General features: G+C 69.0%; 435 protein-coding genes, 7 tRNA genes, 2 rRNA genes, 3 pseudogenes and 5 riboswitches (2 of these 452 running past the window's edge). Of the genes and pseudogenes, 211 read left to right on the top strand and 236 right to left on the bottom strand.

The features are described 5' to 3' along the window. The 3 genes from NBE95_RS04675 to NBE95_RS04685 all read left to right on the top strand — a co-directional run. Positions 1-2084: ribosomal RNA gene (locus NBE95_RS04675) — 23S ribosomal RNA — on the top strand; it begins 748 nt to the left of the window's first position. Between the two features lie 88 nt (positions 2085-2172). Beyond that, a 5S ribosomal RNA gene (gene rrf / locus NBE95_RS04680) occupies positions 2173-2287 on the top strand. A 53-nt stretch (positions 2288-2340) separates the two neighbouring features. Beyond that, positions 2341-2417: transfer RNA gene (locus NBE95_RS04685), tRNA-Met, on the top strand. Positions 2418-3049: 632 nt separating this feature from the next. Here the strand turns inward: NBE95_RS04685 and NBE95_RS04690 are convergent. After that, a complete protein-coding gene (locus tag NBE95_RS04690; protein ID WP_289894701.1) occupies positions 3050-3409 on the bottom strand; it encodes a metalloregulator ArsR/SmtB family transcription factor in 360 nt (119 codons plus the stop codon). Positions 3410-3457: 48 nt separating this feature from the next. Between NBE95_RS04690 and NBE95_RS04695 the strand changes: the two genes are divergently transcribed. The 3 genes from NBE95_RS04695 (at position 3458) to NBE95_RS04705 (ending at position 4894) form a co-directional block, all read left to right on the top strand. After that, positions 3458-3904 carry an SRPBCC family protein gene (locus tag NBE95_RS04695; RefSeq protein WP_289894702.1) on the top strand — a complete coding sequence of 149 codons (447 nt, stop codon included), beginning with the start codon at positions 3458-3460 and terminating at the stop codon, positions 3902-3904. Between the two features lie 140 nt (positions 3905-4044). Continuing rightward, the gene (locus tag NBE95_RS04700) at positions 4045-4458 is read left to right on the top strand and encodes a VOC family protein (protein ID WP_289894703.1); all 414 of its coding nucleotides are present in this window, start codon (positions 4045-4047) and stop codon (positions 4456-4458) included. A 184-nt stretch (positions 4459-4642) separates the two neighbouring features. Beyond that, a complete protein-coding gene (locus NBE95_RS04705; protein ID WP_289894704.1) occupies positions 4643-4894 on the top strand; it encodes a hypothetical protein in 252 nt (83 codons plus the stop codon). A gap of 188 nt (positions 4895-5082) precedes the next feature. Here NBE95_RS04705 and NBE95_RS04710 read toward each other — a convergent pair. Together NBE95_RS04710 and NBE95_RS04715 are read right to left on the bottom strand one after the other, a co-directional pair. Next, positions 5083-5187: pseudogene (locus tag NBE95_RS04710) on the bottom strand (IS5/IS1182 family transposase); the annotation flags it as partial. Positions 5188-5289: 102 nt separating this feature from the next. Then, entirely contained in the window at positions 5290-6060 is a 771-nt protein-coding gene (locus tag NBE95_RS04715) for a DeoR/GlpR family DNA-binding transcription regulator (RefSeq protein ID WP_199259922.1), read from the bottom strand. A 183-nt stretch (positions 6061-6243) separates the two neighbouring features. On the opposite strand from NBE95_RS04715, the gene NBE95_RS04720 reads away from it, so the two are divergent. The 4 genes from NBE95_RS04720 (at position 6244) to NBE95_RS04735 (ending at position 12383) form a co-directional block, all read left to right on the top strand. Then, complete coding sequence (locus NBE95_RS04720) at positions 6244-7404, top strand: iron-containing alcohol dehydrogenase (RefSeq protein WP_289894705.1); 1161 nt, start codon at positions 6244-6246, stop codon at positions 7402-7404. Then, positions 7404-9128: a M14 family zinc carboxypeptidase gene (locus NBE95_RS04725; RefSeq protein ID WP_289894706.1), complete on the top strand. Its 1725-nt coding sequence runs from the start codon at positions 7404-7406 to the stop codon at positions 9126-9128. The genes NBE95_RS04720 and NBE95_RS04725 overlap by 1 nt, the downstream gene beginning before the upstream one ends. A gap of 109 nt (positions 9129-9237) precedes the next feature. Beyond that, positions 9238-11595 (top strand): patatin-like protein, encoded by a 2358-nt coding sequence (locus tag NBE95_RS04730; protein WP_289894707.1) that lies wholly within the window; start codon positions 9238-9240, stop codon positions 11593-11595. Then, positions 11592-12383, top strand: a complete 792-nt coding sequence (locus tag NBE95_RS04735; RefSeq protein ID WP_289894708.1) for a phosphoadenosine phosphosulfate reductase family protein — start codon at positions 11592-11594, stop codon at positions 12381-12383. Before NBE95_RS04730 ends, NBE95_RS04735 begins: the two co-directional genes overlap by 4 nt. A gap of 45 nt (positions 12384-12428) precedes the next feature. Here NBE95_RS04735 and NBE95_RS04740 read toward each other — a convergent pair whose 3' ends face one another. The 3 genes from NBE95_RS04740 to NBE95_RS04750 all read right to left on the bottom strand — a co-directional run bounded on the left by NBE95_RS04740 (position 12429) and on the right by NBE95_RS04750 (position 15139). Next, positions 12429-12854, bottom strand: coding sequence for a nuclear transport factor 2 family protein (locus NBE95_RS04740; RefSeq protein ID WP_289893951.1), 426 nt, complete (start codon positions 12852-12854; stop codon positions 12429-12431). 47 nt (positions 12855-12901) lie between these two features. Next, on the bottom strand, positions 12902-13543 hold the full coding sequence (locus NBE95_RS04745; protein ID WP_289893952.1) for a glutathione S-transferase N-terminal domain-containing protein: 642 nt from the start codon (positions 13541-13543) through the stop codon (positions 12902-12904). A gap of 240 nt (positions 13544-13783) precedes the next feature. Next, positions 13784-15139 carry an IS1380-like element ISPme1 family transposase gene (locus NBE95_RS04750; RefSeq protein WP_012112698.1) on the bottom strand — a complete coding sequence of 452 codons (1356 nt, stop codon included), beginning with the start codon at positions 15137-15139 and terminating at the stop codon, positions 13784-13786. Here NBE95_RS04750 and NBE95_RS04755 point away from each other — a divergent pair. From NBE95_RS04755 to purU, 3 genes are all read left to right on the top strand, one after another. Next, positions 15138-15701, top strand: a complete 564-nt coding sequence (locus tag NBE95_RS04755; RefSeq protein WP_289894709.1) for a hypothetical protein — start codon at positions 15138-15140, stop codon at positions 15699-15701. The two genes, NBE95_RS04750 and NBE95_RS04755, sit on opposite strands and share 2 nt — an antisense overlap. A 219-nt stretch (positions 15702-15920) precedes the next feature. Beyond that, positions 15921-16811, top strand: coding sequence for a bifunctional methylenetetrahydrofolate dehydrogenase/methenyltetrahydrofolate cyclohydrolase FolD (gene folD, locus NBE95_RS04760; protein WP_289894710.1), 891 nt, complete (start codon positions 15921-15923; stop codon positions 16809-16811). 89 nt (positions 16812-16900) lie between these two features. After that, entirely contained in the window at positions 16901-17785 is an 885-nt protein-coding gene (purU, locus tag NBE95_RS04765; RefSeq protein WP_289894835.1) for a formyltetrahydrofolate deformylase, read from the top strand. 112 nt (positions 17786-17897) lie between these two features. On the opposite strand, the gene NBE95_RS04770 is transcribed toward purU, so the two are convergent. From NBE95_RS04770 to NBE95_RS04780, 3 genes are all read right to left on the bottom strand, one after another. Continuing rightward, positions 17898-19565 (bottom strand): SulP family inorganic anion transporter, encoded by a 1668-nt coding sequence (locus NBE95_RS04770; RefSeq protein WP_289894711.1) that lies wholly within the window; start codon positions 19563-19565, stop codon positions 17898-17900. Positions 19566-19632: 67 nt separating this feature from the next. Continuing rightward, complete coding sequence (locus tag NBE95_RS04775) at positions 19633-19890, bottom strand: helix-turn-helix transcriptional regulator (protein WP_289894712.1); 258 nt, start codon at positions 19888-19890, stop codon at positions 19633-19635. A gap of 130 nt (positions 19891-20020) precedes the next feature. Further along, entirely contained in the window at positions 20021-22048 is a 2028-nt protein-coding gene (locus NBE95_RS04780) for a TonB-dependent receptor (protein WP_289894713.1), read from the bottom strand. A 242-nt stretch (positions 22049-22290) separates the two neighbouring features. Here NBE95_RS04780 and NBE95_RS04785 point away from each other — a divergent pair, with 242 nt between their 5' ends. The 8 genes from NBE95_RS04785 to NBE95_RS04820 all read left to right on the top strand — a co-directional run bounded on the left by NBE95_RS04785 (position 22291) and on the right by NBE95_RS04820 (position 27276). Beyond that, positions 22291-22905 carry a ribonuclease H-like domain-containing protein gene (locus NBE95_RS04785; protein ID WP_289894714.1) on the top strand — a complete coding sequence of 205 codons (615 nt, stop codon included), beginning with the start codon at positions 22291-22293 and terminating at the stop codon, positions 22903-22905. A gap of 10 nt (positions 22906-22915) precedes the next feature. Beyond that, a complete protein-coding gene (locus NBE95_RS04790) occupies positions 22916-23863 on the top strand; it encodes a KpsF/GutQ family sugar-phosphate isomerase (RefSeq protein ID WP_289894715.1) in 948 nt (315 codons plus the stop codon). Between the two features lie 2 nt (positions 23864-23865). Continuing rightward, positions 23866-24444, top strand: coding sequence for a hypothetical protein (locus NBE95_RS04795; protein WP_289894716.1), 579 nt, complete (start codon positions 23866-23868; stop codon positions 24442-24444). A 58-nt stretch (positions 24445-24502) separates the two neighbouring features. Then, complete coding sequence (gene lptA, locus NBE95_RS04800; RefSeq protein WP_289894717.1) at positions 24503-24988, top strand: lipopolysaccharide transport periplasmic protein LptA; 486 nt, start codon at positions 24503-24505, stop codon at positions 24986-24988. After that, the gene (gene lptB, locus NBE95_RS04805) at positions 24988-25728 is read left to right on the top strand and encodes an LPS export ABC transporter ATP-binding protein (RefSeq protein ID WP_289894718.1); all 741 of its coding nucleotides are present in this window, start codon (positions 24988-24990) and stop codon (positions 25726-25728) included. The genes lptA and lptB overlap by 1 nt, the downstream gene beginning before the upstream one ends. A gap of 160 nt (positions 25729-25888) precedes the next feature. Beyond that, complete coding sequence (gene raiA, locus NBE95_RS04810; RefSeq protein ID WP_019353072.1) at positions 25889-26464, top strand: ribosome-associated translation inhibitor RaiA; 576 nt, start codon at positions 25889-25891, stop codon at positions 26462-26464. Between the two features lie 82 nt (positions 26465-26546). Next, positions 26547-27011 (top strand): PTS sugar transporter subunit IIA, encoded by a 465-nt coding sequence (locus tag NBE95_RS04815; RefSeq protein ID WP_289894719.1) that lies wholly within the window; start codon positions 26547-26549, stop codon positions 27009-27011. A 73-nt stretch (positions 27012-27084) separates the two neighbouring features. Further along, positions 27085-27276 (top strand): hypothetical protein, encoded by a 192-nt coding sequence (locus tag NBE95_RS04820; protein ID WP_289894720.1) that lies wholly within the window; start codon positions 27085-27087, stop codon positions 27274-27276. Positions 27277-27354: 78 nt separating this feature from the next. Here NBE95_RS04820 and NBE95_RS04825 read toward each other — a convergent pair whose 3' ends face one another. Further along, positions 27355-28224 carry a branched-chain amino acid aminotransferase gene (locus NBE95_RS04825; RefSeq protein ID WP_289894721.1) on the bottom strand — a complete coding sequence of 290 codons (870 nt, stop codon included), beginning with the start codon at positions 28222-28224 and terminating at the stop codon, positions 27355-27357. Between the two features lie 151 nt (positions 28225-28375). Here NBE95_RS04825 and NBE95_RS04830 point away from each other — a divergent pair, with 151 nt between their 5' ends. Together NBE95_RS04830 and NBE95_RS04835 are read left to right on the top strand one after the other, a co-directional pair. Further along, on the top strand, positions 28376-28894 hold the full coding sequence (locus NBE95_RS04830; protein WP_289894722.1) for a MarR family transcriptional regulator: 519 nt from the start codon (positions 28376-28378) through the stop codon (positions 28892-28894). Then, entirely contained in the window at positions 28891-29610 is a 720-nt protein-coding gene (locus NBE95_RS04835; RefSeq protein WP_289894723.1) for a response regulator, read from the top strand. Before NBE95_RS04830 ends, NBE95_RS04835 begins: the two co-directional genes overlap by 4 nt. A 151-nt stretch (positions 29611-29761) precedes the next feature. Here the strand turns inward: NBE95_RS04835 and secA are convergent, their stop codons facing one another. Next, positions 29762-32467: a preprotein translocase subunit SecA gene (gene secA / locus NBE95_RS04840; RefSeq protein WP_289894724.1), complete on the bottom strand. Its 2706-nt coding sequence runs from the start codon at positions 32465-32467 to the stop codon at positions 29762-29764. A 209-nt stretch (positions 32468-32676) separates the two neighbouring features. Between secA and NBE95_RS04845 the strand changes: the two genes are divergently transcribed. The 4 genes from NBE95_RS04845 (at position 32677) to NBE95_RS04860 (ending at position 35582) form a co-directional block, all read left to right on the top strand. After that, on the top strand, positions 32677-33516 hold the full coding sequence (locus NBE95_RS04845; RefSeq protein ID WP_289894725.1) for a peptidylprolyl isomerase: 840 nt from the start codon (positions 32677-32679) through the stop codon (positions 33514-33516). A 5-nt stretch (positions 33517-33521) separates the two neighbouring features. Beyond that, the gene (gene argJ, locus NBE95_RS04850) at positions 33522-34931 is read left to right on the top strand and encodes a bifunctional glutamate N-acetyltransferase/amino-acid acetyltransferase ArgJ (RefSeq protein WP_289894726.1); all 1410 of its coding nucleotides are present in this window, start codon (positions 33522-33524) and stop codon (positions 34929-34931) included. After that, positions 34928-35326 (top strand): (deoxy)nucleoside triphosphate pyrophosphohydrolase, encoded by a 399-nt coding sequence (locus NBE95_RS04855; protein WP_289894727.1) that lies wholly within the window; start codon positions 34928-34930, stop codon positions 35324-35326. The genes argJ and NBE95_RS04855 overlap by 4 nt, the downstream gene beginning before the upstream one ends. Before the next feature lie 124 nt (positions 35327-35450). Further along, positions 35451-35582, top strand: a complete 132-nt coding sequence (locus NBE95_RS04860; protein ID WP_019352669.1) for a hypothetical protein — start codon at positions 35451-35453, stop codon at positions 35580-35582. Between the two features lie 130 nt (positions 35583-35712). Here NBE95_RS04860 and infB read toward each other — a convergent pair whose 3' ends face one another. The 6 genes from infB to pip all read right to left on the bottom strand — a co-directional run bounded on the left by infB (position 35713) and on the right by pip (position 42794). Further along, on the bottom strand, positions 35713-38256 hold the full coding sequence (gene infB / locus NBE95_RS04865; protein WP_289894728.1) for a translation initiation factor IF-2: 2544 nt from the start codon (positions 38254-38256) through the stop codon (positions 35713-35715). Between the two features lie 7 nt (positions 38257-38263). Then, positions 38264-38884 carry an RNA-binding protein gene (locus NBE95_RS04870; RefSeq protein ID WP_289894729.1) on the bottom strand — a complete coding sequence of 207 codons (621 nt, stop codon included), beginning with the start codon at positions 38882-38884 and terminating at the stop codon, positions 38264-38266. A gap of 15 nt (positions 38885-38899) precedes the next feature. Beyond that, positions 38900-40585 carry a transcription termination factor NusA gene (nusA, locus tag NBE95_RS04875; RefSeq protein ID WP_289894730.1) on the bottom strand — a complete coding sequence of 562 codons (1686 nt, stop codon included), beginning with the start codon at positions 40583-40585 and terminating at the stop codon, positions 38900-38902. A gap of 3 nt (positions 40586-40588) precedes the next feature. Beyond that, positions 40589-41194, bottom strand: coding sequence for a ribosome maturation factor RimP (gene rimP / locus NBE95_RS04880; RefSeq protein ID WP_289894731.1), 606 nt, complete (start codon positions 41192-41194; stop codon positions 40589-40591). Positions 41195-41333: 139 nt separating this feature from the next. Beyond that, positions 41334-41783, bottom strand: a complete 450-nt coding sequence (locus NBE95_RS04885; protein WP_289894732.1) for a TspO/MBR family protein — start codon at positions 41781-41783, stop codon at positions 41334-41336. A gap of 30 nt (positions 41784-41813) precedes the next feature. Then, on the bottom strand, positions 41814-42794 hold the full coding sequence (gene pip, locus NBE95_RS04890) for a prolyl aminopeptidase (protein ID WP_289894733.1): 981 nt from the start codon (positions 42792-42794) through the stop codon (positions 41814-41816). Between the two features lie 51 nt (positions 42795-42845). Here pip and ubiG point away from each other — a divergent pair, with 51 nt between their 5' ends. Next, on the top strand, positions 42846-43613 hold the full coding sequence (gene ubiG / locus NBE95_RS04895) for a bifunctional 2-polyprenyl-6-hydroxyphenol methylase/3-demethylubiquinol 3-O-methyltransferase UbiG (protein WP_289894734.1): 768 nt from the start codon (positions 42846-42848) through the stop codon (positions 43611-43613). An 81-nt stretch (positions 43614-43694) separates the two neighbouring features. On the opposite strand, the gene NBE95_RS04900 is transcribed toward ubiG, so the two are convergent. From NBE95_RS04900 to NBE95_RS04915, 4 genes are read right to left on the bottom strand one after another with little or no spacing between them, the layout of a single operon-like run. Then, complete coding sequence (locus NBE95_RS04900; protein WP_289894735.1) at positions 43695-44198, bottom strand: helix-turn-helix domain-containing protein; 504 nt, start codon at positions 44196-44198, stop codon at positions 43695-43697. Further along, the gene (locus NBE95_RS04905; protein ID WP_289894736.1) at positions 44195-45046 is read right to left on the bottom strand and encodes a carbon-nitrogen hydrolase family protein; all 852 of its coding nucleotides are present in this window, start codon (positions 45044-45046) and stop codon (positions 44195-44197) included. Before NBE95_RS04905 ends, NBE95_RS04900 begins: the two co-directional genes overlap by 4 nt. Continuing rightward, on the bottom strand, positions 45043-45306 hold the full coding sequence (grxC, locus tag NBE95_RS04910) for a glutaredoxin 3 (protein ID WP_289894737.1): 264 nt from the start codon (positions 45304-45306) through the stop codon (positions 45043-45045). The genes NBE95_RS04905 and grxC overlap by 4 nt, the downstream gene beginning before the upstream one ends. 34 nt (positions 45307-45340) lie before the next feature. Next, positions 45341-46078 carry a double zinc ribbon domain-containing protein gene (locus NBE95_RS04915; protein ID WP_289894738.1) on the bottom strand — a complete coding sequence of 246 codons (738 nt, stop codon included), beginning with the start codon at positions 46076-46078 and terminating at the stop codon, positions 45341-45343. Between the two features lie 31 nt (positions 46079-46109). On the opposite strand from NBE95_RS04915, the gene NBE95_RS04920 reads away from it, so the two are divergent. Further along, positions 46110-46949: a methyltransferase domain-containing protein gene (locus tag NBE95_RS04920; RefSeq protein WP_289894739.1), complete on the top strand. Its 840-nt coding sequence runs from the start codon at positions 46110-46112 to the stop codon at positions 46947-46949. Next, positions 46946-47977, top strand: coding sequence for a ferrochelatase (gene hemH, locus NBE95_RS04925; RefSeq protein WP_289894740.1), 1032 nt, complete (start codon positions 46946-46948; stop codon positions 47975-47977). Before NBE95_RS04920 ends, hemH begins: the two co-directional genes overlap by 4 nt. Positions 47978-48015: 38 nt before the next feature. Here hemH and dhaL read toward each other — a convergent pair whose 3' ends face one another. Genes dhaL through NBE95_RS04950 form a run of 5 tightly spaced genes read right to left on the bottom strand, consistent with a single transcriptional unit; the run spans position 48016 to position 53399 of the window. After that, the gene (gene dhaL, locus NBE95_RS04930; RefSeq protein WP_289894741.1) at positions 48016-49785 is read right to left on the bottom strand and encodes a dihydroxyacetone kinase subunit DhaL; all 1770 of its coding nucleotides are present in this window, start codon (positions 49783-49785) and stop codon (positions 48016-48018) included. 25 nt (positions 49786-49810) lie between these two features. Continuing rightward, positions 49811-50626, bottom strand: coding sequence for a TIM barrel protein (locus NBE95_RS04935; RefSeq protein WP_289894742.1), 816 nt, complete (start codon positions 50624-50626; stop codon positions 49811-49813). A gap of 59 nt (positions 50627-50685) precedes the next feature. Next, positions 50686-51444 carry an SDR family NAD(P)-dependent oxidoreductase gene (locus NBE95_RS04940; protein ID WP_289894743.1) on the bottom strand — a complete coding sequence of 253 codons (759 nt, stop codon included), beginning with the start codon at positions 51442-51444 and terminating at the stop codon, positions 50686-50688. A gap of 37 nt (positions 51445-51481) precedes the next feature. Further along, a complete protein-coding gene (locus tag NBE95_RS04945; RefSeq protein WP_289894744.1) occupies positions 51482-52531 on the bottom strand; it encodes a transketolase family protein in 1050 nt (349 codons plus the stop codon). 13 nt (positions 52532-52544) lie between these two features. Continuing rightward, complete coding sequence (locus NBE95_RS04950) at positions 52545-53399, bottom strand: transketolase (RefSeq protein WP_289894745.1); 855 nt, start codon at positions 53397-53399, stop codon at positions 52545-52547. Between the two features lie 294 nt (positions 53400-53693). Between NBE95_RS04950 and NBE95_RS04955 the strand changes: the two genes are divergently transcribed. From NBE95_RS04955 to NBE95_RS04975, 5 genes are all read left to right on the top strand, one after another. Further along, positions 53694-54671: a TRAP transporter substrate-binding protein gene (locus NBE95_RS04955; RefSeq protein ID WP_289894746.1), complete on the top strand. Its 978-nt coding sequence runs from the start codon at positions 53694-53696 to the stop codon at positions 54669-54671. Beyond that, entirely contained in the window at positions 54668-55234 is a 567-nt protein-coding gene (locus NBE95_RS04960) for a TRAP transporter small permease (RefSeq protein WP_019352749.1), read from the top strand. Before NBE95_RS04955 ends, NBE95_RS04960 begins: the two co-directional genes overlap by 4 nt. After that, positions 55231-56490 carry a TRAP transporter large permease gene (locus NBE95_RS04965; protein WP_289894747.1) on the top strand — a complete coding sequence of 420 codons (1260 nt, stop codon included), beginning with the start codon at positions 55231-55233 and terminating at the stop codon, positions 56488-56490. The genes NBE95_RS04960 and NBE95_RS04965 overlap by 4 nt, the downstream gene beginning before the upstream one ends. 9 nt (positions 56491-56499) lie before the next feature. Next, positions 56500-57387 carry an NAD(P)-dependent oxidoreductase gene (locus tag NBE95_RS04970; RefSeq protein WP_289894748.1) on the top strand — a complete coding sequence of 296 codons (888 nt, stop codon included), beginning with the start codon at positions 56500-56502 and terminating at the stop codon, positions 57385-57387. Positions 57388-57461: 74 nt separating this feature from the next. Further along, a complete protein-coding gene (locus NBE95_RS04975) occupies positions 57462-58436 on the top strand; it encodes a LysR substrate-binding domain-containing protein (protein WP_289894749.1) in 975 nt (324 codons plus the stop codon). A gap of 48 nt (positions 58437-58484) precedes the next feature. Here NBE95_RS04975 and NBE95_RS04980 read toward each other — a convergent pair whose 3' ends face one another. Together NBE95_RS04980 and NBE95_RS04985 are read right to left on the bottom strand one after the other, a co-directional pair. Further along, entirely contained in the window at positions 58485-60551 is a 2067-nt protein-coding gene (locus NBE95_RS04980) for a TRAP transporter permease (protein ID WP_289894750.1), read from the bottom strand. A gap of 82 nt (positions 60552-60633) precedes the next feature. Continuing rightward, positions 60634-61635: a TAXI family TRAP transporter solute-binding subunit gene (locus tag NBE95_RS04985; protein ID WP_289894751.1), complete on the bottom strand. Its 1002-nt coding sequence runs from the start codon at positions 61633-61635 to the stop codon at positions 60634-60636. A gap of 288 nt (positions 61636-61923) precedes the next feature. On the opposite strand from NBE95_RS04985, the gene NBE95_RS04990 reads away from it, so the two are divergent. The 3 genes from NBE95_RS04990 to NBE95_RS05000 all read left to right on the top strand — a co-directional run bounded on the left by NBE95_RS04990 (position 61924) and on the right by NBE95_RS05000 (position 66375). Then, positions 61924-63576 (top strand): BCCT family transporter, encoded by a 1653-nt coding sequence (locus NBE95_RS04990; protein WP_289894752.1) that lies wholly within the window; start codon positions 61924-61926, stop codon positions 63574-63576. 105 nt (positions 63577-63681) lie between these two features. Then, entirely contained in the window at positions 63682-65166 is a 1485-nt protein-coding gene (locus NBE95_RS04995; RefSeq protein ID WP_289894753.1) for an inorganic phosphate transporter, read from the top strand. A gap of 147 nt (positions 65167-65313) precedes the next feature. After that, positions 65314-66375 carry a DNA topoisomerase IB gene (locus tag NBE95_RS05000; RefSeq protein WP_289894754.1) on the top strand — a complete coding sequence of 354 codons (1062 nt, stop codon included), beginning with the start codon at positions 65314-65316 and terminating at the stop codon, positions 66373-66375. A 64-nt stretch (positions 66376-66439) separates the two neighbouring features. Here NBE95_RS05000 and NBE95_RS05005 read toward each other — a convergent pair whose 3' ends face one another. Beyond that, on the bottom strand, positions 66440-67096 hold the full coding sequence (locus tag NBE95_RS05005; RefSeq protein ID WP_289894755.1) for a L,D-transpeptidase: 657 nt from the start codon (positions 67094-67096) through the stop codon (positions 66440-66442). A 229-nt stretch (positions 67097-67325) separates the two neighbouring features. Between NBE95_RS05005 and NBE95_RS05010 the strand changes: the two genes are divergently transcribed. Next, positions 67326-67895 (top strand): CAP domain-containing protein, encoded by a 570-nt coding sequence (locus NBE95_RS05010; protein WP_289894756.1) that lies wholly within the window; start codon positions 67326-67328, stop codon positions 67893-67895. An 89-nt stretch (positions 67896-67984) separates the two neighbouring features. Next, complete coding sequence (locus NBE95_RS05015; RefSeq protein WP_289894757.1) at positions 67985-68770, top strand: inositol monophosphatase family protein; 786 nt, start codon at positions 67985-67987, stop codon at positions 68768-68770. A 143-nt stretch (positions 68771-68913) separates the two neighbouring features. Here NBE95_RS05015 and NBE95_RS05020 read toward each other — a convergent pair whose 3' ends face one another. The 6 genes from NBE95_RS05020 to NBE95_RS05045 form a co-directional block, all read right to left on the bottom strand. Further along, complete coding sequence (locus NBE95_RS05020) at positions 68914-69435, bottom strand: L,D-transpeptidase family protein (RefSeq protein WP_289894758.1); 522 nt, start codon at positions 69433-69435, stop codon at positions 68914-68916. A gap of 65 nt (positions 69436-69500) precedes the next feature. Then, on the bottom strand, positions 69501-70718 hold the full coding sequence (locus NBE95_RS05025; RefSeq protein ID WP_289894759.1) for a class I SAM-dependent RNA methyltransferase: 1218 nt from the start codon (positions 70716-70718) through the stop codon (positions 69501-69503). Further along, on the bottom strand, positions 70715-72586 hold the full coding sequence (locus NBE95_RS05030) for an ABC transporter ATP-binding protein (RefSeq protein WP_289894760.1): 1872 nt from the start codon (positions 72584-72586) through the stop codon (positions 70715-70717). Before NBE95_RS05030 ends, NBE95_RS05025 begins: the two co-directional genes overlap by 4 nt. Continuing rightward, on the bottom strand, positions 72586-73752 hold the full coding sequence (locus NBE95_RS05035) for a CCA tRNA nucleotidyltransferase (protein WP_289894761.1): 1167 nt from the start codon (positions 73750-73752) through the stop codon (positions 72586-72588). The genes NBE95_RS05030 and NBE95_RS05035 overlap by 1 nt, the downstream gene beginning before the upstream one ends. Beyond that, entirely contained in the window at positions 73749-74348 is a 600-nt protein-coding gene (locus NBE95_RS05040) for a CoA pyrophosphatase (RefSeq protein ID WP_289894762.1), read from the bottom strand. The genes NBE95_RS05035 and NBE95_RS05040 overlap by 4 nt, the downstream gene beginning before the upstream one ends. Then, positions 74348-75373, bottom strand: a complete 1026-nt coding sequence (locus NBE95_RS05045) for an Hsp33 family molecular chaperone HslO (protein WP_289894763.1) — start codon at positions 75371-75373, stop codon at positions 74348-74350. The genes NBE95_RS05040 and NBE95_RS05045 overlap by 1 nt, the downstream gene beginning before the upstream one ends. Before the next feature lie 219 nt (positions 75374-75592). Here NBE95_RS05045 and rpe point away from each other — a divergent pair, with 219 nt between their 5' ends. From rpe to NBE95_RS05060, 3 genes are read left to right on the top strand one after another with little or no spacing between them, the layout of a single operon-like run. Beyond that, complete coding sequence (gene rpe / locus NBE95_RS05050; RefSeq protein ID WP_289894764.1) at positions 75593-76285, top strand: ribulose-phosphate 3-epimerase; 693 nt, start codon at positions 75593-75595, stop codon at positions 76283-76285. Continuing rightward, on the top strand, positions 76282-77490 hold the full coding sequence (locus NBE95_RS05055) for a glycosyltransferase N-terminal domain-containing protein (RefSeq protein ID WP_289894765.1): 1209 nt from the start codon (positions 76282-76284) through the stop codon (positions 77488-77490). The genes rpe and NBE95_RS05055 overlap by 4 nt, the downstream gene beginning before the upstream one ends. Positions 77491-77522: 32 nt before the next feature. Continuing rightward, positions 77523-77942, top strand: coding sequence for a DUF1178 family protein (locus NBE95_RS05060; protein ID WP_289894766.1), 420 nt, complete (start codon positions 77523-77525; stop codon positions 77940-77942). Between the two features lie 30 nt (positions 77943-77972). On the opposite strand, the gene NBE95_RS05065 is transcribed toward NBE95_RS05060, so the two are convergent. From NBE95_RS05065 to NBE95_RS05080, 4 genes are all read right to left on the bottom strand, one after another. Continuing rightward, positions 77973-78749 carry an ABC transporter ATP-binding protein gene (locus tag NBE95_RS05065; RefSeq protein ID WP_289894767.1) on the bottom strand — a complete coding sequence of 259 codons (777 nt, stop codon included), beginning with the start codon at positions 78747-78749 and terminating at the stop codon, positions 77973-77975. Continuing rightward, a complete protein-coding gene (locus NBE95_RS05070; protein ID WP_289894768.1) occupies positions 78749-79801 on the bottom strand; it encodes an iron ABC transporter permease in 1053 nt (350 codons plus the stop codon). Before NBE95_RS05070 ends, NBE95_RS05065 begins: the two co-directional genes overlap by 1 nt. Further along, a complete protein-coding gene (locus NBE95_RS05075; RefSeq protein WP_289894769.1) occupies positions 79780-80874 on the bottom strand; it encodes an ABC transporter substrate-binding protein in 1095 nt (364 codons plus the stop codon). Before NBE95_RS05075 ends, NBE95_RS05070 begins: the two co-directional genes overlap by 22 nt. A gap of 67 nt (positions 80875-80941) precedes the next feature. Next, positions 80942-82348 (bottom strand): YncE family protein, encoded by a 1407-nt coding sequence (locus NBE95_RS05080; protein ID WP_289894770.1) that lies wholly within the window; start codon positions 82346-82348, stop codon positions 80942-80944. 143 nt (positions 82349-82491) lie between these two features. On the opposite strand from NBE95_RS05080, the gene NBE95_RS05085 reads away from it, so the two are divergent. Together NBE95_RS05085 and NBE95_RS05090 are read left to right on the top strand one after the other, a co-directional pair. Next, complete coding sequence (locus tag NBE95_RS05085) at positions 82492-83325, top strand: alpha/beta hydrolase-fold protein (protein WP_289894771.1); 834 nt, start codon at positions 82492-82494, stop codon at positions 83323-83325. A 51-nt stretch (positions 83326-83376) separates the two neighbouring features. Then, on the top strand, positions 83377-83634 hold the full coding sequence (locus NBE95_RS05090; RefSeq protein WP_289894772.1) for a hypothetical protein: 258 nt from the start codon (positions 83377-83379) through the stop codon (positions 83632-83634). Here the strand turns inward: NBE95_RS05090 and NBE95_RS05095 are convergent. Beyond that, entirely contained in the window at positions 83603-87508 is a 3906-nt protein-coding gene (locus NBE95_RS05095; RefSeq protein WP_289894773.1) for an amino acid adenylation domain-containing protein, read from the bottom strand. The two genes, NBE95_RS05090 and NBE95_RS05095, sit on opposite strands and share 32 nt — an antisense overlap. Before the next feature lie 162 nt (positions 87509-87670). Between NBE95_RS05095 and NBE95_RS05100 the strand changes: the two genes are divergently transcribed. Further along, positions 87671-88249, top strand: coding sequence for a cytochrome b (locus NBE95_RS05100; RefSeq protein ID WP_289894774.1), 579 nt, complete (start codon positions 87671-87673; stop codon positions 88247-88249). 99 nt (positions 88250-88348) lie between these two features. Next, positions 88349-88681 carry a DUF2794 domain-containing protein gene (locus NBE95_RS05105; RefSeq protein ID WP_289894836.1) on the top strand — a complete coding sequence of 111 codons (333 nt, stop codon included), beginning with the start codon at positions 88349-88351 and terminating at the stop codon, positions 88679-88681. A 12-nt stretch (positions 88682-88693) separates the two neighbouring features. Here the strand turns inward: NBE95_RS05105 and NBE95_RS05110 are convergent, their stop codons facing one another. From NBE95_RS05110 to cobA, 5 genes are all read right to left on the bottom strand, one after another. Then, a complete protein-coding gene (locus NBE95_RS05110; protein WP_289894776.1) occupies positions 88694-89500 on the bottom strand; it encodes a crotonase/enoyl-CoA hydratase family protein in 807 nt (268 codons plus the stop codon). Positions 89501-89503: 3 nt separating this feature from the next. Further along, positions 89504-90433, bottom strand: coding sequence for an AEC family transporter (locus NBE95_RS05115; protein ID WP_289894777.1), 930 nt, complete (start codon positions 90431-90433; stop codon positions 89504-89506). After that, positions 90433-90681 (bottom strand): sulfurtransferase TusA family protein, encoded by a 249-nt coding sequence (locus NBE95_RS05120; protein WP_289894778.1) that lies wholly within the window; start codon positions 90679-90681, stop codon positions 90433-90435. Before NBE95_RS05120 ends, NBE95_RS05115 begins: the two co-directional genes overlap by 1 nt. Beyond that, positions 90678-91193 (bottom strand): DUF2478 domain-containing protein, encoded by a 516-nt coding sequence (locus NBE95_RS05125; protein ID WP_289894779.1) that lies wholly within the window; start codon positions 91191-91193, stop codon positions 90678-90680. The genes NBE95_RS05120 and NBE95_RS05125 overlap by 4 nt, the downstream gene beginning before the upstream one ends. A gap of 85 nt (positions 91194-91278) precedes the next feature. Then, positions 91279-92010: a uroporphyrinogen-III C-methyltransferase gene (cobA, locus tag NBE95_RS05130; RefSeq protein WP_289894780.1), complete on the bottom strand. Its 732-nt coding sequence runs from the start codon at positions 92008-92010 to the stop codon at positions 91279-91281. A gap of 142 nt (positions 92011-92152) precedes the next feature. Here cobA and NBE95_RS05135 point away from each other — a divergent pair, with 142 nt between their 5' ends. From NBE95_RS05135 to plsY, 3 genes are read left to right on the top strand one after another with little or no spacing between them, the layout of a single operon-like run. Continuing rightward, positions 92153-93112, top strand: a complete 960-nt coding sequence (locus tag NBE95_RS05135; protein WP_289894781.1) for an aspartate carbamoyltransferase catalytic subunit — start codon at positions 92153-92155, stop codon at positions 93110-93112. Beyond that, positions 93109-94380: a dihydroorotase gene (gene pyrC, locus NBE95_RS05140; RefSeq protein ID WP_289894782.1), complete on the top strand. Its 1272-nt coding sequence runs from the start codon at positions 93109-93111 to the stop codon at positions 94378-94380. Before NBE95_RS05135 ends, pyrC begins: the two co-directional genes overlap by 4 nt. Then, positions 94377-94961: a glycerol-3-phosphate 1-O-acyltransferase PlsY gene (gene plsY, locus NBE95_RS05145; protein ID WP_289894783.1), complete on the top strand. Its 585-nt coding sequence runs from the start codon at positions 94377-94379 to the stop codon at positions 94959-94961. The genes pyrC and plsY overlap by 4 nt, the downstream gene beginning before the upstream one ends. A gap of 100 nt (positions 94962-95061) precedes the next feature. On the opposite strand, the gene NBE95_RS05150 is transcribed toward plsY, so the two are convergent. The 6 genes from NBE95_RS05150 to NBE95_RS05175 form a co-directional block, all read right to left on the bottom strand. Beyond that, complete coding sequence (locus NBE95_RS05150) at positions 95062-95937, bottom strand: 3-hydroxybutyryl-CoA dehydrogenase (protein ID WP_289894784.1); 876 nt, start codon at positions 95935-95937, stop codon at positions 95062-95064. Positions 95938-96139: 202 nt separating this feature from the next. Next, complete coding sequence (locus tag NBE95_RS05155; RefSeq protein WP_289894785.1) at positions 96140-97066, bottom strand: FAD-binding protein; 927 nt, start codon at positions 97064-97066, stop codon at positions 96140-96142. Continuing rightward, a complete protein-coding gene (locus NBE95_RS05160; RefSeq protein ID WP_289894786.1) occupies positions 97066-97824 on the bottom strand; it encodes an electron transfer flavoprotein subunit beta/FixA family protein in 759 nt (252 codons plus the stop codon). Before NBE95_RS05160 ends, NBE95_RS05155 begins: the two co-directional genes overlap by 1 nt. 120 nt (positions 97825-97944) lie before the next feature. Further along, positions 97945-98517 carry a cob(I)yrinic acid a,c-diamide adenosyltransferase gene (locus NBE95_RS05165; RefSeq protein ID WP_289894787.1) on the bottom strand — a complete coding sequence of 191 codons (573 nt, stop codon included), beginning with the start codon at positions 98515-98517 and terminating at the stop codon, positions 97945-97947. Beyond that, positions 98517-98717, bottom strand: coding sequence for a twin transmembrane helix small protein (locus tag NBE95_RS05170; protein WP_019351547.1), 201 nt, complete (start codon positions 98715-98717; stop codon positions 98517-98519). The genes NBE95_RS05165 and NBE95_RS05170 overlap by 1 nt, the downstream gene beginning before the upstream one ends. Positions 98718-98741: 24 nt before the next feature. Continuing rightward, a complete protein-coding gene (locus NBE95_RS05175; RefSeq protein WP_289894788.1) occupies positions 98742-99560 on the bottom strand; it encodes an SDR family NAD(P)-dependent oxidoreductase in 819 nt (272 codons plus the stop codon). 101 nt (positions 99561-99661) lie between these two features. Here NBE95_RS05175 and parC point away from each other — a divergent pair, with 101 nt between their 5' ends. After that, positions 99662-101890, top strand: coding sequence for a DNA topoisomerase IV subunit A (gene parC, locus NBE95_RS05180; RefSeq protein WP_289894789.1), 2229 nt, complete (start codon positions 99662-99664; stop codon positions 101888-101890). A 30-nt stretch (positions 101891-101920) separates the two neighbouring features. Here the strand turns inward: parC and NBE95_RS05185 are convergent, their stop codons facing one another. The 9 genes from NBE95_RS05185 to cbiE all read right to left on the bottom strand — a co-directional run bounded on the left by NBE95_RS05185 (position 101921) and on the right by cbiE (position 108226). After that, complete coding sequence (locus tag NBE95_RS05185; protein ID WP_289894790.1) at positions 101921-102076, bottom strand: hypothetical protein; 156 nt, start codon at positions 102074-102076, stop codon at positions 101921-101923. Positions 102077-102177: 101 nt separating this feature from the next. Next, positions 102178-102765, bottom strand: a complete 588-nt coding sequence (locus NBE95_RS05190) for a cytochrome b/b6 domain-containing protein (RefSeq protein ID WP_289894791.1) — start codon at positions 102763-102765, stop codon at positions 102178-102180. Then, positions 102765-103220, bottom strand: coding sequence for a cytochrome c (locus NBE95_RS05195; protein ID WP_289894792.1), 456 nt, complete (start codon positions 103218-103220; stop codon positions 102765-102767). Before NBE95_RS05195 ends, NBE95_RS05190 begins: the two co-directional genes overlap by 1 nt. Positions 103221-103605: 385 nt before the next feature. Further along, on the bottom strand, positions 103606-103914 hold the full coding sequence (locus NBE95_RS05200; protein WP_289894793.1) for a hypothetical protein: 309 nt from the start codon (positions 103912-103914) through the stop codon (positions 103606-103608). Next, complete coding sequence (gene cobF, locus NBE95_RS05205; RefSeq protein ID WP_289894794.1) at positions 103899-104651, bottom strand: precorrin-6A synthase (deacetylating); 753 nt, start codon at positions 104649-104651, stop codon at positions 103899-103901. Before cobF ends, NBE95_RS05200 begins: the two co-directional genes overlap by 16 nt. Next, the gene (locus NBE95_RS05210) at positions 104648-105937 is read right to left on the bottom strand and encodes a cobyrinate a,c-diamide synthase (protein WP_289894795.1); all 1290 of its coding nucleotides are present in this window, start codon (positions 105935-105937) and stop codon (positions 104648-104650) included. The genes cobF and NBE95_RS05210 overlap by 4 nt, the downstream gene beginning before the upstream one ends. After that, positions 105934-106707 carry a precorrin-4 C(11)-methyltransferase gene (gene cobM, locus NBE95_RS05215; protein WP_289894796.1) on the bottom strand — a complete coding sequence of 258 codons (774 nt, stop codon included), beginning with the start codon at positions 106705-106707 and terminating at the stop codon, positions 105934-105936. Before cobM ends, NBE95_RS05210 begins: the two co-directional genes overlap by 4 nt. Then, positions 106704-107054 (bottom strand): cobalamin biosynthesis protein, encoded by a 351-nt coding sequence (locus tag NBE95_RS05220; protein ID WP_289894797.1) that lies wholly within the window; start codon positions 107052-107054, stop codon positions 106704-106706. Before NBE95_RS05220 ends, cobM begins: the two co-directional genes overlap by 4 nt. Beyond that, positions 107051-108226 (bottom strand): precorrin-6y C5,15-methyltransferase (decarboxylating) subunit CbiE, encoded by a 1176-nt coding sequence (gene cbiE / locus NBE95_RS05225; RefSeq protein ID WP_289894798.1) that lies wholly within the window; start codon positions 108224-108226, stop codon positions 107051-107053. Before cbiE ends, NBE95_RS05220 begins: the two co-directional genes overlap by 4 nt. Here cbiE and NBE95_RS05230 point away from each other — a divergent pair. Then, the gene (locus NBE95_RS05230; protein WP_289894799.1) at positions 108225-108962 is read left to right on the top strand and encodes a cobalt-precorrin-6A reductase; all 738 of its coding nucleotides are present in this window, start codon (positions 108225-108227) and stop codon (positions 108960-108962) included. The genes cbiE and NBE95_RS05230 overlap by 2 nt on opposite strands. Here NBE95_RS05230 and cobJ read toward each other — a convergent pair. From cobJ to NBE95_RS05265, 7 genes are read right to left on the bottom strand one after another with little or no spacing between them, the layout of a single operon-like run. Then, complete coding sequence (gene cobJ, locus NBE95_RS05235; RefSeq protein ID WP_289894800.1) at positions 108938-109666, bottom strand: precorrin-3B C(17)-methyltransferase; 729 nt, start codon at positions 109664-109666, stop codon at positions 108938-108940. The genes NBE95_RS05230 and cobJ overlap by 25 nt on opposite strands. Next, entirely contained in the window at positions 109663-110424 is a 762-nt protein-coding gene (locus tag NBE95_RS05240) for a precorrin-2 C(20)-methyltransferase (protein ID WP_289894801.1), read from the bottom strand. The genes cobJ and NBE95_RS05240 overlap by 4 nt, the downstream gene beginning before the upstream one ends. A 2-nt stretch (positions 110425-110426) precedes the next feature. After that, on the bottom strand, positions 110427-111056 hold the full coding sequence (locus NBE95_RS05245; RefSeq protein ID WP_289894802.1) for a precorrin-8X methylmutase: 630 nt from the start codon (positions 111054-111056) through the stop codon (positions 110427-110429). An 18-nt stretch (positions 111057-111074) separates the two neighbouring features. Further along, positions 111075-112247, bottom strand: coding sequence for a precorrin-3B synthase (locus NBE95_RS05250; protein ID WP_289894803.1), 1173 nt, complete (start codon positions 112245-112247; stop codon positions 111075-111077). After that, entirely contained in the window at positions 112244-115402 is a 3159-nt protein-coding gene (gene cobN, locus NBE95_RS05255; RefSeq protein ID WP_289894804.1) for a cobaltochelatase subunit CobN, read from the bottom strand. Before cobN ends, NBE95_RS05250 begins: the two co-directional genes overlap by 4 nt. A gap of 2 nt (positions 115403-115404) precedes the next feature. After that, the gene (cobW, locus tag NBE95_RS05260; RefSeq protein WP_289894805.1) at positions 115405-116439 is read right to left on the bottom strand and encodes a cobalamin biosynthesis protein CobW; all 1035 of its coding nucleotides are present in this window, start codon (positions 116437-116439) and stop codon (positions 115405-115407) included. A 3-nt stretch (positions 116440-116442) separates the two neighbouring features. Beyond that, complete coding sequence (locus NBE95_RS05265) at positions 116443-116796, bottom strand: DUF1636 domain-containing protein (RefSeq protein ID WP_289894806.1); 354 nt, start codon at positions 116794-116796, stop codon at positions 116443-116445. Between the two features lie 77 nt (positions 116797-116873). Next, positions 116874-117075: riboswitch (cobalamin riboswitch) on the bottom strand. Positions 117076-117112: 37 nt separating this feature from the next. On the opposite strand from NBE95_RS05265, the gene cobO reads away from it, so the two are divergent. Beyond that, entirely contained in the window at positions 117113-117724 is a 612-nt protein-coding gene (gene cobO / locus NBE95_RS05270; RefSeq protein WP_289894807.1) for a cob(I)yrinic acid a,c-diamide adenosyltransferase, read from the top strand. Between the two features lie 76 nt (positions 117725-117800). Further along, entirely contained in the window at positions 117801-119312 is a 1512-nt protein-coding gene (locus tag NBE95_RS05275; protein ID WP_289894808.1) for a hypothetical protein, read from the top strand. Between the two features lie 48 nt (positions 119313-119360). On the opposite strand, the gene bluB is transcribed toward NBE95_RS05275, so the two are convergent. The 6 genes from bluB to leuD form a co-directional block, all read right to left on the bottom strand. Then, on the bottom strand, positions 119361-119984 hold the full coding sequence (gene bluB / locus NBE95_RS05280; RefSeq protein WP_289894837.1) for a 5,6-dimethylbenzimidazole synthase: 624 nt from the start codon (positions 119982-119984) through the stop codon (positions 119361-119363). Continuing rightward, the gene (locus NBE95_RS05285; protein ID WP_289894809.1) at positions 119984-120526 is read right to left on the bottom strand and encodes a hypothetical protein; all 543 of its coding nucleotides are present in this window, start codon (positions 120524-120526) and stop codon (positions 119984-119986) included. Before NBE95_RS05285 ends, bluB begins: the two co-directional genes overlap by 1 nt. Before the next feature lie 68 nt (positions 120527-120594). Beyond that, a complete protein-coding gene (locus tag NBE95_RS05290; RefSeq protein ID WP_289894810.1) occupies positions 120595-121293 on the bottom strand; it encodes a CbtA family protein in 699 nt (232 codons plus the stop codon). 1 nt (position 121294) lies between these two features. Beyond that, a complete protein-coding gene (locus NBE95_RS05295) occupies positions 121295-121474 on the bottom strand; it encodes a CbtB domain-containing protein (protein ID WP_289894811.1) in 180 nt (59 codons plus the stop codon). Positions 121475-121510: 36 nt separating this feature from the next. Next, a riboswitch (cobalamin riboswitch) is annotated at positions 121511-121714 on the bottom strand. Between the two features lie 116 nt (positions 121715-121830). After that, on the bottom strand, positions 121831-122883 hold the full coding sequence (locus tag NBE95_RS05300) for an endonuclease/exonuclease/phosphatase family protein (protein WP_289894812.1): 1053 nt from the start codon (positions 122881-122883) through the stop codon (positions 121831-121833). After that, on the bottom strand, positions 122874-123479 hold the full coding sequence (leuD, locus tag NBE95_RS05305) for a 3-isopropylmalate dehydratase small subunit (RefSeq protein WP_019351763.1): 606 nt from the start codon (positions 123477-123479) through the stop codon (positions 122874-122876). The genes NBE95_RS05300 and leuD overlap by 10 nt, the downstream gene beginning before the upstream one ends. Positions 123480-123571: 92 nt before the next feature. On the opposite strand from leuD, the gene NBE95_RS05310 reads away from it, so the two are divergent. After that, positions 123572-124153 (top strand): hypothetical protein, encoded by a 582-nt coding sequence (locus NBE95_RS05310; protein WP_289892890.1) that lies wholly within the window; start codon positions 123572-123574, stop codon positions 124151-124153. Positions 124154-124170: 17 nt separating this feature from the next. Here NBE95_RS05310 and leuC read toward each other — a convergent pair whose 3' ends face one another. Beyond that, the gene (gene leuC / locus NBE95_RS05315) at positions 124171-125607 is read right to left on the bottom strand and encodes a 3-isopropylmalate dehydratase large subunit (protein WP_289892891.1); all 1437 of its coding nucleotides are present in this window, start codon (positions 125605-125607) and stop codon (positions 124171-124173) included. A 296-nt stretch (positions 125608-125903) separates the two neighbouring features. On the opposite strand from leuC, the gene NBE95_RS05320 reads away from it, so the two are divergent. The 4 genes from NBE95_RS05320 (at position 125904) to NBE95_RS05335 (ending at position 127775) form a co-directional block, all read left to right on the top strand. Beyond that, positions 125904-126137, top strand: coding sequence for a hypothetical protein (locus NBE95_RS05320; RefSeq protein WP_289892892.1), 234 nt, complete (start codon positions 125904-125906; stop codon positions 126135-126137). A gap of 76 nt (positions 126138-126213) precedes the next feature. Next, entirely contained in the window at positions 126214-126669 is a 456-nt protein-coding gene (gene rsfS / locus NBE95_RS05325; protein ID WP_289894838.1) for a ribosome silencing factor, read from the top strand. A 1-nt stretch (position 126670) separates the two neighbouring features. Then, positions 126671-127138 (top strand): 23S rRNA (pseudouridine(1915)-N(3))-methyltransferase RlmH, encoded by a 468-nt coding sequence (gene rlmH / locus NBE95_RS05330; protein ID WP_289892893.1) that lies wholly within the window; start codon positions 126671-126673, stop codon positions 127136-127138. A 121-nt stretch (positions 127139-127259) separates the two neighbouring features. After that, on the top strand, positions 127260-127775 hold the full coding sequence (locus NBE95_RS05335) for a hypothetical protein (protein WP_289892894.1): 516 nt from the start codon (positions 127260-127262) through the stop codon (positions 127773-127775). A 368-nt stretch (positions 127776-128143) separates the two neighbouring features. Here the strand turns inward: NBE95_RS05335 and NBE95_RS05340 are convergent, their stop codons facing one another. Continuing rightward, positions 128144-128971, bottom strand: a complete 828-nt coding sequence (locus NBE95_RS05340; protein ID WP_289892895.1) for an LOG family protein — start codon at positions 128969-128971, stop codon at positions 128144-128146. Positions 128972-129065: 94 nt separating this feature from the next. Here NBE95_RS05340 and dapD point away from each other — a divergent pair, with 94 nt between their 5' ends. Both dapD and NBE95_RS05350 read left to right on the top strand, forming a co-directional pair. Next, positions 129066-129890: a 2,3,4,5-tetrahydropyridine-2,6-dicarboxylate N-succinyltransferase gene (gene dapD / locus NBE95_RS05345; RefSeq protein ID WP_019352405.1), complete on the top strand. Its 825-nt coding sequence runs from the start codon at positions 129066-129068 to the stop codon at positions 129888-129890. 106 nt (positions 129891-129996) lie between these two features. After that, positions 129997-130248: a GlsB/YeaQ/YmgE family stress response membrane protein gene (locus tag NBE95_RS05350; RefSeq protein ID WP_019352404.1), complete on the top strand. Its 252-nt coding sequence runs from the start codon at positions 129997-129999 to the stop codon at positions 130246-130248. A gap of 35 nt (positions 130249-130283) precedes the next feature. On the opposite strand, the gene NBE95_RS05355 is transcribed toward NBE95_RS05350, so the two are convergent. After that, positions 130284-130754: a YbaK/EbsC family protein gene (locus tag NBE95_RS05355; RefSeq protein ID WP_289892896.1), complete on the bottom strand. Its 471-nt coding sequence runs from the start codon at positions 130752-130754 to the stop codon at positions 130284-130286. Between the two features lie 56 nt (positions 130755-130810). On the opposite strand from NBE95_RS05355, the gene NBE95_RS05360 reads away from it, so the two are divergent. Together NBE95_RS05360 and NBE95_RS05365 are read left to right on the top strand one after the other, a co-directional pair. Further along, positions 130811-131143, top strand: a complete 333-nt coding sequence (locus NBE95_RS05360) for a hypothetical protein (protein WP_289892897.1) — start codon at positions 130811-130813, stop codon at positions 131141-131143. Positions 131144-131232: 89 nt separating this feature from the next. Beyond that, positions 131233-132483 carry a lytic murein transglycosylase gene (locus NBE95_RS05365; RefSeq protein ID WP_289892898.1) on the top strand — a complete coding sequence of 417 codons (1251 nt, stop codon included), beginning with the start codon at positions 131233-131235 and terminating at the stop codon, positions 132481-132483. A gap of 83 nt (positions 132484-132566) precedes the next feature. Here the strand turns inward: NBE95_RS05365 and NBE95_RS05370 are convergent, their stop codons facing one another. Genes NBE95_RS05370 through gpmI form a run of 4 tightly spaced genes read right to left on the bottom strand, consistent with a single transcriptional unit; the run spans position 132567 to position 137231 of the window. Continuing rightward, complete coding sequence (locus NBE95_RS05370; RefSeq protein ID WP_289892899.1) at positions 132567-133055, bottom strand: RNA pyrophosphohydrolase; 489 nt, start codon at positions 133053-133055, stop codon at positions 132567-132569. Beyond that, positions 133052-134470, bottom strand: a complete 1419-nt coding sequence (locus NBE95_RS05375) for a S41 family peptidase (protein ID WP_289892900.1) — start codon at positions 134468-134470, stop codon at positions 133052-133054. The genes NBE95_RS05370 and NBE95_RS05375 overlap by 4 nt, the downstream gene beginning before the upstream one ends. Next, positions 134467-135702: a peptidase M23 gene (locus NBE95_RS05380; RefSeq protein WP_289892901.1), complete on the bottom strand. Its 1236-nt coding sequence runs from the start codon at positions 135700-135702 to the stop codon at positions 134467-134469. Before NBE95_RS05380 ends, NBE95_RS05375 begins: the two co-directional genes overlap by 4 nt. Then, entirely contained in the window at positions 135699-137231 is a 1533-nt protein-coding gene (gpmI, locus tag NBE95_RS05385; protein ID WP_289892902.1) for a 2,3-bisphosphoglycerate-independent phosphoglycerate mutase, read from the bottom strand. The genes NBE95_RS05380 and gpmI overlap by 4 nt, the downstream gene beginning before the upstream one ends. A gap of 174 nt (positions 137232-137405) precedes the next feature. Between gpmI and NBE95_RS05390 the strand changes: the two genes are divergently transcribed. After that, entirely contained in the window at positions 137406-138356 is a 951-nt protein-coding gene (locus tag NBE95_RS05390) for a metallophosphoesterase (RefSeq protein WP_289892903.1), read from the top strand. Positions 138357-138480: 124 nt separating this feature from the next. On the opposite strand, the gene rlmN is transcribed toward NBE95_RS05390, so the two are convergent. Together rlmN and NBE95_RS05400 are read right to left on the bottom strand one after the other, a co-directional pair. Further along, positions 138481-139683 carry a 23S rRNA (adenine(2503)-C(2))-methyltransferase RlmN gene (rlmN, locus tag NBE95_RS05395; protein ID WP_289892904.1) on the bottom strand — a complete coding sequence of 401 codons (1203 nt, stop codon included), beginning with the start codon at positions 139681-139683 and terminating at the stop codon, positions 138481-138483. 110 nt (positions 139684-139793) lie between these two features. Further along, on the bottom strand, positions 139794-140321 hold the full coding sequence (locus NBE95_RS05400) for an invasion associated locus B family protein (RefSeq protein WP_289894839.1): 528 nt from the start codon (positions 140319-140321) through the stop codon (positions 139794-139796). A 151-nt stretch (positions 140322-140472) separates the two neighbouring features. Here NBE95_RS05400 and NBE95_RS05405 point away from each other — a divergent pair, with 151 nt between their 5' ends. Then, entirely contained in the window at positions 140473-141459 is a 987-nt protein-coding gene (locus NBE95_RS05405; protein ID WP_289892905.1) for an asparaginase, read from the top strand. Between the two features lie 22 nt (positions 141460-141481). On the opposite strand, the gene NBE95_RS05410 is transcribed toward NBE95_RS05405, so the two are convergent. The 4 genes from NBE95_RS05410 to fsa form a co-directional block, all read right to left on the bottom strand. Then, complete coding sequence (locus NBE95_RS05410; protein ID WP_289892906.1) at positions 141482-142240, bottom strand: TSUP family transporter; 759 nt, start codon at positions 142238-142240, stop codon at positions 141482-141484. A 160-nt stretch (positions 142241-142400) separates the two neighbouring features. After that, complete coding sequence (locus tag NBE95_RS05415) at positions 142401-143339, bottom strand: tyrosine recombinase XerC (RefSeq protein WP_289892907.1); 939 nt, start codon at positions 143337-143339, stop codon at positions 142401-142403. After that, the gene (locus NBE95_RS05420; RefSeq protein ID WP_289892908.1) at positions 143336-144046 is read right to left on the bottom strand and encodes a DUF484 family protein; all 711 of its coding nucleotides are present in this window, start codon (positions 144044-144046) and stop codon (positions 143336-143338) included. Before NBE95_RS05420 ends, NBE95_RS05415 begins: the two co-directional genes overlap by 4 nt. After that, positions 144046-144699, bottom strand: a complete 654-nt coding sequence (gene fsa / locus NBE95_RS05425) for a fructose-6-phosphate aldolase (protein ID WP_289892909.1) — start codon at positions 144697-144699, stop codon at positions 144046-144048. The genes NBE95_RS05420 and fsa overlap by 1 nt, the downstream gene beginning before the upstream one ends. Positions 144700-144754: 55 nt before the next feature. Here fsa and NBE95_RS05430 point away from each other — a divergent pair, with 55 nt between their 5' ends. Both NBE95_RS05430 and NBE95_RS05435 read left to right on the top strand, forming a co-directional pair. After that, complete coding sequence (locus NBE95_RS05430) at positions 144755-144949, top strand: hypothetical protein (protein WP_019353513.1); 195 nt, start codon at positions 144755-144757, stop codon at positions 144947-144949. Position 144950: 1 nt separating this feature from the next. After that, on the top strand, positions 144951-147152 hold the full coding sequence (locus NBE95_RS05435; RefSeq protein ID WP_289892910.1) for a primosomal protein N': 2202 nt from the start codon (positions 144951-144953) through the stop codon (positions 147150-147152). Here NBE95_RS05435 and NBE95_RS05440 read toward each other — a convergent pair. Together NBE95_RS05440 and NBE95_RS05445 are read right to left on the bottom strand one after the other, a co-directional pair. Next, complete coding sequence (locus NBE95_RS05440) at positions 147149-148186, bottom strand: AbrB family transcriptional regulator (protein WP_289892911.1); 1038 nt, start codon at positions 148184-148186, stop codon at positions 147149-147151. The genes NBE95_RS05435 and NBE95_RS05440 overlap by 4 nt on opposite strands. Positions 148187-148331: 145 nt before the next feature. Further along, positions 148332-149072: an N-formylglutamate amidohydrolase gene (locus NBE95_RS05445; protein WP_289892912.1), complete on the bottom strand. Its 741-nt coding sequence runs from the start codon at positions 149070-149072 to the stop codon at positions 148332-148334. A 122-nt stretch (positions 149073-149194) separates the two neighbouring features. Here NBE95_RS05445 and pyk point away from each other — a divergent pair, with 122 nt between their 5' ends. The 9 genes from pyk to NBE95_RS05490 all read left to right on the top strand — a co-directional run bounded on the left by pyk (position 149195) and on the right by NBE95_RS05490 (position 157185). Continuing rightward, a complete protein-coding gene (pyk, locus tag NBE95_RS05450) occupies positions 149195-150640 on the top strand; it encodes a pyruvate kinase (RefSeq protein WP_289892913.1) in 1446 nt (481 codons plus the stop codon). A 37-nt stretch (positions 150641-150677) separates the two neighbouring features. Next, positions 150678-151241: a hypothetical protein gene (locus NBE95_RS05455; RefSeq protein ID WP_289892914.1), complete on the top strand. Its 564-nt coding sequence runs from the start codon at positions 150678-150680 to the stop codon at positions 151239-151241. Positions 151242-151350: 109 nt separating this feature from the next. Beyond that, positions 151351-151551, top strand: a complete 201-nt coding sequence (gene rpmI / locus NBE95_RS05460; protein WP_017998717.1) for a 50S ribosomal protein L35 — start codon at positions 151351-151353, stop codon at positions 151549-151551. 12 nt (positions 151552-151563) lie between these two features. Then, a complete protein-coding gene (gene rplT / locus NBE95_RS05465; RefSeq protein WP_289892915.1) occupies positions 151564-151923 on the top strand; it encodes a 50S ribosomal protein L20 in 360 nt (119 codons plus the stop codon). A gap of 233 nt (positions 151924-152156) precedes the next feature. Continuing rightward, complete coding sequence (locus tag NBE95_RS05470; protein WP_289892916.1) at positions 152157-153575, top strand: cytochrome P450; 1419 nt, start codon at positions 152157-152159, stop codon at positions 153573-153575. Beyond that, complete coding sequence (locus NBE95_RS05475; protein ID WP_289892917.1) at positions 153572-154981, top strand: sodium:alanine symporter family protein; 1410 nt, start codon at positions 153572-153574, stop codon at positions 154979-154981. Before NBE95_RS05470 ends, NBE95_RS05475 begins: the two co-directional genes overlap by 4 nt. A 3-nt stretch (positions 154982-154984) precedes the next feature. Then, the gene (locus NBE95_RS05480; protein WP_289892918.1) at positions 154985-155329 is read left to right on the top strand and encodes an arsenate reductase family protein; all 345 of its coding nucleotides are present in this window, start codon (positions 154985-154987) and stop codon (positions 155327-155329) included. Positions 155330-155417: 88 nt separating this feature from the next. Next, entirely contained in the window at positions 155418-156491 is a 1074-nt protein-coding gene (pheS, locus tag NBE95_RS05485) for a phenylalanine--tRNA ligase subunit alpha (protein WP_289894840.1), read from the top strand. A gap of 94 nt (positions 156492-156585) precedes the next feature. Next, positions 156586-157185 (top strand): hypothetical protein, encoded by a 600-nt coding sequence (locus NBE95_RS05490; RefSeq protein WP_289892919.1) that lies wholly within the window; start codon positions 156586-156588, stop codon positions 157183-157185. Between the two features lie 314 nt (positions 157186-157499). On the opposite strand, the gene NBE95_RS05495 is transcribed toward NBE95_RS05490, so the two are convergent. Next, positions 157500-157724 (bottom strand): hypothetical protein, encoded by a 225-nt coding sequence (locus tag NBE95_RS05495; protein WP_289892920.1) that lies wholly within the window; start codon positions 157722-157724, stop codon positions 157500-157502. A 166-nt stretch (positions 157725-157890) separates the two neighbouring features. Here NBE95_RS05495 and NBE95_RS05500 point away from each other — a divergent pair, with 166 nt between their 5' ends. Next, positions 157891-158373 carry a hypothetical protein gene (locus NBE95_RS05500; RefSeq protein ID WP_289892921.1) on the top strand — a complete coding sequence of 161 codons (483 nt, stop codon included), beginning with the start codon at positions 157891-157893 and terminating at the stop codon, positions 158371-158373. A gap of 4 nt (positions 158374-158377) precedes the next feature. Here NBE95_RS05500 and NBE95_RS05505 read toward each other — a convergent pair whose 3' ends face one another. Beyond that, positions 158378-158689: a TM2 domain-containing protein gene (locus NBE95_RS05505; RefSeq protein WP_289892922.1), complete on the bottom strand. Its 312-nt coding sequence runs from the start codon at positions 158687-158689 to the stop codon at positions 158378-158380. Between the two features lie 244 nt (positions 158690-158933). Here NBE95_RS05505 and pheT point away from each other — a divergent pair, with 244 nt between their 5' ends. Further along, a complete protein-coding gene (gene pheT / locus NBE95_RS05510) occupies positions 158934-161321 on the top strand; it encodes a phenylalanine--tRNA ligase subunit beta (RefSeq protein ID WP_289892923.1) in 2388 nt (795 codons plus the stop codon). 492 nt (positions 161322-161813) lie between these two features. On the opposite strand, the gene NBE95_RS05515 is transcribed toward pheT, so the two are convergent. Then, positions 161814-162512, bottom strand: coding sequence for a glutathione S-transferase C-terminal domain-containing protein (locus NBE95_RS05515; protein WP_289892924.1), 699 nt, complete (start codon positions 162510-162512; stop codon positions 161814-161816). 91 nt (positions 162513-162603) lie between these two features. Here NBE95_RS05515 and mscL point away from each other — a divergent pair, with 91 nt between their 5' ends. Next, positions 162604-163038, top strand: coding sequence for a large conductance mechanosensitive channel protein MscL (mscL, locus tag NBE95_RS05520; RefSeq protein WP_289892925.1), 435 nt, complete (start codon positions 162604-162606; stop codon positions 163036-163038). A 44-nt stretch (positions 163039-163082) separates the two neighbouring features. Here the strand turns inward: mscL and ald are convergent, their stop codons facing one another. Further along, positions 163083-164201, bottom strand: a complete 1119-nt coding sequence (gene ald / locus NBE95_RS05525; protein WP_289892926.1) for an alanine dehydrogenase — start codon at positions 164199-164201, stop codon at positions 163083-163085. Between the two features lie 135 nt (positions 164202-164336). On the opposite strand from ald, the gene NBE95_RS05530 reads away from it, so the two are divergent. Further along, positions 164337-164795: an Lrp/AsnC family transcriptional regulator gene (locus tag NBE95_RS05530; RefSeq protein WP_289894841.1), complete on the top strand. Its 459-nt coding sequence runs from the start codon at positions 164337-164339 to the stop codon at positions 164793-164795. A gap of 54 nt (positions 164796-164849) precedes the next feature. Here NBE95_RS05530 and rpsU read toward each other — a convergent pair whose 3' ends face one another. Beyond that, a complete protein-coding gene (rpsU, locus tag NBE95_RS05535; RefSeq protein WP_011748553.1) occupies positions 164850-165056 on the bottom strand; it encodes a 30S ribosomal protein S21 in 207 nt (68 codons plus the stop codon). A 122-nt stretch (positions 165057-165178) separates the two neighbouring features. Here rpsU and NBE95_RS05540 point away from each other — a divergent pair, with 122 nt between their 5' ends. Next, a complete protein-coding gene (locus NBE95_RS05540) occupies positions 165179-165877 on the top strand; it encodes a COQ9 family protein (protein WP_289892927.1) in 699 nt (232 codons plus the stop codon). A gap of 11 nt (positions 165878-165888) precedes the next feature. Beyond that, entirely contained in the window at positions 165889-166866 is a 978-nt protein-coding gene (locus NBE95_RS05545; protein ID WP_289894842.1) for an NAD(P)H-quinone oxidoreductase, read from the top strand. Between the two features lie 114 nt (positions 166867-166980). Here NBE95_RS05545 and NBE95_RS05550 read toward each other — a convergent pair. The 4 genes from NBE95_RS05550 to NBE95_RS05565 all read right to left on the bottom strand — a co-directional run bounded on the left by NBE95_RS05550 (position 166981) and on the right by NBE95_RS05565 (position 170220). Continuing rightward, positions 166981-167054 (bottom strand) — tRNA-Cys (locus NBE95_RS05550). A gap of 113 nt (positions 167055-167167) precedes the next feature. Continuing rightward, entirely contained in the window at positions 167168-168568 is a 1401-nt protein-coding gene (gene gndA, locus NBE95_RS05555; protein WP_289892928.1) for an NADP-dependent phosphogluconate dehydrogenase, read from the bottom strand. A 78-nt stretch (positions 168569-168646) separates the two neighbouring features. After that, positions 168647-169876, bottom strand: coding sequence for a class I SAM-dependent methyltransferase (locus NBE95_RS05560; RefSeq protein WP_289892929.1), 1230 nt, complete (start codon positions 169874-169876; stop codon positions 168647-168649). A gap of 269 nt (positions 169877-170145) precedes the next feature. After that, positions 170146-170220: transfer RNA gene (locus NBE95_RS05565), tRNA-Gly, on the bottom strand. A 206-nt stretch (positions 170221-170426) separates the two neighbouring features. Here NBE95_RS05565 and NBE95_RS05570 point away from each other — a divergent pair. Together NBE95_RS05570 and NBE95_RS05575 are read left to right on the top strand one after the other, a co-directional pair. Continuing rightward, positions 170427-171047, top strand: a complete 621-nt coding sequence (locus NBE95_RS05570) for a DUF5671 domain-containing protein (RefSeq protein WP_289892930.1) — start codon at positions 170427-170429, stop codon at positions 171045-171047. Continuing rightward, on the top strand, positions 171040-171468 hold the full coding sequence (locus NBE95_RS05575; protein ID WP_289892931.1) for a hypothetical protein: 429 nt from the start codon (positions 171040-171042) through the stop codon (positions 171466-171468). The genes NBE95_RS05570 and NBE95_RS05575 overlap by 8 nt, the downstream gene beginning before the upstream one ends. Here the strand turns inward: NBE95_RS05575 and NBE95_RS05580 are convergent. Together NBE95_RS05580 and NBE95_RS05585 are read right to left on the bottom strand one after the other, a co-directional pair. Beyond that, a complete protein-coding gene (locus tag NBE95_RS05580) occupies positions 171465-171917 on the bottom strand; it encodes a GNAT family N-acetyltransferase (RefSeq protein ID WP_289892932.1) in 453 nt (150 codons plus the stop codon). The genes NBE95_RS05575 and NBE95_RS05580 overlap by 4 nt on opposite strands. Positions 171918-171977: 60 nt before the next feature. Beyond that, complete coding sequence (locus tag NBE95_RS05585; protein WP_289892933.1) at positions 171978-173324, bottom strand: condensation domain-containing protein; 1347 nt, start codon at positions 173322-173324, stop codon at positions 171978-171980. Between the two features lie 197 nt (positions 173325-173521). On the opposite strand from NBE95_RS05585, the gene NBE95_RS05590 reads away from it, so the two are divergent. Further along, positions 173522-175141, top strand: a complete 1620-nt coding sequence (locus NBE95_RS05590) for a (2,3-dihydroxybenzoyl)adenylate synthase (protein WP_289892934.1) — start codon at positions 173522-173524, stop codon at positions 175139-175141. A gap of 8 nt (positions 175142-175149) precedes the next feature. Continuing rightward, positions 175150-175395 carry a phosphopantetheine-binding protein gene (locus NBE95_RS05595; protein WP_289892935.1) on the top strand — a complete coding sequence of 82 codons (246 nt, stop codon included), beginning with the start codon at positions 175150-175152 and terminating at the stop codon, positions 175393-175395. Here the strand turns inward: NBE95_RS05595 and NBE95_RS05600 are convergent. From NBE95_RS05600 to NBE95_RS05610, 3 genes are read right to left on the bottom strand one after another with little or no spacing between them, the layout of a single operon-like run. After that, on the bottom strand, positions 175392-176162 hold the full coding sequence (locus NBE95_RS05600) for an SDR family oxidoreductase (protein ID WP_289892936.1): 771 nt from the start codon (positions 176160-176162) through the stop codon (positions 175392-175394). The two genes, NBE95_RS05595 and NBE95_RS05600, sit on opposite strands and share 4 nt — an antisense overlap. Further along, positions 176153-176806 carry an isochorismatase family protein gene (locus NBE95_RS05605; protein WP_289892937.1) on the bottom strand — a complete coding sequence of 218 codons (654 nt, stop codon included), beginning with the start codon at positions 176804-176806 and terminating at the stop codon, positions 176153-176155. Before NBE95_RS05605 ends, NBE95_RS05600 begins: the two co-directional genes overlap by 10 nt. Continuing rightward, complete coding sequence (locus tag NBE95_RS05610; protein ID WP_289892938.1) at positions 176806-177975, bottom strand: isochorismate synthase; 1170 nt, start codon at positions 177973-177975, stop codon at positions 176806-176808. Before NBE95_RS05610 ends, NBE95_RS05605 begins: the two co-directional genes overlap by 1 nt. A gap of 421 nt (positions 177976-178396) precedes the next feature. Between NBE95_RS05610 and NBE95_RS05615 the strand changes: the two genes are divergently transcribed. Together NBE95_RS05615 and NBE95_RS05620 are read left to right on the top strand one after the other, a co-directional pair. Then, positions 178397-179359 (top strand): diacylglycerol kinase family protein, encoded by a 963-nt coding sequence (locus NBE95_RS05615; RefSeq protein WP_289892939.1) that lies wholly within the window; start codon positions 178397-178399, stop codon positions 179357-179359. Further along, positions 179356-180144: a metallophosphoesterase gene (locus NBE95_RS05620; protein ID WP_289892940.1), complete on the top strand. Its 789-nt coding sequence runs from the start codon at positions 179356-179358 to the stop codon at positions 180142-180144. The genes NBE95_RS05615 and NBE95_RS05620 overlap by 4 nt, the downstream gene beginning before the upstream one ends. Before the next feature lie 91 nt (positions 180145-180235). Here the strand turns inward: NBE95_RS05620 and NBE95_RS05625 are convergent, their stop codons facing one another. After that, positions 180236-181030, bottom strand: coding sequence for a VOC family protein (locus NBE95_RS05625; RefSeq protein WP_289892941.1), 795 nt, complete (start codon positions 181028-181030; stop codon positions 180236-180238). 165 nt (positions 181031-181195) lie between these two features. On the opposite strand from NBE95_RS05625, the gene NBE95_RS05630 reads away from it, so the two are divergent. Beyond that, complete coding sequence (locus tag NBE95_RS05630) at positions 181196-182398, top strand: class I SAM-dependent RNA methyltransferase (protein WP_289892942.1); 1203 nt, start codon at positions 181196-181198, stop codon at positions 182396-182398. Positions 182399-182498: 100 nt separating this feature from the next. Next, positions 182499-183248 carry an SDR family NAD(P)-dependent oxidoreductase gene (locus NBE95_RS05635; protein WP_289892943.1) on the top strand — a complete coding sequence of 250 codons (750 nt, stop codon included), beginning with the start codon at positions 182499-182501 and terminating at the stop codon, positions 183246-183248. A 3-nt stretch (positions 183249-183251) separates the two neighbouring features. Here the strand turns inward: NBE95_RS05635 and NBE95_RS05640 are convergent, their stop codons facing one another. Further along, positions 183252-183788, bottom strand: coding sequence for a L,D-transpeptidase family protein (locus tag NBE95_RS05640; RefSeq protein ID WP_289892944.1), 537 nt, complete (start codon positions 183786-183788; stop codon positions 183252-183254). Then, entirely contained in the window at positions 183785-184846 is a 1062-nt protein-coding gene (ribA, locus tag NBE95_RS05645) for a GTP cyclohydrolase II (protein WP_289892945.1), read from the bottom strand. Before ribA ends, NBE95_RS05640 begins: the two co-directional genes overlap by 4 nt. 133 nt (positions 184847-184979) lie before the next feature. On the opposite strand from ribA, the gene NBE95_RS05650 reads away from it, so the two are divergent. From NBE95_RS05650 to NBE95_RS05670, 5 genes are all read left to right on the top strand, one after another. Continuing rightward, the gene (locus NBE95_RS05650; protein ID WP_019352522.1) at positions 184980-185666 is read left to right on the top strand and encodes a response regulator transcription factor; all 687 of its coding nucleotides are present in this window, start codon (positions 184980-184982) and stop codon (positions 185664-185666) included. A 249-nt stretch (positions 185667-185915) separates the two neighbouring features. Beyond that, the gene (locus NBE95_RS05655; protein WP_289892946.1) at positions 185916-186701 is read left to right on the top strand and encodes an exodeoxyribonuclease III; all 786 of its coding nucleotides are present in this window, start codon (positions 185916-185918) and stop codon (positions 186699-186701) included. A gap of 108 nt (positions 186702-186809) precedes the next feature. Continuing rightward, entirely contained in the window at positions 186810-187721 is a 912-nt protein-coding gene (gene trxA, locus NBE95_RS05660; RefSeq protein ID WP_289892947.1) for a thioredoxin, read from the top strand. Position 187722: 1 nt separating this feature from the next. After that, positions 187723-188361, top strand: coding sequence for an LON peptidase substrate-binding domain-containing protein (locus NBE95_RS05665; RefSeq protein ID WP_289892948.1), 639 nt, complete (start codon positions 187723-187725; stop codon positions 188359-188361). Next, a complete protein-coding gene (locus tag NBE95_RS05670; protein ID WP_019353171.1) occupies positions 188358-188549 on the top strand; it encodes a Trm112 family protein in 192 nt (63 codons plus the stop codon). Before NBE95_RS05665 ends, NBE95_RS05670 begins: the two co-directional genes overlap by 4 nt. Before the next feature lie 55 nt (positions 188550-188604). Here NBE95_RS05670 and NBE95_RS05675 read toward each other — a convergent pair whose 3' ends face one another. From NBE95_RS05675 to NBE95_RS05695, 5 genes are all read right to left on the bottom strand, one after another. Beyond that, positions 188605-188934: a DUF779 domain-containing protein gene (locus NBE95_RS05675; RefSeq protein ID WP_289892949.1), complete on the bottom strand. Its 330-nt coding sequence runs from the start codon at positions 188932-188934 to the stop codon at positions 188605-188607. 67 nt (positions 188935-189001) lie between these two features. After that, the gene (adh, locus tag NBE95_RS05680; protein WP_289892950.1) at positions 189002-190528 is read right to left on the bottom strand and encodes an aldehyde dehydrogenase; all 1527 of its coding nucleotides are present in this window, start codon (positions 190526-190528) and stop codon (positions 189002-189004) included. A gap of 107 nt (positions 190529-190635) precedes the next feature. Beyond that, positions 190636-191637: a helix-turn-helix domain-containing protein gene (locus NBE95_RS05685; RefSeq protein ID WP_289892951.1), complete on the bottom strand. Its 1002-nt coding sequence runs from the start codon at positions 191635-191637 to the stop codon at positions 190636-190638. A 122-nt stretch (positions 191638-191759) separates the two neighbouring features. Beyond that, positions 191760-197276, bottom strand: a complete 5517-nt coding sequence (locus NBE95_RS05690) for an alpha-2-macroglobulin family protein (protein ID WP_289892952.1) — start codon at positions 197274-197276, stop codon at positions 191760-191762. 60 nt (positions 197277-197336) lie between these two features. Further along, positions 197337-198395, bottom strand: a complete 1059-nt coding sequence (locus NBE95_RS05695) for a quinoprotein relay system zinc metallohydrolase 2 (protein WP_289892953.1) — start codon at positions 198393-198395, stop codon at positions 197337-197339. A 141-nt stretch (positions 198396-198536) separates the two neighbouring features. Between NBE95_RS05695 and pqqA the strand changes: the two genes are divergently transcribed. From pqqA to NBE95_RS05725, 6 genes are all read left to right on the top strand, one after another. Further along, positions 198537-198629, top strand: a complete 93-nt coding sequence (gene pqqA, locus NBE95_RS05700) for a pyrroloquinoline quinone precursor peptide PqqA (protein ID WP_019353469.1) — start codon at positions 198537-198539, stop codon at positions 198627-198629. A 66-nt stretch (positions 198630-198695) separates the two neighbouring features. Beyond that, positions 198696-199586: a pyrroloquinoline quinone biosynthesis protein PqqB gene (gene pqqB / locus NBE95_RS05705; protein ID WP_289892954.1), complete on the top strand. Its 891-nt coding sequence runs from the start codon at positions 198696-198698 to the stop codon at positions 199584-199586. Next, positions 199583-200407, top strand: coding sequence for a pyrroloquinoline-quinone synthase PqqC (pqqC, locus tag NBE95_RS05710; RefSeq protein WP_289892955.1), 825 nt, complete (start codon positions 199583-199585; stop codon positions 200405-200407). The genes pqqB and pqqC overlap by 4 nt, the downstream gene beginning before the upstream one ends. Beyond that, complete coding sequence (gene pqqD, locus NBE95_RS05715; protein ID WP_289892956.1) at positions 200404-200727, top strand: pyrroloquinoline quinone biosynthesis peptide chaperone PqqD; 324 nt, start codon at positions 200404-200406, stop codon at positions 200725-200727. The genes pqqC and pqqD overlap by 4 nt, the downstream gene beginning before the upstream one ends. 86 nt (positions 200728-200813) lie before the next feature. Beyond that, positions 200814-201890 (top strand): pyrroloquinoline quinone biosynthesis protein PqqE, encoded by a 1077-nt coding sequence (pqqE, locus tag NBE95_RS05720; protein ID WP_289894843.1) that lies wholly within the window; start codon positions 200814-200816, stop codon positions 201888-201890. 26 nt (positions 201891-201916) lie between these two features. Further along, on the top strand, positions 201917-202678 hold the full coding sequence (locus tag NBE95_RS05725) for a quinoprotein dehydrogenase-associated SoxYZ-like carrier (protein WP_289892957.1): 762 nt from the start codon (positions 201917-201919) through the stop codon (positions 202676-202678). On the opposite strand, the gene NBE95_RS05730 is transcribed toward NBE95_RS05725, so the two are convergent. The 3 genes from NBE95_RS05730 to NBE95_RS05740 are packed head-to-tail and all read right to left on the bottom strand — an operon-like array spanning position 202666 to position 205025. After that, positions 202666-203268, bottom strand: a complete 603-nt coding sequence (locus NBE95_RS05730) for an ATP-binding cassette domain-containing protein (protein ID WP_289892958.1) — start codon at positions 203266-203268, stop codon at positions 202666-202668. The genes NBE95_RS05725 and NBE95_RS05730 overlap by 13 nt on opposite strands. Continuing rightward, on the bottom strand, positions 203258-204040 hold the full coding sequence (locus NBE95_RS05735) for an ABC transporter permease subunit (protein WP_289892959.1): 783 nt from the start codon (positions 204038-204040) through the stop codon (positions 203258-203260). Before NBE95_RS05735 ends, NBE95_RS05730 begins: the two co-directional genes overlap by 11 nt. Positions 204041-204047: 7 nt before the next feature. Continuing rightward, on the bottom strand, positions 204048-205025 hold the full coding sequence (locus NBE95_RS05740; RefSeq protein WP_289892960.1) for an ABC transporter substrate-binding protein: 978 nt from the start codon (positions 205023-205025) through the stop codon (positions 204048-204050). Positions 205026-205214: 189 nt separating this feature from the next. Between NBE95_RS05740 and NBE95_RS05745 the strand changes: the two genes are divergently transcribed. The 10 genes from NBE95_RS05745 to NBE95_RS05790 all read left to right on the top strand — a co-directional run bounded on the left by NBE95_RS05745 (position 205215) and on the right by NBE95_RS05790 (position 215267). Continuing rightward, positions 205215-205925, top strand: coding sequence for a response regulator transcription factor (locus tag NBE95_RS05745; RefSeq protein WP_289892961.1), 711 nt, complete (start codon positions 205215-205217; stop codon positions 205923-205925). Then, complete coding sequence (locus tag NBE95_RS05750; protein ID WP_289892962.1) at positions 205922-207106, top strand: FIST N-terminal domain-containing protein; 1185 nt, start codon at positions 205922-205924, stop codon at positions 207104-207106. Before NBE95_RS05745 ends, NBE95_RS05750 begins: the two co-directional genes overlap by 4 nt. 3 nt (positions 207107-207109) lie before the next feature. Next, positions 207110-208438 carry a hybrid sensor histidine kinase/response regulator gene (locus tag NBE95_RS05755; protein ID WP_289892963.1) on the top strand — a complete coding sequence of 443 codons (1329 nt, stop codon included), beginning with the start codon at positions 207110-207112 and terminating at the stop codon, positions 208436-208438. A gap of 86 nt (positions 208439-208524) precedes the next feature. After that, entirely contained in the window at positions 208525-209145 is a 621-nt protein-coding gene (locus tag NBE95_RS05760; RefSeq protein ID WP_289892964.1) for a hypothetical protein, read from the top strand. Next, positions 209142-209477: a hypothetical protein gene (locus NBE95_RS05765; RefSeq protein WP_289892965.1), complete on the top strand. Its 336-nt coding sequence runs from the start codon at positions 209142-209144 to the stop codon at positions 209475-209477. The genes NBE95_RS05760 and NBE95_RS05765 overlap by 4 nt, the downstream gene beginning before the upstream one ends. A gap of 58 nt (positions 209478-209535) precedes the next feature. Next, the gene (locus NBE95_RS05770; protein ID WP_289892966.1) at positions 209536-210318 is read left to right on the top strand and encodes an SDR family oxidoreductase; all 783 of its coding nucleotides are present in this window, start codon (positions 209536-209538) and stop codon (positions 210316-210318) included. 66 nt (positions 210319-210384) lie between these two features. Beyond that, positions 210385-210473, top strand: a riboswitch (glycine riboswitch). Positions 210474-210604: 131 nt separating this feature from the next. Next, entirely contained in the window at positions 210605-211717 is a 1113-nt protein-coding gene (gcvT, locus tag NBE95_RS05775; protein WP_289892967.1) for a glycine cleavage system aminomethyltransferase GcvT, read from the top strand. A 10-nt stretch (positions 211718-211727) separates the two neighbouring features. Next, a complete protein-coding gene (gcvH, locus tag NBE95_RS05780; RefSeq protein ID WP_289892968.1) occupies positions 211728-212084 on the top strand; it encodes a glycine cleavage system protein GcvH in 357 nt (118 codons plus the stop codon). Between the two features lie 160 nt (positions 212085-212244). After that, positions 212245-215073: an aminomethyl-transferring glycine dehydrogenase gene (gene gcvP, locus NBE95_RS05785; protein ID WP_289892969.1), complete on the top strand. Its 2829-nt coding sequence runs from the start codon at positions 212245-212247 to the stop codon at positions 215071-215073. A 118-nt stretch (positions 215074-215191) separates the two neighbouring features. After that, positions 215192-215267, top strand: a tRNA-Ala gene (locus NBE95_RS05790). Positions 215268-215658: 391 nt separating this feature from the next. On the opposite strand, the gene NBE95_RS05795 is transcribed toward NBE95_RS05790, so the two are convergent. The 3 genes from NBE95_RS05795 to NBE95_RS05805 all read right to left on the bottom strand — a co-directional run bounded on the left by NBE95_RS05795 (position 215659) and on the right by NBE95_RS05805 (position 220985). After that, positions 215659-218334: a DNA translocase FtsK gene (locus NBE95_RS05795; RefSeq protein WP_289892970.1), complete on the bottom strand. Its 2676-nt coding sequence runs from the start codon at positions 218332-218334 to the stop codon at positions 215659-215661. Positions 218335-218337: 3 nt separating this feature from the next. Beyond that, the gene (locus tag NBE95_RS05800; RefSeq protein WP_289892971.1) at positions 218338-219531 is read right to left on the bottom strand and encodes an aminotransferase class I/II-fold pyridoxal phosphate-dependent enzyme; all 1194 of its coding nucleotides are present in this window, start codon (positions 219529-219531) and stop codon (positions 218338-218340) included. 128 nt (positions 219532-219659) lie between these two features. After that, complete coding sequence (locus tag NBE95_RS05805) at positions 219660-220985, bottom strand: amidase (protein WP_289892972.1); 1326 nt, start codon at positions 220983-220985, stop codon at positions 219660-219662. A gap of 130 nt (positions 220986-221115) precedes the next feature. Between NBE95_RS05805 and NBE95_RS05810 the strand changes: the two genes are divergently transcribed. Both NBE95_RS05810 and NBE95_RS05815 read left to right on the top strand, forming a co-directional pair. Continuing rightward, the gene (locus NBE95_RS05810) at positions 221116-222339 is read left to right on the top strand and encodes a UbiH/UbiF/VisC/COQ6 family ubiquinone biosynthesis hydroxylase (protein WP_289892973.1); all 1224 of its coding nucleotides are present in this window, start codon (positions 221116-221118) and stop codon (positions 222337-222339) included. A 165-nt stretch (positions 222340-222504) separates the two neighbouring features. Next, positions 222505-223101, top strand: a complete 597-nt coding sequence (locus NBE95_RS05815; RefSeq protein ID WP_289892974.1) for an outer membrane lipoprotein carrier protein LolA — start codon at positions 222505-222507, stop codon at positions 223099-223101. A gap of 162 nt (positions 223102-223263) precedes the next feature. On the opposite strand, the gene NBE95_RS05820 is transcribed toward NBE95_RS05815, so the two are convergent. The 5 genes from NBE95_RS05820 to NBE95_RS05840 form a co-directional block, all read right to left on the bottom strand. Further along, positions 223264-223842: a lytic transglycosylase gene (locus NBE95_RS05820; RefSeq protein ID WP_289892975.1), complete on the bottom strand. Its 579-nt coding sequence runs from the start codon at positions 223840-223842 to the stop codon at positions 223264-223266. Between the two features lie 75 nt (positions 223843-223917). Further along, complete coding sequence (modC, locus tag NBE95_RS05825) at positions 223918-224961, bottom strand: molybdenum ABC transporter ATP-binding protein (RefSeq protein WP_289894844.1); 1044 nt, start codon at positions 224959-224961, stop codon at positions 223918-223920. After that, the gene (gene modB, locus NBE95_RS05830; RefSeq protein ID WP_289892976.1) at positions 224961-225653 is read right to left on the bottom strand and encodes a molybdate ABC transporter permease subunit; all 693 of its coding nucleotides are present in this window, start codon (positions 225651-225653) and stop codon (positions 224961-224963) included. The genes modC and modB overlap by 1 nt, the downstream gene beginning before the upstream one ends. Beyond that, the gene (gene modA / locus NBE95_RS05835; protein WP_289892977.1) at positions 225650-226390 is read right to left on the bottom strand and encodes a molybdate ABC transporter substrate-binding protein; all 741 of its coding nucleotides are present in this window, start codon (positions 226388-226390) and stop codon (positions 225650-225652) included. Before modA ends, modB begins: the two co-directional genes overlap by 4 nt. Before the next feature lie 66 nt (positions 226391-226456). Beyond that, positions 226457-226813, bottom strand: a complete 357-nt coding sequence (locus NBE95_RS05840) for a LysR family transcriptional regulator (RefSeq protein ID WP_289892978.1) — start codon at positions 226811-226813, stop codon at positions 226457-226459. Positions 226814-226916: 103 nt separating this feature from the next. Between NBE95_RS05840 and NBE95_RS05845 the strand changes: the two genes are divergently transcribed. After that, complete coding sequence (locus tag NBE95_RS05845; RefSeq protein ID WP_289892979.1) at positions 226917-228098, top strand: acetyl-CoA C-acyltransferase family protein; 1182 nt, start codon at positions 226917-226919, stop codon at positions 228096-228098. 399 nt (positions 228099-228497) lie between these two features. Here the strand turns inward: NBE95_RS05845 and NBE95_RS05850 are convergent, their stop codons facing one another. From NBE95_RS05850 to NBE95_RS05875, 6 genes are all read right to left on the bottom strand, one after another. Then, complete coding sequence (locus tag NBE95_RS05850; protein ID WP_019353354.1) at positions 228498-229112, bottom strand: VUT family protein; 615 nt, start codon at positions 229110-229112, stop codon at positions 228498-228500. 100 nt (positions 229113-229212) lie between these two features. Then, complete coding sequence (locus NBE95_RS05855; protein ID WP_289892980.1) at positions 229213-230346, bottom strand: serine hydrolase domain-containing protein; 1134 nt, start codon at positions 230344-230346, stop codon at positions 229213-229215. Then, the gene (locus NBE95_RS05860) at positions 230343-231311 is read right to left on the bottom strand and encodes an esterase-like activity of phytase family protein (protein WP_289892981.1); all 969 of its coding nucleotides are present in this window, start codon (positions 231309-231311) and stop codon (positions 230343-230345) included. Before NBE95_RS05860 ends, NBE95_RS05855 begins: the two co-directional genes overlap by 4 nt. Next, positions 231284-232156 (bottom strand): penicillin-insensitive murein endopeptidase, encoded by an 873-nt coding sequence (mepA, locus tag NBE95_RS05865; RefSeq protein WP_289892982.1) that lies wholly within the window; start codon positions 232154-232156, stop codon positions 231284-231286. The genes NBE95_RS05860 and mepA overlap by 28 nt, the downstream gene beginning before the upstream one ends. After that, complete coding sequence (locus NBE95_RS05870; protein WP_289892983.1) at positions 232153-233511, bottom strand: MFS transporter; 1359 nt, start codon at positions 233509-233511, stop codon at positions 232153-232155. Before NBE95_RS05870 ends, mepA begins: the two co-directional genes overlap by 4 nt. A 78-nt stretch (positions 233512-233589) precedes the next feature. Next, positions 233590-234162 carry an acyl-CoA thioesterase gene (locus NBE95_RS05875; protein ID WP_289892984.1) on the bottom strand — a complete coding sequence of 191 codons (573 nt, stop codon included), beginning with the start codon at positions 234160-234162 and terminating at the stop codon, positions 233590-233592. Between the two features lie 146 nt (positions 234163-234308). Here NBE95_RS05875 and NBE95_RS05880 point away from each other — a divergent pair, with 146 nt between their 5' ends. Both NBE95_RS05880 and recQ read left to right on the top strand, forming a co-directional pair. Next, complete coding sequence (locus NBE95_RS05880; RefSeq protein ID WP_019353400.1) at positions 234309-234602, top strand: YggT family protein; 294 nt, start codon at positions 234309-234311, stop codon at positions 234600-234602. Beyond that, a complete protein-coding gene (recQ, locus tag NBE95_RS05885) occupies positions 234603-236636 on the top strand; it encodes a DNA helicase RecQ (protein ID WP_289892985.1) in 2034 nt (677 codons plus the stop codon). It begins immediately after the preceding gene. A 121-nt stretch (positions 236637-236757) separates the two neighbouring features. Here recQ and NBE95_RS05890 read toward each other — a convergent pair whose 3' ends face one another. The 7 genes from NBE95_RS05890 to fliF all read right to left on the bottom strand — a co-directional run bounded on the left by NBE95_RS05890 (position 236758) and on the right by fliF (position 245273). Further along, the gene (locus NBE95_RS05890) at positions 236758-239853 is read right to left on the bottom strand and encodes an efflux RND transporter permease subunit (RefSeq protein ID WP_289892986.1); all 3096 of its coding nucleotides are present in this window, start codon (positions 239851-239853) and stop codon (positions 236758-236760) included. Continuing rightward, positions 239850-240947 carry an efflux RND transporter periplasmic adaptor subunit gene (locus NBE95_RS05895; protein ID WP_289892987.1) on the bottom strand — a complete coding sequence of 366 codons (1098 nt, stop codon included), beginning with the start codon at positions 240945-240947 and terminating at the stop codon, positions 239850-239852. Before NBE95_RS05895 ends, NBE95_RS05890 begins: the two co-directional genes overlap by 4 nt. After that, positions 240947-242011, bottom strand: a complete 1065-nt coding sequence (locus NBE95_RS05900; protein ID WP_289892988.1) for an efflux RND transporter periplasmic adaptor subunit — start codon at positions 242009-242011, stop codon at positions 240947-240949. The genes NBE95_RS05895 and NBE95_RS05900 overlap by 1 nt, the downstream gene beginning before the upstream one ends. Before the next feature lie 142 nt (positions 242012-242153). Next, on the bottom strand, positions 242154-242876 hold the full coding sequence (fliP, locus tag NBE95_RS05905) for a flagellar type III secretion system pore protein FliP (RefSeq protein WP_289892989.1): 723 nt from the start codon (positions 242874-242876) through the stop codon (positions 242154-242156). Beyond that, the gene (locus NBE95_RS05910) at positions 242873-243130 is read right to left on the bottom strand and encodes a FliM/FliN family flagellar motor C-terminal domain-containing protein (protein ID WP_289892990.1); all 258 of its coding nucleotides are present in this window, start codon (positions 243128-243130) and stop codon (positions 242873-242875) included. Before NBE95_RS05910 ends, fliP begins: the two co-directional genes overlap by 4 nt. 2 nt (positions 243131-243132) lie before the next feature. Continuing rightward, a complete protein-coding gene (locus NBE95_RS05915; protein ID WP_289892991.1) occupies positions 243133-243693 on the bottom strand; it encodes a hypothetical protein in 561 nt (186 codons plus the stop codon). Continuing rightward, entirely contained in the window at positions 243690-245273 is a 1584-nt protein-coding gene (gene fliF, locus NBE95_RS05920) for a flagellar basal-body MS-ring/collar protein FliF (protein WP_289892992.1), read from the bottom strand. Before fliF ends, NBE95_RS05915 begins: the two co-directional genes overlap by 4 nt. Before the next feature lie 117 nt (positions 245274-245390). Between fliF and NBE95_RS05925 the strand changes: the two genes are divergently transcribed. The 12 genes from NBE95_RS05925 to NBE95_RS05980 all read left to right on the top strand — a co-directional run bounded on the left by NBE95_RS05925 (position 245391) and on the right by NBE95_RS05980 (position 254484). Then, complete coding sequence (locus NBE95_RS05925; RefSeq protein WP_289892993.1) at positions 245391-245876, top strand: flagellar basal body-associated FliL family protein; 486 nt, start codon at positions 245391-245393, stop codon at positions 245874-245876. Continuing rightward, a complete protein-coding gene (locus tag NBE95_RS05930) occupies positions 245873-246220 on the top strand; it encodes a hypothetical protein (RefSeq protein WP_289892994.1) in 348 nt (115 codons plus the stop codon). Before NBE95_RS05925 ends, NBE95_RS05930 begins: the two co-directional genes overlap by 4 nt. Beyond that, entirely contained in the window at positions 246213-246752 is a 540-nt protein-coding gene (locus tag NBE95_RS05935; protein ID WP_289892995.1) for a hypothetical protein, read from the top strand. Before NBE95_RS05930 ends, NBE95_RS05935 begins: the two co-directional genes overlap by 8 nt. Positions 246753-246759: 7 nt before the next feature. Further along, positions 246760-247626 carry a flagellar motor stator protein MotA gene (gene motA, locus NBE95_RS05940; protein WP_289892996.1) on the top strand — a complete coding sequence of 289 codons (867 nt, stop codon included), beginning with the start codon at positions 246760-246762 and terminating at the stop codon, positions 247624-247626. 5 nt (positions 247627-247631) lie between these two features. Beyond that, positions 247632-247889, top strand: a complete 258-nt coding sequence (locus NBE95_RS05945; RefSeq protein ID WP_289894845.1) for a hypothetical protein — start codon at positions 247632-247634, stop codon at positions 247887-247889. Continuing rightward, positions 247886-249976, top strand: coding sequence for a flagellar biosynthesis protein FlhA (locus NBE95_RS05950; protein ID WP_289892997.1), 2091 nt, complete (start codon positions 247886-247888; stop codon positions 249974-249976). The genes NBE95_RS05945 and NBE95_RS05950 overlap by 4 nt, the downstream gene beginning before the upstream one ends. Next, positions 249973-250731 carry a flagellar biosynthetic protein FliR gene (locus NBE95_RS05955; RefSeq protein WP_289892998.1) on the top strand — a complete coding sequence of 253 codons (759 nt, stop codon included), beginning with the start codon at positions 249973-249975 and terminating at the stop codon, positions 250729-250731. The genes NBE95_RS05950 and NBE95_RS05955 overlap by 4 nt, the downstream gene beginning before the upstream one ends. After that, positions 250728-251831, top strand: coding sequence for a flagellar type III secretion system protein FlhB (locus NBE95_RS05960; protein ID WP_289892999.1), 1104 nt, complete (start codon positions 250728-250730; stop codon positions 251829-251831). The genes NBE95_RS05955 and NBE95_RS05960 overlap by 4 nt, the downstream gene beginning before the upstream one ends. Next, complete coding sequence (locus tag NBE95_RS05965) at positions 251828-252217, top strand: hypothetical protein (protein ID WP_289893000.1); 390 nt, start codon at positions 251828-251830, stop codon at positions 252215-252217. Before NBE95_RS05960 ends, NBE95_RS05965 begins: the two co-directional genes overlap by 4 nt. An 876-nt stretch (positions 252218-253093) precedes the next feature. Then, positions 253094-253738 carry a TetR/AcrR family transcriptional regulator gene (locus tag NBE95_RS05970; protein WP_289893001.1) on the top strand — a complete coding sequence of 215 codons (645 nt, stop codon included), beginning with the start codon at positions 253094-253096 and terminating at the stop codon, positions 253736-253738. Positions 253739-253856: 118 nt separating this feature from the next. Then, positions 253857-254195 (top strand): hypothetical protein, encoded by a 339-nt coding sequence (locus NBE95_RS05975; protein WP_289893002.1) that lies wholly within the window; start codon positions 253857-253859, stop codon positions 254193-254195. A gap of 10 nt (positions 254196-254205) precedes the next feature. Further along, positions 254206-254484 (top strand): I78 family peptidase inhibitor, encoded by a 279-nt coding sequence (locus tag NBE95_RS05980; RefSeq protein ID WP_289893003.1) that lies wholly within the window; start codon positions 254206-254208, stop codon positions 254482-254484. A gap of 181 nt (positions 254485-254665) precedes the next feature. On the opposite strand, the gene NBE95_RS05985 is transcribed toward NBE95_RS05980, so the two are convergent. Next, the gene (locus NBE95_RS05985; protein WP_289893004.1) at positions 254666-255295 is read right to left on the bottom strand and encodes a ribonuclease T2; all 630 of its coding nucleotides are present in this window, start codon (positions 255293-255295) and stop codon (positions 254666-254668) included. 160 nt (positions 255296-255455) lie between these two features. On the opposite strand from NBE95_RS05985, the gene NBE95_RS05990 reads away from it, so the two are divergent. Continuing rightward, a complete protein-coding gene (locus NBE95_RS05990; protein ID WP_289893005.1) occupies positions 255456-256211 on the top strand; it encodes a DUF1013 domain-containing protein in 756 nt (251 codons plus the stop codon). Positions 256212-256257: 46 nt separating this feature from the next. Here NBE95_RS05990 and NBE95_RS05995 read toward each other — a convergent pair whose 3' ends face one another. Next, positions 256258-257730: an NAD-dependent succinate-semialdehyde dehydrogenase gene (locus tag NBE95_RS05995; protein ID WP_289893006.1), complete on the bottom strand. Its 1473-nt coding sequence runs from the start codon at positions 257728-257730 to the stop codon at positions 256258-256260. A 217-nt stretch (positions 257731-257947) separates the two neighbouring features. After that, positions 257948-258931 (bottom strand): P1 family peptidase, encoded by a 984-nt coding sequence (locus NBE95_RS06000; RefSeq protein WP_289893007.1) that lies wholly within the window; start codon positions 258929-258931, stop codon positions 257948-257950. Positions 258932-259070: 139 nt separating this feature from the next. On the opposite strand from NBE95_RS06000, the gene msrA reads away from it, so the two are divergent. Next, positions 259071-259655 carry a peptide-methionine (S)-S-oxide reductase MsrA gene (gene msrA, locus NBE95_RS06005; RefSeq protein WP_289893008.1) on the top strand — a complete coding sequence of 195 codons (585 nt, stop codon included), beginning with the start codon at positions 259071-259073 and terminating at the stop codon, positions 259653-259655. Further along, positions 259656-260525 (top strand): 50S ribosomal protein L11 methyltransferase, encoded by an 870-nt coding sequence (locus tag NBE95_RS06010; protein ID WP_289893009.1) that lies wholly within the window; start codon positions 259656-259658, stop codon positions 260523-260525. Positions 260526-260653: 128 nt separating this feature from the next. Here NBE95_RS06010 and NBE95_RS06015 read toward each other — a convergent pair whose 3' ends face one another. Together NBE95_RS06015 and NBE95_RS06020 are read right to left on the bottom strand one after the other, a co-directional pair. After that, entirely contained in the window at positions 260654-260848 is a 195-nt protein-coding gene (locus tag NBE95_RS06015; RefSeq protein ID WP_019352106.1) for a DUF1127 domain-containing protein, read from the bottom strand. Between the two features lie 238 nt (positions 260849-261086). Further along, positions 261087-261806 (bottom strand): 16S rRNA (uracil(1498)-N(3))-methyltransferase, encoded by a 720-nt coding sequence (locus NBE95_RS06020; RefSeq protein WP_289893010.1) that lies wholly within the window; start codon positions 261804-261806, stop codon positions 261087-261089. 16 nt (positions 261807-261822) lie between these two features. On the opposite strand from NBE95_RS06020, the gene ubiA reads away from it, so the two are divergent. The 3 genes from ubiA to NBE95_RS06035 all read left to right on the top strand — a co-directional run bounded on the left by ubiA (position 261823) and on the right by NBE95_RS06035 (position 265500). Next, positions 261823-262794 carry a 4-hydroxybenzoate octaprenyltransferase gene (gene ubiA / locus NBE95_RS06025; RefSeq protein WP_289894846.1) on the top strand — a complete coding sequence of 324 codons (972 nt, stop codon included), beginning with the start codon at positions 261823-261825 and terminating at the stop codon, positions 262792-262794. A gap of 62 nt (positions 262795-262856) precedes the next feature. Beyond that, the gene (locus NBE95_RS06030; protein ID WP_289893011.1) at positions 262857-265136 is read left to right on the top strand and encodes an OmpA family protein; all 2280 of its coding nucleotides are present in this window, start codon (positions 262857-262859) and stop codon (positions 265134-265136) included. Between the two features lie 31 nt (positions 265137-265167). Continuing rightward, the gene (locus NBE95_RS06035; RefSeq protein ID WP_289893012.1) at positions 265168-265500 is read left to right on the top strand and encodes a hypothetical protein; all 333 of its coding nucleotides are present in this window, start codon (positions 265168-265170) and stop codon (positions 265498-265500) included. A gap of 161 nt (positions 265501-265661) precedes the next feature. Here NBE95_RS06035 and NBE95_RS06040 read toward each other — a convergent pair whose 3' ends face one another. The 9 genes from NBE95_RS06040 to NBE95_RS06080 all read right to left on the bottom strand — a co-directional run bounded on the left by NBE95_RS06040 (position 265662) and on the right by NBE95_RS06080 (position 275609). After that, positions 265662-266846, bottom strand: coding sequence for an amino acid aminotransferase (locus tag NBE95_RS06040; RefSeq protein WP_289893013.1), 1185 nt, complete (start codon positions 266844-266846; stop codon positions 265662-265664). Continuing rightward, positions 266846-267706, bottom strand: coding sequence for a 3-mercaptopyruvate sulfurtransferase (gene sseA, locus NBE95_RS06045; protein ID WP_289893014.1), 861 nt, complete (start codon positions 267704-267706; stop codon positions 266846-266848). Before sseA ends, NBE95_RS06040 begins: the two co-directional genes overlap by 1 nt. Before the next feature lie 206 nt (positions 267707-267912). Beyond that, entirely contained in the window at positions 267913-268383 is a 471-nt protein-coding gene (gene smpB, locus NBE95_RS06050; RefSeq protein ID WP_289894847.1) for an SsrA-binding protein SmpB, read from the bottom strand. Between the two features lie 75 nt (positions 268384-268458). Then, on the bottom strand, positions 268459-270258 hold the full coding sequence (gene thiC, locus NBE95_RS06055; protein WP_289893015.1) for a phosphomethylpyrimidine synthase ThiC: 1800 nt from the start codon (positions 270256-270258) through the stop codon (positions 268459-268461). Positions 270259-270340: 82 nt separating this feature from the next. After that, positions 270341-270460: riboswitch (TPP riboswitch) on the bottom strand. Between the two features lie 102 nt (positions 270461-270562). Continuing rightward, positions 270563-271189 carry an ABC-type transport auxiliary lipoprotein family protein gene (locus tag NBE95_RS06060; RefSeq protein ID WP_289893016.1) on the bottom strand — a complete coding sequence of 209 codons (627 nt, stop codon included), beginning with the start codon at positions 271187-271189 and terminating at the stop codon, positions 270563-270565. A gap of 9 nt (positions 271190-271198) precedes the next feature. Continuing rightward, the gene (locus NBE95_RS06065; protein ID WP_289893017.1) at positions 271199-272500 is read right to left on the bottom strand and encodes an MlaD family protein; all 1302 of its coding nucleotides are present in this window, start codon (positions 272498-272500) and stop codon (positions 271199-271201) included. A 3-nt stretch (positions 272501-272503) separates the two neighbouring features. Beyond that, positions 272504-273292, bottom strand: coding sequence for an ABC transporter ATP-binding protein (locus tag NBE95_RS06070; protein WP_289893018.1), 789 nt, complete (start codon positions 273290-273292; stop codon positions 272504-272506). Beyond that, positions 273289-274383, bottom strand: a complete 1095-nt coding sequence (locus tag NBE95_RS06075; protein WP_289893020.1) for an ABC transporter permease — start codon at positions 274381-274383, stop codon at positions 273289-273291. Before NBE95_RS06075 ends, NBE95_RS06070 begins: the two co-directional genes overlap by 4 nt. A 308-nt stretch (positions 274384-274691) precedes the next feature. Beyond that, positions 274692-275609 carry a LysR family transcriptional regulator gene (locus tag NBE95_RS06080; protein ID WP_289893021.1) on the bottom strand — a complete coding sequence of 306 codons (918 nt, stop codon included), beginning with the start codon at positions 275607-275609 and terminating at the stop codon, positions 274692-274694. Positions 275610-275699: 90 nt separating this feature from the next. On the opposite strand from NBE95_RS06080, the gene metF reads away from it, so the two are divergent. Further along, the gene (gene metF / locus NBE95_RS06085) at positions 275700-276563 is read left to right on the top strand and encodes a methylenetetrahydrofolate reductase [NAD(P)H] (RefSeq protein WP_289893022.1); all 864 of its coding nucleotides are present in this window, start codon (positions 275700-275702) and stop codon (positions 276561-276563) included. A gap of 11 nt (positions 276564-276574) precedes the next feature. Here the strand turns inward: metF and NBE95_RS06090 are convergent, their stop codons facing one another. Together NBE95_RS06090 and NBE95_RS06095 are read right to left on the bottom strand one after the other, a co-directional pair. Further along, positions 276575-277660, bottom strand: coding sequence for a DUF2235 domain-containing protein (locus NBE95_RS06090; protein ID WP_289893023.1), 1086 nt, complete (start codon positions 277658-277660; stop codon positions 276575-276577). Positions 277661-277740: 80 nt separating this feature from the next. Continuing rightward, positions 277741-278898 carry a type III PLP-dependent enzyme gene (locus NBE95_RS06095; protein ID WP_289893024.1) on the bottom strand — a complete coding sequence of 386 codons (1158 nt, stop codon included), beginning with the start codon at positions 278896-278898 and terminating at the stop codon, positions 277741-277743. Positions 278899-279036: 138 nt separating this feature from the next. Here NBE95_RS06095 and NBE95_RS06100 point away from each other — a divergent pair, with 138 nt between their 5' ends. Continuing rightward, positions 279037-279468: an Lrp/AsnC family transcriptional regulator gene (locus NBE95_RS06100; RefSeq protein WP_017999354.1), complete on the top strand. Its 432-nt coding sequence runs from the start codon at positions 279037-279039 to the stop codon at positions 279466-279468. Here the strand turns inward: NBE95_RS06100 and rsmD are convergent. Continuing rightward, complete coding sequence (rsmD, locus tag NBE95_RS06105; protein ID WP_289893025.1) at positions 279465-280031, bottom strand: 16S rRNA (guanine(966)-N(2))-methyltransferase RsmD; 567 nt, start codon at positions 280029-280031, stop codon at positions 279465-279467. The two genes, NBE95_RS06100 and rsmD, sit on opposite strands and share 4 nt — an antisense overlap. Further along, on the bottom strand, positions 280028-281239 hold the full coding sequence (locus NBE95_RS06110; RefSeq protein ID WP_289893026.1) for an FAD/NAD(P)-binding oxidoreductase: 1212 nt from the start codon (positions 281237-281239) through the stop codon (positions 280028-280030). The genes rsmD and NBE95_RS06110 overlap by 4 nt, the downstream gene beginning before the upstream one ends. A gap of 79 nt (positions 281240-281318) precedes the next feature. On the opposite strand from NBE95_RS06110, the gene NBE95_RS06115 reads away from it, so the two are divergent. Continuing rightward, on the top strand, positions 281319-281801 hold the full coding sequence (locus NBE95_RS06115) for a peroxiredoxin (protein ID WP_289893027.1): 483 nt from the start codon (positions 281319-281321) through the stop codon (positions 281799-281801). Here NBE95_RS06115 and NBE95_RS06120 read toward each other — a convergent pair. Next, complete coding sequence (locus NBE95_RS06120) at positions 281735-282448, bottom strand: winged helix-turn-helix transcriptional regulator (RefSeq protein WP_289893028.1); 714 nt, start codon at positions 282446-282448, stop codon at positions 281735-281737. The genes NBE95_RS06115 and NBE95_RS06120 overlap by 67 nt on opposite strands. An 89-nt stretch (positions 282449-282537) precedes the next feature. Here NBE95_RS06120 and NBE95_RS06125 point away from each other — a divergent pair, with 89 nt between their 5' ends. Genes NBE95_RS06125 through NBE95_RS06150 form a run of 6 tightly spaced genes read left to right on the top strand, consistent with a single transcriptional unit; the run spans position 282538 to position 288773 of the window. After that, positions 282538-282894 carry a DUF1428 domain-containing protein gene (locus NBE95_RS06125; RefSeq protein ID WP_019353263.1) on the top strand — a complete coding sequence of 119 codons (357 nt, stop codon included), beginning with the start codon at positions 282538-282540 and terminating at the stop codon, positions 282892-282894. Positions 282895-282904: 10 nt separating this feature from the next. Next, complete coding sequence (locus tag NBE95_RS06130; RefSeq protein ID WP_289893029.1) at positions 282905-283693, top strand: VOC family protein; 789 nt, start codon at positions 282905-282907, stop codon at positions 283691-283693. Next, positions 283690-284325, top strand: coding sequence for a YceI family protein (locus tag NBE95_RS06135; protein ID WP_289893030.1), 636 nt, complete (start codon positions 283690-283692; stop codon positions 284323-284325). Before NBE95_RS06130 ends, NBE95_RS06135 begins: the two co-directional genes overlap by 4 nt. Positions 284326-284328: 3 nt before the next feature. Beyond that, complete coding sequence (locus tag NBE95_RS06140; protein ID WP_289893031.1) at positions 284329-284961, top strand: glutathione S-transferase family protein; 633 nt, start codon at positions 284329-284331, stop codon at positions 284959-284961. Further along, a complete protein-coding gene (locus NBE95_RS06145; RefSeq protein WP_289893032.1) occupies positions 284961-285620 on the top strand; it encodes a glutathione S-transferase family protein in 660 nt (219 codons plus the stop codon). Before NBE95_RS06140 ends, NBE95_RS06145 begins: the two co-directional genes overlap by 1 nt. A gap of 60 nt (positions 285621-285680) precedes the next feature. Continuing rightward, the gene (locus tag NBE95_RS06150; RefSeq protein WP_289893033.1) at positions 285681-288773 is read left to right on the top strand and encodes a valine--tRNA ligase; all 3093 of its coding nucleotides are present in this window, start codon (positions 285681-285683) and stop codon (positions 288771-288773) included. Between the two features lie 62 nt (positions 288774-288835). On the opposite strand, the gene NBE95_RS06155 is transcribed toward NBE95_RS06150, so the two are convergent. Beyond that, a complete protein-coding gene (locus NBE95_RS06155) occupies positions 288836-289522 on the bottom strand; it encodes a CbiX/SirB N-terminal domain-containing protein (RefSeq protein WP_289894848.1) in 687 nt (228 codons plus the stop codon). Positions 289523-289526: 4 nt separating this feature from the next. Further along, positions 289527-290090, bottom strand: coding sequence for a DUF4202 domain-containing protein (locus tag NBE95_RS06160; RefSeq protein WP_289893034.1), 564 nt, complete (start codon positions 290088-290090; stop codon positions 289527-289529). Between the two features lie 88 nt (positions 290091-290178). On the opposite strand from NBE95_RS06160, the gene NBE95_RS06165 reads away from it, so the two are divergent. Continuing rightward, positions 290179-290688 carry an NnrU family protein gene (locus NBE95_RS06165; protein ID WP_289893035.1) on the top strand — a complete coding sequence of 170 codons (510 nt, stop codon included), beginning with the start codon at positions 290179-290181 and terminating at the stop codon, positions 290686-290688. On the opposite strand, the gene NBE95_RS06170 is transcribed toward NBE95_RS06165, so the two are convergent. Beyond that, entirely contained in the window at positions 290672-291691 is a 1020-nt protein-coding gene (locus NBE95_RS06170) for an FAD-dependent oxidoreductase (RefSeq protein WP_289893036.1), read from the bottom strand. The genes NBE95_RS06165 and NBE95_RS06170 overlap by 17 nt on opposite strands. A gap of 47 nt (positions 291692-291738) precedes the next feature. On the opposite strand from NBE95_RS06170, the gene mnmD reads away from it, so the two are divergent. Further along, entirely contained in the window at positions 291739-292395 is a 657-nt protein-coding gene (gene mnmD, locus NBE95_RS06175) for a tRNA (5-methylaminomethyl-2-thiouridine)(34)-methyltransferase MnmD (protein ID WP_289893038.1), read from the top strand. Between the two features lie 11 nt (positions 292396-292406). On the opposite strand, the gene NBE95_RS06180 is transcribed toward mnmD, so the two are convergent. Next, a complete protein-coding gene (locus tag NBE95_RS06180; protein ID WP_289893039.1) occupies positions 292407-293126 on the bottom strand; it encodes a rhomboid family intramembrane serine protease in 720 nt (239 codons plus the stop codon). Positions 293127-293227: 101 nt separating this feature from the next. Here NBE95_RS06180 and NBE95_RS06185 point away from each other — a divergent pair, with 101 nt between their 5' ends. Continuing rightward, a complete protein-coding gene (locus NBE95_RS06185; RefSeq protein ID WP_289893040.1) occupies positions 293228-294496 on the top strand; it encodes a 4-aminobutyrate--2-oxoglutarate transaminase in 1269 nt (422 codons plus the stop codon). 268 nt (positions 294497-294764) lie between these two features. On the opposite strand, the gene NBE95_RS06190 is transcribed toward NBE95_RS06185, so the two are convergent. The 4 genes from NBE95_RS06190 to pgsA form a co-directional block, all read right to left on the bottom strand. Continuing rightward, positions 294765-295721 carry an acetyl-CoA carboxylase carboxyltransferase subunit alpha gene (locus NBE95_RS06190; protein ID WP_289893041.1) on the bottom strand — a complete coding sequence of 319 codons (957 nt, stop codon included), beginning with the start codon at positions 295719-295721 and terminating at the stop codon, positions 294765-294767. A 68-nt stretch (positions 295722-295789) separates the two neighbouring features. Next, on the bottom strand, positions 295790-296230 hold the full coding sequence (locus tag NBE95_RS06195) for a molybdenum cofactor biosynthesis protein MoaE (protein ID WP_289893042.1): 441 nt from the start codon (positions 296228-296230) through the stop codon (positions 295790-295792). A gap of 3 nt (positions 296231-296233) precedes the next feature. Beyond that, complete coding sequence (moaD, locus tag NBE95_RS06200) at positions 296234-296485, bottom strand: molybdopterin converting factor subunit 1 (protein WP_289893043.1); 252 nt, start codon at positions 296483-296485, stop codon at positions 296234-296236. Then, a complete protein-coding gene (pgsA, locus tag NBE95_RS06205) occupies positions 296475-297104 on the bottom strand; it encodes a CDP-diacylglycerol--glycerol-3-phosphate 3-phosphatidyltransferase (RefSeq protein WP_019353066.1) in 630 nt (209 codons plus the stop codon). Before pgsA ends, moaD begins: the two co-directional genes overlap by 11 nt. Before the next feature lie 159 nt (positions 297105-297263). Here pgsA and NBE95_RS06210 point away from each other — a divergent pair, with 159 nt between their 5' ends. Continuing rightward, positions 297264-297938: a metal-binding protein ZinT gene (locus NBE95_RS06210; protein WP_289893044.1), complete on the top strand. Its 675-nt coding sequence runs from the start codon at positions 297264-297266 to the stop codon at positions 297936-297938. A 33-nt stretch (positions 297939-297971) separates the two neighbouring features. On the opposite strand, the gene uvrC is transcribed toward NBE95_RS06210, so the two are convergent. The 11 genes and pseudogenes from uvrC to NBE95_RS06265 form a co-directional block, all read right to left on the bottom strand. Then, the gene (gene uvrC, locus NBE95_RS06215) at positions 297972-299843 is read right to left on the bottom strand and encodes an excinuclease ABC subunit UvrC (protein ID WP_289893045.1); all 1872 of its coding nucleotides are present in this window, start codon (positions 299841-299843) and stop codon (positions 297972-297974) included. A gap of 300 nt (positions 299844-300143) precedes the next feature. Then, positions 300144-300914 (bottom strand): SDR family oxidoreductase, encoded by a 771-nt coding sequence (locus tag NBE95_RS06220; RefSeq protein WP_289893046.1) that lies wholly within the window; start codon positions 300912-300914, stop codon positions 300144-300146. 165 nt (positions 300915-301079) lie between these two features. Then, positions 301080-301883, bottom strand: a complete 804-nt coding sequence (locus NBE95_RS06225; RefSeq protein WP_289893047.1) for a S49 family peptidase — start codon at positions 301881-301883, stop codon at positions 301080-301082. Between the two features lie 39 nt (positions 301884-301922). Next, positions 301923-302792 (bottom strand): PfkB family carbohydrate kinase, encoded by an 870-nt coding sequence (locus tag NBE95_RS06230; protein WP_289893048.1) that lies wholly within the window; start codon positions 302790-302792, stop codon positions 301923-301925. 153 nt (positions 302793-302945) lie between these two features. Further along, positions 302946-303659: pseudogene (locus tag NBE95_RS06235) on the bottom strand (cytochrome c1); the annotation flags it as partial. A gap of 639 nt (positions 303660-304298) precedes the next feature. Further along, positions 304299-305621: a cytochrome b gene (gene petB / locus NBE95_RS06240; RefSeq protein ID WP_019352398.1), complete on the bottom strand. Its 1323-nt coding sequence runs from the start codon at positions 305619-305621 to the stop codon at positions 304299-304301. A 10-nt stretch (positions 305622-305631) separates the two neighbouring features. After that, a complete protein-coding gene (petA, locus tag NBE95_RS06245) occupies positions 305632-306201 on the bottom strand; it encodes a ubiquinol-cytochrome c reductase iron-sulfur subunit (RefSeq protein ID WP_289893049.1) in 570 nt (189 codons plus the stop codon). Positions 306202-306398: 197 nt separating this feature from the next. Further along, the gene (gene radC / locus NBE95_RS06250) at positions 306399-307190 is read right to left on the bottom strand and encodes a DNA repair protein RadC (protein ID WP_289893050.1); all 792 of its coding nucleotides are present in this window, start codon (positions 307188-307190) and stop codon (positions 306399-306401) included. A 124-nt stretch (positions 307191-307314) separates the two neighbouring features. Further along, a complete protein-coding gene (gene dnaJ / locus NBE95_RS06255) occupies positions 307315-308469 on the bottom strand; it encodes a molecular chaperone DnaJ (RefSeq protein WP_289893051.1) in 1155 nt (384 codons plus the stop codon). Between the two features lie 81 nt (positions 308470-308550). After that, positions 308551-310467, bottom strand: coding sequence for a molecular chaperone DnaK (gene dnaK / locus NBE95_RS06260; protein WP_289893052.1), 1917 nt, complete (start codon positions 310465-310467; stop codon positions 308551-308553). 233 nt (positions 310468-310700) lie between these two features. Then, on the bottom strand, positions 310701-311522 hold the full coding sequence (locus NBE95_RS06265; protein WP_289893054.1) for an ABC transporter permease: 822 nt from the start codon (positions 311520-311522) through the stop codon (positions 310701-310703). Between the two features lie 130 nt (positions 311523-311652). Between NBE95_RS06265 and cysQ the strand changes: the two genes are divergently transcribed. The 8 genes from cysQ (at position 311653) to NBE95_RS06305 (ending at position 320669) form a co-directional block, all read left to right on the top strand. After that, on the top strand, positions 311653-312450 hold the full coding sequence (gene cysQ, locus NBE95_RS06270; protein WP_289893055.1) for a 3'(2'),5'-bisphosphate nucleotidase CysQ: 798 nt from the start codon (positions 311653-311655) through the stop codon (positions 312448-312450). A gap of 4 nt (positions 312451-312454) precedes the next feature. Next, a complete protein-coding gene (locus NBE95_RS06275; RefSeq protein ID WP_289893056.1) occupies positions 312455-313255 on the top strand; it encodes a manno-octulosonate cytidylyltransferase in 801 nt (266 codons plus the stop codon). A 253-nt stretch (positions 313256-313508) separates the two neighbouring features. Next, on the top strand, positions 313509-314399 hold the full coding sequence (locus tag NBE95_RS06280) for a UTP--glucose-1-phosphate uridylyltransferase (RefSeq protein ID WP_019352815.1): 891 nt from the start codon (positions 313509-313511) through the stop codon (positions 314397-314399). A 3-nt stretch (positions 314400-314402) separates the two neighbouring features. Continuing rightward, the gene (galE, locus tag NBE95_RS06285; protein ID WP_289893057.1) at positions 314403-315401 is read left to right on the top strand and encodes a UDP-glucose 4-epimerase GalE; all 999 of its coding nucleotides are present in this window, start codon (positions 314403-314405) and stop codon (positions 315399-315401) included. Next, complete coding sequence (locus NBE95_RS06290) at positions 315398-316435, top strand: glycosyltransferase family 2 protein (protein ID WP_289893058.1); 1038 nt, start codon at positions 315398-315400, stop codon at positions 316433-316435. The genes galE and NBE95_RS06290 overlap by 4 nt, the downstream gene beginning before the upstream one ends. A 108-nt stretch (positions 316436-316543) precedes the next feature. After that, positions 316544-317572, top strand: coding sequence for a glycosyltransferase family 2 protein (locus tag NBE95_RS06295; RefSeq protein ID WP_289893059.1), 1029 nt, complete (start codon positions 316544-316546; stop codon positions 317570-317572). Continuing rightward, a complete protein-coding gene (locus NBE95_RS06300; RefSeq protein ID WP_289893060.1) occupies positions 317569-319278 on the top strand; it encodes a beta-1,6-N-acetylglucosaminyltransferase in 1710 nt (569 codons plus the stop codon). The genes NBE95_RS06295 and NBE95_RS06300 overlap by 4 nt, the downstream gene beginning before the upstream one ends. Beyond that, entirely contained in the window at positions 319275-320669 is a 1395-nt protein-coding gene (locus tag NBE95_RS06305) for a hypothetical protein (RefSeq protein WP_289893061.1), read from the top strand. Before NBE95_RS06300 ends, NBE95_RS06305 begins: the two co-directional genes overlap by 4 nt. On the opposite strand, the gene NBE95_RS06310 is transcribed toward NBE95_RS06305, so the two are convergent. From NBE95_RS06310 to choX, 8 genes are all read right to left on the bottom strand, one after another. Further along, positions 320670-321602 (bottom strand): DMT family transporter, encoded by a 933-nt coding sequence (locus NBE95_RS06310; RefSeq protein WP_289893062.1) that lies wholly within the window; start codon positions 321600-321602, stop codon positions 320670-320672. Then, complete coding sequence (gene queG, locus NBE95_RS06315; RefSeq protein ID WP_289893063.1) at positions 321599-322651, bottom strand: tRNA epoxyqueuosine(34) reductase QueG; 1053 nt, start codon at positions 322649-322651, stop codon at positions 321599-321601. Before queG ends, NBE95_RS06310 begins: the two co-directional genes overlap by 4 nt. Then, positions 322632-323321, bottom strand: coding sequence for a glutathione S-transferase family protein (locus NBE95_RS06320; RefSeq protein WP_289893064.1), 690 nt, complete (start codon positions 323319-323321; stop codon positions 322632-322634). Before NBE95_RS06320 ends, queG begins: the two co-directional genes overlap by 20 nt. An 83-nt stretch (positions 323322-323404) precedes the next feature. After that, positions 323405-324163, bottom strand: coding sequence for a monofunctional biosynthetic peptidoglycan transglycosylase (gene mtgA, locus NBE95_RS06325; protein ID WP_289893065.1), 759 nt, complete (start codon positions 324161-324163; stop codon positions 323405-323407). A gap of 39 nt (positions 324164-324202) precedes the next feature. Beyond that, positions 324203-324763 carry a DUF1269 domain-containing protein gene (locus tag NBE95_RS06330; RefSeq protein ID WP_289893066.1) on the bottom strand — a complete coding sequence of 187 codons (561 nt, stop codon included), beginning with the start codon at positions 324761-324763 and terminating at the stop codon, positions 324203-324205. A gap of 115 nt (positions 324764-324878) precedes the next feature. Next, positions 324879-325295: a PPC domain-containing DNA-binding protein gene (locus NBE95_RS06335; RefSeq protein ID WP_289893067.1), complete on the bottom strand. Its 417-nt coding sequence runs from the start codon at positions 325293-325295 to the stop codon at positions 324879-324881. Then, positions 325296-326792, bottom strand: coding sequence for a choline-sulfatase (gene betC / locus NBE95_RS06340; protein ID WP_289893068.1), 1497 nt, complete (start codon positions 326790-326792; stop codon positions 325296-325298). Then, entirely contained in the window at positions 326793-327755 is a 963-nt protein-coding gene (gene choX, locus NBE95_RS06345; protein WP_289893069.1) for a choline ABC transporter substrate-binding protein, read from the bottom strand. A gap of 180 nt (positions 327756-327935) precedes the next feature. Here choX and NBE95_RS06350 point away from each other — a divergent pair. Next, positions 327936-328011 (top strand) — tRNA-Ile (locus tag NBE95_RS06350). Between the two features lie 145 nt (positions 328012-328156). Here NBE95_RS06350 and NBE95_RS06355 read toward each other — a convergent pair. After that, complete coding sequence (locus tag NBE95_RS06355; protein ID WP_289893070.1) at positions 328157-328435, bottom strand: hypothetical protein; 279 nt, start codon at positions 328433-328435, stop codon at positions 328157-328159. 447 nt (positions 328436-328882) lie between these two features. Between NBE95_RS06355 and NBE95_RS06360 the strand changes: the two genes are divergently transcribed. From NBE95_RS06360 to NBE95_RS06375, 4 genes are all read left to right on the top strand, one after another. Then, positions 328883-329089, top strand: a complete 207-nt coding sequence (locus NBE95_RS06360; RefSeq protein ID WP_019352186.1) for a cold-shock protein — start codon at positions 328883-328885, stop codon at positions 329087-329089. Positions 329090-329154: 65 nt separating this feature from the next. After that, positions 329155-329361, top strand: coding sequence for a hypothetical protein (locus tag NBE95_RS06365; RefSeq protein WP_289893071.1), 207 nt, complete (start codon positions 329155-329157; stop codon positions 329359-329361). Between the two features lie 122 nt (positions 329362-329483). After that, positions 329484-329618, top strand: coding sequence for a hypothetical protein (locus NBE95_RS06370; protein WP_019353103.1), 135 nt, complete (start codon positions 329484-329486; stop codon positions 329616-329618). Between the two features lie 340 nt (positions 329619-329958). Continuing rightward, a riboswitch (glycine riboswitch) is annotated at positions 329959-330052 on the top strand. Positions 330053-330152: 100 nt separating this feature from the next. Further along, entirely contained in the window at positions 330153-331148 is a 996-nt protein-coding gene (locus NBE95_RS06375; RefSeq protein ID WP_289893072.1) for a type I glyceraldehyde-3-phosphate dehydrogenase, read from the top strand. On the opposite strand, the gene NBE95_RS06380 is transcribed toward NBE95_RS06375, so the two are convergent. After that, positions 331145-332047 (bottom strand): LysR family transcriptional regulator, encoded by a 903-nt coding sequence (locus NBE95_RS06380; protein ID WP_289893073.1) that lies wholly within the window; start codon positions 332045-332047, stop codon positions 331145-331147. The two genes, NBE95_RS06375 and NBE95_RS06380, sit on opposite strands and share 4 nt — an antisense overlap. A gap of 97 nt (positions 332048-332144) precedes the next feature. Here NBE95_RS06380 and NBE95_RS06385 point away from each other — a divergent pair, with 97 nt between their 5' ends. Further along, a complete protein-coding gene (locus NBE95_RS06385; protein WP_289893074.1) occupies positions 332145-333140 on the top strand; it encodes an agmatinase in 996 nt (331 codons plus the stop codon). A gap of 82 nt (positions 333141-333222) precedes the next feature. Here the strand turns inward: NBE95_RS06385 and katG are convergent, their stop codons facing one another. Both katG and NBE95_RS06395 read right to left on the bottom strand, forming a co-directional pair. Further along, the gene (gene katG, locus NBE95_RS06390; protein ID WP_289893075.1) at positions 333223-335400 is read right to left on the bottom strand and encodes a catalase/peroxidase HPI; all 2178 of its coding nucleotides are present in this window, start codon (positions 335398-335400) and stop codon (positions 333223-333225) included. Positions 335401-335571: 171 nt separating this feature from the next. Continuing rightward, the gene (locus NBE95_RS06395) at positions 335572-336585 is read right to left on the bottom strand and encodes a LacI family DNA-binding transcriptional regulator (RefSeq protein WP_289893076.1); all 1014 of its coding nucleotides are present in this window, start codon (positions 336583-336585) and stop codon (positions 335572-335574) included. A gap of 201 nt (positions 336586-336786) precedes the next feature. On the opposite strand from NBE95_RS06395, the gene NBE95_RS06400 reads away from it, so the two are divergent. From NBE95_RS06400 to NBE95_RS06410, 3 genes are read left to right on the top strand one after another with little or no spacing between them, the layout of a single operon-like run. After that, entirely contained in the window at positions 336787-338148 is a 1362-nt protein-coding gene (locus NBE95_RS06400; protein WP_289893077.1) for a uracil-xanthine permease family protein, read from the top strand. Continuing rightward, positions 338145-339560 (top strand): amidohydrolase family protein, encoded by a 1416-nt coding sequence (locus NBE95_RS06405; protein ID WP_289893078.1) that lies wholly within the window; start codon positions 338145-338147, stop codon positions 339558-339560. Before NBE95_RS06400 ends, NBE95_RS06405 begins: the two co-directional genes overlap by 4 nt. Next, positions 339557-340267 (top strand): sulfite exporter TauE/SafE family protein, encoded by a 711-nt coding sequence (locus NBE95_RS06410; protein WP_289893079.1) that lies wholly within the window; start codon positions 339557-339559, stop codon positions 340265-340267. The genes NBE95_RS06405 and NBE95_RS06410 overlap by 4 nt, the downstream gene beginning before the upstream one ends. Here NBE95_RS06410 and nagA read toward each other — a convergent pair. From nagA to NBE95_RS06430, 4 genes are read right to left on the bottom strand one after another with little or no spacing between them, the layout of a single operon-like run. Continuing rightward, the gene (nagA, locus tag NBE95_RS06415) at positions 340264-341382 is read right to left on the bottom strand and encodes an N-acetylglucosamine-6-phosphate deacetylase (protein ID WP_289893080.1); all 1119 of its coding nucleotides are present in this window, start codon (positions 341380-341382) and stop codon (positions 340264-340266) included. The two genes, NBE95_RS06410 and nagA, sit on opposite strands and share 4 nt — an antisense overlap. Next, complete coding sequence (locus NBE95_RS06420; protein ID WP_289893081.1) at positions 341382-342407, bottom strand: SIS domain-containing protein; 1026 nt, start codon at positions 342405-342407, stop codon at positions 341382-341384. Before NBE95_RS06420 ends, nagA begins: the two co-directional genes overlap by 1 nt. Then, positions 342407-343174, bottom strand: coding sequence for a GntR family transcriptional regulator (locus NBE95_RS06425; RefSeq protein ID WP_289893082.1), 768 nt, complete (start codon positions 343172-343174; stop codon positions 342407-342409). Before NBE95_RS06425 ends, NBE95_RS06420 begins: the two co-directional genes overlap by 1 nt. Further along, a complete protein-coding gene (locus NBE95_RS06430) occupies positions 343174-344007 on the bottom strand; it encodes a BadF/BadG/BcrA/BcrD ATPase family protein (protein WP_289893083.1) in 834 nt (277 codons plus the stop codon). Before NBE95_RS06430 ends, NBE95_RS06425 begins: the two co-directional genes overlap by 1 nt. A 154-nt stretch (positions 344008-344161) precedes the next feature. On the opposite strand from NBE95_RS06430, the gene NBE95_RS06435 reads away from it, so the two are divergent. From NBE95_RS06435 to NBE95_RS06465, 7 genes are all read left to right on the top strand, one after another. Continuing rightward, positions 344162-345040 carry an N-acetylmuramic acid 6-phosphate etherase gene (locus tag NBE95_RS06435; RefSeq protein ID WP_289893084.1) on the top strand — a complete coding sequence of 293 codons (879 nt, stop codon included), beginning with the start codon at positions 344162-344164 and terminating at the stop codon, positions 345038-345040. Positions 345041-345089: 49 nt separating this feature from the next. Next, positions 345090-346349: an ABC transporter substrate-binding protein gene (locus NBE95_RS06440; protein ID WP_289893085.1), complete on the top strand. Its 1260-nt coding sequence runs from the start codon at positions 345090-345092 to the stop codon at positions 346347-346349. A gap of 123 nt (positions 346350-346472) precedes the next feature. Then, positions 346473-347390 carry a sugar ABC transporter permease gene (locus tag NBE95_RS06445; RefSeq protein ID WP_289893086.1) on the top strand — a complete coding sequence of 306 codons (918 nt, stop codon included), beginning with the start codon at positions 346473-346475 and terminating at the stop codon, positions 347388-347390. 10 nt (positions 347391-347400) lie between these two features. After that, positions 347401-348240 (top strand): carbohydrate ABC transporter permease, encoded by an 840-nt coding sequence (locus NBE95_RS06450; protein ID WP_289893087.1) that lies wholly within the window; start codon positions 347401-347403, stop codon positions 348238-348240. Between the two features lie 25 nt (positions 348241-348265). Beyond that, positions 348266-349258 (top strand): sn-glycerol-3-phosphate ABC transporter ATP-binding protein UgpC, encoded by a 993-nt coding sequence (gene ugpC / locus NBE95_RS06455; protein WP_289893088.1) that lies wholly within the window; start codon positions 348266-348268, stop codon positions 349256-349258. An 82-nt stretch (positions 349259-349340) separates the two neighbouring features. Beyond that, positions 349341-350078 carry a metallophosphoesterase family protein gene (locus NBE95_RS06460; RefSeq protein WP_289893089.1) on the top strand — a complete coding sequence of 246 codons (738 nt, stop codon included), beginning with the start codon at positions 349341-349343 and terminating at the stop codon, positions 350076-350078. Then, a complete protein-coding gene (locus NBE95_RS06465; protein WP_289893090.1) occupies positions 350078-351478 on the top strand; it encodes a bifunctional serine/threonine-protein kinase/universal stress protein in 1401 nt (466 codons plus the stop codon). The genes NBE95_RS06460 and NBE95_RS06465 overlap by 1 nt, the downstream gene beginning before the upstream one ends. On the opposite strand, the gene NBE95_RS06470 is transcribed toward NBE95_RS06465, so the two are convergent. From NBE95_RS06470 to NBE95_RS06510, 9 genes are all read right to left on the bottom strand, one after another. Next, the gene (locus NBE95_RS06470) at positions 351475-352362 is read right to left on the bottom strand and encodes a cation diffusion facilitator family transporter (RefSeq protein ID WP_289893091.1); all 888 of its coding nucleotides are present in this window, start codon (positions 352360-352362) and stop codon (positions 351475-351477) included. The genes NBE95_RS06465 and NBE95_RS06470 overlap by 4 nt on opposite strands. A 75-nt stretch (positions 352363-352437) precedes the next feature. Further along, positions 352438-352704, bottom strand: coding sequence for a hypothetical protein (locus tag NBE95_RS06475; protein ID WP_289893092.1), 267 nt, complete (start codon positions 352702-352704; stop codon positions 352438-352440). Next, entirely contained in the window at positions 352701-353057 is a 357-nt protein-coding gene (locus tag NBE95_RS06480) for a hypothetical protein (protein ID WP_289893093.1), read from the bottom strand. Before NBE95_RS06480 ends, NBE95_RS06475 begins: the two co-directional genes overlap by 4 nt. A 196-nt stretch (positions 353058-353253) precedes the next feature. Then, positions 353254-357786 carry a glutamate synthase large subunit gene (gltB, locus tag NBE95_RS06485; RefSeq protein ID WP_289894849.1) on the bottom strand — a complete coding sequence of 1511 codons (4533 nt, stop codon included), beginning with the start codon at positions 357784-357786 and terminating at the stop codon, positions 353254-353256. Positions 357787-357800: 14 nt separating this feature from the next. Beyond that, positions 357801-358613: a hypothetical protein gene (locus tag NBE95_RS06490; RefSeq protein ID WP_289893094.1), complete on the bottom strand. Its 813-nt coding sequence runs from the start codon at positions 358611-358613 to the stop codon at positions 357801-357803. Between the two features lie 13 nt (positions 358614-358626). Further along, a complete protein-coding gene (locus NBE95_RS06495) occupies positions 358627-360114 on the bottom strand; it encodes an NAD(P)-dependent oxidoreductase (protein WP_289893095.1) in 1488 nt (495 codons plus the stop codon). Between the two features lie 150 nt (positions 360115-360264). Further along, entirely contained in the window at positions 360265-361071 is an 807-nt protein-coding gene (locus NBE95_RS06500; protein WP_289894850.1) for an undecaprenyl-diphosphate phosphatase, read from the bottom strand. After that, a complete protein-coding gene (locus tag NBE95_RS06505; RefSeq protein ID WP_289893096.1) occupies positions 361068-362060 on the bottom strand; it encodes a complex I NDUFA9 subunit family protein in 993 nt (330 codons plus the stop codon). Before NBE95_RS06505 ends, NBE95_RS06500 begins: the two co-directional genes overlap by 4 nt. Positions 362061-362091: 31 nt before the next feature. After that, positions 362092-363690, bottom strand: a complete 1599-nt coding sequence (locus tag NBE95_RS06510; protein ID WP_289893097.1) for a GMC family oxidoreductase — start codon at positions 363688-363690, stop codon at positions 362092-362094. Positions 363691-363953: 263 nt separating this feature from the next. On the opposite strand from NBE95_RS06510, the gene NBE95_RS06515 reads away from it, so the two are divergent. Both NBE95_RS06515 and NBE95_RS06520 read left to right on the top strand, forming a co-directional pair. Continuing rightward, a tRNA-Leu gene (locus NBE95_RS06515) sits at positions 363954-364038 on the top strand. A gap of 187 nt (positions 364039-364225) precedes the next feature. Continuing rightward, positions 364226-364672, top strand: a complete 447-nt coding sequence (locus tag NBE95_RS06520; RefSeq protein WP_289893098.1) for an NUDIX hydrolase — start codon at positions 364226-364228, stop codon at positions 364670-364672. A 19-nt stretch (positions 364673-364691) separates the two neighbouring features. Here NBE95_RS06520 and NBE95_RS06525 read toward each other — a convergent pair whose 3' ends face one another. Together NBE95_RS06525 and NBE95_RS06530 are read right to left on the bottom strand one after the other, a co-directional pair. Then, on the bottom strand, positions 364692-365963 hold the full coding sequence (locus tag NBE95_RS06525) for a fused response regulator/phosphatase (protein ID WP_289893099.1): 1272 nt from the start codon (positions 365961-365963) through the stop codon (positions 364692-364694). A 340-nt stretch (positions 365964-366303) separates the two neighbouring features. Further along, complete coding sequence (locus NBE95_RS06530; protein WP_078527637.1) at positions 366304-367659, bottom strand: IS1380-like element IS1247 family transposase; 1356 nt, start codon at positions 367657-367659, stop codon at positions 366304-366306. 98 nt (positions 367660-367757) lie between these two features. Here NBE95_RS06530 and NBE95_RS06535 point away from each other — a divergent pair, with 98 nt between their 5' ends. Further along, on the top strand, positions 367758-368108 hold the full coding sequence (locus NBE95_RS06535) for an Hpt domain-containing protein (protein WP_019351957.1): 351 nt from the start codon (positions 367758-367760) through the stop codon (positions 368106-368108). 34 nt (positions 368109-368142) lie between these two features. Here the strand turns inward: NBE95_RS06535 and ilvA are convergent, their stop codons facing one another. Together ilvA and NBE95_RS06545 are read right to left on the bottom strand one after the other, a co-directional pair. Then, complete coding sequence (gene ilvA, locus NBE95_RS06540) at positions 368143-369381, bottom strand: threonine ammonia-lyase IlvA (protein ID WP_289893100.1); 1239 nt, start codon at positions 369379-369381, stop codon at positions 368143-368145. A 49-nt stretch (positions 369382-369430) separates the two neighbouring features. Next, on the bottom strand, positions 369431-370144 hold the full coding sequence (locus tag NBE95_RS06545; RefSeq protein WP_289893101.1) for a hypothetical protein: 714 nt from the start codon (positions 370142-370144) through the stop codon (positions 369431-369433). 156 nt (positions 370145-370300) lie between these two features. On the opposite strand from NBE95_RS06545, the gene NBE95_RS06550 reads away from it, so the two are divergent. The 3 genes from NBE95_RS06550 to mog all read left to right on the top strand — a co-directional run bounded on the left by NBE95_RS06550 (position 370301) and on the right by mog (position 372839). Then, on the top strand, positions 370301-371527 hold the full coding sequence (locus tag NBE95_RS06550) for an argininosuccinate synthase (RefSeq protein WP_019352033.1): 1227 nt from the start codon (positions 370301-370303) through the stop codon (positions 371525-371527). 244 nt (positions 371528-371771) lie between these two features. Then, positions 371772-372251: a VOC family protein gene (locus NBE95_RS06555; protein ID WP_289893102.1), complete on the top strand. Its 480-nt coding sequence runs from the start codon at positions 371772-371774 to the stop codon at positions 372249-372251. Between the two features lie 42 nt (positions 372252-372293). Beyond that, complete coding sequence (gene mog, locus NBE95_RS06560) at positions 372294-372839, top strand: molybdopterin adenylyltransferase (protein WP_289893103.1); 546 nt, start codon at positions 372294-372296, stop codon at positions 372837-372839. Here mog and NBE95_RS06565 read toward each other — a convergent pair. The 4 genes from NBE95_RS06565 to NBE95_RS06580 form a co-directional block, all read right to left on the bottom strand. Then, a complete protein-coding gene (locus NBE95_RS06565) occupies positions 372814-373428 on the bottom strand; it encodes a nucleoside/nucleotide kinase family protein (RefSeq protein WP_289893104.1) in 615 nt (204 codons plus the stop codon). The two genes, mog and NBE95_RS06565, sit on opposite strands and share 26 nt — an antisense overlap. A gap of 44 nt (positions 373429-373472) precedes the next feature. Next, the gene (locus NBE95_RS06570) at positions 373473-374267 is read right to left on the bottom strand and encodes an ATP-binding cassette domain-containing protein (RefSeq protein WP_289893105.1); all 795 of its coding nucleotides are present in this window, start codon (positions 374265-374267) and stop codon (positions 373473-373475) included. Next, positions 374264-375337 (bottom strand): ABC transporter permease, encoded by a 1074-nt coding sequence (locus NBE95_RS06575; protein WP_289893106.1) that lies wholly within the window; start codon positions 375335-375337, stop codon positions 374264-374266. The genes NBE95_RS06570 and NBE95_RS06575 overlap by 4 nt, the downstream gene beginning before the upstream one ends. A 95-nt stretch (positions 375338-375432) precedes the next feature. Then, the gene (locus tag NBE95_RS06580; RefSeq protein WP_289893107.1) at positions 375433-376452 is read right to left on the bottom strand and encodes a sugar ABC transporter substrate-binding protein; all 1020 of its coding nucleotides are present in this window, start codon (positions 376450-376452) and stop codon (positions 375433-375435) included. 118 nt (positions 376453-376570) lie between these two features. Here NBE95_RS06580 and NBE95_RS06585 point away from each other — a divergent pair, with 118 nt between their 5' ends. The 4 genes from NBE95_RS06585 (at position 376571) to NBE95_RS06600 (ending at position 381297) form a co-directional block, all read left to right on the top strand. Continuing rightward, the gene (locus NBE95_RS06585; RefSeq protein ID WP_289893108.1) at positions 376571-377764 is read left to right on the top strand and encodes an ROK family transcriptional regulator; all 1194 of its coding nucleotides are present in this window, start codon (positions 376571-376573) and stop codon (positions 377762-377764) included. An 18-nt stretch (positions 377765-377782) separates the two neighbouring features. Then, entirely contained in the window at positions 377783-378697 is a 915-nt protein-coding gene (locus NBE95_RS06590) for a DnaJ C-terminal domain-containing protein (RefSeq protein ID WP_289893109.1), read from the top strand. Continuing rightward, positions 378694-379044 (top strand): hypothetical protein, encoded by a 351-nt coding sequence (locus NBE95_RS06595; protein WP_289893110.1) that lies wholly within the window; start codon positions 378694-378696, stop codon positions 379042-379044. The genes NBE95_RS06590 and NBE95_RS06595 overlap by 4 nt, the downstream gene beginning before the upstream one ends. An 84-nt stretch (positions 379045-379128) precedes the next feature. After that, positions 379129-381297 (top strand): esterase-like activity of phytase family protein, encoded by a 2169-nt coding sequence (locus NBE95_RS06600; RefSeq protein WP_289893111.1) that lies wholly within the window; start codon positions 379129-379131, stop codon positions 381295-381297. Here the strand turns inward: NBE95_RS06600 and NBE95_RS06605 are convergent. The 3 genes from NBE95_RS06605 to ccmI are packed head-to-tail and all read right to left on the bottom strand — an operon-like array spanning position 381266 to position 383150. Then, positions 381266-381460 carry a DUF1289 domain-containing protein gene (locus tag NBE95_RS06605; RefSeq protein ID WP_289893112.1) on the bottom strand — a complete coding sequence of 65 codons (195 nt, stop codon included), beginning with the start codon at positions 381458-381460 and terminating at the stop codon, positions 381266-381268. The two genes, NBE95_RS06600 and NBE95_RS06605, sit on opposite strands and share 32 nt — an antisense overlap. Further along, on the bottom strand, positions 381457-381927 hold the full coding sequence (gene ruvX / locus NBE95_RS06610) for a Holliday junction resolvase RuvX (RefSeq protein ID WP_289893113.1): 471 nt from the start codon (positions 381925-381927) through the stop codon (positions 381457-381459). The genes NBE95_RS06605 and ruvX overlap by 4 nt, the downstream gene beginning before the upstream one ends. After that, a complete protein-coding gene (gene ccmI, locus NBE95_RS06615; RefSeq protein WP_289893114.1) occupies positions 381924-383150 on the bottom strand; it encodes a c-type cytochrome biogenesis protein CcmI in 1227 nt (408 codons plus the stop codon). Before ccmI ends, ruvX begins: the two co-directional genes overlap by 4 nt. A 204-nt stretch (positions 383151-383354) precedes the next feature. Here ccmI and NBE95_RS06620 point away from each other — a divergent pair, with 204 nt between their 5' ends. From NBE95_RS06620 to der, 12 genes and pseudogenes are all read left to right on the top strand, one after another. Beyond that, a complete protein-coding gene (locus NBE95_RS06620; protein WP_289893115.1) occupies positions 383355-384626 on the top strand; it encodes a sarcosine oxidase subunit beta family protein in 1272 nt (423 codons plus the stop codon). A 157-nt stretch (positions 384627-384783) separates the two neighbouring features. Continuing rightward, the gene (locus NBE95_RS06625) at positions 384784-385053 is read left to right on the top strand and encodes a hypothetical protein (protein ID WP_289893116.1); all 270 of its coding nucleotides are present in this window, start codon (positions 384784-384786) and stop codon (positions 385051-385053) included. A gap of 91 nt (positions 385054-385144) precedes the next feature. Further along, positions 385145-385441 carry a hypothetical protein gene (locus tag NBE95_RS06630; protein ID WP_289893117.1) on the top strand — a complete coding sequence of 99 codons (297 nt, stop codon included), beginning with the start codon at positions 385145-385147 and terminating at the stop codon, positions 385439-385441. Positions 385442-385445: 4 nt separating this feature from the next. After that, positions 385446-385757, top strand: a pseudogene (locus NBE95_RS06635) (sarcosine oxidase subunit delta); the annotation flags it as partial. Positions 385758-385831: 74 nt separating this feature from the next. Then, entirely contained in the window at positions 385832-388762 is a 2931-nt protein-coding gene (locus tag NBE95_RS06640; protein WP_289893119.1) for a sarcosine oxidase subunit alpha family protein, read from the top strand. Further along, the gene (locus NBE95_RS06645; RefSeq protein WP_289893120.1) at positions 388755-389273 is read left to right on the top strand and encodes a sarcosine oxidase subunit gamma family protein; all 519 of its coding nucleotides are present in this window, start codon (positions 388755-388757) and stop codon (positions 389271-389273) included. Before NBE95_RS06640 ends, NBE95_RS06645 begins: the two co-directional genes overlap by 8 nt. 84 nt (positions 389274-389357) lie before the next feature. After that, complete coding sequence (locus tag NBE95_RS06650) at positions 389358-389813, top strand: hypothetical protein (protein ID WP_289893121.1); 456 nt, start codon at positions 389358-389360, stop codon at positions 389811-389813. A 107-nt stretch (positions 389814-389920) separates the two neighbouring features. Further along, positions 389921-390520, top strand: coding sequence for a superoxide dismutase (locus NBE95_RS06655; protein ID WP_289893122.1), 600 nt, complete (start codon positions 389921-389923; stop codon positions 390518-390520). Between the two features lie 139 nt (positions 390521-390659). Continuing rightward, complete coding sequence (rarD, locus tag NBE95_RS06660; protein WP_289893123.1) at positions 390660-391571, top strand: EamA family transporter RarD; 912 nt, start codon at positions 390660-390662, stop codon at positions 391569-391571. Between the two features lie 42 nt (positions 391572-391613). Continuing rightward, the gene (locus NBE95_RS06665; protein WP_289893124.1) at positions 391614-392309 is read left to right on the top strand and encodes a hypothetical protein; all 696 of its coding nucleotides are present in this window, start codon (positions 391614-391616) and stop codon (positions 392307-392309) included. 84 nt (positions 392310-392393) lie between these two features. Next, the gene (locus NBE95_RS06670; RefSeq protein ID WP_289893125.1) at positions 392394-393716 is read left to right on the top strand and encodes a PQQ-binding-like beta-propeller repeat protein; all 1323 of its coding nucleotides are present in this window, start codon (positions 392394-392396) and stop codon (positions 393714-393716) included. Then, on the top strand, positions 393713-395185 hold the full coding sequence (der, locus tag NBE95_RS06675; RefSeq protein WP_289893126.1) for a ribosome biogenesis GTPase Der: 1473 nt from the start codon (positions 393713-393715) through the stop codon (positions 395183-395185). The genes NBE95_RS06670 and der overlap by 4 nt, the downstream gene beginning before the upstream one ends. Here the strand turns inward: der and NBE95_RS06680 are convergent. The 3 genes from NBE95_RS06680 to NBE95_RS06690 all read right to left on the bottom strand — a co-directional run bounded on the left by NBE95_RS06680 (position 395182) and on the right by NBE95_RS06690 (position 397825). Further along, the gene (locus tag NBE95_RS06680) at positions 395182-396036 is read right to left on the bottom strand and encodes a hypothetical protein (protein WP_289893127.1); all 855 of its coding nucleotides are present in this window, start codon (positions 396034-396036) and stop codon (positions 395182-395184) included. The two genes, der and NBE95_RS06680, sit on opposite strands and share 4 nt — an antisense overlap. A gap of 55 nt (positions 396037-396091) precedes the next feature. After that, positions 396092-397384 (bottom strand): serine--tRNA ligase, encoded by a 1293-nt coding sequence (serS, locus tag NBE95_RS06685; RefSeq protein WP_289893128.1) that lies wholly within the window; start codon positions 397382-397384, stop codon positions 396092-396094. Positions 397385-397465: 81 nt separating this feature from the next. Beyond that, on the bottom strand, positions 397466-397825 hold the full coding sequence (locus NBE95_RS06690; RefSeq protein ID WP_289893129.1) for a SoxS protein: 360 nt from the start codon (positions 397823-397825) through the stop codon (positions 397466-397468). Between the two features lie 144 nt (positions 397826-397969). Here NBE95_RS06690 and meaB point away from each other — a divergent pair, with 144 nt between their 5' ends. The 3 genes from meaB to rpmB all read left to right on the top strand — a co-directional run bounded on the left by meaB (position 397970) and on the right by rpmB (position 399980). Beyond that, on the top strand, positions 397970-398983 hold the full coding sequence (gene meaB / locus NBE95_RS06695) for a methylmalonyl Co-A mutase-associated GTPase MeaB (RefSeq protein ID WP_289894851.1): 1014 nt from the start codon (positions 397970-397972) through the stop codon (positions 398981-398983). Next, on the top strand, positions 398967-399590 hold the full coding sequence (locus NBE95_RS06700; RefSeq protein ID WP_289893130.1) for a methylated-DNA--[protein]-cysteine S-methyltransferase: 624 nt from the start codon (positions 398967-398969) through the stop codon (positions 399588-399590). Before meaB ends, NBE95_RS06700 begins: the two co-directional genes overlap by 17 nt. Before the next feature lie 114 nt (positions 399591-399704). Then, complete coding sequence (rpmB, locus tag NBE95_RS06705; RefSeq protein ID WP_011748713.1) at positions 399705-399980, top strand: 50S ribosomal protein L28; 276 nt, start codon at positions 399705-399707, stop codon at positions 399978-399980. A 218-nt stretch (positions 399981-400198) separates the two neighbouring features. Here the strand turns inward: rpmB and NBE95_RS06710 are convergent, their stop codons facing one another. Genes NBE95_RS06710 through NBE95_RS06720 form a run of 3 tightly spaced genes read right to left on the bottom strand, consistent with a single transcriptional unit; the run spans position 400199 to position 403557 of the window. Further along, the gene (locus NBE95_RS06710) at positions 400199-400840 is read right to left on the bottom strand and encodes an arylesterase (RefSeq protein WP_289893131.1); all 642 of its coding nucleotides are present in this window, start codon (positions 400838-400840) and stop codon (positions 400199-400201) included. Then, positions 400837-403260, bottom strand: coding sequence for a heavy metal translocating P-type ATPase (locus tag NBE95_RS06715; RefSeq protein ID WP_289893132.1), 2424 nt, complete (start codon positions 403258-403260; stop codon positions 400837-400839). The genes NBE95_RS06710 and NBE95_RS06715 overlap by 4 nt, the downstream gene beginning before the upstream one ends. Positions 403261-403296: 36 nt before the next feature. After that, on the bottom strand, positions 403297-403557 hold the full coding sequence (locus tag NBE95_RS06720; protein ID WP_289893133.1) for a hypothetical protein: 261 nt from the start codon (positions 403555-403557) through the stop codon (positions 403297-403299). 135 nt (positions 403558-403692) lie between these two features. Between NBE95_RS06720 and NBE95_RS06725 the strand changes: the two genes are divergently transcribed. Further along, a complete protein-coding gene (locus tag NBE95_RS06725) occupies positions 403693-404271 on the top strand; it encodes a L,D-transpeptidase (RefSeq protein WP_289893135.1) in 579 nt (192 codons plus the stop codon). Continuing rightward, complete coding sequence (gene mnmH, locus NBE95_RS06730) at positions 404272-405318, top strand: tRNA 2-selenouridine(34) synthase MnmH (protein WP_289893136.1); 1047 nt, start codon at positions 404272-404274, stop codon at positions 405316-405318. A gap of 60 nt (positions 405319-405378) precedes the next feature. Here the strand turns inward: mnmH and NBE95_RS06735 are convergent, their stop codons facing one another. From NBE95_RS06735 to NBE95_RS06780, 10 genes are all read right to left on the bottom strand, one after another. Continuing rightward, positions 405379-406182, bottom strand: a complete 804-nt coding sequence (locus tag NBE95_RS06735; RefSeq protein WP_289893137.1) for a purine-nucleoside phosphorylase — start codon at positions 406180-406182, stop codon at positions 405379-405381. Then, positions 406166-407131, bottom strand: coding sequence for an ABC transporter permease (locus NBE95_RS06740; RefSeq protein WP_289893138.1), 966 nt, complete (start codon positions 407129-407131; stop codon positions 406166-406168). Before NBE95_RS06740 ends, NBE95_RS06735 begins: the two co-directional genes overlap by 17 nt. Continuing rightward, positions 407131-408225 (bottom strand): ABC transporter permease, encoded by a 1095-nt coding sequence (locus NBE95_RS06745; RefSeq protein WP_289893139.1) that lies wholly within the window; start codon positions 408223-408225, stop codon positions 407131-407133. The genes NBE95_RS06740 and NBE95_RS06745 overlap by 1 nt, the downstream gene beginning before the upstream one ends. A 61-nt stretch (positions 408226-408286) precedes the next feature. Further along, the gene (locus tag NBE95_RS06750; RefSeq protein WP_289893140.1) at positions 408287-409912 is read right to left on the bottom strand and encodes an ABC transporter ATP-binding protein; all 1626 of its coding nucleotides are present in this window, start codon (positions 409910-409912) and stop codon (positions 408287-408289) included. Between the two features lies 1 nt (position 409913). After that, a complete protein-coding gene (locus NBE95_RS06755; protein ID WP_289893141.1) occupies positions 409914-410900 on the bottom strand; it encodes a BMP family ABC transporter substrate-binding protein in 987 nt (328 codons plus the stop codon). Between the two features lie 72 nt (positions 410901-410972). Then, entirely contained in the window at positions 410973-411392 is a 420-nt protein-coding gene (locus tag NBE95_RS06760) for a GNAT family N-acetyltransferase (protein ID WP_289893142.1), read from the bottom strand. A gap of 18 nt (positions 411393-411410) precedes the next feature. Continuing rightward, positions 411411-412010 (bottom strand): tRNA (adenosine(37)-N6)-threonylcarbamoyltransferase complex dimerization subunit type 1 TsaB, encoded by a 600-nt coding sequence (gene tsaB / locus NBE95_RS06765; protein ID WP_289893143.1) that lies wholly within the window; start codon positions 412008-412010, stop codon positions 411411-411413. Next, positions 412003-412560 carry a NifU family protein gene (locus NBE95_RS06770; RefSeq protein ID WP_289893144.1) on the bottom strand — a complete coding sequence of 186 codons (558 nt, stop codon included), beginning with the start codon at positions 412558-412560 and terminating at the stop codon, positions 412003-412005. The genes tsaB and NBE95_RS06770 overlap by 8 nt, the downstream gene beginning before the upstream one ends. 53 nt (positions 412561-412613) lie before the next feature. Beyond that, positions 412614-413216: a CPBP family glutamic-type intramembrane protease gene (locus NBE95_RS06775; protein WP_289893145.1), complete on the bottom strand. Its 603-nt coding sequence runs from the start codon at positions 413214-413216 to the stop codon at positions 412614-412616. Further along, entirely contained in the window at positions 413216-413671 is a 456-nt protein-coding gene (locus NBE95_RS06780; protein ID WP_019352269.1) for a universal stress protein, read from the bottom strand. The genes NBE95_RS06775 and NBE95_RS06780 overlap by 1 nt, the downstream gene beginning before the upstream one ends. A 155-nt stretch (positions 413672-413826) precedes the next feature. Here NBE95_RS06780 and NBE95_RS06785 point away from each other — a divergent pair, with 155 nt between their 5' ends. Continuing rightward, complete coding sequence (locus NBE95_RS06785) at positions 413827-414576, top strand: sugar transferase (protein ID WP_289893146.1); 750 nt, start codon at positions 413827-413829, stop codon at positions 414574-414576. A gap of 100 nt (positions 414577-414676) precedes the next feature. Continuing rightward, complete coding sequence (locus NBE95_RS06790) at positions 414677-415624, top strand: NAD-dependent epimerase/dehydratase family protein (RefSeq protein WP_289893147.1); 948 nt, start codon at positions 414677-414679, stop codon at positions 415622-415624. Here the strand turns inward: NBE95_RS06790 and truA are convergent. The 3 genes from truA to NBE95_RS06805 form a co-directional block, all read right to left on the bottom strand. Further along, on the bottom strand, positions 415597-416376 hold the full coding sequence (gene truA, locus NBE95_RS06795) for a tRNA pseudouridine(38-40) synthase TruA (protein ID WP_289893148.1): 780 nt from the start codon (positions 416374-416376) through the stop codon (positions 415597-415599). The genes NBE95_RS06790 and truA overlap by 28 nt on opposite strands. A 5-nt stretch (positions 416377-416381) precedes the next feature. Then, positions 416382-417368 carry a 5-bromo-4-chloroindolyl phosphate hydrolysis family protein gene (locus NBE95_RS06800; protein ID WP_289893149.1) on the bottom strand — a complete coding sequence of 329 codons (987 nt, stop codon included), beginning with the start codon at positions 417366-417368 and terminating at the stop codon, positions 416382-416384. Positions 417369-417812: 444 nt separating this feature from the next. After that, positions 417813-417886 (bottom strand) — tRNA-Gly (locus tag NBE95_RS06805). An 86-nt stretch (positions 417887-417972) separates the two neighbouring features. Between NBE95_RS06805 and NBE95_RS06810 the strand changes: the two genes are divergently transcribed. Beyond that, the gene (locus NBE95_RS06810) at positions 417973-419421 is read left to right on the top strand and encodes a TrkH family potassium uptake protein (protein WP_289893150.1); all 1449 of its coding nucleotides are present in this window, start codon (positions 417973-417975) and stop codon (positions 419419-419421) included. Positions 419422-419427: 6 nt separating this feature from the next. Here the strand turns inward: NBE95_RS06810 and NBE95_RS06815 are convergent, their stop codons facing one another. Next, complete coding sequence (locus NBE95_RS06815) at positions 419428-420852, bottom strand: peptidoglycan-binding domain-containing protein (RefSeq protein WP_289893151.1); 1425 nt, start codon at positions 420850-420852, stop codon at positions 419428-419430. 88 nt (positions 420853-420940) lie between these two features. Here NBE95_RS06815 and NBE95_RS06820 point away from each other — a divergent pair, with 88 nt between their 5' ends. The 8 genes from NBE95_RS06820 (at position 420941) to glmM (ending at position 431098) form a co-directional block, all read left to right on the top strand. Continuing rightward, on the top strand, positions 420941-421903 hold the full coding sequence (locus NBE95_RS06820; protein ID WP_289893152.1) for a glycine--tRNA ligase subunit alpha: 963 nt from the start codon (positions 420941-420943) through the stop codon (positions 421901-421903). Between the two features lie 4 nt (positions 421904-421907). After that, positions 421908-422369 carry a DUF6446 family protein gene (locus tag NBE95_RS06825; protein ID WP_289893153.1) on the top strand — a complete coding sequence of 154 codons (462 nt, stop codon included), beginning with the start codon at positions 421908-421910 and terminating at the stop codon, positions 422367-422369. Then, positions 422369-424426, top strand: a complete 2058-nt coding sequence (gene glyS, locus NBE95_RS06830) for a glycine--tRNA ligase subunit beta (RefSeq protein WP_289893154.1) — start codon at positions 422369-422371, stop codon at positions 424424-424426. Before NBE95_RS06825 ends, glyS begins: the two co-directional genes overlap by 1 nt. 106 nt (positions 424427-424532) lie before the next feature. Continuing rightward, positions 424533-427094 carry a putative PEP-binding protein gene (locus NBE95_RS06835; protein WP_289893155.1) on the top strand — a complete coding sequence of 854 codons (2562 nt, stop codon included), beginning with the start codon at positions 424533-424535 and terminating at the stop codon, positions 427092-427094. Between the two features lie 218 nt (positions 427095-427312). Beyond that, on the top strand, positions 427313-427861 hold the full coding sequence (locus NBE95_RS06840) for a cell wall hydrolase (RefSeq protein WP_289893156.1): 549 nt from the start codon (positions 427313-427315) through the stop codon (positions 427859-427861). Between the two features lie 83 nt (positions 427862-427944). Continuing rightward, the gene (locus tag NBE95_RS06845) at positions 427945-428727 is read left to right on the top strand and encodes a dihydroneopterin aldolase (protein ID WP_289893157.1); all 783 of its coding nucleotides are present in this window, start codon (positions 427945-427947) and stop codon (positions 428725-428727) included. Between the two features lie 45 nt (positions 428728-428772). Next, entirely contained in the window at positions 428773-429744 is a 972-nt protein-coding gene (gene folP / locus NBE95_RS06850; protein ID WP_289893158.1) for a dihydropteroate synthase, read from the top strand. A gap of 10 nt (positions 429745-429754) precedes the next feature. Beyond that, complete coding sequence (gene glmM / locus NBE95_RS06855) at positions 429755-431098, top strand: phosphoglucosamine mutase (protein WP_289893159.1); 1344 nt, start codon at positions 429755-429757, stop codon at positions 431096-431098. Positions 431099-431266: 168 nt separating this feature from the next. Here the strand turns inward: glmM and NBE95_RS06860 are convergent, their stop codons facing one another. From NBE95_RS06860 to dksA, 3 genes are read right to left on the bottom strand one after another with little or no spacing between them, the layout of a single operon-like run. Beyond that, complete coding sequence (locus NBE95_RS06860) at positions 431267-432358, bottom strand: FAD-dependent monooxygenase (protein ID WP_289894852.1); 1092 nt, start codon at positions 432356-432358, stop codon at positions 431267-431269. A gap of 17 nt (positions 432359-432375) precedes the next feature. Further along, positions 432376-432717, bottom strand: coding sequence for a hypothetical protein (locus tag NBE95_RS06865; protein ID WP_289893160.1), 342 nt, complete (start codon positions 432715-432717; stop codon positions 432376-432378). A gap of 41 nt (positions 432718-432758) precedes the next feature. Beyond that, the gene (dksA, locus tag NBE95_RS06870; RefSeq protein ID WP_024842929.1) at positions 432759-433181 is read right to left on the bottom strand and encodes an RNA polymerase-binding protein DksA; all 423 of its coding nucleotides are present in this window, start codon (positions 433179-433181) and stop codon (positions 432759-432761) included. 160 nt (positions 433182-433341) lie between these two features. On the opposite strand from dksA, the gene NBE95_RS06875 reads away from it, so the two are divergent. Together NBE95_RS06875 and NBE95_RS06880 are read left to right on the top strand one after the other, a co-directional pair. Next, on the top strand, positions 433342-434181 hold the full coding sequence (locus NBE95_RS06875; RefSeq protein WP_289893161.1) for a MoxR family ATPase: 840 nt from the start codon (positions 433342-433344) through the stop codon (positions 434179-434181). Further along, a complete protein-coding gene (locus tag NBE95_RS06880) occupies positions 434178-434618 on the top strand; it encodes a GNAT family N-acetyltransferase (protein ID WP_289893162.1) in 441 nt (146 codons plus the stop codon). The genes NBE95_RS06875 and NBE95_RS06880 overlap by 4 nt, the downstream gene beginning before the upstream one ends. A 51-nt stretch (positions 434619-434669) precedes the next feature. Here NBE95_RS06880 and NBE95_RS06885 read toward each other — a convergent pair whose 3' ends face one another. From NBE95_RS06885 to odhB, 5 genes are all read right to left on the bottom strand, one after another. Then, positions 434670-435164 carry a lytic transglycosylase domain-containing protein gene (locus NBE95_RS06885; RefSeq protein WP_289893163.1) on the bottom strand — a complete coding sequence of 165 codons (495 nt, stop codon included), beginning with the start codon at positions 435162-435164 and terminating at the stop codon, positions 434670-434672. Positions 435165-435319: 155 nt separating this feature from the next. Continuing rightward, positions 435320-436714, bottom strand: a complete 1395-nt coding sequence (lpdA, locus tag NBE95_RS06890) for a dihydrolipoyl dehydrogenase (protein ID WP_289893164.1) — start codon at positions 436712-436714, stop codon at positions 435320-435322. Positions 436715-436758: 44 nt separating this feature from the next. Continuing rightward, positions 436759-437151 (bottom strand): MAPEG family protein, encoded by a 393-nt coding sequence (locus NBE95_RS06895; protein ID WP_289893165.1) that lies wholly within the window; start codon positions 437149-437151, stop codon positions 436759-436761. Then, complete coding sequence (locus NBE95_RS06900; RefSeq protein ID WP_289893166.1) at positions 437151-437408, bottom strand: hypothetical protein; 258 nt, start codon at positions 437406-437408, stop codon at positions 437151-437153. Before NBE95_RS06900 ends, NBE95_RS06895 begins: the two co-directional genes overlap by 1 nt. A gap of 162 nt (positions 437409-437570) precedes the next feature. Then, positions 437571-438124, bottom strand: partial view of a 2-oxoglutarate dehydrogenase complex dihydrolipoyllysine-residue succinyltransferase gene (gene odhB, locus NBE95_RS06905; RefSeq protein WP_289893167.1) — the 3' end only. The gene runs 997 nt beyond the window's last position; the window shows 554 of its 1551 coding nt (coding positions 998-1551); its start codon lies beyond the right edge, outside the window; its stop codon occupies positions 437571-437573.

Genomic DNA, 438124 nt, shown 5'->3' on the forward strand with positions numbered 1-438124 from the left:
AGGGCCGAACCCACACCTGTTGAAAAAGGTCGGGATGACTTGTGCCTAGGGGTGAAAGGCCAATCAAATCTGGAGATAGCTGGTTCTCCGCGAAAGCTATTTAGGTAGCGCGTCAGACGAATTCTCCCGGGGGTAGAGCACTGCATGGATGATGGGGGCCCACAGCCTTACTGAGTCTAAGCAAACTCCGAATACCGGGAAGAACTATCTGGCAGACACACGGCGGGTGCTAACGTCCGTCGTGGAGAGGGAAACAACCCTGACCAACAGCTAAGGCCCCCAATTCGTGGCTAAGTGGGAAAGCATGTGAGACTTCCAAAACAACCAGGAGGTTGGCTTAGAAGCAGCCATCCTTTAAAGATAGCGTAACAGCTCACTGGTCTAATCAAGAGGTCTTGCGGCGAAGATGTAACGGGGCTCAAGCCACGAGCCGAAGCTTTGGGTGTGCATTTATGCACGCGGTAGCGGAGCGTTCTGTGATATAGAACGCTGCCTCTTTTGCTTGTTCGCAAGCAACGGAGGCAATGTTCTGACTGTGAAGCCGGGCTGTAAGGCATCCGGTGGAGTGATCAGAAGCGAGAATGTTGACATGAGTAGCGACAAACAGGGTGAGAGACCCTGTCGCCGAAAGTCCAAGGGTTCCTGCTTAAAGCTAATCTGAGCAGGGTAAGCCGGCCCCTAAGGCGAGGCCGAAAGGCGTAGTCGATGGGAACCAGGTTAATATTCCTGGGCCAGGAGATGGTGACGGATCGCAGAGCTAGTTCTTCCTTATCGGATTGGAAGGGCTGGTGAGCGGTTCCTGGAAATAGCCCTCCACAAGACCGTACCCTAAACCGACACAGGTGGACTGGTAGAGAATACCAAGGCGCTTGAGAGAACCACATTTAAGGAACTCGGCAAAATACCTCCGTAAGTTCGCGAGAAGGAGGCCCCGTTTGTACGCAAGTATGGGCGGGGGGCACAAACCAGGGGGTGGCGACTGTTTACTAAAAACACAGGGCTCTGCGAAGCCGTAAGGCGACGTATAGGGTCTGACGCCTGCCCGGTGCCGGAAGGTTAAAAGGAGAGGTGCAAGCCTTGAATTGAAGCCCCGGTAAACGGCGGCCGTAACTATAACGGTCCTAAGGTAGCGAAATTCCTTGTCGGGTAAGTTCCGACCTGCACGAATGGCGTAACGACTTCCCCGCTGTCTCAAATGTGGACTCAGCGAAATTGAATTGTCTGTGAAGATGCAGACTTCCCGCGGTTAGACGGAAAGACCCCATGCACCTTTACTATAGCTTCGCACTGGCATCAGGATTGTGATGTGCAGGATAGGTGGTAGGCATCGAAGCAGTGACGCCAGTCGCTGTGGAGCCATCCTTGAGATACCACCCTTCGCACTCTTGATGTCTAACCGCGGCCCGTTATCCGGGTCCGGGACCCTGCGTGGTGGGTAGTTTGACTGGGGCGGTCGCCTCCCAAAGAGTAACGGAGGCGCGCGAAGGTTGGCTCAGAGCGGTCGGAAATCGCTCGTTGAGTGCAATGGCAGAAGCCAGCCTGACTGCAAGACTGACAAGTCGAGCAGAGACGAAAGTCGGCCATAGTGATCCGGTGGTCCCGAGTGGAAGGGCCATCGCTCAACGGATAAAAGGTACGCTGGGGATAACAGGCTGATGATGCCCAAGAGTCCATATCGACGGCATCGTTTGGCACCTCGATGTCGGCTCATCTCATCCTGGGGCTGGAGCAGGTCCCAAGGGTACGGCTGTTCGCCGTTTAAAGAGGTACGTGAGCTGGGTTTAGAACGTCGTGAGACAGTTCGGTCCCTATCTGCCGTGGGTGTAGGATACTTGAGAGGAGTTGCCCCTAGTACGAGAGGACCGGGGTGAACGTTCCACTGGTGGACCAGTTGTCGTGCCAACGGCAGTGCTGGGTAGCTATGAACGGACAGGATAAACGCTGAAGGCATCTAAGCGTGAAGCCCCCCTCAAAACAAGGTATCCCTTGAGAGCCGTGGAAGACCACCACGTCGATAGGCCGGAGATGTAAGCGCAGCAATGCGTTCAGTTGACCGGTACTAATGGCTCGATTGGCTTGATTTGATCCGGAAGAAGACAGACCTGTCTCGCTTCCAAAAGCATCCTTGGACAACACTTCCCAAACGGGAAACGCCGATCGCTTCTTTTCCGGTCTGGTGGCCAAAGCACGAGCAAAACACCCGATCCCATCCCGAACTCGGCCGTTAAGTGCCGTCGCGCCAATGGTACTGCGTCAAAAGACGTGGGAGAGTAGGTCACCGCCAGACCTGAAAAGAAGCGATACATCCCTCAAAACGATCAACGACAGAACATGCCCTGCCGCGGGGTAGAGCAGCCCGGTAGCTCGTCAGGCTCATAACCTGAAGGCCGCAGGTTCAAATCCTGCCCCCGCAACCAACCATAATTATTCAATGTTATCAGTATATTGACTTTGTGCATCTCCTTGATGCGCACTGTTTGACACTCCATGCCCCGCTTTCCGCGGGGCTTTTTGCATTTGCTCCGCCGCTTCAACAACCTCATGCACCGGCTGCCCTGGTGCCAGGCGCAACAAGCTGGCCAAGGCGCCGTGAAGATGGATCGCCAGGCCGGGTTTCCGGTCTCGCCTTCCTCTGCCGGGACCGGCACCACTTCCACCTTATCGATCAGCGCGCGCAGCGCCTCCTTGGCCTCTTCTTGTCTCTCGGCATCGGAGGGGCCGCGGATCAGCTGGCCGATCCGGGCGTGATAGGTCCTGGCCATGCCCGGATGGATGCGGATCGGGTCCGAAGCAGGGGAGGCCGAGAGCTGGCGTTCCAACTGCTTCTGACGCGTCTCCAGCTGTTCCATCTTCGCCCTGATGCGCTCGGGCGGCAGGCCGGAGAGCAGTGCGTCCTGTTCCTTGATGACCTTTGCCAACTCCTTTTCCTTGACGGCCCGGTCATCGACATGGCTGGCGGCCAGGCGATTGCGCTCGGCGACGTATTCGGCGCCTGGTGTGCAAGCGGTGCGAGGTCCCCGCATGACAGCCTTGGCCCGACGGGCGGCGCTCACTCCGGCAGGGTTCGGTCATGCTTCAAGCGCTGGCTGTCCTCCGCCGCCTGCTTCAACGCCCCCAGCATGGTTGCCGCATAGGCGGCATAGGGGCCGATCCAGCGTTCGTGCAGCGCGTGGATGGGCAGCGCGTCCAGGTGGTTCCATCTTTCCCGCCCGCGCCGCTCGACCACGACCAGCCCGGCCGCCTCCAGCACCCGCAGATGCTGCATGACCGTGCAGCGGTCCAGTTGCGGCAGCGCCTCGCACAGCGCGCCGGTGGTCTTCGGGCCCTCCTTCAGCAGGTCCAGCAATTGCCGGCGTGCCCGGTGCCCCAGCGCCTTGAACAGCGCGTCGTCCTGATCTTCGATTGACATGTTATAAAAATATAACATAATGGGGTGCAGCACAAGGAGGAATGCAACATGGAACTGAAATTCACCGTCGGCGGCCGAATCGCGAAACCGGTCGAAGAGGTCTTCGAAACCGTCGTGAATCCCGACAGGCTGTCGAAATTCTTCACCACCGGCGGCGCCAGGGGGCGATTGGAGACCGGGGCCGAAGTAACCTGGGATTTCCACGATTTCCCCGGCGCCTTCCCGGTCCTGGTGCAAGAGGTCGTCCCCAACGAGCGCATTACCCTGCAATGGGAAACCGACAGCGAGCCGCGCATCTGGACCACCGTGACCATGACCTTCCAGGCCCTGGAGGACGGGCGGACGCTGGTGCGGATCAGCGAATATGGCTGGCCCGAGACCGAGGCGGGGCTGAAGGGCTGCCTGGCCAATAGCGAGGGCTGGACCGGCATGATCTGCGCCCTGAAGGCATGGCTGGAGCACGGCATCAACCTGCGCGACGGCTTCTATAAATAGCCGCTGCCCGCAGGTATCCGCCCTGTTCCGCCATCGGGGTCAAGCGGTCTGGCGCCAGATCCGCTTGGCCGGCGACACTTTCTTCAAGACGGCGGCCCTGGCAGCATGTCATCCTTGAGCATCATTCAAAGGAGGAACGCATGATGCCTGAGGCTCCGCGCATCTACCCGACCTTCCGCTTTCGCAATGCGGCGGCGATGATCGCATGGCTGGAACGGGCCTTCGGTTTCACCACCCACGCGAAATACATGGATGGCGACAAGGTCGCCCATGCCGAGCTGGCCTTCGGCTCGTCCATGATCATGTGCGGCGACGACAGGGAGGACGCTTACGGCGAATTGGTTGGCAAGCCATCGGCGCAGGGCGGCAGGTCGCTCTATATCGCCGTGGACGATGCCGATGCGATGTTCGCCCGCGCCAAGGCGGCCGGTGCGGTGATCGAGGAAGGGCTGACCGACCGCGACTATGGCAGCCGCGAATTTATCTGCCGCGACCCCGAGGGCAATCTGTGGTGCTTCGGAACCTGGTGGCCGAAGGTGACCGACAAGACCTGAACATCATGGCCCCGCGGATTTCGAACCGGATTGCGTGCTTTGTGGACGCCCTGCCGCTGGCGCCGGGTCATCGGGTGCTGGAAATCGGCTGTGGCCCGGGCGTGGCGGCCCGGGCGGTTTCCGCCGCGTCGGGAACGGCTTCGTCCTGGCCATCGACCGCTCGGCCAAGGCGATCGAAAGCGCGGTGGCCGGATCGAAGGCGGAAATCGCCACCGGTCGCCTGCGATTCATGCAAACGGCGGTCGAGGATTTCGAATTGCCGCCCGATGAGGCGCCCTTCGACATCGCCTTCGCGATGCGTGCCGGGGCATTGGACGGCCGCCACCCGGAGATCGGGCAACGCGCCCTTGACCGGTTGCGGGCCGCATTGCAACCGACGGGTCGCCTGTTCATCGACACGGGGCATCCGCTCAGCGAAGTCAGGCTGCGAGGATGATGCGATATCCGCGCATTGCCTGGGCCGCGGATTGGGCGCTGTTGGACCTGTGCCGAATTAAACGGATGCCATAACAACAGAGGCAACCAGCCCCAGCCTCATGGATTTCGGAGCCAGAATGGACCCGGAGCGGCACGGGCGCCGGACGAGAGGAAGGCGATGGGGGCACCTGTCGTATCTTGAGCAGCTTTCTTGCGGCTTATCCGGCCGGGAACGCACATCTTTATCCCGGTGTCTTTCAACGCATCCCCGAACCCATCAGCGTGATGGCCCCTGTCCGCCGGCATCCAATCGCCTTAGGCATCTGCGCAACAGGGCGGCAGTGCCGCTGCAATCGCCAGCCGGGCCGGCTGGCGGGATCCGCGCTTCGCGGTGAAGGCCGCGGTGATCTGGGCCTAGCCGGCGGGCGGGCAGACCCGCACCTCGGTCCCCCATTCGGCGCAGCGCCGCATCAGATCCTCGGGCAGCGGCCGGTCGATGAAGACCGCGTCCAGTTCGGACAGGCTGCCGATGCGGGCCGGGGCCGGGCGGCCCAGCTTGGAATGGTCGGTGACCAGGAAGGCGCGCCGCGACTGGCGCAGGATCGAGCGGCTGACCCGCACCTCGGCCAGGTCGAAATCCAGCAGGTCGCCGTCATGATCCAGCGCCGAGGTGCCGATCACCGCGTAATCGACCTTGAACTGTTCGAAGAACTGCGTCGTCAGCTCGCCGACCAGCCCGCCGTCCGAGCGCCGCAGCGCGCCGCCGGCCACCATGATCTCGCAGCCCGGATTGGCCAGCAGGATATTGGCCACGTTCATGTTGTTGGTGACCACGGTGATGTTGGAATGATGGATCAGCGCCTGGGCCACCGCCTCGGTGGTGGTGCCCAGGTTCAGGATCAGGCTGCAATTGTCGGGGATTTCCGCCGCGCAGGCCGCGCCGATGGCGGCCTTGGCCTCGGCATTCATGCGCCGCCGCGCCTCGTAGCCCAGGTTCACCGCGCCGGCCCGCGGCACGGCGCCGCCATGGACGCGGTCCAGCAATCCGGCCTCGGCCATCTCGCCCAGGTCGCGGCGGATGGTCTGCAGCGTCACCTCGAAACGCTGGGCGAGGTCGTCGACCAGCACGCGGCCCTCGGCCCGGGCGAGTTCGAGGATTTCGCTCTGGCGGATGCTGAGGGCCAAGGGGCTCTCCATGCTGGAACGGCTTCACTGTAAGCGATCCGCTTCTGCGCGCAAGCGTTCCTTGCGTCGGGCACGGGCGGCGCCGATGTTCGGATCGGACGTGGTCCAGCCCGAAACGAAAGCCGCTTGACCCCCCGTCGGGGCCGGTGCAGCTTGCGGCGCAACGCAGCAAACAGGCCAGCTATGACCGATTCCGCCGCTTTTCCGGGTCTTGCCTCCTTTGCCTTCGCCCTGCCGGGCCGCACCGTCTTTGGCCGTGGCGAGGCGCGGAAGGCCCCTGCGGCGATCCGTGCCCATGGCCCGCGCGGCGTGCTGGTCCATGGCGCCGATCCCGGCCGGGCCGCCTGGCTGGTCGATGCCCTGCGCGCCGAGGGCGCCGAGGTGCTGACCCTCGCCTGCGGGGCCGAGCCGAGCCTGCCGATGCTGGAGGACGCCCTGGCGCGGGCCAGGGATTTCGGCCCGGCCTGGGTTGCGGCACTGGGCGGCGGCGCGGCGCTGGACCTGGGCAAGGCGCTGGCCGGGCTGGTGCCGGCGCCGGGCGGGATCATGGATCATCTCGAGGTGGTCGGGCGCGGCCTGCCGCTGTCGGTTCCGCCCTTGCCCTATATCGCCCTGCCGACCACCGCCGGCACCGGGGCCGAGGCGACGCGGAACGCGGTGATCGGCCTGCCGGACCATGGCCGCAAGGTCTCGATCCGCGACGAACGGATGCTGCCGCGGCTGGCCATCGTCGATCCGGCGCTGACCGACCATTGCCCGCGCGCGGTGACGCTGGCCTCGGGCCTCGACGCGCTGGCGCAGGTGATCGAGCCTTGGGTCTCGTGCAAGGCCACGCCCTTCACCGATGCGCTGGTGCGCCCGGTGATCCGGCCGGGCCTGCAGGCGCTGAAACGGCTGATGCAGGAGGAGGACGCGCCGGCGCGCGACACCATGGCCTGGGTCAGCCTGTGCGGCGGCATTGCGCTGGCCAATGGCGGGCTTGGCGCCGTGCACGGGCTGGCCGGGGTGATCGGCGGCGTGACGACCGCCGCCCATGGTGCGATCTGCGGCGCGCTGCTGGGCCCGGTGCTGGAGATGAACCGCGCCCATACCCGCGATCCCGCCCGCATCCGCGAGGTCTGCGCCGAGGTGGCGGCCGTGCTGGGCTGCGACGCGGCCGAGGCGCCGCAGGCCCTGGCCGCTTGGGCGCGTGACGCCGGCCTGCCGGGGCTGCGGGCGCAGGGCCTCGATCCGGCGCGGCACCAGACGGTGGCCGAGGCGTCGCTGGCCAGTTCCTCGATGAAGGGCAATCCCTTCCCGCCCACGGTCGCGCAGCTGTGCGAGGTTCTGCGCAAGGCGGGCTGATGGACGACACCCGGCTGCTCTTTCAGGCGAGCTATCCCGCCACGCTGGCGCGGCTTGTGCGCGAGCTCACCTGCGCCCGCGCCGAGATCTGGAGCTTCGACGACGCGCCGACCCGCCGCGCGGCCGAGGCGGCGCTGGCGCTGCGCGGGGTGCGGGCGCATTGCCGCTCGGCCTACAAGCCGCTCTTGCACGCCTTCCTGGAAGAGATCGAGACCGCCGGGCTGGCCGAGGCGCGGATCATCTGCCCGCGCCACCCCGAGGCCGCGCCGGGCCGCTTTTTGCTGGAGGCCTATCCGCTGCCGGCGCTGTTCCCGCTGACCGAATTCGACCTGCAGGAAGGGCCGGACAGCGCCGCCATGCCGGTCTATCAGCTGAGCCTCGGCTATGTCTCGGGCATGCGGCGCGAGATGACGGTGCCGGCGCCCAACCGCATGCATCGCGACCACGCCATGCAGCCGGCGCTGTCGCCCTGCGGCTGGCTGGTCCAGGACGGGCAGGGCGAGCCGCTGCTGACCGATTACGAGACGCTGTATCGCGACGCCATGCGCACCGTCGCCGCCGCGCCCTGGCAGAAGGCGCCGTTCTTCCAGGAACTGGAGATCTCGGCCACGCTGCCGGTCCGCGACCGGGCGCTGGGCTGGGGGGACGAGGCGGTGTCGCTGGTCGAGGCGCTGCACGAGGATCTGTATTTCTCGCTGATCGAGCATTTCCGGCACCGCCTCGGCCGGCCCCCCGGCGACCGCGGCCTGCGTCCCGGCCAGATCGTGCCGCGCGTCCGTCAGGGCGACAAGCACGCCCTGCGCATCGAGACCCGACCCTGGCAGCGCAGCGCCGAGGAGGCCGGCTGCCAGCCGCTCGACCAGGCGCGCGAGGCGCTGTCGCCGCAGCAGATCGCCACCGAACTGTCACGTCTGCCGGGCCGGCCCTTCCACGCCCGCTCGGTCGCCGGCCGGATGATCGAGGGCCGTTACCTGCCGGGGCGCGACCGGGCGGTGATGATCTCGGCCGGGCAGCATGCCAACGAGGTCTCGGGCCCGGTGGGCGCGCTGCGCGCCGCGCAGGAGCTTGCCGGGCGCGAAGGCGCGCATTTCGCGCTTTGCCCGCTGGAGAACCCGGACGGCTATGCGCTGCGCCAGCGGCTCGCCCGCGACAATCCGCGCCACATGCTGCATGCCGCGCGCTATACGGCGTTGGGCGACGACCTGGACTATCGCCAGGGTCCGCCCGATGCCGAACGGGCGCTGCGCGACCAGGCCTATTGCCTGTCGGCGGCGCTGCTGCATGTCAGCCTGCACGGCTATCCGGCGCATGAATGGACCCGGCCGCTCAGCGGCTATGTGCCGCGCGGCTTCGAAAGCTGGACCATGCCGCGCGGCTTCTTCCTGATCCTGCGCCATCATCCCGGCTGGGGCGCCGCCGCCGCCCGGCTGGCCGAGGCGGTGATCGCCCGGCTGCGCCAGCTGCCCGGCCTGGCCGAACGCAACGCCGCGCAACTGGCGCTGGCGCGGCGGCATGGCCTGGCGCCGGAGGCGCCGCAGGGCTTCATCCGCATCCTGACCCAGGACATGCGCGCACCCATGCCGCTGGTGCTGGTCACCGAATGCCCGGACCAGACATTGCTGGGCGACGGCTTCATCGCCGCGCATGAGGCGCAGCGCGCCGCCGTCATCGCCGCCTATGACGCTCTGCAAGAGCTGGAGCTTGGCGACCTGCCCGGCGCGTGATGGTTGAAAAACGCCCAAGACAAAACGGTCTTTTGCCCATATCCTGCTGAAACGGAATGGCTTTCGGAACTGCCGGCCGGGGCCTTGCACTGTGGTTCGGGGAAAGATCATGGTCGAACAGGCTACGGGTGAGGTGCGTTTCGCGGTCGTCCTTTATGGCGGCGTCTCGCTGGCGATCTACATGAACGGCATCGCGCAAGAGCTTTTGCGCATGGTGCGCGGCAGTTCCGACCTGCCGGACGAGGAGCTGGCGCCGGGCGAGATGATCTATCGCCGCCTGTCCCGCGAGCTGGCCGGCCCGCGCGGCGGGCGCAAGCGCTTCGTGATCGACATCATCTCGGGCACCTCGGCGGGCGGCATCAACGGCGTGGCGCTGGCCAAGGCGCTGGTGGTGGGCAGCCGCGACATGGCGGTGCTGCGCGACGCCTGGACGGACAAGGCCGATATCGGCCTGCTGCTGAACGACCGCACCGCTCGCGCCGCCCGGCTGCGCCCGACCGAGTCGCTGCTGGACGGCGGCCACATGTATGGCGTGCTGCACGAGACCATCGCCCGCATCAAGGGCGACGGCAAGCCGCTGTCGGAAATGGTGGACCTGTTCGTCACCGCCACCGACCTGCAAGGCGTGCCGGCGCCGATCCACCTGACCGGCGCGCGGCTGGACGAAAAGATCCACAAGACGGTCTTTCATTTCGCCTATGACGGCGGGCGCGAGGGACGCAACGATTTCTCGCCGGAAAACGATGCCATGCTGGCCTTTGCGGCACGCTGCACCTCGTCCTTTCCGGTGGCCTTTCCGCCGATGCGCTTTGCCGACATGCCCGCGGACGCCCGGCGGGCGGATTACGCGCGCTTCTTCCCGCGCGGCTGGCCGCATGAGCAGCGGCTGTTCGCCGATGGCGGCTATCTGGACAACCGGCCCTTCAGCCATGCGATCGACCTGATCCCCTTCCGCCCGACCACCCTGCCGGGCGAGCGCAAGCTCCTGTTCATCGACCCCTTCCCCGAGGAGCGCCGCCCGCCCGATCCGGTGACCGGCGTGGCGCCGCCGCCGCCGCCCGAGCCGGTGGATTTCCTGCAGAACGCCCGGCTGGCCGCCTCGACCCTGCCGCGGACCGAGGTGATCCGCGACGACATCCGCGCCATCACCCGCATGAACGCCCGGCTGGAGCGGCTGGGCACCCTGCAGGCCCGCTGGGCGCGCGACCAACGGCAGGCGGCGATGCGCGGCCAGGCGATGGACGAGCCGACGAAGCCCGAAAACCTGGACCTGCTGGACCTGGCCGATCAGATGGAGCGTGGCTATGGCAGCAGCTATCCGCTCTATCACCACCTGCGGGTCTATGACACCAGCGACAGCCTGACCGGCATCGTCGCCCGCCTGGCCGGCTACGCCCCGGATTCGGACGAGGCGCTGTATCTGCGCCAGATCCTGCGCGCCTGGCGGGACGACCATTTCTCGGCCTATCACCAGCCGGGGCGCGAGACGGAAAGCGCCTTCCTGTCGCGCTATGACATCGGTTTCCGGTTGCGGCGGCTGATCCACCTGCGGGCCGAGATCGACAGGCGGCTGGACCCCGGCCCCGATGCGCCGCTGCCGCCGGATTCGGCGCAGATGTTGCGCGCGGCCCGGCTGCTGGTCGAGAACGAGCTGGCCGCCGTCCGCCGCCTGGCCACTCCGCTGGAAGCCGATGCCGAGACGCTGCTGAACCGCGACGAAATTGCCGGTCTGACCCACGAGATCGGCCGCCATTACGGCGAGGCGATGCAACAGCCGACCCTGCAGAACCGTTACGAGCTGGCACGCCAGGTCTATGAGAAACCGGCGATCCGCCCGCTGGTCGACAGGGCGCTGGCGCAGCTTGGCGTCGATATGCGGCAAGCCTTCGACCAGGGCAGCGCCCGTATCCGCGAAGGGCTGGACCTGCTGCGTCTGCCGGCGCTGCAGCAGGTTTATGACGGCTTCCACTGGCATGACGTGATGACCTATCCCTTCCTCGAGGGGTCCGAGTTGCAGGAGCATTCGCAGGTCGAGGTGTTCCGCATCAGCCCCGCCGACAGCATGCTGAACGGCCGCCCCGCGAAGCTGGCGGGCATCGCCGTCGGCGCCTTCGGCGGCTTCCTCAACCGCGACTGGCGCGAGCATGACATCCTCTGGGGCCGGCTCGACGGCGCCGAGCGCATCATCGCGGCGCTGATGCCGGACCGCAGCCCCGAGGCGCGCAAGACCTGGACCGAGGCGCTGCACAACCAGATCCTGGCCGAGGAATATGGCGACCAGGCCGGCGAGGGCCGGCGGCTGGCGCTGCTCAAGGCCAAGCTGCGCGATTCCGGCATCGACGAGGATGCGTTCGAGGAAACCGCCGCCCGGGCGCTGGGGGTCAAGGACGCCGCCGCGCTGGACCTGGACCGGTTCCGCGCCCATTACAGCGCCTTCAACGCAGATTTCCCAGGCAGCATGTGGTGAATGTCACCGGCATCCGCCGCCAGGAGAGCGCAGCACGAGCGAAGGCCACGATCTATAGTCATGCGAAAACCGGCAACCTGATCGACTGGCGCCCCATCTTGGAATGGACGGAACAGGAAGTTTTTTCGGCAATCAACGCGAGCGGCATGGCCTGTCACCCTGCTTACCGCTGCTTCGGCATGTCCCGCGTGAGCTGCCGCTTCTGCATCATGTCCAGCCTGCCCGACCTTGCAGCGGCCGCGCGCCAGCCGGAGGCCGCGCCGCTCTACCGACGCATGGTCACGCTTGAGGCTGATAGCGGCTTTGCCTTCCAGGGCGGGCGCTGGCTGGGCGACATTGCGCCGGATCTGCTCGATGCCGATCTGCGCGACCGACTGGCGCGCGCAAAGGAGATCGCCGCCATCCGCTCCAGCATCGAGGCGACAATCCCGAAGAACATGCTCTATGTGAAAGGCTGGCCCACCCGTCCGCTGACCGACGAAGAGGCCGTGTTCTTGGCTGGCATCCGACAGAAAATCACCGCTCTAAAGGCCCATGCTCATGATGCGACGCTGCAGAAAGACGGAGCGTTGATGGGTATCGCGGGCGCTCCTGTGCAAGTGCGCAATCCCGACGCCGCTCAGGTGGAAACGGCAAATGGACCGTTCATGACGTCGTCCTTGCCGGTGGCTGGCTTTGCCATAATCGAAGCTGCCGATTTGGCCGAGGCCATAGACATGGTCTCGCGGACCCCCTGCGCTGTCGCACACGGCGTCGTCGAGGTGTGGCCACTGGAGCAACCATCGTAGAACGGCAACAGGTCTCATTGCGCCCCGAGGCGCGAAGCATTTCAGCTATTCTGTATGTGGTGGTGCTTCGATTGCCCAGCTCGGATCGGCGCCAAAGGGGTGGTCCAGGAAGAAGACCCAGGTCCCATCGCTTAGGCGCCGGTGAACTTCCATGCCATGATGATGCACTTTCGTCGGCTTGCCCTCCTTGTCCATGCCCCTGATCAACCACTGCGAGCGTGTCATCGCAAAGTCGCCGGAAACGGTCGTGTGGTGGGTGATCACATCCATATGGGGCTTCAGCCCGATATAGCCGGCCATCGTTTTACGGATAGCCTCGGCGCCGCGCGCGATGCTGGTGCCGCCATGGACCTCGTCGACCTGAACGATCGACGCTTCGGGATGGTACATGGCGGCAGCGGCTTCGACGTCCTGCGCATTGAAGGCGCGCGCAAGCCAAAGATTGCAGAGTTCGGGAGAGGGAGCGCCCATCTTTGTTCTCCTTTTGCGAGTAGCGGCTATGAGACACCCGCGAATTTCTATGGGAGCGTTTCCTGGTCATCGTGAGCCGGAACGCGGAGACCGCGTTGCACAGCCGGCCGCGCCGCGATTTCAGCAAACCAGCGGGCGACATTCGGGTATTGGCCGAGATCGACATCAAGCTTGGATACGGCAGCGTTGATCCATGGCCAGGTCATCACGTCGGCGACACCGAAAAGATCGCCGACAAGATATGGTCTTGGTTCCAATTGGCCATCCAGCACCCGCAGGATGCGGGCTGTCTCCCGTTCGAAACGGGCGATCACCTGCGGGAGCCTTTCGGCGGCAAAGATCTTGTAGTTCCAGAGCTGGCCGAGCGTCGGCCCGACATGCCCCGCCTGAAAGAGCATCCATTGCAGCGTGAGCCCGGCCTCGATGTCGTTCGCCGGCTTCAGCACACCCGAGCGATCAGCAAGGTAGAGCAGGATCGCGCCACTCTCGAACACCGTCCGGCTCCGGTCGGGGTCAACGATCACCGGGATCTTGTTGTTGGGGTTCAGTGCGAGAAATTCTGGCCGGAACTGGTCGCCCTTTTCGATATCCACGACATGGACGACATAAGGGAGCCCTGTTTCCTCGAGCATGATCGAGGCCTTGTGGCCGTTGGGAGTCTGGTAGCTGTAAAGCTGGATGGGGGTCATGATTGTGCCTGCCAATATCCCGACATTCCCCAAGTGGCCTGCCGCTTGACTTCAAGATCGCCTGATTTTGCTCGCTGGGCAAGCGTTTTTCGCCCCGAGCGGTGTCTGTCGTCGCGCAAACGGCCGAAGTCGGGTGGATCAAGCCTCGAACCCGCAGCATTCTGGCCCGGCAGAGCCGCTTTTCCGCGCGGCAGACGGACCTGTCCTGCCGCTTTCGTTCAGCTTGGGCATGGATCGTGGTCATGCGCATGACGGAGGCGTTCGAAGACGGCGGATGGCGGCAAGGACGGCCCGCACCATCGGGCCGGTGACGGCGACCTCGGCCAACTGGAAGGTAATGGCGCGGGCGTGGCGGACGACGCGGGCGCCGATCTTGATCAGCTTGAGTTGCAGGCTGGTCAACGACCAGTCCGCCATGGCCTCGGGCAGTTCGATGCAGCGCAGGAAGGTTGCCAGGTTGTAGGCCAGCGCGTGCAGTTGCAGCCGCACCTCGTTGTGCCGGAACTTCCGGCATGACAGCCGCGTCCAGCGAAAGGCATATTTGCCTTCCTTGATGTGCTGCTCTGCGGTGCCGCGCTGGTTGTAGAACCTCACCACCCAGTCTGGCTCCATCGGCAGGTTGGTGACGATGAAGCCGACTTTGGGGAACAGCTCGCCCGGATGCCATTCGATCTTGGCGATGACGCGGCGCGGCTTGTCCCAGGACGCCGCCTGATACTCGAAGTCCTCGAAGAACCGTTTGACCTTGGTCAGCGAAGGCCGTCCCACGGGCCGTGTCAGCCGATGCGCGATCTTCTCGCGCAAGACGGCGTTGGCGGGCAGACGGATGGCGTAGAAGAACCTGGCTTCTTCCAGCCGCATATAGATCGCGGGGATCGCGTAGGCAGCGTCGGCCCGGAAGAAGCGTCCACCAAGGTCGCGGCCAGCATATCGGGCAATGACGGGATCAAGGACATCCCGCCAGCCATCGGCGCTGTGGACATTGCCGTTACGCAGGGCGCAGCGCTCCAGCATGCCAAACTGGTTGAACAAGAAGATGGGGTGATAGCAGGTGCAGTCGAAATGCCCGTTCCAGGCAGCACCTTCCTGATCGCCGTGGGTGGGGCTGACCGAGCTGTCCATGTCCAGCACGATGTATTTCAACCCGTTGCGGTCATGAAACCGGTCGATCCATTGGCCGTTCAGATCGGCCAGCGCCGCCCGGTTCGCGGCCAGAGCCAGCGTCTCGGTCTCGAACCGTCCCATCTGCGATGCCGAAGCAGCTTGCGCCTCGACGGCCCTGCCGCCAACGACCTGACGCATCACGGGATCGAGGGCCAAGCGGTCGGCATCGTTCACATCCTCGTATCCGGCCAGTCGTCCGAACACCGATTGCCGGAACAATCCGTCAAGCCGATGGAGCGTGTTCTTCCCGGTGCGGCTGTCTCGCAGCGCCTCCGACGCCAGATTGGACAGGCCGAGCACGTCATCAAGCTCGCGCATCACCAGCAGGCCACCGTCTGAACTGATCTGCGCACCACGGAACTCCAGACGCACACGGCGGTCGAAATCAACCCGATCTCCCCGCGCCAAGCCCGCACCCTCCAGGTGATCCATGAAACGCGCCCCTCGCAGCCGTCAACGCCATGATTTATATGCGAAATATCACGATTACGACAGCGAAATCAGCGACTTACTTGGAGAATGTGGGTTCAAGCCGCTGGGTCCGCGCGCGCCGCAGATCGCCGGTTGGAGCAGCCGCAGCATGGCGATCCTGTCGCGGATGATCGACGACCTGCCCGATGACGGCATCCTGCGCATCCTCGGCAGCCGGGCGGCGGCGGCGCTGCGTGCCGGCGGCGGGCTGATCTCGGGCTTCGCGCGCTTTGCCATGCCGGGCAGCTATTGGCGGATGCTGGCCGACAAGATGCTGTATCTGGCCATGCTGGCCGGCCTTGCCATCGGTCTGCTGGGGTTCTGGCTCGGCTCGGGCATCGCCCGGGCCGGCTGGGCGCTGCTGGCTGCCGCGGTGGCGCTGTGGCTGCTGCTCTACCTGTTCGGCCGCTGGCTGCGCGGCCGGGCCAGCCTGTCGCAGGCGCTGCGCTGGCTGCTGGGGCTGGTGGCGCTGGCGCTGATGGGGGTCGGCGCCGGGACTGTCGCAAATTATCTGCTGGGCTGACGCAGCCGCGTCGCAAAAGCGCGGCGCGCTGTCGCAAACCGGCGGGGTTCTTGCGCGGCGCGGTTGGAAAGTTGCGCCAACAGGGATAGAGGCGAAACCGGTACGGACAGGCCCGCCATTTGGTCCGGGTTTGCAGCTGCCGGCGTCTGCGCTATGCGCGAAGGTGGCGGTCGGTTGAAACCGTCCGGACACGGCGCGGATAGCGAAGGAGGTGGGCGCATGAAGGCACAGATCATCGACGGCAAGGGCTTTGCTTCCGGGGTTCGGGCGCGGGTTGCCGAGCATGTGGGGCGGCTGAAGGCGGCGCACGGTGTGGTTCCCGGTCTTGCGGTGGTGCTGGTGGGCGAGGATCCGGCCAGCGAGGTCTATGTCCGCAACAAGGGCATCCAGACCCGCGAGGCCGGCATGGCGAGCTTCGAGCACAAGCTGCCGGCCGAGACCCCGCAAGAGGATCTTCTGGCGCTGATCGGCCGGCTGAACGCCGACCCGGCGGTGCATGGCATCCTGGTGCAGCTGCCGCTGCCCGGGCACATGGATGCCGAGCGGGTGATCAACGCCATCGACCCGGCAAAGGACGTGGACGGGTTCCACATCTCGAATGTCGGGCTGCTGGGGACCGGGCAGAAAAGCATGGTGCCCTGCACGCCCTTGGGCTGCCTGATGCTGTTGCGCGACCGGCTTGGCGATCTTTCCGGGCTGAACGCGGTGGTGGTGGGGCGCTCGAACATCGTCGGCAAGCCGATGGCGCAGCTTTTGCTGGGCGACAGCTGCACGGTGACCATCGCGCATTCGCGGACCAAGGATCTGGCCGGGCTCTGCCGCACCGCCGACATCCTGGTCGCGGCGGTCGGCCGGCCGCGGATGATCCGCGGCGACTGGGTCAAGCCGGGGGCGACGGTGATCGACGTCGGCATCAACCGCATCGAGGAGGACGGCCGCACCCGGCTGGTGGGCGACGTCGATTTCGACAGCGCGGCCCAGGTCGCCGGGGCCATCACCCCGGTGCCGGGCGGGGTCGGGCCGATGACCATCGCCTGCCTGCTGGCCAACACGCTGACCGCCTGCTGCCGGGCCCATGGCTGGCCCGAGCCCGAGGGCCTGACCGCCTGAGACATGCGCAGGGCCGGGTGTCCCCGGATGCCCGCCGATTTGCACAAGAAGGAAAATCGGGCCCCGTGCCCTTTTCAGTGGAGAGCCTGATGAAGAAATACACGCTGACGGTCGCCTGCCCCTCGACCCGCGGCATCGTCGCCACCGTGGCCGGCTTTCTGGCCGAGCATGGCTGCAACATCACCGACAGTTCGCAATTCGACGATACCGAAACCGGCAAGTTCTTCATGCGCGTCAGCTTCGTCTCGGAAGAGGGCGTGGGGCTGGAGGATCTGCGCGAGGGCCTGGCCGAGCCGGCCAAGCCCTTCGCCATGCAATACGCCATCCACGACGAATCCGAGAAGATGAAGGTGGTGATCATGGTCAGCCGCTTCGGGCATTGCCTGAACGACCTTCTGTATCGCTGGCGCATCGGCGCCTTGCCGATCGAGATCGTGGCGGTGATCTCGAACCACATGGACTATCAGAAGGTGGTGGTGAACCACGATCTGCCCTTCCACTGCATCAAGGTCACCAAGGAGAACAAGCCGCAGGCCGAGGCCGAGCAGATGCGCATCGTGCGCGAGACCGAGGCCGAGCTGATCGTGCTGGCGCGCTACATGCAGGTCTTGTCGGACGAGATGTGCAAGGAAATGTCGGGGCGGATCATCAACATCCACCACTCGTTCCTGCCGAGCTTCAAGGGCGCCAACCCCTACAAGCAGGCCTTCGAGCGCGGGGTGAAGCTGATCGGCGCCACCAGCCATTACGTGACCGCCGACCTCGACGAGGGCCCGATCATCGAGCAGGACATCATCCGGGTGACCCATGCGCAATCGCCCGAGGATTATGTCTCGCTGGGCCGCGACGTGGAAAGCCAGGTGCTGGCGCGGGCCATCCACGCCCATATCCACCGCCGGGTGTTCCTGAACGGCAACAAGACCGTCGTCTTCCCGGCATCGCCCGGAAGCTACGCATCCGAGCGCATGGGCTGAGAACCGCGCCGGGCGGCCAGCGGGCCGCCCCGTTCCGCCCCCGCCTTCACCGTTGCAAAAATGCCCCCGCCGGAGGCCGGACGCCGAAGCCGGCGCCGGCCGCGCAGAATCGCTATGACCCGCGACGCCGGCGCAATGCCTCCTCGACCGTCGGCGCGTAACGCGCCAGCGGCCGCCGCAGCCCATGCGTCAGCAGCACCCGGCGCATGTCGCGGCTGGTGCCGGTCAGCCACAGCGCGATGCCGCGGCGTTGCGCCTTGTGCGCCAGCCCCTCGATCATGTTGGCGCCGGTGGAATCCAGGAAGGGCACGGCGCTGAAATCCACCACCAGCACCCGGAACCCGTCCTGGATGCGGTCCAGAACCGAGCCGATCGAGGCCGTGGCGCCGAAGAACAGCGCCCCCGAGATGCGATAGACCACCACGTCGCGCGGCTGCGGCTGGTCCGGGCGCGGCTGGGCGCTGTCGGCCGTGTCGGCGCCGACCAGAGCCTCGACGCCCACGGCCTGGCTCATGCGCTGGATGAACAGCACCGAACCCAGCGCCAGACCCACCACGATGGCCTCGGTCAGGTCGCGGAACACCGTCAGCAGAAAGGTCACCGCCAGCACCGCCGCCTCGCCCCAGCCCGAGCGCAGCAGGATGGCGATGGCGGGTTTCTCGACCATGTTCCAGGCCACCACCGCCAGCACGCCGGCCAGCGCCGCCAGCGGGATATACGACGCCAGCGGCGCCGCGACCAGCATGAAGCCCAGCAGGAACAGCGCATGCAGCATCCCCGCCACCGGCCCATGCGCCCCGGCGCGCACATTGGTCGCGGTCCGCGCGATGGTGCCGGTGACGCAGATGCCGCCGAACAGCGCCGAGCCGATATTCGCCACGCCCTGCGCCACCAGCTCGCAATTCGAGCGGTGGCGGCGGCCGGTCATGCCATCCGCCACCACAGCCGACAGCAGCGATTCGATGGCGCCGAGCAGCGTCAGCGACAGGGCGGCGGGCAAGAGCGTCAGCACCCTGTCCAGCGACAGCTCCGGCAGCGCCGGGGCGGGCAGGGTCGAGGGGATGCCGCCGAAGCGGCTGCCGATGGTCGCGACATCCGCCCCGGTCGCGGCGGTGAAGCCCGCCGCCAGCGCCACGGCGATCAGCATGCCGGGCCAATGCGGCCGGGCGCGTTTCAACCCCAGGATCACCGCGACGGTTCCCAGCGCGATCGCCAGCGCCGCCGGGGTCAGGCTGGCGCGGGCCTGCCAGAGCGCCGGGATCTTCTCGACCAGCGCGCCCGGCTCATGCGTCAGCGCCAGGCCGAAGATCTCCTTCAGCTGGCTGGTGAAGATGATCACGGCGATGCCGGCGGTGAAGCCGACCGTCACCGGAAAGGGAACGAACTTGATGAAGGTGCCCAGCCGCAAAAGCCCGACGGCGACCAGCATCAGCCCCGACAGGAAGGTCGCAAGGATCAGCCCCGACATGCCGTGCTGCGCGACGATGCCGGCGACCAGTACGATGAAGGCCCCCGCCGGCCCGCCGATCTGGAAGCGCGAGCCGCCAAGCGCCGAAACCAGGAAGCCGCCGACGATGGCGGTATAGAGCCCCTGCGCCGGCGAGGCGCCGGAGGCGATGGCGATGGCCATCGACAGGGGCAGCGCCACGATGGCGACGGTCAGCCCGGCCAGGGCATCGGCGCGCAGCTTGGCCGCGCCATAGCCCTCGCGCAGGACGGTGATCAGTTTCGGGGTGAACAGCGGCGCAAATCCGGGCGCCATGCTGGCCTGTTGGTTCATCTGGGGCCGCACCTTCGCGAAGGAGGCGGCGGGATCGTCGGCTGTCTGTCGGCGGTCGCCGTCGCGATTACGTCTGCGGACCGGGTTTCAGCCGCACGCCGCGCCCGCCCGCGCCGCTGACCGCGCCTTCGCCGATCAGCTCGATCCCGGCGGCCTCCAGCGCCTCGACCACCCGGGTCAGGCTTTCGACCACGCCGCGCACATTGCCGTCGCTGGCCTCCATGCGCTGGATGGTCGGGACCGACAGGCCGGAAAGCTCGGCCAGCCGCTTCTGGTCGATGCCAAGCAGGGCACGCGCCGCCCGCATCTGGGCCGAGGTCATCATGCAGTGATTCCCAATCCTTGATGATGGATGTCTAGCATGGCGATAATGATATTTCAAATATCATGATTGCATGGTGACACACAAAAAAGGCCCCCGCGAAAGGGGCCTTTCCCGGCCGGTCGCGGATGGGTCAGAAATCCATCTTCAGGCCCAGCGTCACGGTGCGGCCCGGGGCATAGAGCGGCTTCACCCCGCGCGCATCGTATTGCACATAGCTGGAACGCTCGGAGTAATTCCGGTCGAAGACGTTATCCACGCCCAGGTGCAGCACGACGTTCTGGTAGTTCTGCGGCCGCCATTCGCCGTAAAGGTTCAGCACCGTATAGCTGGGCGCGTCCGAGAAACCGGCCTCGGTCAGGTAATCGCCCGACAGCTTGTCGGCCCATTCCACCGTGGCGCCGACCTTGGCGTTGTATTGCGCGATTTCCTGATCGACATACAGGGTGGCGATCTTGCCGACCGGCACGGCGGTGCCGCCATTGGGCAGCCGGTCCTCGCCGTCCTGGGTCACGTCCGCCTTGGTGAAGCTGCCGCCGACGCGGCCGCTGCCCCAGCTATAGGCGGCTTGCAGGGTGAAGCCCTTGCTGCGGTATTCCTCGACGTTGCCCAGGTAGGGCGCGCTTTCATCCTCGGGGAACACCAGCTCGCCCATGTCCTTCAGCCGGGTGTCGAAGAAGGTCAGGTTGCCGGTCCAGTTGCCCTGGTCGACGTTCAGGCCCAGCTTGACGTTGCGGGCGCTGGAGGTCTCGTAATCCTCGGCGACGTAAAGGTCCGAGCTGCGGGCATGCAGCAATGCGTATTCGCCGAAGGTGTGGCCCAGCCAGGTATGCGAGGCGCCGGCAAAGACCTCGAAGCCCTCGGCAAACTCATAGGACACGGTGCCGTTCACGCTGGCGCCGGTATCCGAATGGCGGCCGCCGTTGAAATCGGTGAAGCGGTGGTGATCCAGCCGCAGGCCGGTGGACAGGTCGATGCCGTTGTCGAATTCGAAACGGCCCTGGACGAAGGCGCCGATCTGCATGGTGTCCATGGTCCAGTAACGCCGGTCGGTGTCGCCGTAATTGTCGACCTCGTAATCGTCATAGGCCCAGTCCACGCCGGCGGTGATCCTGCCCTGACCCAGCGTATAGGTGTTCTGCAGCTTGCCGCCGATGGTCTGGTTTTCCAGGTTCATGTCGCCGTTGAGCGGGCGCGAGCCGGTGGCGTAGTTCGGGCGTTCGTATGTGTTGCGGCTGACAAAGATCATCGCCTCGGGATCCCAGGCGTCGCTGGGCGCGGTCGAGGTGTATTTCAGGGTCAGCGTATCGCGCGAGACCTTCAGCGGATAGACGCCGCGATCCAGCGGCCGTTCCGGGCTGGTCGGATACAGGTCCATGTTCATCTTGATGGTGCGGTCGGCGTCGTCCTCGGTGCGGTCATAGGCCAGCTCGACCCGATGGATGTCGAATTCATAGCCCAACTTCACCAAGGCGCCGCGGGCGGCGGGCTCGGTGCCGTCCATTTCCAGACCGTCGCCCGATTCGTAATTGTCGCCGCTGGTGCCATGGATCATCGCGAACCAGTCGAAGCCCTCATGGACGCCATAGCCGGCCAGCGAGGCCGAGAGGCCGCGGCCATTGCTGCCATAGGACAGGCCGACGCGGCCGCCTTGGTTCTTGCCATCGGTCAGCAGGTCCTTGGCGCCTACGGTCTCATAGCGCACCGCACCGGCGGCGGCGCCGAAACCGGCATCGGCGGCGGCGGCGCCGGCCTCGACCTCGACCGATTTCAGGAAGGCGGGGTCAACCACGTTCGAGCCGGTATGGTGCCAGCTGGTCGGACCCTGCGGCACGCCGTCGACGGTCACGGCCAGGTTCGACTGTTCCATACCGAAGACATGGATGCGCTTCGAGGGGCCCGCGCCGCCCGAGACCGTGATGGCGGAATCACGGGCGAAAAGCTCGGACACGTCGGCGGGCTGCAGCGCCTCGAGATCCTCGGCGGTGACCGAGACGCCGCCGGTGGCCTCGACGTTCTCCTGGCCGTCGGTGACCAGGGTGATCGGGTTCAGCACGAGGGTCTCGTCCGGCGCGGACGGGGCGGATTCCTGGGCGTAGAGGGCCGTCGCCAGGGCAAGCGTGGACACTCCCGCCAGAGGGAGGATTTGGCGCAACTGCATGTCTTTTCCTTGTTTCGTTGAGGAACTGGCGCGCGTTATAGGCTGCCGGCCTCTATACACAAGTAATTTACTCGGAATTCAATGTCGGGAACTGATAAAAACAGTCGGGATTGTTGCCGATCTGCGTCACCCCCGCCGCCGGCCAGGGAAAGGCCGGCCTTTGCCGAGCCCGGACGACGGGGCTGGCGCTGCCGGGGGCAAAGGGGTTACAGACCAGCAAAGCCGCAGCCCGGGACAGCAAGATGAGCATCAATCTCTATCAGAACGATCTGCCGGACGATCTGGACCTTGGCCCGGTGGTGGCCATCGACACCGAGACCATGGGCCTTGACCCGCGCCGCGACCGGCTGTGCCTGGTGCAGATGAGTTCGGGCGACGGCAATGCGCATCTGGTGCAGATCGCCCGCGGCCAGCACCAGGCGCCGAACCTGACCCGGATGCTGACCGATCCCAAGGTGCTGAAGCTGTTCCATTTCGGCCGCTTCGACATCGCGGCGCTGGAAGCCGCCTTCGGCGTGGTGACCAAGCCGGTCTGGTGCACCAAGATCGCCAGCAAGATGGTGCGCACCTTCACCGACCGGCACGGGCTGAAATACCTGCTGAGCGAGCTGGTCGGCGTCGACATCTCCAAGCAGCAGCAGACCAGCGATTGGGGCGCGGCCGAGCTGTCCGACGCGCAACTGGAATATGCCGCCTCGGACGTGCTTTACCTGCACGCGCTCAAGGCCGAGCTGGAAAAGCGGCTGGAGCGCGAGGGGCGGCTGGGCCTGGCGCAGGCCTGTTTCGACTTCCTTCCCGCCCGCGCCCATCTGGACCTGCGCGGCTGGGGGGATGAAAACGACATCTTCCACCATTAGGTAGCGGGCCATGAGCGCATATCTCGACACCGCCCTGCGGGTGATCCGCACCGAGGCCGAGGGGCTGGCCATGCTGGCCGAGGGGCTTGGCGACAGCTTCGACCGCGCCGTCGCGGCGATTCTGGCCGCGAACGGCCGGGTCGTGGTGTCGGGCATGGGCAAGTCCGGCCATGTCGGGCGCAAGATCGCCGCCACCCTGGCCTCGACCGGCACGCCGGCGCAGTTCGTCCACCCGGCCGAGGCCAGCCATGGCGACCTGGGCATGGTCACCCAGGGCGATCTGGCGCTGGTGCTGTCGAATTCGGGCGAGACGCCCGAGCTTGCCGACCTGATCGCGCATACCCGGCGCTTCCAGATCCCGCTGATCGGCGTCGCCAGCCGGCCCGATTCCACCCTGCTGCGTCAGGCCGACGTGGCGCTGGTGCTGCCCGCCGCGCCCGAGGCCTGCGGCACCGGCATCGTGCCCACCACCTCGACCACCATGACCATGGCCCTGGGCGACGCGCTGGCCGTGGCGCTGATGGAGCATCGCAAGTTCACGCCCGAGCATTTCCGCACCTTCCACCCCGGCGGCAAGCTGGGCGCCCGGCTGTCGCGGGTGGCCGACCTGATGCACGAGGACATCCCCCTGGTCGCCGAGACCGCGCCCATGGCCGATGCGCTGCTGACCATCAGCCAGAAAAGTTTCGGCGTGACCGGCGTGACCAATGCCGAGGGCACGCTGACCGGCATCATCACCGACGGCGACCTGCGGCGGCACATGCAGGGCCTTCTGGAGCACACGGCGGCCGAGGTGATGACCCGCAACCCGCGGACCATCGGCCTCGACCAGATGGCCGAGGCGGCGCTGGCCGAGATGCAGTCGCGCCGCATCACCAGCCTGTTCGTGGTCACGCCCGACGGCCGGCCGGCCGGGCTGATCCATATCCATGATTTCCTGCGCACGGGGATGGTCTAGCGGTGCCGACCCGGTCCTGCATCGTCGCCTGGCTGCGCGTGATCCTGCCGCTGGCGGCGCTGGCGCTTTTGTCGGTGCTGTTCCTGCTGGGCCGCAAGCCCGAGCCGGACGCAAACATCCCCTATGCCGACGTGAACCCGCAAGAGCTGGCCGAGCGTCAGGCGGTGACACAGCCGACCTATGCCGGCGTGACCGAAGACGGGGCGCAGATCAGCGTGACCGGCGCCGAGGCGGTGCCCGATGCCGGCGGCGGCGGTGCGGCCAAGGCGGTGCGCATGACCCTGCGCGCCAGGGACGGGCGCGCGGCCGATGTCAGCGCCGGCGCCGCCTCGCTGCAGGGCGACCAGATCCGGTTGGGCGAAGGCGCGCGCATGACCACCGCCGACGGCTGGGTGCTGACCGCACCGGAATTCCTGGCGTCGACCACGGCCGGCACCGTGGTCTCGGAGCAGGAGGTGAACGCCCTTGCCCCTTTCGGCGAATTGACGGCGGGCCGGATGGAGCTGAAACCCTCGGGTGAGGGCAGCGGCGATCATGTTCTTGATTTGAGCGGCGGAGTCCGATTGATATACCGGCCATGACCTTTGCGTCCCCACACGCCGCGCCCGGGGGCATCTCATGCGCCAGAAAGGAAACCCGATGATCCGGTCCGGACCGCTTTTGCCCGTGATCCTGTCGCTTGCCCTGGCGGCTTCGGCCGGCGCGCAGGGCACGGGTTTCGGCAATGCGCAGGACATCAAGCAGCCGGTCGAGGTCACCGCCGACACGCTGTCCGTCGATCAGAAGACCGGCAAGGCCACCTTCTCGGGCAATGTGCTGATCGGGCAGGGGGCGATGCGGCTTTCGGCGGACAGCGTGACCGTGACCTATGCCCAGGGCGACCAGAGCCGGATCAGCGCGCTGCACGCCGCAGGAAACGTCACCCTGGTCAGCGGCGAGGACGCGGCCGAGGCGAAGGCCGCCGATTACGACGTCGAATCGGGCAATGTGGTGCTGACCGGCGATGTGCTGCTGACCCAAGGCGGCAATGTGCTGTCGGGCGACAAGGTCACGGTGAACCTGACGACCGGCACGGCCAATGCCTCGGGCCGGGTGCGCAGCGTCCTGCAGCCGGGGAACCGGTGATGGCGGCCGAGGCGGCACAGGGCCTGCGCGTCAGCGGGCTGCGCAAGTCCTATCGCAACCGGCCGGTGATCCGCGACGTGGCGATGCAGCTGGACCGGGGCGAGGTGGTGGCGCTTCTGGGTCCGAACGGCTCTGGCAAGACCACCTGCTTTTATTGCGTGGCCGGGCTGGTGGCGCCCGATTCGGGGCAGGTGCTGATCGACGGCCAGGACGCGACGCGGCTGCCGATGTATCGCCGCGCGCAGATGGGCATCGGCTATCTGCCGCAGGAAATGTCGATCTTTCGCGGCCTGACGGTCGAGCAGAACATCATGGCCGTGCTGGAACTGGTCGAGCCGCATGTGCATCAGCGCCGCGAGCGGCTCGAGGAGCTGCTGGGCGATTTCTCGATCGGCCATCTGCGCAATGCCTCGGCCATGGCGCTGTCCGGGGGCGAGCGGCGCCGGGTCGAGATCGCCCGCTGCCTGGCGGCCGATCCGGCCTATCTGCTTCTGGATGAACCATTCGCCGGCGTCGATCCGATCGCCGTGGGCGAGATCCGCGGCCTGGTCCACGCCCTGAAAAGCCGCGGCATCGGTGTGCTCATCACCGATCACAACGTCCGCGAGACGCTGGAGATCGTCGACCGCGCCTATATCCTGCATGACGGCCATGTGCTGAAATCCGGCACCACGGCCGAGATCGTCGCCGACGAGCAGGTGCGCCGGGTCTACCTGGGCGAGAGCTTCCGGATGAACTGAGCGCGAGGCCGCGCCGATCCCTGCGCGCGGCCGTTGACACGGGCGCATGGCTGTCACCAAATGAGGTTATGGCGGGGGCAAGGACGCCCCTGTCGGAAAACCTCGGCGGCGCATGGGCTGCTTGCCTGCCGCCGCCGGGCAACCGAAAGGACGGACCACCATGCGCTACCAGATCAGCGGAAAACAGATCGATATCGGCGATGCGCTTTCGACCCATGTGAAGGCCGAGCTGGGTGAGACGATTGACAAGTATTCTCAACGTCCTACGGATGCCACGGTGATCTTTTCCCGCAACGCGCATGAATTCATCTGCGATGCGGTGGTGCATCTCTCGACCGGGTTGAACGTGCAGGCCAAGGGTGCCTCGACCGAGATCTATGCCGCCTTCGAACAGTGCAAGGAACGGATGGACAAGCAGCTGCGTCGCTACAAGCGCCGGCTCAAGGATCACCACAAGGACCGGGTCGAACCGATTGCCTTCGAGCAGGCGGGCATGTATGTGCTGGCCGCCGATGAGGACGAATGGGAATCGCAAGGGGACGGCCTGCAGCCCATGATCATCGCCGAGATGGAAACCCGCGTGCCCACCCTGTCCGTGGGCGAGGCGGTGATGCAGATGGAACTGGCCGGCAGCCCGCTGCTGGTCTTCCGCAACGAGAAACATGGGGGCGTGAACGTCGTTCACCGCCGCGAGGACGGCAACGTGGGCTGGATCGACCCTCGCAATCTGGGCTAGACTGACGCAGAAGGGCAGTCTTGTTGAACCAAACGTCCCGGCCGCGCAGCCCGCGGCCGGGACCTGACAATTTTCGGGCGACATGCAAATCAGCGACATTCTCTCCCCCGCCGCCGTGCGGACGATGAGCCAGACCACCAGCAAGAAGCGGTTGTTCCAGGAAATCGCCGAGCAGGCGCGCACGGTCTATGGCGTGGATGCGCCGCAGACCCTGGATGCGCTGCAGGAACGCGAAAGCCTGGGCCCGACCGGAGTCGGCCATGGCGTGGCGCTGCCGCATGCGCGGCTGCATGGGCTCGACCGCGTGGTCGGCCTGTTCCTGCGGCTGGAAAAGCCGCTGGATTTCGACGCCGTGGATCGCCAGCCGGTGGACCTGATCTTTGCGCTGCTGGCGCCGAAGAATTCCGGCGTCGATCACCTGAAGGCGCTGGCGCTGGTCTCGCGCACGCTGCGCGACCAGGATCTGCGCGCCAAGCTGCGCGCCAATGACGACGCGGTGGCGCTGCATGCCATGCTGGCGGCGGCGCCGGGCATCAAGGCGGCCTGAAGTCGCATCCGGGCGGGCAGGGGGTGAAATGCCCCCGCATCGGCGCTATACTCCCACGCGGGAGGAAGACCGAATGACCAGACATCTAGCAGACCGCAGTCACGAAACCAGCGCGGGCCGCACGCAATACTATACGCGGCAGGAACGCGAATCCGGCACCCATCCGGCCATCGCCGCCCTGCGCATGCGGCCCCGCGCCCGCAGCGAGGCGACGAATCGCCGCGCTGCCGAATTCGCCCGGATCGAGCGCGGCCATCAGGTCTGACCCTTGACCTGCCAATATGAAACCGGCCGGGCGCTGCCGCCCGGCCGGTTTTCCTATTGTCCCCGGGCCCGGCCGCGATCAGGCGCGGACCAGCTTTTCGTAATCCGCGGCGATCTTGCGGGTGGTGTCGCCGACCTGGAAATGCCAGTCGCCGATCTGCCCGACCGGAGTCACCTCGGCGGCCGTGCCGGTCAGGAAGCATTCCTGGAAACTGTCCAGCTCCTCGGGCTTGATGCGGCGTTCGTGCACCGCGGTGCCGTTGTCCTTCAGCATCTGGATGATGGTCTGCCGGGTGATGCCGTTCAGGAAGCGGTCGGCCAGGGGCGTGTGCACCTCGCCATCCTTGACGAAGAAGATATTGGCGCCGGTGGCCTCGGCGACATAGCCTTCCCAGTCCATGAACAGCGCGTCCGAGCAGCCCTTCTCCTCGGCGGCGTGCTTGGACATGGTGCAGATCATGTAAAGCCCGGCGGCCTTGGCGGCGGTGGGGATGGTCTCGGGGCTGGGCCGCTTCCACTTGGCGATGTCGAGCTTGGCGCCCTGCCATTTCGCCTCGCCGTAATAGCTGCCCCATTCCCAGGCGGCGACGGCCATGCGCACCGGGTTGCGGCGGGCGGAAACCCCCATGTCCTCGCCCGAGCCGCGCCACATCACCGCGCGGACATAGGCGTCCTTGAAGCCGTTGGCATTCAGCACCGCCTCCTTGGCGGCGTCGATCTCCTCGGCGGTATAGGGCGATTGCATGTCCAGCAGCCGCGCCGATTCGATCAGCCGCAGCGAATGCTCCTGCCCCTTGAAGATCTTGCCGCTGTAGCAACGCTCGCCCTCGAACACCGAGCTGGCATAGTGCAGCGCATGGGTCAGGATGTGGACATTCGCCTCGCGCCACTCCACCAGCTTGCCATCCATCCAGATCTTGCCGTCACGATCGTCATATGCGCCCGCCATTCTTTCCTCCGGCCGGTTCTGTTTCGGAATGTTGCGCCCTCAGAGCGTGTCTGGCAAAGAAAGTTGCGCAACTTGGGGTCTGGGCTATCCATTCATGGTTGGAAAGTCAATAAGTCTGACATAAATAGGAGCCATGCATTACGGAGAAGCCATGCAGAACAAGGTTGGAATCGCGGCGACGGGCGGCGAAAGCCTGCTGTTTCTTACCGATGACCAGCTGCGGCGCGGGATCGAGGCGATGTTCTTCGCCTATCGCGCCTTCACGGCCGATCCCGACATGATCCTGGCCGAGCTGGACTATGGCCGCGCCCATCACCGGGCGATCCATTTCATCAACCGCGAGCCGGGACTGACAGTGACGGCGCTGCTGGACGTGCTGGGCGTGACCAAGCAATCGCTGAACCGGGTCTTGCGCGCGCTGATCGAGGACGGGCTGGTCGAAAGCCGCATCGGCCGCCGCGACCGGCGCGAACGCCAGCTCTACCTGACCGACAAGGGCGCGATCCTGGAACGCCAGCTGTCCGAGGCGCAGCGCGCCCGGATGCGCGCCGCCTATCGTGCCGCGGGGCCGCAGGCGGTGGCGGGTTTCCGGCAGGTGCTCGAGGCGATGATGGACCGCGACACGCTTCGGCAGTATCGTGCGCTGAAAGATCTGCCCGACCCGTCATGAACAGTCCCGATCCGCAACCCGCGGCCCATATCCTGGTCGTCGACGACGACGAACGCATCCGCAGCCTGCTGCGCCGTTTCCTGATGCGCAATGATTTCCTGGTCACCACGGCGCGCGACGCCGCCCATGCCCGCCGCCTGCTGGAGGGGCTGGATTTCGACCTGATCGTGCTCGACGTGATGATGCCGGGCGAGGACGGCTTCTCGCTGACCCGCGACCTGCGCCAGCGCATGCCGACGCCGATCCTGCTCTTGACCGCCAAGGGCGAGACCGGCGACCGCATCGAGGGGCTGGAAAGCGGCGCCGACGACTATCTGCCGAAACCCTTCGAGCCGCGCGAATTGCTCTTGCGCATCGCCGCCATCCTGCGCCGCATCCCGGTGGCCGAAGCCAGGGGGCCGAAATTCCTGTCGCTGGGCCCGTTGCGCTATGATGCCGACAAGGGCGAGCTGTGGCAGGGCGATGCGCCCTTGCGTCTGACCGGGACCGAGCAGGCGTTGCTGAAGCGCCTGGCCGATACGCCGCGCCAGCCGGTCAGCCGCGGCGCGCTGATCGAGGATCTGGGCCGCAGCCCCGCCGAGGAGCCGGGCGAGAATTCGGAACGCGCCATCGACGTGCAGATCACCCGGCTGCGCCGCAAGATCGAGCCCGACCCGAAGGAGCCGCGCTATCTGCAGACGGTACGCGGGACGGGCTACATGCTGGTGCCCGACTAGGAAGCCGCCGCGCCGCTTTCGCGGCCGCAATGGGTCTTTGGGCAACAGAGAAGACCCGAGCGCGGCGCCCCCTGCTTCTTCGTTGGTCAAAGACCCATGCCGGACCTGCCATCCGCGCGGCGCATGAGAAAGGGGCCCGAAGGCCCCCAATTCATGCCAGCGCGCCGTGGCAGTGCTTGAACTTCTTGCCCGAGCCGCAGGGGCAGGGGTCGTTGCGCGACGGGTTGCCCCAGGTGGTGGGGTCGGTCTCGTCGAAGCCGGCGACGCGGCCCGAAACCTCGCCGCCCTCGGCTTCCTCGTGCTCGGGGTGCATCTGCGCCTCGGTCGCCGCTTGCTGCTGCTGGTATTCGCGCAGCATCTGCTCGCGCTCGGCATCGGTCAGCGGCCGGATGCGGGCCAGTTGCTGGGTCACGTCGACGCGCAGCCCGTCCAGCATGGTCTCGAACAGCTGGAAGCCCTCGGTCTTGTATTCCGACAGCGGGTCGCGTTGCGCATAGCCGCGGAAGCCCACCACCGAGCGCAGGTGTTCCAGGGTCACCAGATGCTCGCGCCACTTGCCGTCGATCTGCTGCAGCAGCACCTGCTTTTCGATCTGGCGCATGTTCTCGGGACCGAACTGTTCGGTCTTCTGCGCCATATAGGCATCGGTGGCCTGCTGGATGCGCTCGCGGATCAGCTCCTGGTCCACGCCGTCCTCGGCCGCCCAGTCGGCGATCGGCAGGTCCATGTTCAGCTTGTCGATCACCGCGTCATGCAGGCCCTGGACATCCCATTGCTCGGCATAGGCGCGGGGCGGCAGGTGCTGGTCGATCAGGTCGTCGATCACCTGCGCGCGCATGTCGGCGGCGATCTCCCCGACCTCCTCGGTATGCATGATCTCCAGCCGCTGGCTGAAGATCGCCTTGCGCTGGTCGTTCATCACGTCGTCGAATTTCAGCAATTGCTTGCGGATGTCGAAGTTGCGCCCCTCGACCTTGGCCTGGGCGCGTTCCAGCGACTTGTTGACCCAAGGGTGAACGATGGCCTCGCCATCCTTCATGCCCAGCGTGGACAGCACCTTGTCCAGGCGTTCCGAGCCGAAGATCCGCATCAGGTCGTCTTCCAGCGACAGGAAGAACAGCGAACGGCCGGGGTCGCCCTGCCGGCCCGAGCGGCCGCGCAGCTGGTTGTCGATGCGCCGGCTTTCGTGGCGCTCGGTCGCCAGAACGAACAACCCGCCCGCGTCCAGCACCGCCTGTTTCTCGGCGGCGTGCTCGGCCTCGATGCGGGTGCGCAGCTCGTCGGGATGCGCCTCGGGATCGGCGGCCAGCGCCTCCATCACCTTCATCTCGACATTGCCGCCCAGCTGGATGTCGGTGCCGCGGCCGGCCATGTTGGTGGCGATGGTCACCGCGCCCAGCTTGCCGGCATCGGCGACGATCTTCGCTTCCTGTTCGTGCTGGCGGGCGTTCAGGACATTGTGCTGGATGCCCTCGCGGGTCAGCATCTGCGACAGCATCTCGGATTTCTCGATGCTGGTGGTGCCGACCAGGATCGGCTGGCCCTTTTCATGGGCTTCCTTGATCGCCTCGATGACGGCGGTGTATTTCTCGGCCGCGGTGCGATAGACGCGGTCATGCTCGTCGATGCGCTGCACCGGGCGGTTGGTCGGCACCTCGACCACGCCGAGCTTGTAGATCTCGGCAAATTCCTCGGCCTCGGTGGCGGCGGTGCCGGTCATGCCCGAGAGCTTGTCGTAAAGGCGGAAATAGTTCTGGAAGGTGACCGAGGCCAGCGTCACGTTCTCGGGCTGGATCGCCACGCCCTCTTTCGCCTCGATGGCCTGGTGAAGGCCGTCCGACAGCCGGCGGCCTTTCATCATCCGGCCGGTGAATTCGTCGATCAGCACGATCTCGTCGTCGCGCACGATGTAGTGCTGGTCGCGCTGGAACAGCTTGTGCGCCCGCATCGCCTGGTTGACGTGGTGGACGATGGTGGTCGATTCGGGATCGTAGAGCGTCTGGCCCTCGGGCAGGATGCCGGCGGCCTGCAGGCGCTTTTCAAGGAACTCGTTGCCTTCCTCGGTGAAGGTGGCGTTGCGGGTCTTCTCGTCCAGCTTGTAATGCTCGGGCGCGAGTTCGGGCATGAAGGCGTCCAGCGTCTTGTAAAGCTCGCTGCGGTCCTGCGACGGCCCCGAGATGATCAGCGGCGTGCGCGCCTCGTCGATCAGGATGCTGTCCACCTCGTCGACGATGGCGAAGAAATGCCCGCGCTGGGTCATCTGCTCGATCGAACCCTTCATGTTGTCGCGCAGGTAGTCGAAGCCCAGCTCGTTGTTGGTGGCATAGGTCACGTCGGCCTGGTAGGCGGCGCGCTTTTCGGCATCGTCCTGGAAGGGATAGACGACGCCGGTGGTCATGCCGAGCTGGGCGAAGACCTTGCCCATCCAATGCGCGTCGCGCTTGGCCAGGTAGTCGTTGACGGTGACGACATGCACGCCCTTGCCGGCCAGCGCGTTCAGATAGGCCGGGAAGGTCGCGACCAGGGTCTTGCCCTCGCCGGTCTTCATTTCGGCGATATTGCCCTGATGCAGGAAGATGCCGCCCATCAGCTGGGTGTCGAAGGCGCGCAGGCCAAGCGCGCGGCGCGCCGCCTCGCGGCAATTGGCGAAGGCCTCGGGCAGGAGCTTGTCCAGATCCTCGCCCGATTGCGCCCGGCCCTGCAATTCGCGGGTCTTGCCGATCAGGTCGGCATCGGACAGGGCGCGGAACTTCTCCTCCTGCGCGTTGATCTGGGCCACCAGCGGGCGGACCGATTTCACCTTGCGGTCGTTGGGCGTGCCAAAGACCAGTTTCGCCAAGTTTCCGATGCCGAGCATGTGAGCCTTCAAAATCGCGTATCTGGGGGTGCGCGGGACGTTCCGCCCACTTGCCGGCACCATTCGCCTTGCCCTATCACTTGGGCCGGAAAAACGGCGACGGGCGCGCATTTTCGGTTGGGCCGGATGTATGCGCCAGCCGCCTGAGTGTCAATGTTTGCGCCTGTTCACCTGCGCGTGGCCGGCGCCGTCCCATGAAAGGGAACCTCATGCTGAAACCGCTCCTCGCCGCGACCGCCCTTGCCTCCGTCACGCTGGGGGCGCTTCCGGCCCTGGCGCAGGACGCCGATACCGTGGTTGCCAAGGTCAATGACGAAACGATCACCCTGGGCCAGATGATCGCCATGCGTCAGGGGCTGGATCCGCAGGCGACGCAGGGACTGCCGGACGCGGCGCTGTGGGATCTGATGCTGGACCAGCTGATCCGCCAGACCGCCGTGGCGCAAGGCGCCCAGCCGCTGAGCAAGCGCGACACCGCCGCGCTGGAGATCGAGAAGCGCGCCTATCTGGCCGGCTCGGTCCTGGAAAAGGTCGCGGGGGCCGAGCCGAGCGAGGCCGAGCTGAAAGCCGCCTATGACCAGGCCTTCGGCGGCCAGACCGAGCCGAAGGTCGAATACAACGCCGCCCATATCCTGGTGAAGACCAAGGAAGAGGCCGAGGCCATCGCCAAACAGATCAAGGACGGCGCCGATTTCGGCAAGCTGGCCGAAGAGAAATCCACCGACAATTCCGGTCCGAACAAGGGCGACCTGGGCTGGTTCCAGCCCGAGCAGATGGTCGCGCCCTTTGCCGAGGCGGTGAAGAAGCTGGACAAGGGCCAGGTCTCGGACCCGGTCGAGACCCAGTTCGGCTGGCATGTCATCAAGCTGGTCGACTCGCGCGAGGTCACGCCGCCCAGCTTCGACGAGGTCAAGGAACAGCTGGCCGTGCAGGTCCGCCGCGACAAGGTGCAGGCCGCCATCGAGAAGCGCGTCGCCGAGTCGAAGGTCGAGAAGACCGAGGGGCTGGCCCCCGACCTGCTGAACAAGACCGAGATCCTGGGAGAGTGACCAAGATGGCCAAGGCCGAAGACAAGAAGTCCGGGCTTTCCGATGCCGACAAGCTGAAATCGCTCAAGAAGAAGCTGAAGAAGCTGAAATCCGCCTTCAAGGAGGCTGCGGTCAGCGTCGAGTCGCGCGTCGAGAAGGGCGCCGAGGCGGCCGCGGCGGCGGTGAGGAAGACCGGAAATCCGGTCTCGCCGCTGGCGCCGGCCGGTTTTCCCGATCTGCCGGTGGTCGCGGGGGCCGAGTTCGCCTCGGGCGCGGCGGGTGTGAAGTACAAGGGCCGCACGGATGTGATGCTGGTGCGGTTGGCGCCGGGCACCGCCATCGCCGGCGCCTTCACCAGGTCGTCGACCCGCGCCGCCAGCGTGCTGGACTGCCAGGCCAAGCTGGCGCTGACGCAGGATACCGCCAAGGGCGCGGCGATCATCGTGAATTCGGGCAATGCCAATGCCTTCACCGGCAAGAACGGGCAAGAGGCGGTGGATGCCGTCACCGGCGGCGTCGCCAAGGCGCTGGGCGTGCCGCGCGAGCGGGTGTTCTCGTCTTCGACCGGGGTGATCGGCGAGCCGCTGCCGGCCGAGCGCATCACCGCCGTGATCGGCGATCTTGCCGCCAACCTGGACACGGCCGGCGCGGCCGGCGCGGCGCGCGCCATCATGACCACCGACACCTTCCCGAAAGGCGCCGCCGCCAGTTTCGAGGCCGAGGGCGGCATCATCAACATCGTCGGCATCGCCAAGGGCTCGGGCATGATCGCGCCCGACATGGCGACCATGCTGGTCTATGTCTTCACCGATGCGCAGATCGCCCCGGCATTGCTGCAGAAGATGCTGTCGGGGCGCATGGACCAGACCTTCAACGCCATCACCGTGGACAGCGACACCTCGACCTCGGACGCGCTGATCCTGGCGGCGACCGGCAAGTCGAAGGCGGCGCCGATCACCGACCTGCGCTCGGCCCCGGCACGGGCCTTCGGCAAGGCGCTGACCCGGGTCATGCTGGATCTGGCGCAGCAGGTGGTCCGGGATGGCGAGGGCGCGACGAAATTCGTCGAGGTGCAGGTGACCGGCGCGACCAGCGACGCCGACGCGCATCGCGTCGCCATGGCCATCGCCAATTCGCCCCTGGTCAAGACCGCCATCGCCGGCGAGGACGCGAACTGGGGCCGTGTGGTCATGGCCGTTGGCAAGTCGGGGGCCGTGGCCGACCGCGACCGGCTGACCATCCGCTTCGGCGACATGGTGCTGGCCGAGAACGGCTGGCGCGCGCCCGGCTATGACGAGGCCGCCGCCAGCGCCTATATGAAGCGCGACCAGTTGGTCATCGGTGTCGATCTGGGGCTGGGCAAGGGCAAGCGCACGGTCTGGACCTGCGACCTGACGCATCGCTACATCGACATCAACGCCGATTACCGCTCATGAAGATCGTGCTTGTCGCGGCCGTGGCGTTGATCGACGCCGATGGCCGCGTGCTTCTGGCACAGCGCCCCGAGGGCAAGTCCCTCGCGGGCCTGTGGGAGTTTCCCGGCGGCAAGGTCGAACCGGGCGAGAGCCCGGAGACGGCGCTGATCCGCGAGCTGCACGAGGAGCTGGGCATCGAGACCTGGCAATCCTGCCTGGCGCCGCTGACCTTCGCCAGCCATGCCTATGACGATTTCCACCTGCTGATGCCGCTGTTTGCCTGCCGGCGCTGGCAGGGGGTGCCGATGCCGCGCGAGGGCCAGAACCTGGCCTGGGCGCGCGGCACGGAACTGTCACATTATCCCATGCCGCCGGCGGATGTGCCGCTGATCCCGATCCTGCGCGACTGGATCTGAGGCTTTGACACCACCCCGCCGGGTTTTTCTCCTCCATTGGCCGCATCTTTGGACAATATTAGTTAACATTTTACATTTTTGTGGCAATTCTGAAACCCTGTAGAGGAGGAGGAGTACTCAGGACATGATTCGCACGATTACGATCGGAAGCTGTATTTCTGTCCAAGGCGTGTTCGAGCGTCAGCAGGCGAACGGGAACATCGTTGTCCGCGTGGGAAGCAAGACCTACGAGGGCAAGCCGGTTCTTCTGACCTGATCGAGATACGGTATGTGCCCAGAATCATGACGGGGCCCTTTCACAAGGGGCCCCGTTTTCATTTTCCGACGCCCCGAACGCGAAAGGGCGGACCCGCAGGCCCGCCCCCTCATGCCGTTCGGATGCGGGATCACAGCTGGCGCTGCACTTCCTCGCGCTCGAAGATCTCGATGACGTCGCCCTTGCGGATGTCGTCGTAGTTCTCGAAGGCCATGCCGCATTCCTGACCGGACTGCACTTCCTTGACCTCGTCCTTGAAGCGCTTCAGCGTCTTCAGCGTGCCCTCGTGGATCACCACGTTGTCGCGCAGCAGGCGCACGCCGGCCGAACGCCGGGCCACGCCCTCGGTCACCAGACAGCCGGCGACATTGCCGACGCCGGTGACGCGGAAGACTTCGCGGATCTCGGCATAGCCGATGAAGTTCTCGCGCACCTCGGCCGACAGCAGCCCCGAGGCCGCCGCCTTGATGTCATCCACCAGGTCGTAGATGATCGAGTAGTAGCGGATCTCGACACCCTTCTGGTTGGCGGCGTTCCGCGCCGGGGCATTGGCCCGGACGTTGAAGCCGATGACCGGGGCGCGGCTGGCTTCGGCCAGTCCGATGTCCGATTCGGTGATCGCGCCGACACCGTAATGCAGCACGCGCACGCGCACCTCGTCGTTGCCGATCTTTTCCAGCGCCTGGACGATCGCCTCGGCCGAGCCTTGCACGTCGGCCTTCACCACCACCGGCAGTTCGGCGACGTTCTCGTCGGCCTTGGCCTTGGCCAGCATCTGGTCCAGCGTGATCGCGGCACCGGCGGCGGCGCGCTTGTCCTTGGCGGCCTGCTCGCGGTAATCCGCGATCTCGCGCGCCTGCGCCTCGGTCGAGACGACGTTCAGCACGTCGCCGGCTTCCGGCGTGCCGTTCAGACCCAGCACCTCGACCGGGACCGAGGGACCGGCCTCGTCGACGCGCTCGCCCTTGTCGTTGATCAGCGCCCGGACCTTGCCCCACTGTTCGCCGACGACGAAGATATCGCCGCGCTTCAGCGTGCCGTTCTGCACCAGCACGGTGGCGACCGGGCCGCGGCCGACATCCAGCTGGGCCTCGATCACCGCGCCCTGTGCCGGGCGGTCGGGATTGGCCTTCAGCTCCAGGATCTCGGCCTGCAGCGCGATGGCTTCCAGCAGCGCGTCCAGGCCCTGGCCGGTCTTGGCCGAGACTTCCACGTCCTGCACCTCGCCGGACATGGCCTCGACGACGACCTCGTGCTGCAGCAGGTCGGTGCGGACCTTCTGCGGATTGGCGGTCGGCTTGTCGATCTTGTTGATCGCCACGATCATCGGCACCTTGGCGGCCTTGGCGTGGTTGATCGCCTCGACCGTCTGCGGCATGACCGCGTCATCCGCCGCCACCACCAGCACGACGATATCCGTCACCTGCGCGCCGCGGGCCCGCATCGAGGTGAACGCGGCGTGGCCGGGGGTGTCGAGGAAGGTCAGCGTGGCGCCGTTCGAGGCCTTCACCTGATAGGCGCCGATATGCTGGGTGATGCCGCCGGCCTCGCCCGAGACCACGTTGGCGTGACGGATCGCATCCAGAAGCGAGGTCTTGCCGTGGTCGACGTGACCCATGATGGTGATGATCGGCGCGCGCGGCTTCAGATCCTCGGGCTTGTCCTCGACCTGGTCGATGACCTGCTCCACATCGGCATCCGAGACGCGCACGGCATTGTGGCCGAACTCGTCGATCACCAGCTCGGCGGTGTCGGCGTCGATGGACTGGTTGGCGGTGACCATCATGCCCATCTTCATCAGCGACTTGATGACATCCGCCACCCGTTCCGCCATGCGGTTCGCCAGTTCCGACACCACGATGGTTTCCGGCAGCTGCACGTCGCGGGCCTGCTTTTCGGCGCGCTGGCTGCCGCCCATGGCTTTCTGCCGGGCCTTTTCCTGCTTGCGCTTCATCGCCGCCAGGCTGCGCTGCCGGCCGCCTTCGCCGTCCAGCGCCTGGCTCAGCGACAGCTTGCCGGTGCGGCGGCTGTCGTCGCGGCCCTTGTTGCGGTTGTCGCGGTCGTCGGCCGGGCCGCGAGTGTCGCGGTCGCGGTCGGTCTTGCGCGGACCGGCGGCGCTGACGCCCTTGGTCTCGGCGCGCACGGCGGCGGCCTCGGCGGCGGCGCGGTCGGCCGGGGTGGCCGGGCGCGCTTCCGTCTTGGGCTTGGCGATCTCGGCCTTCTTCTTCTCGCGCAGCTCGGCTTCGCGGGCGCGGCGCTCGTCCTCCTCGGCCTTCAGCCGCAGGGCTTCCTCGCGCTCGCGCTCCTCGCGCTCCTTGGCTTCCAGCTCAAGGCGGCGGCGTTCGCGTTCTTCCTCGCGGGCCTTCTCCTCGGCAACGCGCTGAGCGGCTTCCTCGACCTCGCGGGCCTTGGCGGCGCGCAGAGCGGCCATGCGCCGCTCCATCTCGGCATCCGAGATGCCGGCGGGACGCTTCGACGGGTCGCCCGACACGGCCGAGGGCGAGCCCGAGCGCCCGCCGCCCGCTGCCGGGCCGGTCTTGCCGGGCACGACCACGCGCTTGCGCTTGGTCTCGACGACCACGTTATGGGTCCGGCCGTGGCTGAAGCTTTGCTTCACATGGCCCGAGCGGCCGCCACCAAGACCCAGGGGTTTCTTTCCGTCAGTATCGCTCATCCGATCTTCATTCCTTCCCGGCGGCCGCATTGCCGCCGTCATGCTCGCGCAGACCCGTCAGTCTGCTCGCGTCCCTGATCAATTTTTCGGTCAGGCCCCCCGGCGCAAGCGCGCTGTGTATGACATGATCGCGCCCAAAGGACAAACCCAATTCTGATGCGGTCATGCAGCCGAACCACCGGCCCCCGGGCGGGGTCCAGAGCTTGCCTTTGCCGCGTTCCGATCCGTCGCTGGCCTGCAACAGCACCTTGGCCTTTCCGGCGGCCAGCCAGTCCTTGACCTTCTCGAAGCCGGCGACCGCCAGCCCGGCCTTGCGCGCCAGCGACAGCGTGTCCGTCACCCGCCGCGACAACCCGGATTCGATCAGCGCCAGCAGCTCGGGCGGGGCGGTCACCCGCGCCTTGGCGCCTCGCGAAAACAAGCCCTTGGCGGCAGCCTTGTCCAGCGCCTGCCGGTCGGCCACCACCCAGAAGCCGCGTCCGGGCAGCTTCTCGGCCAGATCCGGCACCACCTCGCCATCGGGGCCCGCGACAAAACGGATCAGCCCGGCCTTCGGCTGGACCTCGCCCGTGACGATGCAGCGCCGTTCGGGCGTCTCGCGGTCCTTGATACGGCCCCCGCGTGTCATCCGGCTCCCGGGGCGTTACACCCCGGCCTCCTGTTCGTCGCCCGGCTCGGCCGGCTCGGCCTCGTCGGCCGATTCGAGCTCGGTCGGATCGACCCAGCCCAGCATGACCCGGGCGGTCATCACCAGGTTCTGCGCATCTTCCAGCGAGACGTCGAAGGGTTCCAGGATGCCGTCGTCCTTGACGCGCTGGCCGTTCTGCGTGGTCCAGCCGCCGGCCAGCTCCCAGTCGGCGCAGGTGGCGAAATCCTCCAGCGTCTTGACGCCGTCCTTGGCCAGCGCCTCGACCATCTGCGGGGTCAGGCCCTCGAACTCGATCAGGCTGTCCTCGACGCCCAGGGCGCGGGCATTTTCCAGCGCGGCCTTGTTCGCGGCCTCCAGATGTTCGCGGGCCCGGGTCTGCAGCTCCTCGGCGGTGCCTTCGTCCACGCCCTCGATCGACAGCAGCTCGTCAACGTCGACGTAAGCCACTTCTTCCAGGTTGGTGAAGCCCTCGGCCACCAGAAGCTGGGCGAAGAACTCGTCCAGGTCCAGCGTGTCCATGAACAGCTTGGTGCGGGCGTTGAACTCGGCCTGGCGGCGCTTCGATTCTTCCTCTTCGGTGAGGATGTCGATATCGAGCCCGGTCAGCTGGCTCGCCAGCCGCACGTTCTGGCCGCGGCGGCCGATGGCGAGGCTGAGCTGCTCGTCCGGCACCACCACCTCGATGCGGGTCGCGTCCTCGTCGAAGACCACCTTCGCCACCTCGGCCGGCTGCAGCGCGTTCACCAGGAAGGTCGCCTGGTCCTCGGACCACGGGATGATGTCGATCTTTTCGCCCTGCAATTCACCGACGACGGCCTGCACGCGGCTGCCGCGCATACCGACGCAGGCGCCGACCGGGTCGATCGAGTTGTCATAGCTGATCACGGCGATCTTGGCGCGCGACCCCGGATCGCGGGCACAGGCCTTGATCTCGATCACGCCGTCATAGATTTCCGGCACTTCCATCTTGAACAGCTCGGCCATGAACTGCGGATCGGTGCGCGACAGGAAGATCTGCGGGCCGCGCGCCTCGCGGCGCACATCCTTGACATAGGCGCGGATGCGGTCGTTCGGGCGATAGCTCTCGCGGCCGATCTTCTCGTTGCGGCGCAGGATGGCCTCGCCCCGGCCCACATCGACGATGATGTTGCCGTATTCCTCGCGCTTGACGACGCCGTTGATGATGGTGCCGGCGCGGTCCTTGAATTCCTCGTACTGGCGGTCGCGCTCGGCCTCGCGGACGCGCTGCAGGATCACCTGCTTGGCGGATTGCGCGGCGATGCGGCCCAGATCCACTGGCGGCACCTGTTCCTGGAACACGTCGCCCGGCTGCGGCTTGCCCGAGAAATCGGTCAGCCCCTGGCCATCGCGCAGCCAATGCGCGCGGCCGTCCTTCGAGGGTTCGAAATAGGCGCGGGCCTGGTCGGCGGTGAACTCGGCCTGGTAGTTCTCGACTGCGTCATCCTCGACCACGGTGCGGGCGCGGGTGAAAGTGGCGTTGCCGGTCTTGCGGTCGATATGGACGCGGATGTCCATTTCCGAGCCGTAGCGCGACTTCGCGGCGCGGGCCAGGCTGTCCTCCATCGCCTCGATCACCAGATCGGGGTCGATCATCTTCTCGCGCGCGACCGCCTCGGCGGTCTGCAGAAGCTCAAGCTGGTTGGCAGAGGTGATGGCCATTCCTCACTCCTTCGCACCGGCGTTGTCGCCGGATTCCGTTTCGATCTCGTCAAAAGCGGCTTCGTCCAGATTGTCGATCTGCACGCCCGCATCCTTCTTTTGCCGCAGCATCTCGGCGATCAATTCGTCGGTCAGCACCAGCTTCGCATCGGAAAGCCAGTCGAAGTTCAGCCCGATGGTATGGGTCTCGCCGCCCTCGTCGATGTTGAGCAGCACCTCTTCGCCCTCCACCCCGGCCAGCACGCCCTTGAAGCGCTTGCGGCCGTCGATGGGCTGGTTGGTTTCCAGCCGCGCCTCGTAGCCCTCGAAAAGGGCGAAGTCCTTGAGCCGCGTCAGCGGCCGGTCGATGCCGGGGCTGGAGACCTCCAGGTGATAGGCGTCCTCCAGCGGGTCCTCGACATCCAGCACCGCGCTGACGGCGGTGGAAATGTCGGCGCAGTCGTCGACATTGATGCCGCCTTCCGGGCGGTCGGCCATGATCTGCAGCGTGGCGGTCTTGCCGCCCTGCAGGCGGATGCGCACCAGTTCGAAACCCAGATCCTCGATGACCGGGGAAATGATCTCGGCCAGGCGCCGGTCGATGGCGGTCTTGGCGATGAGGTCGGTCATTCGTGATACCCCAAATACAAAAAACGGGCCGAGGCGGCCCGTGCGTCTTACCGGTGGGCAGGGTGTGGACGCCTGCGCCGCTGTTGAGCCGCATATAGGGCGCGGCGCGGGCGATTGCAAGGAAAACCGGCGGGGCCGTTCAACGCGGTGCAGGATTGTCCCGCCAGATGCGGAAATTCAGCGCCCCGGCCAGGGTCAGCCAGGCCAGATAGGGCAGAAGCAAAACCCCGGAAAGCAGCTCCAGCCGGAAGGCCGCGACCACCAGCGCGGCGCTGACCAGCCACAGCACCGCCAGCACCGCCATGGCCGCGCCCGGCCGGCGCGCGCCGAAGAATACCGGCGTCCACAGGGTGTTCAGCGCGATCTGCGCCGACCACAGCGCCAGGGCGGGCCCGGCGCCGGGCAGGCCCGCCAGCCGCGCGCCCACCCAGGCCAGCAGCAGGTAAAGCGTGGTCCAGGCCAGCGGGAACGCCCAGCGTGGCGGGGTGAAATCCGGCTTGCGCAGCCCGTCATACCAGCCGCCGGGCGGAAAGATCAGGCCGGCCGCGGCCGCCGCGCCGCAAGCGATCAGGAAGAACAGGAAAGTCACGTCGCACCCCGCCGGAACAGGCGGCGCGCCCTATCGCGCCGCATCCCGGAAACCGTCCATCACCCGCACCAGTTCCGCGGCGATTCGCGGCTCGCTCAGCGCGTGGCCCGAGGCGGGGACCAGCCGCAGATCGGCCTTGCCCCAGCCCTCGGCCAGTTCCCAGGCGGTCGCGGGCGGGCAGACCATGTCATAGCGGCCCTGCACGATCACGGCCGGGATATGCTCGATGCGGTGGCGGTCGCGCAGCAGCTGGCCCTCGGCCAGGAAGCAGTCATGGGCGAAATAGTGGTTCTCGAGCCGGGCGAAGGTGCGGGCGTAGTCCGGGGGCGCATGGCCCGGCCCGTTGATCTCCAGTCCCGCCAAGGCGTTTTCCCAGACCAGCCAGGGCAGGGCATGGCGGATCTCTTGTCCGCGGTCGCCGCTGAACAGCCGCCGGTGATAGGCGGCGATCATGTCGCCGCGCTCGGCCTCGGGGATCGGGGCCTGGAATTCGGCCCAGCGGTCCGGGAAGAAGCGGGCGACGCCACCGCCATAGAACCAGTCCAGCTCGGCCCGGCGGCCCAGGAACACCCCGCGCAGCACCAGCGCCACCACGGGGTCGGGATGGGCCTGGGCATAGGCCAGCGCCAGCGTCGCGCCCCAGCTGCCGCCGAACAGGATGGCGCGCTCGATGCCCAGTTCGCGGCGGATCGTCTCGATATCGGCGATCAGGTGCCCGGTGGTGTTCGCAGCCACCGTGGCATGGGGCTGCGAGCGGCCGCAGCCGCGCTGGTCGAACAGCACCGCCCGGTAATGCGCCGGATCGAAGAAGCGCCGCATGAAGGGGCTGCACCCGCCTCCGGGCCCGCCATGCAGGACGATCACCGGCACGCCGCCCGGATTGCCGCTCTGCTCGACATGCAACATGTGGCCGTCGCCGACCTCGATCATCCGGCGGTCGAAGGGTTCGACCATCGGATGCAGCCTGCCATGCGACGGTGTGCCGCCGATTTGCCCTGCCAATCTGTCCATGGCACCACTATATAGCGCCTCGTGCGCGCCCGCCACATGAAGGACGGCCAGATGACCGAAAGACCAGCCCCCGCCAGCCCGGCCCCCAGCAGCATCGACCCGGCCGAGGTCGCCAAGTTCCAGGCCATGGCGCGGGAATGGTGGGATCCGAACGGCAAGTTCAAGCCGCTGCACATGCTGAACCCGACGCGGCTGGATTATGTCACGACCCAGATCGCGGCACAGTTCGGCCGCGACCTGACCGCGCCCCGGCCCTTCGACGGGCTGCGGCTGCTCGACATCGGCTGCGGCGGCGGGCTGATGGCCGAGCCGATGGCCCGGCTGGGCGCCGCGGTCACCGGCGCCGACGCGGCCGAGGGCAATATCGCCATCGCCGGCCTGCATGCCGCGGACCAGGGCCTTGCCATCGACTACCGCGCCACCACGGCCGAGGCGCTGGCGGCCGAGGGGCGCCGTTTCGACGTGGTCATGGCGCTGGAGATCGTCGAGCATGTCGCCGACCCGGCGCAGTTCATCGCCACCTGTCGCGACCTGGTGGCGCCGGGCGGCATGCTGATCGCCTCGACGCTGAACCGCACGGCGCGCAGCTTCGCCGCCGCCATCGTCGGCGCGGAATGGGTCATGCGCTGGCTGCCCAAGGGGACGCATGACTGGCGCCGCTTCATCACCCCGGACGAACTGGCGCGGATGAGCGAGGCGGCGGGGCTGCGCGTCGTCGACCGCTGCGGCATGGTCTTCAACCCGCTGGGCTGGAGCTGGTCGCTGTCGCATCGCGACCTGTCGGTCAATTACGCGATGACCGCGCTGCACGACGCCTGAAATTTCCTCGTCCGGCAGAGGCTCGATCGCCGCGCGGCCGGTCTTTCACCGTTTCCCAAATACCCGGACGACCCGGCGCCCTCAGCGTCCGCCGCGCGATTCGTGACGCAACGTCTCTTCCAGCTGCTTGCGCAGCATGCGCAGCACCGGCAGCGCCGCGCGCACCCGATCGGCGCCGACATCGCGCACCACATCGGCGATTCGCGGCATGAAGGCCGCCAGTGCCGCGTCCCGCGCCGCCCGGCCCGCCGGGCTGATCGCCACGAACTTGCGCCGCGCGTCGTCCCAGTCCGGGCGGATATGGATATGCCCGGCCCATTCCAGCCGCGACAGCGTGTTGGTCATCGCGCCGCGGGTGACGTGGAAGGCTTCGGCCAGCTCGGCGGGCGTGCGTTCGACATTCAGATGCGCCAGCAGGTTCAGCACCGAGAAATGCGAGATCTGCATGCCCTTGGGCAGCGCCTTGCCGATCAGGTCGCGCGCCAGCTGGTCGGCGATGAACACCTCGGAAAACAGGCTGGCCGCAAGGGCATCGGCCGAGATGTCGGCATGCCCTGCCGGGCTGTCATGGGTCTTGTCGATCATGGGCCGGTGAAGTCTCGGTCATGCGTAAGCGATGGGATGCGGGACCGTGCCCCAGGGACGGCCCCGGGGTCAAGCGTGACGAAGGTGACGCCGGGCTCGCTGCCGCCATCGGCCAGCACCTCGCCCCAGGGGCCGACCGCCAGGGAATGGCCGTGGCTGCGGCGCACCCGGCGCCCGGCATCGAAATGCGCCGCATGGCTGCCGCATTGCGCCGGGGCCAGCACGAAGCAGCCGGTCTCGATGGCGCGGGCGCGCAGCAGCACCTCCCAATGCGCGGCGCCGGTGGTGTCGTTGAAGGCGGCGGGCACGGTCAGCGCCTTTGCCCCGGCCTTGGCCAGCGCCCGATAGAGCTGTGGAAAGCGCAGGTCGTAGCAGACCGTCATGCCGATGGGCAGCGGCCCCTCGGCCAGCACGGCGCGGCCGCCGGGACGGAAGGCCGCCGATTCGCGATAGGATTCGCTCTCGGACACCGTCACGTCGAACATGTGCAGCTTGTCATAGCGTGCCCGGATCGCGCCGTCGGGGGCGATCAGGAAGCTGCGATTGGCAAAGCGCGTCTCGGCCGGATCGCCGGTTTTCAGCGACAGCGAGCCGATCAGCAGCCAGATCCCCAGCGCGCGCGCATCCTCGCGCAGGGCGGCGAGCGTCGGGTCCTCGGCCTCGACATGCAGGATGCGCTGCTGCAAGTCGCGGCTGCCGCCCAGCAGGTTGGTGGCCTCGGGCGTCAGCACCCAGCCGGCGCCGCCCTGCGCCGCCTCGCGCACCAGCGCCCGCGTGACCGGCAGGTTGCGCGCCGGATCGTCCGAGACGCTGAGCTGCACCAGCGCCGCCGTCAGCGCCTCGCTCATGCCGTCAGGCCCAGCAGCCCGTCCAGCTTGCCCCGATGCTCCAGCGCATGCAGGTCGTCGCTGCCGCCGACATGCTGGCCGTCGATGAAGATCTGCGGCACGGTCCGGCGGCCGCCGGCGCGCTGGGTCATGGCGCCGCGCAGCTGCGGGTCGCGGCTGACATCGGTTTCCTCATAGGCGACGCCCTTCTTGCGCAGCAGCGATTTGGCGGCGGTGCAATAGGGGCAGGTGGGGGTGGTATAGATCTCGACCTTGGCCATAAGCGCGTCCCGGTAGTCATGGTTCGGCCCTTATCTATGCATCCTTGACCGCCCGCGCCAGAACCACCACCGAGATCGGCCCCGTTCCGGCGGCGCGCAACGCCTCGGCCGCTGCCGCCATGGTCGCCCCCGAGGCCATCACGTCATCGACCAGCAGCACCGCGCGGCCCTGCAGGCGCGGCGCCATGCGCGCCGGCACGGCGATGGCATCCGCGACATTGGCGAAACGGTCGCCGACGCTGCCATGGTCCTGCATCGGCGTGTGCCGCAGCCGCCGCAGCCCGCCCGGCAGATGCGCCAGCCCATGCGCGCGCGCGACGCGCCGGGCCAGCATCTCGGCCTGGTTGTATTTCCGCTTCAGCAGCCGGCGCGGATGCACCGGCACCGGCACCACCACCATGTCCGGCCGCAGCAGCGGCAGCGCCGCCCGCGCCACCCAATCGCCCAGGGCGGGCGCCAGGTCCAGCCGGTCGCCGTGTTTCAGCATCAGCGCCAGCTTGCGCCCGGTGCCGCGATAGGCCAGCGCCGCGCGGCCGCGCAGCCAGGGCCGCTGGACGCGCAGGCAGTCGTCGCAGACCAGCAGTCCCGCCGCCTCGTCGGCCTCGTCCCCTGGTCCGCCGCCGGGCAGCGGCACCCCGCAGCGCCCGCAGCAGGTTCCCTGGATGAATTCCGCCTCGCGCCAGCAGGCGGCGCACAGCCCGCCCTCCTCGGCGACCGGCGCGCTGCAGCACAGGCATTGCGGCGGGTAGATCAGCCGCAATGCGCCTTTCATCAGGCCGCGAAGCCCCCTATGTTCTGCCTCCATGATGCCTGACCGTTCCACCCCCGTTCCCAGCCTTACCGACCGCGGTGCGCTCGAGCGGAACCGCCGCCGCGCCCTGCACCTTGGGCCGGTGGATTTCCTGCACCGAATCGTCGCCGACGAGATCGAGGATAGGCTGGCGGAGGTTAACAGGAGGTTTAGCGACATCGCCGTGGTGACGGGTCTGCCGGAGTTCTGGCAAAAGGCCATGCCCGGCGCGAAGATCGTCGCCGACGCGCCCCGGCTGGACCTGCAGCCCGGCGCGCATGACCTGGTGATCCATGCCATGGCGCTGCATTGGGCCGAGGATCCGGTGGGCCAGCTTGCGCAGGCGGCCCGGGCGCTGCGTCCCGACGGGTTGCTGATCGCCGCCTGTCCCGGCGGGCGCAGCCTCTTCGAGCTGCGCGAGGTGCTGACCCGCGCCGAGGCCGAGGTCTCGGGCGGCCTGTCGCCGCGCGTCCTGCCGATGGGCGAGATCCGCGATCTGGGCGGGTTGCTGCCGCGTGTCGGGCTGGCGCTGCCGGTCGCCGACCAGATCACCCAGGTCGCCAGCTATCGCAGCCTGTTCCACCTGGCCCGCGACCTGCGCGCCATGGGCGAGGGCAATGCGCTGGCCGGCCGGCTGCGCCATCCCACGCGGCGCGATGTCCTGATGCGCGCCGCCGCGCTTTATGCCGGGGATCACCCCGATCCGCAGGACGGCACGCGCATCCGGGCCACCTTCGAGCTGGTCTTCCTGACCGGCTGGGCGCCCGATGCCAGCCAGCAGAAACCGCTTCGCCCGGGCTCGGCTAGGATGCCGCTTGCCGAGGCCCTGTCCCGCACGAGAAAGCCCGAATGACCCTTCCCGAGCACGCTCCCGCCAGCCATCCCGCGATGCCCCCTCGCAAGATCGGGGTGCTGATCGCCAATCTGGGCACGCCCGACGCGACCGATTACTGGTCGATGCGGCGCTACCTGTCCGAATTCCTGTCCGACAAGCGGGTGATCGACTATCCGGCCTGGAAATGGCAGCCGCTGCTGCAGACGGTCATCCTGACCAAGCGGCCCTTCACCTCGGGGGCGAATTACAAGACCATCTGGAACAACGAGGCGAACGAAAGCCCGCTGATGACCATCACCAAGGACCAGGTGGCGGCGCTGCGGGACCGGGTGGCGGCGCTGTGGGGCGACCGGGTGATGGTCGATTTCTGCATGCGCTACGGCAATCCCTCGACCCCCGACGTGGTCGCGCGGATGGTCAAGGCGGGTTGCGACCGCATCCTGTTCCTGCCGCTTTATCCGCAATATGCGGGTGCGACGACGGCGACGGCGAACGACCAGTTCTTCCGCGCGCTGATGGCGGAAAAGCGGCAGCCGGCCGCGCGCACCGTGCCGCCCTATTTCGACCGGCCGGACTATATCGCGGCGCTGGCCGGCTCGGTCGAGCGTGCGCTGGGCGGCCGCCAGCCCCGCAAGCTGGTCGCCAGCTATCACGGCATGCCCAGGCGCTATCTGCTGGAGGGCGACCCCTATCATTGCCAGTGCCAGAAGACCTCGCGCCTGCTGCGCGAGCGGCTGGGCTGGCCCGAGGGCGTGATCGACACCACCTTCCAGTCGGTCTTCGGCACCGAGGAATGGCTGCGCCCCTATACGGTCGAGCATGTGGCCGAGCTGGCGAAACAGGGCATCACCGAGATCGCGGTGATCTCGCCCGCCTTCTCGGCCGATTGCATCGAGACGCTGGAGGAGATCCAGGGCGAGATCCGCGAGGCCTTCGTCCATGCCGGCGGCAGGGAATTCACCTATATCCCCTGCCTGAACGCCGAGCCCGCGCATATCGACGTGCTGGCGTCGGTGATCGCCGAGAACCTGGCGGGCTGGGTCTGAGACCCGGCGCGCGGCAGCGAAAGGCGCCCCGCCGGCCGTCAGGGCGCTGCCGGCTCCGCGGCGGCTGTCCGGACCAGGTTGCGGGCCATGGCGCGCAGGCTGACAAAGGCCGATGCGGCGCCCGGGTCGATATGGCCCAGCGACCGGGCGCCCAGCTTGGCCGAGCGGCCGCGGCGGCTTTCGATCCCGGCGGTCCGGCGCATCCCGGCCTCGGCCGCATCCCGCGCCGCCGTCAGCACCCCGATCTCGTCCGCGCCGGCGGCGGCGGCGGCGGTTGCGGCCTCGGCCGCCGGCAGCCAGGCGTCGATCATGGTCTTGTCGCCGGGGCTGGCGCCGCCCCGCGCCAGGATGCCGTCGCTGATGCCGGTGATCCAGGCCGCCAGCGCCGCGCCGTCCAGGTTCAGCCGGTCCTGCACCGCCCGTCCCGCCTGGCGAAACGCCCCGGCATAAAGCGGCCCCGACGAGGCGCCGACCGCCGCAAGGAAGGTCTGGCCGATCCGTTCCGAGATCGCGCCGATCAGGACCTCCGGCTCCAGCCGGTCCAGCTCGGGCAGCACCGCCGACCAGCCGATATCCATGGTCACGCCATGGTCGCCGTCGCCGATCACCCCGTCGAGCTGCGACAGCCAGTCCCGCTCCTGCCGGATCTCGGCGGCCACGGCGCGCATCATCGCGACGAACAGCGCCGGGGTGATCCGGCCGCCGGCCTGCAGGGCCGCAGCATCCGTCGCGGCGGTGTCCTCGCGGCGGATGCTGCGCCGCGCCGTGCGGCGGGCGGTCGGCGGCGGCGCCTCGACGCCCACGGTCAGGGCCGGGCTGCGGCAGGGATGATCCAGCAGCCGCGCCAGCTCGTCATCCAGCCGCAGCAGGGTGATCGAGGCACCGGCCATTTCCAGCGCCGTGGCATATTCCCCGACCCAGCTGGCATGGATGGTCACGCCCAGCCCGTCGAGGATCTGCCGCAGCCGGCGGAACAGCAGAAACAGCTCCAGCTGCGTCGTCGCGCCCAGGCCGTTCACCAGCACCGCCACCCGGTCGCCGGCCGACAGCGACAGCTCTGCTAGGATCTTCTGCATCAGGTCGTCGGTCACCGCGTCGGCCGAAGCCAGCGGGGCGCGATACATGCCCGGCTCGCCATGGATGCCCATGCCGATCTCCATCTCGGTGTCGCCGATCCGGAAATTCGGCGTGCCGGTCTGCGGCAGCGAGCAGGGGCCAAGCGCGACCCCCATCGAGCGGCAGTTGTCATTGGCGCGGCGGGCCAGCGCCTCGACCCGCGGCAGCGGCTCGCCCAGGTCGGCGGCGGCGCCGGCAATCTTGAAGACGAAGAAATCGCCGGCCACGCCGCGCCGCTCGGCCCGCCGCTCGGCGGGGGCCGAGGCGATGTCGTCGGTCACCGCCACCTGCCGGACCGGCGTGCCCTCGGCCCCGAGTTCCTCGGCCGCCATGGTGAAGTTCAGCACGTCGCCGGTGTAATTGCCGTAAAGCAGCAGCACCCCGGCACCGCCATCGGCGGCCCGGCCGGCGTCGAGGATCTGCGCCGGCGAGGGCGAGGCGAAGACATTGCCCACCGCCGCCGCATCCGCAAGGCCGCGGCCCACATAGCCGGCAAAGGCCGGCTCGTGACCCGAGCCGCCGCCGATGACGATGCCGACCTTGCCGTCGCGCGGCCCGTGGCGGGCGACGATGGCGCGGCCGGTCGGTCCCTCGACGGCCAGCAGCGCGGCATGGGCGGCGACATAGCCCTCGATGAATTCGGGGATGATGGCTTCGGGCGCGTTGATCAGCTTCTTGCTGCGTGGGGTCATGGTCCTCTCCTCGCTCTGCGGCGGCTCAGTTCAGCGGCACCAGCCGCTTCGCGGCGGCGACGGTGCGTTCCAGCCAGGCATGTTCCTGCGCGCGCGTGGCCGCCATGTCCTCGGAATGCGGCAGCCAATGTTCCAGGATCACGCTCATCTCCGGCGGGCAATGCGACAGGCAGTCGAGGATCTGCGCCAGTTCGGCCCGCCCTTCGCCCAGCGGCGTGCCGTGGATGCGGAAACCGACGCCATGGGGGTCGGGGGTGATCTGGTAGTCCTTCAGATGCAGGTTGATCGTATAGGGTGCCAGCATCCGCACCGTGGTCATCGGCCATTCTCCGGCGCAGATCGAATTGGCCACGTCCAGGCAGACGCCCAGCGATTCGTCCGCCACCTGGTCCAGAAGTTCGACCATGCGCGGCGAGGGGTAGTTGAAATGGTTTTCGATGGCGAAGCGCAGGCCAGCGCGCTTGCCGTCCGGCAGCAGCTCGCGCAGCTGCGCCGCCAGCTCCGGCACCGGCACCTGCGCGTCCTCGGCATCCAGCGCCACGCGCAGGATGCGGGCGCCGAGGCGGGCGCCGATGGGGATGTAGCGGGCCAGTTCCTCGGCATCGAAGCTTTGCGTGCCCAGTTCCAGCGCCATGCCGTAACGGTCCGCCCGGGCCTTCAGCGCCAGGTGCTCGTCGGCACCCAGCCGGTCGAGCGGCAGGTTGTCGGCATATTGCACCACCGACAGGCCGTGGCGATGCGCGATCTCCAGCAACTCCATCGCCGTCATCGGGCGCGGCGGCTGCCGGTCCCCGATGCCGATCGACCAGCGAAAGGCATAGCTGCCCAGTCCGAGCTTCATCTTTCCCCCCGTTTTCGCGGATCAGGGGCGGCGCCGCGCCGGCGCCGCCAGGCAGGTGATCAGTGGATCAGCGAACCGCCGTTCACGTCCACCTCGGAGCCGGTCACATAGGCCGACAGGTCCGAGGCCAGGAACAGCGCGCAGCCGGCCACGTCCTCGGCGGTGCCGGGGCGGCCCATGGGAATCCCGGCCTTGATGCTGTCCAGCATCTCGGGGGTCAGCAGGCCGCCGGTGATGTCGGTGGCGATGAAGCCGGGGCAGATCGCGTTCACCCGCACATTGTCCGGCGCCAGCTCGCGCGCCATGGCCTTGGTCAGGCCCAGCACGCCGGCCTTGGCGGCCGAGTAATGCGGTCCGCCGAAGATGCCGCCGCCGCGCTGCGCCGAGACCGAGGACAGGTTCACGATCCGGCCCTGCTTGCGGGCGCGCATATGCGGGATCACCGCCTGGCTGCAATACAGCGTGCCGCGCAGGTTGACGTCCAGCACCGCGTCATAATTCTGCGGCGCGATGTCCATGATCTTCAGCGGCTGGGTGATGCCGGCGTTGTTGACCAGGATGTCGATCCGGCCCCATTCCTCGATCAGCCTGTCGATGACCTGCTGCACGCCCTGAAGGTCGGTGACGTTGCAGGCCATGCCAAGATGCTGCGGGCCCAGATCGGCGGCGGCCTGCTTCGCCGCCGCCTCGTCCAGATCCAGGATGGCGACGGTGGCGCCGTGATCGGCGAAAAGCCGGGCGGTGGCCTTGCCGAGGCCGCGTTTCGACGCCGCACCGGTGATGACGGCGAACTGGCCCTGAAGCAGAGCGGTGGTCATGCGATTCTCCCTTGGTTTGCGAAGGTTGCGGCGGGCGTCACAGCCAGCCGCGGATCTGTGCGGCGACGGCCGCGGTCGAGATGCCGTAGCGGTCGTGCAGGGTGGGCAGGGCGCCGGCATCCAGGAACTGGTCCGGCAGGCCGATCATGCGGAAGGTCGGGGCGACGCCATGGGTCAGCAGCGTCGCCGCCACCGCCTCGCCCAGACCGCCGATGCGGGTGTGGTTTTCCGCGGTGACCACCAGCCGGCCGGTTTTGCCGGCCTCGGCCAGGATGGTCTCGGTGTCCAGCGGCTTGATGGTCGGGCAATGCAGCACCGCGACCGAGATGCCGTCGCGCTCCAGCGCGACCGCGGCGTCCAGGGCGCGCATGGTCATGAAGCCCGAGGCGATGACCAAGGCGTCGCTGCCGTCGCGCAGCAGCCGGGCCTTGCCCAGTTCGAACCGGTAATCGGGGCAGTGCCGGCGGATCACCGAAGGCACCTTGCCGCGCAGCAGCCGCATGTAGACCGGGCCGGGATGGGCGGCGATGGCCGGCACCGCCTCGGCCACGTCGATGGCGTCGCAGGGGTCGACGATGGTCAGGTTCGGCAGGCCGCGGAAGATCGCCAGATCCTCGGTCGCCTGGTGGCTGGGGCCATAGCCGGTGGTCAGCCCGGGCAGGGCGCAGACGATCTTGACCGGCAGGTATTCCTCGGCGATGGCCATGGCGATGAAATCATAGGCCCGGCGGCTGGCGAAGACCGCATAGGTGGTGGCGAAGGGAACGAAGCCCTCGCGCGCCATGCCGGCGGCGGCCGAGATCATCACCTGTTCGGCCATGCCCATCTGGTGGAAGCGGTCCGGGAAGGCCTCGGCAAAGACATGCAGGTCGGTGTATTTCGACAGGTCGGCGGTCAGGCCGACGATCCGGTCGTTGCGGCGCGCCTCGGCGACCAGGGCCTGACCGAAGGGCGCGGACACCGTCTCGTAGCCCTCGGCCGCCAGCGAGGCGATCATGGCCGAGGTGCGCGCCGCCTCGCCGGGTTTCGGCGCCGGGCGGGGCTGCCACTTGCGATGCGGGTCGTAGCGATGATGGGCGATGGTCATGTCCTGTCCCTCCTCAATCCGGGCGGCCGGCGTCCAGAACCGCCAGCGCCTGTTGCCATTCGTCGGGCTCGACGCGGACGAAATGCGTGATCTCGCGGCTTTCCAGGAACGGCACGCCCTTGCACATCACCGTGTCGCAGATGATCACCCGCGGCCTGGGCTCGGCCAGCGCGCGCGCGGCGTCGAAGGCGCGGACCAGCGCCGGGATGTCGTTGCCGTCCACCCGCTGGACGTGCCAGCCGAAGGCCGCCCATTTGTCCTGCAGCGGCTCGGCGCACAGCATTTCGGTCGATTTGCCGTCCGCCTGCTGGTCGTTGAAATCGACGATGCAGATCAGGTTTCCCAGCTTGTGATGGGCGGCGGACATCGCTGCCTCCCAGGTCGAGCCCTCGCCCAGCTCGCCATCCGACATCAGGTTGTAGACGAAGGCGGGGTTGCCCTTGGCGCGCAGGCCCAGCGCCATGCCGACGCCGATGCCCAAGCCCTGGCCCAGCGAGCCGCCGGTGATCTCCATCCCCGGCGTATAGGCGGCCATGCCCGACATCGGCAGGCGGGAATCGTCGGTACCATAGGTCTCCAGCTCGGCCTCGGGCAGGATGCCGGCCTCGATCAGCGCGGCGTAAAGCGCGATGGCGTAATGGCCGATGGACAGCAGGAAGCGGTCCCGGCCTTCCCATTCCGGTTCGTGCGGGCGCAGGTGCAGCGCGTGGAAATAGGACACCGCCAGCACATCGGCGATGCCGAGCGCCTGCCCGACATAACCCTGTCCCTGCACCTCGCCCATGCGGATCGCCTTGCGGCGGATCTCCCAGGCGCGGCGGGCGAGGCTGGTGTTCGACAGCAGGGCTGTCGCGCGTTCATCCTGCATGATTCCTCCTCCGGCAGTCGCGGCTGCGGCAATGGCCGCGTCGCTTTTTACTGGCGGCGGATCGGCCGGCAGGCAATTAAGTTTTCCTACCGAGTTGTTAAGAACAGCTTAGATGACCTGCTGCCGGGAATCGGCGAGGGTCTTGCCAGTCGGGCGAGGAGGACGCTCTGCCATATAAGCACCATGCTTGACATGCCGGGGGCGCGGGACGAGCTTCGCCCGCCGCGGTCGCCGGCAGGTCGGGCGGGACGGCCCTCCTGACCGGCCCGAGAGGTTTTTCTAGGGAGGAGTCACATGACAATCCGTCATCTATTCGCCGCCGCCGCGGCGCTTGCGCTTTGCGCGCTGCCGGTCTGGGCCCAGAACTTCCAGCTTTCGCACAATGCGGCGGCCGGAAACCCCAAGGACGTGGCCTCGCTGAAATTCGCCGAGCTGGTCGAGCAGAAATCCGGCGGCCGTCTGCATGTCGATGTGGGTGGCAGCGCGCAATTCGGCGACGATGCCGAGACGATCACCAACATGCGGCTGGGCACCGTCGCCTTCTCCGCCAATTCGCAGGGCACCACCTCGGCCGTGGTCCCCGAGATCGCGCTTCTGGGCCTGCCCTTCCTGTTCCAGGATCTGGCCCAGGCCGAGGCGGTGATGGACGGCCCGGTCGGCGACAAGATCGCCGCCGCCGCCGAACAGCAGGGCCTGGTGGTGCTGGGCTGGTGGAACAACGGCATCCGCGAGGTGTCGAACTCCAAGAAGCCGGTCCAGACCCCCGCCGACCTGGCCGGGATGAAGCTGCGCACGCCGCCCGATCCGATGACCATCGACATCTTCGCCGCGCTCGGCGCCTCGCCGACGCCGATGGCCTTTTCGGAGCTTTACATCGCCCTGCAGCAGGGCGTGGTGGACGGGCAGGAGAACCCGCTGATCAACATCCATTCCTCCAAGCTGCACGAGGTCCAGCCCTATATCTCGCTCACGCATCACAAATACGAGGCGACGCCGTTCCTGGCCTCGAAGATGATCTTCGACACGCTGTCGGCCGAGGATCAGCAGATCGTCCGCGATGCCGCGAAAGAAGCCGGCGCCCTGAACCGCCAGATGGTGCGCGAGCAGACCGAGGCGCTGCAGGCCGAGATGGAAGCCGCCGGCGTCACCTTCAACGAGGTCGACCCCGCGCCCTTCGTCGAGGCGACGCAGCCGGTCTATGACAAGTGGCGCAAAGACTATCCCGAACTGGTGGACGAGATCGTCGCCGCAGCCAAGGCGGCGGGCCAATGATCCAGGCCACCTGTTCGCAGGGCGATGACAGCGCGGCTTCCCCCGCCCTGCGCATCGCCAATGCGGTCGGCGCCGTGCTGGACCGCTGCGCGGTGCTGATCGCCACCGGCTCGGTGGTGGTGATCTTTCTGGCGCTGATGGCCGAGGTGGTGGTGCGCTATCTCACCAGCGCGGGCCTGGGCTGGCCGAACGAGGTGCCGAACCTGCTGTTTCCCTGGCTGGTCATGGGCGGCATCGTCATCGGTGCCAACCGCAACGCCCATATCGCCGCCGAATTCCTGCGCGCCCAACTGGACAAGCGCCAGTTGCGGCTGCTGCTGATGGCGATCCATGTGATGGTCGGAGCGGTGTTCGCCGTGCTGGCCTGGCTGTCGCTGGGGGTGATCGCGATCACCAAGGCGCAGGTCTTTCCGATGACCGGGCTGGGCCAGGCATGGGCCTATAGCTCGATGCTGTTCGGCTTTGGCGGCATCGCGCTCGCCTCGCTGGTCAACCTGGTGCGGGTGGCGTCGAGCGACGATCCCGCGACGCTGAGCCACCCGGACGCGGAGCATATGACATGACCTTCATGATGACCGGGCTTTTCGCCCTGCTGCTGTTTCTTTCCGTGCCGGTCGGCTATGCGCTGATCATGGCTTCGGGCACCGCCATCCTGTGGCAGGGCGGCACGCCGACCGTCCTGGCGGTGGTGAAGTTGTTCCAGCCGACGCAGAGCTTTCCGCTGCTGGCCATTCCCTTCTTCATCCTGTCCGGCTCGCTGATGATGTCGGGCACGCTGGGCCAGAAGCTGGTGCAGTTCGCCGCCGCCATGGTCGGCCGCTTCCACGGCGGCATGGGTCAGGTGACGGTGGTTGGCTCGACCATCTTCGGCGGCGTCTCGGGCTCGGCGGTGGCCGAGGCCTCGGCGCTGGGCTCGATGCTGATCCCCTGGCAGAAACGCGAGGGCTATCCGGCGGGCTTCGCCGCCGCGGTCACGGCCTCCTCCTCGACCATCGCCGGGCTGATCCCGCCCTCGATCCCGCTGATCCTCTATTCGACGGTCTCGAACACCTCGATCGCTTCGCTGTTCTCGGCGGCGATCCTGCCGGGGCTGATGCTGGCCTTCGGCATGATGCTGGTGTGCTATTTCTCGGGGCGGTTGCGCAACTTCCCCCGCCTGTCGAACCGGGCCGAGCTGACCGGCTTCGGCCGCTCGCTGCTGTCGGCCTTGCCGGCGCTGGCCATGCCGTTCTTCATCATCCTGTTGCTGCGCGCCGGCATCGCCACCCCGACCGAGGTCAGCGTCATCGCCGTGTTCTACGCGCTGGTGGTCAGCCTGTTGCTGTATCGCGACCTGACCCTGGCCCGGCTGCAGGAGGCCCTGGTCGGCACCGTCATCACCACCGGCGTGGTGATGCTGGTCATCGCCGCCTCGAGCCTGGTCGGCCATGTGCTCATCACCGAGCGCATCCCCGCCATGGTCGCGCAATGGTCGCAAGAGACGCTGGGCGCGCCGGTCCTGATCATCCTGATGATGAACCTGATCATGCTGGTGGTCGGCATGTTCCTGGACCTGCCGGCGGCGATCCTGCTGCTGGGGCCGACCTTCGTCGCCATCGGCCAGGCCATCGGCATGGACCCGATCCAGCTGGGGGTGATGATCTGCATCAACCTGTCCATCGGCCTGTTCACCCCGCCGATCGGCACGACGCTGTTCATCGGCGCCGCCATCGCCCGGGTGCCGATCGGCGCCGTGGTCAAGGAGCTGTGGCCCTTCTACCTGGTCGCCTTCCTGGTGCTGGTGCTGATCTCCTACATCCCCGCATTCACCATCTACTAAGGAACGGACATGCAGAAGGAACGGAAGATCGCCTTCGTCGGCCTTGGCTCGATGGGCCTGCCGATGGCCGAGAACCTGCTGCGGGCCGGCCACGCGGTCGCGGGGTTCGACACCCGGCCGGCCGCGGTCGAGGCGCTGGCCGGCGCCGGGGGGCAGCGCCCGGCCGATCTGGCCGCCGCCTGCGCGGATGCGGCGCTGCTGGTGCTGATGGTGGTGAATATCGACCAGGCGCGGGCGGTGCTGTTCCAGGCCGGCGGCCTGGCGGCGTTGCCGCCCGCGGCGCGCATCTGTCTGATGGCGACCTGCCCGCCGCAGGACGTCGCCGCCCTGGCGCGCGAGGTGGCGGCGGCCGGGCGCGAGCTGATCGACTGCCCGGTCTCGGGCGGGGTGGTGGGCGCGCGGGCGGGGACGCTGACCATCATGGTCGGCGCGCCCGCCGCCAGCTATCAGGCGGTGGCACCGGTGCTGCGCGCCATGGGCGACAGGCTTTACCATTGCGGACCCGAACCGGGGCAGGGCGCCATGGTCAAGGCGATCAACCAGCTGCTTTGCGGCGTCCATCTGGCCGCCGCCGCCGAGGCGCTGGCCCTGGGCGAAAAGACCGGCATCGACGGCGCCACCCTGCTGGAGATCGTCTCGGGCTCGGCGGCATCAAGCTGGATGCTGAAGGATCGCGGGCCGCGCATGTTGCGCCGGAACCCCGAGGTGACCAGCGCCGTCGACATCTTCGTCAAGGATCTGGGCATCGCCCTGTCGGCGGGCCGGGGCGCGGCCATGGGCCTGCCGCTGACCGCCGCGGCGCATCAGATGTTCCTGGCCGAAAGCGGCGCCGGCCACGGGCTTGCCGATGACAGCCAGGTCATCGCCGCCTATCGGCGGCTGAACGGCATCGGCTGAGCCGTGGCCGGGTTTCGCGGCGCGGCGCCTTGACGGGCGCCGCCTCTGGCTGTCCTCTGGGGGCAAGAGGAACCATGCCGCTCAATCCGAACCTGAACTCGCTTGCCTATTTCGAAGCCGTGGCGCGCACCGGTCGGGTGACGCTGGCCGCCGCCGAACTGGGCGTGTCCACCGCCGCGGTCAGCCAGCAGCTCAAGCAGCTGGAAGAGCAATGGGGCGTGCGGCTGTTTCGCCGCCAGGACCGCCGGCTGACGCTGACCCTGGACGGCGAGATGCTGTTCCAGACCACCACCGCCGCCTTTCGCATGATCCGCGGCGCGCGCTCGGCGGTGCTGCGCCAGCGCGACAGCCGGCAGCTGAACCTGCGCTCCAGCCCCAGCTTCGCGGTGCGCTGGCTGACGCCCCGGCTGAAGCATTTCCTGGAACTGAACCCGGAATGGGGCGTGCGGGTCGATGCCTCGCCCGATTTCTCGGATTTCGAGACCGAGATCATGGACCTGGACCTGCGCTACGGCTCGGGCAACTGGGCCGGGCTGCATGCGGAATGCGTGATCCGCGACTATGTGCTGCCGATGTGCAGCCCGGCCTATCGCGACATGCTGGCCGCGGCAGAGGCCGATCCGGTGCGCCAGCTGGCCCAGGCGCGGCTGATCCATTCGGTCAAGGCGCTGTATCAATGGGATGTCTGGCTGGCGGTCCACGGCATCGAGGCGCCGGACCAGCAGGCGCCGCTGCGCTTCGACCGCTCGTCCATGGCGATCCAGCTGGCGCTGGACGGCATGGGCATCGTGCTGGAATCGGTGACGCTGGCGCTGGACGAACTGCAAAGCGGCGCGCTGGTGCCGCTGTCGACCGATTTCGCCGCGGTGGAGTTTCCGGCCTATTGGGCGGTCTGCCCCGACCGGCACCTCAACCGGCGCATCGTGCGGCTGTTTCTCGACTGGCTGCGCGAGGCGGCGGCCGGCTTCCAGGAGGTGGCGCAGCAGCGGCTGACCGGGCTTGGCTGTCCGATCCGCATCGCCGCCGCGGGCGAGCCCGGCCTGCTTTGAGGACAGGGTGCCGGGCCCCGGCCGTCCGGCCGAGGCCCGCGCCGTCAGTCAGGTGGCCGGCTCGGGCCTTGGCCCCGACCGGCCGGCCAGATACTGCCGCAGCAGCACCAGGCCCAGGATCGCCGCGCCGATCACGGTCGAGACCAGCTCGGGCGCGATCATCATCAGCGCCGCCACCGGCAGCAGCAGCCGCTCGATGGTCAGCAGCGGCCCCAGCAGCCAGTTGGTGATCGCCGCCGACAGCGCCACGATGCCCAGCACCGCGCCGGTAAAGGCCAGCAGGAAGTCGGGCAGGGTGAAGGCCTGCGTCACCAGCAGCAGCGAGGGCGAGAAGACGAAGACGAAGGGCACCATCGCCTTGCCCATCGACAGCCGGAAGGCGGTGTTGCCGGCCTTGAAGCCGTTGGCCCCGGCGATCCCGGCCCCGGCATAGGCGGCCAGCGCCACCGGCGGCGTCACGTCGGCCAGCACGCCGAAATAGAACACGAAGAAATGCGCCACCAGCGGCTCGACATTCATCATGCCCAGCACCGGCGCCGCCACCGCGACCATGATGATGTAGTTTGCCGTCGTCGGCACGCCGCAGCCCATCAGCACGCAGACCACCGCCGTCATCAGCAGGGTGAAAAGCAGCGTCAGGGTCTCGATGCTGAACAGCTCGAAGGGCAGCACGGCCAGCAGCCCGTGCAGCGAGGCGGCCCAGTTTGCCGCCACCGAGGTCACCATGAAGGCGATCTTGAAGCCGACGCCGGTCAGGGTGACAATGCCGATCACCACGCCGACCAGCGCCGCCGCCGCCGTCACCGCCAGGGATTGGCGGGCGCCGGCGACGAAGCCTTCATAGATGCCGGTGGCGGTTTCCCTGATGCCCTCGACGGCGCCCGCCGCCATGACCCGCTGGATCAGATAGACGGCCATGCAGGCGGTGATGGCCCAGAAGGCCGACAGGAAGGGCGTGCGGCCCGACATCAGCATCCAGACCAGCAGCACCAGCGGCAAGACCGACAGCCAGCCCTCGCGCAGGACTTTCCAGGCCTTGGGCAGCTCTTCCTGGCGCAGGCCGCGGATGCCCAGGCGCTTGGCCTCCAGATGCACCTGAACCAGCACGCCGAAGAAATGCATGAAGGCCGGGACCACCGCCGCGATCAGGATGGTGCGCAGCGGGATGCCCAGATATTCGACCATCAGGAAGGCGACCGCGCCCATGACCGGCGGCGTGATCTGCCCGCCGGTCGAGGACGCCGCCTCGACCGCGGCGGCGAAATGGCGCTTGAAGCCGATCTTGATCATCGCCGGGATGGTCAGCGCGCCGGTGGTCACGGTATTGGCGATCGACGAGCCCGAGATCGTGCCCAGCATCGCCGAGGAAATGACCGAGACCTTGGCCGGCCCGCCGGCGAAGCGCCCGGCCAGCGCCGTGGCCAGGTCGATGAACAGCTGGCCCAGGCCGATCTTCTGCGCCATCACCCCGAACAGCACGAAATGAAAGACATAGGTGGCGATGACGCCAAGCGCGGTGCCGTAGATGCCCTGCGAGGTCAGGTAAAGGTGGTTGACGATGGTGGACCAGTCCGCGCCGGGGTGGACCAGGATGCCGGGCATCGACTTGCCGAAATAGGCATAGGCGATGAACAGCCCGGCGATCACCGGCAGCGGCCAGCCCATCGAGCGGCGCACCGCCTCCATCAGCACCAGCAGCAGCACCGTGCCCATGACGATGTCGATGGCCAGCGGGTTGCCGACGCGGAACTGCAACTGGTCATAGATCCAGGGCACGTAGAAGGCGCTGACCGCGCCGCCGATGGCCAGCACCCAGTCCGTCACCGGCACGCCGAGAATGGCGAAGCCGTCGGTCTTGTGGCGGTTGCGCGCCAGGGCCGAGAAGCTCAGGAAGATGATGAACAGCGACACGCCCATGTGCAGCCCGCGATGCGTGGTGGCGCGCGGGATGCCGAAGCCGGCGGTGTAGAAGTGATAGCACGACAGCAGGAACAGGATGATCCCGGACAGGATGGCGATCGGCCGCGTCACGGTGCGGAATCGCGCCTCGGGATCGTATTCTTCCTCCAGGGCGCGAAGCTCATCCTCGGAAAGCGGGCGGGTTGTCTCGGTCATGGGGGGGTCCTGCCGTTCGGTTCAAGGGCAAAGGACGCGGACCGGGGGCCGGCCGCGTCCTTTCGTCAGCCTGCGGCCATGCTCACTCGAGCTTGCCGGCTTCCTTGTAGAAACGCTCGGCGCCCGGATGGAAGGGGATGCCGGCGCCCTGGGTGGCGCTGTCCAGCGTGATCAGCTTGCCCTTGGCATGGCCGGCGGCGAACAGCTTCTGGGTGTTCTCGTTGTAAAGCGCCTTGGTGATGCCATAGATCAGCTCCTCGGGCTGGTCGGCATTGGTCACCAGCTGCGCCCCGACCGAGATCGTGGAGACATCGGCAGCCTGCCCTTCATAGGTGCCGGCCGGAACGGTGTCGGCGGCGAAGAAGGTATAGGTCTCGCGCAGCTTGTCGACCTCGGGGCCGGTGATCGGCACCAGCACCACGTCATGCTGGCTGGCCAGCTCGGCGATGGCGCCGGCCGGATAGCCGCCGACGAAGAAGAAGGCGTCCATGGCGCCATCGCGCATCCGGTCCGCCGCCTGGTCGGGCTTGAGATATTCCGCTGTCACGTCGGCTTCCGACATGCCGAAGGCCTCCAGGATGATCTTGGCATCGACCAGTGTGCCCGAGCCCGGCTCGTCCAGCGACACCCGCTTGCCCTTGAGATCGGCGACCGAGGCGATGCCCGCATCGGCCCGGGCGACCAGATGGATGCTTTCGGGATAGAGATTGGCGATCAGCCGCAGCTTCTCGACCGCCGGCTGGCCTTCCCACAGCCCGGTGCCGGTCTGCGCCCAATAGGCGACGTCGGACTGGCTGAAGCCGGCCTCCATCGCGCCGCCGTTGATGGCGTTCACATTGCCGACCGAGCCGTTCGAGGCCACCGCCGTCGCCACCAGCCCCGGCACCCCGCACGAACCGCCGTCCTCGCAGGCGCGCGAGCCGGGCGGGCTGGAGATGGCGTTGGCGATCAGCCCGCCGATCGGATAATAGGTGCCCGCCGTGCCGCCGGTGCCGATGCGGAAAAACGACATTTCCTGCGCCGCAGCGGCCTGGCCGAAAGAGGCGGCAATGGCAAAAGCCGCAAGCAAAGTCTTGAGTTTCATGTACCTATCCCTGTTTCCCGGATCCTCTGGACAAAGGTTAGCCCAAGCCCGCCGCTGACGACAACCCGGGCAGCGGCGCGCGTGCGGTTGCCGCTACGTCATGCCGCCACACCAGGCCAGACAGCCGGTTCCGCCGCCCGCGTTGCGTTTTTGCGCTTGTTCCGGTAAAAACGCCGGGTTGGTTGCGGCCTTTTTGCAGGTTTTTGTCCTCGGGCCGTCTATTTCCGTTGCGCGCCCAGGGCGTGCTGGACCAGATCGCACAATCAGGGAAAAGACCTTTTGGCAGAAATGACGCAGGTTCCGATCGACCCGATCACCCCCGAAGCAGTTCCGGCGCCCGAGGGCCCGACGCAGATCATCGACACCGCCTACGAGATCGGCCAGGACAACATCAATTATCGCCGACGCTTCGTGTTCGAGCTGGATATCCACAACGTCGTGTTCAGCATCTCGGCGCTCGGGGTCGTCGCCTTCACCCTGCTGACCCTGATGTTCCAGAACACGCTGGACCCGTTCTTTTCCGGGCTGCGCGATTTCCTGACCGCCAATCTCGACTGGTTCTTCCTGATCGTCGGCAATGTCTTCGTGCTGCTGTGCCTGGTGCTGATCGTGCTGCCGCTGGGCCGCATCCGGCTGGGCGGTCCGCAGGCGGTGCCCGATTACAGCTATCTCTCGTGGTTCTCGATGCTGTTTGCCGCCGGCATGGGCATCGGCCTGATGTTCTATGGCGTGTCCGAGCCGCTGGGGAACTACACCGCCGCCTTCGACGGCCCGGCCGTCGGGCCGGACGGCATCCGCACCGACTGGGCGCCGCTGCAAGGCGTGCCGGGCGATGCCGAAGGTGCGCGGCGGCTGGCGATGGCGGCGACGATCTTCCACTGGGCGCTGCATCCCTGGTCGATCTATGCGATCGTGGCGCTGTCGCTGGCGCTTTTCGCCTTCAACAAGGGCCTGCCGCTGACGCTGCGCTCGGTCTTCTATCCGATCTTCGGGGAACGGGTCTGGGGCTGGCCGGGGCATGTGATCGACATTCTGGCGGTCTTTGCGACGATCTTCGGGCTTTCCACCTCGCTGGGCATCGGGGCGCAGCAGGCCAGCGCCGGGCTGAACTTCCTGTTCGGCCTGCCCGCGACCACCGGGGCAATGATCTTCCTGATCATCTTCATCACCGGCATCGCCACCGCATCGGTGGTGGCTGGCATGGACAAGGGTGTGAAGCTGCTGTCCGAGGCGAACATGGCGCTGGCGCTGCTGCTGCTGGTCTTCATCGTGCTGGTCGGCCCCACCACCCAGATCGCCACCGGCTTTTTCAAGAACCTGCTGGCCTATGTGGAATATCTGCCGGCGCTGTCGAACCCGCTGGGGCGCGACGACGACAATTTCCGCCAGGGCTGGACCGCCTTTTACTGGGCCTGGTGGATCAGCTGGTCGCCCTTTGTCGGCATGTTCATCGCCCGTGTCAGCCGCGGCCGCACGGTGCGCGAGTTCCTGATCGCGGTGCTGCTGATCCCGTCGCTGGTCTCGACCATCTGGATGACCGCGCTGGGCGGCACGGCGATCAGCCAGGTCGTGGACCAGAGCCTGCGCTCGGTCCAGGACGCGGCGCTGGAACTGCAACTGTTCGAGATGCTGGCGCATCTGCCGCTGACCGGCATCACCTCGCTGATCGGCATCGTGCTGGTGATCGTGTTCTTCGTCACCTCGTCGGATTCCGGCTCGCTGGTGATCGACACGATCAGCGCCGGCGGCAAGGTGAACGCGCCGGTGCCGCAGCGGGTGTTCTGGGCCACCTTCGAGGGGCTGGTCGCCATCGCGCTGCTGTTGGGCGGCGGGCTTGCGGCGCTGCAGGCCATGGCCGTCTCGACCGGCTTTCCCTTTGCGATCGTGCTGCTGGGGGCCTGCTTCGCGCTGGTCAAGGGCTTGCGGGCAGAGCCGGGCTGACCGGTCCCGCAGGCGGTGCGGGGCGGCGCGGTGCGCCGGGCGTCGGATGCATCTTGATATGCCACCGATTCCCTCCTAGCACCCGCGGGAACAGAAAGGCGGAACATGTCTAACAAGGATCTCGAGCCCCGACATCTCGACACGCTGGACCGCGACCTGGGCCGCTTCGCCAATCTCGAGGCGGCCGCGGTCTATGTCTCGCGGCCCCTGGTGGCGCCGAGCATCGGTTTCGTCTTCATCATCCTGGCCGGGCTTGCCGCGGCGATGCTGCTGGGCCAGCACGGCGAGATGCCGATCGTCGTCGCCGCCGCGGTGTTCGGCGCCTACATGGCGCTGAACATCGGCGCCAACGATGTCGCCAACAATATGGGTCCGGCGGTGGGGGCGAATGCGCTCAGCATGGGCGGCGCCATCATCATCGCGGCGATCTTCGAAAGCGCCGGCGCGCTGATCGCCGGGGCCGACGTGGTCTCGACCGTGGCCAAGGGCATCGTCGCGCCCGAGGCGCTGGACACGCCCGCGATCTTCATCTGGGCGATGATGGCGGCGCTGCTGGCCTCGGCCCTGTGGGTGAACCTGGCGACATGGATCGGGGCGCCGGTCTCGACCACCCATGCCGTGGTCGGCGGGGTGATGGGCGCAGGCATGGCGGGTGCCGGTTTCGGTGCGGTCAGCTGGGACCAGATGTTCGCCATCGCCGCAAGCTGGGTCATCTCGCCGGTGATGGGCGGCGTGGTGGCGGCCGGCTTCCTGTGGTTCATCAAAAGCCGGATCATCTATCGCGACGACAAGATTGCCGCCGCCCGAACCTGGGTGCCGGTGCTGGTCGGGATCATGGCCGGCACCTTTGCCGCCTATCTGGTGATGAAGGGGCTGAAACAGCTGATCGCGGTCTCGATGGGCTCGGCGCTGCTGCTGGGCCTGATGATCGGGCTGGGCTGCTGGCTGGTGATGATCCCGGTCACCCGCCGCCAGTCCAAGGGGCTGGAGAACCGCAACAAGTCGCTGAAGGTGCTGTTCGGGATTCCGCTGGTCGCCTCGGCGGCGCTGCTGAGCTTTGCCCATGGCGCGAATGACGTCGCCAATGCCGTCGGCCCGCTGGCGGCCATCGTGCAGACCGCGCAGACCGGCAATTTCGAGGGGGCCGTGACCATTCCCCTGTGGGTGATGCTGATCGGGGCCTTCGGCATCTCCTTCGGCCTCAGCCTGTTCGGGCCCAAGCTGATCCGCATGGTCGGCAGCGAGATCACCAAGCTGAACCCGATGCGGGCCTATTGCGTGGCCCTGTCGGCGGCGATCACCGTCATCCTGGCCAGCTGGCTGGGGCTGCCGGTCAGCTCGACCCATATCGCGGTGGGCGCGATCTTCGGCGTGGGCTTCTTTCGCGAATGGGACGCCGAGCGGCGGCTGAAACGGGCCCGCATGACGCTGCCGAAGACCGAAGAGATCCCCGCCGACGAGCGCCGCCGCCGCAAGCTGGTGCGCCGGCTGCATGTGCTGACCATCGGCGCCGCCTGGGTGGTCACCGTCCCCGCCGCGGCGCTGCTGTCGGCGATTCTGTTCCTGATCCTGCGGCAGATCCCGGTCTGATCCGGCGCGTCGGGGCGGCCGGCATCCTGGCCGCTTTTCCCCCTCGTCTGCATCGCGATCCGGTTTCCTGACCCGGTTGCCGCCGGGCGCGCAACCGGGCGGATCCGGAACGCGTTGCGCCTTGTTGCCGCGTGCTTTCCGGTCGCCATGCCCGAGGATTCGCCCATCGCCCACGCCCAGGACGCCGCGGAAACCGCGGGGCTGATCCATGCCGGCGACGATGCGCCCGGAATCTCCCGCCGGCGCTGCGGCACCGGGTTTTCCTATCGCGACGCGCGGGGCCGGACGATCCGCGACGCCGCCGTGCGGCGCCGCATCCGGGCGCTGGCGATCCCGCCTGCCTGGTCCGAGGTCTGGATCTGCGCCGATCCGCGCGGCCATGTGCAGGCCACCGGGCGCGATGCGCGCGGCCGCAAGCAATATCTTTATCACCCGCGCTTCCGCGCCTTCCGCGACCGTGCCAAGTTCGATCACCTGCTGGAGTTTGCCGCCTGCCTGCCGAAGATCCGCGCCCGCGTCGATGTCGACATGGCGCGGCCCGGGATGCCGCCCGACAAGGTTCTGGCGACCGTCGTGCATCTGCTTGAAACCACGATGATCCGGGTCGGCAATGCCAGCTACGCGCGCGAGAACCGTTCGCACGGGCTGACCACGCTGCAGAACCGCCATGCCCGGATCGACGGCGGCAAGGTCCGCTTCCGTTTCCGGGGCAAGGGGGGCAAGACCTGGGATCTGGGCATCCGCGACCGCCGCGTCGCCCGCATCGTGCGCAAGATGCAGGATCTGCCGGGCCAGCCGCTGTTCCAGTATCTCGACGAGGCGGGCGAATGCCGCAGGATCACCTCGGGCGAGGTGAACGACTACCTGCGCGGCATCGCCGGGCGCGAGGTGACGGCCAAGGATTTCCGCACCTGGACCGGAACGGTCCTGGCCGCCGAGGCGCTGGCACGCTGCGATCCCTTCGAGAGCGAGGCCGAGGCCAAACGCAACCTGCGCGAGGCCATCGCCAACGTCGCCGCCCGGCTGGGCAACACCCCGGCCATCTGCCGCAGATGCTATGTCCACCCGCAGATCATCGAGGCCTATCTGGCGGGCGGGCTGAAGCTCCGGCTGGGCAAGGACGGCACCGCCCGCGATACCGGGCTCGGCCCCGAGGAGCGTCAGGTCCTGCGCCTGCTGCGCAAGGCCGCCCAGCCGTCCGGGGGCTGAACGGCGCCGGTCCGCGCCGCCATGAAAAAGGGCCCTGCCGGCTCCTTTTCGCGCTGCCTGCGGGTCAGATCAGCAGCACCTGGGTGCCGATCTTGGTCAGGTCGTAAAGCTGCTTGATATGTTCGTTGTAAAGGCCGATGCAGCCGTTCGAGGACTTGCGGCCGATCTTGCGCGTGTCATGCGTGCCGTGGATGCGGTAATACTGCCAGCTCAGCCACAGCGCATGGGTGCCCAGCGGGTTGTCCGGCCCCGGCGGCACGAAATCCGGCCATTCCGGGTTGCGCTTCTTCATCTCGGGGGTGGGCGCCCAGCTCGGACCCTTGACCTTCTTGATGATCTCGGTGCGGCCGGTGCGGGTCAGGTCGGCGCTGACCGGAACCGAGGTCGGGAACAGCTTGTAGACGGTCTGGTCCTCGGACCAGTAATGCAGCGCGCGCGAGGTCAGGTCGACCAGGATGGCGCCATTGGTCAGGGTGCTGAAATAGGGCTGCCAGTCCTGCATGCGGAAGCTGGAGATGTTGCGGCGCGAATCCTGGGCCGCGTCATATTGCACCATGCCCGCGTCCGGGGTGGCGCCGCCGGCCGCGCCCTGCAGCGGCTGGCCGGTATAGGGGTCGATGGCCTGGGCCAGGGCCGGGGCCGCCAGCCCCGCCGCCGCGCCCATCGCCGCCGAGGCGGTCAGAAATTTCCGGCGCGAGACCGGATTTTTCGGCGTGATCATGTGTCGCTCCTGATATGTGGCGGACCGCTCGCGGCGGTCTTCTCTGCCCGAATTTGCGAAGAATGGCGTTACGACATGGATTTACGCCCCGGCCCGGACCCTTGCAATTCAAACAAGCGTCATTGTCGCAACAGAGTCGCAGCCTGTGGCCCTCACGCAATCTTTCGTTTGAAGCGAGGCGCTGCCTTTTGTATGGCTGGCGCAAAATATCCTCTCGGGACAGGACATGATGCTGAAACTCTCTACCCTGGCGCTTGTTTCGGTGCTGGCGCTTGCCGCCTGCCAGCAGCCGCAGCAGACGCAACTCGGCCCCGACGGCCAGCCGCTGCCGGTCGCCTACAAGATCACCCCGCGGGAAGAGGCGCAGATCCCCGGCCGCATCCTGGGCCAGATCAATGCGCTGCGCGCCAATGTCGCCGCCGCCCCCATGGTGCAGAACCCGATGCTGGACGCGGCCGCCAAGGCCCATGCCCGCGACATGGCGGCGCAGAACCGCGCCTGGCATTTCGGCTCGGACGGCTCCTCGCCGCTGGATCGCATCCGCCGCAACGGCTACATGGGCCACCTGATCGGCGAGAACATCTCCGAGACCTACGAGAACGAGATCGCGACGCTGAACGCCTGGATGCAGACCCGCGACACCCGCGACGTGGTCATGGACCCGCGCGCGACCGAGCTGGGCGTCGGCTGGTACCAGGAACCCTCGGGCAAGATCTGGTGGGTGCTGATCACCGGCGGCGCGACCGCCACGCCGACGACCATGGCCGGCGGCTTTGCCGCCCCCGGCGCCGGAATCTGACCGGACGGCGCGGCCGGACCGGGCCGCGCCTTTCCGCCTTTCATCGGCAGGCGGGCCCTCGGCCGGCGGCTGCGTCGCAGGAGGTCGGGATGAGCGAGATCGACCGAATCCTGGCCGCGGCGCTGGTCCTGGCCGCGGCGGCTGCGGACATCTCCGCCCAGGCATGGCGCGGTGCGCTTGCTGTCCGCTACAAGCCAGACGGCACCTCGCTGACCGAGGCCGACCTGGCCATCGAGTCGATGTGGCGCGAGCGCATCCGGCGGCAGTTTCCCTCGCACGGCATCCTGGGCGAGGAATACGGCGCCGATGCCGGCAGCAGCGCCTTTACCTGGGTGCTCGATCCGATCGACGGCACCCGCCAGTTCGCGGCGGGATTGCTGAACTTCGCCTCGCTGATCGGCGTCTGCCGCGACGGAGTGCCGGTTCTGGGTCTTATCGACCTGCCGGCGCCGGGCGCCCGCTATGTGGCGGCCGAGGGGCGCGGCACGCGCTTCGGCAGCCGCCTTGTCCGCAGCAGCGCGCAGCGCGCGCTGGACAGGGCCGTCGTCAGCCTGGCGAATCCCGACAGTTTCACCGCGCCCGGCAGCGCGGCCGGATACCGCCGGTTGCGCTCGGCCGGGCGGGTCAGGGTGTTCGACGGCGGCGCGGCCGCCTATGGCGCGCTGGCCCGCGGGCTGGTGGATCTTTGCCTGAACGGCGACGACCTGGACGCTTACGACATCTGCGCCCTGTGCCCGGTCGTGCAGGAGGCGGGCGGCGTCATTTCCGACTGGCGGGGTCGGCCGCTGACGCTGCGGTCCAGCGGGGCCATCCTGGCCAGCGCCTCGTCCGAACTGCACGCGGCGGCGCTGGACCGGCTGGCCCTGCCGGGCTGATGGCGATTCGGCCCGGGCCGACATGGCAGGGCAGGGCATGACATGGCAGGCGCGACGGGCAGGCGGCCGGCCTGCGCCGTCCCGGCAATCAAAAGCCCCGCGACGATGCGCAGGGCCCTTGTGACAGGCGCTGCCGGCGGCGCCTAGGGATAGAGGAAAATCGGCACGCCCGGGCGCAGCATGGTGAAGATCTCCTCGATCTCCTCGTCGGTGACGGCGATGCAGCCGGCGGTCCAATCGTTGCGCTGCCGGACCAGCTGCCGCCCCTCGGGGCCGAGGCCGTGGATGAAGATGTCGCCGCCCGGCCGCAGCCCCCTGGCCGCCGCCTGGGTCACGTCCTGCGCGGATGGGTAGGAGATGCCGACCGACAGGTGATAGCGGCTGCGCGGGTTGAAACGGTCGATGAAATACATGCCCTCGGGCGTGCGGCCGTCGCCTTCGAATTGTTTGCGGCCGACCGGCTGATTGCCGAGCTTGATCTCATAGCTCTTGATCACTTCCCGGCCGCTGACGAGATACATCTTGCGCTCGCCCTTCTTCACCACGACCTGCGTGATGGGCGGACCCTGATAGGTCTTTCTGGATTGAGTGCTGTCCCCGCCGCCGCAGCTTGCCACAACAGCCACTGCGACAACCGCGAAAAATGCGCGTATTGCCCGAATCATCACTGCCCTCTGTCTGCGCTATGCGCTTGGTTTTCCCAAGAAATAGCACAGAGATTAAAATTTCGCTAGCTTCGGCGAAATTCCGCCACGGTCTCGACATGCGGCGACCAGCGGAACTGGTCGACCACGAAGAGCCGCGCCAGCGCCCATCCGCCCTCGGCGAGAATCCGCGCGTCCCTTGCAAAAGTGACGGGATCGCAGCTGACCCAGGCCAGCCTGTCCGCGGCCGAGCGGGCCAGTTCGCGCGCCTGCGCCTCGGCCCCGGCGCGCGGCGGGTCGATCACGATTGCGTCATAGGCCAGCTCGTCGGGCATGAGCGGCCGGCGGGCAAGGTCGCGAATCTCGGTCGTGATTCGGCGCAGGCCGGGGCTGCGGCGGGCGGCCGCGTCCAGCGCCTGCAGCGGCGCGGCCAGCCCCTCGACGGCATGGACCTCGGCCGTCTCGGCCAGCGGCAGGGTGAAGGTGCCGCAGCCGGCGAACAGGTCCAGCACCCGGCCGGCACCGCGCAGCATGCCGCGCACCGCGGCCAGCAACGCCGCCTCGCCCTCGGCGGTGGCCTGCAGGAAACCGCCCGGCGGCGGCACGACCTGCGCCCGCCCCATGGGCAGCGCCGGCGGGCGGCGGGTGATGCCTTGGCCGTCCCAACTGAGCCGCGCCAGATCGCCCTCGGCCGCCAGCGCCGCCAGGGTTTGGAACAGCGCCGGCTGCATCGGCTTGCCGCCGGTCACCGCCACGTCCAGCCCGGCCGGCGTCTCGGTCACGGTCAGCGACAGCTCGCCCGCGCGCGAGGCGCCGGCGACGACCAGCCGCCGCAGCAGCGGCAACGCCGACTGGATTCCCGGCCGCAGCACATGGCAATCCGCGATATCGACGATCACGTCCGAGGCGCGGGCGTGAAAACCCAGCAGCGCGTCTTTCTTCGTCCGCCGCCCCGACAGCACCGCCCGCCGGCGCGAGCGCGGCGGCGAGACATGCACCCCGGCAATCGGCGCGGAAAGCCCCTGCGCCCGCAACGCCTCGGTCACCACGCCGACCTTCCAGGCCTTCACGAACGCCTCGGAGCCGTGCATCAGCGCGCAACCGCCGCAGGCGCGGTAATGCGGGCAGGGCGGGCGCACCCGCTCGGGCGCGGGGGTCACGATGCGCGGGCTGGCGATGCGGCCGTTCTCGGCCTCGCCCTCGATCACCTCGCCGGGCAGGGTCAGCGCCGCCAGGGCGCGGCCCCCGGTCCCGACCGCCACGCCATCGCCCTTGCGGCCCAGCCGCTCGACGGTCCAGATCACTCGGCGGCCTCGGTGGTTTCCTCGTCCTCGTCGGTGCCCAGGAAGCCGCCGGACTGGCGGTTCCAGTAGCGGGCATAGGTGCCGTCCAGCGCCAGCAGCTCGGCATGGCTGCCCTGCTCGACGATGCGGCCGGATTCCAGCACCACGATGCGGTCCAGCTCGGCGATGGTCGAGAGCCGGTGCGCGATGGCCAGCACGGTCTTGCCCTGCATGGCGCGGTGCAGCGCCTCCTGCACCTGCGCCTCGACCTCGCTGTCCAGCGCCGATGTCGCCTCGTCCAGGACCAGGATCGGCGCGTCCTTCAAGAGCGCGCGGGCCAGCGCGATGCGCTGGCGCTGGCCGCCGGACAGCTTGACGCCGCGCTCGCCCAGATGGGCGTCGTAGCCGGCGCGGCCCATATGGTCGCGCAGGGTCAGGATGAACTCATGCGCCTCGGCCGCGCGGGCCGCCGCCACGATCTCCTCCTCGGTGGCATCCGGGCGGCCGTAAAGGATGTTGTCGCGGGCCGAGCGGTTGAACATCGCGGTTTCCTGCGTGACCATGGCGATGTTGCGGCGCAGGCTTTCCTGGGTCACCGCGCGCACGTCATGGCCGTCCACCCGCACCGCGCCGCGTTCCACGTCGTAAAGCCGCAGCAGCAGCGAGACCATGGTGGACTTGCCGGCGCCCGAGGCCCCGACCACGCCCAGCCTCTCGCCCGGGGCGATATGCAGGTCCAGGTCGCGGATGCCGCCGCCGCCGTCCCGCGCCGTGTCGCGGCCATAGGCGAAATCGACATGGTCGAAGTCGATGCGCCCGGCCACGCGGTCCAGCGCGACCGCATCGGCGGCGTCGGTCAGGGCATGGGGCGGCGACAGGGTCTTCATGCCGTCCTCGACCTCTCCGATCGAACCCCAGACGCCCATCAGCGCCATGCTGACCCAGCCGGTCATCTGCGCCAGCCGCATCGAGATCGCGCCGGCGGCGGCGATGTCGCCGGCCGTCGCCAGCCCCTCGCGCCACAGCATCAGCGTGCCGCCGATCAGCACCACCGGCAGCGCGCCGGCGACGAACATCAGCGAAAAGCGGAACCAGGTGCTGACGCGGCCGAAATCCAGCGCCCGTTCGCGAAACCCGGCCATGGCGCCAAGCGCGGCGCGGTCCTCGTGCTCGGCATGGGCGAAAAGCTTCACGGTCTTGATGTTGGTGATCGTGTCCACCACCTGCCCCGTCACCATGGCCCGCGCCGAGGCGCGGCTGGCCGAGCGGGTGCGGATGCGCGGCAGGAAGAAGCGGATCAGCAGCGCATAGCAGGCAAGCCAGGCCAGCATCGCCACCGCGCCCCAGCCGTCCACCGAGACCAGGAAGGCGGCCGAGCCGATGATCGAGGCCAGCGCGAAGGCCACCACGTTGACGAATTCCGTCGCCACGTCGGTCACCGCCCGGGCGGTCTGGGTCTGCTTCTGCGCGATGCGGCCGGCGAAATCGTTGTCGAAGAAGGTCACCGCATGGCCCATGGTCCAGCGGTGCAGCCGCGACAGCACCAGCGGGAACAGGTTCGGCCCGATGATGACGCTGGAGGAGGCGGTGGACAGGCCGAAGATCGCCGGCCGCACCACCAGGAAGAACAGCACGAAGCCCAGGATCAGCCCGCCCTTGTCGGCGACCAGGGTCGCGGGCGTGCTGGTCACGACGGCATCGATCACCCGGCCCAGCAGCACCGCCGAGACGATATCCGCGATGCCGCTCAGCGCCGAGGCCACGGCCGCGACCGCCAGCCCCGACCATGCCCCCGACAGGCACCAGCGGAAGAAGGCCAGCAGGCTGCGCGGCGGCGGGCCCTCGGCCGGGCGGAAGGCGTCGATCATGCGGGCGAAGACATCATGCATCAGGCCCGGGCCTCCTGTCGCAGCGCGATCCGGCGCAGCACCTCGCGCGGCAGGATGAAATCGCTTTCGATCCATGCCGCCTCGGCGCGTTTCAGGGCCTCGCCCAGGGCCGGGCCGGAAAGCTCGGGCATCAGGTCGCGGGCGGCCAGCGGGAATTTCGCCTCGGCGCCGCGGGCCAGCTCGTGGCACCAGCCAAAGGGCGGCGCCTCGCCGCGGGCGGCGCGGATCAGCACCGATTGCGCGGCGACGGCGCGGCCGTGGCGCCAGGCGGCGACCGGCGGATGCAGCGCCAGCGCCGCGGCGATCTGGTCCTGGCTGCGGGCCTCGTCGCGCGACAGCCGCAGCGCCCCGGCGGCGTTCGGGGCCGCCAGCAGCGCCAGGCGGCGCGGCCAGCAGGGCAGCGCGCCGGTGCCGAATTCGTGCTCGGCCTCGACCAGCTCGGGCAGGTCGCCGGGATCGGCGCCGGGCAGGACCAGCGACAGCACGCCCGCCTCGGCCATCAGCGCCACGGCGCGCGAGGGGTCGGGCGCATCCAAGAGCTTGCGCATCTCGTGGCCGATGCGTTCCCTGGAAATGCCGGCGAGGCCCGCGCGCAGCTCGCGGCAGGCGGCCAGCGCCTGCAGGTCGGCCTCGCGCCCATACCAGGCCAGGAAGCGGAAAAAGCGCAGGATGCGCAGGTAGTCCTCGGCGATGCGGGCGCGCGGGTCGCCGACGAAGCGCAGCCGGCGCGCGGCCAGGTCGGGCAGGCCGCCCACCGGATCCAGCACCTTGCCCGAAGCGGTGGCGTAAAGCGCGTTCATGGTGAAGTCGCGGCGCTGCGCGTCTTCCTCGATCCGGTCGGAATAGGCGACCACGGCGCGGCGGCCGTCTGTTTCCACGTCGCGGCGGAAGCTCGTGACCTCGAAGCCGCGGCCGTCGGCGATCACGGTGACGGTGCCATGGTCGATGCCGGTCGGCACGCTGCGCAGGCCGGCCGCCTCGGCCAGGCGGATGCTGTCCTCGGGCCGGGCCGAGGTCGAGATGTCCACATCCGCCACCGGCTCGCCCAGCAGCGCGTTCCGGACCGCGCCGCCGACGATCAGCGCCTGCGCGCCTTCGGCCGAAAGCGCGGCCAGCACCCGCGCCAGGGCGGGATCGTCAAGGAAGGGCGCGGTCAGGCGGGTCATGCGGAAAGCCTGGCTGAAATCCGGGTGGCGAGCGAATGCAGGACGCGGGCGGTGGCGCCCCAGATATAATAGGGTCCCCAGGGGGCGACATAATAGTCCCGCCGGGCGCCGCGCCAGATCCGGCCCTCGACATGATAGTTCGCCGGATCGGTGACATGGGCGAAGGGGACGGTGAACACCTCCTCGACCTCGCCGGCCTCGGGGACGGGGGTGAAGGGGCCGTGGACCAGCGCCAGCACCGGGGTCATGGCAAAGCCGGTCACGGTGCGATGCGGCGGCATGGTGCCCAGGACCTCGACGCGGGCGGGGTCGAGGCCCACCTCCTCATGCGCCTCGCGCAGGGCGGCGGCGGTCTCGTCGGCATCGCCGGGATCGACCTTGCCACCGGGCAGGGCGATCTGGCCGGGATGGTGGCGCAGGCTGCTGGCCCGCTTGGTCAGCAGCAGCCGCCCGTCCGCGGCGTCGAAGGCGGCAAGCACTCCGGCGGGGCGCAACGCCGCCTCGCCGGGCGCCGGGGCGCCGCCGAAGTCGAAATCGGACGAGGGCCCGGTCGTTCCCGACAGGGCCCGCATCAATGTCTCGCGGACCCCCGTCATCAAAGTGCGGCCCGGCTTTCTTTGGCCCCGGCTTGCGGCAGCAGATTGCCCTCGGCATCCATGGTCGCCTCGAAGCCGAGGCTTTGCGGGTCGAATTCGTAATGCGCGCCGCAGAACTGGCAATCGGCGGTGACGATGCCGTCGCCGTTGGTCATGTGGGCGATGTCCTTGGCCGAATAGATCGACAGCGTGTCGCGCACCCGGTCGGCATTGCAGGAACAGCCGAAGACCAGCGGTTGCACGGCGAAGGCGGTGGGCTCCTCCTCGTGGAACAGCCGGAAGACCAGGTTCGGCAAGGGCAGGGCGGAATCGACCAGCTCCATCGCCTCGACCGTGGCCATCAGCATGGTGGCGCGGTTCCAGTCCTCGGACTGCGCGCCCTGCAGGATGTCGGCGGATTGCAGCGCCTCGCCTTCCGGGGCGGCGTGGCTGGCGGCGGGCAGGGTCTGCAGCATGATGCCGCCGGCACGCCAGTGCTCCTCGGCCTGGCCGGGCATGCGCGAGCGGCCGACCGTCAGCTCGAAGCGGGTGGGAAGCTGCTCGGACTGTTCGAAATAGGCCTGCGCGCAGGCGGCCAGCGAGCCGCCGGCCAGCGGCGTCAGGCCCTGATAGGGCGTCGTGCCCTCGCCCTGGTCGATCAGCACCGCGAAATAGCCCTGACCGAGCTGGTCGAAGCCGGTGACGCCCTCGTGCAGCCGGTCCGGGTCGAAGCTGGCCCAGGCGCGCATCCGGGCGGGGCCGCCCTCGGTCTCGGGGGCGTAATAGTCGGTGGCGATGGTGCGGATGGCGCCGTTGCCGCGCACCTGCAGCGACAGTTTCCAGCGCAGCTTGATGGTCTGGCCGATCAGCGCGGTCAGGGTGGTCAGTTCGGCCACCATGGCGCTGACCGCGACCGGGTAGTCGTGGCGCGACAGGATATGTTCGAGCACCGGGCCCAGGCGCGCGACGCGGCCGCGCATGCCCGAGCGCTCCAGCTGGAAGGGCAGCACGCTGTCGTCCCAGGAAAGATCCTTCGTTTCGGTCATTGCAAGTCCTTCGGAATACGGGTGCGCGGGGCCGGCGACGGCCCGGCGCCTTGGCCCCAATATAGGCCCTGCGGCGGAAAGCCCAAGGGGGAAGCCGGGGGCTTCGCGCCCCCGGACCCCCGCGGGGTATTTGGAAAACGGCGAAATGCAACCTTCATGCCGGTTGACCTCGCGCGGGCGGGGACGGTAACCCGAGCGGGTATGTGCAGGGAGCCAGCCATGACCTTCGATCGCCGCATCAAGATCGCCCCGTCCATCCTGTCGGCGGATTTCGCGAATTTCGGCCAGGAGATCCGCGCCATCGAGGCCGAGGGCGCCGACTGGGTGCATGTCGATGTGATGGACGGGCATTTCGTGCCCAACCTGACCTTCGGCCCGCCGGCGGTGAAGGCGTTCCGGCCGCATGTGACCAGTTTCATGGACGTGCACCTGATGATCGCGCCGGTCGATCCCTATATCGAGGCCTATGCCGAGGCCGGCGCCGACATGATCACCGCGCATGTCGAGGCCGGGCCGCATCCGCATCGCACCCTGCAGGCGATCCGCGCCACCGGCAAGAAGGCCGGGATCTCGCTGAATCCCGGCACGCCGGCCGAGGCGGTGGAATATCTGCTGGACCTTTGCGACATGGTGCTGGTGATGACGGTGAACCCCGGTTTCGGCGGGCAGAAGTTCATTCATTCGCAACTGGACAAGATCGCCCGGCTGCGCGCCATGATCGGCGACCGGCCGGTGCATATCCAGGTCGATGGCGGCGTCGATCCGGGCACCGCGCCGCTGGTCGCCAAGGCGGGGGCCGATGTGCTGGTGGCGGGCTCGGCCGTGTTCCGCGGTGGCTCGGTCGCCGATCCCGGCGTCTATGGCAAGAACATCCGCGCCATCCGCGAGGCTGCCGAGGCCGCGACCCGTTGATCTGGCGCGGCGCCACGGCGCTGGCCGGCGCGGCGCTGGGTCTGGCCGCGCCCCTGGCCGGAAGCGACTGGCGCGAGCGGTTGGCGCTGTCGGGGCCCGAGGTTGCGCCGGGCGGCATCTGGCTGCATGCCGCGAGCGTCGGCGAGCTGACTTCGGCCCGCGTCCTGGCCGAGGCGCTGGCGCCCGGCTTTCCCCTGACCGTGACGACGAACAGCCTGACCGGCCGCGACCTGGCGCGGCGGCTGGGCCATGCCTGCGGCCTGGCGCCTCTGGACGTGCCGCAGGCGGTGGGGCGCTTCCTGGACCGGGTGCGGCCTTCGGTGCTGGTGACGGTCGAGAACGAGCTTTGGCCCAACCGCTCGGCGATGGCGGCGGCGCGGGGCGTGGCCCAGGTGATGGTGGGCGCGCGCATCTCGGCGCGTTCGGCGGCGCGCTGGGGCCGGCTGCCGGGGCTGATCGGGCCGATGCTGGGCCGCATCGACGCGCTGTCGGCGCAGGACGCGGCCAGCGAGGCGCGGCTGCTGGCGCTGGGGCTGCGGCCCGAGGCGCTGACGCCGCGGCTGAACCTGAAGCTGCTCGGTCCGGCGCGGATCGCGCCGGGCGCGGATGCGCCGGACCGTCGGCGCACCGTGCTGGCGGCCTCGACCCATGAGGGCGAGGATGCGGCGATGCTGGACGCCTGGCTGGCCGCGCGGCAGGTCGCGCCGGATCTGCGGCTGATCCTGGCCCCGCGCCATCCCGGGCGCGGCGATGCCGTGGCGGCGCTGATCGCCGCGCGGGGGCTGGATTTCGCCCGGCGCAGCCAGGGCGGCGGGCCGGAGGCGCCGCTGCTGCTGGCCGACACGCTGGGCGAGATGGCGCTGTGGTATCGCGCCGCCGGCATCTGCGTCACCGGCGGCTCCTTTGCCGATCACGGCGGCCATACGCCATGGGAGCCGGCGGCCTGGCGCTGCGCGATCCTGCACGGGCCGCATGTCGCGAACCAGGCCGATGCCTATGCCGATCTGGACGCGGCGGGGGGGGCGCTGGCCTGCGATGCCGCCGGGCTGCCGCGCCTGCTGGCGGAGCTGTTGCGCGATCCGGACCGGCAGCGTCGCATGGGCGAGGCCGCGCGGGCGCTGCTGCTGGCGCGGGCGGGCAATCCTGCCACGCTGATCGCGCGGATCGGGACGCTGGCGCGGGCACGGGCTTGCGGAAGCGGCTGAGCGGCCCGATATTTGCAGGGAAAGGAGCCGACATGATCCGCTATGCCCTGCGCTGTGACCAAGGCCATGAATTCGATGGCTGGTTTCGCAATTCCGAAGGTTTCGAAAGCCTCAGGAAGGCCGGACAGGTGACTTGCGCGCAATGCGGCTCGGTCCATGTCGAGAAGGCGCTGATGGCACCGCGCGTCACCCATGGCGGCGACGATGCCCCGGATCTGCACAGCCCCCGCGACCCGCACGAGGCGGCGCTGGAAAAGCTGCGCCAGCATATCGAGGCGAACTCGGATTACGTCGGCATGTCCTTCGCCGCAGAAGCCCGCGCCATGCATGAAGGGCTGGCGCCCGAGCGCGCGATCCACGGCGAGGCGCGGCTCGAGGATGCCAAGCAGCTGCTCGAGGACGGGATTTCGGTCGCGCCCCTGCCATTCCGGGCCCGGCAGCGGGCGCATTGAGCCCGCTTGCCCGGTCGTGCCGGCCCGGCCCTAGCCCGGGGCGTGTTCGCCGTCGATCAGCACCATGATGCGGCCGCGCGAGCAGCGCTCGACGCGGGCCTCGACGCCGTAGACCTCGGCCAGCAAAGCGGGGGTCAGGATCTCCTCCGGCCGGCCCTCGGCATGGGTATGGCCGCCATGCATCAGCACGATGCGGTCGGCCCATTGCGCCGCCAGCGCCAGGTCGTGCAGCACGGCGACGACGATGCGCCCCTCGGCCGCCAGCCGTCGCAGTTCCGACAAGAGCCGCACCTGCCGCGCCAGATCCAGCGCGCTGGTCGGCTCGTCCAGCAGCAGCAGGCGCGGGTCGCGCACGATGGCCTGCGCCAGGCTGACCATCTGCCGCTGGCCCCCGGACAGCGCCGAAAGCGGCTCCAGCGCCAGCGCGCCGATGCCCAGCTTGTCCAGCACCGCCATGGCGGTTGCATCGGCACCGCGCGCGTCCAGCGTGTCGCCCGCCCGCCGTGCCGCGATCACGCTTTCCAGCGCCACCAGCGACGAGCCGGCCGGCAGGCTTTGCGGCATGAAGCCCACCAGCCGGGCGCGGTCGCGCATCGGCACATGCGCCAGGTCGCGCCCGTCCAGCAGCACCCTGCCGCCATGCGGCTGCAACTGGGCGATGGCGCGCAGCAGCGTCGATTTCCCGGCCGCGTTCGGTCCGGCCAGCACCGTGACCTCGCCCGGGCGCAAAAGCGGCAGGTCCAGCCCTGCGAGCACGCTGCGCGCGCCGTAGCGCACCGAGATGTCCTGCGCCAGCAGCCCCTGCATCAGCGCCGCCTGCCGCGCAGGATCAGCGCGAAGAAGATCGGCAGGCCGATCAGCGAGGTGACCAGCCCCACCGGCAGCAGCACCCCCGGCACCAGCGTCTTGCTGAGCGTCGAGGCCAGCGACATGACCAGCGCCCCGGTCAGCAGGCTGGCGGGCAGAAAGACGCGGTGGTTCTCGCCCACCAGCATCCGGGCGATATGCGGGCCGGCCAGGCCGACGAAGCCGATCACCCCGACCATCGACACGGCGGCGGCCGACAGCAGGCTGACGCGGAACAGCGTCCAGCGCCTGAGCCCGGTCACGTCGACGCCGAAGCTGCGCGCCTGATCCTCGCCCAGCCGCAGCGCCGTCAGCTTCCAGGCGGCGCGGAACGAGAACGGCACCGAGACCGCCAGCACCGCCGCGATCAGCATCACCCCCGGCCATTGCGCCGAGGCGAGGCTGCCCATGGTCCAGAACACCAGTTGCTGCAGCGCATCGGCCGAGGCGACGAACTGCACCAGCGACAAGAGCGCCGCTGCGGTGAAGTTCAGCGCCACGCCGAACAGGATCAGCACCTCGGGCCCGCCGCCGCGGATGCGGCCCAGAAGCTGCAGCAGCGCCAGCGCGCCCAGCGCGAACAGGAAGGCATTGCCGGAAACGCTCCAGACCGCGGGCAGGCCGGGCAGGGTCAGGCCCAGCACGATCGCCACCGCGGCGCCAAGCGCGGCCGAGGACGAGACGCCCAGCGTGAAAGGCTCGGCCAGGGGGTTTTCCAGCACCGTCTGCATCTCGGCCCCGGCCAGCGCCAGCGCCGCGCCGACCAGCAGCGCCATCGCGGCGACCGGCAGGCGCACGTCCCAGACGATGACGTGGGTGCCGCGCGCGACCTCGCCGCCGGCCAGCGCCTGCAGCGTATCCGCCAGCGGCAGCCCGGCCGGGCCGGTCACCAGGTCCAGCAGCAGCGCCGCCAGCGCCGCCAGCGCCAGCACCCCGACCAGGGCCGAGTTGCGCCGGCCCTGCCGGTGATAGCGGCTCAGCGTCGCGTCGCTCATGGTTGCGGGGTCACCCACCAGCTTCCCGGCACGGTGACGGGCGAGAAGCGGGCATTGATCTCGGCCAGGGTGGCGGCGGGATCGACATCCTCGAACAGCGCGGGATGGAAGGTCTTGGCCAGGTATTCGATCAGCGCGATATGGATGGGCGAATCGTTGAACATGTGCCAGACGCCGGCGGCGCGGCCCTGCTCCACCGCCCGCAGCGCCGAGAAGCCGGGCGCCGAGACCAGCGCCTCGAAGCTGGCCTGCGCGGTCGCGGCATCGACCTCCGAGCCCAGCACCAGCCCGCCGCGCGCCGCCATATGCGTGCCGCCGGTGGCGATATAGATGTCGGGATCGGCGCCGATCAGATATTCCAGGCTGACATTGCCGACCGGGGTCTTGACCGTCTCGGCGCCGATGTTTCGTCCGCCAGCGGTGACGATGAAATCGTTGAACACGCCCGAGCCCACGGTCGAGCAGCAGCCGGTGGGCGCGGCATGGACGTGGAAGAACACCCGCGGCCGCTCGGTGACGGCGGCCAGCCGGCCGCGGACCCGGTCGAGCCGGGTTTCGTAAAAGCCGGCGAATTCCTCGGCCCGTTCCTCGGCGCCGGTCAGTTTGCCCAGGATGTGCAGGCTGGGGATCGAGTTTTCCTGCGGATGCGAGAAGAAGTCGACATAGGCGACCGGGATGCCTGCCGCCTCGATCTGCTGGCGCACCAGTTCGGTGCCGGGATCGTTCTGGTCGATCAGCGTCAGCACCACCAGGTCGGGATGCAGGCCGATGATCGCCTCGGCCGACAGGCCGCGCGTGCCGGCGCCGACCGGCTTGATCTGGTCGATATCGGGAAATTTCTGCCGATAGGCGGCCAGGGTCGGCTCGTCCAGCGCCCGCGCCAGCCGCCAGCCGCTGACCAGCGAGACCGGGTCGTCATGGATCAGCCCCAGCACCGACAGATGCCGCGCCTCGGCCAGGACAATATGCTTGGCGGGCTGGGGCAGCGTGACCTCGCGCCCCAGGATGTCGGTCGCGGTGACGTCGGCACGGGCCAGGCCCAGCGAGGCGATCAGCGCGGCGGCGGCAAGCAGGGGACGGGTCAGGATCATGGCGTTTCCAGGGCTGGGGTGCCGGGGCGCAGCGATGCGCGCGCGCCCCGGCCGGTTCGGCTGCTTCTTAGCCTGCGGCGGGCGTGATGCGCCAGATGCGGTCGCCAGCCTCGTCATCCGCGCCCTTGGACTTGTTCACCGCCCAGACATTGCCCTTGCCGTCGGCGCGCAGCTGGTTGGGCAGGCTGCCGGCGTCGATATTCGCTACGATCTCGCCCTCGGGGCTGACCACGGCGATGGTGCCGGCGCCGCGATTGGCGACATAGGCCAGGCGGCTGACCGGCTCGAAGGCGACGTTCAGCGGGCCGGCGCCGACCGCCACGTCATGGATCACCTCGCCGGTCTCGGCCTTGACGATCAGCAGGTTGTCGGTGGCCTGCGAGGCGACGAAGATCAGCCCCTCCTGCGGGTCGTAGGCCACGCCCGAGGCGGCCTTGACGCCGGGCAGCGGGATCACCCGAACCTCGCCCGAGGCCAGGTCGACCACCGCCGCCTCGGGGGTGGACAGGCTGACGGTGACCAGCTTGCCGCCCGCCTCGTCGATATCCAGCGCCATGGTCGAGAATGCCTCGCCGCGGATCTGCGACGTGATGGTGATCGGCTCCAGCGGCTCGAGCGTCCTGGTGTCGAAGACCTTGATCTCGGGCGTGCCGGTGGCGCTGGCATAGGCGCGGCCATTGGCCTCGTCCACCAGCACGTCGCGGGCATGCGGCACGGCGCCCGGCGCGAACTGCTTGACCAGCGACAGGTCGGACTGCTTGTAGACCGCGGCGCTGTCCTGGCGGGTGTTGGTCACCCAGACATGGCCGTTCGCATCGTCCACGTCCACGCCATAGACCGCGAACAGGCCGCCGTCGCTGCCGTCCGCGCGCGCGGGGGCGGCGGCGGGTGTCACCTCGGCGACGATCTTCAGCGTCTGGGGGTCGATCTTGACCAGCTTGGCTTCCTTGACCGGCGGGCGGCCGACGGCGCTGGTGACGAAGACCGCGTCCCCGGCCGCGTTCGCCTTGACCTGATAGAGGCCGCGCACCACCGGCTGGCTGGTGACGGCGAATTTCTCGGCGCCGCTGACCGGAACCTGGGGCGAGACCTTCAGCTCGACCACCTCGGCCGAGGCCGGGTTCTCGGTGATGACGACGATCGGCTGCAGCCCGATCTCGGCCTCGGCGTCGATGTCGAGCGCGAAGCTGAAGGTGCCGTCCTCGGCCACGGCGATCGGCTCGGGGGTCAGCACCTTCGGGCCGCGCATCAGGGTGACGGTCTGGCCGGGGATCATCGCCTCGCCCGCGATCACCGCCTTGCCGCCCTGGTGGACCGGGGCGCGGCCCTCGCCGCCGGCGCTGACATGGCCGGCGAAATCGACCAGCGGCTTGGTGAAGATCGTGTCGGCCAGCACCGGGGCGGAAAGAACCGACAGCGCCAGCGCCGAGACGCCCAGCAGGGACCGAAGGCGATAGCGGGATTGGATGGCCATGGAAAGCTCCTTGAACAGGGGGAACGGACGTGGCTGACCGCTGGGGCTGGCTCGGATCAGGCGGCACCCTATAATCCTGACGGTCCTTGTCAACTAACGCCGGGCGGGGCAGATAGCTTTGTGAACGAAAGGATTGTCGCAAGATGTCGCAGGCTGGACAGGTCGGACCGGATCACGCCAGGAAGCAGGCCGAGCTGCGCATCTTCCAGACCGGCGCGCCGACCCATGCGCTGTCGCAAAGGGTGGCGGCGGTCGGTCCCGGCTACCGGCTGTTCCTGGCCGTGCCCCGGACCCCGGCGCCGGCGCGGGGCTGGCCGGTGCTTTACATGCTGGACGGCAATGCCGCCTTCGACTTCCTGACGCCCGAGCATCTGGCGCTGGCTCCGGGGCTGATGATCGTCGGCGTAGGCTATGACACCGACCGGCAATTCGCGCGCGAGCTGCGGACGCTGGATTTCACCGCGCCGGACGGGCCGGGCGACGGGCTGCGCCCCGACCATGTCCATCCGGGCCGCATGGCCGGCGGCGCGGCGATCTTTCACGACCGCCTGACCGGCCCGCTGCGCGCGGCGGCCGAGGCCGGCCTGCCCGTCGATCCCGTCCGCCGCACGCTCTGGGGCCACAGTTTCGGCGGGCTGTTCGCGCTTTATGCGCTGCTGGCCCGGCCGCAGGGCTTTGCCCGCCATGCCGCGATCAGCCCCTCGATCTGGTGGGACGAGGCGCTGATCCGCCGCGTGGCGCAGGAAGCCGCCCCCGCATCGTTGCCGCTGCTGGTGGCGCTGGGCGACCGCGAGCAGCGTTCGGGCAGCGCCGGCCCGCCCCCCGACGGGCCGGCGCCGGCGACCATGCAGTTCGTCGCCGGTCTGGCCCGGCATCCCGGCCACCGGGCGCAGCTTCATGTCCTGCCCGGCCATGCGCATATCCAGACGCTTGCGGGCTCGTTCCCGCTGGTTCTGCCCTTCGCGGCCGCCGATTAACCGGATCTTTGCGACTCTGCGCTTTTCTTGTCCGGAAACGGAGGGAGTCGCATGGTCCTTGTCAGATACGCTTTCGGAATGCTGGGGATCACGCTTTGCGTGCTGAGCACGACGCGAATGCAGGCGGATTGCCGCGCCGGCTGCGCCGCCTTTGCGGCCGCGCGATGGGATCCGGGCGAGGTTCTGCCGGGCCTTGCCGGGCTGCTGGGCGGGTTTGCCGCCCTGGCCTTCCCGCAGGCCGGCAAGGCGCAGCCGCCGCCCGGCAGCGCGGCCCCGGTCAGACCGGGGCCGCCGCCAGCCGGCGGGTAAGTTCGGGCAGGATCAGCGCCGTGGCCTCGGCCGAGGTCATCTCGGCATGCAGGAAGGGCAGGTCGATGACCTCGAGACCGGCGACATAGGGCGCCCACATCGCCGGGTTCAGGGCGCTGCCCTGGTGGTCGCGGGCGGCGCGGAAATGCGTGACCCGGCCGCCGAAGCGGCGGTGGCGATGGCCGCGGATCAGCCGGTTGGTGGCGGTCACCGTGCGCACCACCCCGTCCAGAACCGGCTCGGGCAGGGCGCCCAGGGCGCTGTCGCCCCGGCGCAGGAAAGCCACCACCGCCTCGCGCGTGTCCAGGTCGCGATGCGCCTCGGGGTCGTAGCCGGCGATGGCCAGCAGGGCGCGCAGCGCGGCGACCGGGTCGGGCTCGGGCTCGTCCCGCCACGCGTCGCAGGGATAGCTGTCCAGCATGGCGACCAACCCGGTCTCGCGCCCGGTCGCGGACAGGATCGCGGCAATTTCCTGCGCCAGGATGCCGCCGACCGACCAGCCGGCCAGATGCACCGGCTGGCCGTCCGGAACCAGCGCCGCGATGCGCTGCGCGTAGTCCCGGGCCAGCGCCGCCAGGCTTTCGGGCATGGCCACCGCCGGGTCGAGGCCGGGATGCTGCAGGCCCCAGACCCGCCGCGCCGGGGCGATGCGCCGCGCCAGCCCGCGATAGCCCCAGGCCAGGCCGCCGGCCGGATGGATCAGGAACAGCGGCGCCGCCTGCGGATCGCCCTCGGCCAGCAGGATCAGCGGGCCAAGCCCGTCGTCGCGGGGCGCCCGCGCGTCCAGCGCGGCGGCCAGCGCGGCCAGCACCGGCTGCTCGAAGATGGTGCCCAGGCCCGGATCCAGGCCGGTCTCGGCCTCCAGCGCCTGCGCCAGCCGCACGGCGGAAAGCGAATCACCGCCCAGGGCGAAGAAATCCGCCTCGGCCGGGGCGGGGGTGTCGAGGTGCAGGATCGCGGCGTAAAGCCGCGCCAGCAGCCGTTCGGTCGGGGTCTTTGCCGCCCGGCCGGCGGCGGCGAATTCCGGCGCCGGCAGCGCCTTGCGGTCCAGCTTGCCGTTCGCGGTCACCGGCAGCGCCGCCAGCGCCACCTCGGCCGCAGGCAGCATATAGGCCGGCAGGCTGGCCGCCAGCCGCTCGGCCAGCAGGCCCGGCCGCCAGTCCGCCGCCGGCACCAGATAGGCCACGAGGCGCTTTTCTCCGGCATGGTCCTCGCGCGCGATCACCACCGCCTCGCGGGCCAGGCCCGAGGCCATGATCGCCGCCTCGATCTCGCCCAGCTCGACGCGCAGGCCGCGGAGCTTCACCTGATGGTCCGAGCGGCCCAGATAGACCACTGCCCCGTCCGGGCGCAGCCGCGCCAGATCGCCGGTGGCGTAAAGTCGCCCTGCCGGCCCCGCGACGAAACGTTCCGCGGTCAGGTCGGGCCGGCCCAGATAGCCGCGCGCCAGCTGCACGCCGCCCAGATACAGATGCCCGGCCAGACCCGGCGGCACCGGGCGCATCCGTTCGTCCAGCACCTGCAGCGCCGTGTTCCAGACCGGCCAGCCGATCGGCACCGGGTTCGCGCGGTCCTCGGGCCCGGCGGGCCAGAAACTGACATCCACCGCCGCCTCGGTCGGGCCGTAAAGATTGTGCAGCTCGGCCGTCATCCGGGCATGGAAGCGGTCGCGCTGGTCCGCCGTCAGCTCCTCGCCCGAGCAGAAGACGCGGGCCATCGCCAGCCCCTGCGAGGCGGGCGAGGCCAGGAAGGCCGACAGCATCGAGGGCACGAAATGGCAGGTGGTGATGCCGCGTTCGCGGATCAGCCCGGCGATGGCGGCGGGGTCGCGATGCGCGCCGGGCGGCGCCATGACCAGCTCGGCCCCGGCGATCATCGGCAGGAAGAACTCCCAGACCGAGACGTCGAAGGTCGCCGGGGTCTTCTGCAGGATGCGGTCCTGGGCATTGATGCCGTATTGCGCCCGCATCCACAGCAGGCGGTTGACGATGGCGCGATGCTCGACGGCGACGCCCTTGGGCTCGCCGGTCGAACCCGAGGTGAAGATCACATAGGCCAGATCGTCCGGCGCCGGCGCGGCCTTGGGGCGGCCCGCGGCGGGCCGGTCGGCCGGCCGGTCGGCGGGCCAGTCGGTGGGCCAGTTGGTGGGCAGCAGCAATTCGGTGCCCGGCGGGAACAGCCCGGCCAGATCGGCCGAGGTCAGCACCGCGACCGGCCGGGCCTGCGCCAGGATGCGGGCGATGCGCTCGGGCGGATGCGCCGGGTCCAGCGGCAGATAGGCCGCGCCGGCGCGCAGGATGGCCAGCAGCGCCACCGGCAGTTCCAGCGCGCGGTCCAGCGCCACCGCGACGATGCGGTCCGGACCGGCGCCGAGCACCTGCAGCCGCGCAGCCAGAGCCGCGCTGCGGCGATCGAGCGCGGCGCAATCCAGGCTGGCCGCGCCGAAGCTGACGGCCGGCGCCTCGGGCGTGGCGGCAAGCTGCGCCTCGATCAGCGCGGTCAAGGTGGTGTCGGGCAGCGGATGCCGGGTCGCCTGGGCCCGCGCTGTGCTTGCCGCGATCTCGGCCGGGCTGGCGGTCGGCACTTCGGCCAGGGTTTCGGCCGCCAGCGCCGCGGCCAGGAAGGCCGCCAGCCGGTCGCCATGGCCGCGCACCTCCTCGGGCGCATAAAGCGCCGGGTTCGCGTCCACCTCGAAGATCATCCCCGCGGCCGGGTCGCCGCGGAAGGTCAGCGTCAGGTCGTCCACCGCCCCGGCGCCCAGGATATGCAGCCGGCAGTCGAGCCCCGGGAATTCCGGCGGCCTGTCAAAGGGCTGCACGTTCACCAGCGGCCCGTAAAGCCGCCGCGTGCCGCCGACCAGCCCCAGTTCGCGCCGCAGAATCTCGCTGCGGTAAAGGCCGCGGCGGCGGGCCTGGGCCATGGCTTTCGACTGCGCGGACAGCCATTCGGGCAGGGGCGCGTCCTCGTCCGGGCGCAGCCGGTGCGGCAGAACGTTCATCGCCATGCAGGGCACCTGCGCGATCCTGCGGCCCATCCGCGCCATGAAGGGCAGGCCGATCACCGCCTCACCGCCGGTCCAGCGCGCCAGATAGGCGCCGCAAAGCGCGTTCAGCACATCCGGCCAGCCCAGCCGGTGTTCGGCGGCATAGGCCGCCAGCCGGTCCAGCAGCGCCTGCGGCAACCGGCGCGAATCGCGCAGGAAGTCATGGCCGCTGACCGCGCGGCCCGGCGCCGGGCCCGCGACCTCGGGCAGGCCGGTAAGCTGGGCGTGCCACCAGTCGCGGTCGGCCGCGCGCCGGGGCGAGGCGCGCCAGGCCGCGTCCTCCTCGGCCGCCAGCGCCAGCGGGCCGAAGGGCTCGGGCTCGGGCGTGCCGGCCACCAGCGCGGCGTAATGCGCGGCGATGCGGTTGGTGACCAGCACCATGCCATAGCCGTCGATGGCCAGGTGGTGGATGCGCTGGTAAAGGAAATGCCGCTCGGGGCCGAGTGCGATCAGGCTCAGCGCCCCGGCCGGCTCGCGCGCCAAATCCAGCGGGCGGCGGCTGTCGGCCTGCATCTGCGCCTGCGCCTGCGCCTCGGCATCGGGCTGGGCGGAAAGGTCGGCGAAGCCCAGGATCGGCGGCAGGCCGACGCTTTGGCGCGGCCCGTCCGGCCCGGCGAAGAAGCGCAGCGCCAGGGCCGGGGTTTCGGCGATGGTGCGGGAGACCGCCCGGGCCAGCGCGTCGCGGTCCAGCGGGCCGGTCAGTTCCAGATATTGCCCGGTGTTCAGGATCGGGTTGTCCGCGTCCAGCGCCTGGACATACCACAGCCCCTCCTGCGCCTCGGTCAGCGGGCAGCCGGTCTCGGTCGGGATGTCGCGATTCTGAGCATTCATCTGGGCCATACCCCGGCAGGCACAAGGGAAACGGAAACGAAACGGATGCTAACGACCATGTTACCCCGCAGAAAGGTTCGCGGGTCTTGCCCGTTTCGGGCCATGGCCATACTGTCGCTAAGAAAATTAGTCAACTTTACCGCTTTTCCGGCCAGAACCAGCATGACCCTGCCCACGCCTTCCCTTCCGCTGCGCGACACCGCTCGGGCCTATGGCCGCATCACCCGGCTGCTGCACTGGAGCATCGCCGCGCTGATGCTGTGGCAGTTCATCGGCATGGGGCTGCGGCTGGCCCTGGGCCGCACGCCGCTGGTGTCCTTTTTCGTCGGTTCGCATCAGCAGGTCGGCACGGTGCTGTTCCTGCTGATCGCGCTGCGGCTGCTCTGGTCGCTGGCGAACCGCCGCAACCGGCCGGGTCATGGCGCCGGCCTGCCGGGGCTGGCGGCGCGGCTGGGGCATGGCGCGCTGTATCTGGTCATGCTGATCGTGCCGGTCGCCGCGCTGCTGCGCGCCTATGGCGGCGAGCGCGGCTTCGCGCCCTTCGGCTTCGAGATCTTCGCGGCGCAGCAACCGCCGATCGGCTGGATGGTCGGCATCGGCGACGCGCTGCATGGCGAGCTGGGCTGGCTGCTGCTGGCGCTGATCGCCGGCCATGTGCTGATGGTCGGCCTGCACGAGGGGATGTGGCGCGACGGCACCCTGGCACGCATGGCCGGCGGCCGGCGCCGGGCCGGCCCCTAGGCGACGGTCCGCCCAGGGCGCGGCGGCAGATGCCGTCGCGGCGCGGCGTCGCCCTTTTTCATTGATTGCGCGCCGGGGCGGTGTCACCATTCCGTCATGATGAATGCGCCCTTCGGTTTCCCGTCCGAGCATGATCGCGTGGCCTTCGACCGGGCCGAACTGGGCGTCATCCTGTCGCTTTACGGCCGCATGGTCGCGGCGGGCGAATGGCGCGACTATGCCATGTCGTTCCTGCGCGACATGGCGGTGTTCTCGGTGTTTCGCCGGGCGGCCGAGCATCCGCTCTATCGCATCGAGAAGCGTCCCAGGCTGCGCCAGGCGCAGGGGCAATACGCGGTGATCGGCCTGGACGGGCGCATCCTCAAGCGCGGGCACGACCTGCCGACGGTGCTGCGGGTGCTGGAGAAGAAGCTGATCCGCCCGGTGGACTGACCCGGGCGGCGCTCAGCCGGCCTCGCCCGGCTTGATCTTCTGCGCCGTGCCTTGCGCGAAACTGTCCAGCCTTCCCTTGGCGGCGTCCTGGGTGTTGACGATGCCGGCGACCATGGCTTCGGCATAGGCGGCGTCCAGCCCCGACATGTTCTGCATGTGCGAGATCGCCGAGCAGGCGGCGAAATTCGACAAGGGCGTGTTCTGCGCCACCCGGCGGGCCAGCTCGTATGCCTTGGCCTCGCTGTCCGCGACCCGGTATTGCGCCAGCCCGACCTGCGTCGCCTCCTCGCCGGAATAAAGCCGGCCGGTCAGCATCATGTCGACCATGCGCGCCTGGCCGATCAGCCGCGGCACGCGGATGGTGGCGCCGCCGCCGGTGAACAAGCCGCGCTGGCCCTCGGGCAGGCCGAAATAGGTGGTCTCGTCCATGACCCGGATATGGACCGAGGAGGCCAGCTCCAGCCCGCCGCCGACCACCGCGCCCTTCAGCGCCGCGATGACCGGCACGCCGCCATATTCGATCTTGTTGAAGGCCTCGTGCCAGCGCAGGCAGATGCGCATGAACTCGGCGGGGCTGCGCTGTTCGCGGCCGTGCTCGACCAGGTCCAGCCCGGCGCAGAAATGCGGCCCTTCGGCGCGCAGCACCACGGCGCGGGCGCCCGAGGCGGGCAGGGCGGAAAAGACCTCGACCAGCTCCTCGATGGTCTCGGCGTTCAGCGCGTTGCGCTTGGCGGCGCGGTTCAGCGTGACGGTGGCGATGCCATCCGCGTCCATCTGAAACAGCAGGTTGTCGAGTGTCAGGGCCGAGATGTCCCGCATGGTCTAGCCTTTCGTGATCCAGTGAATGACGAGGGGAACCGTGGCGATGCTGGCCGCGGTCGAGATCAGGATGGCCGCCGAGACCCGTTGCACGGCGGTGCCGAAATATTGCGCCAGGATATAGACATTGCCCGCCACCGGCAGGCTGGCGGCGGCGATCATCACGCCGGCCGCATAGGGCTCGACCCCGAAGACCGCCAGCGCGGCGATGCCCACCGCCAGCGGATGCAGCACCAGCTTGGCGAAGCCGAGCCAGAGCGCCGGGCCCATGCGCTCGGCCGCGGGGCCGGCGAGGCTGGCGCCGATGGCGAACAGCGCCCCCGGCGTGGCCGAGCCGCCGAGCAGCGCCAGGAACTCGTCCAGCGGCCCGGGCATCGGCAGGTGCAGCCCGGCCCAGGCCAGGCCGGCCAGCATCGAGACGATCATCGGGTTCGAGACGATGCCGCGCAGCAAGGGCACCAGCGTCGAGAGCCGCACCCGGCCCTGCCTTGCCGCGGTGACGATCAGGGTGATTAGGGTCGAGAACACCACCATGTCGATGGTCAGCACCATCAGCACCGGGCCGATGGCGCGTTCGCCCAGCAGCACGACCAGCATCGGCACGCCCAGAAAGCCGGTATTGCCGGTCATCGCGGTATGCGCCTCCATCGCCGCGGTGGCGAGCGGCTGGCGCCGCCAGCGCGCCACGGCGAAGCCCAGCGCCCAAAGCGCGGCCGAGCCCGACAGATAGGCCAGCACGAAGGCCGGGTCGAACAGGCTGGCCACGTCCAGCGTCGCGGCAAAGCGGAACAGCATGGCCGACAGCGCGAAGTAAAAGACGAATTTCGTCAGCCAGCCGGTGGCCTCGGGCGGGAAGAAACGGGTGCGCCCGGCCAGCCAGCCCGTGCCGATGACGAGAAAGAAAGGCAGGGTTTTCAGAAAGATCGCCAGCATCAGTCCGCGTCGATGGCGCAGGCCGGGCCGCGCTCGACGGTGTATTCGGTCTCGCCGGGGGCGATTTCACGCCGGGCGATCAGCCGGTGGCCGGATTCGGCGCAGAAATGCGGCACGTCGATCACCGCGGCGGGATCGGTGGCCAGCAGCGTGACCCGCGTGCCTTTGGGCAGTGCCATCAGCCGCTTGCGCAGCCGCAGCACCGGCAGGGGGCACAGAAGGCCGCGCGCGTCGATTTGCGCGGTCATGCGGCGGAATCCGTCAGGCGTGCGCGGCACCAGTCGTCGATCTGGTCCGGCCGCAATTGTTCGGCCAGGTCGCCGGCGAAGTCGCGGAAGCCCGGCAGCTGTTCGTCGGGGACATGCACCAGCACCGGGATGCCGGCGGCCAGCGCCCGGGCGATGGTGTCGCGGAAGCCGCGGCCGAAACATTCCTGCTTGCCGAATTTGTTGACGATCAGCAATTCGGCGCCCCGGTCCAGAACCGATTCGGTGCGGGCCACGGCCTGGGCCAGCGCGCCGGTATCCAGACGGCAGGCCTGCGAGCCTGCGCCCAGCGACTGGGTGATGCGCACCAAGGGGCCGTCGTCGCCCAGGATGCGCAGGTCCATGTCGCAATCGCAGCCGGGGCGGATTTCGGTATTGATCTGCACCGCGCCGGCCAGCCGCGATCCCGCAGCCGCCAGCCGCTCGGCCGTGGCGGTCAGCAGCCGGTCGCCGGTGCCCGGCGTCTGGTCCTGAATGGTGACGAAACCCAGCATGACGGTCCCTCTTTCGGCGGCCAGCATAGCTTCAGGGCGCGCGGGTGCAATATCGGGTATTCGGGCAACGGAGAAGTGGCCGGACTCAGCTCTCCTCGGCCAGCGGGCCGTAGAGGATCAGTGCCGGATGCGGGCTGGGGCCTTCGCTGTCCAGCAGTTCGGCAAGGGCCGAGACGGTGCTGCGGATCAGGCGCTGGTGCGGGTGGCCCACCGCCTCGGCCAGCAGGGCGGGCGTGTCGGGGGGCAGGCCGTTTTCGACCAGCAGCGCCGCCATGCGCGGGAAGGTGCGCTGGCCCATGAAGACGACGGTGGTGGCGTGCGGATCGGCCAGCGCCGGCCAGTTCTGATCCTGGGGCAAGCCGCCGGTGACATCGGCGCCGGTGACGAATTGCAGCCGGCGCGCGGTCTGGCGCCGGGTCAGCGGCAGGCCGGCGACGGCGGCCGCCGCCATGGCCGAAGGCACGCCCGGCACGATCTCGAACGGGATGGCGTGGCGGCGCAGCGCCGTCAGCTCCTCCTCGAGCCGGCCGAAAAGGCCGGAATCGCCGGATTTCAGCCGCACCACATGCTTGCCGGCCCGGGCATGCTCGACCAGCAGGGCGTTGACGTTCTCCTGCTTGGCCGAGGGGCGGCCGGCGCGCTTGCCGACCGGGATGCGTTCGGCCTGCGGTCCGGCCTGATCCAGCACCGGACCCGAGGCGAGGTCGTCGTAAAGCACCACATCCGCCCGGGCCAGCAGGCGGGCGGCGCGCAGCGTCAGCAGATCCGGGTCCCCCGGTCCTGACGAGACGAAGCTGACATGGCCCTTGCTGTTCATGGTTCCGCGATGCGGCAAAATCCGCGCCGATGCAAGAGGCTGATGGGCGCCGCCAATCGGGACCGATATCGGGACCGCGCCGCTTGCCGGGCCGCGCGGCTTTTGCCATAGAGGACCGACCGCGACCTGGGGGATCCAAGCCATGTTCCGTGCCCGCCATCTTCTGGGGATCGAGCCGCTCGCCCCGCCCGAGATCACCACGCTTCTCGACCTGGCCGAGACCTATGTGGATCTGAACCGCCGCACCGTGAAGCATTCCGATGCGCTGGCGGGCATGACGCAGATCAACATGTTCTTCGAGAACTCGACCCGCACGCAGTCGAGCTTCGAGCTGGCCGGCAAGCGGCTGGGCGCCGATGTGATGAACATGGCGATGCAGACCAGCTCGGTGAAGAAGGGCGAGACGCTGATCGACACCGCCCTGACGCTGAACGCCATGCATCCCGACCTGCTGGTGGTGCGCCATCCGCAGTCGGGCGCCGTGGACCTGCTGGCGCAGAAGGTGAATTGCGCGGTCCTGAACGCCGGCGACGGCCGGCACGAGCATCCGACCCAGGCGCTGCTGGACGCGCTGACCATCCGCCGCGCCAAGGGGCGGTTGCATCGGTTGACCGTGGCGATCTGCGGCGACATCGCGCATAGCCGCGTCGCGCGCTCGAACCTGATCCTGCTCGGCAAGATGGAGAACCGGCTGCGGCTGGTCGGCCCGGCGACGCTGATGCCGCCGGGCGCGCGGGACTGGGGCTGCGAGGTCTACGAGGACATGCGCGAGGGGCTGAAGGGCGCCGATGTGGTGATGATGCTGCGCCTGCAGAAGGAACGCATGGACGGCGGCTTCATCCCCTCCGAGCGGGAATATTACCACCGCTGGGGCCTCGATGCCGAAAAGCTGGCGCTGGCGGCGCCCGATGCCATCGTCATGCATCCCGGGCCGATGAATCGCGGGGTCGAGATCGACGGCACCATCGCTGACGACATCAACCGTTCGGTCATCCAGGACCAGGTGGAAATGGGCGTCGCGGTGCGCATGGCGGCGATGGACCTTCTGGCGCGCAACCTGCGCGCCGAACGCGGCACCAGGGCGGCGGAGATGATGGCATGATCCTGCATTTTCACAACGCCCGCCTGGTCGACCCCGAGGCGCAATCGGTCGAGCAAGCCACGCTGACCATCCGCGACGGCCGGATCGAGGCCATGGGCACTGACGCTCCGCAAGGCGCCGAGCTGATCGACTGCGGCGGCAAATGCCTGGCGCCCGGGCTGATCGACTGGGGCGTCAAGATCGGCGAGCCGGGCGAGCGGCACAAGGAGAGTTTCCGCAGCGCCGGGCTGGCGGCGGCGGCGGGCGGGGTGACCACGCTGGTCGCGCGGCCCGACACCATGCCGCCGATCGACGCGCCGGAATCGCTGGAATTCGCCACCCGCCGCGCGGCCGATGCGCCGGTGAACATCCGCCACATGGCGGCGCTGACCCGCGGCCGTCAGGGGCGCGAGATGGTCGAGATGGGCTTTCTGCAGGATGCCGGCGCCGTGGCCTTCACCGACGGGGTGCGGGTGGTCTCGGACACCCGGCTGCTGTCGCGCTGCATGACCTATGCCCGCGGCCTTGGCGCGCTGATCGTCGGCCACCCGCAGGAGCCGGGCCTGTCGAAGGGCACGGCGGCGACCGGCGGCAAGTTCGCCTCGCTCTACGGGCTGCCTGCGGTTTCGCCCATGGCCGAGGTGATGGGGCTGGACCGCGACCTGGCGCTGGTGGCGATGACCGGTGCCCGCTACCATGCCGACCAGATCACCGTCGCGGCCAGCCTGCCGGCCTTGAAGCGGGCGCGCGAGGCCGGGCTGGACGTGACCGCCGGCATCTCGATCCATCACCTGACGCTCAATGAATATGACGTGGGCGGCTATCGGACCTTCTTCCGCTTCACCCCGCCGCTGCGCTCCGAGGAGGACCGGCTGGCCATGGTCGAGGCGGTGGCCGAGGGGCTGATCGACGTGATCGCCAGCTTCCACACCCCGCAGGACGAGGAATCCAAGCGCCTGCCCTTTGCCGAGGCGGCGCCGGGCGCGGTGGGGCTGCAGACCCTGCTGCCGGCGGCGATGCGGCTTTACCATCAGGGCGGGCTGAGCCTGCCGCAGCTCTGGCGGGCGATGTCGCTCAATCCGGCGCGGCGGCTGGGCCTGCCGGGCGGACGGCTTGCGGCGGGGGCGCCGGCCGATCTGGTGCTGTTCGACCCGGACGCCCCCTTCGTGCTGGACCGTTTCACCCTGCTGTCGAAGTCGAAGAACACGCCCTTCGACGGCGCGCGGATGGAGGGCAGGGTGCTGGGCACCTGGGTCGCCGGCCGCCGGGTCTTCGGAGCGGACGCATGAGCCTGATCCTCTGGGCCGTCATCGGCTACCTGCTGGGCTCGATCCCCTTCGGCATCGTCATCACCCGGGCGCTGGGTCTGGGCGACCTGCGCCGGATCGGCTCGGGCAATATCGGCGCGACCAACGTGCTGCGCACCGGCAACAAGCCGGCGGCGCTGGCGACGCTGCTGCTGGACAGCGGCAAGGGCGCCATCGCCGTGCTGCTGGCGCGCTGGCTTGCCGGGCCGGACGCGGCGCTGGTCGCGGGCGCGGCGGCCTTCCTGGGGCATCTGTTCCCGGTCTGGCTGGGCTTCCGCGGCGGCAAGGGCGTCGCCACCTTCCTGGGCACGCTGCTGGCGCTGGACTGGCGGCTGGGCCTGATTGCCTGCGGCATCTGGCTGCTGACGGCGGCGGCGGGCCGGATCTCCTCGCTCTCGGCGCTGGTGGCGGCGGCGCTGACGCCGTTTCTCGCCCTGTGGCTTGACGGCCCGCGCATGGCGGCGGTAACGGCCTTCATGGCGGTGCTGATCTTCATCCGCCACCACACCAATATCAGCCGCATCCTGGCCGGGACCGAGCCGCGCATCGGCAGGAAATCCTGATCTTCGCCGTTCTGCGGATCTTCCGGGGGTTGTCCGCTGGGCCCGCCATCGGCCCGAGGGCCAATGGACGACGGCAGAGCCCCCGGTCCGGCCGTGCCGTTCAGCGCGTCGGCACCGGCTCCTCGCCCGAGTAATCGTAGAAGCCGCGCCCGGTCTTGCGCCCCAGCCAGCCTGCCTCGACATATTTCACCAGCAGCGGGCAGGGCCGGTATTTCGTGTCCGCCAGCCCCTCGTGCAGCACGTTCATGATCGCCAGGCAGGTGTCGAGGCCGATGAAATCCGCCAGTTCCAGCGGTCCCATCGGATGGTTGGCGCCCAGCTTCATCGACTGGTCGATGGATTTGACCGAGCCCACGCCCTCGTAAAGCGTATAGACCGCCTCGTTGATCATCGGCATCAGGATGCGGTTGACGATGAAGGCCGGGAAATCCTCGGCGCTGGCCGAGGTCTTGCCGATCTTCTCGACCACCTCGACCAGTTGCTTGTAGGTTTCCTCGTTGGTGGCGATGCCGCGGATCAGCTCGACCAGCTGCATCACCGGCACCGGATTCATGAAATGGAAGCCCATGAAGCGCTCGGGGCGGTCGGTGCGGCTGGCAAGGCGGGTGATCGAGATCGAGGAGGTGTTCGAGGTCAGGATGGTTTCCGGCTTCAGATGCGGCAGCAGATCCTCGAAGATCGCCTGCTTGACGGTCTCGCGCTCGGTGGCGGCCTCGATGACCAGGTCGGTCTTGCCCAGATCCGCCAGGGCCATGGTGGTGCTGATGCGTTTCATCGCCGCATCCTTGTCCTCGGCCGAGATCTTGCCGCGGCTGACCTGACGGTCGAGGTTGTGGTCGATCTGCGTCAGCGCCTTGTCCAGCGCCTCGCGCGAGATGTCGGTCATCAGCACGTTATACCCCGCCAGCGCGAAGACATGCGCTATGCCGTTGCCCATCTGCCCGGCGCCGATCACGCCCACCGATTGAATCGCCATGAACCTCATCCTTTTGTCGGTCAGTCGGGACGATAGGCGCAAGCGTCCCGAAGGTTCAATGTAAAAACCGCCCGGCGAGCGGCCGGGCGGTTTTCGGGATATGTTTCGGGCGGTTGGGGGCGCTGCCCCCCGCGTTCCGGTGGCCCCGCGACGGGGCCCCCGGGACGCGCCCCCCGGGGTATTTGGGAAACGGTGAAAGCCCTCAGAGCTTGCCGGTCAGTTCCGGGACGACGGAGAACAGATCGCCGACGAGGCCGTAATCGGCGATCTGGAAGATCGGCGCCTCCTCGTCCTTGTTGATGGCGACGATGACCTTGCTGTCCTTCATCCCGGCCAGGTGCTGGATCGCGCCCGAGATGCCCACCGCGACGTAAAGCTCGGGGGCGACGACCTTGCCGGTCTGGCCGACCTGCCAGTCGTTCGGCGCATAGCCCGAGTCGACCGCAGCGCGCGAGGCGCCCACCGCGGCGCCCAGCTTGTCGGCCAGCTCTTCGATGATCGCGAAGCTCTCCTTCGAGCCGAGGCCGCGGCCGCCCGAGACCACGCGCTTGGCCGAGGTCAGCTCGGGACGGTCGCTCTCGGCCACCTCGTCGCCGACCCAGGCCGACAGGCCGGGATCGGTGGCGGCGGCGGTCTCGGTCACGCTGGCCGAACCGCCCTCGGGGGCGGCGTCGAAGCTGGCGGTGCGGATGGTGAAGACCTTCTTGGCGTCCTTCGACTTCACGGTCTGGATGGCGTTGCCGGCATAGATCGGCCGCTCGAACGTGTCGGCGTCGAGGATGGCCGAGACATCCGACAGCACCATCACGTCGAGAAGCGCCGCGACGCGGGGCATGACGTTCTTGGCATCGGTGGTCGCCGGCGCGGCGATGTGGCTGTAATCGCCGGCCAGGCCGACGATCAGCGCCGCGGTCGGCTCGGCCAGGCGGTGGCCGTAGAGCGGCGCCTCGGCCACCAGCACCTTCGCGACGCCGGCGATCGTCGCGGCCTCCTCGGCGGCGGCCTTGGCCTGCGCGCCGGCGCAGAGCACCGTCACATCGCCCAAGGCCTTGACCGCCTGCACCGCCTTCGCCGTCGCGTCGCGGTTCAGCTCGCCATTCGTGACTTCGCCAAGCAGCAGAACAGCCATCAGATCACCCCCGCTTCTTTCAGCTTGCCCACCAGCTCGTCCACCGAGCCGACCTTGATGCCGGCCTTGCGGCCCTCGGGCTCGCGCACCGAGACCACCTCGAGACGCGGCGCGACGTCGACGCCGTAATCAGCGGCGGTCTTCTCATCGAGCGGCTTCTTCTTGGCCTTCATGATGTTCGGCAGCGAGGCGTAGCGCGGCTCGTTCAGGCGCAGGTCGGCGGTGACCACCGCCGGCAGCGCGACCTCGATGGTCTGCAACCCGCCGTCGACCTCGCGCGTGACCTTGGCCTTGCCGCCGTCGAGTTCCAGCTTCGAGGCGAAGGTGGCCTGCGCCCAGCCCAGGATCGCCGCCAGCATCTGGCCGGTGGCGTTCATGTCGTTGTCGATCGCCTGCTTGCCGGCGATGATCAGCTCGGTGCCCTCGGCTTTCGCCACCGCGGCGAGGATCTTCGCCACCGCCAGCGGCTCGATGTCCTGCTGCACGTCCTCGGCGGCCACCACCAGAATGGCGCGGTCGGCGCCCATCGCCAGCGCGGTGCGCAGCGTCTCGGCCGCTTGCTTCACGCCGATCGAGACCGCGATCACCTCCTCGGCCTTGCCGGCCTCCTTCAGACGGATCGCCTCCTCGACCGCGATCTCGTCGAACGGGTTCATCGACATCTTCACGTTCGCAAGATCAACACCCGTTCCGTCCGCCTTAACGCGCGCCTTCACGTTGTAGTCGATCACGCGCTTCACTGGCACGAGAACCTTCATCGGCCTCTCCCCTTTGGTTGCGTCACCTGTTCGGAGGGTTTGTTAGCGGGCCATCGGCGGCATTGACAGGGAAAAAACGACCGGAACGCGTCGTAACGTTTCCATTCCGCCATGTTGTCGCTAACGGCTGGCTCCTGGCACCCACAGGATGTCCTGCGCGCCGTTTTCATTGGCGACGCGCCCCGCCACGAACAGCCAGTCCGACAGGCGGTTGAGATATTTCACCGCGGCGGGATTCGCATCCTCGGCCGCCGCCAGCGCCACGGCGGCGCGCTCGGCCCGCCGCGCCACGGTGCGCGACAGGTGCAGATGCGCCGACAGCGCCGAGCCACCCGGCAGGATGAAGCTGCGCAGCGCCGAAAGCCCGGCATTCATCGCGTCGATTTCCGATTCCAGCCGCTCGACCTGGGCGTCGATGATGCGCAGCACCGGATAGGGCGCCTCGGCGTCCTCCTCCATGCGCGGGCGCGACAGATCGGCGCCAAGGTCGAACAGGTCGTTCTGGATCACCGCGATGCGCGCCGCGATCTGGTCCGCGGCATGCAGGCGGGCAAGGCCCAGCGTGGCGTTGAGCTCGTCCACCGTGCCGTAAGCCTCGACCCGCAGGGCGTGCTTGGGCACACGCTCGCCATTCGACAGCGCGGTTTCGCCCTTGTCGCCGGTGCGGGTGTAGATCTTGTTCAGAACGACCATCAGTTGCTCCTGACCCAGAGATACAGCAGGAAGACCGCGATGGCGATCGCCTGGGCGATGATGCGCCAGCGCATCATGCGGTTGCCGTGCTTGCGGTTGAATTCGCCGCCGCGCGCGAAGCCGCCGATGCCGGTGGCCAGGATCACCACCACCGCAAGGCAGCAGATCGCGAGCAGGTAGAACAGCGGTTTGTCATGCATGGACGGACCCTTTCGGCGCAGAGCCTAGCTGCGGCGCGCGAACCAGTCCAGAGCGCGCGTGGAAAGAAGCCGCCGCCCGATGCCCGAGACATGGGTCGGCGTGGTGACGTAATAGCGCGGCCGCGGGCGCGGGCTTTCCAGCGCCTGGGCGATGCGGGCGCTGACGGCCGCCGGCGGCAGCTCGAAGCGGTCCTTCTTGGCCGCCGGTTCGTAGAGGCGTCCGAGCAGCGTGCGGCGGTATTGCTCGGCGCGCGGGCTGGCCCGCCAGTCGATCCAGGTCTCGAAATGCGGGATGGAGTTCTGGCGGATCCGGGTGCCGATCGGGCCGGGCTCGATCAGGATGAATTTCACCCCGGTATCGGCCATCTCGACGCGCAGCACGTCGGTCAGCCCCTCCAGCGCGAATTTCGTCGCCACATAGGCGCCGCGCCAGGGGATGCCGATCAGGCCCAGGACCGAGCTGATGTTCACCACCCGCCCGCCATGGGCGCGGAAATGCGGGATCAGCCGGCGGGTCAGATCATGGGTACCGAACAGGTTCGCCTCGAAGATCGCCCGCAATGCGCCGCGCGGCAGATCCTCGGCGGCGCCGGGGATGGCGAAGGCGGCGTTGTTGACCAGCGCGTCGATGCGCCCCAGCGCCAGCGCGGCTTCGGCGCAGCGGGCGACGCTGTCGTCGCAGCCCAGTTCCAGCGGCAGGGTGTCGAAGCCTTCGGCGCGGCGGGCCTCGATATCCTCGGGCTTGCGGCAGGTGGCGATGACGCGCCAGCCGCGCCCGCGCATGTGCCGTGCCGCGTCCAGCCCGATGCCCGAGGAACAGCCGGTGATCAGAACGGTCTTCATGCGCGCCTCCTTGCCGGGCGGTTCTGCGCCATGGCCGGGCCTTGCGCAAGCCGCGCATTTCCGGCTGGACCGGCGCGGCGCGCGGGCCTATTCAATCGGCCATGTCCGACGACCCGAACATTCCCGATCCCCATGCGGATCAGACCAGCTCCGAGCCGCTGTCGCGCGCCATCGGCGAGCGCTACCTGACCTATGCGCTGTCGACGATCATGAACCGGGCGCTGCCGGATGCGCGCGACGGGCTGAAGCCGGTGCATCGCCGCATCCTGTTCGCCATGCGCGAGCTGCGGCTGTCGCCCAGCGGCGCGTTCCGCAAATCGGCGAAGATCAGCGGCGACGTGATGGGCAACTATCACCCGCATGGCGACGCGGCGATCTATTACGCGATGGCGCGGCTGGCGCAGCCCTTCGCCATGCGCTACCCGCTGGTCGACGGGCAGGGCAATTTCGGCAATATCGACGGCGACAACCCCGCCGCCAGCCGCTATACCGAGGCCCGCCTGACCGCCGCCGCCGAGGCGCTGATGGAGGGGCTGGCCGAGGACGCCGTCGATTTCCGCCCGAACTATGACGGCACGCTGGAAGAGCCCATCGTGCTGCCGGCGGCCTTCCCGAACCTTTTGTGCAACGGCGCGAGCGGCATCGCGGTCGGCATGGCGACCAACGTGCCGCCGCACAACCTGCACGAGGTCATCGACGCCTGCCTGCATCTGATCAAGGCGCCGGATGCCCGCGACGACACGCTGGTCAGCATCATGCCGGGGCCGGACTTCCCGACCGGCGGCGTGCTGGTCGAATCGCGCGAGACCATCGCCGAGGCCTACCGGACCGGCCGCGGCAGCCTGCGGCTGCGGGCGCGCTGGTCGGTCGAGGATCTGGGCCGCGGCCAGTGGCAGGTCGTCGTCACCGAGATCCCCTACCAGGTGCAGAAATCCAAACTGATCGAGCGGCTGGCCGAGGTCATCCAATTGAAGAAGGTGCCGATCCTGGCCGATGTGCGCGACGAATCGGCCGAGGACATCCGCATCGTGCTGGAGCCGCGCACCCGCGCCGTCGATGCCGAGCAGTTGATGGCGGCGCTGTTCCGGGTTTCGGATCTGGAGGTGCGATTCGGCCTGAACATGAACGTGCTGATCGACGGCCGCGTGCCCAAGGTCTGCTCTCTGAAAGAGGTGCTGCGCGCCTTTCTCGACCACCGGCGCGAGGTGCTGGTGCGGCGCTCGAACCACCGGCTCGACAAGATCGCGGCGCGGCTCGAGGTGCTGGAAGGCTACATGATCGCCTTCCTGAACCTCGACCGGGTGATCGAGATCATCCGCCACGAGGACGATCCCAAGGCGGTGATGATCGCCGAGTTCGGCCTGACCGAGGTGCAGGTCGAAGCGATCCTGAACATGCGCCTGCGCGCGCTGCGCAAGCTCGAGGAAATCGAACTGCGCGCCGAGCACGAGAAGCTGACCGCCGAGCGCGTCGAGCTGATGGCCATGCTGGCCGACGAGGGCGCGCAATGGGCGAAGATCGCCGATGAGCTGCGCGAGACCCGGGCCCGGTTCGGCAAATCCGCCCCCGGCGGCCTGCGCCGCACCGAGATCGGCGAGGCCGGCGAGGTGGCCGAGATCGACATGGATGCGATGATCGAGCGCGAGCCGATCACGGTGATCCTGTCGAAAATGGGCTGGATCCGCGCCATGAAGGGCCACCAGCCGCTGGATGCCGAGGTCAAGTTCAAGGACGGCGACGGCCCGTTCATGGCCATCCATGCCGAGACCACCGACAAGCTGATGGTCTATGCCGCCAACGGCCGCTTCTATACCCTGCCGGCGAACAACCTGCCCGGCGGCCGCGGCATGGGCGAGCCGTTGCGGCTGATGATCGACCTGCCGAACGATGCCGCGGTGATCGACCTTTTCCCCTGGCGCGAGGGCGAGCGGTATCTGGTCGCCTCGAAGGCCGGGGACGGGTTCATCGTCGCCGGCGCCGACATCCTGGCGCAGACCCGCGCCGGCAAGCAGGTGCTGAACGGCGAGGCGGCGCTGTGCCGCCGCGTGACCGGCGATCATGTCGCCGTGGTCGGGCAGAACCGCAAGCTGCTGGTCTTCCCGTTGTCGGAACTGCCGGAAATGGCGCGCGGCAAGGGCGTGCGGCTGCAGAAATACAAGGATGGCGGGCTGTCGGATGCGATCTGCGTCACCCTGGCCGAGGGGCTGCGCTGGCAGGAATCCGGCGGCCGGACGCGCAGCGAACCCGACCTGACCGAATGGCTGGGCAAGCGGGCAGGGGCGGGCTACATGGCGCCGCGCGGCTTTCCGCGCGACAATCGCTTCAACTGAAAAAGGGCGGGTCGCATCCCGCCCTTTGCGCTAGCTGTTGGTGCTTGGCGGCGTGGCCGGGCGTTCGACCGGCATGGTGGTCGCGGTCTGGTCGTTGGACATCTTCTTGTGGCCGGGGCAGTCCGCAAGCGCGGGGACTGCGGCCATCGAAAGCGCCAGCGCCAGCGCGACGGTCTTGCTGATCATCATCGGCTCCTTCCTGCGGTTCAGGCATGCCGGACAGGCCAGGGTGCAGGCCCGGCATGTCCCAGCCTGACATGCGGGGACGATTCGATCAATTCCGCCGCCTAGTCCTCACGCACCTGTTTGCGGCCGGTGATCATCGGCCGCACCAGATCCTCGCGCTTCCAGAAGCGATAGAACAGGATCACCGCGACATGCAGCAGCGCCAGCACCAGGATCAGCGAGGCGCCCAGTTCGTGCCAGCCCACCGCCCTGGTCCGCGTGGCGCTGCTGACATACGAGGCCAGCGGGCCGACATTGATATAGTCGTCGGGATCCGAGATCAGGCCGCTGCTGACCTGCGCCGCCAGCAGCGCCAGCAGGGCGATGACCGCCAGCGCCCCCAGCGGATTGTGGCCCGGCCAGTAGCTGGGTTCGCGCAGGAACAGGCCGCGCACGTAGCCGGCGACGGCGCCCGGCCCGCGGAGGAAATGCGAGAACCGCGCCGGGGCCGGCCCGACCAGGCCCCAGACCAGCCGGAAGACCAGCAGCCCGGCCACGACATAGCCGCACCAGAAATGCAGGGTCATCTTGGCCGGCCCGAACTGGCCAAGACACCAACCGAGAATCACGAAGAAGGCCAGCAGCCAGTGGAACCCGCGCAGCAGCGGATCCCACAGCCGGACCTCCTGCACCGGGCCGCGCCCGGTCATCAGCTTTTCTCGCGGTAATTGTCATGACAGGCCTTGCAGGCCCCACCCAGCTTCTGGACCACCGGCGCGACATTCTCGGCCCCGCCCTTGACCGCATCGGCGGCACCGGTCGCGGCCTCCTGCAACCCGGCGAACTTGGCGCGGAACGCTTCGAGATCGGTCCAGATGGCGGGCTTGGCGGCGCTGTCCTTGGCATCGGCCGAGCTGCTGCCCTCGATGAACAGGCTGGACAGGTCGTAATGGGTCAGCGCCTCGATATTGGCGGCGGCGCGACTGGCCGCAGCCTCGTCATAGGCGATTTCGCCCTTGGCCATGCCGGAAAGCGTGCCCATGTTGATCGCCAGCATCTGGTAGAAGCCATGGCGGGCCTCGATGGCCTGATGGATCGGATCTTCCTGTGCAAGCGAAGCCAGCGGGACCGTGGCAAGGGCGGCGGCGGCAAGAATCAAGCGCATGTCGTCATTCCTTTGATGTGGCATGGAGCTGCAATCGGGATTCGCGCCCGCACAGAGTTGCACAGCCCGCCCAATCTGCCAACGCACCGGCCGATGCCGTTTTCGTGAAACCCCCGTGTTGGCGGGATTTTTCCGGCCAGCTCGACCGTTTCCCGGCTTGCGCTTTTTGGCGCCGACGCCGGGCCGGTCTGGCCAGGATTTGGGCAGAATCCCCCCGGGGCCGTCCGATGGGCACGCGGCTCTTGCGCCCTGCCGGGCAGCGGGCGCAAGCTGAAGCCGACGGGGCCGCATCCCCCGTCAGCCCCGCGCCGCACGGGGCCTGCAAGGCAGTGACCGCCGTTCATGCCGCGTCTCCTCCCTCCACGCGGCATGGACGGCGGCTTTTTCAGCCCGCCGGGATGCGCAGCTTCAGGCAGAAGCGCAGCCGGCCGCAGGGCCGGGCATCGCCGATCCAGCCGTTCGGCGCCGCCAGATAGGCGCGGATCGTCGCCGCGATGTCCGAGACATCCTCGGGGCGCAGGCCGTGGAACAGATAGGCGCCGCGCCCCGGCGCCTGCAGCGCCATCAGCAGCGGCCGCGCGTCCCGCGCCCGCAGGGCGGCGCGGCGCAGGGCGATGTGCGGGCCAAGCGCGCGCAACGCCTCGGCCAGCGCATCGGCCGCCCGGCCCGGCGGCAGGGTCAGCGTGACCGGCATCGGTCCAGCAGATAGATGTCCATGATCCAGCCATGCTCGGCGCGGGCGCGGGCGCGGGTGTCCAGGATGCGGCCGGCGACCGCGGGCAGCGGGCCCCGGATCAGGATCTGCTGCGGCATGCCCAGGAATGCGCCCCACCAGATATGCAGTCCCTCCTGCGCATCGAGGTTCTGGAACGAGCATTCCCCGTCCAGCATGACCACCAGCCGGTCCACGGCCTCGGGCCAGCCATGGTCGCGGATCTGGCGGCCGGTGGTGATCAGCACCGGCGCCGCCACCGCGTTCAGCGGCATGGCATGGGCGGCGCAAAGCGCCTGGATCGCGGTGATGCCGGGGATCACCCGCAGGCTCAGCGGCAGGCGGCGTGCCACCCGTTCCGCGATGCGCAGCGTGCTGTCGTAAAGCGATGGATCGCCCCAGACCAGCAGCGCCGGGCGGATGGCGCCATGGGCGCGGATCACCTGTTCCCATCTTGCGGCGATGGCGTCGTGCCAGGCCTCGACCCCGTGGCGATAGCCGTCCGAGACGTCGCGCGCCGGCATGTCGAAGACCGCCAGCGGCGGCGGGCTGGCCAGCACCTGCTGACAAAGCGCCCGGCGCAGATCGGCCAGGTCGGCCTTGTCCTCGCCCTTCGAGGGGATCAGGATCAGGTCGGCATCCGCCATGGCGGCGACGGCCTCGCGCGTCAGGTGGCCGGGACTGCCGGTGCCGATGCCGATCAGCGCAAGCGCGATCATGGCGCGGCTCCGATCAGGTGGAAGAAGCTGCCGGTGGCCGGACCGCGGCGCGAGCCGGTTTCGGGCACCGCATCGCCATTGGCGTCGGCGACGCGGGCCAGCGGCTCGTCGGGCTGGGCCAGGATGGTGGCGTAATGGAACTCGTGCCCGGCCAGCGGCTGGCGATAAAGCCCGGCCAGCGGTTCGGCGCGGCGATAGCCCAGATGCATCCGCCGCTGGGCGTAGCTGGTCTCCAGCCCCAGAAGCCCGGCCATTTCGTGGCGGGTGCCCCGGGCATCGACCAGCCCGGCGCCCATCGCCATGTAGCCGCCGCATTCGCCATGCACCGGCCGGGTTTCGGCAAAGCGCCGCAGCCCGTCGCGGAAGCGGTCGGCCGCGGCCAGCCGGCCTGCGTGCAGTTCGGGATAGCCGCCGGGCAGCCAGCAGGCCCCGGCGCTGTCGTCCGGCGCCTGATCGGCCAGCGGCGAGAAGGGCAGGATCGTTGCCCCCGCCGCCCGCCAGCCGGCAAGCAGATGCGGATAGACGAAGGAAAAGGCGTCGTCCTGCGCCAGCGCGATGCGGTCCGCCGGCGGCGGCAGCGGGCGGAAGGGTTCCGCCGCGATCCCCCCCGCCGCCGCGGCGACGATGGCATCCAAGTCCAGATGCCGCGCCGCCGTCGCGCCCGCCGCCGTCAGCAGCGCCCCAAGCGCGGCATGTTCCTGCGCCTGCACCAGGCCCAGATGCCGCTCGGGCAACTCGATCCCGGCCTCGCGCGGCAGCACGCCCAGCACCGGGATGGCAAGCTGGTCGAAAGCCTGCCGCATCAGCGCCTCGTGTCGGGCCGAGGCGACGCGGTTCAGCACCACGCCGGCCAGAGGCACGTCGCGCCGCATCTCGCGGAAGCCCAGTGCCACGGCGGCGGCGGATTGCGCCTGCCCCTTGCAATCCATGACCAGCAGCACCGGCCAGCCGGTCAGCGCGGCGATGTCGGCGCTGGCGCCGTTGCCGCAGCCGCCCGCCCGCGCCACGCCGTCGAAAAGCCCCATCGAGCCCTCGGCCAGCGCGATATCCGCGCCGCCCGCCGCGCCGATCAGATGCGCGATCTGCGCCCGGCCCATGGCCCAGCTGTCAAGGTTGAACGATTCGCGCCCGGCCGCGGCGCGGTGAAAGGCGGGGTCGATATAGTCCGGCCCGCTCTTGAACGGCTGCACCACCAGCCCGCGCGCCCGCAGGGCCGCGATCAGCCCCAGCGTGACCGTGGTCTTGCCGGACCCCGAGGCCGGGGCGCTGACGATCAGCCCCTTCATTCCGGGAACCGGGGCTCGGTGCCGACCGGGCGGAAGCGGCGGTCGTAATCGCCGGCATAGAGGCGGCTTTCCTCGAAGCCTTGGGCCGCCAGCGCCCGGCCGACCAGGATCAGCGCCGTGCGCTCGCCTTCGCCGATGCCGGGGTCCAGCCCGCCCAGCGTGGCGCGGATGATGCGCTGGTCGGGCCAGCTGGCCCGGAACACCACCGCGACCGGGCAATCGGCGCCGTAATGCGGGATCAGTTCCGCCTGCACCCGGTCCAACACATGCACCGACAGGTGGATGGCCAGCGTGGCGCCGGTGGCGGCGAAATTCGCCAGGGTTTCGCCCTCGGGCATCGCGGAGGCGCGGCCCGAGGTGCGGGTCAGCACCACCGATTGCGCGACGCCCGGCAGGGTCAGTTCCGCCCCCAGCGCCGCCGCCGCCGCCGCAAAGGACGGCACGCCCGGCGTCACGTCATAGGGGATGCCGAGCTCGCGCAGCCGCCGCAATTGCTCGGCCATGGCCGACCAGACCGACAGGTCGCCCGAATGCAGCCGCGCCACGTCCTGGCCCGCCCGATGCGCGGCGGCGATCTCGGCGATGATCTGGTCGAGATCCAGGGGCGCGGTGTTCACGATCCGCGCGCCGGGCGGGCAATGCGACAGCAGCGCCTGAGGCACCAGCGAGCCGGCATAGAGGCAGACCGGCGAGGCGGCGATCAGGTCGCGGCCGCGCAGGGTGATCAGGTCGGCCGCGCCGGGGCCGGCGCCGATGAAATGGACGGTCATGCGGGGTCTCCTTCTGCGATGGCGGCGGTGGCCATGCCGTCTTGCGAGATGACGCGCGGCGCGACGATGCGCGCCCCGGGGCCAAGCGCCGCCAGGGCGGCGGCCTCGGCCAGCGAGCCGGTGCCGTGGCGCGTCAGGATGCGCGGCGATCGGGTGGGGGTGGCGATGCCGGCGATCTCGACGGCCAGCAGCGGCAGGCCGGTCCGCGCCGCCAGCGCCCGGATCACCGGCGCCTGCGCCTTGGCCGGGCTGGTCGCCAGCGCTTCGGCCGCCCCGGCGCGGGCCAGCGCGTCGGCCAGCGAGGCAAGGCTTGCCGCCCGGCGAAAGCCGATGCCCGCCACCCTCATGGCCAGCTCCATTGCGTGACGCTGCGCGCCGGGGTCCAGCCGCGCATCCGGCCAAGCGGCGCGGCCTCTTCCAGCGCGATGCGGGTCAGGCTGCCGCCGCGCGCGGCGTGAAGGGCGACCAGCAGCGCCTCGGTCTCCAGCGTCACCGCGTTGGCCACCAGCCGGGCCGGGGGCAGGGCGTCGATCACGGCGGCGCTTGCGCCGCCGCCGATGAAGATGGCGTCGGGGGGTGGCAGATCGGCCAGCGCCCCGGGGGCAGCGCCGTGAACGGCGCGCATCCAACCCGCCAGCCCGAAAGCGTCGATATTGGCGGCGATATTGGCGATGCGGTCGGCGCGGGGCTCCAGCGTCACCGCCCGGCCGCCGTTCAGGCACCATTCGACGCCGACCGAACCCGAGCCGCCGCCGATGTCCCAAAGCATCTCGCCCGCGCGCGGCCCCAGCGCCGCCAGCGTCATCGCCCGGACGGCGCGGCGGGTGATCTGGCCGTCATGGGCGAAGCTGTCGTCGGGCAGGCCGAAGCCGCGCGGCAGGCCGGCGCCCGGCGGCAGCTTCGCCCCGTCCAGCGCCACCGCGACCGGGGCCGCGCAGTCCAGCGCGAAGTCGTCGTCCGCCCGCGTCTCGCGGATGCGTTCGCGCGGGCCGCCAAGCGCCTCGAGCACCACCATGCGCGTCGCGCCCAGCCCCTGCGCTGCCAGCCATTGCGCCAGGGCGGCCGGGGCGGCGCCGTCGCGCAGCAGGCAGATTGCCCGCGCGCCCCGCGCCATCACCGGGCGCAGCCGGGCGAAGGGCGCGGCGTGCAGGCCGAGGCAGGCCACCTCCTCCAGCCGCCAGCCCAGCCTTGCGGCGGCCAGCGAAAACGTGCCGGGCGCCGGAAAGGCCCGCCATTCGCCGGGGGCAAGCCGCGCGGCGATGCTGCCGCCGGCGCCGTGCCAGAACGGATCGCCCGAGACCAGCGCCGCGACGTGCTGCCCGCGCAGGGCCGGCAGCGGGTCCAGGCTGAAGGGCACCGGCCATTCCCGGCCCCGCGGCCCCGCGATGCCGGCCAGCGCCAGATGCCGCGGCGCGCCGAAGACGATTTCCGCCCGATCCAGCGCATCGCGGCTTGCAGGCGGCAGGCCGGCGAGGCCATCTTCGCCCAGACCGATGATGGAAAGCCAGGGATCAGGCATGACGCGCATCCTTCTGCTGGGCGGCACCACCGAGGCGGGGGCCATGGCCCGCGCGCTGGCCGAGGCCGGGCTGGACGCGGTCTATTCCTATGCCGGCCGCACCGCCAACCCGCTGGCGCAGCCGCTGCCCACCCGCATCGGCGGCTTCGGCGGGCCCGAAGGGCTGGCCGATTACCTGCGGGCCAAGCGCATCAGCCATGTCGTCGATGCCACCCACCCCTTTGCCGGGGGCATGAGCCGCAACGCCATCGCCGCCTGCGCCGGCACCGGCACGCCGCTGATCGCGCTGGAGCGGCCGCCATGGATCGCGCGGCCCGGCGACCGCTGGGTGCATGTCGCCGATTACGAGGCTGCCGCCCGCTCGTTGCCCGGCGACGGCTCGGCGGTGTTTCTGGCCATCGGGCGGCAGAACCTGCAGCCCTTCACCGGGCTGAACCACGTCTGGATGCTGCGTTTTGCCGAGGTGGCGGCGCATCCGCTGCGCGACGCGACGCTGATCGTCTCGCGCGGGCCGTTCACCGTCGCGGGCGACATGGCGCTGATGCGCCGCCACGCCATCGCCCATGTCGTGGCCAAGAATGCCGGCGGCCATGCCGCCGAGGCCAAGCTGGCCGCGGCGCGCGAACTGGCCCTGCCGGTGGTGATGATCGACCGGCCGGTGCTGCCGCTGCGCCGCGTCGTCGCCACGCCGGCCGAGGTGATGGCCTGGCTTCATGGCGCGGATCGCGGCGTATAGACCCAGGGCCCGACCCGGCGGGTGGCGCTGTTGCCCAGGATGACGACGCTGCGCATATCGGCCATCTCGGGCCGGGCTTCGGCCAGGGTGACGGTGCGGATCGCCTCGTCGGGGGTCGAGACGGCGCGGGCGAAACAGATCGGCCGCTCCGGCCCACAGCATTCGCGCAGGATCTGCAGCGCGCGGGCGAAACCCTCGGGCCGGGATTTCGAGCGCGGGTTGTAGAAGGCCATGGCGAAATCCGCCTCGGCCGCCAGGCGCAGGCGCTTTTCGATCAGCGCCCAGGGCTTCAGGTTGTCCGACAGGTTGATGGCGCAGAAGTCGTGGCCCAGCGGCGCGCCGATCCGGGCGGCGGCGGCCAGCATGGCGGTGATGCCGGGCAGGATGCGGATCTCGGGCGTCTCGCCGCGCCCCTCCAGCGCCTCGAACAGCGCCGAGGCCATGGCGAAGACCCCCGGATCGCCCGAGGAGACCACCACCACCCGCCGCCCCCGCGCCGCCAGATCCAGCGCGAGGCGGGCGCGCTCCAGCTCGACCCGGTTGTCCGATGGGTGCAGCACCAGCCCCGCGCGCGGGGCGACGCGGGCGACATAGGGGATGTAGCCCACCACGTCGGTCGCCTCGGCCAGCGCCGCCTGCACCTCGGGGGTGACCAGCGCCTCCGCGCCCGGGCCAAGGCCCGCCACCGCGACCCAGCCCGTCATTCGGCGGCATCCGCGGCAGCATCGGACCGCGGCCGGCGGCCGTTGCCATGCACCAGCACGGTGGCGAAATAGGGGCAGGCCGCCAGATCGGCCTGCGCCAAGGGGGTCACGCGCTGGTTGGGCATGGTGCCGCGCTCGACCAGCCAAGCGTCGGCCATGCGCCCGGCCGAGGCCAGCGCGCGGGCGATCTTCGGCAGGTTGCGGCCGGTCTTCATCACCACCACCGCATCGGCGGTGCGCATGTGGCGGGCCAGCTCGGCCTCGGGCAGGGTGCCCATCAGCACCGTCATGGCGTCGTCGCCCCAGGTCATCGGCTGGCCGATGGCGTTCCAGCAGCCGGTCATGCCGGGAATGCCGGGGATGATCTCGACCGGGACGATGCCTTGCAGCCGGGCGTGCAGATGCATGAACGAGCCGTAGAACAGCGGGTCGCCCTCGCACAGCACCACCACGTTGCTGTCGGTGGCCAGCCGCGCCAGCCGCGCGGTCCAATCGTCGTAGAAGGCCGAGAGCAGCCGGTTGTATTCCGGGCTGTCGAAGGGGATCTCGGTGGTGACCGGATATTCCATCGCGTGTTCGACCGCGTCCGGGGCCAGCAGATCGGCGACGATGCGGCGGGCCTGGCCGGCGCGGCCCTTCTTGCGGAAATAGGCGATCTGCCGCGCATTGCGGATGGCGCGTTCGGCGCGGACCGAGATCAGGTCGGGATCGCCGGGACCAAGGCCGGCGCAGATGATCTTTCCGGTTTGGGGGCCCATGGTCATTCCTTCCGGCTGGCCAGCGCGTTGACGGCGGCGACGGTGATGGCCGAGCCGCCCAGCCGGCCGCGCACCACCAGCGCCGGGACGGGCGGGGCGTCGATCAGCGCCGCCTTGGATTCCGCCGCGCCGACGAAGCCCACCGGACAGCCGATGATCGCGGCGGGGCGCGGACAGGCGGGATCCTGCAGCATGTTCAGCAGGTGGAACAGCGCTGTCGGCGCATTGCCGATGGCGACCACGCTGCCGGCGAGGTCGTCGCGCCACAGCTCCAGCGCCGCGGCGCTGCGGGTGTTGCCCATCTGCGCCGCCAGATCCGGCACGCGCGGGTCGTTCAGCGTGCAGATGACCCGGTTCGCGGCGGGCAGGCGGGAGCGGGTGATGCCCTCGCTGACCATGCGCGCATCGCAGAGGATCGGCGCGCCGTCTTCCAGCGCCTGACGCGCCGCGATGGCCATGCCGGCCGAGAAGATCACGTCGCGTTCCAGCCCCACCAGCCCGGCGGCGTGGATCATGCGCACCACCACCGGCTCTTCCTGGGCGGTGAAGCGGGCCAGGTCGGCCTCGGCGCGGATGGTGGCGAAGGACTGCGCGTAGATCCGGGCGCCGTCGGTTTCGTATCGGTGCAGCATCGGGGTTTCCTGGGGCGGCTATCGGAGAAGGGGTGGGATGCGGTCCGGCGCGAGCCCGGCCAGCCCGACGGAATCGCCGGGCCGGCCGTCCCGGATCAGGTCGAAGCGGTCGGGGCCGGTCGCGACCAGCGTCGCCGAGGCCGCGCCCTGATGCGCGCAGCCCTTGGCGCAGCCGCTGACATGCAGGCTTCGGCCGGGGGCGAGGTGCGGCGCCAGCCGGCGTGCCAGCGCCCGGACATCGGCCAAAGCCTGCGGGCAGCCGGGGGCGCCGGTGCAGGCATGGACGCGCAGGAGCGGGTCGCTGGGGTCGAGGATGGCGCCGCCGATCTGCGGGCGGCTGGCGCTTTCGATCAGCAGCGCCCGCCACGGGGTGAGGCGCAGGGGGCCAAGGGCGGCGGCCTCGGTCAGTTGCCGGGCGGTGATCTGGCCGAAGGCGAAGCCCAGCAGCCAGCCGTTCGGCGCCGGGCCGGGTCCGGCCGGATCGGCGCTGGCGGGCCCGGCGGCGCGGTCGCATGGGTATTTGGACAACAGAGAAGGCGGGAGCGGAATCGCGCCGGGGGGCGCGGCGGGGCTGCGGCGCAGGTGGTCGCGCATCCGGCCGCGGCCGTCCCGGACGCCGCCCTGCGTGAACCAGCGCGCCAGTTCCACGGCGCGGCCGGCGGCCTGGGCGGCGTCCCGGGCCGTCAGCGCCCAGTCGCCGCCATCGGGCAGGATCAGCCAGCCCTCGGCCTGGGGGCGCAGGCGGATGTCCGCGGGCGTCCCGGCCAGCACCGGCGGGTCGGCATCGACGGCGAAGCCGAACTTGCCGGGCACCTGCGGCGCGTCGGGCGCGGTCATCGCCCGGGCGATGGCCTCGGCCGCTTGCCAGGCCGTGCCGTCCTGGGGCGCGAAGGGTGACAGGATCACGTTGCGCCGCGCCTCGGCCTCGGGGCTGTCGTCGAGCAGGCCGAGGCGGGCGAGCGCGGCGGTCGCCTTGCCATGTCCCCGGGCGTCGAGGCCGCGCAATTGCAGGTTGGCGCGGCTGGTCAGGTCCATCATGCCGTTGCCCAGGCTCCAGGACAGGTCGGCGATGGCCTGCGCCTGCCCGGGCTCCAGCCGGCCGTTGCGGGTGCGGATGCGCAGGACCAGCCCGTCGCCGGACGCCATCGGCCGCAATGCGCCGGGGCACCAGCCCCTGATCTCGAAGGTCATCGCGATGTCTCCGCCAGCACCGAATTGCGCCGCGTGGTCCAGAGGCCCGAGGCGAGCAGCTGCGCGAAGAGCGCGCGCATGGCGGCCAGCGCGGCGGGGTTTTCGCGCTGCAGAAAGGCCACGACCTCGGGCCGGCCCAGCGTCGCGTCGTGATAGAGGTCGAAGAGGTGCCCGGGCACCACCCCGGCCAGATTGGCGAAGGCGGCCATGTGGTCGAGCGTCGCCGCGATCTCGGCCGCGCCGCGGAAGCCGTGCCGCATCATGCCGTCGGCCCACGCCGGGTTGGCGGCGCGGGCGCGGATGACGCGGGCGATCTCCTCGGCCAGGCTGCGGGCGCGGGGCTGGCCGGGGCGGGTGGCGTCGAGGTGGTAGAGCGCGGGGGCGGGGGCGCCGATGCGGGCCATGGCGGCGGCGAAGCCCGCTTCATGCGCGGCATAGTCGCCGGCCAGCAGCAGATCGGATTCCGGCAGGTCCTGGGCGTGGACGAAGGCATCGGCCCGCGCCAGCCGGTCGCGGATCGCCTGCGGCTGATGGGTGATCCGGCCGTCGGCGGCGATGGCATGGGAGGAGGCGGCGAGCCAGGCTTCACCCGCCGCCTGCCGGGCCTGATCGGTGAAGGTTTCGGCCAGGTCGGCCAGGCCGAGGCCGTAGAGCCCCGGTTTCGGGCCGAAGACGCGGGGGGCGCGGCTGCGGTAGGGATTGTCCCCCGGGGTTTCGTCGCGGGCTGAGAGCGCCTCGGCCCCGGTCTCGAAGAGCTGCGCAAGGCCGGGGAAGATGTCGCGGAACAGGCCCGAGACCCGCAGCGTCACGTCGATGCGCGGCCGGCCAAGCTCGGCCAGCGGCAGGATCTCGATGCCCGCGACTCGGCCCGAGGCGCCGTCCCAGCGTGGGGCAAGGCCGGCCAGATGCAGGGCCATGGCGAATTCCTCGCCGGCCGTGCGCATGGTGGCGCTGCCCCACAGGTCCACGACCAGGCCTTTCGGCCAGTCGCCATGGTCCTGCAGGTGGCGGCGCAGCAGCTCCTCGGCCAGCTTCACCCCCTGCGCATGGGCGTTGCGCGAGGGCACGGCGCGCGGATCGACGGCAAACAGGTTGCGACCGGTCGGCAGCACGTCCTGCCGCCCCCGCGCCGGCGAACCGGAGGGGCCGGGCGCCACCCGACGGCCGGCCAGCGCGCGGGCCAGCCCTGCGGTTTCGCCGGCGGCGGTGCCATAGACATGCAGCCCGTCGCCGAAGCGGCTGTCCTTCAAGTCGCAGAGGAAGCGGTCGATCAGCGGGATCGCCTCGGAGGCCGCGGCGCCCGGAGGCAGGCCCAGGTCGGCCTCGACCCCGGCGGCGCGGGCCTCGTCGCGGATGGCGCCGATCAGCCGGTCGCGGCGGCGCGGGTCGAGCCCGTCGGCGGTGGAATATTCGTCGAGCAGCCGTTCCAGATGCGCCAGATTCCCGGGGATGGCGGAATCGACCAGCGGCGGCGGCAGGTGGCCCAGCGTCACGGCGGAGAGGCGGCGCTTGGCCTGCGCGGCCTCGCCCGGGTCGTTGACGATGAAGGGGTAGATCACCGGCAGGTCGGCCAGCAGCGCCTCGGGCCAGCAGGTCTCCGACAGCGCCACGGATTTGCCGGGCAGCCATTCCAGCGTGCCATGCGCGCCCATGTGGATCAGGGCATCCGCTTGCGTCCGCAGCCAGAGGTAGAAGGCGACATAGTCGTGGCGCGGCGTGCGGGTCAGGTCGTGGTAATCGTCGGCGCGGGTCTTCACCTCGCCGCGTTCGGGCTGCAGGGCGATCAGGTCGGCGCCGTGGCGGATGGCGGCGAAACCGAAGCCTTCGGCCGGCGGCTCGCCCCATGCCGCCTGCAGGTCGTCCTGCAGGCTTTGGGGCAGGCGGGCCAGCGCCTTGCGATAGGCCGCGAGCGGCCAGTGGATGCGCTCGGCCATGAGCCGGTGGCCGAGGTCGTCATGCGCAAGCCCGAGGATCGCGCCGCAGGATGCCAGCGCGTCCAGCCCCACCGCATGGGCCAGTTGATGCGTCTTGCCGGGATAGGTCGACAGCACCACCGCGCGGCGCGGTGCCGGCAGGCCGAGCCATGCCTTGATCCGTGCCACCGCCGCCGCGATGCGGCCCATGTCGGGGGCGTGGATCGCACGGGCGAATTGCAGCGCCGGGTCGCGCTGTTGCGGTTCCTTGAAGCTGATCGCGCCCAGGAAGATGCGGCCATCCACCTCGGGCAGCACGACATGCATGGCCAGGTCGGCGGCGGAAAGGCCGCGCTCCTCGGCCGCCCAAAGGGCGCGCGGCGCGGTGGACAGCGCCACCTGGAACACCGGGCAATCGGCGCCGTCGAAGGGCGTCGCGCCGGCATCATCGCGGGCGGAAAAGGCGGTCATGTTCAGAATGGCCGCCATGCCCGGCAGATGCGGGGCAAGCCAGTCCGCAAAGCCCGCAACCTTGAGCGAGGGAGCGAAAACCCCGGTCGCGTCAAAGCCCGCATCCCGCAGCGCCCGGATCGTCGCATCCACCGGGCCCAGATCGGCCGAGGTCAGATAGCTGCGGTAAAAGCTGACCAGAACCGGGCTCGCGCCGGCCGCCGGTTTTGTGATCACACCGGCATCGGGGGCATAGAACCCCCATTGCGGGATCGCAGGCTGGCCGGTGACCGGTGCTGCTGCAAGCCCGGCCGCGCCCGCCAGTTCCGCCAGCGCCATCTGCGCCGCGACCGCGCCGCCCTGGTCGCACAGCGCCGCCAGCCGGTGCAGCAGTGGCGCCGGCAGCGTGGAAAAGCGGTCCAGTGTGGCGTCCGGCCGGCCATCGGCAGGCAGAAAGGCCAGCGCGATGCCATGCCTGCGGGCATGGTCCTGAAGGCTGGCGACGCCATAGGGCCAATAGGGTTCGCCGCCGATCAGACGCACCAGCACCGCCTTGGCGCCCGAAAGCGTCGCCTCGCAATACTGATCGACCGAGACCGGATGCCGCAGCGCCGAGAGATTGCAGAGCCGCAGAGACGGCAGGCCGCCGGCAGCCCGGTGCCAGCCCGCCGCGAAAGCGCCGAGGTCGCTGTCGGAATAGGACAGCACGACCATATCGGCGGGGCTTTGGCCGGGGTCGGTCGGGACCTCGGTTTCCTCAAGCCCACGGCTTTCGCGAAAGACGACGTGCATCGTCAGGCCGCCAGAACCGCCCGGATCGCGGCCTCGTCGATGTCGTCATGCTCGGCGATCACCACAAGGCGCGAGGCGCGGGGCGATGCGCCCCAGGGCCGGTCGTATTGGTGGCGCACGCGTTCGCCCACCGCCTGCACCAATAGGCGCATGGGCTTGCCGGCGACGGCGACATGGCCCTTGACCCGCAGGATGTTCTGTTCGCGGGCCAGCCGCTCGATGCGGGCGGCAAGGTCAGCGGGGTCGGCGATTTCGGCCAGCTCGATCACCACGGAATCGAAATCGTCATGTTCGTGATCGTCCGCGCCGTCGTGATGGCTGGGTCGGGCGGCCAGATCGTCCTCGGCTGCGGCACCCAGCCCAAGGATCACGCGCGGGTCGATCACGCCATCGGTCAAGGGCAGGATCGGCAGCTTGCGCGGGGCCTCGGCCTCGATGACCGCGCGGGCGGCGGCAAGGCCCGCATCGCCGGCCAGATCGGCCTTGGAAAGCAGCACGATATCGGCACAGGCGATCTGATCCTCGAATACCTCGGACAGGGGCGTTTCGTGGTCGAGGCTGTCGTCGGCCTCGCGCTGGGCCTGAACGGCGGCCTCGTCGGGGGCAAAGCGGCCGGCGGCCACCGCCTCGGCATCGGCCAGCGCGATCACGCCGTCCACGGTGATCCGCGAGCGGATCGCCGGCCAGTCGAAGGCTTTCAACAGCGGTTTCGGCAGCGCCAGGCCCGAGGTCTCGATCAGGATATGGTCGGGTTTCACCGGCATCGCCATCAGCCGTTCCAGCGTCGGGATGAAATCGTCGGCGACGGTGCAGCAGATGCAGCCGTTCGACAGTTCCATGATGTTCTCGGCCGGGCAGTTCGCGTCGGCGCAGGATTTCAGGATCTCGCCATCGACGCCCATGGTGCCGAATTCATTGACCAGCACCGCCAGCCGCTTGCCTTGCGGGTTCAGCATCAGGTGGCGGATCAGCGTGGTCTTGCCGGCGCCGAGAAAGCCGGTGATGACGGTCACGGGGGTCTTGGTCAGGTCGCTCATCTGTTATCCGATCGGGGGAATGCGCGCGAGGCTGCGCTTGCGGAAAATGGTGACGCGCTCGCGCCAGGGCACGATGCCGTCCGGGGCGTCGGCATAGGCGGCGGCGCCGGCCAGGATCTCGGACGCGTCCTCGGCCGACATGCGGCCATAGACATAGGTCCAGCGGCCCGGCGCCGAGAGCGCGATGGCCGCGCCGCTGGCGCAGGCCGAAAGGCATTCGACCGGGACGATGCGCACGCCGTCGGGCGCGCTTTCGGCGGTCAGCGCGTCATGTAGCCGCGCGCCGGGCACCGGCTCGCCCTCGGGCACCGGCTGGCCGGCGCGGCAGGTGACGCAAACATGCAACGTGACGGTCATGCACCCTTCATCCGTTGTGGCGGCAGGGCGCAGGGGCACGGAATGCCCCAAGCCCCAGCGGGAACACCCCGTCCGCCGGTCGATCCTTCTGCGCTGGCAGGTCTCCCGGCTTGCGGATTCGGGCCTTGGCCCACGGCCGCCCCGCCTTCCCGGCTTTCGCCAGTGGCCTCGGGGCGACCTCTCCGGTCACGGTCGCGGGGGCGGCTGCTTTCAGGCGGTTGCCTGTCGCATTCCCTCTTCGCCTGTCATAGGACAGGAACCAGCGCCCCCTGTCTGTGCGCGCCCGGTCCCGACTTGTCAAGCGAAGGAGTGCCCGATGCAGACCGACGACAATGCCCGCCATGCCGAGAAGATGGCGAAGATCAAGGCCGCCCGCGACCGGATGATGCAGGACAAGCAGGGCGAGAAGGGGCTGGTCATCGTCCATACCGGCAAGGGCAAGGGCAAGTCCTCCTCGGGCTTCGGGATGATCCTGCGCTGCATCGCCCATGGCATGCCCTGCGCGGTGGTGCAGTTCATCAAGGGCGGCTGGGACACCGGCGAGCGGCGGCTGCTGACCGGGCATTTCGCCGATCTGTGCCAGTTCCACGCCATGGGCGAGGGCTTCACCTGGGAGACGCAGGACAAGGCGCGCGACATCGCCGCCGCCCGCGCCGGCTGGGACAAGGCCAAGGCGCTGATCCGCGATCCGTCCATCCGCATGGTCTTGCTGGACGAGATCAACATCGCGCTGCGCTATGACTACCTTGACCTCGAGGAGGTGCTGGTCTTCCTGCGCGACGAAAAGCCGCCGCTGACGCATGTGGTGCTGACCGGCCGCAATGCGAAACCGGACCTGATCGCGGCGGCCGATCTGGTGACCGAGATGGAGCAGGTCAAGCACCCGTTCCGCGACGGCATCAAGGCGCAGCCGGGGGTGGAATTCTAGACCCGCCTGCTGTCATCTGTGCGTCGCGGAGTTTTCTGCAAGAAGATCACGAGTGAGTGCGAAGGAATATTCAGACATGTTTTTGAGACAAGGCTTTGTTGCGCTGCTGGCCATCTGCCCGGTCTCGGCGGCCTGGGCGGTGCCCGCCACCGAGGAAGGGGCGGCACGGCTGCGCGGCGTTTTCCAGACCTATTTCGGCGGCACCGCGGGGGTGGTCAGCGTCACCCCGCAGGGGGAAAGCTATGAGCTGAAGATCGACCCGGCGCCGCTTCTGGCGCAGGTTCCCGCCGAGCAGGCGCAGATCAGCATCTCGGCCCTGACCTACCGGCTGACCGACAATGGCGACGGCAGCTGGGGCGTCAGCGAGGACCAGGTGCTGAGCTGGTCGGTGGTGGTGCCGAAGACCTTCGAGCAGAAGGGCTCGACCAGGATCGAATCGACCGGCATCTGGGATGAATCGCTGATGAGCTTCCGCGAGCAGCAGGCGGTGATGACGGATTATGTCATCGATTCGGTGCAATATGCGCCGCCGCTGCCGCCGCCCGCGCCCGAGGCTGGCGCCGCGCCCGAACCGATGCCCGAGGAGCCGCAGGTCGTGTCGCGCGATCACCAGCGCACCGCGCGGATGGAGATGTCCCTGAGCGGCGCGGCGGGCAAGGCCGGCGGCGTCGATCAGGCCATGCGCTTCACCGCCGAAGGGCTGGAGCAGACGCAGGACTTCGTGATGATTCCGGGCGGTGAGCCGGTGCAGATCCGGGTCACCGCCCCGGGCTATGACGGCAGCGGCCAGATCACCGGCGCCCGCACCGAGGGCGAGCTGTCCCTGCTGGCCTGGTTCGTCGCCCATCCCTCGGAAGAGCTGATCAAGGGCTCGCAGGAGGCGCTGCGCGACCGGGTCAGCGCGGCCATGCCGCTGTGGGACGAGCTGTCGATGGATGCGGCGCTGCGCGATCTCAGGGTCGGCACGCCGCTGGGCGAGTTCGGACTGGCCTCGGCCAGGCTGATGGTCGGCATGTCCGGGGTCACCGCCGACGGCCGCTTGCAGGAGCAGGTGGCGCTGGCGGGCCTCAGCGTGCCCGAGGGCGTGCTGCCCTCCTGGGTGGCGCCGATCCTGCCGCAAGAGGTGACGCTGGACTTCACCGCCTCGGAATTCGACCTGGCGGCGCCGGCGAAGATGCTGATCGAGGCGGTCGACCTGGCGGCCGAGGATCCCTTTGCCAAGCTGGATCCCAAGCAGGTGCAGGCGGCGCTGCTGCCGCAGGGCAAGGCGGCGCTGACACTCGCGCCCTCGCAGATCAAGGGCGATGGCTATCGGATCGACTATCGCGCCGATGTCGCGGCCGGTCCGGGTGCGGTGCCCTCCGGCTCGGCGCTGATCTCGGCGACCGGGCTCGACAAGGTCGAGGCGGCGCTGGCCGCCGCCCCGCCGGACGAGGCCGGCCAGCCGCTGATGATGCTGCGCATGGCCCGCGCCATGGCCAAGCCCGGCGCCAGCGGCGAGAATGTCTGGGACATCCAGATGCCCGAGGGCGGCGGCCCCGTCACCGTCAACGGCCAGCCCATGGGTCCGGCCACCTCGCAGCCCTGAACCGAGGGCAGCCCTGAACCGGGGGCAGCCCCGCCCGATGCGGCGGGGCTAGCGGCGTTGCCAGTCCGCCGCGGTGTTTTCCTGCCAGCCCGAGCGGTGCAGCAGCGGGGTGTCGTCGGTGAAATCCGGCCAGCCCAGACAGAGCAGCGCGCTGAACTCCCAGCTTTCCGGCACCTGCAGCAAGGCGGTGATCCGCGCCGGATCGAGGATCGAGACCATGCCGAGGCCGAGGTTGCGCGCCCGCGCCGCCAGCCACAGCGTATGGATCGCCATGGCGGTGGATTGCTGCAGCGTCCGGGCCATGGTGGCGCGGCCCAGATGGTGGCCTTCGGCCGGGTCGATCTCGGTCAGGACCGCCAGCCAGACCGGGGCGCGGTCCAGCCCCGCCAGCTTCAGCGCGTCATATTCCTGCCGCTGCGGGCCCTGGTAGCGGGTGGCGGCCTCGGCATTGCAGCGCAGGAAATCGGCGCGGATCGCGGCGCGCAGGCCGGGGCTTTCGACCCGGATCACCCGCCATGGCCGGGAATTGCCGACCGAGGGCGCCAGTTCCATCGCCGCGCGCAGCGCGTCCAGCAGCGGCTCGGGAATCGGATCCTTGCGGAAATGCCGCACGTCGCGGCGCCAGCGCAGGATGCGGTCCAGGGCGGCACGGTCCTCGGCGCCGAACTCCATCACGGTACCGCGCAGATGGCGCTGTCGGGCAGGCCCTCGGCCCCGGCGCGGATGGCGACCGGGCGGTCGGGCACGGTCAGCTCGACGGCGAGCGGCCGGCCAGAGACGGTCAGCGGCCGGTGGTTGTTGGCGTTCAACTCGACCCGCAGCCGGTCGCCGGGCTCCAGCGCGTCGAGATGCCGGGCCGGGCCGTAGAGCCGGGCGATCTTGGTGCCGTTCAGGTAAAGATGCGCGTGCCCCTCGCCCGTCCGGTGGGTCAGGCCGGCATGGTCGGGGGCGAAGCAGAAGCCCTGCAGCTGCAGGAACAGGTTCCAGCCCGAGACGCTGTCGGGTTCCAGCCGGGCCGAGGCGGTGGCGCTGCCGGCGGGCAGGTCGATCGGGGCGCCGTGGTCATGCGTCTTGGCCCCGGCGGCCGCCGCGCCATGGCCGCTTGCGCCATGGTCGTGGCCGTCCAGGGTAATGCCGTTGGCCGCGGCGACGACGAAACCCAGCCCGCCGCCGAAGATCAGGCCGATCAGCAGCATCGGGATCGAACGATCCATGTCTGGCCCCCGGTTCATGGAAGGGCCGGGCACGGTCTGTGCCCGGCCGGAGGAATTTTCCGACCGGATCAGGCGGGCTGCGGAACAGCCGCCCGCTGACCCTCGCGCTGCCAGAACCAGCCGGCCAGCAGGCCGAGCAGCGCCCAGGCCATGGCCCCGGCCCCCAGCGCCCGGCCGGCGAACTCGGCCGAAAGCTCGGGCGGGACCGGGCCGGCATAGCTGCCGGGCTGCGGCGCGCCGATCAGATGCGGGGCCAGGATCAGCACCACGGCGACAGCCCAGGCTGCCCAGCCCTTGCCAAAGGCGACCAGCCACAGCGCCAGCCCGGTGGCGATGGCGGTGCCCAGCCACCAGATGGCGCGAAGCTGCACCTCGGCGGCGGCGACGCCCGGCACCTCGGGCGCAAGGCCGAAGGCGGGGGCGAGCTGCATGGTCAGGTAGCCGGCAAGGCCCCAGAGCAGGCCCTGCCGCGCGGTGACCGCATTGCCCTGCGATTCGGAAACCGCCATCAGCGCCACCAGCATCAGCCCGTAACCGGCATAGACCAGCATGGTGAACAGCACCGAGAGCCCGTTGCGGGTCCATTCGAAGGCGCCGAGATCCTGGTGCGCGCTGACGGGTTCGGCGCCGAAATGCGCCAGCTGCCCGGATTCGTAAAGCTCGGCATGCAGCAGCACCGGCTGCACGAACCAAAGCTGCAACAGGGCGGCAATCAGCCCCGTTGCAGCGCCAGCGATCAATCCGCTGGTCAGGATGCGCGAGAACATGTCAGTGGCAGGGGAAGCCGGTGGCGTGACGCACGTCATGGGCGGCGTCATGCAGGGTCTCGGCCTGCACCAGCCCGGCCATGAAGATCAGCCCGAAGCCGATGGCGAAGGTGGCGATGGCGGGAAACAGCACCGAGGCGCGGCTGGCGCCGGCGGCGGCGGTTGCGGATCTTGCGGTCATCCTTGACCCTTTCCTTTGGTCGTCCAACCCGACGACGTTGCGGTTCCATGCATCGGCAGGTCTCCTGGCTTGCGGGTCAAGGCCGACGCCCGCCTTCCCGGCCGGATGGCCAGTGGCATGATGGACGTCCGCTCTCCGCTCACAGTCGCGGGGGCGGCTGCGGATTTGGCCCCGGATGTCCAGGACCGCACCGCATTCCCTTTTGGCCCCCGAAGGGGCACCGATACGGCCATATGCTAGCCGCGATGCGGCATGTCCGGCAAGCGGAATCGCGGCGCGGCGCTATCGCATGGGTATTTGGCCAACGCAGAAGATGCCGGGGGCAGGGGAGGGGGCGTCCCGGTCGCGGCCCGTGATCACGGGCCCGGCGGCCAGTCCAGGTCGACCCAGACCAGCCGGTGCGCGGATGCCGTCAGCGCGGCTTGGGCCAGCGGACCCTCGGCGGGCCAGACCACGCCCGCGCCCAGCAGCTTCAGGCCCCGGGAGGGCAGGACGTAATCGACGCGCAGATTGCCCGGCGGCCTGTCGTCCGGCCAGTCGCCACTATCCAGCCCCGGATCGCCCTTGTGGCCGTCATTCACCCCGCCCTTCGCCGCCGCGCCGCCGGGGCTGCGGGGCAGGGGGTCGGCGACCTGCGCCATGAGCCGGGCCAGCGCCTGCGGTCGCCCCTCGCTGTCCTCGGGGTCGAGGTTCAGGTTCCCGGCCAGCACGAAGGGCGCTTCGGGCAGGTGGTGCAGCCAGAAGGCCAGCTCGTCATGGTTGCGGCGGCCGTTCAGATCCTCGGGCCCGTCGAAGACCGGCGGCGTCGCGGACATGGCAAGCAGGTGCAGCGGCCGGTCCGCCACCGTGATCACCGCGTCCCAATGCGCGGTCGAGGACAGGCGGCGGATCGCCGCCACCGCCTCGGGCAGCGGCGGCATCAGATTGCCGGGCAGGTCGCGCCACAGAAATTCCGTGTAATCGGTCACCGGCCCGATGGGATGGCGCGACAGGATCGCCATGCCGCCCTGTCCGGTGAACGCACCGAAACCCTGCGCATCGTCGGCCGTGCCCAGCCGACCGTCGGCGTTCAGGTCCAGCCCGGTCGCCATGCCGGAATTCGGCCGCGCCGCGAAACGGTGCGGATAGTCCAGCCCCGCCTGCGCCAGCAGCGCGGCAAAGGCGTCCAGCGCCTCGCCGTCGAAATCCCAGTCGAAATCCGTCAGCAGCAGGATGTCGGGCCGGGTCTCGGCGATGACCCGGGTCACCGCCGCGACCTGCGCATCCCGGCGGCCGAGGTCGCGCAACAGAAGCCCCGGCCCGTCGCGCGACAGGTCGGGGCTGTAGGTGGCGATCCGCAAGGGGTCCGCCTGTGCGTGAACGCCAAGGGCGGCGATCAGCGCCGCCCCGGCCAGCGCCCTTATACCCAAGGGCGGCTCTGGGCCATCTGGGTCTCGAACGTGTCGATGGCGCCGGCCTTCTCCATGGTCAGGCCGATATCGTCCAGCCCGTTCAGCAGGCAGTGGCGGCGGAACGGGTCCAGCTCGAAGGGGAAGCTCTGCCCGTCCGAGGTGGTCACGGTCAGGTTTTCCAGGTCCACGGTCATGCGGGCATTGGCGCCCTTCTTCGCATCCTCCATCAGCACCTGCACCACCTCGGCCGGCATGACGATGGGCAGGATGCCGTTCTTGAAGCAGTTGTTGTAGAAGATGTCGGCGAAGCTGGTCGAGATCACGCAGCGGATGCCGAAGTCCAGAAGCGCCCAGGGCGCGTGTTCGCGCGACGAACCGCAGCCGAAATTGTCGCCGGCGACGATGATCTGCGCGTCGCGCCAGGCCGGCTGGTTCAGCACGAAATCCGGATTCTCGTTGCCTTCGGCGTCAAAGCGCATCTCGTCGAACAGGTTCTTGCCCAGACCCGAGCGGTGGATCGTCTTCAGGAACTGTTTCGGGATGATCATGTCGGTGTCGATATTGACCAGCGGCATGGGTGCCGCGATGCCGGTCAGGGTGGTGAACTTGTCCATGTCTTGATCCTCGCAGAATTGACTTGGGGCGCGTGCGCCCGTTAACCGAGACCCGAGCGGCGCCTGGCGCCATGGCTATGCAGGTCTTGTAGATGTATTTCGGGTTTTCGAGTTTCGCCGCCCTGCGCGCCTGTATCGCGCGCGACTGGACGCCGCAGATGGGCGATCCCGAGATCACCGGCTGGCTGACGGTGCTCTCGTATCTTCTGTGCCTGTTCCTGGCGGTGAAGGTGCTGCGCCGCCGGCCGGCCGGCGCGGCGCGCGGGCTGTGGCTGGCGATCGCCGCGCTGATGGCGTTCCTGGCGCTGAACAAGCAGCTTGACCTGCAGACGGCGCTGACCGCCACCGGGCGCTGCATGGCCCGGGCGCAGGGCTGGTACGACAACCGCTGGCTGGTGCAGCTGGCCTTCATCGCCGGGCTGGTGCTGGGCGTGGTGATCGCGCTGCTTTGGGCGACGAAGGCCCTGCGCGGGCACATGCGCCGCAACGGCCTGGCCCTGCTGGGGCTGGCCGTGCTCTGCGGCTTCGTGCTGGTGCGCGCGGTGGGCTTTCATCATGTCGACAGGCTCCTCAGCCTGGATTTCGCGAACCTGGCCTTCAACTTCTGGTTCGAGAATGCCGGGCTGTTTCTGATCGCGGTCAACGCCTTGCTGCTTTTGCGGCGGGGCCGCTAGGGGCCCCGCCCGAAGCATCAGACGGTCTCCGGCAGCAGTTCGCGCACATCGGTCAGGTGGCCCTTGATGCCCGCCGCCGCCGCCATCACCGGCGACATCAGATGCGTGCGGCCGCCGCGGCCCATGCGCCCCTCGAAATTGCGGTTCGAGGTCGCGGCGCAGCGCTCGCCCGGCGCCAGCTGGTCGGGGTTCATGCCCAGGCACATCGAGCAGCCGGCCAGCCGCCATTCGAAGCCGGCATCGATGAAGATCTTGTCCAGACCCTCCTCCTCGGCCTGCATCCGCACCAGACCCGAGCCGGGCACCACCATGCCGCGCACCCCCGGCGCCAGCTTGTGGCCCTTGAGGACGCCGGCGGCGGCGCGCAGATCCTCGATCCGGCCGTTGGTGCAGGAGCCGATGAAGACCGCGTCGATCTTGACCTCGTTCAGCGGCGTGCCGGGCTTCAGGCCCATGTAGTCGAGGCTGCGGCGCGCTGCCTCGACCTTGCCGCCCTCGAAATCCTCGGGGGCGGGGACGCGGTCGGTGATCGCCGCCACGTCCTCGGGCGAGGTGCCCCAGGTCACCACCGGGGCGATGTCCTCGCCGCGGATGGTGACGACCTTGTCCCAATGCGCGCCCTCGTCGGAAAACAGCGTCTTCCACCAGTTGACCGCGGCTTCCCATGCGGCGCCCTTCGGGGCGTGCGGGCGGCCCATGCAATAGGCAAAGGTCTTTTCGTCCGGCGCGATCAGGCCGGCGCGGGCGCCGCCTTCGATCGCCATGTTGCAGACGGTCATGCGGCCCTCCATCGACAGGTCGCGGATCGCCTCGCCGCAATATTCGATGACATAGCCGGTGCCGCCGGCGGTGCCGGTCTTGCCGATCACCGCCAGCGTGATGTCCTTGGCGGTGACGCCCGGCCGCAGCTTGCCGGTGATTTCCACCTTCATGTTCTTGGATTTCTTCTGGATCAGCGTCTGGGTGGCCAGGACGTGCTCGACCTCCGACGTGCCGATGCCATGCGCCAGCGCGCCGAATGCGCCATGGGTCGCGGTGTGGCTGTCGCCGCAGACCACGGTCATGCCGGGCAGGGTCCAGCCCTGTTCCGGGCCGACGATATGCACGATGCCCTGGCGGATGTCGTTCATCGGGTAATAGTTCAGCCCGAATTCGCGGGCGTTCTTGTCCAGCTCGGCAACCTGGATGCGGCCCTCGGGGTTCTCGATGCCGTTCACGCGGTCGGCGGTGGTGGGCACGTTGTGGTCCGGCACGGCGATGGTGCGCTCGGGCGAGTGGACCTTGCGGCCGGCCATGCGCAGGCCCTCGAAGGCCTGCGGGCTGGTCACTTCATGGACCAGATGCCGGTCGATATAGAGGATGCAGGTGCCGTCGTCGGAACGCTCGACCACATGGGCGTCGAAGATCTTGTCGTAGAGGGTGCGGGGCGTGCCCGCATTGGTGTTGCCGGTCATGGCTGTCTCTTTTCTGGAAGACTAGCTGGGAAAGGGCGGAGGAGGGTGCCGCAGCCTGCGGCGGGGCGCGCGCAAGCGCCCGCTCCCGTCAAAGTCGGGCGGTGACGGACAGGCTTTCGCCGTAGAACCGGCCCGGCAGGCGGGCGCGGTCGTGAATGTCGAAATAGACGAATCCTCGCATGTGGGCAGTATTACGCCGATTTCGGCCCGCGTTCAATATCGCCACACGGGGCTGTTAATTCCATCTTGAAGAACGCCGCCTATCTTTCCGCCCAGGGATACGGAAAGGACCGACCATGCTGATTCGCTTCATCCTGCGGGCGCTGCCGCTGTTCGGCGTGGCTGCCTTCACCCTGGCGGTCTATCTGGCGCATACGCCGGCCGAGCGGGCGCGGGAACTGGCGCAACTGGAAAGCCGGCACCTGGTCTGGCCCGTCGGGCTGGCCCAATGCCCGGATCACGCGGAAAATCTGCCGCTTGCGGCCTGCCTGCCCCGGGATGCGCCCAGAAATCCGCTGCCGCCGCATTGAGCGGGCGCGATTCCGTGCTACATTATAAAGGCCCCTGCGCCGGGGGAGATCGGCGCGATGACCGGAGGATGAACCCCTGTCCAATTCCGTCTCGCCGGCCCCTGCGCCGGCTGCGACCACCGCGGAGCCCGGGCTGACGAGCGATCAGCTACTGGACCGCATTCTAGCCTCTCTCGACGACGACAAGGCCGAGGAAGTCGTGACCATCGACTTGCGCGGCCGTTCGGCCATGGCCGATCACATGGTGATCGCCTCGGGCCGCAACGCGCGCCAGGTGGCCTCGATCGCCGAGAAGCTGGTCGAACGCCTGAAGCAGCAAACCGGCCGCACCGCCCGGATCGAGGGCAAGGAGACCGGCGATTGGGTGCTGATCGACACCGACGACGTGATCGTCCATGTCTTCCGCCCCGAAGTGCGCGAGTTCTACCAGCTCGAGAAGATGTGGATGCCCGCCGACGCGCTGCGCTCGGCGACGCTGGACCGGATGCGTGCCGATCACGCGGCCGAAGAGAGCCGCGGCACCCGGAAATAGGATGCGCATGGTCATTGCCGCGGTCGGGCGGCTGCGGCAGGGCCCCGAGGCGAAGCTGATCGCCGATTACCTCGACCGCCATGCCAAGGCGGGCCGCAGCCTGGGCCTGCCCCCCGTCACCCTGGCCGAGGTCGAGGACAAGCGCGGCGGCGGCATGGCCGCCGAGGCGCCGCTGCTCTTGAAAGCCATTCCTGAAGGCGCCGCCACGGTCGTGCTGGACGAGCGCGGGCAGATGCTGTCCTCGCCCGAACTGGCCGCACGGATCGCCGGCTGGCGCGACCAGGCCCGCGACGTGGCCTTCGTCATCGGCGGCGCGGACGGCATCGACCCGACCCTGCGCGACCGCGCCGAGCTGGCCATCAGCTTCGGCCGCATGGTCTGGCCGCACATGCTGGTCCGGGTCATGCTGGCCGAGCAGATCTACCGCGCCACCACCATTCTGGCCGGCAGCCCGTATCATCGGGAATGATTTTCCGGATCAAGATGCTGGAATACCTAAGATTTTAGGCATTATACCGGCGTCGGGCCGGTGAAGATCCGGCTTTCCCGGCTATGATGGAACCATTCCATAACCAGTCCCCGGGTGCAGCATGATTCCCGTCGCCAACCAGATCCAAAGCCGGGCCGGCGCCGTCGCGGCCCCTGCCGCCAGAACCGCCGAGGCCCCGCTTGCCGCGCAGGCGCCGCCCCGGCTGCCGCCGGTCGAGGAGATCGCCCCGGCCAGCAAGGATGTGCAACTGGGCCGCGACGGCGTCGGCCGGACCCGGCGGGCCGAGGCCCGCGATCGCCCACCGCAGAGGTCGGCCCGACCGGCCCCGGACGATGCCGACGGGCCGCAGGACCGCGCCGTGTTCCGCGCCCGGGTGATCACGTTCCTGACCGCCATCTATGGCGATGACGAGGCGTTCCTGCGCGCGCTCAGGCGCGGCACCATCATGGTGCGCGCCGTCGCGGACCAGCCCGAGCCCGAGATGTGCCCCGAACTGACCTATGCGATCTATCGCGAGGGCGCGGCCCAGGCGCAGCCATCCGCAGGCGACCCGGCGGCGCGGCGCGGCGCCAACGGACCGCCGGTCAGCGTCGGCCTGCATGATTTCATCGCCTGATGGCCGAAATGACGGGTGGCTTGGCCGCCTTGCCGGCGATGGCGCTTCTTCAGGGTGGCAGCAGAGGCAAGAGGGGGCCGGCCGATGTTCTCGCCCGCCTCGTCCGTGGTCTGCGGCGCGCTCATCACCCCCAGGTCTTCGGGCTGATCTTGCCGCATCCGCCGGCGCCGTGCTGAAAGGCGCTGCCCAAGACACGTCCCTCGGCGCGACAGAGGGGCCGGCATCGGCCGATGCTCTCGGCCGCCGTGTCCGTGGCCGGCGACGCAGCGCATCCGTGCCAGAGGCCCGGGCCTTTCATGGTGCCGCTTGGCCAAGCCGCCGCCGATGCGCCTCGCGACAAGGTGCAGGGCCGCAGCCCGGCGCGTCCGTCAGGGGCAGGGGGTCACCCATCTGTCGATGATCTCGACCGCCTCGTCCGCGGTCTCGACGAAGCTCATCAGCTCTAGATCTTCGGGGCTGATGGTGCCGGCATCGGCCAGGGCCTGCCAGTTGATGACCTGGTGCCAGAATTCCGGGCCGAACAGGATGAAGGGCACCCGCTTCATGCGGCCGGTCTGGATCAGCGTCAGCGCCTCGAAGGTCTCGTCCAGCGTGCCGAAGCCGCCGGGGAACACCGTCACCGCGCGGGCGCGCATCAGGAAATGCATCTTCCTGATGGCGAAATAGTGGAAGTTGAAGCACAGGTCCGGCGTCACATAGGCGTTCGGCGCCTGTTCATGCGGCAGGACGATGGACAGGCCGATCGAGATGCCGCCGGCTTCATGCGCGCCCAGGTTGCCGGCCTCCATCACGCCGGGACCGCCGCCGGTGCAGATGACGTTTTCGACGCCATAGCTTTCCAGGCTGCGCTCGGTCATCAGCCGGGCGAAGCGCCGGGCTTCCTCGTAGTAATGCGACAGCGCGGCCAGGGTCGGGGTGCGCGCCGTCTCGCGTTGCTCGGGCGCCGGGATGCGCGAGCCGCCGAACATGACGATGGTCGAGCGGATGCCGCGGGCATCCATGATCATCTCGGGCTTGAGCAGTTCCAGCTGCAGCCGGACCGGGCGCAATTCCTCGCGCAGCAGGAATTCGTTGTCGGTGAAGGCCAGCCGATAGGCCGGGGCCCGGGTCTGGGGCGTGTCGGGCAGGGTGCGGGCGGCCGCCACGTCCTGCTGGCTGTCGCGAAACGGATGGTGGCGGTCGTCTTCTTCTCTCATCCAAACCTCTGGCACGAACTGCCGCACATTGCGCGGCCGCAGCCCCCGGCTTATAGCCCTTGGGCAACAGTTTCCACCCGAGAGAGGCCAGACCATGTCGAATGACGCCCTTGAAGCCGCCATCGAATCCGCCTGGGAGATCCGCGACCAGATCACGCCCGCCACCAAGGGCGAGACGCGCGACGCCGTCGAGACGACGCTGGAGGCGCTGGACAAGGGCGAGCTGCGCGTGGCCGAAAAGCGCGGCCAGGACTGGCATGTCAACCAATGGGCGAAAAAGGCCGTGCTGCTGGGCTTCCGCCTGAAGGACATGGAAGTGCATATGGGCGGCCCGCAGGGCGGCACCTGGTGGGACAAGGTGGACAGCAAGTTCGCGCATTGGGGCCAGGCGCAATGGCAGGCCGCCGGCTTCCGCGCCGTACCGAACTGCGTCGTGCGCCGCTCGGCCTATATCGCCAAGGGCGTGGTGCTGATGCCCAGCTTCGTGAATCTGGGCGCCTATGTCGACGAGGGCACCATGGTGGACACCTGGGCCACCGTCGGTTCCTGCGCGCAGATCGGCAAGAACGTCCACCTGTCGGGCGGCGTCGGCATCGGCGGCGTGCTGGAGCCGATGCAGGCCGGCCCGACCATCATCGAGGACAATTGCTTCATCGGCGCCCGGTCCGAGGTGGTCGAGGGCTGCATCGTGCGCGAGGGCTCGGTCCTGGGCATGGGCGTGTTCATCGGCAAGTCCACCAAGATCGTCGACCGCGAGACCGGCGAGGTCATGTATGGCGAGGTTCCGGCCGGTTCGGTGGTGGTCGCCGGCTCGCTGCCGTCGAAGAATGGCGTGAACCTTTACTGCGCGGTGATCGTCAAGCGCGTCGATGCGCAGACCCGCTCCAAGACCTCGATCAACGAGCTGCTGCGCGACTGACCTGTTGCAGCCCTGCACCGGACTCACCCTTGCGTGAGTCCGGCGTGAAACCCAAGCGCCGCCACTGCGTTCATCCCGCACAGGGATCCTGAAAGCGGAGTTTCACATGCAGGGTTTGGGTTGGCTGGCCGCGATCATCGTCGGCGGTCTTGCGGGCTGGGTCGCCAGCAGCATCATGAAGGCGGATACGGGGCTCATCCTCAACGTCATCCTGGGCATCGTCGGCGCCATCGTCGGCAATGCGCTTCTGGGTCTGGTCGGGCTGAACGCCCAGGCCGGCAGCTGGCTTGCACAGGGCGTTGCCGGGCTGATCGGCGCGGTGGTGCTGATCTGGCTTTACCGGGCAGTGGCCGGATAGCGGAAACGGGGCGGGCCTTCCCGCCCCTTTTCAGGTCAGGCGGTGAAATCCGCCTGCGTTGCCCCGGTGATGCGGGCCAGTTCCCCCGGCGCGATGGCGAAGACGTGGCGCGGCGTCCCGGCCGCCGCCCAGACCGTCTCGAATTCCAGCAGGCGCGGATCCAGCCAGGCCTGGACCTGCCGCAGGTGCCCGACCGGCGCGACGCCGCCGATGGCGAAGCCGGTCTCGGCCCGGATCAGGTCCGCATCGGCCTTGCCCAGGCTTTGCCTGGCCACCGCGGTCGCCTTGGCCGGATCGACGCGATTGCCGCCGGCGGTCAGGAACAGCACGACATGGCCGGTCGTCTCGCCGCGAAAGATGATCGACTTGGCGATCTGGTCGACGGCGCAGCCGACCGCCGCCGCCGCGCCCTCGGCGGTACGGGCGCTGTCGTCGGTCTCGCGGATCTCGACGGCCAGGCCGGCCGCCTGCAGTGCCGATTGCACCCGTTTCAAGCTCTTGCTCATTGTCTCTCCCTCCGGTTTCGGGCGATATGACGCGAAAATGCAGCAAAGGAAAAGCCATGGCCCAGCAGGTCTATACGCTTCTGGTCGAGGTCGGCCGCGCCGCGGATGACGGCCTGCCCGAAGGCGCCAGCGGCGCGGCGCTGGTTTGCTATGCCTCGGGCGTGACCGAGGAGGAGGCGGTGCGAGAGACCGTCGCCATCCTGAAGCAGGCCGGGCTGGCGCCGATCGAGGTCACCGGCCACGGCAGCATCGACGAGCGGTTGGCCGAGGGCCACGAGATCCCCCAGGAGGAGCGCGCCCTGATGGACCGCGCGCTTAACGAGAACGCGGTGATCGTCGCCCAGATGGAGCCGCTTTACGGCGACGGGGATGAGGAAGGCGACGACTGATCGGCCCCTATCCAGCCGCGCCGGGCTGGGCTAGACTGGCTGCAACCAGAAAAAAAGCCCATGAACGAGCAACGGAACGGACAGGCAGAATGACCAGACGCATTTCCCGCATCGCGACCTCGGCCGTGCTGACCCTTGCCCTGGCGGGCTGCGGCGTGTCGCTGAACCAGGGTCCGGGCGGCATCGGCGGCAATTTCGGCGGGCTGCCCACGGCCGGCGGGCAGGGCTCCGAGGCCGGCTTCCAGAACTGGGTGCAAAGCTTCCGGCCGCGCGCGCTGGCCGCCGGCATTTCGGCCGGCACCTTCGACAGCGCCATGGCCGGCGCGCATTACCAGCCCAGCATCGTCGCGCTCGACCGCAAGCAGAGCGAATTCACCAAGCCCATCTGGGATTATCTCGACGGCGCCATCGGCACGCGCGTCGCGACCGGCCGGTCCAAGGCGGCGCAATATGCCGGCACGCTGTCCGCCATCGAGTCGCGCTACGGCGTCCCGCGCGAGGTGGTGCTGGCGGTCTGGGGCATGGAATCGAATTTCGGCGCCGGCCGCGGCAGCACCCCGATCGTGCCGGCCTTGGCGACGCTGGCCTATGACGGCAGGCGCGGCGCGTTCTTCGCCGGCGAGCTGGTCTCGGCGCTGCGCATCATCCAGTCGGGCGACGTGGACAACGCCCATATGGTCGGCAGCTGGGCCGGCGCCATGGGTCACACGCAGTTCATGCCCTCGTCCTTCCTCTCCCACGCCGTCGATTTCAACGGCGACGGCCGCCGCGACATCTGGTCGGACGACCCGACCGACGCGCTGGCCTCGACCGCCAGCTATCTGCGCCAGAACGGCTGGCGCCCCGGCCAGAGCTGGGGCACCGAGGTCGTCCTGCCGCAGGGCTTCGACTTCAACCAGGCCGGCAAGTCGGTGCAGCATTCCGGCAGCCAATGGGCGGCGATGGGCGTGCGCACGCTCAGCGGCGCGCCGGTGCCCTCGGGCTCGATCCTCGCCCCGGCGGGGTCGCGCGGTCCGGCTTTCCTGATCACGGAAAACTTCCGCGCCATCCTGAAATACAACGCCTCGGACAGCTACGCGCTGGCCGTCGCCTATCTGGGCGACGCCATCGCCGGCCGGGCCGGCATCCAGGGCAGTTGGCCGCGCGGCGACCGCACGCTGTCGAACAGCGAAAAGGCGGAAATCCAGCGCCTGCTGATGGCCAAGGGCTTCGACACCGGCGGCGTGGACGGCAAGCTCGGCAGCCGGTCGAGCGAGGCGATCAAGGCCTTCCAGCGCGCGCGCGGCGTGACGCCCGACGGCTATGCCGACACCCGGCTGCTGGCCATGCTGCGCAGCTGAACGACACAGGGGGCGGTCCAAAGCCGCCCCCTCTTGCCTTCTCTGTTGCATAAATACCCAAACCGGCCGCGCAACAGGCGCGGTCAGGCCAGGATCTTACGGAACTCGCCCAAGACCCGGGCGTAGACGTCGCGCTTGAAGGGCACGATCGATTCAACCACATCCGCCGCCCGCATCCATTGCCAGCGGTCGAACTCGGGGTGTTCGGTGGCGATCCGCACCGCCTCGTCCGGGCCCAGGAAGCGCATGGCGAACCATTTCTGCTTCTGGCCGCCGTATCGGCCCTTCCAGACCTTGCCCAGCAACTCGGGCGGCAGGTCATAGGTCACCCAATCCGGGGTTTCCGCCACCACATCGACCAACTCGGTGGTGACGCCGGTTTCCTCGACCAGCTCGCGCAGCGCCGCGTCGCGCGGGGTCTCGCCCGGGTCGATGCCGCCTTGCGGCATCTGCCAGGCCGGGCCGGGATTGTCGATGCGCCGCCCGGCAAAGACCAGCCCGGCCGGGTTGATCAGCACCACGCCGGCGCAAAGCCGATAGGGCAGGCCCGAAGGCCCCAGCAGCTCGGTCATTGCGTCTGCGCGCCCTGGGCCGCGTCCTCGCCGGTATTGGCGGGCTTGGCCGTCTCGGGCACGGTCTTGGCGTTGTAATCCATCGCCGACAGGCCCTTGAGGATGTCCACCGCATAGGCGAGCTGGTAGTCCTCCTCGCGCAGCTTGGCGGTGGCCTCGACCTCCTTGGCCTCCTCCTCGATCTGCTTGCGCTCCTCGTCGCTGATGGAATCGTTGTTCAGCGCCCCGCGCAGATCGGCTTCCGAGCTGAGGAATTTCGACTCGGTCCGCGGCTTGCCGCCGTTCTCGGCCTCGTCCTCGGGCTTGGGCGTCGGCTGCTCGACGATGATGTCGGGCTGGATGCCCAGCGACTGGATCGAGCGGCCCGAGGGCGTGTAATAACGCGCCGTGGTCAGCCGGATGGCGCTTTCCGCGGTCACCGGCATCACCGTCTGCACCGAGCCCTTGCCGAAGCTCTTGGTGCCGACGACGATGGCGCGGCGGTGGTCCTGCAGCGCGCCGGTGACGATTTCCGAGGCCGAGGCGGAACCGCCGTTGATCAGTGCCACCATCGGCTTGCCTTCGGCCAGATCGCCCGGCTTGGCGTTCCAGCGCTCGCTCTCCTCGGGCTTGCGGCCGCGGGTCGAGACGATCTCGCCCTTGTCGAGAAAGGCGTCCGAGACCTCGATGGCCTGGTTCAGCAGACCGCCCGGGTTGTTCCTCAGGTCCAGCACGAAGCCGTTCACCTTGTCGATGCCACCGGCATCCTTGATGGCCTTGGCCATCTCGGTCCGCAGGGTCTCCATGGTCTCGTCGTTGAAGGTGGTGACGCGCAGCACCACGGCATGGCCCTCGATCCGGGTCTTGACCACCGTCAGCTTGATGACGTCGCGGGTGATGGTCAGGTCGAAGGGTTCCTTCTCGCCCTCGCGCAGGATGGTGATCTTGATCTCCGATCCGACCGGGCCGCGCATCTTCTCGACCGCCTCGTCGAGGTTCAGCCCCATCAGCGATTCGCCGTTCACATGGGTGATGAAGTCGCCGGCCTTCACGCCGGCCTCGGCGGCGGGGGTGTCGTCGATGGGCGAGATGACCTTGACCAGCCCGTCCTCCTGCCCGACCTCGATGCCGAGGCCGCCGAAGCTGCCGCGGGTCTGGGTCTGCATGTCCTCGTAATCCTTGGCCGACAGGAACGAGCTGTGCGGGTCGAGCGAGGTCAGCATGCCGTTGATCGCCGCCTCGATCAGCTTCTTGTCGTCCACCTGTTCGACATAGTCGGCGCGCACCCGCTCGAAGACATTGCCGAACAGGTCGAGCTGTTCATAGACCGAGGCGTTCTTGCCCGTTTCCTGTGCGACCAGGGGGCCGGCGAATTGCGTGGCGACGACCGCGCCCGCAAGCGTGCCGATCGCCCCTGCCAGAAGATAGTGTTTCATTCCGTTCCGTCCTGCCCGGTTGCGTTGCGGCCTGTTTCGTCTGCGGCCTCGCCGACAATGGGATTCATCACGAACCACTCTGCCGGGTCCAGTGTTTCCTTGCCTCTGCGAAGTTCAACATACAGTGTCTCGGTCTGTCCAGCACTGCCTCCCATGGCTGCGCTGGCGACGAATTCGGCCCCGAACTCCTGCGCGGGCGGTTCCTGCCCGCCCATCAGGCCCACCGGCTCGCCTGCCGCCAGCACGTCGCCCGTCTCGCCGAAGACCTGCGCCAGACCGGCAAATATCATCAGATAGCCGCGCGCGGGCTCAACGATCATCACATTGCCGTAATCGAGCAGCGGCCCGCGATAGCGGATCGTCGCCGGCCATGGCGTCGTGACCAGCGCCGCCGGCGCGGTGGCGATGACCAGCCCCGGCCGCTCGACGCCCGCGGCGTCCGGTTCGTTGTAGCGGCGCAGCACCTTGCCCAGGGCCGGCAGGGCCAGGCTGCCCTGCGCACCCTCGAAATCGGCCATGGGCGCGCCGATGTCCTGCTCCATGCCGTCGATGCCGGCGGCGAAGGCGTCCAGCGTGTCGGCCGATTGCACCAACGCCGTCAGTTCCTTGGGATCCTCGCCGAAGCGCACCGGCAGGCTGGAGCGGTCGGTGACGGCCGAGGCCAGCAGCCGCCGGGCTTCCTGCACCTGGCCAAGCCCCTGGGCCAGGGTGTTGGCGGCGTTCAGCTGGATGGTGCGGACCTGGCGGATCTCCTCGAGCTGCTGCTGCATCTCGCGCGCCTCGGCCTCCAGCCCCGGCGCCACCGAGGCCAGGACCATGCCGGCCCGGGCCGAGGATTCGGGCCCCGCGGGATGCAGCAGCAGCATGGTCTCGGGCGATTTCTGCATCGAGGTCATCACCCCCAGCACCCGGCCCAGCCGCTCGCGCCGGGCGTCGAATTCGGCGCGGATCTCCTGCTCGCGCACGCCGGCGCGGCGCAGCCCGTCGCGCAGCGCCGACAGGCCCTGCTCATAGGCGCGGATCATCCGGGTCAGCGAGGCGACCTGGTCGTCCTCGGTCAGCGCCTCGTCCAGCTGGCCCAGGGCGGTGCGCAGCATGTCGGCGGCCTCGGCGGCCTCCTCGGCCGCTTGGTTCAGCTGCGAATCGCCCTGCGCGGGCGTCGCTGGCTGGGCCGGGGCCATGGAGCCGAGGCCGAAGGCCACGATCACCGGCAGAAGCAGCTTCGGTCTCATGCGCGCTCGATCAGCGAATGCCCGGTCATCTCGGGCGGCAGGGGCAGGCCCATCAGGTCCAGCACCGTCGGCGCCACATCGGCCAGCCGGCCGTTGCGCAGCGTCGCGCCCCTGGGCCCGCCGAAGACGATCACCGGCACCGGGTTGGTGGTATGGGCGGTATGCGGGCCGCCGGTCTCGGGGTCGATGCTGGTCTCGCAATTGCCGTGATCGGCGATGATCACCGCGGCGCCGCCGGATTGTTCCAGCGCTTCCAGCATCATGCCCAGGCCCTTGTCCACCGCCTCGCAGGCGCGGATCGCGGCGGGCAGGCTGCCGGTATGGCCGACCATGTCCGGGTTGGCGTAATTCACCACGATCAGGTCGTAACCGGCCCCGATCGCCTGGACCAGCTTGGCGCTAACCTCGGGCGCGGCCATCTCGGGCGCCAGGTCGTAGGTCGCGACCTTGGGGCTTTGCGGCATGAAGCGGTCCTCGCCCGGTTCGGGGGTTTCCTTGCCGCCGTTCAGGAAGAAGGTGACATGCGGGTATTTCTCGGTCTCGGCCAGGCGGAACTGGCGCAGGCCCTTGGCGGCGACCCAGGCGCCCAGCGTGTTCACCACCTGCCGCTTGGGATAGGCCGCATCCATGTATTCGTCATGGCTGGCCGAATAGTCCACCATGCCCAGCAACGCCGCCCATTGCGGCCGCCGGCCGGTCTCGAAGGCGGAAAAGTCCGGCTGGCCGATGGCGGCGAGGATTTCGCGCGCCCGGTCGGCGCGGAAGTTCAGGCAGAAGAAGCCGTCGCCGTCCCTGGCGCCCTGATAGCCGTCGATCGCCGTGGGCTGGATGAACTCGTCGGTTTCGTCGCGGGCATAGGCCGCCGCCACCGCTTCGATGGCGTCCGGCGCGGCCAGCCCCTCGCCGCGCACCATGGCGGCATAGGCGCGCTCCACCCGCTGCCAGCGGTTGTCGCGGTCCATGGCGTAATAGCGGCCGATCACCGTGCCGATCCGCACCGAGGGCGGCAGCGCGCCGCGCAGCTCGGTCACGAAGCCGGGGGCGGATTTCGGCGGCACGTCGCGGCCGTCGGTGATGGCATGGACCACCACCGGCACGCCCTTGTCGGCGATGGCGCGGGCAGCGGCGATCACATGCTGGATATGGCCGTGCACGCCGCCATCCGAGACCACGCCCATCAGATGCGCGGTGCCGCGGCTGGCCTTCAGCTTGCGGATGAACTCGGCCAGAGCGGGGTTTTCATAGAAGCTGCCATCCTCGATGGCCAGGTCGATCTGGCCCAGGTCCATGGCCACCACGCGGCCGGCGCCGATATTGGTATGGCCGACCTCGGAATTGCCCATCTGGCCCTTGGGCAGGCCGACATCCGGTCCGAAGGTCACCAGCGTCCCGTGCGGGCAGTCGCGCATCAGCCGGTCGAAATTCGGCGTGCTGGCCTGGTCGGGGGCGCTCTGCTCGGGGCGGTCCGAAATGCCCCAGCCGTCCAGGATGCACAGGACGACGGGTTTCGGATGTGTCGGCTGGGTCATGCGGCACCTCTCACGCGGATCGGGACGCTTCTACGACCGCAGGCCGCAAGGGGCAAGTTCACCGGCGATTGTGCCGGAATCGTGAAGCCGGGCGGCGGGCAATGGTGTCACCCTGCCGTCAAGGAAGCCCGCTAAGCGGGGCGCATTCCATCACTTCTTTCTGGAGAACCGACCATGTTCACCCGTCGCGATCTGCTGGCAGCGGCCCCGGCCGCCGCCGCCCTCGTCTCGACCGCCGCCGCCGGCACGGCCGCCCTGGCGCAGGACGGCGCCACCGCCCCGGCCGGCTTCACCCCCTTCCGCTTCGGGGTGATCAGCGACCCGCAATTCGCGCCGGTCGTCCCCAATGCCACCGCCACCCGCTTCTATGGCAATTCGCTGTGGAAGCTGGACGCGGCCATCGCCGAGCTGAACCAGCATGACGACCTGGAATTCGTGGTGACGCTGGGCGACATCATCGACCGGCATTGGGAAAGCTACGGTCATATCCTGCCGGTCTATGACCGGCTGAAGCACCGCAAGCATTTCCTGCTGGGCAATCACGATTACGACTACCCGGCGGAATGGATCCCCTCGGTGATCCGCACCGTCGGGATGCCGGCGCCGTATTACGATTTCGCGGTCAAGGGCATCCGGTTCATCGTGGTGGACGGCAACGACGTCTCGACCTTCGCGCCGCCCAAGGACGATCCGCGCCGCGCCCTGGCCGAGGAGCGGCTGGCGAAGCTGAAGGAAACCGGCGCCGAGAACGCGCAAAGCTGGAACGGCTCGCTGTCGGATCAGCAATTCGCCTGGCTGGACGAGCGGCTGAAGGCGGCGCAGGCGGCCGGGGAGCGTGCCATCCTGCTGTGCCACTACCCGGTCTATCCGGCGAACGAGCACAACCTCTGGGACAGCGAGCGCATCGTCGAGCTGGTCAAGGCCCATCCGCATTGCCTGGCCTGGTTCAACGGCCACAACCATGCCGGCAATTACGGCGCCATCGGCAAGCAGCATTTCGTGAATTTCCGCGGCATGGTGGACACGTCGGACACGTCCTGCTTCGCCATCGTCTCGATCCAGCAGGACCGGATCGAGATCCAGGGCTTCGGCCGCGAGGAAAGCCGGGTGCTGGACCTGGCCTGAGGCCGCTTCAGGCCGCTTCGCGTTGCCGAAAGGCCCCGCAGGGAAAGTCCGCCGCGCCTGCGGCGGACCGGGAGGGGGGAGGGGGCGCAGCCCCGCCCGCTGCAGGGGTCAGGATGGCGCGCGGTCAGGCAGCGCCGCTTGCCTCGGCCGCGATCTCGGCCCGCGACTTGCGGCCGCGCTCGGTCGCGGATTTCAGCTGGCCGCAGGCGGCCATGATGTCCTCGCCCCGCGGCGTGCGGATCGGCGAGGCATAGCCGGCCTTGTGGACGATATCGGCAAAGGCCTCGATCCGCTCCCAACTGGAGCGCTTGTAGGCCACGCCCGGCCATTCGTTGAACGGGATCAGGTTGATCTTGGCCGGGATGCCGCGGATCAGCCTCACCAGCCGGCGGGCGTCCTCGTCGCTGTCGTTCACGCCGTCCAGCATGACATATTCGAAGGTGATGCGTTCGCTGTTCGACAGGCGCGGATAGTCGCGCAGCGCGTTCAGCAGCGTCTCGATGTTCCACTTCTTGTTCACCGGCACCAGCTTGTCGCGCACCGCGTCGGTGGTGGCGTGGAAGCTGACCGCCAGCAGGCAGCCGATCTCCTCGGCGGTCTTGGCGATCTCGGGGACGATGCCGCTGGTCGAGAGCGTGATCCGGCGCCGCGACAGGCTGATGCCCTCGCCATCCATCACCACCTTCATGGCGTCGCGGACATTGTCGAAGTTATAGAGCGGCTCGCCCATGCCCATCAGCACCACGTTGCTGACCAGCCGGGTCTCGTCCTTGGGGGCACCCGGCTTCGGCCATTCGCCCAGGTCGTCGCGGGCGACCATGACCTGGCCGACGATCTCGCCGGCCGTCAGGTTGCGCACCAGCTTCTGCGTGCCGGTATGGCAGAAGGAACAGGTCAGCGTGCAGCCGACCTGGGAGGAGATGCAGAGCGTGCCGCGGTTCTCCTCGGGGATATAGACCGTCTCGACCTCATGTCCGCCGGCGATGCGCAGCAGGTATTTGCGGGTGCCGTCGGCGCTGATCTGGCGGGTGACGATCTCGGGCAGCGCGATCTCGAACTTCTCGGCCAGCAGGGCGCGATAGTCCTTGGCCAGGTTGGTCATCTGCGCGAAATCGCGCACCCCCCAGTGATAGAGCCATTGCCAGACCTGGCCGACGCGCATCTTCGCCTGCCGTTCCGGGGTGCCGGCCTCGACCAGCGCCTCGTGCAGCTGCTCGCGCGTCAGGCCGACCAGGTTGCGGCGCGCCGCTTCGGGCAGCTTGCGCGGGATGGTCAGCAGGTCCTGGGTGATCGGGGCGGCGGGCGTGACGGGCGACGGGGCGTTCATGGCTGGCTGGTCCGGGCGGCAAGGGGGGCAATGGGCCTATATAGGGCAAAGCGGCCCAAAAGAAAACAGGGGCCGAAGCCCCTGCCTTTGCCGAAACCGCCGGATGCGGCTTATTTGCAGGCCGACTGCGCCTTGTTGGTCGCGGCGGTGATGCCGGACAGGCTGAACGTATCCTTGGTCACGGTGCCGCGGGCCGAGCGGCCGGTGATCACCGCCGACGAGCCGCCGCGCAGCGCCGAGACCAGCTTGCTGTCGTCCGACGGAGAGCCGGTCCAGGCGCTTTCGCCTTCGGTGAACAGCTTGAAGACATTGCCGCCGATATTCACCTCGACCGCCGAATCCGGGGCGAAGGGATAGCCGCCCGAGAACGAGACCTCGCCGCCCTGGCCGGGGCGATAGGCCACGTAAAGCCGGATGTCGCCGCGCGTCACTTCCTTGGGATTGCCGCTGGAATCCAGGTTCTGGGTGGATTTCGGGGCCGAGACGGCCCAGCATTCCTTGGGGCTGTTCGCCGAGAAGACGGTCCAGTCGCCCTCGGTCCCGATGACATTCGTCGAGTCCTGGGCCAGGACCGGCGAAGACGCGGCGATCGCGATTGCAGCGGCTGCTGCTGCGGCGCGCGGCGCGGATTTCAACATGCTCTGGTCTCCTGCCATGGTCCGGTTCGTTCCGGTTTGTTGCCGATGACGGTGGTGTTTTCAACCATCTGGCTGCAAGATAATGCGAAATTGAAGGGTTGAAAAACCCCCGTTTGTGGAAAATCGCGCGATTGTCAGAGGAAAACGACCCATGACTGCGGCTAGACTCATCGAATTGTGGCGCGGCGGCCTGCACGAGAGCACGCATCTGGGTCATGTGGTGATCTGCGACACCGAGGGCGTGGTCGAGGCCTGGGGCAATCCCGGCACGGTGATCTTCCCGCGTTCGTCGTGCAAGATGATCCAGGCGCTGCCGCTGATCGAAAGCGGCGCGGCCGATGCGGCGGGGCTGGGCGACGAACAGCTGGCCCTGGCCTGCGCCAGCCATAACGGCGGGCGCATCCATACCGGCCGGGTCGAACGCTGGCTTGCCGAGCTGGGCCTCGAGGAGGAGGACCTGCGCTGCGGCGCCCATATGCCGCGCGATCCCGAGGAGCACCGGCGGCTGCTCTGCTCGGACAGCCGGCCCTGCCAGATCCACAACAATTGCTCGGGCAAGCATGCCGGTTTCCTGACGCTGAAACGGCACATGAAGGCCGGACCGGAATATGTCGAGATCGACCACCCGGTGCAGCGCGCCGTGCGCCGCGCCTTCGAGGAGGTGACGGGCGAGACCGCCGCCGGCTGGGGCATCGACGGCTGCTCGGCCCCGAATTTCGCCTGCACGGTCGAGGGGCTGGCCCGGGCCATGGCCTCGTTCGCGCAGCCGGGGCTGGGCCGGCGCGGCGCGGCGCAGCGCCGGCTGGTCGAGGCGATGATCGCCCATCCCGAGCTGGTCGCCGGCGAGGGCCGGGCCTGCACCGAGCTGATGCGGGCCATGAAGGGCCGCGCCGCCGTCAAGACCGGGGCCGAGGCGGTCTTCGTCGGCATCGTCCCCGGCCGGGGCCTGGGCATCGCGCTGAAGATCGCCGATGGCGGCACCCGCGGCGCCGAGGCGGCGATCGCGGCGCTGATGGTGCATCTGGGGCTGCTGGAGGACAGCGACCCGGTGGTGCAGAAATACCTGACCGGGCCGATCCGCAACTGGCGCGGCTTCGAGACCGGCGAGATGCGCCGCGCCCGCGGCTTTCCCGGCTGACCGGAGGCCGGTCCGGCCGGGATCAGAGCAGCTGCCAGATCAGCCGCAGCGCCAGGGCGGTCGAGGTGACGACCAGCAGCGGCTTGATCACCCTGGCGCCGATCCGCATCGCCAGCCGCGCGCCCAGCATGGCGCCGGCGATCTGCGCCACCGCCATGGCGGCGCCGAGCAGCCAGAGCGGCTTGCCCACTGCGGCGAAGGCGACCAGCCCGCCCAGGTTCGAGGCAAAGTTCAGCAGCTTGGTATGCGCGGTGGCCTTGAGGATGCCGTAGCCCGCCAGCATGACGAAGCCCAGCATGAAGAACGAGCCGGTGCCGGGTCCGACCAGCCCGTCATAGAAGGCGAGGACGGGCACCACGCTGGCGGTGAAGGCCAGGGGGGTGATGCGGCGCATGCGGTCGGTATCGTCCAGCCCCGGCTTCAGCGCGAAGAACACCGCGATGCCGATCAGCACCAGCGGCAGCCCGTAGCGCAGCGCCTGTGTCGGGATCCAGCTGACCAGCGCCGCGCCGCAAAGCCCGGCGACGAAGGCCACCGCCGCCTCGGGCAGTTGCAGGCGCGGATCGACCAGCCCGCGGCGGGCATAGGAGATCGCCGCCGTCGCCGCGCCGAAGACGCCCTGCACCTTGTTGGTGGCCAGGGCCTGCGCCGGCGGCAGCCCGGCCAGCAGCAGCGCCGGCACGGTGATGAGCCCGCCGCCGCCGGCGATGGCATCGACGAATCCGGCCGCGAAGGCGGCGCCCACCAGCATCAGCTCGAGATCGAGGGAGAGATCGAACATGGGCTCTCCTTTGCGGCGGCGCGGCGGGATTGTAAAGCCGCCCCCGGCGGGCCGGCCGCGGGGGTGCTGGTCGGGCGGATGCGGTCGCGGGCGCGCCTGCGGGGCGGCGTCGGTGCCGGCGGCGCGGTTGCGGAGGGTATTTGGGAAACGGTGAAACCGTTCAGGCGCGGGGATGGGCGGCGCGATAGGTTTCCAGCAACCGGGCGTCGTCCACCCCGGTATAGACCTGGGTCGTGGACAGGCTCGCATGGCCCAGCAGTTCCTGGATGGTGCGCAGGTCTCCGCCCGCCGCCAGCAGATGCGTGGCGAAGGAATGGCGCAGCGCATGCGGCGTGGCGGTCGGCGGCAGGCCCATGACCTGCCGAAGCTGGCGCATGGCGGCCGAGATCAGCGCCGGGTTCAGCCGGCCGCCACGCGCGCCGCGAAACAGCGCCGCCGCCGGTTCCAGCGGATAGGGGCAGAGGCGCAGGTATTCGGCGATCGCCTGGCGCGCCACGGGCAGCACCGGCACCTGGCGTTCCTTGCCGCCCTTGCCGCGGATGGTCAGAGCCTCGCGGAAGGGCCAGTCGGCGCCGTCGAGCCCCAGCGCCTCGGAGATGCGCAGCCCGCAGCCATAGAGCAGCGTCAGCACCGCCGTGTCGCGGGCGGCGATCCAGGCCTCGGGATGGGCGGCGCCGGCGATCTCCAGCAGCGCCTCGGCCTGGTCCGGGGCCAGCGGCCGTGGCAGCGAGCGGGTGAATTTCGGGCTGCGCGAGGCCAGCGCCCTGGAGGCGTCGAAGCCGTGCCGGTCCGACATCCAGCGGATGAAGCTGCGCGTCGCCGACAGCCTGCGCGCCAGCGAGCGGGCCGAAAGCCCGCGCCCGCGTTCGGCGGCGGCAAAGGCGCGCATGTCGGATTGCGTCAGCTGGCCCAGCGTCGCCGGCAGGGCGGGTGTGCCGTGATAGCCGCCGAGGAAGGCCAGGAAGGCCAGCAGGTCGGCCTGATAGGCGCGGATGGTATGGTCGGAACGGTCGCGGGTCGCGCGCTCGCTGTCGAGCCAGCGCGCGAGATTGTCGGCCATGGCCGGGGCCAGCGCCAAAGGCTCGGCCCCGCCGGTCATTTCCTGAGCCAGGAGATCAGCACCAGCCGGAAGGCCTGGCCGAAGAAGCGCAGAAGATCGGTGCCCTGCGCCGGGTTGAAGCGCCCGAGATCGGCCGAGCCCATCAGCAGCAGCGCCGGCAAGCGGCCGGGGCCGAGGTCGATGGGCAGCAGCACTTCGGAGCGGATCGGGGCGCGGGCCTCGCCATGGACGGGCAGGGTCTCGCGCGCCACGCGGCGCAGCACGATGTCGTCGCCGCGCGGCATCCGCCGCCCGCCCGAGATCAGCCGTGCCACCGTGCCGGCGGGGGCGATCACCAGCGGGCCGCTGGCCTCGGGCGCCGGGATCTCGCCGCCCGATTCCATCACCAGCCGCAGGGTCTCCACCCGCAGGATCGGCGCCACGGCGATATCGAGGTTTTCCAGGAATTCCTCGAAATCGGTCGGCTCCAGCAGCGACAGCACGGCGCGGTGGATGGTGTTCATCCCCGACTGGTTGTCATAGGCGGCCGAGATCACCGATTCATGCGCCGCCTCGAGCCGGTCGAGCCGCGATTCCAGCGCCTGCATGGCGCGGCCGCGGATGTCGATGACGTTCTCGCCCACCTCGGCCTCGCGCGCGCCGATCAGCGCGCGCATCAGGTCGCGGTCGGAGAGGATCAGCTCGGGCTGCGCCAGCAGCCGGGCGCGCAGATCCTCGGTCAGTTCGGCCGCGGTCTGCTCGGTCATCAGACGATCTTCTGTCCGGTCTTGGCCCAGTCGGCGTTGAACTGTTCCAGGCCCTTGTCGGTCAGCACGTGATTCGCCATCGCCTTGATGACGGCGGGCGGGGCGGTGATGACGTCGGCGCCGATGCGGGCGGCGTCGGTGATGTGGTTCACCGAGCGGATCGAGGCCGCGAGGATTTCGGTCTGGAAGTCGTAATTGTCGTAGATCTCGCGGATCTGGGCGATCAGCTCCATGCCGTCGAAATTGATGTCGTCGAGCCGGCCGATGAAGGGGCTGATGAAGCTGGCGCCGGCCTTGGCGGCCAGGATCGCCTGCGCGGCGCTGAAGCACAGCGTCACGTTGACCTTGTGGCCTTGCGACGACAGCGCCTTGCAGGCTTTCAGCCCGTCCCAGGTCAGCGGCACCTTGACGGTGATGTTCGGGGCGATCTTCACCAGGTGCTCGCCCTCGCGGATCATGTCCTCGGCCTTGGCGGCCACGACCTCGGCGCTGACCGGACCTTCGACGATGTCGCAGATCTCCTTGGTGACCTCCAGGATGTCGCGGCCCGATTTCAGGATCAGCGACGGGTTGGTGGTGACGCCGTCCACCATGCCAAGGTCGTTCAGCTCGCGGATGGCGGCGACGTCGGCGGTATCGACAAAGAATTTCATCGGAGGAAGCCCTTCTTGCGGTTTTGCCGTGGGTTTAGCGCATAACAGCCGGCGCGTGAAGTCCGGGCTGCGCGGCTTGCGGGGCGTGGCGCCGCCATGCCACTATCCCGACCGCATGCAAACGGAGAACGTTTTGGAAGCCTTGCAGCCCGATCTCGTCGCCCTGTTGCCGGCCCTGGCCGCCGGCCCGTTCCTGATCGGCAACTGGCCGCTGTTCCTGCTGATCGGCCTGGCCGCGATGCCGGCCTGAGATGGTCCCGCCGCTGTTCTATCCCCATGGCGCGCGCATCGCGGTGCTGACGCAGGAGGTGGTCGGCGTGCTCGACTATCTTGCGCCCGAGGGCGGCGTGCGGCTGGGCCAGCTGGTCGTGGTGCCGCTGGGCCCGCGCCGGGTGATGGGCGCGGTCTGGGGGCCGGGGGTCGGCGATTTCGACGCGGCGAAGCTGCGGCCGGTGGCGCGGCTGATCGACGCGCCGCCGCTGGCGCCGGGGATGATCGAATTCCTGATGCGCATGGGCGAATACACCCTGACGCCGCTGCCCTCGCTGCTGCGCATGGCGACGCGGGCGCCGGACCTGGACCAGCCGCCCTCGGCCCGGCGCATCATGCATCGCGCCGGGCCGGAGCCGGCGCGCATGACCGATGCCCGCGCCGCCGTCTTGCGGGTGATCGAGGATCACGGCGGCGCCGGCTTCGCGCCGGCGGAGCTGGCGCAGCTGGCCGGGGTCAGCCCGGGCGTGGTGCAGGGGCTGGTCAAGGCCGGCACGCTGGCCGAGGTGCTGGCGCCGCGCGATCTGCCCTATCCGCGCCTCGATCCGAATCTGCCCGGCAAGCCGCTGGCCGAGGATCAGGCCGAGGCCGCGGAAAGCCTGCGCGATGCGCTGAAGCGCCGCGGCTATGGCACCACGCTGCTGCGCGGCGTCACCGGCTCGGGCAAGACCGAGGTCTATCTGGAAGCCGTCGCCGAATGCCTGCGGCAGGGCCGGCAGGCGCTGGTGCTGTTGCCCGAGATCGCGCTATCGGCCGAATTCCTCGACCGGGTCGAGGCGCGCTTCGGCGCCCGGCCCGGCGAATGGCATTCGGGCATCACCCGCAGCGAAAGGCGGCGGCTCTGGACCATGGCGGCGACGCATAGCGTCGGCATGGTGGTCGGCGCCCGCTCGGCCTTGTTCCTGCCCTTTGCCGATCTGGGCCTGATCGTCGTCGATGAGGAGCACGATTCCAGCTACAAGCAGGAGGATGCGGTCTATTACAGCGCCCGCGACATGGCGGTGCTGCGCGCCAGCGTCGAAGCCGCGCAGGTGGTGCTGGCCTCGGCCACGCCCTCGGTCGAAAGTTGGGTGAATGCGGCGTCGGGGAAATACCGCCGCCTCGACCTGCGCGCCCGCTATGGCACGGCGGACCTGCCCGAGATGGGCACCATCGACCTGCGCCGGCAGGAGATGGAGAAGGGCCGCTGGATCAGCCCGCGCCTTGCCGCCGAAATCGCGCTGCGCAAGGAGCGCGGCGAGCAGTCGCTGCTGTTTTTGAACCGGCGCGGCTATGCGCCGATCACCGCCTGCCGCGCCTGCGGCCAGCAGATCGGCTGCGACCAGTGCGACGCCCGCATGGTCGAGCATCGCTTCCAGAACCGCCTGGTCTGCCACCAATGCGGCGCGACCAGGCCGATCCCGACCGCCTGCCCGTCCTGCGGCGTCGAGGGCAAGATGACCGCCATCGGCCCCGGCGTCGAGCGGCTGGCCGAGGAGGTGGCCGAGCGTTTCCCCGAGGCGAAGGCGACGGTGCTGTCCTCGGACCTGTTCCATTCCGCCCGGGCGCTGAAGGAGGCGATCGCCGAGATCGGCGCCGGCGCAACCGACATCATCATCGGCACGCAGATCGTCGCCAAGGGCCACAACTTCCCGCGCCTGACGCTGGTGGGGGTGATCGACGCCGACCTGGGTTTGCAGGGCGCCGACCTGCGCGCGGCCGAGCGCAGCTTCCAGTTGATGCGGCAGGTCGCCGGCCGGGCCGGGCGCGAAGGCGGCGATGCGCGCGGGCTGGCGCTTCTGCAGACCTATCAGCCCGAGCATCCGGTGATCCGCGCCATCCTCTCGGGCGAGGACGAGGCGTTCTGGGATGCCGAAGCGGCGGCGCGGCAGGCGGCGGGGATGCCGCCCTTTGGCCGGCTGGCGGGGATCATCCTGTCGCATCCCGACCAGCCGGTGGTCGAGGATTACGCCCGCGAGCTGGCCCGCCGGGCCGAGCCGCTGCGCAGCATCGGCGCCGAGCTGTTCGGCCCGGCCCCGGCGCCCATCGCCCGCATCCGCGCCCGTTTCCGGGTGCGGATGCTGGTCCGCGCGCCGCGCCAGGCGCCGGTGCAGGGCGCCATCGCGCAATGGCTGGCGGCCGCGCCGAAAGCCCCCGCCAACCTGCGGCTGGCGGTGGACATCGACCCGCAAAGTTTCCTCTAGCGCCGGCGCTCGACCAGTTTCGAGACCAGCGGCGACAGGGTGATGACGATGATCATGCGCAGCAGATGGTGGCTGACCACATAGGCCAGATCCGCCCCGGCGATGATGGCGATCACCACCATCTCGGCCTGCCCGCCCGGCAGATAGGCCAGGAAGGCATCCAGCGTCGGCGCCAGCCCCAGATGGGTGATCAGTTCGATGAAGGCCAGGCTGATCAGGGCCAGGAACATCGCATAGACCAGCCCCGCGGTCACGTCGATGCGCAGCTCGCGGCCGGTGATGCCGACATATTTCACCCCGACCGCGACGCCGATGAAGAATTGCGCGGCCTGGATGATCTCGGCCGGCGGGCGGTGCTGGATCAGTCCCGACAGCGACAGTCCCGCCGCCAGCACCATCGGCCCCAGGATCGAGGCGCCGAACAGGCCCAGCCGCTCGGCCAGCTTCCAGCCGACAAGCCCGGCGGCGACCATCAGCCCGATCTCGATGGGGTCGGTGCCGCGGATCGGCGCGCCCGGCGGCTGCGACAGGTCCACGCCCCAGAAGCTCTGCATGATCAGCGGCGCCACGGTGACGATGACCAGCACGCGGGTGGCATGGATCAGCGACAGGGCGCGCACGTCGCCGCCCGCCTCCTCGCCGAAGACCAGCATGTCCTGCAGGCCGCCCGGCATGGCCGCATACCAGGCGGTCGGGTGGTCGAAGCCGAAGACCCGCCGGAACAGCGGATAGCCGACCAGGGCGATGGCGCCGATGAAGACCGGCACCAGCACCAGCGAGGCGGCGATCTCGGGCAGTTCGCCCAGCACCTGTGGGGTGATCGAGGCGCCGACGGCCACGCCCAGGAAGGTGCGCATGAAGATGCCGAAGCCGCCCGCCCCGGCCAGCGGCGCCCCGGCCAGCGCCGCGATCAGGCAGGCCAGCATCGGGCCCAGCAGCAGGGGCAGCGGCAGGCGCAGTGCCAGGAACAGGGCCCCGCCGACGGCGGCCAGCGCAAAGGTCAGGATGCGTCTTCTGGTCAGGGTCAGGGTCATGGTCGTGTCCAACGCGCCGGTCCGGTCGCGGCGATGCCGCCGCCCAAGGCCGGCTTTTGGGCCGCGCGATAGGCCAGCCGCGCCGGAAGGTCCAGCCCGGCGCCGTGCGCGGGACCACGGCGCGGCCGGCAGGCGGGCAGGGCGGTCACAGCCCGCAGCGGTCCAGGAACCCCTCCAGCAGGCCGGCAAGGCGGGTCGCCCACAATTCCTGCCCGGCGGCGTCGGCGATCAGGTCGTTCCTGACCTCGATCAGCACGTTCGGCCGGCCCTGCGCCAGCGCATGGCGGTCGATGGAATCGCCGTCCAGATGCCCGGAATAGGGTTCGTTGTCGCCGGTGATCCAGCCTAGGTCGCGGCATTCGCGCACCAGCGCCTTGCCCAGCCGCTCGTCGCGATGCGAATAAAGCACCCCCACCGCCCAGGGCCGCCGCGGCCGGCCGCGCAGCTGCCGGGTGAAGCTGTGGATGGCGCAGATCGCCCGGTCCGGCCGCGCCGAGGCCAGCGCCTCATAGGCGGCGTGATAGGGATGATAAAGCCGGTCGAGCCGCCTTTGCCGCTCGGCCGGGCCGGCATGGCGATTCGCCGGAATGACGGTGCCGTCATAGATCCGCATCAGCAGCGTCGGGTCGTCCTCGCCCCGGTTCGGGTCGATCACCAGACGCGAGAAATCCGACAGGATCGCCGGCGCGCCCAGCCGCTCGGCCAGCCGCCGCGCCAGCCCGGCGGCGCCGACGTCATAGGCGATGTGCCGCGCCATGTCCGCGGGCGCGATGCCCAGATCGCCGCCGTTGATCCAGTCCGGCACCCGGTTGCTGGCATGGTCGCAGGTGATCAGCCAGCGCGAGGGGCGGTCCGCCCCGATGGTCCTGAAAGCCTCTGCCGTCATGGTTCTTTCGCCTCGCATGGGGCAATCTTTAGTGCAAGCCATGCACAAGGCGCCAGTTGCCGCGTGCCGGCGAATGGGGCTATAGAACAGCCGGTAGCGCAAACAACAGGCGGGAGAACGGGATGAGACGGCATCGCAAGGTCAAGATCGTGGCAACGCTCGGGCCGGCATCCAGCGATTTCGCCACCATCCGCGCGCTTTTCGAGGCCGGCGCGGACGTGTTCCGCCTGAACATGAGCCATGGCACGCACGAGGAACAGCGCGCCCGCTACGACATCATCCGCAAGGTCGAGGCCGAATCGGGCCGGCCCATCGCCGTGCTGGCCGACCTGCAGGGCCCGAAGCTGCGCGTCGGCGCCTTCGCCGAGGGGCCGCATGACCTGCGGGACGGGCAGGCCTTCCGCTTCGACCTCGATCCGACGCCCGGCACCGCCAGCCGCGTGCAGCTGCCGCATCCCGAGATCTTCGCGGCGCTGGAACCCGGCGCCGAGCTGCTGGTCAACGACGGCAAGATCCGCCTGCGGGTCGAGGCCTGCGGCCCCGATTTCGCCGATTGCACGGTGACGGCGGGCGGGCCGATCTCGAACCGCAAGGGCGTGAACGTGCCCGACGTGGTGCTGCCGCTGGCGGCGCTGTCGGACAAGGACCGCGACGACCTGGAATTCGCCTGCGGGCTGGGGGTGGACTGGCTGGCCCTGTCCTTCGTCCAGCGCCCCGAGGACGTGATCGAGGCGCGCGAGCTGGCCAAGGGCCGCGCCGCCATCCTGTCCAAGATCGAGAAACCCGCCGCCGTGCGGGCCTTTCCCGAGATCCTCAAGGTCTCGGACGGGATCATGGTGGCGCGCGGCGACCTGGGGGTCGAGCTGCCGGTGCATTCGGTGCCGCCGATCCAGAAGCGGCTGGTGCGCGCCTGCCGCGCGGCGGCCAAGCCGGTGATCGTCGCCACCCAGATGCTGGAATCGATGATCGAAAGCCCGATGCCGACCCGGGCCGAGGTCTCGGACGTGGCGACCGCGATCTACGAGGGCACCGACGCCATCATGCTTTCGGCCGAAAGCGCCGCCGGCGCCTATCCGGTCGAGGCGGTGGCGACCATGGACAACGTGGCGCGTTCCGTCGAAAGCGACCCGACCTATCGCGAGATCATCGAAAGCTCGCGCCAGGCCAAGCGCCAGACCGTGGCCGACGGCATCGTCGCCGCGGCGCGCGAGATTGCCGAGACCACCGACATCTCCGCCATCTGCGCCTTCACCCAGTCCGGCACCACCGCCAGCCTGGTGGCGCGCGAGCGGCCGCGGGTGCCGATCGTCGCCATGTCCTCGGAACAGGGCACGCTGCGCCGGCTGTGCCTGACCTGGGGGACGCATTGCGTGAAGACCCCGTCGCTGGAACGCTTCAAGCAGGCGGTGGTGAACGCGGCCAAGGCGGCGCGGGATTTCGGCTTCGCCGACGAATCGAACCAGATTGTGGTCATGGCCGGCGTGCCCTTCAACGTGCCGGGCACCACCAACATCCTGCGCATCGCCCCCTGCGACGAGCGCTTGATCTATCGCACCGATCCGGAATAAGCCCGCGGCGACAGATCCGTAACGGAAAGGTGATCCGATGATCGACATCCTGCTGCTGGCCGGCGTGGCGCTTTGCGCGCTTTCGGTGCTGACGGCCATCGTCTCGGTGGTCCGCACCCGGGCACCGCGCGGCGCGGCCATCCTGCTGGTGCTGGGCCTGGTGCTGGCCTTTGCCGGTTCCTGGCTGGATCAGCGTCCCTTCGGCGTCGCGGCGCTGAAGGAAAGCTGGCAGCGCCTGCTGCGCGGCGAGGTCTCGCTGGGCAGCGACCCGGTGACCGCCCCGGCCCCGACCCCGACCCCGACCCCCGAGCCGACGCCGGCCGCCGCGACGCCCGAAGCCCCGGCGACCCCGGCGACCGAGGCGCCGGGCGCCGAGCCGCCGGACCCGGCGGATGCCATCCCCTCCGAGGCGACCGGGACCGATGCCGCCGGGACCGAAGCCGGGACCGAAGCCGGTACCGCGCCCGTCGAAACCGAAGCCGGCACCGAAGCCCCCGGCCCCGAGGCCGAGAAGCCGATCCAGGGCAATGCCGACGGCGCCTCTGCCGAGCCCGCGGCCCCGGTGGCCGAGAACCCGACCGGCGCGCAGCCCAGCCAATAGGACTTGCCAAGCCCCGCGTGCCCGCCTATAGGGCACGCTTCCACCCGCGCGGCCGGCCGACATGGCATTGCCGAGTCGCGCGTTCACTCTGACCGCAAGGAGAGTAAAAATGCCGAAGATGAAGACAAAAGCGGCCGCCAAGAAGCGGTTCTCGATGACGGCTTCGGGCAAGGTCAAGGCCGGCCCGGCCGGCAAGCGCCACGGCATGATCAAGCGCTCGACGAAATTCATCCGCGACGTGACCGGGACCATGATCCTGTCCGACGCGGACGCGAAGATCGTCAAGAAATACATGCCCTACAACCGCTAAGTAGAACCGGACATGGCACGAGTCAAATCGGGTAAGATCACCCACGCCCGCCACAAGAAGGTTCTTGACGCGGCGAAAGGCTATTACGGCAACCGTTCGCGCAACTTCCGCACCGCGACCCAGGCCGTCGACAAGGCCAACCAATACGCCACCCGCGACCGCAAGACGCGCAAGCGCAACTTCCGCGCGCTGTGGATCCAGCGCATCAACGCCGCCGTGCGCGCCGTCGATGCCGAGATGACCTATTCGCGCTTCATCGCCGCGCTGGCGAAAGCCGGGATCGAGGTGGACCGCAAGGTCCTGGCCGACCTGGCCGTGCACGAGCACGAGGCCTTTGCCGCCGTGGTCGCGCAGGCGAAAGCCGCCGCCTGATTTCCGGGCAAAGGCTGAAACGGACCAGACCCGCGTCGCGAGGCGCGGGTTTTTTCGTGGCCGGCCCCTCGGGCAACGGGTTTGCCCGGCGGCGCTGCCCGGGGGCTCCGCCCCGGTCGTCGCTGAAAAAGGTCCGCCGAACCTTTTTCGCTCCTCGCCCCCCCGGGGTATTTGGGAAACGGTGAACAGGGCCGGGCGGGAACCGCGGCCGCGGCTTGCGGGTTCTGCCGCCGATGACCCTGGACCCGCCGCCCGACCGTTATCCCGCCCGCGTGCCCCTGCATCGCCAGCCGATGGGGGTGATCGCCAGCGCCATGACCGCGCGGCGCAACGTGCTGGAGCTGATCCCCGAGATCGCCATCCGCCAGCCCATGGTCTCGGGCAAGACCGGCAAGCGCTGGCACATGGTCCTGGACCCCGAGGCGCTGCGCCGGGTGCTCAAGGACCGGGTCGAGGACTATCCGAAATCGCTGGTCACCCGGCTGATCCTGCAGCCCGCCATCGGCAATTCCATGTTCGTGGCCGAGGGCGCGCATTGGCGCTGGCAGCGCCTGGCCGCCGCGCCGGCCTTCGCCCAGCGCCATGTCGAGGCGCTGGCCCCGGTGATGACCGCCGCCGCCGAGGCCAGCGCCCGGCGCCTGGCGGCGGCGCAGGGCCCGGTCGATGTCTTTGCCGAGACCGTGGCCGCGACCTTCGAGGTGATCTCGGACGTGACCTTTTCCGGCGACGAGGGTTTCGACCGCGACGCGGTGCATCAGGCCATCGACGCCTATATCGCCGGCGCCGCCCGCATCTCGGTCCTGGACATCCTGGGCCTGCCGGGCTGGATACCGCGGCCGGGGCGGCTGGTTTCCGGCGGCGACCTGCGGCGGATGAAGCGCGTCGCCGACGCGGCGATCCGCGCCCGGGCGCGCTCGGGCCCGCGCTCGGTTCCGGATCTTCTGGACCTGCTGCGCGCCGGCGAGGACCTCGAGACGCATCGCCGCATGTCCCCGGCCGAGCTGCGCGACAACCTGCTGACCTTCATCGTCGCCGGGCACGAGACCACGGCGCTGACGCTGGCCTGGGCGCTTTACCTGCTGGCCTTCGACCCCCAGGTGCAGGACCGCGCCGCGACCGAGGCCAGGTCCGCGCTGGCCGGCCGCGCCGCCACCGCCGCCGACCTGCCGCGCCTGGCCTATATCCGCCAGGTGGTCGAGGAGGCGCTGCGGCTTTATCCGCCCGCCGCCTTCCTGTCGCGCACCGCCCGCATCCACGACAGCCTGGGCGGGCGCGAGGTGCGGCCGGGCGACACCATCATGCTGCCGATCTATGCGCTGCACCGCCACCGGCTGCTCTGGGACGATCCCGACCGCTTCGACCCCGGGCGTTTCGCCGCCGGCGTGACCCGCGACCGCTTCGCCTTCCTGCCCTTCGGGGCCGGGCCGCGGATCTGCATCGGCGCCAGTTTCGCGATGCAAGAGGCGGTGATCATCCTTGCCACGCTGGTCGCGCGCTTCCGCTTTGCCCTGACCGCGCGCCAGCCGCAGCCGCGCATGATCCTGACCCTGCGCCCGCATGGCGGGGTCTGGCTGCAGGTCGCGCCGCGGCAGGCGGGTTGCGATGCTCACGCATCCGTTACACAATCCCCCGGCGAACGGGGGACACCATGACCGGCATCATCGACTTCCTGAACACGATCTTCTGGGGCTATGTCCTGATCTATGGCCTGCTGGCGGTGGGGATCTTCTTCACCATCCGGCTGGGCTTCCTCCAGATCCGGCATTTCGGCGAGATGTTCCGCTGCGTGCTGGGGTCGGGTGCGACCGACAAGGACGGCATCTCGCCCTTCCAGGCGCTGACCGTCAGCCTGGCCAGCCGGGTCGGCACCGGCAATATCGCCGGGGTGGCGGTGGCGATCACGCTGGGCGGGCCGGGCGCGGTGTTCTGGATGTGGATGGTGGCGCTGGTCGGCATGGCCACCGCCTATGCTGAATCGACCCTGGCCCAGCTTTACAAGGAGCACGGGCCGAACGGCATGTATCGCGGCGGCCCGGCCTTCTATATCAAGAAGGCGCTGGGGCAGGGCTGGCTGGCGGTGATCTTCGCCGTGGCGCTGATCATCGCCTTCGGGCTGATCTTCAACGCCGTGCAGGCCAATTCCATCGCCGAGGCGGTCCAGGGCGCCTTCGGCATCGACAAATCCGTGGTCGGCATCGCCGTCGCGGCGCTGACCGGGATCATCATCTTCGGCGGCATCCCGCAGATCGCCCGGGTGGCGGAATATGTCGTGCCCTTCATGGCCGGCGCCTATCTGCTGGCGGCGGCCTGGGTGCTGGTCGCCAATGTCGCCCTGGTGCCGGGGGTGATCGGCCAGATCATCGGCTCGGCCTTCGGCCTGCAGGAGGCGGCGGGCGGCGCCGCCGGCGGCATCGCCGCCGCCATGCTGAACGGCGTCAAGCGCGGGCTGTTCTCGAACGAGGCCGGCATGGGCTCGGCCCCGAACATCGCCGCCGTCGCCGTGCCCGAGCCGCATCACCCCTCCAGCCAGGGCTTCGTGCAGGCGCTGGGGGTGTTCATCGACACCATCCTGGTCTGCACCGCCACCGCGATCATGATCCTGCTGTCGGGCGCCCTGCCTTCGGCCGAGCTGACCGGCGTCGCCCTGACCCAGGCGGCGCTGGGCGAGCATTTCGGCAGCTTCGGGCATTATTTCGTCGCCGTCGCCATCTTCTTCTTCGCCTTCACCTCGATCATCGGCAATTATGCCTATGCCGAGAACGCCATCGTCTTCCTGGGCCATGGCAGCCCGGTGCCGGTGCTGGCGCTGCGCGTCGCGGTCATGGCCATGGTGATCTGGGGGGCGATCCAGACCGTGCAGACGGTCTTCGACTTTGCCGATGCCTCGATGGGGCTGATGGCGACGATCAACCTGATCGCCATCGTGGCGCTTTCCGGCACCATCGCCTATGTGACGCGGGACTATCTGCGCCAGCGCGCCGAGGGGCTGACCCCGACCTTCCGCCTGGCCGACCATCCCGCGGTGGCGCCCGGCGCCAGCGCCTCGATCTGGAAATAGGACATGATCACCATCTATCACAAGCCGACCTGCTCAACCTCGCGCAATGTGCTGCAGATGATCCGCGATGCCGGGCACGAGCCCGAGATCGTCGATTACGCCCGCGACGGCTGGACCCGCGGCCAGCTTCTGGGCCTGTTCGCCGCCGCCGACGTGACCCCGCGCCAGGCCCTGCGCGTCAAGGGCACCGATGCCGAGGCGCGCGGCCTGCCGGATGCCAGCGACGAGGACATTCTGGCCGCCATGGTCGAAAACCCGCTGCTGGTCGAGCGGCCCTTCGTCTGCGGCCCCGGCGGCGTGCGCCTGTGCCGCCCGGCCGAGCGGGTGGCCGAGACCTTCGCCCGCTAAGCCCTCCCCCGGGCTTTTCCCTGCGGCCTGCGCGTGCTAATCGGCCCGCGAACCGCAAGGAAACCTGCCCATGTCCGACCAGTCCGACCTGACCGCCCTTCGCCAGTCCTATCTCGACCGCATCGCGACCGCCGCCGACGGCGAGGCGCTGGAACAGGTGCGGCTTGCCGCCCTGGGCAAGAAGGGCGAGATCAGCGGCATGATGAAGGAACTGGGCCGGATGACGCCCGAGCAGCGCCAGACCACCGGCGCGGCGCTCAACCGCCTCAAGGACGAGATCGACGCCGCCCTGCGCGCCCGCAAGCAGGGGCTCGAGGACGCGGCGCTGGACGCGCGGCTGAAGCAGGAATGGCTGGACGTGACCCTGCCCGGCCGGGCGCGGCCGCAGGGCAGCATCCACCCGATCAGCCAGGTGACCGAGGAAGTCACCGCCATCTTCGCCGATATGGGCTTCCGCGTCGCCGAGGGGCCGCAGATCGAAAGCGACTGGTTCAATTTCGACGCGCTGAACATCCCGCCCGAGCATCCCGCCCGGCAGGAGCACGACACCTTCTTCATGGCCCGCGCGGCGGACGACCCGCGCCCGCCGCATGTGCTGCGCACCCATACCTCGCCGGTGCAGATCCGCGCCATGCAGGCGACGGGCGCACCGATCCGGGTGATCTGCCCGGGCCGGGTCTATCGCATGGACATGGACCAGACCCATACGCCGATGTTCCACCAGGTCGAGGGGCTGGCGCTGGGCAAGGGCATCTCGATGGCGAACCTGAAATGGACGCTCGAGGAGTTCTGCCGCGCCTTCTTCGAGGTGGACGAGGTCGAGCTGCGCTTCCGCGCCAGCCATTTCCCCTTCACCGAGCCCTCGGCCGAGGTCGATATCCGCTGCTCGTGGGAGGGCGGCAAGCTGACCATCGGCCAGGGCGAAAGCTGGCTCGAGATCCTCGGCTCGGGCATGGTGCATCCCAAGGTGCTGGCGGCGGGCGGCATCGACCCGGAGCAGTGGCAGGGCTTCGCCTTCGGCATGGGCATCGACCGCATCGCCATGCTGAAATACGGCATCCCCGATCTGCGGGCGTTCTTCGAAAGCGACCTGCGCTGGCTGCGGCATTACGGCTTCGCGGCAGGGGATGTGCCCAGCGTGGCGGGCGGGCTGTCGCGATAGGCTGCGGAGAATTCTTCAAGTTTGAGGCGTTAACTTGAACGGTTGGCGCCTCCGTGCTGCGATCAGCGAACCTTGACTGGTTCGCAGGTGCATCATGAAACGGCGCGGCAGCATCATCCCCGCCCTGGCAGTTTTCTCGCTGCTCTCAGCTTCGCAGGCCCTTGCCTGGCAATTCGAGAATATCACCGGGTCCGGTGCCGGTACGATCAAGGCTTGCGCCGCGACCCATGAATTCCGCAATGCCTGGATCACCTTGCGGGTCTATGGTGACGAGCTGGACATCGTTTATCATCATGAGGACTTCGCCTTTCCCTGGGGCCAGTTGCTGGGTCCGGTCCTGATCAATGTCGATGGCGTTGCGTTTCTCGGTGTGGCGGGGTCGAACAGCCGGCGGGCCGACGATCTCCTTCCCACCGCATCGACCATGATGATCTCGCCCAAGCCCGAGGAATATGGCGCCTTGTTCAGCAGCATGAAAAACGGCCGCGAAATGCGCGTCATCTTTCCCAACGGCGATGTTTATCCGGTGCCGTTGCAAGGAAGCGCCAAGGCGCTGGAGATGGTTTCCGAATGCTGGCGCATCAAGGAGACGGGTCCGAACGGCCGCAACCCTTTCGCAACGCCGGCGCCGAGCAATCCTTTCGAACGACCGGCCGAGCAGCCCGCCAGCAATCCGTTCGAGCAGCCCGCCTGACAGCGCGTCCCAACCCGCTCGGCCGTCGGCACGACGGACTTTCCCGCCCGCCCACCAGGCGGGGCTTTGCCCCGTCTCGGGCGGGCGCTGCCCTTGATCCGGCAGCGGCACGGTCGCGCCGGGCGGCATCGCAGCCGGCACCATCGCCCGACGCAACGCCGGCCCTGCGTCCCGAAAAGCCCGGTCGTTGTCCCGGTCCGGGCGGGTCACATGCCGGGCATGTCGCGCCGCATCCGGTCCATGCGCGACAGGGAAGCCTTCCGGCGGCGATGCGCCCGCCGATCCGCGGCAGCGGCAGGCCATTGCCGTGCCGGTCACCACCACCGCCACGCCGCATAAACCCACAGCCCCATCATCACCGTGGCGCCGCCCATCACCAGCACCCAGGGCTCGCCCGCGATCAGGCTCATCGCCAGCAGCACGCCCCACAGCGCCACGATCATCAGCCGCCCCTGCGGCGATTCGCGCGCCAGGTGCCACAGCCACTGCGCCGTCCCGCAGATCGCCGCCACGCCCAGCACAACCAGAACCGTCTTCACTGCGCCCTCCGTTCCCGCCTTGCCTGCAACCTGCGCCGGCCGGCCCCCGGCCGCAAGCCGCCGCCCGCGCCGCCGCCCACGTCCCTGTCAGATGACAGCCCCGCCGCGCGCCGCTATCTTGCGCCCGACCGCGAGTCTTCCGTCACGCCAGCAACAAAGGGCCAGCATGTCGAACCCCACCACGCTCACCGCCTATGCCACGGCCTTCATGGCCTCGATCAGCCTGTTCGGCCTCGTCGATGCCGGGCGGGTGACCGAAGGGGCGCCCGTCGCCTCGGCCATCACCCAGGCCTATCTGCTGCCGGTGCTGGGCATCGCCGCGGCGACCTTCCTGGCGGTGACGGTGATGACGCTTTCGCGCGGCTACCTGACCCGCCCGCATCGCTGGAACGACGAACGGACCGAGCGCGCCGTGCTCGAGGTCGGGCTGGCCGCCGCCTGCTATTTCGGGGTGCTGGCGCTGCTCGGCTATGTCCTGGCGCTGATGGCGCCGGGCTGGATCAGCGGCGCCGCGCCGGGGCTGGCGCGGCACTGGCCCTGGTTCCTTGCCGCGCCCTGCCTGGGCTTCGGCATCCTCGGCCACCGGCACAAGCCGGCCTGGCTGGCGGCGGCGGCGGTGTTCGTCACCCTGGGCCTGTTCACCGGCTGACGGCTCAGCGCAGGCCCGAACCCAGCCGCCGGCGCATCTCGTCCTTGTCGTCCTGGATCATGCCGGGGATCAGGAACAGGTCGACCAGCGCCCACAGGCAGACCAGCCCGACCAGCGGCCAGCCGATCAGGATCGGCGCCGTCAGCCAGCCCAGGCCCCACAGCGCCAGCATGACAAGGCCGCTGGCCCAGCGGCCCAGATACATGCGATGCGCGCCGAAGCCCCAAAGCAGGATCGCCAGCAGATAGGCGACCAGCGGCGATTTCGCGTCATTCGCGACCCTCTGTTCGATCAGCAGTTCCCGTTGCGTGTCCATTGGCTCCCATGCCCATGTTAATCTCATTCACATATAGGGCGGCGCCCGGCCCCGACAAGGTCCGCTGTCCGGCCGCCGGTGCATGGCCGGTGCATGGCCGGTGTACGCGCGGTGTACGCCGGTCACGCGCCAATCCCCGGCAAATGCTGGAAAACCGGCGACTGGCGGGCAGGGGCGGTGCACGACCCTACCAATCCGCTGCGCCATGCGCTAAGGGACGCCCAAACCGACGGAGCCCTCGCCCATGAAATTCACCCTCTCCTGGCTCAAGGAGCATCTCGACACGACTGCCAGCCTCGACGAGATCACCGAGGCGCTGACCGATCTCGGCCTCGAGGTCGAGGGCGTGACCGACCCGGCAGCGAAGCTGAAAAAATTCACGCTTGCCAAGGTGTTGGAAGCCGTCCAGCATCCCGACGCCGACCGCCTGCGGGTCTGCCGGGTGCTGACGGACGAGGGCGAGAAGCAGATCGTCTGCGGCGCCCCCAATGCCCGCGCCGGCATCACCGTGGTGTTGGCCAAGCCCGGCGATTACGTGCCCGGCATCGACGTGACCCTGGGCGTCGGCAAGATCCGCGGCGTCGAGAGCCACGGCATGATGGCCTCGGAACGCGAGCTGGAGCTTTCCGACGAACACAATGGAATCATTGAGCTTTCCTCGGGAGAGGTGGGCGAGAAATTCGTGGACTGGCTGGCCGCGCACCGCCCCGAGGCGGTCGATCCGGTCATCGAGATCAAGATCACCCCGAACCGCCCCGACGCGCTGGGCGTGCATGGCGTCGCCCGCGACCTGGCGGCGCGCGGGCTGGGTCGGCTGAAGCCGGTCGCGGACGTGACCGTGCCCGGCAGCTTCGTCTCGCCGATCAAGGTGGTGATCGCGCCGGAAATGGCTGAAAAGGCGCCGTTCTTCAGCGGCCGGATGATCCGCGGCGTCAGGAACGGCCCCTCGCCGGACTGGCTGCAGAAGCGGCTGACCGCCATCGGGCTGCGGCCGATCAACACGCTGGTCGACATTACCAACCTGTTCACCTTCGACCTGAACCGGCCGCTGCATGTCTTCGATGCCGGCAAGGTCAAGGGCGACCTGGTGGTACGCGCCTCGGCCGAGGGCGAGGCGCTGCTGGCGCTGGACGGCAAGACCTATGCCTTCGCCCCCGGCACCATGATCATCGCCGACGAGACCGGCCCGGAAAGCATCGCCGGCATCATGGGCGGCGAGCATAGCGGCTGCGACGACGCCACCACCGATGTTTTCCTGGAAAGCGCCTATTGGGATCCGATCGCCATCGCCGCGGCAGGCCGGGCGCTGAAGATCAATTCGGATGCCCGCTATCGTTTCGAGCGCGGCGCCGACCCGGCCTTCACCCTGCCGGGGCTGGAACTGGCGACGCGGATGATCCTGGAACTGTGCGGCGGCGAGGCCTCCGAGGTGGTGACGGCGGGCGCGGCGCCGGATACGACCAGAAGCTACCGGCTTGAACCGGCGCGGATTTCCAGCCTGGTCGGCATGGATATCCCCGAGGCCGAGCAGCGTGCCACCCTGGCGGCGCTGGGCTTCCGGCTGGAGGGCGATCAGGCTTTCGTGCCTCCGTGGCGCCCCGACGTGCAGGGCAGCGCCGATCTGGTCGAGGAGGTGGCGCGCATCGCTTCGCTGACCAGATTGCAGGGCCAGCCGCTGCCGCGGCCGCAGGCGGGCGTGCCGCAGCCGGTGCTGACGCCCTTGCAGCGCCGCGAGCAGGCGGCGCGGCGCATGGCGGCGAGCCTTGGCTATAACGAATGCGTCACCTACAGCTTCATCGACGTGCAGGCGGCGGCGCTGTTCGGCGGCGGTTCGGATGCCGTCCGCATCGAGAATCCGATCAGCAGCGAGATGACGCATATGCGCCCCGACCTGCTGCCCGGCCTGCTGGCGGCGGCGGCGCGCAACCAGGCGCGCGGCTTCATGGATCTGGCGCTGTTCGAATGCGGCCCGGTCTTCCATGGCGGCGAGCCGGGCGAGCAGGACCTGCATCTGTCCGGCATCCTGGTCGGCGCCACCGCGCCGCGCGATCCCTATGGTTCGCGGCGCAAGGTGGATATCTATGACGCCAAGGCCGATGCCGAGGCGGTGCTGGCCATCATCGGCGCATCGGCCAAGGCGCAGATCAACCGCAAGCTGGACGGCTGGTGGCATCCGGGCCGGGCGGGCAATATCGCGCTGGGGCCCAATGCCTTGGCAACCTTTGGAGAAATCCATCCGCGCGTGCTGCGGCATTTCGGCATCAAGGGCGCGGCGGTCGGCTTTACCCTCCGCCTCGCGGCGGTGCCGCTGCCCAAGGCGAAAACGCCGTCGCGGCCGGCGCTGCTGCTGTCGGACCTGCAGGCGGTCGAGCGCGATTTCGCCTTCGTCGTGGACGCGCAGGTCGAGGCCCTGACGCTGGTGAATGCGGCGGCGGGCGCCGACAAGGCGCTGATCGAGCGGGTGACGGTCTTCGACCAGTTCACCGGGCTGGAGGGCGGCAAGAAGTCCATCGCCATCACCGCCCGCCTGCAACCCAAGGACAAGACCCTGACCGATGCCGAGATCGAGGCGGTCGGCGCCAAGATCGTCGAGAAGGTGAGCAAGGCCACCGGCGGCGTGCTGCGGAGCTGAGGGCGCCGCGTGCCGGTGTCGCAACGCTTCCATGGTCCCCCGCGCAACGGCAGCGCGCGTTGCGGCGGGGTCGGGCATGGGCGGATGCAAAGAAAAGCCCAGCAAATGCTGGGCTTTTTGCTGTGACAGCCGTGCAGCGCGCGTACACCGGGCGTACACCATGCGTGCACGGGGCCGCCGCCGAGCGGCCGGGCCGGGCCGGCTTGCGTCCGTTCCGAGCCGGACCGACGGGTGAAGCCTTCACCGATGTGCTGCCTGTGAGCGGCGGACGGTTGCGCCGACGCCCGCGCCGGTCCGGGTCGCGCCGGCGCAACGTCTTGCCGGGGCCCGCCGCTCGTCCCTGTCGGCGCCGCCGACGGGCGCAAGGCGGCGCAAGGGCCGCGACCGCAGCCCGGCCGGGCGGCGGCGTCATGGCGCCGGCGTGGTTGTGGCGGCGGCGCTGGTGATGCGGGTCCGGGGCGCGCTGCCGCGGGGGCGGCAGCGCGGGGAGGGTCAGGTGCCGATCTCGATGCCGCGCTGCACCGCCGGGCGGGCCAGGAAACGGTCGAGATAGGCCTGCACATTGGCGAAGCCGTCCATGCCGGTTTCCGCCTCGGCCTCGTAATTCACCCGCACGGTGCGCAGCCAGGGACCGACCGCCATGTCGGCGATGGAATAGTCGCCGGTGATCCAGTCCCGCCCCTGAAGCTGCTGGTCGAGCACGCCCAGAAGCCGCCGCGCCTCGGTGTAATAGCGGGTGCGGGGGCGGGGATCCTCGATCTCGCGGCCCTTGTAGCGGTGGAAGAAACCGACCTGGCCGAACATCGGTCCGACGCCGCCCATCTGCCACATTAGCCATTGCAGGGTGTGGTAGCGCGCCGCGCCCGAGGCGGGCAGGAACTTGCCGGTCTTGTCGGCCAGATAGATCAGCATGGCGCCGGTCTCGAACAGGCCGATGGCTGTGCCGTCGGGGCCGTCCGGGTCGATCATCGCCGGGATCTTGTTGTTGGGGTTCAGCGACAGGAATTCCGGGGTGAACTGGTCCTCGGGGTCGGAGATGCTGATGCGGTGGGCGTCGTAGGCGAGCCCGCATTCCTCCAGCATGACCGAGGTCTTGATGCCGTTCGGCGTGTTCAGCGTGTAGAGCTGGATCACGTCGGGGCGCCGGGGCGGCCAGCGGCGGGTGATCGGGAAATCGGGAAGTGCCGTCATGTCGTTTCCTGTGCTGACTATGTTGCAAGGGACAATCGTGATATGGCAGCCTGTGCCGGAACACGCGCAACAGGCTGGAAAAGGTAAGCCCATGTTCAAGGAATTCAAGGAATTCATCGCCCGCGGCAATGTCATTGACCTGGCCGTCGGCATCATCATCGGCGCGGCCTTCACGGCCATCGTCAACTCTCTGGTGACCGATCTCATCAACCCGATCATCGGCCTGCTTGGCGGCACCGATTTCAGCGGCTGGTATTTCGTGCTGAGCGGCAACGTGCCCGAGGGCGCCAGCCTGCAGGCGGCGCGCGATTCCGGCGCCGCGGTCTTTGCCTATGGCGCCTTCCTGTCGGCGGTGATCAATTTCCTGATTATCGCCTGGGTGATCTTCCTGCTGGTCAAGGCGGTGAACCGCGTGCAAAGCGCCGCCATCCGCAAGAAGGAGGCGGAGGCGCCCGCCGCCGCCGGCCCGACGCAGGAAGACCTGCTGATGCAGATCCGCGACGAGCTGCGCGCGCAGCGCGCCTGATTGCGCTGGCCGGCGCGGCGGTTTGCGCGCCGGCCCCTGGCCTGTCAGTCCGCGACCATGCGGGCGGCGGCGGTCCAGCCCCGCCCCTGCGCCTCGGCCACCGGGGCCGAGGCCAGAACGCCCTCGTGCACCGCCAGCCCGGCCAGCAGGTTCGGGTCGTCGCGCAGCGCCTGCCGCCAGCCCTTGTCCGCCAGCGCCAGCACGAAGGGCAGGGTGGCGTTCCCCAGCGCCCGGGTCGAGGTGCGGGCCACCGCGCCGGGCATGTTCGCCACGCAGTAATGCATGATGCCGTCCACCTCGTAGACCGGGTTCTGATGCGTGGTCGGGCGCGAGGTCTCGAAGCAGCCGCCCTGGTCGATGGCCACGTCCACCAGCACCGAGCCGGGCTTCATCAGCGCAAGCTGCGCCCGCGTCACCAGCTTGGGCGCCGCGGCGCCCGGCACCAGCACCGCGCCGATCACCATGTCGACATCGGGCAGCAGCTCGGCGATGGCGCCCTGGGTGGCGTATTGCGTGGTCAGCCGGCCCATGAACACGTCGTCGAGATAGCTGAGCCGCGGCACCGAACGGTCCAGCACGGTGACATTCGCGCCCATGCCCACCGCCACCCGCGCCGCCGCCGTGCCGACGACGCCGCCGCCGATCACCATGACATTGGCCGGCCGCACCCCGGGCACGCCACCCAAAAGCACGCCCGAGCCGCCATTGGCCTTTTGCAGCGTCCAGGCGCCGACCTGCGGGGCAAGCCGGCCCGCCACCTCGGACATCGGCGCCAAGAGCGGCAGGCCGCCGCGCGCATCGGTCACCGTCTCATAGGCGATGGCGGTGGCGCCGCTGGCCAGCAGCCCGTGGGTCTGGTCCGGGTCCGGCGCCAGGTGCAGATAGGTGAACAGCACCTGGCCGCGGCGCAGCATCGCGCGCTCGGCCGCCTGGGGTTCCTTGACCTTCACGATCATCCCGGCCTCGGCGAAGACGGCGGCGGCATCGGGCAGGATGCGGGCGCCGGCAGCGGCGTAATCCTGATCCGGAAAGCCGGAGCCGGTGCCCGCGCCGGCCTGCACCAGCACCTCGTGGCCGCGGGCCGTGGCCTCGCGCACCGCCTCGGGGGTCAGGCCGACGCGGTATTCCTGTGGCTTGATTTCGGTCGGGCATCCGATCTTCATGGGGGTCCTCCTCTCCTGTGGCGGCATGGTGGCATGGGCGGGATCAGAATTCCTGCTTAAACTGCGCCGGAAAACCGGCTAGTTTCGAAGAATTCGCCCGTCTTGGCGCCTGATGCGCGGGGATATTCAGCAATGATCGAGCTTGACGCAACGGACCGCCGCATTTTGACCGTGCTGCAGCGCGACGGCCGCCGGACCAATGCCGATCTGGCGGCCGAGGTCGGCCTGTCGCCCAGCGCCTGCCACCGCCGGGTGCAGCGGCTGGAGGAGGCGGGGGTGATCCGCGGCTATGTCGCGCTTCTGGATGCCCGCAAGCTGGAGCGGCCGACCACGGTTTTCGTCGAGATCACGCTGTCGGGCCAGGCCGACGAGCTGCTGGAAGCCTTCGAGCGCGCGGTGCGCAAGATCCCCGACGTGCTGGAATGCCACCTGATGGCCGGCTCGGCCGATTACCTGCTGAAGGTGGTGGCGCAGGATACCGACGATTTCGCCCGCATCCACCGCCAGTCGCTGGCCAAGCTGCCGGGGGTGCAGCAGATGCATTCCTCGTTCTCGCTGCGCACGGTGGCGCAGACCACGGCGCTGCCGGTCTGAATGAAAAACCCCCGCGAAAGCGGGGGTTTTCCTGAAACGAACGTGTCGCTCGTCTTACAGCGCGCCTTCGCGTTGCGCTTTCTTGCGCGCCAGCTTGCGGGCGCGGCGGACGGCCTCGGCCTTTTCACGGGCCTTCTTGACCGAGGGCTTCTCGAAATGCTGCTTGAGCTTCATTTCCCGAAACACCCCTTCGCGCTGAAGTTTCTTCTTCAGAGCACGAAGCGCCTGTTCGACGTTGTTGTCGCGAACACTTACCTGCATGTGGTTGTCACCACCTTCCTAGGTTAGAGTTGAGCAGATTTGCAGGACGCGGCCTTCTAGCAGGGCGAATCGGCTTTGTCCAGATTTTCCGGGCCCGTGCATGCAGCAAGGAGGAATGAGCCATGACGGATGCCATGAAGGACGAGCGCGAGCGGCTGGTCGAGGCCGCCCTGTCGCATGTCGTCTTCGAGGGCATGGGCGACAATGCCATCGCCGCCGGCGCCCGCGACATCGGCATGGACCCGGCCCTGGCCCGGGTCTGGCTGCCGCGCGGCGGCGCCGACCTGGCCGCGGCCTATCACCGCCGGGGCGATGCGGCGCTTGGCGCCCGGCTTGCCGCCCACCCGCCGCAGGGCCGCTTTCGCGACCGCGTCGCCGCGGCGGTGATGCAGCGCCTGGCGCTGAGCGACCGGGAGCTGGCGCGGGCCGGGGCCGCGATTCTGGCCCTGCCGCAGAACGCCACCCTGGGCGCCCGGCTGGTCTGGGAAACCGCCGATGCCATCTGGGACGCGCTTGGCGACCGGTCCGAGGACGTGAACTGGTATTCCAAGCGCGCCACGCTGTCGGCGGTCTATGGCGCGACGGTGCTTTACTGGCTGGGCGACGATTCGCCCGAACACGAGGCGACGCGCGACTTCCTGGACCGCCGCATCGACGGGGTGATGCGCTTCGAGACCTTCAAGGGCCGGGTCGGGGCGCTGCCCGGCGTTTCCATGCTGGCCGGCCTTGCAACGGGCTGGATCAGGCGGCCGGAAAATCACAAGCTGCCCGGAAGGTTGCGCCCCGATGCGCGCCACGGCAGCAAAGGAGGCGATGGGTGATTCCGGATGTAATGCAGGCGGTCGAGATCTCCTCTCCCGGCGGTCCCGAAGTATTGGCGCCCGTCACCCGGCCGGTGCCGGCGGCCGGGCATGGCCAGATCCTGATCCGAATCGCCTGGGCGGGGGTGAACCGGCCGGATGCGCTGCAGCGCGCCGGTTCCTATGCGCCGCCGCCGGGGGCATCGGACCTGCCGGGGCTGGAATGCGCCGGCACCGTGGCGGCGGTGGGGCGGGGGGTGACGCGCTGGAAGCCGGGCGACCGGGTCTGCGCGCTGCTGCCGGGCGGCGGCTATGCCGAATATGCCACCTGCCCGGCCGAGCATGCGCTGCCGGTCCCCGCCGGCCTGACCCTGCGCGACGCCGCGGCGCTGCCCGAGACCGCCTACACCGTCTGGTCCAACGTGGTGATGCGCGGCGGGCTGCAGGCGGGCGAGCGGTTCCTGGTGCATGGCGGCTCGTCCGGGATCGGCACCATGGCGATCCAGGTGGCGAAGGCGCTGGGCGCCAGGGTCTGGGCGACAGCCGGTTCGGAGGAGAAATGCGCCGCCTGCGCCGGGCTGGGCGCCACCGCGGTGAACTACCGCGAGGAGGATTTCGTCGGGCTGCTGCGCAAGGCGGGCGGCGCGAACCTGATCCTCGACATGGTGGGCGGCGATTACATCGCCCGCAACATCAAGTGCCTGGCAGAGGAGGGGCGGCTGGTGATGATCGCCTTCCTTGCCGGCCCCAAGGCCGAGATCAACTTCGCCCAGATCATGACCCGGCGGCTGACGGTGACCGGCTCGACCTTGCGGCCGCAATCGGACCGCGCCAAGGCCGGCATTGCCCGGCAGCTTTGCGATACGCTGTGGCCGCTGGTCGAGGCCGGCGCGGTCCGGCCGGTGATCGACAGCAGCTTCCCGCTGCGCCAGGCCGCCGATGCGCATCGCCGCATGGAGGCCGGCGCGCATATCGGCAAGATCCTGCTGCAGGTCGCGGCGGAGGACTGATAGCGGCTCCGGGCCGGGGCGCGTCGGGGCGCGTCGCGGTCGGGGCACGCTTCGGACAGGCGGTCAGCGCGGGGCGCGCGGCTTGCCCGTCCGACGATCTGCCATTGAAGGATCTGGAGGCGGGTACCGGAATCGAACCGGTCTTCACGGATTTGCAATCCGCTGCGTAACCTCTCCGCCAACCCGCCGGAGCCTCGGGTTTGCTAGGGTTTTCAGGGCGCGGGGTCAAGGGGGTATCGCGCCGGCGCCGTGTTTCGTCTTCGCCACCGCCTGGCGCGGGCGGCGGCGGCGCGTCCTTCGTTCAGGCCTTGGCGCCCCAGGGCCCGTGATGGCTGTCCCGGCCGTCCAGCCGGTCGAAGCCATGCGCGCCGAAGAAATCGCGCTGCGCCTGGATCATGTTCGCCGTGCCGCGGCCGGTGCGCATCATGTCGAACCAGCCCAGCCCCGAGGCCAGCGCCGGCAAGGCATGGCCGGCCGTGATCCCCCGCGCCACCACCGCGCGCAGCGCCGGCATCGCGATCTCGAGCTTCTCGGCGAAGAACGGCGCCAGCACCAGGTTGCGCGACGGATCCTCGGCCAGCGCCGTGGCCATGTCGTTCAGCATCGCCGAGCGGATGATGCAGCCCGCCCGCCAGACCCGCGCGATCCCCGGCAGATCCAGTTGCCAGCCGAAGGCGCGGCCCGCCGCCTCGATCATCGCGAAACCCTGCGCATAGCACAGGATCTTGCCGGCGATCAGCGCCTGCTCCAACTGGTCGGGCGTCAGGTCCAGCGGCTGCGGGGCGGCGCCGAAGCGCGCCTCGCCCGCCTGGCGCTCGGCGATGCGGGCCGAGACGTTGCGCGCCATCACCGCCGCCTCGATCACCGGGATCGGCGCGGCGAGGTGCTGCGCCTCGATCGCGGTCCAGCGGCCGGTGCCCTTCTGCCCGGCGGCATCCAGGATCACGTCCAGCATCGGCGCCCCGGTCAGCGGATCGGCGGCCGCGGCGACGGCGGCCGAGATCTCGACCAGATAGGATTTCAGCACGCCCCGGTTCCAGCCGGCGAAGGTCTCGCCGATGGCGGCGGCGGGCAGGCCCAGCCCGTCGCGCATCAGCCCGTAGACCTCGGCGATCATCTGCATGTCGGCATATTCGATGCCGTTATGCACGGTCTTGACGAAATGCCCGGCGCCGGCCTCGCCCATCCAGGTGGCGCAGGGCGTGCCGTCCTCGGCCCGGGCGGCAATGGCCTGCATGACCGGGGCGACGCGGTCCCAGTCGGCGCGGGCGCCGCCGCCCATGATGGCGGGGCCGTGGCGCGCCCCCTCTTCGCCGCCCGAGACGCCCATGCCCAGGAAGCGCATCGGCAGGCCGGCGCTCGCGCGGCGGTCGGTGTCGTGGAAATTGGCGTTGCCGGCGTCGATCACCAGATCCTCCGGGCCGAGCAGCGGCGCCAGCGCCGCGATCTGGTCGTCGACGGCCGGACCGGCGGGGACCATCAGGATGATGGCGCGCGGCGGGGCGATGGCGGCGACCAGATCGGCCAGGCTTTCGGTCGGGATCACGCGATCGGCCAGCGCGCCGGCCTCGGCCTGGAAGCGGCGGGTGACTGCGGTGGTGCGGTTCCAGACCGCGACGGGAAAGCCCTTCTCGGCGATGTTCAGCGCCAGGGCCGCGCCCATGGTGCCAAGACCGATCAACCCGATTGTCGCCTGCGTCATCGCCCCTCGTCTCCGTTCTTTATCCAGGGAGCGGATGTTACCGTTAACGGCGGCGGGGCACAATCGTGCCCCGGCCGTTCAGCGATAGATATAGTCGCGCCGGAACGGATAGCCGGAATGCGCCCCGGGCATGTCTTCCGAGCCGCGCGCCGGGTCGGGATTGATCAGCAGGATCTGATGCAGCGCCACCCAGCCCCGCTCGAAGGCCATCGCACAGCCGGCCAGGTAAAGCCGATAGGCGCGCAGCACCTCGGCCGCCCGGCTGGGGGGCATGGAACGGGCCAGCGTCTGTTCGGCCTGCGGCAGCTGCGATTCCAGCGCATCGGACCAGCACCACAGCGTCCTGGCGTAATGCGGGCGCAGATTCTCGGTATCGACCATCTCCAGCCCGGCCTGCGACAGGGTGCGGATGGCGTGGCTGACATGGATCAGCTCGCCGCCGGGGAAGATGTGCTTCTCGATGAAATCGCCCAGCCCGCCGCCGACCATGGCGTCGTCCAGCCCGGCGGCGGTGATGCCGTGATTCAGCGCCATGCCGCCGGGTTTCAGCAGCCGGCGCAGCGTTTCGCAATAGGTCAGCATGTTGGCGCGGCCGACATGCTCGAACATGCCGACCGAGGCGAGCTTGTCGAAGGGCTGCTCGGGCCGCAGGTCGCGATAGTCGCACAGCCGGATGCGCACCCGTTCGCCCAGGCCCTCGGCCTCGATCAGGCGGCTGACATGTTCGAACTGGTTGCGCGACAGGGTGATGCCGGTCGCATCCACGCCGTAATGGCGGGCGGCATGCATCAGCAGCCCGCCCCAGCCGGCGCCGATATCGACGAACCGCTCGCCCGGGCGCAGGTCGAGCTTGCGGCAGATCAGGTCCAGCTTCGCCTCTTGCGCCTGGGCCAGCGACATCTGCGGGTCGCGGAAATAGGCGCAGGAATAGACCCGCAGCGGGTCGAGCCACAGCGCATAGAACTCGTTCGAGACATCGTAATGCGAGCGGATCTGTTCGGCGTCGCGTGCGCGGCTGTGATGCAGGGCGGAATGGACGCGGCTCTTCAGCCGCTGCCACAGCGAGGGGCGCAGGGCCTGGCCCTCGGCCGGGGCCAGCGCCGCGACCACCTGCATCAGGTCGCGCATCGAACCCTCGACCCGGGTGCGGCCGGTGACGATCTCGTCCCCCAGCCGGCCCAGCCGGCCGGCGGCGAGCTGCGCCAGCGCCGACATATGGTCGAAGGCCAGGGTGACGGGCACCCCCGGCGGGCCCAGCCGCTTGCCCGAGGGCAGGCGCACCCCCAGCGGCACGGAGAGTTGCTGCAACTTGGTTTCGATCAGAGCTTCCAGAGCCGGCATGAGCACCTCACGCTAGGGCTGGCCGCGAATCGGGTGGTGATGTCGTTGCGAAGCGCGGCAGCTTGTTCCTGACGGATGTCCCGGATGACAGGCGGGGCAACATGGCTGCGATACTAGACCCGATTCGCGGAAAATGACCAGAGGGGGCAGCGCGATGGCGCGAATCGGCGAATCGCCGCGCAAAAAGCCGAAAGCGGCCCGAAGGCCGCTTTTCGCTGATTCCCGAAGGAAGATTTTGGAGCGGGCGATGAGATTCGAACTCACGACCCTAACCTTGGCAAGGTTATGCTCTACCCCTGAGCTACGCCCGCGCTCCGTATCCGATGGCGCTTGGCCTTCGGTGAGGCGTCATTTATGGGAGCGCGCCGGGGCGTGCAAGGGGAAAATCGTGCCGCCGGGAAAATTTTCGCGGCGGTCGCGGCCGGCCGCTTGCCGCGCGCGAAACCGGCCGCCGGGCGGGTGGCCGGGCTTGACCGCCGGGCCGCCATGCCGAAACCTGCCGGCGAAGGGGACACCGATGAAACCAGCCGACCAGCTATCCGAATTCGTCCGCCACGCCATGGCCCAGGGCGGCAACCGGGACCAGATCGCGCGGGCGCTGACCCATGCCGGCTGGTCCGAGCCCGAGATCGACGAGGCGATCCACGGCTGGGAGGTGTCGCCCGGCCTGCCGCCGGTGCCGCGGCCGCGGCCCTATGCCTCGGCGCAGGAGGCGCTGCTTTACGGCTTGCTGTTCCTGTCGCTGGGCATGATCGGCTGGCATGTCTGCGACCTGGGCATGGCGCTGATCGACCGGCTGATTCCCGACCCGGCCGAGGGCTATTCCTATCGCTCCGGCAGTTCGGCGCGCTGGTCCATCGCCTCGCTGATCGCCTTTGCGCCGGTGTTCCTGCTGCTCAACCGCAAGGTCGCGGGCATGAGCCGGGGCGATGCCGGGCGCCGGCGGTCGCTGGTGCGCAAGTGGTTCGCCTCGCTGACGCTGCTGGTCGCCTCGCTGGTGTTTCTGGGCGACGGGATCTACGTCATCTATGCGCTGCTGAACGGCGAACTGACGGCGCGGTTCGCCGCCAAGGCCGCGCTGGTGGCCGGAGTGGCCGGGCTGGTCTTCGCCTATTACCGGGGAGAGCTGAATGACTAGGCGCTGGCCGACCATCGCCATCGGCCTGCTGGCCGCCATCGCCATCGTGCTGGGGCTGGCGCTGACCGGAGGCCCCGGCCAGGCCCGCAAGGAACGCCGCGACCGCCAGCGCGAGGGCGATCTTTCGGCGCTGGCCACGCTGGTGCGCTGCCTGGCCGACAACAACGGCCGGCGGCTGCCGGCGCGGCTGGAGACCACGCCGCAATGCGACTGGCAGGCGCGGCTGGCCGATCCCTTCACCGGCGCGCCCTATCGCTACGAGGTGACCGGGCCGCGCAGCTATCGCCTCTGCGCCGGGTTCGAGCTGCCCGAGGACCGGCCGCCCGGCCTGCGCGACCGCGATGCGGAGGGTTGCGTTCGCCGCGACTATCTTCCCAGCGCTTCGGCAGCCCCCGCGGCGCCCATTCCCGGGCGCGACTAGGGCAGCGGCTTTTCCATATAGACCCGGTCAAGCCCCGCCTCGCGGACGCGATGCGTCTCGGCATAGCCGAGCCGGGCATAGAGGGCCCGGTTCTCGACCATGGCGACATGGGTGTAGAGCCGCAGCCGGGGCAGGCCCAGGGCGCCGGCGCGGTTTTCGGCGAACCCCATCAGCCGTCGGCCAAGGCCCCGGCCCTGCGCGCCCGGCGCCACGGCGATATTCTCGACCAGCAGCGCGTCGGCCTGCGCGACCAGCACGATCAGCCCCAGCACCGCGCCGCCGCCGTCCAGCAGATATGTCTCGCCGGTGGCGATGCGCGCGGCGTGGTCGGCCAGCATCGGGCCGGGCTTGCGGCCGATGCGCGCGACGTAATGGCCATAGGCGTCCTCGACCAGCGCCGCGACCGTGGAAAGATCGTCTGCGCCGGCCGGCCGGATGTCGCTGTCCATATCCCTTCCTTATCCCCGGTCCGCGCAGGATGGGCGCGGGCCGGGGACAAAGGCAAGCCGTCAGGCCAGGGCCGACAGCGGCCGCGACAGGTTTTCCGGCGCCAGCGCCGCGGCCAGAAAGCGGGGCAACGCCCCGGCCAATCGGGCGAAATCCCCGGGCGGGGTCAGGGTCGGATCGGCCTCGACCAGCAGTTCCAGGCCGCGGGCCCCGCTATCGCTGCGGATGGTGATGTTGAAGCCGTCGCCCGGCCCGTTCGACAGCACATGCCGCGTGGTGTCGCAGCCGGCGAAGCGCGCCTCGTCAAAGGGCAGCACGTTGATCAGCGGCGAGAAGAAGAAGCGGCTGCGCGGCTCCATGCCGTAATCCTCGGCGATCTGTTCGATGCGATAGCGGCCGTGCCGGCGCAGCTTGTGCAGCCGCGTGCCCAGCCGGGCCAGCGCCTCGGCCAGCGGCTCGGATTCGTCCAGCGTCACGTCCAGCGGCAGGATGTTCACCACCAGCGCCGGGACCGAGACCGCGACGCTGCCCATGCGGCTCATGTAGGGCAGCCAGACCGGCATCGAGACGCGGTCCTGCGCGTCGCGCAGGCGCTCGGCCGAGCCGTCCGGCAGATGCAGCGCCGCCCAGGCCGAGCAGAGCACCGTCAGCAGGTCCGGCCAGCCCATGCCGACCGCCTGCGCCTGGCGCAGCAGCGCGTCGCGCAGGCCGGACAGGTCGTGTGCCGCCGCCAGCGCCTCGGCCGGGTAGTTCTCGGAGCCCTTGCGCAGCACCTTGGGGGGCGGCTCGGCGGCCAGGACCCCGGCCCAGTGCCGGCCGTCGGCGGCATGGCGCGGGCTGGCGCGATAGTCGAGTTCCTCGTTCAGATAGGCGGCGAAGGGGCGCAGCGCCGGGCCGGGATCCTTGCCGTCCAGCGCGGCGGCGTAAAGCCGGGCGCAGCGCTGCTCGATCAGCGTCATGGCATAGCCGTCCAGCGCGATGTGATGGCCGCGGTTGAACCAGAGGTAATGCCCCTCGGCCAGCCGGATCAGCCATTGCGCCGCGATGGGCTGCTCCAGCAGGTCCAGCGCCGCATCGACATCGGCCTGCATCAGCGCGAAGGCATGGTCGCGGGCATCGGGGCGCTGCGACAGGTCGATCTGGCGCAGCATCGGCCGGCGCTGGGGCTCGATGCGCTGGGCCGGCTGGCCGTCGGCGCCCAGGCCGAAGCGCAGCGCCATGATGTCGGTTTCGGCGATGGTGCCTTCGATGGCCCGGGCCAGCGCCGGGGGATCGGCGACGCCGCGCAATTCCACGGCATGGGCGACGGTCGAGACGGCCTCGCCGGGATGGAAACGGAATTCTTCCCAGAAATCCAGTTGCGCCAGGGTCAAGGGCATCCAGAGCCCCTCGGCGTGGTGATGCGTCATGAAATCCCCTCTCCCCCAAGGGAGTTTGGCGTCGGACCGAGAGAGTGCTGGCTTGATTGCGACCCGGAAGCCGCGGCTGGCTTGCTTCGAGAGAGAAAGCTGGATAAAAATACTCAACTATTAACACCCGTCAAGGTGCCGCAGGCGCCGTGTGCGGGTTGTTGCGACGGAATTGCCGACCCAAAGCAGGTGCCCCCATGATCGAATTCAGTCCCTGGCCCCAGGATCTCGCGCAACGCTATCGAGAGGCCGGCTACTGGATCGACCAGCCGCTGACCCATATCCTTGATGCCCAGCTTGCCGCCAATCCCCGAGCCGAGGCGCTGGTCTGCGGCGACCGGCGCTTCAGCTATGCCGAGCTGGACCGGCTGTCGCGCAACCTGGCCGCGCGGCTGGCAGGGCAGGGGCTGGGCCATGGCGACACGGCGGTGGTGCAGCTGCCCAATGTGGCCGAGTTCTATATCGTCTTCTTTGCGCTGCTGCGCATCGGTGTGGCGCCGGTCAACGCGCTGTTCAGCCATCGCCGGCTGGAGCTTTCGGAATATGTCCGCCAGATCGCGCCGCGCGTGGTCATCGCCTCGCGCCAGCACGAGCTGTTCCGCGACGACGCCTTCGCGGACGCGTTGCGCGCCGGCAGGGTGGGCCATGTGCTGCTGCTGGGCGAGGACGCGCCCGAACGCAGCCTGACCCATTGGCTGGCCGATGGCGCCGATCTGCCGGCGGGGGCCGGGCCGACGCCGGCGGATCAGGTCGCCTTCTTCCAGCTGTCGGGCGGCAGCACCGGCACGCCGAAGCTGATTCCGCGCACCCATAACGATTACGACTACAGCATCCGCGCCAGCGTCGAGATCTGCGGCGTCACCTCGGCCACGCGGTTCCTTTGCGCGCTGCCGGCGGGGCACAACTTCCCGATGAGCTCGCCCGGCGTGCTGGGGGTGTTCCATGCCGGCGGAACGGTGGTCATGGCCCCCAGCCCCGAACCGCTGACCTGTTTCGGCATCATCGAACGCGAACGCGTCACCATGGTGCCGCTGGTCCCGCCCGCCGTGGCGCTGTGGCTGCGTGCGGTCGAGGGCGAGCCGGCCTGCCGGGCGCAGATCGACAGTCTCGAGCTGATGCTGGTCGGCGGCGCCAGCTTTGCCGAGGCGACGGCGCGGCGGGTGCCGGACCTGCTGGGCTGCCGGTTGCAGCAGGTCTTCGGCATGGCCGAGGGGTTGGTGAACTACACCCGCCTGACCGACCCGGATGAGGTGGTCTTCACCACCCAGGGCCGGCCGATCAGCCCGGCTGACGAGGTCCGCATCCTGGACGAGGACGGCAACCCGGTGCCCGACGGCACGCCCGGCGCGCTGGCGACGCGCGGCCCCTATACCTTCCGGGGCTATTACCGCAGCCCCGAGCACAATGCGAAGGCCTTCGACGCCGAAGGCTTCTATCACTCGGGCGACGTGGTGCTGCGGCAGGGCGGCAATCTGCGTGTCGTCGGCCGCATCAAGGACCAGATCAACCGCGGCGGCGAGAAGATCGCCGCCGAGGAGATCGAGAACCTGCTGGTGCGCCATCCCGACATCACCCATGCCGCGCTGGTCGCGGCCCCCGATGCGCATCTGGGCGAGAAAAGCTGCGCCTTCCTGGTGCTGCGCGACGGGGCGGGCAAGCATTCGCCGCCGGCGCTGCGCCGGCACCTGCTGGATCTGGGCGTGGCCGAATACAAGCTGCCCGACCGGTTCCGCTTCCTGCCCGAACTGCCGCTGACCGCGGTGGGCAAGATCGACAAGCGCCGCCTGCGCGACAGCCTCGTGGCCGAAACCGCCTGAAAGGACGAATGATGGATAGTGCCGAAAAGACCGATCTCAGCCCCGAATGGCTGGCCGCGCGGGTCCAGACGATGATCGAGGACGAATGCGAGATCGAACCGGCCGAGAACCTGGTCCTGTACGGGCTCGATTCGATCGCGGTGATGACCTTTTCATCCGAGCTGAAGCAAATGGGCGTCGAGGCCAGTTTCGAGGAACTGGCGCGCGAGCCGACGCTGGACAACTGGTGGGCGCTGATCGCGTCCCGGATCTAGGCGCGCAGCGTCGCGCCGCCATCGACATACAGGTCGGCCATGGTGACATGGCCCGCCTGCTCGGACAGCATGAACATCACCGCGCCGGCGATGTCCTCGGGCGTCGCCAGCTTCTTCAGCGGGATGCCGGTGCGATAGGCCTCCAGGCTGCCCTCGATCACCGCGCGCTCGCCGGCGCCGCCGTCCTCGGTCCACATGCCGGTTTGCATCGGCGTCAGGGTCGAGCCCGGCGCGACGATGTTGCAGCGCACGCCCTGCGCCGCCAGTTCCAGCCCCAGGCAGCGGATCAGCATGGTCGCCGCCGCCTTCGAGGCGGCATAGGCCCCCATGTTCAGGCGCGGAATCCCCGCCGCGTTCGAGCTGACCGCGACGATCGAGCCGCCGCCGTTGCGCACCATGGCGCGGCCGAAGGCGCGGGTGACGTTGAAGCTGCCCGTGGCATTGACGCCGATCACCCGCTCCCATTCCTCGGGCGCCAGGTCCAGCAGCGGCCCGACGGCCAGCACCCCGGCCGCATGGACGCCCAGCCCCAGCGGACCATGCGCGGCCTCGACCTCGGCCACCAGCGCCTCGGTGGCGGCGCCGTCGCGCACGTCCAGCGCCCGGTTCTCGGCGCCCGCGACCGGGTTCGCGGCCAGCGCGGTCTCGGTATCGGTGGCGACGACCTTCGCCCCCGCCTCCAGCAGCGCGGCAACCACGGCCCGGCCGATGCCGCCGGCCGCGCCGGTGACGATGGCGGTCTTGCCCTGAAATCCGGTCAGGCGCATGACTTCACCTCTGCTTGCAGCGCGGTCAGTGCCTGCCGGGTGGACAGGGCCACGCCGCAGGTGGCGGCGATCCAGGCCATGGCCATGTCCTGCTTCTCGCGCGAGAAATCGGCTTGCGCATCGGCCACGGCAAAGGCCTCGATGTCGCGCTGGAACGCCTCGACGGCGGTGGCGAGGCAGCCGATATGGGCATAGACGCCGCAGATCATCAGCTGGTCGCGGCCACGCGCCCGCATCAGATGGTCCAGGTTCGAGCGCTGGAAGGCGCTGTAGCGATGCTTGACCAGCACGATGTCGCCCGCGGCCGGGGCCAGCGCCGGCAGGATCTCCTCGTGCTCGGGGACGGCGCTCATGCCCGGCCCCCACAGGTCGGCCTGCAGGCCGCGATCCGGGCGGAACTGGTCGCCCCGCTGCGCGGTGTAGAACACCGGCACGCCCGCCGCCCGCGCCGCCTGGATCAGCCGCGCGATATTGTCGACCACCGGCGCCAGCGGCGCGCCCTCGGGATAGGGGCGGCAGAAATAGCGCTGCATGTCATGGATCAGCAGCGCCAGCCGGTCGCGGTCGGGCTGCCAGGGACCGCGCGCCTTGGGCAGCTCGGCCTCGGTCGGGGGGGCATAGGGGGCGATGCCGGGCAGGGCCATCAGTTCTCTCCGTCCTTGCGCGCCACCCCGGCCAGGCCCGCATCCTGCGGCAGGCCCAGTGCGGCCAGGAAAGCGCCGAATTTCGCGCCGGTCTCGGCGGCCTCGGCCATCGGGTCCGAGCCGGGAACGATCCCCGCCCCGGCATAAAGCCGCGCCTGCCGGCCGCTGATCTCGGCGCAGCGGATGGCGACATACCAGGCGCCGTCGCCCCGGGCGTCGCACCAGCCGACCGCCCCGGCATAGAAGTCCCGGGCCACGGGTTCAAGCTCGCCGATCAGCCGCGCCGCGCGCGCCATCGGCACGCCGCAGACCGCCGGCGTCGGATGCAGCGCCGAGGCCAGCACGACCGAGGGCGTGTCCGCGTCGCGCAGCCGCCCCTCGATGCGGGTGCCCAGGTGCCACATGCTGCGGGTCGAGGCGATGCAGGTGCCCTCGGGGCAGCTCAGCGCGCGGCACCAGGGCGCCAGCGTGTCAAGGATGGATTCCACCACCAGCGCATGTTCGCGGTGGTCCTTGCCGGAATTGGACAGCGCCTCGGCCGCGGCGCGGTCGGCCACCGGATCGGCCAGCCGCCGCGCCGAACCCGCCAGCGGATGCGAGACGATGCGCTTGCCGGTCTTTTCCACCAGCAGCTCCGGCGTGGCCCCGCACAGCATCCGGCCCTGCGGATGCGCCGGACCCGAGGGCAGGGCGACGCGAAAGGCGGTGACGGTGCGGTCGGCATGCAGCCGCGACATCAGCGCCTCGACCGGGATGGGCGCGGTCGATTCGACCAGCAGGCTGCGGGCCAGCACGATCTTTTCCAGCGCGTCCTGCCGGCCGGATTCCTCATACATGACCGCCAGCGCCCGGGCCACGGCGCGGGCATAGTCGCCGGCCTGCGGTTCGGGCGTCAGCCGCCAGTCCTGCAGGGGCAGGCCCGCGGGGGCGATGCCGTTCGGGGCCGGGGCCGGGGCCGGCTGGCCGTCGCATTGCCACAGGCAGTCCTCAGCCGCCCGGTCGAAGGGCAGGGCGCCGCCGATCACCCCCTCTGCCGGGATCGAGGCCAAGGCCCCGGTCACCCGTGCGTCCAGCGTCGCGGCATTGCCCGGCGGCAGGCGCCGGGCGGCGCCGCGGCCAAGCACGCGCCCCGACGGACCTTCGAAACCGAACAGGACTGGATCAGGCACAAGCGACGCCGTCTTCTTGGGCGCGTCGGACAGGCGGATGTTCATCATGCATCTCGTTTCAAAGGATTTCGTCCCCAATCAGGGCGGGGGCGCGCGGCCGGATGGGCGCGGGCGACGCAGTCATGGCCCATGCTGCGGTCGGGTCTTCGGGGCAGAATTTCTCCCGCTTTGGGTTCAGGCAGTGGCCGTTTCGGGTGGCGAGCCGCCGCTGGCCCGGAACGGCGCGGCTGGCCGGGACCGGATGACCAGCACCCCGCCCCTCGGCTTCCCGCGCGCAATCTGGCAAAGCCGCCGGCCAAAGGCAAGTAAAAAGATCAGGATTATCCGGCAGGGGCGAAAAGCCGCAACCGCCCGTCAAGACCGTCGGGAACCGGCCGCCCCCGCGCCGTGTTCCGGCAGGCAACCGCGATGAGGCCAGAATATGACAGAACAGCGCGATCCGCCCGCCGGGGCGGCGTTTTCCCTTGCCACGGCGCGGGTCTGCACGATCGTCAACATGGGCTCGGGCCGCAAGCAGGGCCGCGACATCGCCGGCGAACTGCGCAAGGCGCTGCAGGGGCGGGTGGCCGCGCTGGAGATCCGCGGCACCGAGGCGGGCTCGGACCTGCCCGCCATGGCCCGACAGGCGGTCGCGCAGGGCTTCGACCTGATCGTCGCGGCCGGCGGCGACGGCACCCAGGCGGCGGTGGCCAGCGCCGTGGCCGGCACGGACAGCGCCATGGCGGTGATCCCCGGCGGCACCTTCAACTATTTCGCCCGCGATCTCGGCTCGGGCGAGACGGTCGAGGAGGCGCTGAAGGTCTTCGAGTCCCCCCGGATCCGCGCCGTCGACATCGGCGAGATGAACGGCACGATCTTTCTCAACAATGTCAGCTTCGGCGCCTATCCGGAAATCCTGAAACGGCGCGAGAATATCTACCGGCGCTGGGGCCGGTCGCGGGTGGCGGCCTATTGGTCGGCGCTGGTGGCGCTCTGGACGCTGCGCCGGCCGCTGCGGCTGACGGTGCGCGCCAGGGGGCGGGAACAGCGCTTCACCACCGCGCTCGCCTTTGTGGCGAAAAGCGCCTACCAGCTCGACATGTTCGGGCTCGAGGGCGCCGATTGCGTGCGCCAGGGCCAGTTGGCGCTGCTGGTGGCGCGGGCCCGACGCCCGACGCCGCTGGTGCGCTCGGCGCTGCGGCTGGCCATGGGCAAGACGGCGCGCTATGCCGATTTCGACCTGATCTGCGCCGAATCCTTCGAGATCGAGACCGTGCCGCGCCATGAATATGTCGCCCATGACGGCGAAAAGACCTGGATGGATTCGCCCTTTGCCATCCGGGTGCGCAAGGGGGCGCTGAAGGTGCTCGTGCCGGCCGGCAGCGGCGGGCGGGACGCGGCATGACGCGCATCCTGCATCTCTCGGACCTGCATTTCGGCTATGAGCGCGCTTCGCTGATCGAACCGCTGCTGGACCTGGTGAATGCCGCCCGCGCCGATCTGGTCGTGGTGACGGGCGACCTGACCCATCGCGGCCGCTCGGCGCAATTCGCCCGGGCGGCGGCCTTCCTGCGCCGGATCGAGGCGCCGCTGATCGCGGTGCCGGGCAATCACGACATCCCGCTCTACAAGCTCTCGGACCGCATGATGCAGCCCTATGTCCGCTGGCGCCGCGCCATCGCCGAAACGCTCGAGCCGGTCGGCCATGTCGGCGCGGTGCGGGTGCAGGGGCTGAACAGCGTCGATCCCATGGCTTGGCAGCGCGGCATCATCACCCCGGCGCAGGTGGCGCGAGTGATCGCCGGGCTGGACCCGTCCTGCACCAACATCGTCGCCCTGCACCACCCGCTGCAGCAACGCCCGCAGGTGGACAAGGCGCTGATGAAGGGCGCCGCATCGGCCCTGACGCGCTTCGAGACCGACGGCGTGCAGCTGGTGCTGAGCGGCCACCTGCACCTGTGGTCGATCGGCGCCTTTCTGGGCGAAACCGGCCGCCCGGTCCTGCAGGTGCAGGCGGGCACCGCGCTTTGCGCTCGGCCGGACGACCGGCAGAACGAATTCGCGGTGCTGGATTTCCGCGGCCCGGACCTGATCGTCGAACGCCATGTCGCGCCGATGGACGAGCCCGGCTTCCGCCCGCGGCAAGAGCTGCGCTTCGCCCGGCGGCACGGCCTTTGGCGCCCGGCCTGATTTCACCGTTTCCAAATACCCCGGGGGAACGCCTTTCCGGCCCCGTCGCGGGGCCGGAAAGGCGTGGGGGCAGAGCCCCCCGGCCCCCGGCTCAACCCTTCGGTTCGACGCGCAGCTTCGTGCCCCAGGGATCGCTGAACTCCACCGCCCCCAGCGCCGCCAGCGCATCGGCATCGGCCACCAGAACCACCTCGGCCAGCCCGGCCGCATCGGCGCTGCGCGGCCCCGCGCCGCGGCTGTTCCAGATGTTTCCCGCCAGGTGATGGTGATAGCCGCCGGTGGCGAAGAAGCTGGCGCCGAACATATGGGCGCTGCGATCCATGCCAAGCCGGTTCATGTAGAATGCCTCGGCCTCGGCGACATTGCCGACCTGCAGGTGGACATGGCCGACCACGCTGCCCGCGGGTGCGCCGGCCCAGGGCGCATCCGCCGCATCCAGCAGGCCCTGCAGGTTCAGCGCGATGCTGTCCATCCGCACCGCGCGGCCATCGGTCTGCCAGGCCGAGCGGGGCCGGTCGGCATAGATCTCGATGCCGTTGCCCTCGGGGTCGCGCAGATAAAGCGCCTCGCTGACCAGGTGGTCCGAGGCGCCGTCCAGGCCGATCTGCCGGTCGGCGGCATGGCGCAGCCAGCGCCCCAGCGCCGCGCGGTCGGGCAGCAGGAAGGCGGTGTGGAACAACCCGGCCTCGCGCGGGCGATGGCGGGCGGCGCGGTCGCGGCGCAGCGCCAGCAGCGGCAGGTCGCCGGCGCCCAGCACCAGCTCCTCGCCGCCACCCGCAAGCCGTTCGAGGCCGATGGCGGAACGATAGAAATCCCCCACCTTGTCCAGGTCGTTGACGATCAGCGCAACCCGGCCGATCTGGATGGGGGCATCGCTGCTGGCCATGATGGTCTCCTTGTTCCCGAAGGACTCTCCGTTGCCGCCAAGATAGGCGCGGCCGGCATGGCTGGAAATGGCGCCAGTCGGGGAACACTGTCGCCGGAAAGGGGATGATTGCCTTCGCCTGCGCCACGGCGCATGATGCGGGACCCTTTCGCCTGCCGGAACCCGATGAAACCCCGCACCGCCCAGACCCCGCCCAGCAAGACCCCGCCCAGCAGAACCCCGCCCCGGCCGCAGCCCGAGGCCGCGCCGCTGGCCGCCGATCCGGGGCGGATGGAGATCTTCCTGGTCGCCACCCCGGGCCTCGAGCAGCCGCTGGCCGAGGAGGCGCGCGCGCTTGGCTACGACGCGCAGCCGCAGCCCGGCGGTGTCAGCTTCACCGGCGGCTGGCCCGATGTCTGGCGGGCCAATCTGGACATCCGCGGCGCGACCCGGGTGCTGGCCCGCATCGGCGCCTTTCGCGCCATGCACCCGGCGCAGCTCGACAAGCGGGCGCGCCGCTTTCCCTGGGCGGACTGGCTGCGCCCGGACGTGCCGATCCGCATCGAGGCCAGCAGCCGCAAGTCGCGCATCTATCACGCCGGCGCCATCACCCAGCGCATCGAGGCCGCGATCCGCGACAGCATCGGCGCCCCGGTCGCCGAGGACGCGCCGGTCACGCTGAAGATCCGCCTGGAAGACGACCTTTGCACCATCAGCCTGGACACATCCGGCGAGTCGCTGCACCGGCGCGGCCACAAGCAGGCGGTCGGCAAGGCGCCGATGCGCGAGACCATGGCGGCGATGTTCCTGCGCCAATGCGGCTTCGACGGGCGCGAGCCGGTGCTGGACCCGATGTGCGGCTCGGGCACCTTCGTCATCGAGGCGGCCGAGATCGCGGCGGGCCTGCGTCCCGGCCGGATGCGGCATTTCGCCTTCGAGCAGCTTCCGGGCTTCGACGCGCCGGCATGGGAGACGATGCGCGCCGCCCCCGCCATCCCGCCGGCACCGGCCGCGATCCGCTATCACGGCAGCGACCGCGACCCCGGCGCCATCCGCATGAGCCGCGAGAATGCCGAGCGCGCCGGGTTGGAAAGCTGGACCCGCTTCGAGAACCGCCCGATCGGCGAGCTGGAACGGCCCGAGGGACCGCCGGGCCTTGTCATCGTCAACCCGCCCTATGGCGCGCGCATCGGCAACAAGGGGCCGCTGTTCGGTTTGCATGCGGCGCTGGGCGAGGCGCTGCGCGAGCGTTTCCGCGGCTGGCGCGTCGGGCTGGTGACCAGCGAGGCGCCGCTGGCCCGCGCCACCGGCCTGCCGTTTCGCGAACCGGGCCCCTATGTCGCGCATGGCGGGCTGAAGATCCGGCTGTGGCAGACCGGGCCGCTGTGACCGGGGCATCCCGGCCGGCGGCGCGGCATTGATACGATCGGCCGCAGGGACGTGATCCCCGCAGGTGCTATGATGCCCCGGAACCGCGCAGGAGGGTCGCATGGACATTCGTTTCGACAACAGGATCGCGCTGGTGACCGGCGCCGGCTCGGGGCTGGGCGAGGCGATCGCGCTGGAGCTTGCCGCTTCGGGCGCCACGGTGGTGGCCGCCGACCTGCATGAGGAAACCGCCCGCGCCACCGCCGCCCGGATCGTCGCGGCCGGCGGCCGGGCCGAGGCGGTGGCGGGCGACGTCTCGGACCCCGAGCAGGTGCAGAAGGCGGTCGAGGTCGCCAAGCGGTTGGGCGGGTTGCATCTGCTGGTGAACAATGCCGGCATCGGCGGCCCCAGCGCGCCGGTCGGGGACTATCCGCTGGACGGCTGGCGAAGGGTCATCGACGTGAACCTGAACGCGGTCTTCTACGGCATGCGCTACGGCATCCCGGCCATGCTGGACGCCGGCGGCGGGGCGATCGTGAACATGGCCTCGATCCTCGGCTCGGTCGGCTTCGACGGGGCGGCGGCCTATGTCTCGGCCAAGCATGCGGTGGTGGGCATGACCAGGAACGCGGCGCTGGAATATGCGCAGAAGGGCATCCGGGTGAACTCGGTCGGCCCGGCCTTCATCGACACGCCTTTGCTCGACCAGCTGGACAGCGACACCAAGAAGGCGCTGGTCGGCCGGCACCCCATCGGCCGGCTGGGCCGGGCGGATGAGGTGGCGGGGCTGGTCGTCTTCCTGCTGTCGGACCGCGCCAGCTTCATCACCGGCAGCTATCACCTGGTGGACGGCGGCTATACGGCGCTGTGACGCTCAGTCCTTGCCGTGCCGGCTGGCGGGCCTGCGCGCCGGCCAGCGCGGCAGGGCGGGAATCTCCAGCACATCGCCCGGCGCGATGGCGGAAGCCAGGCGGATCAGGTCGCGCCGCGCCATGGCGATGCAGCCGGCGGTCGGAAAACCGGGCCGGCGCCATTGGTGCAGGAAGATGGCGGACCCCGCGCCGGGCCGGGCCTGCGGCCAGTTCCAGTCCGTCACCAGCACGATGTCGTAAAGCGGATCGGCCCGCCGCATCGCCTCGTGGCTGGGGCCGAAGGGCGCGCGCACCGGCTGGTTATAGGCCGGATGGCCCGAGGCGTCGCACCACAGGTCGCCCGGCAGGATCGGCCGCGCCCAGCCGCTGGGCCGCGCCAGCCGATCCGGACGATAGAGCAACCCGACGATGCGGTGCCGGCCGACCGGGGTCGCGCCGTCGCCTTCGGCCTTGTCGGCCCGGATGCCGCCGCGCCCGACCGCGCAGGGGATAAGCCGCGACCCCGCCCGCAGCCCCATCGGGGTCAAGAGCAGCCTCACAGCAGATGGCCCGATTTCGCGGCCTTCACGTCCAGATAGCCGGTATTGTGGCGGTTGCGCGGGGTGATCAGCGGCACGCGTTCGGCCACGCGGATGCCGTGGCCCTCCAGCATCGCCACTTTCTTGGGATTGTTGGTCATCAGCCGCACCGCGTCGAAGCCCATCTTCTTCAGGATGCCGGCGCCGATGCGGAAATCGCGCTCGTCATCCTCGAAGCCCAGCCGGTGATTGGCCTCGACCGTGTCGAAGCCCTGGTTCTGCAGCGCATAGGCGCGCATCTTGTTGGCCAGGCCGATGCCGCGCCCCTCCTGGTTCAGATACAGCAGCACGCCTTCTCCCGCCTGGCCCATGGCGGCCAGCGCGGCATGCAGCTGCGGGCCGCAATCGCATTTCAGGCTGCCCAGCACGTCGCCGGTGAAGCAGGCCGAATGCAGCCGCGCCAGCACCGGCGCCGCGCGCGAGGGGGCGCCGATCTCGACCGCGTAATGCTCGGCCTCGCCGGTATCGGGGCGGAAGATGTGCAGCTTGGCATTCTCGGCCGCCAGCAGCGGCAGGCGCGCGGCGGCGACCGGGGCCATCGCGGCTTCGGCCGCCATCTGCGCCAAGGCTGGGCCGGGCGAAAGCCGCGTCAGCCCCTCGGGCGGCGCGGCCACGGGCACCACCAGCACCGCAGGCAGCAGCTGCGCCGATTTCGCCAGGGCGATGCCGGCGCGATGCGCGTCCACATCGCCGCCGCGCGGGCTGCGGAACGGCCCCTTCATCGGCGTCATCAGGTCGCCGGCCGGATCGGCCACGGCGCGCAGCCAGGCCAGATCGGCATCGCCCGGCACCGCGACGCGCGCCAGGTCGCGGTCATAGACCCGGACCTTCAGCGTCTCGGCCCGCGGCTCGGTGATCGCCAGCACGGCGGGGCCGAGGGCGCGCATGGCGTCCAGCCTGTCGGCGCGCAGCGTCTCGACCGCCGCGACCAGCTGGCCGCCGATGACCACGGGCAAGCCCATGCGCAGGTCGGCGCGGGCGCGCGACAGGGTCTCGGTCAGGGTGGGGATCAGGGTCATCGGGCCAGTGCGGTTGAAACAATCTGAAACATAGGGCGGATTTCCGACAACTCCATGTGAGAATTGCTGCAAACCGCTGGACGCCTGCCGCGCCGCGCCACAGTTTTCCGCCATATCGCCAAAGGAGGCAAGAATGGCCGGACTGAAAAAGATCCTGCTCGTCGACGACGAGGAAGACCTGCGCGAGGCGTTGGCCGAGCAATTGGTGGCCACCGAGGATTTCGAGGTGTTCGAGGCCGGCTCGGGCCACGAGGCGGTCGAGAAGAGCAAGGGCGCCATCTTCGATCTGGTGGTGCTGGATGTGGGCCTGCCCGACACCGACGGGCGCGAGCTGTGCAAGCGGCTGCGCAAGCAGGGCGTCAAATGCCCCATCGTCATGCTGACCGGGCACGATACCGATGCCGATACCATCCTGGGCCTGGATTCGGGCGCGAACGACTACATCACCAAGCCGTTCAAGTTCCCGGTGCTGCTGGCGCGGCTGCGCGCCCAGCTGCGCACGCACGAGCAGTCCGAGGACGCGATCTTCCAGCTTGGCCCCTATACGTTCAAGCCGGCGATGAAGATGCTGATCGACGCCAAGGAGCGCAAGATCCGGCTGACGGAAAAGGAAACCAATATCCTGAAATTCCTGTATCGCGCCCAGGACGGGGTGGTGCCGCGCGACGTGCTGCTGCACGAGGTCTGGGGCTACAATGCCGGCGTGACCACGCATACGCTGGAAACGCATATCTACCGCCTGCGCCAGAAGATCGAGCCCGATCCCTCGAACGCGCGGCTGCTGGTGACGGAATCCGGCGGCTATCGTCTCGTGGCCTGATCGATGTTCACCGGCGGAACCGGCGCCCGACTTGCGGGTTCTGCCTGCGAAGCCCGGTGGTCGGAGGATGCGGCCACATGATGACCCGGCCCCGGCCTGCCCGGCGGCCGGGTTTTCTTTCGGCGCGGTCCCGCGGGGGCGCTTCGCCCCCCGCACCCCCAGAGGGTATTTGCGAAACGGTGAGGCGGGGTCCGGCGGTGGACAAGGCCGCTTCGCGCCCCTAGGGTCCGTCCCCGAAAGGAAGCTGCCATGTTCACCATCGCCACCTGGAACATCAACTCGGTCCGCCTGCGCGAGGCGCTGGTCGCCCGCTTCCTGACCGAGGAGGCGCCGGACATCCTGTGCCTGCAGGAGACCAAGAGCCCGGTCGAGAAGATCCCGCTGGAGGCGTTCCGGGCGCTGGGCTACCGGCATTTCGTGGCGCGCGGGCAAAAGGGCTACAACGGCGTCGCCATCCTGTCGAAGCTGCCGATCGAGGATGCGGGCGACCGCGATTATGCCGGGCTTGGTCATGCCCGCCATGTCGCCGCCCGGCTGGAGAACGGCGTCACCATCCACAACTTCTACGTGCCGGCGGGCGGCGACATTCCCGACCGCGAGCAAAACCTGAAATTCGGCCAGAAACTGGATTTCCTGACCGAGATGCGCGACGCCTTCCACGCCGACAAGCCCGCGCGCTCGATCATGGTGGGCGATCTGAACATCGCCCCGCGCGAGGACGATGTCTGGTCGCACAAGCAATTGCTGAAGATCGTCAGCCACACGCCGATCGAGATCGAGCATCTGGGGGCGGCACAGGATGCCGGCAGCTGGGTGGACATCACCCGCAAGGACATTCCCCAGGGCCTGCTTTACAGCTGGTGGAGCTATCGGGCGCGCGACTGGGACGCCGCCGACAAGGGCCGGCGGCTGGATCACATCTGGGCCACGCCCGACATCGCCAATGCCGGGCATGGCAGCCGCATCCTGCGGCCGCTGCGCGGCTGGCAGCAGCCCAGCGACCATGTGCCGGTGCTGGCCAGCTTTGATCTCTGATCCTGCGCTGCGGCGCTTTGCCGCAGTGCCCCGCACGGCCGGCCCAATCTTGCATCGCGCCGGTCGCTGCGCCATCTAGGGGGCAACCCTGTCGCATGAGGATACCCGATGCTCGAGCTTGGCTCCGCCCCCAAAGATGCCGCCCCCGCCGATATCATCAAGGACGTGACCGAGGCGACCTTCATGGCCGATGTGGTCGATGCCTCGATGACGGTGCCGGTCATTGTCGATTTCTGGGCGCCCTGGTGCGGCCCCTGCAAGACGCTTGGCCCGCAGCTCGAGGCCGAGGTCGCCCGCCACAAGGGCCGTGTCCGCATGGCCAAGGTCAATGTGGACGAGAACCAGATGATCGCCGCGCAATTGCGCGTGCAGTCGATCCCGACGGTCTATGCCTTCTTCCAGGGTCAGCCGGTCGACGCCTTCCAGGGCGCGATCCCGCAAAGCCAGATCAAGCAGTTCGTCGAGAAGCTGGCGGCGATGGGCGGCGATGACGGCGGCCTGGCCGAGGCGCTGGACGCGGCCGAGGCGATGATCGCCGAGGGTGCGCCCGAGGATGCGGCCGAGACCTTTGCCGCGATCCTCGAGGAAGAACCCGAGAACGCCGCCGCCTGGGGCGGGCTGGTCCGGGCCCATCTGGCCGCCGGCCATGCCGACCGCGCCGAGGAGGCCCTGGCGCAGGTGCCCGCCGCCATCGCCAATGCCGCGCCCATCGAGGCTGCCCGCGCCCAGCTGCAGCTGGCGCGGCAGGCCGCCGAGGCCGGGCCGCTGGACGAGCTGCGCCAGAAGGTCGAGGCCGACCCGGCCGACCAGCAGGCGCGCTTCGACTATGCCACGGCGCTGCATGCCGCCGGTCAGGTCGAGGAGGCGATCGACCAGCTTCTGGAATCCTTCCGCCGCGACCGCGACTGGAACGACGGCGCCGCCAAGGCGCAGCTGCTGACCATCTTCGACGCCCTGAAGCCCACCGATCCGCTGGCGCAGAAGGGCCGGCGCCGGCTGTCCTCGCTGATCTTCGCCTGATATGGCCCGCGGCATCGACCTGCCCGAGACCGTCCCGCTGTTCCCGCTGCCGGGCGCGGTGCTGATGCCGCGCACCCGCCTGCCGCTGCAGATCTTCGAGCCGCGCTACCTGCAGATGGTCGAGGACGTGCTGAAGACCCCCTCGCGGCTGATCGGCATGATCCAGCCGGCCGAAGGTGGGCTGGACGCGCTGGCCCAGGTCGGCTGTGCCGGACGCATCGTGGCTTTTTCCGAACTGGACGACGGTCGGCTGATGATCTCGTTGAAGGCGCGCTCGCGCTTCCGGCTGAACGAGGTGCAGCCCGGCTTCACCCCCTATCTGCGCGGCCAGGTGGACTGGCGCGGCTACGAACCGGACCTGGCCGTCCAGCCCGAGGAGGATCCGCGCTTCGACCGCCCCGGTTTCATGGCGCGGCTTGGCCGCTACATGGAGCAGCGCGGCCTGTCGACCGACTGGGACGCCGCCGAGGCGTCCGAGGAGGAGACGCTGATCAATTCGCTGTCCATGCTGCTGCCCTTCGCGCCCGAGGAAAAGCAGGCGCTGCTGGAGGCGCGGACCCTGTCCGAACGCCGCGTCCTGCTGGACGGGCTGCTGGAATACGCCCTGCATGGCGGCGACAACGAGGAGACGATCCAGTGACCGACACGACCGAACGCGGCTATGACCGCCACATGCTCGAGGCGCTGGTCTGTCCGGTGACCCATGCCACCCTGCGCTATGACGCCCAGGCGCAGGAACTGATCTCGGACGCCGCGGGGCTGGCCTTTCCGATCCGCGACGGCATCCCGATCATGCTGCTGGACGAGGCGCGCCAGATCCGCGCCTGAGGAAAAAAGCGCGGGCGCGCGGGTGCCTTGGGGGAGGACGCGCGCCCGCCGGCGGTCAGATCCGGCAGATATCCGACCGAACCAGGAACCGTTTCTCGCGGCCATTGTCGAGGCTGAACATGCCGCCCCGTCCCGGCACCACGTCGATGGTCAGCCGCGTGTGCTTCCAGGTGTCATACTGGCTGGCCGAGATATAGAACGGCATGCCGCCGATCTCGCCCAGCTTCACGTCGCGCTCGCCGACGCGGAAATCGCCCTGCGGGTAGCACATGGGCGAGGAGCCGTCGCAGCAGCCGCCGGACTGGTGGAACAGCACCGGCCCGTGATCGGCGACGATTTCGGCCAGAAACTCCAGCGCGGCGGGGGTGGCGGTGACCCGGTCCATGATGCCCTTCCCTTTGCCAAATACCCGCGCCGAAGGCAGCGGCCCCGCGGGGGGGCCGCCGCCCCTGTCAGAAGAAGCCCAGCTTCTTCGGCGAATAGCTGACCAGCATGTTCTTGGTTTGCTGATAGTGGTCCAGCATCATCTTGTGATTCTCGCGGCCGACGCCCGACTGCTTGTAGCCGCCGAAGGCCGCATGGGCCGGATAGGCGTGATAGCAGTTGGTCCAGACCCGCCCGGCCTTGATGCCGCGGCCCATCTGGTAGCAGATGTTGGCGTCGCGCGACCACACCCCGGCGCCCAGGCCGTAAAGCGTGTCATTGGCGATTTCCAGCGCCTCGGCCTGGTCCTTGAAGGTGGTGACCGAGACCACCGGGCCGAAGATCTCTTCCTGGAAGATCCGCATCTTGTTGTGACCGCGGAAGATCGTCGGCTCGATGTAGAAGCCGCCCGACAGCTCGCCGCCCAGATCGGCCGCCTTGCCGCCGGTCAGCACCTCGGCGCCTTCCTTGCGGCCGATGTCGAGATAGCTCAGGATCTTCTCTTTCTGCTCGCTCGAGGCCTGGGCGCCGATCATGGTGGCGGCGTCGCGCGGGTCGCCCTGGGTGATCGCCTGCACGCGCTTGACCGCGCGTTCCATGAAGCGATCGTAGATCGATTCCTGGATCAGCACGCGCGACGGGCAGGTGCAGACCTCGCCCTGGTTCAGCGCGAACATCGCGAAGCCTTCCAGTGCCTTGTCGAAGAAGTCGTCGTCTTCGCGCGCCACGTCGGCGAAGAAGACGTTCGGGGACTTGCCGCCCAGTTCCAGCGTCACCGGGATCAGGTTCTCGGCGGCATATTGCATGATCAGCCGGCCGGTGGTGGTCTCGCCGGTGAAGGCGATCTTGGCGATGCGCGGGTTCGAGGCCAGCGGCTTGCCGGCTTCCAGACCGAAGCCGTTGACGACGTTCAGCACGCCCGGCGGCAGCAGGTCGCCGATCAGGCTGATCCAGACCATGATGCTGGCCGGGGTCTGCTCGGCCGGCTTGAGCACCACGCAGTTGCCGGCGGCCAGTGCCGGGGCAAGCTTCCAGCAGGCCATCAGCAGCGGGAAGTTCCAGGGGATGATCTGGCCCACCACGCCCAGCGGCTCGTGGAAGTGATAGGCGATGGTGGTCGAGTCGATTTCCGAGATCGAGCCTTCCTGCGCCCGCAGCACGCCGGCGAAATAGCGGAAATGGTCGATGGCCAGCGGCACATCCGCGGCCATGGTCTCGCGGATCGGCTTGCCGTTGTCCCAGGTCTCGGCGGTGGCGAGCAGCTCCAGGTTCTGCTCCATGCGGTCGGCGATGCGCAGCAGGATGTTGCTGCGTTCGGTCGGGGCGGTATGGGCCCACTTGTCCTTGGCGGCATGGGCGGCGTCCAGCGCCAATTCGATGTCGTCGGCGTTCGAGCGGGCGATCTCGCCGATCTCGGCGCCGGTGATCGGGGTGGTGTTCGTGAAATACTTGCCGGATTTCGGCGCGACCCACTCGCCGCCGATATAGTTGTCGTAGCGCTTGGCGAAAGGCATCACGTTGACGCCCTTGAAGTCATGCGTCTGGTCGTTCGGCATGGTTTCCTCCTGTCCTGACCGGCTCCTCCTGCCGGTTCATCCAGAAGGTTGGGACGGGCGCGGCCGCAAATCAACGCGCCCCCCCATGCCGCAGCGCGGAATGTGTTTCAGCCCCGAGACAGTCTGCCCGGATTTTCCGAAATCCCCAGCCGCTGCATGCGGCGATAGAGCGTGGCGCGCCCGACACCCAGCGCCCGGGCGGCGGCCGAGACATTGCCCTCGGCCCGCGCCAGGGCGCGAATCACCGCGGCGCGCTCGGCCTTCTCGAAGCCGGTGGTGTCGTCGTCGCGGCCCAGCAGGTCCGAGGCGGGCCGGGGCCGCAGCTGGCCCTCCTTCTCCAGCCCGAAGGCGCGGCGGGCGGCGCGGTTGGCGCCGATGGCCAGGTCGTCCTTGTCCACCGCGATCAGCAGTCCCGCCTCGTCCGAGCCGGGCGCCTGGGCGGTGATGATGCGCGCGCCGGGGAAGGAAACCCGGAAGAATGCCGCCTCGATGGCCCGGGCGCTGTGCGCGACCTGCGCCGCGATCAGCGCGTTCAGCCGCTCGGTATGGTCGGCGCGGGCGGAACTGACGTCCAGCGCCGCGATCAGCCGGCCGTCCGGGCCCCAGATCGGCGCGTCCATGCAGGACAGCCCGGTATTGCTGGCATAGAAATGCTCGTCGCGATGGATGGTGACCTGCCGCCCCTCGGCCAGGCAGGTGCCGATGCCGTTGGTGCCCTGCACCTCCTCGGACCAGTCCATGCCGCGCCACAGCCCCCAGTCGCGGAAGGTGGCGGCGTCGCCCTCGCTGACCCGGTGTTCCAGCACGATGCCCTCGGGATCGGTCAGCAGCAGGTTGCAGCCGGTCGGGCAAACCAGCTGGAACAGCTGGTCGAGCTGCGGCCGGGCGACGGCGATGAAGCGGTCCATGCGCTCGATGCGCAGGGCCAGTTCGCGTTCGGTCAGCCGGTGCTGCACGGGCGGGCGCGCGGGGTCCAGCCCGTGCTTGACCATCGAGCGGCGCCAGCTTGCGGCAAGCCGGGTGACGGCGCCGGGCGATTGCGAAGCCTGGGCCACGCGATCCTCGTGACGCGTCGCGGGCGGCGTCGTCGTCGGGCGGGTCTCGGGCAAGGCGTCCTCCCCTTCCTTACGCGATGGCGAGGATTATTGCCCGGCAAGGCCGATGGGGCAAGCAATGCTTTCGTCAGGGCGCCGCGGCGGCTTCCCGGCCCATGCGGGCCGGCGGCTCTTGGTCAGGGCGCGACGGTCACGGTGCCGCCATCCGACCAGGCGCGGAACTCGGGGCGATACATGTCCTCGACGCTGGCGGCCGGGTGGCGGAACTGGCCCGGCGTCACGGCGCGGACGATATAGACCAGTCGGAACCTTTCGGCCGAGGTACAGGTCAGCGCCGCCGCGAAACGGTCGGCGCGGAACTCGGTCATCTCGGCCGAGGTCTCGCCCTCCAGCCAGTCCAGCGCCGAGACGTCGCCGGCGCGCAGCAGGTTCGGGTTGTCGATCTCCCATCCCGCCGGCAGCGGGTCGGCGATGACCAGCCGGCCGCCGCCCTCGGCTTGCGGCGAGATCTCCAGTTCGACCACCATGCGCGTGCCTTGCGGCAGGTTCTCGGGGTCCAGCGCCTCGCCCTCGATGCTGTAATAGCGCCGGGCGATGCCATAGCCCTTGCCGCCCGCCGCGACCTGCCCGGCGGGCTTGCCGGTCGCGGTCAGCGTCACCTCCAGCGCGCGGTCGCCGGTATTGGCAAGGCTGGCCCCGGCGTCGGGCAGGCTGGCGATCGGCTGGGTCAGCGCCACGCCGTTCAGCGTCGCCGGCGGGGTCGAGCGCGACAGCGACTGCGCCGCCATCACCGTCCAGACCGATTCCTGGGTGGACAGGCTGCGGCCGTCCTGCTCGGCCCGCGCGATGCGTTCGGCGATCTGGCTGGTCAGGTCGGTCTCGTCCACGGCCTGGGTCTTTGCCTCGGCCGCCAGCGCCAGCAGCGCGGTGGCGTCGCGCAGCCTGGTGCCGTAATCGGCGCGGAAGGCGTGGGGTTCGGGCGCGCCGAGGTTCAGCAGGTTGCGTCCTTGGGTGAACATGCGGTCCGCGCGGCCCTGGTCGCCATAGGAGGCCAGCGCCGCCCCCAGGTTGGCCGCCGCCATCGGCGTCGAGAACGACCCGGCGGCGGTATCGGCGTAATAGCGCAGGTCGCCCACGGTGGCGGCGCGTTCACGGGCCAGAACCGCCAGCGCATAGGCCAGCGCCGCGTTTTCCTCGGCCGAGGCGGCGCCGGGTTCGGTGGCGTAATTGGCGCGGTTCCTCAGGTTGTCGATGGCCAGCCGGAAGCCGGTATCGGGCACCTGATAGCCCGCCGCCCGGGCCCGCGACAGGAAGTCGGTGACATAGGCCTCCAGCCACAGGTCGCCCGAATCGGCAGACCACAGGCCGAAGCCGCCATTGCTGCCCTGCCGGGTCAGGATCTGGGTGATCGCCTTCCGCACCTGCTCGGCCGTGTCGCCGCCCTCGCCGCCCTCGACTCCTTCCAGCGCCGCAAGGCTGGGCAGGTAAAGCAGCGGCATGGCCCCCGAGGTCAGTTGCTCGGTGCAGCCATAGGGATAGCGCGAGAGCCGGGCCAGCGCCCCCGCCACGTCCAGCCGCGCATAGGGCCCGACCGCCGCGGTCAGCAGCGCGCCGGGCAACATGCCTTCGGTCAGGCTCGGCGGCACAGAGATGCTCTGCCCCCGCTCGACCACGATGCGGTCCTGGCGCTGGATGTCGGCCTCGTTCAGCGCCACCGGGATGGCGATGTCCTTGGTCAGCGCCTCGCCGCCCGGCGTGGTCAGGGTCAGGCGCAGGTTCGCCAGCCCCTCGGCATCGCCGGCCGTCACCGGCATCTGCACCTGCGCCTCGGCCTTCTCGGCCAGGGTCACGCTGTCCGTGGGCAGGCTGGTGGTCAGCGGCGCGTCGCCGCCGACCTGCTGGACGGCCAGCCGCATCTCGCCTGCCGGACCCGAGGCATGGGTCAGCCGCAGCCCGACCTGCGCCCGGTCCCCGGGTGCCAGGAAGGCGGGGGCGGTCACGGTCATCACCACCGGGTCGCGCACCAGGACCGAGGCATCGGCCTGGCCCACGCCCCTGGCCGACCAGACCACGGCCATCACCCGCACCTCGCCGTTGAAATCGTCCACCGGCACCTCGATGGTGGCGGTGCCGTCCGCGCCGACGGTCAGCGGACCGGAAAACCAGCTCATCAGCTTTTCGGTCGGCGGCGGCGCCTCGGCATTGCCGGCAAGGCTGGCGTCGCCGCCCTCGCGCAGCGCGCCGTCGGGGGCGCCGGTGGGCAGGATCAGCCGGCCGTAAAGGTCGCGCAGCGCCACGCCCAGCCGGCGCTGACCGAAATAATGCTGCGACGGGTTCGGCGGCTGGAAGCGGGTCAGGTTCAGGATGCCCTGATCGACGGCGGCGACGGTGGCCTGCACCGTCTCGCCGGCCGCGGCGCCCTCGACCTTCAGCGTCACCGGAATCATGCCGCGCGGGCGGGTCTCGGCCGGAGCCTCGATGCTGGCGGCAAGCCTGCGGTCGCCGGGATCGACGGCGGCATGGGCCAGACCCAGCGCCCGGACCGGCTGGCGGTCGCCGGGCCGCGCCTCGGCCAGCGGGCGGATGGCGCTGACGGTGACATAGACGCCGGCGCCCCAATCGTCGGTCACCGGCAGGTCCAGGCTGTTCTCGCCCGCCTTCAGCGCCACGGTCTGCATCGAGACCAGCCGGTTCGACAGCACCGAGACCAGGCCCAGCCCCTCGCTGGCCGCCTCGACCCGGACGCGGGCGACGTCACCGCTGCGATAGGCGGGCTTGTCCAGCACCACCTGCAGCCGGTCGGGCGTCTCGGTGCCCGCATTCGCCACCGCGCCCCAGCCGGCATAGAACTGCGTCGAGCTTTGCCCGCCCTGGCCGGATGCCGGCTCGGCCACCAGCTCATACTGGCCCCATTCGACCGGGGCGGCGATCTCGGCCGGGGCCTCGCCCGGCTCGGCCACGCCCTCGGTGATGCGGGTGCGGCTGGTGATCACCTCCCAGTTCCATTGACCGCCCAGCGAATACCATTGGTAATCGGTGTCGATGCGGTTCAGCACCCAGCGCACGGGCTCCGAGGCCGGCTTCAGGTCCGGGCCGACCGCGACCAGCGCGAAACGCGCCTCGGCGTTTTCGGACACGGTGTCGCCCTCGAACAGCGGGCGGATGCCGACGACCGGCGCCTCGGGCATGACCACGCGCGATTCGCTGCGCTCGACCGGCCGGCCGGCGCCTTCGCGGATGTCCAGCACCACCTCGGCCGCGACCGGGCGGGGGCCGAGCTGGCCGGCCGGCGGCAGTTCGATCTGCGTCTGGTAATGGCCCTGCGCATCGGTGGTGCCCGGCGGCAGGCTGTCGGTCACCGGCGAGCTGTCGTCATCCTCGCGCCCGAAGACATAGCCGTCGAAGCCTTTCAGGCTGCGGGTGGGGGACAGGCGCAGCTGCCCCTCGACCGGCAGGTTGGCGGCCGGGGCGCCGAACAGCCAATGCGCGGCAAGCGAAAGCTCCAGCGTGCCGCCGGCGCGGGCCGGGCCTTCGGGCAGACGCGGGGTAAAGTCTATGCGCTCGGGCAGGAAATCCTCGACCAGCATCCGCGCCGTGGCCAGCGCCGGGCCGTCCGCCTCGGTGCGCAGTTCCATCCGCCAGGTGCCGCGCGGGGCGTTGCCGGGGATCGGCCAGGCCACCGTGGCGCCGCCGGCGCCGGCATCCCGCGCCGGCAGGCGCGTCGCCTCGACCCCGTCGGGACGCAGGATCACCGCGGTCAGCGGCAGGGTCTCCAACGCCCGGGCCTCGGCATTGCGGGCCAGCACGGTGGCGTTCACCGTCTCGCCGACGCGATAGGCGCCGCGGTCGGTGGTCAGGAACAGGTCGATGGGCGGGGCAGGGGGCTGGCCCTCGACCCCGCGGTCGGAAAGGTCGAATTCCGGGTCCGACAGCGACAGGAAGGCCATGTCGCGGGGCGCGCGCTCGGCGCCCTCGCCCTGCCAGTCGGTCACCGTGACCAGCGCCGGCGCGGCGCCATCCTTGCCCATGGACAGGCCCGGCGCGAAATGCGCCACTCCCTCTGCGTCGGTCCGGGCCTTGGCCAGCACCTCGTTCGAGCGGCTGACCAGCGCCACCTCGGCCCCGGCCTTGGCCGAGGTGTCGGCCAGGCTGCGCACCGCCACGGTCAGCCCGTCGGCGCCCGAGAAGGTGGAGATCCCGAAATCCGAGAGCACGAACCATTGCGTGGCCAGCCCGGTGTCCTGGACGTTCTCGTTCTCGATCCCGGCCTCGACGATATAGATGCCGGGTTCCAGCGGGCCGGCTTCGGCGGGGATGGCAAGGCTGGTGGTCAGCTCCTGGTTCAGGCTCTCCTGTCCCATGGGCTTGGCGACCTGCGCCGTGCCCTTCCAGACCTCGCGCGCCATGCGGTCGCTGAAGTAATCCGCCTGCCAACTGTCCAGCGGCGTCGCGAACATGTCCTCGGCCATGGCGCGGATCAGGTTGCGGTCGGAAATCCGCAAGAGCCGCAGGCTGATGGTGTCGGCATTGACCGTGACCATCGACAGCCGCTGGTCGCCCGAGGCGGGCAGCACATAGGCGCGGCCGGGAAAGCGGACCGAGGGCGCGCGGTCGCGGACATAGCCCTTGACCGTCACGTCGCGGGCCAGCACCTCGCCATCGGCGGCGGGCAGGCCGGCGCGCAGGGTCAGCTCGACCTCTTGCCCATGCGTCAGGCCGGCGACGCAAAGCCGTTCGCCATCCGCCTCGACCGTCAGGTCGCGGCCGGGCAGGCGCAGGAATGGCGCGTAATCGGTGCCCGAGGACAGTTCGCGCGACAGGATGGCGCAGAAGCGCGGCGTCTTGCCCTCGGCTTCGACCTGGGTGTCGGTGACGCGCAGCCCGTTGCGGGCCTGCGATTCCGTCAGCGCCGAGGCGATCTCGGGATCGGCGGGCGACAGCCTCGCCGCCAGCCGCAGCGCCGCCAGCGCGTCGTGGCCGCGGTCCAGCCGCTCCCATGCCATGGCGAGCCAGGACAGCGCCCGGGCGGCCACCGCATCCTCGGCGCCGCGCAGATAGCCGTTGATCGCCATCGAGGCGATGGCCGCCGAGGCCTCGCGGTCGCCCTGGTCGCTGGTGTAGAGCGTCAGCCGCGCCAAGTTGGTCCAGTCGGCCGCGCGGTCGTAGCGCGCCGCCTCGGCGGCGGTGATGCGCGCCGCCAGCGCCAGGTCGCCGCCCCGTTCGGCCTGCTGGGCGCTGCCCTGGGCATATTCGGCCAGCGGCGGGTGCAGCGCCGGAAAGCTGCGGGCCAGGGATCGCGCGGCGCCCAGATCCTGCGCGCCGATGACGGGCGCGGCGCCGGCGCGGGATTCGGCGCGCAGCCGCTCCTCGGCCGTGGCGGCGACGACATGGCCCGACAGCGCACCGGCAAAGCCGGCCGCGGCGCCGGTGCCCTCGCCCTTGGGGAAGCAGGCGCGGGCGCGTTCGTTATAGGTCAGCGCCGTGCAGGCATCGTTGCCCAGGCAGGCCTGCACGCAGGCTTGCAGCGTGGTGTCGAAGATCGGACCCAGATCGCCGCCCGGCAGGTCGGTATCGGCCTGCAGGGACAGCCGCCGCTCGGGCAGGGGGGCATCATCCTGCGCATGGGCCGTGCCCGCCAGCAGCAGCCCGCCAAGGACCGCCGCGATGAAACCGTGCCGGGCAAGACGTGCCATGACCATCCCCATTCCTTTGCGCTCGGCATAGTTGTGGCACCGGGGCGCGGGCGAGGCAATCTATTCCCATTCCAGTTCGGCAAAGGCCGTGGCGGCATTCCGGGCGGTGACGGCCTGGAAATCCGCCCATCCCTCCGAGACCGGCTTCATCGCCAGGCTGATCGCCGGAATGGCCCGCGACAGCGCCAGGCCGTGGCGCAACGCCTCGCGCGTGGCGTCGCGCAAGGCGGTCAGATAGTGGCGCTCGGGCGTCACCGCCGCGTCCCAGCCTTCCACCGCCGGGCCATGGCCCGGCACGATCAGCGTCGGCGGCGGATCGGGGGGCCGGCCGATCCAGTCGAGCCAGCCGGCCAGCGAGCCGTCCAGCGACGGCGTCAGCCCCTGGAAGACCAGATCGCCGGTGAACAGCGTGCCGGTTTCCTCGTCCAGGACCGTCATGTCGTTGTCGGTATGGGCCGGCGGCACCGGCGTCAGCCGCAGGCTGCGGTCGCCCAGCGAGATGGTCTCGGGCGCGGTGACCTTGTGGTCCACGGCGGCGATGCGGGTGCCGGCGAAATTCGCCGCCCCGATCTGGCGCGGGACCGAGATCATCCAGCTTTCCGCCCGCCGCGCCACCGCTTCGGGCAGGCGGGCATCGGCGACGATGGTGGCGCCGGCCTCGGAGAAGACCTCGGCGCCCAGGATGTGGTCGGGATGCATGTGGGTCAGGATGACGTGGCTGACCGGCCTGTCGGTCAGCTGCCGGATGGCGGCGTAAAGCGCCTCGCCCTCGGCCCGGCTGCCGCCGGCGTCGATCACCGCCACCGTCTCGCCGATGACGAAGGACAGGTTGGCGATGCGGCCGCGGTTCTGCGGCGACAGCGCCGCCATGGCGCCCTGGTGGAGGTGGATGCCCTCGGCCACCTCCTGCATGGTCAGGGCGGGCAGTTCCGCGGTCTCGACGCAGCGGGTGCCGCCGCCATCGGCCAGGTCGGGATGCCGGGCCAGCCAGTCGCGGGCGATGGGCTCGGCGCGCAACTGGCAATCCTCGCGCGTCGCCGCCTCGCCGGCCGGCAGCAGCCGCGATTCGCAGCTGCCCGGCTGGGCGGCAAGGCAGGCGGCCAGGACCAGATGGAACATCCGTTTTCCTTTCGGGATCCAAGGTTAGCACAGCCCCCGTCGGCTGGCCATCTACGACCTTTGGCGTGTTGACTGGCGACCGCGGTGGCCTAGCATCGACTTGTCCGCACCCGAAGCGGCAACCTGGAGGAGGAGAACCATATGGCCTGGACAAAACCCGCGCTGAAGGAAATCGCCTGCGGCATGGAAATCAACATGTATGCCCCGGCCGAGGACGAGCCGGTCCTGTTCTAAACCGTTCTGGCGATGTCCGGGCCCGGTCCCTGCTTGCCGGGGGCCGGGCCTGCCGGACCCCTGACCATGCGTATCGTGATTCTCGGCAGCGGCGCAGGCGGTGGTGTGCCGCAGTGGAACTGCGGTTGCCGCAACTGCGATGCCGCGCGCAATGGGCGCATTCCCGCGATGAGCCAAAGCGGGATCGCCATATCCGCCAATGGCCGGGACTGGGCGCTGATCAATGCCTCGCCCGACCTGCGCCAGCAGCTGGCCGCGACGCCGGCGCTGCGGCCCGAGGGGCTGCGCGGCTCTCCGATCCGGTCGGTGCTGGTGACGAATGGCGACATCGACCATGTCGCCGGCCTGCTGACCCTGCGCGAAGGGCAGGGTTTCGACCTGTTCGCGACCCCGGCCATTCATGCCGTGCTGGCCGGCAATCCGATGCTGTCGGCGCTGGCCCCCGGCCTGGTGCCGCGGCGCGAGGTGACGCTGGACCGCGCTTTCGCCCTGGCGCCGGGCCTGACCGCCACGCTGTTCGCGGTGCCCGGCAAGGTGCCGCTGTATCTGGAGGGCGAGCGGGTCGAGACCGGGCTGATGGGCGAGCAGACCGTCGGTGTCGAACTGGCCGCCAATGGCCGGCGGGCGTTCTACATCCCCGGCTGCGCCTCGGTTCCGGACTGGCTTTGCGACCGCATCGCAGGCGCGGATGCGCTGCTGTTCGACGGCACGCTTTGGACCGATGACGAGATGGTCCGCGCCGGGCTGGGCGCCAAGACCGGGCGGCGCATGGGCCATGTGCCGGTATCGGGTCCGGGCGGCAGCCTGGACGGGCTGCGCCAGGTGGCCTTGGGCGCCCGCATCTATGTGCATCTGAACAATTCGAACCCGCTGGTCGATCCCGCCAGCCCCGAGCGCGCGCAGGCGCAGGCGGCTGGCTGGCAGATCGGCCATGACGGTATGGAGATCGCGCCATGAAACTTGCCGACCACCGCGCCCAGACCCGCGCCGAGTTCCACGAGCGCCTGAAGCGCATCGGCGCCGAGCGCTATCACGACCGTCACCCGTTCCACAAACGCCTGCATGGCGGGCAGTGCACGCCGGACGAGGTGCGGGCCTGGGTCATCAACCGCTGGCATTACCAGTCGCGCATCCCGATGAAGGACGCGGCCTTCCTGTCGCGGCTGGACGACCCGCAGCTGCGCCGCATCTGGCGCCACCGGATCGAGGATCACGACGGCGGCGTCGATCAGGGCGGCGGCATCCGGCGCTGGCTGGCACTGGCCCGCGCCGTGGGCCTCGATCCCGATTACGTCGCCGGCGGCGCGGGGGTGATGCCGGCGACGCGCTTCGCCGTCGATGCCTATGTCCGCTTCGTGCGCGACATGCCCTTGCTGGATGCCGTGGCCGCCAGCCTGACCGAGATGTTCGCGCCCAAGATCCATGCCGAGCGCATCGAGGGGCTGCTGAAGCATTACGATTTCGCCGACGAGACCAGCCTGGCCTATTTCCGCAACCGGCTGACCGAGGCGCCGAAGGATGTCGAGTTCGGCCTGACCTATGTGCTGGACCATGCCGACACGCTGGAAAAGCAGGACGCGGCGGCGGCGGCGCTGATCTTCAAGACCGATGTGCTTTGGGCGCAGCTCGACGCGCTGTGGCACGGCTATGTCGAGGGGCGGCTTCCCCCCGGCGCCTGGCGGTCGGGCGAAGGGCTGCTGGACTCGGCCATTCCCGAGCCGGCGCCCGATGCCGCTTCCGCTTCCGGCCCGGCCCCCAATGCGGCTGCGGTCCCATGACCGGGGGGCGCATCAGCGGCGCCTGCGTGCCCTATCTGCCGCGCGGCGTGCGGCTGCATGACGACCGCGTGCGCGGCATCCGCGTGCTTCTGGCGCCGGAACGGGCCATGCAGCTGGACGCGGTCGGCGATGCGATCCTGTCCGAGCTGGACGGGGAACGCAGCCTGGCCGAGGTCATCCTGAACCTGTGCGGGCGCTATGCCACCCCCGCCGAGCAGATCGAGGGCGACGTGCACGATTTCATCCGCGGCCTGGTGGACCGGCGCATGGTCTTCCTGGCCTGCGCCGAGGGCAGCGACGAGCGGGAGGACGCGGCATGATGGATGCGCCAGCCCCCCGCGAACCCGCCCCCGGCGAACCCGTCCCCCGCGACATCGACGGCAATCCGGTCCGGCCCGGCCTGCCGATGGCGATGCTGGCCGAGCTGACGCATCGCTGCCCGCTGGCCTGTCCCTATTGCTCGAATCCCGTCGAACTGACCCGGGCCCAGGCCGAGCTGACGGCGGCGGAATGGGCGGATGTCTTCCGCCAGGCCGCCGATCTGGGGGTGCTGCAGGTGCATCTGTCCGGCGGCGAGCCGGCCTCGCGCCGCGACCTGACCGAGATCGCGGTCTCGGCCCGCGACGCCGGGCTTTACGTCAACCTGATCACTTCGGGCATCGGCCTGACCGAGGCGCGGCTGCGCGAGCTGGACGGGATCGTCGATCACATCCAGCTGTCGCTGCAGGGCATCGACGCCGCCATGGCCGATTGGATCAGCGGCTATGGCGGCAGCTTTTCCCGCAAGATGCAGGTGGCGGACTGGGTGCGCGCCATCGGCTTTCCGCTGACCCTGAACGCGGTGGTGCATCGCCAGAACCTGGACCGCCTGCCCGAGATGATCGACCTGGCCGAGCGGCTGGGCTGTCGCCGGATCGAGGTGGCGACGGTGCAATTCCACGGCTGGGCCGAACTGAACCGCCGGCCCTTGATGCCGACCATGGCCCAGGCCGCCCGGGCGCGCGAGGTGGTGAATGCGGCGCGCGAGCGGCTGCGCGGCCGCATGGTCATCGACTATGTCCCGGCCGACCATCACGCCGCCTATCCGAAAAGCTGCATGGGCGGCTGGGGCTCGACCGGCCTCAACATCGCGCCAGACGGCACGGTGCTGCCCTGTCATGCCGCCCAGACCATCAAGGAACTGCATTTCGACAACATCCGCGAGGTGCGGCTTGCGCGCATCTGGCATCACGGCGACGCCTTCAACGCCTTTCGCGGCACCGCCTGGATGCCCGAGCCTTGCCAGTCCTGCGAGCGGCGCGACCTGGATTTCGGCGGCTGCCGCTGCCAAGCCATGGTCATGGCGGGGACGGCGCGGGCCACCGATCCGGTCTGCTCGCGCTCGCCCTTCAACGCCCGGCTGCGGGCCGAGGCCGAGGCGGATGCCGCCAGCGACGATACCGCGCTGGTCTATCGCCGCATGGCGAAGGAGAAACGGATATGAGACATTCGTTGATTGTGGCCCTTGTGATGGCCCTGCTGGCCGCGCCGGCCCTGGTCCAGAAAGCGGGGGCGACCGAGGTGGCGAACCCGATGCAGCCCTCGGCCCTGTGGGACGACATGCGGCTGGCGGTGATCGGCACCGAGGCCGAGCCGCCGGTCGATCCGGCGGTCTTCGATCTGGATGCCCCGCCGCGCGCCGACAATCCGGCGCTGGTGCCGGTGCATATCACCCAGCCGCCCGGCGCGCCGGCGATCACCGCGCTGACCCTGGTGGTGGACGGCAATCCGGCGCCGGTCGCGGCCGAGTTCACCTTTGGCGAGGCGCTGATGCCGCTGGATTTCGAGGTGCGGGTGCGCGTGGACAGCTATTCCGACCTGCGCGCCATCGCCACGCTGGCCGACGGGCGCAAGGTCATGGCCGGGCGCTTCGTCAAGGCTTCGGGCGGCTGCGCGGCGCCGGCCGGAAAAAGCATGGACGAGGTGCGCGCCGCCATGGGCCAGATGAAGTTCCGGCAGGCCGAGGAGGCCGGGCGGCAGGTCGGCACGCTGATGATCCGGCACCCGAATTTCTCGGGCCTGCAGCGCGACCAGGTGACGCTGCTGACCATCCCGGCCGAGTTCATCCAGGTGCTGGAGGTCAAGCAGGGCGAGACGCCGCTGTTCACCATGGAGGCCGGGATCTCGATCTCGGAAGACCCGGTGTTCCGCTTTGCCCATGCGCCGGGCGAGGGGCCGGTGACGGTCCATGCCCAGGACACCGACGGCCGGGTCTGGGATCAGTCGTTCTGAGGCCGGGTCTGAAGTTGCGCCGGCTGGCCGGTCAGCAGCAGTGGCCGGGCATGCAGCGCCTCGGCCTCGCGCGGGTCATGGGTGACCAGCACCAGCCCGGCGCCGCTGCGGGTCAGCAGCGCATCGGTCAGTGCCAGCATCCGCGCCGCCGTATCGGCATCCAGCGAGGCGAAGGGCTCGTCCATCAGCAGGATGTCGGGGCCGGCGGCAAAGGCGCGGGCCAGCGCCAGCCGCCGCTGCTGGCCCAGCGAAAGCTGGCGCGGAAATTTCGCCTCGTGTCCGGCCAGCCCGACCTGCGCCAGCCAGTCCCGCGCCGTGGCCGCATCGCAGCCGGTCGGGATGGCGATGTTCGCCACCGCGTCGCGCCAGGGCAGCAGCACCGGCTCCTGGAACACCACGGCCAGGCGGTCGGCGCCGTCCAGCCGGCCGCAATAGTTCCGGTCCAGCCCGGCGAGGATGCGCAGCAGCGTGGATTTCCCGATGCCCGAGGGGCCCAGGATCGCCAGCCGCTCGCCCCGCGCGACCGCCAGCGACAAGCCCCCCAGCACCGGCCGCGGGCCGAAGGTCTTGGCTTCCAGCTCAAGCCGCATCCTGCCTCCAGCGGTTGGCGCGGGCCTCCCATGGCCGCAGCAGGAACAGGTCGATGGCCAGCATGACGGCGACGAAGGCCAGCGCCCAGGCCAGCACCCCGGTCACGTCGAAGCTGGAAAACAGCAGGTGGATCTTGAAGCCGACGCCGTTCGAGCGGCCCAGGAACTCGACCACCAGCACGATCTTCCAGATCAGCGAGATGCCGGCCCGCGCCGCGGCGGCGATATGCGGCGCCAGTTGCGGCAGCACGACATGGCGCAGCCGCGCCAGCGGCGCCATGCGAAAGGCGCGGGCCATGTCATCGAGGTCGGGGCGCAGCGCGCGGGTGCCTTCGCGGATCATCACCGTGACCACCGGGATCTTGTTCAGCGCCACGGCGAGGATGGCGGCGGTCTCGTTGAGGCCGATCCAGATGTAGCACAGCACGATCACCACCAGCGCCGGCACGTTCAGCAGGATGATGACGCCGGGATTGAGCCACTGGTCCGCCCCGCGCCAGCGGCCCATCCACAACCCCAGCGCCATGCCGGCCGCCATGGCCAGCGCGAAGCTGGCGGCGACGCGGAACAGCGTCATGCCGGCGTTGAACCACAGCTCGCCGGTCGCCGCCAGCCGGCCGATGCGGGCCGCGACATCCCAGGGCGCCGGCAGGGTCTGCGGCCGGTCGGTCAGCTGCGAGGCCAGCGTCCACAGCAGCAGCATGGCCAGGATCGACAGCATCCCCGGCACCAGGCCGGGGCGGGGCGACAGGGGCTTCGGCGTTCCGGTCAAGTCGGGGCTACTCCGGCCACCAGAACAGGCCCTCGGGCAGGGCGGTGACGCCGCCGGTCAGTTCCTCGCCGCCCAGTTCGGCCATGGTGGCGAGCATCTTCTGGGCGTTCTCGGCGTTCACCGGGCCGGGGGCGGGGATGCCGGCGCGCCAGCCGGCCTTCAGCGCCTGGAACTCGGCATCGTCGGCCGTTTCCATCAGCGGGCGCAGCTCGTCCCAGGCGGCGTCGTCCCGGGCCAGCAGCTCCTTGGCGGCGCGAGAGGCGCGGGCCAGGCCGGCGGCAAGCTGCGGGTTGGCCGCGATCCAGTCGTCGCGCAGCACATAGCCCAGCAGCGGGGTCGAGGGATCGAGGCCCAGATCGGCCGCCGCCGTGCCGACCGACATGATCTCGCGCATGCCGCGCGCCTTCATCTTGGCCTGGAAATGCCAGAAGTTGATCGCGGCATCGACCTCGCCGGTCTCGGCGGCGTTCAGGATCATCGGCGGCGCGCCGAAGACCTGCTGCGTCACCTCGGCCAGATCCTCGCCCAGCTTCTCGCGCGACCAGGCGCGCAGGATCAGCCAGCTTTTGTCCACCGGCCCGCCGGCGATGCCGATCTTCTTGCCCTTCAGGTCGGCAAGCGATCGCGCCGGGCTGTCGCCGCGCACCATCACCCCACCGACGGCGGTGGAATAGGGCAAGAAGCGGAAGCCGGTGCCGCGCGCCCGCTGCTGCGCCACCCACAGCCAGTCCGAGACGATGGTGTCGACCTCGGCCCCCTGCATGGCGACCTGGGTGGCGGGGTTGCCGGCCAGGATCATCGGCTGCAGCGTGAAGCCGTTCGCGGCGTCGAGGCCGCGCTTGCGGATCGTCTCGATCTCCCAGTTGACGGTGCCGTTCTCCAGCGTGCCGATGCGGATCACCGGGGTTTGCGCGCGGGCGGGCAGCGCCAGCCCGGCCAGGGCGGCCGCCCCGGCCATCAGGGTGATTCTCCGGCTGAGTCGCATGCTGATTTTCCCCTTGGACGGGTTGAAAGTGACACGGGCCCGAATCCAGGCCAATACATCGGAAGTCGTAACCCGAAACCGGGTTCGTGGTCCAACAGGCTTGCGCCGGCGGGCGGTGGTCTTAAGATGGAGCAACAGGCCGGTGTGCGCCACAGCCCCGGTCCCTATCGTTTCTTTGGGAGGAGAACGATGGCCTCAGCCGAAATGCAGTCGCAAGACCGCGCCGCATCGCCAAGGCTCTCCGCTGATCGGGTCCGCGAGATCCTGATCGTGGACGACCATCCGCTGATGTGCGACGCGCTCGCCCTGACGCTGAAGATCAGCTTCGGGCTGAAGAACGTCCGCACCGCCCGCAGCCTGGCGGCCGCGCAGGAGCAGATTCGCGCCCAAGGGGCGCCGGACGCGGTGATCCTGGACCTGAACCTGCCCGATGCCCGCGGGGCCGAGGGGCTGGTCACGCTGCGCCGGCAGATCCCGGACGTGCCGATCACCATGATCTCGGCCGATCTGGAGAACGCCATGATCTCGGCGGCGATGGCGGCGGGGGCGCAGGGCTATATCAGCAAGTCCCTGGGCCGCGAGGCGCTGGTCGACAGCCTGCGCCGCATGTGGGAGGGCGAGCGGGTGACCCCCGACAGCTACCAGCCCGACAGCATCGGCGAGGAGGACGCCGCCCGCGCCGAGCTGGCCCGCCGCTTCGCCAGCCTGACGCCGCAGCAGATGAAGATCCTGCGGCTGATCTGCCAGGGCAAGGCCAACAAGGAGATCAGCTACGAGCTGTCCATCGCCGAGGCCACGGTCAAGACCCACATCACCGCGATCATGTCCAAGATCAACGCCCGCCGTCGCACCCAGGCGGTGCTGCTGGCCAATAGCGTCAGGCTGTTCGAACCGGCATGAGCACCGCCTCGCCCGAGCCCTGGCCGGGCCCGCGCCGGCGGGCCAGGGCGCGGCCGGTCCTGGCGCCGGCGCCCGTCGCCATCTCGGTCCCGGCCGCCGGCGCCGATGCCGCCGCCTGCATCGCCCAGGCGATGGCGCCGCAGGAACCGGCGCTGGTCCTGCTGTTCGGCATGCCGGCCGAGGGCCTGCCCGCGCTGGGTGCCGAGCTGCGCCGGCGGCTTGGCCCGGATTGCCGGGTGGTCGGCTGTTCCTCGGCCGGCGAGATCGGGCCGCAGGGCTATTGCGCGGCCACGGTGACGGCCGTGGGTTTCCCCGCCACCAGCTTTCGCGTCGGCGTCTGCGTGCTGCGCGACCAGGCGCTGGTGCCGGTCTCGGAATGGATGGCGACGCTGCGCCGCTTCCATGTCGATTTCCGGCCGGACCTGCGCCGGTCCAGCTTCGGGGTGCTGCTGCCCGACGCGCTGGCCCGGCAGGAGGACGTGCTGACCGCGACGCTGGACGCGGCGATCCCCGGCCTGCCGGTGGTCGGCGGCTCCAGCGCCGAGGGGATGCTGTTCGCGCCGACCTGCCAGATGGTCGACGGCGCGGTGCACGAGGGCGCGGCGCTGTTCGTGCTGATCGAGACCGACCTGGCGATTTCCGAGGTGCTGTTCTCGCATTTCAGCCCCACCGACAAGCGCGCCGTGGTCACCGCCGCCGACACCCATAACCGCATCATCCTGGAGCTGAACGCCGAGCCGGCGGCGCAGGAATATGCCCGGCTGGCCGGCGTGCCGCTGCATGCGCTGACCCAGACGGAATTCGCCCGCCATCCGCTGCTGCTGCGCACCGGCAAGCGCCACCATGTCCGGGCCATCCGCGCCATCACCCGCGAGGGCGGGCTGGAGCTGCTTTCGGGCACCGAGCCCGGCCACATCCTGACGCTGGGCCGGGCCATGGACATGACCCGCGGCTTTGCCGAGGTGATGGACGCGCTGCCGCGCCCGCCGCTGATGGTGCTGGGCTTCGACTGCATCCTGCGGCGCCTGGCGCTGGAACGCGCCGGCATGACCGGGCAGATGTCCGAGCTGCTGGCCCGCTACCGCGTCGTCGGCTTCAACACCTATGGCGAGCAGCACAGCGGCATGCATGTGAACCAGACCTTCGTCGGCATGGCGCTGATGCCCCCCGAGGCGGGATGAGCCATGTTCCTGCGTGACGACGATCCCCCCGGCCGGCGGGTCGAGAAGCTGACGCGCATCGCCGATGTGCTGGTCGAACGCATCGACCGGCTGGAGGAAAGCCGCGGCTCGGCCTGGTCGATGTTCCAGGCCGCCGTGGCGCTGGAGCAGGAGGTGCAGGTCCGCACCCGCGAGCTGGAACAGGCGCTGGCCGACCTGTCCGAACGCAACCGCGAGCTGGCCGTGGCCCGCGCCTCGGCCGAGGAGGCGAACCGCTCGAAGACCCGCTTCCTGCGTGCCGCCAGCCACGACCTGCTGCAGCCGCTGTCGGCGGCCAAGCTGTTCCTGTCGGCGCTGAAGGACACCACGCTGGACCCCTTGCAGCGCGAGCTGACCGACCGGCTGTCGGGCGCCTTCGAATCGGTCGAGGAGCTGATGCATGCGGTGCTGGACATCTCGCGGCTGGACAGCCAGCGCATCGAGTTCCAGCGCAAGCCCGTGGATCTGGGCGACATGTTCCGCCGCCTGGCGGTGGAATACGCGCCGATGGCCGAGGCTAAGGGCCTGCGGCTGAGCTTCGCGCCGACCATGGCTGTGGTGGAAAGCGACCCGACCTTCCTGCGGCGCATCGCGCAGAACCTGATCTCGAACGCGATCAAGTATACCGACCGCGGCGGCGTGCTGGTGGGCGTCAGGAAGCGCGGCGAGCGCGCCTGGCTGGAGATCTACGACACCGGAATCGGCATCGCCGCCCCCGACCGCGCCCGCATCTTCGACGAGTTCCAGCGCATCGGCCGCGAGGGCGGTGGCGTGCCGGGCATGGGGCTGGGCCTGTCGATCGTGCGCCGCGCCTGCGCCAAGCTGGGCCATCCCATCGCCATGGACAGCGAGCCGGGGCGCGGCACCGTGTTCCGCGTCAGCCTGCCGCTGGTGGCGCCGGGGGTCGAGCCGGCCCGGGCCGAGGGCGCCGGCGGCGGCCCGTCGCTGCGCGGCCGGGTGGCGCTGGTGGTCGAGAATGACGACGCCATGCGCCGGGCGCTGGAGCTGCTGCTGAAGGACCGGCTGGGCATGGTGCCGCGCGTCTCGGGCGGTATCGCCGAGGCGCTGGCGCAGATGGGGGACGAGCCGCCGGACGTGGTGATCGCCGATTACAACCTGGACAACGGCGATACCGGCCTGCAGGCCATCGCGGCGCTGCGCCAGGCGGCGGGCCAGGCGGTGCCGGCGATCCTGGTCACCGCCCAGCGGGCGCCCGAGCTGGCGCGCGCCAGCCAGTCCGTCGATGTGCCGCTGCTGGAAAAGCCGATCCGGCCCGAGGATCTGCAGGCCATGCTGCAAGCCATGCTGGCCTAAGACCAAAGCACGAGACTGCCGGTCGCGGGCTTTCGCGGCCGGCCGGCCGGGGGCAGGCTCGGCAACAGGGAAGGGAAGAAACCGCCATGAGAGTTTTGCGCATGCTGGCCCTGGTCGGGATTGTCGCCGCCGTCTCGCCGCTGCAGGCGGACGAGGCGGGCGACCTGGTCTTTGCCGATCGCGGGCCCTGGAACCTGGCGCAGGGGCCGCTGGTCTGGCAGATCAGCCAGACCGGGCCGGTGGCCGAAGGCTTCACGCCGCTGGGCAAGGGCACGATCACCCTGCGCGCCGCCAAAGACCCCTCGGACGGCAAGCCGGTGCTGGAACTGGCCGAGGAAACGGCGCGCATCAAGCGCCGGATCGGGCCGTTCCCGGTTTCGGGCGGCGATCCGGTGCTGACCTTCTTTCTGGAAACCACCGCGCGGGACATGGCGGCGCTGACCGGCGGCAGCCCGTTCTATATCCGCAACCGCCTCAAGGATGCGCTGTTCCGCGGCGGCGAACTGCGGCACGAGGGCGACGTCACCATCGCCAGCTTCGCGCCGTTCCGCGACGACAAGAACCGCGAGCGCATGGCCGGCTTCGATACGCTGGAGCTGCGCTTCACCCTGGGCGATCCCAAGCAGCCGATCCGCAGCATGGTGGCGCGGACCGGATCCCTGGCGGGCGGGCGGCCCGCCTATGACAGCGAAATGGTGTTGAAATGATCCGGGCGACCCTGACGGCCGCGCTTGCGATCTGGGCCGGCACGGCCGGGGCGCAGGCGGTCAACGACTATCCGACCAATGCGCGGGCCGATTACGTCTTCGTCTGCATGGCGACGAACGGCCAGACCCGCGACGTGCTGGACAAATGCAGCTGCGCCATCGACCAGATCGCCGAGATCCTGCCCTATGACGCCTATGTCAAGGCCGAGACGGTGATGGCCATGCGGCAGATGGGCGGCGAACGCTCGGCCGCGTTCCGCAACATGGGCACCAACGACATGGTCGCGAATTTCCACCGCGCCGAGGCCGAGGCCGAGATCCTCTGCTTCTGAACTGGACAATCCGGCCGCCCCGCGCTTCCTTGTCGGCAAGCTGAACAGGAGGGAAGCCATGGATCTGGGGATCAGGGGCAGGAAGGGCCTTGTCTGCGCCGCGTCAAAGGGCCTGGGCCGGGGCTGCGCCGAGGCGCTGGCCGAGGCCGGGGTCGATCTGGTCATCAACGCCCGCGGCGCCGAGGCGCTGACGGCCACGGCCGAGGAGATCGCGGCGAAGCACGGCGTTTCGGTCACGCCGGTCGCCGCCGACATCACCACCGAGGCAGGCCGCGCCGCGGTGCTCGACGCTCTGGGCGGGCAGGCCGACATCCTGGTCAACAATGCCGGCGGCCCGCCGCCCGGCAGCTGGACCGACTGGTCGCGCGAGGATTTCATCAAGGCCATCGACGCCAATATGCTGACCGCCATCGCGCTGATGCAGGCGCTGGTGCCGGGCATGATGGAACGCGGCTGGGGCAGGGTGGTCAACATCACCTCGCAATCGGTGCGCACGCCCATCGCCATCCTGGGCCTGTCGAACACCGCCCGCGCCGGGCTGACCGGCTTTGTCGCCGGCATGTCGCGGCAGGTGGCGCCGCATGGCGTGGTGGTGAACAACCTGCTGCCCGGCATCCATGCCACCGACCGCGCCGACAGCCTGGATTCCGGCGTCGCCAGGGCCGAGGGCATCAGCGTCGACGCGGCCCGCCAACGCCGCGAGGCGACCATCCCGACCCGCAGCTATGGTCTGCCCGAGGATTTCGGCGCCACCTGCGCCTTCCTGTGCAGCCAGCATGCCCGGTTCGTCGTCGGGCAGAACATCCTGCTGGACGGCGGCGCCGCGAATATCTCGATCTGAGGGCGCGGGTGGCCGGGCGGGCGCAGGAAGGCTCTTGCCAGAACCCCGCCGCCCGGCTACGACGAAAGTAGGAAATCGGGAGACATTGGCGCAAGCCAGGGCCGAAGGAGCAACCGCCCCGGGAATCTCTCAGGCAAAGGGACCGTTTTCCAATGTACGCTCTGGAGAGAGGCGGCCGCCGCCGCCCGCCGAAGGGATAACGATCTCAGGCGCCCCCATTTGGGGTAGGGACAGAGGGGGCATCTAACCGGGCGGGATCGGTCCGTCCGCAAGACAGGGGATGCCCATGGCCGAGCTTCGGCGCACGATGCTATACGACCTGCACCTTTCGCGCGGCGCGAAGATGGTGCCCTTTGCCGGCTGGGACATGCCGGTGCAATATCCGATGGGCGTGCTGAACGAGCATCTGCATACCCGCAGCCATGCCGGCCTGTTCGATGTCAGCCACATGGGTCAGGTGATCCTGCGCGGCCCCGGCGTGGCCGAGGCGCTGGAGACGCTGGTGCCCGCAGATGTGGTCGGGCTGGCCGAGGGCCGGCAGCGTTACGGCCTGTTCACCAACGACGCGGGCGGCATCCTCGACGACCTGATGATCGCCAACAAGGGCGACCACCTGTTTCTGGTGGTGAATGCCGCCTGCGCCGAGCAGGACATCGCCCATCTGCGCCGGCTGGAGGCCGCGGGCATCTTGGTCCAGCCGGTGACGGATCGCGGCCTGCTGGCCCTGCAGGGCCCCGAGGCCGCGCAGGTGCTGGCCCGGCTGGTTCCCGGCGCGCAGGCGATGAAGTTCATGGACGTGGCCGAGTTCGACTGGCAGGGCGCGACGCTCTGGGTCAGCCGCTCGGGCTATACCGGCGAGGACGGGTTCGAGATTTCCGTGCCCGGCGACCGCACGGTCGCGCTGGCCGAGGCGCTGCTGGCCGAGCCCGAGGTGGCGCCGATCGGGCTGGGCGCCCGCGACAGCCTGCGGCTGGAGGCGGGGATGCCGCTTTACGGCCATGACATGGACGCCTCGACCCTGCCGGGCGCGGCCGGGCTGGGCTGGTCGATTCCCAAGGTCCGCCGCGCGGGCGGCGCGCGGGCGGGCGGTTTCCCGGGCGCCGGGCCGATCCTGCAGGAACTGGCCGAAGGCGCGGCGCGCAGCCGCATGGGCCTGCGCCCCGAGGGCCGCGCGCCCATCCGCGAGGGGGTCGAGATCTTCGACGCGGCCGAGGGCGGCGCAGCGATCGGCACGGTCTGTTCGGGCGGCTTCGGCCCCTCGGTCGGCGGGCCGGTCGCCATGGCGATCCTGCCCGCCGGGCTTGCCGCCGGCACGTCCTTGTGGGCCGAGCTGCGCGGCAAGCGGCTGCCCGTGACCGTCACCCCGCTTCCCTTCCACAAACCGAGCTACAAGCGCTGAGAGGCCAGGCATGCTGAAATACACCGAAGACCACGAATGGTTGAAACAGGACGGCGACGAGATCACCGTCGGCATCACCGCCCATGCCAGCGAGCAGCTGGGCGATGTCGTCTTCGTCGAGCTGCCCGAGGTCGGGCGCGAGGTCGAGGCGGGCGAGGAGATCGTGGTGATCGAATCGGTCAAGGCCGCCTCGGATATCGTGGCGCCGGTCGCCGGCGTGATCACCGCCGTCAACGAGGCGCTGCCCGACGCGCCCGGTGCGGTGAACGAGGACCCGTTGGCGGCCTGGTTCTTCCGCATCAAGCCGGTCTCGGTCGACCTGTCCGGTTTCATGGACGAGGCGGCTTATCAGGCGCTGATCGGCTGAGATGGCCGGGCCCCGCGGCCCGGCGGAAGCCGGGGGCGCTTCGCCCCCCGGACCCCCCGAGGGTATTTGGAAAACGGTGAAAGGCGGGGCGGGCGTTGCCGGTTCCTCTGCGCTTTTTCCAAGGCAATGTTGAGACCATACCGATGCATCGAGGCCAGTGATGGGTAAATGGACCCCGACCGACTATAATCCCGACGATTTCGCCAATCGCCGTCACATCGGGCCTTCACCGGCCGAGATGGCGGCGATGCTGAAGGTCGTGGGCACCGAGACGCTGGAGGAGCTGATCGGCCAGACCGTGCCGGCGAGCATCCGGCAATCCGAACCGCTGGACTGGCCGGCGCTGTCCGAGGCGGCGCTGCTGCAGCGCATGCGCGAGGTGGCGGCGAAGAACCAGGTCATGACCAGCCTGATCGGGCAGGGCTATTACGGCACCGTCACGCCGCCGGCGATCCAGCGCAACATCCTGGAGAACCCGGCCTGGTATACCGCCTACACCCCCTATCAGCCCGAGATCGCTCAGGGCCGGCTGGAGGCGTTGCTGAATTATCAGACCATGGTCGCCGATCTGACCGGGCTGCCGGTGGCCAATGCTTCGCTGCTGGACGAGGCGACCGCCGCCGCCGAGGCCATGGCCATGGCGCAGCGCGCGGCGAAGTCCAAGGCCCGAGCCTTTTTCGTCAGCGAAAACCTGCATCCGCAGACCGTCGCCGTGATCGAGACCCGCGCCGCGCCCTTGGGCATCGAGATCGTCCGCGGCCGGCAATGCGACCCTTCGCAGGTCTTCGGCGCCATCTTCCAGTATCCCGGCACCTTCGGCGAGATCCGGGACTACTCCGCCGAGATCGCGGCGCTGCATGCGGCGGGCGCGGTGGCGATCATGGCCACCGACCTGCTGGCGCTTTGCGTGCTGAAGGAGCCGGGCGCCATGGGGGCCGATATCGCCATCGGCTCGGCGCAGCGCTTCGGCGTGCCCATGGGCTATGGCGGTCCGCATGCCGGTTTCATGGCCTGCCGCGACGAGCTGAAGCGCGCGATGCCGGGGCGGATCGTCGGCGTGTCCATCGACGCCAAGGGCAACCAGGCCTATCGCCTGTCGCTGCAGACCCGCGAGCAGCATATTCGCCGCGAAAAGGCGACCTCGAACGTCTGCACCGCCCAGGCGCTGCTGGCGGTGATGGCGAGCTTCTATGCGGTGTTCCACGGGCCGGTGGGCCTGCGCGCCATCGCCCAGCGGGTGCATCTGAACGCGGTCACCCTGGCCGAGGCGCTGCGCGCCGCCGGGGCCGAGGTCCAACCCGAGGCGTTTTTCGACACCGTCACCGTGCGGGTGGGCGTGGGGCAGGCGGGGATCCTGGCCGCCGCCCGGCATCGCGGCATCAACCTGCGCAAGGTCGGGCGCGATCGGGTCGGCATCTCGGTCGACGAGACCACGGATGCGGGCGTGATCGCCCGGGTGCTGGACGCTTTCGGCATCACCGATCCGGCCGCGCCGGCCGAGGCGCCGGCGATCCCCGAGCCGCTGATCCGCGAAAGCGACTACCTGACCCATCCGGTCTTCCACATGAACCGGGCGGAATCCGAGATGATGCGCTATATGCGCCGGCTGTCGGACCGCGACCTGGCGCTGGACCGGGCGATGATCCCGCTGGGCAGCTGCACGATGAAGCTGAACGCGGCCGCCGAGATGATGCCGATCACCTGGCCGGAATTCGGCGCGCTGCATCCCTTTGCGCCCGAGGACCAGGCCGCCGGCTATCACGAGGTCTTTGCCGACCTGACCGAGAAGCTCTGCGCGATCACCGGCTATGACGCGTTCTCGCTGCAGCCGAACAGCGGCGCGCAGGGCGAATATGCCGGCCTGCTGACCATCGCCGCCTATCACAAGGCGCGCGGCGAAACGCGCGACATCTGCCTGATTCCCGTCAGCGCCCATGGCACCAACCCGGCCAGCGCGCAGATGGCGGGGATGCGGGTCGTGGTGGTGAAATCGGCGCCGAACGGCGATATCGACCTGGAGGATTTCGCCGCACATGCGGCGAAGGCCGGGGACAGGCTGGCGGCGGTGATGATCACCTATCCCTCGACCCACGGTGTCTTCGAGGACACGGTGCGCGAGGTCTGCCGCATCACCCACGAGCACGGCGGCCAGGTCTATATCGACGGCGCCAACATGAATGCGCTGGTCGGTCTGGTGAAGCCGGGCGAGATCGGCGGCGATGTCAGCCACCTGAACCTGCACAAGACCTTCGCCATCCCGCATGGCGGCGGCGGTCCGGGCATGGGGCCGATCGGGGTCAAGGCGCATCTGGCGCCCTTCCTGCCCGCCGATCCGCGGACCGGCTCGGGGGCGGTCTCGGCGGCGCCCTGGGGCTCGGCCTCGATCCTGCTGATCTCCTGGGCGTATATCCTGATGATGGGCGGCGAGGGGCTGACCCAGGCGACGCGTGTGGCGATCCTGAACGCGAACTATGTCGCCAGCCGGCTGGCCGGGGCCTATCCGGTGCTGTTCATGGGCAATCGCGGCCGGGTGGCGCATGAATGCATCCTGGACACGCGGCCGTTCCAGGACCATGGCGTGACCGTGGACGACATCGCCAAGCGGTTGATCGACAACGGTTTCCACGCGCCTACGATGAGCTGGCCGGTCGCCGGCACGCTGATGGTCGAGCCGACGGAATCGGAAACCAAGGCCGAGATCGACCGGCTGATCACCGCCTTCCTGGCGATCCGCGACGAGATCACCGAGATCGCCGAGGGCCGGATCAGCGCCGAGGCCAGCCCGCTGCGCCACGCCCCGCATACGGTCGAGGATCTGGTCGCCGACTGGGACCGCGCCTATTCGCGCGAGCAGGGTTGCTTCCCGCCGGGCGCTTTCAGGGTGGACAAATACTGGCCTCCGGTCGGGCGGGTGGACAATGCCTATGGCGATCGCAACCTGATTTGCACCTGCCCGCCGCTTGAGGCCTATGCCGAGGCGGCAGAGTGACCGCATGCCCCCGCCGGCCACCGGCGGGGGCAGCCGGCGACCGGCGCCGAAAAAGCGATGCGGGCCGGTCGCGCGGCTCTTGACAAGGCGCGGCGGCTGGGCGAGATAGCACGCCGATGGGGCCGTAGCTCAGTTGGTAGAGCGCATCGTTCGCAATGATGAGGTCAGGGGTTCGATTCCCCTCGGCTCCACCAGGAAATCCACATAGCATAATGTTTTTGCAGGAACTTCTGCAGGCAGCCTTACCCTGTCCCATCATCAGGGCAAAGCTGGGCATGTTTCTGGCCTTGGCGGGGGCGAGATGGCTTTCCGGATCGGGCGATGCCTTCACAGAATCGCGCAAGGCGAAAAGCCGGGACTGCGCGTGACGGGACCGGGCCTTGGCCGCCGCGTCAGAGAGCGGGCGGCGGGCTGAACCATCCCGCGCTCGACGCCGCCACGCGCACGGGAGGCCGGTCCGGCGCCCGTGACCGCTGATCGGCCATATCGGCCAAATTGACCCTGCCCGGCCCTCCATGCGCCCTCGCCACAATGAAAAGGCCGGGCGCCATGGCCCGGCCCTGCTTTCATCCCGAAGCGCGTCGCTTACACCTCCGGCACCAGCACCTCGCGCTTGCCGACATGGTTCGCGGGGGTGACGACGCCCTGTTCTTCCATCTGCTCGACCAGACGCGCGGCCTTGTTGTAGCCGATGGCGAGCTTGCGCTGGATATACGAGGTCGAGCATTTGCGGTCCTTGGCCACGATGGCGACGGCCATGTCGTAAAGCTCGGCATCGCCGCCCTCGCCGGTGCTGAGCCCCAGCACCTGGTCGATGCTGTCGGCGCGCTCCTCGTCCGGGCCTTCGACCACGCCGGACATGTAGCTGGGCGGGCCGAAGCTTTTCAGGTGGTTCACCACCTCCTCGACTTCCTCGTCGGAAACGAAGGGCCCGTGGACGCGGGTGATGCGCGAACCGCCGGCCATGTAGAGCATGTCGCCCTGACCCAGCAGTTGCTCGGCACCCTGTTCGCCAAGGATGGTGCGGCTGTCGATCTTCGAGGTGACCTGGAAGCTGATCCGGGTCGGGAAGTTCGCCTTGATCGTGCCGGTGATCACATCGACCGAGGGCCGCTGCGTCGCCATGATCAGGTGGATGCCCGAGGCGCGCGCCATCTGCGCAAGGCGCTGGATGCAGGCCTCGATCTCCTTGCCGGCGACCATCATCAGGTCGGCCATCTCGTCGACGATGACGACGATATAGGGGAAGGTCTCGGGCTGGAATTCCTCGGTCTCGAAGACCGGCTCGCCGGTATCCTCGTCGAAGCCGGTCTGCACGGTGCGCTTGAACAGCTCGCCCTTGGCCAGCGCCTCGCTCACGCGGCCGTTATAGCCCTCGATGTTGCGCACGCCCATCTTGGACATCTTGCGATAGCGTTCCTCCATCTCGCCCACCACCCATTTCAGGGCGACGACCGCCTTCTTGGGATCGGTGACGACCGGGGACAGCAGATGCGGGATGCCGTCATAGACCGACAGTTCCAGCATCTTGGGGTCGATCATGATCAGCCGGCATTCCTCGGGCGTCAGCTTGTAGAGCAGCGACAGGATCATGGTGTTGATCGCCACCGACTTGCCCGAGCCGGTGGTCCCCGCGATCAGCAAATGCGGCATCTTGGCCAGATTCGCCACCACCGGCCCGCCGCCGATATCCTTGCCAAGCGCCAGCGGCAGCGGCTGGGTGCCGTCGCCATAGGCCTTGGAGGCCAGGATCTCGCGCAGCACCACCTTCTCCCGCCGGGCATTGGGCAGCTCGATGCCGATCACGCTGCGCCCCGGCACGGTCGAGACCCGCGCCGACAGCGCCGACATGCTGCGTGCGATGTCGTCGGCCAGGCCGATCACCCGGCTGGCCTTCAGCCCCGGCGCCGGCTCCAGCTCGTAAAGCGTGACCACCGGGCCGGGCCGGACCTCGGTGATCTGGCCCTTGACGCCGTAATCGTCCAGCACCGCTTCCAGCATCCGGGCGTTTTCGGTCAGTGCCTCTTGCGAGAGCTGGTGGCGCTCGACGGTGGTCGGCGCGGTCAAGAGCGACAGCGGCGGATGCTCGTAATGGCCGGCCGCCTCGTCGAAACGCAGCGCCGGCTGCGCCTCGGATTGCGCCTGCCGCGAGGGCGCGGGCTTCTTCGGCGGCACCACCACGCGCGGCGTCTCGGCGCCGAAGGGCGCGGCGCTGACGGGGTTGGCGAAATCCTCGCCCTCGTCCTCGTCCTCATCGGCGCTCAGCGGCGGTTCGGCGCGCGCCGGCGCGGCGCGGGCGCCGGCCAGCCGCGCGGTCACTGCCGAAAGCAGGCTGTTGCCGTCCGAGCGGGTGCGGATGGCATCGGTGATGCGGGCGCTGATGGCGGCGTTCGAGGGCGGCTCGTCATCCTCGGCATAATGGGTGTCGGGGTCGATCAGCTCGGGCTCGGGCGCGAAATCGCGGTCTGCGGCCAGCGGCGCCGGGGCAGGGCGCAGGCCCGGCAGGCCGCTGCGCGGCGCCTGCGGCAGGGCGGCCGCCCCGGCCCGGCCGACGCGATCGCGCCGGGCCTCGGCGCGGGTCTTGAGCCCGCGCGCCGCGCCCGAGGACAGCCGCGCGCCGCGATCCACCGCATGAAGCGCCAGAATGCGGGCGGTGGCCAGCCCCTCGGCCAGGAAACCGCGGATCGCCGTCAGCTCCTTGCGGTCGAAGCCCAGCACGAAGGCCAGGAAGGCCAGGGCGCCCGCGGCAGTCAGCAGCGCCAGAACCTTGATGGCGATCGAGGCCTTCATCGGCATGGCCGACAGCATGCCGCCCATCAGCATGTCGCCCAGATGGCCGCCCAGGCCGAAACTTTGCGTCCAGCCCGGGGGCGGGGCCATCGAGGTGGCATAGATCGACACCAGCACCATGGCGATGGGCAGGAAGATGCCGCGCATCAGCCGCTCCTCGCCCCGGTGCAGCATCAGCCGCAGGCCCCAGACGACGGCGCCGACCACCAGAACCCAGGTGCCATAGCCGGTGATCATGAACAGCGCCGAGGCGACATAGGCCCCGAAACGACCCAGATAGTTCTGCGCCGGCTGGTCGGTCGCCGACATGAAGCTGGGATCGTCGGGGGAATAGCTGACCAGCATCATCGCGATCAGCACGCCCAGGATCACCAGGCCCGCGCCCAGCAGTTCCTTGCCGCGCCGTTCCAGCGCCGCCTGCGTGCTCTGGTCGAACAGCGGATCGCGGTGTTTCGCCTGCCAACTCGCCATGCGTCAACCCCCTTGATACAAACAGTTTTTCAGGCGGTTCAGCGCCGCCTCGGTCTGCTCCGCCGGGGCGACCAGCGCCACGCGGATGAAATTCCGGCCCGGATTGCCGGCCTGGCCGTCGCGGGCCAGATAGGCGCCGGGCAGCACCTGGATGCCGGCTTCGGCCCAAAGCTTTCTGGCCGCCGCCTCGCCGTCACCGACGCTGTCCGGCACCGGCAGCCACAGGAAGAAGCCGCCCTGCACCGGCTGATAGCCCGGCACATTGCCCAGCACCCGGTCGGCGATGGCGTATTTCTGCTGATAAAGCGCGCGGCTGGCCTCGACATGGCCCTCGTCGCCCCAGGCCATGGCGCTGACCCGCTGCACCGGCAGCGGCAGCGGCGCGCCGGCATAGCTGCGCAACCGCCGCATCTGGGCGATCTGTTCCACGCCGCCCGCCGCGAAGCCCGAGCGCAGCCCCGGCAGGTTCGAGCGTTTCGACAGCGAGTTGAACATCACCACCCGATCGGGCAGCCCCATGCGCGTCGCCACCGCCAGCGCGCCGGGCGGCGGCGCGTCGCGCCAGATCTCGGAATAGCATTCGTCCGCAAAGACCAGGAAATCGTGCCGCTCGGCCAGCGCGATCAGTTCTTCGAGATAATCCTCGGAGGCGATGCTGCCCTGCGGATTGGCGGGCGAACACAGATAGGCCACCGTGGCGCGCTCCAGCACCGCCGCCGGCAGGTCGGCAAAGCGCGGCAGGTGCCCGGTCTCGGGCGCGGCGGGCACGAAGACGGGCTCGGCGCCGACGGCGGCGGCGGCCACGGCATAGACCTGATAGAACGGGTTCGGCACCAGGATCGCCGGGCGCTGGCCGTTCTTGCGTTCGGGCGCCAGCGCCAGGGCGGCGTTGAACAGCCCCTCGCGCGTGCCGTTCAGCGCCATGATCCGCTCGGGCACCACATCCAGCCCGTGGCGGCGCTGGAGCCAACCCGAGATCGCCGCCAGCAACTCGGCCGTGCCCTCGTTCGCGGGGTATTTGCCGAAATCGGCGATGCTCTCGGCCATGACCGGACCGACGAAATCCGGCAGCGCGTGGCGCGGCTCGCCAATGGTCAGGATCAGGGGATCGCCCCCGGGTTCGATACCCGCGAGCAGTTTCCGCAGGCGCGGAAACGCGTAATCCGGCAGGTTCGAGAACCGCTCGGGAATTGCCATGGCTGCCTCTCATTCGGGGTCGTTGCGCCCCGTTCGCGGCCAAGATTACCGGCAATCCCCCCATGCGTCCAGAGTTTCGCGGGCGACGGACCCGGGTTTTCCGGGGGTTTCCCCAAGAAATCCGGGGGTCAGCGCAAGGCGGCCTCGGCCGCGGCGGCGGCGGCCAGCAGGGCGCGGTCATGGCCAGAGCGGCCCATCAGCATGATCCCGCAGGCCGGATGGCCGGTGGGCAGGCTGATCGCGGGCAGGTTCAGCAGGTTGCCGATCCGGGTGTTGCGCAGGGTCAGCAGGTTCTCGCGCGCGAAGAAATCCGGCTCGGTCAACAGCCGGTTCACCGGCGGCGGCAGGATCGGCGCGGTCGGCAGGATCACCGCGTCGAAGCCGGCGACCAGCTGGTCCCAGTTGGCGCGCAGCCGGGCCAGTTCCTCCCAGCCGTCGACATAGGTGGCGGCCAGAACCTCCTTGCCGCCGCGGAACCGGTCGAGGATCGGCGGATACATCAGCTCGGGCGCGTCTTCGATCTGGTCGCGCCAGATGCCATAGGCCTCGGGGGCGAACAGGATCGCGGCCAGCGCCATGGCCTCGGCCACGCAGGGCGGCGCGGCATGGGTGATGCGGGCGCCGGCCTTGGCGAGCCGGTCTGCCGCATCGTGGAAAGCCGCGACCGGGGCCTCGCGCGCCTCGTCGAAGGGCACGCCGTCCAGCACCATCAGCCGCAACCCGGCCGGGCTGGCATCGGAAAGATCCGGCGCATTCTCGCCGCGCAGCACCGCGAACAGCTCGGCGCAATCCTCGACCGTGCGGGCGATGGGGCCGGCCACGTCGAAGCGCCGGCACAGCGGCACGATGCCCTTGCCGTGCACCGCGCCGGTGGTGGGTTTGAAGCCGACGAGCCCATTCCATGCCGCCGGCACCCGGATCGAGCCGCCGGTGTCGCTGCCGATGGCCGCCGCGGCCAGTCCCAGCGCCACCGACACCGCCGCGCCAGAGCTTGAGCCGCCCGGCGCCAGGGCCGGGTCGATGCTGTTCGGCGGCGTCGCCGTCATCGGGTTCACGCCCAGGCCGGAAAAGGCCAGTTCGGTCATGTGGGTCTTGCCCAGGCAGACCAGCCCGTCCAGCGTGGCGCCGGCCAGGATGGCGGCGTCGCATTCCGGCACCCGCCCGGCCAGCAGGCGCGAGCCGGCCTCGGTCGCGATGCCGGCGCTGTCGATATTGTCCTTCCAGCTGATCGCCACCCCGTCCAGCAATCCGCGCCGCAGCCCGGCGCGGGCGCGGTCATGGGCGGCGACGGCTTCGGCGCGGGCGCGTTCCGGGGTCAGCCGGGCATAGATGCGCTTGCCATAGGGATGGCGCGCCGCGGCCTCGAGATAGGCTTCGGCCTGCCCGACCGGGCTGATCAACCCGGCGAGGATCGCCCGCCCCTGTTCCGCCGCCGATGCCCTGAGCCAATCCATCCGCTTCCCCGACATTCCTGCCCTGCCAATCCTGGCTCAGGCTAGCCCGGCGCGGGGGCGCCCGCAATGGCGCATGGCGCGCGGCTTTGTTACATGGACATTGTTCGGGCGACAGGCATAGTGCGGGGCCATGATGACGGATTTCGATGTGGTGATCGCCGGCGGCGGGCTGAACGGCCCGGCCCTGGCGCTGGCGCTGGCGGATGCCGGCCTGACCGTGGCGGTGGTGGACGCGCGTCCCGCCGATGCCCGCGCCGGCGATGCCTTCGACGGCCGCGCCTATGCGCTGGCCCTGGCCTCGCAGCGGCTGCTGGCGGCGCTGGGGCTGTGGCGCGATCTGGCGGACAAGGCGCAGGAGATCCGCAGGGTCGAGGCCACGCAAGGCGCCCCCGGCGACGGGCCCGGCCCCTTCGGCCTGCATTTCGACGGCGCCGAGATCGAAGAGGGCCGGCTGGGCTACATGCTTGAAGACAGGTTCCTTTATCGCGCGCTGCTGGCCGCGATGCGCGACCGGGTCACGCATCTGCCGGGGGTTTCGGTCACCGCGCAGCAGGTCGAGGGCGCGACCATCAGGGTCGCGCTGTCGGATGGCCGCGATTTGCGGGCCCGGCTGCTGGTCGGCGCCGACGGCCGGCAATCGGGTGTGGCCGAACGCGCCGGCATCCGGCGCACCGGTCGCGACTACGGCCAGATCGCGCTGGTGGCGGCGGTCGATCACGCGTTGCCGCATCACGGCACCGCGCATCAGTATTTCATGCCCACCGGCCCGCTGGCCATCCTGCCGCTGCCGGGCAATCGCAGCTCGATCGTCTGGTCCGAGGCCGCGGCCCAGGCCCGCGCCATCATCGCCCTGCCGGATGCGGAATTCCTGGCGGCGCTGCGCCCGCGCTTCGGCGATTTCCTGGGCGAGATCCGGCTGGCCGGTCCCCGATTCTCCTATCCGCTGAACCTGACCCTGGCGGAACGCTATGTCGATGCGCGCCTGGCGCTGGTCGGCGATGCGGCGCATGGCGTGCATCCGGTGGCGGGGCAGGGGCTGAACCTGGGCTTGCGCGACGTGGCGGCGCTGGCCGAGGTTCTGGTCGCCGCTCGCCGCCGCGGCGAGGATATCGGCGCCGAGCTGGTCCTGGCGCGCTATCAGGACTGGCGTCGCCCGGACGCGACGGCGCTGGCGCTGGGCATGGACGGGGTGAACACGCTGTTCTCCAACGCCAATCCGCTGCTGCGCGCCGCGCGCGAGATCGGCATGGGCCTGGTCGATGCCCTCCCGCCGCTGCGGCGCGGCTTCATGCGGCAGGCGGCGGGGCTGAGCCTGCACCCGATGCCGCGGCTGCTGACCGGGCGGCGGCTCTAGGCCGCGTCCCGCAAAATTCCCCGCAAAATTCGGCGCCGGCTTCGCGCCCGGACAGGCCCGACGCAAATGCCTTGAAGGAACGCTCACACCGCTGTCAGCGTTGAGAGGCCGCGCATCCAGTGAACGTGATGTGCAAGACATCGAAGGATCGGTATCATCCAGCCCATGAAACTGAAAACGCTCGCCCTTGCGCCCGTCCTGTGCCTTGCCATGGCCTTCCCCGCCCTGGCCGAGAAGATCCCGCTGAACGAGATCTCGCGCTATCTCAACGGCCTGAAGACCGCCACGGCGGATTTCACCCAGGTGAATGCCGATGGGTCGATCTCGACCGGGGTGCTTTATATCCACCGCCCGAACCGGGTGCGGTTCGAATACAAGGGGGATCGCACCCTGGTGCTGGCCTCGGCCGGGCAGGTGGCGGTGTTCGACGGCAAGACCCGCAGCGCGCCGCAGCAATATCCGCTGTCCAAGACGCCGCTGTCGCTGATCCTGGCGCCGAACATCAACCTGGGCCAGGCCCGGATGGTGACCGGCTATGCCGAGAAGAAGAACACCACCGTCGTCACCGCCCAGGATCCGCAGCATCCGGAATACGGCAATATCCAGATGGTCTTTACCGCCAACCCGACGCAGTTGCGGCAATGGGTGGTGACCGATGATGCCGGAAAGCGCACCACGGTCATCCTGGGCGACATGAAGACCGGCGTGTCCTTCAAACCCTCGACCTTCGCCATCGAGAACGAGATCGCCCGCCGCCGATAGGGCCGCGGGCGGGTTGCGGACCCCGTGCCCAAGGCGCCGCGCCGGCAGGGCGGCCGGCATGGGTATTAGGACAACAGAGAAGCGCGCGCGCCGCGCCTCCGTCTTTCATCGTTTCATAAATACCCATGGGCGGCCGCGCCGCTGCGGGCGGCCGCCGGCAGGTCAGCGGCAGGAGGCGAGCTGCATCCGGTAAAGCTCGGCCCGGGTCTGGACCTTGCCGGCCACGTTCATCAGCCAGGGCTTGGAATTGTGCGAGCCGCGGGTGAAGCCGTTGCGGCCTTCGTGATAGGCCAGGTATTGCGCGCCGGCATCCCATTTCGAGATGCCCAGCATCCGCGCCGAGTCGTTCATGTACCAGCCCATGAAATCGGTGGCGTCGCGGATGTCGTCGCGCCGGGCGCGGCGGTTGCCGGTCTGCTTGCGGTAATCGTCCCAGGTGTCGTCCAGCGCCTGGCTGTAGCCATAGGCCGAGCTTTGCCGGCCCATCGGGATGATTCCCAGCGCATAGCGATGCGGCGTCCGCGCATCGCCGATGAATTTCGATTCCTGGTGGATCGTCGCCATCTGCACATGCACCGGGACACCCCAGCGCCGCTCGGTCGCCTTCATCGCCCGCATATAGGCGGGACGTTCCGCCGCCAGGGCGCAGGCGTTTTCCAGATTGCGCGGTGCCTTGTAGTTCCCGCCCCCTCCGCAAGAGGCCACCAGCCCGACAATGGCGAGCTTGAGAAACCTGTTCATACTGCCCTCATGTTTTTTGCGGGCAGCATAAGCGTAACTCCGGGCGCTGCGCAAATGACAAAGCCTCGACCGGGCCTAGCTGGGCAGGACCGAGACCGATTTCACGATGGCATGGCAGGCGATGCCCGGCTGCAATTCCAGTGCCTTGACCGAGCGCGGCGTGACTTGCGCAAGCATCCGCTCATCGCCCAGGGCCAGCTGCACCAGCCCGCCCTCGACCCGCGTCACCGTGACCGGCAGCACGTTCAGCGCCGACAGGCCTTGCGGCGCCGCGCGTGCCAGCATCACCTCATGCGCCAGGATCCGCAGCCGCAGCACCCGGCCGGGGGGCAGGTCCAGTTCCGGCAGCAGCATCGGCCCGCCGGCGGTGGCGACGCGGGTCATGCCGTCGGGCTCGCGGCCCTCGACCGTGGCGCGGATCAGTGCCCCCGCCTCGCGCGCGCCCAGTTGCGGGGCCAGCGCCGGGTCGGCCAGGATCTCGGCCAGCGGGCCGGAATGGCTGACACGGCCCTGCCGCATCAGCACAACCGTGGTCGCCAGCCGCAGCACCTCGGGCACCGAATGGCTGACATAGAGGATCGGCAGCCGGATCTGGTCCCGCAGGCGTTCCAGCCAGGGCATGATCTCGGCCTTGCGGCCCTCGTCCAGCGCCGCCAGCGGCTCGTCCATCACCAGCAATGCCGGGTCCGACAGCAGCGCCCGGCCGATGGCGACGCGCTGGCGCTCGCCCCCCGACAGTGTGCCGGGGCGGCGTTTCAGCAGCGGTTCCAGCGCCAGCATCCCGACGATGCGGTCGAAGTCGCGGGCCGCGCCGGGCCGCCAGCGCGAGGGATAGCGCAGGTTCGCCGCCACCGTCATATGCGGGAACAGCCGCGCATCCTGGAACACGCAGCCGATGCGCCGGGCTTGCGGCGAAAGGTTGGTGGCGCCGTCGAGGAGCAGGCGCCCGTCAAGCGCGATCCGGCCCTGGTCGGGGCGCAACAGCCCGGCGATGGCGTTGATCGCCGTGCTTTTCCCGCAGCCCGAGGGGCCGAACAGCGCCGTCACCCCGCCCGGCGCCCGGAAGGCCACATCCAGCGAAAGTCCGGGGAAGCGGTGGCGAAACGCGACTTCCAGCATCAGCGCCGTCCCGACATGCGCCATGCCAGCCATTCCGAGACCAGCACCGCCGCCATGGCGATCACCACCGAGACCAGCACCAGCCGCAGCGCCGCGGCATCGCCCGAGGGCACCTGCAGCAGCGCATAGATGGCCGAGGGCAGGGTCTGGGTCTGGCCCGGAATGTTCGAGACGAAGGTGATGGTGGCGCCGAACTCGCCCATCGCCTTGGCAAAGCCCAGGGTGGCGCCGGCCAGGATCGCCGGGACGATCAGCGGCAGGGTCACGGTCAGGAAGATCCAGGCCCGCGGCGCGCCCAGGGTGGCGGCGGCCTGCTCCAGCCGGGGGTCCACCGCCTCGAAGCCCAGCCTGATGGCGCGCACCATCAGCGGGAAGGCCATGATGCCGCAGGCCAGGGCCGCGCCGGTCCAGCGAAAGGCGAAGACGATGCCCAGCGGCTTCAGCAGGCTGCCCACCGGCCCCTGCGTGCCGAAGGTCACCAGCAGCAGATAGCCGGTGACGACCGGCGGCAGGATCAGCGGCAGGTGGACAAGGCCGCTCAGCAGCCCGTGCCCGGGAAACCGCCGCCGCGCCAGAAGCCAGGCGATGGCGACGGCAAAGGGCAGGCTGGCAAGCGTGGCGACGCCGGCCACCCGCAGGGACAGGCGCACGGCCTGCCATTCCTGAGGGCCAAGCCAGTCGGTCGGGATCATTGCGTGACGGTGAAGCCTTGCGATTCAAAGATCGACTTTGCCGGCTCCTGCGACAGGCTGTCAAGGAAGGCGGCGGCCTGCGGCGTATCGGCGGCCTTGGTCACCGCCCCCGGATAGGTGATGTCTTCATGGCTGTCGGCCGGGAAGGCGGCGACCACGCCCACGCCTTTCTCGGCCACGGCATCGCTGCCATAGACGATGCCCAGCGGCGCCTCTCCGGTCGCGACCAGCTTCAGCGCGGCGCGGACGTTGTCGGCCTGCGCGACCTGGCCCTCGACCTTGTCCCAAAGGCCCAGCGAGGTCAGCGCCGCCTTGCCATATTGCCCGGCCGGCACGGAATCGACCAGCGCCATGGCCAGCTTGCCGTCGCCCAGCAGGGCCGGCAGTTCGGTCACGGCTGCCTCGGCCGGCTTGCCGGTGCCGACCAGCACCAGCGTGTTGCCCAGCAGATCCTTGCGCGTGGCGGGGTCGATATCGCCCGATTCCTGCACCGCGTCCATCCAGTCCGTCGAGGCCGAGATGAACAGGTCGGCCGGCGCACCCTCCTGGATCTGCTTGGCAAGCTGCGAACTGCCGGCATAGGAGATCACCACCGTATCGTCATGGTGCTTCTGCCAATCGACGGCGATCTCGTCCAGCGCGTCCTTCAGGCTGGCGGCGGCAAAGATGGTGATCTCGTCGGCCTGCGCGGCGGGTGCAAATGCGATCAGGGCGGCGGCAAGGAAAGATAGACGCATCGGGCTGGTCCATTCGTTATGGTTCGATGGACATAACCAAGCGGCGGCATGGCTGGCAACCGTTATTTACTCTGGAACAGATCGCTGCCCGGTGCAAAGCCGCGTCAGTTGCCCCGCGCCCTGGTCGCGCAGCAGCGCCTCCAGCGCCCGGTAATCGGTCAGCACTTGCCGGCCCCGTTCGGTCAACTGGGCCCCGCCGCCCTTGGCGCCGCCGCGGCTGCTGTCGACAAGGGGGGCGTCGAAATGCGCATTCATCTCCTCGACCAGGGACCAAGCGCGGCGATAGCTCATCTTCATGCGCCGCCCGGCGGCCGAGATCGAGCCTTCCTCGTCGATGCCTTGCAGCAGATCGGCCTTGCCGCGCCCGAAGGTCAGGCCGGAATCGAAATGCAGACGGAGGCTGAGCCGGGGATCGTTCGTCATGGCCGCATTTTGCCCGGTTTCCGCAACGTTGCAAGAGGCGGGGCTTTTCCGTTCGCCACGCCGCCGCTACGAGTAATAAAATTCCAGCATGACCGGAGGCATCATGTCCGAGAACGAAATCGTCATTCTGTCCGGGGCGCGCACGGCCATCGGCACCTTCGGCGGCAGCCTGGCGGGCGTGCCGCCGATCCAGCTGGCCGCCACCGTGACCCGCGCCGCGATCGAGCGTGCCGGCATCGGCGCCGATCGCATCGGCACCGTGGTCTTCGGCCATGTGCTGAACACCGAGCCGCGCGACATGTACCTGTCGCGGGTGGCGATGCTGGAAGCCGGGGTACCGGACACCACCCCGGCGATGAACGTGAACCGGCTCTGCGGCTCGGGGGCGCAGGCCATCGTCTCGGCCGCACAGGCGCTGATGCTGGGCGATGCCGATTTCGCCGTGGCGGGCGGCGCGGAATCGATGAGCCGCGCCCCCTATGCCGTGCCGGCGGCGCGCTTCGGCGCCAAGATGGGCGACGTGCAGATGCTCGACATGATGGTCGGCGCGCTGACCTGCCCGATGGGCACCGGCCATATGGGGGTGACGGCGGAAAACGTCGCCCGCGAGCACGACATCTCGCGCCGGGCGCAGGACGAATTCGCGCTGGAAAGCCAGAAGCGCGCCGCCGCCGCCATCGCCGAAGGCCGCTTCAAGGAGCAGATCGTCCCGGTCGAGATCAAGACCCGCAAGGGCATGGTGGCCTTCGACACCGACGAGCACCCGAAATCGACGGATCTGGAGAAGCTGGCCGGGCTTAAGGCGGTGTTCCAAAAGGACGGCACGGTCACCGCCGGCAATGCCTCGGGCATCAACGACGGCGCGGCGGCGCTGGTGCTGGCCCGGGCCGAGGCGGCGCGGGCGGCCGGCGCCCGGCCGCTGTTCCGCGTGCTCGGCTATGCCGTGGCCGGGGTGCGTCCCGAAGTCATGGGCATCGGCCCGGTGCCGGCGGTCGAGGCGCTGCTGCGGCGCACCGGCCTGAAGGCGGGCGATTTCGACGTGATCGAATCGAACGAGGCCTTTGCCGCCCAGGCGCTGGCGGTGAACAAGGGGCTCGGCCTCGATCCCGCCCGGGTGAACCCGAACGGCGGCGCCATCGCGCTGGGCCATCCGGTCGGCGCGACCGGCGCCATCGTCACCATCAAGACCATGTATGAGCTGATGCGGACCGGCGGCAGCAAGGGCTTGATCACCATGTGCATCGGTGGCGGTCAGGGCATCGCGCTGGCCATCGAGCGTATCTGAGCCTGGCTCGACCCGGTCCCTGCCTCGGGGCCGGGTTTTCTGCGGCACTGCCGTATGGGTATTTGGGAAACGGTGAATGACACGCTCGCTTTCACCGTTTCCCAAATACCCCCGGGAACCTTCGCGTTCCGGCGACCGCGCCCGATCTGCACCGGCGGATGCAACAGCCGAAAATGGAACGAGCCGCCCTTTGCAGAACGGCTCGCGAGATCCACGGAGATGGTCCGGTTAGGGTTGGTGCCCACCGTCCCAGCCAGGGTTTACGACCCTTGGGGCTGCCCTCAGGCCACGGCCCCCCTGACTGTCCCGACACCTCTCTCCAATATCACTCTCGACACTGGACCACCTCCTTTCAATAAGTTGCCGTATGGGTTCAGCCTGCCACAGAACCATTAACAGTCAATGAATTTGCGCGCGGCGCCGGATCAAATTTCCGACGGCGATGCGGAACGGCACGAGCGCCAGCACGGCCTGCGCCAGCTTCACCGAACAGTCGGCGACGGCCAGCGACACCCACAGCGGCTGCGCCGGGCCATGGCCCAGCAGCGGAACCAGTTCATTTGCCCAGGAAACATCGTCCGCCGGAAAGAGCGGCGTCAGTTGCGTGGCAAAGGCGATGCTGAAGAAGACAGCCGTATCGAAGATCGACCCGGCGACGCTGGCCGCCAGGGGTGGTAGCCACCAGTTGTATTTTCGCAACTGGTTGAAGACGGCAATGTCCATCAGCTGCGCCGAAAGGAACGCGGCGCCCGAGGCGACGGCGATGCGCAGCGTGGTCTTGTCCATGCCGGCGGCGACCAGCGAACACAGCACGCCGGTCACGAAGCCGGCATAGACCACCTTGCGCGCGGCGGTCGGGCCATAGACCCGGTTCATGATGTCGGTCACCAGGAAGGCGACCGGATAGGTCAGCGCCCCCCAGGTCAGCCAGGCGCCCAGCAGGTGCTGGACCAGGATGTTCGAGGCCACCACGACGATGGCCATGGCGATGACGCCGGGAAGGATACGGGGCATGTTTGGTTTTCCGTTTTGGCAAGGTCGCGGAGACTCGGCCCCGTGCGGGGCAAGGCCGCATAAGGCCGTCCGGGGATTCTGTCAACGATCTTGCGCGGGCTTATAGCGCGAGCGCGGCGGCGATTTCCACCGCGAAGGCGCCGTTCATGCCTTCGAGCGCCGTATTGGTCAGCGCCACCAGGCTGCGGCGCCGGGCGGGATCGACGATCCAGCTGTGGCCGTAGATGCCGCCCCAGCCCAGGCTGCCCTGCGGCAGGCCGATGCCGGCCGCCTCGGCCTCGGTGATCACCGCGCCCGCCCAGGCGTGGCCCCAGCCGGGACCGCGCAGCGGGTGGCGCTGGCGGATGCGGTTGCGCCGCGCCTCGGCGCGCAGGTTCCCGGCCAGGAAACTGCCCTCGCGCAGGGTTTCCAGCAGCGCCAGCGCCGCCTCGGCCGTGCCGGCCATGCCGCCGCCGCCGGACGGATAGGCGGAAGGGTCGCGGATGCGCTCGGGCAGATAGGCATAGCCTTGTTCGGGCTGCAGCGGGTTCCGGACCCGGGTCGGGCCGCGCATCCGCCGCGGCTCGGGGCGGGCATCGGCGTAATTCGCGGCCAGATCGACGGAATCCGGGGCGTGGAAGCCGGCTTCGACGCCCAGCGGGTCGGTGACCAGCCGGGCCATGGCCTCGGGCAGCGGCATGTCGGCGGCGGCCTCGATCACCGCACCCAGCACGTCGGTCGCCACCGAATAGCGCCAGCGCGTCCCGGGCAGCCGGTCCAGCGGCACCGAGGCGATGCGGCGCAGGTTTTCGGCCAGCGAGAGGCCGCTGTCGCCGATCCCGTCCGAGACCTGGGCGCGGGCATAGGGCCCGTCCGGCGGCTGGTTGAAACCGTAATCCAGCCCGGCCAGATGCGCCATCAGCTGATCGACGGTGATCACGGGGCGGCTGCCGTCGGGCAGGGCGGGGGTGAAATCCGGCAGCCAGCGCGTCACCGGATCCTCGGGCGTCAGCCGGCCCGTCTGCATCAGCCGCAATGCCGCGACCGTGGTGAAGGGTTTCGAGACCGAGGCGTAGCGCAGCCAGGTCGCCCGCCGCATCGGCCGGCCGGATTCGCGGTCGGCGAAGCCTGCGGCACGGGCATGGACCAGCCGACCGGCTTCGGCCAGCAGGACCACGCAGCCGACGATCCGCCGCTCGGCCAGCGCGCGGTCGACGGCGCGGTCCAGGGCGGCGACGCTGGCGGAAAGGCTCATTCCGCCACCCGGTATTCCACCAGTTCGGTGCGTTGCAACCAGCCGAAATTGTCATCCGAGATCAAGGTCATGCGAATACCCCGCCCGTCATGCCAGACCGAGATCCCCTCAAGATTGTCATATTGCAGCGGCCGGGATTCCAGCAGCACCCGCTCGTTCGAGACGCCGGTTTCCGACAGGTCGAAGCGGCGAACGCGGGAGCGGAAGCCCAGCAGGCCCTTGAAGTCGCGTTCCAGCAGGTAGAAGCGCCCGTCCGGGCCGATATCGGCGCCGACCGCCAGCCAGTCGCCCGAGCGCGGGATCGAGAAGGGCTGATCCCATCTGCCGTCCCGCCAGCGCCAGACCGGAAATGGCCGGGTCAGCGCGCCGGACCGCTCGGGCAGGGTCAAGAGCGTGCCGTCGGGCAGGATCGCCAGCGCCTCCAGCGAGGAATTGCGCTGCATGGTCTTGAACTCCGGCGGCCGGGGCAGGGGCTTGGCGGGGCTGTCGGCCGTGTCGTGGCGGGCGATGCGGGTCAGCCCCTCGAAGCTGATCCAGAGCGTGCCGTCGGGCGCGATGGCGAGCCCCTCGCTGTCGCCCTGCCAGCCGGGTTTCAGCGGTTTGCCGGTGCTGTCGCGCAGCCGGGCGCGGCCGGCCAGCTCCAGCCCGCGAATCCGGCCCTGGGCGTCGCGCTCGACGCTGCCCCAGCGGATGGTGGCGCGGTCCGAAAGCGCGGTGAAGCGGCTGCCGTCGGCGCTGATCTCGATGCCCGAGAAGCCGCCGAAACTCTCGTCCTCCAGCTGCCAGACATAGGTGGCGACGTAATCGACACGCGGCGCCGCCGAGGGCGCCGGATCGGCCGCGCAGGCCGAGGAGGCGGAGAGCAGCAGCAGCGACAGCGCCAGACCCGGCAGGCGGCGGGACCGCGCTGCCGCGCCGCCGGCCGGGCCGCCGCGCCTTAGCGGGCGGTGGCGACGACCTGGCATTGACGGGGCATCTCGCTCAGCCGGAAGCTGCGGGGGTGGCGATAGTTCGGGTCGGGCGGCACCGGCTTGACCCGGCTGGGATCGATGCGGTTCTTGATCCATTCCGCCGCCTCGGCGCAACCGTCGCCGGGCGGCGGCGCGTCCTGCTGCTGGCAGACCGAGCCCGCCGGGCAGGCCATCCGGACATGGAAGTGATAGTCATGCCCGCCCAGCGGCCGGATCTTGCGCAGATAGCGGCGGTCGCCGGTTTCGGTCTGGCACATCGCCAGCTTGGCCACCGGATCGACGAAGATGCGTTCGACCCGCGGATCGCGGGCGGCGGCGCGCATGATCGCCATGTGACTGCCGCTCCACAGGCCCGAGGGCGCGGTGCCGGCCCGATTCACCACCGATTGCGACGAGATCCGCTCGCGCTGCGCCGCGGTCAGGCGCAGGCTTTGCGGCGGCAGCATCCAGACATCGGCATCAAGGCCGGACTGGTGGCTGGCATGGCCCGAGGTCATCGGGCCGCCGCGCGGCTGGCCCATGTCGCCGATGTAAAGCCCCTGCCAGCCGGCCTGGCGCGCGGCCTGCGACAGGCCGATCAGGAAGCCGACCAGTTCGGGATGGCCCCAATTGCGGTTCCTCGACAGGCGCATCGCCTGCCAGGTCGGGCCGGATTCCGGCAGCTGCACGGCCCCCGAGACGCAGCCCTTGGAGTAGAACCCGATCGAGACGGGGGCGCCGCCGGTCGGGCCGGGAACCGCGCCGAAGACGCTGCGGGCCAGCGGGTCGGCCCCGGCGGGTTGCACGAGGCCAAGCCCGGTCAATGCCAGCACGGCGGCGGTCAGGAATTTGCGGATCACTGCTCGGCCTCTCCTTTTGCTTTGACCCAAACTAGCAGAATCAGCGCCAGAAGGAACATCCCGATAAGCGGAGAGATGCCGAGCCGTTGGCTTCCGGTCACATCCGTCACCGCGGCGATCAGCAGCGGCGCCAGGAACGCCGTCGCCTTGCCCGACAGCGCGTAGAGGCCGAAGGCCTCGGTGGCGCGCTCGGGCGTGGTGTGGCGCACCATCATCGTGCGGCTGGCCGATTGCAGCGCCCCCCCCGCGCCGCCGATCAGCGCACCGCAGAGGAAGAACAGCGCGTCGGGCAGGCGCGAGCCCTCGGCCAGCGGCAGGCCCAGCACCTGCTCGCGGCTCATGCCGGTCAGCAGCACGCAGACCCCGGCCAGCACCAGCGTGCAGGCGACGATCACCGGCTTCGGCCCCCAGCGCCGGTCGGCGCGGCCGCCGATCCAGCTGATGACGGCGGCCGAGACGGCGCTGACCACGCCGAAGACCCCGGCCAGGAACACCGGCCAGCCCAGCACCGTGCCGGCATAGACGCCGCCAAAGGCGTAAAGCGCGTTCAGCGCATCGCGCGAGAACATCGACGAGACCAGCCAGGCCGCCAGCGAATGCCGCCAGCGCAGGCTGGCCAGCAATTGCGCCAGCGCCCGCATCGCCGCACCCGGCCGCACCGGCCGGCGCGGTCCCGGCGTCTCGGGCACCCAGAGCGCGAAGGGGATCATGAAGACCAGATACCACAGCGCGGTGAACGGCCCCGCCGCCCGCGTGCCCTCGCGCAGGCCCGGATCAAGGCCCAGCACCGGGGGGATCCCCAGCATGGTGCGGCCGGTCTGCGGGTTCTCGGCCAGGCACAGCAGCACCACCGCCAGAGCGATCACCCCGCCGAGATAGCCGAAGGCGAAGCCCGAGCCCGAGACGCGGCCGATCTCGTCATGCGGTGCCAGCCCCGGCAGCAGGGCATTGGTGAAGATGGTGGCGAATTCCATGCCGATCAGCCCGATGCCGAAGCTGATGATTGCCAGATGCAGGTTCGGTTGGTCCGGCATCAGCAGCCACAGCCCCCAGGCGCCGGCCATGTAGAAGGCGGAAAAGATCCAGACCCAGACCAGCCGCCGCCCGCTATTGTCGGCGATGGCGCCCAGCACCGGGGCGAGGACGGCGATGATGACGCCGCAGATGCCCAGCCCGTAGCCCCAGAGCGACTGCGCCGCCGCCCCCGCCGCCTCGGGCGTCATGCCCTGCGCGATATAGTGCTGGCGGGCGACCTCGGCGTAATAGACCGGGAAGATGAAGGTCATCAGCAGCGTCGCGAAGGGCTGGCTGGCCCAGTCGAAGAACCACCAGCCCCAGATCCGCCTGCGTTCCATGATGGTTCCCCGCCCTTGGAGGTGCGCCGAAGCGCGCCCTGTGTCCCGCCGTTCGGGGCGCATAAGGCCCCAGCGCGGTCAGGCTGGCAAGTCGGCATTCCGGTCGGCTGGGGTAGTCGGCGGCAGCACCGGCGGCCAGGGCCGCTCGGCATCCGCGGCGATCCAGGCCTGGACCCAGCCCGGCAGCGCGGGGCTTTCCGGGTCGCGCCCGGCCGCCTGCATCAGCCGCGCCGGCGCGACGATGCCCTGGGCCGAGGTGATGGCGCCGCGCAGCAGCATGTGGTTGCAGCACTCGCCCGCCCGCCACATGCTCTGTTCCATGTAAAGGAAGCGCGCGTCCCAGCCCAGCGTGCGCGAGACCATGGTGAAGCGCTGGAATCCCTTGATCCGCCGCCGGTAGCGCACGGTGTTCCCGGCCACGGTGATGCCCCAGCCGTTTTCGCGCATCGTGCCGATGATGCCGGTGCGGACCGCCATCGGCAGCCGGCCCAGGTCGTAAAGCGTCAGGGTGCGGCCGTTGTTCAGCTCGATCCACGGGTCCAGATCCCAGGGCCAGCAGCGATGGGTCGAGACATGCGCGTCCAGCACCCCGATCCGGGGGCTGCGGCGGAACTTCAGCATCTCCTTGGCAAAGCGGAGCATGGGATACATGGGCGGCTTCCTTCTGCCTTGGACAACGCGGCGGGGGCTAGCGGCGGCCTGCCGGGGCGTCAATCGGAACGCTGCGGCCATGCTTGCAGCTTGCGCAACGCGGATGCCTGCCTTACCTGTCCGGGGAACAGCCGGAAGGGAATGGAATGGGCACGCTCTACGAAGCCTTGATGCTGATACTCGACGTGGTCTGGTTCGTGATGATCGCCCATATCATCATGTCCTGGCTGATCAACTTCCAGGTGCTGAACCTGCGCCAGCCGCTGATCTGGCAGATCTGGAACGGGCTCAATCGCCTGCTGGAGCCGATCTACGCGCCGGTGCGCAGGATCCTGCCCAATACCGGCGGGCTGGATCTGGCGCCGCTGGTGGTGTTCATCGCCATCATCATCCTGCAGCGCGCGCTCGCCAACAACGCCGGCTGGTTCTACGGCTTCTAGATGTCGGCCGCCCCCCTTCTGCGGCAGATCTTCGGCTTCGACGCCTTCCGTCCGGGGCAGGAGGAGATCGTCGATGCCGTCGCCTCGGGGCGCGACGTGCTGGCGATCATGCCGACCGGCGGCGGCAAGTCGCTGTGCTACCAGCTGCCGGCGCTGATGCGCGACGGGCTGACGGTGGTGATCTCGCCGCTGATCGCCCTGATGCGCGACCAGGTGCGGGCGCTGACCGAGGCGGGCGTGGCGGCCGCCGCCCTGACCAGCGGCAATTCCGACGAGGAGAACAGCGAAGTCCTGCGGGCCATGGCCGCGCGCGAGCTGCGGCTTCTGTACATGGCGCCCGAGCGGCTGGCCTCGGGCGCGACCATCCCGATGCTGCGCCGCGCCGGCGTGCAGGCGATTGCCGTGGACGAGGCGCATTGCGTCAGCCAATGGGGCCATGATTTCCGCCCCGACTATCTGCGCGTGGGCGAATTGCGCCGGGCGCTGTCGGTGCCGCTGGCCGCCTTCACCGCCACCGCGGATGCGGAAACGCGCGAGGAAATCGTCAAGCGCCTGTTCGACGGCGCGCAGCCGCAATCCTTCCTGCGCGGCTTCGACCGGCCGAACATCCACCTGGCCTTTCAGCCCAAGGACGGGCCGCGCCGGCAGATCCTCGACTTCGCCGCCGCGCGTCGGGGCCAGTCCGGCATCGTCTATTGCGGCACCCGCGCCAAGACCGAGACGCTGGCCGGGGCCCTGAACGACGCGGGCCTTGCCGCGGTCGCCTATCACGGCGGCATGGAGGCCGAGGCCCGGCGCGAGGTCGAGGCGCGGTTCCAGCGCGAGGACGGGCTGATCGTGGTCGCGACCGTGGCCTTCGGCATGGGGATCGACAAGCCCGACATCCGCTGGGTCGCCCATGCCGACCTGCCGAAATCCATCGAGGCCTATTACCAGGAGATCGGCCGAGGCGGCCGCGACGGCGCCCCGGCCGAGACCCTGACGCTTTACGGCCCCGACGACATCCGCCTGCGCCGCGGCCAGATCGACGAGGGGCTGGCCCCGGCCGAGCGCAAGGCCGCCGACCATGCCCGGCTGAACGCGCTGCTGGGCCTGGCCGAGGCCACCGCCTGCCGCCGCGTCGCCCTGCTGGGCTATTTCGGCGAGGCCGCCGCCCCCTGCGGCAATTGCGACATCTGCGACAACCCGCCGGAATGTTTCGACGCCACCGAGGCGGCGCAGAAGGTGCTGTCGGCGGTGCTGCGCACCGGCCAGACCTATGGCGCCGGTCATGTCATCGACGTGCTGACGGGCACCATGACCGAACGTATCGGCCAGCGCGGTCATGACCGGCTGCCGACCTTCGGCGTCGGCCGCGACCTGTCCAAGGCGCAATGGCAGGCGGTGATCCGGCAGATGCTGGGCCGCGACCTGATCCGCCCCGACCCGGAACGCCACGGCGGCCTTGCCATCACCGCCGCCGCCCATCCGGTGCTGCGCGGCGAGGAGCGGATCACCCTGCGCCGCGACGCCATGACCCGCGCCCGTCCCGCCGTGGTCGTCCGTACCCAGGTCGATGACGAGGACGCGCCGCTGCTTTCCGCGCTGAAGGCCAAGCGCCGCGCGCTGGCCGAGGCGGCGCGTGTGCCGGCCTATGTCATCTTCCCCGACCGCACCCTGATCGAGATGGTCCAGACCCGCCCCAAGACGCTGGACGAGATGGCGCGGGTGAACGGTGTCGGCGCCAAGAAGCTGGAAAGCTATGGCGAGGATTTCCTGCGCGTCATCGCCGGCGAGGTGGCGCCGATGCATCCGGCGCGCCGGGCGCTGGCCGGGCGCGATGCGGGTGCGCTGTTCGACCGGCTGGCCGAGGCACAGGCCCGGCTGGCGCGCGGCGAGGACGGCACGGAAAAGCCGCTTTCGGTCAGCAACTCGATCCTGCGCCGCATCGCCGAGGACCGGCCGCGCGACCTGTCGCGCTATCTGGACGCGGCGCGGCTGGACCGTTTCGGCGCTAGCTTCGCCGTCGAGATCGCCGCCGATCCCGGGGCCTGAGCCCGGCTAGAGGCTGATGCACAGCTTGCAGGTGCGGCAGGTGCAGATCGAGTCGCAGCCCGCCAGCGGCAAAAGCAGCAGCAGGGCCAGCAGCAGGTTTCGGATCATCGGCCTTTTCCCCTTATTGATGCGCCGCGGCGCGGGCGCGGTCCTCGGCGCCGGGCATGGGATCGCCCTCGGGCGGTCGCACGCCGAACACCGCGCAGTAAAGCGCCGGAACGAAGATCAGCGTGACCAGCGTGCCGGCGATGATGCCGCCCATCATCGCGAAGGCCATCGGTCCCCAGAACACCTGCCGCGAGATCGGGATCAGCGCCAGACTGGCCGCCGCCGCCGTCAGCAGGATCGGCCGGGCGCGGCTGTCCGAGGCCTCGAACACGGCGTTCCAGCGGGAATGGCCCTGGGCGATCAGCACCTGGATCTCGTGCACCAGGATCACCGAGTTGCGGATCAGGATGCCGATCAGCGCCAGGATGCCCAGGATGGCGACGAAGCCCATCGGCACCCCGAAAGGCAAAAGCGCCGCGACCACGCCGATCAGCCCCAGCGGCGCCGCGGCAAAGACGATGAAGGACAGCCGGAAGCCCTGCATCTGCACCATGACCAGCAATGCCATGACCAGCAGCATGACCGGGACCACCGCCGCGATCGGCTCCTGGCTTTCGGCCGAGGTCTCGACCGTGCCGCCGACCGCCAGCCTGACGCCGGCGGGCAGGGTGCTTTGGAACGCAGCCACCCGGTCGGCCAGGGCCGCGACCAGCGTGGCGGGCTGGTCCTTGCTGGCGATGTCGGCCTTGACCGTTACCGTCGGCAAGCCGTCGCGCTGCATGATCAGCGGCTGCTCGGTACCGTATTCCAGCTTGGCCAGCGAGGCGAGCGGGATCGGCGTGCCGGTCGGTGTCGCCAGTTGCAGGTTCTGGATCGATTCCACCGACTCGCGATCCGCCTGCGCGCCCCGCGCGGTGACGTTGATCAGGAAGATCCCGTCGCGAAGCTGGGTGATGGTCCGGCCGGTGAAGGTGCCCGAAAGCGCGCCCGAGATATCCTCGTTCGTCAGCCCCAGCCGCCGGGCCTGGTCCTGGTTGACCTGCAGCCGCACCACGCGGGCGGGCTCGCTCCAGTCCAGCGCGATGTCGCGCAGCCGCGGCTCGGTCGCCAGAACCGCCGCCAGGTCGCGCGCCGCGTCCCGGGCCTGGTCGGGATCCGCGGCCGAGACCCGGTATTGCACCGGCTTGCCGACCGGCGGCCCGATCTCGAGATTCTTCACGTAAAGATCGGTGCCGACCAGCTGGTTGCGGCCGAACTCCACCAGCCTGGCCTTGAGCCGGTCGCGCGCCGCAAGGTCGGGGGTCTGGATCACGATCTGGCCCATATAGGGGCCCGGCGTCGGCACATCCATCGACAACACGAAGCGCGGTGCGCCGCGGCCGACATAGGTGGTCCAGAACAGCGCGTCCTGTTCGCCGGCCAGCATCGTCTCGATCCGGGCCATGTCGGCGTCGGTCTTAGCGATCGAGGCATTGGCGCGTTCGGTCACGTCCACGATGATTTCGGTCCGGTCCGAGGTCGGGAAGAACTGCTGCTCGACGAAGCGCATGCCGAAGACCGAGGCACCGAAGACCGCCAGGGTGATGGCGATGGTCGGCCACTTGTGCTGCATGCCCCAGAGCAGCAGCCCGTGGAAACGCCGCCGCAGCCAGCCCGGACCCTCGGCCGCGTGCTTCATGCGGGCGGGCAGCAGCGTCACGCCCAGCAGCGGCGCGAACAGCACCGCCACGATCCAGCTGACGATCAGCGAGACGGCGATGACCACGAACAGCGAAAAGGTGAACTCGCCCGCCGCCGAATTGTTCAGTCCGATGGGGATGAAGCCCGCCACCGTGACCAGCGTGCCGGTCAGCATCGGGAAGGCGATGGAGCTCCAGGCGTAGCTGGCGGCGCGCTCGAGGCTGTCGCCGACCTCGAGGCGCGAGATCATCGTCTCGATGGCGATCATCGCGTCGTCGACCAGAAGCCCCAGCGCGATGATCAGCGCCCCCAGCGAGATGCGCTGCAGGGTGATGCCGTAGAGGTCCAGGATCACGAAGGTGATCGCCAGCACCAGCGGGATGGTCAGCGTCACCACCAGCCCGGCGCGCAGGCCCAGGCTGACGAAGCTGACCAGCAGCACGATGGCGACCGCCTCGGCCAGGGCCTGCACGAAATGGCCGACGGCCTCGTCCACCACATGCGGCTGGTCGGCGAACTTGGCCATCTCGATGCCGATAGGCAGGCTGCGCGCCACCCCGGCCATCAGCGCGTCGACCTGCTTGCCGAATTCCAGGATGTTGCCGCCGTCGCGCATGCCGATCTGCAAGCCGATGGCCTCGCGGCCGTTATAGCGGAACAGCGCGCTGGGCGGATCCTCGTAGCCGCGCCGGACGGTCGCCACGTCGCCGATGTTGAAGAAACGGTCGCCCACCCGCAGGTTCACCGCCGCGATCGAGGCCGCGTCGTCGAACTGCCCGCCGACGCGCACCAGCACCTGCTCCGGCCCCGCCTGCACGATGCCCGAGGGGGTGATGGCGTTCTGCACCGCCAGCGTCTGCACCACCTGGTTGTGGTTCAGTCCCAGCGCCGCCAGCCGGGCCGAGGAGAATTCCAGGTAGATCTGTTCCTTGCGCACGCCCAGCAACGAGGTCTTGCCGGCCATCGGCAGGGCCTGGACCTGCTTGCGGATATCCTCGACCCTGTCGCGCAGCTCGCGCTGGGTGAAGCCGTCCGAGGTGAAGGCGAAGATGTTGCCGAACACGTCCCCGAAATCGTCGTTGAACTGGAAGCCTTGGAATTCATGGGGAAATTCTGGGCGGATGTCCGACATCATGCTGCGGACCCGTTTCCACACTTCCGGCACCTGGGGGCCGCGGATCGTCGGGTCCAGTTCCAGATAGACGATGGACTGGCCGGGCATGGTGACCGAGCGGGTGAATTTCAGCTCGTCCAGCTCCTCGAGTTTGGTCTCGATCCGGGTGGTGACCTGATCCAGCGTGTCCTCGATGGTGGCGCCGGGCAGCGAGGCGCTGATCACCATGATCTTGATGGTGAAGTTCGGGTCCTCCTCGCGGCCCAGACGCAGATAGCCGAGCGTGCCCGCCACCATCGAGACGATCAGCAGGAACCACACCAGAGAACGGTGGTGCAGCGCCCAGTCGGAAAGGTTGAAGCCGCGTCCCGTCATGGTGTCACGCTTTGTCCCACGGATTGGCCCTCGGTCAGCGAATGGATGCCGCGGATCACCACCTCCTCGCCTGGTGACAGGCCGGATTCGACGGTGACGCGGCCATTGAGCGCCGGTCCCGGGACGGCGATCCGGCGCAGCGCCACCCTGGCGTCTTCGCCGGTGCGGGTCACGACCCAGACATGCGGGGCGCCGTCGCGTTCCAGGACGGCTGCCTCGGGCAATGCCAGGCGGGTGGCGGCCTTGCTGCTGGGCCGGGCGCGGACCAGGGCGCCCAGGCGAAGATCGGCATCGTCCTGAAGCGCCAGGTGAATCCGCCGGGTTCGGGTGACGGCATCGGCCACCGGCTCGATCAACGAGACGGTGGCGGGCAGCAGGCGGTCGGGATCGCTCTCGGACCAGACCTCGTAGGGATCGCCGTGCCTTATCCGCGACAGCGCGATGTCGGGCAGGTCGATCACCGCCTCGATGCCCTTCTGGGTGGAAAGCTGGACCACGGGTTCGCCCGCGCTCACCACCGCGCCGGCATTCGCGAAGACGGCGCTGATCACCCCGTTGAAAGGCGCCCGCATCTCGGCGAAACCCTCGGCGTCGCGGGCGCGGATCAGCTCGGATTCGGCCTGCTGTTCGGCGGCTCGGGCGGCGATCAGCGCGCGCTCGACCTGTTCCAGCTGCGCGGCCGAGGCGACATTGCGCTGCGCCAGCGCCCGGGTTCGGTCGGCGCTGGCCTGGGCGGTGCGCAGCTCGACCGTCGCGGCATCGACCGCGGCCTGGGCGGCGCGAACGTCGCCCCGCAGATCCTCGGGGTTGAGCGTGGCCAGCACCTGGCCCTTGCGGACGGCATCGCCGATATCGACATTGCGCGCCGTCACCCGGCCCAGGGTCTGAAAACCCAGCGCCACCTCGATGCGGGCCGCGATCACGCCCGGCATCGAAGGACCGGCGGTCATGTCGTCGCTGACGACGGTGCTGACCACCGGGCGCGGCGCCGGCTCGGGCGCGGGCGGGGGCTTGCGCCAGGGCAGATCGAAGGCCGGCGCGCCCTGGGCGAGCACCAGCGACAGCAGCAGGGCAAGGGCTACCGGCTTGCGCATCATTCCTCCTCCGCCGCGGTGCCGGCATCGGTGACCTCGCGGCCCGGATAAAGCCGCTGCGCGCCGGCGCCGACGACGATCTGCCCCGGCTTGACGCCGTCCTTGAGAATCACCGTGCCGTTGGTGAACCGCTCGATCTGCACCGGCGCCAGCGAGACGCGGTTTGCGTCGCCCACCAGCCAGACCGCCGGCTTGCCTTGGGCCGCGGTCAGTGCCGTCCAGGGCACGGCGATGCCGCTGCCGGCCGGATAATGCACCGCGCCCCGGACCGCCGCCCCCAGCAGGCTGACGGTGGTGGGGGCATCCTCGATCTCGGCGCGGACCGTGACCGAGCCGGTGGAGGGATCGACCAGCGGCGCGATCTCGGTGACATGAGCGGTCATGCGCAATTCGGGAAAGTCGATGCCGGAAAGCGAGACCGGTGCGCCGATCGCATCGCGCAAAAGCGGCGTGTCGGCCGTCTGGAACACCGCCTCGCGCCCGGTGGCCGAGGCAAGCGAGAGCACCGCCTGGGCCGCGCCGACGATCTGCCCCGGTTCGGCCTTGCGCGAGATCACGATCGCATCGGTGGGGGCGCGGATAATGGTATCTTCCAGCGCGCGCTGCGCCTGACCCAGGGCGGAACGCGCTTGCGTCAGCCCGCCGGTCGCTGCTGAAAGCCCCTGGCTTGCCGCGTCCAGGGCGGCGCGGGTGCCCACGCCGCGCTTCAGCATGGCATCGGCGCGTTCCAGTGCCTGCCGCGCCTGGGCCTCGGTCGCCTCGGCCGAGGCGACGGCGGCTTCGGCCACGCGCAGCGCCTGCTCCTGCTGCAGCGGATCGGTGCGGGCCAGCGCCTGGCCTTTGCTGACGCGGCCGCCCTCGTGGACCAGAACCTCGGTGATGCGGCCGCCCTGGCGGAAGCCCATGTCGACGCTGTCCTGGGCGGCGATGGTCCCGGTCAGGGCAGCGTCGAAGATCAGTTCGGTGCGCTCGACGGCGACGAATTCCACCGGCAGCGGCGCTTCGGCCCGGGCAGAGGAGGCGAATGGCAGGAGGGCCAGGATCAGGATGGTCAGGCGCGGCATGTCAGCCCCGTCTCATGGGTTTGCAAGTCTGATGCCCAAAATCCGGGCTTGAGGAAAGCCCCCGGGCAGGTTGACCTTACGGTCGCAGCATGGTTCCCGCCAGAGCTCCCGTGATCTTGGCGGGCCGCATGACCGCTTCGGGTCACTGATAGCTGCGCACCAGCGCTGCCGCGACCATGCCCCAGCCATCGACCACCAGGAAGAAAGCCAGCTTGAAGGGCAGGGCGACGACCGCCGGCGGCACCATCATCATCCCCATCGACATCAGCACCGCCGAGACCACCAGATCGATGATTAGGAAGGGCAGTGCCACCAGGAAGCCGATCTCGAAGGCGCGCTGGATCTCGCTGAGCATGAAGGCGGGCACCAGCACCGACAGCCGGTCGGGCGGTGCCTGCGGGTCGGGCGAGATCTCGGCCAGCGTGACCAGCATCTCGGGGTCGGTGCGCTGCTCCATGAAGCCGCGAAAGGGCACGATGCCGCGCTCGAAGGCCTGTTCGACGCCGATGCGGCCGTCGCGCAGGGGGGCGCCGGCGACCGTCCAGGCCTCGGTCAGCACCGGGCTCATCACGAACCAGGTCAGGAACATGGCCAGGCTGACGATCAGCATGTTCGGAGGGGATTGCTGCAGCCCGATCGACTGGCGCAGGATCGACAGCACCGTCACGATGAAGGGAAAGCAGGTCACCATGATCGCGATGCCCGGCGCCAGGGACAGCGCGGTCATGACCGCAAGCAGGGTGATGGAATGTCGGCCGATACCGCTTGCCACCGCCTCCAGCCCGGCGCCGTCCAGGGTCAGGTCCTGCGCCACCGCGACATGCGGCAGCAGCAACCCGACGATGATGAGGACGAGGCGGATCACGATACGCCTGCCGGGCCGAGGATGCGGACGCAAAGCCGATTGTCCGCTTCGTCGCCCGAAACCAGCTCGCCCCGGGCGATGACCTTGTCGCCGACGCAGATGTCCACGCCGTCCGACATGTCGTGGTCCAGGGTCAGGACGTCATCCGGGCGCAGGCGCGAGAGTTCGGCGACGGAAAGCTGCGTGCCACCCAGCCGGATGGTGATTTCCACCTGGATCTGGTCGGTTGCAATCAGGCTGGCGAGATCGTCCATGATCACTCCTCGGTCATGATGTCGTCGATGATGGATGTCAGGTCGGCCGCAACCCGGGCGGGATCGAAGACGATCCGGCCCTGGCCGCAAAGAAGCTCGACCACGCGCGCCCCGGCCGAAAGATTCTCGACCTGCGCCTCGGCAAGCCCGGCGCGGTCCAGGCATTCCGCAAGGTCCGGTTGCAGATCGGCAGGGCAGCGAAGGACAAGCCGGCAGTCCGGCGCATGCTCGACCAGCCGGGCGATTTCCCCGGCCAAGGCATCCCGCAACCGCTCGCGCTCGGAGCGCGGGGCAAGGAGCGCGACGATGGCCTGCAGGACCGGCGCCAGGCCGGCATTGATTTCCCGGCGCAGCGCCGCCTCGGCCTGGCAGGCGACGAGCATGTCCTGCCGGATCTCCGCCAGGGCCTGGGTCAGGGCGTCGAGGCTGCGCTCTCGCCCCTCGGCCAGGCCCTGTTCATGGCCGCGGTGAAAGGCCTCCTCGACCTCGGCGGCGGTTCTCGGCCGCGCCGGCCGGGCCTGGCCGGCGGCGAAGGAATCAAGGCGCAATGCAGCGGGTCTCACAGCGCATCCTCACGCTTCTCGATCCAGCCGGAGAGGATCTGCAGGCTTTCGTCCTTGCGCGATTTCATCAACTCCTTGAGCCGGCCGACCGGGTCGCCGCTGCCGGCCGAGACCGGCGTGAAGTCGATTTCGGGGACGATTTCGGCGACTGCCATGACCGGGCCCGCGGTCTCGGCCACGGGTTTTCCGGCCTCGATGGCCTTGACCCCGGTCGCACCCGACTGGTCCAGCGCCGCCAGGGCGGGATGGCCGGCCGGCCGGCCCCGAAGCAGCGGCCGCAGCAGGAACGCCGCCAGCGCCAGGGCGAAGAAGCCGACCAGCAGGATGCGGATGAAGCCGTTCAGGTCCAGTTTCGACAGCAACCCGCCCTGGCTGGCCAGCGTGCCGGCCTCGGACAGCGAGGCAAAGGGCAGGGACTTCACGGTGATCGCATCGCCGCGGCTCTCGTCGAAACCCACCGCCGAGGCTACGAGTTCGCGAAGCGCCTGCAGCTCGGCCTCCTCGCGCGGGACCAGCGTGGTCTCGCCAGTCGCCTCGGTCCGGGGGACGCCGTTCACCAGGACCGCGACCGTCAAGCGGCGGGTGGTGCCGGGCTGGCGCGTGACCTCGCGCGTGACCTTGCTGACCTCGAAATTCGAACGCTGGCGGGTCTCGGAGCGCGAGGACTTGCTTTGGTCCCCGCCGCTGTCCTGTCCCTCCGGCAGGTTCGAGGCGGCCGTCACCGCGCCCTGCTGCGCATTCGTGCTTTGATCCGCGGTTTCCTCGCTTTCCTGCGAGATCAGCGCCCGTTGCTGCGGGTCGTAGCGCTGTTCGGTCAGCAGCTCGGATTCGTTCACCACGTCCAGGTGCAACTCGACGATGGCATTGCCATTGCCGACATGCGCGGCCAGGATGCGCTCGACATTGTGCTTCATGTCGGCCTCGCGATCCTCGCCGGCGAATTCCTCGCCCGAGGACACTACGCCGCGTTCGCTGTCGATCACCGCCACCCGATCCGCCGACATGCCCGGAACGCCAGAGGAAACCAGGAACTTCAAAGCCTTGGCCTGCGAGCGGGTGATCGGCGTGCCGTCGGTGGTCAGCGTGACCGAGGCCGTTGCCTCGGCCTCGCGCCGATAGCCTCGGCCGTTGGGAACGGCCAGGTGGACCCGGGCCGAGCGGACATTGGGCAAGGCCAGGATGGTGCGGGCCAGTTCACCCTCTTTGGCGCGCCAATAGGCGGCGTCGAACATCTGCGAGGTGGTGCCGAAGCCCGACATGCCGTCGAGAATCTCGTAGCCGGTGCCGCCGGCCGAGGGCAGCCCCTCGCCGGCCAGCGCCATGCGCAATGCGTCGCGCTGGCCTTCCTCGACCCAGATCGTGTCGCCGCGGATCTCGTAGGGCACGCCGGATTTCTCGACCGCCGCCATCACCGCGCCGGATTGCTGCGGGTCCAGCCCGGAATAGAGCAGCGCCATCCCCGGCCGGCTGGCCATCCAGGACAGGCCGGCAATCGCCGCGAATGTGAACAGGAAGGCCGCGGCCAGGATGGCCTTCTGCTTTGCGCTTCTCTCGCGCCAGTAGTCCTGCAGCTTCAGCAAAACCGCCCCCTTCTCGAATCGGCGTGATCTTCGTCGGAGACCTTCTTGGCACGGGGGCGATTAAGAATTGGTTAGCCCGCGGGTGCTATCCAGATCGCAGACGGATGGAGAATCACCATGAGCGATGTCGCCGACATCAACACGGAACAGAAATCCGGCAGAGGGCTTGGCCGCATCCTTCTGCCGCTGGGCCTGGCGCTGGTGCTGGGCGGGGCGGGGTTCGCCTCGACCTGGCTGGGCTTCTGGTCGCCGATGTCGCTGCTGGCCCCGCACGCGGACAAGCCGGCCGCCCAGGAAGCCCTGCCGGCGGTGGTCTTCGTCGACATTCCCCAGATCGTGCTGACGCTGGCCGGACCGCGGGCGCAGACCTTGGTGATGACGGTCAAGATCGAAACCGACCAGGCGCACCAGGCCGCGGTCGACTATCTCACCCCGCGACTGCTGGATGCCTTCAACAGCTTCCTCGCCGATGTCGATGCCTCGGCCTTCGAGAAGCGCGGGATATTGGACATCGTCCGGGACGAATTGGCGACCCGCGCCGTCTTCGTCCTGGGCAAGGAGGCCTTCACCGACCTCCTCATCACGGAGTTCAGGATCCAATGACGATTGCCCAGCTTTTGCAGGTCGTTCTGATCACCTTCACCGTCGGACTGTCGGCCTTCTGCTTTGCGCTGTCGCGGCGGTTGCGCAAGCTCAACGATCTCGAGACCGGGCTGGGCGGCGCCATCGCCGTCATGACCAGCGAGATCGGCCGGCTCGAGAAATCCATCCTGCTGGCCAAGGCAGAGGCGACGGCGGCCACCCGCGCCCTGGCTGACGAGATCGAGCGCGCCAAGGAGGAGCGGGCCTTCTGGACGCTGCAGCAGAAATTCGCCGAGGCCAGCCCGGCCCGGCATGTCCGGCTGCAACGCCGCCGCCGGCGCGAGGAGGCGGATCTCGATGCGTAAGCCGATCCTTTCCTTCCTGGGCGGCGTCCTGGTGCTGGCCGCCGCCGCGCAGGCGGTCATGCTGATGGACGGCGCCTCGCGCCTGAGGGCCAATGCCGAACCGGCCGAACTGATGGCCGGCTGCAGCGATGTCCCCGAGGCGGTGGCCCTGGCCGATACGCTGCGCGAGCGCGCGCTGCGCATCGACCGCTACATGCAGGAGATCGAGCGCCGCAAGGCCGAGATCGCCTTCGCCGAAAAGCAGCTGACCGGGAAGCTGGTCGAACTGCGCAAGCTGAAGCAGCAGATCGACCGCAACGACCGGGGCCAAGCCCAGGCCCAGACCGAGGACATCGCCCAACTGATCGCCGTCTACGATCAGATGAAGCCCGAGCAGGCGGCGATGGTGTTGTCGAACCTGCCGCCCGATTTCGCCGCCCAGATCCTCGCCCGTGTCCAGCCCGAGACCGGCGCGCGCATCATGGCCTCGGTCGAGCCGGGCCAGGCCGCGGTGCTGACCTCGTATATGGGCGCAATCAGAGCCAGAAAGTAGGTAGGCCATGATCGGCATGATCGGCATCGTCGTGACCTTCGCCATGGTCTTCGGCGGATACATTATGGCGGGCGGCAAGCTGGGGGTGATCCTGCACTCGCTGCCCTTCGAACTGATGATGATCGGCGGCGCGGCCATCGGCTCGTTCCTGCTGTCGAACGAGACGGCGGTGATCAAGCAGGCCCTTGCCGGCATGGGCCGGTCGCTGAAGGGGCCGCGCTGGCACGAATCCGACTTGCAGGACGTGCTGTGCCTGCTGTTCCAGCTGTTGCGGATCGCCCGTTCCAGCCCCGTCGAGCTCGAGGAGCACATCGAGAACCCCGAGGCCTCGGCGATCTTCCAGACCTATCCGCGCATCCTGGCCGATGAGAACGCGGTCACGCTGATTACCGACACGCTGCGGTCGGCCAGCCTGAACTACGACGACCCCTACCAGGTCGAGGAAATGCTGTCCCAGCGCATCGGTCTGATGAACGAGGAGGCGATGCACGCGCCGCATGCGCTGCAGAACATGGCCGATGCGCTGCCGGCGCTGGGCATCGTCGCGGCCGTGCTGGGCGTGATCAAGACCATGAGCTCCATCGACCAGCCGCCCGAGGTGCTGGGCAAGATGATCGGCGGCGCGCTGGTCGGCACCTTTCTGGGGGTGTTCTTGGCCTACGCGCTGGTGGCACCCTTCGCGCAACGGCTGTCGGCGGTGATGAAGCAGGACCAGGCCTTCTATGACGTGATCAAGTCCGTGCTGGTCGCAGGGCTGCACCAGCATGCCACCAACCTTTGCGTCGAGGTCGGACGCCAGGCCGCGCCCGACCATGTCCGCCCCTCCTTCGGCGAGCTTGAGACCGCATTGCGCGAACTGAAGAGGGCATCGTGATCGCCATGCTTGTCCTGTCCACCGCGCTTGCGGCCGCTTCCGTCGACGGGACATGGACCCGCGACGCCATGATCCGCGACGCCAAGGAGAGGCTGCTGAACGGCGAGACCCTGCCGCCGGATCTCGACGAGAGGCTGATGCGTCTGCCGCCCGCCGATCGCATCGAGGTGCTGATCTTCCTGCGCCGCTCGGGGATGATGAACGGGCCGGGATGGACCTCCGAGCGCCTGCTGGCGCCGGCCAGAACCGGGGAAAGCCGATGAGCATTGCCGAAACCGGCCAGGGCGCGGCGCTGGCCACGCGGCCGCTGATCATCACCGGCGTGCTGGTGCTGATCGTGCTGTCCATGGTCATCCCCATGCCGGCGACGCTGCTGGACATGGGAATCGCCCTTTCCATCGCCACCGCGACGCTGATCCTGGTCATGGCCTCGCTGGTCGAGAAACCCACGGATTTCCAGGCCTTTCCGGTCCTGCTGCTGGTCTCGCTGCTGATCCGGCTGTCGCTGAACATTTCCTCGACGCGGCTGATCCTGACGCATGGGCAGAACGGCCCGTCCGCCGCCGGCCATGTCATCGAGGGCTTTGCCGAATTCGTCGCCGGAGGCTCGCTTCTGGTCGGGCTGACGGTTTTCGCGGTGATCTCGGTGGTGAACTTCATGGTGATCACCAAGGGCTCCGGGCGCATGGCCGAGGTCTCAGCCCGGTTCGCGCTGGATTCGCTGCCCGGCAAGCAGCTCGCCATCGACGGCGACCTCAATTCCGGTGCCATCGACCACGAGGAAGCCAAGCGCCGCCGCATCCGCGAACAGCGCGAGATCAGTTTCTTCGGATCGCTCGACGGTGCCTCGAAATTCGTCAAGGGCGATGCCATCGCCGGTCTGGTCATCACCATGATTAACCTGTTCGTCGGCCTGGCGGCAGGGGTGCTGGTACACGGCATGCCGGTGGGCGAGGCGATGACCACCTATTCCAAGCTGACCATCGGCGACGGGCTGGTCAGCCAGATCCCGGCGCTGATCACCTCGATGGCGGCGGCGCTGCTGCTGTCGCGCGGCGGCGCCACCGAGACCATGGCGGACCTGCTGTCCCAGCAGCTGCTGAGCAACTGGCAGGTGCCCTTCGTCTGCGCCGGCGGCATGGTCCTGATCGGCCTGGTGCCGGGCATGCCGATGCCGATCTTCTTCGGCCTGGCGGCGCTGCTGGGCGGTGCGGCCTGGTTCGTCCGCTCTGGAAAGCTGCCGGTCCCGGCCGGCGAAGTGCCGGCGGCCGAGCCGGCGGTGGCCTCGGGCATGGCGCAGCCCCGCATCGGCGATGTGCTGGATACCGACGAGATCTGCGTCGAGATCGGTGCCGGGCTCATTCTTGCCGCGCTTGATCCGGCGCGCGGCCTGGGTCAGCGCATCACCAATCTGCGGCTGCATATCGCCCGCAGCTACGGGCTGATCCTGCCCGACGTGCGGATCACCGACGGCATCGGCTTCAACGAGGGGGATTATGTAATCCGGCTGCAGGGCGTGGTGCGGGGCAAGGGCACGCTGCGGCCGCTGGGCATCCTGGCCCTGGGGTCCGAGGACACGCTGGAGGGCCTGGCCGGGGAACGTGTGCGCGAACCGGTCTATGGCAGCGCCGCGTGCTGGATCCCGCCGGATTGGCAGGACGAGGCCGCCATTGCCGGCGCCACGGTGGTCACGCCGATGGAGGTGCTGTCCACGCATCTGATGGAGGTGGTCAAGACCAACCTGCCGGCGCTGCTGACCATGTCCTCGATGCAGCGCATGATTCGCGAGCTGTGCAGCGTCTCGGACGAGCATCGCGCCCAACTGAACCAGCGCTTCTTCGACGGCATGGTGCCGGACAAGGTATCGCCCGAGATGCTGCTGGCGGTGCTGCGCGGCATGCTCGAGGAGCGGATCTCGATCCGCAACTTGGTGCTGATCACCGATGCGGTCCACGAGGCGCGCAATGCCCCCAACCCCGAGGCGGTCTATGAACAGGTCCGCAGGCGGCTGCGCGGCAAGATCACCGAGCAGTTCCTGGACGATGGCGGAACCCTCAACATCCTGCAGCTGCACCCGCAATGGGAGGCCGACATCACCCGCGCCGAGGCCGAGGCCGCGCGCAGCGGCGCCAGCATCGTGCCGCAGATCCAGAAGCGCCTGGCCGAGGCGGTGCAGGCCGCTCTGCGCGGCCTGGCCCCCGGCGTCGAGGCGGTGCTGGCGGTGCCCGATCACCGTCGCCGCCTGATTCGCATGATGCTGGCCTCGGCCGGGGTCGCGACGCCGGTGCTGGGCCTGGACGAGATCGACCCGGCGGCCCAGGTCCAGCTGCGCGGCACGGTCGCGGCATGAGCCAGATCCTCGGCGATCCGCGCCTGGCCGCCAGCCTGACGGCGCTTCTGCTGGTCTATTGCCGGGTGCAGGCCTGTTTCCTGATGCTGCCGGTGTTTTCCGAACGCGGGCTGCCGGTGCGGGTCCGCGCCGCCCTGGCGATGGCGGTGACGCCGCTGCTGGCCGAACATGCCCAGCCGATCGCGGCCGCCGACACGCTGCTGCGACTGGCCGCGCTGGCCGGGGCCGAGATCCTGTCCGGGCTGGCGCTGGGCGGGCTGGTGCGGCTCTTCGCTTCGGCGCTCGACGTGGCGGCAGCGGCGATTGCCGCCACCGCCTCGCTGTCGCAGCTGGTCGGGGTGGCCAATGAATACTCGCCGCACCCGATCGGCAACCTGATGCATCTGGCCGGACTTGCCGCGGTGATGGCCTTGGGGTTCCCGGTGCTGGCTTGCGATCTCTTGCGGGAGAGCCTCAGCCTGCGGCCCCTGGGCGACTGGCCGCAGATCGCCGACATCCTGCCGCATGCGGTGGCGCTGGTCCGGCAAAGTTTCGTGCTGGCGATACTGCTGGCCTCGCCCTTCATCCTGGGCGGATTCCTGTTCCAGATCCTGTCGGGCATGATCAGCAAGGTGATGCCCAACCTGCCCGTCGTGTTCATCGCCGCCCCCGGGGCGATCCTGATGGCGTTGCTGGCGCTGGCGGTGCTGACACCCTCGATCCTGTCGGTCTGGGCCGAGGCGGTTCTCGACGTCATGCCGGACCTGCCCCGATGAGCGAGGATGACGACGACAAGCAATACGACGCCTCGGAAAGCAAGCTGCGCAAGGCCCGCGAGGAAGGCGACGTGCCCCGCTCGGCCGAGCTGCAATCGGCGCTGATGTATCTGGGCCTCTGGTTCGCGGTGATCTTTGCCGCGGCCTGGGCGGTGCCGGCCTGGGTCAGAATGGCCGCCAGGGCCCTGGGCAGCGAGCCCTGGCCGGACGCCGCGGGCCGTTCGGTCATGGATCTGGCGCGGGCCCTGGCCTTGCAGGCAGCCGGGGCCACGCTGGCGGCGGTGACGATCATGGCCCTGCCGATCCTGCTGGGGATCGTGGCGCAGCGCTCGCTGGTGCTGACGCCCAAGAAGCTGCTGCCCGACCCCAAGCGGATCAACCCGTTCCGGAATGCCGGCCAGAAATTCGGCAAGAGCGGCCTGGTCTCCTTTGCCATCTCGCTGGGCAAGGCGCTGCTGGTCGGCGCCGGCGGCTGGTTTCTTTACCGCGCGCTGCTGTTCTGGCTGATGCGGTCGGAAAGCATGGCGGATCTGCAATGGATCGAAGCGCTGGGGCTGATCCTGCGCCGCGCCATCTGGCTGGCGCTGGGCATCGGCATCGCCTTCGCCGGCATTGACCTGCTGTGGAAGCGTCTGGAATACCTGAAGCGCCACCGCATGACCCGCCGCGAGATGCAGGACGAACACAAGGAAAGCGAGGGCGATCCGCATCTCAAGGCCGCGCGCCGCCAGAAGGGCGTGGACATCGTGCTGAGCTCGATGCTGGCGGATGTGGAAAAGGCCGATGTGATCATCGTCAACCCGACGCATTACGCCGTGGCGCTGGAATGGAAGCGCGGCAGCGGCCGGGCGCCGGTTTGCCTGGCGAAAGGGGTGGACGAGGTCGCCCGGCGCATCCGCGAGCGGGCGAACGAACATCGGGTGCCGATCTGGTCGGATCCGCCCTGCGCCCGGGCGCTGCATGCCACGGTCGAGATCGGCGCCGAGATCCGGGCCGAGCATTTCGCCCCGGTGGCCGCGGCGATCCGTTTCGCCGAGGCGATGCGGAAAAAGGCGCGCGACGGCTGGGGGGCGCCGCCACGGCGCAAGGAGGGCGGATGAGCCGCGAAAAACAGGCATTGGCCGGGCTGGAGCGCATCGCCCGCCTGAAGGCCGATCTGGAGCTGCGGCGCTTCGCGGCCTTCCGGGCGCATGTCGATGCGGCGCGGCAGCGGATCGACCAGCTTGGTCGCGAACTGCAGACGCTTTACGGTGCCGAAACCGGCTTCTCGATTGCCGAGGCCCGGCTGGCCAACCTGTTGGCCGGCGAGCGAAGCCGGGCTCTGCTGAGCGCCGAGCGCGATCTGGAGCGGATGCTGCCCGGCTATGAGGCCGCGCGCCAGACCGCAGCCCGGAAATTCGGCCGCGCCGAGGCCGTCCATGCGCTGCGCGAGACCCTGGCCGCAGAGGTCCGGCAGGACCGGATGCGGCGCAGCGGCGCGCCGTGAGGAGGGCGTGGTTCGTCCATGGAGGCCCGGCCATTTGGCCGATGCTTCGGCCTGCTGCGGATTACCGTTCCCGCGATGACGCGCGCCCGCGACCGGGAGGTTTGACGGACGAACCATCCGTCCGAAAACCTGCGGTCGTCCCTGCCAAGGCCGGCGGCGTCGGATCGGCGCGGGCCCGATGTCGCTGGCAGCCCGCCGCAACCGGACCTTGGGCAGGCCGGATTGTTGCAACGCACAGCCGGGTCGTGCCGGGCCTATGCCGGACGGGACCGCGCCGATCCGATGCAGACCGGGCCTTCGTCATCCGGCCGCGCGCCGCGCCGCGCCGGTCAGCCCGGACCCTGCCAGCGGGGCTGACCGTGCCGGGCCGAGGCGATCGGCGCGCGCCATGCGCCCGCTTCGCCGCAACCTGGAAGCCCGGCGGCCCGAATCATTCCGGCTGGTTCGGCGGAGCAAACGATACGCTCCGGTGGGTTCGGCGCTGTCCATCCGGCCCGGCATTGCCCCGGGCGGCTTCCGCCAATATCGGGATTATGCGCAATTGCGGAAAACTCGCCTTCCGGATGAGTGGCAAATCCGGGGCGGCGGCCGTCTCCGTCCCGAGTTCTGGGCGGAAAAATGCCTATTTTTCTTCTATTTCGGCGCAATCCGGTCGGGTTCACGGACCAGCGGCGGATTGTCTATTGATCCGCCGCAGCGCTTGGGTCATCCATTGCAGACGATTTGTACATAATCGCGCCGCGGCGCAGAGGCTTTGCAAGAATCCGGCTTCTCCCTTATGAAGGAAGGGTCCGGCCTGGGTTGCGTTTGCGGTGTCTGAGTGGGTGTTCCGCCGGGTTTGCGGGGCAGGGTTAAGGAGTAGAAGGGTTGTCCAGGATGCCTAGGGCGCTTCCCGTGGCGCGCGGCCGCAAGTTCATGCAGGTGCTGGAAGGCGCCCAGAGGGTGTTTCTCCGCGACGGTTTCGAGGGGGCGAGCGTCGACGAGATCGCCCGCGAGGCTGGCGTTTCCAAGGCGACGCTCTACAGCTATTTCCCCGACAAGCGCATCATGTTCATGGAGGTCTTCCGCAACGAGCTGGCGCGCGAGGCTGCCGATGCCAGCGCCCTGATCGAGGTCGATCTGCCGGTCGAACAGGTGCTGCCCTTCATCGTGCAGATCATCTCGGCCCACATGGTTTCGGAATTCGGGCTGCGCATCTACCGCGTCAGCGTGGCCGAGGCGGAGCGCTTCCCCTCGCTGGCCCAGGAATATTACGACGCCGGCCCGACGCTGCTGCGCCAGCAGTTGGTGCGCTATTTCGACCGCTGCATCCAGCGCGGCGAGCTGCGCATTCCCGACCTTGAACTGGCGGCCGACCAGCTGATCGAACTGGCCAGCGTCCGCATCCATGACCGCGCCCTGCTGCTGGGACCGCAATCCGTGGACAAGGAACAGATGCGCATGGTCAGCCGCAGTGCCGTGGCGATGTTCCTGGCCTGCTATGGCAGCACCAGCAACGCGCTGGTCGAAGCGGCGGAGTAGCGGCGGGGCGCGGTCGCCATGCAACGCCCGGCGGCTGCCATGTGGCGGCCTGCTTCTCATTTCGCCGCGCGACGCTTATGATGCGGCGACAGAAATTCTCGCATTGGATGACTGCCTGATGACCCGAGCCCTGATTGTCCTTCTTGCCCTTGCCCCGCTGGCGGCCTGCGCGCCGGCCTATGAACCCGCACCCGAGCCGCTGCCGGCCGTCGCGCCGCTGCCGCCCACGCCCGTCGCCGGAATGAGCGGCCTGGAATCGCGCGAGCCCGATGCCTGCCACGCCAAGAGCTATGTTTCGGCTCTGGGCCAGCCCGGCACCATCATCCCGTCGTTGGGGGTGACGCGCGACTATCGCGTGGTCGAATACCGCGGCATCGAGCCGCAGGAATACGATCCGCTGCGCATCGTCTTCCGCCTGGACGCGGCGGGCAACATCTACAACATCGACTGCGGCTGACGGCGGCGGGATGAGGAGGCTTTTCCTGCTTGCGCCGCTTTGCGCGCTGACCGCCTGCGTTCCGGCCGACCCCCCCGCAACGGCGCCGCAGCCCGCGCCCGACGGTTGCAAGGCGGCGCAGTTCCGCGGGCTGATCGGCCAGCCGCGGGGCGTGCTCGAGGCGATGACGTTGCCGCAGGGCAGCCGCATCATCGGCCCCCGCGATCCGGTGACGGCGGATTTCCGCGCCGAGCGGATCAATTTCGAGATCGGCAAGGATGGCCGGATCGCCAAGATCGGCTGCTATTGAGACCGGAAGGGCGCCGCTGCGGCGCCCTTCCGGCATTGTCAGGCCGAATCGGCGTCGCTGCACCCAATGCCTTCGCCATCGGCCGGCGCCGGCCGCCGCGGGCAAGCCCGGTTCGCCGATTGGGACCGCCGGTCCCGGGCGCGACCCTTGCGGCGCCAAAGCCTGCTCGCCGATCCCTCGATCAGCGCGGCGCGGGCGTCAGGAACCGGCCCGGGCAATCGCGCCGCGCATCCGCCCCGCAGGCGCGGGGTTCCAGGTCGCGGGTCAGGCAGATGCGGACCTCCTGCAGGGCGCGGTCGCGGCAGGTCACGGTGATGCCGTCGCGGGTCAGCGCCGGGTTGGCCTCGATGAAGGCCTCCTCGACCACCTGCGCGGGCAGGGTCACGTCGCGGTCGAGCCGGTGCAGCGGCCCGGGAACCGTGATCGCCTTTGCGGCCTTGCGGGTTAGTGCGAAATAGTCCCGCGCCGTCAGGCCCGAGCAGCGGCCGTGCTTCTTCCACTGATACCAGGCCAGCCCGCCCGAACCCATGACATCCGCCATGGCCCGGCTCTCGCGCCGCGAGGGGTCGCGGGCATCGGTCCGGCAATCCTCGGGCCAGCCGCGTTCGTATTGCGGCCAGAGGCCGTGGACGACGAAGCCGATGCGGCGGCCGGCATCGCATTGCGCGGCGTCCTCGGCCCCGCCCTCGGCCCGGCACCAGCTGGGCGACCAGCTGAGCGATAGGACGTAATAGTCGAAACGCCCGGCGATGTCCTGGGCCAGGGCGGCGGGCGCAAGCAGCAGGGCGGCGGTCGCGGCAAGGGCTTTCATGGCGCCGAACCTAGCGCCGGGCGCGGCGCCGCGCCACGAAATTCAGGCTTTATTTTGACCGTTTCTGGCCCTATATAGCGCGTCAATCCCCTGAAAATGGAATGGCAGCCGCCGAAAGCCGTTTTCCCCGGCCGGAAGAGATATTGTTAAGGAGAAGGTCATGAACAAGCCGCTGATGGCCAAGGCCACCGCCGTCTGGCTGGTCGACAACACGACGCTGAGCTTCAAGCAGATCGCCGATTTCTGCGGCATGCATGAACTCGAGGTGCAGGGCATCGCCGATGGCGACGTGGCCGCCGGCGTCAAGGGTTTCGACCCGGTCGCCTCGAACCAGCTCGACACCGCCGAAATCGAGAAGGGCCAGAAGAACCCGCTCTACAAGCTGAAGCTCAAGCACAACCCCGCCGCCGAGGGCGAGGAGAAGCGCCGCGGCCCGCGCTACACCCCGCTTTCCAAGCGCCAGGACCGGCCCGCGGCGATCCTGTGGCTGGTCAAGTTCCACCCCGAACTGGCCGATGCGCAGATCGCCAAGCTGGTCGGCACCACCAAGCCGACCATCGCCTCGATCCGCGACCGGACGCATTGGAACATCCAGAACATCCAGCCCATCGACCCGGTGGCGCTGGGGCTGTGCCGGCAGTCCGAACTGGATGCCGCCGTGCAGAAGGCCGCCAAGCGCAAGGCCGCCGAGGGCGGCGCGATGACCGACGACGAACGCCGCAAGCTGCTCTCGACCGAGACCTCGCTGGCCATGTCGGACGAGCCGCGCCTGCCCAGCTCGATCGCCGGGCTGGAGAATTTCAGCCTCAGCAAGAACGACGACAAGCCCGACCAGGATGACGACCTGGATGCGGACAGCTTCTTCAACCTGCCCGACGCCGATGAGGACGACGAGGACGAGGACGACAAGCGCTGATCGCGAAAACCCCGGAGCCTGGCTCCGGGGTTTCTGCTTTGACCGGTCAGATCGACAGGCAGATGTATTTCATCTCCAGATAGTCCTCGATGCCGTGGCGCGAGCCCTCGCGGCCCAGCCCCGACTGCTTGACGCCGCCGAAGGGCGCCACCTCGGTCGAGATGATGCCGGTGTTCACGCCGACGATGCCGTATTCCAGCGCCTCCTGCACGCGGGTGATGCGGCCGATGTCGCGGGCGTAGAAATAGGATGCGAGGCCGAAGATCGTGGCATTGGCGCGTTCCACGGCCTCCTCTTCGGTCTCGAACCTGAACAGCGGCGCCAGCGGACCGAAGGTCTCCTCGGTCGCCACCTTCATCTTGTCGGTGATGCCGGTGACCACGGTCGGGTCGAAGAACAGCCCGTCGCGCGGCTTGCCGCCGGTGACCACGGTGGCGCCGCCCGCGACGGCGTCCTGGATGTGTTCCCGGACCTTCTCGACCGCGTCCTGGTTGATCAGCGGGCCGGTGGTCACGCCTTCGTCGAGCCCATCGCCGACGCGCAGCTTGTCCACCGCCGCCGCCAGCCGCTTCGCGAATTCGTCATAGACGCCGGACTGGACATAGATGCGGTTGGCGCAGACGCAGGTCTGGCCGTTGTTGCGGAATTTCGAGGCCATGGCGCCCTCGACCGCCGCATCCAGATCGGCATCGTCGAAGACGATGAACGGCGCGTTGCCGCCCAGCTCCATCGAGCATTTCAGCACCTGGTCGGCGGCCTGGCGCAACAGGATGCGCCCGACCTCGGTCGAGCCGGTGAAGGTCAGCTTGCGGATCAGCGGATTCTCGCAGAACTCCTTGCCGATGTCCGAGGATCGTGACGAGGTCACGATGCTGAACAGCCCCTTGGGCACGCCCGCGCGCTCGGCCAGCACCGCCAGCGCCAGGGCCGAAAGCGGCGTTTCGGCGGCGGGTCGGCCGACGAAGCCGCAGCCCGCTGCCAGCGCCGGGCCGCATTTGCGGGTAATCATGGCGTTCGGGAAGTTCCAGGGCGTGATCGAGCCGACCACGCCGATCGGCTGGCGGATCACCGTCAGGCGCTTGTCGGGCTGGTGGCCGGGGATGGTCTCGCCATAGATGCGCTTGGCTTCCTCGCCGAACCATTCGATGAAGCTGGCGCCATAGGCGATCTCGCCCTTGGCCTCGGGCAGCGGCTTGCCCTGTTCGGCGGTCAGGATGCGGCCCAGGTCGTCCTGGTTCTCCATCATCAGGTCGAACCATTTGCGCAGGATCTGGGCGCGTTCCTTGGCGGTGCGGGCGGCCCAATGCTTCATCGCTTGGGCCGCGGCGGCGATGGCGCGGGCGACCTCGCTGCGCGACAGGTCCGCCACGTCGGCGATCACGTCGCCGCGGGCCGGGTTCACCACCGCAAAGGTCTTGCCGTCGTCGGCATTCACCCATTCGCCGGCGACATAGGCGCGGGTCTCCAGCAGCGAGGGGTCTTTCAGCAGCGTCTTCAGGTCGGTTGCAGGCTTGTTCATGGCGGGGCTCCTTCCGATCGGTCGCGTGCAGGCTTGCGCTTTTGCCGGGGCAACGCAAGCCGCAGCTTCCGCGCCCGCCGGTCGAGAAATCGTGATGAACCCGCGCGGGTTTTCCGGCGTTGCGCCTTATCGTCAGGTTTTCCCTCTTGGCGTGTGTGACTGGGACGGCGCCTCTCTCTCGCGCCGTCCCTTTTTCGGTCCTGTCCCGACAATCCCCTCAGCCCGCGCCCCAGCAGGGCTGCAGATCGCCCGGCCGCGGGCTGGCCGCATGGACGCCGCGCGCGATGGCGCGGGCCAGCGTGCAGGCGGCGGCATGGCCCAGCTGGAAGGGCGTCAGCGCCGGATCGGGCAGGGGCTTGGCGCCGGTCGAGACGGCAAAGACCAGATCGCCGTCGAAAGGCGTATGGCTGGGCACGATGGCGCGGGCCATGCCGTCCTGCGCCGCGGTGGCCAGCCGCGTCAGCCCGGCCTTGTCCAGGGCCGCGTCGGTGGCGACGATGGCGATGGTCGTCGCCTCGCCCAGCCGTTTCGTCGGGACCGGCTCATGCGCGGCGGGGTAGGGGCCGGAAAGGCCCAGCCCGCCGAATTCGCCGCCAAGCTCCCAGGGCGCGGCCCAGAATTGCCGGGACTCGCCCGCCGTCACCGATCCCAGCGCGTTCACCACCACCAGCGCCCCCAGGGTGATGCCGCTGTCGAGCAGCGTCGAGGCCGAACCCAGCCCGCCCTTCCAGCGCTGCGTCATCGCGCCGGTGCCGGCCCCCTCGCTGCCAAGCGCGAACTCCGCCGCTGCGGCTTCCAGCGCCGCGCGGCCAAGCGCCGGATAAGGATTGGCGGCCCAATCCTTGTCGCCGCCGTTCAGCAGGTCGAAGACGATGGCGCCGGGCACGATGGGCACGCGCACCGGGCCGACCTGAAAGCCCCGGGCCATCGCGCGCAACCCGTCCGCGACGCCGTCGCAGGCGGCAAGCCCGAAGGCCGAGCCGCCCGACAGCACCAGCGTGTCCACGCCCTGCACCAGCTTGTCGGGGGCCAGCAATTCGGTCTCGCGCGTGCCGGGCGCGCCGCCCATGACATTGAAGCCGCAGGCGAAGGGTGCCCCGGCCAGCAGCACCGTCGTGCCCGAGCGCAGCGCGTCGTCGCGGGCATTGCCGACCCGCAGGCCCGAAACATCGGTGATCAGGTTTCGCGGTCCGGGACGCATCGGGGCCTCATGCAAGCGGGGTCGGTCCGCAGTCTGCACGACGCGCCCCGCCCGCCGCAACCCGCGCCGGCACTCCGACGTTGCAGGACAGGGCCGCCGCGCCTACCTAAGGCGGCAGGACATGCGAAAGGACGCAACCATGAATGCCCCCATCCACAGGATCTTCGGCCGCCCGCTGGATGCCGAAATACCGAAAGGCTACGATCAGGCGATCTTCGGCATGGGCTGTTACTGGGGCGTCGAGCGGCTGTTCTGGCAACAGGAGGGCGTCTGGCTGACCGAGGTCGGCTTTGCCGGCGGCACCGCCGAGAATCCCAGCTACAAGCAGGTCTGCGCCGGCGGCACCGGCCATGCCGAGGTGGTGCGCGTGGTCTATGACAGCTCGCGCGTCAGCTATGAACGGCTGCTGCAGATCTTCTGGGAAAACCACGACCCGACCCAGGGCAACCGCCAGGGCAACGATGTCGGTTCGCAATACCGCTCGCTGATCATGGTGTTCAACGACAGCCAGAAGGCAGCGGCAGAGCTCTCCAAGGCCGATTACGGCAACCGGCTGGCGGTGCAGGGCTATTCCGACATCACCACGCAGATCCTTCCCGCCGGGCCGTTCTGGCGGGCCGAGGATGATCACCAGCAATATCTCGACCGATATCCCGATGGCTATTGCGGCTTGCGCGGCACGGGTGTCAAAGCACCCCTGACCGACATAGCCGAGGGATACTGAATGCCGACCTGGACCGCGCTGACCCACACCACCGGCCGCGAGGCGGCCGAGGCGCTTGCCGAGGCGGGCGAGGATCTGACCCCCGAGCCCGTCGGCACCGGCGTCTTCGAGATCGAGGACGGCTCGAACCGCTGGGAGGTGGGGCTTTACTTCACCGAGGCCCCCGACGATCTGGGGCTGACGCTGCTGGCCGCCGCCTGGGGCGCCGAACCCTTCGCGGTGTCGGAACTGCCCGAGGTGGATTGGGTGGCCCATGTCCGGCGCGAGCTCTCGCCGGTCGAGGCCGGGCGCTTCTTCGTCCATGGCGGCCATGACGCCGACAAAGTGCCCGCAGGGGCCGAGGCGCTGCTGATCGAAGCGGCCATGGCCTTCGGAACCGGCCATCACGCCACGACCAAGGGCTGCCTGCTGGCGCTGGACCGGATGATCGCCGAGGGCGCCGGGCCGCAGCGCATCGTCGATATCGGCTGCGGCACCGCGGTCCTGGCCATGGCGGCGGCGCGGTCCTTCCCGGTGATCGTGCTGGCCGGCGACATCGACCCGCAGGCGGTGGACGTGGCGCGCGCCAATGTCATCGCCAACGGGCTGGATGGCCGCGTCGAATGCGTCGAGGCGGTGGGCTTCGACCACCCGCTGATCGAGAACGCGGCGCCCTTCGACCTGGTCTTCGCCAATATCCTGAAGCAGCCGCTGATCGACCTGGTGCCGGACATGGCGCGCTATGTCGCGCCGGGCGGCAGGGCGATCCTGTCGGGCATCCTGGTCACCCAGGCGGATGAGGTGATCGCGGCCTATGCGGCGGGCGGGCTGGCGCTGGAACGGCGCGACGATTTCGGCGAATGGTCCACCCTGGTCGTCAGGCGCGGCTGATCGCCGAAGGCACCCGTGGAAAATACTGAAGGCGGCCTTGCGGGCCGCCTGGTCGTCTTGCCCATCCGGGCCGGGAAAAGGTCTGCCGCGAGGTTCCGCGCAGCCGTTTTCGCGTCTTCAACCGCTGCTTAGCGGGCGCGCGCAATCCGTTCGATATCGCCGCGGCACAGACCGATATCGTCCAGCTCGCGATCCGAAAGACGGCTCAGCGCGTTCTTCGTCACCCGCGCATCGTTCCAGGCCGACAGCGTCGCCCAGATTTTCGAGCCAATACCGAAAGAGCCCGCCCCGCCATGGATGCGGTTCGTGTCAATCGCCGACATAGTTTTTCACCTTGAGATCATTGCCCGCTCATCGGGCGCTTCGTTGATGCACAGCATATAGGCCGGGCAGTTTGCGAAAACCACGGACAAACCGGCATCTCTGCCATGCAGCACACGCATAAGGCGCCGAAATTCTTAACTTTTTGCGAAACGGGGCCTTAACCGATGCTGCACCGCAAAATTCTCCCGCCTCTGGCCGGTTTTGTGCGGAAAGATTGCGCGATTCAGCCCTGATCGTTCAGCGCCAATCGCCCAGGGCCGCCTGCCACAGGGCCAGTGACGCCACGGCAGCCGTGTCGGCGCGCAGGATTCGCGGCCCCAGCCCGATGCGGGTGACGCAATCCATGGCCGAAAGCCGCTTGCGTTCCGATTCGGACCAGCCGCCCTCGGGGCCGATCAGAATCGCCCAGCGGCCGCGCGGCAGGCCGGACAGCACCTGCGCCGGCCCGGCCAGCGCCTCGTCCGCCCAGAGGATGCGCCGCCCGGCATCCCAGCCATCCAGCAGCCGGGCCAGCGGCACCAGCCCGCCGACCTCGGGGACGAAGGTGCCGCCGCATTGCTCGGCCGCCTCGACGGCATGGGCCTGCAGGCGGTCCTGGCGGATGCGTTCGGAATTGGTGTGGTCGGTCTGCACCGGCAGGATGCGGGCGGCGCCCATCTCGGCAGCCTTTTCCACGATGAAATCGGTGCGCGCCTTCTTAATCGGCGCGAAGACCAGCCACAGGTCCGGCGGGTCCAACTGCGGCGCCGTCTGCCGCAGCGCCGCCAGCGCGCCGCCCCGCTTGGCGATGCGTTCGATCCGCGCCAGCCACTCGCCGTCGCGGCCGTTGAAGACCAGGATCTCGTCCCCAGGACCCTGCCGCATGACCGAGGTCAGGTAATGCGCCTGGTCGGGATTCAGCTCGACGCCTTGTCCCTCGGCCAGCGGGTGATCTATGAACAGTCTGATTTTCGCCATGATGGGGCGCAGCCTAATGCAGACCGACCGTCAGACGCCAGAGGGGCCGACGCCAGAGGGCCAAAGCACCGTCGCCGATGCGCCGCCCGACAACTGGGTGGACCGCCACGCGCCGCCGGACTGGCGGCCGTGGCTGCGTCTGTCCCGCGCCGACCGGCCGATCGGCACCTGGCTTTTGCTGCTGCCCTGCTGGTGGGGCATCGGGCTGGCGATGATCGCCGACCGGCCGGAATGGCGTGACCTGTGGATCGCGGTGGCCTGCGGCGTGGGCGCGATGCTGATGCGCGGCGCCGGCTGCACCTGGAACGACATCACCGACCGCGACATCGACGACAAGGTGGCGCGCACCCGCTCGCGCCCCATCCCCTCGGGGCAGGTGACGGTCCGGGGCGCGCTGGTCTGGCTGGCGGCGCAGGCGCTGGCCGGTTTCGCCATCCTGCTGACGCTGGGCGGCGCGGCCATCGCGCTGGGCGTGGCCTCGCTGGCGCTGGTGGCGATCTATCCCTTCGCCAAGCGTTTCACCTGGTGGCCGCAGGTCTTCCTGGGGCTGGCCTTCAACTGGGGCGTGTTGCTGGCCTGGGCGGCGCATACCGGCAATCTGGCGCCGGCGCCGGTGCTGGCCTATCTGTCGGGCATCGCCTGGACGGTCTTCTACGACACCATCTATGCCCATCAGGATGCCGAGGACGACGCGCTGATCGGCGTCAAGTCGACCGCCCGGCTGTTCGGCCGCGACACCCCGCGCTGGCTGGCGGGCTTCGGCACCGCCTCGGTGCTGCTGCTGGGCCTGGCGGTGATGGCGGCGGCGCCCGAGGGGCTGGGGCTGACGCTGGGCCTGCTGGGCGTCGTCGGGTTTGCCGCGCATCTGGCCTGGCAGCTCCGGCGCTTTGACATGACCGACGGCATCGGCTGTCTGCGGCTGTTTCGCAGCAACCGCGACGCCGGGCTGGTGGTTGCGCTGTTTCTTGCCTTGGCCGGTCTGGTCTGATTGCGAAAATCCGCCGCAGGCATTACATGCGGCGGGTCGGAAACAGCCCGAAGGGCCCCCTGATGGCCAATCCCCAGCGATCCGCACGGCGTCCCGCGCGTCGGGTTTCCCTTGTTGCAGCCAGCCTGATCGCCCTTGTCGTGGCCGGCGGCCTGTCCCTGTGGGGCGCCACCGCCGCCGCCGATTTCGTCGAGAGCCGGGCCGACCGGGACGTCTCGGCGGCGCTGGCCGATTACGACTGGGTGACGGTGCGGACGGACGGGCTGCAGGTGCAGCTGGGCGGCATCGCCCCGGACGAGGTGCAGCGCTTCCGCGCCCGTGCCCGGGCCGAATCGGTGGTCGGCGCCGGCCGGGTCGTGGACGAGATGCAGGTGGCGGCGGCGGCCGCGCTCGCCACCCCGGCCTTCGAGGTCGAATTGCTGCGCAACGACCAGGGGATCTCGATCATCGGCCTGGTCCCGACAAGCCTGGACCGGACAGCGCTGGTCGAGAGGCTGAAGCGCCAGACCGGCGTGGCCCAGGTCTCGGACCTGATGGAGACCGCCGATTACCCCGTGCCCGAGGGTTGGGAGGATGCCTTCGCCTTCGGTCTCAGGGCCGCGCAACTGGCCGAGCGGGCCAAGGTTTCGGTCGCGGAGGGCGAGGTCTCGGTCCGGGCCGTCACCGACAATCCGCGCGAGAAGCTGGCGCTGGAGGCGGCGCTGAAACGCGCCAAGCCGGCGGGCGTGACGTTGAAGACCGACATCACCGCACCGCGGCCGGTGATCGCGCCCTTTACCCTGCGCTTCGTCAAGGATGCGACCGGCACGCGCTTCGACGCCTGCGCCGCCGATACCGACAGCGCCCGTGACCGCATCCTTGCCGCCGGGCGCGAGGCCGGCGTGCCGGGCGAGCCGCAATGCACGCTGGGGCTTGGCGCGCCCTCGCCGCGCTGGGCGGATGCCGCCGTGCCCGCGATCCGCGCCGTCGAGGCGCTGGGGGCGGGTTCGGTCACCATCTCGGACACGGACGTGGCGCTGTTCGCGCCGGCCGATGTCGCGGCCGCGCGCTTCGACGAGGCGGCGGGCCGGCTGGAATCGGCATTGCCGCCGGCCTTCAGCCTGACGGCGCAGCATGAAAAGGCCGACGACGCGGCCAAGGGTCCGGCCGAGTTCACCGCCGTCGTCGATCCGGGCGGCGTGTCGCTGCGCGGCCGGATCACCGACGACCGGATGCGCGAGGCGGTGGAAAGCCTGGCCCGCGCGCGGTTCGGCCAGGTGGACAGCGCGCTGCGCAGCGACGATTCGGTCCCCGAGGGCTGGACGCTGCGCGCCATCGCCGCCATCGAGGCGGTCAGCGGGCTTGAACGCGGCACGGCGACCGTGACGCCCGACCTGGTGCGGATCAGCGGCGTCTCGGGCAGTCAGACCGCCTCGGACACGGTGGCGGCGCGGCTTGCGCAGCGGCTGGGGGCCGGCGCGCGCTACGAGCTGGCGATCCGCTACGACCGGCGCATGGACCCGCTGCTGGGCCTGCCTTCGGGCATCGAATGCGTGGACAGGCTGAATGCGGCGATGCAGGAATCCGAGATCGGTTTCGAGCCGAACAAGTCGGTCATCGCCGGCGATCCCGGCCCGACGCTGGCACGGCTGGCCGAAACCATGCAGCAATGTACGGATTTCCGCATCGAGATCGGCGGCCATACCGATTCGCAGGGCTCGGAAGGCTTCAACGCGGAACTCTCGCGCTCGCGGGCGCAGGCGGTGCTGACGGCCATGGCCGAAGCGGGCATCGTCACCGGGAACCTGACCGCCAAGGGCTATGGCGAAAGCCAGCCCATCGCCGAGAACGACACCGATGCCGGGCGCGAGGCCAACCGGCGGATCGAATTCACCCTGTTGGCCGACGAGCCGGTGGTGACCGAGGCGCCGGCCCCGGCCGCGCTGGTCAAGGGCGTGACCGACAGCCCCGAGGCGGTGGCGGCACGGGTGCAGGAGACGGCGCTGGTGGCGGCGACGGCCGCCATCGGGCCGGCGCTCGGCGTGCCGACCGATCCGCGGCTGGCGCTGAAGGCCGCCACCGAACCCGCGGCGCTGGCCATCGCCCCGGTCGAACCCAAGCAGGCCGGCACGCTGCCGCTCGAGGCGGCGGCGCTGCCCGACATGCTGGCGCGCGAGGCCGCCACGCGCCCGGCGGCGGGCCTGCTGCCGCAGACCGCACCGGTGGATCCCGCGCTTGCGGCCACCCTGCCGGCGGCGGCGATGCTGGTCGAGGCCGCGACCGAAACCGCCACCTTGCCCGCCCGGGGCGCGGTGCAGCCGAACCGCCCGCTGCCGCGTCCCGAGACCGGCGCGGCGCCGTGATCCGCAACCCCTTGCCCGTGAAGCCGCCCGCATGAACCGCACCGAATTCATCCTCGCCACTGCGATCATCCTGTTCGCCGCCTTTCTGCTGGGCTGGTTCGCAAGCTGGCTGATCCACCGCCTGTCCCGCGTCACCCGCGCCGAGATGGGCGAACTGGAGAACATGGCCCAGCAGCTGCACGAGGCCGAGGAAGCCCGCGACCGCGCCATCGCCGAGCTGGAGGAGCGCGAGGCCGATCTGACCGCGCGCCTGGGCACCGCCGAGGCCGAGCTGCGGGCGGTGCAGGGCGAGCTGGGCGAGAGCCGGACCGAGATCGAGGAATTGCGCGCCTATATCGACCGCAAGCTGGGCCGGAAAGGCTGAGGGCGCCCGGCGGCGCTGCCGGGCCGGGGCTTCGCCCCGGACCCCAGGGTATTTGGAAAACGGAGAAAGCCGGGGTTTTCGGCGCGTGGCGCTGCAATGGCGAACCGCCGGGCAGGGCCGGCGGTCGCGGGTTCAGCGGTTCGGGTCGTCCGGCGAGGGGGTCAGACCCCGGCCTCGATGATGGCGCGGGCCAGGATCGGGATGGTGTCCTGATTCAGCCCGGCGATGTTGATGCGCGAATCGCCCACCATGTAGATGCCGAACTCCTCCTTGACGCGCCTGACCTGTTCGGGCGTGGCGCCGAGGCGCGAGAACATGCCGCGATGCTGGGCCACGAAGCCGAAGCGGTCCGAGCCGGAAAGGTCGCGGAGTTCTGCCGCCAGTTGCTCGCGCAGCTTGAGCATGCCGGCGCGCACCGCTTCCAGCTCGGCCATCCAGTCGGCGCGGAGGTCCGGTGTGGTTAGCACGGTCGAGACGATCTTCGCGCCGTGGAAGGGCGGGAAGGAATAGGTCTGGCGGTTCAGGAAGGCCATGGCGCCCTGTGCAAGGTCGCGGGTCGCGGCATCGGCGCAAAGCGCCAGCAGGCAGCCGGTGCGTTCGCGGTAGATGCCGAAGTTCTTGCTGCACGAGGCGGCGATCAGCACCTCGGGGATGCGCGCGGCGATCAGCCGGGTGCCGGCCGCGTCCTCCTCCAGCCCGTCGCCGAAGCCCTGATAGGCCAGGTCGATCAGTGGCAGCGCGCCGGTCTGTTCCAGGATCGCGGCGACCTCGGCCCATTGTTCCAGCGTCAGGTTGGCGCCGGTCGGGTTGTGGCAGCAGCCGTGCAGCAGCACCACGTCGCCCTTTTTCGCCTGGGCGATGTCGGCCTTCATGCCCTCGAAATCGACGCCGCGGGTCTCGGCGTCGAAATAGCGGTAGGTCTGCACCGGCAGGCCCATGAAATTCATGATCGAGACATGGTTGGGCCAGGTCGGATCGCTGACGAAGACCCGCAGCGCCGGATTCGCCATGCGCGCCAGTTCCAGCGCCTGCCGGATGGCGCCGGTGCCGCCGACCGTGGCCAGCGCCGCGGTGGTTTCGGGCTTGCAGATGTCGCCCAGGATCAGTTCGGCCATGGCCTTCTGGAATTCGGGCTCGCCGGACAGGCCGGCATAGGTCTTGGTGGTCTCGGTCTCCAGCATCCGCTGTTCGGCGGCGCGGACGGCGCGCATGATCGGGGTGTGGCCGCTGGCATCCTTGTAGACCCCGACGCCCAGGTCGATCTTGCCCTGGCGGGGATCGGCCTTGAATTCGCCCATCAGGGCCAGGATCTTGTCGGGGGCCTGCGGTTTCAGATTGCCCAGCATCACGCGTCTCCGGTTGCGATTTTAAGGTCGGGGAAGCTGCCCCATTCGGCCCAGCTTCCGTCATAAAGCGAATGGTCCCGGTGCCCGATCCGTTCGAGCGCCAGGAACAGCGAGGCGGCCGTCACCCCCGAACCGCAGGTGGCGATCACCGGTTTCGACAGGTCGATGCCGGCAGCCTCGAACTCGGCGCGCAGCGCGGCGGGGGATTTCAGCGTGCCGTCCTGGTCGTAGAGCTTGCCGAAGGGCAGGCTTTTCGAGCCGGGGATATGGCCCGAGCGCAGGCCGGGGCGCGGCTCGGCCGCCTCGCCGCGGAAGCGTTCGGCGCTGCGGGCGTCGACGATCTCGTGATCGGCAAGCTTGCTGGCCGCGGCGACCTGGGTCACATCGCGCACCAGCGCGGCCTGGCGCTGCACGGTGATGTGGCGGTCGCGCAGCATCGGCGGCATGTCCTCGGTCTCGCGGCCCTCGGCCAGCCATTTGCCGAACCCGCCGTCCAGCACCGCCACGTCCTGCTTGCCCATCAGCTTGAAGGTCCACCAGACCCGCGCCGCCGAACGCAGCGGCGAATTGTCATAGATCACCACCTGGTGACCGTCGCCGATGCCCATGGCGCGCATGCGGCTGATGAACATCTCGGGTTGCGGCGCCATGTGGGGCAACTCGCTGCGCTTGTCGGCGATCTCGTCGATGTCGAAGAAGCGGGCGCCGGGAATATGCGCGGCCGCGTATTCGGCCCGCGCCTCGCGGCCCGGTTCCAGGAACCAGCTGGCGTCGATGATGCGCAGGTCGGGATCGTTCAGATGGGCCGCGAGCCAGCCGGTCGAGACCAGCACTTTCGGATCGTCGGAATCGGTGGACATCGGCCTTCCCCCCCGCGGCGCAGAAACGACACCGATGTAACCGCAGGCGCGCGGGGCTGCAATGCTTAACGGCCGCTGCGGGATCTCCGGCCGACCGCCGGCTTCTTCGTTTCCCGAAAACGCATGCGACCGGGCCCGCCCGCCCGCGGCCCCGCCCGTCTTTCACCGTTTTCCAAATACCCGAATCCGGCCCGGGCCGCGCCGTGTCAGCCCTGCTTCAGCAGGCGCTGTTTCTGGCGGTTCCAGTCGCGCTTGGCGGCGGTTTCGCGCTTGTCGGCGACCTTCTTGCCCTTGGCGACGCCGATCTTCAGCTTCACCATGCCGCGGTCGTTGAAATACATCACCAGCGGCACCAGCGTCATGCCCTCGCGCCCCACCGCCTGCCAGAGCCGGGCCAGTTCCTTGCGCGAGACCAGCAGCTTGCGGTGCCGGCGTTCCTCGTGACCGAAGACGCCGGCCTGCTTGTAGGCGGCGATGTAGGAATTGATCAGCCACAATTCGCCATTCTCGACCGAGGCATAGCTTTCGGCGATGTTCGACTGGCCGGTGCGCAGGCTTTTCACCTCGGAGCCGGTCAGCACGATGCCGACCTCGAGATCGCTTTCGATGAAGTAATCGAAGCGCGCCCGGCGGTTCTCGGCGATGATCTTGTAGTTCGGGTCGGATTTCGTGGCCATGATCGGGCAGAGATAGGGCGGGGCGCCGCGCCTGTAAAGGCTCGGCATCGCCCCGCCCTCTGGGGGCCGCGCCCGTTACGCCTCCTGCGGGGCGGGGATGTAGAGATCGCCGCCCTCGCGGTATTTGCGCGCCATGGCGGCCATGCCCTCTTTCTGCGCCTCGGCGCGGATGTCGTGGGAAATCCGCATCGAGCAGAATTTCGGCCCGCACATCGAACAGAAATGCGCCAGCTTGTGCGCCTCCTTCGGCAGGGTCTGGTCGTGGAAGGCGCGCGCGGTATCGGGGTCCAAAGACAGGTTGAACTGGTCCTCCCAGCGGAACTCGAAGCGGGCCCGCGACAGGGCGTCGTCCCGGGTTCTGGCCGCCGGATGGCCCTTGGCCAGATCGGCGGCATGGGCGGCGATCTTGTAGGTGATGACGCCGGTCTTGACGTCGTCGCGATCCGGCAGGCCCAGATGCTCCTTGGGGGTGACGTAGCACAGCATCGCCGTGCCGAACCAGCCGATCATCGCCGCGCCGATGCCGCTGGTGATATGGTCATAGCCCGGCGCGATGTCGGTGGTCAGCGGCCCGAGCGTGTAGAAGGGCGCCTCGCCGCAGATGGCCAGCTGCTTGTCCATGTTCTCCTTGATCTTGTGCATGGGCACATGGCCGGGCCCCTCGATCATCACCTGGCAATCGCGGGCCCAGGCGATGCGCGTCAGTTCGCCCAGCGTCTCCAGTTCGGCGAATTGCGCGGCGTCGTTGGCATCGGCGATCGAGCCCGGCCGCAGCCCGTCGCCCAGGCTGAAGGACACGTCATAGGCGCGGCAGATGTCGCAGATCTCCTCGAAATGCTCATAGAGGAAACTTTCGCGGTGATGGTGCAGGCACCATTTCGCCATGATCGAGCCGCCGCGCGAGACGATGCCGGTGACCCGGTCCACGGTCAGCGGGATATGGGGCAGCCGCAGCCCGGCATGGATGGTGAAATAATCCACGCCCTGTTCGGCCTGTTCGATCAGCGTGTCGCGGAAGACTTCCCAACTCAGCTCCTCGGCCACGCCGCCGACCTTCTCCAGCGCCTGATAGAGCGGCACCGTGCCGATGGGCACCGGGCTGTTGCGGATGATCCATTCGCGGATGTTGTGGATGTTGCGCCCGGTCGACAGATCCATCACCGTGTCGGCGCCCCAGCGGATCGCCCAGACCATCTTTTCCACCTCCTCGGCCATCGAGGAGGTGACGGCGGAATTGCCGATATTGGCGTTGATCTTGACCAGGAAGTTGCGGCCGATCGCCATCGGCTCCAGTTCGGGGTGGTTGATGTTGGCCGGGATGATCGCCCGGCCGCACGCCACCTCGTCGCGGACGAATTCGGGGGTCACGAAATCCGGCACGGCGGCGCCGAAGCTCTCGCCGTCGCGCGCCAGCTTCTCACGGATCGCCTTGCGGCCCAGATTCTCGCGGATCGCCACGAATTCCATCTCGGGGGTGACGATGCCGGCGCGGGCATAGGCAAGCTGGGTGACGGCCCGGTCGCCCTGCGCCCGCAGCGGGCGGTGGCGGATGGGAAATTCAGGCGTCAGCCGGTCGCCGGAAACGAAGCCGTTATCCTCGGGTTTCACATGCCGCCCGTCATAGGATTCCACGTCGCCGCGCGCCATGATCCAGCTGTCGCGCGGGCGCGGCAGACCGCGCTCGATGGCGATCTCGGCGCCGGGATCGGTATAGGGCCCCGAGGAATCATAGACCGTCACCGGCGGCTCGCCGGCGCTGGGATGCAGCGCGATCTGGCGCATCGGCACGCGGATGTCGGAATGGATCTCGCCCGGTCGGAAGACCTTGGTCGAGGCGGGCAGCGGTCCGGTGGTCACGGTCGGGGTAGTGGTCATGTCAGGCTCCTCGCTTTCGCTAGCATGGAGACCCAGCACGGACTGGAAGGGGGAAGAATACCCGCCGGACCGATAGCCGGCCGCAAGGGCATCCGCACCATCCCTACGCCAGTATGAACTGGATCAGGTTCGACGGGTCCCTGCGCTGCCTTGCGGCCCAGCAGTATCTCAGCCCCTTGTCGGGGCCCCCCAGGTGAGAGCCGGAGAATGCCCACTTGTCGCCCGGCTTGTCAATCGCCGGTGAAGGGGCGGCCGGGCTTCGGCTGCCGAAACCGCGCCGGCGCGGCCGGGCCGGCGGAAAACCTCAGCGGCAGCGGGCGGGATTGACGCCCACCGCGCGCAGGCCCCAGTCGGTCATCTGCGCCACCAGCTGCTGGCCCGCCGCGTCGAAGGCCGGGATCAGGTCGTCGGTTTTCGTGCTCGGCGCGTCGGCCGTGGCCGCGAAATGGCCGCGCGCGACCACGCTGGCATCCATCTCGCGCACCATCTGCGCGTCCACGGTCAGCCTGATCACCGCACCCTTGCCCGAAACCTCGGCGTTGAAATCCTGCACCTCGGAGATCAGCGCGTAATCCCCCGCCGTGCCCAGCGGCGCGCGGCCGACATGGGTGAAGGCGTCATAGCTGCCGAAGGCGCGCACCAGCAGGGTCTGCAGGGCCACCGGCACCGTGTCGCCCCAGCGCGCATCGGGCAGGTATTGCGTCTGCAACTGGTTCGGGCGGATCATGATGCGGTCGGTGTCCAACGTGCCGCGCGCCTTGGGGGGCTCGATCACCAGTTCGGCCAGCCGGCCGCGGCCGCAGCTTCGCGGCGCCTCGGAAGGCGGGCGCAGCTCGAACACGTCGCGGTCGGGCTCGCCCTCCAGCGCCTTCAGCGCGGCGCAGCCCGGCAGGGTCAGGGTCAGGACGAGAAGGGCGGCGGTCAGACGCATGGCGGCTCCTTAACGGCGGAACTCGGGAACCCGCGGCCCCGAGAAGACTTGCGACGGGTTGCGCCTCAGCGCCGAGACCAGCTCGTTCACGTTGCCCACCAGCCCGCGCAGATCGCTGGCCATGCGGGTGAATTGCGGCAGTCCCTCGCGGGTGAAAGCCTGCACCGGGCCGCGGGTGCTGTCCAGCATCCCGCGCAGGCTGGCGAAGGCGGCCTCGGCGCTGCCGGCGGCATCGCGCAGCCGCTCGGTGATCTCGGGCAGGTCGGCGACCACGCGGTCGATGGCCTCGTTCGCCTTGGCCAGGGTGGCGCGCAGGTCGGCCACCACCGGCTCGACATTGCTGTTCATCACCCGGTCGGCGCTGTCGAAGGCGCGCTCGGCCGAGGCGAGCGTGCGGTTCCCCACCTCCAGCGCCGCGTCGAGGCTGTCGAGGCTTTTGTCCGCGCGCGCGCTCAGCCGCGCCAGGTCGGTCTGCAGCGTGGTGGCGGTCTGGTCCAGGCGCTGCGTCAGGCTGCGCAGGTCGCCCGAGACATAGGCGCGCACCTCGTCCAGCGTCGCGGTGCCGGAATCCAGCGCCCGGTCGGCCTTGCCGGCGGTCTCGTCAAACTTGGCCAGCGCGCTGTCGGCATTGCCCAGCGTCGTCTCGGCCGCCGCGGAAAGCCCGTCCAGTCGCTCGCCGAAGGCCGAGATGTCCGCCGCCGCCGAGGCGATGGAATCGGTGGCCGCGGTCACGTCGGCCAGGGCCTTGTCCAGGTTGGCGCTGGAGCGTTCCACATTGTCCAGGATGTTGCGCACCCGGCTCTGGTTGTCGTCGCCCAGAAGCTGGGTCATCTGCTCGGCCACGGTGTTCAGCCGCGAGATCATCTCGGGCCCCTGGTCCGACAGGGTCTGCAGGGCCGAGCGGTTGGCCGGGATCACCGGGATGCCGTCCGGTTGCGCCTCGCGCAGCAGCGGCGCGTCGGGGCTGCCGGCGGTGATCGCGACATTCGAGACGCCGGTGACGCCCTGGATCTCGATCGAGGCGCGGGAATTGGTATGCACCGGCGTATCCTCGGCCAGCTCGACGCGCACCCGCACGGCGCCGTTCTCATCCCCGGCCAGCTGCATGTCCACCACCTTGCCCACCGAAAGCCCGGCGAAGGTCACCTCGGAGGAGACGGTCAGGCCCGAGACTTCCTTGAAATAGATGTCGTAATAGGCGAATTGCCGGTTGATCTGCAGCTTGGCGAACCACATCAGGAACAGCAGCACCCCCAGGAAACCGGCGATGGTGAAGGCCCCGATCAGGACATAATTGGCCTTGGTTTCCATTGGCTACTCCTTGCTCCGGCCGGTGGCGATGGCGGCACGGGCGCGCGGTCCGTGGAAATATTCATGCACCCAAGGATGATCCACCTTCAGCATCTCGGCCATGGTGCCGCTGACCAGCACCCGCTTTTCGGCGAGCACCGCGACGCGGTCGCAACAGGCGTGCAGCGTGTCGAGGTCATGCGTGACCAGGAAAACCGACAGGTTCAGCGCGTCGCGCAGTTCGACGATCAGCCGGTCAAAGGCGTCGGCGCCGATCGGGTCCAGCCCCGCCGTCGGCTCGTCCAGGAACACGATCTCGGGGTCCAGCGCCAGGGCCCGCGCCAACCCCGCGCGCTTCTTCATGCCGCCCGACAGATCCGAGGGGTATTTTTCGTTCGCGCCCCAGGGCAGTCCGGCCATCGAGACCTTGAGTTCCGCCAGCCCCGCCCGTGTCCCGGGCGAAAGCCCCGGCACGGCGCGCAGCGGCACCTCGACATTCTCGCGCACGGTCAGCGACGAAAACAGCGCCCCGGCCTGGAACATCACCCCCCAGCGCCGCTCCAGCGCCTCGCGCGCGGCGCCATGCAGCCGGCCCACATCCTGGCCGAAGACCCGCACTGTGCCGGCGGCGGGCCGGTTCAGCCCGACAATGGTGCGCAAAAGCACCGATTTCCCGGTGCCGGACCCCCCGACCACGCCCAGGATCTCGCCCCGCTTCACGTCCAGATCCAGCCCGTCATGCACGACATGGCGGCCGAACTGGGTGCGCAGCCCCCGGACCTCGATGACGTTCTCGGCCGCGTTCTCGGTCACAGCCCGACCTCCGAGAAGAAGATCGAGAACAGCGCATCGGCGACGATGACCGCGAAGATGGCGTTGACCACGGCGGTCGAGGTCTGGGCGCCCAGCGATTCCGCGTCCTTGCCGACCTTCATCCCGGCATGGCAGCCGACGATGCCGATGATGACGGCAAAGACCGGCGCCTTGGACAGGCCGACGATGACATGGTCCACGCTGGTTTCTGCGATCAGCCGATAGCGGAACATCGACGGCGAAATGCCCAGCTCGATCCAGGACATCAGCGCGCCGCCGACCAGGCCGGCGACATTGGCGATCAGCCCCAGGATCGGCAGGGTGATGATCAGCGCCAGCACGCGCGGCAGAAGCAGCACCATGTCGGGATCGAGGCCCAGCGTGCGCATGGCGTCGATCTCCTCGTTCATCTTCATTGAGCCGATCGAGGCGGTCAGCGCCGAGGCGGTGCGGCCGGCGACGATGATCGCGGTCAGCAGGATACCCAGCTCGCGCAGGATCGAGATGGCGATCAGGTCGATGACAAAGACCTCGGCCCCGAACTGGCGCAGTTGCGCCGCGCCCTGGAAGGCCAGCACCACGCCGATCAGAAAGGACATCAGGGCGACGATCGGCACGGCGCGCAGCCCGGTTTCCTGGCAGTGCCAGACCAGCGAGGTCAGGCGGAAATCGCCGGGATGGCGGATGCCGCGCGCCAGGGCCGCCAGGAAGCGGCCCAGATATTCGGCCAGCTCGCGCAGGAAGGTCAGCGCCGTCACCACCCAGCGCCCGGTCGCCTCCAGCATCTGCCGCCAGCCGGCGGGCGGCGGACTGTCCGCGTCCGGCTGCGGCCGGGCCTTGGCGACCGCCTCCAGCAACCGCCCCTGCGGCCCGCTCAGCCCCTCCAGCGCCGCGCCCGCCTGCGCGCGCTGGTCGAGATACCAGGCGCCGGCGGTGTCCAGCCGGGTGACGCCCGCTAGATCGAGCCGCGCCGCGCTCTCGGCTTCGGCCGGCAACCGGCCCAGCGTCCAGACGCTCAGCTCGCCCTCCAGCCGCAGGACGCCGTCCGAGACGGTGGCGCGAAGCGTGGGATCGTCGGGAAGGCTGGCCATGGCGGTCCTGAACGGGAATTGATACGGATTTCATCCGGCTATTGCCGGGATTTGTCAAATCGGGCCGCCTGGTTCGCCGGTCGCCGCCCGGGGGTCGCGGCCCGGAAGCCCTGGGAAAACCCTGGGACGAGGCGGATCGACCCCGGTCGCCTGCCCGTCCGGGGCAGAAATTTACGTTTTATTTTCAGGTTGTTCTCGTTGACCAAGATTCACGCTATGGTTTAGTAAAGCCTGCACGACCAGAGCAGGAAATCCTCGGGACCAGGCGTAAAGAGTTCCCCGTAAGTGGTGGTCCCGAGGAGAACCGTTCACCCCTGCGCCAGGGCGCGCATCATCCGCACCGGCTCGGTCCGGGCCAGGCGCAGGACATGGGCGATGAAGGGCTGCTGCATGTCCTCGCTGCGGATCGCCGCGTAAAGCCGGCGCAGCATGCCCTGCGGGCCCAGCGGCAGCAGCGCCAGTTCCGGATTGCCGGCCTGGGCGCGCAGCACCCAGTCGGGCATCACCGCCACCCCGCGCCCCGAGGCGATCAGCATCAGCGCGATGGCGGTCTGTTCGACCTGCCGGACATGGGCCGGCTCGACCCCGGCCGGATCGAGGAATTGCGAGAATACGTCCAGCCGCGCCCGGTCCATCGGATAGGTGATCAGCGTCTCGCCCGCCAGGTCCGCGGGTTCGGCATAGCCCTTGGCGACCAGCGGATGGCTGGCCGCGACCACCATGGTCGGGGCGTAGTCGAATAGCGGCTGGAAGGTGACGCCGGCGATCTCCTCGGGATCCGAGGAGATCACCATGTCCACCTGCCCCCGCTCCAGCGCCGGCAGCGCCTTGAGCGCCAGGCTGGAGCGGATGTCCAGGTCCACCTCGGGCCAGGCGCGGCGGAACTGGTCCAGCACCGGCAGCAGCCAGTCGAAGCAATGATGGCATTCCATCGCCACATGCAGCCGGCCGGCGCGGCCCAGTTCGACGGCGCGGAACTCGGCCTCGGCGGATTCGATCAGCGGCAGCACCTGTTCGGCCGTGCGCAAAAGCCGCATCCCGGCGGCCGACAGCCGCAAGGGCTTGGTCTTGCGCAGGAAAAGCTCGACCCCTGCCTGCTCTTCCAGCGCCTTGATCTGATGCGACAGCGCCGATTGCGTCAGGTTCAGCACCTCGGCCGCGCGGGCCAGGCCGCCTTGTTCATGGATGGCGCGCAGGCTGCGCAGGTGACGAAGTTCCAGGTGCATCTTGAGCCAATCTCATCACGATCTTGAAGATTATGAATTTGTCTCACGTCGGGCTGCATGTCACAAGACCTGCGACAAAAGGATGGCACCATGACCACACCCGCGATCAGCTTCGAATTCTTCCCGCCGCGGAACCTGGACCAGTCGTTCCGGCTGTGGGAGACGGCGCGGGCGCTGGCGCCGCTGGGGCCGGATTTCGTCTCGGTCACCTATGGCGCCGGCGGCACCACCCGGCAGCTGACGCATGAGGCGGTGACGGCGCTGGCCAGCCATTACGGGCTGAACGTCGCCGCGCACCTGACCTGCGTGGACGCGACGCGCGACGAGACCATGCAGATCGTCGCCGATTACGCCGCCGCCGGCGTGCACGAGATCGTGGCGCTGCGCGGTGACGCGCCGCAGGGGCAGGACCGCTTCACCCCGCATGCCGACGGTTTCGCCGATTCGGTGGCGCTGATCGAGGCCATCGCGGCGCGCGGCGACATGACCATCCGCTGCGGCGCCTATCCCGAGCCGCATCCGGAAAGCCCCGACACCGCCGCCGACGTGGCCTGGCTCAAGCGCAAGGTCGATGCCGGCGCCAGCTCGGCGATGACGCAGTTCTTCTTCGACGCCGAGACCTATTTCCGCTTCCGCGATGCCTGCGCCGCGGCGGGCATCGACGCGCCGATCATCCCCGGCATCCTGCCGATCCAGAGCTGGGCCGGGGCCCGCCGCTTTGCCGAACGCTGCGGCACCTCGGTCCCGCAATGGGCCGAGGACGCCTTCGCCGCTGCCGGCAAGGAGGGCGAGGCCCGGCTGGCGCTGGATGTTTGCGTCAGGCTGTGCGAGCGGCTGGTCGAAGGCGGCGTGGACAGGCTGCATTTCTACACGCTGAACAAGCCCGACCTGGTGCTGAAGGTCTGCGCCGGCCTGGGCATCGAGCCCAAAAGCCCGTTTTCGCAGGTCGCCTGACCGGAGGCGCATCAGCCATCCCCCGGCGGGGTGCCGGGCGTCACCGCTGCGGTCTGCGGCTGGGGCTGCGGCTCTGGTTCGGGCGGTGGTGGGGCCGGGCGGATGAAGGACAGCCGCCGATGCGGCCGCGGCGGCGCGGCATCGGCCAGCGGCCCGGCCAGAAGCGCCGGGCCGGGATAGGGACGCGGCACCGAGCGGTGCAGCGCCTCGGACGGATCGGTGCCGGCAAGGCGGGGCGCGCGGGCCAGGAAGGCCTTGCCCCAGCTGCGCCACGAGCCGACCGAGGGCGCGCTGGGATCGCGGGGGAAATGCGCCTGCCAGCCGCGGGGCAGGGGCAGGCCGTAGGTCTCGGCCCGCGACATCATCCAGACCAGCGGGATATTCGCCAGCGGACGGGCATATTCCAGCCCCGAAAGCTGCCCGCCGATATCGGGATGGCAGCCGCGGAACCACATCTGTTCGATGCGGCCGGGGGCCGATTCGCTGTCCCAGAGCAGCGGCTGGAAGGCGGCGCGGGTTTCGTCCAGCGCCAGGGCCTGCGCGCCATGCTCGACATCGGTGCCCAATTGCTCGTCATGGAAGCGGAATCGCGGCTCGGTCAGCATCCACAGCAGCGGCAGGCGGATCCCCAGCGCCATCACCGTGTCGAAGACCCCGATCATGCGGATCGGCACGAAGGGGTGGCACAGCTCCGGCTCCAGCCGCTCGACCCCCAGATCCTCGCCATTGCGATAATAGTCCCAGGCGCGCTGGACATTCCTGGCCGTGGCATGGGCATGGGTCAGCAGCCCCACCCGGCCGATCATCCCGGCCAGAGAGCGCACGGCGAAGGCGCCGCGCGAATAGCCGAAGAAGAACAGGGGGTTGCCCGGCCGCCATTCGCGGGAAAGCCAGGCATAGGCGTCGCAGATATGCCGCTCCAGCGTGGCGCCCATGGTCAGTTCGGGCAGCGTGCGCCAAGCCTGCCATTGCTGGCCCGGCGCGTAATGCAGCCGTACCGGCGCCGGCAGGCGGCCCAGTTCGCCCGACAGCATCGCGTGAATTCGGGCGATGGAGGACCTGCGCCCCTGCGTCAGCGAGGCGAAGGTGCCATCCATCAGAACGACCTGGCATATCGGCGGACGAGGTGATTCCATGCGGCGACGCTAGCACGGAAACGCCAAGGGTCGATTAATGCCTATTCAAGCGCGTTCACGGTCAGGTGTGCCATCAGCCCGAAGCCGTTGAACCGGGTGTTGGTGACCGTGGAATAGGCGCCGGCGCCGTGGAAGATGACGAAATCGCCCTCTTGGATGTCGCCGGGCAGGGCCAGTTCGCCGGGCAGGCGGTCCACGGAATCGCAGGTCGGGCCGAAGATGACGCGGGGCAGGGGCTCGCCCTGGCGCGCCGTGCCCTCGGGCGTCAGCACCTGCAGCCGGTCCAGGTTGCCGACGATGGGCAGCTCGAACAGCCCGCCATAGACGCCGTCGTTCAGGAACACGTTCTGACCGTCGCGCACCGCCTTGACGCGGGTGATCAGCGAAAAGGCGTCGGCGCACAGCCCGCGGCCGGGCTCGCAGACCAGCGCCGGGGCCTGGCCGTCGAAAGCCTCGTCGGCGACGCGGCGGATCAGCGCGAAGATCGCGGCCAGATCGGGCTCGACCCCGGTCACGCGATGCGAGGGGAAGCCGCCGCCGACGTTCAGCCGCCGCGCCCTGACGCCGGCGGTGCGGCAGATCTCGGCGGCGGTGGTGATGTAGCTTTCCCAGGCATGCGGATCGACGCATTGCGTGCCGGGATGGAAGGTCAGCGAGGGGATATAGCCGCGATCCGCCGCTGCGCGCAGCAGCTCGGCCGCCAGTTCCGGCGAGGCGCCGAATTTCGAGCCGAAATCATAGGCCGCACCCAGGACCGGCAGCTTGAAGCGGGGCGAGATCTCGCAATTCTCGGCCGGCACCCGGGCGAAGAGCTTGTCCAGTTCCGAGCGGCTGTCCACCGACCAGGCCTTGATGCCCGCCTCGACCGCATGGGCGATCTCGGCCTGCGAGCGCACGGGGTTGTGGTAATGCCGCGCCGCGTCCGGCGCCAGCCGGCCGATCAGGTCGATCTCATAGGGCGAGGCCACGTCGAAACCCTTGACCCCGGCCGCCGACAGGGTGCGGATCACCGCCTCGTCCGGGTTCGACTTGACGGCATAGGTGACCAGGCCGGGAAAGCCGCGCAGGAAACGCAGCGCATTCTCGCGCAGCACCGACGGGGCAAAGACCATCACCGGATTCTCCGGCGCCAGCTTGCGGATGATCTCGGAGGGATTGTCCCAGACGGTCTTGGGCCCGCGGCCCTCGGTCAGTCCCATCGGCATGTCCTTCCTGTGCGCGTTTGGGGTGGAAACAAGTCTGCGCCCTATGGGTTCCGATTGAAGCAATGAAAAGGGTGGAAATGGTCTGAACTATGGGTAATCTGCCGAAAGTGTCGTCATTATGACAGGTGGACGGTGGACGAGCTCGATCGGGGAATTTTGACCCATCTCGCGCAGGATGCGCGCATGTCCGTCGCGGTGCTGGCGCGGCGGCTGAAGGTGGCGCGCTCGACCGTGCAGGCGCGGCTGGAACGGCTGGAAACCTCGGGCGCCATTGCCGGCTATACGCTGCGGCTGGGCGATTCCGCGCGCGAGCATCGTATCCGCGCCACCTGCCTGCTGACCATCGAGCCGCGCTCGCAGGCCGCGATCCTGGGCCGGCTGCGCAGCCTGCCCGAGGTCGAGCGCATCCACACCACCAGCGGTCGGGTCGATCTTTTGCTGCAACTGGCCGCCATATCGACCAGCCAGCTCGACGATGTGCTGGATCAGATCGGCGGTCTGACCGGCGTGAAGTCCAGCGAGAGCCTGATTCACCTGTCCACCAAGCTGGACCGCGCCACCTAGCCGTGCCCGGCGCGCAACAAGGTGACGGTGGTGTCGCCATATTTGCGCTGGTCGATCTGGGCGAGCCCGGCGACCGGGGCGGGCGGCGCCGATTCTTCCCAGACCACCATGCCGCCGGGGGCGATCCAGCCGCCGGCCAGCGCCGATTCCAGCGCCCGCTCGCCCAGGCCCTGGCCATAGGGCGGATCAAGGAAGACCAGCCCGTAAGGCGCGCCGCGATTCTCGCCCAGCCGGGTCGCGTCGCGCCGCCAGACATCGGTCACGCCCATGGCGCGGGCCTTTTCGATATTGGTGCGCAGCAGGCCGCGCGCCGCGACGCCGTCATCGACGAAGGCCACCCGCGCCGCGCCGCGCGACAGCGCCTCGAGCCCCAGCGCGCCGGTGCCGGCGAACAGGTCCAGCACCCGGGCGCCGGGGATCGGATTGCCATGCGTGCCGTTGATGAGCAGGTTGAAGATCGACTCGCGGACCCGGTCGGTGGTCGGGCGCAGATGCGCCGCCGGATCGCCGGCGCCGAGCTCGGCCAGTTTCAGCCCGCGCAGGCTGCCGCCGACGATTCTCATGCCATCAGCGCCTTCAGTTCGGCCGCCGCGATTACGGCCTCGGGCGCGGGTGAGCGGCCGGCCTCGATCAGCCGCTTGCCGACCATATAGGCGCGGGCGTCGTTCAGCGCATCCACCGCGATCAGCCGGCCGGCGCGGTAATACCAGACCGAGCCGCCATGGTCCGCTGGCCGCGTCACCACCCGGTCGTAACCGAGGTTCAGACCGGCGATCTGCAGCTTGGCGTCGAACTGGTCCGACCAGAACCACGGTTTCGGCACATAGGCGGTATCGGCGCCCAGCATGTTCGCCGCCACCGCCTCGGCCATGTCGATGGCATTGCCGACGCTTTCCAGCCGCAGCCGTCCACCGGCTGCGCAAAGATCGGGCGCCGGAAAGCTGGCGCAATCCCCGGCCGCCCAGATCGCCGGGTCCGAGGTCCGCCCGAACGCATCGGTGGCGATGCCGTTGTCGACGACCAGCCCCGCCGCTGCGGCCAGCGCGGTCTCGGGCGCGATGCCGATGCCGCAGATCACCAGGTCGGCCGGCAGGCGGCGGCCGTCGGTCAGTTCGACCCCGTCGGCGGCCGTGCTGCCGGTGATGCGGGCGATGCCGGTGCCCTCGACGATCTCGACGCCATGGGCGCGGTGCAGGGTGCGGATCATCTCGGCCGTCTCAGGAGCCGCCACCCGGCCGAGGATGCGCGGCGCCGCCTCGACCAGCGTCACCTCCAGCCCCAGCTTGCGGGCCACCGCCGCGGCCTCCAGCCCGATATAGCCGCCGCCGATCACCACCAGCCGCCGCCCGGCGACCAGCGCCGGTTGCACCCCCGCGATGTCGGCCAGATTGCGCACCACATGCACGCCCGGCAGGTCGCCGCCCATCGCGGCTGGCAGCCGGCGTGGCGCGGCGCCCAGCGTCAGGGCAAGCTGGTCATAGGCATGTTCGCCGCGCTCCGTGATGACCACGCGGCGGTCGCGGTCGATGCGGGTGGCGCGCTCGCCCAGGTGCAGGGCGATGCGCTGCTCGTCCCACCAGTCCGGGGCGCGCAGCGTCAGCCGGTCCAGCCCCATCTGGCCCAGCAGATAGGCTTTGGACAGCGGCGGGCGCTGATAGGGCGGCGCGGGCTCGTCGCCGATGACCGCGATGCCGCCTTCATGTCCCAGCGCGCGCAGTTTCGCCGCCAGAGAGGCCGCCGCCTGTCCCGCGCCAAGGATCACGATGTTCATTCTTCGCCCTCGCTGGTTTGCCTGCGGCGCAGAGCCTATAGTCGCCCCCGGAACGATGCAATTGACGGAGGAACCGCGCATGTCCATCTCGAAAGGCGACAAGCTGCCCGAAGGCAAGCTGCTGAAACCGGGCGCCAACGGCCCCGAGGAAGTGGCCGCCGCCGATCTGGCCAGGGGCCGCGTGGCGATCTTTGCCGTGCCGGGCGCCTATACGCCGACCTGCACCAATGCGCATATGCCCAGCTTCGTGAAGAATGCCGACAAGTTCCGCGCCAAGGGCGTGTCGCGGGTGATCTGCATCACGGTGAACGACCCCTTCGTCGCCGGGAAATGGGCCGCGGATACCGGCGCGACCGATGCCGGGATCGAGGTGCTGGCCGATGGCGATGGCAGCTTCACCAAGTCGCTGGGCATGAACATCGAAGGCGCGGGCTGGGTCAACGGCCGCTCGAAACGCTATGCCATGCTGGTCAATGACGGCACGGTGGAAGAGCTTCAGATCGAGGAATCGCCCGGCGCGTGCTCGGTCACTTCGGGCGATTCGCTGCTGGACCTGGTCTGAGGCGTCAGGCGGAACAGCGCCGTGAACTGCTGCGCGGCGCTGCGGTCGCCGCGCAGCGCGATCAGCCCGGCCGAGGCCAGCGCCACCGGCCCCGGCCCATAGATCGCCGCCGCCAGCGCATTGCCCGAGCCTTCCAGCACGAAATCCGCCTGTGGCGCCCGGGCCGCCCGGACCTGCGGCATCCCGTCGGCGGAAAGCGCGACCTCGAACCCCTCCTTGCCCGAGACGAAGCCGGCGCGCAGCGGTAATCCGGCGGCGCCCGCGCGGTCCGCCGTCGCCGAGAGCGAGATCATCAGCGCGGAAATGCTGATGAACCTGCTCGGATCATGGCCCGGTATCGCCAGCGCCCAGCGGCACAGCTCGCGCAGCACCGGATGCAGCGCCCGCCCGGCATCGGTCAGCGCGTAAAGCCCCAGCACATCGTCATGCGCCACCACCCCCGCCTGCGCCAACTGGGTCAGGCGCTGGGTCAGCACGCTGGCCGTGACCCCCGGCAGCCCGGCGCGGATCATCTGGAACCGCTTGGGCGCGAACATCAGTTCGCGCACCACAAGCAGCGCCCAGCGGTCGCCGATGAAATTCAGCGCATGGGCGCCAAGGCAGCCTTCTTCATAGCGCAGTCGCGAGATCTTGCCGTTGCTTGTCATGTTTTGATATTATCAGTTGCTTTTTAATACTTCAACTGCCAACCTGCGACTCATTGGCGCATGACCGCGCCCGACGAGGAGGACGAGAGATGACCTACTACTCTGGTTTCCTGCTGCCGGTTCCGACGGCGAACAGGCAGAAATACATCGACATGGCCCAAGCGGCCTGGTCCATGTTCAAGCGCTATGGCGCACTGCGCATGGTCGAGGCCTGGGGTGTGGACGTGCCCCGCGGCAAGGTGAACGACTTCTACATGTCCACCCAGGCCAAGGATGACGAGACCGTGGTGTTCTCGTGGATCGAATGGCCGGACAAGGCGACCGCGGATGCGGGCTATGAAAAGATGATGTCCGACCCCGAGATGCAGGCGCCGCCGGAAATGCCTTTCGACGGCATGCGGATGATGTGGGGCGGCTTCGAACCCATCGTGGACGAGAAAGCCTGAGGGGGCCTCCATGTATCACGGCAAACCCTGCTGGTTCGAGCTTTCCACCGCCAGGGGCGGGCTCGACGCGGCCGAGGGCTTCTATGGCAAGCTGCTCGGCTGGACGATTGCCGATTCCGGGATGGAGGGCTTTACCTATCATCTGGCCAGCCACGGCGGCGACATGGTCGCCGGGCTGATGGAAATGCCCGGGGACTGCGCCGACGTGCCGCCGTTCTGGATGATCTATTTCGACGTGGACGATGCCGACGCCACGGCGGCCAAGATCAAGACGCTGGGCGGCTCGGTGTTCCGCGAGCCGGCCGACATTCCCGGCACCGGCCGTTTCGCCGTGGTCGCCGATCCGCAGGGCGCCAGCTTCGGCATCCTGCAACCTGCGCCGATGGATCCGCAGCCTCCGGTCGAATCCGGGGCCTGGAACCAAAGCAAGGAAAGCCACGGCAACTGGACCGAGCTGATGTCCACTGACCCCGCAGCGGGCTTCGACTTCTATGCCGAGCTGTTCGGCTGGACGAAATCCACCGCCATGGACATGGGCGAGATGGGCACCTACCAGCTGTTCTCCTGGCAGGGCACCGATATCGGCGGCATGATGGGCTTAGGCGGTGCGCCGGTGTCTTGCTGGCTGCCCTATTTCGGCGTGAACGGTGTCGATGCCGCCATCGCCCGCATCCGCGACGGCGGCGGTGAGGTTCTGCACGGGCCGATGGAGGTGCCGGGGCCGGCCTTCATCGCGGTGGTGCGCGACCCGCAAGGCGCGCATTTCGCCATCGTCGGGCCCAAGGCGGAAACGCCATGATCCGCGTATCCCTGATCGCGCTCGCCCTCTGGGCCGCACCCGCTGCGGCCCAGGAGGTGACGCCGGAGAGCATCCCGCGCGGCCAGCAGGACTATCACGCCGCCGCCGCCGGCCGCTATCGTCTGGACCCGGCGCATTCGGCGGTGCAGGCCCGCGTGCCGCATATGGGCTTTTCGGTCAGCCTGTTCCGCTTCGGCGCCGTTTCGGGCCAGCTCGACTGGAACCCGGACGACCCGGCGCAAAGCCGGCTGGCGGCCGAGGTGCAGATCGCCTCGATCATGACCCCGGTCGAGGGCTTTGCCGAGATCCTGACCGGCCCGGATTACCTGGACAGCGCGGCGAACCCGACCGCGCGCTTCACCGCCGACGGCTTCGCGGCGGAAAGCCCGACCAAGGGCACGGTTTCGGGCCAGTTGACGCTGCTGGGCAAGACCCGGCCCGCGACGTTCGACGTGACGCTGATCGGCGCGGGCAAGGGCTATACCGGCGACGAAGCCGGCAATCCCATCATCCGCGACCTGATCGGCATCCATGCCCGGACCGACATCGACCCGCAGGCCTATGGCATGAACGAGTTCTTCACCGATCCGATCACCATCGAAATCGACGCCGAGTTCGCCCGGCAGGAGTAAGCCATGACATTCGTGATCACGACCTATGACTGGGTGCCGCCCTTTGCCGTGGGCTATGTCCGCGACCTGCGCATCCGCTGGGCCTGCGAGGAAGCCGGCCTGCCCTATGAGATCGAGACCACCAGCGTGCGCGACAAGACCCCGCAGCATTTCGCCCGCCAGCCTTTCGGCCAGGTGCCGATCCTGCGCGACGGCCAACTGACGCTGTTCGAAAGCGGCGCGATCCTGCTCTATCTCGGCGAACGTTCCGAGGCGCTGATGCCGCGCGAGGCCGCCGCGCGGGCCGAGACCCAGCAATGGCTGGTCGCCGCGCTCAACAGCCTCGAGCCGGTGGTGATGGCCATGGCGCTGGCGCGGATCTTCGACCAGGACGCAAGGGCCGAGGAACTGGCCCTGCCGCGCCTGCAGGAACGCCTGGCGCAACTGGTCCCGGTGCTGAAGGGGCGGGACTTCATCGCCGCCGGCCGCTTCACCATCGCCGACATCCTGCTGGCCGATGTGCTGCGCATCGTGGACAGCATGGGCGAGCTGGTGGCCCATCCGGTGCTGGCGGATTATATGAACCGCATCACCGCGCGCCCGGCCTTCCGGCGCGCCCATGCGGCGCAGGTGGCGCATTTCGCGCAGGCGGCGTGATGCTGACGCTCTATGGCCACCCGTTGTCCTCCTATACGCAAAAGGTGCTGATCGCGCTTTACGAACTGGGGACGGATTTCGAGTTTCGCCATATCGACCTGGGCAACGGGGGTGACCGGGCGCTGATGCGCTCGGTCGAACCCATGGGCCGGATGCCGGCGCTGCGCGAGGGCGATCTGGTGCTGTCGCAAAGCTCGCTGATGATCGAATGGCTGGACCGGCACCATCCCGGGCCGTTGCGCCTGCTGGACCCGGACCCCGACGCCTCGCTGCCGGCGCGGCAATGGGATCGCTTCCTGGATTTCCAGGTCATGCAGATGATGCAGCAGATCGTCGATGCCCGCATCTTCATGGCCGAGGGGGCCGAGGAACGGGTCGCCCCCTTCGCCCGCGACAAGCTGGACCTGGCCTATGCGGCGCTCGACCGCCAGCTTGACGGCCGGGACTGGATCGCGGGCGGCTTCGGCCTGGCCGATTGCGCCGCCATGCCGGCGCTGTTCTATGCCGGCGCCGTCCATCCCTTTGCGGATCATCCGCACTTGGCCGGGTATTTCGAGCGGCTGGTGGCGCGGCCCTCGGTCCTGCGGGTGATCGCGGGCGCGCGGCCCTTCTATGGCTGGTTCCCGTTCAAGGACGGGTTCGCGGCGCGGTTTCTCTAGCGCCTCTTGGCCTTTCGCCGTGGTTTCGCTATCCCCTTTTCGATTCGAGGGGTAAGCGACATGGCCATGGACAAGAATTTCGACGCCGGGACCGCCGAGGCGCGGATCGCGCGGGAATGGGCGGCAAGCAATGCCTTCGCCGCGGGCGCCAATGCGAAACCGGGGGCGGAAAGCTTCTCGGTGGTGATCCCGCCCCCGAACGTGACCGGCAGCCTGCATATCGGCCACGCGCTGAACAACACGCTGCAGGACATCCTGGTGCGCTGGCACCGGATGCGCGGCTTCGACACGCTGTGGCAGCCCGGCCAGGACCATGCCGGCATCGCCACCCAGATGGTCGTGGAACGGCGCATGGCCGAACGGCAGGAACCGAACCGCCGCGAGATCGGCCGCGAGGCCTTCCTGCAGAAGGTCTGGGCCTGGAAGCAGGAATCCGGCCATACCATCATCGAGCAGTTGAAGCGCCTGGGCGCGTCCTGCGACTGGTCGCGCAATGCCTTCACCATGTCCGGCGCCCCCGGCGCCCCCGCGGGCGAAGAGGGCAATTTCCACGATGCCGTCATCAGGGTCTTCGTGGACATGTATGACAAGGGCCTGATCTATCGCGGCAAGCGGCTGGTGAACTGGGACCCGCATTTCGAGACCGCGATCAGCGACCTGGAGGTCGAGAACCGCGAGGTTCCCGGCCATATGTGGCATTTCAAATATCCGCTGGCCGGCGGCGCGACCTATGAATACGTGGAACGCGACGCGGACGGCAACGTCACCCTGCGCGAGACCCGCGACTATATCAGCATCGCCACCACCCGCCCCGAGACCATGCTGGGCGACGGCGCCGTGGCCGTGCATCCGGACGACGCGCGCTATGCCCCGATCGTCGGCAAGCTTTGCGAGATCCCGGTCGGACCCAAGGAGCACCGCCGCCTGATCCCGATCATCACCGACGACTATCCCGACCCGGATTTCGGCTCGGGCGCGGTCAAGATCACCGGCGCGCATGACTTCAACGACTATGCCGTCGCCATGCGCAATGGCATCCCGCTTTACGCGCTGATGGACGGCAAGGGCCAGATGCGCGCCGATGGCCTCGGCTATGAGGACAGCGCCGAGATCGCCACCCGCGCCGCCAAGGGCGAGGATGTGGGCGACGTCTCGAACGTGAACCTGGTCCCCGAGGAGCTGCGCGGCCTCGACCGTTACGAGGCGCGGGCGCGGGTGGTCGAGGCGATCACCGAGGAAGGGCTGGCCGTCACCTATCTGCACAAGTCCCTCGACAAGGAAACCGGCGCCGAGCATCTGGAGCGCCGCCCGCTGGTCGATGCCAAGCCGATCATGCAGCCCTTCGGCGACCGCTCGGGCGTGGTGATCGAGCCGATGCTGACCGATCAGTGGTTCGTGGACACCGCCAAGATCGTCGGCCCGGCGCTGGAAGCGGTGCGCAGCGGCGCGACGAAGATCCTGCCCGAGCAGCATGAAAAGGTCTATTTCCACTGGCTTGAGAACATCGAGCCCTGGACCATCAGCCGCCAGCTCTGGTGGGGCCACCAGATCCCGGTCTGGTACGGGCTCGACCTGCGGCTGGAGGGCCAGGTCGAGGACGACCATGACGGCGTGCTGGACGAGGTCGAGATCTTCGCCCTGTTGGAAGAGGGGCTGGTGCATCGCGACGAGATCCACCACGCCGCCTCGGGCTTTGCCGAGGTGGCCGAAAAGTTCCGCGATTCCATCGCCGAACTGCCGGTGCCGCTGGAGATGGCCCGCGTGGTCGAGGTCGCAGACCGCGAGGCCGCTATCGACGCCTTTGCCCAGGGGCTGGCCGATTACAACCTGACGCAGGATCTGACGAAGCTGGTCTATCCGGTCTGGCGCGACCCGGACGTGCTGGACACCTGGTTTTCGTCGGGCCTCTGGCCGATCGGCACGCTGGGCTGGCCCGAGGATACCGCCGAGCTGCGCAAGTATTTCCCGACCGACGTGCTGGTGACCGGTTTCGACATCATCTTCTTCTGGGTGGCCCGGATGATGATGATGCAGCTGGCCGTGGTCGGGCAGGTGCCGTTCCGCACCGTCTATGTGCACGGGCTGGTGCGCGACGAAAAGGGCGCCAAGATGTCGAAGTCGAAAGGCAACGTCATCGACCCGCTGACCCTGATCGACGAATACGGCGCCGACGCGCTGCGCTTCACCCTGACCAGCATGGCCGCCATGGGCCGCGACCCCAAGCTGGGCCCGAAACATGTCGAGGCGAACCGCAATTTCGTCACCAAGATCTGGAACGCCACCCGCTTCGCCGAGATGAACGGCGTCCGCGGCGGCGGTGCGCGGCCCGAGCCGCGCCATGTCGTCAACCGCTGGATCATCGGCGAGCTGGCCCGCATCCGCCAGGCCACCGACGAGGCGCTGGAGAGCTTCCGCTTCAACGACGCCGCGGCCGGGCTTTACGGCTTCGTCTGGGGCAAGGTCTGCGACTGGTATGTCGAGTTCTCCAAGCCGCTGTTCGACGGCGAATATCGCGAGGAAACCCAGGCCACCATGGGCTGGGTGCTGGACCAGTGCTACACCCTGCTGCACCCGATCATGCCCTTCGTGACCGAGGAGCTTTGGGCGCTGACCGGGGAGCGCCGGCGGATGCTGGTGCATGGCGACTGGCCCGCCTATGGCGACGAGCTGATCGACGCCGAGGCCGACCGGCAGATGAACTGGGTGATCCAGCTCATCGAAAACATCCGCTCGGCCCGCGCCCAGATCGGCGTGCCGGCCGGCGCCCGTCCCGACCTGATCGTGACCGAGGCCGACGAGGCGGCGCGGGCGGCGCTGGCCGCCAATGCGCCGCTGATCGAGCGGTTGGCGCGGGTGAACCCCCCGCAGGACGGCGCTATGGGACCGGGGATGATCTCGGTCGCGGCGCTGGGGGCGAGCTTCGCCCTGCCGGTCGGCGAGATGATCGACGTCAAGGCCGAGACGGCGCGGCTGGAAAAGGCGGCCGCCAAGGCCGAGAAGGACGCCTCGGGCCTGCGCGGCCGGTTGGCGAATCCGAAATTCGTCGAGAACGCCGAGCCCGAGGTGATCGAGGAGACCCGCGAGAAGCTTGCCGCGCTGGAGGACGACCTGCTGCGCATCCGGGCGGCCCTGGCGCAGCTGGCGGCGATGTGACCCCAGGCCTTGGCGCCCCGGCCGGTGGCGCGGTCGCATGGGTATTTGGAAAACGGTGAAGATCAGGGCCGCTCGGACAGGGCGGCCCTGATGCTTTCGGCGATCATCGCCGGAACCTCCGGGGCAAGGCCGAGCGGGGGCAGCACCAGACCGCGGAAGCCGGCCTCGGCCAGGGCCGCGGGCAGGTCGTCGGTGACATGCTCGGCCCGGGTGGCGAAAAGCGGCAGGCAGATCGTCTGCGCCGGCAGGTCGCGGGCGGCGTCGGCAAGGAAGGGCGTTTCCTCGATGAAGCCGCAGCTGGCGGCGGCGACATGGGGGGCGAGGCTGGCCGCCATCCGCCGTGCCGCTTCGGCGGGCGCGCGCGAGCGGCCGGAGCCATGGGCGGCGAGCAGAAGATGGGTTTGCGCGGGCGGCCAGCCCTGCGCCTCGGCGGCCTTGGCGATCAGCCCGAGGCAGAGCGCCGGCAGGCGCGGGTCGCTGCCGAAGGGCGGCAGGATGCGGGCATTCGGCGCGCCGGCCAGCCGCAGGCGGCGGGGCAGTTCGCTGCGGGTGAACCAGCCCGCCGCCATGAACAGCGGATAGATCAGCGTCTCGTTCTCGGCCAGGTCCAGCGCGCCGGGCATGGCCAGCGTCGCGCCCCGGACCTGCGCATCGGCGACATGGATGCGGGCGGCCAGCGCCTCGATGGCCTGCTGCTGCGGGGCCGGGTCGCCGGGCTGGCCATGGGCGACGATCAGGACCTGGGGCAGCGCCCTATGCACGGAAGGCGGCGGCGAAGGGTTCGGGGATGGCGAATTCCTGCAGCGCCCGGGTGCGGGCCATGGCAGACATCTTGCGTGCGGTCTTTTCCACGATGCGCTGCAATTCGTCCGGGTCGCGGCCTTCGGCGAAGGGGCCCATATACCAGCGGATGAAGGTGAAGCAGGCGACGTCCTCCAGTGCCTGCACCTCGTCGTCGCGCTTGATGCCCTGCTTGGTCAGCATTTTCCCGGCATGGACGACGTCCGCTTCGGCATAGCCGGCCTCGCGCATGATGCCGTCGATGCGGGCGGCGTGGCGGCGGCCCTGTTCGGTGCGCCAGGCCAGGTAGCCGGCGCGGTCCATCGGATAGGCGTCGCGGGGCAGTTGCCAGCGTTCCACATGCTGGCCCCGGCAGGCGATGCGCAGGGCATCCGAGGCATCGGGATAGAGTGCCTGCTGCTCGGCCGTCATGCGCTGGCCGTAGAGCAGCGCCTCGGGCCGGCCCTCGGGGTCCAGGTGCGGGTCGGCGGCATTGGCCTTGTCGATGGCGTCGAAAGCGGTCTGAAGGCGGGTCATGATATCCTCTCTTTGCGCCATCATGCCGCAGCGGCGCGTCGCGTCAACGCGGATTGCCGCGGCCTGGGAAGGCGACTAGGCTGCCGACATGGCATGGGGCGAATTCATCCTGGCGCTGGCGGTCTTCCTGGGCTCGCATGTGATTCCGGCGCGGTTCCGCGGGCCGCTGGTCGCGGCGCTGGGGCGGCGGGGCTATGTCATCGGCTACAGCCTGCTGTCGCTGGCGCTGCTTTATTGGCTGATCCTGGCGTCCGGGCGGGCGCCCTATGTCGAGTTATGGCCGCAATGGCCTTGGATGCGCTGGCTGGTGAATATCGCCATGCCCGTCGCGGTGCTGGTGGCGGCGGTCGGCGGCATGGCGGGGCTGATGGCGGGCTTTGCCCTGTGGGGCGCGGCGCATCTGGTCGCGAACGGAGACCTGGCGCATGTCATCCTGTTCGGTCTGTTGCTGGCCTATGCGCTGTTCGGACTGGCGCTCGGCCTGCGCCGCGGCGCGGCGATGCATCCGACCTGGCCGCGGCTGGCCTTGGCGGTGCTGGTCTGGCTGGCGCTGTATCTTCTGCATCCGCTGGTGATCGGGGTCAGCCCCCAGCCCTAGGATCGGGCGGTCTGAAGCCCTCGGGGATGCGGTCGCGACCGTCCAGGATCAGGTCGGCCAGCATCACCGCGCAGGCCGGCGCCATGGCAAGGCCGATCTTGAAGCCACCATTGGCGACGTAATGGTCCGGCCGTCCGGGCCAGGCGCCGACCAGCGGCGCACGGGATCTGGCGCGCGGCCGGATGCCGGCCCAGCGGTCCACCACCGGCGCATCGCCAAGTGCCGGGCAAAGCGCGCGCGCCTTGTCGATCAGCGCCTCGAGCTGCGCGTCGGTGGCCGTGTCCATGACGTCGCGTTCCGAGGTCGAGCCGATGGCCACCGTGCCGTCGGCATGGGGCACGATATGGACCCCGTCGGCAAAGACCTGCGGTGCGTCGGCGGCGGAAAACGCCAGCAGCGCCGACTGCCCCTTGACGCCGCTGCCGCCAAAGGGCGCCAGTCCCGCGACGCCGGTGGCCCAGATCGCCGGGGCGTCCGGGGCGGGCTGCCCCTCGACGATCTCGCCGCCCCGGGCGCGGATGGCGGCGGCCAGCGCGGCGCCGGCCCGGCGCGGGCTGATCCGCGCCGTCAGCCGGTCCACCAGCCACAGGCCCGAGGGCGAGGCCGGCACCAGCAGCCCCTGCGGCGCATCGGTGAGTTCCATCCCCGCCCAGCCCGGCCAATGCGCGCCGGCGGCCGCGATGCGCTCGGCCATGCGCGGCGCGGCGCCTTCGGGCACCGGCTGGATGCGGCCGCTGCGGGCATAGCCGGGATCCACGCCGCCCGCCGCCGCCACTTCGGCCCACCAGTCCGCTGCCGCGACCAGGGCATCGAGTTGCACCTGTTTCTTAGCGTTCCAGTTTTCCGGCGCATGCGGCGCCAGTGCGCCGACATGCCCGCCCGAGGCGCCGGCGCCGATCCGCGCCGTTTCGAACACCCGCACGCGGGCGCCCCGCCGCACCAGTTCCCATGCGCAGGCGAGGCCGAAGACACCCGCGCCCGCCACCGTGATTCCGCTTGCCATTCCGCCGCCCCTTGCCGCATTTGCCTGCAAAAGAGGAGTTAGCGCGGATGAATGAGCGCGACCAGAGCAGCGCCGACCTGGACTGGCGCGAGGGGGCGATCCCGGTCTCGCGTCGTTTCGACGACCCCTATTTCAGCCTCAGCGGCGGGCTGGAGGAGACGCGGCATGTCTTTCTGGCCGGCAACGACCTGCCGGCGCGGCTGCGGCCCGGCTTCCATGTCGCCGAACTGGGCTTCGGCACCGGGCTGAACCTGCTGGCGCTGGCGCAGGTCGTCACGGTGCCGGTCCGCTTCACCAGCTTCGAGGCCTTCCCGATGAGCCTGGACGAACTGGCCCGCGCCCATGCCGCCTTCCCGGAACTGGCGCCGCTGGCGGATCAGTTGCGCGCCGGCTGGCCGCAACGCCGCCTGTCCGTGGGCCTGGTCGAGGCCGAGATCATCGAGGCCGATGCCCGCCAGGCGCTGCCCGGCTGGGACGGCCGCGCTGATGCCTGGTTCCTGGACGGGTTTTCCCCTGCCAAGAACCCGGAGCTTTGGGGCGAGGCGCTGATGGCCGAGGTGGCCCGTCACACCGCACCGGGCGGCACATTCGCCACCTATACGGCGGCCGGCCATGTGCGCCGGGCGCTGGCGGCGGCAGGGTTCGCGGTGACGCGCGCGCCCGGCTTCGCGGGCAAGCGCCACATGAGCTGTGGCCGGCTCTAGCGCCGGCCGTTCTAGCGTCGGACCGGCGGGATGCGGCTTGGCGGATAGTCGATCGGCGCATGGGGCGGCCGGCCCTGGGTGCGGCGCCAGAAGGCCGGGCCGCCGCGGCGCAGGAACAGCGGCACGGCCAGCACGATGCCGGCGACGAAGCCCGCCGCATGGGCGATATAGGCCACGCCGTCATCGGCCATGCTGGCGGTCGAGAGCAACTGCAACCCGAACCAGGCCAAGAGCAGCACCCAGGCGGGAATGGTGAAGCGGCGGATGATGACGATGATGATGGCGATCACGTCGACGCGGGCGCGCGGGAACATCAGCAGGTAGCCGCCCATCACCCCGGCGATGGCGCCCGAGGCGCCGACCATGGGAATGCCGCTCATCGGCTCGGCGGCGATCTGCCCTGCCGCCGCCGCCAGTCCGCAGGCGAGATAGAAGACCAGGAAGCCGGCATGGCCCATCTGGTCCTCGAGATTGTCGCCGAAGACCCACAGGAACAGCATGTTGCCGGCGATATGCATGATCCCGGCATGCAGGAACATGTGCGTGACCAGACCCCAGAGCCATTCGCCATGCATGATCGCGACCGGATACAGCGCCAGCCGGTCCCAGAGCCCGACCTGGCCGCCGGCCCAGGGCATGGTGACCAGGAACAGGACCAGGTTCAGGAAGATCAGCCCGGTGGTGACATAGGGCGTGCGTTCGGATGGGTTGTGATCGCGGATCGGGAACATGGGCTCAGCCTGAAGCATCGCATGGGCGCGCGCAAGCGGCCCTGTTCGGATCGCCGGACCGCGTATAGCATCGACCCCGAATCGTATCCGAGGAGGGGCCGATGACCAGCCTGACCGACCGCAAGAACGCCGCCATCTCGCGCGGCGTGGGGATGACGACCCAGATCTATGCCGAGCGCGCCGAGAATGCCGAGATCTGGGACAAGGACGGCAACCGCTATATCGACTTCGCCGCCGGCATCGCCGTGGTCAATACCGGCCATCGCCATCCGCGGGTGATCGCGGCGGTCAAGGAACAGCTCGACCGCTTCACCCATACCTGCCACCAGGTCGTGCCCTATGAAAACTATGTCGCGCTGGCCGAGCGGCTGAATGCGCTGGTCCCCGGCAAGGGTCCGAAGAAGACCGCCTTCTACACCACCGGCGCCGAGGCGGTGGAGAACGCGGTCAAGATCGCCCGCCACCATACCGGCCGCGCCGGGGTGGTGGCCTTTGCCGGCGGCTTCCACGGCCGCACCTTCATGGGCATGTCCCTGACCGGCAAGGTCCAGCCCTACAAGGCCGGGTTCGGGCCGATGATGAACGACATCTGGCACCTGCCGTTCCCGACCGCGCTGCACGGCGTCACGGCCGAGGACGCGCTGGCGGCGCTGGACCGGCTGTTCAAGGCCGATATCGACCCCTCGCGCGTCGCCGCGATCATCATCGAGCCGGTGCAGGGCGAAGGCGGCTTCTACGAGGCGCCCGCCGGCTTCATCCAGCGGCTGCGGCAGATCTGCGACCAGTATTCGATCCTTTTGATCGCCGACGAGGTGCAGACCGGCTTCGCCCGCACCGGCAAGCTGTTCGCGATGGAGCATCACGGCGTGGCGGCCGACCTGACCGCCATGGCCAAGGGGCTGGGCGGCGGGCTGCCGATCAGCGCCGTCACCGGCCGGGCCGAGGTGATGGACAGTCCGGCGCCGGGCGGCCTTGGCGGCACCTATGCCGGCAATCCGCTGGCCGTCGCCGCCGCCCATGCCGTGCTGGACGTGATCGAGGAGGAAGGGCTTTGCGACCGCGCCACCCGTCTTGGCCAGCGGCTGAAGCAGCGCCTGGCCGGCATCGCGGACGGGGTGCCCGAGATCGCCGACATCCGCGGCCCGGGTTTCATGAACGCGGTCGAGTTCAACATCGCCGGCAGCGACAAGCCCAATCCCGATTTCGCCAACCGCCTCCGCGAGGAGGCCTTGAAGCGCAAGCTGATCCTGCTGACCTGCGGTGTTTACGGCAACGTGATCCGCTTCCTGGCGCCGCTGACCATCCCGGATGCGGTCTTCGACGAGGCGCTGGACATTCTCGAGGAATCGATTGGGGCCGCACGCGGCTGAACCCGCGCTTCACCGTTTCCCAAATACCCGTTCGACCGCGCCGGCGGGAAGCCTTGGCCGGGTATATGGAAACGGAAAGAGCCGCCGCGCCAATCGCGGCCCGCCCGGCGCGTCTTCCTTGCCCCCAATTCTCATGCGGCGGCGCAGGCCAGCACCGTCGCATGGGTATTTGGGAAACGGTGAAGACGCGAAGGTCCGGCCCCGGAGGGGCGGTGTCGTGCGCTTTTCTTGTCGATCGAATGCCCGGGGCAAGGGCGCGCCGGACGCTCTAGCCCAGGGCCTTGGAGCCCATGTGCAGGAATTTCTGCCGGCGATCCTTGATCAGCTCGGCCGGTTTCTTGCCCTCGAGCTCGCCCAGCATGGCCGAGATCACCTCGCCCACGGCGGCGATGGCCTCGGCCGGGGCGCGCTGGGCGCCGCCCAGCGGTTCGGCGATGATGCGGTCGATCACCTCGAGCTTCTTCAGATCCTGCGCCGTCAGCTTCAGCGCATGGGCGGCCTCGCGCATCTTCTCGGCATCCTTCCACAGGATCGAGGCGCAGCCCTCGGGCGAGATCACCGAATAGATCGAATGTTCCAGCATGGCGATGCGGTTGGCGGTGGCGAAGGCCACGGCACCGCCCGAGCCGCCCTCGCCGATGATGACCGAGACCAGCGGCACGCCGATCTGCAGGCATTTCTCGGTCGAGCGGGCGATGGCCTCGGACTGGCCGCGTTCCTCGGCGCCCTTGCCGGGATAGGCGCCGGGCGTGTCGACCAGGGTGATCACCGGCAGGCGGAAGCGGTCGGCGATGTCCATCAGCCGGATCGCCTTGCGATAGCCCTCGGGACGGGCCATGCCGAAATTGTGGCTGATGCGCGACTTGGTGTCGTTGCCCTTTTCATGGCCGATGACCACGCAGGGCTTGTCGTGGAAGCGGGCGAGTCCGCCCATGACCGCGTGATCCTCGCCGAAGGCGCGGTCGCCGGCCAGCGGCGTGTATTCGGTAAAGAGCTGGCCGATGTAATCCCTGCAATGCGGCCGTTCGGGATGGCGGGCCACCTGTGTCTTGCGCCAGGGATCGAGCTGCTTGTAGAGGTCGCGCAGCATGTCCTCGGCCTTCTTGTCGAGGGCGGCGGCCTCTTTTTCCAGATCGACGCCCTCGCCCTTGCTTGCCAGGACGCGCAGTTCCTCGGCCTTGCCTTCAAGATCGGCAAGGGGTTTCTCGAACTCCAGGTAAGTCATGCAGGGCTCCGCGCTGTCATCCGGTCGGGTTGCGGTCTATATGCTTGCCCGGGGTCCGGATTGCAATGTCAGCCTTGCCACCGGGCCAGCGACTTCTCGTCCTCGTCCCGGGCCTCGACCCAGGCGCCGGCGCCATCGGGGCCGATCTCGCGCTTCCAGAACGGCGCGCGGGATTTCAGCCAGTCCATCAGGTATTCCGCCGCCGCGAAGGCGGCGCCACGATGCCGGGCGGCGGTCGCGACCATCATGATCGGCTCGCCCACCGCCAGCCGGCCATGGCGATGCAGGATGCGCCAGTCGCCGAGATCGAAGCGGCGCGCGGCTTCCTCGCCATAGGCCTGCAGGGCCTTTTCGGTCATGCCGGGATAGTGTTCGATCTCCAGCGCCACCAGCCGGCCGCCTTCGTCGCGCACCAGGCCCGAGAAGGTGACGATCGCCCCGGCGCCGGCGCCGAAGCCGGCCAGCTCGGCGGCAAGGTCGAAAGGTTCGGTCTGGACGCGGGCGGACATGGATCAGCCCCCGGTCATCGGCGGGAAGAAGGCGACCTCGCGCGCGCCGGCCAGCGGCGCGTCCAGGTCGGCCAGTTCCTGATCCACGGCGACGCGCACCGCGGCGAGGTCGGCCAGTGCCGCCGCGTGCCACTGGTCCATGCCGGCCAGTTCGGCGACCAGCTCGCGCACGGTCGCGGCCTCGGTCTCGATGCTTTCGCGGGGCTGGCCGACGCGCTCGCGCAGCCAGGCGAACCAGAGCACGTCAAGCGGCATGGTCGTCCCTCAGATAGGGCCGGGCCTTGGCGAAATAGTCCCAGCCGGTGATGGCGGTCAGCACCGCGGCAAGCCAGATCAGCAGCAGCCCGAACTGTGTCGCCAGGTCCGACCAGCTGTCGGACCAGGGCAGGCTGGTCTCGCCCACCAGCGGCGGGTGGCCGGTCTCGTAATAGTTCAGCCCGGTGCCGAGGAACAGCACGGCGATGGCGACCATCTGCGCGGTGGTCTTCCACTTGGCCAGCTTCGTGACCTTCAGGAGCCGCGACTGGTCGCCCAGGAACTCCCGCAGGCCCGAGACGAAGACCTCGCGGAACAGGATCACCGTCGAGGGCAGGATCAGCCAGGGGTTCATGCCGGAATAGCCGGTGATGACCACGACGGCGATGATCACCATGGCCTTGTCGGCGATCGGGTCCATGGCGGCGCCGAATCGGCTTTCCTGCCCCCAGGCGCGGGCGAGGTAACCGTCGAACCAATCCGTGATGGCGGCGACCAGAAACAGCGCCAGCGCCGCGAAATCGGCAAAGGGCCGGGTGAGGAAGAAGAACATCAGCGGCACCAGCGGCGCGGCCGCAAGTCGCAGAACGGTCAGGATATTGGGCAAGGTCCAGCGCATGGGGGCAATCTAGGCGCTTGTGCGCGCCGGGGGAAGGGGGCGCGGCGCCAAGACGGACCGCCGGCCGGAAAGGCGCTTGCCATGGCGCCGGCGGTCGGATAGGGAATTTATGAAATGTAATAACATTACCAATTGGCAAACTGGAAAGGTGCAGGACACATGCCAGGAAAGACGATCAGACATATCGGCGCGCTGCTGGCGGCGGCGCTGCTGCTTACCGCCGGGCAAGCGGCGGCGCAGGGGAATGCGGGCGGCGATCACGCGCATGACCATGGCCACGACCATGCCCACGCGCATGACGATGCGATCGACAAGGGCCATTTCGAGGATGCCCAGATCCGCGCCCGCGCGCTGTCCGACTGGGAGGGCGACTGGCAGTCGGTCTATCCGCTGCTGACGGACGGCACGCTGGGTCCGGTGATGGCCCACAAGGCCGAGCATGGCGGGAAAAGCGCCGAAGACTATCGCGCCTATTACGAGACCGGCTACAAGACCGACGTGGACCGCATCACCATCAAGGGTGACAGCGTGACCTTCCACCGCGGCGGCGAGGCGGTTCGGGGGCGCTATGCCGGCGACGGGCACGAGATCCTGACCTATAAGGCCGGCAATCGCGGCGTGCGCTACGTCTTCAGCAAGGTCGGGGGCGAGGAGGCGGCGCCGCGGTTCATCCAGTTCAGCGATCACGCCATCGCGCCGGTCAAGGCCGGGCATTATCACCTCTACTGGGGGGACGACCGCGTGGCCCTGTTGAAAGAGGTCAGCAATTGGCCGACCTATTATCCTTCGGCGCTGAGCAAGCAGCAGATCGTCGCGGAGATGCTGGCGCATTGACATCGGGACGCAAGGGCGGTCCCGGCGCCGCCCCTATCCCTTGTGGAAATGGTCCAGGATCTTCTGCGCCATGGATTCGCTGATGCCCTCGACCGCGACCAGATCGGCAAGCCCGGCGCGGCTGACCGCCTTGGCGCTGCCGAAATGCTGGAGCAGCGCCCGCTTGCGGGCCGCACCGATGCCCGCGATCTCGTCCAGCGGATTCGCCATCGTGGCCTTGGCCCGCTTGGCGCGGTGGGTGCCGATGGCCCAGCGATGCGCCTCGTCGCGCAGGCGCTGGACGAAATACAGCACCGGGTCGTTCATGCGCAGCGCGAAGGGCCGCTGGCCGTGGCGGTGGAATTCTTCCTTGCCGTGGTCGCGGTCCTCGCCCTTGGCGACGCCGATCATCGGGATGTCCTCGACCCCCATGTCCGCCATGATCTGATGCACCGCCGAAACCTGCCCGGCGCCGCCGTCGATCAGCAAAAGGTCGGGCCAGATGTCGGTCTGGCGGTCTGGATCCTCTTTCAGCAGGCGCGAGAAGCGGCGGGTCAGCACCTCTTTCATCATGCCGAAATCGTCGCCGGGGGTGATCTCGGTGCCCTTGATGTTGAACTTGCGATACTGGCTCTTGATCCAGCCCTCCGGGCCGGCGACGACCATGCCGCCCACGGCATTGGTGCCCTGGATGTGGCTGTTGTCATAGATCTCGATGCGCTGCGGCACGGCGGGCAGGTCGAAGGCCTCGGTCAGCCCCTCCAGCAGCCGCTGCTGCGCGGCGCTTTCCGACATGCGGCGGGCCAGGCTCTCGCGGGCGTTGCGCAGGGCGTTTTCCACCAACTCGGCCTTTTCGCCGCGCTGCGGGACACCAAGCGCGACCTTGCGCCCGGCCTTTTCCGACAGCGCCTCGGTCATCAGGTCGGGATCCTCGATGCCATGCGACAGCAGGATCAGCCGCGGCGGCACCTTGCCGTCGTAGAACTGCGCCAGGAAGGCCTGCATCACCTCGTCGGCCGATTCCACGCCGTTCAGCCGGGGATAGAAGTCGCGGTTGCCCCAGCTTTGATTGCCGCGGATGAAGAAGACCTGCACGCAGGCCTGCCCGCCCTCCATGTGCAGCGCGATCACGTCGGCTTCGGGCACACCGCGCGGGTTGATGGCCTGCACCGCTTGCACGGCGGTCAGCGCCTTGATGCGGTCGCGCAAGGCGGCGGCGCGTTCGTACTCCATCGCCTCGGCAGCCTCGGCCATCTCGCGCGCCAGGTCGGCCTGGATGCGGGTGGTCTTGCCCTGCAGGAACAGTTCGGCATCGGCGACCAGGCCGTTATATTCCTCCAGCCCGATGCGGCCGACGCAGGGCGCGCTGCAGCGCTTGATCTGGTAAAGCAGGCAGGGCCGGGTGCGGCTGGAGAAGGTGGCATCGGTGCAGCTGCGCAGCAGGAACACCCGCTGCAGCTGGTTCAGCGTCCGGTTCACCGCCCCGGCGCTGGCGAAGGGGCCGTAATAGTCGCCCTTTTCCGCCTTGGCGCCGCGATGCTTCTTGATCTGCGCGAAGGGATGCGACTTGGCGACCAGAATATTCGGGAAGGACTTGTCGTCGCGCAACAGCACGTTGTAGCGCGGCTTCAACTGCTTGATCAGGTTCTGTTCCAGCAGCAGCGCCTCGGTCTCGGTGCGCGTGGTTAGGAACATCATCGAGCAGGTCTCGCGGATCATCCGGGCGATGCGCGCCGAATGCCCGCTGCCGCGCGCATAGTTCGAGACCCTGGCCCGGAGGTTCCGCGCCTTGCCGACGTAAAGCACCGCCCCCTGCGCATCCAGCATCCGATAGACCCCCGGCGAGCCGTCGAGCGTCCGCAGATAATCCTGGATCAGCGTCTGGCCGGTCTTTTCCGGCCGCTTTTCTGGGGTGGAATCGGTCATGCTGTTAACGAAATGATTCTCGGCCTCGGCTGCAAGTTCCAGTGACGAAGATCAAGCTGAATCCTGTCCACGGAATCTGTGGATAACTCTGTGAATCAGCTTGGGAGCAACACGCGTTCAATAAGCGTTTCTTGGGGTTTCGTCGATCTGATTAAAATTCAGGCAATTCTGCAGGGCGCTGATTTGGAAGGATATTTTTTCTCTGCCATACAATCCACTGAATTTCTTGCCAGAATCGTGAAGGAAGGGTGAAGGCTATCCAAAAGGTGGACAACTTGCCGCGGCGGCAGCCCTTGGCGCCTATTCCACCCCCAGCACGTCGGGCGTGCGCCAGGCCAGATGCTGGCCGCCATCGACGCAGATCAGCTGGCCGGTGACCGAGGGCGCGTCCAGCAGATAGCCCAGGGCGGCGCAGACATCCTCGGGGCCGGCGCCGCGCTGCAGGATGGTGGCGGCGCGCTGGTTGGCGAAATGGCTGTCGGACTGGCGCAGCCCCTGCACGGTCGGGCCGGGGCCGATGGCATTGACGCGGATATCCGGCGCCAGGGCCTGGGCCGTGGTCCGGGTCAGCCACCACAGCCCGGCCTTGGCCACGGAATAGGTCATGAATTCCGGGGTCGGCTTCAGCACCCGTTGGTCGATCATGTTGACGATCAACCCCTGCGCCAGCGGCTCGGCGCTGCTGTGATCGGCCTTGGGGGCCTGGGCGGCGAAGCCTTGGGTCAGGATGAAGGGCGCCTGCAGGTTCGAGCCGATATGCCGGCCCCAGCTTTGCCGGCTGGCGGTGCGGATATTGTCGTATTCGAAGATCGAGGCGTTGTTCACCAGCACCGTCAGCGGTCCCAGCGCGGCCTGGGCGCGCGGCACCAGCGTTTCGGTCTGGTCGGGGTCCAGCAGGTCGGCATGCAGGATCTCGACCCCGACGCCAAGCGCGCGGATCTCGGCGGCGGTGGCCCGGGCCTCCTCGGCCGAGGCGTGGTAATGCAGGGCGATGTCGTGGCCGCGCCGGGCCAGGTAAAGCGCCATGGCCTTGCCCAGCCGGCGGGCGCCGCCGGTGATCAGCGCGGTCACGGCCTTGCGCTCCGGTCCAGGTCCGCGGGCCAGGCGGGAAGCGGGGCGAGATCCTTGGTCATTTATGCGGCAATCCCAGGATGCGGGCGATGATCCGGCGCACGCCCGGCCCGGCGGCCAGCGCCAGCGCCACGATGATGAGCAGGCAGAGAAGCACGGTCTTGATCATCCGCGGCCCGCCCCGAAGCGCGAGAACGCCGCGCGCTCTTCGACCGAGCCCAGCAGCTCATCCGCCGAAAGACCGAAGCGCCGCAGCAGCGGCACGCGCTGGCCATAAGTCAGGAAGCGGATCTTCTCGCCGTAAAGCTCGCGCATCTTCGGCACCAGATGGGCGATGCCGTCGGCCAGCCCCAGTTCGACCGCCTCGCGGCCGGTCCAGATCTCGCCGGTGAACAGGTCGCGATCCTCGGCCAGGCGGTTGCCGCGGCGGGCGCGCACCTGCTCCTTGAAAGCCTCGTGGATCGGACCCAGCAGCCGGTTCAGCCGCTCCACATCCTCGGGCGTCTGGGGGCGGAACGGGTCCAGCATCGACTTCGAGCGGCCGGCGGTATGCACGCGCCGCTCGATGCCGTGGCGCTGGATCAGCTCGACGAAGCCGAAGCCCGAGGAGATCACCCCGATCGAGCCCAGGACCGAGCTGGCATCGGCCCAGATGTGATCGGCGCTGCAGGCCAGCCAGTAGCCGCCCGAGGCCGCCACATCCTCGACGAAGGCGTGAACGGGCACGTCATGCTCCTCGGACAGGCGGCGCAGGCGGGCGCCGATCAGGCTGGACTGCACCGGAGAGCCGCCGGGAGAGTTCAGCGCCAGCGCGACCGCCAGCGGCTTGCGGCGCTTGAAGGCGCGTTCCAGCAGCGGTGCCAGCGCGGCATCGGACAGGCCGGGCCCGCCGCGGCCGGCGACCCCGATGGCGCCTTGCAGGCGCAGGACGGCGACAGTGGCCGGGCGGTTCAGGAAAGGAATTCTCATGGACACCAGATAAGGTTGTGGCGGCGCGGCGGCAAGCGCTCAGCCCCGCGCTTTCAGGAAGTCCAGCACTTCGGCGCGGCCGGGCATGGCGTCGCCGGCGCCGCGGCGGGTCACCTGCAGCGCGGCGGCGGCAGCGGCATGGCGCAGGGCGGTCGGCGGATCCTCGCCGCGCGACAGGCCGGCGGCGAACCAGCCGGCGAAACAGTCGCCGGCGCCGGTGGTGTCCACCGCCTGCACGGCGAAGGCCGGCTGGTGCCAGACCTGGCCGCTGCGCAGATCGCGGAATTCGGCGCCCTCGGCGCCGCGGGTGATCAGCAGCGCCTCGACCGGCAGATCCTCGCCGAAGGCGGCAAAGGTGTCGCGGGCCTCGATCGCGTTCACCGCCAGGATCGAAACATGCGGCAGCACGGCGCGCAGCGCCGCGATCTCGAAGGGCGCGGCGGAATAGATCACCTGCGCCCCGGCCCGGCGGGCCAGCGCCGCGGCCTCGGCCTGCAGGTTGGTTTCGTTCTGTATCAGCAGGATGTCGCCGGGGCCCAGACCGGCGCGGCCCGGCAGGTCGGCGGGCAGGGCAAGATTCGCGCCGCCATGCAGGATGATGGAATTCTCGCCTCCGGCCTCGACCAGGATGATGGCATGGCCGGTGGCAATGTCCGCGAGCCGGAGGATGGCCGAGGTCTCGACCCCCGCGGCGGCGAGGCGGTCGAGCACCCAGCCGTCGCCGGCGCCCGTGGCACCCAGATGCACGACCCTGGCCCCGGCCCGCGCCGCTGCAACGGACTGGTTCGCGCCCTTGCCGCCCAGGCCCTGGGTATAGGAGCGGGCGTGCAGCGTTTCGCCGGCGCGCGGCAGGGCCTGCAGACGATAGACATGATCAATGTTGATCGAGCCGAGATTGTAGATCGTCATCTGCCCTCCGACTCCGCCTTTTCACCGTTTTCCAAATACCCATGCGACGCTGGCGGTGCGTCGCGCCATTTTCAGCCTTGGCGCGGCAGCTTGTCCATCCCGGAAAAGAAAAACGCGCCCCGGGGGGCGCGTCTTCGGTTCAGAAAGCGGCGATCACTCCGGCTTGCGCGGATGCTTGATCGGCCACCAGAGCCTCTTGTTGGTCAGATACAGCAGCGCCGCCAGAACGATCAGGAACAGCACCGAGACGAAACCGATCTGCTTGCGGTCCATCATCTTCGGCTCGGCCGTCCACATCAGGAAGGCGGCCACGTCGCGCGACATCTGGTCGACGGTGGCTTCGGTGCCGTCCTCATAGGTGACCTGGCCATCGCTCAACGGCGGCGGCATCTTGATCCAGTTCCCGGGGAAGGCGGCGTTGTGATAGAAGGTGCTGCCCGCCTCCTCCTTGTCCTCGCCGTTATAGCCGGCCAGAACGGCATGGATGTATTCCGGGCCGCCGATGCCGTTGAACAGCTGCGAGATGCCGGTGCCATAGGGTCCGTGGAAGCCGGCGCGCGCCTTGGCCATCAGCGACAGGTCCGGTCCCATGCCCTCGCCCGAGACGGTCGGGAAATGGTCGGTCGGCTCGCGCGGGCGATCCTCGCCGGTTTCCTCGTCGGTGACGTCGAAATTCGCGGCATAGGCGCGGACCTGATCCTCGGGCAGGCCGGGGCCGCCCTCGTCGCCCAGGGTGCGCAGCGGCACATAGCGCAGACCGTGGCAAGCCGAGCAGACCTCGGTATAGACCTGCAGGCCGCGCTGCAGCTGGAACTGGTCGAACTTGCCGAACGGTCCCTCGAAGCTGAACGAGATGTCCTCGATATGCGCGGCGGCATGGCCTTCGGCCGCGGCGGGTGCCTCGGCCGGGGTGGCCTCGGCAGCCGGCGCTTCAGCGGCAGGGGCTTCGGCGGCGGGTTCTTCCGCGGCAGACGCCTCGGTCGCCTCGGCGGCCGGCGCTTCGGCGGCTTCCTCGGCCGCGGCTTCCGGCTCGGCCGCAGTTTCCGGTTCGGAGACCGGCTCGGCGGCTGCGGGCTGGGCCTCGGTTTCCGCCGCCGGTTCTTCGGCCGCAGGCTGCTCGGGCGCGGCGGTTTCCTCGGCGGGGGCGGCTTCCGCAGCGGTGTCCTCGGCCGGTTGCGCCTCATCGGCCGCCGGCTGTTCCGCCGCCGGTTCTTCGGTCGCGGTTTCCGGGGCTGCCGCGGCGGCAGGCTTTTCAGCCTCGGGTGCCGCTTCCGCTGCGGCTTCCGGCGCTGCCGTGGCGGTCGGCTGAGCCGAGGTTTCCGCCGCAGCTTCGGGTGCCGCGGCCGCCGGGGCGGCCGGCGTGCCGGTCTGGTAGCTCGAGCCCGCGGGAGCGGTGGTGCCGGGCGCCGTGCTGGCGTCCTGTGCCACCGCGCCGCCTGCCAAGGCAACCGTCAGGGCCGCAACGGCCGTGAGCGATGCGTTTCTCAGGGTCATTGATGCCTCTCCTTACTCGGCAGGATGGGTTGCGGGCCCGTAATGGGCGTTGAAGTCTTCCTCGATGGTCTGCGGCATGGGCAGCGGCTTCTCGATGATGCCGAGCAGCGGCAGGATCACCAGGAAATAGCCGAACCAATAGGCCGCGCCGAACAGCGCGATATAGGGGTAGATGCCCTCGGCCGGCATGGCGCCAACCCACATCAGGACCACGAAATCCACGGCCAGCAGCCAGAACCACCACTTGAACAGCGGCCGGTACTGCCCCGAGCGCACGCGCGAGGTGTCAAGCCACGGCACCAGCGCCATGACCAGGATGGCGCCGAACATGGCGATCACGCCGAAGAACTTGGCGTCGATGATGCGGAAGGACAGCCAGTTCACCAGCTGCACCAGCCAGACATCGGCGGTGAAGGCGCGCAGGATGGCGTAGAAGGGCAGGAAATACCATTCCGGCACGATATGGGCCGGCGTCGCCAGCGGGTTCGCCTCGATATAGTTGTCGGGATGGCCGAGATAGTTCGGCATGAATCCCACGACGGCGAAGAACACCACCAGCACCACGGCCAGCGCGAACAGGTCCTTGATCACGAAATAGGGCCAGAAGGGCAGGGTGTCCTTCTGCGCCTCTTCCTTCGAGGCGCGGCGCACCTCGATGCCGGTCGGGTTGTTGTTGCCGCTGGTGTGGAAGGCCCAGATATGGACGATCACCAGCGCGGCGATGACGAAGGGCAGCAGATAGTGCAGCGAGAAGAAGCGGTTCAGCGTGGCATTGTCCACCGCCGGGCCGCCCAGCAGCCAGGTCTGGATCGACTCGCCGATGCCGGGAATGGCGCCGAACAGGCCGGTGATCACCGTGGCGCCCCAGAAGGACATCTGGCCCCAGGGCAGCACGTAGCCCATGAAGGCAGTGCCCATCATCGCCAGGTAGATCAGCATGCCGACGATCCAGGTCACCTCGCGCGGGGCCTTGTAGGAGCCGTAATAGAGGCCGCGGAAGATGTGGATATAGACGGCAAAAAAGAACAGCGAGGCGCCGTTGGCATGCAGGTAGCGCAGCATGTAGCCGCCGTTCACGTCGCGCATGATGTGCTCGACCGAGGCGAAGGCCAGGTCGACATGCGGCGTGTAATGCATGACCAGCACCACGCCGGTCGCGATCTGCAGCACCAGACAGAATGCCAGCACGATGCCCCAGATCCACCACCAGTTCAGGTTCTTGGGGGTGGGGATCATGATGGTGTCGTAGATCAGGCCGACGACGGGGAGGCGGCGATGCAGCCAGCGCTCGAAACCCGTCTTGGGCTCGTAATGGTCGTGGGGAATACCGGCCATGTGCGCCTCCTCAGCCCAGCTTGATGGTGGTTTCGTTGACGAATTCGGCAACGGGGATGTGCAGGTTCTGCGGTGCCGGGCCTTTGCGGATGCGGCCGGCCGTATCGTAGTGCGAACCGTGGCAGGGGCAGAACCAGCCGCCGAAATCGCCGGCGCCGTCGCCGATCGGAACGCAGCCCAGATGGGTGCAGACGCCGATCATCACCAGCCATTCGCCGGCCTCGTCGAGCGCGCGGTTCTGGTCGGTGGCGGGCTCGCCGGGCTTGTTGGCATTCTCGGCATTCTGGTCGATCAGGTCGCCCAGTTGCACCTCGCGGCCCTTCTGGATCTCTTCCTCGGTGCGGCGGCGGATGAACACGGGCTTGCCGAGCCATTTCACCGTCAGCTGGGTGCCGGTCTCGACGCCGCTGACATCGACCTGGATCGAGGCAAGCGCCTGGACATCGGCCGAGGGGTTCATCTGGTTGACAAGGGTCCAGGTCGCGGCTCCGGCCGCAACGGCGCCGGCACCGGCGGTCGCGAAGTAGAGGAAGTCCCTCCGGGTGCCGTGGTCACCTGCGTGTTCGTCTGCGTGGGACACGGGTTTTGATCTCCATTTATGCCCCGAAACCGGGGCGATACGACGGAACGGGCCGTGCATCGCACAGCCCTCGCATGGGCGGTTCTAGCGATCAAATTCCTGTCAGTCCAGCCGGGCCGGCGGGGGCTCGGGCCGCAAAACGCCGCGAGTGTGGGATTTTAGCTGCGCGCTGCCGGAGCGCTCTGCGGCTGTTTGCGCTAAAGCAGCCCCTCGCTGCGGAAGCTCAGTTCGCGGGCCTTGCCGATGATCAGATGGTCGTGAACGGCGATTCCCATCACCTCGGCCGCGGCGGCGATGCGGCCGGTCATGGCGATGTCGGCCTGCGAGGGCGTCGGATCGCCCGAGGGATGGTTGTGAACCAGAATCAGCGCGCTGGCATTCAGCTCCAGCGCCCGGCGCATGATCTCGCGCGGATAGACCGGGACATGGTCGACGGTGCCGCGCGCCTGTTCCTCGTCCGCGATCAGCACGTTCTTGCGGTCCAGGTACAGGACGCGGAACTGCTCGATCTCGCGATGCGCCATGGCGGTGTGACAATAGTCCAGCAGCGCGTCCCAGCTGGTCAGCACCGGGCGGTGCATGACGCGCGAGCGCGCCAGGCGCTGCGCTGCCGCCTCGACGATCTTCAGCTCCTGCATCACCGCCTGGCCGACGCCCGAGACCTCGGCCAGCCGCGCGGGTGGGGCCGAGAGCACCCGGTTGAAATCGCCGAACCGGTCGAGCAGCCGCCGCGCCAGCGGCTTCACGTCCTGGCGGGGTATGGCGCGGAACAGCACCAATTCCAGCAATTCGTAATCCGGCATCGCCCCGGCCCCGCCCTGCATGAAGCGGTCGCGCAGCCGGGCGCGGTGATCGGCGATATAGCTGGGCGGGCGGCTGCCGGGTGCCAGGGCGGTGCCTCCGGCAAGCGGCGTCTCGTCCCCCGCAGCGCTCGGGGCGGCGGAGAACAGCGGCAGCGGTGCTTCGTGAAAGGCGCGATTCGGGTCCATGACCGGCAGCCTGCCACGGCAAGGGTAAAGGCCGGGTTAACGCGCGCGATCCCGGCTCCCAGGTCCTTCTCTGTTTTCCAAATACCCGAATCCCGGCGGCGCCAGACGCGCCGGCCTGGCCGGTTCAGCCCTTCATCTCGTCCCAGAAGCCCTTGATCTTCTGGAAGAACCCCTGGGTCTGCGGGTTGTTGTCGGCCTTGATCGCCTCGAATTCGCGCAGCAGATCCCTTTGCCGCGCGGTCAGGTTCACCGGCGTTTCGACCACCAGCTCGATCAGCATGTCGCCCGATTCGCCGTTCAGCCCCGGGCCGTGGCGCAGCGGCGGCATGCCCTTGCCGCGCAGGCGCAATTGCTTGCCGCTCTGCGTGCCGGCCGGCACCTTGACGCGCGAGCGGCCGCCGTCGATGTTCGGCACCTCGATCTCGCCGCCCAGGGCGGCGGTGGCCATGCTGACCGGCACCTGGCAGGCCAGCATCCGGCCGTCGCGGATGAAGATCGGGTGTTCCTTGACCTCGATGAAGATATAGAGATCGCCCGCCGGGCCGCCGCGCATCCCGGCCTCGCCCTCGCCGGCCAGGCGGATGCGGGTGCCGGTCTCGACGCCTGCGGGGATGTTCACCGACAGGGTGCGTTCCTTCTGGACGCGGCCGGCGCCGCGGCATTCCTGACTGGGATTCTTGACGATCTGGCCCTGGCCGTTGCAGGTCGGGCAGGTGCGCTCGACGGTGAAGAAGCCCTGGGTGGCCCGGACCTTGCCCATGCCCGAGCAGGTGGGGCAGGTGGCGGGCTCGACCGCGCCCTCGGCGCCGGTGCCGCTGCAGGCCTCGCAGGCGACCGAGCCGGGCACGTTGATGGTCTTCTGCACGCCGTTATAGGCTTCTTCCAGCGAGACGCGCAGGTTGTAGCGCAAGTCCTGGCCGCGGCTGGAGCGCGCGCGCCCGCCGGCGCCGGGCCGGCGTCCCATCATGTCGCCGAACAGATCCTCGAACACATCGGCGAAGGCCGAGCCGAAATCGCCATGGCCGTTGCCCCGGTGGAAGCCGCCGCCGCCATTCTCGAAGGCGGCATGGCCGAACCGGTCATAAGCGGCCTTCTTCTGGTCGTCCTTCAGGCAGTCATAGGCTTCGTTCACTTCCTTGAACGCCGCCTCCGAGACCTTGCAATCCTTGTTGCGGTCGGGGTGCAACTGCTTTGCCTTGGTGCGGTAGGCCTTCTTGATCTCGTCGGCCGAGGCGCCCCGCTGAACGCCCAGCACCTCGTAGTAATCACGTTTCGCCATGTCGATCGCGTCCGGGGTCTTTCAAGACAGGACCGGCCCGTGCGGGTCTGCAGCGGGCCGGCCGGTTGGGTCACATCGCGCTTACTTGCGCTTGCCTTCGCCGAGATCCTCGAAATCGGCATCGACGATCTCGTCATCCACGTCGCGCGGGCCGGGCTCGCCATCGGCATCGCCCGCGCCGGCCTCGGCCTGGCTGGCCTTGTAGATGGCCTCGCCCAGTTTCATCGAGGCGTCCATCAGGTTCTGGATGCCACCCTTGATCTTGCCGGCATCCTCGGACTTGACGGCCTCTTCCAGCGCGCCGATCGCCAGTTCGATCGCCTCGACGGTCGAACCGTCCACCTTGTCGCCATGTTCTTCCAGCGACTTCTTGGTGGTGTGGATCAGGCTTTCGGCCTGGTTCTTGGCCTCGACCAGCTCCTTGCGCTTCTTGTCGGCCTCGGCATTGGCCTCGGCGTCCTTGACCATCTGGTTGATCTCGTCATCCGACAGCCCGCCCGAGGCCTGGATGGTGATCTTCTGCTCCTTGCCGGTGCCCTTGTCCTTGGCGGAAACCGACACGATGCCGTTGGCGTCGATGTCGAAGGTCACCTCGATCTGCGGCATGCCGCGCGGTGCCGGCGGGATGTTTTCCAGGTTGAACTGGCCCAGCAGCTTGTTGTCGGCGGCCATCTCGCGCTCGCCCTGGAACACGCGGATCGTCACCGCGTTCTGATTGTCCTCGGCGGTCGAGAAGATCTGCGATTTCTTGGTCGGGATGGTGGTGTTGCGGTCGATCAGACGAGTGAAAACGCCGCCCAGGGTCTCGATGCCCAGGGACAGCGGCGTCACGTCGAGCAGGACCACGTCCTTGACGTCGCCTTGCAGCACGCCGGCCTGGATGGCGGCGCCAAGCGCCACGACCTCGTCCGGGTTCACGCCCTTGTGCGGTTCCTTGCCGAAGAAGCTGGTCACTTCCTCGACCACCTTCGGCATCCGGGTCATGCCGCCGACCAGAACGATCTCGTCGATGTCGCCCTTGGACATGCCGGCATCCTTCAGCGCGTCCTGGACCGGCTTCATGGTGCGCTTGATCAGGTCGCCGACCAGGCTTTCCAGCTTGGCGCGGGTCAGCTTCATGACCATGTGCAGCGGCGTGCCCGAGTCCTTGTCCATCGAGATGAACGGCTGGTTGATCTCGGTCTGGCTGGAGCTGGACAGCTCGATCTTGGCCTTCTCGGCGGCTTCCTTGAGCCGCTGCAGCGCCATCTTGTCCTTGGTCAGGTCGACGCCATGCTCTTTCTTGAACTCGTCGGCCAGGTAGTTGACGATGCGCATGTCGAAATCTTCACCGCCCAGGAACGTATCCCCGTTGGTGGATTTCACCTCGAACAGGCCGTCGTCGATTTCCAGGATGGTGATGTCGAAGGTGCCGCCGCCGAGGTCATAGACCGCGATGGTCTTGCTGTCCTTCTTGTCGAGGCCATAGGCCAGCGCGGCCGCGGTCGGCTCGTTGATGATGCGCAGCACTTCCAGGCCCGCGATCTTGCCGGCGTCCTTGGTGGCCTGACGCTGGGCGTCGTTGAAATAGGCGGGCACCGTGATCACGGCCTGCGTCACCGGCTCGCCCAGATAGGATTCGGCGGTTTCCTTCATCTTCTGCAGGATGAAGGCGGAAATCTGGCTGGGGGAGTATTTCTCGCCCCGCACCTCGACCCAGGCGTCGCCATTGCCGCCGTCGACGATGGTATAGGGGACCAGCTTCTTGTCCTTCTCCACCTCGGCATCGGTGGTGCGGCGGCCGATCAGGCGCTTGACGGCGAAGACGGTGTTCGAGGGGTTGGTCACCGCCTGGCGCTTGGCGGGCTGGCCCACCAGCCGCTCGCTGTCGGTGAAGCCGACGATCGAAGGCGTGGTGCGGGCGCCTTCCGAGTTCTCGATGACCTTGGGCTGGCTGCCGTCCATGATGGCGACGCAGCTGTTGGTGGTTCCGAGGTCGATGCCGATGACTTTGGACATGCAATAACCTTTCTTGCGGCGATATTCTGGGCCTTGGGTCCTCAAGCGGCCCCCGAAAACCCGATCCCTGGATTGACCGAAGGGAACCGTGTCCGGGGCCCTCCGAGCTTCATGGGCCTATATAGGAAGGGGTCTGGCGGGCTGCAAGCTGAGCCGAGGGCAGAAAACATGCCCTTGTCGCAGGCGGAAGGGCCGGCGCTTTTGCGGCGGCGGCGGTCGGGCGGAAACCGGCCTCATCGTCCGGCCGACCAGCTGATCGACACCGCCTTGCGGGTGACGAATTCCGCCATCAACCCGATCATCAGCAGCGCCAGCGTGGCATAGACCGGGTATTCCAGCGACGAGTTGCGCGGCGAGTAGTTGATGAAGGCGAAGCCGCGGGTCTGGTCGATGATATGGAACAGCGGGTTCCAGGCGAACAGGTGCAGCATGAAGGAAGGCATGGTGTTGGCGACGAACATCTTGCCCGAGAACACCATGTTGATGCGCTGGTAGAACTGCGTCAGCACCGTCGCCCCCTGCGGCCACCAGGGCCGCAGCGACAGGAAGATCAGCCCGATGCAGCAGCCCGAGAACCACGCCATCAGCAGCATGGCGTAGCAGGCCAGCGGCTTGTCGATATGCACCGGCTCGACCAGGTAGTTATAGGCCGTCAGCACCACCAGCGCCGAGAAGGTTTGCTTGTAGAGCGAGGCCAGCGCCGCGGCCGAGATCAGCACCGCCGTGTTCATCGGCCCGTGCTTCATCATCTGGTTGCTGGGACTGCCGGCATTCGACACCGCGCCGATGGCCTGGGAATGGGCCATGAACATGAAGATGCCGGTCATGATATAGACGATGAAATCGCCGCGGATCGGCGATTTGCGCACCCCGATGATGGTGAACATCAGCCAGAAGCCGGCGATCATCGCCATGGACTGCGCCACGGTCATCACCAGCCCGACCACGGCATTGCGCTGGCCCTTGCGCAGGTTGTTGACCGTGACGTGGTAGATCAGCGACAGCGTGGTGAACGCGGCCTCGACCATGTTGCGGTTGCGGCGCTGGGTGAACATGCTCGGCGGGGTCTTTCCGTTGCGACATGCGGGGCGCTTGCCCTGCGCGGTTCCCGGCATCATAAGGAACGGAACCGCCGGGTTCAATCGGCGCCGCAATCCCGTGGGTTCGGGATGGAAAGGAAAAACCATGCAATTCGATCAATTGATCGCCGAGATGCGTCGCCTGGCCCTGCAGGCCGGGGACGAGATCATGAAGATCTATGGTGCCGAGGATTTCGAGGTGCGGGCGAAATCCGACGCCTCGCCGGTGACCGAGGCCGATGAGGCCGCCGATGCGCTGATCTCGGCCGGGCTGCGCGCCGCCTTCCCCGAGATCCCGCTGGTGACCGAGGAGCAGGCCGCCACCCATGGCCAGAGCCTCTCTACCTTCCTGATCGTCGATCCGCTGGACGGCACCAAGGAATTCGTGCAGCGCCGCGGCGATTTCACCGTCAACATCGCCTATGTCCAGGACGGCGTGCCGCGCCTTGGCGTGGTCTATGCCCCGGCCAAGGGCCGGCTGTTCTATACCAATGCCGAGGGCGGCTCGGTCGAGGAGAAGGGCCCCTTCGGCGAAAAGCCGGGCGAGGTCACGCCCATCGGCGTCAATTCCATGCCCGACAACCGGGCGCTGATGGTCGTCGCCTCGAAATCGCATCGCGATGCGGCGACCGATGACTATATCGCCCGCTACGGGGTGCGCGACATGACCTCGGCCGGCAGCTCGCTGAAGTTCTGCCTGGTGGCGACGGGCGAGGCCGATCTTTACCCGCGCCTCGGCCGCACCATGGAATGGGACACCGCCGCCGGCGATGCCGTGCTGCGCGGCGCGGGTGGCGAGGTGGTGCGCTTCGATGACCACACGGCGCTGAAATACGGCAAGCCCGGTTTCGAGAACCCGTTCTTCATCGCCTTCGCCCCCGGCGTGCTGCTGGTCAAGGACTGATCCCATGTCGGTCGTCATCGTCATTCCCGCCCGCCACGCCTCGACGCGCTATCCCGGCAAGCCGCTGGTCGAGCTGCGCGGCGCCACCGGCGAGGGGCTGAGCCTGATCCGCCGCAGCTGGGCGGCGGCGCGCGCCGTCCAGGGCATCGACCGGGTGATCGTCGCCACCGATGACGAGCGCATCCGCGCCCATGCCGAGGGTTTCGGGGCCGAGGTCGCCATGACCTCGACCGCGGCCCGCAACGGCACCGAACGCTGCGCCGAGGCGGTGGCGAAGCTGGGCCTGACGCATGAGATCGTGGTGAACCTGCAGGGCGACGCGCCGCTGACGCCCGCCTGGTTCGTCGAGGAGCTGGTCGCCGGTCTGCGCGCCGATCCGGGCGCCGATGTGGCGACGCCGGTGCTGCGTTGCTCGGGCGCCATGCGCTCGGACCTGATCGCCGACCGGGTGGCGGGCAGGGTCGGCGGCACCACCGCGGTCTTCGGCCATGATCGGCGGGCGCTGTATTTCTCCAAGGAAGTGATCCCCTATGCCGGCGCGGATTTCGCGCCGAACCAGCCGACGCCGGTGTTTCACCATGTCGGCGTCTATGCCTATCGCCCCGAGGCGCTGGCCGAGTATCCCGGCTGGGACGAGGGACGGCTGGAGGCGCTGGAAGGTCTGGAACAGCTCCGCTTCCTTGAACGCGGCCGCCGCATCCTCTGCGTCGAGGTCGAGGCGCGGGGCCGCGAGTTCTGGGAGCTGAACAACCCCTCGGACGTGCCCAAGCTGGAAGCGATGATGAGCCGGATGGGCCTTGCCTGAGGCGCGGCGGCGGAGTTTTTCCGGCAGCGCGCGGCTGTCACATTTCCGCGCAGAGGGCGTCCTATTCTGGGCGCGGGAAGAAAATTGCCTAGACCTGAAAGGGGAATAAGCAGAAAATCGCTGCAAACCGCCAAAAACTGAATCGCTTTAGTAATTTATGGAACGGCCGCGCCTGCTATGCGCTTGTTGCGGAAGCGTCGACAAAGAGGGATAAGCACCCTGCAGGAGGCGCAGAAATCAGGAGACATGATTCATGAATCGCAAAGTCACCAAGGCCATCTTCCCCGTAGCTGGCCTCGGCACCCGCTTTCTTCCCGCCACGAAAAGTATTCCCAAGGAAATCATGACCTTGGTGGATCGGCCGCTGATCCAATACGCCATCGACGAGGCGCGTGCGGCGGGTATCGAGGAATTCATCTTCGTCACTTCGCGCGGCAAGGGGGCGCTCGAGGATTATTTCGACCATGCCCACGAGCTCGAATCGAGCCTGAAGAAATCCGGCAAGAACGAGCTTCTGGACGTGCTGCGCGGCACCAACATGGATTCGGGCGCCATCGCCTATGTGCGTCAGCACAAGGCCCTGGGGCTTGGCCACGCGGTCTGGTGCGCCCGCCGGCTGCTGGGCAACGAGCCCGTCGCGGTGATCCTGACCGACGACGTGATCATGGGCGAGCCGCCCTGCCTGCAACAGATGGTCGAGGCCTACAAGGAAACCGGCGGCACCATGGTCGCGACCATGGAAGTGCCGACCGAGAAGACCAAGGCTTACGGCGTGCTCGACGTGGCCGAGGACATGGGCGCCATCGTCCGCGCCAAGGGCATGGTCGAGAAACCCAAGGAAAACCCGCCCTCGAACCTTGCCGTGATCGGCCGCTATATCCTGGCGCCGACCGTCATGGACAACCTCAACAAGCTCAAGCAGGGCGCCGGCGGCGAGATCCAGCTGACCGACGCCATCGCCGACGAGATCGAGGAAGGCCGCGACGTCTATGGCCTGCGCTTCCGCGGCCAGCGTTTCGACTGCGGCTCCAAGGCCGGTTTCCTGCAGGCGACCGTGGCCTTCGGCCTGGCGCGCGACGATCTCAAGGACGAGTTCGCGGATTACCTCTCCGACGTCATGGCGATGCGGAAGGCTGCGGAATAAGGCATGGGCGACACGGTTCTGGTCACCGGCGGCGCGGGCTATATCGGCTCGCACGCCTGCAAGGCCTTGCGCGACGCGGGTTTCGTCCCCGTCACCTACGACAACCTCTGCACCGGCTGGCAGGAAGCGGTGAAGTTCGGCCCCTTCGAGCAGGGCGATCTGATGGATCGCGCCCGGCTGGATCAGGTCCTTGCCGCCCACAAGCCCGTCGCCGTGATGCATTTCGCGGCGCTGAGCCAGGTCGGCGAGGCCATGCGCGAGCCCGGGAAGTACTGGCGCGGCAATGTCGGCGCCTCGCTCAACCTGATCGAGGCGACGCTGGCGGCGGGGGTGCGCAACTTCGTCTTCAGCTCGACCTGCGCCACCTATGGCGACCATGACGGCGTGGTGCTGGACGAGGGTACCGCCCAGACGCCGCTGAACGCCTATGGCGCCAGCAAGCGCGCGATCGAGGACATGCTGAAGGATTTCGGCGCCTCGGACGGGTTGCGTTCGGTGATCTTCCGCTATTTCAACGTGGCCGGCGCCGACCCCGAGGCCGAGGTGGGCGAGTTCCACCAGCCCGAGACGCATCTGATCCCGCTGATCTTGGATGCCATCGACGGCAAGCGCGCGGCGTTGACCATTCACGGCACCGATTACCCGACGCCGGACGGCACCTGCATCCGCGACTATGTGCATGTGATGGACCTGGTGGACGCGCATGTGCTGGGGCTGAAATACCTGCTGGACGGCAAGGTGGCGACGGGCGGGCAGGAGGTGTTCTGCCTGGGCACCGGCAACGGCTTCTCGGTGCGTGAGGTGATCGACCATTCCCGGCATGTCACCAACCGCCCGGTGCCGCTGACCGAGGGGCCGCGCCGCGGCGGCGATGCGGTCAAGCTGGTCTCGGGCAGCGAAAAGGCGGTCTCGGTGCTGGGCTGGGATCCGGCGCGCTCGACCCTGCCGCAGATGATCGGCGACGCCTGGCGCTGGCACCAGAACGGCGGTTACGCCCGGTGAACCGCCCCGGCCGGCCCGTTCTGCTGCGGCGGGCGTGGTCGGCCGGGCGGCTGCGCTGGAAACGCCGCAAGCTGATCTGGCGTGCGATCCGGGCGGGGCGCGTGCTGACCCCCGTGGCGGACCGGACCGCGGCGATCCGGCCGGGCGACATCCTGCTGTTCACCACGCTGCGCAACGAGATGCAGCGCCTGCCCGAATTTCTTGCGCATTACCGGCAACTGGGCGTGCGGCACGTCTTGGCGGTGGACAATGCCAGCACCGATGGCAGCGCCGAGTTCCTGCGCGCCCAGCCCGACGTCTCGCTGTGGAGCACCCCCGCCAGCTATCGCGAGGCGCGCTTCGGCCTGGACTGGATGGGGATGCTGCTGCTGCGCCACGGCCATGGCCATTGGTGCGTCTGCGCCGATGCCGACGAGCTGCTGGTCTATCCGCATTGCGACAGCCACGACCTGCGGGCCCTGACCGCGCATCTGGACGCGCGGGGCATTCCCGGCATGGGGGCGCTGATGCTGGACCTGTATCCGCGAGGGCCGCTCGACCAACCTTCGGGCGGGGGCAGCGTCACCGAGGAGCTGCCCTTCTTTGATGCCGGCCCCTATCCCTGCCAGGTGATGCAGCCGCGCCGCAACCGCTGGGTGCAGGGCGGCGTGCGCCAGCGGGTGTTCTTCGCCGATCGGCCGCAGCGGGCGCCGACGCTGAACAAGCTGCCGCTGATCCGCTGGCACTGGCGCTATGCCTATGTGAACTCGACCCATTCCATGCTGCCGCCGCGCCTGAACGACCTTTACGACGGGCCGGGCGATCCGCGGCTGTCGGGGGTGCTGCTGCACAGCAAGTTCCTGCCCGGCATCGTCGAGCGCTCGCGCGAGGAACTGGGCCGCCGGCAGCATTTCGCCGATCCGGACGCCTATGCCGGCTATCACCGGGCGCTGACCGAGGCGCCGGTGCTGTGGCATCCCGGCTCGTTGCGCTATCGCGATTGGCGGCAATTGGCCGAACTGGGGCTGATGGGCGGGACCGGCTGGACCGATTGACCGCCCGCGCCCGGTACGAGGATGAAACCGCTTGCGAAAAACCGCGCCACGAAGCATGTCCCCTAGCATGAGCCGAGACGGTCACATTCAACCCAAGGATGGCATGCGGTGCCCAGGCTGACGCGCTGGCCGATCTGGAAGCGCCTGCGTCGGCGGACCCGGCGGCAATGGCTGATCGGGCGGGCCCTGAACCGCGCCCGCGCCCTGCGGCCGGTGCAGAACCGCACCGATGCCATCCGGCCCGGCGACATCCTGGTCTTTGTCACCCTGCGCAACGAGCTGATCCGGCTGCCCTGGTTCTTCGACCATTACCGCAAGCTGGGGGTGCAGCATTTCCTGGTGGTGGACAATGCCAGCGCCGACGGCAGCGCGGAATGGCTGGCCGGCCAGCTCGACGTCTCGTTGTGGCGGACCGAGGCGAGCTACAAGGAATCGCGTTTCGGCATGGACTGGCTGAACGCGCTGTTGCGGCGCTATGGCAGCGGGCATTGGTGCCTGACCGTCGATCCCGACGAGTTCCTGATCTATCCGCATCACGACACCCGGCCCCTGCAGGCGCTGACCGATTGGCTGGACGCGGGCGGGATCCGGTCCTTTTCGGCCATGCTGCTGGACATGTATCCCAAGGGCTCGCTGGTCTCGCAGCCTTATCGCGCCGGGCAGGATCCGTTCGAGATCGCGCGCTGGTTCGATCCGGCGAATTACACGATCCGCAAGAACTGGGAATATGGCAACCTGTGGATCCAGGGCGGGCCGCGCGGCCGGGCCTTCTTTGCCGACGATCCCGGCAATGGTCCGGCGCTGAACAAGATCCCGCTGGTGCGGTGGGAGCGGTCCTATGCCTATGTCAGCTCGACCCACATGCTGCTGCCGCGTTCGCTGAACATCGTCTATGACGAGCATGGCGGCGAAAAGGCCTCGGGCTGCCTGCTGCATGCCAAGTTCCTGTCCACGTTCGTCGAGAAATCCGCCGAGGAGCTGACCCGGCGGCAGCATTACGCCGACAGCCAGGAATACATGGCCTATCATTCGGGCCTGCAGGACGATCCGGACTTCTGGTGCGAGCAGTCCTGCGAGCTGCAGGACTGGCGCCAGCTCGAGGATCTGGGCCTGATCTCCAAGGGGCACTGGGCATGAGCGGCGGGGGCGAGATCCGGCTGGGCGTGATCATGCTCTGTCACGACGAATTGCCGACCGCCGCCCGCATGGCGCGGGTCTGGGCCGAGGGCGGCGCCTCGGTGGCGGTGCATGTCGATGCCAAGGCGCCGGCCGCCGGGATGGCGGCGATGCGCGGCGCTCTGGCGGATCTGCCGCAGGTGCTGTTCAGCCCCCGGCATTCCTGCGAATGGGGCATGTTCAGCCTGGTGCAGGCCACTCAGGATGCGGCGGCGCTGCTGCTTGACCGCTTCGAGGACCTGACGCATGTGATGGTGGTCTCGGGCTCCTGCCTGCCCTTGCGGCCGGTGCAGGATCTGCGCGCCTTCCTGGCCCTGCATCCCCGGCGCGACTTCATCGAAAGCGTGACCGCGGCGGATGTCGGCTGGACCGTGGGCGGGCTGAACGAGGAACGCTTCACCCTGCACTTTCCCTTCTCGTGGCGGCGCCGGCGCAAGCTGTTCGACCGCTATGTCGCGTTGCAGCGCCGGCTGCGCTACAAGCGCCGCATCCCGCAGGGCCTGGTGCCGCATCTGGGCTCGCAATGGTGGTGCCTGACGCGGCCGACCCTGCGCGCCATCCTGGCCGATCCGCGCCGGGCCGAGTTCGACCGCTATTTCCGCCGGGTCTGGATCCCCGACGAGAGCTATTTCCAGAGCCTGGCCCGCCGGCATTCGCGCAATATCGAAAGCCGTTCGCTGACGCTGGCCAAGTTCGACGGGCAGGGCAAGCCCTATATCTTCTACGACGACCATCTGGGGATGCTGGAACAATCGCGCTGCTTCGTGGCGCGCAAGATCTGGCGCCGCGCCCATCGGCTTTACGCGCATTTCCCGCATGGCGATACGGCCCGTCCCTCGGCCGACGAGCCGCGGCCCGAACGGCTGGACCGGATGATCAGCCAGGCCGTGGCGCGGTGCAGCCTGGGCCGGCCGGGGCTTTACATGCAGAGCCGCTTTCCGCTGAAGGACCGCGAGAACGGCAAGACCTCGGCGGCCTATGGCGTATTGCAGGGCTTCAGCGACCTGTTCCCCGATTTCGAGCCCTGGCTCTCCAGCCGCGTCGATGCCGATGTGCATGGCCACCTGTTCGCGGTCCACGGCGCCGAATTCGCCGGCCGCTCGCCGATCGGGCCGGGGGGGCTGTCGGACAGCGCCGCGCTGCGCGACCTGGACCAGCGCGGTTTCGTCGCCAATCTGATCCGCGTCACCCAGCGGATGCAGGTCTGGCAATTCAGTCCGCGCGACGGGCAAGAGATGAACTGGTTCACCGCCACCGACCCCAATGCGCGGATCTTCGTCATCACCGGCGCCTGGGCGGTGCCGCTGCTGCATTCCGATATGCCCTTCGACGATATCCGCCGCGTCGCCGCCATCCTGCAGCGCACCGAGCTGGCGCAGATGGAGGTGCTGAACTCGGTCTGGCTCAAGGCGCAGACGCAGGTCTGGACCCTGGGCGACTTCTGCGCCCGGCCCGCCGACGCCCTGCGCGGCGTGCTGCGCCAGCTGGGCGGCGATCCCGAAGCGGCGACCAACCTGCCGCCCATGCGCGACGTCGCCGGCATGGGCCGCTTTCTGCAAAGGCTGCGCAATGCCGGCTTGCGGCCGCAGCTGATGGGGGAATTCCCCGCCACCGACATTTCGCCCGCGCCTTCCACACCCGTCCCTGAAGAAAGTTCCGCGCCATGACCCAGCCCTTTCGCAGCTTCGTCATCTTCGCCGAGATGCGCACCGGCTCGAACCTGCTCGAGGCGACGCTGAACGGGGTCAAGCGCGTCACCTGCTTCGGCGAGGCCTTCAACCCCTACATGATGGGTTGGCCCGACAAGGACGCGCTCAAGGGCATCACCATGGCCGAGCGCGACGCCGATCCGCACCGGCTGCTGGCGGCGATCTTCGACAAGCCGAACCACCTGCCGGGATTCCGCTATTTCCACGACCACGACCCGCGGGTCTTCGACGCCATCATGGAGGATCGGGCCTGCGCCAAGATCATCCTGACCCGCAACCCGGTGGACAGCTATGTCTCGACCGCGCTGGCGCGGGCCACCAACCAGTGGAAGCTGAACGAGACCGAGACCCCGATCCCCGCCGCCGCCCGCTTCGACGCCGAGGAATTCCGCCAGGTGGTGGGCGAGATCGAGGCGTTCCAGCTGAAGGTGCTGCACCGCCTGCAGGTCACCGGTCAGGCCGGCTTCTGGCTGGGCTACGAGGATCTGCGCGACGCCGAGGTGATGACCGGGCTGCTGCATTGGCTCGGCCGCACCGACCTCGAGCGGGTCGAGCCGGCCAACGACCAGGTGCCGCAGAACCCGCGCGAGCTTGCCGAGAAGGTCGAGAATTTCGACGAGATGCAGGCGGAGCTGGCACGCCTCGATCCGTTCATGCTGCGCCGCATCCCGAATTTCGAGCCGCGCAAGGGTCCGGCCGTGCCCTCGTTCCTGGGGGCCGAGGCGGGCAAGGGGCTGATCTTCATGCCGATCAAGGGCGGGCCGACCGGCCCGGTCGGGGGTTGGCTGCGGCGGATGGGCGATGTCGCGGGCGATTTCAACCAGAACAGCCTGCGGCAATGGAAGCGCCAGCATGTCGGCCACCGCAGCTTCACCGTGCTGCGCCACCCGCTGCTGCGCGCCTGGGCGGCCTTCGACAGCCTGCTGCGCGGCAAGAATGCCGAGCTGCGCCAGTTGATGCGGCAGATCCATCGCGTCGCCCTGCCGCCGGATCAGGAACTGGCCGGGCTGGACCAGGGCCGCAAGGCCGAACTGTTCGCGGCCTTCCTCGACTTCCTGCGCCGCAACCTGAACGGCCAGACCACGCTGCCGGCCTATCCCGGCTGGGCCAGCCAGTCCGAGGTGCTGGCCGGTTTCGCCCGCTTCGGCGCCCCCGACATGCTGCTGCGCGAATCGGACCTGCCGCGCGACCTGTCCTGGCTTGCCGCCAGCGCCGGCATCCGGGCGCCGGCGGATTTCCCCGATCCCGATCCCTTTCCCGCCTTCCTGAACGAACAGGAACTGCGCGGCGCGGCGAAAAAAGCCTATCTGCGCGATTACGTCGCCTTCGGCTTCGGCGGCCAGCCCTGATCAACCCTGCGGGGTCATGGCCTTGCGCTGGCGGTTGCGTTCAAGACCCAGCCGCCGCTCGCGCCAGATGATCAGGATGCCGGCCAGGATCACCAGCGCGGCGCCGGCCAGCATGGTCAGCGTCGGCGCCTCGCCGAAGACGTACCAGCCGATGGCCAGCGCCAGCAGCATCGAGCAATATTCGAAGGGCGCGATCAGCGAGGCATCGGCAAAGCGATAGGCCAAGGTCAGCAGGATCTGCGCGAGCCCGCCCAGCAGGCCGATGGCGATCAGCGTCAGCGTGGTTTGCAGATCCGTCGCCACCCAGCCGAAGGGCAGGGTCAGCAGTCCCAGCACCGTCGAGGTCAGCGAGAACCAGAACACGATGGCCGAGGTCTGCTCCTCCTGCGCGAGCTTGCGCACGAAGATCATCGCCAGCGCTGTGCAGGCCGCCGCCGACAGCGCCACCATGGCGCCCAGGCTGTGCTGCAGGCCGCCGGTGCCCTGGCCCAGCCGGGGCGACAGCACGATCACCACCCCGACCAGCCCCAGCAGCACCATGCCCAGGCGAAAGGCCCGCACCTCTTCGCCCAGGAACATCGCGGCAAAGATCACCGTCATCAGCGGCGCGGCATAGCCCAGTGTGGTGGCCTCGGGGAAGGGCAGCAGCGCCAGCCCCCAGAAGCTCAGCACCATGGCGCAGGTGCCGATGATGCCGCGATAGAAATGCCCGATCGGGCGAAAGGTGCGCAGCCCGGTGCGCAGGTCGCCCCGCCAGGCCAGCCAGCCCAGGATCACCGGAATGGCGAAGAACGAGCGAAAGAACACCTGCTGGCCCGGCGGCACGCCCAGGCCGTCCTCGGAGGTGGCCTTGACCAGTGTGCCCATCAGCGTGAACACCACGACGCTGAGGCATTTCAGGATGACGCCGCGCAGCGGGCTGTGAGGGATCATGGCAGGCGCTCGCAGGTCCAGCGTGCCGCATCGGCGACGGCGGGGTCGGGGTCGTTCAGCAAGCCATCGGCCACGGGGCGCAGATGCGCAAGCCCCGAATTGCCGATGGCGTAAAGCACGTTCCTGACCATGCGATCGCGGCCGATGCGCTTGATCGGGCTACCCGAGAAGCGTTCGCGGAAGCCCGCGTCGTCGAGCTGCGCCAGCTCGGCCAGCGCCGGGCCGCCATGCGGGCCGTGATAACGCAGCTCGGTCGCGGCTTGCGCGAACTTGTTCCAGGGACAGGCGGCCAGGCAGTCGTCGCAGCCATAGATGCGGTTCCCGAGCATCGGCCGCAGTTCGGGGTCGACCGGCCCCTTGTGCTCGATGGTCAGGTAGGAGATGCAGCGCCGCGCATCCAGCTGATAGGGCGCCGGAAAGGCCCCGGTCGGGCAGGCGTCGAGGCAGGCCCGGCAGGAGCCGCAATGGCTGCGCTCGGCCGCGTCCCGGGGCAGGTCCAGCGTGGTGAAGATCGCGCCCAGGAAGAACCAGCTGCCCAGATCGCGCGACAGCAGGTTGGTGTGCTTGCCCTGCCAGCCCAGCCCCGCCGCCTGCGCCAGCGGCTTTTCCATCACCGGGGCGGTGTCGACGAAAACCTTGATCTCGCAGCCGGTCAGCCCGACCAGCCAGCCGCCCAGCCGTTTCAGCCGCTTCTTGACCAGGTCGTGATAGTCCTTGCCCTGGGCATAGACGCTGACCGCGCCGCGGTCCTTGTAATGGATGACCTCCATCGGGTCATGCTCGGGGGTGTAAAGCTCGGCCAGCATGACGACCGACCGCGCCTCGGGCCAGAGGCCGGCGGGCGAGGCGCGCCAATGCGTCCGTTCGGCCATCCAGCCCATCTGGCCGTGGCGGCCCTGCTCTAGAAAGGCCGCCAGCCGTCCGGGCAAGCCGGGCACCGCATCGGGGGCGCAAATGCCGAGGGCCGAGAAACCCTCGGCCCGCGCCTGACCCTCGAGCCGGGAACGGATCTCGGCCGGGTCGGTCGGCCTAGAAGTCGAGCAGGGCATAATGCGGCGCCGGGTGCACCCCAGGCAGGTGGTCGGCCAGCAGGCTGCGGAAGGCGGGCCGCGACTTGATCTTGGCATACCATTCCTGCACCTCGGCCGAATGGGTCCAGTCCACGTCCGAGATGTAGTCGAGGCAGGACAGATGCGCCGCGGCGGCGAAATCGGCCAGCGTCATCACGTCGCCCGCCAGCCAGCGGCGATGTTCCAGCAGGCTTTTCATGTAGTCGAGATGATAACGGATCGCCGACAGCCCGGCCTTGACGGTGCGCGAATCCGGGTAGCCCAGCCGCATCACCTTCTTCCAGACCCGTTCGGTCATCACCGGCCGGGTCACCTCGGCGTTGAACTTGTCGTCGAACCAGGCGCAGAGCCGGCGGACCTCGTAGCGCTCGATGGCGGCATGGGGCATCAGCGCCGGCTGCGGCTGCACCTCGTCCAGGTATTCGCAGATCGCCTGGCTTTCCGCCAGCAGCCGCCCGTCCATGCGCAGCACCGGCAGCTTGCCCGCCGGGTTGCGGCGCAGGATCTCGGACCCCGGCTCCCAGAAGCGGTCCTCGACCAGCTCGACCTCGATCCGCTTTTCGGCCAGCACCAGCCGGACCTTGCGGCAGAACGGCGACAGGGCGACGTGGTAAAGGCGGATGGTGGAACTGGGCGAGGAAGTATTCATGAGGGGAAACCGTTCGTTCGCGGGCTTCCGGTTGATACGCCCGGGCGCGCGCGGATTCAACCGTCCTGGCGCTGCGGGGCAGATCAGCGCTCAAGCACCAGGCAGGAATCGCGGCCATCCGCCCGGATCGTCTGCGCGCCGCTGACGATCGCGCGGGTGCGGGCCGAGCCGGTCTGCGGGTTGCGCGTGCGCGGCGCCGGCAGGATCGAAGCCAGCGCCGCCGCCTGCCGCAGGCTCAGCTTGTCGGGCGTGGTCTGATAGTAATATTCCGCCGCAGCCTTGATCCCGAAGACGCCGCGGCCGAATTCGGCGATGTTCAGATAGACCTCGACGATGCGGCGCTTGGACCACAGCGCCTCGATCATCGGGGTATAGGCGGTTTCCATCACCTTGCGCGGCCAGCTGCGCCCCTGCCACAGGAACACGTTCTTGGCGGTCTGCTGGCTGATGGTCGAGGCGCCGCGCGACGAGCCCGAGGCGATGACCCGGCGGATCTCGACCATGTCGAAACCCCAGTGGTTGCAGAAATTGGCATCCTCGGCCGCGACCACGGCGCGGACCATGTGCGGCGAGATCGCGTCCAGGCCGACCCATGCGCGCTCGGCCCGACCGGGAAATTCGCGCTGGCCCTGGATGATGGTCCAGGTGGTCGGCGGGTTGATGAAGGAAAACAGGAAGACCAGCACGAACATCAGCGCCAGCAGCCGGGCGCCGATCCAGGAAAACCAGCCCCAGAACCACAGCGCCATGCGCCTGAACGGCCGCCAGCGCCGGCGGGCGCGGGGCGTCGGCGGCTCGGTCAGCGCCTCGGGGTCTTCCAGGGTGTCCATGCGGCGGGGCATGGCCGCGTCCTGTCACGGCCATGCCCCTTGCGTCAAGCGTCAGGCTGGGGTCGGCGGAACCGAGGCGGCCGGCTGGTCCGCCTGAGGCACGCCAAGCGCCGTGCCCAGCTTGCCGCCGGCAAAGGCCTCGCGCAGGCGGTCTTCCTCGGCATCGGGCAGCGAGGTCTGCAGCACCCGGCCGCGCAGGTGGAAGCCTTCCAGCCGCGCCAGAACCTTGTCGGCGGTCATTTTGCGCACCAGGATGAAGACGGCCGAGCCGCCGGGCGGGATGGACTGGCCAAGCCCGCGCATGAAATCGTCATTGATGCCGATATCCGAGAGCTTGCCGGCAATGGCGCCGGCGCCGGCGCCCACCGCGGCGCCGATCAGCGGGTTCAGGAAGATCAGCCCGACCAGCGTGCCCCAGAAGCCGCCGCCAAGCGCGCCGGCCGCGGTCAGGTTCACGGCCTGGTGCAACTGGATGTCTTCGGCCGTGGGGCGGGTGACGACCACCGCGTCCTCAAGCTCGATCAGGTATTCCTTCTGCATCTTGACCAGTTCGGTGCGCAGCTCGAAGCCGGTCGCCTCGTCGTCGAAGGCGATGACAAGCAGGTCGGACATGGCGGGATCCTCTTGACTGATGACGGCGGGGCAACGCCCCGGCGGCGGAGCGGGTTCCCCGCCGTGACGCCGGGTCGCAGGGGGCGGAGCGGCCCCGGACCGGCGGGCCGCGTTCCTATGGCGCGGGCCGCACGATCAGTTCGTCATGGCCGGAAAGCGGGCAGGGTGCGCGGGCGAAGCCCAGATCGTCCAGGATCAGCACCACGATCTCGGCCGTGGTGTAGATTTCGCAGCCCGGCAGCAGGTGGCCGCCGAAGGCCCGGCCCTCGGCATCGGCGATGGTCAGATGCAGGTGCTGGCCGGCGGGGTCGATGGTGCCGGTCAGCGCCGTGATCTCGAAATGGCCGCGATATTCGCTGGCCTCGTCCCGGTTCGCGTGCCGGATCACCGCGCGGGTCAGGCTGCCCACGTAGGTGACCAGCGCCATGGCCGCCGCCCCCGTCCGGCGCTGCAGGGCGCGCAGCGCCGCCAGCGGATCCTCGCCCGGCTGCAGGCGGATCGCCGCGAAGCGGCCGGAGGACAGCGGCACCATTCACTCGCCCCGCGGGAAGCGCTTGGATTCCTCCAGCACGTTCAGGTCCATGTGGTTGCGCATGTAGCGTTCCGAGGCCTGCATCAGCGGCTGGTGGTCCCAGGGGAAATAGGCGCCGTTGCGCAGCGCCTCGTAGACCACCCAGCGCCGGGCCTGGCTTTCGCGCACCTCGGCGTCATAGGCGGCCAGATCCCAGCGTTCGGCCGCCATGGCGCGCATCCGCGCCAGCACCTCGGCCGCGGCCGGGTCGGTGGCGCGGTTCTGCCGTTCGTCCGGGTCATCGGCCAGGTTGAACAGCATGTCCGGGTCGGCGGCGCAGGCGACATATTTCCAATCGCCGTCGCGCAGGCAGACCAGCGGCGCGATGCTGCCCTCGGCCGCGTATTCCATCGCCACCGGCCCGCGCCCCCCGGCGCCTTGCGCCAGCGAGCGGCCGTCGGTCCAGGGCGCCACCTCGGACATCGAGATGCCCGCGAGGTCGCAGATCGTCGGCAGCACGTCGATGGTCGAGACCGGCTGGTCCACCCGTCCCGGCGCCATCCCCGGCGCCGCGATCATCAGGGGCACGCGGGCCGAGCCTTCGAAGAAGTTCATCTTGAACCACATGCCGCGGCTGCCCAGCATCTCGCCATGGTCGGACAGGAAGACCACGATCGCCTCCTGCCGCGTGCGCTCCAGCACGTCCATGATCTCGCCCAGCTTGTCGTCGACATAGGAGATGTTGGCGAAATAGCCTTGGCGGGCGCGGCGGACATGCTCGGGCGTGACCTCGAGCCCGCGCCAGTCGCTGGCATCCATCAGCCGCTGCGAATGCGGGTCCATCCGCGCGTAGGGAATCGCCTCGGGCGGTTCGAGTTCCGGGATGCCCTCGTAGAGATCCCAATACTTGCGCCGGGCGACGAAGGGGTCGTGCGGATGGGTGAAGCTGACGGTCAGACACCAGGGCCGGTCGTCGGCACCGCGCGCCAGGTCGTAGAGCTTGCGGGTGGCGTGATAGGCGACCTCGTCGTCATATTCGTACTGGTTGGTGATCTCGGCCACGCCGGCGCCGGTGACCGAGCCCAGGTTGTGATACCACCAGTCGATGCGCTCGCCCGGCTTGCGATAATCCGGGGTCCAGCCGAAATCGGCCGGGTAGATGTCGGTGGTCAGCCGTTCCTCGAAACCGTGCAGCTGGTCGGGGCCGACGAAATGCATCTTGCCAGACAGGCAGGTGTGATAGCCCGCCCGGCGCAGGTGATGGGCATAGGTCGGGATGTCCGAGCAGAACTCGGCGGCATTGTCATAGACCCGGGTGCGGCGCGGCAATTGCCCCGACATGAAGCTGGCCCGCCCCGGCGCGCAAAGCGGGCTGCCGGTATAGGCGTTGGCGTAACGGGTCGAGCGTTCCGCCAGCTTGCGCAGATGCGGCACATGCAGGAACTCGGCCGGGCCGTCGGGGAACAGCACCCCCGACAGCTGGTCGGCCATCACGATCAGGATATTGGGATATTTCAATTACTTCACCGATGCCATGACTGCTTCAGCGCCGGGTTTTCCATCCAGGGTGGTCACGCCGTCAAGCCATTTCGCCACCGCATCGGGGTTCTGGGCGATCCAGCCCCGCGCCGCTTCGACCGCATCGACGCCGTCGTCGAGGATCTTGCCCATCAGCACGTTTTCCTGATCCACGGTGAAGGTCATCTGCCTGAACAGCTTGGCGACATTGGGGCAGGCGGCCACCCATTCCTTGCGGGCGACGGTATGGACCGTGGCGCCGCCGAAATCCGGGCCGAACTCCGCGTCCCCGCCAGCCAGATAGGTGATCTTCAGCGTCACGTTCATCGGATGCGGTGCCCAGGCCAGAAAGACCGAGGGCGTTCCGGCGGCGTCGTTGCGCTGCACCTGCGCCAGCATGCCCTGTTCGCTCGATTCGACCAGCTCCCAGTCGCCGAGGCCGAACTTGTCCGCCTCGATCATCTTCTGGATGATCTGGTTTGCCGGCGCCCCGGGCTCGATGCCGTAGATCTTGCCCTGGAAGGCGTCCCGATGCGCGTCGAGGCCGGCGAAATCCGCGACGGCCAGACCGGCGGCGGCATCGGTCACCGCCAGCGTGAACTTGGCGCCTTCCAGATTCTGCACCAGTTCCTCGACCTTGCCCGAGGCGTCGAGATCGTCGCGGAACTTCTGCTGCGCCGGCATCCAGTTGCCCAGGAAGACATCGGTATCGGCGTTCTTCAGCGCCTCGTAGCCGACCGGCACCGACAGCGTGCTGATCTGCGGCGTGTAGCCCAGGCCCTGCAGCACCGCCGTGGCGACGCCGTTAGTGGCGGTGATGTCGGTCCAGCCGGGGTCCGAGAAGCGGACCGCGCCGCAGCTGGCCGGATCCTGCGCCAGCGCGGGCGAGGCGGCAACGGCGGCGGCGAGGGCGGCGACAGCGGCGGCGGGGGCAAGCGGGGAAAGCAGTGCGGATCTGGGCATGGTCTGATCTCCGGTTTGGGGCCGCGACCGGCAACGGGCGGCTTCGCCCGCCATCAGCCCACAGAGGGCCTGCGGGATCAAGTCTGCGATGCCGCCGGACTGCGGGCGCGGCGATTGGGGGAAAGCGGCGATCTGATCCTTGACGAATGCCTTGGGCTTGATCAAAGGTGGCGGCGTTCGGGGCCTGTAGCTCAATGGTCAGAGCAGGGCGCTCATAACGCCTTGGTTGGGGGTTCGAGTCCCTCCGGGCCTACCACCCCTTCCCCTACCTGCCGGAAATTCTTGCCGCGAGGCGGCCTTGGCCGCGATGGTCAGATGGCCAAGCATGGCACGGCCGGGGGTTCGGCCCGGCGGGGCCGGAAAGTATGGCAGGGCGCCCTTGCCGGCGCCCCGTCCCTAGGTCAGGCGACCTCGGCAGAAGAATTGCCGACCGTCTCCTTGATGGCCGACAGCGCCGCCTCTTCGGTCCAGGCGCGGCCGCCCGCATCGCCGCGATCCAGCATCATCCAGGTCCAGGCGCCGACGCCCGGCCCCTGCGAATCATGCGAGATGCGGCCGACGGGCCGATCGTTGAGGGTTATCGTCCAGTCCCCAGAAATGGCCTTTCCATCGACAGTCGTCGGAACGCGAGTCCACATACGAGGTCCTTTCTTCAGTTTTCGTTGATCATCCAGCGCCACGACCCGCTGCGCGGGCGGTAGCCAATGCGGACGAATTGGGTGGCGCCGGTTGCATCCGCCGGCGCGGTTCGGTTCCAGCTTACGCCGGATATCCTCACAGTTTTGTAACCGCTGCTTTCGGATCACGCAATATTACCGCTGCGTTGCAGCGCGTGACAAGCAGGCGTTTGCCGGCATTTTTCCCTGTCCGGCAGCGGGCTCGGCGTGACCCCGAAAGTCCGAAATAAGGAATTTATGAGGTTTATTCAGTTACTTGCCTGTAGGATGGGCCTGCCGAAGCCACCCCGGCGGCCCGAGCCTCTTGATTTATGATGGCCGTGGGCCCATTTTGGCCCGGCAACGTTATTTCTCTCTGCACCTGTCTCCTTTCGGCTTCAGTCTGCGTTTCGAACTGACTGAGCCGGGTCGCCGCATGTCGCGGGCGACAGACATGAAGGAGATATCACGATGGCCAATGGCACCGTGAAATGGTTCAACGCCACCAAAGGCTTCGGCTTCATCGCCCCGGAAGATGGCGGCAAGGACGTGTTCGTGCACATCAGCGCGCTTGAGCGCGCCGGCATCCATCATCTGAACGACGGCCAGGCCGTGACGTTCGAGATCGAATCGGGTCGCGACGGCCGCCAGTCGGCGCGCAACCTCGTGCTCGCCTGAGCCCTTGCGCTGAACGGCACCCGGTCCGGCCGATCATGGCCGGACCACACCCTCTGGAGGCCCGCATGGCACCCAAGGACAAAGCCAAAGGCCTGTTTCGCGATCCCGCGCCGATGACCGCGATGGACCGGACCACTTCCGAAGCACGGCTGATCATCGAAGAACAGAAGCAACGGCGCGCCGAGTTGACTGCCAGCCTTCGGGCGCAGCGCCTGGCCCGCGACGCGGCCGGGCCGACCGAAGCCCCCGCCAAGCGCAAGCCCACGAAATAACCGCGTTCGCAGGCCGGTCACGGCAGGCAGGCGAGCGTGCTGCGGCGACAACCGCGCCCGGGTCTTCCGCAAGGGGGACGCGAGGGGCGCATGGCCGCCGCTCAACAGGAACGACGAAAAACATGGCAAGAAAAACGATCCGCAGGAAAACTGTCCAGAAACAGCAGAACAAGCGCCGCCTGGCGATCATGTACATGGTCAAGCAGGCGGAAATCAGCACGCCCGAACGGGGCGGCATCCCGATGTCGCGGCATTGACGGCTTGAGGCCCGCGCGCCCCCGACGGCGCGCGCGGAACAGGCCGCGCCGGGGCTTTCCCGGCGCTTCGACCATCCCGACCAACGGCGTCCCAGCATGGCAGGGGCGCCGTTTTCCGTTTCAGTCCGGGGTGCCTGGCCGGCCTGCGTCGACCGCATCGCCATTTGTCGCCGCGGCGGCTGGGCTGGTCGGGCCGGACGGCGGCGGAGCATGGCGGATTCGGGGCCTTTCCAAACCGGCGGGACTGTGCCAGCCTCCGCCCCGGTTCGGACAGGAGAGTCGGGTTCAGTCCCGCGCCGACGGAGCAACGCCCCGGATCTCTCAGGCAAGCAGACTGCCGGACCGACACTCTGGAGAGAGATGCCCCGCGCATCCGCCGAAGGAAGAAGCCGCCATGCGGTGACGCTCTCAGGCAAAAGGACAGAGGGGGACGCGCCGCAAGCCGGCGGGTTCGCAACTTTGGACCGAGACGGGTGAGGCCGACCCCTTGCGGGGCAGCCGGCCCGCCCGGCTTGCGCCGAGGAGGAGGAGCGCGTGGCGGAAAGAAGGATCAGGCTGGCGTTGAACGGCTTCGGGCGCATCGGCCGCTCGATCCTGCGCATCTGGGCGCAGGGCGGTTACGAGGATCTGGACCTCGTGCTGATCAACGATATCGAGCCGCTCGCGAATTGTGCCTATCTGTTCGAATATGACAGCGTCTTCGGCCCCTGGCGCGGGCAGGTCGCGGTGGCCGATGGCGCGCTGGTCGTCGATGGCCGGGCGATCCCCTTCCATTCCGCGCCGGACCTGCGCCGGCTGGACCTGTCGGGCGTCGATGTCGTGCTGGAATGCACCGGCATGACCGGCTCGCGCGCGGTGGTCGAGCGCGGGATCGAGGCCGGGGCGGGCGCGGTGCTGATCTCGGGCCCCTCGGACCAGGCCGACGTGACCGTGGTGATCGGTGCCAACGAGGACCAGCTGGACGGCCAGCGCATCGTCTCGAACGCCTCTTGCACGACCAATGCGCTGGCGCCCTTGCTGCGGGTGCTGGACGAGGCTTTCGGCGTGGTCTCGGGGCAGATGACCACGGTGCATTGCTATACCGGCAGCCAGCCCACGGTGGACAAGCCGCGCGGCGATCCGGCGCGGTCGCGGGCGGCGGCGCTGTCCATGGTGCCGACCACGACCAGCGCCGGGCGGCTGATCGGCACGGTGCTGCCGCATCTGGCCGGGCGGGTGGCGGCGCGGGCGATCCGGGTGCCGACGGCCAGCGTCTCTTGCATCGACCTGACCTTCGCCAGCGCCCGCCCGACCGATGCGGCCGGGGTGAACGCGGTGCTGCAGGCGGCGGCCCAGGGCTCTCCGGTCTTCGGCTGGACGGAAAAACCGCTGGTCTCCAGCGACCTGCGGGCGCGGCCGGAATCCATCGTTCTCGCGGGGCCCGAGACCTCGGTGGCGGGCGGGCTGACCCGGGTCTTCGGCTGGTATGACAACGAATGGGGCTTTTCCAACCGGATGCTGGACATGGCCCGGCTGATGGGCCGGCGCTAGACCGCCGGGGCCGGCGCCAGTTCCCGTGCCAGGTCGGCGGCGAAGATGCGGGCGATCTCGGGCGGTTCGGGCTGGATGCGCAGGGCGACGTAGAACTGCGACAACCATTCCAGCCCCAGCCCACCGATGCGCCGCATCTCGCCGCGCCGCACCCAGGTTTCGGCGAAATGCAGCGGCAGGAAGCCCAGGAAGCAGCCGCTGCGGATCAGCACCGCCTGCGCCTCCATGTTCGAGACCGAGGCCCGCACCCTGGGCTCGCGCAGCGTCGCCAGCTCGGCGCGTTGCAGATAGGGGCGGGCGGTGACGGCATGGGGCGACAGATCCTCGATGCCCACCTGTTCCTGCGCAAACAGCGGGTGGCTGCGGCCGCAATAAAGCGCGTGCTCCTCGGCCCAGACCGGGCGGTAATCCACATTCGGCTGGCGGCTGGGAAAGGGGCCGATGGCGACATGGATGTCGCCGGTCTGCAGCCCCTTGCTCAGCGCCTCGGTGGTGCCGATCTCCAGGCTCAGCCGCACCTCCTGTTCGCGCCGGAAGAAGCGGCGGATGGCGCGATGCACCGGCAGGTCGGGATTGTCGGCCTCGCTGTCCACCAGCCCGACGCGCAGATGGCCGGCCAGCACCCGGCGCAGCGCGCCCAGATTGGCCTCGGCCAGTTCGACCGAACCGAGCATGCGCTTGGCCTCGCGATAGACCTCGGCGCCCTTGTCGGTCAGCGCGAAGCCGCCGCGCCCGCGCTGGCAAAGCCTGAAGCCCAGCGACAGTTCCAGATCCTTCAGATGCGTCGAGATCACCGACAGGCTGGCGCCCAGCACCGCCTGCGCGCCGCTGGGGCCGCCATGCTCGACCACGGCGCAGAAGCTGCGCAGGTTGCGCAGGGTATAGTCGCTGATCCGCATTGCTTCAAAAACGCCAAAGTAAGGATCGGTGACTTCCTGTTTATCGCAAATACCGGCGCGGCATAGTCCCGGCATGATCCATGCAGGGGGAAAGCCCATGACCGAGACCCGTCCCGCCTATGAAACCGGCCGCCTGAACCTGCCCTTCGTGGGCATTTCGACCTTCGGCAAGCGGCCCTATGTCCAGGACTGGTCGCGCATCGACGCCGATGTGGCAGTGCTGGGCGCGCCCTTCGACTTCGGCACGCAGTTCCGCGCCGGCGCCCGCTTCGGGCCGCGCGCGGTGCGCGAGGCCTCGACGCTGTTCAGCTTCGGCCATGCCGGCGCCTACGATCACGAGGACGACTGCACCTATCTGGGCCCCGAGGTGCGCATCGTCGATCTGGGCGATGCCGATATCGTCCATACCGACACGGTGAAAAGCCACGCCAATATCCGCGCCGGGGTCGAGGCGGCCCTGGCGGCCGGCGCCCTGCCGGTGGTGATCGGCGGCGACCATTCGGTCAACATCCCCTGCATCGACGCCTTCGAGGGGCAGGGGCCGATCCACATCCTGCAGATCGACGCGCATCTGGATTTCGTGGACGAGCGGCACGGCGTCCGCAACGGCCATGGCAACCCGATGCGCCGCGCCGCCGAGAAGCCCTGGGTCAGCGGGTTGACGCAGGTCGGCATCCGCAACGTCTCGTCGACGGCGCGCGACGGCTACCAGGCGGCGCGCGCCATGGGTTCGGACATCCTGTCGGTGCGGCAGGCCCGGGTGCTGGGGCCGCAGGGGGTGATCGACCGCATCCCGCCGGGCGCCCGGGTCTATGTGACGCTGGACATCGACGGCTTCTGCCCCTCGATCGCGCCGGGGACGGGCACGCCCAGCCATGGCGGCTTCCTGTATTACGAGGTGCTGGAGATGCTGCAGGCGCTGGCGCGGCGGCATGAGGTGGTGGGCATCGACCTGGTCGAGGTGGCGCCGGATTACGATCCGACCGGCGGCACGGCGATCCTGGCGGCGCAGGTGCTGCTGAACCTCCTGGGCTTCGTCTTTCACGAGCGGGCGCTGCGCGGGCAGGGCGGTGCGGCGCCGGCCCGGAAATGAATCAGGGGCCGGAATCCGGCCCCTTTAACTCGTTAACCCACCTTACCGCCGCGCCGGGGCGCGGCGGAAGCGTCGGAAGGGATCAGGCCGCCAGGTCGAAGCGGTCGGCATTCATCACCTTGGTCCAGGCCGCCACGAAATCGCGCACGAATTTTCCGGCATTGTCGTCCTGGGCATAGACCTCGGCATAGGCGCGCAGGATCGAGTTCGAGCCGAAGACCAGGTCCACGCGGGTCGCGGTGTAGCGGCTCGCGCCGGTCTTGCGGTCGCGGATCTCGTAGTGATCCTTGCCGGCCGGCACCCAGGTATTGCCCATGTCGGTCAGGGTGACGAAGAAGTCGTTGGTCAGCGCGCCGATCCGGTCGGTGAAGACGCCATGCTTGCTGCCGCCATGGTTGGCGCCGATGACGCGCATCCCGCCGACCAGCGCCGTCATCTCGGGCGCGGTCAGACCCAGAAGCTGGGCGCGGTCCAGCAGCATTTCCTCGGGCGAGACGACGTAATCCTGCTTCTGCCAGTTGCGGAAACCGTCGGCCAGCGGTTCCAGCACATCGAAGGATTCGGCATCGGTCTGTTCGGCCGTCGCGTCGCCGCGACCCGGGGCGAAGGGCACGCTGACGTCATGACCGGCGGCCCGCGCCGCCTGCTCGACGCCCAGATTGCCGCCCAGCACGATCACGTCCGCAAGGCTCGCCCCGGTCTCGGCGGCGATGGGCGCCAACACCGCCAGAACCCGTGCCAGGCGCTCGGGCTCGTTGCCCTGCCAGTCTTTTTGCGGCGCCAGGCGGATGCGTGCGCCATTGGCGCCGCCGCGATGGTCCGAGCCGCGATAGGTCCGGGCGCTGTCCCAGGCGGTGGCGACCAGGTCCTGCACGGTCAGCCCCGAGGCGGCGATGCGGGCCTTGACCGCCGCCACGTCGTAATCGCTGCGGCCGGCGGGAACCGGGTCCTGCCAGATCAGGTCCTCGGCCGGGACGTCGGGCCCGAGATAGCGCGATTTCGGCCCCATGTCGCGATGGGTCAGCTTGAACCAGCCGCGGGCGAAGGCGTCGCTGAAGGCCTCGAAATCGTTCATGAAGCGCAGCGAGATCTCGCGATAGATCGGGTCGACCTTCAGCGCCATGTCGGCATCGGTCATCATCGGCATGCGGCGGATCGAGGGATCCTCGACATCGACCGGCATGTCCTCTTCGGCGATGCTGATCGGCTGCCATTGCGAGGCGCCGGCCGGGCTGTGGGTCAGCGTCCATTCATGCTTGAACAGCATCTGGAAGAAGCCGTTGTCCCATTGCGTCGGGTTGGTGGTCCAGGCGCCTTCCAGGCCGGAAACCATGGTGTTGCGGCCGATGCCGCGGCCCTTGGTGTTCAGCCAGCCCAGGCCCTGGAATTCGGGACCGGCGGTTTCCGGGTCCGGGCTCAGGTCGGCGGCGCTGCCATTGCCGTGGCATTTGCCGACGGTATGGCCGCCGGCGGTCAGCGCCACGGTTTCCTCGTCGTTCATGCCCATGCGCGCGAAGGTCTCGCGCATCATGTTGGCGGTGGCCTGCGGGTCGGACTTGCCGTTCACCCCCTCGGGGTTCACGTAGATCAGACCCATCTGCACCGCGGCCAGCGGGTTCACCAGGCTTTTCGCGTCGCCCAGGTCGCCATAGCGGCTGTCGCTGGGCGCGAGCCATTCCTTTTCCTCGCCCCAATAGGTGTCCTTTTCGGGCGCCCAGATGTCCTTGCGGCCGAAGGCGAAGCCGAAGGTCCTGAGGCCGGCGGCCTCATAGGCCACGGTGCCGGCCAGCACGATCAGGTCCGCCCAGGAGATCTTGTTGCCGTATTTCTTCTTGATCGGCCACAGCAGGCGGCGGCCCTTGTCGGTGTTGACGTTGTCGGGCCAGCTGTTCAGCGGCGCGAAGCGCTGGTTGCCGGTATTGGCGCCGCCGCGGCCGTCCGAGGTGCGATAGGATCCCGCGGCGTGCCAGGCGGTGCGGACGAACATGCCGACATAGCTGCCGTAATCGGCCGGCCACCAGTCCTGGCTGTCGGTCATCAGCGCGCGCAGGTCGGCTTTCAGCGCCCCGACATCCAGCTTGTTCAGCTCGTCGCGATAGTTGAAGTCCTGGCCCAGCGGGTTGGTCTTGCGGTCATGCTGGTGCAGGATATCGAGATTCAGCGCATTCGGCCACCACGAGGTGACCGAGCTGCCCATGGCGGTGTTCCCACCATGCATGACCGGGCATTTCCCGGCCGTCTTGATGTCATTTCCGTCCATGCTGGCTCTCCTTTGCTGGGCCGCGCCGCTGCTGCGGCGCCGGTTGACCGAGTGCGGATTGCGGCGCCTTGCCGGGCCGCAACCGATGGCTCTCCCGATAGAATCGGCACGCCTTGCCAGACGGTTTTAGCAACTCTGGGGATTATTAGAATTTATATTTATCAATCGCACTCATAACTTGCGGTTATCTTCGGCGGCCGAGGAGCGGCGCACCACCAGTTCGGGCCGGGGCGCCTGCATCTGCCGCGGCTTGCCGTCGATGCGGTCCAGCAGCAATTCGACCGCCATGCCGGCGATCTGCGCCAGATGCAGATCCACGGCGGTCAGCGGCGGCTCGGCCAGCTTGGCGCGCAGGCCGTCATAGCGGGTGACCATGCGCAGGTCGCCCGGCACGGCGCGACCCAGCTCATGCGCGGCGGCCAGCGCGCCGCTGGCGAAGGCATCGACCGGCACCATCAGCCCGTCGAGCTCTGGCCGGGTCCGCAGCAGGTCCCCCACCTTGGCCCGCGCCAGGTCCTCACCGCCGGTCTCGTCCAGTTCCAGCACCTCGGGCGGCATGGCCTGCGCGGCGGCGAAGTCGCGATAGGCGGCGCGGGTCTCGATCTGGCTGGCGCGCGGGCTGGTTCCCGTCACCAGCGCGATGCGGCGGCAGCCCTGCTTGTGCAGGTGGTCCAGCAGCAGCCGGGCGGTATCGTGGGATTGCAGGTCGATGGCCGGGATGTCCCCGCGCCCCGGCACCTTGCCGATCGAGACCACCGGCGTGCGCCGGCTTTCGAAATGCTCGACCAGCGCGTCGTCGCGGGCCGGCTCGACCAGGATCACCCCGTCGAAGCCCAGCATGTCCAGGTTCTTTTCCGGCGGCTGCGGCGGGATCAGGCACAGCGCGATGTCGCGGGTCAGCGCCGAGATGGCGGCCGAGGCCGCGATCTCCATCAGAAAGCCCAGCCGCGACGGCCCGGCCGCGATGGCGAAGGGCATCGAGGAGGCCAGCGCGATGATCCCGGTGCGGCCGCTGCGCAGGCGCTGCGCGGCGCTGTTCGGATGATAGCCCATCTCGCGCGCCAGCGCGTGGATGCGCTCGCGCGTCTCGGGATCCACATGGCGGCGACCGCTGAAGGCATGCGAGACCGTGGTGGGCGAGACGCCCGCCGCGCGGGCCAGATCGGAAATGGTCGGTTTGCCCAATGCGCTCTCGCTGGGGCAGAATGCCCCCGTTGCAGGGAAGCACAGCCGTCCCGGCCGGGCAAGCTGATACAAAACGATTTGCAAGAATCGCCGATCATGCTATGCCTTGAGATAGCAAACCGATTTGCATGACGGCTGGATCGGATCTGGAGGCCAGTCGCCCGCCATGCGCCGGTTGCTTCACATAGGGGAGGAGATGACATGATATCTGGGGAGAACCCGGCCTGCGGAGCCAGCCCGCCCAAGGCGGAGCCCGCCGACGAGAAGCTGCCGCTGAAAAACCTGGTGCTGTTCGGGCTGCAGCATGTGCTGGTGATGGCGGCCTCGCCGATCACGGCGGTGTTCCTGGTCGCGCAGACGCTAGGCTTCGACACGGCGCTGACCGTCTCGATCATCAGCGCGACCTTTCTGATCTGCGGGCTCGGCTCGATCCTGCAAAGTTTCGGGCCGGGCGGATTCGGCGCCCGGCTGCCCTTCATCATGGTGCCCGGCGGCGCACCCATCGCCATCTTCCTGGCCATCGCCGTGCAGACCAACATCCAGACCGCCGTGGGCGCGGTGCTGATGACCTCGGTCTTCTATTTCCTGGCACTGCCGGTGTTTCGCCGGCTGCTGCGCTTCTTCCCGCCCATCGTGGTCGGCACCATGCTGCTGCTGGTGGCGGTGAACCTGGTCAAGATCTATGGCGGCACCATCACCGGACGCTCGGGCGAGGCGAATTTCGCCGACCCGGTCAATGTCGGGCTGGCGCTGGCGACCATCGGTCTGACGGTGCTGTTCTCGCGCATCTTCACCGGCACGCTGCAGCGCATCTCGGTCATGCTGGGGCTGATCGCCGGCACGCTGCTGGCCGCCGCGCTGGGCCGGATCGAACTTGCCGGGGTGATGCAGGGGCCGCTGGTGGCGGTGCCGCAGCCGTTTCCTTTCGGCATGCCGAAATTCGACCTGATCGCCTCGCTGCCGCTGATCGTCTTCTCGGTGATCTCGATGGCCGAGGCGACCGGCCAGACCATCGCCACCGCCGAGATCGCCGGCCGCAAGGGCGACGCCCATGCCATCGTGCCGCGCACCATTCGCGGCGATGCCCTGGCCTCGCTGGCCGGCGGGCTGTTCGGCACCTCGCTGATCATCACCTCGGGCGAGAATGTCGGCATCGTCCGGGCGACCGGGGTGAAGTCGCGTTATGTCACCGCCATGGCCGGGGTGATCCTGGTGGTGATCGCGCTGATCGCGCCGGTCTCGCGGCTGGCCAGCGCCCTGCCGGGGCCGGTGGTCGGCGGCACCGCCGTCATCGTCTTCTCGATCATCGGCGTGATCGGCATCGACCTGCTGGGCCGCGTCGACCTGCGCGGGCATGGCGCGATGTTCACACTGGCCTCGGGGCTGGCGATGGGGCTGATGCCGATCCTGGTGCCCGGCCTCTACAGCCAGTTCCCGCAATGGTCGCAGATGGTCCTGGGCAACGGCCTTGCCATGGGCACGATCACCGCCGCCGTCGTCAACGCCCTGTTCCAGCTCAACGCCCCGCGCGGCGCCCCCGAACCCGTCAAGGAGAACGCATGATGCAGGACCTTCGCCCGTCCTTCGACCTCAAGGCTTTTGCACAGGCCGGCGAGGTGATCGTGAAACCCGGCCGCCTGCTGCTGCAGACCGGCCCGCGCGAAGGCATGGCGGTGCTGCTGCGCCACGGGCGCTTTGCCGAGATCGACGAGGCCGGGGCGCTATGCGCCCGGCATCCCGGCCTGGCGGTCGCCGACCTGCCCCGGCACCTGCTGATGCCGGGCTTCATCGACAGCCATACGCATCTGACCCAATCGCTGGGCAAGTCGCTGGTCTTCGGCGAGCCCTCCGAGATCTTCCGCCGCATCTGGGTGCCGCTCGAGGGCAGCCTGGACGAGCATATGGTGCATCTGTCGTCGCGGCTGGCGGCGCTGGAATGCCTGCGCGGCGGCTTCACCACCGCCGTCGATGCCGGCACCCGCTCGGCCGGGCATATCGGCCGGCTGACCGAGGCCGCGCATGAAACCGGGCTGCGGCTGGTCGTCGGCCAGATCTGCAACGACCTGGGCGGCGCCGCGCAGGTCCCCGAGCCCGAGCAGATCATCCGCACCGCCGAGGCGCATCTGGCGCGCTGGCAGGGCGACGCGCTGGTGCATCCGTCGCTGGCCATCTCGATCCCCGAGGCGGCCAGCGACGCCATGCTGCGCCGCATCTCGGCCATGGCGGCCGCGGCGGGGGCGATCTTCCAGACCCATGTGAACGAGCATCTGGTCGCGGTCGAACGCTCGCTGGTCGCGCATGGTCGCCGGCCGCTGGAGCATCTGGCGCATCTGGGCGCGCTGGGGCCGCAGGTACTGATCGCGCATTCGACGCTGGTCACCCCGCAAGAGCTGAACATCCTGCGCGACACCGGCACCGCCGTCGCCTACAATCCCGTGGCCTCGGTCTGGAAGGGCAATGCCATCGCGCCGGCGCTGCAGATGGCGGCGCTGGGGGTGCGCTTCGGGCTGGGCACCGACGGCACCCGCGCCGACGGCTTCCGGCTGATGGACGCGGCCGAGGCGCTGCAGCGCGCCGGCTACGGCCTCGCCTCGGGCGACAGTTCCTGCGGCGCGGGCTGGCTTTGGCTGCAGGCCGCGACCGCGATGGCGGCGGATGCGGCGGGGCTGGGCGCCGTCACCGGCCGCATCGCCGAGGGGCTGGCCGCCGATTTCCTGCTGGTCGATCTGGACCGGCCGGAATTCACCCCGTCGCATGATCTCAGCTGGGAGCTGGTGCGCTACGGCAATCGCGACCAGATCGACGCGGTCTTCACCAATGGCCGGCTGCGGCTGCTGCAGGGCTGGCCGGTCGACTGGGACGCCCGCGCGCTGCTGGAGGAGGTTCGCGCCCTTGCCGTCCCCGCCATCGCCGGGGCGCCGATCCAGCGCATCCATCCGACCGCCGACAGCCAGCTTGCGGCGAGGGCGTCGTGACTCTGGCGACCTTTCTGCTGCTGTCGGGCGTCACCCTGGCCGCGGCCTTCGTGCAGGGCGCGGTGGGCATCGGCTTCGCGCTGATCATCGCCCCGGTCTTCGGTCTGGTCGATGCCAGCTACCTGCCGGTCACGCTGCTGCTGCTGATGCTGCCGCTGAACTTCCACGTCGCCTGGCGCGAGCGCGCCTCGATCGACCGGCGCGGCGCCAGCTGGATCACGCTGGGCCGGTTCTTCGGCACCTTCCTGGGCATGTGGGTGCTGATCGCGCTGTCGGTGCGGCAGCTCGAGCTGGCGGTGGGGCTGTTCACCATCCTGGCGGCGGTGATCGCGCTGGTCGCGCGCCCCTTTGCGCCGCGCCCCGGCCCGGCGCTGGGGGTGGGCCTGTTCACCGGCGTCACCGAGACCGCGACCGGCATCGGCGGCCCGCCGCTGGCACTGCTCTACCAGCACAGTTCGGGGCCGGTGTTGCGCTCGACCGTCGCCACCTGCTTCCTGGTCGGAGAGCTGATCTCGCTGGTGATGCTGGCCGTGGCCGGGCGGCTGCACCTGGACCAGGTGCTGGCTGCGCTGTGGCTGACCCCGGCGGTGCTGCTGGGCAGCGCCCTGTCGCGCGTGGTGCATTCCCGCATCAACGGCCCGTCGCTGCGGCTGGCGGTGCTGGTCTTTGCCATCGTCAGCGGGCTGGTGCTGATGCTGCGCGGCTAGAGCCAATGCTCGCGCAGGCCGAAATCCTCGGCCAGCAGCACCAGATCGGCCGCGCGTCCGGGGGCCAGGGCGCCGTAACGGTCCTGCAGGCCCAGCAGCGCCGCCGGGATGGCCGAGGCCATGCGCAGCGCCCGTTCCGGCGCGGTGCCGACCTGCCGGACCAGCATGCCGATGGCCTGCGGCAGCGTCAGGTCGGCCCCGGCCAGCGTGCCGTCCGCCAGCGTCAGCCGCCCGTCACGGCGCAGCACCCTGCGGCCGCCCAGCTCCATCTCGGTCAGGTCGGTGCCGGCAAAGGCCATGCAATCGGTGACCAGGAAGATGCCCTCGGGCCGCGCCGCCAGCGCCAGCCGCATCACCGCCGGATGCACATGGATGCCGTCGGCGATCAGCCCGGCGCCGGCATCGCCGGCCAGCACCGTTCCGGCCAGCCCCGGCGCGCGGTTGCCGATCTGGCTCATGGCGTTGAACAGATGCGTGGCGCAACGGGCGCCGGCGGCAAAGGCGGCCCGGGCCGCGTCATGGCTGCAATCGCTGTGGCCCAGGCTGACCACCACCCCGGCCCCGGCCAGTGCCGCGATCTGCTGCGGGCTCGCCGCCTCGGGCGCCAGCGTCACCATCAGCGCCGGCAGCCGGCGCGCGGCCTCGCAGATCCGGGCCAGATCCTCGTCGCCCATCGGCCGGATCAGCGCCGGGTCATGCGCGCCCTTGCGGCGCGGATCCAGATGCGGCCCCTCCAGATGCAGGCCCAGAAAGCCCGGCACCCCGGCCTCGGCGGCGGCGATCCCCAGCGCGATGACATGGGCGGTGGCCTCGGGCGTGTCGGTGATCAGCGTCGGCAGCACCCCCGCCGTGCCAAGCGCGCGATGCGCGGCGCAGATGCGGCGCAAGCCGTCCAGATCGGTTGCGCCGTCCAGCATCACCCCGCCGCCGCCATTCACCTGCAGGTCGAGAAAGGCGGGGGCCAGGATGCCCGTGACCGCCCGCCGCCCCTCGGCCGGGGCTTCGGGCTCGGGCAGGATGGCGGCGATCTTGCCCGCCTCGATCACCAGCGCATGGCCGTCGAGGAAACGCGCGCCGTCGAAGATCCGCGCGCCGGCCAGAACCTCGCGCGCCATCACACCGTCTCCGTCACCTTGCGCAGATGCGGCGGGGTGTCGGGATCGAAGCCGCGCCGCCGCGCCAGCGCCTCGATAAAGGCGTAGAAGCCGGCGATGGTCACCAGCGGCGCCACCAGCGGATGCAGTCCGGGGACCGAGGGCAGGGTGACGGCGCCGCCGACCTCGGTGCCGGTCACGAACACATCCGCGCCCTGCGCCACCAGCCGCTCGGCCGTGGCCTTGAGCTGCGGCAGGGCGGCGTCCTCGATCCCCAGCGCCAGCACCGGGAAGCCGGCCTGCACGATGGCGGCCGGGCCGTGCAGCACCTCGGCGGCCGAATAGGCCTCGGCATGGATGCCCGAGGTCTCCTTGAACTTCAGCGCCGATTCGCAGGCGATGGCGAAGCTGGGGCCGCGGCCCAGCACGAAGGCCGAACTGGCCCGCGCCAGCCGCGCCGACAAGGGCGACCAGTCCAGTTCCACGGCCTGGCCGAACGCCTCGGGCAGGGCGGCGACGGCATCGCGCAGGGCGTGATCCTCGCGCCATTCCGCCAAAAGCGACAGGCCGGCCAGCACCGAGCAGACGAAGGTCTTGGTGGCGGCGACGCTTTTCTCCTCGCCCGCCTGCAGGGGCAGGCAATGGGCCGAGACCTGCGCCATCGGGCTGTCCTCGACATTGGTGATGGCGATGGACAGCGCCCCCCCTTGCCCCGAGGCGCGCATCATCTCGACCCCGTCCGGGCTGCGGCCGGATTGCGAGATGCCGATGCAGGCCGCCTTGCCCAGCCGCAGGGGCCGGCGATAGATCGAGGCGATGGACGGCCCGACCGAGGCGACCGGCACCCCGGCCTCCAGCTCGATGGCGTATTTCAGATAGGTCGCGGCATGGTCCGAAGACCCGCGCGCCACCGTCACCACCAGGTCGGGATCCTTGCGGCGCAGGGCGCTGGCGGCGTCCGCAACCGCATCGCGCGAGCGTTCGAGGAATCGGGCTGCGGCTTCGGGGATCTCGGCCACTTCGCGCGCCATATGCGTCTGGCTCATCACGGGTTCCTTTCGCCTTCCGGGGCAAGTTTCAGTTCCACGGCGAAGTCATAGGCATCGCCGCGATAGAGCGAGCGGGTGAACTCGACCACCTTGCCCGAGGGCAGGTAGGAGATGCGTTCGATCCGCAGCCCGGCCACGCCGGGACTGACGCCCAGCAGATCGGCGTCCTTGGCGTTCAGGTTCGCGGCCGAGATGCGCTGCACCGCCCGCACCGGCCGCATGCCGCGCGCTTCCAGCACCGCGTAAAGCGAGGCATCGACGCCTTCGGGATCGGGAAGGATCGCCTGCGACAGCGAGGCGCGCTCGATGGCCAACGGCACCCCGTCCGAGCTGCGCACCCGTTCCAGCCGCGCCACCTTCTCGCCGACGCCGAGGCCGAGCGCCATCACCTCCTCGGGCGCCGGGGCGTGCAGGCCGCGTGCGATCCAGCGGCTTTCGACGCTGCGGCCGCGCCGGGCCATGTCCTCGGTGAACGAGGTCAGCAGCGACAGCGCCTGCTCCAGCTTCTCGACGCGCGGCGCGACGAAGGTGCCCGAGCCGCGCTTCTGCACCAGCTGCCCCGAGGCGACCAGTTCCGCCACCCCCTTGCGCACCGTGACCCGCGACAGGCCGGTCATCGCTGCCAGCTCGCGTTCCGAGGGCAGGCTGTCGCCCGGTTGCAGCCGGCCCGAGGCGATGGCCTCGGCAATCAGCCGGTGCAATTGCAGGTAAAGCGGCCCGCCGCCGGTTTCCCCGAAGGCTGCGGGGGTGAACAGCTCGCCCATCACGCCTCCTGCCGGGCCAGGTGCAGCGCCCCGTCCACGCCCGAGCCCATGGGCGGCTGGACCCGCCACAATCCCTGCAACCGGGCGGCGTAATGGGTGCCCAGCCCACCCAGGAACACCACCGGCAGGTCGCGGCCGGCCTGCAGGGTGTCGATCATGGCGCGGATCTCGGCCACGGCGGCGGCGAAGATGCGCTCGCCCACCGGGTCGGTGCCGGCGGTGATGCGCGGCGCGAATTGCGCGAACTCGGCCGGCCGGGCGCGGAAGCCGAAAGAGATCACCCCCTCGATCCCGCCCAGCTCGTCCAGAACGGCCTGCAGCAACGGGCTCATCGGCGCGAAACCGTCCTCGGCGCGCAGGGCTTCGGCCAGAAGCGCCCGGCCCAGCACCGCGCCGCTGCCCTCGTCGCCCAAGACGAAGCCGCGCCCGCCATATTGCCGCATCTCGCCGCCGATCTGGACCGCGAAGACCGAGCCGGTGCCCATGGCCGCGACGATGCCGTCCCCGCCTCCCAGCGCGCCGGTGGCGGCGGTCTCCGCGTCGGTGACGATGCGCGTGCGGCGAAAGGGCAGCATGGCCCGAAGGCTGCGGGCGGCGGCGGTGACATTGGCGCCGGCCAGGCCCAGCACTGCGCTCAGTTCGTCCAGATGGCCCTGTCCGGCTTCCTGAAGCGCGGCGCGGGTGGCGGCAAGAATATTGGCGCAGGCCCCCTCGGTCTCGACCGAGATATTGGCCGGTCCGGCCGCGCCCCGGCCGATGATCCGGCCCGAGCCGTCCGCGACGGCGGCGCGGCAGCCGGTGCCTCCTCCGTCTATGCCCAGGAAATATGACATGGCGACTCCCTTTGGATTGCACGATACCAAAACAATACCAAAAGGGAAGGGCTATTTTCGGAATCGCCATGAAACGCCGATTTTGATCGAATATGAAGAAGGGTCTTTACAAGTGGTATTGTTTTGGCATTATCAACGGAACAGGGGGAATCACATGACCGCATCCGGCACCGAGGCAAGGCATCCGGCATCCGCAGGGCTTCACGCCCGTCCGGGGGGCGAGGTGCTGCGCGTGCTGCTTGATGCGCAGGTCGCGGCGCTGGGCGCGTTGCAGCCCGCCTTGCCGGCGCTGGAACGCGCGGCCGGGGCTGCGGCAGAGGCGCTGCGCCGGGGCGGCAAGCTCGGCTATGCCGGGGCCGGTTCCTCGGGGCTGATGGCGCTGGCCGATTGCCTGGAGCTGGCCGGCACCTTCGGCATCGCGCCCGAGCGCACGCCGATGATGTTCGCCGGCGGCGCCGAGGCGCTTCTGCATCTGCAAGGCAGCGTCGAGGACGACCCGGCGCTTGCCCTGGCCGATCTGGACCGCGCCGGGCTGACGGCGGGGGACGTGCTCTTGTGCCTCTCGGCCTCGGGGCGGACGCCCTATGCGCTGGCGATCTGCGCGGCGGCGCAGGGGCGGGGGGTGACCGTGGTCGGGCTTGCCAATGTCGCGGGCTCGGCCCTGCTGGAACGCGCCGACATCCCGGTGCTGATCGAGACCGGGGCCGAGGTGGTTTCGGGTTCGACCCGCATGGGGGCGGCCACGGCGCAGAAGGTGGCGCTGAACATGCTGTCGGTGCTGGTGGCGATCCGGCTGGGCCATGTCCATGACGGCTATATGGTCAACCTGGTGGCCGACAACATCAAGCTGGTGGACCGCGCCGCCCGCATCGTCGCCGCCGTGGCCGGGGTCGGGCGCGACGCGGCCGAGGCGGCGCTGTCGCGTACCGGCGGCGCGGTGAAGCCCGCCATCCTGGTCGCGCGCGGCATGGCCCCCGACGCGGCCCGGGTGCGGCTGGCCGAAACCGGGGGCCTGCTGGCCCCGCTGATCTGATTGCAACCAGAGGGTCCGCGAGAGACCCGATGCCGAAGGGAGAAAGACCATGACCAAAACCATCCGCCTGGCGCTGCTGGCCAGCACCTTGCTGGGCAGCGCCGCCTGGGCCCAGGACGTCACGCTGACCATCGAAAGCTGGCGCAACGACGACCTTGCCATCTGGCAGGAAAAGATCATCCCGGCCTTCGAGGCGGCCAATCCCGGCATCAAGATCAATTTCGCGCCCTCGGCGCCGCCGGAATACAACGCGGTGCTGAATTCCAAGCTGGATGCCGGCTCGGCCGGCGACCTGATCACCTGCCGGCCCTTCGACGCCTCGCTGGAGCTGTTCAAGAAGGGCAAGCTGGCCGATCTGAGCGACCTGGCGGCGATGGCGAATTTCTCGGACGTGGCGAAATCGGCCTGGCAGACCGATGACGGCAAGCAGACCTTCTGCGTGCCGATGGCCTCGGTGATCCACGGCTTCATCTACAACAAGACCGCCTTCGAGGAACTGGGCCTGACCCCGCCGAAGACCGAGGCCGAGTTCTTCGCCCTGCTCGACAAGATCAAGCAGGACGGCACCTATATCCCGATGGCCATGGGCACCGCCGACCAGTGGGAAGCCGCGACCATGGGCTACCAGAACATCGGCCCGAACTACTGGCAGGGCGAGGCGGGCCGCAAGGCGCTGATGGAGGGCACGCAGAAGCTGACGGATGAGCCCTGGGTCGCGCCCTTCCGCCAGCTGGCGAAATGGAAGGATTACCTGGGCGACGGGTTCGAGGCCCAGACCTATCCCGACAGCCAGAACCTGTTCACGCTGGGCCGCGCCGCGATCTACCCGGCCGGATCCTGGGAGATCGGCGTGTTCGGGCCGCAGATCGGCGGCGCCTTCGAGATGGGCGCCTTCCCGCCGCCGGTCCCGGCCGAGGGCGACAAATGCTATATCAGCGACCATACCGACATCGCGCTGGGCATGAACGCCGCGACCAAGCATCCCGAGGAGACGCGGAAATTCCTGGAATGGGTGGGCTCGTCGGAATTCGCCGCGCTCTACGCCAATGCGCTGCCGGGCTTCTTCTCGCTGAACGCGGCCCCGGTCGAGATGGAGGACCCGCTGGCGAAGGAATTCGTGTCCTGGCGCCAGACCTGCGAGCCGACCATCCGCTCGACCTATCAGATCCTGTCGCGCGGCACGCCGAACCTGGAGAACGAGACCTGGACCGCCTCGGCCAATGTCATCACCGGCGCCGAGACGCCCGAGGCCGCGGCCGAGCGGCTGCAGCAGGGCCTGGCGAGCTGGTACGCGCCGCAGCAGAAGTGACGGCTTGCCGGGCCTGACGGCCCGAGGCGAAATCTGGGCCGGGCCTGATGGCCCGGCGGCGGCGGGGGGCTTTCCGCCCCCCGCACCCCCCGAGGGTATTTTTCAACAGAGAAGGAGGGCGTCATGGCGCAGCGGAAAGCGTTTCGCTGGCATATCGCGGTGTTTCTTGCGCCCGCGGTGCTGGTCTATACCGCCATCATGATCGTGCCGCTGTTCGGGACGCTGAACCTGTCGCTGTTCAACACCGGCGAGGAGGGACGGGTCTTCGTCGGGCTGCGGAACTTCGCCACGCTGTTCGGCGATCCGCGCTGGTCGGCGAGCTTCTGGAACGCGCTGGGCAACAACGCCTGGTTCTTCCTGGTGCACATGCTGGTGCAGAACCCGGTCGGCGTGGCGCTGGCGGCGCTGCTGTCCTCGCCGCGGCTGCGCGGCGCGGCCTTCTATCGCACCGCGATCTTCATCCCGACCATCCTGAGCTTCGTCATCGTCGGCTTCGTCTGGAAGCTGATCCTGTCGCCGATCTGGGGCATCGCGCCCGGCATGCTGGACGCCGTCGGGCTGAAATCGCTGTTCGCGCCCTGGCTGGGCCGCGAGGGCACGGCGCTGACCACGCTGGCGCTGATCTCGGTCTGGCAATTCGTCGGCATCCCGATGATGCTGATCTATGCCGCGCTGCTGTCGATCCCCGACGAGGTGATCGAGGCGGCCGAGATCGACGGCGTCACCGGCTGGTCGCAGTTCTGGAAGATCAAGCTGCCCTTGATCCTGCCCTCGATCGGCATCATCTCGATCCTGACCTTCGTCGGCAATTTCAACGCTTTCGACCTGATCTACGTGACGCAGGGCGCCTTGGCCGGGCCGAATTTCTCGACCGACATCCTGGGGACGTTCCTGTACCGCACCTTCTTCGGCTTCCAGCTGCAGATCGGCGATCCGCATATGGGCGCGACCATCGCCACCGCCATGTTCGGCATCATCCTGCTGGGCGTCGGCTTCTACCTGTTCGCCATCCAGCGCCGGCTGCGCCGCTATCAGTTCTGAGGGGAAAGCCATGAGCCAAGCCCGCCATTCCACCGCCCGCAGCCTGGCCGCCCATGCCGTGCTGATCCTCTATACGGTGATCGCGCTGTTCCCGGTCTTCGTCGTGGTCGTGAACAGCTTCAAGAACCGCCGGGCGATCTTTGCCGATCCGCTCTCGGTGCCGGGGCCGGAGAGCTTCGACCTGATCGGCTATCGCACGGTGCTGGCGCAGGGGGATTTCGTCCTGTATTTCCAGAACTCGCTGATCGTGACCGTGGCGAGCCTGTTCTTCGTCCTGCTGTTCGGCGCCATGGCGGCCTTCGCGCTGTCGGAATACCGCTTTCGCGGCAACATGCTGATGGGGCTTTACCTGGCCTTGGGGATCATGATCCCGATCCGGCTGGGCACCGTCGCCATCCTGCAGATGATGGTGGCGTCGGGGCTGGTCAACACGCTGACGGCGCTGGTGCTGGTCTATACCGCGCAAGGCTTGCCGCTGGCGGTGTTCATCCTGTCCGAATTCATGCGCGGCGTCTCGGACGACCTGAAGAACGCCGGCCGCATCGACGGGCTGTCGGAATACACCATCTTCTTCCGGCTGGTGCTGCCCCTGGTGCGGCCGGCCATGGCCACCGTCGCCGTCTTCACCATGATCCCGATCTGGAACGACCTGTGGTTCCCGCTGATCCTGGCGCCCAGCGAGGCGACCAAGACCATCACCCTGGGCAGCCAGGTGTTCATCGGCCAGTTCGTCACCAACTGGAACGCGGTGCTGGCGGCGCTGAGCCTCGCCATCCTGCCGGTGCTGGTGCTCTACCTGGTGTTCTCGCGCCAGTTGATCCGCGGCATCACCGCCGGCGCCGTCAAATGATCCGTCCCGCAGCAAGGAGACCCCGATGGGAGCCCTGACCCTTACCCAAGTCACCAAGTCCTTCGGCGCCACCCAGGTCATCAAGGGCGTGGACCTGGCGGTCGAGGATGGCGAGTTCTGCGTCTTCGTCGGCCCCTCGGGTTGCGGCAAGTCCACGCTCTTGCGCATGATCGCCGGGCTGGAGGACGTGACCTCGGGCGACGTGGCCATCGACGGCGGGCGCGTGAACGACCTGGCCCCGGCCCGGCGCGAGATCGCCATGGTGTTCCAGAGCTATGCGCTTTACCCGCATCTGACCGTGCGCGACAATATGGGGCTGGCGCTGAAACAGGCCGGAACGCCCCGCGCGCAGATCGAGGCGGCGACCGGGAAGGCGGCCGAGATGCTGGCGCTGGCGCATCTGCTGGATCGGCGCCCGGCCGAACTGTCGGGCGGCCAGCGCCAGCGCGTCGCCATCGGCCGCGCCATCGTGCGGCGCCCGAAGCTGTTCCTGTTCGACGAGCCGCTGTCGAACCTCGATGCCGCGCTGCGCGTGCAGACCCGGATCGAGATCGCCCGGCTGCATCGCGAGCTGGGCGCGACGATGATCTATGTCACCCATGACCAGGTCGAGGCGATGACGCTGGCCGACAAGATCGTCGTGCTGCGCGGCGGCGTGGTCGAGCAGGTCGGCCGGCCGATGGACCTGTACAACGACCCCGACAACACCTTCGTCGCCGGCTTCATCGGCAGCCCGCAGATGAATTTCCTGGATGCCGGCAAGCTGGGCCTGCGCTCGGCCAGTCTGGGCATCCGTCCCGAGCATCTGACGCCCGGCGGCGGGCAGATCAGCGGCCGCGTCAGCCATGTCGAGAAGCTGGGCGGCGAGACGCTGGTCTATCTGTCCTCACAGGACCACGGCCTGTTGACCGTGCGGCTGTTCGGCGAACAGGATTATGCCGTGGACGAGGTGATGGGGCTGGGTTTCGAGCCGAACCGCGCCTTCCATTTCGACGCCCAGGGCAGGCGGCTGCGCTGACGCCTTTTGTCGCAGCGCGCTTGCGCGCCGGCCGGGCCGCTCCTACTGTTTTTTCCAGGCAGGCAAGGGGAGGGGGCGGCCGGTGCGGCTTGCTGTGCTCAGCGACATCCATGCCAATCGCGAGGCCTTCGCCGCCGTGCTCGAGGATGCGCGGGCCCGCGGCGCGACCGGCTTCGCCATCCTGGGCGATATCGTCGGCTATGGGCCGGACCCGGAATGGTGCGTGGACCGCGCCATGCGGCTGGTGGCCGAGGGCGCGCTTTGCCTGCGGGGCAATCACGACAGCGCCATCGACGCGGCCGAAAGCCTGAACGCGCAGGCCCGCGCGGTGATCGACTGGACGCGGCCGCGGCTGTCGGACGCGCAGCGCGGCTTCCTGGCCGCCCTGCCGCTGACCGAGCGGCGGGGCGAGGTGCTGCTGGTCCATGCCGGGGCGCAGGCGCCGCGGGACTGGGTCTATGTCACCGGCCCCGGCTCGGCCGCGCCCAGCTTTCGCGCCTGCGACGCCCGGCTGATCCTGTGCGGCCATGTGCATGTGCCGCAGCTTTACAGCTGCGACCTGCGCGGCACGGTGCGCGACCATCCGCCCCGCATCGGCGAGGGTTTTCCGCTGCTCGGCTCGCGGCGCTGGCTGGCGGTGCTGGGCGCGGTCGGCCAGCCGCGCGACGGCGTGCCGCAGGCCGGCTATGCGCTGCTGGATACCGACCGCAACGAGCTGACCCTGCGCCGGGTGGCCTATGACGCGGCGGCGGTGGCCGCGCGGCTGCGCGCCGAGGGCCTGCCCGAGGCGCTGGCGCAGCGCCTGCTGGAGGGACGCTGATGCGGCCGGCCGAGGGGATGCGGATCGACGGCTTCACCCTGGGCCCGCGCCTGCACAAGGGCGGTTTCGCCACCATCTGGCCGGTCACGCATCCCGACCACGCCCTGCCGATGGTGATGAAGGTGCCGACCATCCTGGACGGGTTCGACGGCCCGACCATCGTCGGCTTCGAGGTCGAGCAGATGATCCTGCCGCGGCTCTCGGGCCCGCATGTGCCGCGGGTGATCGCCAGCGGCGGCTTCGACCCGATGCCCTATCTGGTGACCGAGGCCATTCCCGGCACCAGCCTGCAGCCGCTGTTCAACACCGCGCCGCTGGCCCTGGACCGGGCGCTGGACCTGGCGCGGCGCATGGCGGCGGCGGTGCACGACCTGCACCGCCAGCAGGTGATCCACCTGGACCTGAAGCCCGGCAACATGATGACCCGGCCGGACGGCACCATCGTCTGCATCGATTTCGGCCTGGCGCATAGCGACCTGCTGCCCGACCTGCTGGCCGAGGAATTCGCCAGCCCGATGGGCAGCTTCCCCTATATCGCGCCCGAGCAGATCCTCGGCCGGCGCGACGACCTGCGCAGCGATGTCTTCGCGCTGGGGGCGATGCTCTACCAGCTCGTCACCGGGCGGCTGCCCTTCGGCGACCCGCCGGGGCTGCGCGGCGCCCGCCGGCGGCTGTGGCGCGACCCCTTGCCGCCGCGCGCCATCGACCCGACCATCCCGCCCTGGCTGCAAGAGGTGATCCTGCGCGCCCTGGCCGTCGACCCGGCCGAGCGCACCGCCTCGGCCGCGCAGCTGCTGTTCGATCTGGAACAGCCCGAGAAGGTGGCGCTGACCGCCCGCGCCACCCGCATGACCCGCGACGGCTTCTGGGCGGTCTGGCGCCGGCGGCGCCGGATGGGCCGGCTGCGCAGCTTCGCCCGCCCGCCCGGCGGCACCGCGGCGCAGATCATGGAATCGCCGGTGCTGATCGCCGCCGTGGACCTGGCCCCGGACATGGAGCGGCTGTCCGAGCGCATCCTGAACGGCATGCGCGACCTGCTGTCGGTGCGGCCGCAGGCGCGGGTGGCCTGCGTCAACGTCATCCGCACCCATCGCATCGGCATCGACACCGGCACCGATGACGAGGGGCGGCACCTGCATGTCAGCCGGCTGGTGGCGCTGCAGGCCTGGGGCCAACGCCTGGGCCTGCCCGAGGACCGCGTAACCTTCACCGTGCTCGAGGGCACCGACCCGGCCGGCGAGATCCTGGACCATGCCCGGCGCATCATGGCCGACCATATCATGATGGGGGCGCGGGCCAGTTCCTCGACCCGGCGCTATCTCGGCTCGGTCTCGTCGCGGGTGGTGGCCGAGGCGCCCTGCGACGTGACCGTGCTGCGCCTGCCGCAGCCCGGCGGCTAGATCACCAGCACCCCGGAATGCTTGGCCTTGTGCTCGGGCTCGACATGGATGGTGATCAGCGCCCCGGGCAGCTTCTGCTTCAGCGCCCGCTCGACGCGGTCGCAGATGTCATGCGCGGCATCGACCGTGGTCTGGCCGTCCACCACCAGATGGAAGTCGATGAAGGTGCGCGGCCCGGCATGGCGGGTGCGCAGGTCATGCGCCTCGATGGCGCCGGTGGCGGCGTCCGAGATGGTGGCGCGGATATCCTCCAGCGTCTCCTCGGCCACCGCCTCGTCCATCAGCCCGGAAAGCGAGCTGGTCATGACCTTCCAGCCCGACCACAGGATGTTCAGCGCCACCAGCGCCGCCAGCGCCGGGTCGAGCACCGCCCAGCCGGTCAGCACCGCCAGCGCCACGCCCGCCGCCACCCCGGCCGAGGAGATCACGTCCGACAGCAGGTGATGCCCGTCCGCGACCAGCGCCGGCGAGCGCAGCCGGCGGCCGCGGCCGATCAGCACCCAGCACCACAGCCCGTTCAGCACGCTGGCCAGGCCGTTCACCAACAGCCCCTGCCAAGGCGCATCCAGCATGCGCGGGTTCTGGAAGCCGTGCCAGGCCTCGCGCAGGATCAGCAGCGCGGCGACGATGATCATCACCCCCTCCAGCACGGCGCTGAAGAACTCGGCCTTGTGGTGGCCATAGGGATGGTCCTTGTCGGCGGGCTTGGCGGCAACGCGGATGGCGATCAGCGCCGCCACCGCCGTCGCCACGTTCACCGTGCTTTCCAGCGCGTCCGAAAGCAGCGCGACCGAGCCGGTCAGCCACCAGGCCAGCGCCTTCAGCGCCAGCACCACCAGGCCGACGACGATGCTGCCAAAGGCGATCTTCTCGGTGGCGGACATGCCGATTCCCCTTCTGGTCCCGCGCCGGGGGTTCTCTAACGCCCCATGCCGGTCCCGCCAACCGCCTTTCCGGCCTCAGACGCCCAGCCGCGCCAGCCCCGCCAGCACCGCCGCCGTCACGGTCCCGAAGATCAGCGAGGCCAGCAGCCAGTTCTGCCAGAACGGCCGGTGCGGGCCGATCGGGTCGGTCTGCGGATCCTTCTTCAGCCGGCCCTCGGCAAAGCGCGCGCGGCGCTTCTCGAAGGTGGTCCGCGCCATCCGGGTCTTGAACATCAGCGCGAAGGCCGGCCCGGCGAACAGCGTCACCAGCAGCACGAAAACCGCGGCCATGCCGCCGGTCATTGCGCCAGCGCCTTGAATTCCAGCGTGACGCCATTCGCCGTCAGCAAGAAGCCGCCGTCGTCGCCCAGCGGCTTTTCCTCGGCGCAGAGCGGCTCTGCGGCATCGGTCGGCTGCACGCATAGCTTGCCGTCCTTGCGCCACCATTTGCCCTCGGCGACCGGCTTGGGGTTGTTGTCCTCCATGTCGACGAAGGTGCCGTCCTCCTTGAAGATCGTGCGGTTCTGGCTGCCGTCGACGGTCACCACCGAATAGATGCCGGGCGTCATCGGGCCTTCGCCCCGTTCGTCGCGGCAACCGGCCAGCCCGGCCAGGGCCAGCAGCGGGGCAAAGATCAGCAAGGATTTTCTGGTCATGAAACGCGTCCTGAAAGCAGCAAGGAACGTGTCCTGTGGTCCCATGCGGAAACCTTCGGCGCAAGCCCCGCGCCCGTCATCCGGCAAGCCCCGGCCTGCCAGCCCGCGGCCATCCGGCGCAAGGGCAGGGCCGCGGCCGGGCCCGGCCGCAGCCGCGCCCGACAGGCAAAGGGCCCCCGCGGGGGCCCTTTTCGGATCACTGGGCGGGGATCGCCGCCAGATCCTCGACATCCGCGATGGGATGCTTCAGATGCGGCAGCATCTCCTTGGGGCAGACCTGCAGGAAGTTCAGCTTTTCCTCCTCCCAGTTCTGCAGCATCTCCTCGGCCCGGCGCGAGCGGGTCTCGCGCGCGTGGCGTTCGACCAGCCCTTTCAGCTGCTCCTCCCAATGCGGCTGCGTGACCGGGCACAGCACCAGCGTCTCGGCATTGATATAGTCGCGCGCCAGCCCCTCGGGGTCGTAAAGATAGGCCATGCCCCCGGTCATGCCGGCGCCGAAATTCGCGCCGATGCGGCCCAGGATCACCGCGACGCCGCCGGTCATGTATTCGCAGCCGTTGCTGCCGCAGCCCTCGATCACCACCTTGGCGCCCGAGTTCCGGACCGCGAAGCGCTCGCCCGCCCGGCCGGCCGCGAACAGGTGGCCGTCGGTCGCGCCATACAGCACGGTGTTGCCGATGATGGTGTTGTCGGCCGCGACCAGCGGGCTGGCCATCGGCGGCCGCACCACGATGGTGCCGCCCGAGAGCCCCTTGCCGACATAGTCGTTGGCATCGCCCGAGACCTCGATCTTCAGCCCCGGCGCGGCAAAGGCGCCCAGCGACTGCCCGGCGCTGCCGGTCAGCCGCACCGTCAGGTGGTCGGGCTGCAGGCTGTTGCGCATCCCGAAGGTCTGCACGATCATCGAGCTGGTCCGGGTGCCGACCGTGCGCTGGGTGTTCCGCACCGCATAGCTCAGCTGCATCTTCTCGCCGTCCGAGAAGAAGCGGCTGGCGTCGCGGATGATCTCGGCATCCAGCGTGTCCGGCACCGCGTTGCGCGGCTTGCTGCGGTCGTAGACGATCTTCTCGCTGCCATCGACGGTGATCAGCAGCGGGTTCAGGTCCAGATCGTCCAGCGACTTGTCGCCCCGGCTGACCTGGGTCAGCAGGTCGGCGCGGCCGATGATCTCGTCCAGCGAGCGCGCGCCGATGCTGGCCAGGATCTCCCGCACTTCGGTGGCGTAGAAGGTGATCAGGTTCACCACCTTGTCGGCCGAGCCGGTGAACATCGCCCGCAGTTTCTCATCCTGGGTGCAGACGCCCACCGGGCAGGTGTTCGACTGGCATTGCCGCACCATGATGCAGCCCATGGCGATCAGCGCCGCGGTGCCGATGCCGTATTCCTCGGCCCCCATCATCGCCGCCATGACCACGTCGCGCCCGGTGCGCAGGCCGCCGTCGGTGCGCAGCGTCACCCGGTCGCGCAGCCGGTTCATCGCCAGCACCTGATGCGCCTCGGTCAGCCCCATCTCCCAGGGCAGGCCGGCGAACTTGATCGAGGTCGCCGGGCTCGCCCCGGTGCCGCCATTGTGCCCCGAGATCAGGATCACGTCGGCCTTGGCCTTGGCCACGCCCGCGGCGATGGTGCCGACGCCGCTGGACGCCACCAGCTTCACGGTGATCTTGGCGCGCGGGTTGATCTGCTTCAGGTCATAGATCAGCTGCGCCAGATCCTCGATCGAATAGATGTCGTGGTGCGGCGGCGGCGAAATCAGCGTCACGCCCTTGGTCGAATGCCGCAGCCGCGCGATCAGGTCGGTGACCTTCATGCCCGGAAGCTGGCCGCCCTCGCCGGGTTTCGCACCCTGCGCGACCTTGATCTCCAGCTCCTCGCAGGCGTTCAGGTATTCCGCGGTGACGCCGAACCGGCCCGAGGCGACCTGCTTGATCTTGGCGCAGGGGTTGTCGCCGTTCGGCAGCGGGTGGCTGTGCGCCGGATCCTCGCCGCCCTCGCCGCTGTCGGATTTCGCGCCGATGCGGTTCATGGCGATGTTCAGCGTCATATGCGCCTCGGGCGACAGCGCCCCCAGCGACATGCCCGGCGTCACGAAGCGCTTGCGGATCGAGGTGATCGATTCCACCTCCTCCAGCGGCACCGGCTTGCCCAGCGGCTTGATGTCCAGAAGGTCGCGCAGGTGGATCGGCGGATTGGCCCGCATGGTGGTGGTGAACTGTTTCCAGACGTCATAGCTGGCCTTGTCGCAAGCCACCTGCAACAGCTTCATGGTGTTGGCTTCCCAGGCGTGTTTCTCGCCCGAGCGGCGCGCCTTGTAGAAGCCGCCCACCGGCAGCAGGTCGGTCACCGGGCTGTGGAAGCCCTTGGCGTGGATATCCTCCAGCTTGGCCTGCAAGCCGTGCAGACCGATGCCGGAAATCCGCGACTGCATGCCGGGGAAATATTCCGCCACCATGGCGCGCGACAGCCCCACCGCCTCGAAGTTCAGCCCGCCGCGATAGGAGCTGAGCACCGAGATCCCCATCTTGGCCATGATCTTCAGCAGCCCGGCGTCGATGGCGTCGCGATAGTTGCGCATGTTCTCGATCAGCGAGCCCGAGAGCAGCCCGCGCTCGATCCGCTCGGCGATGGTGTCCTGCGCCAGATAGGGGTTCACCGTGGTCGCGCCGCAGCCGATCAGCACCGCGAAATAATGCGGGTCGATGCATTCCGCCGAACGCACGTTGAGCGAGCAGAAGGTGCGCAGCCCCTTGCGCGTCAGCCCGGAATGGATGGCGCTGGTCGCCAGGATCATCGGCAGGCCGATGCGGTCGGGGCCGATCTTCTCGTCGGTCAGCACCAGATGGCCGGCGCCGGAACGCACGGCATCCTCGGCCTCGGCGCGGATGCGGGCCAGCGCCTCGGCCATGGCCTCGGGGCCGGCGCCATCGTCGAAGGTGCAGTCGATCTGCGTCACCGCCTCGCCGAACATCTTCATCATCTCGGCGAATTCGCCATTGGCGACGAAAGGGCTTTCCAGCAGCAGGATCTCGGTCTGCGCGCTGGATTCGTCCAGCACGTTCTTGAGGTTGCCGAAACGGGTCTTCAGGCTCATCACCCGCGTCTCGCGCAGGCTGTCGATGGGCGGGTTGGTCACCTGGCTGAAGTTCTGCCGGAAGAAATGCGACAGCGGCCGATATTGCCCCGACAGCACGGCCGGCGGGGTGTCGTCGCCCATCGAGGCCAGGGCCTCCTTGCCGTCCTCGGCCATCGGCGCCAGCATGGTCTCGATTTCCTCGACCGTGTAGCCGGCGGCGATCTGGCGGCGGCGCAGGGCCTCGCCGGTAAAGACCAGCTCCTCGGGCAGGTCGCGCATCACTTCCGAAAGCTGCACCACCTTCTCGATCCACTCGCCGAAGGGCTGGGCCGAGGCCAGATGGTCCTTGATCTCGCGGTCGTGGTAGAGCTTGCCCTCGGCCATGTCGACGGCGATCATCTGGCCCGGACCCAGCGCGCCCTTTTCGCGCACCGTGGTCTCGTTCACCGGCACCATGCCGGCTTCCGAGCCGGCGATCAGCAGGTTGTCGCCGGTCACCACAAAGCGCAGCGGCCGCAGCCCGTTGCGGTCCAGGCCGCCGCAGACCCAGCGGCCGTCGGTCATCGCCAGCGCCGCCGGCCCGTCCCAGGGCTCCATCACCGCGTTGCAATAGGCATACATGTCGGCCCAGGCCTGCGGCATGTCGGTGGTGGCCTTGGACCAGGCTTCCGGCACCAGCATGGTCTTGGTCATCGGCGCCGAGCGGCCGGAACGCACCATGACCTCGAACACCGCGTCCAGCGCCGCCGAATCGGACGAGCCGCCGGGGATGATCGGCTTGATGTCCTCGGCCATCTCGCCGAAGGCGCGGCTGGCCATGCGGATCTCGTGGCTGCGCATCCAGTTGGTGTTGCCCTTCAGCGTGTTGATCTCGCCGTTATGGGCCAGCATGCGGAAGGGCTGCGCCAGCCACCATTGCGGGAAGGTGTTGGTGGAATAGCGCTGGTGATAGATGGCGAAGGCCGATTCAAACCGCTCGTCTTTCAGGTCGGGATAGAACTCGGCCACCTGCTCGGCCAGCATCATGCCCTTGTAGATGATCGACCGGCAGGACAGCGTGCACAGGTAAAGGCTGCTGATCTGCGCCGCCAGCGCCGCCTTCTCGATGCGGCGGCGGATGATGTAAAGCTCGCGCTCGAACTGCTCCTGGTCGATGTCCTTTTCGCAGCGGATCAGGATCTGCTCGATCTCGGGGCGGGTGGCATTGGCCTTCTCGCCCAGCACGCTGGTGTTCACCGGCACATGCCGCCAGCCATAGATGTAATGGCCCATGCGCAGCACTTCGGACTCGACGATGGTCCGGCAGGCCTCCTGCTGGGCGAAATTGGTGCGCGGCAGGAAGCACTGGCCGACGGCGATCAGCTTCTTCTGGTCCGGCTCGTGCCCGGTGCGGCGCACCTGGTCGTAGAAGAAGGGCACCGGGATCTGCACATGGATGCCGGCGCCGTCGCCGGTCTTGCCGTCCGCATCCACCGCGCCGCGATGCCAGATCGCCTTCAGGGCGTTGATGCCGGCCTCGACCACCTTGCGGCTGGCCTTGCCGTCCAGGTTCACCACCAGGCCGACGCCGCAGGACGAATGCTCGTCCTCGGCACGGTAGAGCGAATGTTCCGCCATCCAGTCGCGGCGGGCCTGCTCCTGCTGTTCCCAGCTCATCCGTTCGCAGTCCTTCACGTCCGTGCCTCCTTCATAAGCTGCCCAAGGATGCCGGCGCCCTGGCCGCGCACCATCTGCAGGTCGCAATCATATTCCGGCGTGGTCGAGCCGAAGCCGGGCTGTCCCGGGAACGAAAAGCTCACCGGGCTGTCGTTGGTTTCTTGCCGCGCGCCGGTCCAGTCCTCCGAGGTCTCGACCCCGCCATAGAACCGGCCCTGGGCGCGGCTGATGAATTGCTGGCCCTTGCGGGTGATCAGCACCTCGCCCGATTCGCTATAGGTGGTCAGATCGAAGCGCGTGACCTCCAGCGTCACGCCGTCGATCTGCACCGTCTCGCCGGTCAGCGCGTCATGGCCGACATGGCGCAGCCGCTCGCCGCTGTTCGAGCGGGTCCAGAAATCGAAATCGTCCCGCCCGGTCCGGGTCAGCGTGCTGAACGAGGCATGGTCGGCCGCCTGCTCCTCCAGCACGTCGACCAGGCCGCTGCGCAGGTCGGTGCTTTCCATCCAGCGCGTCTCGCGGTCGATGCGCGACTGGTAGGTGGCGCCCTCGCGGGTGAAATAGGTCACCCATTGGTCGCCGGGCGCGTCGCCCGAACAGCGGTAATGCTGCGCGACGGTGCAGCCGCGATTCTGCACCGTGATCTCCAGCCGGCAGCCCTCGGGCGGGGTGAAATTCGCCGCCATGGCCGGAAGCGCGAAAGGCGGCAGCGCCGAAAGGGTCAGTATGGCTGCCGCACCTGCCGCCAGCGTTGCGCGGCACCGGGCCGGCAACGCGCGCAGCCGGTGTACGCCCGGTGTACGCCCTGTGCCTGTGTTGTGCATCATGGTCCCACCCCCCTTATTCGGCGGCGACGCGGGCGCTGTCGGCTAGGAAGCCGGCAATGCTGTCGGCGGCCTCGCGGCCGTCGCGGATCGCCCAGACCACCAGGCTGGCGCCGCGCACGATGTCGCCCACGGCGAAGACGCCGGGCAGGCTGGTCTGATGCGTCTGGTAATCGGCCTTGATCGTGCCCCAGCGCGTCACCTCCAGCCCCGCGACGCCCCAAAGCCGCGGCAGCTCCTCGGGTTCGAAGCCCAGGGCCTTGATCACCAGGTCGGCCGGCTCGTCGTAATCGGCGCCCTCGATCAGCTCGGGCGACTGCCGGCCGCTGACATCGGGCGCGCCCAGCCGCATCTTCTGCACCCGCACGGCGCTGATCGCGACCGGCTCGCCGTCCACATCGACCTCTTGCGCCAGCCGCGCCTCGCCGGGGACATGGCCGACAAAGGCGCCGGGGGCGGAAAGCCACACGAATTCGACGCCCTCCTCCTCGGCATTCTGCACCTCGCGCTGGCTGCCCGGCATGTTGGCCCGGTCGCGGCGATACAGGCATTTCACCGATTGCGCGCCCTGGCGGATGGCGGTGCGCACGCAGTCCATGGCGGTGTCGCCGCCGCCGACGACCACGACGCGCTTGCCGCGGGCGTTCAGCTCGCCATCCTCGTAATCCGGGATCTCGTCGCCCAGATCGACCCGGTTCGAGGCGGTCAGATAATCCAGCGCCCGCGCCACGCCCTTGGCCTCGGCATTGTCCACGTCCAGGTCGCGGGTCTTGTAGACGCCGGTCGCGATCAGCACCGCGTCATGCTTGCCGCGGATGGCGTCGAAGCTGATATCCTCGCCGACATTGGCGTTCAGCACGAACTCGACGCCCCCGTCGCGCAAAAGCTGGCTGCGGCGTTCGACCACGGATTTTTCCAGCTTGAAGCCGGGAATGCCATAGATCAGCAGCCCGCCGGCGCGGTCGTGGCGGTCATAGACCGTGACCTGGAAGCCCATGCGGCGCAGCCGGTCGGCGGCGGCGAGGCCCCCCGGCCCGGCGCCGATGATGCCGATGGATTCCGGGCGTTCCTGGGCGGGGGCGGCGGGCTTGACCCAGCCTTCCTCCCAGGCGGTGTCGGTGATGTATTTCTCGATGGCGCCGATGGTGACGGTGCCGTGGCCGGATTGCTCGATGACGCAATTGCCCTCGCACAGCCGGTCCTGGGGGCAGATGCGGCCGCAGATCTCGGGGAAGGTGTTGGTTTCCTGGCTGCGAAAATAGGCTTCCTGCGTGCGGCCCTCGGCGGTCAGGCGCAACCAGTCGGGAATGTTGTTATGCAGCGGGCAATGGCTCTGGCAATAGGGCACGCCGCATTGGCTGCAGCGGCTGGCCTGTTCCTTGGCCTTGGCGTCGGCATACTCGCGATAGATCTCGTGGAAATCTTCCGAGCGCGATGCCGCGTCGCGTTTCTCGGGCATCTCGCGCCCGATGGTGACGAATTTGAGCATCTTCTGCGTGGCCATGGCTGCGCGTCCTTCGATGAGGAGTGTCTTCACAGCCTGATAAGTCAGGCCGCAGCCAAATAAAAGTCAACTAAGCTGACCTATTTACCGTTTTTCTGCGCGCGCCCTCGATTTTCTGCATGCGCAGCATGGGAAATAGGTCAGCATGTGTTACCAACTTGCCTGCAAAGCCAGCAAAACCACGGCGCCGACCACGATTCGCCACCAGGCGAACAGCGCATAGCCATGCACCGAGACGTAATTGAGCAGCCAGCGCACGACGACGACCGCCGCGACGAAGGCGCAGACGAAGCCGACAAGGATGTTCCCGGCCGCCGCCGCATCCAGGATGTCGCGGTTCTTGTAGAGGTCATAGACGAAAGCGCCCAGCATCGTGGGCATGGACAGGAAAAAGCTGAATTCTGCGGCAGAACGCTTGTCGGCGCCCAGAAGCAGCGCACCGACGATGGTCGCCCCCGAGCGCGAGACGCCCGGAATCATCGCCAGGCACTGGATGAAGCCGATGGCGATGGCGGTGCCGATCGGGATGTCCTCGGCGGCGTGATAGCGCGGATGCTTGACCATCCGGTCCACGAACAGCAGCACGATGCCGCCCAGGATCAGCATCACGGCGATCAGCGCCGGGGTCTCGAACAGGATTTCCTTGATGATCCGGTGCGCCAGCACGCCGATCACCACCGCGGGCAGAAAGGCCAGGGCCACGGCGGCGATGAAGCGCCGCGCGCGCGGGTCATGCGGCGCGCTGGAAAAGATCCGCCACAGCTTGCCGGAATAGACCCCCAGGATGGCGAGGATGGCGCCGAACTGGATCAATACCTCGAAGACGCGGCCGGGCGAATCGAAGCCCAGGAAATGCCCCGCCAGCAGCACATGGCCGGTCGAGGATACGGGAATGAACTCGGTCAGCCCTTCCAGCAGACCGAGCGCGGCAGCCACGATGGTGTTGTGATCCATCAGTTGTTGCGCAGGTTCTTCGCCGAGGCGGTGATCGCCTCATATTGCCCCGAGGGCCGGAAGCGCCACAGGTATTCCGCGATGACGGCGGGGGCGGCGGTCGGCTCGATGCCCAGATCGGCAAAGGTTTTCGCACCTTCGCCCACCTTGTTCGGCAACCGCAGCGTGCGGGCCTGGTCGCGGGTCAGGATGCGGTTGGTCAGCAGCCCGCCGACCACCACCTGGCCGGCATCCAGAACCGAGCCCATCACCCCGGCCAGCCAGTGCGGCAGGCCGATGATGGCGCGCCGGCGGTCGGTCGCGACCAGCACCTGCCGCGCCACATCGCGCATGGTCAGCACGTCCGGGCCGCCCAGTTCATAGATGCCCGGCTCGGCCTTGCCGGCGGCGGCCATGGCGGCGGCATGGGCCACGTCCTCGACATAGACCGGCTGCACCGGACAGTTCGCGCCCGGCACCAGCAGGATCGGCCCCAGCCGCGTCATCGCCGCGATGCGGTTGTAGAAGCGGTCGTCCGAGCCGAAGATGATCGAGGGCCGCAGGATCACCGCATCGGGGCGATGCGTCAGCACCGCGGCCTCGCCCCGGCCCTTCGAGGCGGCGTAGCGGCTGGGCGAGGCCGGGTCGGCCCCCAGCGCCGAAACATGCACGACATGCGCCACGCCGCGTTCGGCGGCGATGCGGGCGACACGGCCGGCGGCTTCCTCATGCACGGCGTCGAAGGTGTTCTTGCCCTCGTGCACCAGGATGCCGACGCAGTTGATCACCGCATCCGCATCGGCCATGCAGGCGGTCACGGACAGGTCGTCGCGGACGTTGCAGGGCACCGGCTCGACCTGGCCCGGCGCGCCATAGGTGCGCACGACGCCGGCCTGGTTCGGGCGGCGGACGGCGACGCGCACGCGCCAGCCCTCGGCCGCCATGATCCGGGCGATCTGCCGGCCCAGGAATCCAGACCCGCCATATATGGTGACAAGCTTGGCTGCGGACATGCGGCGCTCCCTTCGTGGCTTGCTTGTCTGCTCAATAGCCAAGGCTTCCGCCAGCGGCAAGCCGTGGCCGCAAGCCTGCGACGATCGCGTCCGCCACCCGCAGCGCATTGGCGGCGATGGTCAGGCTGGGATTGACCCCGTTCGAGGTCGGCATGAACGAGGAATCCGCCACATAGAGATTGTCCAGCCCGTGCATCCGGCAATCGCGGTCCAAGACGCTGTCGGCCGGGTCGTCGCCAAAGCGCAGCGTGCCGCAGGGATGGGCGAAGTTCAGCTGCGGCGCCGCGCCCATGAACATGGCGCGATGCGGCCGGAAGGCCTGGCGCATCGCCTTGCGGAAGGCGGCGCGGCGGCTGCGCAGTTCGTCCGAGATGTCGTAATGGAAGCGCAGCCGGTCCGGGTCGGTCGGGTCGGACAGCACGCGGTTGTCGGCATAGGGCAGATCCTCGAGCACGCCCACGAACAGCTTGGCATTGCCGAGCAGCCGCGCCGCGACCATGGCCGGGATGCGCAATCCGTGCCGCAGCGGCCGCAGCCGGCGCAGCGGCGAGCGCTCGAACCGGCCGTTCAGCGCGTGCAGGATCTCGCCGAATCCGGCGGAAAGGCCCATGGATTGCACGGTGCCGAAGCGCTGCCCGTCCATGAAATACAGATCGCGCATGCTGATCGAGCGCGAGGCGCCGGTCTCGCCCCGGCTCCGGCCGGCCCAGATCGCGATGATCTCGCTCAGGTGGAACATCAGGTTGCGGCCGACCAGGTCGTTGCCGTTGCCCAGCCCGTCGGGCCAGGTCTCGCTGCGCGACTGCAGCAGCAGCGAAGGCGAGGCCAGCCCGCCCGCCGCCAGCACGTAACGCTTGGCGCGCAGGGTGAATTCCTGCCCGTCGCGGCGGCAGGTCACGCCGGTGACGCGGGCGCCGTCGGCCTCGATCCGCGTCACCGGGCAGCGGTCGATCAGGGCCGCGCGGCCGGTCTCCAGTGCCGGCAGCACCCCGGCCGAGCGGCCGTCCATCTTGCAGCGCCGCGGGCAGCGCCGCCCGAAGCAGCTTTCGCAACCCGGCAGGAAGCGCGCCGCGATATGCGTGCGATAGGGGTGCATTCCGGTGCGCTGCAGCGCGGATATCAACGCCGCATCCGAGGCGGGCAGCGGCAGGACCGGCGGCAACAGCTGCGCGCCGTTCGGGGCCAGCGGATCGACCTCGCCGTTGATGTGGAAATAATTCTCGGCCAGCTGGAACCAGGGCCGCATCCCGTCATAGGAGATTGGCCAGCCGCCGGTCGGATGCGGATGCCCCTCGACCGATTCCAGATCGTGGCGCTCGGGCCGTTCCAGCGTGGCGGCATAGAAGGCCGAGGTTCCGCCGACCCCGGCGCCGATCATGCCGTCGAGTTCGCACCAGGCGCCGTCGAGCTGTGCCTCCAGCAGCCGCGGCCAGGCGCCATTGGCAAGCCGGGTCTCGGGGTCGCGGCTGTCCAGGCCCAGCGCGGGCAGGTCCGCGTCGCCCAGATCCCGGCCCTTCTCCAGGTAGAGGACCGAAAGGCCCGCTTCGGCCAGACGCCGCCCTGCGGTGCCCCCGCCGATACCCGTTCCGATCACGATGGCATCCCATTCGCGGGTTCTGAGGTCATCCATGGAGGATCCGTCTGGTTTTGAACTGATGACAAAGACACTGGTCGACGAAATGTTCTAGTCCCGCGCGGCTTCGCACGGCAAGCTGAATCAAAGGACAAGGCAATTCCGGGCGCGGCGGCGCAGGGCGATTTCCGGCCGCCGGCGTGCCGGCGCGGGGCGGTTCTCAGGACGCCGGGAAAAGTTTTGCGGCCTGTGAAGGTTTTTTGCAGATCCCCCGTTGACACCCCCCGCGACTGGCCTTAATCACCCGGCTCACGCGACCTGCCCAGGTGGCGGAATTGGTAGACGCGCACGGTTCAGGTCCGTGTGCCGCAAGGCGTGGAGGTTCGAGTCCTCTCCTGGGCACCATAAGACAAAAGCCGCGCAAGCCTTTGGGTTTGCGCGGCTTTTGCATTCTCGGCCGGACGGGCCGCCGGTGGCGCGGCCGTCTGGATATTGGCGGAACCACGAAATCGCCGGCCTTGATGCCGGGGCAGCGGCAGGACGCCTGCGCCGCGGCGTCGGCGGCATGGGGCAAGGAAGGGAAGGGGGCTGGATGATACCGCGTTTCGGACCGCCGCCGGGGCGGCGGGCCTATCGCCTGCGCCCGGGCGCCTATGCGCTACTGATCCGCGACGGATCGGCGCTGCTGACCTTCCAACAGGCCCCCGAACCCGAGTTCCAGTTGCCGGGCGGCGGCATCGATCCCGGCGAATCGGCCCTGGCCGCCCTGCATCGCGAGGTGCGCGAGGAAACCGGCTGGACCATCGGCTCGGCGCGACGGCTCGGGGCCTATCGGCGGTTCTGCTATATGCCGGACTATGAATTCTGGGCCGAGAAACTGTGTTCGGTCTGGATAGCCCGGCCGATCGCCCGGCTGGGGCTGCCCGGCGAGCCGGGGCACGAGGCGCATTGGCTGCCGTTGCCGCGGGTCGAGGCGCTGCTGCCCGACCCCGGCTCGCGCGCCTTCGTCCGCGCCGCGCTGCGCCGGCTGGCGGAATAGGACGGTCGTCGCGGCCAGGCTAGTCCCAGGGCGGATCGGCCTCCTTTCTGCGCTCGATCAGTACGGCCGAGATGTCGTCGTTGCGCTGTCCGCCGGCATAATGCGCCGCCGACCAGCAGATCGATTCCAGCAGCGCGTCGCCGCGCAGCAGGGCATTGGTGCGCAGGATGGCCTGCAGCCCCTCCTCGCCCAGAGGCTCGCCGCGGGCATTCTCGCTTTCCGTCAGGCCGTCCGAGGTGATGAACAGCCGGTCGCCCGGCCTCAGAACAAGCTGCACTTCCTCGTAATCGGCGCGCGGAAACACCCCGACCGGCAGGCCGCCACGTCCGATCCGCTCGATCCGGCCATCGGCGCGCTGCAGAACCGGGTGGGGATGGCCCGCCTGCACCAGTCGCAGCCGGCCGCTGAGAAAATCCAGGTCGGCATAGACCATGGTGAAATAGGAATCGGTCCGCAATTCCTCGAGCATCAGGATGTTGAGGTGGCGCAGCACCTCGGCCGGCGGGCGGGAATCGTAAAGGCCCAGCTCGGTGATGCGCAGCGCGATATTGTGGTCGGCGGCACTGGACAGCAGCGCCGCCAGCCGGGCGCTGAGCAGCGCCGCCGCCACGCCATGGCCGGCCACGTCCAGCGCGAAAAGCCCGATCCGTCGGCCGTTGATCGGGAAGAAGCCCACCAGGTCGCCGCCGATATGGCCTGCCGGCCGCATCAGCAGCGACAGGTCGAAATCGCCGAATCGCCCGTGACGCTCGCGCACCAGCCCCTGCTGCAGGCGTTGCGCCTCGCGCAGGTCGCGGTCGATCGCGGCCTGGGTTTCGCGCAGCCGGGCCAGGGTGGTGCTGAGTTGCGCATTGGCGCTGCGCAGGTTCTCCTCCATCCGCAGGATGCGCTCGCTGGCGGACAGCCGCGCCAGCAGTTCCGCCCCCGAGACCGGCTTGGTCATGAATTCGTCGGCGCCGGCCCGCAGCCCTTCGGCGATGTCCTTCTTGTCGTTGCGGGTGGTCAGCAGGATGAAATAGCCGTAGCGGTCCGACTGCATGTCGCGGAACCGCCGGCAGAATTCCAGCCCGCTCTGGCCCGGCATCATCCAGTCCGAGATCACGATGTCCGGCCGGCGCTCCAGGCAGATGCGCATCGCCTCCTCGCCGCCCGAGGCTTCGACCACGTGATAGCCGGCGCGGATCAGCTGCACGGCAAGCGTGCGCCGCTGCGCCCGGCTGTCGTCGACAAGCAGCACCAGCCGCGAACTGTGCGGGATCGAACTCACGGCCTGGCTGTCGAGGATCATCATGCCGAGCATCTAAACCGTCGGGTCTGAAAACTCCGTTAATCATGACAATTTTCGCGATTAACACGCGGTAGATGAATTTCCTGCTATCGTCAGGGCGTGATTCTCCCAAGGGTTGTCCACCTGCATTCCCCAAGTGGCGTGTCGTTTGAGGTGAAGATCGCCTGTATCCGAGCGCTAGACAAGGATTTTCTGCCGCAAGCGGCACCTGCGGTCGCGCAGACTGCTGGATCTGGACGGATCAGACCGCGAAGCCGCTGTTTCCTTGCCCAGGGGCGGCGTTTTTCAGCGCAGCGGACAGATCTGTCCAGCCGCTTTCGTTCAGTTTGAGCGTGGATCGCGATCATGCGCATAGCGGTGGCGCTCGCAATCGGCGGATAGCGGCGAGGATGGCGCGTACCATCGTGCCGGTGACAGCGACCTCGGCCAGCTGGAAGGTGATGGTGCGGGCGTGACGGACCACACGTGCCCCGATCTTGATCAGCTTCAGTTGCAGGCTGGTCAACGACCAGTCGGCCATGGCCTCGGGCAGCTCGATGCAGTGCAAGAAGGTGGCCAGGTTGTACGCCAGGGCGTGCAGTTGCAGCCGCACCTCATTGTCGCGGAACTTCCGGCACGACAGCCGCGTCCAGCGAAAGGCGTATTTGCCCTCTTTGATGTGCTGCTCGGCGGTGCCGCGCTGGTTGTAGAACCGCACCACCCAGTCCGGCTCCATCGGCAGGTTGGTGACGATGAAGCCGACACGCGGGAACAGTTCGCCCGGATGCCATTCGATCTTGGCGATCACCCGGCGTTCCTTGTCCCAGGACGCCGCCTGATACTCGAATTCCTCGAAGAACCGCTTGACCTTGGTCAGTGACGGCCGCCCGACAGGGCGCGTTAGCCGATGCGCGATCTTGTCCTTGAGGACCGCGTTTGCGGGCAGCCGGATGGCGTAGAAGAACCGCGCTTCTTCCAATCGCTCATAGATCGCCGGGATCGCGTAGGCAGCATCGGCCCGGAAGAACCTGCCACCAAGGTCGCGCTCCGCGTAGCGCGCAATGACGGGGTCGAGAACATCACGCCAGCCATCGGCGCTGTGGACGTTGCCATGGCGCAGGGCGCAGCGTTCCAGCATCCCGAACTGGTTGAACAGAAAGTTGGGGTGATAGCAGCTACAGTCGAAATGGCCATTCCAGGCGGACCCTTCCTGGTCGCCATGGGTCGGGCTGACCGAGCTGTCCATGTCCAGAACGATGTACTTCAGCCCGTTACGGTCATGGAACCGGTCGATCCATTGCCCGTTCAGGTCGGCCAGCGCGGCACGGTTCCCGGCCAGAGCCAGCGTCTCGGTCTCGAACCGTCCCATCTGCGATGCCGAGGCCGCTTGTGCATCGACCGCTCTGCCGCCGACAACTTGGCGCATGACCGGATCGCAGGCGAGACGGTTGGCGTCGTTGACATCCTCGTATCCGGCCAGCCGCCCAAAGACTGATTGCCGGAACAGGCCGTCGAGCCGATGGACCGTGTTCTTGCCAGAGCGAGTATCGCGCAGCGCCGCTGACGCCAAATCGGACAACCCGAGCGCGTCATCAAGCTCGCGCATCACCAGAAGGCCGCCGTCGGAACTGAGCTGCGTGCCGCGAAATTCCAGCCGCACGCGAGGGTCGAAATCCACCCGATCTGCCCGTTGCAAGCCCGCACCCTCTGGGTGATCCATGAAACGCGCCCCTCGCAGCCTTCAACACCATGTTTTATATAGGAAATATAATGGTCAGGACAGCGAAATCAGCGCCTTACTTGGGAAATGTGGGGTCCATGCTGGATTGGAACCGGATCAACGAACTGCGCGGCGAAGTCGGCGACGACGAGTTCCAGACCATTCTGGAACTGTTCCTGGACGAGGTCGAAGGGGTGATGATGCGCCTGTCGCGCCAGGATGCGCTGCGGCTGGAAACCGACCTGCATTTCCTCAAGGGCTGTGCCTGGAACCTGGGTTTTGCGGATTTCGGCCATCTCTGCGACGAGGGAGAGCGGCATGCCTCGGCCGGCAAGCCGCGCGATGTCTGCGTCGAGCGGTTGCTGCGGGCCTATTCCGAATCGAAACAGGCATTGATGCACCGCCTGGAAGCAGAGCTGCATCCGCCCCGGTCCGCGCGCCGTGCCTGAGCCGGATCGCCCTTGGCCGACGGATCATGGGCCGTCAGATCAGGAACTCGGCCAGAACCGGGTCGCGGGTGATGTCGCGATAGCCCATCCCCGCCGCTTCCAGCCTTTCGCAGATCCGTTCCAGGTTGCCGGGGGTGGTGGTCTCGATGCCGATCCGGACCGAACCGAAATTGCGCGCCGATTTCTTCAGGTATTCGAAGCGGGCGATATCGTCTTCGGGGCCGAGAAGTTGCAGGAAATCGCGCAGGGCGCCGGGCCGTTGCGGAAGGCGCAGGATGAAATAGCGCTTGAGGCCCGAGAAACGCTGGGCGCGCTCCTTGACCTCGGGCAGGCGCTCGAAGTCGAAATTGCCGCCCGAACAGATGCAGACCACGCGTTTGCCGGCCAGGTCGGTCATGTCGCGCAGCACGTCCACCGCCAGCGCCCCGGCGGGTTCCAGCACGATGCCCTCGATGTTCAGCATCTCCAGCATGGTGGCGCAGATGCGGTCCTCGGGCGCGGTATGGACCCGGTCGGCGCCGAAGCCGGCCAGCGCGCGAAACGGCAGGTCGCCGATCCGCGCCACCGCGGCGCCATCGACGAAATTGTCCACCGCCGGCAGCGTCACCGGCGCGCCCGCCAGCAGCGCCTCGCGCAGGCTGGCGCCGCCCTCGGGCTCGGCGAATTCGGCGCGTGTGCCGGGGGCCAGTTCGGAAAGCAGCCGGGTGACGCCGGCGGCCAGACCGCCGCCGCCGACCGGCAGCACCACCACGTCCGGCGCCCCGCCCAGCTGGTCGAGCAGTTCCAGCCCGACCGTGGCCTGGCCCTCGATGATGTCCGGGTCGTCGAAGGGCGACAGGAAGGTCGCGCCCTGCGCCTTGGCGAATTCCTGCGCCGCCGCCAGGGTCTGGTCGAAATAGTCGCCGGTCAGCACGATCTCGATGGCGCCATTGCCGAAGATGCGGGTCTTGTCGATCTTCTGCCGCGGCGTGGTGACCGGCATGAAGATCGTGCCCTTGGTGCCGAAATGCCGGCAGGCAAAGGCCATGCCCTGGGCATGGTTGCCGGCGCTGGCGCAGACGAAATGTCCCAGCGAGCCGGCGCCGATCTTGCGCATGGCATTGAAGGCGCCGCGCAGCTTGTAGCTGCGCACCGGCGTCAGGTCTTCGCGTTTCAGCCAGATCTCGGCGCCGTATTTCGCCGAGAGGTGGTCGTTCTTCTGCAGGGGCGTCGGCTCGAAGAGGTCGCGCAGCGCGATCTCTGCCTGGCGGACAGAGGCGGCAAAGTTTTCCATGCCCCGGCCATGGCGCGAAACGGGCGGATTCGCAAGGGTTTTCACGCTCTCAGCGCAGGGGACGGCCTTCGATGTAATGGCCGTAAAGGGTCGTGATGATCGACAGGTTGAACAGCGCCAGCATCAGATTGGCCAGGACCAGGGCGGCCGGCACGGCATATTGCAGCACGCCCTCGGCCCGCAAGCCGCCCGCCGCGGCGGCGAGCCCGCCCAGGATGACGAAAAGCCCGCCGATCATTGCGGTCACCACCTCGACGACGCCTTTCTCTTGTCCCGTCGCGCGCCAGGCCGCGCGCAGGTCAAGCTGCCGGCCAAGCGCCGCGGCGACCAGCTTGGGCGACAGGCGCAAGCCGACCCAAAGGGCAAGGATGCCGGCCAGAAGCCCGATCCAGCCTTCATGCGCCGCAGGCAAACCCAGCATCAGTTGCAGGGGAAGGGCCGCCAGCCCTCCCAGGAAGGAGATCGCCACCCACCAGCCGAAATAGGCGGCGACCCGGTCCCATCGCCGCTCCGGCCCGGTCTCGTTCAGCAGCACGTAGCGATGCCAGCTGACAGCGACCGAGAGGAGCAGGGCGATGGCCAGAACCATGCCCAGGAAACCCAGCGGAAAGGCGTCCGGCCGGGCAACCATGGCGATGGCCGAGCACAGGATCACCAGCGCCGACACCAGCAGGCGCGGCAGGGCGATCTGCGCGCTTGCGGCCAGATTGCCGGTGACCTGGCGCCAGGAATGGCGAAGGATAGCGGTGGCCTTGGCGAACACGGTGCCTCTCTTGCTGCGATTGCGGCGATATGCGGGGTTTTGCCAGCCCCGCGGGGCATTGGCCAGCCCGGGCCGCTGGGCGATGATGGACCAGCCCCTTGTGACGCCCGGCGAATGCGCCTATTCCCTGCCGAAATTTCACTGGGGGTCATCCGCATGTCCGACGCGCCGAAGAAAGTCGTCCTTGCCTATTCGGGCGGGCTCGACACCTCGATCATCCTGAAATGGCTGCAGACCGAATACGGCTGCGAGGTCATCACCTTCACCGCCGACCTCGGCCAGGGTGAGGAGCTGGAGCCGGCGCGCCAGAAGGCCGAGCTGCTCGGCATCACGCCGGAAAACATCCATATCGTCGATGTGCGCGAGGAATTCGTGCGCGATTTCGTGTTTCCGATGTTCCGCGCCAACGCGCTCTACGAGGGGCTCTATCTGCTCGGCACCTCGATCGCCCGGCCGCTGATCTCCAAGCACCTGGTCGAGATCGCGCATCAGCACGGCGCCGATGCCGTGGCCCATGGCGCGACCGGCAAGGGCAACGACCAGGTCCGCTTCGAGCTGTCGGCCTATGCGCTCGATCCGTCGATCAGGGTGATCGCGCCCTGGCGGGAATGGGATCTGACCTCGCGTACCCGGCTGATCGAATTCGCCGAACAGAACCAGATCCCGATCGCCAAGGACAAGCGCGGCGAGGCGCCGTTCTCGGTCGATGCCAACCTGCTGCACACCAGCAGCGAGGGCAAGGCGCTGGAAAACCCGGCCGAGGAAGCGCCCGACTACGTCTATCAGCGCACCGTCAGCCCCGAAGAGGCGCCCGACCAGCCCGAATATCTCGAGATCGGCTTCGAGCGCGGCGATGCGGTGTCGATCAACGGCGAGGCGCTGTCGCCCGCCACCATCCTGACCCGGCTGAACGAATACGGCCGCAAGCACGGCATCGGCCGGCTGGACTTCGTGGAAAACCGCTTCGTCGGCATGAAGTCGCGCGGCATCTACGAGACCCCCGGCGGCACCATCCTGCTGGAGGCGCATCGCGGCATCGAGCAGATCACGCTCGACAGCGGCGCCGGCCATCTCAAGGATTCGATCATGCCGCGCTATGCCGAGCTGATCTATAACGGCTTCTGGTATTCGCCCGAGCGCGAGATGTTGCAGGCCCTGATCGACAAGAGCCAGGAGCATGTGACCGGCACCGTGCGGCTGAAGCTCTACAAGGGCAGCGCCCATACGGTCGGCCGCTGGTCGGACCATTCGCTCTACAGCGAAAAGCACGTCACCTTCGAGGACGATGCCGGCGCCTATGACCAGAAGGACGCGGCGGGCTTCATCCGCCTGAACGCGCTGCGGCTGAAGCTGGTGGCGAACCGCAACGCCCGGTTCAAGTAACCGCACCGGCAGCGCAGGCCAAAGGCCGCGGACAGGTTCCGCGGCCTTTTTTCTGGCCGCGCCGGCTCGCGCGCGCAATCGACGCGCCGGCCCGGCTTCCTTCGTTTCCGCAAATGCTCTCGCCGGAGGCGGCCCGGCGCCTCTCATTCACCGTTTTCCAAATACCCGCCGTTCGGCGGAACCGGGGAACCGTGGCCGCCATGGCGCGTTCGCCCGCAGGCAACGGCCCAGGGAGGAACCGGAAATGACCATGGCCAAGAACACCATCTGCCTCTGGTACGACAAGGATGCCGAGGCGGCCGCCCGTTTCTATGCCGAGACCTTTCCCGACAGCGCGGTCACCGCGGTGCGCCACGCGCCCAGCGACTTTCCCTCGGGCAAGGCGGGCGATGTGCTGCTGGTCGAATTCACCGTCGCGGGCATTCCCTGCGTCGGCCTGAACGGCGGCCCGACCTTTCGGCACAACGAGGCCTTCTCGTTCCAGATCGCCACCGACGACCAGAAGGAAACCGACCGCTACTGGGATGCGATCATCGGCAATGGCGGCCAGGAAAGCGCCTGCGGCTGGTGCAAGGACAGGTGGGGGATTTCCTGGCAGATCACGCCGCGCGTGCTGACCGATGCGCTGGCCGCCGGCGGCGACGAGGCGAAGCGCGCTTTCGAGGCGATGATGCAGATGACCCGGATCGACGTTGCGGCCATCGAGGCGGCGCGGCGCGGCTGAGCCGCGCTTCCCTTCCCACGCCGCCTGCGGCAGGATGCGGGCATGACCCAGAACCCCGACCGCCCCGCCCATATCGCCATCGTCACCGTCTCGGACCGCGCCGCCCGCGGCGAATATCAGGACAAGGGCGGGCCGGGGGCCGAGGACTGGCTGCGCGCCACCATCACCTCGCCCATGGACATCACCCGCCGCATCATCCCGGACGGGCGCGAGATGGTCGCGGATTGTCTGCGCGACCTGGCCGACGACCAGGGCGCCGACCTGATCCTGATCACCGGCGGCACCGGGCCGGCGCCGCGCGACCAGACGCCCGAGGCCATGGCGGATGTGATCGAAAAGGAACTGCCGGGTTTTGGCGAGGAAATGCGCCGCGCCAGCCTGCGCGAGGTGCCGACCGCCATCCTGTCGCGGCAAAGCGCGGGCATCCGCGGCGCCACGCTGATGATCACCATCCCCGGCAAGCCCTCGGCCATCGCCACCTGCCTCGATGCGGTCTTTGCGGCGGTGCCCTATTGCCTCGACCTGATCGGCGCGGCCTATGTGGAAACCGACCCCGCCCGCATCAAGGCGTTCCGGCCGAAGCCGTAGGCGCGGGCCGAACCAGAAGATCGGCCGGCAGCGATTCGCGCAGCACCAGTTCGGCATTGCCGAGATCGTTCTCCAGATGCGCCATCACCTCGGCCGGCGAGCGGCCGAGGCCCTGCCAGCGCGCGGTCAGGCGGCGGTGCAGCTCCTCCATCGGCACATCCAGCATGATCGACAAGTCCCAGAGTCCGGCCAGTTTGCGCCAGGGCGTCCGATCCAGCAGCAGGTAATTGCCCTCGACCACCACCAGCCGGTGGCCGGCCTCGACCCGGCCGGCGCCGGCGACAGAGAGGTCCAGCGCGCGGTCGAAGATCGGATAGACCAACTCGCCGCCGGCCTTCAGCCGCTGCATCAGCGCCACGAAACCGGCGGCGTCGAAGGTCTGCGGCGCGCCCTTGCAGCCGCGCAGCCCGTCCGCCTCCAGCAGCCGGTTGTCCAGGTGGAACCCGTCCATCGGCACCAGAACCGCATCCTCCAGCCCGGCCACCAGCCGTGCGGCCAGGGTGGATTTTCCCGATCCCGGCGCCCCGACGATGGCGACGATCCGCCGTCCGGGCCCCAGCCGCGCAATCCGGTCCAGTATCTCATCCATGCAGACCATCCCGAGGGAAGAATAGCGGCGGCGGGGGCTGCGGTTCAAGCCGCCGTCGCCGCCTCGTCCGGCAGCTTGGCCCCGGTCATGAAGGCCACCGCGTCCGACATGGAATAGTCCTGCGGCCGGATCACGCAAAGCCGCCGGCCCAGCCGATGGATATGGATGCGGTCCGCCACCTCGAAGACATGCGGCATATTGTGGGAAATCAGGATGATCGGGATGCCGCGCGAGCGCACGTCGCGGATCAGCTCCAGCACCCGGCGGCTTTCCTTGACGCCAAGCGCCGCCGTCGGCTCGTCCAGGATCACCACCTTCGAGCCGAAGGCGGCGGCGCGCGCCACGGCCACGCCCTGGCGCTGGCCGCCCGACAGCGTCTCGACCGCCTGATTGATGTTCTGGATCGTCATCAGCCCCAGCTCGGTCAGCTTCTCGCGGGCGAATTTCTCCATCGCCGGGCGGTCGAGCTGGCGGAACAGGCTGCCCATGATGCCGGGCTTGCGCAGCTCGCGGCCCATGAACATGTTATCGGCGATCGACAGCGCCGGCGACATGGCCAGCGTCTGATAGACGCATTCGATGCCACAGCCGCGCGCATCCAGCGGGCTGGCGAAGTTCACCGGCTTGCCCTCCAGCGTGATCTCGCCCTCGTCGGGCTGGACCGCGCCGGACAGCGCCTTGATCAGCGAGGACTTGCCCGCGCCGTTGTCGCCGATGACCGCCAGGATCTCGCCCGGCATCAGCTCGAAGTCGCAATGGTCCAGCGCCGTGACCTTGCCATAGCGCTTGACCAGACCGCGCGCCTTCAGAAGCGGTTCTGCGGAAATGTTGGCGTTCATGCCGATGCCTTTCTGATCCATTGGTCCACCGCCACGGCGAGGATGATGAGCAGGCCGATGAGGAAGAAGGTCCATTGCGGATCGGTGCCGACCATTTTCAGCCCCATTTCGAACACGCCGACGATCAGCGCCCCGAAGAACATGCCGACGATCGAGCCGCGGCCGCCGAACAGGCTGATCCCGCCGATCACCACCGCCGTGATGGACTGGATATTGCCCAGTTGCCCGGTCGAGGCCGAGGGCGAGACCGAGCCGAAGCGGCCGATCATCACCCAGCCGGCCACGGCGCAGAACAGGCCCGCCAGGGCATAGACCTGGATCAGCACCCGCCTGGTGCGCACGCCGGCCAGTTCCGCCGCCTCCGGGTCGTCGCCCACGGCATAGACATGCCGGCCCCAGGCGGTATGGCGCAGCACATAGGCCAGAAGCGCGACCAGCGCGATCAGCAGGAACACCGCGTAAAGCACCTTGACCCCGCCGGGCTGGATGGAATTGCCCCAGAACTGCAGCGCGGGGGCGCTTTCCCCGATGGCCGAGGAACGGATGGTCTCATTCGCGGAATAGATGTAGTTCGCGGCCAGGATGATCTGCCAGGTGCCCAGCGTCACGATGAAAGGCGGCAGCCTGATGCGCGCGACCAGCCAGCCATTGGCAAAGCCCATGGCCGTGCCCGCCGCCAGCCCCAGCGCGATGGAAAGCGGCGCCGGGATGCCATAGCGGAAGGTGAACTGCCCCATCAGCACCGAGGAGAACACCGCGATGGCTCCGACCGACAGGTCGATCCCCGCGGTCAGCACCACCAGCGACTGCGCGCAGCCCAGGATGCCGACGATGGCGATCTGCTGCAGGATGGTGGACAGCGTCACCGCCTTGAAGAAGTTCGGCGATAGCAGGCCGAAGACGATGATCGCCGCGACCAGCACGATCATCGGCACCGCCGAGGGCGTCATGTGCAGCCAGTGCTGCAGGCGCTTCAGGGCGGTTTTCTGTTCCTGGAACTCGGCCACCTTGTCCGAGGCGCCCTGCAGGCCCTCCTCGTAGCCGGCGGCCGTCTTGGTGTCGGATGACATGGACGGTCTCCCCCCTTTTGCACGACGCCGCTTCCGGGCGTCGCTGCCTGTGGCCAGGGCGAGGCCGCAGCCCCGCCCCGCGGTTCAGTCGCGGCTCAGCCCCAGCAAAGCTCGGCGCCCTTGGCGCTGTCGATGGATTCGACGCCCTCGACCGGCTTGTCGGTGACCAGTTGCACGCCGGTATCGGTAAAGTCCTTGCCCTCGGTCGCGGCGGGCTTGGTGCCGTCCTTGGCGAAGGCGGCGATGGCCTCGATGCCTTTCGACGCCATGTCCAGCGGATATTGCTGCGAGGTGGCGCCGATCACGCCGTCCTTGACGTTCTGCACGCCCGGGCAGCCGCCATCGACCGAGACGATCAGCACGTCCTTTTCGCGTCCGACGGCCTTCAGCGCCTCATAGGCGCCGGCGGCGGCGGGCTCGTTGATCGTGTAGACCAGGTTGATGTCGGGATCCTGGGCCAGCAGCGTCTCCATGGCTTTCAGCCCGCCTTCCTCGTTGCCCGAGGTGACTTCGTGGCCGACGATGCGCGGGTCGGTCTCGTCGCCCCATTTCTGCGGATCGCCCAGCTCGACGCCGAAACCCTGCAGGAAGCCCTGGTCGCGCAGCACGTCCACCGAAGGCTGCGAGATCGCCAGGTCCAGCAGCGCGATCTTGGCCTCGGCCGCCTTGTCGCCCATGGTGGCCTTGGCCCATTGGCCGATCAGCTCGCCGGCCTTGAAATTGTCGGTGGCGAAGGTCGCGTCCGCCGCGTCGATCGGGTCCAGCGGCGTGTCCAGCGCGATGACCAGCAGCCCGGCGTCCCGCGCCGCCTGGACGGAATCGACGATGGCCTTGGTGTCCGAGGCGGTGATCAGGATGCCCTTGGCGCCGTCGGCGATGCAGGCCTCGATGGCCGAGACCTGGCTTTCGTGGTCGCCGTCGATGCGGCCGGCATAGGATTTCAGCTCCAGCCCCAGCTCGGCGGCCTTGACCTCGGCGCCTTCCTTCATCTTCACGAAGAAGGGGTTGGTGTCGGTCTTGGTGATCAGACAGGCGCTGTCGGCCTGCGCCATGCCGGCGATCAGGGTCAGGGCCGTGCCCGCCAGCGCTGCGCGCAGCAGTGTCGTCTTGGTCATGATGTCCTTCCTCCTCTGGGCGGGTCTGACCGCCGCCTCCGCCAAAAGGCTGCCGAAGAAATGGGGGCTTGTCAATAAATCAATTTCGTTGATTTATAGGAGGAGGGAGGACGCAGCCATGCCGAACACCATGCCGGCGGCGGTGACGCCGCAGGGGGTCCGCAGCCAGAACGAGCGCCTGATCCTGTGGCTGATTCGCCGCAACGGGCCGATGCCGCGCGCCGCGCTGGCGCAGGCCACCGGCCTGTCGGCGCAGGCCGTGACCAACATCACCCGCGAGCTGATCGTCGCCGGCCTGCTGGATGCCGGGGGCGAGCGGCGGCGCGGCAAGGTCGGCCAGCCGCTGCTGCCGCTGGCGCTGGCGCCGGACGGGGCGCTGTTCCTGGGCCTCAAGGTCGGGCGGCGGGTGGCCGAACTGGTGCTGGTCGATTTCGCCGGCCGGACCCGGCAGATCCGGGTGCTGCCCCATGCCTATCCGCATCCCGACGCGATCCGGGATTTCGCCGTCGCCGGCACCGCCGCGATCCTGGCCGAGCTGACCGAGACGCAGCGGGCGCGGCTGTCGGGCATGGGCATCGCCAGCCCCTTCTACCTGTGGGACTGGGCCGAGGAGATGGCGCCCTGGCGCGGCCGCGACCTGCGCGCCGAACTGGCGCAGGCGCTGGACCTGCCGGTCTGGCTGGAAAACGACGGCTCCTGCGCCTGCGGGGCCGAGATGATGTTCGGCACCGACGAATTGCCCGAGGATTTCCTGTATTTCTACCTGGCGCATTTCGCCGGCGGCGGCGTGGTGCTGGACGGCAGGCTGCGGCTGGGGCCGTCGCGCAACGCCGGGGCGATGGGCTCATATCCGGTGCCGGGCGGCCGGCAGGTGCTGGACCTGGCCTCGGTCTCGGTGCTGGAGGCAGCGCTGGGATGCGACCTGCCGCTGGACGATGCCGACTGGCGGCTGCCGCCGGCCATCGCCCGGCAATGGCTGGACGAATCGGCGCGGGTGCTGTCCCATGCGGCGCTGGGGGCGGTCGCGGTGCTGGACCTGCCGCTGGTGGTGATCGACGGCGCCATGCCGGCGGCGCTGCGCGAGGCGCTGGTGCAGGCGACGGCCGCCGGGCTGGCGGCGATGCGCCATCACGGCGTCACCTTGCCCGAGGTGCGCGCCGGAACCCTGGGCCGCCGGGCCCGCACGCTGGGGGCGGCGGCGCTGCCGCTCAGCGCCGGTTTCATGCCGGGCGGCAGTTTCACCGCCCCGCGACCGGGACGGAACGGGCAGGAAACCCCGGACGCGTCCGCGCGTTTCCGGGACGACAGGTGAAGAAAGGAAGCCGCGGCCATGGCCGACGATCCATACAAGGCGCTGGGGCTGAACAGGAATGCCAGCCAGGACGAGATCAAGAAGGCCTATCGCCGGATCGCCAAGACCGACCACCCGGACCTGAACCCCGACCCGGCGGCGCATGAGCGCTTCAAGGCGGCGTCCTCGGCCTATGACCTGCTCAAGGAGCCCGAGCAGCGCGCCCGTTTCGACCGGGGCGAGATCGACGCCTCGGGGCAGGAGCGGCCGCAGCGGCATTACTACCGCGAATATGCCGAGCAGGGCGACAATCCCTATCGCCAGAGCCACGGGTTCGAGGATTTCTCGGACGTGTTCTCGGACCTGTTCGGCCAGCGCGCGCAGGCCCGGCGCGGCGGTGGCGGCGGGGCGAGGAGTTTCGACATGCGCGGCCCCGACCAGCGCTTCACGCTGGAGATCGACTTCATGACCGCCGCCCGCGGCGGCTCGACCCGGATCACCATGCCCGACGGCAGCGTGCTGGAGGTCAGGATCCCCGAGGGCGCGCATGACGGCCAGGTCATCCGCCTGCGCGGCAAGGGCGGCCCCGGCATGGGCGAGGGCGAGCCGGGCGATGCGCTGCTGACCCTGATCGTCGCCGAGGACCCCGACTGGAAGCGCGACGGCGACGATGTCGAAACCACGCTGCCGATCACCATCGACCAGGCGGTTCTGGGCGGCAAGGTCGAGGCGCAGACCATCGACGGTCCGGTCATGCTGACCGTTCCGCGTGGCGCCAGTTCCGGCCAGAAGCTGCGGCTGAAGGGGCGCGGCATCAAGGGCGCCGACGGCCGGCGCGGCGATCAGCATGTCGCGCTGAAGATCGTCATGCCGTCCAAGGTCGATGACGAGCTGGCGCATTTCATGGAGCAATGGCGCCAGAGCCACGCCTATGATCCGAGGAGGGGCAAATGACCCAGCGCCATTACACCCTGGCCGAGGCGCTGCAGGCGGTCGGCGAGCTGAGCGCCGAACAGCTCGACCGCTACATCCGCGCCGGCGTGGTGATCCCGGTGCAGTCCGAGCACGGGCCGCTGTTTCGCGAACTGGACCTGGCGCGGCTGAACCTGGTGGTGGACCTGGCCGAGGGCTATCACCTGGACGAGGAAGCGTTGGCCATGGTGCTGTCGCTGGTCGACCAGCTGCACGGGCTGCGTGGCGACATGCGGGCGATGCTGGACGCCGTGGCGCGCGAGCCGGTCGAGACGCGGGTGCGGCTCAAGGCCGCGATCCGCGAGGTGCGGGTGGTGACGCGGGATTGATCGTCACCAAATCGTCACCGGCCTGACAAGGCCCTGTCACGCAAGGCCGCCAAATCCCCGGGGGAGCCAACCCCCGAGGGAACCATGACATTCCGCCTGACCTTCTGTTCGTTGATCGCGCTGGCCGCGGCCTCGCCCGCCCTGGCCGAGCCGGTCTTCAACCGTATCGCCAGCTTCGCCACCCTGGACAACATGGCCGGGGACGAGGACCGGACGCGCGCCACCTCGGCCGAGATCATGACCGCGACGCCCGATGGCAAGCGGCTGATCTATTCCGACAGCCCGCTGGGCGCGATCGGCCTGATCGACATTGCCGACCCGCGCGCGCCGAAGCCGCTGGGCAACATCGCCATGGACGGCGAGCCGACGACCACGGTGGTGCTGGGTGACACCGCCTTTGTGGGCGTGAACACCTCGGAAAGCTATGCCAAGCCCTCGGGCGTGCTGCGCTCGGTCGATCTGGCCGGCGGGCAGGTGGTGGCGAATTGCGACCTGGGCGGCCAGCCCGATTCGGTCGCGCTGTCGCCGAAGGGGGACATGATCGCCGTCGCCATCGAGAACGAGCGCGACGAGGAGGTGAATGACGGCGCCATCCCGCAGCTGCCCGCCGGCTTCGTGCTGCGCCTGCCGGTCAAGGACGGCCAGGTCGATTGCGCCGGAAAGCAGGTCATCGAACTGACCGGCCTGGCCGGCATCGCGCCCGAAGACCCCGAGCCGGAATATGTCGATTTCAACGCCCAGGGCGACCTGGTCGTCACCATGCAGGAAAACAACCACATCGTGGTGATCGGCGCCGATGGCGCCGTTGCGTCGCATTTCAGCGCCGGCAGCGTCGACCTGGACGGCATCGACACCGACAAGGACGGCAAGCTGGACTTTACCGGCAGCCTGAAGGCGGTCCCGCGCGAGCCGGACACCGTCGCCTGGCTGGACAATGACCATTTCGCCACCGCGAACGAGGGCGACTGGCAGGGCGGCTCGCGCGGCTTCACCATCTGGAACCGCGACGGCTCGGTGGTTCACGAATCCGGCCCGGCCTTCGAACATGCGCTGGTCCGCATCGGCCATTATCCCGAGGGGCGTTCCGGCAAGAAGGGCGCCGAACCCGAGGCGGTGAAATATGCCGAATTCGACGGCGCGCGGCTGCTGTTCGTCGGTTCCGAGCGCGGCAGCGCCATCGGCGTCTATGACGTGGCCGACCCGTCCGCGCCGGTGCTGCGGCAGATCCTGCCCTCGGGCATCGGTCCCGAGGGGCTGGTGGCGATCCCCGGCCGCAACCTGTTCGCCAGCGCCAACGAGACCGACCTGGGCGAGGATGGCGGCGCCCGCGCCCATGTGATGATCTATGAGCGGGCCGAGGGCACCCCGGCCTATCCGACCATCGCGTCGCAGGATCTGCTGGGCTGGGGCGCGCTGTCGGGTCTGACGCTCGATCCGGCCGATTCCTCGGTGCTGTTCGCGGTCAGCGACAGCGCCTACAAGAATCAGCCGGCGATCTATCGCATCCAGGCCGGCAGCCCGGCGACGATCACCGACAAGATCGTGATCAGCAAGGACGGAAAACCGGCCGAGACAATCGACCTGGAAGGCATTGCCGCGGACGGCAAGGGCGGGTTCTGGCTGGCCTCGGAAGGCAATCCCGAGAAAGAGATCCCGCACCAGATCCTGCATGTCGACGGCAAGGGTGCCGTGCAGCAACAGGTGGCGCTGCCCGAGGATCTGACCGCCGGCTCGACCCGGTTCGGGCTGGAAGGCATCGCCATGGCCGGCGATGGCACGCTGTGGATGGCGGTGCAGCGCGAATGGAAGGACGATCCCAAGGGCCAGACCAAGCTGCTGTCTTTCGACCCCGCCACCGGCGAGTGGTCCGGCGTCCGCTATCCGCTGGAATCGGGCGAGGGCTGGGTCGGCTTGTCGGAACTGGCGATCCATGACGACCGCCTCTACCTGATCGAGCGCGACAACCTGATCGGCCCGGCGGCGAAGCTGAAGCAGGTGACTTCGGTGGCGCTGCAGGGCCTGAAGCCCGCGCCGCTTGGCGGTGCTCTGCCGCTGGTCGAGAAGCGGGTCGAGCGCGACCTGATCCCCGACCTGCAGCAGTGGAACGGCTATGTGCAGGACAAGGTCGAGGGCATGGCGATCGCGCCGGACGGCACGGTCTGGACCGTGACCGACAATGATGGCGTGGACGATGCCTCGGGCGAGACCTTCCTGTGGTCCTTCACGCTGGGGACGCAGACGGCGGCGAAGTGAAGCGCGCCTTGCGCTCGGGCAGGCTGGCCATGACGGCCAGCCTTTCCGCCTCCGTCATCCCGCCCCAGGCCGCGATCTCGTCCAGAAAGCGCCAGCAGCCGGTGCAGAGCCGGCTTTCCGCGTCGATGCGGCAGATCTTGATGCAGGGGGTCGAGACGGTCATGACCCCAGATGCCGCAGCCGGTCCAGCGCGCCCTGCAGGATATAGCCGGCCGCCACCTGGTCGATGACCTCGGCCCGGCGCTTGCGCGAGGTGTCGCCTTCCAGCAGCGCCCGTTCGGCGGCGACCGTGGACAGCCGCTCGTCCCAGAAGGCGATGGGCAGCGGCGTCAGCCGTTCCAGGTTGCGGGCGAAGGCGCGGGTGGATTGCGCCCGCGGCCCCTCGCTGCCGTCCATGTTGCGCGGCAGGCCCAGAACCAGCCCGACCAGCGCCCGGTCGGTGGCGATCTTCAGCAGCGCCTGCGCGTCCAGGGTGAACTTCTCGCGCCGGATCACCGTCAGGGGCGAGGCGACGCCGCGCAGCCCGTCGCTGACCGCGACGCCGATGGTCTTGGTGCCCAGATCCAGCCCGGCCAGGGCGCCGGTGCGGGGCAGGGCGGCGGCGAAGGTCTCGATGTCGTTGCAGATCATTCCAGCCCCGCCTTTTGCGCCGCCGCCTCGATCGCCGCACGGGCGGTCGGGTCGGCCGAGAAACGCTGCCGCGCCTCGTCCAGGATGTCGGCAGCATGGTCTTTCTGTCCGATCACCACCAGCGAGGAAATCAGCCGCGCCCATTCCTCGGGCGTGCCGCCCTGGGCGGCCAGCCGGGTTTCCAGCCCTTTCACCATGCCCTCGATCATCTGCTGGCGCTGCTCGGGCGTCATGTCCCCGGCTGCGGCCATGGCGTCGGCATCGGGTCCGGGCAACGCCGGCGCGGCGCTTGCCGGTTCGGGCGGGGTATAGTCCGGCCGGCCGGCGAACCAGGCCAGATCGGGGATGGCGGCGCGGATCGGCGCGATCCAGGGCGCGCTTTCCGGCCCCTCGGCCAGCAGCCCGGCCCAGATCGGGAAGGCCCGGTCGGGCCGGCCGTTCTGCAGGTGCAGCAGCCCGGCCATGAACCGCGCCTGCGGATTGTGCGGGTCGCGCTGCAGCGCGCCGGCCACCGCCTGCTCGGCCTCGCTGGTGATGAGGCCGCCGGCGGCTTCGATGGTCAGGCCGGCCAGCCGAGCCAGGTCTTCGGCGCCGGCCGTGTCGCCCTTCAGCGCCACCAGACGGCGCTGCGCCTCCTTGGCGGCGACGACATTGCCCAGCTTTTCCTCGTGCTCGGCCAGCAGCTCCAGGCCGCGCGGATCGTCGGGGTTCTTGGCCACCGCCTCGCGCAGCCGCTCGATCAGCGCGACATAGTCGGCGTCCGGCGCGGGGCGTTGCGGCTTCGGCGCCTTGGCCTCGGCCTCGGCCTGGCTGGGGCGGTCCTCGTAAAGCGCCTGGGACTCGGCGATACGCCGGGCGATGGGCGCGTCCGGGCGTTCGGGCTGGCCGACGCGCTGATAAAGCAGGAAGGCCCCGGCCAGCAGCAGCGCCAGCACCACCAGCGCCGCCCACCCGCCCGGCGCCCGGCGGGCGCCGCCGGCGCGCTCCAGAGCCCGGTCGGCGGCCAGAACCTTGCGGCCGATCTCGATCCGCAACCGCTCGGCATCGGCCTGGTCGATCACGCCGCGTTCCAGATCGCGCCCGACCTCGCGCAGTTGGTCGCGATAGACCCGCAGGTCATAGGCGGCGGCGGGCTCGGCCCCCGCGCCCTGCCGGCGCAGAAGCGGCGCGGCGATGGCGATGGCCACCACCCCCGCCAGTGCGGCGCAGATCATCCAGAACATCGGCTTCCCCTTTTGGCTGCCGTCGGTGATAGCCGGTTTCGGCGCGGTGAAAAAGTCAAAGCCATGCGACAAATGCGCGGCCGGAGGTTCGGGACATCTGCGCCCGCCTCTGACGCAATTCGACGATCACGCCGTCGCAAGCAGGCTTGCTCGAAAACCGCCCCGGCTTCACTCTGCACGGGTCGAGTCGCAAGAGGTTCCGCCATGCCCGCATCTGCAAGTTCCAGCACCGGCCGCTATTCGGTCTTTGCCATCGCCCGAGAGGCGATGCGGCTGCATACCGGCTGGAAACGCGCCTGGACCAGCCCCGCGCCGAAGAAGAAATACCAGGTGGTCATCGTCGGGGCCGGCGGCCACGGCCTTGCCACCGCCTATTACCTGGGCAAGAATTTCGGCATCACCGATGTCGCCATCATCGAGAAGGGCTGGCTGGGCGGCGGCAATACCGGCCGCAACACCACCATCATCCGCAGCAACTATTTGCAGGATCCTTCGGCGGCGATCTATGACAAGGCGCTGAAACTTTACGAGAATCTGTCGCAGGATCTGAATTACAACATCATGTTCAGCCCGCGCGGCCTGCTGATGCTGGCCCAGACCGAGCATGAGGTGCGCGGCTACAAGCGCACCGTCTATGCCAACCAGCTGCAGGGCGTGGCGACCGAATGGGTTAGCCCCAAGCGCATCAAGGACATGCTGCCGATCATCAATATCGACGGGCCGCGTTATCCGGTCCTGGGCGGGCTTTACCAGGAGCGCGGCGGCACCGCCCGCCACGACGCCGTGGCCTGGGGCTATGCCCGCGCCTGCTCGGCCATGGGCATGCACATCATCCAGAACTGCGAGGTCACCGGCATCGAGACCGCCAATGGCCAGGTCAGGGCGGTGAACACCGGCAAGGGCCGGATCGAATGCGACAAGCTGGCGCTGATCGCCGCCGGCCACAGCTCGGTCCTGGCCGAGATGGCCGGTTTCCGCCTGCCCATCGAATCGCTGGCGCTGCAGGCGCTGGTTTCCGAGCCGATCAAGCCGTGCTGCGACATCGTCATCATGGCCAACACCGTGCATGGCTATCTGTCGCAATCCGACAAGGGCGAGATGGTGATCGGCGGCGGCACCGACGGGTTCAACAACTATACCCAGCGCGGCTCGTGGCAGCATGTCGAGGAGACCGTGCGGGCGCTGATCGAGACCTTCCCGATGCTGTCGCGGCTGAAGATGCTGCGGCAATGGGGCGGCATCGTCGACATGACCGGCGACCGCTCGCCGATCCTGTCGACCACGCCGGTCGGCAACATCTTCGTCAATTGCGGCTGGGGCACCGGGGGGTTCAAGGCCATCCCCGGCTCGGGCTGGGCGATGGCGGAACTGCTGGCCAGGGGCCAGCCGGGGGCGCTGGCCAAGGACTTCGGCCTGAACCGGTTCATCGAGGGCCGCTTCATCGACGAGAGCGTCGCCGCGGGGGTGGCGCACTGATGGCGAAAGCGCGCGGGATCCTGCCTGCGCCCGGCCGCCATTGGCCGGTTTCCGCCCATCCTGCGCTGGCGGCGGAAAATTTCGCGCAACCCATGGGAAACTCTTGCTGCACTTGCGAATTTAGGTTGCACGTCACCATGACCAAGGAGTTTTCTTCATGGCCGAACAGAACAAGAGCAACCTCTGGCTCATCGCCGGCGTCATCGTCGTCGTGCTGGTGGTCATTTACTGGTTCATGTCATCGGGCACCGAGCCCGCAGCGACGACCGAACCGACCGACGCACCGGCCGCGGCAACCGAGCCGGCGCCTGTCGATGACGGGGCCGTCTCTGTCGAACCCACTGCTCCCGCCGAGCCCGCAACCCCGGCTCCGGCCGAGCCTGCGACTCCGGCTCCGGCCGAACCCGCGGCGCCTTCCACCAACTAAGGCGACCGCCCAGGCGCCGCAAGGCGCCTTCCCTGCCAAGGACCGGGGGGCCTTCCGCCCCTCGGTTCCCGGTCATGTCCGGCCTGCGACGATGATGCGCCGCGCCGGTCTGTCCGGCGTCCGGCCCGGCCTTGCCGCAGCCAGCCTCGGCAGCCTGCTTTCCTTTTCCGTCCGCAGCCTCCACACCGGCCAACCGTGCCGTGCCATGGATCCTGCCGCCGGCATCCGCCCGATCCCCGCGCCCAAGGCGCCTGCCTTGCCCGTGTCTCATGACCGGGCGCGCGTGTCGGGCCATGCCGACCGATCCCCGTTTCCCGATCTCGCCACGCGCGCCCGGCCGACCGTCCGGGCCAAGGACCGCGTGCGCCATTTGCCGCCGAAGGAGTGACCCGATGCTGATCCTGACCTGTCCCTATTGCGGCGTCGCGGCCGAGGAAACCGAGCTGCAGCCGGGTGGCGAAGCCCATCTGAAGCGCTTCGGCCCCGGTTCGACGGACGAGGAATTCGAGACCTATCTGTTCGCCCGCAAGAACCCCAAGGGCGTGCATTTCGAACGCTGGCGCCATGCCTATGGCTGCGGCAAGTGGTTCCTGGCGGCGCGCGACACCGCCACGCTGCAGGTCTTCGGCACCTATAGCGCCCAGACCCCGCATCCGACGCCCGGGATCGTCGCCGCGATCCGGGCGGCACGCCCCGACTGGCAGCCCGACTGGACCGAGACCGCCGCCGCAAACCCCGGCGAAACGCCCGCTGACACCACCGCCGAAAGCCTGAACGCATGACCGAGACCGGACCCTTCCGCCTGCCGCGCGGCGGCCGCCTGATCGACCGCGCCTATCAACTGCCCTTCCGCTTCGACGGCCGCCAGATGCGCGGCCTGGTGGGCGATACCCTGGCCTCGGCCCTGCTGGCGAACGGCCAGCTGATGATGGGCCGCAGCTTCAAGTATCACCGGCCGCGCGGCCCCATCGCCTCGGGGGCCGAGGAACCGAACGCGCTGCTGGGCCTGGGCCAGGGCGGCCGGTTCGAGCCGAACCAGCGCGCCACCACCACGCCGCTGGTCGGCGGCATGGTCACCACGGCGCAGAACTGCTGGCCCAGCCTGAACGCCGATATCGGCGCGATCAACAACTGGATGTATCGCTTTTTTCCGGCGGGCTTCTATTACAAGACCTTCATGCATCCGCGCCCGTTCTGGAAGCATGTGTTCGAGCCGATCATCCGCCGCTCGGCCGGTCTGGGCAAGGCCCCGACCGAGGCCGATCCGGACAAGTACGAACAGGCCTATGCGCATGTGGATGTGGTCGTGGTCGGCGGCGGCATCGCCGGCCTGACCGCCGCCCGTGACGCGGCCCGCGACGGCAAGTCGGTCTGGCTGGTCGAGCAGACGCCGCATTTCGGCGGCCGCACCCCCACCGACCATGCCGAGGGCCAGGCCCGTCTTGATGCGCTGCTGGCCGAACTGCGCGGCATGGCCAACGTCACCCTGCGCCGCTCGACCCAGGCGACCGGGCTATACGACCACGGCTATCTGCTGGCCCGGGAATCGCTGGCCGATCACGACCCGAACGCCGGCATTCCGCGCCAGCGCCTGTGGCGCATCCGCGCCGGCCATGTCATCGTCGCCACGGGCGCGCTGGAGCGGCCGCTGAGCTTTGCCGGCAACGACGTGCCGGGCGTGATCCTGGCCTCGGCCGTGCGCGATTATATCGACAATTACGGCGTGGCGCCCGGCCGCCGCATCGTCATCGTCACCAATAACGACGACGCCTATCGCACCGCGCTGGCGGCGCTGGATGTGGGGCTGGAGGTGCCGGTGGTGATCGACGCCCGCAGCTCGGCCGGCGGCGCGCTGCCCGCGGCGGTTCGCGCCCGTGGCGTGCGCATCCTGACCGGCAGCGCCATCGCCGGCATCAAGGGCGGCCAGGGCGTCGAAGCGGTCAAGATCTGCGCCCATTCCGGCTCGGGCGAGGTGACCGAGACGGTGGCTGCCGATTGCGTCGCCATGTCCGGCGGCTGGTCGCCGGTCGTGCATCTGTGGAGCCATTGCGGCGGCAAGCTGAATTGGTCGGATGCGCAGTCGATGTTCGCCCCCGACCCGAACCGGCCGCCGACCGGCGCCGACGGCAAGGCGATGGCCAGCTGCGTCGGTGCGGCGGCGGGCGATCTGCTGGTCCCCGAACTGACCGGCGCGGCGGCGGAAGCCGCGACCATGCCGGTCTGGGTCATGCCGGCCCACGCCACCCGCAAGATGAAGTTCAAGATGTGGCTCGACTTCCAGAACGACGTGAAGGTCTCGGATGTCGAACTGGCCGCGCAGGAAGGCTATCACAGCGTCGAGCATACCAAGCGCTATACCACCCTTGGCATGGCGACCGACCAGGGCAAGGTCAGCAACATCAACGGCCTTGCGGTGCTGTCCAATGCGCTGAACCAGCCGATCCCGGCCACCGGCACCACGACCTTCCGCCCGCCCTATACGCCGCTGACGCTGGGCGCCATCGCCGGCGAGGCGCGGGGCGAGGTGTTCCAGCCGCTGCGCAAGACCCCGATGCATGGCTGGCACGAAAGCCGCGGTGCCTTTTTCGAGCCGGTCGGCCATTGGCGCCGCCCCTATTGCTATCCGAAATCCGGCGAAAGCCATGGCGACGCGGTGGCGCGCGAGATCCGCGCGGTGCGGGCCAGCGTCGGCACGCTCGACGCCTCGACGCTGGGCAAGATCATCGTCAAGGGCCCGGATGCGGGCAGGTTCCTCGATATGATGTATACCGGCATGATGTCGACGCTGCCGGTCGGCAAGTGCCGCTATGGCCTGATCTGCAACGAGAACGGCTTCCTGGTGGACGACGGCGTCGCCGCGCGCCTGTCCGAGGACACCTGGCTGGTGCACACCACCACCGGCGGCGCCGACCGCATGCACGGCCATATGGAAGACTGGCTGCAATGCGAATGGTGGGACTGGAAGGTTTATACCGCCAACGTCACCGAGCAATGGGCGCAGGTCGCCGTGGTCGGCCCCAAAGCCCGCGTGCTGCTGGAACGGCTGGGCGGCATGGACCTGTCGGCCGAGGCGCTGCCCTTCATGGGCTGGGCCGAGGGCGAGATCGCCGGCATCCCCGCCCGGGTCTATCGCATCAGCTTCTCGGGCGAGCTGTCCTTCGAGGTGGCGGTGCCCGCGAACCGGGGGCTGGAGCTTTGGGAAAAGCTGCATGAGGCCGGCCGCGACCTGGATGTCACCCCCTACGGCACCGAGGCCATGCACGTCATGCGCGCCGAAAAAGGGTTCATCATGATCGGCGACGAATCCGACGGCACGGTGATCCCGCAGGATCTGGGCCTGACCTGGGCGATCAGCAAGAAGAAGGCCGACTATATCGGCAAGCGGGCCCAGGAACGCAGCCACATGACCGATCCCCGGCGCTGGAAGCTGGTGGGACTGGAAAGCGTCGACGGCCGGGTGCTGCCCGATGGCGTCTATGCGGTGGCCGATGGCGTCAACCCGAACGGCCAGCGCAACACCCAGGGCCGCGTGACCTCGACCTATATGTCGCCGACGCTGTCGAAGCCCATCGCCATGGGCCTGGTGCAGAACGGCCCCGAGCGCATGGGCGAGGTGCTGGAATTCCCGGTCGCGGGTCAGGAAAGCTACAAGGCGCGGATCTGCGATCCGGTCTTCTACGACAAGGAAGGGAGCCGGGCGAATGGCTGAGGCACTGGCAAAGATCTCTCAGGTGCAGGACTGGGGCATGATCCAGATCCGCGCCGACCTGGCGCGCGCGGGCGAGGCCATCGCCGCGGCCGCCGGGGTGGCGCTGCCCGAACGGGGCCGCATCACCACCGATGGCCGCCGGTCGCTGGGCTGGATGTCGCCGGACGAGCTGCTGCTGGTGCTGCCGCGGGCCGAGACGGCCGAGGCGCTGGCGGCGCTGCAGGACGCGCTGTCCACCGAACACGCGCTGGTGCTGGACGTCAGCGACATGCGCGCCGCGTTCCGCATCCAGGGCGCCAGGGCGCTGGACGTGCTGGCGAAGCTTTGCCCGACCGACCTGGCGGCCATGCCCGAGGACGGGCTGCGCCGCACCCGCGCCGCCCAGGTCGCCTGCGGCATCTGGCGCGAGCCGGGCGGCTATGTGCTGATCGGCTTCCGTTCGGTGGCCGACTACCTGCGCGGCATCCTGACCGGCGCCGCGGCGCCGGGCACGCAGCTCGACCCGCGCTAGTTCCGCGCCGCGGGTCCGGACGGGGGCTTGTGGCGGCGGCAGGGCGGCGTATGGATGGGAGGCAAAAGCCATCCGGTTGATTCCATGCGTCCCGCCCTGATCCTGCCCGCCCTTTTTCTTGCCGGCCTGCTGCTGCCGGCCCCGGCCCTGCGGGCGCAGGATCTCGCGCAGGAACCGCCGGTGGTGATGATGTGCCAGATCCTTGACGAAAGCGGCACCGGCTGGGTGCCGGAATTCATCATGCTGACCCGCCAGACCTCCGGCCCGCGCCAAGGCCGGATCGAGGTCTTCGACCCGATCCTGCAGAACCTGCTTGGCCACCCGATCGAGGCAAGGATCACCGCCGACGACCGCCGCAGCCGCAGCTATGGCTGGGCGCTGGCCGGGGTGCGCAACGCCTCGGGCCAGCGGACCGAGCGGCTGGACTACCGGCTGACGGTGCGCAAATCCGACGGCACGGCCTCGGTCACCGCCGTCGCGCAGGGCTATGACAACGTCATGACCGGCAGCGGCGTCTGCGGCTCGCCCGGCGACGGCTAGGGCCGGAACCCGCGCCGCGTTGAAGGCGTTTAGCGGCCGACAGGGCTTTTCCCCGACTGGCTCCTGTGCCAGAACACAATCCGAAACCGTTGGAAAGGAAATCGAAAATGGCCTTCACGCTTCCCGATCTTCCCTATGCTCACGACGCGCTGGCCGCTGGCGGCATGTCCAAGGAGACGCTGGAATACCACCACGACAAGCACCACAAAGCCTATGTCGACAAGCTGAACGAGCTGGTGGCCGGCACCGAGTGGGAAGGCAAGAGCCTCGAGGACATCGTCAAGGGCACCTACCAGTCGGGCGCGGTGGCGCAGAACGGTATCTTCAACAATGCCAGCCAGCACTGGAACCACGCGCAGTTCTGGGAAATGATGGGCCCGAATCCGGGCGCCATCCCGGGTGCGCTGGAAAAGGCCCTGACCGAAGCCTTCGGTTCGGTGGACGAGTTCAAGAAGAAATTCGCCGAGGCCGGCGCCGGGCAGTTCGGCTCGGGCTGGGCCTGGCTGGTCAAGGACAAGGACGGCAGCCTGAAGGTCACCAAGACCGAGAACGGCGTGAACCCGCTTTGCTTCGGCCAGACCGCGCTTCTGGGCTGCGACGTGTGGGAGCACAGCTATTACATCGACTTCCGCAACGCCCGGCCGAAATATCTGGAGAACTTCCTGAGCAATCTGGTGAACTGGGAAAACGTGGCCTCGCGCCTCTGATCCCCGTCGGGACACCGCATCAAGGCCCGCCCGCCCGGCGGGCCTTTTTCGTTGCTTGAGCCCCATCACCGCCGGAAGCGGCCCCCTTGCCCCGGCCGCGAATCGGCCGCATGGCTGGGCGGATGGAAAGGGGCTGCGCATGAGCGAATGGAGCAAGGGTTTCTGGGCGATGATCGGGGTCTGCGTGACCTGGGGCCTGTCGCCGATCTTCTACCGCGCCTTGTCCGAGGTGCCGGTGGTCGAGGTGCTGGCGCATCGGACCCTGTGGTCGCTGCTGCTGTTCCTGGCGGTGCTGGCCGTGCAGGGCCGGCTGCGCGAGCTGCGCGGGGCGCTGACCGGCCCGCATGTCGGGCGCATCGTGCTGGCGGCGCTGACCGTGTCGCTGAACTGGGGGCTGTTCATCTGGGCGGTGCAGGCCGGCCATGTCGTGCAAAGCTCGCTGGGCTATTACATCTTTCCGCTGATGGCTGTGGTCGCCGGCGTGCTGATGTTCGGCGAGGCGCTGAGCCGGGCGCAGGCCATGGCCGTGCTGCTGGCGGGCTTCGCCGTGGCGCTGCTGACCTGGGGCCTGGGCGTGGCGCCCTGGATCAGCCTGGGACTCGCCGTCACCTTCGTGCTTTACGGCGCGATCAAGAAATCGCTGCCATTGGGCCCGGTGCTGTCGGTGGCGGCCGAAGTGGCGCTGCTGACGCCGCTGGCCGCGGGCTGGCTGGTCCTGCAGGCGTTGGGGCTGCTGCCGGCCGGGGTGGCCGAACCGATGCGGTTCGGCGCCGATCTGTCCGTCTCGCTGCTGCTGGCCGCCTCGGGGGTGATCACGGCGGTGCCGCTGATCCTGTTCAGCTATGCCGCGCGCCGGGTCGGCATGGCGACGCTGGGGCTGATGTTCTACCTGAACCCGACGCTGCAGTTCCTTTGCGCGGTGCTGCTGTTCGGCGAGGCGTTCACCCGCTGGCACATGATCGCCTTCGCGATGATCTGGGCGGCGCTGGCGATCTACAGCGCCTCGGCCTTCCGGCAGGCCCGGCGCGTCCCGCCATTGGCAAACGGGTGAAACCGCGTATAGAACAGCGCCAAAGAACTTCCCGGGGGCGACATGGCCAATCAGAACGACAGCTTCATCGACGAGGTCACCGAGGATCTGCGCCGCGACCGGCTGTTCGGATTGTTCCGCCGCTATGGCTGGATCGCCATCCTGGTGATCCTGGGCATCGTCGGCGGCGCCGCCTGGCGCGAATATGCGCGCAACCAGGACGAGGCGAAGGCCCAGAGCTGGGGCGACGCCATCCTGACCGCGCGCGAGGCCGAGGACCGGGTGGCGGCGCTGTCCGCCGTCGATCCGCAGGGCTCTGCCAGCCGCAAGCTGCTGTCCGAGATGCTGGCCGCCGGGGCCGAGGCCGAGGCCGGGCTGACCCAGCAGGCGGCCGAGCGGCTCAAGGCCGCGGCCAAGGGCGTCGAGGGGGATGCGGTGCTGCATGACCTGGCCATGCTCAAGGCGGTGATGGCCGCCGGCCCGGCGATGGACGCGGCCGAGCGCGACCGCGTCCTGGCCGAGCTGTCCAAGCCCGGCGCGCCCTTCGAGCTGCTGGCACTGGAACAGAAGGCCGTGGCGCTGATCGGCGCCGGCCGCAAGGAGGACGCGGTGATGCTGATCGGCCAGATCCAGCAAAAGGACGGGCTGTCCGAACCCTTGCGCCGCCGTCTTTCCGAGATGATGATCACCCTGGGCGCCGAGCCCGACCGCGCCGAGGGCCCCGGCCCGCAGACCATGCCGGCCCCCGGCGCCAACTGAAGCCCGGCACCGCCGGCAAGACAAGAAACTGCGCCCGCGGCCGGGTTTCCGACCTCACGCCCGGCCCGGATAGAGGAGAGAGCGATGACGAGGCTGCCCCTGATCGCCGCTTTGGCCGGGCTGACCGCCCTTTCGGCCTGCCAGCAACGCGAAACCGTCCTGTCGGGCGAACGGCTGGACCCGCGCGCGGTGCTGTCGCCCGACGGCCCCGTGGTCGAGGGCACCGCCGCGCCCACCACCACCGCCCTGTCGCTGCCGGCGGTGCGCGGCAACAGCGACTGGCCGCAGCGCGCCGGCAACGCGGCCCATGTCTCGGGCAACATGGCGATCGGCGCCGGCACCAGCCGCATCTGGGCGACGAGCATCGGCCAGCCTTCGGATCGCCGCCACCGCGTCGCCGCCGCCCCGATCGTCGCGGCGGGCCTGGTCTTTGCCTTGGACAGCCAGTCCACGGTGACCGCCACCAGCACCGGCGGCGGCCGGGTCTGGAGCCGCGACCTGCGGCCCGGCGGCGAATCCGACCGCAGCGTCTCGGGCGGCGGCCTGGCCTTCGAGGGCAACCGCGTCTTTGCCACCACCGGCTATGGCGAGCTGGTGGCGCTGGACGCCCGCACCGGCGGCGTGGTCTGGCGGCAAAAGGTCGATGCGCCGATCAGCGGCGCGCCCACGGTGCAGGACGGTGTCGTCTATGTGCTGGGCCGCGACGCCACCGGCTGGGCGGTGCGCGCCAATGACGGCAAGGTGCTGTGGCGGGCCTTCGGCAATGACGGCATGGCCGGGGTGATGGGCGTCGCGGCGCCGGCCGTCTCGGGCTCGACCGTCGTCTTCCCCTTCGCGACGGGCGAGCTGATGGGCGTGGACGGCGCCAGCGGCAGCCAGATCTGGACCGCCAATGTCGCCGGCCAGCGCCTGGGCCGTGCGGTGGGCTATTTCCGCGACGTGACCGGCGATCCGGTGATCGCGGGCGGCACGGTCTATGCCGGCACCAGCTCGGGCCGGGTCGCCGCCTTCGACCTGGCCACCGGCGCGATGAAATGGGAGGCGCGCGAGGGCGCATCGAGCCCGGTGGTGCCGGCCGGGAACTCGGTCTTCCTGGTGAACGACCAGGCGCAGCTGTTGCGGCTCGACGCCGCCAACGGCGCACGGGTCTGGGCGCAGAAGCTGCCCTATTTCACCAAGCAGATCATCCGCAAGCAGGACAAGGTCTGGAACCATTACGGCCCGGTGCTGGCGGGATCGAAGCTTTACCTCGCCTCGTCGGACGGCTATCTGCGCGTCTTCGATCCCGCCTCGGGCGCGCTGATCGGCACCGCCGAGATCCCGGGCGGCGCCGCCGCGGCGCCGGCCGTCGCGGGCCAGACCCTTTACGTCGTCACCCATGACGGCCAGTTGATCGCATACAGATGAGCTTCACCCTCGCCATTGTCGGGCGTCCCAATGTCGGCAAGTCCACGCTGTTCAACCGTCTTGTCGGCAAGCGCCTGGCCCTGGTCGACGACCAGCCCGGCGTGACCCGCGACCTGCGCGAGGGGGCGGGGCGGCTGGGCGACCTGCGCTTCATCGTCGTCGATTCGGCCGGGCTCGAGATTGCCGAGGACGACAGCCTGCAAGGCCGGATGCGCCGCCTGACCGAGCGCGCGGTCGATGAGGCCGATGTCTGCCTGTTCGTGATCGACGCCCGGGTGGGCGTGACGGCGGCCGACGAATATTTCGCCGATATCCTGCGCAAGCGAGCCAAGCACGTCATCCTGGCCGCCAACAAGGCCGAGGGCCGGGCGGGCGAGGCGGGGGCGATGGAAGCCTATGCGCTTGGCCTGGGCGAGCCCCTGCGCATCTCGGCCGAGCATGGCGAGGGGATGGACGATCTTTATCGCGCCTTGCAGCCGCTGGCCGAAGCCTTCGAGGCGCAGAACGTCCAGCAGGCGCCCGAGACCGACGTTGCCGTCGAGGATGGCGACGAGGAGATCGAGGATTGGCGTCCCTCGGCCGCGAAGCCCCTGCAGATTGCGGTGATCGGCCGGCCGAATGCCGGGAAATCGACGCTGATCAACAAGATCCTGGGCGAGGACCGCCTGCTGACCGGCCCCGAGGCCGGCATCACCCGCGATTCGATCAGCGTCAGCGCCGATTTCATGGGCACGCCGGTCCGCATCTTCGACACCGCCGGGATGCGCAAGAAGGCGCGCGTCACCGACAAGGTGGAAAAACTTTCCGTCGCTGACGGCCTGCGCGCCGTGCGCTTCGCCGAGGTGGTGGTGGTGCTTCTGGACGTGGGTATCCCCTTCGAGCAGCAGGACCTGCGCATCGCCGATTTCGCCGAAACCGAGGGCCGCGCCGTCGTCGTGGCCGCGAACAAATGGGACCTGGAAGAGGACAAGCCCGAGAAGCTCAAGGAACTGCGCGAGGCTTTCGAGCGGCTGTTGCCGCAGCTAAAGGGCGCGCCCTTGGTCACGGTCTCGGCCCGCACCGGCAAGGGGCTGGACCGGCTGCACAACGCCATCCTGAAGGCGCATGAAGTCTGGAACCGCCGCGTCCCCACCGCGCGGCTGAACCAGTGGCTGGGCGCGATGACCGAGGCGCATCCGCCACCCGCGCCGGGCGGCCGCCGCATCCGGCTGCGCTATATCACCCAGGTCAAGACCCGGCCGCCGGCCTTCGTGGTCATGGCGACCCATACCGACAAGCTGCCCGACAGCTATCAGCGCTATCTGGTGAACGGGCTGCGGGCCGATTTCGACATGCCCGGCACGCCGATCCGGCTGACCTTCCGCGATCAGGGCAGCAAGAACCCTTACAAGGACAAGGCCAGCAAGATCAGCCAGTCCGGCGCGCTGTCCAAGCACAAGCACCGGCAGAAGCCGAAGGGCAGCGCCTAGGTCGTCACCCGCACCAGCGCCACGGCGATGATGGCGATGGCGATCACCGTCACCGTGGCGATGGCGGCATCGGTGGTGACGGTGTTGGCGGCAATGCCGATCAGCCCCCAGATCAGCGCCACGCTGAAGCCGATCCGCTTCGGCATCCGCAACTGCACGCTGACCGCCGCGACCGAGCCGATCAGCATGGCGATCACCGCCGCCACCTCTTGCGGGGCGCCCAGCCGGTCGCGCAGCAGCGAGGTGAAGGCGGCGAAGCAGACCAGCAGCCCCCAGCCCGCCACGAAACCCAGCGCGGAACTGCGATGCACCAGCAGCCCCTCGCGCACGCCGCGCAGGGCTGCGGCCAGGAAACAGGCCAGCATCAATGCCGAAAACAGAAAGGCGGTCAGCGGATAGGCCCCCAGCAGCCAGGGCCAGAGCGCGCCGGCCAGCAGGCCCAGGATCAGCGGCCCATGCTCTTGCAGGGTGTCATCGCGGCCGTGCAGTTGCAGCATGTCGCGCGGTAGCGGCGGGCCGACCTCCGGCGGCGCCTCGCTGGCTTCGTCAAGGGGCGACAGCCGGGCCTGCCGCATCCGCTCCGCCTTGGCCAGGCGCCGGGCCGCGTGAAAGCCGAGCGCCGCCCAGGTCAAGCCCAGCAGCGCCATCATCCCGGGATTCTTGGGCTGCAGGAACAGGCCGGGCAGGTCCACCGCCTGACGGCCAGAGGGAAGCCCGTGCAGCAGCGCGGCGGCATCGCCGCCGCCCGGGACGGCCGGGGCAGGGGGCGACGGTGCCAGCGCATAGGCCAGCGAACTGGCCAAGAAGACCAGCACCGCCAGCAGCAGAAGGATCGGGCCCGCGCGAGACATGGTTGGAAACGCCGCCCGCTCGCAGCGGGTTTCGCGCGATTTATCTTTTGTTAAGTCACGCCAGCGTGCCGTCGGCGCCCAGCCGGGTCTTGCCGCGCAGATAGGGGTGCAGCGCCTCGGGCAGCAGGACCGAGCCGTCGGCCTGCTGGCCGTTTTCCAGCACCGCGATCAGCGTGCGCCCCACCGCCAGGCCCGAGCCGTTCAGCGTATGCACGAATTCCGGCTTGCCGCCGCCCTCGGGGCGATAGCGGGCATTCATGCGCCGGGCCTGGAAATCGCCGCAATAGCTGACGCTGGAAATCTCGCGATAACGGTCCTGCCCGGGCAGCCAGACTTCCAGGTCATGGGTGATGCGGGCGCCGAAGCCCATGTCGCCGCCGCACAGCACGATGGTGCGATAGGGCAGGCCCAGCCGCTCCAGCACCGTCTCGGCGCAGCGGGTCATGCGGGCATGTTCCGCGACCCCCGATTCCGCATCGGTGATCGAGACCATCTCGACCTTCTCGAACTGGTGCTGGCGCAGCATTCCGGAAGTGTCGCGGCCGGCGCTGCCGGCTTCCGAACGGAAGCACTGGCTATGCGCCACCATGCGCCGCGGCAGGCTGGCATGATCGACCAGATCGCCGTTCACGGTATTGGTCAGCGTCACCTCGGCGGTCGGGATCAGCCACCAGCCCTCGCGGGTCTGATAGCTGTCCTCGCCGAATTTCGGCAGCTGGCCGGTGCCCTCCATCATCTCCGAAAGCACCAGCACCGGGGTCCAGGTCTCGGCCAGCCCGTGTTCCTCGCTGTGCAGGTCCAGCATGAACTGCGCCAGCGCCCGGTGGATGCGGGCGACGCCGCCCGAAAGCAGCACGAAACGAGCGCCCGACAGCTTCGCCGCGGTTTCGAAATCCATGCCGGGCCTGACGCCCTCGATCTCGAAATGCTCGCGCGGGGCGAAGTCGAATTGGCGCGGCTCGCCCCAGCGGCGGATCTCGACATTGTCGTTCTCGTCCGCGCCCGGCGGCACGCTGTCCAGCGGCAGGTTCGGAATGGTCAGCAGCAGCTCGCGCAGCTTGGCGTCAAGCGCGCCGGCCTCGGCTTGCAGGCGGGCGGTCTCGTCCTTCTTGGCGGTGACCAGGGCGCGCAGGCGCTGGAACTCGGCCTCGTCGCCGCGGCCCTTGGCGGCACCGGCCTCCTTGCTGGCGCGGTTCTGCTCGGCCTGCGCGGTTTCTGCCGCACTGATGCGGGAGCGGCGGTCGGCATCCAGCGACAGGATCTCGGGCGAAACCGGGGCCATGTTGCGCATTGCAAGCGCGGTGTCGAATGCGGCGGGGTTTTCGCGGATGGCGCGGATGTCGTGCATGGCTGACCCGTGTATAGGAAGTCCTTACTGTAAGCCCGGATAACCCAAAGCGGCGCAAGGCGAAAGCCTTGGCCGGCCATCTTAAGCCGCCGCCTGGGCCAGCATGTCGCGCAACACGTCGAAGAACCGCTCGCGCCCCGGATAGCCCTCGAATCGCGCCCGTTCGACCCCGCCCTGCAGCAGGATGAAGGTGGGCGTCAGCCAGGGCCGCCGCGCCAGCGCCAGGCCGTCGGGATAGGGGCCGTCCAGGTCCACCGTCAGCAGCGGTGCGGCGCGGCCTTCGGGGTGGCGGGCATAGACCGGGGCGATCTCGCGGTCCCATTGCGCACAATAGACGCAGCCCTTGCGCCGGACCATCAGCAATTGCAGCGCCGGGGCCGCCATGCCGGGCGCCGCCGCCATCGCCGCCATCCCGGCCAGAATCGCCCGCCGTGTCAGCATCGTCCCGCTCCGTTTCCGGGGCCAGACTTACCGCCCGCGCCGATCCGCCACAACCGTCGGCGTTTACATGACGGGCCTGTACCCATATCCACGGGGATGCGGGGCAGTCGGCGCCCGCGTCGCAAGGATGCTGCCGGGATGGCCATGGACGAACTGACCGAACCCCTGATGCAGGGCAATCGCCGCGCGCTGTCCCGCGCGATCACGCTGATCGAAAGCACCCGCCCCGACCACCGCGCCCGCGCCGTGGCGCTGCTTGCCGAACTGCCCGAGCGGCAGGCGCTGCGCATCGGTCTGTCGGGCACGCCGGGGGTCGGAAAGTCCACCTTCATCGAGGCCTTCGGCAAGCTGCTGACCGGGCAGGGCCTCAAGGTCGCGGTGCTGGCCGTCGATCCCAGCTCGGCGCGGTCGGGCGGCTCGATCCTGGGCGACAAGACCCGGATGGAGACGCTGTCGCGCGATCCCAACGCCTTCATCCGCCCCTCGCCCTCGCGCGCCGAACTGGGCGGCGTCGCGCGCCGCACCCGCGAAACCGTGCGGCTTTGCGAGGCGGCGGGCTTCGACGTGGTGCTGATCGAGACCGTGGGCGTCGGGCAATCCGAGACGCTGGTGGCCGAGATGTCCGACCTGTTCATCCTGCTGCTCGCCCCGGCGGGCGGCGACGAGCTGCAGGGCGTCAAGCGCGGCATCATGGAGATCGCCGATATCGTCCTGGTCAACAAGGCCGATGGCGAGCTGCGCGAGACCGCCATGCGCACCGTCGCCGATTATGCCGGGGCGTTGCGATTGCTGCGCAAGCGCCCCTACGACCCCGAGGGCTTCCCCAAGGCGCTGCCGGTCTCGGCCTATACTGGCGACGGGCTGGACAAGGCCTGGGCCAGCATGACCTGGCTTGCCGACTGGCGGCGCGAGCACGGGCATTTCGCCAGCCGCCGGGCCGAGCAGGCGCGGCACTGGTTCCTGTCGGAACTGCGCGCCGGGCTGCTGGCGCGGCTCGACCGGCCCGAGGTGCGCGCCCGCCTGCGCGAGCTGGGCGATGCCGTGGCGCGGGGCGAGAGCGATCCCGATTCGACGGCGGCGCGGATGCTCGACTGGCTGGGCGCCGCCGAATGCGATTCGCCGATCGCCGGGCGACAGGCGCATGAGCGCCGGGCCTGACCCGCAGGCGGATGCTGGCGCGATGCTGGCTGCGCTGCTGGGGCCGCCGCGCGGGGTGGCCGAGCTTGCGGCCGCTTGGATCGACACGCCGCTGGGCGGCATGATCGCGGTCGCCGACCGGGAGCGGCTGCACCTGCTGGAATTCCAGGAACGCGAGGCGCTTCCGGCCGAGCTGCGCCGCCTTGCCGCCAAAGGCGGCATCGCTTCCGGCCGCACCGCCGTCACCGACCGGACCGAGGCGCAGGTCGCCGGCTATTTTGCCGGCGAACGGTCGGCTTTCGATCTGCCGCTGGCCCTGCATGGTACGGATTTCCAGCGGCAGGTCTGGCAGGAATTGCAGCGCATTCCGCCCGGCACCACCATCCGCTATGCCGAACTGGCGCGACGCATCGGCCGGCCCTCGGCGATCCGTGCCGTGGCGCGGGCCAATGGCGCGAACCAGATCGCGGTGGTGATTCCCTGCCATCGGGTGATCGGCGCGGATGGCGGGCTGACCGGCTATGGCGGCGGGCTGTGGCGCAAGCAGGCGCTGATCCGCCACGAGGCGGTGCGCGTCGCCGCCGTGGACTGCGGCGGCAGGGCGGAAAACCGGGGCAAAAAGGCTTGACGCGCCGCCCGTCTGGCTTTATCCCCCGCAAACGGATTTCCGGGCGCTGCCACGCGGCGCCCTTTCATATTGCGGGCCCACGCCCGTGCAGGATCGAATCGAAGGAACAAGATCATGTCGCGCGTTTGCGAACTGACCGGCAAGGGCCCGATGAGCGGCAACAACGTCTCCCACGCCAACAACAAGACTCGTCGTCGGTTTCTGCCGAACCTGAACGAAGTCTCGCTGCTGTCGGAAAAGCTGGGCCGCAGCTACCAGCTGCGCATCTCGGCCGCGGCGCTGCGCTCGGTCGACCACCGCGGCGGCCTCGACGCCTTCCTGGCGAAAGCCAAGGATGCCGAGCTGTCGGACCGCGCCCTGAAGATCAAGCGCGAGCTGGCGAAAGCCTGATCCGCCGGTTCCGGGAAGGGGCCAGTCGATTCGAGGCCCCCTCTTGAGACCTCGTCGCGGAGGCGATGCGCCCTGCCTTCACCGGCGGGGCTTTTGCATATCCGGACCTGATCCGTCCCAGACCGGCTTGCGGGTGGGGGCGGGACCAGCGCCTGCGTCGGTCTGGCCCGCAATCGGAACGGAGCCGCCCTGTGGCTGGCGGCCGGCCCCAAGGGGTATCAACGCCGGGCTTCGGTCTCGGCGATCAGTTCCTCGACCTTCGGCCCCAGCGTCTCGACGATCAGCCTGACCCCTTGGGCCGAGGCATGCAGCCCATCGCTTTGCAGCAAGGACATATAGGCCTCGCCCGGACCGTCGTAGAGCGGCTGGTACAGGTTATCCAGCACCAGCGCCCCGTGCCGGGTGCCGAGGCGCGGCCAGATCCCGGCCCATTCCTCGCGCTGCGGGGCGTCCGCGTCGGGCAGGGCGATGCCGACCAGCAGCAGCGGCCTGCCGCCCTTGCCCGCCTGTTCGAGGATCGAATCGAGATTGTCCTCGGCCATGTCCGGGGTGAAGCCCAGCAGCAGGTCGTTGCCGCCCAGCTCGACGATCACCGCGTCGGGCTTGTGGCGGACCAGCGAATAGCCGATCCGCACCCGCCCGCCGGCGGTGGTGTCGCCGGACAGCCCGCCGTTCAGCACCACCGCGTCATGCCCCCGCGCCTTCAGCCAGGCCTGCAGTTGCGGCACCAGCCCGTCGCGGGCGGGCAGGCCGTAGCCCTCGGTCAGGCTGTCGCCGAAGGCGAGGATGCGCAACGGCGCGGCCGCGACGACCGGGGCGACGGCCAGCGCCAGGAACAGGACAAGGGCTCTCAGGATCATCCGGCACGCCTCAATCGCAACGCGTTACTGACCACGAAGACCGAGGAGAGTGCCATCGCCCCGGCCCCCAGCATGGGTGACAATTGCGGCCCGCCGAAGGGTACCAGCCCCCCCATGGCCACGGGAATCAGGGCGGCATTGTAGCCGAAGGCCCAGAACAGATTCTGCCGGATATTGCGCATGACGCTGCGTGACAAGCGGATCGCCCGCGCCACGCCCGCCGGATCGCCGCCGACCAGCACCACCTCGGCCGATTCGATGGCGACATCGGTGCCGGTGCCGATGGCGATGCCGGTCTCGGCCGCGGCCAGCGCCGGGGCGTCGTTGATGCCGTCGCCGACGAAGACCGTGCCCGGTCCCATCTCGCGGATGGCCTGCAGCTTGCCTTCCGGCAGGACGCCGGCGGTCACCCGGTCGATGCCCAGCTTGCGGCCCACCGCCTCGGCCGTGGCCTGCACGTCGCCCGAGATCATCGCGGTCTGCAGGCCCAGCCCGTGCAGCTCGGCGATGGCCTCGGCCGCCTCGGGGCGGATCGGGTCGGCCAGCGCCATGGCGGCGGCGTGGCGGCCGTCCACCGCCAGATGCACCGGCGTCGCACCTTGCGCGGCCCAGTCCTCGGCCGCGGCGATCAGGGCGGGCGAGGCACTGACGCCGGCCTCGGCCAGCGCGGCGGCATTGCCGATCAGCAGCGCGCGCCCCTCGACCCGGGCGGAAAGCCCGCGTCCGGCGGTGGCCGCGACCGCCTCGGCCGCCGGCAGGTCCAGCCCCTTGTCGCGCGCGGCGGCCAGGATGGCGGCGGCCAGCGGATGCTCGGAGCGCGCCTCGGCCGCGGCGGCAAGGCGCAATGCCTCGAGCGGCGCGATGTCCTCGGTTTCCAGCGCGGTCAGGGCGGGCGCGCCTTGCGTCAGGGTGCCGGTCTTGTCGAAGCCGACGACGCGGGCATCGGCCAGCCTTTGTAGCGCGTCGCCGCGCCGGAACAGCACCCCCAGCTCGGCGCCGCGTCCGGTGCCGACCATGATCGAGACCGGCACCGCCAGTCCCATGGCGCAGGGGCAGGCGATGATCAGCACCGAGATTGCCGCGACCAGCGCCTGGCCCAGCGAGCCGGTCAGGATCATCCACAGCGCAAAGCTCAGCAGCGCCAGTCCGATCACCACCGGCACGAAGACCGCGGTGATGCGGTCCACCAGCGCCTGCACCGGCAATTTGGCGGCCTGCGCGTCCTCGACCATGCGGATGATGCGGGCCAGAACCGTGTCGCCGCCGGTCGCGGTGACGCGATAGGCCAGCGCGGCATTGCCGTTCACCGTGCCGCCCGTCACCGGATCGCCGGGGTTCTTGGTGACCGGCACCGGTTCGCCCGTCAGCATGGATTCGTCGATGGCGCCGCTGCCCTCGGTCAGCACGCCGTCCACCGCCACCCGCTCGCCCGGTTTCAGGTGCACGATGTCGCCGGAGCGCAGTTCGGCCACCGGGATCTCGACGATGCGGCCGTCGCGCTCGACATGGGCGCTGTCGGGCGCCAGTTCGATCAGCCGGCGGATGGCGTCGCCGGCCCGGCCCTTGGCGCGCGCCTCGAGCCAGCGACCCAGCAGGATCAGCGTCACGATGACGGCGGCGGCCTCGAAATAGACATGCACCGAATCCGCCGGCAAGAGGCCCGGCGCGAAGGTCGCCACCGTCGAATAGAGCCAAGCCGCCGAGGCCCCCAGCGCGACGAGGCTGTTCATCTCGGGGGCGCGGCGCAGAAGCGCGGGGATGCCGATGCGGAAGAACATCCGGCCCGGCCCGGCCAGAACCGCACTGGTCAGCAGAAATTCCAGCACCCAGAGCGTGCGCTGGCCGATCGCCATATGCAGCCAGTTATGGAAGGCCGGGAAGGCATGGCCGCCCATCTCGGCGATGAAGACCGGCAGGGTCAGCGCCAGCGCGATCAGGAAGTTGCGCTTCAGCGTCGCCGCGTCGCCGCCATGGTCGTGCATGTGATGGCCGGCCTCGGCCTGCACCTGCGCGGGATAACCCTTGGCGCTTACGGTATCGGCCAGCGCCTGCGGCGCGACGGCGGGCGAATGGTGGATGGTGGCGGTGCCGGTGGCCAGATTCACCTGCGCCGCACTCACGCCCGGCATGGCGGCCAGGGCCTTTTCGACCCGGCCCACGCAAGAGGCGCAGCTCATGCCCTCGACGGCCAGCCGGGTCTGCCGGGACTCGGCCGGGTAGCCGGCTTTGGCCAGCGCCTCGACCGCGCGGGGCAGGGCCTCGGGGGTGTCGATGTGGAAATGCGCCCGGCCGGTAGCCAGGTTGACCTGCGGGTTCTGGATGCCCGGCACGGCGGCCAGGGCCTTTTCGACGCGCCCTACGCAAGAGGCGCAGCTCATGCCGGTGACGGTCAGCTCGGCGTCGTTCGTGTGAGGTTTCATGGTTTTGTCCTGTCAGAATGGCGGAAAAGACGCGATTCAGACAGGATGGGGCGGGGCCTGCGGATGCTGGGGCAGATGGTGCAGAACCTGGTGCCGCGGCGGCGTTTCCGCCGCGTCGGGGCACCAGCGCAGGGCATGGCCGTTCCCGGCCAGAACCGGCCGGGACAGCCGCAGGCGGGCCGCGACATGACAGCGGCAGCCGCGCCCGCCCCGGCCCCGGCACAGATGCGGGACGCGGGTCGCCGCCCGGCGGGGCCGGGGGGTGGGGCAGCAGGCTGTGGCGGTCGCGCTGGTCATGGCGGGCGATCCTTTCCCGATGCAAGCTAGGCACGCTGGCGGCGCGTTTCAACCGCGTCACGGCGCTTTGAGTTGATCCCGCGCGCCCGAGCGGTTAGGCGGAGACCAAGGATTCCAAGGATTCAGGACGTAAACATGAACCGCAGACAGATGCTGTTGGCTACGCTGCCGCTGGTCGCCGCGCCGACGCTGCTTCTTGCGCAGGGCAAGGCGATGCCGGCCGCGCCCAAGGCCGAACCCCGGCGCGACCCCTATGCCCCGACCGAGGTTTCGATCCGCAACGATTTCGAGGTCGGCAGCATCGTCGTCGTCTCGAAGGATTTCTTCCTTTACCATGTCGTCGCGCCGGGCCGGGCGGTCCGCTACGGCGTCGCCGTCGGCAAGGCCGAGCTGGTCTGGAAGGGCCGCGCCACCGTCGGCCGCAAGACCGAATGGCCGAGCTGGAGGCCGACCCCGGCGATGATCAAGCGCAAGCCCGAGCAATACGGCAAATGGGCGGACGGCATGCCGGGCGGCCCGACCAACCCGCTGGGCGCGCGCGCGCTATATCTTTACGACGCGCGGGGCAACGATACCTCGATCCGCATCCATGGCACGACCGAGCCGGGCTCGATCGGCCGCGCCGTCTCGAATGGTTGCATCCGCATGCGCAACGAGGCGGTGATGGCGCTGTACGAGCAGATCCCGGTCGGCACGCCGGTCTATGTCTATTAAGTGGACATCCGCCTGACATCGCTGTCGGATCCGGCGCTGTCCGGGTTCGACACCCTGATCGACACGCGCTCGCCCCTCGAATTCGCCGAGGATCACCTGCCGGGCGCCATCAACCTGCCGGTGCTTTCGGACGAGGAACGCGCCCAGGTCGGCACCATCTACAAGCAGGTCTCGCCCTTCGACGCCCGCAAGCTGGGCGGCGCCACGGTCGCCGCCAATGCCGCGCGCCACATCGCCGGGCCGCTTGCGGGGTTCGGCGGCGGCTGGCGGCCGCTGGTCTATTGCTGGCGCGGCGGCCAGCGTTCGGGCGCTTTCGCCACCATCCTGCAGCAGATCGGCTGGCGCGTCGGCCGCATCGAGGGCGGCTACAAGGCCTGGCGGGCGCTGGTGGTGGCGCGGGTCACGGCACCCGTGACGGCGCCGGTCGTGGTGCTGGATGGCAATACCGGCAGCGCCAAGACCGAGATCCTGGCGCGGCTTGCGGCGCGCGGCTATCAGGTCATCGACCTGGAAGGGCTGGCGAACCATCGCGGCAGCCTGTTCGGCGCCATGCCCGGCGGCCAGCCCGGCCAGAAACTGTTCGAGAGCCGGCTGGCCATGGCGCTGGAGGCGCTGGACCCCGCCCGGCTGCTGCTGGTCGAGGCGGAAAGCTCGCGCATCGGCGATCTGAACCTGCCGCGCGGCATCTGGCAGGCGATCGTCGCCGCGCCGCGCATCCGTCTGGCCGTTCCGGTCGAGGCCCGCGCCGCCTATACGGCGCAAAGCTATGCCGAGGCCTGTGCCGATCCGGAAACGCTGGCGCGGATCGTCAACGGCCTGCGCCCGCTGCACCCGGCCGAACGGATCGAGGACTGGCTGCGCATGATCGACGCCGCCGACTGGCGCGGCTTGGCGGCGGGGCTGATGCGCGACCATTACGACCCGCGCTATGAGAAACACCGCGCCCGCCATGACGACGGGCGGGGACCGGTGGTGGCGCTGGAGAGCCTCGACGATCTGGACGGCGCCGCGGTCCGGGTCGAGGCGGTGTTGGCGGGGCTGGCCTAGCGCCGGTGGCGCGGTCCTTTGCCTCCGGCGGGGGTATTTGGCAACGGTGAATGGGGGGCGTCAGGCGCCCTGGCCAAGAAAGCGGCGCAGGATGCGTTCCAGCTTGGCCGCGCCCAGGGGTGCCATGGCCTTGGTGTGGTCGTGGCTGATCGCTTCGTCCGAGAGACCCGCGCCCATGTTGGTGATGACCGAGACGGCGGCGCAGTGCAGGCCCAGGAAACGCGCCAGGATCACCTCGGGCACGGTGGACATGCCGACGGCGTCGGCGCCCAGGATGCGGGCGGCGCGGATTTCGGCCGCGGTCTCGAAGGAAGGCCCCGAGAACCAGCAATAGACCCCCTCGGGCAGCGGGATGTGCTCGGCCGCGGCGGCGGCCTGCAGCGCGGCGCGGATTTCGGGATCATGCGCATCGGTCATCGGCACGAAGCGCGCCTCGGACGGTTCGCCGATCAGCGGGTTGGTGCCGGCGAAGGCGATGTGATCCGAAAGCAGCATCAGCGCCCCGGGCGGCATGTCGGCGCGCAGGCTGCCGGCCGCATTGGTCAGGATCAGCCGCTTGCATCCCAGCGCCTGCAACACCTCCAGCGGCAGGCGCATGACATCGGCGCGGCCGGATTCGTAGTAATGCGCCCGCCCGCCCAGGACCGCGACCCGGCGTCCCTGCAGCCGTCCGACGACCAGTTGCGGCACATGGCCCGACACCCCGGCATGCGGAAAGCCCGGCAGGTCGGAATAGGGGATCGCCACGCCCTCGACCGCCGCCGCCAGATGCCCGAGGCCCGAGCCGAGGATCAGCCCGTATTCCGGCGGCGCGTCCCCGGCGCGGTCGCGGATCAGGCGGGCAAGCTCAGCGCTCCTTGACATAAGGCTCTCCTCCGGCGCGGGGCGGGATGGCGCGGCCGACGAAGCCGGCCAGGATGATGACGGTCAGGATATAGGGCAGGGCGTTCATGAACATCGAGGGCACGGTGATGATCCCCAGGTCGAGATCGGGGAAGCGGTTCGCTACCGCCTCCATCAGCCCGAACAGGAAAGTGGCGAACAGCGCGCTCCACGGCCGCCACTTGGCGAAGATCAGCGCCGCCAGCGCGATGAAGCCGCGCCCGGCGGTCATCTCCTTGACGAAGCCGGCCGAGATGCCGGTGGCGAGATAGGCCCCGGCGATGCCGCACAGCACCCCGCAGATCATCACCGCGCCATAGCGCAGCCGGGTGACCGAGACGCCGGCGGTATCGACCGAGGCCGGGTTCTCGCCCACCGCGCGCAGCCTGAGGCCGAAGCGGGTGCGATAAAGCACCCACCAGGTCAGCGGCACCATGGCGAAGGCGACATAGACCAGCAGCGTGTGGCCCGAGACCAGTTCGGCATAGACCGGGCCGATCACCGGCACCGGGCGCAGGCTGTCGGCGAAGGGCAGGGTGATCTCGCCGAAGCGCGCCGCGCCGGAAAGCGAGGGCGTGCGGCCGCCCAGCCCGAAGATCTTCTGCCCCAGAAGCACCGTCAGCCCCGAGGCGAGGAAGTTGATCGCCACGCCCGAGATCAGCTGGTTGCCGCGAAAGCTGATCGAGGCGAGGCCATGCAGCCCGGCCATGGCCGCGGCGCCGGCGATCCCGGCCAGCAGGCCCAGCCAGGCGCTGCCGGTGGCATAGGCGACCGAGGCCGAGGTGAAGGCCGCCATCAGCATCTTGCCTTCCAGTCCGATGTCGAAGACCCCGGCGCGTTCGGAATACAGCCCGGCCAGGCAGGCCAGCAGCAGGGGCGTCATCAGCCGCACCGCCGAATCGAGGATCTGCAGGACCGTCGCGAAATCCATCACGCCCCCTTCCGGCGCAACGCCATGAACAGCCGTTCCAGCGGCATGCGCACCATGTTGTCCAGCGCCCCGGTGAACAGGATCACCAGCGCCTGGATGACCACGATCAGCTCGCGCGGGATGGTGGTCCACAGCGCCAGCTCGCCGCCGCCCTGGTAGAGGAAGCCGAACAGCAGCGCCGCCAGCAACACGCCGAACGGATGGTTGCGGCCCATCAGCGCCACGGCGATGCCGATGAAGCCGGCGCCCTCGACGGCGTTCAGCACCAGCCGCTCGGCCTCGCCCATGACGTTGTTCACCGCCATCAGCCCGGCCAGCCCGCCCGAGACCAGCATTGCCACCACGGTGATCCGCAGGGCCGAGATGCCGGCGTAAAGCGCGGCGGGTTCGGACTTGCCGAAGGCGCGGATCTCATAGCCCAGCCGGGTGCGCCAGATCAGCAGCCAGACCAGCAGACAGGCGGCCAGGGCGATGAAGAAGGCGATGTTCACCGGCGTGTTCTCGCCCCAGTTCAGCCCCAGCGCCTTGGCCATGCCCGACAGCTTCGGCAGATGCGTCGCCGGCGCGAAGTTGGCCGAGGCCGGGTCCATGCTGCCCACCGGGCGCAGCAGGTTGACCAGAACGTAGTTCAGCAGCGCCGCGGCGATGAAGTTGAACATGATGGTGGTGATGACGACATGGCTGCCGCGCCGGGCCTGCAGCCAGGCCGGGATCAGTGCCCAGGCCGCCCCGAACAGCGCCGCCCCCAGCATCGCCGCCGGCAGCGCGAGGGCCCAATGCGGCCAGGGCAGGGCCAGCAGCACCAGCGCCACGCCCAGGCCGCCCACCGCCGCCTGCCCTTCGCCGCCGATGTTGAACAGGCCGGCATGATAGGCGACCATCACCGCCAGCCCGGTGAAGATGAAATTCGTGGTATAGTACAAGGTGAAGCCCCAGCCATAGCTGGACCCCAGCGCCCCCTCGACCATGACCTTCAGCGCCTCGGCCGGGCTTTCCCCGATCGCCAGGATCACCAGCGCCGAGAGAACGAAGGCCAGCGCCAGCGAGATCAGCGGCGTCAGGATCACATCCGCCCATTTCGGCATTCGCTCCATCAGCCCGCCTCCCCCGGCTTTCTCTGTTTTCCAAATACCCCCGCCGGAGGCGAGCGGCCGATCATCCCGCGCCCCCGCCGGCATCGGAGCCCGGCGCCGCAGCCGGCGGAATCGCCGCCCCGGGCGGGGTGACGGCGGGGTCGACCCCGGCCATCAGGCAGCCCAGCTCGCCGGTCGTCGCCTCGCCGGGCAGCCGCTCGCCCATAATGCGGCCGTCGAACATCACCGCGATGCGGTCCGACAGCGCCGTGATCTCGTCCAGCTCGACCGAGACCAGCAGCACCGCCTTGCCGGCATCGCGCAGCGCCAGGATGCGCTTGTGGATGAACTCGATGGCGCCGATATCCACGCCGCGCGTCGGCTGGCCGATCAGCAGCAGGTCGGGATTGCGCTCGATCTCGCGCGCCACCACGATCTTCTGCTGGTTGCCACCCGAAAAGCTCTTGGCCGCCAGGTCGGGATCGGGCGGGCGCACGTCGAAACGCTCGATCTTGCCCATGGCGTCGGCGCGGATCGCGGCATTGTCCATCAACCAGCCCCGGTTGAACTCGGGCGCGTCGTGATAGCCGAAGGCCGCGTTCTCCCAGGCGGTGAAATCCATGATCAGCCCCTCGGCCTGCCGGTCTTCGGGAACATGGCCGATGCCGGCCTGCCTGCGCGAACGCCCGTCGGCGCCCTTGCCGCTCAGCGGCAGCGGCTTGCCGTTCAGCCGGATCTCGCCCGAGATGTGGCTGCCTGCTTCCGGAAAGCCGCCCAGGATCTCCAGCAGCTGGGTCTGGCCGTTGCCGGCCACGCCGGCGATGCCCAGGATCTCGCCGGCGCGGATCTCCAGGTCGATGCCGCGCAGCCGCTCGACCTTGTCGTGATCGACCATGCGCAGGCCGCGGATCTGCAGCACCGGGGCGCCGGGGATGGCGGGCGGCTTCTCCACCCGCAGCAGCACCTTGCGCCCGACCATCAGCTCGGCCAGTTGCGTCGGGCTGGTCTCGGCGGTGCGGACCGAGGCCACCATCTCGCCGCGCCGCATGACCGAGACATTGTCGGTGATCTCCATGATCTCGCGCAGCTTGTGGGTGATCAGGATGATGGTCTTGCCCTCGTCCTTCAGGCCGCGCAGGATGCGGAACAGGTGGTCGGCCTCGGCCGGGGTCAGGACGCCGGTCGGCTCGTCCAGGATCAGGATGTCGGCCTGGCGATACAGCGCCTTGAGGATCTCGACCCGCTGCTGGTGGCCGACCGACAGCTCCTCGACCAGGGCGTCGGGATCGACCTGCAATTCGTATTCCGCCGCCAGCCGCTTCAGCTCGCCGCGCGCCCGCGCCAGCGAGGGGCGCAGCAGCCGGCCGTCCTCGACCCCCAGGATGACGTTTTCCAGCACGGTGAAGTTCTGCACCAGCTTGAAATGCTGGAACACCATGCCGATGCCGGCACGGATGGCGGCCTGGCTGTCGGTGATGGCGATGGGCTGGCCGCCGACCAGGATCTCGCCGGCATCGGGCCGGTAGAAGCCGTAGAGGATCGACATCAGCGTCGACTTGCCGGCGCCGTTCTCGCCGATGATGCCGTGGATGGTGCCGCGCGGCACGCTCAGGTCGATGTTCCTGTTGGCCTGCACCGGCCCGAAGGCCTTGCAGATCCCCCGCAATTCGATTGCGGGGGCCGTGTCCGTCGCGCCAGCAAGCGCCATGTTACTCGACCGGGCAGGTATTGTCGGTCATGTAGTCATGCACCTTGATCTCGCCCCCGACGATGGCCTTGGTGGCGGCCTCGACGGCGGCGGTCATCTCATCGCTGATCAGCGGCTTGTTGTTCTCGTCCATGGCGACCGAGACCCCGCCCGAGGCCAGGTCCATCACCTTCACGCCGGGCTGGATCTCGGCCCCGGCCTTGAAGGCTTCATAGACGGAATTGTCCACGCCCTTGACCATCGAGGTCAGCACCTTGCCCGGGTGCAGGTGGTTCTGGTTGCTGTCGACGCCGATCGACAGGATGCCCGCATCGGCCGCCGCCTGCAGCACGCCGATGCCGGTGCCGCCGGCCGCCGCATAGATCACGTCGGCGCCCTGCGAGATCTGCGCCCTGACCAGCTCGCCGCCCTTGACCGGGTCGTTCCAGGCCGCGGGGGTGGTGCCGGTATAGTTGATGATGAGCTTGCCGTCCGGTTTCGCGGCCTTGAAGCCTTGGGCATAGCCGCATTCGAACTTGTGGATCAGCGGGATGTCCATGCCGCCGATGAAACCCACGGTGCCGGATTTCGACGCCTGCGCCGCCAGCACCCCGGCCAGATACGAACCCTGTTCCTCGGTGAAGACGATGGATTGCACGTTCGGCTGTTCGACCACCATGTCGATGATGACGAATTTCGTGTCCGGATAGTCGGGGGCGACCTTGTTCAGCACCTCGCCGAAGGCGAAGCCGGTCATGACGATGGGATTGGCCCCCGATTGCGCCAGCCGGCGCAGCGCCTGCTCGCGCATCGCCTCGGACTGCATCTCCAGTTCCTTGTAGCTGCCCCCGGTCTCGGCCTTCCAGCGCTCGGCGCCGTTATAGGCGGCCTCGTTGAAGGATTTGTCGAATTTCCCGCCCAGGTCGAAGATCAGCGCCGGATCCGCCAGCGCCGCCAGCGGCAGTAGGGTCAGGCAGGCGCCGGCCAGCAGGGATTTCATCAGGGACATGTCAGAACCTCAACCTGTTGCGGGCGATTCAGCCCGGGAATAGCCGGATTAGGGCGCAAGGGCCGGATTCCGTCAACCGTTTGTCTTGGCTGGCAGGGCGCAGCGCATCAGGATCGCGTCGAGGCCGGGGGCGTAGTAATTCCGCCGCCGGCCGGCCACTTCCCAACCCTGCCCGGCATAAAGCGCGATGGCGCCCGCATTGTCGGCCGCGACCTCCAGAAAGGCCTGCTCGGCGCCGCGTGCCCGTGACGCTGCGGCGAAATCCCCAAGCAGGCGCGAGGCGAGACCCTGCCGCCGCGCCTCGGGGGCGACGGCCAGGGTCAGCAGCTCGGCTTCGTCGGCGACGGCGCGGCCCAACAGGAAGCCCTGCGGCCGCGCCAGCAGGAAGTTCAGCGGGCTTTGCAGCAGATCCTCGAACTCGGCCGCCGACCAGGGTCGGGGATGCGCCCCGAAACAGCGCAGGTGCAGGGTGGCAAGCTGGTCGGGATTCATCTGGGGGTCATCGGGCCGTCAGGGCAGCATGACCGGGCCGCGGTCGCGGGCCGGCGCGGCATCGGCGGGACGCAGGTAGATCGGCGCCGGGCGCGGCAGGTCGGGCTGTGCCCGCCGGGCCATGGCGATGCGGGCGATGGCCTCGGCCAGCGGCATGGCCGGGGGCAGGGCGGGCGGGCCGGGCGGCAGGTCCTGCGCCGGCGCTTGGCGCGGCGCGGTTTCGGGGCCGTCGCCGGGGCCGAAATCCTGCCAGATGACCTCGCCCGAACGCGCGGGCAGCGCGACGCGGCAGGGGCGGGGCAGGCCGAAGGCCGCAGCTTCGGTCACGCCGACGCCGATGGCGGGGATGTCCAGAGACAGCGCCAGCCCGCGCGCCGCCGCCACCGCGATGCGGATGCCGGTGAAATTGCCCGGCCCGATGCCGCAGCCGATCACGTCGAGGTCGCGCCAGCCCAGGCCCGCCTGCGCCAGCACCTCGGCCAGCAGCGGCATCAGCCGCTCGGCCTGGCCGCGGGCCATGTCCTCGTGGCGCTGGGCCAGCACCCGGTCGCCTTGCAGCAAAGCGGCCGCGCAATGCGCGGCCGATGTGTCGAAGCCCAGCGAGAGCGCCTCAGCCAACGGGGCGGACCTCGGTCACTTCCGGGATGTAATGGCGCAGCAGGTTCTCGATGCCCATCTTCAGCGTCAGCGTGGAGGAGGGGCAGCCGGCGCAGGCGCCCTGCATGTGCAGGTAGACCACGCCGCGGTCGAAACCGTGGAAGGTGATGTCGCCGCCGTCCTGCGCCACGGCCGGACGGACGCGGGTGTCCAGCAGTTCCTTGATCTGGTTCACGATCTCGGCGTCGGGGCCGGCCTGATCGTTATGGCCGCTGGTGCTGGCCGGGCCCTCGATCGCCGGGGCGCCGGACTGGTAATGCTCCATGATCGCGCCTAGGACCGAGGGCTTCAGATGGTCCCAGACCGCGTCCTCGGCCTTGGTCACGGTGACGAAATCCGAGCCGAGGAACACGCCGGTCACGCCCGGCACCGCGAAGATGCGGCGGGCAAGCGGGCTGGTGGCGGCGGCATCGGCCTGCGGGAAATCCGCGGTGCCATTGCCCAGCACGGTTTCGCCCGGCAGGAACTTCAGCGTCGCGGGGTTCGGGGTGGTCTCGGTCTGGATGAACATGCGCGGGACTCCTTTGTGCCCGGATATGGGGATCGAAGGGGGGGCAAGTCAAGCTAGAGGGTGACGCCTTTGCCGGCGGCAAGCCCGGCGAAGATGAAGAAATTCACCAGCGCATGCGCCAGGGCGCCCGCGCCCGCCGTGCCCGAGGACAGCCGCGCCGCCATCATGAAGGGCGCGATCAGCGCCGCGCCGGCGATCATCGTCGCGGCACCCTGCCCGGAAAGCCGGGCGGCGCCCATTGCCGGCGCCAGGTGCCACAGCACGAACAGGGCCGCCGCCAGAACCTGCGCGGCTGGGCCCGGCCGCGGGATCAGGGCGCCGCGCCAGAACCCTTCCTCGAGCGTGCCGTTCAGCAGCGCCGCCAGCGCCACCGCCGCCAGCACATGCGGCGAAAGCCGGCCCGGCGCATCGCCCGACCACAGCGCGGCGGCCGCGACCAGAGCGGCCAGGGCCAGCACCGCCGGGGCCGAGGGACGGCGCAGGCGCAGCGACCATTCGCCGCAGCGGCGCAGCGCCAGGGCCAGCAGCGCCCAATAGACGGCCAGCCCGGCCAGATAGCCGTCGAGCGGCCGCAACCCGCTTTGCCCCAGCAGGTGGAACAGCCCCGCCAGCGCCGGAAACGCCAAAAGCGTCGCCGCCGCCAGCCGGCGGTTCATCAGGTGACCTGTTCCAGCCGCTCGCGCGAGATGTCGCCCGGCACGATGGTGATCGGGCAGGGCAGGCTAGCCATTTCGCGCAAAAGCCGGGTGACCAGCGGCCCCGGCCCGGCGCTTTCGGTCGAGGCGGCCAGCACCACCACGCCGATTTCGGGATCCTCGTGGATCTGCGCCAGCAGTTCGGTGCCCGGCTCGCCCTCGCGCACCACCAGCTCCGGTTCGATGCCGGGGCGGTCGCGCATCCATTTGGCAAAGACCTCGTAATGCGCCTCGATCCGCTCATAGGCTTCGGCGCGCATCACCTCGGCCACGCCCATGCCGTGCTGGATGGCATTGGCCGGAATCACCGCCAGCACCTGAACGCCGCCGCCGGTCTTGGCGGCACGCAGGGCGGCATAGCGGATGGCGTTCAGACATTCGCGCGAATCGTCCAGAACCACCAGAAATTTCCGCATCGTCCCCTACCGGCAGCCCCGATTTGAGCAAAGACTGGCCGAAAGGACACTGTTGCGCAAGTCTTGTGCTGTTTCCCTCTTGCGTCGGTTCCTAATTCACAGACCCTGTGTTACGCGAGATATGTTAGCCAAATCGCCGAACACGGGACGGAATCGTGACGATCCATCAAGACTGGGAAAAGACCGACATCGCGCGGCTTGCCACATTGCCCCAGCCCGAGATGTCGTGGTTCAAGGGCGAGGCGCATGGACGCGACGTGGCGGCCATGCCGGTCTCGAAACGGCTTTTCGACATCGCGCTGGCGCTGATCCTGCTGGTGCCGCTGTCAGTCGTCATGGCGGCCTTCGCGCTGCTGCTGGTGGTGGTGCAGGGGCGGCCGATCTTCTACACCGCGCCGCGGATGATCGCGCCGGGCCGGTCCTTCACCCATCTGAAGTTCCGCACCATGCTGCGCCAGGACGGCGATTTCGGCGTCACCGGCGCGCACAAGGCCTGGCGCATCACGCCGCTGGGCCATTTCATGCGCCGCACCCGCATCGACGAATTGCCGCAGCTTTTCAACATCCTGCGTGGCGACATGAGCTTCGTCGGCCCGCGTCCGACCATCCGCGAATACGTGGACCGCTACCCGGTCGTCTATGGCCAGGTGCTGAAAAGCCGCCCCGGCGTCACCGGTCTGGCGACGCTGATCTATCACCGGCACGAGGACAAGATCCTGCGTCGCTGCGACAGCGCCGAGGCGACCGAGGCCGCCTATGCGCAGCGCTGCCTGCCGACCAAGCTGAAGATCGACCTGATCTACCAGCGCAACCGCACCATCTGGCTGGATCTGTGGATCCTGTGGCGCACGGTGCTGATCGTCGTCTACAAGGACGAGCGCCCGCGCCGCCGCGGCCGCGACTGATCCCGCCTCCTGCCGCCTTTTCGCGATCGGCGCCCTTACCCATCTGGTCCAAGCCCGCATTGCAGCGTAAGAGCTGACCTGAAAGCGTAAGGGGAAGATCTTGCATCGAAAGATCCTGGTAACGGGCGGGGCAGGGTTCATCGGCAGCCATCTGGTCGAACGGCTTCTGGCCGCCGGCGACGAGGTGATCGTGCTCGACGACCTGTCGAGCGGCCGGCGCTGCAATCTGCCCGCCGGCCTGCGGCTGGTTCCGGGCGACGTGCTGGACGCAGAGCTGCTGGGATCGCTGCTCGTCGGCGTGGATTGCGTCATACACCTGGCGGCGCGGGTCTCGGTGCAGCTTTGCATCACCGACTGGATGGCGGCGCACCGGGTCAATCTGGGCGGCACCATCGCTGTCCTGCAAGCCGCGCAGCGGGCGGGCAATGTGCCCGTGGTCTATGCCTCGACGGCGGCCGTCTACGGCAACCGTTCGGGCACCGATTGCCGCGAAACCGACCTGCCGCTGCCGATCTCGCCTTATGCCGCGGACAAGCTCGCCTGCGAGCATCAGGCCCGGGCCATGGCCGAGGTGCATGGCCTTGCCTCGGTGGGGCTGCGGTTCTTCAACGTCTATGGTCCGCGCCAGGATGCGGCCTCGCCCTATGCCGGGGTGATCTCGAAATTCTGCGCCAACCGGCTGGCGGACCGCCCGCACCTGATCTTTGGCGACGGGCTGCAAAGCCGTGACTTCATCTATGTCGCCGATGTGGTCGACGGGCTGCTGCGCGCCGCGGATCATGTCGCGGGTCAGGGCGGCGCCGAGGTCTTCAACCTGTGCACCGGCACCGAGACGACGCTGCTGGAGCTTGCGGCGCAGATCGACCGGGTGGCGGGGCGCGGGACAAGCGCGATCGACCATGCCCCGGCGCGCGGCGGCGACATCCGCGCCTCGCGCGGCAATCCCGAGGCGGCGCGGGCCCGGCTGGGTTTCACCGCGCGCATCCAGGTTGCCGAAGGGCTGCTGCAGTTCTGGGCGGCTCAGGCGCCGAAGGGCCCCGGCGCGTAGCCCACGCCCGTCAGATACAGCCCCTGCGGCGGGCAGACCGGGCCGCAGGCGGCGCGGTCGCGCGCCTGCAGCGCCTCGGCCACGCGCGCGGGCGGCCATGCCCCGGCACCGACCCGTTCCAGCGTGCCGACGATCGAGCGGACCTGGTTGTGCAGGAAGGATCGCGCCCGCAGGTGAAAGCGGTATTCGCGGCCCTGCGGCACGGCCAGTTCCTCGATGCGGATCTCGTCCAGGGTCTTTACCGGGCTTTTCGACTGGCACATGGTCGAGCGGAAGCTGGTGAAGTCGTGCAGCCCGATCAGATGGGCGGCGCCGGCCCGCATCGCCCCGGCATCCAGCGGCTGCGACACCTGCCAGACCCGGCCGCGGTCATGGGTGGCGGGCGCGCGCCGCGCCAGCAGGCGGAAGGTATAGCGCCGCTCATGCGCCGAGAAGCGGGCGTGGAAATCCTCGGCCACCCGCGTCGCGGCAAGGATGGCGACCGGGGCAGGCTTCAGGTGCCAGTTCAGCGCCTCGGACAGCCGGAACGGATCCCAGTCGCGGACCAGGTCGGCATGGGCGACCTGGCCGGTGGCATGGACGCCGGCATCGGTGCGCCCCGCCGCGGCGATCCGGCTGCCTGCGGCGAAACCGGGATCGAGCCGGGCCAGCGCCGCCTCGACGGCGCCCTGCACGCTGGGCCGGTCGGCCTGGGCCTGCCAGCCGGCGAAGGGGCCGCCGTCATATTCGATCAGCAAGGCAAAACGGGGCATGTCTCTCAGCGGCGCTGCTTGTCCGCGTCGCGCGGGATCAGCAGGTCGTCCATGGTCATCGGTCGCTGCAACTCGGCAGGGTCCGATGCGGGGTCGGGCAGGGTGGCGGCGGGGCGCAGCCCCTCGCGCGCCAGGCGGTCGCGCAGCACGCTGATCTCGATGTCGAGGTCGGTGCGCCCGCCCTCGAGCAGCCTGGCGCTGCGGGCGGCAAATTCGGTTTCCAGGTCGTCGAGCAGGGTTTCGTAATCCTGCCGCGCCCGCGGGTCGCGGGACTGGGCGTAGAGATCGGCGAATTTCACCGTCGCGTCGCGGGCGCCCTGCAGATAGACGCCCAGATAGCGGCGCAGGGCGCCGATATTGTCGGGATTGTCCTCGACATGGCCGAAAAGCTCGCGCGCGGTGGCGGCGAACAGGCCGACCCGGGCCTCGAGCCGGCGGTCGCCGGTGCGCAGGATGGCGTCCTGCATGGCCTTGAGATGCGCCTCGCCCTCGGTGACGATGCGCTGGGCGCGGTCCTGCTGCACGCCGTCGATGCCTTCCATGCCCTTGTCGCGCAGGGGATCGGTGCCGAAGGCCAGCCAGTGCAGCACCGCGCCGGCGACGCCGATCACCCCGGCGCCGGCCTCGGCCCCCGGCACATAGGCGCCGACGGCAAGGCCGAGCCCGGTCAGGATGCCGCCGAACAGCTTGCGCGGGATCGCCGGACGGCGGGCGACGCGGCGGGCGTCATAGGCGGCCTCGGCCTGCAGCCCCTCGCGGGTCATCCACATGCCCGAGGCGAGGCTGCCGAAGCCGATGAGCTGCAGCGCGAGGCCGGTCGGATCCTGCCAGAAGGCGCTGATCAGCAGCGGCGTCGCCATGATCGTGACCCAGCGGGTGCGCGATTCCAGCGGGTGCCGGACCTCGCCCGGCGCCGGGCGCGCGGGCGGGCGCGGGTCGGTTCCGTCCAGCCGGGGCTGCGGCGAGAAGCGGCCGCCGAAACGCCTTGCCATCGCTGCCCCCTTTCAGCCCGCGCCCACGAAGGAGGCGTAGAGCGTCAGGCCCATCAGCAGGAAGAAGGACAGGCGCTGCATGGCTTTCTGGGACATGGGCTTCCTTTCGGTGCGTCGGGCTTTGGGTTCGGCGGAGGATCCGCAGGGGATTTGCCCGCAGGATATAGGGCTTGCCGGCCGCGAACGGAAGGGCGGGGGCGCGAGGGCTCTGCCCCCCGGCCTGATGCGCCCCGAGGCGGGACGCATCAGGCGCTCCCCCCGGGGTATTTGGGAAACGGCGAAAGCCGGTTCCGGGCCGGAGCGGATGCAAGCGGGGCAGGCCGGAGCGGGTGATGCGACGCGCCCTGGTTTCGACCACCGCAAACGAAGGGCGCAGAAAACCGCGGAGGCGTTCCCCGACCGCTTGCCCGGCGCCCCGAATTTCTTGCGATTTGCCTGGAATCATGGAGCGGGTGATGGGAATCGAACCCACGTATTCAGCTTGGAAGGCTGCTGCTCTACCATTGAGCTACACCCGCGTCGCGCCCTTCTATAGGGGCTGGCGGGGCGTCGCGCAAGCGTCGCGCGCTTGACGCCTGCGGGGCGGCGGGGCAAGCAGGGCGGCATGATCGATATCCGTCCCGTGGCCAATATCGTCGGCAAGGTCGTCGTCACGCTGGGGGCGGCGATGGCGCTGCCGATGCTGGTCGACTGGTGGCATGGCGACCCGCACTGGCTGATCTTCCTGGAATGCGGCATCCTGACCATGCTGGGCGGCGGGCTGGTGGCGCTGTCGACGCGGCAGGCCGACAAGTCGCTGACCATCCAGCAGGTGTTCCTGCTGACCGCGATGCTGTGGCTGGTGGTGCCGGTGGCGGGCGCGCTGCCCTTCATCCTGGGGGCGCCGCAGGTCGGCTTCACCGACGCCTATTTCGAGGCCATGTCGGGCCTGACCACCACCGGCACCACGGCCTTTCCCGATCTGGACGGGCTGCCCAAGGGCACCAACCTGTGGCGCGCCTTCCTGAACTGGTCCGGGGGGCTGGGGATCATCGTGGTCGCCATGATCTTCCTGCCGGTGATGAAGGTCGGCGGCATGCAGTTCTTCCGCTCGGAGGGCTTCGACACGCTGGGCAAGATCCTGCCCCGCGCCTTCGACATCGCCCGCGAGATGACCGGCGTCTACATCGCCATGACCGGGCTGTGCATGGTGGTCTACATCCTGCTGGGCATGAAGGGCTTCGACGCGCTGGTGCTGGCCCTGTCCACCTGCTCGACCGGCGGGTTTTCCAATTACGACGCCAGCTTCGCGCCCTTCATCGGGCCGGCGGAATATGCGGCGTCCTTCTTCATGATCCTGGCCTCGATTCCCTTCATCCGCATGGTGCAGCTGATCCGTGGCTCGGCCGAGCCGATCTGGAACGACACCCAGATCCGGGCCTATCTGCGCTGGACCTTCTATGCCATCGCGGTGATCGTGCTTTATCGGCTGTTGTGGCTCGAGACGCAGAATCCGTTCGACGTGATCCGCGAGACCGTCTTCAACGTGATCTCGACCTTTTCCGGCACCGGCTTCGCCTCGACCGACATGACGCAATGGGGGCATTTCCCGCTGGTCATCCTGATCATCGTCGGGCTGATCGGCGGCTGCACCGGCTCGACCTCGTGCTCGGTCAAGGTGTTCCGCTATCTGGTGCTGTTCCAGGCGGTCAAGGCGCAGCTGCGGCGGATGCAGTCGCCGCACCGGGTCTTCCCGCTGCTTTACGGCGGCCGACCGCTGGAGGAGGACGTGGTCGATTCGGTCATGGCCTTCTTCACCCTGTTCATCCTGTCCTTCGGCCTGCTGATCGTCGGGCTGGCGCTGACCGGGCTGCATTCGCGCACGGCGCTGACCGCGGCCTGGACCGCCATCGCCAATGTCGGCGTGGTCTGGGGGCCGGAGCTGACGCCCAGCGGTGCGGTGACGGATTTCCCCACCGCCGCGAAATGGCTGATGACCTTCGGCATGTATCTGGGCCGGCTCGAGCTGATCTCGGTGCTGGTGCTGTTCCTGCCGCGGTTCTGGCGCGCCTAGTTCCGGCTAGTCCTGCGCCACGGCCGGGGCGATGGCCGGGGTCTCGGGCCGGGTCTCGCCGGCGCCGGGGGCGAAGCGGCTCAGATTGTCCGAGATCTCGGCCGCCAGCCGGTGCTGGTCCTCGGGGTCCGAGATCGGCCAGATCAGCACGAAGCCCTGCACGCGGCCGTCCACCACCCGGCCCTCGGCATGGCCGATATGGGTCTGGTTGCGCCCGTCCAGCGTGACGCTGCCGCGTTCCACCCTGCGCTCGGGCGCCGGCACCCAGCCAAGCGCGGTGACCAGGCCGGCAAGGTCCAGCATCTCTTGCCGGCCGCCGGGCTGGCTGAACAGGATCAGCGCCGCGCCCGAGCCTTCCTTCGGCCCATAGATCGACAGCGCCCGCTCGGCGCGGTCGAATTGCAGCTTGTCCATCGGCGCCGGCAGCGCCAGCCCGGTATGGCTGTCCCGAAGCGCGGTCAGGCCCATCTCGGCGCGCCAGGCCTCGCGCCGCCGGATCAGCTCGGCCATGGCGGTGGCGGTGTCGGGCGAGGCGCGCAGGCGCACGATCTCCTCGGCGATGGCGGCGCGGGTCTTGGGGCCGTCCTTGCCGTCGATGCCGCCGTCGTAATGGCCCGCCCAACGCAGGGCGCGCTGAATGTCCTCGAGCGGCGGCATGGCCGCCGGGGTGGCGTCCGGGGCAGGGGGGGCGCCCAGCTCCGGCACCTTGCCGATGATCGCGATCTCGCCCATGTCCTCGGCGGCCGATAGGAATGCGTCCCTGGGCACGGCGCCGGCGGCCTTGAACGCCTTCAACCAGGCGGTGCCGGTCGCCTCGTCCAGCGGGCCGAAGGCGATGGCCGAACGGCCGTTGGGCAGGGTCCAGAGCCCGGCTTCGGGCAGGGTCTCGCGCCATTTCGCCAGCAGCTCCTCGGCACGGGCCCGGTCGGTGCTGGATTCGAGGCGCAGGAAGAATTGCGCCGGCGCGGGTTCGGCGGCGGGGGCCGGCTCGGCTGCCGCGGTTTCGGGTTCGGCCGCAGCCGCATCCGCAGTCGCCGGCTGACCCGCGCCCTGCGGGAAGGTCGAGGCATTGCCGGTCGCCGTCTCGGGCGCTGCCGGCGCGGCAGGCGCCGCCGCGGCCGCCGGGGTCAGATCGCGGCCCGCCGCGGCGGCCAGGAAGCTGTCGCCCGGCACCTTGCGTTCCTGTTTCAGTTGCTCCAGCCGCGCCGCCGCCTCGTCGCGCGGCATCGGACCAAGCGCGATGCCGACCCAGCCATCGGCCAGCGGGAAGGTCACGACATCGGAGAATTGCGCCCCCCAGCCTTCGGCACTGGCGCGAGCGGCTTCGGCGCCGCGCTTGGCCTCGATGCGGATCACCACATCCTCGGCCTGCGCCGCCGGGGCAAGAGCCAGCGGCAGAGCCGCGCCGATGACGAATGCAAAGCGCCGCATGGGCATGTCCCTCTTACATTGACCCTGCGCCGCCCTCTGCCTAGAAGGCGGCAGACATTTCCTGCCAGTTATGCCGAAGGAAGCCCCGATGACCAGCCCAAAGGACAATCAGACGGCGAAACCCGTCTGCTTCCAGGACGTGATCCTGCGCCTGCAATCCTATTGGGCGGCCCAGGGCTGCGCGGTGCTGCAACCCTATGACATGGAGGTCGGCGCCGGCACCTTCCACCCGGCGACCACGCTGCGCAGCCTGGGCGCCCGGTCCTGGGCCGCGGCCTATGTCCAACCCTCGCGCCGGCCGACCGACGGCCGCTATGGCGAGAACCCGAACCGGCTGCAGCACTACTATCAGTATCAGGTCATCATCAAACCCTCGCCGGCGAATCTGCAAGACCTGTATCTGGGCAGTCTCAAGGCCATCGGCCTCGACCCGATGATCCACGACGTGCGCTTCGTCGAGGACGACTGGGAAAGCCCGACGCTCGGCGCCTGGGGCCTGGGCTGGGAGGTCTGGTGCGACGGCATGGAGGTCAGCCAGTTCACCTATTTCCAGCAGGTCGGCGGCCATGACTGCAAGCCGGTCTCGGGCGAGCTGACCTATGGGCTTGAACGGCTGGCGATGTATGTGCTGGGGGTCGAGCATGTCATGGACATGCCCTTCAACCACCCCGACAGCCCGATCCCGCTGACCTATGGCGATGTCTTCCGCCAGGCCGAGCGCGAATATTCCCGCTGGAACTTCGAGCAAGCCGACACCGAGACGCTGCTGCAGCACTTCAAGGACGCCGAGGCGGAATGCGAGCGCATCCTGTCGGCCCCGGAAACCGACAGCGCCGGACGCCGGATCCCGATGGCGCATCCGGCCTATGACCAGGCGATCAAGGCCAGCCATCTGTTCAACCTGCTGGACGCGCGCGGCGTGATCTCGGTCACCGAGCGGCAGGCCTATATCGGCCGGGTCCGGGCGCTGGCCAAGCGCTGCGCCGACCTGTTCGTCACCACCTCGGCCGCCACCGGCGAACCCTTGCCCGCCTTCCCGGTCGGAGCCTGACACGGTGAGCGGCAAGGTCATCGCCATCTTCTTCGCGGTGCTGGCGCTGGTCGCCGGCATCGGCATGTATTACCTGCAGGTCTATCACTATTATCGCGAGGTCGAGGAGCCGCCGCGCAGCATCGCCCTGGCCGGCGGGCCGGTGCTGCCGGTTTCGGACTATCGCGGCATCTATTCGGTCAGCTCGCCGCTGGCCGACCGCGCCTGCTTCACCACCGACCCGGCGGCGGCGACTGGCGCGCAGGTCTATGCCACGCCGACGCCGCTGATCCCGCCGCGCTGGTTTCGCTGCTTCGACCCTGCCGCGCTGACCGAAGACCTGGCTGCCGGCCGGGCCACCGCCTATCTGGCGCAGCACGACGTGGCGCCCAAGATCGACAATGTCATCGCCGTCTATCCCGACGGGCGTGCCTATGAATGGCATCAACTGAACGAAGAAGCCGAAGAGAAAAGGACCATCGACTGATGCCCGATTTGCTGATCGAACTCTTTTCGGAAGAAATCCCGGCCCGGATGCAGGCCCGCGCCCGCGAGGACCTGAAGAAACTGGTCACCGACGGGCTGGTCGAGGCCGGCCTGACCTATCAATCCGCCGGTGCCTTTTCGACCCCCCGCCGCCTGGCGCTGGCCGTCGAGGGCCTGACCGCCCATAGCCCCACCACGCGCGAGGAGCGCAAGGGCCCGCGCACCGATGCGCCCGCGGCGGCGCTCGAAGGCTTCCTGCGCTCGACCGGACTGACGCGCGAGCAGCTGGAAGCGCGCGACGACAAGAAGGGCCAGGTCTGGTTCGCCAGCATCACCAAGCCCGGGCGCCCCGCCGCCGAGATCGTGGCCGAGGTGCTGGAAACCGCCATCCGCACCTTCCCCTGGCCCAAGTCGATGCGCTGGGGCGCGGGCAGCCTGCGCTGGGTGCGGCCGCTGCACTCGATCCTCTGCCTGCTCTCGGACGAAACCGGCGCCAATGCCGTGCCGCTGGAAATCGAGGGCATTCGCGCCGGCGCCACCACCCGCGGCCACCGCTTCATGGCCCCCGACGCCTTCACCGTCTCGGGTTTCGAGGATTACGCCGCGAAACTGCGCCGCGCCCGCGTCATGCTGGACCCTGCCGAGCGCGAGGCGGCGATCCGGCAGGAAGCCGCCAACCTCGCCTTCGCCCGCGGCTGGGAGATCGTGCCGGACGAAGGGCTGCTCTCCGAGGTCGCCGGTCTGGTCGAATGGCCGGTGGCCCTGATGGGCGCCATCGAGGACCGTTTCCTGACGCTGCCGCCCGAGGTGCTGCAAACCTCGATGAAAGAGCACCAGAAATTCTTCTCGGCCCGCAACCCCAAGACCGGCCGCATCGAGGGCTTCGTGACGGTCGCGAATATCGAGACCCCGGACCATGGCGAGACGATCCTGAAGGGCAACCAGCGCGTGCTGGCCGCCCGCCTGTCCGACGCCGCCTTCTTCTGGGAAAACGACCTGCGCGAGGCGCGCGCCGGCATGGCCGACTGGGCCGAGGGGCTGGCCCACGTCACCTTCCAGAGCAAACTCGGCTCGCAAGCCGACCGCATCGCCCGCATCGCGGCCTTGGCGCGCGAGATCGCGCCGCTGGTCGGCGCCGATGCCGGCCGGGCCGAGGAAGCCGCCCGGATCGCCAAGCTCGACCTGCGCTCGGCCATGGTCGGCGAGTTCCCCGAGCTGCAAGGCACTATGGGTCGCTATTACGCGCTCGAGGCGGGCAAGGACGCGGCGGTGGCCGACGCCGCCCGCGACCATTACTCGCCGCTGGGGCCATCCGATGCCGTGCCCACGGCGCCGGTTTCGGTGGCGGTGGCGCTGGCCGACAAGCTCGACACGCTGACCGGCTTCTGGGCCATCGACGAAAAGCCCACCGGCTCGAAAGACCCCTTCGCGCTGCGCCGCGCCGCGCTGGGGGTGATCCGGCTGGTGCTGGGGAACGGGGTGCGCGCCAGTCTCGCCCGGACCATCGGCAAGGCCTATCCGGGCGCCGATGCCGCCGATCTTCTCGCCTTCTTCCACGACCGCCTGAAAGTCTTCCTCAAGGAACAGGGCATCCGCCACGACATCATCGACGCCGTGCTGGCCATGCCCGGCAACGACGACCTGGTGCTGCTGGTCAACCGCGCCACCGCCCTCAACGACGTGCTCAAGACCGGGGACGGCACCAACCTGCTGCAAGGACTCAAGCGCGCCGGCAATATCCTGACCCAGGCCGAGGAAAAGGACGGCGTCGAATACAGCTTCGGCGCCGACCCGAAATTCGCCGAGACCGACGCCGAACGCGCCCTGTTCGCCGCCCTCGACCAGGCCGAGCCCGCGATCCGCGAGGCCGTGCGGCTCGAGGATTTCCCGGCCGCGACCCAGGGCATCGCCAGCCTGCGCGCGCCCATCGACGCCTTCTTCGAGACGGTGCAGATCAACACCGACAACCAGATCACCCGCCGCAACCGGCTGAACCTGCTGTCTCGGATCCGCGAAGCCGGCCGGCTGATCGCGGATTTCGGCCGCATCGAGGGCTGACCGGCCCTTCACCGTTTCACAAATACCCACCGGGGGCGCGGGGGCGGTCGGCCCCCGCTCTTCGCACTTGCAGCAATGCACCGGCCATGCCTAATGTGACGGCACCATGACCGCGCTGACAGATCCCGGAGCCATCGTCGAAATCACCCCCTCGGCGGGGATCCAGACCGCACGCCACGGCTGGCGCGCCAAATGCCTGCAGCGCCTGATCCGCATGGAGCTGCCGGTGCCGGCCAGCTTCGCGCTCTCGGCCGAGGCGGTGCGCGCCATCTCCGCCGGACAGATGCCCGACCGCGCCCGCCTCGCCGCCATCATCGAGCGCGCCGACGGGCTGGTCAGCGTGCGGCCCTCGGCGATGAACCCGGCCTGGGGCGGACCGGGCACGGTGCTGAACGTGGGCATCAACCACGCATGCCATGCCCGGCTGGTGGAAAGCCGCGGCAAGGCGGCGGCCGACGCCATCTATCTGGGCTTCGTGCAATCCTACGCCATCCATGTCGCCCGGCTCGACCCCGACATGTTCTCGGACAGCGAGGGCGGGCTCGACGCCGCGCTGCGCGCCTATGAGGACGAGACCGACGAGGAATTCCCCCAGGATCCGGCCCGGCAGCTGGCCGAGGTGCTGCGCAGCATGGCGCGGGCCTGGGACGGGCCGACCGCACGGCTTCTGCGCCAGGCCAAGGGGGCGCCGGCCATCGCGCCGCTGGGGCTGGTGGTGCAGGATATGGCGCTGGCCATCGGGCCGGGCGTCACCGGCTCGGGCACCATCCAGTTCATCGACAGCGTGACCGGCGCGCCGCGCATCACCGGCCGCTTCCGCGGCCAGAGCCAGGGCCGCTCGAAGGGCGAGGGGGCCGAGACGCTCTACCTGACCTGCGATCCGCGCGGCCCTTCGCTGCAGGAAGCCGCGCCCGAGGTCTTTGCCGACCTGGTCCGCTTCGGCGTTGCCGCCCGCGAAAGGCTGCGCGAGGAGATGCAGATCGAATTCGTGGTTTCGGACAGCCGGCTCTCGATCATCGACGCGGTGCGGGTAAGCCGCAGCTCGCGGGCCAGCGTCCGCATCGCCGTGGCGCTGGCCCGCGACGGCATCATCCCGGCGGAAGAGGCGGTGATGCGGGTCGAGCCGCGGGCGCTTTCGGACCTGTTGCACCACCAGGTCGATCCGCGCGCGCCCCGCGACATCATTGCCCGCGGCATCAATGCCAGCCCCGGCGCCGCCACCGGCCGCGTCGTCTTCACCGCCGCCGCCGCCCAGGCCGCCGAGGCGCGGGGCGAGCGCTGCGTGCTGGTGCGCCGCGAGACGGTGCCCGAGGACATCCGCGGCATGCATGCCGCCGTCGCGGTGCTGACCGAGCGCGGCGGCATGACCAGCCACGCCGCGGTGATCGCGCGCGGCATCGGCCTGCCCTGCATCGTCGGGGTCAGCGGCATCTCGATCGACCCGCGCGCCCGCACCATGCTGGTCGGCGGCCGCATCTTCCGCGAGGGCGAGGAGCTGACCATCGACGGCACCTCGGGCGAGGTGCTGGCCGGCGCCGCCGAGATGCTGGAGCCGGCGCTGGACGAGAGCTTCACCCAGCTTCTGGAATGGGCCGACGCGCATTGCCGCATCAAGGTGCGCGCCAATGCCGACACGCCCGAGGATGCCCGCACCGCCCGCATGTTCAACGCGCAAGGCATCGGGCTCTGCCGCACCGAGCACATGTTCTTCGACGACGAGCGGCTGCCGGCCATGCGCGAGATGATCTTCGCCGGGAAGCCCGAGGACCGCCGCCTGTCGCTGGAGCGCCTGCTGCCCATGCAGCGCAGCGATTTCGCGGCGCTGTTCGAGATCATGGCCGGCCTGCCGGTCACCATCCGGCTGTTCGACCCGCCGCTGCACGAATTTTTGCCACATGACCGCGAGGGGATGCGGGAACTTGCCGAATCGCTTGACCTGCCCTTGTCGGACGTGACCCGCCGGGTCGAGGCGCTGTCGGAATTCAACCCGATGCTGGGCATGCGCGGCGTGCGGCTGGGCATCACCGTCCCCGAGATCTATGACATGCAGGCCCGCGCCATCTTCGAGGCCACCATCGAGGCCAGCCATAACGGCGACCCGGTGGTCCCGGAAATCATGATCCCGCTGGTCAGCGCCCGGCGCGAGGTCGAACTGGTCAAGACCCGCATCGACGCCGTCGCCGCCGCCGTCCGCAACGAGACCCGCAAGGACTTCACCTATCGCCTGGGCGTCATGGTCGAAACGCCGCGCGCCGCGCTACGCGCCGGCGACATCGCCGAGCATTCGGCGTTCTTGTCCTTCGGAACCAATGACTTGACCCAGATGACCTATGGGCTGTCGCGCGACGATGCCGGCCGCTTCATGGGCACCTATGTCAACCAGGGCGTCTATGCCGAGGATCCGTTCCACATCCTGGACCAGGACGGGGTGGGCGAGCTGGTCGCCATCGGCGCCGACCGCGCCCGCAGCCACAAGCCGGGCATCACCATCTCGGTCTGCGGCGAGCATGGCGGCAACCCCGAATCGATCGCCTTCTGCTTGCGCGCCGGGGTGAATTACGTCTCGTGTTCGCCCTTCCGGGTGCCGGTGGCGCGGCTTGCCGCGGCGCAGGAATCGATTCTCATGGCCCGCGAAGAGGCGGAATCGGCGGCCGGCGACAGGTCCTAAGACCAGTCGGTTTTGGCCGGAATTCGCCCGTTAACCTTTTCGCGGTCGGCGGGTTTCCGCCAGAATCCAGCAAATTCAATCGAATCCGGCCTCTCACGCGCATGTGGGCTGGATCGGTCTTGGCGGTTTCGGGCCTTTAACGGTCAGTTCACGGCCCGGAACGGGTCTTCCCGACGAAACTGACCGGGTCTGCTCCCCGGACCGAAAACAGGACCGACATGCTGCTCAACAAGTCATGGCTGGCGCGCGTTTCCGTGTGTGTTGCCGTCGCACTCTCGCCCTTCGCCGCCGCTCCGGTCCTGGCCGATGCCCAGCACCAGGTCGCCCACGAGACCAAGCAAGAGATCAAGACCGTCCGCACCGCGACCGGCCTGCACCAGATCAGCCAGCGCGATCTGCAATGCCTGTCCGAGGCGCTTTACTTCGAGGCCCGCGGCGAAGGCGTCAATGGCCAGCGCGCCGTGGCCGAGGTCATCCTGAACCGCGTCGATCATCCGCGCTTTCCCAAGACGGTCTGCGGCGTGGTCAACCAGCGCGGCCAGTTCACCTATAACAAGGGCGCCCGCATCCGCGAAAAGGGCACCTTCGCCCGGGTGCAGAAGGTCGCGATGGCGGCGCTGGCCGGCGCGCCGCGCACGCTGACCAATGGCGCGACCTATTTCCACGCCCGCGGCGTCCGGCCGTCCTGGTCCAAGCGCTTCGAGCGCACGATCCGCATCGGCAGCCACACCTTTTATCGCTCGGATCGCCGGTTCGCCTCGAACTAAGGTCGCAGGCTGACGCATTCCTTCCGTGGATTTCGCGATCCCGTCTCTTGCGGCGGGGCCATTTTCCTGAAAACACAGGCGGCATGGACCAGCCAGACCGCATCCACCTGCGCGACTACATCGTCTCGGCCGAGATCGGGGCGTTTCAGACCGAGCGGGGTCACCCGCAGCGGCTGCGCTTCAACATCGACGTCGACCTGGCGACCCATGTCGTCGGCGTGAACGACGAGGTGGACCGGATCCTCAGCTATGACATCCTGACCGGCGCCGTGGCGGCCGGGCTGGCGGATCGCCGCTATGACCTGCTGGAGACGCTGGCCGAGAAGATCGCCGCGCAGATCCTGGCGCATCCGCGCGCCGCGCAGGTCTCGGTCATGGTCGAAAAGCTGGACCGCATTCCCGGGGCGCTGGGCGTGACGCTGGTGCGTCGCCAGGCGCGGGTCGAGGCCGACGACATCGCGGCGCCGATCCGGGTGGTTTTCCACGGCCGCGACATGGTGCTGCCCGACGGCGCCGTGGCGCTGGTCCCCGACGCGCCGCGCCTGCCTCTGCCGCAGGGCGGCAACGCGCGCGAGATCGAGCTGCTGGCGCTGGACCAGGCCGCCTGGGCCCTGGCCGGCCATCTGGGACTGACCGTCGCCGACAGCCGCACCGAGCTCGACTGGGCGGCAAGCGAAGGCCGCGTCGTGGTCTGGGCCCCGGCCCGGATGGTGCGCGACGTGGCGGGTCTCGCGGCCGAGCCGCAGGCGCTGGCGCTGTGGCTGGCCGAACGGCTGGGGGCGAGCCGGCTCGACTGGGCTCTGCCCTCGGGCGCGGCGGAGCCTTCGGTGCCGGCGGGTTTTCGCGTTCCGACCGGACGGATCTGATCTTCGCGCTTGAATCGGCTGCCGGCCGGCGTAGAGACCCGAAGCATGACCGATTACTTCCGCCCCATCCCTTGCGAAACCGGCCGCTGGCAGCTTGCCGGTGGCTGGCTGCGCTTCTCTCGATTCGAGCTTTTGCGCCGCGGTCAGGCGCCGCGCGTGGTGGACAGCGCCCCCGACGCGGTGCTGGCGGCGCTGACCGCGCCCCGCGCGCCGCTCCTGGGCCTGTCGCTGGACCGGCCGCGCATCATGGGCATCGTCAATGCCACGCCCGACAGCTTCTCGGATGGCGGCGCCTATGACGGGGCGGCGCAGGCGCGGCGGCTGGCCGGGCAGGGGGCCGAGATCCTGGATATCGGCGGCGAATCGACCCGGCCCGGCGCGCAGGAGGTGCCCGCGGCCGAGGAAATCGCCCGCGTGACCCCTGCCATCGCTGCGGGCCGTGCACTGGCGGCGGTGTCGATCGACACCCGCAAGGCCGGGGTGGCGCGGGCCGCCATCGCCGCCGGGGCGGGACTGGTCAACGATGTCTCGGGCTTCGATTTCGACCCGGCGATGGCGGCGACGGTGGCGGCGGCGGGCGTGCCGGTCTGCCTGATGCACGCCCAGGGCATCCCCCAGACGATGCAGGACAACCCGACCTATGGCGACGTGCTGCTGGACGTCTATGACGCGCTGGCCGAGCGCATCGCGCGGGCCGAGGCGGCGGGCATGCGCCGCGACAGGATCGTGATCGATCCGGGCATTGGTTTCGGCAAGACGCAGGCGCATAATCTGGCGATCCTGCGGCGGATCTCGGTCTATCACGGGCTGGGCTGCGCCGTGCTGCTGGGGGTGTCGCGCAAGCGGTTCATCGGCAGCATCGGTGGCGCCGACGAGCCGGCCGAGCGGATGGCGGGCACGCTGGCGGTGACGCTGGCCGGGGTCGCGCAGGGCATACAGATCCACCGCGTCCATGACGTGGCGGAAACACGGCAGGGCCTCGCCCTTTGGCGGGCCGTGACCACAGAAACGAGTTGAGCGGGGCAAGATGAGCAGGAAACTTTTCGGCACCGACGGCGTCAGGGGCCGCGCCAATACCCATCCGATGACGGCCGAGATGGCGCTGCGCCTGGGTGCCGCCGCCGGCCGCTATTTCCGCCGCAACGGCGAGGATCGCCACCGCGTCGTCATCGGCAAGGACACCCGCCTGTCGGGCTACATGCTGGAAAACGCGCTGACCGCCGGGCTGACCTCGACCGGCATGAACGTGTTGCTGCTGGGCCCGGTGCCGACCCCGGCGGTGGGCTATCTGACCCGCTCGATGCGGGCGGATGTGGGCATCATGATCTCGGCCAGCCACAACCCGGCGCATGACAACGGCATCAAGTTCTTCGGCCCGGACGGCTTCAAGCTCTCGGACGAGGCCGAGGCCGAGATCGAGGCCATCGTGGCAGGCGAGATCACCCCGGCGCAGCCACAGAACATCGGCCGCGCCAAGCGCATCGACGATGGACGCGGGCGCTATGTCGAATATGCCAAGACCACCTTCCCGGCCGGGCAGCGGCTCGAGGGGCTGAAGGTGGTGGTCGATTGCGCCAACGGCGCCGCCTATCGCGCCGCCCCGGACGTGCTGTGGGAACTGGGGGCCGAGGTGATCCCGCTGGGCGTGTCCCCGAACGGCCACAACATCAATGACGGGCTGGGCTCGACCCATCCCGAGGCTTGCGCCCGCGCGGTGCTGGAGCATGGCGCCGACATGGGCATCAGCCTGGATGGCGATGCCGACCGGGTGATGATCGTCGATGAAAGGGGCCAGGTGGCGGATGGCGACCAGATCATGGCGCTGCTGGCCGATCGCTGGGCGGCGCAGGGCCGGCTGCGCGGCGGGGCGCTGGTGGCAACGGTGATGTCGAACCTGGGGCTCGAACGGTTCCTGCAGGGCCGGGGATTGCGGCTGGAGCGGACCGCTGTCGGCGACCGCTACGTGGTCGAGCGGATGCGCGGCCAGGGCTTCAACCTGGGCGGCGAGCAGTCGGGCCATATCGTGATGACCGATTACGCCACCACCGGCGACGGGCTGATCGCCAGCCTGCAATTCCTGGCGGCGCTGGCGGATAGCGGCCGGCGCGCCTCGGATCTGGTGGCGCAATTCCAGCCGGTGCCGCAGTTGCTGAAGAACGTGCGCTATGCCGTCGGGGCCGATCCGCTGTCCCAGGAAAGCGTGCAGGCCGAGATCGCGCGGGCCGAGGCGCGGCTGGACGGCTGCGGCCGGGTGCTGATCCGCAAGTCCGGCACCGAGCCGTTGATCCGGGTCATGGCCGAAGCCGAGGACGAGACCGTGCTGCGCGAGGTGGTCGAGAATATCGTCGCGGCGGTGGAACGGGCGGCCTGACCGCGGGCGCGGGTCGCGCCGCTGGCGAGGTTTGCCGGGGTATTTGGAAAACGGTGAAACGGGGCACAGGCGTGCCATGGCGGTGCGGCGGCGCTTTCACCGTTTCACAAATACCCATGCGGCGGCGACGCGGGCGTTCCGCATGAGCGTTGCAGCAACAGGGACGCGTCAGAGCGCCGTCGGGTCGTAATCGTAGAGCCAGGCGAAGCGCTCGATCAGCCGGGTCGGGGCCAGGCGCGAGACGGCGCGCAGCCCGGCATGGGCGACGGCGCGGGTCGGGCCGCGCAGGTGGTAGTTGCGGGCATTGGCATTGGCCGCCTCGACGATCCGCTGGCAGCGCGGTTGGCGCAGGGCCTGGAAGCGCGCCAGGGCGGTCTGCTGGTCGGGGCCGGCGTCGAGGCAGGCGGCCAGTATCCAGGCATCCTCGATCGCCATGACCGCGCCCTGGGCCATGAAGGGCAGGGTCGGATGCGCCGCATCGCCGATCAGCGCCCGCCGGCCGTCCTGCCAATGCGCGGCGACCGGATGGCGAAAGAGACCCCAGATGCCGACCCGCTCGACCTGTTCCAGCCAGCCGGGTACCGGGCCGCCGAAGCGCGCGAAGGCGGCGCGCAGCTCGGCCGGATCGCCGGAGATGGACCAGCCTTCCTCGTGCCAGTCGGGACGTTCGACCACGGCGACGATATTGCGCTGGCCCTGGCCCAGCGGATAGCTGACCAGGTGCCGGCCCGGTCCCATGAACACCTGGGCCGCGGGCACGGCATCGGATTCGGCCGGGATCAGCGCCCGCCAGGCGGTCTGGCCGGTGAAGAACGGCGTCTCGGCGCCGTTCAGCGCCGGGCGCAGCCGGCTTTTCACCCCGTCGGCGCCGATCAGCAGCGGCACGTCGGGCAGGGCGGTGACCTCGTGGCCCAGCTCGATCCGGGCACCGGCCTCGCGCGCCGCCTGTTCCAGCAGCGTGACCAGCCGGGCGCGATGCACCAGCCGGAAGCGGTCCTGCGGGCGATGCCGGGCTAGGTCCAGCACCGCGACCGGCCGGCCGGCGGAATCGCGCAGTTCGACCCGCTGCGAGGGTGCCGAGATCGCCCGGAAGCGCGGCCACAGCCCCAACGCCTCGATCACCCGCACCGCATTGGGCGAGATCTGCAGGCCGGCACCGACCTCGCGCAGCGCGCCGGCGCGTTCCAGCACGGTGACAGCAAAACCGCGCTGCGCCAGCGCGCAGGCGGCGGTCAGGCCGGCGATGCCGGCGCCGATGATGGTGACGGGGGGCGGGCTCAGCGTCGCACCTCGGCGCTGGTGCCGGCGCGGACCTGGTCGAGCCGGTCCTGCGGCAGATCGGGGCGTCGCCGCCGCATCTCGGTCAGGTCGGGGGCCGCGGCGCCGGTCCAGCTTTCGCCGCCGCAAAGCACCACGACCTTATCCTCGCGGCGGATCGTGTTCCCGAGCCCGGTCACCATCGGCCTGCCGGTGGGGCGGACCGTGCCGCCGCCCGGCGCGGCGCGGCGGACCCCCAGCCCATGGAAATCCCGGCCGACGCCAGAGATCGGCGGGGTTCCCCGATCCGCGACCCGGTCGGGCGACAGGATCGTCACGGGTTTCAAGCTGTGGTCCGGCATGCTTGCTCCCTTCGGGTTGCGAGGCCGGGGCGGCTGCGGGCTCAGTCGTCGCGATGCACGCGCTCGCGCCGCTCGTGGCGCTCCTGCGCCTCCAGCGTCATGGTGGCGATGGGACGCGCGTCCAGCCGCTTGAGGCTGATCGGCTCGCCGGTCATCTCGCAATAGCCGTATTCGCCGGTCTCGATGCGGCGCAGCGCCGCGTCGATCTTGGCGACCAGCTTGCGCTGACGGTCGCGGGTGCGCAGCTCCAGCGAGCGGTCGGTTTCCTCGGAGGCGCGGTCGGCCAGGTCGGGCACGTTGCGGGCGCTATCCTGCAGACCTTCCAATGTCTCGGCGGACTGGTCCAGCAGCTCCTGTTTCCATGCAATCAGCTTGCGGCGGAAATATTCGAGTTGCCGCTCGTTCATGAAAGGTTCGTCTTCGGCGGGGCGATAATCTTCGGGCAGAAAGGTCTGGGCTTTCATCGTTCCTCCGGGAGCCGGGCGACTGGATGCCCGATCCTTGGCGCCCGCATAAAGTATGGCAGACCAATTGTCACTAGGCCATTCCGTCAGGTTTTGTCCGCCGCTTGCGAAGCCGGCGGCTGCTGGCTAGGGTCGCGCAGATTGCGCAAAGGACAGGCGGATGCAGTTTTCCTCGACCGAAACCTATGTGGCGCCCGCCGATCTGGCGATGGCCGTCAACGCGGCGATCACGCTGGAACGCCCCCTGCTGGTCAAGGGCGAGCCGGGCACCGGCAAGACCGAACTGGCGCGGCAGGTCGCCGCAAGCCTGAACCTGCCCATCGTCGAATGGAACGTGAAATCGACCACCCGCGCGCAGCAGGGGCTTTACGAATACGATGCCGTGTCGCGGCTGCGCGACAGCCAGCTGGGCGAGGCGCGGGTGCATGACATCGGCAATTACATCCGCAAGGGCAAGCTGTGGCAGGCCTTCGAGGCGCCGGGCAAGGTCGTGCTGCTGATCGACGAGATCGACAAGGCCGACATCGAGTTCCCGAACGACCTGCTGCAGGAACTCGACCGCATGGAGTTCCACGTCTACGAGACCGGCGCGACGGTGGTGGCCCGGCACCGGCCGGTGGTCATCGTCACCTCGAACAACGAGAAGGAATTGCCGGACGCCTTCCTGCGCCGCTGCTTCTTCCACTACATCCGCTTTCCCGATGCCGAGACGCTGAAGCGCATCGTCGAGGTGCATTATCCCGGGCTGAAGCGCCGCATCCTCGACGAGGCGCTGAGCCAGTTCCTGGAACTGCGCGAGGTGCAGGGGCTGAAGAAGAAGCCCTCGACCAGCGAGCTTCTGGACTGGCTCAAGCTGATCCTGGCCGAAGACCTGTCGCCCGAGGATCTGAAGCGCCCGGCCGGCGAGATGCTGCCCAAGCTGCACGGCGCGCTGCTGAAGAACGAGCAGGACGTGGCGCTGTTCGAGCGGCTGGCCTTCATGGCCCGGCGGCAGCGATGATCCGCGAACTGCGCCCCGAGGACCGCGCGCCCTGGCAACGCCTCTATGAGGGGTACCAGGCCTTCTATGGCTTCCACGACCGGCCGGCCGCATTCTACGACAAGGCCTTCGCCCGGCTGGTCTCGGGCGATGCGCGCGACTTTCACGGGCTGGTCTGGGACGAGGGCGGCCGGCTGCTGGGGCTGACGCATTACGTCTTTCACCCGAATCTTTGGCGCGACGAGGGGGTCTGCTATCTGCAGGACCTGTTCACCGCGCCCGAGGCGCGCGGCCGCGGCGTGGCGCGGGGGCTGATCGAGGCCGTCTATGCCGCCGCCGACCGGGCCGGCGTGCCCGCGGTCTATTGGCTGACGGCCGAGGACAACTATCCGGGGCGGATGCTTTACGACCGGGTGGCGGCGAAATCGCCGTTCATCCGCTACAACCGCAAGCTCTGAAACGGAGAAGGGCGGCCCAGGGCCGCCCTCTCGCATCACCGTCCCAAGTGATCAGCGCATGCCGGTGGCCTTCAGCAAGCCCTTCTTCTTGGCCTCGTAGTAATAGCCGCGCGCATACCATTTGACGGCGGCGTCCTTGTTGCCATCGGCGACCATATAGGCGCCGCGCAGGTATTTGACCCCATATTTGAGGTTGGTCTCGGCATCCAGAAGCCCCTGGGCGCTGCCCTGGTAGCCCATGCCGCGCGCCGTGGCCGGCAGGATCTGCATCAGCCCGTAATAGGGGCCGTTGCGGGCGCCGGGGCGATGGCGCGATTCGCGGATGATGACGCGATGCACCAGATCGGTCGGCACATCGTATTCGGCGGCGTATTTGTTGATCAGCCGCCGCAGTTCCGGGGTCTCGTTCGCGTGCAGGCCAACGGTCTCGGCGGCCGAGGCGCGCGGTTCAACCAGATAGCGGCGGTCGGGGTCAACCCGGTTATCGCCGCAGGCGCTGACGGCCAGCACACCGCTCAGCACCAACAGACCGATCATGGATTTCATGGCTGCCCTCGTGTTTTCATTGACCAAGGGATTAGCCACAGCCGCGAGAGTCGGGGAATTCAAAAGAAACGGCCGCCCCGGTCGGGACGGCCTGTCGGCGGAATTTCGCCGTAAGGTTGCGGCGGTTTCGGTGGCAATCCGCCGATATCGCCCGATCAGGCGTGGATCGCGCCGTCTCCGCAGGCCAGCGCCGCCTCGCGCACCGCTTCCGAGCAGGTCGGATGCGCGTGGCAGGTCAGGGCGATGTCCTGGGCCGAGGCGCCGAATTCCATCGCCACGCAGACCTCGTGGATCATTTCGCCGGCATTCGGGCCGATGATGTGGCAGCCCAGCACGCGGTCGGTCTCGGCATCGGCGATCAGCTTGACGAAACCGTCGGCCTGGAACAGCGCCTTGGCCCGGGCATTGCCCATGAAGGGGAACTTGCCGATCCTGACCTTGCGGCCGCCTTCCTTCGCCGCTTCCTCGGTCAAGCCGACCGAGGCGACCTCGGGCGTGGTGTAGATCACGCCGGGGATCACGTCGTAATTCACATGGCCATGCTTGCCGGCGATGACCTCGGCGACCGCCATGCCCTCGTCCTCGGCCTTGTGGGCCAGCATCGGGCCGGGCACCGCGTCGCCGATGGCATGGATGCCCGCCACATTGGTCTGCCAATGGCTGTCCACCTTGACGAAGCCGCGATCGGTCAGCGCCACCCCCAGCGTGTCGAGGCCCAGCCCGGCGAGATAGGGGCGGCGGCCGGTGGCGACCAGCACCGTCTCGGCCTCGATGGCATGTTCGCTGTCATCCTTGCGCAGCTTGTAGCTGACCTTGGCCTTGTTCCCCTCGACCGTGGCGCCCTGCACGGCGGCGCCGAGGACGAATTTCAGCCCCTGTTTCGCCAGGATCTTCTGGAACTGCTTCTGCACCTCGGCGTCCATGCCGGGGGTGATGGCGTCCAGGTATTCGACCACCGTCACCTGGGCGCCCAGCCGGGCATAGACCGAGCCCAGCTCCAGCCCGATCACGCCGGCGCCGATCACCACCATCGACTTGGGGATCTTCGGCAGCGCCAGCGCCCCGGTGGAATCGACCACCACGCCCGCCGCGTTGTCGACCTCGACCCCTTTCAGGCTGGCCGGCTCCGAGCCGGTGGCGATGACGATCTTTTTCGTCTCGTGGGTGGTGTCGCCGACCTTGACCTTGCCCGGCGCCTCGATGCTGGCCCAGCCCTTCAGCCAGTCGATCTTGTTCTTCTTGAACAGGAATTCGATGCCCTTGGTGTTGCCGCCGACCGTCTCGGCCTTGTAGCCCTGCATCTTTTGCCAGTCGACCTGCGGCGCGGCGCCGATCAGGCCCATCTTCTCGAAGTTCTCATGTGCCTCGTGCAGCATGTGGCTGGCATGCAGCAGCGCCTTCGAGGGGATGCAGCCGACGTTCAGGCAGGTTCCGCCCAGCGTCTCGCGGCCCTCGACGCAGGCGACCTTCAGGCCCAGCTGGGCGGCGCGGATCGCGCAGACATAGCCGCCGGGGCCGGCGCCGATCACGATCAGGTCATAGGTGGACATTCAGGACTCCTTGCATCAGCCGGTGCCGCTTGCGCCGGCGCGGTTCAGGTAAACAGGCTGGTGACGATCATCACCAGGGTGGCGAGAAATCCGACCGCCCAGATCAGCGAGCGCCAGGGCGACCAGCCAAGCGCATAGGCGGGGACATAGAGGATGCGCGCCAGCAGATAGAGCCAGGCGCAAAGCGTGGTCAGCGGGCTGCCGGCATCGGACAGCACCACCAGCACCACGGCGATGGTGAACAGGACCAGCCCCTCGAAATGGTTGTCCACCGCGCGGCGCAGCCGGCCGGTCAGGGCCGAGAATTCCGGCTGCCGGTCGCGCGGGCTGGCATTCCATTTCGCGCCCACGTCGCGGTTCATCGAGGCTGCGGCAAGGCCGATCTGCATGGCCTGCAGCAAGGCGGCCAGGGCCAGGGCGGTGGTCTCGGCGGCCATCAGGCGGTCTCGACGAAGTGGAACTCGGTGGCCGAAACGCCGGCCTGGCTGTTGAAGACCCCGGCCGCGCCCTCAAGATAGGCCCTGGCGGCCACGGCGTCACCGACCTGGAACAGCGCCCAGGCGCTCTGGTCGCTCTCGCGCCAAAGCTGCAACAGCGACAGGCCGTTATTGCCGCGATCCTCGGCATCCGCGTCGAAGGCGGTCTTGAAGGCGGCATAGCCGGCGACGGTGTAATGGGCGATCAACTGGGTCATGGGACAATCCTCCGTTGCGGCCCGGCTTCCCGTCAGGATGAGCGGCAAGGCGGCCCCGTGCGGGACAACGGAACAGGCCGGAAAGAGTTGCGCGAGACACGCATGGCGCGGATGCGCGCCCCGAGCGGGCCGGGGCGCGGCCGAAGCCGCACCCCGATGCGATCACAGATCCATCAGCAGCCGGCGCGGATCCTCCAGCGCCTCCTTGACGCGGACCAGGAAGGTCACGGCGCCCTTGCCGTCCACGATGCGGTGGTCGTAGCTCAGCGCCAGATACATCATCGGCCGGATGACGATCTGGCCGTCGACGACGACCGGCCGCTCCTGGATCTTGTGCATGCCCAGGATGCCCGATTGCGGCGGGTTCAGGATCGGCGAGGACATCAGCGAGCCATAGACGCCGCCGTTCGAGATGGTGAAGGTGCCGCCCTGCATCTCGGCCATGGTCAGCTTGCCGTCGCGGGCGCGCAGGCCCAGTTCGGCGATTTCCTTCTCGATCTGGGCGAAGCTCTTCTGATCGGCATCGCGCACCACCGGAACCACCAGACCGTTCGGCGTGCCCACGGCCACGCCCATATGGACGAAATGCTTGTAGACCACGTCGCTGCCGTCGATCTCGGCATTGACCTCGGGCACTTCCTTCAGGGCGTGGCAGCAGGCCTTCACGAAGAAGGACATGAAGCCCAGCTTGACCTTGTGCTTCTTCTCGAACTGGT

Origin of the sequence: Paracoccus sp. TOH (assembly GCF_030388245.1) — a bacterium.
Taxonomy (GTDB): Bacteria; Pseudomonadota; Alphaproteobacteria; order Rhodobacterales; family Rhodobacteraceae; genus Paracoccus; species Paracoccus simplex.

Excerpts from the sequence above, each read along its gene's own strand:
- NBE95_RS04690 (WP_289894701.1), bottom strand. The coding sequence starts at position 3,409 with ATGTCAATCGAAGATCAGGACGACGCGCTGTTCAAGGCGCTGGGGCAC.
- NBE95_RS04695 (WP_289894702.1), top strand. The coding sequence starts at position 3,458 with ATGGAACTGAAATTCACCGTCGGCGGCCGAATCGCGAAACCGGTCGAA.
- NBE95_RS04700 (WP_289894703.1), top strand. The coding sequence starts at position 4,045 with ATGATGCCTGAGGCTCCGCGCATCTACCCGACCTTCCGCTTTCGCAAT.
- NBE95_RS04720 (WP_289894705.1), top strand. The coding sequence starts at position 6,244 with ATGACCGATTCCGCCGCTTTTCCGGGTCTTGCCTCCTTTGCCTTCGCC.
- NBE95_RS04725 (WP_289894706.1), top strand. The coding sequence starts at position 7,404 with ATGGACGACACCCGGCTGCTCTTTCAGGCGAGCTATCCCGCCACGCTG.
- NBE95_RS04730 (WP_289894707.1), top strand. The coding sequence starts at position 9,238 with ATGGTCGAACAGGCTACGGGTGAGGTGCGTTTCGCGGTCGTCCTTTAT.
- NBE95_RS04740 (WP_289893951.1), bottom strand. The coding sequence starts at position 12,854 with ATGGGCGCTCCCTCTCCCGAACTCTGCAATCTTTGGCTTGCGCGCGCC.
- NBE95_RS04745 (WP_289893952.1), bottom strand. The coding sequence starts at position 13,543 with ATGACCCCCATCCAGCTTTACAGCTACCAGACTCCCAACGGCCACAAG.
- NBE95_RS04755 (WP_289894709.1), top strand. The coding sequence starts at position 15,138 with ATGAAACGCGCCCCTCGCAGCCGTCAACGCCATGATTTATATGCGAAA.
- NBE95_RS04750 (WP_012112698.1), bottom strand. The coding sequence starts at position 15,139 with ATGGATCACCTGGAGGGTGCGGGCTTGGCGCGGGGAGATCGGGTTGAT.
- folD (WP_289894710.1), top strand. The coding sequence starts at position 15,921 with ATGAAGGCACAGATCATCGACGGCAAGGGCTTTGCTTCCGGGGTTCGG.
- purU (WP_289894835.1), top strand. The coding sequence starts at position 16,901 with ATGAAGAAATACACGCTGACGGTCGCCTGCCCCTCGACCCGCGGCATC.
- NBE95_RS04770 (WP_289894711.1), bottom strand. The coding sequence starts at position 19,565 with ATGAACCAACAGGCCAGCATGGCGCCCGGATTTGCGCCGCTGTTCACC.
- NBE95_RS04775 (WP_289894712.1), bottom strand. The coding sequence starts at position 19,890 with ATGATGACCTCGGCCCAGATGCGGGCGGCGCGTGCCCTGCTTGGCATC.
- NBE95_RS04780 (WP_289894713.1), bottom strand. The coding sequence starts at position 22,048 with ATGCAGTTGCGCCAAATCCTCCCTCTGGCGGGAGTGTCCACGCTTGCC.
- NBE95_RS04785 (WP_289894714.1), top strand. The coding sequence starts at position 22,291 with ATGAGCATCAATCTCTATCAGAACGATCTGCCGGACGATCTGGACCTT.
- NBE95_RS04790 (WP_289894715.1), top strand. The coding sequence starts at position 22,916 with ATGAGCGCATATCTCGACACCGCCCTGCGGGTGATCCGCACCGAGGCC.
- lptA (WP_289894717.1), top strand. The coding sequence starts at position 24,503 with ATGATCCGGTCCGGACCGCTTTTGCCCGTGATCCTGTCGCTTGCCCTG.
- lptB (WP_289894718.1), top strand. The coding sequence starts at position 24,988 with ATGGCGGCCGAGGCGGCACAGGGCCTGCGCGTCAGCGGGCTGCGCAAG.
- raiA (WP_019353072.1), top strand. The coding sequence starts at position 25,889 with ATGCGCTACCAGATCAGCGGAAAACAGATCGATATCGGCGATGCGCTT.
- NBE95_RS04815 (WP_289894719.1), top strand. The coding sequence starts at position 26,547 with ATGCAAATCAGCGACATTCTCTCCCCCGCCGCCGTGCGGACGATGAGC.
- NBE95_RS04820 (WP_289894720.1), top strand. The coding sequence starts at position 27,085 with ATGACCAGACATCTAGCAGACCGCAGTCACGAAACCAGCGCGGGCCGC.
- NBE95_RS04825 (WP_289894721.1), bottom strand. The coding sequence starts at position 28,224 with ATGGCGGGCGCATATGACGATCGTGACGGCAAGATCTGGATGGATGGC.
- NBE95_RS04830 (WP_289894722.1), top strand. The coding sequence starts at position 28,376 with ATGCAGAACAAGGTTGGAATCGCGGCGACGGGCGGCGAAAGCCTGCTG.
- NBE95_RS04835 (WP_289894723.1), top strand. The coding sequence starts at position 28,891 with ATGAACAGTCCCGATCCGCAACCCGCGGCCCATATCCTGGTCGTCGAC.
- secA (WP_289894724.1), bottom strand. The coding sequence starts at position 32,467 with ATGCTCGGCATCGGAAACTTGGCGAAACTGGTCTTTGGCACGCCCAAC.
- NBE95_RS04845 (WP_289894725.1), top strand. The coding sequence starts at position 32,677 with ATGCTGAAACCGCTCCTCGCCGCGACCGCCCTTGCCTCCGTCACGCTG.
- argJ (WP_289894726.1), top strand. The coding sequence starts at position 33,522 with ATGGCCAAGGCCGAAGACAAGAAGTCCGGGCTTTCCGATGCCGACAAG.
- NBE95_RS04855 (WP_289894727.1), top strand. The coding sequence starts at position 34,928 with ATGAAGATCGTGCTTGTCGCGGCCGTGGCGTTGATCGACGCCGATGGC.
- NBE95_RS04860 (WP_019352669.1), top strand. The coding sequence starts at position 35,451 with ATGATTCGCACGATTACGATCGGAAGCTGTATTTCTGTCCAAGGCGTG.
- infB (WP_289894728.1), bottom strand. The coding sequence starts at position 38,256 with ATGAGCGATACTGACGGAAAGAAACCCCTGGGTCTTGGTGGCGGCCGC.
- NBE95_RS04870 (WP_289894729.1), bottom strand. The coding sequence starts at position 38,884 with ATGACACGCGGGGGCCGTATCAAGGACCGCGAGACGCCCGAACGGCGC.
- nusA (WP_289894730.1), bottom strand. The coding sequence starts at position 40,585 with ATGGCCATCACCTCTGCCAACCAGCTTGAGCTTCTGCAGACCGCCGAG.
- rimP (WP_289894731.1), bottom strand. The coding sequence starts at position 41,194 with ATGACCGACCTCATCGCCAAGACCGCCATCGACCGGCGCCTGGCCGAG.
- pip (WP_289894733.1), bottom strand. The coding sequence starts at position 42,794 with ATGGACAGATTGGCAGGGCAAATCGGCGGCACACCGTCGCATGGCAGG.
- ubiG (WP_289894734.1), top strand. The coding sequence starts at position 42,846 with ATGACCGAAAGACCAGCCCCCGCCAGCCCGGCCCCCAGCAGCATCGAC.
- NBE95_RS04900 (WP_289894735.1), bottom strand. The coding sequence starts at position 44,198 with ATGATCGACAAGACCCATGACAGCCCGGCAGGGCATGCCGACATCTCG.
- NBE95_RS04905 (WP_289894736.1), bottom strand. The coding sequence starts at position 45,046 with ATGAGCGAGGCGCTGACGGCGGCGCTGGTGCAGCTCAGCGTCTCGGAC.
- grxC (WP_289894737.1), bottom strand. The coding sequence starts at position 45,306 with ATGGCCAAGGTCGAGATCTATACCACCCCCACCTGCCCCTATTGCACC.
- NBE95_RS04915 (WP_289894738.1), bottom strand. The coding sequence starts at position 46,078 with ATGAAAGGCGCATTGCGGCTGATCTACCCGCCGCAATGCCTGTGCTGC.
- NBE95_RS04920 (WP_289894739.1), top strand. The coding sequence starts at position 46,110 with ATGATGCCTGACCGTTCCACCCCCGTTCCCAGCCTTACCGACCGCGGT.
- hemH (WP_289894740.1), top strand. The coding sequence starts at position 46,946 with ATGACCCTTCCCGAGCACGCTCCCGCCAGCCATCCCGCGATGCCCCCT.
- dhaL (WP_289894741.1), bottom strand. The coding sequence starts at position 49,785 with ATGACCCCACGCAGCAAGAAGCTGATCAACGCGCCCGAAGCCATCATC.
- NBE95_RS04935 (WP_289894742.1), bottom strand. The coding sequence starts at position 50,626 with ATGAAGCTCGGACTGGGCAGCTATGCCTTTCGCTGGTCGATCGGCATC.
- NBE95_RS04940 (WP_289894743.1), bottom strand. The coding sequence starts at position 51,444 with ATGACCACCGCTCTGCTTCAGGGCCAGTTCGCCGTCATCACCGGTGCG.
- NBE95_RS04945 (WP_289894744.1), bottom strand. The coding sequence starts at position 52,531 with ATGACCATCGCCCATCATCGCTACGACCCGCATCGCAAGTGGCAGCCC.
- NBE95_RS04950 (WP_289894745.1), bottom strand. The coding sequence starts at position 53,399 with ATGCAGGATGAACGCGCGACAGCCCTGCTGTCGAACACCAGCCTCGCC.
- NBE95_RS04955 (WP_289894746.1), top strand. The coding sequence starts at position 53,694 with ATGACAATCCGTCATCTATTCGCCGCCGCCGCGGCGCTTGCGCTTTGC.
- NBE95_RS04960 (WP_019352749.1), top strand. The coding sequence starts at position 54,668 with ATGATCCAGGCCACCTGTTCGCAGGGCGATGACAGCGCGGCTTCCCCC.
- NBE95_RS04965 (WP_289894747.1), top strand. The coding sequence starts at position 55,231 with ATGACCTTCATGATGACCGGGCTTTTCGCCCTGCTGCTGTTTCTTTCC.
- NBE95_RS04970 (WP_289894748.1), top strand. The coding sequence starts at position 56,500 with ATGCAGAAGGAACGGAAGATCGCCTTCGTCGGCCTTGGCTCGATGGGC.
- NBE95_RS04975 (WP_289894749.1), top strand. The coding sequence starts at position 57,462 with ATGCCGCTCAATCCGAACCTGAACTCGCTTGCCTATTTCGAAGCCGTG.
- NBE95_RS04980 (WP_289894750.1), bottom strand. The coding sequence starts at position 60,551 with ATGACCGAGACAACCCGCCCGCTTTCCGAGGATGAGCTTCGCGCCCTG.
- NBE95_RS04985 (WP_289894751.1), bottom strand. The coding sequence starts at position 61,635 with ATGAAACTCAAGACTTTGCTTGCGGCTTTTGCCATTGCCGCCTCTTTC.
- NBE95_RS04990 (WP_289894752.1), top strand. The coding sequence starts at position 61,924 with ATGACGCAGGTTCCGATCGACCCGATCACCCCCGAAGCAGTTCCGGCG.
- NBE95_RS04995 (WP_289894753.1), top strand. The coding sequence starts at position 63,682 with ATGTCTAACAAGGATCTCGAGCCCCGACATCTCGACACGCTGGACCGC.
- NBE95_RS05000 (WP_289894754.1), top strand. The coding sequence starts at position 65,314 with ATGCCCGAGGATTCGCCCATCGCCCACGCCCAGGACGCCGCGGAAACC.
- NBE95_RS05005 (WP_289894755.1), bottom strand. The coding sequence starts at position 67,096 with ATGATCACGCCGAAAAATCCGGTCTCGCGCCGGAAATTTCTGACCGCC.
- NBE95_RS05010 (WP_289894756.1), top strand. The coding sequence starts at position 67,326 with ATGCTGAAACTCTCTACCCTGGCGCTTGTTTCGGTGCTGGCGCTTGCC.
- NBE95_RS05015 (WP_289894757.1), top strand. The coding sequence starts at position 67,985 with ATGAGCGAGATCGACCGAATCCTGGCCGCGGCGCTGGTCCTGGCCGCG.
- NBE95_RS05020 (WP_289894758.1), bottom strand. The coding sequence starts at position 69,435 with ATGATTCGGGCAATACGCGCATTTTTCGCGGTTGTCGCAGTGGCTGTT.
- NBE95_RS05030 (WP_289894760.1), bottom strand. The coding sequence starts at position 72,586 with ATGCATGATGTCTTCGCCCGCATGATCGACGCCTTCCGCCCGGCCGAG.
- NBE95_RS05035 (WP_289894761.1), bottom strand. The coding sequence starts at position 73,752 with ATGACCCGCCTGACCGCGCCCTTCCTTGACGATCCCGCCCTGGCGCGG.
- NBE95_RS05040 (WP_289894762.1), bottom strand. The coding sequence starts at position 74,348 with ATGACGGGGGTCCGCGAGACATTGATGCGGGCCCTGTCGGGAACGACC.
- NBE95_RS05045 (WP_289894763.1), bottom strand. The coding sequence starts at position 75,373 with ATGACCGAAACGAAGGATCTTTCCTGGGACGACAGCGTGCTGCCCTTC.
- rpe (WP_289894764.1), top strand. The coding sequence starts at position 75,593 with ATGACCTTCGATCGCCGCATCAAGATCGCCCCGTCCATCCTGTCGGCG.
- NBE95_RS05060 (WP_289894766.1), top strand. The coding sequence starts at position 77,523 with ATGATCCGCTATGCCCTGCGCTGTGACCAAGGCCATGAATTCGATGGC.
- NBE95_RS05065 (WP_289894767.1), bottom strand. The coding sequence starts at position 78,749 with ATGCAGGGGCTGCTGGCGCAGGACATCTCGGTGCGCTACGGCGCGCGC.
- NBE95_RS05075 (WP_289894769.1), bottom strand. The coding sequence starts at position 80,874 with ATGATCCTGACCCGTCCCCTGCTTGCCGCCGCCGCGCTGATCGCCTCG.
- NBE95_RS05080 (WP_289894770.1), bottom strand. The coding sequence starts at position 82,348 with ATGGCCATCCAATCCCGCTATCGCCTTCGGTCCCTGCTGGGCGTCTCG.
- NBE95_RS05085 (WP_289894771.1), top strand. The coding sequence starts at position 82,492 with ATGTCGCAGGCTGGACAGGTCGGACCGGATCACGCCAGGAAGCAGGCC.
- NBE95_RS05090 (WP_289894772.1), top strand. The coding sequence starts at position 83,377 with ATGGTCCTTGTCAGATACGCTTTCGGAATGCTGGGGATCACGCTTTGC.
- NBE95_RS05095 (WP_289894773.1), bottom strand. The coding sequence starts at position 87,508 with ATGAATGCTCAGAATCGCGACATCCCGACCGAGACCGGCTGCCCGCTG.
- NBE95_RS05100 (WP_289894774.1), top strand. The coding sequence starts at position 87,671 with ATGACCCTGCCCACGCCTTCCCTTCCGCTGCGCGACACCGCTCGGGCC.
- NBE95_RS05105 (WP_289894836.1), top strand. The coding sequence starts at position 88,349 with ATGAATGCGCCCTTCGGTTTCCCGTCCGAGCATGATCGCGTGGCCTTC.
- NBE95_RS05110 (WP_289894776.1), bottom strand. The coding sequence starts at position 89,500 with ATGCGGGACATCTCGGCCCTGACACTCGACAACCTGCTGTTTCAGATG.
- NBE95_RS05115 (WP_289894777.1), bottom strand. The coding sequence starts at position 90,433 with ATGCTGGCGATCTTTCTGAAAACCCTGCCTTTCTTTCTCGTCATCGGC.
- NBE95_RS05120 (WP_289894778.1), bottom strand. The coding sequence starts at position 90,681 with ATGACCGCGCAAATCGACGCGCGCGGCCTTCTGTGCCCCCTGCCGGTG.
- NBE95_RS05125 (WP_289894779.1), bottom strand. The coding sequence starts at position 91,193 with ATGCTGGGTTTCGTCACCATTCAGGACCAGACGCCGGGCACCGGCGAC.
- cobA (WP_289894780.1), bottom strand. The coding sequence starts at position 92,010 with ATGAACAGCAAGGGCCATGTCAGCTTCGTCTCGTCAGGACCGGGGGAC.
- NBE95_RS05135 (WP_289894781.1), top strand. The coding sequence starts at position 92,153 with ATGTTCCGTGCCCGCCATCTTCTGGGGATCGAGCCGCTCGCCCCGCCC.
- pyrC (WP_289894782.1), top strand. The coding sequence starts at position 93,109 with ATGATCCTGCATTTTCACAACGCCCGCCTGGTCGACCCCGAGGCGCAA.
- plsY (WP_289894783.1), top strand. The coding sequence starts at position 94,377 with ATGAGCCTGATCCTCTGGGCCGTCATCGGCTACCTGCTGGGCTCGATC.
- NBE95_RS05150 (WP_289894784.1), bottom strand. The coding sequence starts at position 95,937 with ATGGCGATTCAATCGGTGGGCGTGATCGGCGCCGGGCAGATGGGCAAC.
- NBE95_RS05155 (WP_289894785.1), bottom strand. The coding sequence starts at position 97,066 with ATGGCTGTTCTGCTGCTTGGCGAAGTCACGAATGGCGAGCTGAACCGC.
- NBE95_RS05160 (WP_289894786.1), bottom strand. The coding sequence starts at position 97,824 with ATGAAGGTTCTCGTGCCAGTGAAGCGCGTGATCGACTACAACGTGAAG.
- NBE95_RS05165 (WP_289894787.1), bottom strand. The coding sequence starts at position 98,517 with ATGGTCGTTCTGAACAAGATCTACACCCGCACCGGCGACAAGGGCGAA.
- NBE95_RS05170 (WP_019351547.1), bottom strand. The coding sequence starts at position 98,717 with ATGCATGACAAACCGCTGTTCTACCTGCTCGCGATCTGCTGCCTTGCG.
- NBE95_RS05175 (WP_289894788.1), bottom strand. The coding sequence starts at position 99,560 with ATGAAGACCGTTCTGATCACCGGCTGTTCCTCGGGCATCGGGCTGGAC.
- parC (WP_289894789.1), top strand. The coding sequence starts at position 99,662 with ATGTCCGACGACCCGAACATTCCCGATCCCCATGCGGATCAGACCAGC.
- NBE95_RS05185 (WP_289894790.1), bottom strand. The coding sequence starts at position 102,076 with ATGATCAGCAAGACCGTCGCGCTGGCGCTGGCGCTTTCGATGGCCGCA.
- NBE95_RS05190 (WP_289894791.1), bottom strand. The coding sequence starts at position 102,765 with ATGACCGGGCGCGGCCCGGTGCAGGAGGTCCGGCTGTGGGATCCGCTG.
- NBE95_RS05195 (WP_289894792.1), bottom strand. The coding sequence starts at position 103,220 with ATGCGCTTGATTCTTGCCGCCGCCGCCCTTGCCACGGTCCCGCTGGCT.
- NBE95_RS05200 (WP_289894793.1), bottom strand. The coding sequence starts at position 103,914 with ATGCCGGTCACGCTGACCCTGCCGCCGGGCCGGGCGGCCGATGCGCTG.
- cobF (WP_289894794.1), bottom strand. The coding sequence starts at position 104,651 with ATGATCGCGCTTGCGCTGATCGGCATCGGCACCGGCAGTCCCGGCCAC.
- NBE95_RS05210 (WP_289894795.1), bottom strand. The coding sequence starts at position 105,937 with ATGAAGGGGCTGATCGTCAGCGCCCCGGCCTCGGGGTCCGGCAAGACC.
- cobM (WP_289894796.1), bottom strand. The coding sequence starts at position 106,707 with ATGACCGTCCATTTCATCGGCGCCGGCCCCGGCGCGGCCGACCTGATC.
- NBE95_RS05220 (WP_289894797.1), bottom strand. The coding sequence starts at position 107,054 with ATGAGGGTGGCGGGCATCGGCTTTCGCCGGGCGGCAAGCCTTGCCTCG.
- NBE95_RS05230 (WP_289894799.1), top strand. The coding sequence starts at position 108,225 with ATGACGCGCATCCTTCTGCTGGGCGGCACCACCGAGGCGGGGGCCATG.
- cbiE (WP_289894798.1), bottom strand. The coding sequence starts at position 108,226 with ATGCCTGATCCCTGGCTTTCCATCATCGGTCTGGGCGAAGATGGCCTC.
- cobJ (WP_289894800.1), bottom strand. The coding sequence starts at position 109,666 with ATGACGGGCTGGGTCGCGGTGGCGGGCCTTGGCCCGGGCGCGGAGGCG.
- NBE95_RS05240 (WP_289894801.1), bottom strand. The coding sequence starts at position 110,424 with ATGGGCCCCCAAACCGGAAAGATCATCTGCGCCGGCCTTGGTCCCGGC.
- NBE95_RS05245 (WP_289894802.1), bottom strand. The coding sequence starts at position 111,056 with ATGCTGCACCGATACGAAACCGACGGCGCCCGGATCTACGCGCAGTCC.
- NBE95_RS05250 (WP_289894803.1), bottom strand. The coding sequence starts at position 112,247 with ATGACCTTCGAGATCAGGGGCTGGTGCCCCGGCGCATTGCGGCCGATG.
- cobN (WP_289894804.1), bottom strand. The coding sequence starts at position 115,402 with ATGCACGTCGTCTTTCGCGAAAGCCGTGGGCTTGAGGAAACCGAGGTC.
- cobW (WP_289894805.1), bottom strand. The coding sequence starts at position 116,439 with ATGAGCGACCTGACCAAGACCCCCGTGACCGTCATCACCGGCTTTCTC.
- NBE95_RS05265 (WP_289894806.1), bottom strand. The coding sequence starts at position 116,796 with ATGACCGTCACGTTGCATGTTTGCGTCACCTGCCGCGCCGGCCAGCCG.
- cobO (WP_289894807.1), top strand. The coding sequence starts at position 117,113 with ATGCAGACCGACGACAATGCCCGCCATGCCGAGAAGATGGCGAAGATC.
- NBE95_RS05275 (WP_289894808.1), top strand. The coding sequence starts at position 117,801 with ATGTTTTTGAGACAAGGCTTTGTTGCGCTGCTGGCCATCTGCCCGGTC.
- bluB (WP_289894837.1), bottom strand. The coding sequence starts at position 119,984 with ATGGAGTTCGGCGCCGAGGACCGTGCCGCCCTGGACCGCATCCTGCGC.
- NBE95_RS05285 (WP_289894809.1), bottom strand. The coding sequence starts at position 120,526 with ATGGATCGTTCGATCCCGATGCTGCTGATCGGCCTGATCTTCGGCGGC.
- NBE95_RS05290 (WP_289894810.1), bottom strand. The coding sequence starts at position 121,293 with ATGTTCTCGCGCATCCTGACCAGCGGATTGATCGCTGGCGCTGCAACG.
- NBE95_RS05295 (WP_289894811.1), bottom strand. The coding sequence starts at position 121,474 with ATGACCGCAAGATCCGCAACCGCCGCCGCCGGCGCCAGCCGCGCCTCG.
- leuD (WP_019351763.1), bottom strand. The coding sequence starts at position 123,479 with ATGGACAAGTTCACCACCCTGACCGGCATCGCGGCACCCATGCCGCTG.
- NBE95_RS05310 (WP_289892890.1), top strand. The coding sequence starts at position 123,572 with ATGTATTTCGGGTTTTCGAGTTTCGCCGCCCTGCGCGCCTGTATCGCG.
- leuC (WP_289892891.1), bottom strand. The coding sequence starts at position 125,607 with ATGACCGGCAACACCAATGCGGGCACGCCCCGCACCCTCTACGACAAG.
- NBE95_RS05320 (WP_289892892.1), top strand. The coding sequence starts at position 125,904 with ATGCTGATTCGCTTCATCCTGCGGGCGCTGCCGCTGTTCGGCGTGGCT.
- rlmH (WP_289892893.1), top strand. The coding sequence starts at position 126,671 with ATGCGCATGGTCATTGCCGCGGTCGGGCGGCTGCGGCAGGGCCCCGAG.
- NBE95_RS05335 (WP_289892894.1), top strand. The coding sequence starts at position 127,260 with ATGATTCCCGTCGCCAACCAGATCCAAAGCCGGGCCGGCGCCGTCGCG.
- NBE95_RS05340 (WP_289892895.1), bottom strand. The coding sequence starts at position 128,971 with ATGAGAGAAGAAGACGACCGCCACCATCCGTTTCGCGACAGCCAGCAG.
- dapD (WP_019352405.1), top strand. The coding sequence starts at position 129,066 with ATGTCGAATGACGCCCTTGAAGCCGCCATCGAATCCGCCTGGGAGATC.
- NBE95_RS05350 (WP_019352404.1), top strand. The coding sequence starts at position 129,997 with ATGCAGGGTTTGGGTTGGCTGGCCGCGATCATCGTCGGCGGTCTTGCG.
- NBE95_RS05355 (WP_289892896.1), bottom strand. The coding sequence starts at position 130,754 with ATGAGCAAGAGCTTGAAACGGGTGCAATCGGCACTGCAGGCGGCCGGC.
- NBE95_RS05360 (WP_289892897.1), top strand. The coding sequence starts at position 130,811 with ATGGCCCAGCAGGTCTATACGCTTCTGGTCGAGGTCGGCCGCGCCGCG.
- NBE95_RS05365 (WP_289892898.1), top strand. The coding sequence starts at position 131,233 with ATGACCAGACGCATTTCCCGCATCGCGACCTCGGCCGTGCTGACCCTT.
- NBE95_RS05370 (WP_289892899.1), bottom strand. The coding sequence starts at position 133,055 with ATGACCGAGCTGCTGGGGCCTTCGGGCCTGCCCTATCGGCTTTGCGCC.
- NBE95_RS05375 (WP_289892900.1), bottom strand. The coding sequence starts at position 134,470 with ATGAAACACTATCTTCTGGCAGGGGCGATCGGCACGCTTGCGGGCGCG.
- NBE95_RS05380 (WP_289892901.1), bottom strand. The coding sequence starts at position 135,702 with ATGAGACCGAAGCTGCTTCTGCCGGTGATCGTGGCCTTCGGCCTCGGC.
- gpmI (WP_289892902.1), bottom strand. The coding sequence starts at position 137,231 with ATGACCCAGCCGACACATCCGAAACCCGTCGTCCTGTGCATCCTGGAC.
- NBE95_RS05390 (WP_289892903.1), top strand. The coding sequence starts at position 137,406 with ATGTTCACCCGTCGCGATCTGCTGGCAGCGGCCCCGGCCGCCGCCGCC.
- rlmN (WP_289892904.1), bottom strand. The coding sequence starts at position 139,683 with ATGAACGCCCCGTCGCCCGTCACGCCCGCCGCCCCGATCACCCAGGAC.
- NBE95_RS05400 (WP_289894839.1), bottom strand. The coding sequence starts at position 140,321 with ATGTTGAAATCCGCGCCGCGCGCCGCAGCAGCAGCCGCTGCAATCGCG.
- NBE95_RS05405 (WP_289892905.1), top strand. The coding sequence starts at position 140,473 with ATGACTGCGGCTAGACTCATCGAATTGTGGCGCGGCGGCCTGCACGAG.
- NBE95_RS05410 (WP_289892906.1), bottom strand. The coding sequence starts at position 142,240 with ATGTTCGATCTCTCCCTCGATCTCGAGCTGATGCTGGTGGGCGCCGCC.
- NBE95_RS05415 (WP_289892907.1), bottom strand. The coding sequence starts at position 143,339 with ATGACCGGCGGGGCCGAGCCTTTGGCGCTGGCCCCGGCCATGGCCGAC.
- NBE95_RS05420 (WP_289892908.1), bottom strand. The coding sequence starts at position 144,046 with ATGACCGAGCAGACCGCGGCCGAACTGACCGAGGATCTGCGCGCCCGG.
- fsa (WP_289892909.1), bottom strand. The coding sequence starts at position 144,699 with ATGAAATTCTTTGTCGATACCGCCGACGTCGCCGCCATCCGCGAGCTG.
- NBE95_RS05435 (WP_289892910.1), top strand. The coding sequence starts at position 144,951 with ATGGTCCCGCCGCTGTTCTATCCCCATGGCGCGCGCATCGCGGTGCTG.
- NBE95_RS05440 (WP_289892911.1), bottom strand. The coding sequence starts at position 148,186 with ATGACCCTGACCCTGACCAGAAGACGCATCCTGACCTTTGCGCTGGCC.
- NBE95_RS05445 (WP_289892912.1), bottom strand. The coding sequence starts at position 149,072 with ATGACGGCAGAGGCTTTCAGGACCATCGGGGCGGACCGCCCCTCGCGC.
- pyk (WP_289892913.1), top strand. The coding sequence starts at position 149,195 with ATGAGACGGCATCGCAAGGTCAAGATCGTGGCAACGCTCGGGCCGGCA.
- NBE95_RS05455 (WP_289892914.1), top strand. The coding sequence starts at position 150,678 with ATGATCGACATCCTGCTGCTGGCCGGCGTGGCGCTTTGCGCGCTTTCG.
- rpmI (WP_017998717.1), top strand. The coding sequence starts at position 151,351 with ATGCCGAAGATGAAGACAAAAGCGGCCGCCAAGAAGCGGTTCTCGATG.
- rplT (WP_289892915.1), top strand. The coding sequence starts at position 151,564 with ATGGCACGAGTCAAATCGGGTAAGATCACCCACGCCCGCCACAAGAAG.
- NBE95_RS05470 (WP_289892916.1), top strand. The coding sequence starts at position 152,157 with ATGACCCTGGACCCGCCGCCCGACCGTTATCCCGCCCGCGTGCCCCTG.
- NBE95_RS05475 (WP_289892917.1), top strand. The coding sequence starts at position 153,572 with ATGACCGGCATCATCGACTTCCTGAACACGATCTTCTGGGGCTATGTC.
- NBE95_RS05480 (WP_289892918.1), top strand. The coding sequence starts at position 154,985 with ATGATCACCATCTATCACAAGCCGACCTGCTCAACCTCGCGCAATGTG.
- NBE95_RS05490 (WP_289892919.1), top strand. The coding sequence starts at position 156,586 with ATGAAACGGCGCGGCAGCATCATCCCCGCCCTGGCAGTTTTCTCGCTG.
- NBE95_RS05500 (WP_289892921.1), top strand. The coding sequence starts at position 157,891 with ATGTCGAACCCCACCACGCTCACCGCCTATGCCACGGCCTTCATGGCC.
- NBE95_RS05505 (WP_289892922.1), bottom strand. The coding sequence starts at position 158,689 with ATGGACACGCAACGGGAACTGCTGATCGAACAGAGGGTCGCGAATGAC.
- pheT (WP_289892923.1), top strand. The coding sequence starts at position 158,934 with ATGAAATTCACCCTCTCCTGGCTCAAGGAGCATCTCGACACGACTGCC.
- NBE95_RS05515 (WP_289892924.1), bottom strand. The coding sequence starts at position 162,512 with ATGACGGCACTTCCCGATTTCCCGATCACCCGCCGCTGGCCGCCCCGG.
- mscL (WP_289892925.1), top strand. The coding sequence starts at position 162,604 with ATGTTCAAGGAATTCAAGGAATTCATCGCCCGCGGCAATGTCATTGAC.
- ald (WP_289892926.1), bottom strand. The coding sequence starts at position 164,201 with ATGAAGATCGGATGCCCGACCGAAATCAAGCCACAGGAATACCGCGTC.
- rpsU (WP_011748553.1), bottom strand. The coding sequence starts at position 165,056 with ATGCAGGTAAGTGTTCGCGACAACAACGTCGAACAGGCGCTTCGTGCT.
- NBE95_RS05540 (WP_289892927.1), top strand. The coding sequence starts at position 165,179 with ATGACGGATGCCATGAAGGACGAGCGCGAGCGGCTGGTCGAGGCCGCC.
- NBE95_RS05545 (WP_289894842.1), top strand. The coding sequence starts at position 165,889 with ATGCAGGCGGTCGAGATCTCCTCTCCCGGCGGTCCCGAAGTATTGGCG.
- gndA (WP_289892928.1), bottom strand. The coding sequence starts at position 168,568 with ATGACGCAGGCGACAATCGGGTTGATCGGTCTTGGCACCATGGGCGCG.
- NBE95_RS05570 (WP_289892930.1), top strand. The coding sequence starts at position 170,427 with ATGAAACCAGCCGACCAGCTATCCGAATTCGTCCGCCACGCCATGGCC.
- NBE95_RS05575 (WP_289892931.1), top strand. The coding sequence starts at position 171,040 with ATGACTAGGCGCTGGCCGACCATCGCCATCGGCCTGCTGGCCGCCATC.
- NBE95_RS05580 (WP_289892932.1), bottom strand. The coding sequence starts at position 171,917 with ATGGACAGCGACATCCGGCCGGCCGGCGCAGACGATCTTTCCACGGTC.
- NBE95_RS05585 (WP_289892933.1), bottom strand. The coding sequence starts at position 173,324 with ATGACGCATCACCACGCCGAGGGGCTCTGGATGCCCTTGACCCTGGCG.
- NBE95_RS05590 (WP_289892934.1), top strand. The coding sequence starts at position 173,522 with ATGATCGAATTCAGTCCCTGGCCCCAGGATCTCGCGCAACGCTATCGA.
- NBE95_RS05595 (WP_289892935.1), top strand. The coding sequence starts at position 175,150 with ATGATGGATAGTGCCGAAAAGACCGATCTCAGCCCCGAATGGCTGGCC.
- NBE95_RS05600 (WP_289892936.1), bottom strand. The coding sequence starts at position 176,162 with ATGCGCCTGACCGGATTTCAGGGCAAGACCGCCATCGTCACCGGCGCG.
- NBE95_RS05605 (WP_289892937.1), bottom strand. The coding sequence starts at position 176,806 with ATGGCCCTGCCCGGCATCGCCCCCTATGCCCCCCCGACCGAGGCCGAG.
- NBE95_RS05615 (WP_289892939.1), top strand. The coding sequence starts at position 178,397 with ATGACAGAACAGCGCGATCCGCCCGCCGGGGCGGCGTTTTCCCTTGCC.
- NBE95_RS05620 (WP_289892940.1), top strand. The coding sequence starts at position 179,356 with ATGACGCGCATCCTGCATCTCTCGGACCTGCATTTCGGCTATGAGCGC.
- NBE95_RS05625 (WP_289892941.1), bottom strand. The coding sequence starts at position 181,030 with ATGGCCAGCAGCGATGCCCCCATCCAGATCGGCCGGGTTGCGCTGATC.
- NBE95_RS05630 (WP_289892942.1), top strand. The coding sequence starts at position 181,196 with ATGAAACCCCGCACCGCCCAGACCCCGCCCAGCAAGACCCCGCCCAGC.
- NBE95_RS05635 (WP_289892943.1), top strand. The coding sequence starts at position 182,499 with ATGGACATTCGTTTCGACAACAGGATCGCGCTGGTGACCGGCGCCGGC.
- ribA (WP_289892945.1), bottom strand. The coding sequence starts at position 184,846 with ATGACCCTGATCCCCACCCTGACCGAGACCCTGTCGCGCGCCCGCGCC.
- NBE95_RS05650 (WP_019352522.1), top strand. The coding sequence starts at position 184,980 with ATGGCCGGACTGAAAAAGATCCTGCTCGTCGACGACGAGGAAGACCTG.
- NBE95_RS05655 (WP_289892946.1), top strand. The coding sequence starts at position 185,916 with ATGTTCACCATCGCCACCTGGAACATCAACTCGGTCCGCCTGCGCGAG.
- trxA (WP_289892947.1), top strand. The coding sequence starts at position 186,810 with ATGCTCGAGCTTGGCTCCGCCCCCAAAGATGCCGCCCCCGCCGATATC.
- NBE95_RS05665 (WP_289892948.1), top strand. The coding sequence starts at position 187,723 with ATGGCCCGCGGCATCGACCTGCCCGAGACCGTCCCGCTGTTCCCGCTG.
- NBE95_RS05675 (WP_289892949.1), bottom strand. The coding sequence starts at position 188,934 with ATGGACCGGGTCACCGCCACCCCCGCCGCGCTGGAGTTTCTGGCCGAA.
- adh (WP_289892950.1), bottom strand. The coding sequence starts at position 190,528 with ATGCCGAACGACCAGACGCATGACTTCAAGGGCGTCAACGTGATGCCT.
- NBE95_RS05690 (WP_289892952.1), bottom strand. The coding sequence starts at position 197,276 with ATGGCACGTCTTGCCCGGCACGGTTTCATCGCGGCGGTCCTTGGCGGG.
- NBE95_RS05695 (WP_289892953.1), bottom strand. The coding sequence starts at position 198,395 with ATGTTCCATCTGGTCCTGGCCGCCTGCCTTGCCGCCCAGCCGGGCAGC.
- pqqA (WP_019353469.1), top strand. The coding sequence starts at position 198,537 with ATGGCCTGGACAAAACCCGCGCTGAAGGAAATCGCCTGCGGCATGGAA.
- pqqB (WP_289892954.1), top strand. The coding sequence starts at position 198,696 with ATGCGTATCGTGATTCTCGGCAGCGGCGCAGGCGGTGGTGTGCCGCAG.
- pqqC (WP_289892955.1), top strand. The coding sequence starts at position 199,583 with ATGAAACTTGCCGACCACCGCGCCCAGACCCGCGCCGAGTTCCACGAG.
- pqqD (WP_289892956.1), top strand. The coding sequence starts at position 200,404 with ATGACCGGGGGGCGCATCAGCGGCGCCTGCGTGCCCTATCTGCCGCGC.
- pqqE (WP_289894843.1), top strand. The coding sequence starts at position 200,814 with ATGGCGATGCTGGCCGAGCTGACGCATCGCTGCCCGCTGGCCTGTCCC.
- NBE95_RS05725 (WP_289892957.1), top strand. The coding sequence starts at position 201,917 with ATGGCCCTGCTGGCCGCGCCGGCCCTGGTCCAGAAAGCGGGGGCGACC.
- NBE95_RS05730 (WP_289892958.1), bottom strand. The coding sequence starts at position 203,268 with ATGCGGCTTGAGCTGGAAGCCAAGACCTTCGGCCCGCGGCCGGTGCTG.
- NBE95_RS05740 (WP_289892960.1), bottom strand. The coding sequence starts at position 205,025 with ATGCGACTCAGCCGGAGAATCACCCTGATGGCCGGGGCGGCCGCCCTG.
- NBE95_RS05745 (WP_289892961.1), top strand. The coding sequence starts at position 205,215 with ATGGCCTCAGCCGAAATGCAGTCGCAAGACCGCGCCGCATCGCCAAGG.
- NBE95_RS05750 (WP_289892962.1), top strand. The coding sequence starts at position 205,922 with ATGAGCACCGCCTCGCCCGAGCCCTGGCCGGGCCCGCGCCGGCGGGCC.
- NBE95_RS05755 (WP_289892963.1), top strand. The coding sequence starts at position 207,110 with ATGTTCCTGCGTGACGACGATCCCCCCGGCCGGCGGGTCGAGAAGCTG.
- NBE95_RS05760 (WP_289892964.1), top strand. The coding sequence starts at position 208,525 with ATGAGAGTTTTGCGCATGCTGGCCCTGGTCGGGATTGTCGCCGCCGTC.
- NBE95_RS05765 (WP_289892965.1), top strand. The coding sequence starts at position 209,142 with ATGATCCGGGCGACCCTGACGGCCGCGCTTGCGATCTGGGCCGGCACG.
- NBE95_RS05770 (WP_289892966.1), top strand. The coding sequence starts at position 209,536 with ATGGATCTGGGGATCAGGGGCAGGAAGGGCCTTGTCTGCGCCGCGTCA.
- gcvT (WP_289892967.1), top strand. The coding sequence starts at position 210,605 with ATGGCCGAGCTTCGGCGCACGATGCTATACGACCTGCACCTTTCGCGC.
- gcvH (WP_289892968.1), top strand. The coding sequence starts at position 211,728 with ATGCTGAAATACACCGAAGACCACGAATGGTTGAAACAGGACGGCGAC.
- gcvP (WP_289892969.1), top strand. The coding sequence starts at position 212,245 with ATGGGTAAATGGACCCCGACCGACTATAATCCCGACGATTTCGCCAAT.
- NBE95_RS05795 (WP_289892970.1), bottom strand. The coding sequence starts at position 218,334 with ATGGCGAGTTGGCAGGCGAAACACCGCGATCCGCTGTTCGACCAGAGC.
- NBE95_RS05800 (WP_289892971.1), bottom strand. The coding sequence starts at position 219,531 with ATGGCAATTCCCGAGCGGTTCTCGAACCTGCCGGATTACGCGTTTCCG.
- NBE95_RS05805 (WP_289892972.1), bottom strand. The coding sequence starts at position 220,985 with ATGGATTGGCTCAGGGCATCGGCGGCGGAACAGGGGCGGGCGATCCTC.
- NBE95_RS05810 (WP_289892973.1), top strand. The coding sequence starts at position 221,116 with ATGATGACGGATTTCGATGTGGTGATCGCCGGCGGCGGGCTGAACGGC.
- NBE95_RS05815 (WP_289892974.1), top strand. The coding sequence starts at position 222,505 with ATGAAACTGAAAACGCTCGCCCTTGCGCCCGTCCTGTGCCTTGCCATG.
- NBE95_RS05820 (WP_289892975.1), bottom strand. The coding sequence starts at position 223,842 with ATGAACAGGTTTCTCAAGCTCGCCATTGTCGGGCTGGTGGCCTCTTGC.
- modC (WP_289894844.1), bottom strand. The coding sequence starts at position 224,961 with ATGCTGGAAGTCGCGTTTCGCCACCGCTTCCCCGGACTTTCGCTGGAT.
- modB (WP_289892976.1), bottom strand. The coding sequence starts at position 225,653 with ATGATCCCGACCGACTGGCTTGGCCCTCAGGAATGGCAGGCCGTGCGC.
- modA (WP_289892977.1), bottom strand. The coding sequence starts at position 226,390 with ATGCGTCTATCTTTCCTTGCCGCCGCCCTGATCGCATTTGCACCCGCC.
- NBE95_RS05840 (WP_289892978.1), bottom strand. The coding sequence starts at position 226,813 with ATGACGAACGATCCCCGGCTCAGCCTCCGTCTGCATTTCGATTCCGGC.
- NBE95_RS05845 (WP_289892979.1), top strand. The coding sequence starts at position 226,917 with ATGTCCGAGAACGAAATCGTCATTCTGTCCGGGGCGCGCACGGCCATC.
- NBE95_RS05850 (WP_019353354.1), bottom strand. The coding sequence starts at position 229,112 with ATGCCCCGTATCCTTCCCGGCGTCATCGCCATGGCCATCGTCGTGGTG.
- NBE95_RS05855 (WP_289892980.1), bottom strand. The coding sequence starts at position 230,346 with ATGAGCCTTTCCGCCAGCGTCGCCGCCCTGGACCGCGCCGTCGACCGC.
- NBE95_RS05860 (WP_289892981.1), bottom strand. The coding sequence starts at position 231,311 with ATGCCAGGTCGTCGCCACCGCCCGCTAAGGCGCGGCGGCCCGGCCGGC.
- NBE95_RS05870 (WP_289892983.1), bottom strand. The coding sequence starts at position 233,511 with ATGGAACGCAGGCGGATCTGGGGCTGGTGGTTCTTCGACTGGGCCAGC.
- NBE95_RS05875 (WP_289892984.1), bottom strand. The coding sequence starts at position 234,162 with ATGTATCCCATGCTCCGCTTTGCCAAGGAGATGCTGAAGTTCCGCCGC.
- NBE95_RS05880 (WP_019353400.1), top strand. The coding sequence starts at position 234,309 with ATGGGCACGCTCTACGAAGCCTTGATGCTGATACTCGACGTGGTCTGG.
- recQ (WP_289892985.1), top strand. The coding sequence starts at position 234,603 with ATGTCGGCCGCCCCCCTTCTGCGGCAGATCTTCGGCTTCGACGCCTTC.
- NBE95_RS05890 (WP_289892986.1), bottom strand. The coding sequence starts at position 239,853 with ATGACGGGACGCGGCTTCAACCTTTCCGACTGGGCGCTGCACCACCGT.
- NBE95_RS05895 (WP_289892987.1), bottom strand. The coding sequence starts at position 240,947 with ATGCGCAAGCCGGTAGCCCTTGCCCTGCTGCTGTCGCTGGTGCTCGCC.
- NBE95_RS05900 (WP_289892988.1), bottom strand. The coding sequence starts at position 242,011 with ATGCCGCGCCTGACCATCCTGATCCTGGCCCTCCTGCCATTCGCCTCC.
- NBE95_RS05910 (WP_289892990.1), bottom strand. The coding sequence starts at position 243,130 with ATGGACGATCTCGCCAGCCTGATTGCAACCGACCAGATCCAGGTGGAA.
- NBE95_RS05925 (WP_289892993.1), top strand. The coding sequence starts at position 245,391 with ATGAGCGATGTCGCCGACATCAACACGGAACAGAAATCCGGCAGAGGG.
- NBE95_RS05930 (WP_289892994.1), top strand. The coding sequence starts at position 245,873 with ATGACGATTGCCCAGCTTTTGCAGGTCGTTCTGATCACCTTCACCGTC.
- NBE95_RS05935 (WP_289892995.1), top strand. The coding sequence starts at position 246,213 with ATGCGTAAGCCGATCCTTTCCTTCCTGGGCGGCGTCCTGGTGCTGGCC.
- motA (WP_289892996.1), top strand. The coding sequence starts at position 246,760 with ATGATCGGCATGATCGGCATCGTCGTGACCTTCGCCATGGTCTTCGGC.
- NBE95_RS05945 (WP_289894845.1), top strand. The coding sequence starts at position 247,632 with ATGCTTGTCCTGTCCACCGCGCTTGCGGCCGCTTCCGTCGACGGGACA.
- NBE95_RS05950 (WP_289892997.1), top strand. The coding sequence starts at position 247,886 with ATGAGCATTGCCGAAACCGGCCAGGGCGCGGCGCTGGCCACGCGGCCG.
- NBE95_RS05955 (WP_289892998.1), top strand. The coding sequence starts at position 249,973 with ATGAGCCAGATCCTCGGCGATCCGCGCCTGGCCGCCAGCCTGACGGCG.
- NBE95_RS05960 (WP_289892999.1), top strand. The coding sequence starts at position 250,728 with ATGAGCGAGGATGACGACGACAAGCAATACGACGCCTCGGAAAGCAAG.
- NBE95_RS05965 (WP_289893000.1), top strand. The coding sequence starts at position 251,828 with ATGAGCCGCGAAAAACAGGCATTGGCCGGGCTGGAGCGCATCGCCCGC.
- NBE95_RS05970 (WP_289893001.1), top strand. The coding sequence starts at position 253,094 with ATGCCTAGGGCGCTTCCCGTGGCGCGCGGCCGCAAGTTCATGCAGGTG.
- NBE95_RS05975 (WP_289893002.1), top strand. The coding sequence starts at position 253,857 with ATGACCCGAGCCCTGATTGTCCTTCTTGCCCTTGCCCCGCTGGCGGCC.
- NBE95_RS05980 (WP_289893003.1), top strand. The coding sequence starts at position 254,206 with ATGAGGAGGCTTTTCCTGCTTGCGCCGCTTTGCGCGCTGACCGCCTGC.
- NBE95_RS05985 (WP_289893004.1), bottom strand. The coding sequence starts at position 255,295 with ATGAAAGCCCTTGCCGCGACCGCCGCCCTGCTGCTTGCGCCCGCCGCC.
- NBE95_RS05990 (WP_289893005.1), top strand. The coding sequence starts at position 255,456 with ATGAACAAGCCGCTGATGGCCAAGGCCACCGCCGTCTGGCTGGTCGAC.
- NBE95_RS05995 (WP_289893006.1), bottom strand. The coding sequence starts at position 257,730 with ATGAACAAGCCTGCAACCGACCTGAAGACGCTGCTGAAAGACCCCTCG.
- NBE95_RS06000 (WP_289893007.1), bottom strand. The coding sequence starts at position 258,931 with ATGCGTCCCGGACCGCGAAACCTGATCACCGATGTTTCGGGCCTGCGG.
- msrA (WP_289893008.1), top strand. The coding sequence starts at position 259,071 with ATGAATGCCCCCATCCACAGGATCTTCGGCCGCCCGCTGGATGCCGAA.
- NBE95_RS06010 (WP_289893009.1), top strand. The coding sequence starts at position 259,656 with ATGCCGACCTGGACCGCGCTGACCCACACCACCGGCCGCGAGGCGGCC.
- NBE95_RS06015 (WP_019352106.1), bottom strand. The coding sequence starts at position 260,848 with ATGTCGGCGATTGACACGAACCGCATCCATGGCGGGGCGGGCTCTTTC.
- NBE95_RS06020 (WP_289893010.1), bottom strand. The coding sequence starts at position 261,806 with ATGGCGAAAATCAGACTGTTCATAGATCACCCGCTGGCCGAGGGACAA.
- ubiA (WP_289894846.1), top strand. The coding sequence starts at position 261,823 with ATGCAGACCGACCGTCAGACGCCAGAGGGGCCGACGCCAGAGGGCCAA.
- NBE95_RS06030 (WP_289893011.1), top strand. The coding sequence starts at position 262,857 with ATGGCCAATCCCCAGCGATCCGCACGGCGTCCCGCGCGTCGGGTTTCC.
- NBE95_RS06035 (WP_289893012.1), top strand. The coding sequence starts at position 265,168 with ATGAACCGCACCGAATTCATCCTCGCCACTGCGATCATCCTGTTCGCC.
- NBE95_RS06040 (WP_289893013.1), bottom strand. The coding sequence starts at position 266,846 with ATGCTGGGCAATCTGAAACCGCAGGCCCCCGACAAGATCCTGGCCCTG.
- sseA (WP_289893014.1), bottom strand. The coding sequence starts at position 267,706 with ATGTCCACCGATTCCGACGATCCGAAAGTGCTGGTCTCGACCGGCTGG.
- smpB (WP_289894847.1), bottom strand. The coding sequence starts at position 268,383 with ATGGCCACGAAATCCGACCCGAACTACAAGATCATCGCCGAGAACCGC.
- thiC (WP_289893015.1), bottom strand. The coding sequence starts at position 270,258 with ATGACCACTACCCCGACCGTGACCACCGGACCGCTGCCCGCCTCGACC.
- NBE95_RS06060 (WP_289893016.1), bottom strand. The coding sequence starts at position 271,189 with ATGCGTCTGACCGCCGCCCTTCTCGTCCTGACCCTGACCCTGCCGGGC.
- NBE95_RS06065 (WP_289893017.1), bottom strand. The coding sequence starts at position 272,500 with ATGGAAACCAAGGCCAATTATGTCCTGATCGGGGCCTTCACCATCGCC.
- NBE95_RS06075 (WP_289893020.1), bottom strand. The coding sequence starts at position 274,383 with ATGGCCAGCCTTCCCGACGATCCCACGCTTCGCGCCACCGTCTCGGAC.
- NBE95_RS06080 (WP_289893021.1), bottom strand. The coding sequence starts at position 275,609 with ATGCACCTGGAACTTCGTCACCTGCGCAGCCTGCGCGCCATCCATGAA.
- metF (WP_289893022.1), top strand. The coding sequence starts at position 275,700 with ATGACCACACCCGCGATCAGCTTCGAATTCTTCCCGCCGCGGAACCTG.
- NBE95_RS06090 (WP_289893023.1), bottom strand. The coding sequence starts at position 277,660 with ATGGATGGCACCTTCGCCTCGCTGACGCAGGGGCGCAGGTCCTCCATC.
- NBE95_RS06095 (WP_289893024.1), bottom strand. The coding sequence starts at position 278,898 with ATGGGACTGACCGAGGGCCGCGGGCCCAAGACCGTCTGGGACAATCCC.
- rsmD (WP_289893025.1), bottom strand. The coding sequence starts at position 280,031 with ATGAGAATCGTCGGCGGCAGCCTGCGCGGGCTGAAACTGGCCGAGCTC.
- NBE95_RS06110 (WP_289893026.1), bottom strand. The coding sequence starts at position 281,239 with ATGAACATCGTGATCCTTGGCGCGGGACAGGCGGCGGCCTCTCTGGCG.
- NBE95_RS06115 (WP_289893027.1), top strand. The coding sequence starts at position 281,319 with ATGTCCATCTCGAAAGGCGACAAGCTGCCCGAAGGCAAGCTGCTGAAA.
- NBE95_RS06120 (WP_289893028.1), bottom strand. The coding sequence starts at position 282,448 with ATGACAAGCAACGGCAAGATCTCGCGACTGCGCTATGAAGAAGGCTGC.
- NBE95_RS06125 (WP_019353263.1), top strand. The coding sequence starts at position 282,538 with ATGACCTACTACTCTGGTTTCCTGCTGCCGGTTCCGACGGCGAACAGG.
- NBE95_RS06130 (WP_289893029.1), top strand. The coding sequence starts at position 282,905 with ATGTATCACGGCAAACCCTGCTGGTTCGAGCTTTCCACCGCCAGGGGC.
- NBE95_RS06135 (WP_289893030.1), top strand. The coding sequence starts at position 283,690 with ATGATCCGCGTATCCCTGATCGCGCTCGCCCTCTGGGCCGCACCCGCT.
- NBE95_RS06140 (WP_289893031.1), top strand. The coding sequence starts at position 284,329 with ATGACATTCGTGATCACGACCTATGACTGGGTGCCGCCCTTTGCCGTG.
- NBE95_RS06145 (WP_289893032.1), top strand. The coding sequence starts at position 284,961 with ATGCTGACGCTCTATGGCCACCCGTTGTCCTCCTATACGCAAAAGGTG.
- NBE95_RS06150 (WP_289893033.1), top strand. The coding sequence starts at position 285,681 with ATGGCCATGGACAAGAATTTCGACGCCGGGACCGCCGAGGCGCGGATC.
- NBE95_RS06160 (WP_289893034.1), bottom strand. The coding sequence starts at position 290,090 with ATGACCCGCCTTCAGACCGCTTTCGACGCCATCGACAAGGCCAATGCC.
- NBE95_RS06165 (WP_289893035.1), top strand. The coding sequence starts at position 290,179 with ATGGCATGGGGCGAATTCATCCTGGCGCTGGCGGTCTTCCTGGGCTCG.
- NBE95_RS06170 (WP_289893036.1), bottom strand. The coding sequence starts at position 291,691 with ATGGCAAGCGGAATCACGGTGGCGGGCGCGGGTGTCTTCGGCCTCGCC.
- mnmD (WP_289893038.1), top strand. The coding sequence starts at position 291,739 with ATGAATGAGCGCGACCAGAGCAGCGCCGACCTGGACTGGCGCGAGGGG.
- NBE95_RS06180 (WP_289893039.1), bottom strand. The coding sequence starts at position 293,126 with ATGTTCCCGATCCGCGATCACAACCCATCCGAACGCACGCCCTATGTC.
- NBE95_RS06185 (WP_289893040.1), top strand. The coding sequence starts at position 293,228 with ATGACCAGCCTGACCGACCGCAAGAACGCCGCCATCTCGCGCGGCGTG.
- NBE95_RS06190 (WP_289893041.1), bottom strand. The coding sequence starts at position 295,721 with ATGACTTACCTGGAGTTCGAGAAACCCCTTGCCGATCTTGAAGGCAAG.
- NBE95_RS06195 (WP_289893042.1), bottom strand. The coding sequence starts at position 296,230 with ATGTCCGCCCGCGTCCAGACCGAACCTTTCGACCTTGCCGCCGAGCTG.
- moaD (WP_289893043.1), bottom strand. The coding sequence starts at position 296,485 with ATGCCGCTTGACGTGCTCTGGTTCGCCTGGCTGCGCGAGCGCGTCGGC.
- pgsA (WP_019353066.1), bottom strand. The coding sequence starts at position 297,104 with ATGCGCTGGACCTTGCCCAATATCCTGACCGTTCTGCGACTTGCGGCC.
- NBE95_RS06210 (WP_289893044.1), top strand. The coding sequence starts at position 297,264 with ATGCCAGGAAAGACGATCAGACATATCGGCGCGCTGCTGGCGGCGGCG.
- uvrC (WP_289893045.1), bottom strand. The coding sequence starts at position 299,843 with ATGACCGATTCCACCCCAGAAAAGCGGCCGGAAAAGACCGGCCAGACG.
- NBE95_RS06225 (WP_289893047.1), bottom strand. The coding sequence starts at position 301,883 with ATGAGAATTCCTTTCCTGAACCGCCCGGCCACTGTCGCCGTCCTGCGC.
- NBE95_RS06230 (WP_289893048.1), bottom strand. The coding sequence starts at position 302,792 with ATGACGATCTACAATCTCGGCTCGATCAACATTGATCATGTCTATCGT.
- petB (WP_019352398.1), bottom strand. The coding sequence starts at position 305,621 with ATGGCCGGTATTCCCCACGACCATTACGAGCCCAAGACGGGTTTCGAG.
- radC (WP_289893050.1), bottom strand. The coding sequence starts at position 307,190 with ATGGACCCGAATCGCGCCTTTCACGAAGCACCGCTGCCGCTGTTCTCC.
- dnaJ (WP_289893051.1), bottom strand. The coding sequence starts at position 308,469 with ATGGCGAAACGTGATTACTACGAGGTGCTGGGCGTTCAGCGGGGCGCC.
- dnaK (WP_289893052.1), bottom strand. The coding sequence starts at position 310,467 with ATGTCCAAAGTCATCGGCATCGACCTCGGAACCACCAACAGCTGCGTC.
- NBE95_RS06265 (WP_289893054.1), bottom strand. The coding sequence starts at position 311,522 with ATGTTCACCCAGCGCCGCAACCGCAACATGGTCGAGGCCGCGTTCACC.
- cysQ (WP_289893055.1), top strand. The coding sequence starts at position 311,653 with ATGCAATTCGATCAATTGATCGCCGAGATGCGTCGCCTGGCCCTGCAG.
- NBE95_RS06275 (WP_289893056.1), top strand. The coding sequence starts at position 312,455 with ATGTCGGTCGTCATCGTCATTCCCGCCCGCCACGCCTCGACGCGCTAT.
- NBE95_RS06280 (WP_019352815.1), top strand. The coding sequence starts at position 313,509 with ATGAATCGCAAAGTCACCAAGGCCATCTTCCCCGTAGCTGGCCTCGGC.
- galE (WP_289893057.1), top strand. The coding sequence starts at position 314,403 with ATGGGCGACACGGTTCTGGTCACCGGCGGCGCGGGCTATATCGGCTCG.
- NBE95_RS06300 (WP_289893060.1), top strand. The coding sequence starts at position 317,569 with ATGAGCGGCGGGGGCGAGATCCGGCTGGGCGTGATCATGCTCTGTCAC.
- NBE95_RS06305 (WP_289893061.1), top strand. The coding sequence starts at position 319,275 with ATGACCCAGCCCTTTCGCAGCTTCGTCATCTTCGCCGAGATGCGCACC.
- NBE95_RS06310 (WP_289893062.1), bottom strand. The coding sequence starts at position 321,602 with ATGATCCCTCACAGCCCGCTGCGCGGCGTCATCCTGAAATGCCTCAGC.
- queG (WP_289893063.1), bottom strand. The coding sequence starts at position 322,651 with ATGCCCTGCTCGACTTCTAGGCCGACCGACCCGGCCGAGATCCGTTCC.
- NBE95_RS06320 (WP_289893064.1), bottom strand. The coding sequence starts at position 323,321 with ATGAATACTTCCTCGCCCAGTTCCACCATCCGCCTTTACCACGTCGCC.
- mtgA (WP_289893065.1), bottom strand. The coding sequence starts at position 324,163 with ATGCCCCGCCGCATGGACACCCTGGAAGACCCCGAGGCGCTGACCGAG.
- NBE95_RS06330 (WP_289893066.1), bottom strand. The coding sequence starts at position 324,763 with ATGTCCGACCTGCTTGTCATCGCCTTCGACGACGAGGCGACCGGCTTC.
- NBE95_RS06335 (WP_289893067.1), bottom strand. The coding sequence starts at position 325,295 with ATGGTGCCGCTGTCCTCCGGCCGCTTCGCGGCGATCCGCCTGCAGCCG.
- choX (WP_289893069.1), bottom strand. The coding sequence starts at position 327,755 with ATGCCCAGATCCGCACTGCTTTCCCCGCTTGCCCCCGCCGCCGCTGTC.
- NBE95_RS06360 (WP_019352186.1), top strand. The coding sequence starts at position 328,883 with ATGGCCAATGGCACCGTGAAATGGTTCAACGCCACCAAAGGCTTCGGC.
- NBE95_RS06365 (WP_289893071.1), top strand. The coding sequence starts at position 329,155 with ATGGCACCCAAGGACAAAGCCAAAGGCCTGTTTCGCGATCCCGCGCCG.
- NBE95_RS06370 (WP_019353103.1), top strand. The coding sequence starts at position 329,484 with ATGGCAAGAAAAACGATCCGCAGGAAAACTGTCCAGAAACAGCAGAAC.
- NBE95_RS06380 (WP_289893073.1), bottom strand. The coding sequence starts at position 332,047 with ATGCGGATCAGCGACTATACCCTGCGCAACCTGCGCAGCTTCTGCGCC.
- NBE95_RS06385 (WP_289893074.1), top strand. The coding sequence starts at position 332,145 with ATGACCGAGACCCGTCCCGCCTATGAAACCGGCCGCCTGAACCTGCCC.
- katG (WP_289893075.1), bottom strand. The coding sequence starts at position 335,400 with ATGGACGGAAATGACATCAAGACGGCCGGGAAATGCCCGGTCATGCAT.
- NBE95_RS06400 (WP_289893077.1), top strand. The coding sequence starts at position 336,787 with ATGATATCTGGGGAGAACCCGGCCTGCGGAGCCAGCCCGCCCAAGGCG.
- NBE95_RS06405 (WP_289893078.1), top strand. The coding sequence starts at position 338,145 with ATGATGCAGGACCTTCGCCCGTCCTTCGACCTCAAGGCTTTTGCACAG.
- nagA (WP_289893080.1), bottom strand. The coding sequence starts at position 341,382 with ATGGCGCGCGAGGTTCTGGCCGGCGCGCGGATCTTCGACGGCGCGCGT.
- NBE95_RS06420 (WP_289893081.1), bottom strand. The coding sequence starts at position 342,407 with ATGAGCCAGACGCATATGGCGCGCGAAGTGGCCGAGATCCCCGAAGCC.
- NBE95_RS06425 (WP_289893082.1), bottom strand. The coding sequence starts at position 343,174 with ATGGGCGAGCTGTTCACCCCCGCAGCCTTCGGGGAAACCGGCGGCGGG.
- NBE95_RS06430 (WP_289893083.1), bottom strand. The coding sequence starts at position 344,007 with ATGTCATATTTCCTGGGCATAGACGGAGGAGGCACCGGCTGCCGCGCC.
- NBE95_RS06435 (WP_289893084.1), top strand. The coding sequence starts at position 344,162 with ATGACCGCATCCGGCACCGAGGCAAGGCATCCGGCATCCGCAGGGCTT.
- NBE95_RS06440 (WP_289893085.1), top strand. The coding sequence starts at position 345,090 with ATGACCAAAACCATCCGCCTGGCGCTGCTGGCCAGCACCTTGCTGGGC.
- NBE95_RS06445 (WP_289893086.1), top strand. The coding sequence starts at position 346,473 with ATGGCGCAGCGGAAAGCGTTTCGCTGGCATATCGCGGTGTTTCTTGCG.
- NBE95_RS06450 (WP_289893087.1), top strand. The coding sequence starts at position 347,401 with ATGAGCCAAGCCCGCCATTCCACCGCCCGCAGCCTGGCCGCCCATGCC.
- ugpC (WP_289893088.1), top strand. The coding sequence starts at position 348,266 with ATGGGAGCCCTGACCCTTACCCAAGTCACCAAGTCCTTCGGCGCCACC.
- NBE95_RS06465 (WP_289893090.1), top strand. The coding sequence starts at position 350,078 with ATGCGGCCGGCCGAGGGGATGCGGATCGACGGCTTCACCCTGGGCCCG.
- NBE95_RS06470 (WP_289893091.1), bottom strand. The coding sequence starts at position 352,362 with ATGTCCGCCACCGAGAAGATCGCCTTTGGCAGCATCGTCGTCGGCCTG.
- NBE95_RS06475 (WP_289893092.1), bottom strand. The coding sequence starts at position 352,704 with ATGACCGGCGGCATGGCCGCGGTTTTCGTGCTGCTGGTGACGCTGTTC.
- NBE95_RS06480 (WP_289893093.1), bottom strand. The coding sequence starts at position 353,057 with ATGACCAGAAAATCCTTGCTGATCTTTGCCCCGCTGCTGGCCCTGGCC.
- gltB (WP_289894849.1), bottom strand. The coding sequence starts at position 357,786 with ATGAGCTGGGAACAGCAGGAGCAGGCCCGCCGCGACTGGATGGCGGAA.
- NBE95_RS06490 (WP_289893094.1), bottom strand. The coding sequence starts at position 358,613 with ATGATGCACAACACAGGCACAGGGCGTACACCGGGCGTACACCGGCTG.
- NBE95_RS06495 (WP_289893095.1), bottom strand. The coding sequence starts at position 360,114 with ATGGCCACGCAGAAGATGCTCAAATTCGTCACCATCGGGCGCGAGATG.
- NBE95_RS06505 (WP_289893096.1), bottom strand. The coding sequence starts at position 362,060 with ATGTCCGCAGCCAAGCTTGTCACCATATATGGCGGGTCTGGATTCCTG.
- NBE95_RS06510 (WP_289893097.1), bottom strand. The coding sequence starts at position 363,690 with ATGGATGACCTCAGAACCCGCGAATGGGATGCCATCGTGATCGGAACG.
- NBE95_RS06520 (WP_289893098.1), top strand. The coding sequence starts at position 364,226 with ATGATACCGCGTTTCGGACCGCCGCCGGGGCGGCGGGCCTATCGCCTG.
- NBE95_RS06525 (WP_289893099.1), bottom strand. The coding sequence starts at position 365,963 with ATGATGATCCTCGACAGCCAGGCCGTGAGTTCGATCCCGCACAGTTCG.
- NBE95_RS06530 (WP_078527637.1), bottom strand. The coding sequence starts at position 367,659 with ATGGATCACCCAGAGGGTGCGGGCTTGCAACGGGCAGATCGGGTGGAT.
- NBE95_RS06535 (WP_019351957.1), top strand. The coding sequence starts at position 367,758 with ATGCTGGATTGGAACCGGATCAACGAACTGCGCGGCGAAGTCGGCGAC.
- ilvA (WP_289893100.1), bottom strand. The coding sequence starts at position 369,381 with ATGGAAAACTTTGCCGCCTCTGTCCGCCAGGCAGAGATCGCGCTGCGC.
- NBE95_RS06550 (WP_019352033.1), top strand. The coding sequence starts at position 370,301 with ATGTCCGACGCGCCGAAGAAAGTCGTCCTTGCCTATTCGGGCGGGCTC.
- NBE95_RS06555 (WP_289893102.1), top strand. The coding sequence starts at position 371,772 with ATGACCATGGCCAAGAACACCATCTGCCTCTGGTACGACAAGGATGCC.
- mog (WP_289893103.1), top strand. The coding sequence starts at position 372,294 with ATGACCCAGAACCCCGACCGCCCCGCCCATATCGCCATCGTCACCGTC.
- NBE95_RS06565 (WP_289893104.1), bottom strand. The coding sequence starts at position 373,428 with ATGGATGAGATACTGGACCGGATTGCGCGGCTGGGGCCCGGACGGCGG.
- NBE95_RS06570 (WP_289893105.1), bottom strand. The coding sequence starts at position 374,267 with ATGAACGCCAACATTTCCGCAGAACCGCTTCTGAAGGCGCGCGGTCTG.
- NBE95_RS06575 (WP_289893106.1), bottom strand. The coding sequence starts at position 375,337 with ATGTCATCCGACACCAAGACGGCCGCCGGCTACGAGGAGGGCCTGCAG.
- NBE95_RS06580 (WP_289893107.1), bottom strand. The coding sequence starts at position 376,452 with ATGACCAAGACGACACTGCTGCGCGCAGCGCTGGCGGGCACGGCCCTG.
- NBE95_RS06585 (WP_289893108.1), top strand. The coding sequence starts at position 376,571 with ATGCCGAACACCATGCCGGCGGCGGTGACGCCGCAGGGGGTCCGCAGC.
- NBE95_RS06590 (WP_289893109.1), top strand. The coding sequence starts at position 377,783 with ATGGCCGACGATCCATACAAGGCGCTGGGGCTGAACAGGAATGCCAGC.
- NBE95_RS06595 (WP_289893110.1), top strand. The coding sequence starts at position 378,694 with ATGACCCAGCGCCATTACACCCTGGCCGAGGCGCTGCAGGCGGTCGGC.
- NBE95_RS06600 (WP_289893111.1), top strand. The coding sequence starts at position 379,129 with ATGACATTCCGCCTGACCTTCTGTTCGTTGATCGCGCTGGCCGCGGCC.
- NBE95_RS06605 (WP_289893112.1), bottom strand. The coding sequence starts at position 381,460 with ATGACCGTCTCGACCCCCTGCATCAAGATCTGCCGCATCGACGCGGAA.
- ruvX (WP_289893113.1), bottom strand. The coding sequence starts at position 381,927 with ATGATCTGCAACGACATCGAGACCTTCGCCGCCGCCCTGCCCCGCACC.
- ccmI (WP_289893114.1), bottom strand. The coding sequence starts at position 383,150 with ATGTTCTGGATGATCTGCGCCGCACTGGCGGGGGTGGTGGCCATCGCC.
- NBE95_RS06620 (WP_289893115.1), top strand. The coding sequence starts at position 383,355 with ATGCCCGCATCTGCAAGTTCCAGCACCGGCCGCTATTCGGTCTTTGCC.
- NBE95_RS06625 (WP_289893116.1), top strand. The coding sequence starts at position 384,784 with ATGGCCGAACAGAACAAGAGCAACCTCTGGCTCATCGCCGGCGTCATC.
- NBE95_RS06630 (WP_289893117.1), top strand. The coding sequence starts at position 385,145 with ATGATGCGCCGCGCCGGTCTGTCCGGCGTCCGGCCCGGCCTTGCCGCA.
- NBE95_RS06640 (WP_289893119.1), top strand. The coding sequence starts at position 385,832 with ATGACCGAGACCGGACCCTTCCGCCTGCCGCGCGGCGGCCGCCTGATC.
- NBE95_RS06645 (WP_289893120.1), top strand. The coding sequence starts at position 388,755 with ATGGCTGAGGCACTGGCAAAGATCTCTCAGGTGCAGGACTGGGGCATG.
- NBE95_RS06650 (WP_289893121.1), top strand. The coding sequence starts at position 389,358 with ATGCGTCCCGCCCTGATCCTGCCCGCCCTTTTTCTTGCCGGCCTGCTG.
- NBE95_RS06655 (WP_289893122.1), top strand. The coding sequence starts at position 389,921 with ATGGCCTTCACGCTTCCCGATCTTCCCTATGCTCACGACGCGCTGGCC.
- rarD (WP_289893123.1), top strand. The coding sequence starts at position 390,660 with ATGAGCGAATGGAGCAAGGGTTTCTGGGCGATGATCGGGGTCTGCGTG.
- NBE95_RS06665 (WP_289893124.1), top strand. The coding sequence starts at position 391,614 with ATGGCCAATCAGAACGACAGCTTCATCGACGAGGTCACCGAGGATCTG.
- NBE95_RS06670 (WP_289893125.1), top strand. The coding sequence starts at position 392,394 with ATGACGAGGCTGCCCCTGATCGCCGCTTTGGCCGGGCTGACCGCCCTT.
- der (WP_289893126.1), top strand. The coding sequence starts at position 393,713 with ATGAGCTTCACCCTCGCCATTGTCGGGCGTCCCAATGTCGGCAAGTCC.
- NBE95_RS06680 (WP_289893127.1), bottom strand. The coding sequence starts at position 396,036 with ATGTCTCGCGCGGGCCCGATCCTTCTGCTGCTGGCGGTGCTGGTCTTC.
- serS (WP_289893128.1), bottom strand. The coding sequence starts at position 397,384 with ATGCACGACATCCGCGCCATCCGCGAAAACCCCGCCGCATTCGACACC.
- NBE95_RS06690 (WP_289893129.1), bottom strand. The coding sequence starts at position 397,825 with ATGCTGACACGGCGGGCGATTCTGGCCGGGATGGCGGCGATGGCGGCG.
- meaB (WP_289894851.1), top strand. The coding sequence starts at position 397,970 with ATGGACGAACTGACCGAACCCCTGATGCAGGGCAATCGCCGCGCGCTG.
- NBE95_RS06700 (WP_289893130.1), top strand. The coding sequence starts at position 398,967 with ATGAGCGCCGGGCCTGACCCGCAGGCGGATGCTGGCGCGATGCTGGCT.
- rpmB (WP_011748713.1), top strand. The coding sequence starts at position 399,705 with ATGTCGCGCGTTTGCGAACTGACCGGCAAGGGCCCGATGAGCGGCAAC.
- NBE95_RS06710 (WP_289893131.1), bottom strand. The coding sequence starts at position 400,840 with ATGATCCTGAGAGCCCTTGTCCTGTTCCTGGCGCTGGCCGTCGCCCCG.
- NBE95_RS06715 (WP_289893132.1), bottom strand. The coding sequence starts at position 403,260 with ATGAAACCTCACACGAACGACGCCGAGCTGACCGTCACCGGCATGAGC.
- NBE95_RS06720 (WP_289893133.1), bottom strand. The coding sequence starts at position 403,557 with ATGACCAGCGCGACCGCCACAGCCTGCTGCCCCACCCCCCGGCCCCGC.
- NBE95_RS06725 (WP_289893135.1), top strand. The coding sequence starts at position 403,693 with ATGAACCGCAGACAGATGCTGTTGGCTACGCTGCCGCTGGTCGCCGCG.
- NBE95_RS06735 (WP_289893137.1), bottom strand. The coding sequence starts at position 406,182 with ATGTCAAGGAGCGCTGAGCTTGCCCGCCTGATCCGCGACCGCGCCGGG.
- NBE95_RS06740 (WP_289893138.1), bottom strand. The coding sequence starts at position 407,131 with ATGGATTTCGCGACGGTCCTGCAGATCCTCGATTCGGCGGTGCGGCTG.
- NBE95_RS06745 (WP_289893139.1), bottom strand. The coding sequence starts at position 408,225 with ATGGAGCGAATGCCGAAATGGGCGGATGTGATCCTGACGCCGCTGATC.
- NBE95_RS06750 (WP_289893140.1), bottom strand. The coding sequence starts at position 409,912 with ATGGCGCTTGCTGGCGCGACGGACACGGCCCCCGCAATCGAATTGCGG.
- NBE95_RS06755 (WP_289893141.1), bottom strand. The coding sequence starts at position 410,900 with ATGTCCCTGATGAAATCCCTGCTGGCCGGCGCCTGCCTGACCCTACTG.
- NBE95_RS06760 (WP_289893142.1), bottom strand. The coding sequence starts at position 411,392 with ATGAATCCCGACCAGCTTGCCACCCTGCACCTGCGCTGTTTCGGGGCG.
- NBE95_RS06770 (WP_289893144.1), bottom strand. The coding sequence starts at position 412,560 with ATGTTCATCCAGACCGAGACCACCCCGAACCCCGCGACGCTGAAGTTC.
- NBE95_RS06775 (WP_289893145.1), bottom strand. The coding sequence starts at position 413,216 with ATGAACCGCCGGCTGGCGGCGGCGACGCTTTTGGCGTTTCCGGCGCTG.
- NBE95_RS06780 (WP_019352269.1), bottom strand. The coding sequence starts at position 413,671 with ATGCGGAAATTTCTGGTGGTTCTGGACGATTCGCGCGAATGTCTGAAC.
- truA (WP_289893148.1), bottom strand. The coding sequence starts at position 416,376 with ATGCCCCGTTTTGCCTTGCTGATCGAATATGACGGCGGCCCCTTCGCC.
- NBE95_RS06800 (WP_289893149.1), bottom strand. The coding sequence starts at position 417,368 with ATGGCAAGGCGTTTCGGCGGCCGCTTCTCGCCGCAGCCCCGGCTGGAC.
- NBE95_RS06810 (WP_289893150.1), top strand. The coding sequence starts at position 417,973 with ATGATCGATATCCGTCCCGTGGCCAATATCGTCGGCAAGGTCGTCGTC.
- NBE95_RS06815 (WP_289893151.1), bottom strand. The coding sequence starts at position 420,852 with ATGCGGCGCTTTGCATTCGTCATCGGCGCGGCTCTGCCGCTGGCTCTT.
- NBE95_RS06820 (WP_289893152.1), top strand. The coding sequence starts at position 420,941 with ATGACCAGCCCAAAGGACAATCAGACGGCGAAACCCGTCTGCTTCCAG.
- glyS (WP_289893154.1), top strand. The coding sequence starts at position 422,369 with ATGCCCGATTTGCTGATCGAACTCTTTTCGGAAGAAATCCCGGCCCGG.
- NBE95_RS06835 (WP_289893155.1), top strand. The coding sequence starts at position 424,533 with ATGACCGCGCTGACAGATCCCGGAGCCATCGTCGAAATCACCCCCTCG.
- NBE95_RS06840 (WP_289893156.1), top strand. The coding sequence starts at position 427,313 with ATGCTGCTCAACAAGTCATGGCTGGCGCGCGTTTCCGTGTGTGTTGCC.
- NBE95_RS06845 (WP_289893157.1), top strand. The coding sequence starts at position 427,945 with ATGGACCAGCCAGACCGCATCCACCTGCGCGACTACATCGTCTCGGCC.
- folP (WP_289893158.1), top strand. The coding sequence starts at position 428,773 with ATGACCGATTACTTCCGCCCCATCCCTTGCGAAACCGGCCGCTGGCAG.
- glmM (WP_289893159.1), top strand. The coding sequence starts at position 429,755 with ATGAGCAGGAAACTTTTCGGCACCGACGGCGTCAGGGGCCGCGCCAAT.
- NBE95_RS06865 (WP_289893160.1), bottom strand. The coding sequence starts at position 432,717 with ATGCCGGACCACAGCTTGAAACCCGTGACGATCCTGTCGCCCGACCGG.
- dksA (WP_024842929.1), bottom strand. The coding sequence starts at position 433,181 with ATGAAAGCCCAGACCTTTCTGCCCGAAGATTATCGCCCCGCCGAAGAC.
- NBE95_RS06875 (WP_289893161.1), top strand. The coding sequence starts at position 433,342 with ATGCAGTTTTCCTCGACCGAAACCTATGTGGCGCCCGCCGATCTGGCG.
- NBE95_RS06880 (WP_289893162.1), top strand. The coding sequence starts at position 434,178 with ATGATCCGCGAACTGCGCCCCGAGGACCGCGCGCCCTGGCAACGCCTC.
- NBE95_RS06885 (WP_289893163.1), bottom strand. The coding sequence starts at position 435,164 with ATGAAATCCATGATCGGTCTGTTGGTGCTGAGCGGTGTGCTGGCCGTC.
- lpdA (WP_289893164.1), bottom strand. The coding sequence starts at position 436,714 with ATGTCCACCTATGACCTGATCGTGATCGGCGCCGGCCCCGGCGGCTAT.
- NBE95_RS06895 (WP_289893165.1), bottom strand. The coding sequence starts at position 437,151 with ATGGCCGCCGAGACCACCGCCCTGGCCCTGGCCGCCTTGCTGCAGGCC.
- NBE95_RS06900 (WP_289893166.1), bottom strand. The coding sequence starts at position 437,408 with ATGACCCAGTTGATCGCCCATTACACCGTCGCCGGCTATGCCGCCTTC.